The sequence below is a fragment of the Paenibacillus sp. Y951 genome (assembly GCF_056786395.1).
Genome location: NZ_JBXCIY010000003.1, coordinates 1 through 375,384, shown reverse-complemented (window position 1 = coordinate 375,384; position 375,384 = coordinate 1). Strand labels below are relative to the sequence as shown.

Sequence of the window (375,384 nt, the reverse complement as noted above, 5' to 3'; positions counted from 1 at the left end):
TATTCAGCTTCCTTGGCCTTCGTCTATATGAGCGAGACTCAGCTTCCTCTTGTCCCTCTTGCGAGGCCTTTTTGACGACGCGGCAGGATTCACTTTATGTTACGGCCTGGCATGTTGCTCGCCCTCTGACAGGTACTTTCGTCGATACGCTTCTACGCACAGATTTCGCCATACGCAGGTATCCCAGCTACGAAGGTGGCTTGGTCCCTCCTTCGGTTGGACTTTCACCAACTAGATAATGCGTGCCTCTGGGCACGCCTCATATATAAAAGTATTGAACTCTTCTTATAGCATCTATAATAGTTCTTGTTCCTTAATGCTTGAAGGAGCAGGACAACCTTTTATGCCGTATCGAGATATTCCACCACATACATATCGTTCGCCACTACATCTATACCATAACCCTCGCCCACACCCTGGACAAAACACAATATTAGTAAAGAGATGCGTTTGTTGATTGGATTTGATACTTTTTCTTGAATACAGTAACTCCTATACTCGTTTGAAATCATCCTTATCAATTATTGGTTCATGTGTGTTTTCGAAGATAATATATTCATCAACCTTTTTCTTTTACGCTTGGAGATTATTGCTCTGCTTTACCTAGTCTTAAAGACGCAGGCTATGCTAATTTTGACTGGTTCTACTGGATATACGGGCAGATGTACTAGTGTTAAGGTGGTTTGAAAGCCAATGTTCGAACGGTTGAGTCAGTTGCAAATCCAATGGATTTTAGGGGGAGAAATGAGGACGAGTGGTGGAGATGATGGAATCCTCCTTTGAGTTGAGAGGTGAAACTTTTTCCATTTCTTCATCAATATTTAATATTTCCGTTCATTAGCATTTTTCACACTTAAGAACACACCTTCTTCCCCCTCGATAATTTAGGAGCTTCCCATTATTTGTCGATACAATATATTGATACTACCTCCTCGACATGTTTGGAGCGCTCCTCTCGGTTTCAATTCGGTAAAGACTTCGCTGTATTTTTCGTTGACTTTCTTAAAATCCGCTTCCGCTAATGATTTTCGATCCAGCGGACGCTCTGACAACTGTCGCAAGTCCACATATTGACAAAGCGGCAGCATTCACTTCATGTTACGGCCTGATATCTCTCTAGCCCTGCCTTAATGATGATTCAATAAATGCTTCAGTTTTTCCGGGTTCCTAACAAAGTACAGGTTGCGAATCGAACTCCTCTCGACATGCATAAGCACAACGGTCTCAATACCCACGTTTGTTCGGACAACAACCCCTGTTTGGCCATTTATTTCTCTTATTTCGACTTGTATGCTTCCTTCTTCATGTAGAGTCTTACGAACGAGACCGAGAAGGAAGCGGGTGACGAGGTCACGCGATTTAATAGGATGGACAGCCGCGACTGCTTTGCCTCCTCCATCGGAAACTAGCACAACATCTTCTGCGAGCATCGATACAACTGTATTTACATTGTCTTGTTCGAGAGCTGTAATGAATTGACGGACCCATTCCTCGCTTGCTGCTTCAACATGAATCTGCTCTTCGGTAGTAATTCCTATTTTTCCCTTTGCACGGCTTAGAACCTTACGGCAATTGACTTCGCTTTTGCCAATGATCTCTGCAATAGCGCTATATTCAAAACCAAGTGCCTCCCTAAGCACAAAAACCGCTCGTTCCAAAGGAGATAATCTTTCAAGCAGCACAAGCATCGAATAAAACAACAACTCTTTACGTACAACGAATTCAAAGGATTCATCATTCGAAGTGAAAATCGGTTCGGGAAGCCATTCTCCGAAATACCGTTCCCGCTTTTTACGTGCGGATTTGAGGAAATCCAAACAGCGATTCGTTGTCATTTTGCACAAATATGCTTTTGGCTCAACCAGAAGCTCAAGATCTACGTCACATATCTTCAGAAATACGTCATGTACAATATCCTCCGCATCCGTGGACGATCCAGTCAGTTGATAGGCAAGCGTAAACAGCAAGCCTTTATACTGCTCATATAATTCTTGCATCGCACCACTTCCTTTCTTATACATTAATCATCTTTCTCCTATTATAATAGACTTGCTGAATTCCAAGTGAATTTTCTTAGAATCCATCCGAGTTTACCTGTAAAAATAAAATCTATTCCCCATAAATGTGTCCATGCCATTCCTTTCTTCGGTCCCATGCCAAAGCAGAAGAAGTCAATAAATCCCTTATGCTCGGGTGCCGGACGACCTTCAAGATCGGCCAACACGATCTTAGCAAGCCTTGTAGCTTGAGCAATGGCTTCCTTACACGTCTTTCCGTCAGCCTGTCCGCTGGCTGGATCTACGATCCGTGCGCAGTCTCCGATACTGTACACACCATGAGTACCCTGTACCCTGTAGCTTGTATCGACGATCAGATGTCCATCCGAGGTAATCGGCAGTCCAATGTTTCGCAGATTAGGGTTGGGTAACAGTCCCAGCGTCCAGACACATAAGCCGACGGACATCGTCTCACCGCTAGACAAGGTAAGTACTCCCTCTTTCTCCTGTAGTATTTTGACCTCATGTTTAACAGTTACACCGCTAGTACGAAGAGAATGCTCTAATTTCAGTCCTACTTTAGGCGGACCATCCGGGAAGAGACTCTTGTTTGTGTTAAATAAATTTATCCTTACACTACTCTGGTCAAGTCCTAACTTCTGTGCATCTTCACGTACGTAATGAGCCAGTTCGGCAGATGTCTCAATTCCGCTTATTCCTGCACCACCAACGGCAATGGTCATCAACCGCTGACGCTCTCTAGCATTTGTTTCGATAACAGCTTTCTTTAAGTTCGCACGCCACGATTCCTTGATTTTAAGTGAGGTATCCAAGCTCGCCAATGCAATCCCTCCTTGAGCAAGGTCAGGTTGCTGCACGACGCTGCCTATCGCCACAACAATCATGTCATAGTGCATCGATTTCCAATTTCCTTTAACATCCTGGTAGTTCAACTTCTTCTCCTCTGATTCAATGTTCTTTACGGTAGCTTGAACGAATTCAACACCTTCAGGAAACAAATCCGTCAGAGAGACCCTAATATCTTCATTCGTGACTGCGGGCTTGAAGAGCAATACTTTACGAAAGTGATACGGATTCTTATCAATTAGAATAAGTCGAAGAGGACGCTTGTTTGCTTTGTCCTTAAATGTATTTCGAATCGCTTTAACGGCATTAATACCAGCATATCCTCCACCGATGACTATGCATGTCAACTCTTTCATTGCAACCACTCCTATTTCGTTTTGCATATATGACGAGAATAGGAGGTTTTTTGTGACACAACACATCATATATTCACGAATAACATGCTATGCTACTAAGAAGAAGGCGTTGCTGCCCCTTGATACTCCAAGAAGTCCAAGCGCAAACTTAGCTTGGACTTCTTGGAAATTACATTCAAAGATGAAATCATGAAGACTTCGACTTGGATACGCCGTGAAATCCCCAATAATAGCGAGCTTCACTTGATATTTGACGAACTTCTGAAGGATTTCGCCTGCTGCTTACTTCAGCGAATAGAAATCCACTTAGGTTCTATCAATCCCAGTCCGTATGTAAGGGATTGCTAATTGGATAAATTGTTCCGGCAGCATCTTCTGACTGTCTCTTCTCCATTCTACAGAAGCCCCATAGATTCCCCAGCTTAGTAGGACAGCTGTAATTTTCAGAGCTTCATCCTCTTCAGTTTTATTTTGTTTTAACAACATTTTATGAAAAATAACTTCGAGCTGTTCTCTAATAATGCGGGCAATAGTATCTTCGTAACCTCTATGGCAACGATTGGATAGTGACTTTTGAAAATCTGTTATAGCTTTGAAAATACTAACGAAGACTTCTTCATTTAGCTCGTTATTTTGGTGAAAATCATAATTCAAATTAACTAACAATACTTCTGATAACACTTTTTCCAATAAGTCGTATATATCTTCAAAATGATAATAAAAAGTTGCACGATTAATCATCGCTTCTGTAGTTATATCTTTTATAGTAATATCCTTAAATTCCTTTTTCCCTGAAAGTTCAATGAAAGAATCCATAATTAGTTTGCGGGTACGAAGAACTCGGGGGTCCGTCTTTGATTCGGTCATTTTGTTAACCTCCTACTTTTCAAACAAATTCTTAAATGTGTTGTATAAACGACAAATCCACAGATTTATTGGTGTTAATGATTTTTATTATGATCTAAAATTCAATTACAGGCAAATCATTCGTATTTCGCCTTTGAAAAGTAAAGTAATTATAAAATGTTTTGTTACAATATTTCATTAGAAATGAGGAAAATATAATGACGAACAATAATAATATGGTTTGTGATCTAAAAACAGGTGTATGCGGAGTAGCTGGAGAGGAGGATATGGAGGTTATTGATTTTAATCAACCCCCAAAAATGGTTAATCTTTATTATGTGACCGACCCTATTTGTTCACATTGCTGGGCACTTGAACCTGAGCTTCGACGTTTTGTAGAGCAGTATGGAGGTTATTTTAACTTTCATACGGTTATGGGTGGTTTGCTGGAAAAATGGCATGACGGACCAATCGATCCTGCCAATGGAATTAATAAACCAGCCGATGTTGCTGTTCACTGGAGAGAAGTTGGAGAATATTCGAGAATGCCAATTGACGGGACTTTAATGATTGATAATCCAGTTCAATCATCCTACCCTCCCTCTCGTGTATTTAAGGTGATTCAAAAAAATCATACTGAAGTAGCAGCATCCGAATATTTACGCCGCTCAAGAGAAGCACTTTTCGCATTTAATCAAAATATTTCAGATAAATCCGTTATGATTGAAATCGTAAATAAACTCGGCCTTGATGGAGAAGCTATTGTTAATGAAGCTGAACAACCCGTCGGTCTACAATTGCTGCATGAAGATTTTGATCTAGTTAGAAGCTTGGGTGTAAGTGGTTTTCCGACTATTATTATGACTAATGAAGAAAACAAAGGTGTAAAAATTGTTGGCGCCCGTTCGTTGGAATACTATGTAGACGGATTGAAAAAAGTTCTAAATCTCGATGAATTACAACCCAAACCAATCCCTTCCCTTTCTAGCTTGCTTGAAAAAGAACAACTTCTTTTCTCCAAAGAAATTGAAGTAATGTATGATGTTGAACAAGCAAATGTTAAATCTTTTATTGAACAAGAGCTTTCAACAGATCGTTATCAAGTGAACGAAATTTTAGGGGAATTGTATTTTTCTACTACTAAATAAACAAAGGTGAGTGACCACTAGCAGATTAGCTGGTTTTGGTATAACAGATATCAATGCAAAAATCTTTTCCGTCAATTCCAAGCTTACTGAAATCACTAAAGGACCTGTAAACCTACAGAATATATAGATCCAGCTTTAACACCCTAATTTCGAGTATCCGCGTATGATCACAACCTTATGAAAGGCAGCTTACATCGTCAATTATAAGAAGGTATTGCCGTATATGAAGGATCTGTCCATTCAAGCGGATTAAAGCTTCCAATATACATCCTAGGCTACCAGCACACACCGATTGAATATCGATGCGCGCTGGTAGTTTTGCTTCTTATAACTGTCTACTTGACAGGGGTATGACCAAATTTTAATTCCAAAACATTGAAATTAAAGTCGTTTTGTTATTATCAGTCTCGATCCGAGAAGTAATCCGAACGTCATTTACTAATCGTATCTTAAAGATGACTTGGCAGCCTATCATGTACAACGTCTGTTCGACGATAGACCGAAAGCAGTATTCCAAGCAGTACCATATTGACTAAAAATCCAAACCCACCAAAAGAAAAAAATGGAAGAATTACGGTCATTGGTGCAATGACACCAATATTAGAAAGAACATATAACACAATTTGTCCAGTAATTGCAAGGCAAGCCGCAAAAGAAACAAGAAATCCATACGTGTTTTTTTGTTTAAACACCGATACAAACATTCTAATAATAAGAATAAGTAGAATAGCAACTACTGCCATTCCAGGAATATAGCCAAATCTTGCAATAATGTAGGTTAACGATAAATCTGTTGACCAGATTGGCAAAATGCGATCAATACTCATGATCTCTGACTTGTTTTCAAGTGCAGCTGTACCAATAGGCTTAGCTGCGGAAACTAGTTTTCGGATCAATACCGTTTGGTATCCAAACCCTGATGGATCTTGTGCTGGATTAAAGATCTCTACAATTCTTTTAACGAAATAGGGAGATCTGCGACTTGCAATAAAGACCACTAGTATAGATACTAAGAAGGTTGGTACATATACGAGTGCATAGCTTAACTTCTTATTCCCGCCAAAAAAATCCTTTGCAATCGCAACTGTTAAAATAATTAGACATGAGATCGTAAGTAATGCTAGAGCAGTAAAAGAAGGAGCGGCTATGCATATCAATGCTGCTCCTGCATAAAACAAACCTGAAATAACAATACCCAGATACCTCTTGTTTCTAAATCCATATATAATTCCAGCAAATAAAGGAATACAGATTAATGTTGTATAGTAGACATGTTGGTATGTACCATTAATCGTATATGAAGTTAAGAATCCTGCTACCGCAATAGCAAAAACCACAAAATATGCGAGCTTGGAATAACGTCCTAGCCATGTATAATCAAGAAAGTACATAATCGCAAAGGCTACTATGCCGATTGGTGCGTATTGAAGAAAACCTGAAAACATATTTATACTGTTTGTGTTTACTCCTGTAAGAATGTATTGGAAAACAGCACCTAGCACCACTAAAATCGCAGCACTGGAAAGGATTGACCATTCCGTTCTTGGCCTATGAGTCTTGTCTAACTGTTTACCAACAATAGCCGGATCACCCATTTGTTCCACTGCCTTCAAATTTGCAGTTTCTTCATCAATCCCTTGATCTATGTACTTATTTTTCTGATCTTCAATATGATCCAAAAGCTCCCTTGTTATATGTTCATGGATGCTTTTGAAGCGAACCTCTTTACAAACCCCTTGTATAAAATGTTGAACATGCTGATTAGTCGAGTGCATAGTTTGATCCTCCTAGCACTTGATTTACAGTAGTTGTGTAAGTGAGCCATTCAGATTTTTTCTCTTCAAAAAGTTTCTTACCGCGCTTCGTAATTCGATAGTACTTGCGTGCCCTTTCACTTTCGGATACTTGTTCATAGCATTCTACCATACCTTGATTTTCCAAGTTATGTAGTAGGGGGTATAGTGTGCCTGCTTTAAGAGTAAATACATTTTCTGAACGTCGTTCTAATTCATCAATCATTTGGTATCCATACATATCACTACTATTAAGTAATTTGAGTATTAGCATTGTTGTACTGCCACTTATCAGACTTTTATCAATCTTCATTTAAAAAGTTCACATCCTTAACGGTTATATCGACCATCTATACATAATATAGTATAGATGGTCGATATATGTCAATAAAATTTAGCACTCCAAGTGTGTAACAAAAAAACGGCATCTCTGCCGTTAAGGAATTGGTGGAACATGTGAGATTCTAATTTTTCCTTTCTCAGTCAAATTACTTTGCTAAGCGTCATTCAGCCAATTACTTACTGAATCTTGAACATATTTTGTAGGATCTGACATAACCGATTGGATAAGCGGCAGCGCAATGGAAGGATTTTCTTTCAAAACAGTAATATGCTTGGCCCACACACCTTGTGGACATGTCAATTCAATAGCGAATCTCCGGATATTTACATCTTCATCAACTACCCAATCACGCAAATATTGAATCGATTCTATTACATTGTTGATTGTATCCTCCCTTAATGCCATCCAAGCAATCTCACGGACACCAAAATGCGAATCGGCAGCAAACGGGCGAATACTTACTAATTTATCATGTAAACTTAATCGTTGATTTTGACCAATGATGTAGGCAGCCCAACAGCGAACACTATCCGAATGATGTTGAGATAACGCAGCGTAAAGTCTGGAGCTCTCTACCTCAGATTGACAATCCAATAGCATTTGCCATTCACGAGCAATTGCAGGTATTATTTTCATCACTTTCTTGTCGGATTACATGAATACCTAGCTTAGCCAGCTTATCAACATAGTTTTCCCGAGATTCAATCGTCTTGTTCGTTAGAAACACTGCACCCTATCATTCCCCTTTCTGATCCCTGCTCATTTACTCTAAGCTAATCGATAACAAATCCTGACCCATCGTAATTTTTGCCAATGTACCTGCAGGCAACTGATCCAATACTTCATCATATGGCTCATCATCCATTAGATGTACGAGTACTAGCTTCTCTATCGCATCCATATTGTAAAATTCCACAATATCCTCTAAGCTGCTATGAGTAGGCATTGCGTTACGTGCCGTTGTTGCTTCATGTATAAGCAGATCAATCTTCTCATATCGAGTGATCGCGGGATTCAAAATAGTATCTGCCGAATAAATAACGACTTTATTATGATATATAGCCTCCACACCTACAGTAGGAACATTACCATGGCTGGCAGGAAATATTGAAAGCGAGCAATCATTGTTGCTCCAAATTAGTGATGGCTCCTTCCAGTTAAACGAATGGATGCGAATTTCGAATAAACATGGCCACTCATTCAGCTCCATTAAGTTTAGCCAATTTTCTAGCCATTCTCGTCTTTCCTCGACACAATAAATATCGAATGGCTCTGTTCGCCCATCAATCCACATTCCCCACAATAAGGAAGGTAGTCCGTAAATATGATCATTATGAAAATGAGTAAATAATAAGCGCTTAATATGATTCGTCGGAATTGCTAAGTTTTTAAGCTTGCCTAATGGATTTCCACCAACATCAATTAATGTACATGACTCAAATTCTCGAAGTAGGAGATACGTATTGTCTCGATCGATTCCAGATGCTGCACATGCTGTTCCCATTAAAATAATTTCCTTCATAAGCACCTCCTACTTTATGCCTGAATGCATGAAGCTTTCTACGAACTGTCTTTGGAAAAGGAAAAACGCTGCCAGTAGCGGTGTAATAACAAGCACGGTCGCTGCCGTTACAGTTCCCCACTGTGCACCTGTTTCGAAGGATTGAGCAAATATCGCGATCCCTACCGTTAACGGACGAGATTCGACCGAGTTGGTAACAACGAGCGGCCACATGAAGTTACTCCAGTGGGCACTGACGGAAATCAAGCCAAAAGCAACAAAGGTCGGTCTAGCTGAAGGTAAATAAACATACCATAGCGTTTGATACCATCTACATCCGTCCACTTTAGTTGCATCATCAAGCTCAACCGGTATTTGCTTGAACGTTTGTCGCAGTAAAAACACCCCGAATGCAGAAGCCCAATAAGGCAGCATAATCGCTAGCTTTGAATCTATTAATCCTAATTCCTTCATAATGGCGTAGTTCGGGAAAATAAGAATATCTGGTGGAATCATAATTTGTACTAAGAACAAGATGAAGATGAAACCTTGCCCAATAAAATTCAATCTAGCGAAAGCGTAAGCCGCTAACGTAACTGTAAATAATTGTACAGCTAAAATCCCAACGACAATAATAATCGTATTAAAGTAATATCTCATAAAGGGAATCGTATCCCACGCGGATATATAGTTGAAAAAAGTTGGATTTTTAATTGAAAATGGATTTGCTCTCGTTATGACCTCAACCGAAGGTGTTAATGATGTAACGACTGTCCATACGAGTGGGACGAGAAAGATAAGCCCGATAATCCAAATAATAACTCTGTTTATAATATTATTCATAACGTGAAAACTCCCCCCTCCTAGTAATGGATCCGCTTATCTAAATATGCGTAATTAAAGATCGATATTGAAAGTAAAATGACGAGTAGAATAACGGTTAGCACTGAGGCTCTCCCCATATCCCAGAAGCTAAATGCCGTTTCATAAATATGGAATAATAGCAGATTACTCGCATTATTTGGACCGCCCTTCGTCATAATATAGAGATGATCTACCATCTTAAATGCATTCGTAGTTGCAATAACCATGACGAACAACGTTGTAGGCATTAGTAATGGGAATGTAATCGTACGGAATATGCGGAAAGGACGCGCGCCCTCCATTTTGGCTGCTTCATAAACTTCCCCTGGCAGGTTCTGTAATCCCGCTAAGTAGAAGAGCATAAAGAAACCAGCTTCCTTCCAGATCAACATAACGATCATGGAGAACATAACCCATGTTGAGCTACCTAACCAATTGGCACCATTGATTCCGAAAACGCTTAGAAACTTATCAAGTAATCCAAAATCAGGTGTGTAAATGAACAACCAAATATTAGCAATCGCAATCATTGGGATTAATGTAGGGTAGAAAAATGCCGCTCTCAGCAATCCTATACCTTTTGTCTTGTTATTCACCCATATTGCAAAATAAATAGCAAAGAAAATACTTACGGGAACTGTACCAATCGCGAGTAACATATTGTTAGTAAGTACTTTGTAAAATACTTCATCCTGAAACACATGCTTATATTGATCGAATCCTACAAAGGTTGCATTCTTGAATGAAGAGCTTAGAAAGCTTGAATAAATAGATTTAATAATCGGATAAAATGTAAACATAACAAGAAATATAAGTGAAGGAAAAAGTAGCGCATAAGCAAAAATATTTTCTTTCCAGTTGATTTTTCTTCTTAAACTTAAGCTGCGGTTTGTCAATGCAATACCCCATTTCTACAATTCTCACACGAAAAAACCACGTTGCATATTAAACCCACAACTAATACATAGAGTTTAATATACAATCGTGGCTTCTCATGGGCTCTAGCCAATTAATATATCAATATGAAGTTATAGACTGATTTACTGAGTCTACTTAAAAGCTTTAAGAATTTCATCAGCCTGTGTTTGTGATTTCTCCAATGCTTCCTTAGCAGTCATATCACCTTGTAATGCAGCCTGAATATTATCATTGAATAACTTCGTAACTTGACCATTCTGGTAAGTAGACAATTCACTCTGCGCATATTCCAGTTGATCTCTGGCAATTTTCGCCTGAGGGAACTCTTCTACATATGCTTTCAAAACATCTGTTTCATAAGCTGCCTTAGTCGTTCCAACATAGCCAGTCTCCATCGACCATTGTGCAACACGCTCAGGCTGCGTTAAGAACTCAATGAACTTCGCTGCTGCCTGCTTGTTTTCTTCCGGAATATCTTTGAACACATATAAATTTCCGCCGCCAGTTGGTGAACCGTATTGCTTGTTAGCAGGCAAGAAAGCTACACCAAAATCAAATGCTGCTTCGTTTTTCACCTTCGTTAGATTACCTGTTGTATGATACATCATTGCTGTTTTTCCGCTAATAAAATCAGATGGGACAGTCGCCCACTCAATGATGCCTTCAGGCATAACTTTATCTGTTTGCCCTAAGTCCATATACATTTGCAAGCCTTCTTCAACATGTGGTTGATTGAAAAACACTTGTTTTCCATCCGTAGACATAATGTTGTCTCCACCTTGTAGAGCCAATGCTTGCAGCATCCAGTATTGGTAACCTGTGCTTGGTATTTCAATACCCCATTGCGATACGTTACCTCCTGTATCCTTAGTCGTTAATGCTTTGGCATATTCTCTCATTTCAGTCCAATTCGTAGGTGCATTTTCTGGGTCTAGACCAGCCTCCTTAAATGCATCTTTGTTGTAATAAAGTACGATCGTGCTGCGTTGGAATGGAATACTCCATACCGTATCACCTGATTTGGTATTACCCATGAAAGCATCATAGAAGCCATTGAAATATTCTGGAGTAAATCTCGGTGTCAGATCTTCAAGTGCATCCATAGAAAGAAGTGAATAGAGATCCGTTGATAGAAGTACAGCAATGTCTGGTGCATTATTACCTTGTACGGCAGTCATGACCTTCGTTACAGTATCTTGATAACTTCCACCATAAATCGGCTTTATTATAATATTTTCATTTTCTTTTTCAAAGTCTTTCGCCAAATTATCAATAATTGTAGTAATAGGCCCCCCTACAGCAACTGGGAAATAAAACTCTAACTCAACTGCTTTGTCACTGCTTCCATCAGGCTTCTGGCTTGATCCAGGATTGTTAGACTCCCCTTTACTACATGCTGAAATAATTAATGCAAACATAGCTAATAATACAATAATCTTCTTCACTTAAATCCCCCCAAAATAATTATTATATTGTAATAATGGTAATACCTGTCTAACTATAATGCATTTTTGTAAATAACAATCACGATTTATATGATTATTTTGTAAAGCACCATGCTAATCATGCGTTAGGATATTCTAAATAATGTCCATGAAAATATTAAAAACCCTGCGCAAAGAACACTTTCATTTCTGAAAGTGTTCTTTGCGCAGGGTTCTCATTATCTCTACCGCACTATTAAATTCGATTATTTTCATACTAACGCATTTCACAAATTTGACAAGTTTTATTTATTAACCTGTTGCAAGTTTCATTTGCTCTTGCACTAGCATACGCTGTCGATCTACTTCCTTTGCATCAACAACGCATACCGATAGTGGTATGATGTTCTGCAAAAGGGTTCTCCATTTTCTCGCCCGTTTCAGCAAAGTTATTTAATTAGTGATTTTCGTGCATACTTAACACTAGTTTAGCGGAACATACTCCACAACTTTAGCAAATGAAGTGTATTGTTCGGATCGATTTTTTGCGCTAATACGAAATTAACAATTTGTTCTCCCTGTGTTTCGGTTAGTTTTTCCTGCAAAATAGTTGCTGCTGATTTGGTAAGCTTACGTACCTTTACTCGATCCTGCAAATCGTATTTGGTAGCATCACCAAGTAATTTGCGCAGACGTTCCTTTGTCGCTGGATTTTTCGACTTGAATTTCACTCTTTCTACTAACTGTGGACTAATACCGAACTTTTGATAACTCATTAACCAGACACCTCCGTATAGGCAACTACCTCTAATGAATTAACTATATGCAGGCAATCACCAATAATTGCCTAATCTATTTGTTCTCCTTGAAATAAAGGATCATTCCGCAGCCATTCTATTACTCGAGCATACGCCGAATCATGCCAAAAACTATCCTGAGCAACAAGATCAGAGGCATCTTCCCTCGCTTGCTCAAGTAATTCATAGTCAGCAACCATATCGGCAAGCTTAAACTCTGGTAGACCGCTTTGCTTCGTCCCGAAGAAGTCTCCTGGACCGCGCAGCTCAAGATCTCGACGCGCCACTTCGAAACCATCATTCGTATCGGTCATAACCTTCATTCGTTCTCGACCGACGTCTGACTTAGGATCAGCAAGTAATATACAATACGATTGATGCTCGCCACGCCCTACTCGACCACGTAGCTGATGCAATTGCGATAATCCAAAACGCTCAGCATCCATAATCATAATAATCGTTGCATTAGGCACATCGACGCCTACTTCAACAACGGTTGTTGCAACTAACACTTGTGACTCATTCCTGGCAAAAGCACTCATCGATGCTTCTTTCTCAACTGCACTCATCCGGCCATGCAGCAATCCGACTTGTAGATCAGGAAATGCCTGTTGCATCGTAATATGAACGTCAATGACATTCTGTACTTCGAGCTTCTCTGACTCTTCAATTAGCGGGCATATAACATAGGCTTGACGCCCAAGCGCTACCTGCTTACGAATAAAGCCATGTGCGCGATCTAATGCACTATGTTTAACCCAAAATGTATCGATCGGCTTACGCCCTTGTGGGCGCTCACGAATCGTCGATACATCCATATCACCAAATGCAGTAATCGCAAGCGTCCGCGGAATCGGAGTCGCTGTCATTGTAAGTACATCCGGATGAATGCCCTTCTGACGTAATATACTGCGCTGATTAACACCAAAGCGATGCTGCTCATCGACGATAACAAGACCTAATTTTCTGAAGAAAACATCCTCTTGAATAAGTGCGTGAGTACCAACAACAACATCAATAAGCCCCATCTGCAAGGAGGCCAGCATATCACGTCGCTTACGCTCACCTAAGCTTCCAGTTAACAGCCCTACTTGAATGTTCGTATGCTCAAATAGACGCGTCAAGCTCTTCAGATGTTGTTCTGCTAATATTTCCGTAGGAACCATTAATGCACCTTGGTAACCTGCTTTCACTGCGCTATAAAGTGCGATCGCAGCGACTACCGTTTTCCCTGAACCAACGTCACCTTGCAGTAAACGGTTCATCCCATAGTTACGACGCATATCTACGGAAATCTCATTAATTGCTTTCTTCTGACCATCCGTTAGCTCGAAAGGTAACGTCATGGCAAATTCGCGAATCCATTGACTTTCAATCGGCATAGCGATGCCTGCTTGTCTGCGATGAGAAAGTGCACGATATGCCTGCAATCGAAGCTGGAATAAAAATAATTCCTCATACACCATCCGTCGTCGTGCTTCTTGTCCCGCAGCAAAATCTCCAGGATGATGGATGTGCGTAATAGCTTCTGTTCGATTCATCAAATTATATTTTTGAACGAGTGCATACGGTAAAACTTCTTCTACCATACTGCTATATTGTTCAAGTGTTGCTGTAATTAATTTGCGAATCCACGGTTGCGTAATCTTTCCACCTACCGAATAAACAGGCTGCAATGTATCCATCTTGGCAGATGGCTTCACCGCATCAACAAACTCTGATTCTGACACGGTCAATTGCATACGGGATTGTTCCCACTTACCAGTTAACATAATTTCTCGATCGGGAATTAATCCTTCACGTAGAAATTGACGATTGAACCACGTTGCAGTAATTAACTGAATACCAACTTGTATTTTACACGTTAGACGAGATTTGGACTTACCATAACGTTGCAGCACAGGAACGCCACGTACCGTTCCAATAACAGTAGCTTTTTCCCCGCTTTTTATTTCAGTTAAGTCACGCACACGATAATCTTCATATCGAAACGGAAAATATAATATAATATCATTCACAGTATATAAGCCAAAGGCGTGAAGCTCCTGTTCCTTAAGAGCACTCACGCCTTTCAACTGTTTAACTGGAATTTGATCAAGTTTGATCATCCCAAGCTCACACCTTATATAAGAATACAGCGGAAGTACCAGGACCAGTATGAGTACCGATAACGGTACCAACAGCTGTATAATGGATTTCCTTAACATTAAGTTCAGCAGTAACACGTGTTTCAAGCTCTTGTGCGATCATTACATCATCTGTCTTAGCGACAACAAGACCAATCTCAGCATCACCATAAGCTTCTTTCAATAGCTCGACAATTTTGGACATAGCTTTTTTACTACCTCTTGCTTTATCAGCAGAGTATACTGCGCCTACTTCATCTAGCGACAGAATCGGCTTAATATTAAGCAAAGAACCGATAAGTGCAGCTGCTCTGCCTATACGTCCGCCTTTTTGTAAATATTCAAGTGTATCCACTAAGAAAAAGATTTCTGCACTTTTCTGTCTTTCTTCAATAGCCGCTATGATTTCTTCAACAGAAGCACCTGCTTCCGCCATTTTTGCCGCAAGAATAACTTGCATGCCATTACCATAGGATGCTGACTTGGAATCAATAACTGTAATATTCGCAGTTTCATCTTCAATCATAGAGCGGGCAATCGTAGCCGATTGATACGTTCCACTTAGAACCGAAGCAAGATGAATGGAGATAATTGGACCGGTAGGGTCCTCTGCTAGTAGACGCTCATACACATCACTGAATTCAGCAGGTGATGGCTGAGATGTTGTCGGCATTACTGATGATGATTTCAGACGCGCATAGAAATCATCCGTTGTCATATCAATAGCATCTCGATAGGTTTCCTCACCGAACAATACTTTAAGTGAAACCATCGTAATTCCGTATTTCTCACGTACATCTGCTGGAATGTCCGCAGTACTATCCGTAACAATTCGAATATTTCCCATCTAACGATATTCCCCTTTCCTTATCGCTTTATTGATCTTACTCGACTGCAAAAATATATGGATATAGCGGCTGACCACCATACTGCAATTCAATTTCTAGATCGCTGTAATGCTCGCCAATCCACTCGCTAAGCGAAGCTGAAATATCATCCGTGGAGCCTTCACCAGTAAGAATGGTAACAATGTCCCCTTCTTCTTCAAGCATACTTGCCAGTAGTGCTTTACATGCATCTAGCAGTTCCGCCTCAGAAGTAACAATTGCTTTTTCCTTAATACCGATATAATGTCCTTCAGTAATTTCTATACCGTCAATACTTGTATCACGAACAGCTTTCGTAATCTGACCTGATACGACCGTACTGGCTGCAGAAATCATCCATTCTTTGTTGCGTTCTGCTGTTTCATCTTCTTTGAAAGCAAGTACCGCTGCAATCCCCTGTGGAATTGTTTTCGTTGGTATTACAGTAACCGAGCGCTCTGTTAATTCCACCGCCTGCTCAGCAGCTAATATAATATTGCTATTATTCGGGAAGATGAAAATATGATTAGCAGATAATGCTTCAATTGCTTTCACAAAATCTTCTGTACTTGGATTCATCGTCTGTCCACCAGATAATACGATATCGACATCACTACTGCTGAACAATTCCGCAACACCATCACCAAGCGCTACTGTAATCATACCGTACGGTGCACGCTCGAACGCTTGCTCCGTTGGACGATTATCAATAGCCTGTCCTGCCAACAGCTCTGCAGCAGATAAATTCACAGTTGATTGGTGAACCTCTTCTTCAAGCAATTCACGATGCTGTTCACGCATATTAAGAATATGCATATCTGTAAGCTCACCATATGGAACAGACAAATTGAATACATCGCCTGGTTTACGAGAATGAACATGAACTTTAATAAGGTCATCATCTGTAATTACTAGAATTGAATCCCCGTCTTTAGATAATGCTTTCTTGTAAGCGGATTCATCAAAAAAAGCTACGGACGCTCCCGATATATTACGTTTGATGAAAAATTCCATGTCATAGAAGAATTCAATATCTAAAGTCTCTAGTTTTGCTTGAGCGGAGAGCAGATCCGTGTGACGTACAAGTTCTGGAACATATACATCTGCTGGTGCAGCTTCAGATATGAAGTGATCTACTATTTCTGAATTGCCGGATAATGATTGCACAAAACCTTCATAAATATAGACTAGACCTTGACCACCAGAGTCTACAACGCCAACTTGCTTCAATATTGGCAAAAGGTCAGGTGTTTTTTGCAATGCTTCATAAGCTCTTTGATGTACTTCTTTCAATAATTCAAGTACTTCAGTATTGCGACGAGCAAATTGCACGGCATGACGTGCTGCTTCTTTTGCTACAGTAAGTATCGTTCCCTCTACTGGCTTCACCACAGCCTTATATGCCATATCCACACCATGTTGCAGTGCAACAGCAATATCGATAGCTGTAGCTTCTTCAGCATGAGCTAATGACTTAGAGAATCCTCTAAATAGTTGAGAGAGAATAACTCCTGAGTTACCTCGCGCCCCCATCAATAACCCTTTAGATAATGCTTCTGCTGTTTTTCCCAGATGAGCAGATTGTTTGTTTTTCAATTCAGTTATTCCTGAAGTCATTGTTAGATTCATATTTGTTCCAGTATCGCCATCTGGCACTGGAAACACGTTAAGTGCATTAACTTGTTCAGCATTACGCTTTAGTAAGTCAGCTCCTAATAATGCCATTCCAGCAAAATCGGAACCGTTAATAGCTCGCTTACCCAATGAAATTCCCCTTCCTGCTAGGTAGATACCCTTACATCTTGTACAAAAATATTAACTTGGTTAACTGCAAGTCCGATTACATCATTCAACACATAAGTCACTTTTGACCGAATATTACTTGCTACTTCGGATATTTTCGTTCCATAACTCACAATAATATACAAATCAATATATACACCTTGTTGATCCTGTCTTATTTCAACACCCTTAGTCCAATTATCTCGACCGAGAAGAACTGCGAGTCCATCCTTAAGTCCATTTCGTGAAGCCATTCCTACGAGTCCATAACATTCCATAGCGGCAGAACCAGCAATTGTTGCAATACAACTATCAGATACATTAATCTGACCATAATCATTATCTAATTGTATCGGCATAAATTTTCACTCCTCGCCATATATTATGGACTAATTTCCATTGTACTATAAACATCAATTTTATTGAAGTGCGTAGTGAAAATTTGCAACATTTTAATTAGAATTAGGTTGAACAGAGACCGACTTTGTGTTACGATATTTAGGTCTGTTTATATTAGAAGTAATATGCATGATTAATTATTCAAGAAGCATAGTCTTTACATAGCTGTAGAGGCAATGAGCTGTTAAAGCAAGAACACTTGATATTTGGTGAAGGAGGTGTACTTATGTCCCGCAAATGTTTCGTAACTGGCAAAGCGCCTGGAAGTGGTAACAACAAATCTCACGCGAACAACACAACTCGTCGTACTTGGGGAGTTAACGTTCAAAAGGTTCGTATCCTAGTGGATGGTAAACCAAAACGTGTATACATCAGCGCTCGCGCGTTGAAGAATGGTAAAATTACTCGTGTGTAATTTACCATAGACAAAAGCACCTGAATCTTCAGGTGCTTTTTTTGTTGTAATGTTGTACGTTATCACGAAGTTTATGATTGCGTCAGCCAGCATTATGTTTTAGCTTTTTTGGAATGTATTAAGCACTGCTTTTACAAAACCACCCAAAAATTTAGGTAATTTAATGGTATAGAACTTCATGTCCACCCCTCCTCGAAACACGCGGTTACATTTTCCGTGTGAACTCCACTCTTGTAATCATAATATGCAAAAAGAGCGCAACGTATACCACCACATGCTTCAAAGAAAGATTATTTCACGCCCATTTTTAAATTACTGTCCTGATAAAAATTCAGGATTCGTTAGGCTTTGATAGACGACAAACATAACTACGCCAAAAAAGTACATGAAAATAGCTAGTAGAACAAATGTAATTCGTAAACCAATCGTTTCAAAACGTCTGAAAAAGCGAATACCGATATAAATCGTTAACAAAGAAAAAAGATACTTAATAAATGAATCTATCGATGAAAATATCGCTAATGTTCCGCCAGCCATCACTGCATAAAGGATAACCCAAAGCGTCGTTTTTATGTTGAATTTCATCAGTATCCATTCCTCCTATTATCGTAATGAAGCGATAGCTTCAGCACGATTAGAAGCGTTGAATATAGCATTACCCGCTACAAGGACATTCGCGCCAGCATCACGCACAAGCTGCGCTGTATGCGCATTAATACCACCATCTACTTGCACGTCGATATGAGATAGCTCACGTTGCTGCAAGAGCGCCCGCAACTCACGAAGCTTAGCTACAGAATAAGGAATAAACAATTGTCCACCAAATCCAGGATTAACGGTCATGATAAGTACCATATCAATATCTTCAAGAATTGGTATTAACGAAGAAACAGGCGTAGCTGGATTAAGCGCAACACCTACAGGCAGACCTTTTTCCTTAATAGAATAAATCGTTCGATGTAGATGAGCACATGCTTCCAGATGAACCGTAATCCGATCAGCGCCAGCAGCAATGTAATCAGCAATATACTGTTCTGGACGTTCAATCATAAGATGAACATCAAAAGGAAGCTTCGTTTTCGAACGAACTGCCGCAATAACTGGAGGGCCAAATGTAAGGTTAGGCACAAAGTGACCGTCCATTACATCGATATGAACCCAATCAGCGCCTGCTGCTTCAATTGATTGAATTTCTTGACCTAATAGTGAAAAATCAGCCGATAAAATCGATGGTGCAATAATAGTCATGAGTGTTAGTACCTCCGTTTTTGGTCTTTGAGTTCTGCAAGAAAAGTTATATAATGCTCGTGTCTGCTTGCTTCAATCTTTCCTGCTGCAAGTTGTTCAAGTACGGCACAACCAGGCTCCTGAACATGTGAACACCCTCTAAATTTACAGTCTGGAGCAAGCTCACGCATTTCGATAAAACCATAGGCAAGATCAGAAATACCAAGCTCCGTAAAATCAAGCTGACTGAAACCTGGAGTGTCTGCGACATAGCCCCCGCCAATATCGATAAGCTCAACATGACGAGTCGTATGTTTACCACGACCAAGCCGATTACTTATTTCATTGGTTTCAAGTGTTAAACCTGGAACGAGCGCATTCAATAGCGAAGATTTCCCCACTCCTGATTGCCCAGCAAACACTGATACATGTCCTTTCAAGCGTTCATGTAACGGGGATATGCCTTCTTGTTCCACAGAACTCGTCCCATAAATTTCATAACCCAAATTACTGTAGATACGAGTGACTTCCTCGATACTTTTGAGTGCCTCTTCCTGCAATGATTCCTTACTATTGGCATCATGAGTTAAATCTTGCTTACTTAAGCAAAGAACAGGCTGAATACCTGCATGCTCGATATGAAGCAAAAACTTATCCAACAATTGCAAATTAAGTGCAGGTTCATGAACAGAAAAGACGAGAATAGCAAGATCAACATTGACGACAGCCGGGCGAATTAATTCTGAACGTCTAGGTAGTAATTCGACAACCGTTCCTTCCCCGTTTTCCGTGAGCACATAATGAACATCATCACCAACTAAAGGAGTAAGGCCTCTGTTTTTAAACACTCCTCTAGCACGGCATTGTACCGTGCTAGAATGAGTTCGATCATGCCTGGGTTGAACGTAATAATAACCACTTAGCGCTTTAACGATCACTCCCTGGAGACTAGCGGAAGAATCTGTAGTTGTCTCATTATTCTTCTGACCATGCTTCCGTGGATTGCTCGGTTTGCTCATTATTGTCGTTACCCTCCGTTTTATGATCTGGCTTACCATTGGAATTAGAATTAGGGTTAGCATTAGGATTAGTATTGGTTTCTGTATCTGCAGGTGTTTCCGTAGGCACGATTTCATTGCCGGGAATTTCTAATCCTGTTGTTGAACCCTTTGAAATATCTTTATATCTAATATCCTTAGTATCCATGAATGCACCATCTCTATATACAGATACTCTCGCAACCGTATCTGGATCAAGCACAAGCGTTACTGGAATATCAACCGTACTTGTAATGGTAATAGGAGCAAGCTCCACATTTTCACCACGAGCATCGGAATATTGAATTTCCACTTCACTTGCCGTGCCACTGTTAGCAGGTGAAATTCGCACATTAAATTGATACGTTTTGGCATCTGCAGGTTGCCCTGTACTTACAACAATAAAAACTTTACTACCTTTAACAACTTCCTCATTCGGCATGATATCTTGGCTTATAACCTCGTCTTTATCGAACAAATAACTAGCCTCATATTTAATATTACTGTCTTCAAGTATTAGACCGTAAGCTTTCAAAATATCTTTAGCATCAGCTAATTTTTTGCTCTCTAGAGATGGCATAACGACTGTCTCTGGGCCAGCACTCACTGTAAATGTAATTTTCACATCATCAGGATTAATTTCTAAGCCTGAATTTGGTGTTTGCTCTAAGATAGTTCCAACCTCTGAATCATCGTTCACTTCGATAAATTCGAGTTGCGCTTCCTTAATGCCAAGCTCAACTAAGGCATTAATGGTAGCTATTTTCATTCCACCAACATAGTTAGGCAGTTCTTTCAGCTCAGGTCCACTACTTATCGTCAATTCGATAAACGAGCCGACTTTCACCTTCATACTCATCTTCGATTGCTCCATAACTACACCTAATGGAACAATTTTACTTGGTTCACGCGTAACTTGTTCGTGAACTCTTAAGCCTACCAAAGCAATCTCTTCGCGCGCTTTTTCCTCTGTCATGCCAACAACGTACGGTAAATCTACGTCATCCATTTGCAATGTATCTAATAACTTGAAAAACCCCCATATTAACGCCGCTAAAAACACTAACGTAACAAGCACGACGATTAATGGCTTTTTCCAATTCATAGTTTTCGTAGCTAATTCGTTGTCTTCCAGTTGTACCGTGTTCATCGTCTCAGTAAATCGAGTAGTCTGACCAATCGGTCCCGTCGCCTGCTGCGTACGAGCAGGATTCGTATCAAACATTTGCGAAGATCGAATCGCAGGCATGACTTTTGTTTCCTGCAATTCATCCACATGCTTAAATACAATTTTTGGTTCGTACAAGCGGTGCGGCTGAAGACAAGTTTCCAAATCCTCTATCATTTTCTTTGCCGAAAGATATCGTTCGTCTGGATTTTTTCTCATCGATTTCAAGATAATATTTTCTACCGATTGGGGAATATGCGAATTGGCAACTCTCGGTTCCACAAAATCATCCTGCAAATGTTTCAGTGCAATGCTTATCGGGCTTTCTCCGAAAAATGGAAGTTCTCCCGTTAACATTTGATATAACACAATACCTAAAGAATATAAGTCCGATTTTTCACCTGTATTCACACCTTTGGCGTGTTCAGGTGAAAAATAATGTACAGAACCAACAACGGAGCCCGTATGTGTAATCGTTGAAGACGTTACCGCTCTAGCGATACCGAAATCCGTCACTTTCGCTCGACCGTTATTGCCAATAAGAATATTATGCGGTTTAATATCGCGGTGAATAATATGGTTCGTATGTGCATGATCAAGAGCTTCACATATTTGCTGGGCGATATGTACTGCTTCTTCAATTTGAAGAGGAGCACGTTCGATAATAACTTCATTCAAGTTATGGCCTTCTACATATTCCATAACAATATAGTGAATATCTTCTTCTTGACCAACGTCATATATGCTAACAACATTAGGATGAGAAAGTGCCGCTGCTGATTGACCTTCACGACGAAAACGACGAATAAACTCTTCATCGTGAACAAATTGTTGTCGCAATACTTTAACCGCTACTTTCCGATTAAGTAGGACGTCATGTGCTTTGTATACTAAAGCCATGCCGCCTCCACCTATACGGGAAATAATCTCATAGCGTCCAGCAAGATCGTGTCCAATCATAGTGTCTCCTCCTTTCCTTGTGCATGACCGCTTGGATCATACAGAACAAGCGTAATGTTATCTTCTCCACCTGCCTCATTGGCTAATGCAATTAATTGATCTGCACTTATTTCAAGTGGTTGCTGATTCATTACGATTTGCTGAAGTTGAGACTCACTAACACGATTAGATAAGCCGTCACTACATAATAGTAAAGTATCTGCGCTATTCCATTCCATAATACGCACATCTACCTCGACATCATCGTCAGTACCAATCGCACGTGTTAAAACGTTTTTACGGGGATGATGTTCAGCCTCTTCCGCTGTTAATTGTCCTGATTGTACTAACGCATTGACTAAGGAATGATCCGCGGTTAGCTGCTCAATGCCTTGTTCATTAATACGATAAGCTCGGCTATCGCCTACATGCCCAATGATCATCATATGATCCCAGATTAGGGAAGCAACAATAGTAGTACCCATATTGTGATACTGTTCCATATGTTTCGCTAATTGAAATATTTCATCGTTCGCTTGACGAATAGCAATACGCATAAGACGTTTCCCGTCTTCTGCACTCCAATTCGTTATTTCCTCATGCTGCGCGAGAATGCGCTGAAAGGCTGATACTGCGATTTGACTCGCAACATCACCAGCCTGATGACCGCCCATACCGTCTGCTACAATAGCAAACGATAGCTGGGCATTAATATTACCAGTTAACGCAGAATCCTCATTCACTTGACGAATTCTACCAATATCACTGCGACTAACCATTAACAAACGTAATCACCTCGTCGTAGATTCCATATGTTTGGCTCTTAATTGACCGCAAGCTGCTGCAATATCATGACCTTGCTCTCTACGTATCGTAACATTGATGTTATTCTTTTCTAATACTCTTGCAAATTCAAAAATATCATCACGTGGTGTACGCACATAATCTCGCTCGGGTACGTGGTTAACTGGAATTAAGTTAACATGACATAACATATCTTTGATTACACTAGCTAGTTCTTCTGCATGTTCCACTTGATCGTTCACTCCGCCGATAAGCGCATATTCAAAAGAAATACGACGGCCTGTTTTTGCTTGGTAATAACGAATCGATTCAATAACATCATCAAATGGGAAGCGACGGTTAACTGGCATCAGCTTAGAACGTAGCTTATCATTCGGAGCATGAATGGACAGCGCCAAATTAATTTGCGTGTTTTCATCAGCGAATTTGTAAATACTTGGCACAATTCCACTTGTGGAAACGGTAATATGACGTTGACCAATATTCAGGCCTTTCTCATGAATCATATTACGTAAAAACGTCATAGTTGCATCATAGTTTTCAAATGGTTCACCAGAACCCATAATAACAATGCTGGATACGCGTTCTCCCGTAGCATCAAGCATCATTTGTGCGGTAACCACTTGAGCAACAATTTCTCCAGCTGTTAAGTTACGCTTTAACCCGCCCAGTGTAGATGCGCAGAAGGTACAGCCAATCCGACAACCTACTTGCGTCGTTACACATACGCTATTACCATAGCTATGGCGCATAATAACTGTTTCAATCCCATGATTATCTTGTAGTCCAAACAAAAACTTGACAGTGCCGTCGCGGGATTCGAATTTCGTAATTTCTGTCAACGTTAGGAATTCGAATTTATCCGTTAAAGCTTGACGAAGACTTTTCGATAAATTCGTCATTTGTTCAAAGCTTGTTACACGTTTCACATAAATCCAGTCAAATACTTGATCAGCACGGAAAACGGGCTCGCCAATCTCTTTCAGCCACTCTTGCAACTCATCATGTCTATAGTCATAAATAAATGGTTTCATCTCATCACACCTGTATAGTTTATAGGTACTTCACTTTCGCTAAGCGAAAGTAAAGCATGTTTCAATATATTTTAGCATAAACGCCGCTTTGGAGCTATCTGTCAATGTTATGTCACCTTAGCACCCATTATAACAAACTAATTTTGCTTATTGGTGACGAACGAGACGAGCAATGAAAAACCCATCGCTATTGGCATATTGCGGTAGTAACTGTAATTGTCCATCGAATGAATCGTCGATAATATGTTGCGCTCGTAGAGATTCTAATAGTGGCTCTGGCCAATGCGCGTCTAGCTTATACTGCGGATGTTTAGCAAGAAACTGAGCAATCTGCAGTTCGTTCTCTTCCTTGGCGATTGTACATGTGCTATATACCAATGTACCGCCTAGCTTCACCAGATCACTCATAGCATCAAGCAGTTTACTTTGAATGGCTGCTATCGCTGTGACATCACTATTCTCTTTCGTCCACTTAATCTCAGGTTTACGGGGAATAACGCCAAACCCACTGCATGGAGCATCAAGTAGGATCGCATCAAAGCTTTGTTTCTGCAGTCGATCAGCAAGCAAGGTCGCATCTCCGCTCATCGTCTCAATATGTGATAGCCCAAGTCGCTTCGCTTGCTCTTCAATTAATTGGCGCTTATGCTCATGCAAATCGTTAGAAATAAGTTTTCCTTTACCTTGCATCAATTCCCCGATGTGCATACTTTTCCCGCCTGGTGCGGCGCAGGCATCCAGAACGACCATCCCTGGCTTAGGCTGTAACACTTCCGCTACGAGCATAGAGCTTTCATCTTGTAGAGACCACTGACCACTAGCAAAGCCTGCTAAGCCAGCAAGATGACCACCACGATGTACATTAATGCCCGCTGGTGCAAGTGGAGACATCGTTGCATTCAGACCCTCTGATTCAAGTGCTTGCAATACTTCAGCTACCGATGCTTTCATCGTGTTGACTCGAATCGAGCTATGCGGCACTTCGTTGCTGCTACTTAAAATTTGCTCGGTTGTCTCAAAGCCATACTCATCTAGCCAACGCTTTACTAGCCACTCAGGGAATGAATAGCGAACCGACAGCATCTCTACTTTACTTGGCAAATGGATCCCACTAATGACAAGTTCCTCTTGGCCACGAATGGCGCTACGTAATACACCATTAACCATACTAGAAATTCCTTGATGACCTTTACGCTTGGCAATATTAACCGCTTCGTTCACAACAGCATGCGGCGGAATACGATCCAGCCATACCAGCTGATACATACTAAGTCTTAACAATTGATGCACCCAAGGTTGCAGCTTATGCAAGCCTTTAGCAACAAACTTCGTTAACCAATAGTCGATCGTTAGCTTGCGACTAATCGTACCGTAGACGATTTCCGTTGCAAGCGCAGCATCTTGCCGAGATAGTTGTTGTTCTTGTAACGTCTTATTCAATTGCAAATTACTATAAGCTCCCGCTTCCTCTACTTTAACTAGCACCTCTAAAGCGATTAGACGCGCTGACTTCGGTTTTGGTTGCGCAGATTGTCCCTGACTTGTTCCTGGAGCTCCATTACTAGACTTAGCTTTGTTAGTAGATGGAGCTTGTCTATTTGTTGAAGGTTTCTTATTCATAGTCTACTCCTGTACGGCTGAAACGAGTTCAACACCAATAATTGCTCTAGCACCTTGCAGCCAATCTGCGACATCCATCATTCGCTTGCCTGCAGGCTGAACTTGTGTAAGTAATAATTGCCCATCGCCAGTTTGCACCGCAATGCCTTCAGCACTAGCAGCAATAATCGTGCCAGCTGCTGCATCTGCATGTGAAGATAGTGGCTTACATGTCCAAATTTTGAAAGGCTCATTATTCAAATAAGTGAATGCACCAGCCATCGGTGACAAGCCACGCACTTGATTGAAAATCGCTCTCGCAGACTGCGTCCAATCGATACGTTCATCTTCTCGTGTCAAATTAGAAGCATAAGTAGCTTCATCCTCATTTTGCGCCACGGCAGGAAGCTCACCCGCAAGCAGCGGCGGTAATGTTTCTATGAGCAATTGCGCACCAGCAACACTAAGTTTGTCAAACATCGTACCTGAAGTATCTTCGTCGGTTATAGGAAGCGCAACACGGCTAAGCATATCGCCAGTATCAAGACCTACTGCCATATACATAATCGTAACGCCCGTCTCAGCTTCACCGTTAATGATCGAGCGCTGGATTGGAGCACCTCCACGATAACGTGGAAGTAAAGAGCCATGCACATTAATGCAACCATGCTTTGGCAAATCAAGCACAGCTTTAGGTAGAATTTGACCATAAGCTGCTGTAATAATAAGATCTGGCTTATAGCTTGCTACTTCAGCTACGGCCTCTTCATTACGCATACGTTCAGGTTGAATGACCGGCAGTCCAAGCTCTAGCGCAGCTTCTTTCAATGGTGGTGCTGTTAGTACTTTCTTGCGACCTTTCGGGCGATCTGGCTGCGATACGACTGCGACTACGTTATAGCCTGCTTCCATCAATGCACGTAGAGAAGGGACAGCGAAAGTCGGTGTCCCCATGAAAACGATACGCATATTATTTTTCGCCACCTTTTCTTACCTGATCAGAAACATCATACGTATTCAGTGCAATATCTGTGAACAATACACCATTCAAATGATCAACTTCATGTTGAAAAGCACGCGAAAAATACCCTGTCGCTTCAACGGTAAATGTCTCACCATCACTATTTTGACCTTGAACAACAATATGGTCAGCACGAAGTACTTCACCATTAATATTAGGAATACTTAAACAGCCTTCTGGACCTAGCTGTTCACCATCACGTTCAATAATGACAGGATTAACCATTTCAATCAGACCATTCTCATCACCAACATCTACAACAATAACACGTTTCGATATTCCTATTTGCGGCGCTGCAAGTCCTACTCCATCCGCATCGTACATCGTTTCAGCCATATCTTTCAATATTTTTTTTAAATTAGCATTGAATTTCGTTACTTCCTTCGCAACTTCACGCAACACTGAATCTGGTTCTTTAACAATTAGACGAATACTCATACTATGACCTCACTTTATCTTCTAAATATTAATTTTACAGTTTACTATCTGCTTTTTGAATACCTCTTATAGAATTACTTGCGGATCGACATCCACACTGAACAACACCTTATTTTTTGAGTTTCCTACAAGAAATGGACTAATTGCTCGCTGCACAAGACTTCCCGCATCAATACTACCACGATATTTTATCACACATTGATATCTGTAGCGATCCTTGATTCTCGCAAGTGGTGACGCAACAGGTCCTAATATTTCAAGCGCACGCATCATTCGGCTCCGTAATGGGACAAGCACACCTTCATATTCCGCTAACTCTCGTAGTTCGGTCACAAACCGCTGACTTACATCCGAAAGCAATGGAAGCTGTTCATGTGACATTGTAATCAGTATTAATCTACAATATGGCGGATATGCCATTATAGCACGCAATGACAGTTCTTCCTCAATAAATTGTTCATAATTATGATATTGCGCTGCAGTAATCGCATAATGATCGGGGTTATACGTCTGAATAACGACTTCTCCGCTTAGATGATGGCGACCTGCTCTACCTGCAACTTGCGTTAATAATTGAAACGTTCGCTCTCCTGCACGAAAATCTGGTAAATTCAACGTCGTATCAGCGGCGATGACACCAACCAAAGTCACGTAAGGGAAATCTAGACCTTTCGCAACCATTTGCGTTCCTAACAGCACATCTGCTTGACGATCGCCAAATGCTTTCAATAACTTTTCATGTGAATTCTTTTCAGTTGTTGTATCTACATCCATCCGAATGACACGGATACCTGGAAATAGCTTCGCGAGCTCTTCCTCCACCTTTTGCGTGCCCGTGCCGAAAAAGCGAATATGCTCTGATTCGCATGAGGGACATTGCTTAGGTGATGCTTCGGTATGTCCGCAATAATGACAACGAAGTGATCTTGTTTTCTGATGATAGGTTAATGAAATATCACAATGCGGACATGTTGCCGTGTGACCACAGGATCTACACATAACGAAAGTAGAATAACCTCTTCGGTTAAGCAGCAACACCGTTTGCTCTTGTCTTTCTAGTCGCTCTTTCAACGCATCATAAAGTGATCCACTGAACATCGAGCGATTCCCCCGTTGCAGCTCCTCACGCATATCAACAATTTCAACTTTAGGCATCTCTTGTCCTGAGACCCGTTCTGGCAAACGAAGAATTGGAGCTTCGCCGCCATCGGCAGGGATTCGACTTGCAGCAACATACGTTTCTATAGATGGCGTAGCTGAGCCTAGTACAACAACTGCACCATGTTGTCTTGCCCGCTTCACCGCTACATCCCTTGCGTGATACTTCGGGGTGTCTTCTTGCTTATAGGAGGACTCATGCTCTTCATCAATAATGATAAGTCCAATCGATTGAAATGGAGCAAAAATAGCGGATCGTGCCCCTACGACAACTTGCGCCTGCTCATTACGAATTTTCCGCCATTCGTCAAAACGCTCTCCTTCAGATAAACGACTATGCATCACAGCAACAGCCTCACCAAAGCGAGATTTGAAACGCTCAACCATTTGCGGCGTAAGTGCAATTTCAGGAACAAGTACAATCGCTTGCTTCCCAATTTGAAGACACTGTGCAATACTTTGCAAATATACCTCTGTCTTACCACTACCTGTAACGCCGTACAAAAGCATTGTTTGTCCTGTTTCAGCAATCATGCTCGTAACGATACGTTCATAGACGCTATGCTGCGAGGAAGTCAATGGTAATGCTGAGCTAGCTGCAAACTGACGATCCTTATAAGGATCGCGTCCTTGCTCTCTTTCTTCCAAAAGCAATAACCCTTTATCTACTAAGCCGTGAACAACACTCGAACTAGTATGTAATGCCGCCACTAACTGTTGCATCGGAATCGGTTCAGGATGTTCGATCATGTAAGTAAGAACCTCATACTGCTTGCGCGCTTTTTTCATAAGTACAGGTAGCTGCTCATTAGCGATATCAAGCTGATCCGGTAACAATACTGTTAATATTTTTTTGATCCCAATGCGATCCTTCACGGATGCCCGCACAGACAATATATTTTGCTGCAATGCTGCTTTAATATGTTTATGAGCATCGGGATAAGCGGATAGTAATTTATCGAAGGTAACTACTCCACCTTCCGCAGCAATGTATTGCAACCACGGCTTATCTGAGTGCTCTGCCTGATCAAAGAATTCAGATAAACCGATATATTTTTCTTCTTTACCTTTTAACGCTGATGGAAGCATCACTTGTAGAGATGCAATTCTAGAACAACAATATTTATGACTAAGCCATTCCGAAAGGTCGATAAGATCGGGCAATAATGGCGGAACAGGATCAAGCAATTGAGACACACTTTTCAGCTTACTTCGATCATAATCTGTGTCCGTCGAAAGTGAGATTACAAACCCTTGAAGTACACGACTACCAAAAGGAACGCCAACTCGACTACCAACCTCAATCCATGACTGCATGTCAAATGGCACTTCATAATCAAAAGGCCGATCCGTCTGTCGGCTCGGCACATCTACAATAATATTAGCGATCATGACTATCATCCTTAATCTGTTGTAATCGGGCTGCTACAATATTCATAAGTCTTTCCGCAGCTTGAGTTTTGCTCAATAACGGAAGTCGCTCCACAATTCCTTGCTTATTATAGATTGTAATAATATTAGTATCACCGTTAAATCCTGCTCCCTCAGCGGAAACATCATTGGCGACGATAAAATCACAGTGCTTACGTTCTAATTTATCCAATGCATATTTTTCGACATGCTCAGTTTCAGCAGCAAAGCCTACTAAAATTTGAGATTTCTTCTGCTCACCTAGCGTTTGCAATATATCCGTCGTACGCTCTAGTTCAAGATGTAGCACATCTCCACTCTTCTTAATCTTCTGTACATTACGTTGTACGGGACGATAATCTGCTACAGCTGCCGATTTGATGACGATATTAGATTGCTCATAGCGAGCTAACACTTCCTCTAGCATTTGCGCTGCTGATTCGACTCGAACTAATCGAATACCGGGAGGCGGTGCCGCACTCGTTCTACCTGCTACAATCGTAACATCTGCACCTAATGCTCTAGCTGCTTCAGCAACAGCAAATCCCATTTTCCCAGAAGAATCATTCGTCAAATACCGAACTGGATCAAGTCGTTCGATTGTACCTCCCGCCGTAACGAGTACGGATTGACCTTGTAGTAGCTGTGGCTTACTAAACCATCGACTTAAAGCGTCTACAACTTCCTCTGGCTCTGCTAGACGCCCCTTCGCTACATAGCCACAGGCAAGCTGACCAGTACCTGGATCAATAAACATTGCCCCACGCTCTGCAAGCAACTTCATATTGTGAACGACAGCAGGATGCTCATACATATGAACATTCATTGCAGGAGCGATCACAATCGGACAAGTTGCTGCAAGTAGCGTCGTACTTAGCATATCATCTGCGATACCATTGGCTAATTTACCAATAATGTTCGCTGTTGCCGGTGCGATAACGATAAGATCCGCATGATCTGCCAGATTAATATGGTTAACCACCTGCGGATTATTTTCGTCAAATGTATCAATATGGACTTCATTTTTGGAAAGTGTCTGTAATGTTAATGGCGTAATGAACTTTGTAGCAGACGTTGTCATAATAACATGCACATTAGCACCAGCTCCTACAAGCTTGCTACAAATGGTAGCCCCTTTGTAGGCTGCAATGCCTCCACTAATTCCGAGCACTATAGTCTTGCCTCGTAACACTATGCCAACTCCTTCGATAATGTAGTTCAAAAAGCGGACTTTGATAACGATGGGTATGCTGACGTAGCTTAGTCGACATCGAATATGAAGCGAATTTGGAAAGTACGGTTCGCATGTACCAATTACGTACATTTGCGCTTCCGCCTTTCGAAAATTAGCTCCATCTTCTCGGTTCTGAAAGCCCTCTTTTTGAACCTTTATTTAAATTAAAAATGTTTTAATTACCAATCATTACGTTGTTTCAATGCTTGAATATGAGCTAAATGATGATACGAATGCCATCTTGAATAACTCAAAAAAAACTTCAATGATATTTGCACACCTTTTTCCGGATGATAAAACTGCCGTTCAAATTCAGCCATACTCATTGATTTTAGTAAAACGAGTAAACGCGCATACGTACCATCAATAATACTTAAGCTTGGCTGGATGGGCATGGAACGAGTATCAGGTAATAGTACCCATTTTTCTTCCAAGAAAGGTTTGATCGTTGGATTGTTTTCCGTTAAAGCAAGCTTGAACCGAGTAAGTACATTTATTGAGAAATCTGCAACATGATGCACAGCCTGCCTTACCGTCCAACCACTAGTGCGATATGGGGTATCTAGTTGTTCCTGAGAAAAACCTTCAACTGTCGCTCTTAGTAATGCTGGATACTGCTGGATTTGTTCAATCCATTCTTGTTTTTGCATAGCTGTCATGCCTTCAAACACAAATCTTCCGATTGGATAAGTAACTTTTTCCATCTCAATCCCTCCTAGAAAATAGGTTGATGTCATCGCTTTCGCATAGAAATAATAAGCATATTCCGTCGTACACTACCTATCTTATCATATTTCCATATAGGTGTAGTAATTCAACATTAAACTTATTTTAACCTTCTTTTGTGCAAATAAAAATAAAAAAGATGTACGCATTACTTATGCGCACATCTTCTCACCTAAAGCAATAGACTATCCACGTTCTTCGCGGCGCTCGTCTTTGCGTTCGTCTTTTTGTTCATCCTTCTCTTTACCAGGAATATGCTCAACTTTAATCATATCAGCATAAATTTCCTCTAGCGCAAAGCCAACTGCTTTGTGAGAGCGTGCACCAATTAGTTCAGACTTCTCACCATTTCGTAGCATTCTTGCACGTTTGGAGGCAGCAACTACTAAAGTGTATTTGCTATCAACTTTTTTAACTAGTTCGTCAATAGACGGATATAACATTGGACATTCTCCTCACTCATGCTTTCTCTGTTGCAGCACCCATCGCTAAAATATGGGCAGGAAGACGTTCTCGTCTACAGTTTTCCGAAAGAATGATGCTGCGGATTTTATCGCAAGCAATGTCAATCTCATCATTCATTACCGCATAATCATACTGACTAAGAAGACTTAACTCTTCTACTGCAACATTCATTCTAGTATTAATCGTATCAAGTGTTTCCGTTCCACGACCGGTAATTCTTGATTTCAACTCAGCTAATGATGGTGGAAGCAAAAATACCATAACTGCTTCAGGAAACTTTTCCTTCACCTTCATCGCACCTTGAACTTCGATTTCCAAAATGACATTTTTCCCATTAGCTAATGTCTCATCAACGAAGTCACGCGGCGTTCCGTAGAAATTACCTACGTATTCTGCATGCTCAAGCATAGCATCTTGGTCAATCATTTGCAAAAATTGTTCTCTCGTTCTAAAGAAATAATTCACACCATCAATTTCGCCTGGTCGCGGTTGTCTAGTCGTAGCTGATACTGAGTATACTAGCTCAGGCATACGTGAACGTAACGCCGTACATACAGTTCCTTTGCCTACTCCTGCAGGACCTGACAAAACAATTAACAATCCCATTTGTTTCAAACTCCTCGTACTATTCGTCGTTATCGTCATCCTTAGTGGACAAGCGGTGCGCAACAGTTTCTGGCTGCACAGCAGATAAAATAACGTGATCGCTATCCGTAATAATTACGGCACGCGTACGACGTCCGTATGTCGCATCAATTAGCATATGTCGATCACGCGCTTCTTGAATAATGCGTTTAATCGGAGCCGATTCAGGACTCACGATCGAAATAATACGATTCGCCGAAACAATATTTCCGAAACCGATATTAATAAGCTTTATTGCCAAGCTAGATCCTCCTCCACATGCATCTTTCAACTAGATCAGATACAATTGCATCACGCAGTTCATAATCAATAGATGTATAGAAAAAGATTCCTCATTCTAGTGTTGACGAAAAAATAAAGGTACATACTATACAGAGCTATCATAACATAAGCTTCATTTTAATTGATTTTTCTATTATGAACAAGCTTTTCGTCTATAATTGCATTAATAATGAATAATTTGCACAAAGATCGGTTGATTTTTGTAGGCCAAACTGATTACGATGTTTTATTTTTCACGTACTCCGTCAACTGCACCGCCATATTATAATGTAAAAATGGTGTCATCAAATAAATCCCCTTGAAATGCAAAACAGCACAATCTAATAGTTCCTTGGCAATTTTCACACCTTCTGCCCTGCCCTCTTCCCCTTCAAGCCCTGCCATACGAGCTCGCACTTCATCGGAAAGCTTAATTCCCGGTACTTCATTATGAAGATATTCAGCATTACGACCGTTCGCTAACGGCATAATACCAAGGAAGATCGGTACTGACAAATGCTTCGTCGACTCAGCAATTCGTTCAATTAAGCCAGTATCATAGACCGGCTGCGTCATAATATAATCGGCACCCGCTGCGATCTTCTTCTCCAAACGTTGTACCGCTTTATCTAAATGCTTCACGTTAGGATTGAAAGCAGCACCAACGATAAAATTAGCCTTTTGCTTGAGTGGCTTTCCTGAAAACGCAATACCGTCATTAAGCTGCTTTGTCATCCGTATTAATTCAAATGAAGTCATATCAAAAACGGAGCTAGAATCCGGCAAATCACCAAAACGAGCAGGATCTCCAGTTACCGCAAGTACATGATCAATCCCTAATGCATCTAAGCCCATTAGATGTGATTGCGTACCGATAAGATTACGATCACGACATGCAATATGAATGAGCGGAGTAATTCCGATCTGTTCTTGAACTAATGCAGCTAGCGCAAGATTACTCATCCGAGTAACAGCAAGTGAGTTATCTGCCATCGTAATAGCATCAACTTGGATATCGTTCAACGCTGCGGCACCATCCATAAATTTCGAAATATCAAGATCACGAGGTGGATCAAGCTCAACGATTACAGTATGACGCTCTTTCACTTTATCGAGAATCGTCTGTTCATTACGACGAGCAGTTCCCCACTTAAACCTTGATACAGCATCGGAGGAAGCTGCCTGGCTTGATTTATTCGCCTTGACATTCCGCGCTTCAACTGGGACTGGTTCATAACCTGTAAGAGCTTCTGCCATTGCTTTCACATGTTTTGGCGTAGTCCCACAGCAGCCACCAATAATATGAGCACCACGATCAGCAAACTTTGTAGCCATAGACGCGAAATACTCCGGTCCAGCTGTATATTCGTATTTCCCATCAATAAAACTTGCTGCACCTGCATTTGGATATACGGAATAAGGTAGATCCGTTTTATTATCAATACCATCTAATAATTTAAGTATGCCGTTCGGTCCTGTTCTACAATTGAAACCAATGACATCTGCACCTTCTTGTTTCAACTGCGCAAAAGCATCTTCCAATGTATAACCATCAACCGTTCTGCCAGAATCCTCTGCAGCAAATTGACAAATAATCGGAATATTGCTTTCTTCTCTTGCGATACGTACAGCAAGCTTCATTTCCTCTAGATCATAAAAAGTTTCAAATAGTAGTCCGTCCACATTTTCTGATAGCAGTGCATGAATTTGCTCATGAAGAGCGTTAGTCAACGTTAATGTTCTAACATTTCCTCGTTTTCCATCACGAATAGAACCAACGGTACCTACTACGAAAGCTTTATCTCCCGCAGCTTGTCTAGCGAGGCGAACAGCTGCACGATTAATCTCATCTACTTGATCCTCGATGCCATAACGTGCGAATTTCACACTGTTTGCTTGATATGTATTCGTCTGAATCACTTGTGCACCCGCATCAACATATTGCTGGTGTACAGAAAGAACAACCTCTGGCTTCAGCACATTGTATTGTTCATATGGAACGCCAATAGGGAACCCCATTTTGTATAAAAAGGTTCCCATCGCTCCATCGCCGACTAAAATCCGCTGTTTCAGCGCATCCCTGAAATTCAAATCCATTTCTGCAACGCCACCTATATCACTCTACTCGAACGTACCGCTGAACACTTCCTGGGCAAGTCCTGTCATATATACATGATTATCGCTTGAATTCCATTCAATGTAAAGGTCTCCACCCTTCAATGAAACGGTTGCCTCACGATCGGTGACACCACATAGAGCAGATGCTACGACTGTAGCACAAGCACCTGTACCACACGCTAGTGTTGGTCCGGCACCACGTTCCCACACTCGCATTTCAATATGTGAACGATTATAAACCGTTATAAATTCAACATTAATTTTTTTTGGAAACAGCTCATGTGTTTCAATAATTGCTCCAATTGTCGAATAATCTAGTGTAGCAGCATCCTCAACTGGGATGACACAATGTGGATTCCCCATAGAAACCGCGGTAAATGTGAACTGTTGTCCATTCACTTCAATCGGATGTTCGACGATGTGATCTTTATCAATAATAGTAGGAATCATTAGACCGTGTAAGATCGGAGCTCCCATATCTACACGTACTTTTTCAACGATACCATCATGAATCATTAACTGCACATTTTGTACACCTGCGCCCAAAGTCTCAATTGTGAGTTCCTTAGTTTGTATTAGCCGCTTGTCATACACGTATTTGGATACGCAACGAATCGCATTGCCACATTGCTCTGCCTCTGTTCCGTCCGAATTTATAATCCGCATGCGGAAATCCGCTTTATCTGAAGGTAATATATATACAAGACCATCCGCCCCTATACCGAAGAAACGGTTACATACTTGTAGAGCTAATTCTGAGGCATTAGCAGGCAATTCCTGCTCCCCATATACGATGACGAAATCATTTCCTAATCCTTGCATCTTTGTAAATTCCATAATTCTCTCTCCCCGCCATCGTGTTATTCTATGTTGTCATTAAGCATAACGAATGGCGAGCGAGATGAGAATTAATGATCTGTTCTATTATTTGCACAATTATTCAATTAAGCAGCCTTGGCAGCCGAGTTCCATTTATTACTTTTCTTCTTAGATTTGTTACTGCTGAGTACACTTCCAATTCCAAAAAACACCGATGGAACGGCAGCGGCCACAACGACAAGACTCCATTCACGCAAACCGATAGCTACTGTATTGAAGATTGGCTGCAATGGTGTAATATACATAACACCAAGCATTAATACTAATGATGAGAATACTGCTAACAATAAATATTTATTTTGCAGTATATTACGGTGAAAAATCGAGCGCGAGCTTCGGCAATCAAAGACGTGAATAAGCTGGGCAATTACAAGTGTAGCAAAAGCTACCGTTTGTGCTTTAACAAGATCCCCCTCTTGCAATGTGATCCAAAATGCTGCAAGTGTACAGACGCCGATTAAAATACCGCGGCTAATAATTTTCCAGCCCAGACGACGTGAAAATATACTTTCCTTCGCTTTACGTGGACGATGCTTCATCAGATCATTTTCCGCTTGGTCTACGCCAAGCGCCATCGCCGGCAATCCATCCGTCACGAGATTAACCCATAGGATTTGAATCGGCACTAAAGGTAACGGTAAGCCTGCCATCATTGCTAAAAACATAACGAGTATTTCACCAACATTGGATGCTAGTAAATAACGAATGAATTTTCGAATATTTTCATAAATGCCACGGCCTTCTTCAATTGCAGCAACGATTGTTGAGAAATTATCGTCGCTTAAAATAAGCGATGATGCTTCCTTCGTAACATCTGTCCCATTAATACCCATTGCAATACCGATATCTGCAGCTTTAATTGCTGGTGCATCGTTTACCCCATCGCCGGTCATCGCTACGACATGCCCTTTACGCTGCAACGCTCGTACAATTCGCAGCTTATGCTCAGGCGATACCCTAGCATACACGTAAATATTTTCAACACGCTTGTCAAGCTCATCATCGGTCAACAATTGAAGCTGTCTACCCGACATCGATTCTCCGCCTCGCGGAATAATTCCCAATGAGCCGGCAATTGCTTCAGCAGTGAGCTGATGATCGCCTGTAATCATTACAGTCTTAATACCAGCTGCGCGACATGTTGCAATCGCATCCTTCACCTCAGCACGTGGCGGATCAATCATCCCCGTTAATCCGACGAAAATAAGTTCACGTTCTGCATCCTCATCTCGTTCACATCTATCGTAGCTCGATAATTCTCGATAAGCCATCGCCAGTACGCGAAGTGCTGATTGTGCCATTTGTTCAGAAGCAGATGCGCACTTCTGACGCAAGGCGGGCGTCAAGCTAATCACTTTTCCTTGCCACAAAATATGCGAGCATTGTTCTAGTAATACATCCGGTGCACCTTTCGTAGCAACAATTCTGCCGCCTTGATGCGAAAGTATAACAGACATGAGCTTTCGCTCAGAATCAAATGGAAATTCCTTTATTCTCGTATATAATGTTTCGAGCATTTTGGCAGGCGATCCCAATTTCGTAGATAGAACAGATAGTGCACCTTCTGTAGGATCACCGTTAAGTACCCACTCTTCTTGTTCTACTTGATTTTTTCCCCTTCGATCGATATTTTCATTTTGAACGAGCTTAGCATTATTACATAACGCACTAATTTGCAGCAATCGTTTAATTGAATTATCATGACGGGTATCGATTTCTCGCCCATTTTCAAATAGCCCGCCATTGGGAACATGACCATGACCTGTTACCGAGAGTGCGCGATCACTTAACCATATATTTGTGACGGTCATTTTATTTTGTGTCAGCGTGCCTGTTTTATCAGAGCAAATAACAGAAGCACAGCCGAGTGTCTCTACAGATGGTAATTTACGAACGATCGCTTTACGCTTAATCATCCGTTGTACACCAAGCGCTAGTGCTACAGTTACAATAGCGGGTAGTCCTTCTGGAATAGCTGCAACCGCTAAGCTTACCCCTGCGAGGAACATACCGTAAGTTGGCTGACCATGCATAATCCCAGCAACGACAACCATCACAGTCAGTGCAATCGCTACTGCAATTAATATTTTCCCTAACTGCTCCAATCGATGCTGCAATGGCGTTTGCATTTCTTCTGTCGATTGAATTAAATTCGCTATTTTCCCCATTTCAGTCGCCATCCCGGTACGAATAACGATACCGATCGCAGTGCCGCGAGTAATTAATGTGCCCATAAAGCCAATATTGCGTTGATCACCTAATGGAAGATCAGCTTCATGTAGCGAACTTTCATGCTTGGAAACTGGAATCGACTCACCGGTCAGTGCAGATTCTTCTACATAACAGTTGTTGGCCTCGAGAAAACGAATATCTGCTGGAATGCGATCTCCACTTTCTATGAGCACAATATCGCCAACAACAACTTCTTTCGCCGCTATCGATATTTGCTTGCCATCACGCAATACTTTCGCCATTGGCGCAGACATTTCTTTCAATGCTAATAAAGAACGCTCTGCACGATACTCTTGAACAAAACCGAGCACAGCATTAATAACAATAATCGCCAGAATTGTTATCGCGTCCAAATATTCGCCAAGAAGGCCTGATATTAACGTCGCTCCCATCAGTACGAGCACCATAAAATCTTTGAATTGGTTCAAGAACAGATGAATTGGCGATACTTTTTCGGCTTCTGTTAGTTCGTTCCACCCATGTTGTGACAATCGCTCAGTGACAGTATCCTGATTTAAGCCGCGTGTTTCCGAGCTTTCTAATGTTTCAGTAAGCTCTTCACGATTTAATTGATGCCATAGAATTTGACTCATTCTCTGCTTCCCTCCTGTATTTGTCCATTTTGCTAGACAACCTTTCTAACGTAAATGTATTCGGACAACATATAAAATATCCCTAAAGCACTTAAGTTTTCACAAAAGTTATGGCATGATAGAGATATGAAATAGTAAAGTGAGGTTTACAGCTATGGCTTTGGATGGATTAGTAACAAAATCAATTGTCGATGAGCTACAAGCTTGTGTCGGCGCAAGAATCTTGAAAATACATCAACCTACGAGCCATGAACTTGTATTCAGCGTGCGTGGTAACGGTATACAAGGCAAGCTGTTGCTATCAGCTAACCCAACTTACCCTCGTGTACATTGGACAACAGCGCAATATAGTAACCCTCTAGAGGCGCCTATGTTCTGTATGCTTATGCGCAAATATTGTGAAGGTGGCGTGATCGAAGCCGTTACACAGATTACTCGTGAGCGGGTTATTCATCTTGATGTTCGCCATCGGGATGAGATAGGTGATACTTCTTTCAAACGGATCATTATTGAGATTATGGGGCGACATAGTAATATCATTCTCGTTGATCCAAATACAGGAATTATTCATGATGGTATTCATCATGTTACACCAATGCTGAGTAGTTATCGTATCGTGATGCCAGGCTGTGCCTATACGTCACCTCCAGAGCAACATAAAATTGATCCACTTACTGTGAGCAACTACTCCGAGTTCGCAGACATTATAGTGTCACATAATGAGGATATAACGACAGAGAGCTGCCTAACGAGTAAGCATCTCGTTAATAGCTTCAGTGGATTAAGTCCATTGCTCGCTAACGAACTCATTTATCGTGGCTTAACAGGTGAATATGAGCAGTGGCTACCCGCTGAACAGCGTCCCATGCTGCTTGGAGGTTCACTGGAAATTGAAGATTGGCAGTCATTATGGCAAAGCTTCAACCAATTACAGCAGCAAGTGCAAAACAAGCAGTATCAACCGCTCATTATTAGGAACGAGCAAACAAGTAAGCTCGCCTTCTCGATCACTGCACTTACACATATCGCTGGCGAACATGCTGTATATAACACGATAAGTGAATGTCTTGAAGCTTTTTATGGTGATAAAGCAGAACGCGATACCGTTAAGCAGCGTGCTAGTGATCTCATTCGCTTTATACAGAACGAAAAAGCGAAAAACATTACGAAATTATCGAAGCTTGAATCCACATTAACGGAGGCAAAGGATGCTGATCGCTTCCGTATTATCGGAGAGCTGTTAACGACCTATATGCATCAGATTAAGCGCGGCGATACTTTCATCGAAGTAGCCAATTATTACGATGAAGCTCAAGCCATCGTTAAAATCGAGCTAGACCCTCAACAAACGCCATCGGAAAATGCTCAGCGGTACTTCAAACGCTATAGCAAACAAAAAAATAGCCAAATCGTCGTCCTCGAGCAATTGGAGCTTGCGCAATTAGAAGTTGAATATTTCAACAATATTTTGCAGCAACTTGAAATTGCCATGGTCGGCGATATTGAAGAAATTCGCGAAGAACTTGTTGCTGGCGGTTATTTACGTGAGCGTGTTCGTAGAGGTCCTAAGAAGAAAAAAAATGCGAAACCAAAACTACTTTGCTATACTTCCTCAGATGGTATTGAAATCTTTGTCGGCAAGAACAATTTGCAAAATGAGTATGTTACGAACAAGCTAGCCAACTCCAATGATACATGGCTTCATACGAAAGATATCCCTGGTTCGCATGTCGTCATTCGCAGTACCGAATTTGGAGATGCAACATTGGAAGAAGCCGCTATGCTATCTGCACATTATTCACAAGCAAAAACTTCTAGTCTTGTACCAGTGGACTACACGCTCATTCGACATGTCAAAAAACCGAATGGCTCAAAGCCTGGTTTCGTCATCTATGATCACCAGAAAACAATATTTATTACTCCTGATGAAGCAAGATTAAAGGCATTACCACAAGTTGTTAAATAATGAACTGAACATAAAAACAGGCATGTATAAACTCACCTTCGTGAGAATGTACATGCCTGTTATGTGACGAAGTCCGCTTTTCGAACTTCCTATTCCAATAAAGGTTCAAAAAGCGGGCTTTCAGAACCGAGCAGGTGAAACGCTACTTGAGAAAGGCGGAAGCGCAAGTGTACATCATTACGTACACGCGAACCGTACTTTCCAAGTTCGTTTCAGATGCGACGTCGAATACGCTACAACGCGTTACATCGTTATCAAAGTCCGCTTTTTGAACTTCCTTACAGACGAGAGCGATGCAGGGAATAGATCTCATTATAGACATCCATCGAAGCACATACACTACCTAGATGGCCATGAATTTGCGTACCCTGTTCATCGATTCCATGAAAATCTGATCCTGCTGTCGCAAGCAAGCTATATTGCTTAGCTAAAGATTCGTAGTATTGTACTTGCTCTGGCGTATGATCAGAATGGTTCACTTCCACTCCATCAACTCCAGCTTGTAGCAATTGTTCCACTAGCAGATCATTATGATAGATCCCCGGATGAGCTAGGACAGACACGCCCCCTGCGTCCTTTATCCATTGATAGGCATCCGACGGATGAATACGTAATGGTTGTACAAATGCTTTTCCATGTTCCCCGAGATAGAGATCGAATGCCTCTTGCTTACTATTCACATAGCCTTTGTTAATAAGAATTTGCGCAAAATGTGGTCTGCCAATCGAACCGTGTGAATCACCCGCTATCTCAATGACTTCTTGCCATGTTATCACTATCCCAAGTTCATTCAACTTTGCAATTAACATCTCATTACGGCTTTCCCGCGTTGCACCTAACTGGATAAGTCGCTTCTGCCAAAGCTCATCGTCATTATTCGTAAAATAGCCTAGCACATGAATGTCTTGACCGTCAGCGACAGTGCTAATTTCTATTCCAGGCAGTAGCTTAATCCGATGATGCAAAGCAGCAAGCTGTGCTTCCTGAACACCCGCTGTCGTGTCATGATCGGTTATCGCTACACCAGCGAGCCCTAATTGCGCAGCCATTGCCACCATTTCTGTAGGCGAATACATTCCGTCTGATGCTGTCGTATGAACATGCATATCTATAGAAGCTTGTCTTATAGCCATTGACTAAGATCCCTCTCTCTTAAAAACTTCAAAAATGTGACAGCAGAAATAGGCAATAAAGATGATTTCAAATAGACAGAATAAAACTTACGCTTAAACGTTACTTGCTCAATCGGTAATGTTTTGATAAGTCCTAGCGCAACTTCATGCTTCACAGAGGAAATAGATAAGAAAGAAATGCCTAATCCCGCTTCAACAGCTGACTTAATTGCGCCTGTGCTGCCTAGCTCCATCACAATTTTCAATTGCCGAGGATCAAAGCCATTAGCAATCAGTTTGTCTTCCATCACTTGTCTTGTACCAGACCCTTGTTCACGCAATACAAATGGATATTGCAGCACATCTTCAAGTTTCAACTTTTCTAAATGTGTCAGTGGGTGCTCACTTGGTACAACAAGCACCAATTCATCTTCCATTACCGCTTCGATATGCATATCAGGATGCTCAATTGGCGCCTCGATAATTGCGAAATTAAGCTGATGATTCTCAATTTCTTCAATAAGATGAGTCGTATTCATTACCTTCATACTAATCCCAACGTCTGGAAATTCCTTACCGAAAGGTCCTAACCAGCGTGGAAGAATAGATTCACCAATCGTTAAGCTTGCACCTAGCAGCAAGCGACCTTTCAGCTGTTCCGTAAAGCTAGACATAACCATATCTGTATCTCTAATCAGATCAATACTCTTCTTCGCAAATGGTAGCAGCACTTTACCCGCTTCAGTCAACTCAATCTTCTTCGTAGAACGCATAAATAATTTGGTACCAAGATATTCTTCTAGCGATTGAATTTGCATCGTTACCGCAGGCTGAGTCATATATAAAGTTTGAGCTGCAGCAGAGAAGCTAGCTCGCTCAGCAACAGTATGGAAAATATGTAATTGGTGAAAATTCAAAGCCATGTTGTTCCCATCCCTTCTATTGATGCCATTATACAACAACTTCCAAAATAATATAATAGATCGCTCCAAGAACTAATCGCTGTTACGACCGCTGTCGCTTCTCCACTAGCGATTAGTTCTTTCCGCTTGGGCGTAAAAGGGCGGTTTAGTTCTCTTAGCTGGAACATGAGGATGAGAACAAATAGTGTCTACGGAGCAGTAATCCGAGCAAACTGCCTATGTAGACCGTAAAATCTATTGTCTATTCGCTCTGTAACACCATTTTTGGCGCTACAGTATCATACACCATGCAAATCTCACTCTGTAACACCATTTTTGGCTCTACAGTATCATATACCATGCAAATCTCGCTCTGTAACACCATTTTTGGCGCTACAGTATCATATACCATGCAAATCTCACTCTGTAACACCATTTTTGGCGCTACAGTATCATATACCATGCAAATCTCACTCTGTAACACCATTTTTGGCGCTACAAATGTTCATTTTCTTATTAAGTCAGGTTCCCATTCTATCTCTCCTCGTTACATGCCATGTACAGCATGTCAGACCGAAAAAGGCGGAACCTTCGGTTCCACCAAAAACTTATACTTCTAATATATTGAAAATAACTAGTGAACTCCTTTTGTAACAAAAAAGCATCTCTAGCGTACATTAAATGTACACTTGAGATGCTTTTTTAACTTGCGCACATACTAAACGCTGTATGCTCGTGTTTTGTCTTCTACATCTTTGCTATATTCTGTTGGAATCTCATTACGATAGGATCGTTCAATTTTTTTAACATAAGCAAGACGCTGAAGTTGCTTATGCTGCTCTTCCGCTTTGTCTGCGTTCATATATAATACAACATAATGTAGCTTACGAGACATATAATGAACAGTACCAAAACGCTCCAACCCTCTTGCCGACTTCAAATCGCTAACCCATATAATAAAACCTGTACGCTCTGGTAACATCGGTTATTATTCCTCCTACAACTTTTCATTGCCTTCTCGATCTACTACTAGAGCAAATGAAAAGCACATCGAAAGCATCTACTTATCTAATTACAAATGAAAGTTCAAAAAGCAGGCTTTCAGAACCGAGAAGATGGAGTTAATTTTAGGAAGGAGGAAACGTAAATGTACGTTATTGGTACATGCGTACCGGACTTCCCAAATTAGCTTCATATTCGATGCGACTAAGCTACAACGCAAAACATCGTTATCAAAGTCTGTCCTTTGAATTACATCTAGCCGCAACCACCGCTCCCGCAGCCACAAGATCCACCACTTCCGCAGCCACCGCCTGAGCCTTTTTCATTGCTTGGTACTTTTATCGTTTCCGAAACAGCTCTTGCAATTGTCAAAGCTACTTCATGCAATAATTCATCCAACTGCTGTTCTTGCTCTTTGAATTGTCTTACACAAGTAATAGCTTGCAACCTTTGTTCGACATCCTTCATTTTATCTTTTGCTTCATGATAGTTAGGATGAAATCTTCCAAAACGTTGACATTCTTCAAAAAGTTCTTTAGCTTTGTCGAACTCACGTTGTATTTCTTTCACTTCTGTATTGTTAGCTACTTCAGATTGCCAATATAAATAATCAGCTACTGGAGCGGAATCAATAATCGTGTCACCAAGCTCATATGCTTTCAGAAGTAACGACGCCATATCTAACGTTGCTGCTCCTGGTTCAGTCGCAACTGCTTGTTCTTGACTATACACCGGCATCATACCACCTTTTCACATCGCTATTAGAGGTTGTTCAAAAAGTAGACTTTTTGAACTTGAACATAACTATAACTATAGATTATCATAATCAGCAATGTACGCCAATAGAAATCATCAAACAGTAGCGATATGCAATTTAATTCCTTGCCAGTCATTAAGCTGTACCCATTGGATTTCATCCGTTTGTTGGCGGTCAAACACACCTTCGACTAGCCATTTATTACCGGCTTCAACTATTCTTTGCGGATGAAAACATAACGAATGGTCTGCTTTTTTAATGTACAAAGATAATTGATGATCTATTGCACATTGTACAATTTGTTTGCTAGTCGAATCATGATATTGACGACATTCTGTCAGCCAACTTGTCGTAATGGGGCTGTATTGCGAGGCAGCTTGCAATTCATATAACTCCTCATGCTCTAGCACTGGTTCAGCGAATAACGGATTAGTTGCTGCCAACCATTTTCCCCATTGTTCGATCGGGCGCAGCAGATGCAAAGCTGTTTGGCACTCCACTTTCATCGGTAGTAAAGAAGAGCTTTGCTGCTTTTCTACATAAGCACTTGCTATTCCTTTAGCTGTTGGCCCTTTGTGGCGATCGTCTTCAATTAATTGACTGGAAATTCTAGCTTGCTGCCTTGACTCCTCATAGGTCATTTGTGCAGCCTCTAGCAGATGTTGAACAATTTGCGGTACATCATGGTCACAGCTTTGCTGGAGCCATTGCTTGATTTGATTCAATGTATAACCATTTTTCATCGCATGTACTAATCCGCGAACCGTTAATTTGTAGATGATAGTCTCTTGTTCACTTAACCGCTCAGCAATTTGTTCAAGTAACCATAGCTGGCGATAGGAAGCTCCAGGCAAGACAATAATTTCACCGTTATCTTGAATAGCCAGTTGCGATTGACTGTGCAGAGCGAAAACTTGTCGTTGTACAACGATATGCTTTCCACAGTCCATATTTTTCCCAGATAGACTTGTCAGCCATCCACAAGCTCGCCACATCGACAACCACATCTGTAACGGCTTCGATGGCTCAATTCCTTCATACCAGACACCCACATCACATGTTATCAGCTCGCTAACGATTCCAGTGAAAGATTCATAATAGGGTAGAACGCCGAAAAACTCACACATCCATTGCATATGCAATACTTCTCGTTGCCATTCATGCAATAGAAGCCAGTCATTAATATGCTCCATATTCAATTTCAAACCATAATCTGTTTCTTCAATTAATTTTAGCGCATGCGCTAACTCCAACAAAAAGTTCAGACTAGCGCCATAAGATTCCTTGAAAAGTTGAGGGAATTGTTCTTGAAAAAACTCATTATTTATCGAGGCACAGAGTGATATTAACTTATCTCTTGTTAGCTTCGCCAGCTCGCCTTTCTTCGTATACCTTAGATCCAAATTACTCATCTCAAGTAGTACATACATCAACGTTTTTCCAAGTGCTATGTTATTGCCTTGATCAATCACATAATGAGCAATATTCATATGTTGAGCTTGTTGCCAGTATTGTCGTTCTCGCTTCATAACGAGCCGCCAATTGTGGAAAATCGGGTACGGCATTTGCCATATCTGTCCTCTCCATGGGTGTTTAATACATTGTATTACTCCAAGCCCCGCTAAGTTTAGCAATGAGCATAATGCTTGCTGTCCTGATATATGCAACTGTGCTTTCATCGCTTTAATGAGCTGCTCTTGCTCGGTAATGGCGCTTCCCTCGCCTTGCAATAACCATTGAAGCACGAGTTCATCATACTCTTTCAACTGTTCGTGCACAGCCTGAATGATCTTAGGCTCAACAATAGCATGCTCCCAAATCCATTCCTCACTGCACGACTTAAGTAGCTTATGGCTCATATATTTTCGCTGAACACCAAACCTTAGCCTTTCTCGCCAAGTGTGCATATTCATTCACTTAACACCTCATGCTGTGATATACATTGATACTGATAGCCTTGCTCAAGCATAAACATCCCTCTCTTTAATGCGAACTCCGTTTCCTTCGTTTCTTCCGTCACTAATGTATAGAACCATGCTTCATTCAACGTTTGCTTTGGTCGCAATAGACGTCCGATTCGCTGCGCTTCCTCTTGTCTTGAGCCAAAGCTTCCAGAAACCTGGATAGCGACGCATGCGTCGGGCAAGTCGACAGCTAGATTAGCAATTCGCGATACGATAAGTATTGGGTATTCTCCACTCCGAAATTTCGCATACATCTCCTCCCGCTCCGCTTGCCTTGTACTACCGCTCAGCTTAGGAATATTAAGTTGCGTGGAAATTTCATCCAATTGAGAAATATATTGACCAATAATTAATGTAGGCTTACCCCTATGCAGTTGCAGTAACGACTTTACTATCGTTAGCTTATTGCGATTGACTGCTGCTATTCTAAGCCGGGTTCGAGGTTGTGCATCACGATATAGCTCACGAAGTTCTTCGGCTAGTGAAACTCTAATTTCCGTACAATGTACTTTCGCGATGTAGGACTGTTCTTCAGCTTTCTTCCATTGCATATCGAAAAGCTTCGGGCCTACTAATGAAAATACGTCATGAGCACAACCATCCTCACGTATTAGTGTAGCAGTCAGACCGAGTCTTCTCGTCGCTTGTATCGTCGCAGTCATACGGAATATCGGAGCAGGTAATAATTGCACCTCATCGTAAATAATGAGCCCCCAGTCGCGCTCAGAAAATAATTTCATATGTAAATATTGATCTGATGATCGTTGTCGATGAGTAAGGATCGTATAGGTCGCTATCGTTATTTCAGATACATCTCTTTGCTTTCCACCATATATCCCAATTCGGTTAGCCTCAATCGTTGTCTTCTCCATTAATTCTTGTCGCCATTGATTAGCTGAAGTGACACTTGATGTAACAATAAGCGTCGCAGCTTGCAAACTAGCCATAATGCCAATTCCCGTTATCGTTTTCCCCGTTCCACATGGAAGTACAATGACACCACTTCCACCTAATTTATCACGATGAAATGCAGCGATCGCTTTACGTTGATAATCTCGCAAATGAAAGGTGTGTCCACTCGGCGTTTTTTCTCGCAATTGGAGTGAAACAGTCTCACCATCATGATAGCCAACCAGATCCGTCACTGCATAGCCCACGCGAGCTAGCTCCTGCTTAACAAATCCACGACTCTCCCGCTTTAATACCCACTCTGTATCGCTTAACTTAGCTACAATCCAATCTGTCATGTAGCTATGTTGCTGAATTTCATTCATTATTTCCCTATCACCTTGCAGTATCAGCTGCTGATCGATAACTTGTAGTTGTAATCTACCAAAGCGATTCATCCATAGTTGCAGTTTCTGCTGTGCCGTAATAGGAATATTCCCTTTTACATACAAATGAAGAATATCAACAATCCGTTCGCTCTTCATTCCTAAAGTCAGTGCGTTCCATAGTGTAATCGCAGTCACTTCATAAACTTCATATTGTCCCATTACTTTGATAAGCTCGGTAAACGGCTGTATTTGTTGCTGTGCTTCAACTGCATAAAGTGAACGACGATCTAGTAAGATCGAAAGGTCACTTTGTACAATGATTGTCTCTCTAGTATGCAAATCAAACCCTCCTCGTAGCTAGCTGTATAGCTACAGTATGAAAGATTGTGACGCTTTTTATGCTATATGACCTATTCATTTATTAGAAACATATATTAATTGCTATTAATTATGTTATAATAGATAAAATTATTGTTAAATTATTTACGATTTTCTACATTTCGGAGGATATTCTTTATATGAGAAATTTGAAACACATTGGGCTTTGCCTAGTCCTTTTACTATTGGCAGCATGCTCTACACTTCCGACTTCGACTTCAAATGTAATAAAAGAGAATACTTGGTATCCAATCGGCAAAATTCTAAACAATGACTCCTTTGAGATTATAGTAGGCGATCATATTGAGCAGGTAACGTTTCTTTCTCTTGATGTTACCGATATTAATGATGAATTATTCGGTTCGGATACCCATCAATATATTTCTGATCAACTACTCGCTTCCGAAAAAGTGATGTTAAGCTTCGATACAGAAATGCGCAAAGAGAATGGACAGCTCCAAGCTATTGTCCATTTACAAGATGAAACGAATTTGAATGAAAAATTATTGAAACTGGGTTATGCTAAATTACTCATTATCGAACCAAACATTAAGATGGAAAATATTTACAAGAAAATTGAGCAGCAAGCTAAAGGTAATCACATCGGAGTCTGGAGTAATGCGAAGGAAACGAGTAATGAAGATGTTTCCATTAAAGAAACACGTTATACTGGTATCTCATTAACAATAAATAAACAGGAACAAACAGCAAAGATTACTAATAATACATTAACAGAAATTGATTTAAGCCATTGGAAGCTTTTAAGTGTGACAGGTAATCAAACTTACATTTTTGAAGATGTTATCTTAGAACCGGGAAATCGAATTACGATCTATGCCAAAGAAACCGCAGCATCGAAAGATCTCTTCTCGTATTATTGGGGAAGTGAAAATGTGTGGGATCTTAGCCAAGAAGAAAGTGCAGAATTATATAATACGAAAAATGAGCTGATTGCAGAATGGGAAGAATAAACTTCCCGCTACAATCAGCTTTTTTACTGTGCATATTGTTCAGCGACATGAACTAGCATCCTTATCGCATTTTTCATCGCACGTTCATCAATATCAAACTTTGGATGATGATGTGCATAAGTAGCTTGGCAATCTGCATTACCTGCACCTACGAACATAAAGCAACCAGGTACTTCTTGCAAATAATATGAGAAATCTTCAGCAATCATGATCGGCTGGGCAACGATAACATTATCTGCACCAATAACGTCGCTAGCAACGGACAACACACGACTGGCTTCCGTTTCATCATTAATAACAGATGGATACCCTTTTTTGAGATTATAGAAGCTTGTTGCTCCATACATTTGACATGTCGTCGTCAATACATTTTCTAATTTCTCTCGAATTAATACTCTCGTCTGCTCGTCAAATGTTCGGATGGTTCCTTTAATGACACAGCGCTCTGCAATAATATTATTGGCATGACCCGCTTGGAAAGAACCGACCGTTACAACGGCAGGATTCATCGGATTGACATTACGGCTAACAATCGTTTGTAATGATTGAATAAATTGCGATCCGACAACAATTGTATCTATGGTGTCATGCGGCATACCACCATGACCTCCAAGCCCTTGAATCTCGATGTGGAAATCATCGACTGCACTCATGAAATTACCTGCCCGAGTAGATACTTTACCATACGGTAGCGGAGTCCACAGATGCACTCCGTATACAACATCTACACCCTGCAATGCACCTTCGGCAATCATTGGTGCTGCTCCGCCTGGCGCAACCTCTTCAGCGGGCTGGAATAGTAATCTTCGTTCACCCTTTAATTCTTCTTTATGATTGGTGTAAAATTCAGCAATAGCTAATAAAGTTGCCGTATGACCATCATGACCGCATGCATGCATGACATTGGCGACTTTTGAAGCGTAAGGCACTGATTTCTCATCTTGAATAGGTAGACCATCCATATCAGCACGGAGAGCGATTACAGGACCGTTGTGAGCGCCGACAATCGATACAATTAGTCCATTGTTTTGCGAACATCTCTCTACTTGACAACCTATCTCTTCAAGCTGTTGTTGAATCCATCTGGAAGTTTTCGACTCTTGAAATGAAAGCTCTGGATTTTCATGAAGATAACGACGCCAGTACACTAATTTTTCATATATATATTCAATATGTGGCTCCAAATGTGTAATTATGTTCATGGTGTACCTCCTGAATTTACTGCGTGTAACTGTCAAATATCTTATCATACAGTGTAACAGAAAACAGCAATTTAGGATAACCGTTTCAGTAGGCTACGTCCAGTGAAACTTGAGTTATTATAAATAATCCAGTGTAGAAGTCGGCATCTGTTGCTTTTTGTCTATCAGTAATACTTGCACTAGAACTAGAAACATACTATCATTATGGAAGATAACAACAGTGCTTTATAATGAAGTAAACTATTCAACACCAATCTAACTTTGCTGTTTCTCTATTATGGGAAGTTGCATCGAAATATTTTGAAAAATTTGTAGGAGGAAATTATATGATTATCGAAAACTCCGGTCTTATTGGACTAACTAGCGAACTAGGGTATTTAGATGAAGCTGCTGAGAAAATTGGATTTGTACGCTGGCAGTGGGAATATACTCGTGCTACATACGATTTGAAAATTTCTGACAAAGAAACTGCAGCAGATTACTACGTGCGCGTAAACACCCGTGCAATCGAAGGAAAATTAGAAAATCCGCATGCTATACTTAATATTGAGGCTGTATATATCGGACGAGGTACATTCCCACATGGTCTTGATTATGAGTCTCCGATTCCGAAAAACGTGCTTACTCTTGCCGATAAAGGTCTTAGTCAATTGAAAGCATCACTAAGCTAATAATGAGGTAATTATTATGAAAGCTCCGCAAAAAAACAGCAAGGGTAGACCAGATTTTCTACTTCTTATTATGACCTTAATTCTAGTCGGATTTGGACTAGTTATGGTGTTTAGCGCGAGCTCAGGGATTGCTGTCGTCGCTCCCAAATATGACAACGATGCACTCTATTTCACTAAACGCCAGCTTATTTTTGCTTGCATAGGAATATTCATAATGTTTTTCTTAATGAATATTCCATTTCGAAAAATCGGGAAGCTACAAATTTTGTTCTTCATACCCGTAATTATAATGCTTGCTATTGTTCCACTTATAAGCGAAGAAGTAAATGGCGCAAAAAGCTGGTTATATTTGGGTGGTTTTGGAATACAGCCAACGGAATTTTCCAAACTCGCACTTATTCTCTATCTTGGTACGCTTATTGCAAAAAAGGGCGAAAAGTTCCGTTCTTTCAAGCGTGGATTAGTGCCCGTACTTGTTATAATTGCATTGGTCTCTTTTCTTATTATGATGCAACCCGACTTAGGCGGGGTTATTATTATTGTTAGCTGTGCTGCTATGATGATTTGGGCAGGTGGTGCGAACTTAAAACAACTTTTCTTTACTGCAGTTAGTGGAGTTGCTGTTCTAACGCCTATTGTTCTAATCTCGTATGCGATCAATCCTACACGCTGGCAATATCGGATTGCACGCTTCACCTCTTACAAAGATCCGCTTGCATATGCACAAGGTGATTCATTTCAGCTTATCTCTTCCCTTCAAGCTTTAGGGCATGGTGGAATTGCAGGGGCTGGATTCGGTGAAAGCGTACAAAAACTCCATTACTTGAAGTTTGCCTATAACGACTTCATTTTTTCTATTATTGCAGAGGAATTAGGTTTTATAGGTGCTGCTCTATTTATTCTATTCTATCTTGTATTTATTTGGAGAGGATTAATTGTAGCCGTTCGCTGCCCTAATACATTCGGAATGGTTACTGGCGTTGGCATCGTATCATTACTTGCTTTCCAAGCATTTATTCATATCGGTGGAGTAACTGGGGCAATTCCACTTACTGGGGTTACATTACCATTTATTAGCTATGGTGGTTCTTCCTTGCTCGTCACTTTAATGTGTATGGGCATATTACTCAGTATTTCAAGAGAGTACTATAGAGTGCTCCAAAAAACTACGATTACTTCTACAACAACGAAAAAAACGACTGCTCCGTCCTTTGATTAAAGGGCAGGCAGTCGTTTTTTTTATCTATTATTTCAAACGCATAATGACTTCTTCTTGTTCTTCCTCTTTGAAGGCTACACCTTCAACTTTGACATTCACTTCAACTACTTGAAGTCCTGTCATATTAGAAACCGCTTCTCGAACATTCAGCTGCAGTTGACGACTTACCTCTTGAATAGGAATGCCATAATGAACAATAATACGCAAATCAATGGCTGCTTCTAGCTGCCCTACTTCTACACTTACGCCCTTTTGGACATTTTTACCACTAAGACGCTTCGCAAGGCCTTCAGAGATCCCACCAGACATCGCTGCGATTCCAGGAGTCTCCAGCGCCGCAAGTCCCGCTATTGTAGCTACTACATCATCAGAAATACGAATTACACCAGTTTGAAGTTCTTCGGTCATGTCATTCACTCCTCAATATGCCATATATGTACATTGTAAAGGATAAACTTCTCTTTATCAAGGCAATTCATTTGAAAAAAAGATATAAAAAAGACAATCTCTACAGAGATTGTCCCTTCTGATCTAATGCCTCATATAATACCGCCAAATTGCGTTCAAGTCGGCTTAATATGTTTTTACCATCCATATTATTAACTAAGCCAATACGAACTGCAAAGTCAACTTCACGAGAGAAGCCATACATTTGAGTGTCAAGCACTTCTTCATATAATGGACACTGACGGGTAGTAAGATTCGCCATCTGAACTTCTATTAGCTTTTCTATTTTAGCTGCATCTTCTTGCAGAAGACGTAGTGCTCGTTCATTTAAAAATTCAGTATTCTCTAGTGCAGACATTGAATCCCTCCTTCACTGCTTATCGAACAACTTATACTCTCTTTATATTAGTCGAAAATCAATTATAGTACAAGGATAAAGTCATTATATATATAAAAAAGCACCTCTTCATCTGAAGAAGTGCTTTTCCCGTTTTATTACTCTGAAATAATTTTTACATTCAAGCTATGTTTTGCAAACACTTCTGCCATAGCTGCTTTTGCTTCAGTTGCATCAGGACCATGAACATGTAGTTCATATGCGTGACCACCAACTAAAGTTGTAAATAGACCTAAAATGCTTTTAACATCGATATATTTGCTATCTGCTTGTAGTACGATTGAAGATGTGAATTTACCTGCTGCTTGAGAAATTTCAACAATTGCTGCGTTATTAGACATGGGAGATCCCTCCATATTATTAATAAGGTTTTTCAGTTATAATCATACCTTGAAAAACAATTTCCTTCAAGTAGTTTCCATAACAAATCAAATAAACTTATTAAGAAATTAATTGTTTCGCATTTAATGCCAGTAAATCATCTACAACGAATTGTCCATCTTTCCTGATCAACTCTCCATTAAAGTAGATCTCTCCACCACCGTATTCTGGTCGCTGGATCAATACAAGATCCCAATGTATAGAACTATTATTATTCCCATTATTACATTCTTCATAACATTGTCCAGGTGTGAAATGTAAGCTTCCCGCAATCTTCTCATCGAACAAAATATCATTCATTGGATTCAAAATATACGGATTAAATCCGATTGCAAATTCTCCGATATAACGCGCATCCTCATCTGAATCAAGTATTTCATTCAGCTTAACGGTCTGATCACCCGCTTCTGCTTCAACGATTTTCCCATTTTCAAAAGTTAGTTTAATATTTTGGAATGTCGTCCCTGAGTATACGGTCGGCGTATTATAATGAATTGTCCCTTGCACTGAATCTCTAACTGGTGCGGAGAACACCTCTCCATCAGGTATATTTCGATGTCCGGAACACTTTTTCGCGCCAATATCTTTGATAGAAAATGTAAGATCAGTACCTGGTGATACGATCCTTACTTGATCAGCAGTTTTCATACGCTCGAATAACGGCTCCATCGCTTGTTCCATTTTCGCATAATCAAGATTACATACATTGAAATAGAAATCTTCGAACGCTTCTGTACTCATTTGCGCCAATTGTGCCATCGAGGCGTTTGGATACCTTAATATAACCCATTTCGTTTTCTTAACTCGCTGTTCCATATGTACCTTTGTTCGATGAATTTGTTCATACCATTGCATCTTTTCAGCGGGTACATCTTGAAGTTCATTGACATTATTCCCTGCACGAATGCCAATATATCCATCCATTTTTTTCATACGAGCTAGATCAAGCTCTGCCCATAGTGTTATTTGTTCTTCCGATGCATGCTGCAGAAGCGTACGCAAAATAGATCTATCACTTAGTTCAACAAATGGACGCCCCCCACAAGCTGCAACCTCTTCAATTAAACATTTCACAAACTCAGTCTCTTCACCAATCATTTCAATCAAAATATTTTCGCCTTGCTGCACATTAATCGAATATTGCACCAAGTTTTGTGCTAGACGTTTCAGTCTTGGATCACGCATAGAAAAAACCTCCTAAAACTTTTTATTAACTACTAATAACTTTACATTGACTACTTGAGTAACTTCTTGTGAAGAATGAAAAGTTACTTCGGAAGCATCTGCTTACACTTCTTGCAAATAAAAAGTAACTTCGTAAGCATATATGAACTTTTCAGCTACTACAATATAACTAATTTCAACTATTACTTTATCATTTTAGCAGTTTTTCGCAGTAATGGTGTTAATGTTATTCGACATATGCTCCATTCAAATCAAATTTTATTATCGTTTTGCGATATTCATTGAGTACTGATCCATTTTTTTTGTATTGCAAATCAACATACTCCTCCATCTTTACTGGCTTTGCTTTCAACTTATCAATCGTTATCGCGTACTTCATACTTACGTTCAGCTCCTTCAGCATTTCATCAAGCGTAGCCTCAGCAGCACGAGCCTCCGCTTGCACAAGCTTCACACTAGCGCTACCCTCTTCTGCTGCCCCAATGGCTCGCAGGGTGACATTAGATAGCTCCTGTCGCAATTGTTCTCGCAAACGGGCTGTAGCTGCCGCTTCATCTGCTACGACATGAAGTACAACGATACTTTGTTGTTCATCCTGGACCAAACCTTCATATACAATTTCAACATCGTTGTAGTTCGATGCAATGAAATCGAAGTCATTAATCGGATTACGAACAAGACTATTACTTTGCTCCACATATAGTGCAATTTGTTTGTGTCCTTGTATTTCTCCTTCAAATGCGTACGGCGTTAACGCAACCCCATCTGTAAAACCCATCGCAACTGATCCATCAAAATGGAAATTGTCTTCTGCGGTAATTCCCCCATGTACAAGCTTAAGCCACTCATCACCAGATCTATTACTAGAGAGCATGCTACATCCTTGTAATATTGCTGCACATAGTATTATCGTTGCACTCATACGCCAATTGAACCCGCTCATCTACTTCTCATCCTCTCTTCTAAGCTACTTTATTAGAGTAACTCTTTCCCTCCAATCTTATTCGAGAGTAAAAACCAAAAAGCGGCTGAATGTGAACTGCATATTGCAGTTCACATTCAGCCACTCCATAAACTCAACGTAATTAAGATGATCATTGCTATCCAATATTAATCCGGTTTCTACCGTTCTTCTTCGACTCATACAATGCCATATCCGCACGATAAAATAGTGATTCAACACTGATCTTATCTTGACCTGCTTCCCACTCTGAAATCCCGCATGATACAGTAACTTTCGGATCCGTTTCATTTTCTACTCTCATTCTTATACGCTCGGCAATTTGAATCGCGCGCGAGGCATGAACATTAGGCAAATAGATTGCTAACTCTTCCCCACCCCATCTTGCCGCGATATCGCCATTTCGAATAGATGAACGAATAATGGCACTTACTTGAATAAGAATACGATCCCCGACTTGGTGACCATGCGTATCATTAACATTTTTGAAAAAATCTATATCTACAAGTATCAATGAGCCTTGTGTGTCTGAACGTTGTCGACGCTGAATTTGTTCATTCAAATAATGACGTGCATGTAAATTTGTTAAATTGTCAGTAATGATCATTTTACGCATTTCCGCATGTAATGACGCATTCGTTACAGCTAAACCAATATGAGAGCTCATAACTTGAAGTAATTTGTAGTTATCATAAGAGAAATGATTAGCCCCTTGATGCGTAACAAGAATAACTCCCTCAACTTCACCTTCGACAAAAATCGGTGCTGCAATCAAAGAGCGAGAACTTGTATCATCCATCAATTCTGAGGATGCAGGCTGCATATTCCAATAATCCGAAATGATTAAAGCTTCTCTTGTACGATGCACAATACCTGTGAATCCATAATCAACAGAATAGGTCTTTCCTACTAATACTTCATGGTTACTTGCTTTCACCTTGAACACATCGCTCTTACGGTCAAGTTGTAATACACAGCAGTAATCCGCTTCAAATATTTTCATCAACTCTGATGTTGCAAATTGGAATATTTCTTTGGAACGTAATGATTGATTCAAACGCTTTGTCATATCATTAATGATCTTCAATTCATTAATAAGCAAATTAGATTGCTCATATAACTTTGCATTCTCAAATGCTGAACCAGCGGTATCTGCAATTAACATAAATGCTGGCAAATCAGATTCATCCCAATGAAAATCTTTGATTTCAATACAAAGCACACCATATGCAGCCTGCTTACCATTCATTGGAATCGCTAATTTGATATATCCATCTTGCTCTCGGTCGATGCAACATCTGCCTTCCAAAAATGCTTCCGTCACAATATCATTCGCAGAGTTGCGAAATTCAAGTGGACGAATACGAGCATCACCTTCTAAGTAATCTTGCGAAAGATACAAATAAATTTCGGAATCTTGATAAAGATCCTCAAGACTAGACAGCACCTCACGAACGACGCTTTCAGCACTTATCTGGTCATACAGTCGCTTCGAAATTAGAAATAATCGCTCACGATGACTAGCTTCTTTGTCGATTAATGTTTTCTGTATCATAATTTCTTTCACAAATACACTTTCAAAAACACGATAAAAATGCGTTCGAAAATGCTTCATATATGCTTCAAGTGAAATATCGGTAATCGCTTGCTCCACTTTCGTTGCATATACAAATGCTGCAAAAGCAACAGAATCTCTACGACGTTTAATGAGTATTGCGCTATATTGAATGTTCTCATAGTTGAATTGAATAAATTGACCTTGCTTCAAACACAATTCTGCTGCACGACTCATTTGAGTATCTAATTGCAGCACGCTCACGGGCAACGATAACTCCGAATGATTACCAATATAACGTCCCGTCTTAGTATACACTCTAAACATTCCCGACAGGCATAATTTCATATCCCCAGCATCAGCGTACCAAGAATTATAACTTTCCGTTAATAGTTCTGGAAGATACGGTTCATCTGCATCATGGAAATCTTCATCTGTGAACCAAATGGTTGGTTTATTTAATTCATTAGTTCCGTCCATCATTACATACCCAACCCTTTCCTTCAAATTCCTAAGGAGATGAGCTTTCTCTTCCATATCATACTCTATTCTTGAGGATTTTGCACTAACAACCTTTAACATATTAGGACTTTAGACACTTATAGGTTAAAGTCCATAAAAACATATAATTGTGTTATTTCGTTTCATTTCTTGACTTTTGACATTAAAACTTTATAATATTAATGATGGTATTAAGGGCGTACGGTTTTGTGTCACCCTCAGGATATGTAAGGACTGTCAAGCCTGCGGCTGATGTGCGGGGCAGTGTAAGAATGAATTCTTACTTTATAACCTTCTTATCCGCGAAACACAACCCCATCCTCAATAATTTCATTTGATGAAGGAGTTAATAAACATATGTCACGTTATACTGGTCCTAAATTTAAACTAAGCCGTCGCCTTGGAATTTCTCTAAGCGGTACAGGTAAAGACTTGAAAAGAGCTTTCCCTCCAGGCCAACACGGCCCTAACTCTCGTCGCAAGATCAGTGGTTATGGTCTACAACTTATGGAAAAACAAAAGCTTCGCCATATGTATGGTTTGAGCGAAAAGCAATTCCACAATCTTTATGTTAAAGCTACGAAAATGAAAGGTATCGCTGGTGATAACTTCATCGTGCTTCTTGAAAGCCGCCTAGATAACCTTGTTTACCGTCTAGCTTTTGCTAACACTCGTGCTGGTGCTCGTCAGCTTGTTGCTCACGGTCACATCACAGTAAACGGTAAAAAAGTTGACATCGCATCATATGCAGTTTCTGTTGGTGATGTAATTGGTCTTCGTGAGCGTAGCCGCAGCATGAAGTCAATTAAGGAAGCTATTGAATCTCGTGTACACCTTCCTGGTTACGTTGAGTTCAACGAACAAGCAGTTGAGGGTAAATACACTCGTCTTGCTGAGCGTGCTGAGCTTTCTCAAGAAATCGACTTGCAACAAATCGTTGAGTTCTACAGCCGTTAATAACTTTCCGGCGTAGGAAACAGTGTTAAAAGCCCAAGAGCCCGTAGTATCAAGGCTCTTGGGCTTTTTTCTTTTATTCAAAAACGCAAGATAGTGCATTAAACTACACCCAATTGGGGCTAATCTGGGGCTAATTGGGGACTGCTATAAATTGAGTGGGTAGACGCTTGTGGAGGAATATTATTACTTGTTAAGAACGATTACTGATGGACTCTTTTAATTAGTATTGTCAGATTAATAATGTATGTACGACAATTCATCATACTTTCTGAACAAAGATGACTTCCCCCAACCACAATAAAAATCCACTCTGACATTATATCAGAGTGGATTTTTTCATTATGTTTCTACATTAAAATATCTTTTGTTGATCACGATCTGATTTTACGATTTCAACAGCCTCCCTAAAACGCTGAGAGTGAACGACTTCACGCTCCCTTAAATATTTCAAGCTGTCCTGTAAATCAACATCATCTGTCATATCGATTAACCATTGATAAGTCGCTCTAGCTTTTTCCTCAGCAGCTATATCCTCATATAAATCTGCTATTGGATCACCTTTAGCCTGTATATAAGAAGCTGTCCAAGGCACTCCTGATGCATTTTGGTAGAATAACGCATGGTCATGTGCTGCATAATGGGCACCCAGACCAGCAGCTTTCATCTGATCTGGAGTTGCATCCTTCGTTAATTTGTATATCATCGTAGCTATCATTTCAAGATGAGCAAACTCTTCTGTTCCAATATCGGTAAGCAAACCAATTACTTTGGTAGGTATAGTATATCGTTGATTTAAGTAGCGAAGTGCAGCAGCTAATTCACCATCAGCACCACCATATTGCTCCATTAAATACTTAGCCATCATTGGATCGCATTTGCTGACTCTGACAGGATATTGTAGTTTCTTTTCATACACCCACATTAATATTGTCCCCTTTCAGAAGGTTAAACTTGCCAAGGCCAAGGAGTATTTGCCCATTCCCATGTATCAGGTGAGAGGCTATGCCCAAATTGCATCAGTGGACCGTACCTTGATTCGAATAATGTAACGATATTCTTTCGCTCATTCGCATAATGGTTAAATTGATGGATGGCATCAACATCTTCCGGATGGGTGTCAAGATAAAGGGTTAGTTCTACTAAGACAAAGTCTATCGCTTGCAAATTGTGAAGAATTTGATAATACTGATCATCTATTACAACATTCATACATCAGCCCCCTCCCAACCCTTTGGATCATAGGGGCTAAATAAAGCCGGCCATAATGTTCCATATCTTAGAGCATCGTAGGGATTAAATTGTGGTAAATTAGGCGGTTGAAATCCCATAAATAAATTGGGGGGTGTACTATAGCATTTGACTGTTACAGGGGGACAAGGGTCAAATGGTCCTATAAATGGTTTGAAGCAATTGTACTGAGGATGCACAATAATTACCTCGCTCTCTATACCTTTTTGATACTATATGCAAAGAATGCTTGGCATACATCTTTGTTTCTTAAATATAATAAGTAGGATATAAATTGAAATTAAGGGAAGAAGACTTAAGGCTCTTTAATTTCTTTAGCATCTCATTTAGTTTGCTAGGTATGTTTTTTTATGTTTAATTGGACCATTATATACAAGTGGTTACAAATAACTTCTATAATTAAAAGCTGAGGTGCTGATATAATGAATATTAATTCAAAGAAAGCTAGTCTCTTTATAACATCAACAATTATTATCGCAGCTTTACTAGTAGCCATCATCTACTCTATACCATCCAAACCAAATAACGACTTTCTTAGTATCGAGGAAATTACTGAATTAAGGAATGAATATCCAACCTACAATAATAGTCCAGCTTTAGTTTCATCAAAACCCTTGTCATTTCAAGAGGCGATGGAGGGTATGGACTCCGTTATCATTGCTCAAGTAGAAGAACAACTTCCTAATTATGAAATTACCCTTCTTGTAACAAGTGAAGCAGAGGAAGCTATAAGAAAGAAAAACGGATCTGATCAAAAAGAACAATTTGTACAATATAAGTTATCCGTCGATAAAGTTATTTCAGGCGACGCTGTTGATCGTGAGATTATATTAGCTCATAACACCCGTTTAATTGGCTCAGAACCAGAATTAAAACCAGGTATGAAATTAATTCTTGGCGTGGTTAATGGCGTGGGTAGTCATGAAGGGAAATATTTTTACGCTAAATCGGGTACTTATTATATCGTCAACGACTCATATGTCCTTTCAACATTTGATGACGAAACTTCTAAAATAATGTCTGGCGGAACCTTAGATCAGTTGATCGCAACAATTAAAACATACAGAAAAAATTCGTCTCAAAATTAACAATACTCGGCTTTAAGAAATCGTATAACTAAGCCCCTCCTCACAACGAGATCAACTAGATATGACAAAAGGCATGGGGAACACTTACATTCCATATGCCTTTTGTCAACAATCAAAAAGGACTGCATTTCGATGCAGTCCTTTTTATTGTACTTATTCAGTTATTAGTCAATCGATTATACGTTTGAGTCACTTCCGTTATCTTTATTATCACTGTTAACGACTGTAGCAAGTGCTTGCTCGATAATATCTGGTTGCTTCTTGTCTCCAGAAACAAATTTTTGAATAAGCTCATTCACATTAACACCTGTTACATTTTCAAGCATTTCTGGTGCTGTCGCCATTAACGAAGTAACATAATTACTTAAGCGCGCTGCTCCTTCACCATTTCCTGTATCTACGACCGATAATTTATCGATTGCACTAATTGGTTCCGCGATTTTCCCTGCCAATTCAGGAAGCATTTTCAGTACAATATCTAATACAGCCGCTTCGCCAAATTGCTCGAAAGCTAGCGCTAATTTTTCCTTCGCTTCTGCTTCCGCTAACCCTTTCAGACGGATAACTTCAGCTGTTGCAGTACCTTGAGCGCGCTCAACATCAGCAACTGCAATACCTTCCAATCGCACTTGTTCAGCATTTGCTCTCGCCTCAGCTTCAATCCGGTATTGGATTGCATCTGCTTCTTTCAATTGCTTCACTTTATTCGCTTCCGCAGCCTGCTCAACAGCATAACGATCAGCATCAGCCTTTTTCTTCACTTCAGCATCGTATTGTTTCTCACGTCTAAGTATTTCTTTGCCTTCAAGATCAATCTCACGTTCCTTGCGAACGAGTTCGACACGCATCTGTTCTTCCACTACAGACTGCTTCGCTTTCGCTTCTTGAATCGCATACGCTTGATCCGCTTCCGCTTTCGCTGTATCTTGATCTTTCTTAAAGGAAGCAATTTTCATTTCTTTATCACGTTCTGCTTCTGAAATATTTGTATCCTTCATAAGCTCTGCTTTTTGCGCTGCTTCCGTTGCAAGTGCCTTTTGGATCGTAGCATCACGTGCTGCTTCTGCTTCTGCTATTTCCGCATCACGCTTAACTGCCGCAATTCTTGGCTTACCAAGTGCATCCAAATATCCATGCTTATCGCGTACATCTTTAATTGTAAATGAAACAATTACTAGACCCATTTTTTTCAAATCACGTGCAGCAACACCTTGTACTTCTTGAGCGAATTTATCACGATTACGATAAATCTCTTCAACCGTCATCATCCCAAGAATGGCACGCAAGTGACCTTCCAATACTTCTTGTGCTTCAGCCTTCAAAGCTTCTGTAGGCTTGCCTAGAAACTGTTCCGCAGCCGTCGCAATATCTTCCACAGCGCCGCCAATTTTAATAATAGCTACACCATTGGAGAATACAGGTACGCCTTGTGCGGAATAAACTTCTGGTGTTGCAATATCTAATTTATGAGACAAAAGAGATAAAAATTGTGCCTGTTGAAATATTGGTAAAATAAATGCTCCGCCACCACGAATAATTTTCACCTTACGACCTGATTCATCAACCAATGTATTACGCGTGCCTAGAAATGATCCAGTAATTAACATCGCTTCATCCGGGCTAACCGTTTTGTATCTTGCCCAAAAAGCTATACCAATAATTACAATAATTCCAATTACAATTGCAGGGATTATATACATTTCGTTCATTCAATATTACCTCCTAAACTTTTTGTAGCTACTCGATTGACTTCTACTTGTTAAAAAAGTCATATCGGAAGCATGAGCCAATTTTTATTAACTATTTGGAAATAAAATTACTTGGAAGCATCACATAACATTACAAATGAATTTCTGCCACATACAGAATACCGTCATGGACTTCTACAACGACGACTTGACTGTTGCCTGCAATAGACTGCTTATTATAGCTAGCTGCGATATGACTCGTAATACCTGCGATCGTCTTCACGATCACTTCTCCAAATCCTTCTACTGGAACAGGAGTAGTTACAAGAGCTTCCTTACCTACTAATTCGTTGATTGAATAGCTTGTTGACATTTCAGCTTGTTCCATTGGCTTCACATATACAAAGTATAAGGAAACTATACCAATGATTCCGATGCCTATCGATATTAATACGACCAATACTGTTGCCAAATCCGTGTAATGTGCTAGTAAGATTCCGGCTCCACCAAAAATAGCTAACCCTCCGACTAGAGTGATCGGCTGAATAAATGGTAGGTTGTCAAATTGCATCCATTCCAGCGTAGCATCAACTGCTCCCGCAAGAATATCTCCAAATATAACGACAACAATGGTATACAAAATACCGAATATGAGACATCCCCAATATAAGGTTTCCATTCCCCTCCTCCTTTACTTATACTATCCATCCACTTTATATTACATGATTACAATCAGTAATACATCATTTTCCAATATTGGTTTCATTTTTATTACAAATATGTCTATCCATTCATCGTGAGGATTAACTATTATATTATTAAATACAACATTCGACAGTAGCTTCTGCGCGAAAAATATACTTATCTAACACATTTATGGTATAATATTTCCGTTATGCTAGAGGAGGAATGTGAAAATATGCATGAGGAACAACAATCACAGCCACTTCCTTATGGAAAATGGCGTTGGTTTTTACTTATTAGTTTCTTAACAATTAAATGGATTCTATTATTCGTCATATTTGGCGGTTTATTAGCAGGCGGTGTTGTTGCAGGCTATGTTGCAGCCAATGTGAAGGGTGAAGATATAAGATCACAATCTTATATTCAAAGCAAAGTTGCTGAGTATTCTATGACAGGTTATGTATATTTCAATGATGAAACACTTGTCGGTCAGTTACGGACAGATGAAGATCGCATCGTAATTACATATGATGACATCCCTCAAATCGCAATTGATGCATTAGTAGCGACTGAAGACAGTCATTTCTTTACACATCCAGGAATAGATGCATGGGGCCTTGGTCGTGCCGTCAAAGAAAAACTGTTTAATGAGGACACTCAAACTGGTGGGAGCACACTGACACAGCAGCTTGCCAGGCGGGTATTCCTTAATTTGGATCGTACAGATAGTAGAAAAATCAAAGAAATTTTCCTTTCTCTGCGGATGGAAAGATATTTGGGCAAAAAAGAAATTATTACAGCTTATTTGAATAAAATGCCTTTCGGTAATGGTTCTAACGGTTATCAAGTATTTGGTATTCAAGCAGCTGCTAAAGGGATTTTTGGCATTGAAGATTTGAGCACGCTTAATATTGCTCAAGCTGCTTATCTCGCAGGCTTACCACAATTACCATCAACGTATACTGCCTTTACTGGCTCTGGGCAACATAATGAAAAAGGTATTGCCAATGCCATTAAGCGTCAACACGTAGTATTAAGTCGTATGCTTGAAACCGGGAAAATTGATGAAGTACAATATAAGTCAGCACTTGCATTCGATATTCGAGCTTCGATTGCTGAGCCAACTGAGAAAGCTTACAATACGTATCCATTCCTTATGTTAGAGGCTGAGCGTGAAGCTGCAAAAGTATTACTATTACAAAAGAATAAAGAGCTAACAGCTGCAGATTTGAATTTACCCGAAAATGCTAATTTAATTGAAGATGCCCGTGAAGAACTACTTCGTGGTGGCTATCATGTTCATACGACGATCAACAAAGAAATATACGATATTATGCGAGAGATTGGTAGCAACCCTGACAACTTTACTGCTGATAGTACAGAAAAAGGTGTAGAGCAGGCTGGTGCAATTCTAATCGATCATACAACAGGTGCTATATTAGGAATGATTGAAGGTCGTGACTTCTATCAAGAACAGCTTAATCACGCCACTCAAATGATTCGTCAACCTGGTTCTATAATGAAAACAATAGCAGCCTACTTACCTGCTATTGATAAAGGATTAATTCAACCAGCAAGTATTATTGATGATGCACCGTTAATTTTGAAAGATGGTCAAAAGGGATTCCATATTCCAATGAACGCTAATCGTAGATTTGCTGGACTAGTCACTGCACGAACTGCACTTAATCGATCATTGAATATTCCAGCACTAAAAATTTATAATGAAGTGTTGACTATACCTGTTGCACTTGATTTCGTTAAAGAATTAGGTATTACTACGATTTCCGAAAGTGATTACTCCGCAAAAACTGGTGTAATTGGCGGTCTGCTTAACGGAACAACAGTAGAAGAACTTACGAATGCGTATGGCGCTATTCCTAATAAAGGGGTATTCCATGATGCGTTCATGATCGCCAAAATTACAGATGCAGATGGAAAAATTGTCTATGAGCATCAGGATACACCGAAGCGTGTCGTTTCCGAGCAAAGTGCGTATTTGATGACTGATATGCTAAGAACGGTTATTGCTGACGGTTCAGGAACCGCACATGCACTTACCAGCCAATTGAAAGGTTATCGCGATATTCAATTCGGTGGTAAAACGGGATCCACACAAAGCTATGGTGATGTTTGGTTTGTTGGTTTCTCACCAGACGTTACATTAGGAGTATGGGCTGGGTACGAGAAGCCCGCTCATACATTAACGACAGCAGGTCGTACAAGGGCTCGTTCACTTTGGGCACTTATTATGAATCAATTAACAGAGCAGCAACCACAATTATTCGAAAACAAAAAATTTGTTCAACCTGATAATCTTGTAAAAGCGACGGTATCTTCAACGAGCGGTTTGCTCCCATCTGCGCTTAACAAGCAAGGAGGACTTGTCGTTACGGATTGGTTCAACAAACCGTTCATTCCGAAAAAGGTTGACGATACATTAGTCAATATGAAGGTTGTTGAATATAACGGTATTAACTATGTTCCCAATAAATTGACACCAGAAGATATGTTAGCAGAAAAGCTTGTTATCGTTCGTAAAATGCCTTTAGATCAACTTATGCTCGATCTAAAAGCAGCTCAAGCGAAACTAGCCGCTAGCAGTCGTCGTGATCTATCCGTATACGTTCCTGCTGATGCTGGGCGAGACGCTCCATCAGTTACAGACCCTCGTGAAGATGATGGCTCTCTACCTGATGCTCCGCCGAATGTTCGCTTGAACAACGGCGTATTGACGTTCACGAACAGTAAAGCAGCTGATATCGTAGGATATCGTGTATTCCGTTCCGTTAACAACGGAGAATTCGAGAAATACGGCGACTCTATCATTTACAGCAAAGATAGCTATTCTATGACAGTGGGTGCCAATGCTACGGACTTCACGAGCTATTATGTCGTATCTGTCGATGTTGTCGGAAAGCTATCCAGCCCGAGCTTAACCGTAACGTCAGGCAACTGGAATCCATCACCTGAAATTGATCAAGAAACGGATTTTCCAACTGATCCAACGAACCCAGATAATAACGGCGGGAATGGAGACGGTTCTACAACGATTGCACTTCCAGCCGCTCCCTCTGGATTGAGTGCTGAATACTCAGGTCTCAATCTCATTATTAGTTGGGCTCCAAATCCGTTATCTGAACAAGTATCGCTTTATCATCTGTATTATAGCGCTGCTAACGATGGGAATTATCAATTACTTAGTTCCTCCAATGGAACTAGTATTGAACATAGCGGTGTTCAACCTGGTGGCGCATATGTCGTCACAGCTGAAAATCAAACCGGTGAGTCTTCTCAATCGATTAAGCTAGTCGTACAATAATATGTAACCAACGAAAAAGGACATCGCTCAGTCTAAAATGACTGAACGATGTCCCTTTTCTTTCTGTCAGGTGATTAGTCTTCTATCGTAGACAAATCACCTGTAGGTAGATTAAGCTCCCATGCTTTCAGCACACGGCGCATAATTTTACCACTTCTCGTCTTCGGTAATTTATCCTTAAATTCAATTTCACGTGGTGCAGCATGAGCTGACAATCCAACTTTAACGAATTGCGAAATTTCTGCTTTTAACTCCTCTGATGCTGTATAACCTTCTCGCAAAGCAATAAATGCTTTAATAATTTCTCCGCGAATCGGATCAGGCTTACCGATGACTCCGGCTTCTAGTACAGCTGGATGCTCAATAAGCTTAGATTCAACTTCAAATGGACCTACACGCTCACCAGCCGTGTTAATCACATCATCAACACGCCCTTGGAACCAGAAGTAGCCATCCTCATCGCGATATGCAGAGTCACCTGACACATACCATCCTTCAATTCGGAAATACTCCTCATACTTCGCATCGTTATTCCACACTTTGCGCATCATCGACGGCCATGGTGTACCAATCGCTAAATTCCCCATGCGATAAGGTGGTAGCTCATTACCGTAATCATCCAAAATGGTCGCATCCACACCTGGGATCGGCTTACCCATTGAGCCTGGTTTAATATCCATACTAGGATAATTACAAATTAATTGTGCTCCTGTTTCTGTCATCCACCATGTATCATGAATTCGATGCTCATAAACTTTCATACCCCAACGGACAACCTCTGGATTCAGTGGTTCTCCTACACTAAGAACATGACGCAAGCTGCTTAGATCGAATCGATTAACGATTTCATCGCCAGCACCCATCAGCATCCGGAATGCAGTAGGAGCACTGTACCATACCGTTACTTTATATTTCTCAATAATGCTGTACCAATCACTTGGACTAAAACGTCCACCTCGAATCACATTTGTGACACCGCTGAGCCAAGGAGCAAAAATACCGTATGCAGTACCCGTCACCCAGCCTGGATCAGCAGTACACCAATATATATCGTCCTCTTTCAAATCTAGTACAATTTGACCTGTGTAAAGATGTTGAACCATTACATTATGTACATGATAAATACCTTTCGGTCTACCTGTCGAGCCCGATGTATAGTGAAGAATTAGACCATCTTCTCTATCAACCCATTCTATATTTTGTTCATCACTAGCTTCAGACATTAATCTTTCATAGGATAAAATACCGTCGCCTTCCACCACATCATTACCAAATACAATAATATGCTTCAAAGCAGGTAGTTCATCACGCTTTATACGAGATAATAACGCAGGTGTCGTCACGATGGCAACTGCTTCACTATCCGCTAAACGATCTTTCACTGCCGTTTCCATAAATGCTTCAAATAACGGACCAACAATAGCTCCGACCTTAATAATGCCAAGTGCACTCATATATAATTCTGGTGTGCGTGGCATAAATATAAATACTCGCTCACCCTTATGAATACCAAGTTTTCGCAGTGCATTTGCAAATTGATTACTTCCCTTGCTTAATTGTGCATAGGTATAGCTCTCTTCCCGCTGTTGATCACTATAAATTAACGCAACTTTATCTCCCTTACCATTCTCCACATGACGATCCATTACTTCATATGCCATATTAACTTTACCTGTAGTTGACCAACTTAGCTGTTGTTCAATTTGTTCCCATGAAAAATTCTCACGTGCTTGTTCATAGCTTTGTAAGTTTCCATTAGTTACCGTTGCAGCAATACGCTCTTGATGTAATTCGTTCATTGGATCACTCTCCTAATTTCAAACATATAAAATATAGGTATGCGCTTTCATGGAAATTATTATATCATAACTATATTACTTTGCACTACCTAATTCCATTCTAGCAATAATTAGTATATAGTTATATTATATACAATTATTCATTAATAATATTATTTCATATAAAAGGAGATTTGCAATGGAGCATCGAAAGCGTTTTCAATCGATTGAGAAATATATCCCTTCCTTGCAGAAAAACATTATAATCTCCGGTCCTATTGATCCTGAGCAACTACGTAATATGACTATGGATACAACGCTTGATGCATTCAGACGTCCATTAGAGCAATATGAAGCATTAGTTGAAATCGCTTCCTTGCCTGAAGGTAGAATTATTGCCGCTTCAATCGATCAGCATATTATCGGCTATGTAACGTTTCATTATCCAGACGAATACGAACGCTGGTCTAAAGGTAAAATGATTGATCTTGTGGAGCTCGGAGCTATTGAAGTCGCTGATAACTATCGCGGACTCGGCTTAGGAAAAGATCTCGTTCAGCTTTCTTTCGCCGAGCAGCAGCTAGACAATATGATCGTCTATACGACTGAATATTATTGGCACTGGGATCTAGAAGGTAGTGGATTAAATGTATGGGATTATCGTAAAATGATGGAAAAATTAATGCAGACGGTCGATATGATCTGGTACGCAACTGATGATGAAGAAATCTGTGCTCATCCAGCAAATTGCTTAATGGTCAAAATCGGATCAGAAGTACCTCTTTCCTCGATTGAAAGATTTGATCGTGTTCGTTTCCGCAGTCGCTTCATGTATTAAGTAAACTGATTAGCATACAGAAAGGAATGGATTGTATTTATGTTGAAGTCAAAACCTGTCTTCATTCATTCAACATTAGCGAATGCCTATCAATTTCAAAGCGATCATCCCTTCCATCCGATTCGCTATCAGTTAACTATAAGCTTGTTAGAGCATATTGGAGCGCTTCAGCCTCATCAAATACAAGAACCTGCGATAATTGATGTAGAACATCTACTGTCACTTGCTCATAGTAAAGATTATATCGAAGTCATTAAAGCGCTGAGTAGCAGCGAGCCAGATCATGTAGTAATTGATATAGCTGAACAATATGGATTGCATGGGGACGATACACCTTATTTCCAAGGGATGCATGAAGCCGCCTGTTCTATTGTAGCAGGCACTGTAAGCGCCTTAGAAGCCGTTATGTCAGGTGAAACAGATCATGCCTACCATTTGGCTGGGGGATTGCATCACGCCTTCGAAAATCGCGCAGCAGGCTTTTGCATTTATAATGATGCGGTTATTGCGATCAAACATATTCAGCAGCAACATCAAGTTAAAATTCTCTATATCGATACGGATGTACACCACGGTGACGGAGTACAATTCAGTTTTTATGCCGATCCCAATGTATGCACCTATTCGATTCATGAGACGGGAAAATTTCTATTTCCAGGTACTGGGTACCACTATGAAAAGGGTCTAGATCATGGCTACGGCGCTTGCTTCAATATGCCTCTCGATCCTTATACAGAAGATGACTCCTGGCTCGAATGTTTTCAACTTACGCTAACAAAGGTGATTGAACATTATAAACCCGATCTTATCGTCAGCCAGCATGGCTGTGATGCTCATACATATGATCCACTTTCACATCTTCATTGTTCAATGCGTATTTATGAACAAATCCCTACGATTATCCATCAGTTTGCCCATCAACATTGTCAAGGTAAATGGGTAGCGATCGGAGGCGGTGGCTATGATTTATGGCGTGTTGTTCCGCGAGCATGGTCGCATGTATGGTTAGCGATGAATGATCATGAATTAGTAGAACAATTCAAGAAGCAAGAGCTTCTCCCGCTCCCTGAAGCATGGAGAAGTTATTGGAGTAGCTATGCTACCGATGAACTACCATTATATTGGCAGGATGAGCCTCATATCATGTCAGCTATGCCAAGGCGAGCAGAAATAACACAACGCAATCGAATGGTAGCTGACATATTGATTCAAGATATTTAAATCCGACTCATTCTTCGCTCGAAGTGCATATTTCGGTGTTATAGACACCAAATTTATGGACTATTCATTCGGATCAAGTCGAGCTCATCATAAAAAGCGCTCCAGAGCCATATTCGGCTTTGGAGCGCTTTTTATGTACTACTTTAGACTATGACTGTAAATTTGAAACCATATAATCAATGATTGCATATGAATTATTGGCTGCTTCTACAACGAAGTCCGTATAAGTCACATCGGCAGAACCATCCGCTTTATCCGACATAGAACGAATAATAATGAACGGAATGTTATTCGCATAACAAACTTGTGCTACAGATGAACCTTCCATCTCCGCGCATGCCCCGTCAAATTGTTCATGTAATTCTTGCACTTTATCAAAACTAGCGATAAACTGATCGCCAGAAACAATTCTACCTACCACAGTACGGTTTTGGAACAATGCTTCACTAGCTTGAACAGCGAGCTTAATTAATGCTTCATCAGCAACAAACTCAGACACTTCCTGGAACGGAATAACACCTTTAGCATAGCCAAGTGGCGAGACGTCTATATCATGCTGCAATGCGCTGCTAGAGATAACGATATCTCCTACATTTAATCTAGGATCAAGAGCTCCTGCCACACCTGTGAACCATACGCAATCTACATCCATCGACAATAACACCTGTGTACAAATGGCAGCATTTACTTTACCTACGCCAGATTTGCAATAAATCACCGCTTGTCCATGCAATGTACCTTCATAATAAGTTATGCCGGCAATTGTCGATTGCTGAACATTTTTCACATTTTGATGAAGCAATTCAATTTCTTCAACCATCGCTCCAATAATGCCAATCTTGTTGTATGCCATTACTCTAGTTGCCTCCTACAGATTCGCGAACAATTAACTCATGCGGCAAAATAACTTGCGCTTGTTCGACATTTTCCTTCTTCATTAGCTTCGTTAATAAACGCATAGAAACCGCTCCGATATCATACATCGGTTGGGCAACTGTCGTCAGCAATGGTCTAACCATAGATGCCATACGTGAGTTATCAACACTAATTACAGAAATATCTGCAGGTACTTGTAGCCCTTTATCTTGAATCGCATGAATCGCACCAATTGCCATTTCATCAGTTGCTGAGAATACAGCAGATGGACGATTAGCAAGCTCTAAAAAGTAACGCATTGCATCTGATCCTGATTCATAGCGATAATTACCAATACGAACTAATGTATCGTCATAGGTTAAGCCAGCCTCAACTAAAGCTTTTTTGTAACCACTAAAACGAGCAAATCCATTCGATGGATCTTCAAGCGTTCCACTAATCATCGCAATACGACGATGACCATGCTTAATTAATGATTGTACCGCATCATATGCAGCTGTTTCATGATCAATATCAACAGAAGGCATTTCTCTTGATTCATCCGAAGTTGCACATAGTACAATCGGAATATTCGCGGTTCTAAAAGCTTGTTGATGATCTTCCGTGACTGCTCCACCCATAAACAATAAACCATCTACTTGTTTTTCCAACAATGTATTAATTACGCGAATTTCTTTATCTTTCTTCTTGTCAGCATTACACAAAATAATATTGTAATGATACATATTGGCGATATCTTCAATTCCACGAGCTACCTCAGCAAAAATAGCATTTGATATATCAGGAATAACAACGCCAACTGTTGTAGTTTTCTTACTAGCTAATCCACGTGCAACTGCATTAGGTCGATAACCTAAACGATCAATAGCTTCAAATACTTTTTTACGAGTGGCCGGCTTCACGTTAGGGTTATTATTTACAACCCTGGAAACCGTTGCCATTGAAACACCTGCTTCTCTTGCTACATCATATATTGTTACCGTCACGAGCACTCTCTCCATTTGCAATAAATTAATTGAAACGTTCGACACATATTGGAATTATGATACTGTAAAACTACAAATTTCGCAATGTTTTGCTTTATGCAGGCTTAGTTTGAGCTCCAAGCTGGGTTAATTTTTTCACTATTGAATCTAACCAGTCTTGATCCTGTAGGCTTTGTGCTAATAAATACAGATCGAGAAGTTCATTGGTACGACTCTTCATTAATTGCTCTAATTGATCCATAGCTGTTTGGGCAGTCTTTTTTGTAAGTTTATACTCTACTAATAAATTTGCCCATTCATTGCGTTCGTTAAACAAAATGTTCATCTTTTTAGGCTGTTCACCTAATTCTTCAATAAATCCTGTAAGATCCGCTTTGATTTCAGGAATTACTTCACTTCTACTACATGTTTCACAAGTATATATCGGAACGTTATCAATCTCTACTTTTCCAGAAAAAATAACTGTTCGAAGTTTTAGAGACATACTTTCCCCACAAAGACATAACTTTTGCATGAGGTCACTCCTTACATGTACTCATTTCAGCCTTCTAAAGGCATCTATGTATCCATATAAGAGGTTCGACATTTTTCACCCATTTTCCTGCTATTACGATAAACTTAATTTTTTCCATAGCTTTTGAAAATACGGAATTTTAATAAACAATACCCAAAGCGTAGCACCAATACAGTCATTTCGCAGATCAAGCCAGTCCATCATTCTACCACCAACATAATATTGATGAATTTCGTCTGTGGCACCGTAAAGCGTGCATAACAAAACGATCATAAGTTTATAGCGCCATTGCAGTGATTTGCGACCAAATGCAAAATCAACCGTCATCGCAAGTATAAAGTAGCTTACAAAATGTCCCCAGTTAAAATCTTGAATAAAAGGTAAATATTTTTGAAAGAACGGTAATACTGTATTAAGCTCGTCACCTGTTCGCGAAGATAAATAATAGATGATAGCCATCCACAGGATAGATGGTAACCAGCGTAGCCACTTCATTACAATTTCACCTCAAAACTATTTATTAACTATCTAGATCAGCTTCTACGCAAATGAAAAGTTGCTTCGTAAGCATAATCTCAAAACTATTTATTAACTATCTAGATCAGCTTCTCGCAAATGAAAAGTTGCTTCGTAAGCATAATCTCAAAACTATTTATTAACTACCTAGATCAGCTTCTCGCAAATGAAAAGTTGCTTCGTAAGCATAATCTACATTCTTTCACTCCTATTTGCTCAAATGAGCAAGCTTCGTTACAATGAATACATAAAACATCGAGTTTTGTTAGCTATATATTTTTCATTAGCTAGCAGTTTATTGTCTTACATTATAAAAAGTTGGGAGATCAATACAATGTCATTACATAATCAAACGGTTATTTGCTTGTTGCACGATGAATTTGAAGATTTGGAATTATGGTATCCTGTGTACCGTACTCGTGAAGCAGGAGCTACTGTACTTTTTGCTGGTCCTGAAAAAGGAAAAAAACATATTGGGAAATACGGCGTACCTGCCATCGCCGACCTTTCTTTTGATGAAGTGAACAGTGATGAAATTAGCGGCCTACTCGTGCCAGGTGGCTGGGCGCCTGATCAACTCCGTCGCTATCCAAAGGTGCTGCAACTTGTCCAAGAAATGAATGAGCAGAACAAGCCAATCGGTCAAATCTGCCATGCAGGCTGGGTACTTATCTCCGCAAAAATATTACAGGATCGCAAAGTTACGTCTACTCCAGGTATACGTGATGATATGGAAAATGCTGGTGCAATATGGTTCGATGAGGCTGTCGTTGTCGATGGAAATCTCATCTCAGCACGTAGACCGCCTGACCTTCCCCCATATGCACATGCTTTTGTCCAAGCATTAGAACAGCGAATGGTTTAACCATTCGCTGTTTCTTCAAATACATCCATATATTCAGTCAGGATGGCTTTAATCTCTTCACTAGTAACACTTCGACTTACTTCATTGAATACTTGTATACATTCTAATTGAGAGGAATGAATTAATCGCTCCTTCAATGGTAGAATCGAATGTGCCGACATACTTAATGAATCTACTCCAAGACTTAACCAGATAGGCAATGCACGAATATCCCCAGCCAACTCGCCACATACACTGATTGGAATTTCATGACGTTTCGCCGCATCGACTACGAAAGATAGCATTTGAATAATAGCTGGATGATATGGATCATACAAATCTGCTATTCTTTCATTCATCCGATCGACCGCCAATGTAAACTGCACAAGATCATTCGTACCAATACTGAAGAAATCTACTTCCTTCGCCAAATGATTGGCAATCATTACTGCTGCAGGAACTTCGATCATAATACCAACTGCAAGGTGATCATCGAATGCAATGCCTTCTTGCATAAGTTCATCCTTCGCCTCTTCAAGTAATGCATTCGCTGCTCTAACTTCATTAACAGACGTAATGAACGGATACATCAATTTAATTGTTCCGTAAGTACTTGCGCGCAGAATCGCTCTTAATTGAGTTTTGAAAAGCTGCTTCTGATCTAAGGAGACTCGAATAGCCCGATAGCCCATAAATGGATTTTCTTCTTCTTCCATATCATAATAGTCAAGGTGCTTATCTCCACCAATGTCTAATGTACGAATAACAACTGAACCACCATGCAGCTTTTCTACTACTTTACGATAGACAAGAAATTGCTCTTCCTCAGTGGGAAATTCTTGGCGATCCATATACAGAAACTCAGTGCGGAATAAGCCTACGTCTTGCGCACCGCCTTTCAACGCTATCTCTAATTCTTTCACAGAACTAATATTAGCAGCAAGCTTAATGAATTGACCATCAGTGGTCACCGCCTCATGATCCGCTAGATGATGCAATTGCTCCTGCGCCATGATTAATTTATATTGCATATCTCTATATCGTTTAATAAGATGTTCAGCAGGATCAAGATACACTGTCCCATCACTACCGTCAATGAGTATCGTCTGACCTGTAACCAATGATTCCGCGATCTTGCCTTCCATTCCGACAACAAGCGGGATCCCTAATGCTCTGGCCATAATAGCAGAATGAGATGAAGTGCTACCAGTCAATGTAACAATACCTAGTACATTTTCAGGATTAAGATGGGCCAATTGAGATGGCGATATTTCTTTGGCAACGAGAATAAACGGCTGCGTATCACTTGGTAATTGAATTTCGGGAACACCTAGTAAATGCTTCAACAGGCGATTTCCAACGTCTTTAATATCAAGTGCACGCTCACGCATATAATCATCTTCTAGCAAATCAAACATCGTTACAAAATGATCAATAGCTTCCTTCACAGCTACTTCAGCAGCTTTATATTGTCTTTGAATAATACCTTGAATTTCATTCATAAATACGGGATCGTCTAATATTGCAAGATGAGCATCAAAGATTTGCGTTTCTTCCTCACCAACTGTTTCTTTTAGCTCGTCTTTAATTTGGTTAATTTCATCTTTTGAAGTGCGAATCCCCTCATATACTCGTTCAAATTCGCGTGCAAAGTCTGCTACATCAATTCGTTGTTCTGGCACTTCAAATTCCCAATTGGGAAGGACAAAAGATTTCCCGATTGCGATACCTGATGATGCTCCGATTCCTTGAGTCATTGTATATCCCCCTCATCCTTGCTCTCATGAAGCACAACCGACATTACTGAAGACTGACCTTTTTTCACGCCTTTGAACGGAGCATATCGCCAAGCTTTGACGCGCTCTGAATTCGTAATGACCATTGGAGAAGCAAGTGACTTACTATCCTTTTTAACCTTCTGTATATTAAAACGAATAAGTAATTGACCTGGCAATACTTCATCGCCTTCCTTAACGACTGCTGTAAAGTAATCTTTACCGACCAACTTCGAAGTATCAATACCGATATGCATCAACACTTCAAGACCATCGTCTGTCAGAATACCAATAGCATGCATCGTCGGATAAATGTGGATAACTTTCCCTTTCACCGGAGAAACTAATTCTCCACGATCAGGTATAAATGCTACACCGTTACCAACAAGTAGTGCCGAGAATATCGGATCGGGAACTTCTGATAATGGGATCATCTTTCCTTGCATTGGCGAATGGAACGATATTTGCTGCTGATCACGATGAATCGTTTTGATCATTTCCTCTCGGATAAGCTCAGAATATGTCCCAAACACAACTTGAACATGTCCACCCCCAAGGCGTATCACTCCAGCAGCACCGAGATTACGAAGTGCATTAATGTCCATATCCTTCTCATTCGTTACTTTCAAGCGCAGACGGGTAATACAAGACTCCATCTGTATGATATTCTTCTTACCACCAATGGCTTGTAATATAAGCGGAGCACGGTACGGGATATCACCAACCCACTCGTCAAGTTGCGAGCCTTCTTCTCGTCCAGGGGTTGGAATCTGAAAGCGAGTAATCGCCCAGCGGAAGAGAAAGTAATATAAAATCCCAGTCACTATACCAATCGGAATAATTAACCAACCTTTAGTAGAGAGATGCATATTGATAACATAATCAATCGCACCAGCAGAGAATGAGAAGCCGTGTAATATACCGAGCTCATACGTAATCCACATAATAAGCCCTGATAGTAGTGCATGTACGACATACAAATAAGGCGCCACGAATAGAAATGCGAATTCAATCGGTTCAGTTACACCTGTTAGAAACGACGCGAGCGCCGCTAACGTGAAGGTGCGGCGAATTTTTGGTTTCAAATCTTCTCGTGCCTCGTGAATAATGGCTAATGCAATAGCAGGTAAAGCAAACATCATCGTCGGATATAACCCGGCCATAAATACACCAGCCGTTGGATCACCTGCAAAGTATCGCGGTAAATCTCCATATACCATATAGCCAGTGTCCGTCTCATAGCCGCCAACTTGAAACCAGAAAATATGGCTGACAAGATGATGCAAGCCGAAAATAACTAAAATTCGATGAATAAACCCATACAAGAAAACGCCAAATCCACCAGCGAGCGAAATCACTTCACCTAATTCTACTAATAGCCACTCCAACTGCTGCGATAAATTAACCATCGCTATCGAAAACAATAATGTGAAGCAGCTCACAAAAAATGGCACAAACCGTGGTCCGCCAAAAAACTGAATATATTCTGGCAAGCGTAAATCTTTGAATCTTAGATACGACACACCCGCTACGATCCCGATAAATGTTCCGATTAAGACGGTCGGCTCAGTGCCAGGTGCATACTTTGTTGTAATCCCTGTATAGATGAACATCCCTACAAGTGCGGCCATTCCTGCGCTTAGGCCATTACTTGTTAAGCCTAATGCGATACCTAACGCAAATATATAGGGTAGAAATTGAAATATCGCTTGACTGGCAAGCATTAAAAATTCGTTCATACCAGGCAAACCTATGTATTCCCAAGGTAATTGGGCCAAGCTTTGAAATACTGCCGCTGCAGGCAGAATGATCATTGGAAGCATAACAGAGCGTCCTAATTGCTGTAAATTACCAACGAAAGCCATATCGGCCCTCCTTTGCGACCATAGTTATATAAAAAACCAAATAATTTAATAGTAAATAAACACCTATTAAGATGTTACGTGTTATGTTCGTTTTTGTCAAAAAGATTGTTGTAGAAAACGAACTGGTGGCACCTCCAGTTGGTTTCACTGGTTTTTCGCGCCATGGACGGTATTTTTACTGTCCAGGAGCTGGTTTCGCGGGTTTTCGCACCACGGACGGTATTTTTACTGTCCATGAGTTGGTTTCACTGGGTTTTCGCGCCATGGACGGTATTTTTACTGTCCATGAGTTGGTTTCGCTGGGTTTTCGCGCCATGGACGGTATTTTTACTGTCCAGGAGCTGGTTTCTCTGGTTTTTCGCGCCATGGACGGTATTTTTACTGTCCAGGAGTTGGTTTCACTGGGTTTTCGCGCCATGGACGGTATTTTTACTGTCCAGGAGCTGGTTTCGCTGGGTTTTTGCACCACGGACGGTATTTTTACTGTCCAGGAGCTGGTTTCGCTGGGTTTTTGCACCACGGACGGTATTTTTACTGTCCAGGAGCTGGTTTCGCTGGGTTTTCGCACCATGGACGGTATTTTTACCGTTCACGAGTTGGTTTCTCTGGGTTTTCGCACCACGGACGGTATTTTTACTGTCCACGAGCTGGTTTCGCTGGGTTTTTGCACCACGGACGGTATTTTTACTGTCCACGAGCTGGTTTCACTGGGTTTTCGCACCATGGACGGTAATCTCCAATATGTAAAAAAAGGTATTTCGCAACTACATTTCTGTAGCTCGAAATACCTTTTCGCATTATACCTTTTTCTCATTCACCAAGAGTGGGTCAACTTCATTTACCTTGAGGAAGCAGAATGGAGTCCTCTACCTTAATACAACGATCCATTACAACCGTTAAACCGCCCTCTGTTGCAATATCTGCAGCCTCTTGATTAAATACACCAAGCTGCAACCATAACGCCTTAGCACCAATTTTAACGACTTCTTCCGCAATCTCTGCAGTATACTCACTACGACGGAACACATTGACTAAGTCAACAGGAAACGGAATGTCAGACAATGATGGATAGCATGTCTCATCTAGTATTTCAGTAGCTTTAGGATTAACGGGTACAATAGTGTACCCCTTCTTCTTCATCGCTTCAGATACCATATAAGAAATTCGCTCACGATTATCAGATAGACCAACGACGACAATTACTTTAGTATTAGACAATAATTTTTTAATGTCATCTCGCGATGGATTTTCAAATGCCATTGCTTAACACCTCCACAGAATTAAAAGTTGACCAACCTCTTGTCATAGTATGGGTACTTTTGCAATATATATGATTGGAACATATATATTGCAAATCGAGATCATTGGCTATGATTTTGAACTACCGCTTTAAGATTCTACCCACTCTACCTGCGCACCTAATGCCTTCAAATGATCAAAATAATTCGGGTAAGACTTCGCAACATGATGAGCATCTTTAATGCGTAATGGTTCTTTTGAACGCAAGCCAACAATCGTCAATGCCATAATAACGCGGTGGTCATAATGCGCATTAATCTCGACGCCACCAGGAAGTCCTTCAGGTGAACCATGAACGATAATTTCAGCTTGACGCTCCTCTACATTAGCACCTGCTTTACGAAGTTCATTCAAGTAATCGGTAATTCGATCACATTCTTTGTAGCGCAAGTTTTCAACATTGTAGAAGCGAGATGTTCCTTCAGCAAATACAGCAGCCGCAACCATCGCCAGTACAGCATCCGTTGCATGATCACCATCGAACTCCACAGCTTTTAATTTCCCATTGCCTTGAACATGGACAACATTATTTTCATGAGTAAGCGGCACTTCCATCATCTTAAGTACATCAATGATTGCACGCTCTCCCTGCTTACTTTTTTCCATTAATCGGTGTACAATAACATTAGAGTTAGTTACTGCTGCAGCCGCTAAAATTGCCGCAGATCCAGGGTAATCGCCTTGAACAGTATACTCTCTCGCTTGATAAGATTGGTTGCCTGGCACTTTAAAGCGCATATAATCTTCATCAGCATGAACAACAATACCTGCTTGCTCAAGCACCTCAAGTGTTTGACCTACTACTACTTTTGATTTCAAATCATGCAGCACTTCAATTTCGCTATCCTCTTCAAGTAATGGTGTAAGGAATAGTAAAGCACTTAGAAACTGAGAGCTAATATTTCCAGATACTTGGATATGACCGCCACGAGGCTTGCCGCCTTGAATGCGAATTGGTAGTTTTCCTTCATTGTGCTCAATCTCAACGCCCATTGCTGTAAGTGAATCAATCAAATCCTGATGTGGACGCTTACCTAGTGAATCTGGATAACGGTTAACAAACGTAACATCGGGACATATTGATGCTATTGCCATTAAGAAGCGAAGTACTGCACCCGCATTACCAACGTCAAGCTCTTTAATATCTTTTGGCTTAGAACCGAAGCCAGTAATAACGATTTTCTGCTCATCTTCTTCTAGAACTGCTCCAAGATCGCGAATACAACGGCGCATAGCATCACTATCTTCACTATGTGCAGGGAAATGAATGGTGCTTGTACCTTCTGCTAATGCAGCAACTAGCAAATAACGAGTTGTATAATTTTTTGAAGATAAAGCTCCGATTTCACCTTGCAAATTAGGGGTTGGGGTAACGATTACATCCATGATTGATATCTCCTTTTCATTATCTATTGTAAATTCCAATAAAGGCTCAAAATGCGGGATTTCGAAAGCCGAGAAGATGGAGCGTTACTTGAGAAAGGCGGAAGCGCAAGTGTACGTAATTGGTACACGCGATCCTACAATGTTTCTGCAAGAAACATACATCGGAAGCTTATGCTATACTTTCCAAGTTCGCTTCATACTCGATGTCGAGTATGCCACAACGCGATACTTCGTTATCAAAGTCCGCATTATGAGCTATCACTTCTTGGCTTGTTGCCATACTTCAACGATTTTGTTAACGACTTCAGGTAAAGTTAGATCCGATGTATCAATCGAATAATGTGCAAAGTCATAAGCACCAGCACGAGCAGCCATAAGTTGATGGACACGCTCGGTAACATCCCCTTGCAATAACGGACGACCAGTATCATGCTTCACACGAGAAATGATAACATCGCTACTCGCAATCAAATGTATAACAAAGCCATGCTCTAGCATGCTTTCTCGATTACTTTGCTTCAGAACTGCTCCACCACCAGTTGCAATAATTGATGCTTCTGGAGAGCTTAGTCGTTCATTAAGCACTTCCGTCTCTATATTACGGAACGCTTCTTCACCAGCTTGTGCAAAGATTTCGGGAATTTCTTGACCCGCATGCTTAACAATTTCCACATCAACGTCATACTTATGTAGCTGTAATTCACTTGCTAATCCATCGGCAACTGCAGACTTACCAGTACCCATAAAGCCGATTAAAATAATCTTATTACGTAATGAATTAGTTTGCATAGTATTCATCCTTTACAAGTGTTCATCTACACTATCATATCATCTTTGGCAAGCGTTAGGGTAGAAAAAAGTTAGTTTATGCTTTAGAAGCGACTTTTCATTTTCAATGAAGATTATCGAGATGCCTATGAAAAAATTTAGGAGGGGTTAATAATGAAAGAACTACACCAGCATTCATTTCAAGATCAAACAAAGCAAAAAATCGAACGTATTCTCGATTCCACATATCCATTATCTCGTGAGGATGTCGTCTGGATGCTTGGTTATATTACAAAAAAAGTGGCTGACGAAGACCCAGCTATTACGGGTCTGTCGCAGCCACAGTTGTTACAAAATTTTCATGCTTATGCTGATGTAGCTATGGCGCTAATTAGCCACCGCAACAGTAGTGACCAGGAAGCAGAACGATTACGCCAATGGCTTCGTCAAGCTTCGCAAGGTTTACTGTCTTAACAAATTAAGATTGCATCCAGTTGAAGTGGAATGAACCTTCTTTGTCCACACGTTGGAATGTGTGAGCACCGAAGTAGTCACGTTGAGCTTGAAGCAAGTTTGCAGGAAGACGCTCAGAACGGTAGCTGTCGAAGTATGCAAGTGCACTAGAGAATGCTGGTACAGGCACACCGAATTTCACAGCTGTCGCAATAACTTCACGCCATGCAGATTGATAAGACTCAACGATGTTTTTGAAATATTGATCAAGTAATAGGTTACGAAGTTCTGGATTAAGATCGTAAGCATCTTTGATGTTTTGTAGGAATGCAGCACGGATAATGCAACCACCACGGAAGATCATTGCGATTTCGCCGTATTTAAGATCCCAACCATACTCATCTGATGCAGCACGCATTTGCGCAAAACCTTGTGCATAAGAACAAATTTTACTTGCATAAAGTGCTTTACGGATTGATTCAATGAACTCAGCTTTATCAGCAGTAAATTCAGGACGCACAGGGCCGCTAAGTACTTTACTTGCAGCTACGCGTTCTTCTTTCATTGCAGACAAGAAACGAGTGAATACAGATTCCGTAATGATGGACAACGGAACACCAAGATCTAGTGAGCTTTGGCTCGTCCATTTACCAGTACCTTTTTGACCAGCAGAGTCAAGAATAACATCGACCATTGGCTTTCCAGTTTCTGGATCGTATTTAGAGAAAATATCACGAGTGATTTCAATTAGGTAGCTATCAAGCTCACCTTTATTCCACTCTGTGAAGATTTCATGAAGGTCTTCAGTAGAAACATTAAGTACATTTTTCAATAGATCGTAAGCTTCGCAAATTAATTGCATATCGCCATACTCGATACCATTGTGCACCATTTTCACGTAGTGACCAGCACCACCAGGACCGATATAAGTACAACAAGCATCATCGCCAACTTTAGCAGAAATTGCAGTAAGAATTGGTTCAACTAGCTCGTAAGCTGATTTTTGACCACCCGGCATAATAGAAGGACCTTTAAGAGCTCCCTCTTCACCACCAGAAACACCAGTACCGATAAATCGGAAACCTTGTGCTTCAAGCTCTTTGCTGCGACGTTCTGTGTCAGGGAAGTAAGCATTACCACCATCGATAATAATATCGCCTTCAGCAAGATGTGGAACTAGAGAGTTAATTGTTGCATCAGTACCAGCACCAGCTTGTACCATAATAAGAATTTTGCGAGGAACTTCAAGTGATTGAACAAACTCTTCAATTGTGTAAGTTGGCACAAGGTTTTTACCTTGAGACTCAGCCATTAATTCATCTGTTTTTTCTTTTGAACGGTTAAACACAGAAACTGTGAAACCTCTGCTTTCAATATTAAGGGCAAGATTACGACCCATTACAGCCATACCGATAACGCCAATTTGTTGTTTAGACATGTGGTTTATTCCATCCTTTATCTTTAATTTTTCTCACAATAGCTTTATTCTACTCCTTTTGCGCAAAGAAGAAAACAGTTTACGATGAAATTGTGATGAATTCTCATTAATTTCATCAATTTCGGACTAAAGTTCAGCTTATATTCTCCCATTGTTGAACAAAAAAAACGGTCGGCCACTAAATTTCTTAGCGGTCAGACCGTTTTATGATCGTTATCTTTTATGAAACTACATTTCGAGTTGTAACATCTCAAGACGTAACAGCTCCAATTGACCAATGATTTCCTGAGACTTTTGTTCATCTTGTTCAATGGTCGCTTCATGCAAGCAGCTGAGTTCATAATCTAGTTCCATGCGTAGCACAGCAATACGTTGCTCGGCCCGCTTGTTCTGAAAAGCTTGAATCATATCCTCGAAAGTTACATATGGCTTTTTCTGATAAATAATACGATGCTCCATACCAGACACCTCCACCAGTCGAATAATTTCACCGAACATAATGTTTTCAATGACAATTTGTCGATCTTTGATTCGCTTAACTACAGCATGCCCACGCGTGTCGTTAATAAGTTTTTCAATAAGCTCTGATAACCTCTCGTCTTTAATTATATAATCTCCAACAATACGGTAGCTTTGATTCACTTTCTCGAAATGAAGCTTAACTAACTTCCTACCCGTTCGGATCGAAACTAGAAATTTCCCCTCCGTTTCATTCCAATAAAGCGAATACCCCTCCTGAATCAGCTCTCTGATGAGAGTTTGGATTTGGCGCCGCTCGAAACGAAGTTCGAGATTACAATATTCTACTTCATAGTTTCTATTCACGGCATTCCCTCCTAAAACTTTTCTATGCTTCTTAAGCATAACTTCCCATTTCAGAAAAGTCGCTTCGGAAGCATATACTATAAACTTTTCAACAAAAAATCATGTAAGCAAATGAATCAAGACAATAGCCCAAATCTTCTGACTATTTACTTTTACCATTATCTTATACTTCATCTTATGTATTGGCAACTTGGTTTATTGACTATTTTTCGCGTGTTTTGATAATGTTTCAATTGAGCTTAGTTTAACCATCAATCTAGAAATTGAAACAGGACAGATAAATCATTATATGTTACAATCATTATTAAATGATAAAGCTTCTCATCGTTGATGATAAGCGAAAAGGAGTACGCCATGACCCAACAATTAATTCAAGCTGGATTTACTACTGAAGATTTCGATATTTTCCATATTGCAGGACTTGATGAGCGAATGAGCGCCATTATTGAACATATTAGACCCAAATTCCAAGCGATGGGACAACAATTAACTACGGAATTAAGTATCCACGCCAGTAATGAAATGTTTCTGCATATTGCTAAGCACGCACGCCGTACAGTTAATCCTCCAAAGGATACTTGGCTGGCGATTTGTAACAATAAGCGCGGCTACAAAGCACACCCCCACTTTCAACTGGGACTGTTCGACGATCACCTTTTTATCTGGTTTGCATTGATCTATGAAGTTCCAAACAAAAAAAATATTGCAAATACATTTCTAGCCAACCTCGAGCAAGTGATCGAGCAAGTTCCGAGTGACTATGTCATTTCACAAGATCATATGAAAAATAATGCTCAGGCTGTGAGTGAACTTAACGAAGAGGATTGGTCCTCCATCCTCACTCGTTTCCGCGATATAGGTAAAGCGGAGTTACTTATCGGACGTCACTTGTCTCCAGATAGTGATATCGTTCAGAATCAGCAGAAACTTATCGAGTATGCAGCTGAAACTTATTTGCAATTACTTCCATTATATAAATTAGCTTATGAAGCATAATCGAATAATTAGCAAGGATATTAGCAGTCGCACAATCGTTACTGCTCATAACATAAAAAAAAGGAACTTCAACATTGTCGAAGTTCCTTTTTTGCACGGATTAGAAGCATACATCGCTGTCATATTATTAGTTTTTGGATACGTTCATCTTTTCAACCCGATCTGCAAGCTTAAAGCCATATACAAGCAGCAATGCTAATAAACTTAACAAGCCCGCAATGAGATATGGCAACCCAATAGCAACTGTAAATAATAGTGTACCGATAATCGGACCAGCGATACGTCCAAGACTATCCATGGAATTACTTAAGCCAGATGCAACACCGATACTAACTTTTGTTTTCAACGTAATTAATGATGTAATACATGGTCTAGTTAAGGAGTTGCCAATACCGAACACCGTAACTGAAATCGTTGCCCAAAGGAATGTATCTGCACCAAGCAGCATAAAGAATCCGATTGCTGAAATAATGGAGCCCATGACAATAAATTTCGGTTCATCTCCAGGCTTCACCATGCGACGCACAATTCCACCTTGCACCAATGCCCCAGCCAAACCACTAATTAAGAACATCGTACCTACTTGAGATGGAGTAACATCAAATTTCGCAATCCCGAATAGTTGTAGCGTAGCCTCCAAAAATGCCAGTGTAAATGTAACGAAGAAGGCTAGTACATATAAATATTTGGAAGTGCCTTGAAAAGCGCTCCATCTAGATACTTTAGGTTCATTCGTATCCACTCTATTATTAGTATCCTGCAAAATTAATATGGCAAAGACCGCAGTAATTAATGACAATCCCGCTGCCACAAAGAACGGAGTCGTTAGATTAATAACGCTCAACATCCCACCAACCGCAGGTCCAATCATAAATCCGAAGCCAATCGAAATCCCAACAAAAGCCATTCCTTTTGTGCGATTTTCTGCACTCGTAATATCTGCTACATACGCTACAATAACTGATGTTACTGCACCTGAGAATAAGCCACCTAATGCACGAGCAATATACATTAAAGTAAGATGATGAGCTGCTAACCCAAACATCAAGAAGCTAATTGAAAATCCAATCAAACCAATAATTATTATTTTCTTTCTACCTACCCGATCGGATAACCCACCCCAAATAGGTGAAAGTAGAAACGATACGAGCGAGTAAATAGCAAGGATTGCTCCGTTATGTAATTCTGCATTACTCGTAGCCGTATCCAAAATAATTTCAGGCATAACTGGAATAATAATGCCGAAGCCAATAAATGTAGTCATAAGGATTGCCATGACCACTAACATTCTTTTATCCATCATTTTCTAATCCCTCCGCATCTAATAATATTATCATATCTCAATGATGTTAAACTATGAACATTTCGTCACAACTTGTCTTCCCTAGTTCATGCAATATATTAATTTTATAAAAAACGTATTGCATTCCACCTTGTTTTTGTTATACTCAACTTTGTTTGTACACCTAATGAAAGGCAGGGATGTCAACGATGGACCATCGTCGCACGCCATTATTTACTGCGCTACGCAACCATGCGGAGCAAGATCCCGTCCAGTTCCACATACCAGGACATAAAAAAGGCATCGGAAGTGACCCAGAATTTCGTTCTTTTATCGGTGATAATGCCTTGTCCATAGATTTAATTAACATTGCGCCGCTTGATGATTTACATCAGCCAACTGGCGTCATTGAGGAAGCGCAGCAATTAGCAGCAGATGCTTTTGGAGCAGATTATACTTATTTCTCTGTCCAAGGGACAAGCGGTGCAATTATTGCGATGATTTTATCCGTTTGTGTACCAGGCGATAAAATTATTATTCCACGTAATATTCATAAATCTGTGCTGTCTGCTATTATTTTTGCGGGTGCTAGACCAATATTTATCTCACCAGCTCGAGACAAAAACTTAGGTATTGATCATGGGATTACGACTAGTTCAGTTAAACGTGCCCTGCAGCGTCATCCTGACGCTAAAGCCGTACTAGTTATTAACCCGACTTATTTCGGCATTTGTGCGAATTTAAAAGAGATTGTAGATCTTGTTCACAGTTATCATATTCCTGTCCTTGTTGATGAGGCTCACGGCGTTCTTATTCACTTTAATGAGAAGCTACCGATGTCTGCTATGGAAGCAGGCGCAGATATGGCTGCAACGAGCGTACACAAGCTTGGAGGCTCTATGACACAAAGTTCTGTACTTAATGTCAAAAAAGGACTTGTGAACCCACAACGTATTCAAACGATTCTTAGTATGCTAACAACAACATCCACTTCATATATTTTATTAGCATCGCTTGATACTTCACGAAGAAATCTAGCGTTGCACGGTGAAGCGATTGCCAATCAAGCGATCGAACTTGCAGAACATGCACGTGCAGCAATTAATCAAATTCCAGGACTATACAGCTTCGGCAAAGAAATTCTTGGTGATGAAGCTACTTACGATTTCGATCCAACAAAAGTAACGATTCACGTCAGACATCTTGGCATTACTGGTTATGATACGGAAAACTGGTTACGTGAGCATTTCAACTTAGAAATTGAAATGAGTGATATGTACAATATTTTGTGTCTAGTTACTCCCGGTGACACTTCTGAATCTGTACAAAAACTTATTGTTGCCTTGAAAACTCTTTCTGAAACCTACTTTGAAGGAGCAGAGGCTCGTGAGCTTGTCGTGAAAATACCTGACATCCCTCAGCTTTCATTGACACCACGTGATGCTTTCTATGGGGAAACAGAGACGATTCCTTTCAAAGAGTCTGCAGGACGTATTATTGCTGAATTTATCTATGTGTATCCACCTGGTATACCAATTCTACTACCGGGTGAAGTTATTTCACAAAAAAATATTGACTATATTATCGAGCATGTAGAGGTTGGTCTACCTGTTAAAGGTCCCGAGGATCGCAACATTGAATTCGTCAAAGTTATTTTTGAAGAAACGGCCATTTCATAATAATAAAGTAGTCACTACAAAAACTGCACCGCCGCTTGTTAGACATAACTAACAAGTTGGCGGTGCAGTTTTTTTATATAAGGACAGAAAAAAAAGCAGCGATAAGGAACCCCCATCTCTGCTTTACTTGCTTCTATTATTGTTCGCCGTTTTCAGTGTTGGCGATTTCTTCATAGATAGCTTGAACGCGATTCCACTCTTCGTCATCTTCAATACCGACTAAGAAAGCTTCCTCATTTTCTTCTTCAACACGGAAAATCACTCCGTCTTGCTCTGGATCTTGACGATCAAGTAGTACGGCATACATCATGTCCTCATTCTCAAATGTATATACCATTACCATTTCACGTTCTTCGCCTTCATCATTTGCTATGATAAACACATGGTCTTCATGCTCATGGTCTTCGCCACAACCACAATTTTCATCATGTTGATGTTCAGTCACAGTAGTTACCCCATTTCGGTTGAATATAATTTATACGTTATCATGTTAACAGAATGTTATGCTATGGTCAAACAGATTTAGTTCGCGGATGAAGTAATTAACTTCTCTGATGTAATGGTCCATTCATCACTGTTCTCGGGCTTCATATAGCAACGAATCGTATATTTTCCACTTAATGAAAAACGATAGCTCGTCTCTTCTGTGACGAACCAATAATTATCGCGATCTTTTTCTACTTTAATTTCTTGAATTAACGTTTCTTTTCCATTGGGATCAACGATCGTGAATTTTGTAGCGTTTAATTTTAAGCCTACATTATCTACTTGTGCAAACACTTTAATCTTTCCACTAAACCCTTTTTTCACTTCACCAAATGTAGTCTCTTCCCCATTACTGCTATTATAAATAAACATATGCACATTAGGTGAGTAAATGGTTGCAGTCTTTGTGTTCGAGTTCCAATCGACAATAGCATGCAGTGATTCACCAATTTTACGAAGTGGTAAATATGTACTATTATCAATTATTTCACCTATCTCGCCTAGATTGGCATCATTAATAATCACTTGAATTTTCGAGCTAGATGCATTTGCAAGTGCAACTGTTGCACTCCAAATCATAACGATACTTAATAGAATGAAAATTTTCTTATGTTTCATCGCTTGTCTTAACCTCCAATTTATCATCATTCCTAAGAAGTTAGACTCTATGGCAAATAAAAAGTTGCGTTAAAATGAAAAAGATTTAATATAGAAAACTAGTAGTAACTGATTAACTTATCAAAAATTTTCAGCAAGACATCTTGAATAAGATTTACAGTTTCGTTACAATGCAAGAAAATGGTTAGCAATATCCATCCATTAATAATAGCTGAAATTTCGTTATATCTGTGAGCTGGATTACAGAGTTAATGATCATTATCTGATATAATATAAAAACTTAGCCCATGTATAAGGAGGTTTCTATGTGATAATTACTATGATAGGCACTGGTAATGCGTTTGCGAAACAGCATTATAATAACAATGCATTAATACAACAACATTCGTTCAACCTGCTAGTAGACTGTGGCATTACATTACCCCATGCCTTTTATGAGCAAGGCTATAGCTTCGATCAATTAGATGGCGTGCTTATAAGTCATATCCATTCTGATCATGTTGGTGGCTTGGAATTATATGCTTTTCAGATGATGTTTAAGTACAAGAAAAAGGCCACCTTATATGTTGCTGAGTCCTTGGTGGAGCCTTTATGGGAAACTTGTCTCAAGGGCGGGCTTGTACAAGGGGATCTCATAAGCATAGATGACTTCTTCCATGTCGTTCCATTGGTACCGAATACTAACTATGAATTAGCTCCCGATTTGAATATTAAGTTGATTCAAACGCAGCATATTCCGAATAAAGATAGTTATTCTATCTTGTTCAATGATAGATTTTTCTACTCAGCAGATATGACCTTCAATCCACAACTATTACAGCAATTAGTTGAAGACGGAGTGCAAACGGTCTATCATGATTGTCAGCTTGAAAGCCCTGGCTTAGTACATACCACATTAGAAGAATTATTATCATTACCTAATCACTTGCAACAAAAAATTAAATTAATGCATTATGGCGACACAATTGGGGACTATATAGGTAAGACGGGCTTGATGGAAATTGTTCAACAAGGTCTACCGTCTACTATCTAGTGAGGAAGTGTATGTCAATGTCAGAGCAGCAGGAAGTTGTCGCAGTAAGACGTAATGCAGCAGGAAGTATAGTAGAATTCAAGCTTTCTTCCGGTGAAATTGTTGATTATATGCAAGCTCAAGAAATGGTTAGTAATCAGGAAATTAAAAATTTAGAACTGTTCAAAGGTAGAGATCATGAACAGCATATTCGTTCAGAGCCTGACGATACCGTTGCAAATAACTTAGATCAATTACCTTCATTCTAATAACAGAGCAAGATAAAGGGGCTTCCTTGAGTCAGTGTAAACTGACTCAAGGAAGCCCCTTTCTTCTATTATTTATTATGTTGACTCAATAGATCTTTACGAATATTCCAAACTTTATCACTTAGCACTACAGCATACTTTTCAGGATTCAGCTTACGCAATGTTTCTGGCCAAAACAAATCAAGCTGTAGTTGATGATATTGGGCAATTTCTTGCACAGTAGGGAGCTTATAGACACATTCCCCCGCCACGAATATAGGGTGTAGCAATGGTAAAGCTGTGTAACGGCTTACTTCGCGACGTATGTACGGGAGAGCTGGATCGTATAGCATTAACGGCTGTTCTGAAGTAGAATCAAGCACTTCATCATCCATCGTAATATAATCAGCTTCCGCTTTTCCAGTGTCTAAGTTTACAATACGATATACATTTTTCTTTCCGGGAGTCGTTATTTTCTCAGGATTTCCGGAAATTTTGATGACGGGCTCGTATTGCCCATTGCATTCCTTAGCAACTAGCTTATATACACCACCGAGTGCAGGATTATCGGAAGCTGTAATTAGCTTTGTACCAATTCCCCAACTATCAATCCGCGCTCCTTGTGCCTTCAATTCTACAATAATATTTTCATCTAGATCATTAGAAGCTACAATTTTCACATCGGGGAAACCCGCTTCATCGAGCATTTCACGAGCACGCTTAGATAAATAGGCTAGATCTCCACTATCAAGACGAATCGCCTTCATACGCTTACCTTTGGCAGCAAGCTTACGTGCTGTTTCAATGGCATGAGGTACGCCTTCACGCAATGTATCATACGTATCTACGAGTAAAGTTACATCATCAGGTAACGCCTCAGCGTAACGATCAAACGCCTGCTGCTCACTATCATGAATTTGTACCCAAGCATGAGCATGCGTCCCTTTTGCTGGTAAATTAAACAGCATTGCCGCTCTCAAGTTAGACGTTGCATGAAAGCCAACTAGACAAGCTGCTCTCGCCCCCCAAATGGCTGCATCTGCTTCTTGTGCTCGGCGCGTACCGAATTCCATTAATATATCATGTGGCGCTACTTGCTTAATTCTCGCCGCTTTCGTTGCGATTAGTGATTGATAATTCATGAAGTTCAATATTGCTGTCTCAATAATTTGAGCTTCAAAAATCGATGCCTCCACTCTTAATATTGGCTCATTAGGAAAAACCAATGTACCTTCAATGGCAGCATAAATATGACCTGTAAACTTGAATTGTCTAAGCTCCTCTAAAAATGGAAGGTCATAGTTTTCCTCTTGCGAAGCTAGAAATGTAATTTCTTCTTCAGAAAATTTTAGCCCCTTAATATAATGAATAATTCTTTCCAGACCAGCGGCAACGGCAAAGCCGTTGCCGAATGGCAATTTTCTAAAATACAAATCAAAAACCGCTTTTTGATGATGCGTATGATGCTTCCAGTGAGCATACATCATATTAATTTGATATTTATCGGTATGTAGTATAAAATGCTCCGATGTCATAGTTACACCTGCTCCCCCATTACTAACGATTTGTGCCACTCTGTACCTCTAATATTAGGAGGATAGATAGTATCATTATGATGTTTTTTTCATAGAAGTCAATTCAATACGATGCCAAGCAAGGTCATTACGAGCGCTCTACATAAAGAAAACGCTGAATAGCTAGTCAACATTACGACTACTACACAGCGTTATCATACCATTATTATTGAGCTACAGATTCATCATTATATTGTGCTTCTACAAATTCAACTTTATATTGTTTATCTACATATACAGATGTAGACACGTTTGTAATCACTTGAGGATACATCATATCTGGTAGAGGCTCAACAATCTGGATATCTACATAAGCGATGTCACCAACAAATTTAATATTAGCTACCTTTATGCCATAGCCTGGATGTGGTACGTCTGCAGAAATGGTTACTTTATTAACTGTATCCGTTAATGCTTCTGTCGTCAGCTTTACATTGTCAAGTTGGCTTGATGGTTCAACTTCTTCATTAACATTAAGCGTATCTGCAAAAAGAAGTGCTTTATCTAACCAAATCGCTGCTTCACCACGAGTAACGCTTTGTGTAGGATTAAACTTGTTGTCTTCCGTAAGCTCTGCAAACTTTAGAATTAGAAGCTTTTGAATCGCATTACTATAGTCTGGTTGAACTTCCTTAGCATCAAGATAGTCAATATAGATTGCAATTAGTGGGTAATCACCTTTTCGATCTACCTGATCCATTAAGATAGATGCAAATTCCTCACGACTAATGGAATCGTTAGGATTCACATCAGCAGCAAATTCCACGCCATTGTAATATCCTTCTACAAATGCTTCAGAATACCATTGATCATTAGCTACATTTTCATACATATCACTAGCTACAGGTAGTTTTGCAAAACGGAAACGACTAAGGTCCAGTTCAAAAGCTCTATCAAGCAAAGAAACAGCTTGAGCATATGTCAATTCATTATCCGGATTGAATGCATCTGAGTTAACACCGTTAATAACTCCTCGCTCCTTCAAACTTAAAATATGGCTTTCTGCTTTGTGACCTGACACATCCGAAAACGCATGTAAAACTGGTGTTAATGCTAGTAAAAGAACCAGCGAGAGTGCTACAGTAAATAAACTTTTCTTCTTCATCATATTTCCCCCTAATTTGTTGGACTTCTATGTAACAAAAAGTCATTCTCGATGCATAACGCTTTAATTATTAACTATATCTATAAACGTCATATTTACTCATAATGTTGCAACAATAATTAGAGGTTTTTATGAATTAAAGAAAACTAAAATGTTTATCTTCTAAAATTACTAAATTATAGCTTGAAAATATCGTTAGCCTATGCTATTATATTTTGTATTGCATAGGACGGTAACTCAGCGGGAGAGTGCTACCTTGACAGGGTAGAAGTCGCGGGTTCGATCCCCGCCCGTCCTACCAGAATATAAACGTTCAGCCCCCTTACGGTGTAAGGGGGCTTTTTGTTTTGGGCGTATTGGGATGAGTTTGTGAAGCTCTCTTTTTGGTGCTTTTGGTCAAGAATAGATTTTAGGTCATAATATTATGCTTCAAGACCATTACTCAATTAAGGAAAATGGTCTTTTTACTAACTCTTCTCTTATTCGTTTTTTTCACAATAAATCTCTTCTAAAAAAACAACCCTCACACCCACATTCACCTTTGTTCGTATAAATAGAGTAATATTACTAATTTTTAAGTTCCTCATTTTTTTGCACGATTGTATTAGCAATATCATGGGTTTATCGGGATTACAATTTCCTTACCATCAATATCACGAACTCCACATGTGTTGAGTGCCGATAGCCGACAAAGATGATAGTTTCACAAAAAAATATTAAATTATACGATAAAAATATACCATTGTCAATTCATTATTTGAAATATGTTTGGATATATGGTAATATATAATTATAAGAATATTTAGACAATACACGATAATCGTACGCAACTTCTTTTCGACAGAATTTGAGTGCGGTTTTTTGATGTAAAAAACCATTTTCTCATTCTATTTCGTCAATCGAAAGCAAGCTAGTCAGAAAATAATAGGTGTTAATTTAATACCTAAATATTTATACGAGGAGAGTGGGGTTAATGAACTTAATCAATGAAAAAATAACTCATACAGTCTTTGGTATTGGAAATATCGTTGATCATGATGAGTCTGTCATCACTATTGATTTTAATAATTATACTAAAAAATTCGTTTACCCTGATGCCTTTGGGAAGTTTATCAAACTAAATGACCGAAATACCGCAAAATCTTTGCAGAAAATTATTGCAAAAGAGGAAATAAAAAAAGAAGCACTTGAAAGAGAACGTGAAGAAGTAGAGGCGCAGCAGGCGCTTGAACAGCAGCGTAGAGAAAAAATAAAAAACCTTAAAATTCATGAGAGCTCACAAATTGTTTTCTGGCTGGACGAGGAAGAGCAACAAAATGTATTTACCGACTGGCGAGCGTCTACTGGCAAGGTTCAAAATGGAAAAAATAAAGGCCAACCAAACAGAGTAGCTCGTTTGCTTCCGAACAGTGCATGTCTTCTGACTGCAAGAGGATCCGATCAATCAGAAACAGAAAGACGTATTTTCGGCCTCTATATGGTAAACGAAACGTTTTTCGGCGATCTTAGCAATGATGGAATGGTCCCGGCCCATACGGAATTTAGAATTAAGCTCACAGATCAAGAAGCAGAAAATATGCTTTTCTGGAATTATTATATCAACAAAAACTTTCCTGAACGCTTGACATGGAATTCTGGTAAATACCGTTACTTCGATAACGTTTGGACTGCTCAAATCTTAAAAGATATCATAGCATTAAGAACAGATGAAGAAAAAATCAAAGAAGCTAAAAACTTCTTAGAATACTTCTGTCAAATGAATCTCCTTGACATGGATAACATCCCACAGGCGCACGGAGCTTCAAAACAATAATACCCAGGTGACATATAGGGACGGTTCATATGCCCGTATGCGGGAATCACGGTTAGTTTGTTCTCTTTGGTTACCTTATATTCAATACTAATCGATTTCGTCCCCACTATTATTTCATGTTACTGATAACATGAGATTGATTCAATACTTTTTTGGTGTTATTTAAAGCACTTTTTGCAATCAAGGTTCTCACTTACCCTAGGGGGAGTTGAACTCTTCTCCCTCATTTCCTGCGTTGTACCCACACGTTTTATATGATCCCGGGAAGTCCGTGTAGCAACGCTCCTCGGGTTTTTGTGTTGTTATACTGTAGCTGTTAGTTTTATAGCTTTCGGCTACAGTATGGCTACAAATACGGACAGGTTTTTTGGGTAACGTTGGGTGTGTATTAGTATGTGTTACTTAATATCTTGCAAGATAATATTCAATAATAAATCTATTCTGAGATTAACCTATCAATTTGCTCCTTAACCTCTAACAAACGATCAGATGTCAAATGACCAAACTTCTTATTAACAATTCGACTAGACAACGTATATATTTTGTCTGCACGAATGCCCGATTCCACTTTCAGTTGACCAACATCTAAATCATCCGTTGTGATACGAATAAAGTAATCATGACTTGCTAAGTTAGATGTAATCGCCGCTACGACAATATCTTGATTAACAAGATTATAACTTGTATTGGATAGAACTAATACTGGACGCTGCTTCGTAGCAGTTAGATCACTGTATGGAAATGGTATCAATAATATGTCACCTTGCTTATACATCGTTCCAAACCTCGTCATCTACAGTATTATCCCAAAAATCCATACTTGTCTTAGTCGCTTCTCCAAGATTTTTCAATGTATCCTTTTCACGCTTCATTTTTAGATTTCCAATAAAATCATGTACTTCTGCTGCATCTTGATCTGTGATTTTGTCAATCAAGCGTTTTAATTCTTCACGGTTCACACTCATGGACAACACCACCTTTCAATTCATATTATACCACTTAGGGCTTGTTTGAAGCACAGGATATTAAGTTTCTTGCAGAAATTAGTAATAGTTTGATTGGTTACATCCTGTATCCCATTACGTGGCACTCATTGGACGGGTTTCAATATATCCTTGGTTACGATAGGTGTCAGAAAAGCAGTAAACCATTCAGTTAGTTTAATCGGCGCAGAACGCTGTTTTGTCATATGAGCACGCTATACCATTACAATGTGTAGATAGATTTTACAATTCCGTTCGTAAAGCTGACATACTGTGTTCCGTACCTCCATACTTCAACTGAAATATTGTTTGAAGTTAACTTAGAAGTATCGGAAGGATGTCCCCATGATAGTTCAACTTGTGCTTTGCTCATGCCTATGTTGACCTTTTCAGCTTTAATAAGATTTATTTTTAAATTTCGCTAGCGTGCCTTGCTGTTCTTTTTTCTCCGTGGCGGCTGTTTCTGCTGAATTAACGAACAGCGTAGCTTTGCCGACGGATATTTTCATTTTATTATTGGACATAAAACATTTCAAAGCAAGTAATCTATAAAGCACATTTAATTTCAAATCACTATATCTGTCTAGGGCAAATTAAATAAACTTACATACATTAGTTTATCTTGATATAAGGTGGTGTTCTTGATGAAACACAAAAAGACTTTAGTTGTGCGCCTTAGACCTGGCCAAAGATTACTTGTAATTGCGAAAAAAAATCGTCGCCATCATTCCTAGATAGTATTAAATTCTGCATACAAAAAACTTGACGCCAACATGACGTCAAGTTTTTTTGTTTGAGTGCATCACTTAAAATACGCTCAACTCCATTATTTATGGCTTACCTAGTAATCAAGCACACGAAGTGCTAACGTAATAGCATCCGCACGAGTAGCTACTTTATCAGGACCAAATGTATTATTGCTGTATCCTACCACCAAACCATACTTAACTGCTGTAGCAACATAAGCTCTTGCATAAGCAGGAATGTTAGAAGCATCGGCGAAAGTTAACTCATCCTCTGATACAAGCTCTAGACCCAATGCTTTAACAATCATTACTGCCGCTTCTGTACGTGTAATGTCACCAGTTGGACGGAATGTGTTATCGTTATAGCCTGTTAGTATACCCGCCTCTACCGCTTGCTGAATATACTCTTTAGCCCATCCTTGAATTTTATCTGCATCATTATATTTCACTTCACCTTTTGCAGCTTCAAGTTTCATTGCGCGAACTAGAATAGCTGTGAACTCAGCACAATTAACTTCTTGATTCGGCTTGAATGAACCATCACTATAACCATTTACAAGTTTTAATGATACAGCGCGTTCGATCGCCGCTTTTGTTAAGGCTCAGGTGCTGTAGGATTGTTATGCTCATGAATTGCAGCTTGCAAAGCTGTCAAAGTAGTTTGCATTGTCGCTAACTTAGTAATATATGTATTAGCAGCTTCTGCATTTGCAATCGCTGACTCAAACGCCGTTGAGCGATCCGTTAGCGTCTCTGCTGCTGCAATAGCACTAATCAATTGAGCTTTCGTATTATCAATATCATTGCCAATAACTACTGTTACTTCATGAGAAGATAACAATCCTCCAGGAGTAATTTTATATTTTGTTGTTGCTGTAAATTGATCAGTAAGATCTTTCAACTCATATCTTTTCACAATTGTGTCAGCATTTTCAATAACCATTGTTCCTGGATCGTTATTAATAATAAACTCTAATGCAAAAGACTTAGTCATTTCTACTTCTAAAAATTGTGTACCATTATTTACAACAATGTAAGGATTCTTGAAAAATTCATTTACCTCTATTGAATGCCACTCTACAAGGAATAATTCATTTCTAATCCATGCCCTTGAATCTAAAACATCGAAACAACAAAAAACCCCCTTCAAGCTTAGCTTGAAGGGGGTTGGATTATTCAATGAATTTGCTACATAATAGAGTGAATCTAATAAATCAAATGGTGCCGAGAACCGGAATCGAACCGGTACGGTAGTCACCTACCGCAGGATTTTAAGTCCTGTGCGTCTGCCAGTTCCGCCACCCCGGCGTAGTACTATGTATACAATATTCAATTGAACAATCAGTCAACCTAGGAAATAATGGTGCCGAGAACCGGAATCGAACCGGTACGGTAGTCACCTACCGCAGGATTTTAAGTCCTGTGCGTCTGCCAGTTCCGCCACCCCGGCAAGGGTATGTAGCTAATGGTGGGCCCTGAGGGACTCGAACCCCCGACAAATCGGTTATGAGCCGACTGCTCTAACCAGCTGAACTAAGGGCCCTTAATAATATAATGATAACTCATTATGTCCAAAGGTTGGTTGCGGGGACAGGACTTGAACCTGTGACCTTCGGGTTATGAGCCCGACGAGCTGCCAACTGCTCCACCCCGCGTCATTGCTATTTCAAACGTTATCGCAACGGCGACATGTATTAATATACAACATTCAAACATATTACGTCAAGCATTTTTTAATATTTTTATTTATTTTTTATTTTCACAACTTTTATTCATAAAAATTACCAGTATTAATAGGTTTACACTGCTTTATACCTATGTACTATATTAATCCCCTTGAATTATTCAATAAATATTTCACTCCATATCTTCCCTTTAACGATTTGAATATTTCTATTTCCTGAGGACAATCAAGACCATACATCCAATAATCACTTTCCATTCTCTGTACAACACAACTTGCTTGAAACTTTGATTCATATAATCTAATCCAATATATCCACATCTATTGTTACCTCCCAAAACTTTTCGTAACTCCTTGATAGACTTCCTAGTAACGAAAAGTTACTTCGAAAGCATTAGCCAAAGATAACGATAGATTACCCATTTCACACAAAATCATTCCAATTAATAAATTAATGTAACAAAATAAGAAAAAATCCCCTTATCGCTAACAATGTTAAGTTCCAAGTATCGAACTTTCTACACATCGTCGACGATAAGGGGATTACTCTTTATTCTTCCTTTAGCTGAATCTGCGGTGATCTAATCGTAATCTTCTCACCATCAAACTCCATTAATACTTTATCTTTAATATCCATTGCCTTCAAATATTCTTTTGGAACTTGAAGACGACCAACTTTATCAACAACCACATAAGCAACATGCTCATTTTGTGAGGTATGCGCTGATAACGATACAAAGCCTTCACCATGCGAGCCGATCTCTGGGTTATGCTTCACAAATTCCGTACTCGTTAAGCCGTCTCTAATCGCAACAACGCGGTCAACTTGACTGGCTAAGGTCATATCATGGGTAACGATAACGATCGTGACACCGATCTCCTTATTCAGCCTACGAAAAATATTCATAATCATATCAGATGTCGCAGTGTCAACCGATCCTGTAGGCTCATCTGCTAGTAGCAGCTCTGGACGATTAGATAACGATATCGCAATCGCCACACGCTGCTGCTCACCGCCTGAGAGCTGATGCAATTTATTATGCATCCGGTGCTTCAAACCAACCCATTCTAGAAGCTGCGTCGCATACGTACGATCCAACTTTCCAGAAAGCATCATTGGCATTTCAACGTTTTCAAGAGCTGTCAAATACGGCAATAGGTTTCGAGCATTGTTTTGCCAAATAAAACCTACCGTATCCCGCTTATAGCTTACACGCTCTTCCTCAGTCATTTTCAACAGATCCCAAGGACCCACTTTAACTTGCCCTGCAGAAGGACGATCTAAGCCACCTAGCGTATTTAAGAGCGTTGATTTACCACTACCACTATTACCGATAATAGCCATCAATTCACCCTTCTCAACGGTTAGGTTCAAGCCTTGTAGAGCGACAACTTCCAAATCGTCAGTTTTATATATTTTTACTAATCCTTCACAATAGATCATGAATTATCGCTCCTCTCCCATTTTCACAGCTTGATGTACTTTAAGCTTTTTGATATGAAGGAGTAAGAACCCAGCACCAATTGACATCATCACAAGCACGACTAGCATCAATTGATTCGTATCGCTAGCTTGGAAGATAACACGGAATGGTGGAACCATTTCCGAGGCGTTGTCCGCCGATTGTAAAAATGGTAAGAAGATGTAGCTGACAACTTTACCAATACCAAATCCGAGTCCAATTGCAAGTCCCGCCGTCAATATTTGCTCAATCAGCAACATGCTAGTTAACTGTGACTTCGATAGCCCCATCGCACGTAACACACCAAATTGAACGACCCTACCCGACAAATTGAAGAACCAGTATAGTAGATAACCTGCTAGAGTAACCGCAATCGTAACGAGGAATCCAAGACTTAAAATCCCAAATACGCCACCTCTTGTCGGTAATTTCGATTGAATAAGTAGATCATTACGTACATCTTTCCATGTAACTACATCTAATTTATTAGCAGCTAGATTTTCAAGTAGTGGAGCAACAAGCGCATCCGGTTCCATCTTCACCCATACTTCATAAGGAATTAGCGGTAATTGATCATATATATAGTCCAAGTTAGCAATTAAGAACGGTTCACTATCTGGATATAAATTAGGCCAGAATGGAACGATGCCTTGCACTGTAAAATCTAATGTTCCATCTGTGAAACTTACTGAAATGAGATCGCCTAACTTCAATTGATATTTTTCAGCAATGTTTTCTGGTATTAGAGCACCATGCTCAGCCAATCCAAGGTATGACAAGTAATACGCCGGATCATAATCATACAAATCGTCTCCGAACCAAGCTACATCATAGAAATCTTTATTATCAATTCCCATAATTGTACCTTTCCCAACCGTCTTACCTGATACAATAATATTATTTTTGGACTGAAGTACTCTTGTAGCGGCTTCTACGCCAGGACTAGTTCGGAATACTTCGAACGGTGGTTCTGTATAGAGTAACTTCTGAGGTTGGTTATTATTCCCATTACCTCCACCATTTCCTCCGTTGCCGCCACCGCCGCCATTGCCTCCACCGTTTCCGCCGTTATTACCACCATTATTCCCGCCATTGTTATTGCCATCATCAGGTTTCTTCGTAGGAATCTTTTCAGGAATTCCGCCCCAATTCGTATGAACAATAACATCAGCACCATTTTTATACAGCGTTCGCTCCGTTGAGTTCAAGTCTATCGTACGAGCAGCCGAAGCATTATACACACCTAAACCGATCGTTAAAATAAGCAATGTCATCAATGGATAGTAGCCTTTAGAAGAACGAGATAATTGTGTTAACGTCAAGTAAGATGATACAGGTAAATACCTTTTACCTAGCCAATTGCATAGTGATATTATCCACGGGAAAATCCGCAGACATAGCAATCCAAGCGCAAAAATTGCTATTGCAGGTACAAAGAATAAAAACGGTTGAATTTGCATTTGATCACTTGATACGCCTGAATTAACAGTAAGTAATTGACGTTCATTGAACAAATACCAACCATAGATTGTAACGAGCACTAATATAATATCCAAATACCATTTTTGCCAAAATGGCTTTTTGTCAGATCGAGCCAAATCTTGTTTGTAACTAACGATGGAGGCTCTTGCGTACTGTACCGCTGGAATAATTGTTGCTAATAAAGCGACAACAACAGCTATAATTCCGGCAATAATCGTTTCTACAGAGAATCCAATCGTAATCGACTTACGATTGACAAAGGATAAAAATCCATCTGCTGATCCAATACTTTTGGACATAAACCAACCAATCAAAGGACCGATAACAAGAGCGATCAAACCAAGCATTATACTTTCGACGACATACATGCCTACAATTTGTCTTGTTCCTGCACCTCTACTGCGAAGGACAGCAATATCACTGCGTTGTTTATCTAGCGATTGTCTCGCATTCATCATAATGAAATAAATAACCATTGCTAGCATTGGCGCAGCTAAAGTAAATAGCATCGTTTGTAATTCATTACTTTGCGCCCGGAAAGCTTTCAATGTTTCGGCGAATGATTGCTCTACTTTCGTATCTTTAAGTCGTTGGTACAACTCAATATCTAGACGATTTAAAGTAGAAGCCAGTTCATTAATTTGACTACTTTTAATTTGTGAAAGATCAAATGAATAATACCAAGATGCAGACTGCAAGAAATTATTTTGTTTTTTCAGTAGTTCTTCTTGAAACAACGTTTCATTAACAAACAGTGTTCCAAATTGCGATTCTACCCCTTGAGCCCAGTACGCATCAGAAATGTCTGTTGGCGATACAATACCAACAATTTGCACAACGATTTGTTTACTATTATCAGCACGATAATAGTATAGATCGCCAACATGCACATCATTACGATACATGCCTTCTTCAATCATAACCGCTTCCAGTACGCCTTTATCGGTAAGCTTGTCACTGAACCATTGTCCTTGTACAAGTTCATTATGTTCCTGTAAACCACTCATCGATTGAATATTTAAGGAACGTGTGCGACTCGGATCTACTTTATCAGGAAAGACTGGGGTCACATTACTAGGACGTATTCCATATTGTTGCACGAAGGTATCAAACGGGAAACCTATCGTTTTGGGAATATCATCCTTAATATATTGCTCTACAGAGAGCAATCCATCCATATTATTGCCATTTGCAGGTACGCCTTGATATTTCATCATTAAAGATCCTGCAGGCTTACTTTCACTATCTACCTTCAATTGTTGTGCAATGACGCGTTTCAAAGCTCCATCTGCATACATTGGAATACTTGTGGCAAATGCGACAGCAACAATAAGTCCTAACAAAGTACTTAATGTTAGCCAACGAGTATTCCACATTTTACGGAAAATAAAGCGAAAGAAGGGTACACCCATATCTTATCTCCCTACTACTTTCTGACCAGGCTTTAAGCCTTGTAAAATTTCGACTTCAGTAGCAGTCTGCTGTCCGACTTCTACATCTACTTCACTTTTTTGCCCTTTTTCATCAACTACTTGAACATAAGTACGGTTACCTATGCTTCTTAGTGTAGATGGTGGGATGACAATCGCATTTTCTGTACGACTAGTGATGACGTTAATAGAAGCAGTTAGACCGCGAGCCGCTCCCTCAGGTAATTTATCAATCTGTACAATCATATAATCCTCGATACGATCAATTTCACCTGCTGCACCGCCTGATCCGTTTCCACCATTATTAGAATCAGTAGATTTAGTAGGAAGTTGTTTCACTTTTCCTTTAATGGAACCACCGTTACTAATAGAAACCGTAGCTTCCATACCAATAGCAACTTTTTCTTGCTCTGTTTTTGTTAATTTCGCGCCTGGAACAAGCATTGTTGTATTGGCTACAATGGCAATCGGAGCATAAGCTTTAATAAGATCGCCTTTTTTTGCAGTTAGCGATACGATCGTGCCTGAGAATGGTGCTGTAATGACACCTTTTGCAATTTCTACTTCCGCATCAGCTAGCTTCTGTCTCTTTTCTTCAAAAGCGATACGTTCAGATTCGTATTGAGCTTGATCCATCTCATCTCTTGAACGTAGTAATTCCTTCATGGCTAGTTCATCGCGTTGAAAAGCGAGTTTATCTAGACGTAAAGTTTTTTGCAGTTCACTTACATCAAGCTCTGCAATGACTTGTCCAGCAGTAACTGTATCACCTGTCTTCACGTGCACATCTTTTACATTAAGATCACCTTTAGTGAAATACATCGTTTCTTCTTCTAATGAAATAATTTTACCAATAACTGTTACCGTTGTTTCTAATGTTTTCGTAGCAACTGTATGCTCTGGCTTTTGCGAGATTTTCGGAGGAATAATATTAGGTATAACTTCCTCTTCTTTTTCATTCGGTAATAGACTACAACCACTTAATAATAGTGCTAGAATAACCATTGATATACTTGCTTTACGAGATAAATTTGCCATCCACCATTTCATAAACATGGTCTGCAACCTCCAAAATTGTAGGATCATGTGTCGTCATACATATCGAAATTTGTTCATACTTAATAATGCTTTGAAATAACGCCATTACTTGTGCGGACATCGCAGTATCCAATTCAGCAGTAGGCTCATCTGCAAGTAATAGAATTGGACGATGTGCAATAGATTTTGCTATAGCAACACGTTGTTGTTCACCACCAGATAATTCATACGGGCGATGATGCATACGTTTTTCAAGTCCAACAAGTGTTAAGCATTCTTCAACGCGCTCTTTCCATTCTTTTTTGGGACGATTCGCCATCCGCAAAGAAAGTTCGACATTTTCATAAGCAGATAATAACGGCATTAAGGCAAACGCTTGAAAAATAAAGCCCATTTCATTGCGTCGTATTAATGTCCTTGCCTTATCACTTAGCGTATCGAACGGTTTACCATTGAAATCAATACTCCCTTTGCTTGGCGTATCTAATCCGCCAAGACTGTTCAATAAAGTCGTTTTACCTGAGCCTGATCTTCCTTTTAACATGACAAGCTGTTGACGTTCAACTGTCATATTAAGTCCCTTTAACACATGAAGATCTTTGCCACCCACTTGAAAGATCCGTTCCATCTCTCGCACTTGTAATAGTGGAGTGTGACTAGGCTCGACATCATTTTCTTGAATATGTAACTGTTCATTCATATAATCTCATGACACCCCTCACACTTATTCTATATTAGAGACGTTTAATAGTTGGAAAAGGTTACAACTTTTAAAATATTTTCTGAAAATTTTCTAATAACGTCGAAATATCATTATAACATTCATTGCTGTGATGTAATCAACTAAAATAGACATTATCATTTCATTACTGCTGAAACGATAATGTCTACTATATACTGCCTTTATGTTCAAACATCATTGCTGTCGTTTAATTGTTGTAAGCTTGAGGATTAGCTCTCCATGATTGAAGTGCTGCTACATCATCTTGAGCAATTTCTCCAGTGGCAACAGCTTGTTCAATTAATGCAGAATAATTGGAAATGGTTTGCAATGGAATCCCTGCTTCCGCAAACGCATCAATAGCCGATTGGAACTGATACGTAAAGATAGCCAATACTGCAAGTGGCACTGCTCCAGCTTCACGAACAGCAAGTGCTGCTTTCAATGAGCTACCACCAGTAGAAATCAAATCTTCGATAACGACAACTTTTTGGCCCGGTAGTACGCGACCTTCGATTTGATTTTGCTTACCATGTCCTTTAGCTTTATCACGAATATAAGCCATTGGTAAGTTCATTTTTTGTGCGACCCATGCAGCATGCGGAATACCTGCTGTTGAAGTACCAGCAATCACTTCAGCGTCAGGGTACATTTCATTAATTAATGTCACAAAACCATCTGCTACTTTTTCACGAATTTCCGGATAAGTCATCGTAAGACGATTATCGCAATAAATAGGCGATTTTATGCCAGACGTCCATGTGAATGGTTCATTCGGACGAAGCGCTACTGCTTTTATTTCTAATAATGATGCAGCAATATCTTTTGCAAGCTGTTCCAATGATACTTTACTCATATGAGATTAACTCCTCAATAATAGATTCAATTGCTAACCGCGGATCAGTTGCAGCTGTTATCGGACGACCGATAACCATGTAGTCAGTCCCTTGACGTAATGCTTCACTAGGCGTCATAATGCGAGATTGATCATTCAGTGCTGCTCCTAATGGACGAATACCAGGTGTAATCGTTTGGAATGCTTGTCCACAAGCATTTTTAATCGCAATAACTTCCGATGGTGATGCAACAACGCCATCCAGCCCTGCTAATTGCGTTAACTTCGCGTAAGAAAGCACTGCAGCTTCAACCGTACCAGTAATTCCGATCTCACCATTCATAACTTGCTGACTCGTACTAGTTAACTGTGTAACTGCGATTACCGCTGGGCGTTGCTTATTAGAACTGGCCTGATGTACTCCTTCAAGCGCAGCCTCCATCATAGCACGACCACCTGCAGCATGAACGTTGAACATATCAACACCTAGCGCTGTAATACTCGCTGCTCCACCTTTGACAGTGTTAGGAATATCATGCATTTTCAAGTCTAAAAATACACGGAAGCCGCGATTTTTAAGCCCTTCTACAAAAGTGGGGCCTGCAGCGTAGTATAGCTGCATGCCCACTTTCATATAGCAAGGAATTCCTTTCAATTGCTGAATTAACTGCTCCGCAGCAGTTGCACTTGAATAATCAAGAGCAACCATAATTTTCGAAGCCGCCTCTGCTTTTGTAAGTGACATACCTTGCCCTCCTAAAATTTTTCGAGCAACGAAAAATTGCATCGAAAGCATAATCCTAAAACTTTTTGTTTACTCCATGAAAATACTTCTTGGTAACAAAAAGTTACTTCGTAAGCATGTCCTAAAACTTTTTGTTTACTTCATGAAAATACTTCTTAGTAACAAAAAGTTACTTCGTAAGCATAATAATTTATGGTTATCTACTTGATGATGCTTCCTGGTAACAAATAGTTACTTCAAAAGCATCATCTAAAATTTGTGGTTTACTTCTGTTGCAATACTGGCATAGCGCTAGAAGTGAAGTTAATAGTTTGCATCATTGTAAGTAATGCTCTTACTGTATCAAGTGATGTCAAAATTACTACCCCATTCTCAACTGCTTCACGACGAATACGGAAGCCGTCACGTTCTGGAGTTTTGCCCTTCGTAAGTGTATTTACTACGAATTGAGCATGTCCTTCACGGATATGGTCAAGAATATTTGGAGCACCTTCACTTAATTTATTAACTCGCTCTACATATAACCCTGCTGCTTCTAGCGCATCTGCAGTACCACCAGTTGCCATTAATTTGTAGCCTACATTTGCAAAACCACGCATTAATTCAACTGTTTCTTGCTTATCTTTATCCGCTACTGTTACAAGAATTGTACCAGAGTTAGGAATTTTCATACCTGCACCAATAAGTCCTTTGTACAATGCTTTTGCAAATTGTACGTCGCGCCCCATTACTTCACCTGTAGATTTCATCTCAGGCGTTAATGTAGGGTCAACACGGCGAAGTTTCGCGAATGAGAATACTGGAACTTTAACTGATACATGATCATCTTCAGGCCATAAACCATCTACATAACCAAGATCAGCAAGTCTTTCATTCAAGATTGCACGAGTTGCCAGATTCGCCATCGGCAGATTTGTTACTTTACTTAAGAATGGTACTGTACGAGAAGAACGTGGGTTAACCTCGATTACATATACTTTCTCTTCGTGAATAACAAACTGGATGTTAACAAGTCCAATAACTTTAAGTGCTTTTGAAATTTTAATGGTAATGTCTACAATTTGTTGCTTAATATCGTCAGATAATGATTGCGGCGGATATACAGCAATCGAGTCACCAGAGTGAACTCCTGCGCGCTCCACATGCTCCATAATACCTGGAATAAGTACCGTTTCACCATCACAGATTGCATCAACTTCAGCTTCTTTACCAAGCATATAACGGTCGATCAACACTGGATGTTCTGGGTTGATTTTTACTGCTACCTTCATATAGCTAAGTAGTTCCTCATCAGTATAGACGATTTCCATAGCGCGTCCACCAAGTACATACGATGGTCTTACAAGAACCGGGTAACCAATCACTGCAGCTGTAGCTACTGCTTCATCAACAGTTGTAACTGTTTTACCATCTGGTTGAGCGATATCTAAGCTACGAAGTAAAGCTTCGAATTTCTTACGATCTTCCGCTTCATCAATACTTTCAAGGCTTGAACCAAGAATTTTCACGCCAGCTTTAGAAAGTGGTGCAGCAAGGTTAATCGCTGTTTGACCACCGAACTGAACGATTACGCCAATTGGTTGCTCTTGCTCGATAACGTTCATTACATCCTCGAAGAATAATGGCTCAAAGTATAGACGATCAGATGTACTGAAGTCAGTCGATACTGTTTCAGGGTTGTTATTAATAATAACTGCTTCGTAGCCTGCATTTTGAATAGCCCATACAGCATGAACAGTTGAGTAATCGAACTCAATACCTTGACCGATACGAATTGGTCCAGAACCTAGTACAAGGATTTTTTCTTTCGTTGTATCCGTTACTTCATTTTCTACTTCGTATGTGGAGTAGTAATATGGTGTAACTGCTTCAAATTCTGCAGCACAAGTGTCAACCATTTTATAAACTGGAATCATACCTTGCGACTTACGATATGCACGAATATCATCTTCATTCGTGTAAGCAGCATTTGGGAATCCTTCTTGACGAATTTCAGCAATTGAGCGGTCAGAGAAACCTTTACGTTTCGCTTCATATAATAACTCTTCTGTAAGTTCAGCTGATGTACGAATGATATCTTCAAATTTCACGATACCTTCGATTTTATCAAGGAACCACCAGTCGATACTAGTTAGATCTTGAATTTCTTGCAGTGCATAACCACGACGGAATGCTTCAGCAACTAGGAACATACGCTCATCATCAGGCTTATTAAGGCGAGTACGTAATACATCTTCAGAAAGATCAACTGATTCTTTCAAATGAATACGGTGCGCACCGATTTCCAATGAACGTACTGCTTTATGAATAGATTCTTCGAATGTACGACCAATCGCCATTACTTCGCCAGTTGCTTTCATTTGCGTACCAAGTTTGCGGTTCGCATCAACGAATTTATCAAATGGCCAACGAGGAATTTTTGATACGATATAGTCAAGAGCAGGCTCGAACATTGCATAAGTTTGACCAGTAACTGGGTTAACGAGTTCATCAAGAGTATAACCGATCGCAATTTTCGCAGCCATTTTTGCAATGGGATATCCCGTTGCTTTAGAAGCAAGCGCTGATGAACGAGATACACGCGGGTTAACCTCAATGACATAATATTGATAACTGAACGGATCAAGAGCGAACTGTACGTTACAGCCACCTTCGATATTCAAAGCGCGAATGATTTTCAATGATGCTGAACGAAGCATTTGATATTCGCGATCAGACAATGTTTGAGACGGTGCAACTACGATAGAGTCACCAGTATGAACACCAACTGGATCGAAGTTTTCCATATTGCAGACAACAATACAGTTATCGTTAGCATCACGCATAACCTCGTATTCTACTTCCTTCATACCAGCAATTGATTTCTCAATTAGACATTGGTTGATTGGAGAGTAACGAATACCTGAAGCTACAATTTCACGAAGTTCTTCTTCATCATCACAAATTCCGCCGCCTGTACCACCTAAAGTGTAAGCAGGACGAACGATAATTGGATAGCCAATGGAGTTAGCAAAAGTAACTGCAGCCTCAACTGTCGTTACAATATCACTATCTGGAACCGGTTGGTCAAGCTCACGCATTAAATCACGGAACAAGTCACGATCTTCTGCTTTTTCAATGGCTGAAAGCTGAGTTCCAAGCAATTGAACATTTTCTTGCTCAAGCACGCCAGCACGAGCCAGTTCAACTGCCATATTTAGTCCCGTTTGTCCGCCAAGTGTTGGCAGCAAACCATCTGGACGTTCTTGACGAATAATTTGAGATACAAAGTCAAGCGTAATTGGTTCGATGTAAACTTTATCAGCCATATTTGTATCAGTCATAATTGTTGCAGGGTTACTGTTGATTAGAATAACTTCATAACCCTCTTCTTTTAATGCTTGACATGCTTGAGTACCCGCATAGTCAAATTCCGCCGCTTGTCCGATAACGATAGGACCAGAGCCAATTACAAGGATTTTTTTAAGTTTATTATTTTTAGGCATTTTGTAATTCTCCTCTCAACATTTCCGACAATATAGCTTGACGAGGTTTTTTCGGATTTTCTTGCTTATGGTTGCGAATCATTTCAATAAATTGATCAAATAGGTAACCGGAATCCTCTGGACCTGGAGCCGCCTCTGGGTGATACTGTACTGAGAATGCTGGGAACGTTTTATGTTTCAAGCCTTCAATTGTTTTATCGTTGTTGTTGATATGTGTCACGATTAGATCAGTAGCTTTGATTGATTCATCCGTTACTGTATAACCATGGTTTTGCGATGTAATATAGCAACGATTTGTTGCTAATTCTTTCACTGGATGATTACCACCACGGTGACCAAATTTCAATTTTTCTGTATCTGCACCGCATGCAAGAGCAAACAGTTGATGACCAAGACAAATTCCGAACATCGGGAATTCACCAAGTAGTTGTTTAATTGTTTCCGCAATATGAAGATTATCTTTCGGATCCCCAGGACCATTCGACAATTGAATGCCATCTGGTGCAAGGCGACGGATTTCATCAGCCGTTGTGTCGTGAGGAACAACTACGATATCGCAATTACGTTTGGACAATTCGCGAATAATTCCACTTTTAGAACCACAGTCAATTAACACAATACGCTCTTTATTACCTGGATTTGTGTACACATATTCTGTGGAAGTACGCGCTACCTGATCTTGGATTGATGGTGTTGCTTTCAAGCGTTCTAGAAGTTCTTCAACATGCTCATTACCCGTTGTAATAACACCCTTCATCGATCCCAATTGACGAATTTTACGAGTCAACATACGAGTATCGATATCAGAGATACCAGGAATTTCATATTCTTTCAAAAGATCACCTAAAGAATATTGTGCACGCCAGTTACTTGGAATTGGTTCATAACGACGAACTGCTAAGCCGTGAATAAAGGGGCGAATCCCTTCGAAATCATCACGAGTAATACCGTAGTTACCAATTAATGGGTAAGTCATTGTAACAATTTGTCCACAGTAAGACGGATCAGTAATAAGCTCCTGATATCCAGTCATTCCTGTACTAAATACGACCTCACCAATCGTTTGAGTTTCAGCACCGAATGATAATCCTTTAAATAAAGTTCCATCTTCTAATAATAATCTTGCTTGCATCCGTTTCACTCCTCAAAAGTTGTACTTTCTATTCAGTCCAAACAATATTACCATTAACAATTGTTGCTACAGGCCATCCTTTAAGTTTCCAACCACCAAATGGTGTGTTGTTACTCTTAGATAGGAATGTACTAGGGTCAACCACTTGTTCATTTTCGATATCAACAATTGTAATATCAGCAGGCTTACCAATTTCAAGGCTACCTTCTTCAAGGCGGAACACTCTAGCAGGATCTTGCGTCAATCGTTTCAAGAGGAAGCCTAACGTCCAGCGACCTGTTTCTACAAAATGTGTATAAAGTAATGGGAATGCTGTTTCCAGCCCAACAATTCCAAATGGTGCAAGGTCAACACCTTTTGCTTTTTCCTCTGCGCTATGAGGCGCATGATCCGTTACGATAATATCTATAGTACCATCCTCTAATCCTTCAAGAACAGCTGCTACATCTCGTGGTGTACGAAGTGGAGGATTCATTTTCCAATTTGCATCATCAAGCCCAGGAATGTTCTCATCAGATAAAATTAAGTGATGGGGACAAACTTCAGCAGTCACTTTAATACCAACTTGCTTCGCAAGGCGAATGAGTCGTACAGATTGTTCCGTACTTACATGACAAACATGATAATGTACGCCAGTAGCTTCTGCAAGTAATACATCTCTACCTACATGGATCGCTTCAGATTCATTAGGAATGCCTTTAAGTCCATGCTTACGTGAAAACTCACCTTCAGATGCCCAAGCACCTACTACCAATGAATCATCTTCACAGTGGGCGATAACTGGCATATCAAGAGATTTTGCAAGTGCCATTGCGTCTTTCATCATTTGCGCATTTTGAACGCCTACACCATCATCTGTAAAACCGATAGCTCCAGCTTCTTTTAATGAAGCAAAGTCAGTAAGCTCACGACCAAGCTCATTTTTTGTAATAGCAGCATAAGGTAGCACTTTAACTAATTGTGCTTCTTCTGACTTGTCGATAATGTATCTCACCGTTTCAGCAGTATCAGTAACTGGTCTTGTATTAGGCATACAAGCGATCGTTGTAAAGCCGCCCTTTGCAGCTGAACGAGAACCTGTAATAATATCTTCTTTATGTGTGAAGCCTGGATCACGTAAATGTACATGCATATCGATAAAGCCTGGGGATACTAATTTACCTTGTGCATCGATAACTTCTGCACCATCAGTATTAACCGTTTCCGTTGCATCGACAATCGCTGCAATTTTACCATCGACTACTTGAATATGTTTGCTTTCCAAAGCAGCACTCGACTCATTCCAAACATTACCGTTCAAAATCCATAAAGACATTTTCATCCTCCTACAACTTTTCGTTATCTCCCCGATATATCTTCTCGTAAACGAAAAGTACATCGGAAGCTTATTCTAATACTTTTAGTCTATACAAGTGCGCGCTCGATAACTGCCATTCGAATCGGAACTCCATTTGACATTTGCGAGAATATTTTCGAATTTGCAGCTTCTACTAGTTCACTGTCAATCTCCACGTCTCTGTTAACTGGTGCAGGGTGCATAATAATCGCATGACTTGCCATTTGACGTGCTCGCTCAACGGTTAAACCATAGCTTTGACGATAAGCATCCGCTGATTTCAATATTCCAGATGAATGACGTTCAAGTTGAACTCTTAGCATCATCACTACATCTGCTTTTATAGCTTCTTCCATACTTACATATTGCACATCAAGATCTTTTGCTTGCATATCGTTAGGAGCACAGAACATAACATTTGCTCCAAATTGGCGAAGTGCATACAAATTACTTCTTGCCACTCGACTATGCAAAACATCTCCGATAATCGCTACATTCAAGCCCTTTAATGAACCGAAATGCTTTTGCATCGTATATAGATCAAGCAAAGCTTGAGTTGGATGTTCGTTGTTACCATCACCAGCGTTAATTAGTGGCACTTTAATTTTGGGTGCCATTTCTGCTAGCAAGCCGATTGGTTTCAAGCGAATAATACCCACATCGATCCCCATTGACTCTAACGTTCTAACTGTATCGTAAATGGATTCACCTTTTTCGACACTTGAAGCCGCTGCACTAAAGTTAATAACTTCCGCACCTAGTCGTTTCTCGGCAACCTCGAATGAAGTTCTCGTACGCGTACTGTTCTCAAAGAACATGTTTGCAACAAATTTTCCGTTAAGTAAGTTGTGTGTCTTATTTGCATGTTGTTCCCAGAAGGCAGCTCTGTCAAGAATAGATTGAATCTCATTTTGACTAAGATCCTTCAAACCGAGTAAACTTCGTGTTTGAGTTTGCGTAATCGTCATAAAATGCCCTCCCTAGCGAATAATCGTAACTTGATCAATACTATCAATTTCAGTAAATTGAACTTGTATCTCTTCTTGTTTAGATGTGGGAACATTTTTACCAATGAAATCTGGTCGAATAGGCAGCTCACGATGACCACGATCTACTAGCACAGCAAGCTGTACATTTTGTGGTCTACCGAAGTCCATAATGGCATCCATAGCAGCTCTGATCGTTCGACCTGTATAAAGAACATCATCAAACAAAATGACTTTTTTGTTCTTAACGAGTGTTGAATCCAGCTCAGTATCACCAGGCATATTGGAAAGCTCTACCATTATATCTACTGTTTCACTTCGATCATCACGATACTTCGTAATATCAAGCTCTCGCACTGGAACTGTTGTGCCTTCAATTTCCGAAATTCTCGCTGCTACTCGATTGGCAAGATACACACCTCTAGTCCGAATGCCTACAATAATGCAATCTTCGATTCCTTTATTCTTCTCCACAATCTCATGCGCAATTCTAATTAATGCACGTCTGATTGCAGTTTCATCCATAATTACAAGACGTTCTCCTTCTGACAAGAGCATCTCACCTCCACTTTTCATTAATATGTCCATCATCTATACCGGATTGTCGCAAAGGAATAAAAAAACTCCTTGCGTCAGTCCGCAAGGAGTTGTGAAAGCAGTATCGTCCGTTAAGTTGTCTGTACCAAATAGTGCTGCCATACACATGGAGCCTATCTTGGACACAATTCACTTATTGGTCTAACTTCACGTTACCTTGCCAGCCTCACGGGGCTGAATTAAAGGTACATCTGTATTAAAAAAATTATCCCACGTTCGACATGTTTTGTCAAGACAATCAGTACATCAAGTTTTATATTTCATTTGTTAAATGATATAATATCCATAGACCTAATTTTATATAATAAGGTGGGGTAATTAACGTGGAAACTGATAAAAATGTAACCATAACGGTAGAAACTATCGTTCATTCACCGATTGAAAAAGTGTGGACTTATTGGACGGAGCCACAACATATAACAAAATGGAGCTACGCTTCCGATGACTGGCATGCACCCCATGCCGAAAATGATTTAAGGGTGGGCGGAAGTTTCCTTACAAGAATGGAAGCTAAAGATGGTAGCTTTGGATTTGATTTTGGTGGTGTTTATGATGAAGTGAAAATAAACGAGCTTATTTCTTATACTATTGGAGATGGAAGAAAAGTTACGATTACTTTTATTAGCCAAGAAAACGACACTAAAGTCATTGAAACTTTTGAAGCAGAAACGACCAATCCCCCGGAAATGCAAAAAGCAGGGTTTCAAGCGATACTTGATAACTTCAAAACATACAGTGAAATTTCTAAAGAAGATTAAGTTGATTTGAATCAGAGATCGCTACGAGAACAAATCACTGTTCCAATCGCCGTTGCCCTCGGATTTATTATAAAACTCATGGTACATGGTTGAAGACGGTTATTCTATGAAAGTGAGTATCGTTCAAGAAAAAGATGCTAACCGTCTGATCATGCTTCCAACCATAAATTGAGCGTAATATTCCCTTTATGCAGTTTAAACTGCATAAGTGCTACCATGATCAACGAAGCTGTTTAATACGTTCGATGGCACGTTCCGTGTTCTCACGACTACCAAAAGCAGTTAAGCGGAAATACCCTTCGCCACATTGACCAAATCCAACTCCCGGTGTTCCCACAATATTCGCTTCACTCAATAAGTAATCGAAGAAACTCCATGAATTGTAACCTTCCGGTGTTTTCAACCAAATGTAAGGAGCATTAACTCCGCCAAATACGGAGAATCCAGCTTCACGAAGACCATCACGAATCATTGCCGCATTCGACATATAATAATTCACTAGTTCTCTTATTTGCACTTTGCCTTCTGGGGAGTATATCGCTTCTGCACCTTTTTGCGTTACGTAGGATACACCATTGAATTTCGTAGTGTGACGTCTATTCCATAGTTCGTTCACACTAACTGCATTACCAAATACATCGTGACCTTGTAATTGTTGCGGTACAACCGTGTATGCACAACGGATACCAGTAAATCCAGCCGTTTTGGAGAAGCTACGGAATTCAATCGCAACTTGTTTGGCTCCTTCGATCTCATAAATACTGTGAGGAACATTATCTTCTGTAATAAAAGCTTCATAAGCAGAATCGAATAATATAATACAACCATTCTCAATCGCATAATCCACCCATACTTTAAGCTCTTCCTTCGTTAATGTCATACCTGTAGGATTATTAGGATAGCATAAGTAGATCAAATCGACCTTTTCTGTAGGAAGGCTTGGCTTAAAATCATTATCAGCCGCACAATCAAGGTAAACTATTTTTTCATAACGACCGATATCGGTAATAAATGCTCCAGCGCGACCCGCCATTACATTTGTATCTACATATACAGGATAGACAGGATCTTGCACCGCTACAATGCTATCCCTACTAAATATCTCTTGAATATTACCAACATCACATTTTGATCCATCACTCAAAAACACTTCATCACTATTCAATTCAACTCCGCGAGCCTTGTAATCATTCGCAATAATTTCATTAATTAAGAAGGAATACCCTTGCTCTGGACCATATCCTTTGAACGTTGCTACATTAACCATATCATCAACAGCAGCGTGCATCGCTTTAATAACCGCTTGCGGCAATCCTCTCGTAACATCACCAATACCAAGACTAATGACATCCGCTTGTGGATGTTGTTCCATATAATTCGTTCTACGTTTTGCTATCTCTGAAAATAAATAGCTACCTTGTAGTTCAAGAAAATGCTGATTCATTGTTGTCATCTTCGTTCACCGACCCTTTACATATCATTTCGTTATATATAAGGATAGCGTAAATAAGCCGAAAACATCATGTAGAATGTAATCAATTGTTTGTACATATTGTAGTATTTAATTTTAAAGCATCGAGTAGCTGTCCATGGTGAAAGTACATTTATATATGAATTTTATAAACAATCTCTTCAAGGTATACTAATAAAAAAACTGTAGACAAACTAGAATTTCTTCCAGTTTGTCTACAGCCCTCGAAACTTGCGATCTATCGAGATCGCAAGTTTTTTAATACTTCATTAAAGTCTTCAGGTAATGGTACTTCAAACTGCAAACGCTCGCCCGTTCGAGGATGCGTGAAGCCTAAAATACCAGCATGTAATGCTTGTCCCTTTAACGGAATCGTTTTATTACGTCCATATACTGGATCACCAGCTAATGGATAGCCAATATATTTCATATGCACACGAATTTGATGCGTACGGCCAGTCTCAAGCTGTAACTCAACAATCGTATAGTCGCCGCCAATACGCTCAATAACTGAGAAGTGAGTCATCGCTTCCTTCGCATTGACATCCGTTACAACGTATAATTTACGATCATTGGTATCTCGTCCTATGGGAGCGTCAATTGATCCTGAATCATGTGGCATATTTCCGTGGACAAGTGCAGTATAGCGTCTTGTTACAGAATGTTCTTTCAATTGTTCTGCAAGTGATACATGCGCCAAATCATTTTTGGCAACCATCAATAATCCTGTCGTATCACGGTCAATACGATGAACAATACCAGGACGCATTACCCCATTAATTCCCGATAGATCTTTACAATGATACATTAGCGCATTAACTAACGTCCCCTTCGGATGACCTGGTGCAGGATGTACAACCATTCCTCGCGGTTTATTAATGACAATAACATCACTGTCTTCATAAATTACGTCTAACGGAATGTTTTCAGCAATAATTTCTAACACTTCTGTTTCTGGCACTTGTATAGTAATCGTATCATTTTCTTGTACTTTATAATTACTTTTGATGATCGTACCGTTCACTTGGACATGGGCAGTTTTTATCCATTCTTGTACTTGAGTACGTGAAATTGCTGCATTCCCAATCGCATCCGTAATAAATTTATCAATACGTGTTCCTTGCGCCTCTTCATTAGCGATAAACTCGTAATTCTCTTGTTGTCCTGTAATATTACTCATTGTCTGTAACTACCTTGCCTTTCTTCTCTTCTTTCATGCTTAGAAGTGTATCTAGCATAATAAGAATTACACCTACTACAATTGCAGAATCTGCAATATTGAATATCGGGAATGTATAGCTTCCGAAATTAAATTTGAAGAAGTCAACAACTTCACCAAAGCGTGCCCGATCGATAAAGTTACCGATTGCTCCACCTAGGACAAGTCCTAAACCTGACAATATAAACACAGTTCCTGTTTTGCGAACAGAGTGAGCATACCAAATAATTGCCGCAACAATAATAATGGTAATAATAATGAAAAATAGACGTTGATCTTGCAATATTCCGAATGCTGCACCACGGTTACGATGTGATGTTATGAGAAAAAAGTCTCCAATAACACTAAATTGATCGCCAATCTTCATATTATTAACTATCCATTTTTTGGTAATAAAATCCAAAATTAATACGACTACCGCAATAACATAATAATAAAATCGCATTCTCCCACTCCTAAAACTTTTCATTAACTTTTTGAATTAGACTTCTTGCAAATGAAAAGTCGCTTCGAAAGCATAAGCTAAAACTTTTCATAAACTGTCCAAAATAAGTGTAGCACATCCAACTTTTACAATCTAGTTTTACATTTCTTCTTCAAGATGGCGTTAATGATCTCTTATCCCAAAGATTGCTCGTACTGAAATGCACGCAATTAGCAAACAATATAACCATTCCATAAAACGAAATGGTGGTGCAATACGTGAAATTAACCTTTACTTCGCAACAACTTCAGCATTTCCGTTCTATTCTTCTCGAAGATAAAAACAGTATTATACAACAGCAACAAACTTACGCTGAAACATCTCCAATAAGTAGTCAGAGCAATGTAGATGCTGAATTATCGATGTACGACAACCATCCAGCAGATCAAGCAACTGAATTATACGAACAAGAACGTGATCTTGCTATTGCTCAAGGACAATTACGTCAACTTACACAAATCGATGATGCCTTGAATCGAATTGAAACAAGAAATTACGGAAGTTGTGTGACCTGTCAAACTGCGATAGATATCGAAAGATTAGAAGCTATACCCGAAACACTTTACTGTCAGAATCATGCTAATGTCAATCAAGTTGTTGCACCTCAATACGAATACGAACCACTATCATTCACCCAGCTCAACTATGACGACGCAGACTACACCGGATTCGATGGTGAAGACATGAGTCAAGCTTTGTGGGACTATGGAAATAGTAATCTGGCTCAGAACTCAGAGATGCTTGATACTGAATTCGCAGCTGAAATCAATGAAGAGCTTCACGGTTATGTAGAACCATTAGAAAGTTTTATAGCTACAGATATAACTGGGTCACATGTTCATATCGTGCGTAATGCCGCTTATCAAGAGTATATGAAAGCTCATGAAGGCGATGAAGATTTGGAATTATTATAATTTTTTCATTTATTCTATTTGCTTCTGGACAATTCTTACAATATCAGCGATATAATCACCGATAATTGGTAAATTAAGTGCACCTAACGCTTGCAACAACCAAACAATAAAAGTAGCAAAGAAAGCCAATCCTACGGCTGAGCCTACACCTCTAGCGATGCCACCAATAAAATTGCGCCACATTAATTTCAGTGGGCGATTCATAAGCGTTACGTAATCCGCTATTTGAGTGCGCTCAAGGTCATTCGTAACTTTGACTAAGCGTTCCTCAATTGCGTCAAGAGATTGCTTTAACTTGGAGAGCTCGTCATCATCATCCGGTTTCGTCATCGTTACTCCTCCTTACCATATCGTTCATTTTGTTTTGAGCTACCTATTACAATGAAAGTTCAAAAAGCGGGCTTACAGAATCGAGAAGATGGAGCGCTACTTGAGAAAGACGGAAGCGCAAGTGTACGTTATTGGTACATGCGAACCGTACTTTCCAAGTTCACTTCATATTCGATGTCGAATAAACCGCATAGCATCACATCGTTATCAAAGTCCACTTTTTGAACTACCTTACAATAAAGCCCGCTTGCCAACTAGGCAAGCGGGCTTTATTAATATAACCTTATTTGTTAATGAAAATGCTTATCGATTTATCGCCAAGTTGGATTGTCTCCATACCATCTTTTTCAGCAAATGAAACCGACTGAACAAGCAGGTTTTCTTGCAGTAGCTGATCAAATTTCTGTAAAGCCGATTGCAATTCATGATCAACATGCAATACAAGATCGATTCGTTTTTCAATTGGCAGATCTAATTTCTTACGAGTATCCTGCACTGCGCGAATCACTTCACGAACCCAACCCTCTTGTTCTAACTCTTCCGTAATATCGGTATTAAGCGCTACAGTCACGCCATTACCAGATGCTGAAGCGAAGCCTGATTTTGCTTTCTTCTCAACAAGCAACTCATCAAGTGTAACTTCTAATGCCTCACCATCATCGGTCGTGAATGTATAGTTACCATTATTAACGATGGCACGCGTTTCTTCAGCAGACATATCCTTCAACGCATTTTGAATCGGAGAAACCTGCTTACCAAACTTACGACCAGCTACTTTAAGATTCAACTTCAAGCTGAAATCTACAAAACCACTGTCAGAATTTTGCACAACAATTGTTTTAACGTTAATCTCGTCTTTTATAATGTCTTCATAGGATGCAACTTCAAATTCACGATCTAAAGACACGATTAGCTCTGAAAGTGGTTGACGAGTTTTGATCGCTGTCTCGTTACGTACATTACGTGCAAGCTCAACAATCACTTTCGAGCTTTCCATGTCGCGCTCAAGTTCAGCATCAATTAGATTTTCATCTGCAACCGGATAATCTCCCAGATGGACACTTTCTCCGCCACCAAGATTGCCCCATACATCATCAGCAAGCAATGGCGTATATGGCGCGATCAATTGAGACAGCGTCAGCAGTACATGACATAATGTTTGATATGCTGCTACTTTATCTTCAGAAAGTCCACTGCCCCAGAAACGATCACGCGAGCGACGGATATACCAGTTACTTAATTCATCAACAAATACTTCGATAGATTTCGCTGGGTTCAAGAAGTCGTTCACTTCAAGACCTTTTGCCACCGTTTGAATTAGTGTATTAAGACGAGAAATAACCCAACGATCTAATTTATTAGTAGAGGCTACGTTTGCATGCTCTTCATAATTAAATCCATCTATTGAAGCATATAGCGCGTAAAATGCATGTGTATTCACGATGGTATCAATAACTTTAGATTTCGCGTCAGCTACAATACTTTTCGAGAAGCGTTTACTGTTCCAAGGTGCGCTATCCGCAAGCAAAGCCCAACGGAATGCATCAGTACCGAACTCTTCGATAATTTCCCACGGATCAATAACATTCCCTTTGGATTTGGACATTTTTTGTCCGTTCTCATCAAGAATATGACCTGTAGAAAGCACTGCTTTATATGGCGCTTTACCATTGAACAGCGTAGAAACCGCAAGTAGACTATAGAACCAGCCACGAGTTTGATCGATTCCTTCACAAATGATATCAGCAGGATATTGATCCTCGAATGTAGCATGATCACCAAATGGATAATGCTGTTGCGCAAATGGCATAGAACCACTATCGAACCATACATCGATAACTTCTGAAGTACGTCTCATGACCGCACCTTCAGCAAATGGGCTTTTCAGTAAAATATCATCTACATATGGCTTGTGCAGCTCGATATCTTCTGCAACAAAGTCTACCGCACGTTCACGTAGATCAGCGATGCTGCTTGGCGCATATTGCTTGCCAGTCTCTTCGCAGATCCATACGTTAAGCGGTGTACCCCAATAACGATTACGGCTAATATTCCAATCTACTAGATCCTCAAGGAATTTACCGAAGCGTCCCTCACGGATATGACCTGGATACCACTCTACTCCCGCATTGTTGGCGATTAGTTGATCCTTCACCGCAGTTGTTTCGATAAACCAGCTTTCTGTTGCATAATACAATAGCGGTGACTTACAACGCCAGCAGAATGGATAGCTATGTTCATAACGTTCTTTATGGAACAATAGCCCTTTTTCACTTAGCATTTTCACGATGTCTACATCGCAGTCCTTAACGAAGCGACCAGCCAGATCAGTAATCTCGTCGATATAGCACCCAGCATTGTTCACAACAGCTAACATACTGATGCCATTAGCACGAGCAACACGATAATCATCCTCACCATGAGCAGGTGCGATATGAACGATACCTGTACCACTAGTATCACTTACAAAGTCGCCTGGAATAACAACATGACCTTTTTCGATTGATACATAGTTGAATGGAGGCTCATAGCTGCGTCCTACCAACTCACTACCCTTTATTGTACTAAGCACTTCAAAGTTTTCTTTCATAACAGACTCAACAAGATTGGCAGCAACGATATATACTTCGCCATCTTTGGCAACACGAACATACTCTAGCTCAGCATTAACTGCTAATGCCGCGTTTGCTGGTAATGTCCAAGGTGTTGTTGTCCAAGCAAGCATATACTCGTCACCATCTGTCAATTTGAACTTAGCAGTAGCGCTTAAGTCCTTCACATCTTCATACCCTTGTGCAACTTCATGAGAGCTTAATGTCGTTTGGCAACATGGGCAATAAGGACTTACACGATGTCCGCGATACAATAGCCCCTTCTCATGAATTTTGGAAAGGATATGCCATACACTTTCGATATATTTATTATCTAGTGTAATGTATGGATTTTCCATATCTGTCCAATAACCAATTGCTTCGGTTAATTCGCGCCACTGCTTCTCATATTCAAATACGCTATCTTTACATTTCGTAATAAATTTCTCTACACCGTATTCTTCAATCTCTTGTTTCCCAGAAATACCAAGTTGTTTTTCAACGCCAAGTTCTACAGGGAGTCCATGTGTATCCCAGCCTGCTTTACGAATAACGCGGTAACCTGACATCGTACGATAACGACAAATAAAATCTTTGATTACACGACCAAGCACATGACCAATATGCGGCTTACCATTCGCTGTTGGAGGACCTTCATAAAATACGAAGTTCGGTTTACCTTCACGATTTTCGATTGATTTTTTAAATGTGTCTTGTTCTTGCCATTGTGCTAATACACGTAACTCACGAGTACGTGCACGTTCTTTAACGTCTACGCGTTGCATAGTTGAACAGCTCCTCTCATTCTCAAAAAACAAAAAAACCTCGCTCCCTATGGAAAGGGACGAGGTTAGTCGCGTTACCACCCTTGTTCCGCACTGAATCGATATGCGTTAGCATATAAGATCAGAACGACACTTTGGTACGAATGCTTAATTCGTATTCCTTATATCGGAGGAAAAACCGTCTTTCCTTATTTCTTATCCTACAGATAAGGTTCAGGATAGCTTCTCGGAGATGATATTTCATCTATGTCCTTGCACCGAATTTCACCAAGCATCGGCTCTCTGAGGCAGTACATACATGAACGTGTTCTCGTCATCGAATTGCAAATATCAATGATTATAACAATATTTATAGCTGATTCGTAGTACAAAGTCAATTAAAATATGTACTGACTTATTTAAGTATGATCATTTCTAGTTACGTTTATTCGTTAACTACTACTTCTGCACGTTCCGTTCTCAACGTATCCCATGAATCTTCCGCCAACAATTCTAATTGTGCTTCGACAAGAGTACGGAATCTCGCTCGATAGACTGATGCTTGTTTTTTCAGTTCATCTACTTCAAGTGAAACTTTACGGGATTTGTTCAACGACTCATTAACGATTCGGTCCGCATTTTTCTCTGCTTCCTTCACAATCAATTGCGCTTCTTTCTTGGCATTACTTCGAACTTCATCTGCAGCTTCTTGCGCGACAATAATTGCCTTGCTTAACGTATCCTCAATATTAGAGAAATGATTCAAACGCTCTTGTAATGATAGCATTTGATTTTGCATTTCTTTATTTTCACGGATAAGTGCTTCATAATCTTTAATAACTAAATCCAAGAATTCATTTACTTCATCCTCGTCATAGCCACGAAGTCTACGTGAAAACTCTTTATTATGTATGTCCAATGGTGTCAACGGCATTGGAGCACCTCCCAAAACTTTTTGTTGCTTCTTGATTGACTTCCACAATACAAAAAGTCTCTTCGGAAGCATTATCCTACAACTTTTTGTTGCCTCTTGATTAACTTCTACATTGCAAAAAGTCTCTTCGAAAGCATTATCCTATGGTCATTTCTAATCACACCAAAAATTGTCTTACTACGATATCAATCCATATTCGACAACGATAAGCAATATCCTGCAAAATCACTAAATATATTTACTGATCTTTACACGGATTCTTCCTTTTTTCGTAACCCCGTCGATTTCTGTCACCTTGAACCGCCCCAAACCTTTAATGGAAACAACGTCTCCTTCTTTCAATTGCTTGGAAGGATCTTCTTCTGCTTTCCAATTTACGCGACAACGACCTGCCTTAATTGGATCAACAATTTTAGCTCGACTTACACGGTATGCATCACTAGAAATACCATCTAATCTTAAAGAAGCAACAGTAAAGCTCAATTCCTCGAACTTAGCCACGACAGGCTGTAGCTGCTCAATCAAGATAATATCAGTTAACACGTTCAGACGATGTACTTGTCTAAATCCAATATCAAGAAATTGAGCCATTTCTGAAGTGACAACGATATGACAAAAATCATCATGCTGATGTATATCGCCAACTCGATCTCGCTTAATTCCAAGTCCGATTAATGCCCCGAGGAAATCGCCATGATCTAATTCATGGAACTTGTCGCTTTGACTAGTTACTTGGAGCACCTTCAAATCTGCATCTTCATATTCAACATCACGATAGTCTGGGACGATAATCGCACGTTTGCGTTCGGCCGCCTCATAGCCACCATCGAATTTCACATTAACTGATCCGATCCGATTAGCAATCGTCGTCACAATAAATTGTTGTCTCGGGTCCAAAAAATCGGTCCGTCTAAGCTCATGGAGCTCAGCGGACCGTTCTATCCATTCTTGTACGCGATCAACAAATGGCTTCTCTTCAGGATGAAAATGACTATAAAATCCGTCCTTCATATGCACTCACCTTTAATTTATTCCAGCAATTGCTTTAAGTATAAATTCAACTCCAGAATGAATGAAGCGTAATGCGATAAATGCTACGATTGGCGAAATATCAAGCATTCCTCCGATCGGCGGTATAAATCTACGGAAAATAGAAAGATACGGCTCAACAACTTTCCCTAGAATTTGACCAACCGCGCTACCTCGTGCATTAGGAAACCACGACAATAGTATATACGCAATAATTGCGTAATTATATATCGTAAACAATATACCAACCAAACCAATAAATTCTAACAAACTTCTGTCACCTCATTCTGCTTTCAATTATCTATCAAATTGTGCATATTCTGTTATAGAACCTTGCACTTCTACTGACTCAGGAGCACATAAATAGATATTAGGACCTAACTTAGAGATTGAACCACTAAGCGCGTATACAGTACCTGATAAGAAATCTACAATACGTAACCCAAGATCACTTTGCACACGTTGTAAATTAACGACAACGGATTTGCGATTACGGATTTCATCGGCAATCGCTTGCGCCTCATCATAACTCTTTGGTTCACATAATACCATGCGCGTATTTTTCTGAGTGTGGAGACTTACAACATTGTTGCCAACATTAGAGAACTGTTGATTTCTTGATTGTTTACGTGATTCAAAAGGATTCGTTTCAACTTCTTGATCATCATTTGTAGCTACACGTTCACGTTCTGTAATTTCTTCTTCTTCTTGTAAACCAAAGTAATTCATAAACTTATTAATAACACTCATTGGTCACCCTCCTTAAGTTCCAATCAATACAGTTCCCAGCCTTACAAAAGTAGCGCCTTCTTCAATTGCGATTTCATAATCATTGGACATGCCCATCGATAGCTCCGTTACGGTACACTCGCCATTTCCCTTTGCCATCAGCTCATCACGCAATTGTCTTAATCGGCGGAAAACGGTTCTCGTTTCCTCTTTCTCTAGCTCAAATGGAGCCATTGTCATTAAGCCAATCGGTGCTATGCGTGGTAGCTCTTTCAGCTGCTCTAAAAATAGCGCTACTTCAGCAGCACTCATTCCTTGCTTCGACTGCTCTCCAGAGACATTGACCTGAATAAAGCATTTGACAGTGATATCTAGCTTTTCTGCCTGCTCCTGAATAGCTTTCGCTAACGAAAGCCGATCTAATGAATGAATGTAATGAAACTTCCCAACAATATCCTTCACTTTGTTACGTTGCAATGATCCAATAAAATGCCAAGTTGGAGCTGCTTGTCCCACTCCTGTATGTTCATGTATGTAATCCCATTTGTCTTTTGCAGTTTGCCAGCGGTTTTCGCCGATATGCAGCACGCCCGCTTCAACCGCTTCAACGGTTCTAGCTACGGAAACATACTTTGTTACCCCAATGACATTCACAGTGTCTGATTGCCTGCCAGCACGAGAAGTGGCTTGAACAATTGTCTGCTGCACATGATGTATTCGATCCTGTATACTCATTCATTGCACACCTTTCTCGCTAGACCGATCCAGCTAGCCATTCTACCAGTTAATCCATTTTCTACACGATGACTAAAGAACAGATCAGTCCTACAGCCAGTGCATAAATTACTTAATTCGATATGAGTCGGCAATATTCCTGCTTTTATCATAATATGTCGGTTCATTTCTTTCAAGTTAATATAAGCCTTTTGCGAAGAAATAGTCTTAATTACCTTGTCCAATGATTGTTTCGGCAGTTCCAGTCTAGTCCATAATGTTTCAAATTGCTCTACAACATAGCGATCCACTTCGTAGCAGCATTGATCAATCGATGGCCCAATCGCCACCATAAGCTGCTCTGGCTCTGCTCCATAATGTAACTTCATCGCTTCAATGACCTCAATTGCGATCGCAGAAGCTGTTCCCTTCCAGCCAGCATGAGCTACTCCAATGGCTCCATGAACAGGGTCCCAGAACAATAACGGAACGCAATCCGCATAAAATGACGTTAATAATATATCAGGTTCATTCGTGATCATACCATCTGCACCTTGCAATGAATCCGACATCGCTATTCTGCCTCGCCCACGATGTTCAGCTGTCACTTTAACGACAACATTTCCGTGTACTTGCTCCGCATTCGTCCAAGTTTCGAATTCCCAGCCGATACTTTTCGTTAATAATTGACGATTGGCAATGACTGCCTCTACCTTATCATTAACATGTAATCCTATATTAAAGGAGGCATATGGCTTTTCGCTAGTGCCCCCTAATCTTGTCGTAAATCCCGTTGTTAACTGCTCACATTGTGACATCCATTTATCGAGTATTAATTGATGCGATGCTTGACCTGTAACAAATGGTTCCATCTCACTCACCTCACACTATTTCCTAGCTTCATATTCGATGCGAATATGCTACGTTAGCTCATTCATCGTTATCAAAGTTCACTTTTTGAACTACCTATTCCAATCAAAGTTCAAAAAGTGGGCTTTCGCAAGCCGAGCAGTTGAGACGCTACTTGAGAAAGGCGGAAGCGCAAGTGTACGTGTTTGGTACACGCGAACCGTACTTTCCAAGTTCGTTTCAAATGCGATGTCGACTAAGCTACATTAGCCTAAACATCGTTATCAAAGTTCACTTTTTGAACTCTCCCTTTAAGTGTAACGTGTTAGATGCGCGCATGCAAATCCTCTTCCTCCGTGCGAACCGACCTCGTCTCTTCCATGCGGACCAACACGACATCTGTACCGATTTTCACAATGTTACGCCAGGGAATGACAATCTCAGAGCCAGCAGTACCAAATATGCCGAACATACGCTGAACTTGAGGAATAACAATAGAATCAATCTTCCCTTGCCGTAAATCTAATTCTATATCACTAATATGCCCAAGTTTTTTACCATCTACAATATTAATAACATCTTTAGATTGGAAATCAGATATTTTCATACTACTCATCCGCCCCTTTTACAAGCTATGATCGTTTAGTATATGTATGAAAAAGTTAAAGTATATCTGACTCTAAAGCAAACCCAAATAGAATTTCAATCACCTTATGCAAAAATAGAAAAAGCTGTTCCAAGAACTATCTATGAAGGAACCGCAACAACATGTATTTTACAATTACATATTGTAACTAATCCATTCACGAACAGTCTCAAAACAGCTATTGAAGTCAATTTTTAGATTTTAAGCATTCACATATTTCTGCATTTGTTGAATCGCCGACTTTTCGAGGCGTGATACTTGTGCCTGTGAAATCCCTATTTCGTCTGCCACTTCCATCTGAGTTTTCCCCTCAAAAAACCGCATAGATAAGATCATTTTTTCACGATCATTCAAACGATGCATCGCTTCACGTAGTGCAATCTCTTCGATCCAAGTAATATCTTTATTTTTCTCGTCACTAATTTGATCAAGAACATAGATTGGATCACCGCCATCATTGAAAATAGGCTCGTACAACGACACGGGGTCTTGAATGGCATCTAGTGCAAACACTACATCTTCCTTTGGAACATTAAGTAACTGCGAAATTTCCATAACAGTTGGTTCGCGCGCAAATTTATTCGTCAAGCTATCACGAGCCTGCAAAGCTTTATACGCGATATCACGTAAGCTTCGTGAAACTCTAATTGGATTATTATCACGTAAATATCTGCGAATTTCTCCAATAATCATTGGGACAGCGTAAGTAGAGAATTTTACATTTTGACCTAGATCAAAATTATCAATAGCTTTCATTAAACCAATACAACCAACTTGAAATAAGTCATCTACAAATTCGCCTCTGTTATTAAAACGTTGAATGACACTTAGCACTAATCTTAAATTTCCGTTAACTAATTTTTCTCTCGCTCCCCACTCTTCGCGAGTTTGCAAACCAGTGAATAATTCGCGCATTTCAACGTTTGTTAGGACTGGCAGCTTAGCAGTATCTACGCCACAGATTTCAACTTTATTACGGGTCAATATCATTACCTCCCAAGGAGAAACATTAATGCTCATTATCTCCTTGGGAAATGATTTTATTCCTGTTTTTACATTTTGCGACAAGAACATTTGGTGATTTCAAGAAGTAAAAAGTACTTTATTCATTGTCTTGATGCGTTTGAAAACGCTTAATAAGTTGTGGGATTTTCTTATATTTATATTTAAACTCATAGTCAGATAAATTCTGGTCTATATGGAACTTCAAGATTACTGTGCAGATTTCTCCTGGTTTCAAGCGCTTCCACGCCCATATCATCCCATGCTTACGTTCTTCACTAATATAACTAACATTAGGTAGCGCTTCTCGCACATTGGAAGCAAGAATGAAGTGATTACTCGATATTGACTCTTCATATTTTCCAGTATTTTGTATATTAGTTTTTATTACAACTGATTGTTGATCTCGTTGCAATTCAATACACGAAAAAGTTAGTTGAAAGCTCAAATAGCTTAGCGTGATTGGCTCTGTCGATGTCATGATAGTAGGCATAAGCTGAATTACACACCCTCCCTGCAACATCTTTTTGGAATGCATATACTCGATTAAGCGTTCGCAACATTTATATGCGAACGGTTTAATTTCTTCCTAATATCGTATGCTAATCCCCCAAATAGTTGTCTAGGTTATTATCATGTACTTTAGAGCATTTTATTAAATTCTTTTCGTAACCGTTTTATAATTCGTTTCTCAAGTCGAGAAATATAGGATTGCGAAATACCTAACATATCTGCAACATCTTTTTGTGTTTTCTCATCCCCATCTGCAAGTCCAAAACGTAATTGCATAATAATTCGTTCACGATCGGATAGCTTTTCAAGCGCTTTTTGCAATAACTTCCGATCTACTTGCTCTTCGATATTACGATAAATCGTATCATTATCGGTACCTAGCACATCAGATAACAATAATTCATTACCATCCCAATCAATGTTCAATGGTTCATCGAAGGATACTTCTGATCTTGTCTTAGAATTTCTTCTAAGATACATTAAAATTTCATTTTCAATACAACGAGAAGCATAGGTAGCTAACTTAATTTTCTTTTCTGGATCAAATGTATTTACTGCCTTAATTAGACCTATCGTACCGATCGATACAAGATCTTCAATATTAATGCCAGTGTTTTCAAATTTACGAGCAATGTATACGACTAGCCGTAAATTACGTTCGATTAGAATTGTGCGAATGCTGCTATCACCTGAAGGTAATTTGATAAGAAGATATTCTTCTTCTTCACGCGTTAATGGTGGCGGCAATGCTTCACTTCCACCAATATAATAGATCCTCTCATCTTTAAGACCTAGCTTTAACATCAACCGATAAAAAGAAATTTGCGCTAACAACTTATACTTCAGCATCATCGTTTGTTCCTCCCAAAACTTTTCGTTGACTTCACGTTATAACTTTATTGGAATGAAAAGTTACATCGAAAGCATAAACTAAACTTTTCATTGGCAGCTTGAAATACTTATAAATCTACCCTCAGCATCAAAGTCCATTAGTGGGCTTTCAGAACGCCGAATAAGCTACTTTAGCATACTCATCGTTACAAAGTCCCAAAGTCCGCAGGCGGGCTTTCAGAACCGAGAAGATGGAGCGCAACTTGAGAAAGGTGGAAGCGCAAGTGTACATTATTACGTACATGCGATCCGCACTTTCCAAGTAGCGCTTCATATTCGACGTCGAGTACGCTACAACGCATACTCATCGTTATCAAAGTCCGCTGACCATTGATGGGTGGATGATCGCCTGATACGACCCATCCCCACTCAACTGACCTCCATCGAAGCCGATGAGCACCTTGATACTTTCAAAGCTCTTTCCGCCATAATTGACCTTCACACAATCAGGCTTGACTGCTAATAGAAATTGTGAACCTTTATTCACACCCCGAAAGGGGATTATTCTAATTCGATCTTGCCACTCGAATTGAACTTGTTCGTCGGACAATAACATTAGTGCATCATTCGTTTCACCTTGCTTCAATGCCTTCAAAAACTTCTCTGGTAACGCATCTTGCAGCCTTGATACTTCGATAATCATAACGGGACATTTCGTCAGCGGATCATATAATTGATTTCCAGTATCAATTAAGCCGGTGCACATGAAAATTTGACCATCAATATCAACTTCCACATCTGCAAGATGTGACTCCACTAATTGATGCTTCTTCTTACTTCTGATAAAGCTAGTAAATAGAAAGAGTACAATGGAAAAACTAGCAAATAAATAAAAAATTCCAATATGTAGCTTCGTCGTTACCGTCCCACCAATAAATAGTACATTTGCCCATACCTCTTGCGAACTTCTCATAAGTAGAAAGTACAGTGCCATCATCCCACCTGCTGCTACGAAACTTACGATATAAAAGCTAACAATATCTCGTAAAAACGTTTGTAATGAATAATAGCCGAATGTAATGTATATCATGAGTATAGAGACAAATAATTTAATGGAAATATGATATAGAGACGATAGATTCGGAAAAATCATTGCCATCGTATATAACGCACCGACAGATCCAGCAAGCAACACACGCCAAGCCTTCGGCTTAAAACCTCTTATCCACCCCGTCGTTAACAATAGCACTCCATCTACTAACAGTTCACGTAGCAGCAGCACGTCCAGATACACCTTCATGCCATATCTTCCTCCTACTACAATGAAAACACCTCGAAAATTAATAAATTCTATTTCGGTAAACACAGTATATGGGATATCTATTCCAAAGTCTGTCTGTTTATGTCAGTAGTGGAGTTCTATTTTTGTCGGAAAAAGCCGTCATTACTAGATTATAAAAACAAAAAAAGAGCAAGAAACTTACGAGATGTAAGTATCTTGCTCTTCCATATGTTAATTCTAAGGGGTTGTTCAAAATATGAACTTGTACTATACATTATTATTTGCGACGTAGAAAAGCAGGAATTTCTAAATCATTAGAAAGGTTTGTACCAATCGACTTTGTCACTGGAGGTTTTCCAGCTTCAGCTACATCATTGTCTTGACCTGCTTGACGTCGAGGTGCTGCTTCCATAGGTTTTGCTTCAAAACCAGTCGCAATAACCGTTACTTTAATTTCTTCTTTAAGATCTTCATCAATAATCGCACCGAAGATCATGTTCACATCTGGATCAGATGCAGAAATAACAATTTCTGCAGCTTCATTGACTTCATATAGAGATAGATTACTGCCACCAGTAATATTCATAATAACACCGCGAGCTCCATCAATAGAAGTTTCTAGCAATGGACTTTGAATTGCCTTACGAGCAGCTTCAGCAGCACGGTTCTCACCAGAAGCGATACCAATACCCATAAGTGCAGATCCACGCTCCGTCATAATTGTTTTCACGTCTGCAAAGTCAAGGTTAATTAGACCAGGAACCATGATTAGATCAGAGATACCTTGGACTGCTTGACGTAGTACGTTATCTGCTTCACGGAATGCTTCAAGCATTGGAGTTTTCTTATCTACGATTTCTAATAGACGATCATTAGGGATGACGATTAGTGTATCTACTTTTTCTTTTAACGAATCGATTCCATATTCCGCTTGTCCAGAACGTTTGCGTCCTTCAAAAGTAAATGGACGAGTAACTACACCAACAGTTAAAGCACCGCACTCGCGAGCAATTTCAGCGATAACAGGTGCTGCACCAGTACCTGTACCACCGCCCATACCAGCTGTAACGAATACCAAATCGGCACCTTTAAGCTGATTAGCAATTAGATCGCGAGACTCTTCAGCCGCTTTTTTACCTACTTCAGGGTTTGCGCCAGCACCAAGACCACGAGTAAGCTTATCACCGATTTGCAGTTTGTTCTCAGATTTTGCTAGGTGTAATGCTTGCGCATCCGTATTTACTGTTATAAAATCTACACCTTTTACACCATTCTCAATCATACGGTTAACTGCGTTACTACCGCCGCCACCTACACCAATTACTTTTATTTGCGCTAGCGATTCTAGTTCTAAGTCAAATTCCAACATCTACACGACTCCCCCGTCAAATAAATTCCTGAAACATATTTTTAATACGTTCTAACATACGGGGTTTTGACGAAGCCGGAGAATTCCCTTTACGACTTACCGCCTTCTTCGTAGTGCTAGCTCCTCGTACACCCATGTACTTTGATACGTATTGTATCATTCCTACTCCACTGCTATAAGAAGGATCTTTTACTCCAATATAATCTGGCAAAGCGATTCTTACATTGTTTTCGAGTTCTAATTGTGCCAATGAAAGTGTACCTGGAAGTGATACTGAACCTCCTGTTAATACATATCCATCAACTTTATCACCATAACCAAGTGCATGAACTTCCGCTTTAATTAGCTGGAAAATTTCTTGCATACGTGGTTCGATAATACTTGCTAAATCTCTTTGTGAAAATTCTTTTTCAACATTGCTGCCCATGCGCGTAACTTTGAACTTTACTTCGTCAGCAGCATCATCAGCAATAGCACAACCAAATTTAAGTTTTATTTTCTCAGCATGCTCAGTTTGTGAACGTAAGCCATAAGCAATATCGTTCGTAACAAATTGACCACCAATCGGCAATGATGAAATCGCACATATGCCACCATCCTCATAGACAGCAATTGTGGTCGAACCACCACCGATATCTACTAGAACAGTTCCAGTTGCCTTCTCATCTTTAGATAATGTCATGACGCCTGATGCAAGCGTTAATAGAATAACTCCGTTGATTTTCAAACCCGCTTTGTCGACACATCTAACAAGATTATGTACAGAAGATTTGGCACCAGTTATAACGGTAGCTTCTACTTCTAAGCGAACACCGATCATTCCACGCGGATCAGAAATTCCCTCTAAACCGTCTACTACATACTGTTTAGGAACAAGATTAATTATTTCACGATCTGGAGGTAAGGTTACTACCTTCGCAGCTTGAAGTACGCGGTCAATATCTTCTTCACCGATTTCGCGATCTTCATTAGAAACTGCAACTACTCCATGATTCGTTTGTACTCCAATGTGATTTCCTTGAATACCAACATATACCTCTGAAATTTCAATATCTACCATACGTTCGGCATGCTCAATCGCATTTTTAATCGATTGAACCGTTTGATCAATATCTACAATTGCACCTTTACGGATGCCCTCAGAGTCTGCTGTACCAACACCAATGATATTAATGGCTCCATCATTTACTTCGCCAATTATTGCTCGTACTTTGGATGTACCGATGTCCAAACTGACAATTATGTCACCGTTGCTCATTGCGCGGCACCTCCGTTTCAATAAAAATTTATAGTTGTAACGAATGAGTTATTTTATTCGTTTTTACACTAATAGTTAAATAGTCTACTTACAATCTATTCAACACTATTTGCACTTTCCCTCTTTTTCCAACAATTTTTTCAGATATTTTTCATAAAAAACAAAAACTTTATGAAAATATGAAAATAAAATCTAATTTAACTAGATTTTAAGGCTACAATATTTTCAAGAAAATAAAATCGCCAACTAAAATTTTACCACTCTTTACGCTACTTGAGTAGAGTCTTTTTACTCAGTTTGTACATTTTCTGCATCTTCACTATGAAATGGCTCATAAGTGTCTGCCAATAACAGAGTCAATTTCCCTGGCGCTTGTGTTTCTATTACGCCATTCATCGCTTCAACCTTCTCGCGAATCAAACTGACAGCTGTAATCACTTCAAATTTGGTACGTGTATAAATTAGAATTCGATCTGAAAAAGCAACCGATGGAATCGGTGTGATCTCCGAGATATCAGCTAGAAACGTTGAATCAATAGACGCAAGCTGCTTCATAAGCTCATTTTTGAATGGATCATCTTTACTCCATCCAGTCAATACGGGCTTGTCCATAATTTGCAAACGATCATTATTCGTCTTAATACTTGCACCACTAGCTAGCAATGCAAAAAGTTCACCATTAACGTCAAACTCAAACGCTACGACGCTGTATTCCGTAACAGCAATTTTTATGATGCCTGGAAAATGCTTAGTTACTACCGCTTTATTGATCGTGTTTAACGTTGTGATTTTCTTCTCAATTTCTTCTGCAGAACTGAAAACGAAAGAATCACCTACTTTTAGACCTGCAGCACTCATCACTTCCGCACTACTTGCAAATTGAGTACCGGTAATTTGCACTTCAGTAATTTTACTCAATGTAGAATTAAAAAACACAATTGAGAAGATCGCAAGAAATAAAATAACGATAATGACAATTAATTTTTTATTTCCCTTTTTTTTCGGTTCCGGCTCCTTGAGCACTGGCATTTGAACTTGCATACACTTGTCCACTCCTTAACACAACGCGGCCTCCTCACCTATTGATGAGGAAGCCGATTATCATTCCAACGATTACTGCGCATAGGATTCATTTTTGGATAATGCCGTTAATCTTGTAATTCTAGCCCCTAACAACGTTAACATATCTTCAATTCGATCATAGCCACGATCAATATGATGTATTCGCTCTACGATCGTCCTCCCTTGTGCCGCAAGACCAGCAATAACAAGTGCTGCACCTGCTCGAAGATCGGTCGCCTCTACGGTAGCACCATAAAGCCGAGGCACGCCCCTGATATATGCAGTGTTCATATCTACTCTAATATCAGCACCCATGCGAGCCAATTCATCTACATGCTTTAATCTGCCTTCAAAGATATTTTCCTTCACTACACTGACACCATCTGAAAGTGCAAGCATAACCATCATCTGTGATTGCAAATCAGTTGGGAAAGCAGGGTATGGTGCAGTAACAATTTTCTCGACTGCTTTACTTCTTACTCTACTATCAACTTTTATTATATCACCGTCTACTTGGATTTGAACACCTGCCCGGCGCATAACATGAATTAAAGAAGTTAAATGACTTGGTTGTGTTTTGTGTAATGTAATTAGTCCACGTGTCGCGGCAGCCGCGATCATTAAGGTCCCTGTAACAATTCGATCTGGAATGATACGATGCTGGCATGACTGTAACCGCTCTACACCATCGATTGTAATCGTATCTGTACCTGCGCCGAGTACTTTAGCACCCATCGCATTGAGGAAATGTTGTAAGTCTTGAATCTCAGGCTCTCTTGCAGCATTCGTAATCGTTGTTCGACCATCCGCTAGCACCGCAGCCATCATAATATTCTCAGTTGCACCAACACTTGGAAAGTTCAGATAGACATCTGCACCCGTTAGCTTTTCGGCACTACAAATAATAGAATTACCTTTTTCTTCAATCGTTGCACCTAGTGCCTTTAAGCCATCTAGATGAATATCGATCTTCCGTTCTCCAATCGCACAGCCACCTGGTTGATAAACTTGAGTCCTTCTGTACTTTGCAAGTAATGGGCCCATAAGAAAAATTGATGATCGCATTTGCTTCATCAACGATTCTGGTACGTGTGAAGCAGATGCCTGCTCCGTGTCAATGATAATCGTACTTCCCTTATGCTCAACTCGACATCCTAACTCTCGCAAAATATGAATCATCACTTCAATGTCAAGTAAATGAGGAACATTTTCGAGCACGGTCGTTCCTTCAGCCAGCAGACTGGCAGCCATAATCGGCAGCACCGCATTTTTCGCGCCTTGGATTACAACAGTTCCTGACAGAGGTTTGCCGCCCTCAATCACCAATCTGTCCAATGTATCACCTCCGAGTTACCGCTCGCCCATTACCAATACTTCTGGTATCAATTCAATACCATAGCGTTCTTTCACAACACCTTGAATATGGGTAATTAAAGCGAGAACGTCTTTAGCTGTCGCCTGTCCTGTGTTGATAATAAAATTGGCGTGAAGCTCTGATACTTGTGCTCCTCCACATCGGAACCCTTTCAAGCCTGCTTCCTCAATCAACCTTGCTGAAAAATCACCGGGTGGGTTACGGAATACACTCCCACAGGTTGCACTCTTCAGTGGTTGAGTTAGCAATCTGCGTTCCCTATGCTTAGCCATTTCTGCAGTAATCACTTGTCGCTCACCAGCTTCTAATTCAAAGCAAGCCTCAACGACAAATCCGCTCATTTCCTGCAATACAGAATGACGATATGAGAAGTTCATATCATCGCCTTTATACTTCACCAATTCACCATTAGATAGAACTATTTCGGCCGACTTAAAAATACGTGACACATCAGACCCATGCGCACCTGCATTCATGTAGACAGCACCGCCTACCGTTCCTGGAATCCCACCTGCAAATTCTAAGCCTGTTAAGCTTTGTTTGCCAGCCATAACAGCAAGCTTAATAAATGAATAAGCTGCACCTGCAATGATGGTATTTCCTTCGAAGCGCACATAATCTAAGCCTACACCTGGCTTAATCACAACACCACGAATTCCTTTATCACTTACGAGCATATTAGAGCCACGTCCGATACTCGTCCACGGAATACTATGCTTCTGAAGTAGCTTCATTAGTGATATAAGTTGCTCCTTGCCTTGAGGAAGGATCATCAGATCAGCCGTTCCACCGATCTTCCATGTTGTATGCTTTGACAGTGGTTCATTAAAGAGACATTCCCCAATTGCTCGCTCTTCAAGTTCCTCTATAAATAGATTCAATTGTATATCCTCCTTCCATAAATGACAGTTGCTATCGTTGTGGGCATTCCCACCCGAACATGTGATCAACTCCTAGACTCTCTAGTCACGAATTATAAAGTATCTTATGCCTTAGCACTTCGTTGTGTGACAATCGCCTAGTGATCACGTTCGTTTATCGTTTCGTTATTCTTGCTATTGCTAAAGCAATTCTACTTACTGAGTCAGGTACCGCTAGAAAATATGAGGCAGCGGACATTTTGACAAGTTTATGATCATCTAACAATAAAGCACTTAATTTCTCTAATAAATGTTTACCACTAAGTTCACCTTCAAGAATAATCTCTGCAGCTCCAACAGATTCCAGACTACGTGCATTTGCTTCTTGATGATTATTCGTTACATTTGGTGAAGGGATAAGAATAGACGGTTTCCCGAGTGCATTAATCTCCGCTAACGAAGATGCGCCAGAGCGACTAATGACGATCGATGCATCACTTAATACTTCCGCCATATTATTAATGTACGGAAGCAATATAATCTGTCCACTTCGATAAGCAGCATGATCCTTCAGCGCTTCCACTGTATCATCATAATAAATTTCACCTGTCGCGAATACAATTCGATATTGTGAAATTCTTTCTAATTGCTGCTGTTCATCGGCTAACTCAATAACGGCTCTATTCAGTGCCTTCGCACCTCTACTGCCACCAACGATTAATGCATAACGTTGATTAGAATCGAGATCTAATGATGCTCTTCCACGACCTGGTATTGCTTCAATCACTTGAGACGCACAGGGATTCCCGGTAAAGCTAACTTGCTTTGCCTTGGCAAAATAAGCTAACGAATCTTCAAAGCTAACCCCAACATGAGACACGAAGGACGTCAAAAATTTATTTGTCAAACCAGGAATTGCATTCTGTTCATGAATAAATGTAGGTATGCCTAAACGGGCTGCCGCAAAAACGACAGGCCCGCATACATAACCACCCGTACCGATAACGACGTCTGGCTTAAATTGTTTAATTAATTGCTTAGAGCGCGCAACACCCCGTAAAAAACGCATAACTGTCCGTACATTATCGTAGGACAGTTTGCGTTTAAAGCCTGTTATTTCAATACTTTCAAAAGGGACGTTTGCTCGTCTCACGATTTTGCTTTCCATCCCACGCTCCGTACCAATGTATAGTAATTCAGTAGAGTCGTCTTGCTGCTGCATATATTTCCCAATGGCTAATGCTGGGTATATATGTCCACCAGTTCCTCCACCTGTTAGTAATATTTTCATCACTTTCACCTCGAGTATCGAGAAATATTCAACAAGATACCTAATCCTGTTAATAATAAAGTTAAAGAAGAACCTCCATAGCTAACTAATGGCAACGTAATTCCCGTCACTGGCATCATCCCAATAACAACACCAATGTTAATTAGCACCTGGACGCCAATAATGCTTGTAATCCCGATTGCCAGTAAGCTACCGAAAGTGTCTGGAGCTGCAATTGCGGTACGTATCCCCCGCCATACAATGACAAGAAATAATAAAATCAATGTAAAGCCACCGATGAAACCTAACTCTTCAGCTAATATCGAAAATATAAAATCGGTCTGTGGCTCAGGCAAGTAACTAAATTTCTGTCTACTCATCCCTAGTCCAAGTCCAACTAGACCTCCTGGTCCAATCGCAAATAAAGATTGAATGATCTGATAACCACCATCAAGCGGATCAGCCCACGGATCTAGAAAACTAGTAATCCGTTTCAAGCGATAAGGGGCTGCAATAATAAGCCCAACAAAACCGATCACGCCCACAAGCGCTAGACCACCAAGATGGCGCATGCTCGCACCAGCAGTATAGATTAGAATCATCGAGGCTCCGACCATTACTGCTCCAGTTCCTAGATCGGGCTGTAACATAATTAAGCCGAAAGCTAGAAACACAAGACCTAAGGGTGGTAATAAGCCTTTCGTGAATTGAGTGATTTTTTGTTGTTCCGCCGACAACCATTTCGCCAGAAATAAGATCATTCCTAATTTCATAAATTCAGATGGTTGAATCCCGAATGAACCAATGCCTAGCCAACTTCGCGCACCACCACGAACAGCTCCTATTCCAGGAATTAATACAAGGACAAGAAGTCCGAAGCAAATAATAAGCAATGTCGGTGCCCATTTCTTCCACACGGAATAATTCACATTCATCATGAAAAACATAGACATTAATCCTAATCCAGCAAAGATCGATTGACGCTTCAAAAAGTAGAACTTATCACCAAATTCATGAAAAGCTAATACCGCACTCGCACTATATACCATCATTAGTCCAATAAATAATATAAGGAGTATGGAAATTAATAGCCATATATCTGGAGCAGATCGTGCTTTAACCATAGTTTACACACCTCTATGAATTGAAGTAGGGACAACCCCCCTACTTACAAGGTATGCACCGATTTCTTAAACATGCTTCCTCTTTCTTCATAGGAAGAAAACATATCCCAGCTTGCGCATGCAGGTGACAGCAATACTATATCCCCTGATTCCGCTAACTCACTAGCAAGCTTCACAGCTTCATCTAGCGTTTCTTCGGCACTAGCTTTAGGTTCGACGATCTTGATGTGATCTAAACCTGCTAGCTTAGCAATATGTTCAAGTTTATGACGAGTTTCACCAACAACCACAATGCCTTTCAGACGTTCTGTGAAAATCGGTAGCAGTTCCATATAATCCGATCCGCGATCCAATCCTCCAGCAATAAGCACTAATGGAGCAGAAAGAGAGCGAATCGTCATTGTCGTCGCTGTTGCATTTGTCGCTTTGGAATCATTGTAGTAGGATACACCGTTACTGGTTCTCACAAACTCTAGACGATGCTCTACACCGCGGAAGCTAGTTAATGGCTCTATAAACTCGGCAGGCTTGGCACCCGCCTTCAAACACGCAGCAATAGCGGCAATGGCGTTAGCGACATTATGACGCCCTGGAAGAGCTAGACTATGTAGCGGCATAAGAACTTGTTGCTCAGAATGGTTATCCATCCGATATACGATAGAACGAATCGAAGCTTCCTCTGCTGCATTCGGCAAAGGATCACCAGCATTAATCGGGGTAAATGGTGGATCAATGTACACACCTTGCTCTAACTTTTCATAAATCGAGAAAGGGAACAATTGACCTTTACAATAAGGAATCAATTGACGCGTAATCTCATCATCCCAATTCAAGATAGCGATATCTTCATCGGATTGATTACTTAATATTTTCGCTTTTGATGCCACATAATCCTGCATATCACCGTGATAATCTAGATGGGTTTCTGCTAAATTCAACAGAAGTGCTATTTTGGGTGCAAAAGTAATCGTACCTTTCAGTTGAAAGCTACTCAATTCAGCTATAATCCAGTTTTCACTTGATACGTCTTCTGCAATCTCACATAACGGCAAGCCAATATTCCCGCCAACGACAGGTTGCAAATTAGCTGCCGTTAATAATTCTCCAATTAAAGTTGTCGTCGTCGTCTTGCCATTAGATCCTGTAATCCCGATAATCGGTGCTTTGCTAAGCCAATAAGCAATTTCAACCTCGGTAACCACATCTACACTAGCAGCTTGCGCCTCAATAATAGGTGGTACATTATAGGGAATACCTGGATTTTTAATTAGTAGCGCCGTCGAATTATCGACAAGCTTTTCAGGATGATAGCCGCATATAACTTCAATGCCCAGTTGTTCTAATTGGGCAGCTTCAGGAGACTGCTCGCGAGGCTTCCGATCATTAACCGTCACCTTTGCCCCCAGCTTATGAAATAACTTAGCTACACTAACACCACTTCTCGCAAGACCTAGCACGACTACTTTTTCATTCTTATACTGTGATGGATGCTTCATATAGATTCCTCTCTTTTTGCTGGAGTACACGATATACTTTCCGAGCTCTGTAGACAGTAATTTTGCGGTCTATGGACGGATTCACTTACTTTTTTGCTCCATAGACAGTAATTTTGCGGTCTATGAACGGATTTACTTACTTTTCTGCTCTATAGACAGTAATTTTGCGGTCTATGAACGGATTTACTTACTTTTCTGCCCCATAGACAGTAATTTTGCGGTCTATGAACGGATTTACTTACTTTTCTACTCCAAAGACAGTAATTTTGCGGTCTATGAACGGATTTACTTACTTTTCTGCCCCATAGACAGTAATTTTGCGGTCTATGAACGGATTTACTTACTTTTCTGCCCCATTGACAGTAATTTTGCGGTCTATGGACGGATTTACTTACTTTTCTGCCCCATAGACAGTAATTTTGCGGTCTATGGACGGATTTACTTACTTTTCTGCTCCATAGACAGTAATTTTACGGTCTATGGACGGATTTACTTACTTTTCTGCCCCATAGACAGTAATTTTGCGGTCTATGGACGGATTTACTTACTTTTCTGCTCCATAGACAGTAATTTTACGGTCTATGAACCGATTTACTTACTTTCCTGCTCCATAGACAGTAATTTTGCGGTCTATGAACGGATTTACTTACTTTTCTACTCCAAAGACAGTAATTTTGCGGTCTATTCTACTCTTTAGTTAAGGTTTTGAACTTCACTTCCACCAAACGATGAAACACCACCCAGCAACGTGTACCGTACAGGTGCACAAGCGGCCAATGCTCGAAGCTTCCAATGAAGGTTCAAAAAGTGGGCTTTCGTAAGCCGAGCAGTTGGAACGCTACTTGAGAAAGGCGGAAGCGCAAATGTACGTACTTGGTACATGCGAACCTACAATGTTTCTGCAAGAAACATACCTCGGAAGCTTATGCCGTACTTTCCAAGTTCGTTTCAAATGCGATGTCGAATATGCTCCAGCGCGTTACATCGTTATCAAAGTCCACTTTTTGAATTACATAACAAGTAAAAGACCTATTATTGCTAGTACTAGGCCTACCCCCCAAAACACAGCATCTACTTTCCATTCTGACCAACCAGAAAGCTCAAAGTGATGATGAATTGGACTCATACGGAAGACGCGTTTTTTTCTAATTTTGAATGATGTCACTTGAATTATAACAGATAACATTTCTAAGACGAATACTCCTCCAATAATAACTAAGAGCAGCTCCGTTTTTGTTATAATGGCTACCGCCGCAATACCACCACCGATACCAAGCGAACCCATATCACCCATAAACACTTTAGCGGGATGTGCATTATATACAAGAAATCCTAAAACAGCTCCAACCATTGCCGCTGAAAAGATTGCAGCATCATACGAATCTGCTAACAATGCAACAATTGTAAATGCACCAAATGCGATCGCGCTTGTTCCCGCTAATAATCCATCAATACCATCTGTAAAATTAACCGAGTTACTTGTTGCAAAAAGAATAATGATGACAAAAGGATAATAGAACCAACCTAGATCAAAACCAATTTCTGTACCAGGGATAGACAGCACTGTACTATGCCCCATATTGTATAACTGGGCACAGACGATAATTGAAAATAATAGTTGTCCCGCAAGCTTTTGCTTAGCTGTTAGACCAAGCGAACGTTTAAATACAATTTTAATATAATCATCAAGAAATCCGACAATACCAAAACCTAGTGATGCCGTTAATAGCACCCAAAACTCACTAGAAATCTCAGCAAATTTTACGAATGAAATTAACAGTGCAAGCATGATAATAACTCCACCCATTGTTGGAGTACCACTCTTTTTCAAATGTGACTGTGGACCGTCTGTCCGTATCTGCTGTCCGAATTTCAATCGTTTCAGTAACGGTATGAACAGTGGTCCAAGTAAAACTGCTAGTATGAATGAAACTCCTAATGATAATAGAATGACCATCATGTCCATACACTCACCCCTTTTCTAAAGCTTCGACAACCTGCTCCATCTTCATACTTCTTGATCCCTTTACAAGCACAAGATCATCAGGTGAAATATGAGGCAATAGCCAGTCGATCAGCTCTTCCTTTGTTGTAAAATATTGTAGTTGGTCATCTTGGAAATGATCTTTCGCACCTTCAACGATATGTGCCGAAAGCTTTCCATAAGCAATAACGGCATCTACTTTATCATTTGTCGCATATTGACCCATATTAAAATGCATTGAAATTTCATCAGGACCAAGCTCTAGCATATCGCTTAGCACTAACCATTTTTTGCGGAAGCCAGTTAAGCTCCCAAGTAGATCAATGGCTGCTTTAGTAGCTGTTGGATTGGCATTGAATGCGTCATTGAGGACAACAGCTCCATTATGTGCTTTTGTAGGCGCAATACGCATCCCTGTTAATTGCAGACGATTAAAACCGTCTTGAATAAGATTAGCAGCTACTCCGAGCAAGCGAGCGACTGCAATAGCTGCCAAAGCATTACTTACATTATGACGACCTGGCGTCGTAATATGTTGCTGCCCAATCTGACATGACTCGCCCATATATAACACGTCAAAGCGACTACCAAATGGATCTAGCTCAATGTTTGCCGCTGACCAATCGTTACCCGCTTCAAGTCCAAATCGTTTTTTCTCTAAAGACAATACATTCGGCAGTTTGTTCATTGCTTCTTCGATCAAAGGCTCATCACCATTGTAGATAAATACACCCTCGTCTCCAAGTCCTTGCACAATTTCAAGCTTCGCCTGAGCGATCCCGTTGCGACTACCAAGCTGCAACATATGTGCATCGCCAATATTAGTAATTACTGCAACATCAGGCTGGGCGATTTTCGTTAGTAACTCAATTTCCCCAAAGCCACTCATACCTAATTCCACAACAACAATATCTGTATCCTCTTCTAATGCCAATATGGTCAATGGCAAGCCGATATGATTATTGAAATTCCCTTGTGTTTTGCTTACCTTATACACTGTAGATAGTAAAGCAGCCGTCATATCCTTCGTCGTTGTCTTACCATTACTTCCTGTAATTGCGACTACTCTTGTAAATAATTCACTTCGATAACTCATAGCTAGCTTTTGCAGCGCTGCTAGTGGGTCACGAACAAGCAAGAAAGGAATATGAGGCAAATCTTCAGGAACAGGTACACCTTTTTTCCAAAGTGCTGCTATTGCGCCCTTTTCTACAGCATGATAAATATGTTGATGACCATCGGAGTGCTCCCCTACAAGCGGAACGAACAATTGTCCACCTATAGTTCGCGAGTCCGTCATAACACCTTGCACGATCAACTCTTTATTATCACTCTTTAGAATAGCACCGCTCATCTGAGCAAGCTGCGCAACTGTTCTAGTAATCAATGTCATTATCTCCTTCTTGAAAAAACTATATAGCTAACTTTAGTTCTTTCCAAATATTTATACCCGTCAACTATACTACAACTGAATAGCTTGACAATTCAATAGCTATTTTTAACAAATATGTATGGCAAGTTCGAAACATACCAAATATGATTGAATTATTAGATGAGATCGTATCCTCTCAAGACACTCCCTCAGTGAATCTACTAGCAACTTGTGCGGTTTGAGTACACAAGCGATCCATCCTGTTCATTGCAACTTCCTGTGAAATTTCTAATGAAGTCAACATCCAAATACCCGACAACCATTCACTTTGTAACGACACCCAGCAACGTGTACGGTTCAAGTACACGAGCGGCGAATCTATAGCACGAAGCTTCAAATGGAAGTTCAAAATCGTGGGCTGTCAGCACCAAGAAGATGACATTCAGCGAAAACGAGTAGCACAGTGTACGTTTCTGGTACACGAGCATCTACAATGTTTCTGCAAGAAACATACATCGGAAGCCTATGCTTGGCTTTCGATGGAGGGCATATTCGCCGCCGACTACGCTTCGTCAGCACAATCATCGTGATCACAGTCCGCGATTTTGAATTACCTCTACAGTCAGTGATTATGAATATCCTCTATGGAGAGATCACCCTCATCCCCAAGATAAATACGAATAGTCGCCCCCCGCTCCACACGCTCTCCAGCAGTAGGTGCTTGCTTAATGACAACCTTACCGGTCCCTGAACTTGTGAGCATGAAATTCATATTCATATCTTCATATATTTCAGAAACAGTTTTCCCGATTAGACTAGGAACTTCAACGATAGGTGTTTCACCGTATTTATATAGTCGATCGATTTGACTGGTACGTTTCGGCACCTCTAATATTTGTAGAGCATCTTCCATAATATTGCGAACAATAGGTGCAGCTACAACTCCACCGAATTGAATTCCTTCGGGATTATCTACCGCAACGTATATAACAATTTGCGGATCATCCGCTGGCGCTACCCCAATAAATGAAACAATATGCTCACTGGTCGAGTATCTACCGTCAATTACCTTCTGAGCCGTCCCTGTCTTGCCCCCAACACGATAGCCGTCTATAAACGCATTACGCCCTGTCCCTTTCGCCACAACACTTTCTAACGCCTCACGAACTTCCTTAGATGTCTCTTCTGAAATCACTTGCCTTACAACAGTCGGCTCATTCGCTTGAACAGTTTCCCCGGTATCACGATTAATCCAGGCTTTGGCGACATATGGCTTGTAAAGCGTGCCACCATTGACCGCGGCTGATACGGCAGCAATTTGCTGGATTGGCGTAACCGATACTCCCTGCCCAAATGCCGTTGTTGCTAGCTCAACAGGACCTACTTGGCTTAATTTGAACAAAATCCCGTTACCTTCGCCGCCAATATCAATACCCGTTTTCTTGCCGAAACCGAAGTTTCTAATATATTCAAATAGTGTATCTTTGCCTAGACGATTGCCCAGTTCAACAAATCCAGGGTTACATGAGTTCTCCACTACTTGTAAAAAACTTTGACTACCATGTCCGCCTTTTTTCCAGCAACGAAGTCTCGCTCCACCAATCTCTACAGCGCCTCCATCATAAAAACTATCGCTCTGTAAATTAACTTTCTTCTCTTCCAGTGCAGCAGCCAACGTAATTATTTTGAAAGTCGAACCTGGTTCGTATGTCATCCATATCGGCAAATTGCGGTTATAGACTGTTGGATCAACCTCTTGATAGTTGGTAGGACTATAACCTGGACGACTAGCCATTGCCAATATTTCTCCTGTATTTGGATCCATCGCAATTGCCATCACTGCATTGGCATTCAAACCAGTCATCGCCTGGTCTAGTTCGCGCTCCATCACAGTCTGAATTTGCTGATCAATCGTTAATTGCAGTGTCAATCCTTCTCGGGGTTTTACATATGTGTCCGAAGAGTTAGGCATCTGCCTACCAGCAGCATCAGATAGATATGAAACCATACCTTGTGTGCCTGTTAATCGATCGTTGTAGGTAAGTTCCATTCCCGTTAAACCTTGATTATCAATTCCTGTAAATCCTAATATATGAGCAGCAAGTCCATCATAAGGGTAATATCGCTTATTATCCTCTGCCACTACAATTCCTGGAATATTTAATTCTCGAATGGAGGTCGCTTGCTCGGACGTCATTTTACGACCTCCAGGCCCAAGCTGAATAATTCTTTCCTTCTTAGAAACTTTCGTTAACACTTCTTCCACCGTCATATTAAGTAACGGTGCTAATGTCTGTGCTGTTTTTTCTTTTTCCTTCACTTGCACAGGAATAGCCCATACCGTCGGAGTACTTACGTTATAAGCTAATCGCACACCAGTACGATCCCATATTTCACCGCGATTTGCGACATAAGGAATATCACGACGCCAAGAATTTTCCGCCTTCTCTGATAACTCCGCACCTTGAACAAGCTGCACATAGCTTAACCGAATACTTAAACCGATAAAAGCGACAATCGCAAATATGAGAATGGTGAACAATCTTCTTCTAACCGTTACATTAGAAACTTTCATAATCTATCCCCCTAAACCTTTCACGCCTTCTCCAACATAAGCTTGGAAATATAAGTACATGATAAGTATGAAATAATAACATATACTGCAGAAACGTTATTCCGCTCTTTACATGCTATTCATCATTCGGACAAGATAGAACCTGTACCAATCGGACTCACCATAGCGTTAAGAAGAGGCTTGCTCTCCTGATGATGATTGCTCCTCAGAACCTGAGTCAGACTCTTCATCAGAACTAGTAGCTTCATCCTCTTCACCACTTGGGTCTAACGTTCCCGGCACGTAATATTGTGACTCCTTCAATGGCGATAGCTTAACTTGTAATGTTTTCGATTTCCCATCTTCAACAAGCTGTTGCGAATAGACATAACCTGTTCCTTCTACTTTCAACTGTACACCGAGTAACGCGGCAATTTCTACAGCATCGCGTAAGGAGACTCCCGTTAGATCCGGCACACTTAAGTTTTCCTTCTGTTCGGTTATAAGATAAACCGTTTGCGTAGGATGAACTAATGAGCCCGCTGTAGGTATCTGCTGTTCAACAATCGAGCCGTCACCAACAAATTCAAATTGCAAACCTGCATTTTTCAATTTCTCTTTCGCAAGTGCACCCTTCATTCCAGTTACATCGGGGGTAGAAATCATAATTTCTTTCGGTGTATCACTTTCCTCTACGGCAACACTTTCGTAGTTAGGAGCGATATCGAGCTTTCTCAAGCTTTTTAACATTATTTCTCGGAATACTGGAGCAGCTACCTTACCACCACCAGCATGTTTATCATTAGGCTCATCAACGATTACCAAAATAATTAATTGTGGATCATCTACAGGCGCATAGCCAATGAAGGAGACCATATACTTATCAGACGAGTAGTCTTTACCTACAACCTTTTGTGCAGTACCCGTCTTACCGGCTACACGATACCCTTCAATATAAGCGTTACGACCTGTACCTTCAACCTGATCGGATACAACCTGCTCCAAATACTCATTCGCAAGCTTAGATGATTGCTCAGAAATAACTCTACGCACTACAGTAGGCTCAGTTACCGTCGTCGTTTTCGTAGCCGGGTCCGTTATACTTTTCACAATATACGGCTTCATTAATTCCCCGCCATTCGCCACAGCTGCTACGGCTGCAACCTGTTGGATTGGTGTTACTAGAACAACCCCTTGACCAAAAGCAGCAGCAGCAATATCACGATTCCATTGGAAACGAATGGTACCAACTGCTTCGTTTGGAATTTCGATTCCTGTTTTTTGGGCAAAACCGAAATTAGTAAAGTATTCTCTCAGCTTCTCTCCACCCAGTCGTTCAAAGCCTAATTTAGCAAAGGCGACGTTACTGGAATATTTCAGTCCATCGAGAAATGAAATCATACCCCACCCATATCTATTATGATCACTAATCGGACTCGGGTCACCAGGAACATAGAACGTACCTGATTGATACAGTTCATCCGGGTCAAATACATCCTCTTCAATCGCCGCAGCTAATGTTGCAATTTTGAAAGTAGAACCTGGCTCATACAGCGAACCTACCGCATGATTGTACATTGCAGCATAGTCATTTTCCATACCTTCCCAATATGTATTCGGATTAAATTCCGGCATATTCGCCATCGCTAATATTTCCATCGTATTCGGATTTGCCACAATAGCCGTTGCACTTTTCGGGCTCCACTTTTCAACGACACTACGTAATGCTTCTTCCGCATAATTTTGAATATCACCGTCGATAGTCAACTCAATCTTCTGTCCATCCTTCGGAGCAACATATTCAACTTCACTACCAGCAATTTGAACTTTCTGTCCATCCTTTTGGTAGGAAATATGACCATCGGAGCCTGATAGTTTATCATTAAAGGTCGATTCAACCCCCATCATATTTTCACCATCGATGCTAATATAACCTAATAGTTGAGAAGCTAATTTATGTTGCGGATAGAACCGTTCATAGGTCTCCTGAATATAAATTCCTGAATCCGTACCTTTTTTCTCTATCACTATTTTTTCTTTCAACGCTTTAGAAAATTCCTTCAATTGATCGGCAACGTTTTTCTCAATCTGCCAACCACCTTGGCGCAATTCACGATTCGAGTAATATGTTCCATCTTCACGTTTCACAAAATGACCGTTAATCGTATCATCTGACATACCTAGTATCGACTTTAACGCTTCTGTTACTTCATCTTTTATTCCAGCAGTTTGAATGACCTTAGGATTGATAGACACGTTATACGCTAATGCATCCATCGCTAGTACATTACCTTCACGATCTGTAATCGTACCTCGCTTTGCATTGAAGGTTTCAGTAGTTGACCAACGTTTTTGTGCTAACTCTAGCCACATCGATCCTTCTACCACCTGCACTTTATAGATGTGAAAAATAAGAAAGAGAAAAAGGAGGGTGATTACCCCTCCAAGTAGTAGTGTGCGTAATTTAATTCGTTTAATCATCTCAATCACTTCCTATTCAAGCTTTGCCGTTTCTCCAGAGGAGCTCGACTTCTTGACAATTATTCCTGTTTCCAAGCTACTTACCATACCTTGAGATTCTGCAAATTCACGAATACGTTCAGGATCACTCAATGTTTGAACTTCTCGCTGTAGTTGTTCTACCTCAATCGTCATTGCTTGCATTTCACTATTAATTTGCTTTACTTGCAAACTCGTATAGTAAATATCAGCATACCTAAATATGATAACTCCCAAGATGATAACTCCCATTAGTACAGTAGTCAGATATAATATTTTTTCCCCTGCTGGGATAGGTTTTTTGCGAACGACTTTTTTCTTCGTTTCGCGTATGATGTACTCTTCCTGCTCTTGACGCTTAGGTTTCACTGCTAAATTACCATAATGATAGGCCACGATTAATCCCCCCTACAGCTTTTCTGCTATTCTTAATTTTGCCGATCTTGCCCGTAAGTTTTGGTCTATTTCAAATTCACTTGGAACAATCGGCTTACGTGTTATTAATTTCAATTTACCTTTTGTACCACAAACGCACATCGGAAAATCTGGTGGACAAGTACATTTCTCCACATACTTCACAAATGTTTGTTTGCAAATCCGATCTTCTAATGAATGGAACGTAATAACCGAGATCCTTCCTTCAGAAGCAGTACAACGAACGGCCGCCTCCAAAGCTTCTTCCTCAGAACCAAGTTCATCATTCACCGCGATACGCAATGCTTGGAATGAGCGCTTTGCTGGATGGCCACCTGTACGACGTGTAGCCGCAGGAATCGCATTTTTCACAATTTCAGCTAATTGCTCTGTTGTTTCAATTGCCTGAGTCTGGCGGATTTTCACAATGGAACGAGCGATGTTACGCGCAAACTTTTCCTCTCCATATCGATCAAGAATGCGAGCAATATCTCGTTCATCCCACTCGTTCACAATATGATAAGCCGTCAATTCCTCATCACGATCCATACGCATATCCAGTGGTGCGTCTTGGTTGTAGCTGAATCCACGTTCAGCATCATCAAGCTGCGGACTAGAAACACCTAAATCGAATAGAATACCATCCACTTGTGGAATACCATTTAACATCGGTACATCACAATGCATTAACTCCTGTTCAAGATAGCGGAAATTGCTACGTACAAGTGTTACTTTATCCATATAAGGGGCAAGCTTAACCTTTGCATTCTCATGTGCCCAGTCATCCTGGTCGAAAGCAATAAGGCGCCCCTGCTCCCCTAGTGATGCGGCAATTAGCTGGCTATGTCCCGCTCCACCAAGCGTACAGTCAACATATATCCCATTCGGCTTAATATTAAGCCCCTTGACTGCTTCCTCCAATAAAACTGTTGTATGCAAAAACACGTTAAATCCCCCAATTCATGTTGTCATTCTAGAAGTTGAAATCAAAGTCTACAAGTTTCTCAGCAATCTCATTAAAAGTTTGCTCAGATTCTTCATAATAGCCTTCCCAAGATGCCTTACTCCATACCTCTACCCGATTTGAAACTCCTAGTACCATACAATCCTTTTCAAGCTTGGCATATTCTCTTAGATGCTGTGGTAAATTAATTCGTCCTTGCTTATCCAGATCACATTCTATTGCACCAGAGAAGAAAAAGCGCGTGAAGGCACGTGCATCTGATTTCATTAATGGTAAAGTTTTCAACTTTTGCTCTAATATTTCCCACTCGCTAGCAGGATATATAAATAAACAATTGTCTAGGCCGCGTGTAGCTACGAAAGTTGAACCAAGTTGGTCACGAAATTTAGCTGGGATAATAATACGTCCTTTATCGTCAATGCTATGCTGATATTCTCCCATAAACATAATTTCGCTCCACCCCTTCCCCTTTTTGCCCCACTTCTCACCACTTTACACCACTAAGTAAGACTATTTCGCCACACAAAAGAAAAATCCTGCTTTTATAAGCAGGATTCTCTAAATATTTTATTTAATTTTTATTCCCAGCTATCAAGATAAGCCACTTGCTCTTGCGTTAAGGAATCAATTCCCATGCCAAGTGCTTCTAATTTCAAATTAGCAACTTGTTGATCAATGTCGTAAGGAACATTAACAACTTGCTTACCAATTGTTTTGTACTCATCATTCACATATTTCAAGCTTAATGCTTGAAGAGCAAATGTCATATCCATAATTTCCGCAGGATGACCATCTCCAGCAGCTAGATTTACAAGACGACCTTCTGCTAGAAGATAGAATTTGCGACCATCTGCTAATTTGTATTCCTCGATATTACGACGAACAGTACGTATACTCATACTCATCGCTTCAAGATCAACTTTGTTCACTTCAATATCGAAATGACCAGCGTTCGATAGAATTGCTCCGTCCTTCATCACTTCATAGTGTTCTTTACGAATAACATCACGATTTCCTGTAACGGTTACAAACATATCACCAATTTTCGCTGCCTCTACCATCGGCATAACATGGAATCCGTCCATGTAAGCTTCAACAGCTTTAATCGGATCAATTTCTGTGACAACAACATTAGCGCCAAGACCTTTAGCACGCATCGCAACACCTTTACCACACCATCCATAACCAGCAACGACTACTGTTTTACCGGCAACAACTAGGTTAGTCGTGCGGTTAATACCGTCAAATACAGATTGACCTGTACCGTAGCGATTATCAAACAAATATTTGCAATAAGCATCATTAACAGCAACCATTGGGAAAGAAAGTGTACCTTCTTTTTCCAATGCCTTCAAACGAATAATGCCTGTTGTTGTTTCTTCAGCTCCACCGCGTACGTTAATCGCATGTTGCTTACTTTCCGTATGCAATAACGTTACAAGATCGCCACCATCATCAATGATTAGATCAGGATTATTTTCTAGCGCCTTCATATTAAGCATTTTAAATTCTTCTGGCGATGGATTATATTTACCGTAAACTGTAATTCCATCCTCCACTAACGCTGCACAAATATCGTCCTGTGTGGAAAGTGGGTTACTTCCTGTAATCGTAACCTCAGCTCCGCCTGCTTGTACAACTTTAGCTAAATATGCTGTTTTCGCTTCTAGATGCAAAGAAATTGAAACCTTCAATCCTTTAAATGGTTGTTCTTTTTCAAACTGCGCACGAACTTCATTCAAGACAGGCATATGGCTGCTCGCCCAATCAATTTTCAAATGTCCTTCTGGAGCAAGTGAAATATCAGTAATAATACTTTTTTCTAAAACCTTCATATTAACCCTCCAATAATTATTCATATTTTATTTAAGCCAACAACTTATTATATGTAATACAAGATAACTTGTCTGTACGCTAAACTTCCCAAGTTCGCTTCCTATTCGATATCGACTACGCTACGAAGCCAGTCATCGTTATCAAAGTCCGCTTTTTGAACTTCCTCTACAAGTGTACTATCTCATGTCCACCTGTCCTACTATACCCTGTCGCAAAAATAGCGTCTAGCCATACTTTATCGTAACGATTCCAATATGAAATCATCGACAGCACTCGCTCCTGCGGTTTACCACTAGGCTTCAATGTAAGCTCAACCCGATCCAATTGACGAATAGCTGCTTCAAATTGCTTCTGCTGAGCATCCACCGTTTTAGCTTCCATATAAGTTATTTGTTCTATAATTTTGTTCATATTCGTATCGCCAAGCTTAGCCAAGCCGCTTTGAATCGAACCAGCAAGTTCGATTAATGGAGCGTACATCGCCGTGAACTGCTCGCGTACATGCCCAAATTGATCAGCGACATGTAATTCATCTTGATCATGTAGCCATTGTTGCTTACACTCTTGGAAATGATCCATCACATCAGCGAACGACAATTCATATTTCGCCATATTTTTAGCAATGATACCTTCTACTAGCGTATAAGACATACGAGGCACAATAATAGGCATTTCCATTCCAAGAACTTCAAACGCTTGTTTGGTTAAACCCCAATAGGAAATTTCACCCGAGCCAAGCACAGTCGCCAATACTGGGAATAAATGATCCTGCATTAGTGGACGTGTTAGCACATTATTGCTAAAGCTTTGTGGCTCATGTTGAAGCAGTTGCTCTAGCTGCTCCATTGTCCAATGATACTGACTTTTGCGATCACGGAATTCACCGTTCTCTTTATAGAGCAGCACCCGATCACTCTGACTTTCTTCTACAAATACGAATAGGTTAGCACTATTAGCCGTTACATCTGCCTGTAAGGAATAGCCCATATCACGTACTGCTTGTGCTGTTTGTAGATAAGCCTGTTCTAATTCATCATTATGCTTCAACAACCGTGCAAACATGCTACTTTCAATGGCCCGCAACGCAGCATCATCTGAATCAATGAGTACTAAGCCATACTGAGCAAATAGCGTACTCAACATATGTCCAAAGAAGTCCGATAATGAATTTGATTTCTCTGCCATTTGTTGAAGTTCTTGAACTAGTTGTTCTTTGAATTCAGATCCAGGTAGTTGCTCAGACAACTCTTCTATTGCTTCTTGCCATTGTTCCGCACTAATCGCCGTTCGGCTTACCGATGTTTTTAATGAAGCATCTCGACCTATACTTAGTTTTTTCAATTGTTGCTCTGGTGAGATCACATAAGTATGATTCACTTCATCCCAATCATGATCTTCGCCAGCAATCCAAAAAACAGGAACGATTTTCTCTTGTAGTTGCTCACTTGCTGATAATGCGGCTTGAATAATAGATACAGCCTTATGGACAACCAGTAATGGTCCCGTCCAAATACCAGCCTGTTGACCACCAATAACTACTTTCGCCCCTTTAGCAATATGAGCGATATTAGCTAATGTTGCTTCGCTAGCGGACAAACGCTCATTGTAAGCTTTAAGTACATTTGCCAACGACTCACTGTTAACGCGAGTATGCTGCAATTCCGTTAATTTTGATGCGCGTTTGACCCAATCCGTATCATTACCAGCATAGTAGCCGTAAAGCTTCTCGACAACCTGCTGCTTACCATTTATATAATCCGCTGATAATGCTTGAGCTATAGGTAATTCATATTTATGTAGATCGACCACTGCCGCACTACCTCCTCGAACTTCAATTAGTTATAGTTACTATACAATATAAAGATAACTCATTACTGCGCTATTGTACAGAATAGTGAACTTTCAAGTCAAAAGAAAAACGTCCCTAGCAAAGTAGAGACGCATGGTGTTTCTTCTATTAGGACACAGTAAATGCCAATTGCAACAATATAATAGCAATAAAAACAATATAGAGAAATGCTGTAACGAAAAACGCAATCCGCCATACGACGCGAACAATTTTTTTCCATGGAATAACGCCATCTTTACGATAGTGCGCATTTCCAAGCAATCCTCCACCGATAATCATCGCTAACAATATTCCATAAATACCAAAATCACTACTAAATAATTCATTAAATAAGGCCCCTACACAAGGTATAAAGAATATGGTAGAAACGTCCATAGCTAGCCGAATCGATTTTTTACGATCTTTCACAAATACGTTGTAGCCTAGATACACTATAAAAAACGGAAATATTGGTATAGTTGCAATTGCTGAAAAGACAGTTCTAATGAAATCCCACATAAGCTACTATTGTTCACTCCCCTATTTTTCAGGATGTAGTGCTAATATTAATTGTACTAGAGCGTTATTAAGAGGTGCTTCATATCCACGATGCGAAGCCATTTCCACGATAGCTCCATTAATCGTTACTATTTCCGTCTCGCGATCAGCCAAAACATCACTTAACATCGAAGAAGTATTGCTAGATGTTGCTTCACAAATATGTAGAACTTGATCAAACCTAACAGCGGCAATTTCCGCTTCTTCTAAAGCTAGAATCGTTCTAGTCTCTTCAAACAACTGTTCCATTATCTGCAATCTTGTACAATCAGCTGGCAATTGACCATTTTTCACACCGAAGAGAGCGGTTAAAGGATTAATAACTGCATTTACAATTAATTTGCGATAGATTGCTTCTCTGATGTTTTTCGACACTAATGTCTTAAATCCTGCCTTAAATAATGCTTCTTCCAATATTTTCTGACGAATACCTTCACAATCACGACGCAATTGATCGCCTAATGTAGTTAGACCAGTTCCTGTATGGTTCACGTAATGAGCTTGTATGGTTAGCGCTGCCTCGCTTGTCACTACAGTAATGATTGGTTTTGTAGTTAGTTCAGCTAATCTCTCGATATGACCAATACCATTTTGAAAGGCTATTAATGTACAGTTCGGATACTGAGCTAAAAGCAACTTAATGTGATTGAGTAAGTCATTACTTAATTGTGTTTGCTTCACGGTAAGTAAAATGTACACTTCCTCTGTTGCCTTGTAATCTAATAAATGCAATGCGAATTCTCGCTCTTGGAGCTGTCTATATGTACCATTCATCACTGTGCTTCTCTGACCTGCTCTATCTTGCAGCGTAATCCCTTCTATTTGTAATAAATGAGCTCGTTCCATCGTTCTTGTCCAGAAGTGCACTACATAACCCGCTTGCAAAAGCTTTGCTCCATATAGATTACCTATTGCGCCATTACCAATGATTTCAAATCTCATTCATAACCACATACCTTTCAATGATCATTACAATAGTTATAAGTTATCGCTCCGCTTAAAGCAACAAAAAAAGTGCTACTATATAGTAACACTTCTTGTCCCTCTTACTCTATTCAATTCTCTCAAGGTTACCATTTGCATCCATCTTGAATCGAGGTTTCTTTTCTTCCTCAGTTGAAAGCACTGTTAATCGCCTTGCACGATCCATGATCTGAATTAATGTTTTGTAATCATCATTCACAGCATGATAATCGGTTTGCACGATATTAACTTCCTTAGCTAATCTTTCATTTTCTTGACGAAGACGATATAGTTCATCTTCACGATCTTTCAATGATTTCTCATAGCTACGAAGTTGGCGTGATAAATCTTGATACGTCATTTTCCATTCGCGTAAAAAACGAATGACCGAATCAATAGATAGACTTTCTTCTATTGAACTTTGTTCCATTCTAATAGGTCTTTCTTCTGTTTCAAACATCGTTATAGATGATACTTGTGGAAGAGAGGCCACTTGTTTCTTCATATAATTACGTTTATGTCTTTGTTGTTTGGCAATCTGAATAGCTTCATCATACTGTTTTCTAACAAAACTATTCCAACGGAACCCACAAGCAGCTGATGTACGACCAATACGTTCACCAACTTCCTCAAAGGCTGAAAGCTGTGTACTACCTTCTCTAATATGGCGCAGTGTTACTTCTGCGAGCATTAAGTCATCATCCTGACTCCATGCATCTTGTCTTATAGCTGTCATGCTATTATAACCTCCTAACGTAAAGGCACTTACTTAGATTCTATGTGCTTAGTAGAGTTCATAGAATCTATTGGTTACTATTTTGTATAACCAATTTCAAAAAAACTCATACATTTTTTCTAATAATCATGTACATACTATGAACAAGTTCACACAAATGATGAAATATTTTCGGAATTTCGACATGGAGTATGTTTACAGTTGTTACCGCTAGCGATATAATGGGACTTAGGAAATTAGGTCGTTCACCATGAAAGGGGGTTGCTGTATGGCACGTATGTATAGAGTACTAGGTTTCTTTTGCTTAGTAATCGCATTGATGGCTTTTGCTGGACATATGTATGAGTTTTCTCTACTATTCTTTGCACAAGCAGTTGCTTTTGCTTTCCTAGGTTATTTGAATTTCTCAGAAAAAGCTTACATAACGATGTTCTGGGGATATATGGTAATCTCGTTTGTCGGATTCACCTATTGGTCAGTATTCCAAATGAGTATTCCTTTCTAAGAACAACAATGATGAAGCAGGTCGTACAAGCTAATTACTTGTACGACCTGTTTGCATTATTAGAGGTAATTCAAAACATCCACTTGTGATCACGATGACTATGCTAACGTAGCTTAGTCGGCGGCGAATATGCCCCCCATCGAAAGCCTGTGTGTGCTCACGTACACAATACGTACGCTGTGCTACTCGTTTCCGCTGGAGGGCATCTTCTTGATGCTGACAAGCGAATGTTTTGAACTTTCATTGAAATAGGTAATTCAAAAAACAGACTTTCATTATATATAGTTGCAAGAAATATTAGGTCGTGCTATTGCATATAATGATGGATAAGGCGATGCTTTTCTTGCAGAGAAGTATTTCATGAAGTAACGAAAAGTTTTAGGAGGGAAGGTAGCATTGAATCTTATTGTGATGAAACCACGTATCATCATATGCTTGCTAGCGGTACTCATGTTTTATACAATGACGATTCCTTCCGCAATTGCTGAGCCAACTGTTGAAACGGTAGCCCCCATACAAACTGAAGATGACGATGATCTTCAACAAATATTACAATCCAGTCTCTCTATCGTTGAATTAGACAAAGAAATAGAACGAATTGGACAAAAGTTAGAAGGTTTGCAACAAACGTTAACGTTAACAGCGGAACAAATCGAACAGCAAGAAGAGCAAATTTCCAACAAACGTGAGCAAGCAGGTAAAGTTCTACTCGCTTACTATATGGGTGAACGCGATGGAATCATTTTTAATTTGTTAAAAAGCGACTCATTCGAAGGTTTTCTACTAGCTATCGAATTTATCGAATTAATCTTGTCAAACGACAAACAAATTTTAACTTCTTATGTCGATGAATATCGCGTGTTACAATCAAGTTACGATGCTTATAAAGATGAACAAAATAAATTAACAACACTCCAAGAGCAGCTTCAATTACAACGGAATCGTGTAAGCCTACTAGAACAACAAATCGACCAACAATTGACTAGCAGGTCTGATGCTGAACGAATTCAATTACTCATTGAACAATTAACTGCTTTTTGGGAAGAAAAAGGGCTTGTCGAAGTACAAAACTATTTTCAAGAGTTAGCCAAGTCAATGAATGAACTACCAGGTTGGTTACAGGAAAATCAACATTATATTTCCATGAAGGGCTTCAAATACAAGATTGAATTACCTGATGATGCACTTAATAGCTTTTTAAGAGGTCAGAACGAGATGTTCAATGATTTCGCCTTTACTTTCGAGGAAAATTCGATTATTGCAAAGGGACAACGGGATAATATTGAAATTGAACTTAAAGGTCATTATTCACTTGTGGAAAAACCAACAAATTATATTGAGTTTACGGTTGATGAGCTTTATTTCAATGGATTTATATTACCAGATTCAACAAAAAATGAGCTCGAGGCTCAATTCAATTTGAACTTCTATCCTTCATATATTCTCTCTATGCTCCGAGCCAAGTCGGTTACTGTAACTGATGGTACATTGACCATTGAACTTCAATTAGTGATCTAATATATATATATTTGTTTACATACAAAACATGGACCGTCTGCTCGAGACGGTCCACGTTTTTCGTATATATTCTAACTAATAATGGATATAGCTAATGAATCGTACAATTAACTAATGGATAAGTCTGGATTATGACTTACCCATCATCGTAATACTTTGAGCTTGTCCGATAATGTATCTACTCCATCCCACTCCCTCTTCATATTAGCATATTGTTGCGGCCAATTCGGCGATACTTCCATCATTTGCGCTTGAATTAGCTTCTGATTCAACGTAATACCTATATTGGATTCGATAGAATTACTACTTAATCCGAATTCCATATTTCTAGTGGGAGGTTCTTGATATTGATATGCATTTGCACTAGCATATTGCGTAACATGCTCAATCCACTCAATTGCCGCTATCGCTTGTTTACTATTCGCTTGAATAACAAAGCTATATCCATTAAGCCAAGGGACTGGAATGAGTACTTCATTAACGTCATAAAATTCGAATAGTTCTTCTTTATTTATCAAATAATCATCCCATGAAGTCATATAGTAAAGCGGCCAGTTGACATGATCTGCACTTGATTTGTTGGTATTAGTATCTAGCTGGATGTTATCCTCATGCTCAAGTAACCATTGTACAATCGTTAGTTGCTCTTCGCTTAACTCACTATTCGATATACCACTTTGTCTAGCAAGATCGCCATAAGTTAACCAGACTAGCATGGAGTTATAGCTATTATCAGCGATATTAAGTAAATCTATCTCAATATCAGTAGCCTCTACATGGGCAAGCATTTCCAGCATATGATCCCAATTACTGCTTGTTGCTACTTCAACTTGCTCTTCAGCTTCAACTGAATTGTTAGGTGTACTATTATGTAAAGGGTCCTCAGTTGGTTTTATTGCAGCATCAATAGGATCGTCAACAGCATCATCGACCAACTCGCGTAGTAATCTATGAGGGAATATTAGATAGGGGTTACTAGAGTATGGAACACCCCAAAGATAACCGTTCCATTTCAAGGCATCTGTATAACCAGGTAAGTGACTTGTTAATGAATCACTATTCATAAGACGATCTACGGGCTGTAACAACCCTTTCGTAGCAAGTGGTAATATCCATTCATTAGGTATAAGCTGTACATCACCAAGCTCATCTAGCTTAGATCGTTGTTCCCATTGTGAATATTCAAATTGTTCATTATAGACATTCGTCATCGTCACTTCAATATGGGGATACGAATCATCCATTAAAAGACGTAGTTGATCTAACCGTTCAAATTGCACTTCATCTAGTGATACAAATATTTGTATTTGCTCGGTTGCAATAACTTGTTCTCGATCAATAACGATAGCCGCCGGCTCAGCTTTGTTCCTATATAGATCACTTACATAAGTCCAATTCAATTCGCGCGTCAAAAAAATAAAAGCTATTACTATTATTAGTATAGAACCTAGCATCAACAAAATGTATCGTTTATTGAACACAATTGATCTCCTTTACGACACAGAATACTTCTAGTATAGCAATTTACTGGCAGAAAGTATATCGCTTTCATTACTTCAACCTCAATGAAAAAGAGTTTATCCGGCAATAACCCCCTTTACTGACCTGTGTGAAATTAGATTAAAAAGTAGCATATCAAAGTGGTGGTTTCAGGCTAATTAGTGCACCATATGTCCGTCCCTCGCCTAACGAAAAAAACACCAGTTGAACATTCTGCTTTCAAATGTTCAACTGGTGTTTTCCGTATAAGCACATCGTGATCACAAGTGACTGTTTTGAACTACATTACAATGAAGGTTCAAAGAGTGGGCTTTCAGAATCGAGCAGGTGAAGCGTTACTTGAGAACGGCGGAAGCGCAAATGTACGTTATTGGTACATGCGATCCTACAATGTTTCTGCAAGAAACATACATCGGAAGCTTATGCTACACTTTCCAAGTTCGCTTCAGATGCGACGTCGAATATGCTACTTTAGCATACTCATCGTTATCAAAGTCCGCTTTTTGAACTACTTTATAATAAATCTGCGGCTAACTGTGCTAACTTAGATCTCTCACCTTTTTCCAATGTAATATGTCCACTTAGCTGCTCTTGTTTAAACTTCTCTACAATATTTGTTAAGCCATTACTCATAGAATCTAAGTATGGATGATCGATTTGCTCGGGATCGCCCACTAAAACGATTTTGCTGCCTTCGCCAACTCTTGATACAATCGTCTTAATTTCATGACTTGTTAAATTTTGTGCTTCATCAATAATAATAAACTGTCCAGGTATGGATCGACCGCGAATATACGTCAATGCCTCAACGTGAATACTGCCAAGCCCCATCAAAATTTTATCAATATCACCTGATTTTTTTGTATCAAACAAAAATTCAAGATTATCATAGATTGGCTGCATCCAAGGACGCAATTTTTCTTCCTTTTCGCCAGGCAAGTAACCAATATCTTTCCCCATCGGAACAACTGGCCTTGCAATAAGCAGTTTTTTATACTTTCGCTCATCTTCCACCTTCATAAGACCTGCAGCAAGCGCTAGGAGCGTCTTACCCGTGCCTGCTTTGCCAGTCAATGTTACGAGTGGTATATCATCATTCAATAGCAATTCAAGCGCCATTCGCTGCTGTGCATTACGCGGGGTCATCCCCCATGCAGGATCATTACTTAAATATAATGGCTCTAGCTTTGTTGCTTGGGCATTCACCTTTAATAACGCAGATTTGGTAGTCCCCATCTCATCCTTCAATATAACAAACTCATGAGGGTTAAATCGTTGCTTTAATTGCAAATTACTTAATGTTAGAAATCGTTGATTATAAAATTCATCGATAATCGAAGGATGTACCTGCATATTGAAAAAACCTAGATAACGATCATTTTCCTGAATATTCGGGTCACTCATATAATCTTTTGCTTCCAGGCCAAGGACATCCGCTTTAATTCTCATTAGTACATCTTTACTGACGAGTACAACACTTTGTTGCTCATCTTCTGGAAGTAATGCTTGTTCCTTATGATAATTTAACGCAACAGCAATAATACGATGATCATTCGTAATTTCCCCAAACATCTCTTGAATCTGAGCAAAATTACGATGATTTAATTCCACGCGAACAATGCCACCTGTATCCAGCATAATACCTGAGTGTAATTTTCCATCTTCTTTTATTTTATCTAACAAACGAGAAACTGATCTCGCATTACGACCTAATTCATCGGCAAGCCTTTTTTTCGAATCAATTTCTTCAAGTACGATTGCCGGAATAACAACCTCATCATTAGGAAATGCAAAAATCGCTCTCGGGTCATGTAATAATACATTTGTATCAAGCACAATTATTTTCCCCATAATAGTTCCTCCCTATCTTCATCGTTAGCATACATAGCTAACAGCCATTACGGTTACACTATGAAGGTACAATCACGTTATATACAGAGGTGAAACAAATGAAAAAGAAATTAGTCATGATAACAGCTCTGATTCTGTTGTTATCAGGCTGCGGTAGTATGAACAGTAGTAATCAATCACCCTCCACCAATCATAATGAGAATATTAATGCTCAATCAGTTAAGCAACAGAATATCTCTAGCAGCCACAAGGATGCCATTACGCATCTTGAAGCGCTAGCCAAAAGTATTGAAGGAGTTAATGATGCACATGTCGTTATTATGGGAAACAATGCGATAGTCGGTATTGATGTTAACGCAGATCTAGAGAGATCACGCGTTGGGGTAATCAAATATTCCGTTGCCGAAGCGTTTCGCCATGATACATATGGTATCAATGCAATCGTCACAGCCGATATGGATCTTGGTGAACGGATCAAAGAAATTGGGTCCGATATTTCCGCAGGAAATCCTATAATGGGCATCGCTGAGGAATTATCAGATATCGTCGGACGGATCATCCCACAAGTTCCCGCAGATCTTATGCCATCACAAAAAGACCTTCAGTATAAAGCAGCAAACAAAGAGAAAACATACAATACTCCCGACGAATTAGTTAACGATTATGAACAGAACTTAAAAGGAAAATAAATGCACAAAAAGCCTAGCATAATCACTAGGCTTTTTTCGTTTCATATAGAAATAAAGCTATACATTGTAGCTCACATAATACGACCATAGCTCTACCTCCTTCATTTCACTTTAATGTGATAATAGAAGCTTAACTTATGATAGTATATGATATGTTCATGCTACTCATTCATTAACCACTTTCAGTTTTATATTTGTTCATTCATTATAGTTTGTTTTCACACTGAATATGAATATTAACAACATCTATCATTCATATTCATTCGCCTACATTCGGAGTTTTCGTTATTTATTTGTTATTTTTTTTGGATTCGGATAACCGATATATGCTTAGCGGCTATTTCTTCTTTCAACTTTAACAACTCGAACAGTTCCTTCTATATAATAGCATTCGATATATCCATTTTATTATAGTTCTCTAGTTTGCACAATCACTTGTTACAAAAGAGCCTTGATAATTTACAAGGCTCTTCCCTTTATTCAATTATTAGCACTTCTTACCTTCATTATATCCAGAAACGGTACTTTAATTATATCCCCAAAATTACTTACATGTACAAGTCTTGTACGAGAATCCATATCAACAATACGCCCTACAACTTCCTCGCTGTTAAATACTTCTAAGCGTACGATTGTATTTTCTTCTTTTACCTCAACTAGACGTTCGCCTAATTCCTCCAACTCGAATTCATCCCTTGTTGGACGTTTGGGTTTTGAAACATTCTTTTTCGGTTTTGGAATCATTCTTTATCAATCCCTTCTATATCACCTAGTATAAACCACTCGCCATCTATCTTAAATCTACCTATAGGTCGATCTATGCGATCCACAACACCTACAATCAATAACTCTTCATACAAGTGGTACATCTTGATTGTAATCGGTATATGTTGCCATAGAGATTGTTGTAATGCTTCATTAATTATATCTAACTCTTGATCATCCAACTCGATTCTCTTGCGCTGCTTTTGCTCATGCGCTTTTTGTATGATCGATCCTTTATGCTCAGGTAACATCATACGGCTAGATTCCCATAAGCCGTTACCTTCTAACTTTATGCTCATTTGTAATGTCCTCCAATCATTTCTACTCTACGCAGAGCTTGGCCAGCATCCGTAATCGATACAGCTCTAATGATGCTTGTATCCCCGTATCTCAATTTGAGCGCATCAGTCACCTTTTCCAATGCCATTTTTTTATCTTGGTCTGGGTTAAACAAGGACATTTGGTATTCGTCATCCCCTGCTAACTTAGACAAGCTTACTCCCATCTGTCGCACAGGCAGGCCATCCCAGTGCCGATTTAACAACTCAACTGCCGCATGATAAACACTGTTGGTTACGTTAGTCGCATCATCTAGTTTTAACTGTCGGTTAAAGCCTGTTGGCATGTCATAGTTAGCACCTTTGCACGTAACAGATACAACACAAGCCATCAACCCTTGACTGCGCACACGTTGACATACAACCTCAGATAGCTCTAGTAAGATTATTTTGATCTCCTCTACTTTGCTGTAATCCCTCGGCAACGTCATCATGTTACCAACTGACTTAGGCATGTTTGAATGTGTACCTGGTGTAACAGGACTTTCGTCAATACCGTTAGCAATGCGCCAGTATAGTTCAGCGTTGATATCAGAGTTTTTGCCAAGCTTGCGGCGTAATTTATTTTTAAACACATCTAGCGGAGTGTTAGCCAATTCACCGATTGTATATATGCCCATCGACTGCAGATGAAGATTCATTTTCCTGCCGACCATAAACATTTTTTGAATTGGCAGTTGCCACAACGTTTGCTCTAGATCATCTCTAAGCAGTGTATACATGCCTGATTTATTTTTCTTAGCGTAATTATCGCATGCTGTTTTGGCTAATACTTTATTTGTACTAATGCCAAATCTCGTATAAATGCCAGTCGATAACTGGACTTGATGCTGTATCATTTGAGCTAACTCGTCTGGACTACAATTATAATAATCTAAGCTGCCAGTAACGTCCAAAAATTGCTCGTCGATTGAGTAAGGCTCAACTAAATCAGTGAATGACTGATATATCTCAGTGATCTGCATCGATATCTTAATGTACATTTGCATGCGTGGTCTAATTATAACGAGATCCGGACACCTTGCAGCCGCTTCGCCAAGTCGTTGTTCAGTGCTGATACCAAACGATTTCGCTATTGGACAAGCAGCTAGTACTATACCTGATCGTCTTTCGGGATCGCCTGCAACAACAAGCGGACGATTAGCATATTCGGGATGCTCCATCTTTTCAACACTTGCGTAAAATGACTGACAATCCGCAAGCATTATGACTCTTTGCTTACTCACAGACTTTAACTCCCTCAGTATCACTATGCTTAAGTCTCAGCACTTCTATATCTACAATGCCTGATTTACGGAACGATCTTACCTCTTGTGCTTTGTAGCAGTAAGCCATAAAGCGTGCTTCTCCAGCTACTAATATTTTAACATTTCGAATGGATACATTACGCTTACTATCGATATAGATAAGTTGCACGACTTTTCCAATTAGCTCTTGCATAGTATCACTCCTACAGAACATTTGTTCTTATTATATACGAACAAATGTTCTGTTTCAAGTGTCAAATATATCATGTATACTCTTCTTAAAATTGTGAGGTGTTACTTGCGGTGAGGATACATGGCGTTGATTTTTACATCTACGGATACCCCGTCATAGTTGGTCCTAGTACATACGCATATGCTATTGATAAGGATAATAGTGTTTATAAATTGATTTGGTCTACAGCCCACCCAGAGGATGGTACAGCTATAGTTGTGATACATAACAATCGTATATAACGTACAAAGCCACTCATTAATGAGTAGCTATTCGTTTTGTCCACTCTAACTGTAAAGATGGGGACCATTTCTTTGGTCAGGCGGTATATACAGGAATAAAGATTAGAAATAACAATATCCAAACGTTTGAAAAAACATCCTCGCTCACCTATTAAAATAAATTGGATGTCTTTTTTTAAAGCTTGATTTGCCATTTATTTAGACCAATCAATAACTTATAGAAGCGTCACAAATTTATCAAATAGTGCCTGGTTCCTCAACATCTTTAATTTACTTAATAATTCCTTTAATTTTTGTAACAATAATTATTGTATTTATTGTTACAATTTCACTGTAATGATCTTTATTAGTAATTGTTGGGCCGCTCGACAAGTCATAGCAATGAGCAAACTTACATGTGTTAGTAAAAAAAGAAAGGAGCATTTATTTTAGGTAGGTAATCTAAATTGATAAAAGGAGTTTGTGAATACAATGAAAATACTAAAGAAAATTAGTTTTTTATTCTTGTCTCTTGTCACAATATTACCTTCAATAACCTCAGCAAGCATCAATAAAGGAACTGAAAAAGTAAGTTCTTCAATAGAGTATTCCTTCTATGATGCTGGAGGTAGTCTTATCGAGCTTTTAGAAGAATCAGATGGTACAATTGTAGTCTATGTTAATGGTGTATTAAATCATAGTGCGAAAACAGATTTAACTACAGGTACAGTGGTGTCAACAGAATATTTTGAACCTAATAACAATAAAGACAAAAAATTCATTAAAGATAAGAGTTTTAAAGAAGATAAAAAAGTTATGAAAGAAAAAACAACTATTTACAAAACAGATGATTTTATTGAAGAGCTAGATCTTATTGAAGAAAATGTAGTAAGTAATAAAGTTGTTGATGTAGAAAAGGCACTAGAAGCTACTATATTTTCATCATTTCCTCCATCATGGCCCTATAACGAGGGATATTCTTATAGGAATTCCTATAACAATGAGCATAGAGGTATAATAGCTCATGGTTATTATAAAGCTGATGGAACCACATATTCTACTCAAAAGCAAGTAAGTTTTTTAAGGAATATGTCAATTGGAGCTGCCGTTTCGCTTGTTATTGCAGCTTTAACCGGTGCTTTAACTGTTGCAATAGTTACAGGAGCTATTGCAGCCACAGTAGCTGGTGCATTAATAGATGGGGTTTTTACTCGCGATGTGGATGTAAATGCGCATTATATGACAGATTGGGAGAAGTGGTTAGCTCTTGCTGATAACATTAGTGATACTACTCGACAAGGCACCAAATATCTTAGGATATTAAATATATCTGCCCCAGGAGAATCAACTAAAGAACTCGGTAAAGAAGGTTTCATTCAACCTTTTACTGAATTCTTAAGACAAGCATCATGGAATTAAAATAACCCTTCCTAAGAAAGAAGGAAATCTATGGGGAAACAAAGCAGCAATGAAACATTAAACTACATGAAATCGAAAGGTAGAGTTTACATTATTGTGATTCAACCTATACTTTCTTCTGGGGTAGCAACAATTATGCTTGTTGGTTTAAAATTCCTGTTCTTATGGTTTGATTATGGACTAAGTCTTGCTAAAATTTTTTTCTTGCAAGGCATTATATCAGGTTGGAGTGTTATTTTACTCGTATTTGCAGGAATGTGTTTAATACTAGCAATTGTAAACGGAATCAGATGGTTGTACTATAATAAGAAATATTGACTAGTCACAGATAGGAAAACACAATATAAATATTAAATAAATACAGTTAAAAAAAGCATAAAAAAACACCACAAACTTACTATTCACAAACAAATCCCCTCTATCTCAATACAGAGGGGATTAATTTTATCTATTTAGTAGCACGTAGCGCAATTACTACTGATCTCCAACCCTCTAACGTCGTTTTCCAAATTACGCAACAAAGCCACTCACACCGTATAGGCATGAGTGGCTTTGTCATTGCCCCCCTGTGTCAGAATAGTTGTCGTGCCCCTCTCTAGAAAGTATAGTAGTTAAAAAGAGAGACTGAGGTGGAGAACAATGGCTAAAATGAATAAAGAAATGAAGCTTAAGATTCTGCAACGAATGATGCCCCCGAACAATGAGTCCGTCAGTCAGATTGCAAGGGATAGCGGACTGTCCGAAGCCACATTGTATAAATGGAAGAAGACCGCTCGAGCACAAGGGTTCGCCATGCCTGCCGGAGAAACGGCAGCAGAGAAATGGAGCACACGAGACAAGTTTGCTATTGTAGTGGAGACTACCACATTAAGTCAGATCGAGCTAGCTGAGTATTGTCGCACCAAGGGCTTGTATGTGGAGCAAGTTGAGGCTTGGCGAGATGCATGTATGCAAGCCAATGGTGGTGTTGCCGAGCATGCGACGAAACTACAAAAGGAGCTCCGTACAAAAGAACAAGAAGTGAAAGCACTCTCTCGTGAATTACAACGGAAAGAATCTGCATTAGCGGAAACCGCTGCCTTACTCGTGTTGCGAAAAAAGGCCCAAGCGATCTGGGGGGACCAAGAGGACGAATGATCACCGCCTCAGATCGTGCATTAGCCGTTTCACTGATTCAGGAAGCGGTAGTAGCCGGTGCAAGGGAATTCTTAGCTTGCAAAGAGCTTCATCTTACACAAAGAACGTTACAGCGTTGGCGAAATCAAGAGGTATGCGAGGATCAGCGTCCTCATGCCAAGCGACAGCCACCAGCCAACAAGCTTAGTGATTCCGAGCAACAACAAATCATAACGGTTATCAATCAGCCTGAATTCAAAAGCTTACCACCGAGTCAAATTGTACCTAGATTGGCTGACAAAGGCATGTACATTGCATCTGAATCTACCTTCTATCGCGTCATGCATCAGTACGAGTTACAGCATCATCGTGGACGAAGTGCTAAACCAACATCCAAACCACTAACGAGCCATCGTGCAACAAGCCCAAACCAAGTGTGGATGTGGGACATTACGTGGCTGGCAGGTCCTTTGAAAGGCTTTTACTTCTATCTCTACCTTGTGCTCGATTTATTTAGTCGCAAAATCGTAGGTTGGGAGATTTGGGAAGAAGAGTCTGCCGAGCATGCGAGCAGGCTCATTCATAGAACGGTACTCAGCGAGAAGTGTTTGATCAGGAAGGAGCCGCTCGTTCTACATTCGGATAATGGCAGCCCCATGAAGGGTGCGAGCTTGTTAGAGACCCTGTATAGCTTAGGGATTACACCGTCGAGAAGCAGACCGCGAGTGAGTAATGACAATCCCTATGCGGAATCGATATTCAGAACATGCAAATACCGTCCTGAGTACCCAACAAACGGTTTTGAGAGTATAGACAAAGCGCGCGAATGGGTACTACGTTTCGTCCACTGGTACAATACAGAACACTGCCATAGTGGGCTTAATTTTATAACCCCTAACCAGAGGCATCAAGGACTGGAGAAACAGATATTTGATAAACGAAAACAAGTCTATGAAGCGGCAAAAGCTTCACACCCAACCCGTTGGTCAGGTAGCACACGCAACTGGAGCTTAGAGGGAGAAGTATGGCTTAACCCAGAAAAAGTGACGCCTATTCAAACTGGGCAAAAATCCATAAATTAAACCGCTACTTTTTTCAAGAGATCGCGACAACTACCTTGACAAACACCGTTGCTAAGGAAAATTTTCCTTACCTCTTACTAATTAAGCAATCAAATATCATGACTAGTCTATATAAAACGTACAAAGCCACTCGCTAATGAGTGGCTTTTTTTTGGTTCTATATTCAAACAAAGAGCTGAACGAGCAAATACTTTAGTATTACTGTTGAGAAAATGTAACAGATTCGATGTAATCAATACCTTCTGCAGTGAGTTGTTAGGACTTATGGTTCTGTTTCAATCGCTTCTAGAATTGAAAAATCCGATAAAGTTTGTGAGAACTCGGTAATATATTTCTTTTTAAAATACATGTTCTCATTTTCCAATTTAAAAGAATAATAGTATAAAATAATAATAAACGAGTTAATTATATCTTCAAAATGAACGAGGTAATCTTTGTTTTTAGACAAGTCTAATTGGGTATAGTCACTTAAAAATCTCTGAGGACTAAAATTCTCTTTCTTATTAACATGAACATTTCCTGATAGAATTGAATAATTTTGATTAAGTTCATTTATTATCGATTCTATAGATTTTCCATCAAACAGCCTAACTATAAAACTTGTTAATTTCCCCACTGAATGAGATTGTTGTCTTGATTTTAATTCTTTTAGTAATGGTGTTGCATGATAAACCATATTTTTAACATTTTCCCTATACTCTATGTAATGTTGTAATGCCAAACAAAACCTGAAAAAAGATTCTATTCCTGAACGTAATATTTGCTTTGATGCATTATAATAATTAGAATTACATAAATCCAAGCTTAGTATAATATTGTTTTTACATTCATAATAAAAGTCTGCAATTTGACTCTGGGGACTTATTTGAACTATAGATGAAGTTAGTGTAGTAATCATGTAGATTTTCTTGTATAATTTGAAAATATTTTGATGCAAATCACTATCTGTTAAATAGGTTCTAGCTTGTATAAATTCCAAGTATTTTTGAAAATCTTGCGTATGTTCAGAATCAAGATCAATTTGCATTGTTTTCACCTTTCAGACTCAATCACAGATCTCCAGTCATTGATGAAGTTATGATTATTTTTTTTCATTTTGTTTTTTTGCTCATTGTTGTCTTCATTAATATAATCCTTAATTGATTCATCTTCTCCTAAATTAGACTCAACATAAATTTGAATAATACGTGATAATTCAATAAAAACTTCCCTGTTTTCAGTTTTTAATTTCCTCAAATCTTTAACTAATCGTGCATATAAAGTGGGTCTTGAATCAAAAAGATAGTCTTTATATTTTTGGTTTAACAACTCATTTGTAAAATTCTTTAGCTCTATATTCTTAGTAAAGTGCTTCTTTTCAAGTATTATTTCGCTTAAAATTGCAATACTAAGAAATAATAATTTTTCAACTTCTTCGTCTATAGTCTTTAATTCAATAAACTCTTGAATGTATTTCAATTAATACCACCTCAATTTAAGTTGTTTTTTTTATAAATTCTTCACACAATTTAATTATATTGTCTCTAGTAGATCCCATGTCATACATTAAAGAAGAAACCCTACCTGTTCTAACCCTTTCATATTCTTTGATTACAACTGAAAAAGTTGGATGTTCTTTGAAAGATTCCTGTATTGCTATTCTTCCTGTTCTCTCTTTATGTAATGTGAAAATTATTCCTAGATTAGTGACAGAGTGACCTCTAAGCGTAAAATCTTTCCCCATTACCCTATTCAATAATGAAAATCCTAATGTTGAAAAAACATCTGGAGCTATTGGTACTACATAGTGATTGCTAGCAAGAAGCGCCGCTTGAGAATATATAGAATAGGTGGCAGGAGTATCTATTATTATATAATCTAAATTATAATTCGGTATGACTTGTTCCTCGATAAAAGAACTTAAAATTTTCTCTGCTCCTCTTCTACTCGATTCGTAATCAATTAATTCCAAATCACCAGGTATCATAAATAGATTAGATCCAGTTACAGTAGTATGTAATTTTACGATAATTTCCTTATGAGTTAATTCGCTAGCTCCTTGAGTAACTCCAGCGCCTGTCAAATTCATAACCACACTAGCAATCGTTTTTCTAGAATTTCTAATCACTTCATACTCTGATATCGTTTTATATTTTGTGAACATTGCTTGTGTTGCATTAAATTGTGGATCCATGTCAATAATTAATACATTCTTATTCTTAGCCCTTACAAGAGTATCTGCAATATTTATAGCGGAAGTAGTCTTTCCTACACCGCCCTTCATATTAATAAATGATATACTTTTAGGTCTGTTTATCATATGATCACCCATTTCTTATTATAAGAACATATTCTCCTAACTTAACACTTTTTACAATAGGAACATATGTGCCAAAAAATAATAAGCCCCTCTACCATGAGGCAGAAGGGCTTATTTATGTCATTTATTCAATATTCCAGCTCGGTCTAAAATAACCGCAAGCTGCGCTCTACTTACATTTCCGTTTGGATCAAATACTCCTTCACTTACGCCTGTGATCAATCCTTTGTCAGCTGCTTTTTTAATTGACGATGCAGCCCAATGACTATCCGGCACATCAGTAAACCCACTTTTATTAGTAGTATTATCCACAATACTCTCTCCTTTAGGCGCTACATACTTATGACCAACAAACTCACAGTAAGCTTTAACAACAGCTTCCGCATACGTCTGCCACTTAGCAGTTAATCGCACTGCATCCTCTGCGTTAGTCAAGAAACCATACTCAACGATGTTAGTCGATACAGATCCAGTTTGACGATGCATGAAGTAGTAATCTTGCCCGTTCGGCACGTATTGCTTTTCACCATTTTTAAGGATGGCTTGCCCTTTACCGTCGACAACTAACTTTGTACCTTCTTTACTAAAGGTTGCTGTCGGTCGCAATACTTGTCCAGCAGCAGCCAATGAGCTTGCAATAGCTTCAGCTAACTTACCGTCATTGTGGATACTGTGGATGATCTCAGCACCCTTTGCTGTAGTAGCAGACGCTGCATTAATATGATTACTTATACAATACTTAGCCTTGCTATTTTTAACGATCGTTGCTCGAGGTGTGCTGTCAATCGTTACGTCTGTATCACGAGTGAGAGCAACTTTTACACCCAATTCTTTGAATCTATTGTATTGATATAGCGATATAGCTAGTGTCATAAGCTTTTCAATAATTCCATTACCACTTGCGCCCGGATCACTACCGCCATGACCAGGATCAATAATCAAATCAGGGTTACTATCTCCAATCATTTTATACACTCCTTTTTTAACTGTAATTGCACTACCCATCTTGCGACCCCAACCGTTATCATGCGGCCATATATAAGCACTACCGCCACCGTCTCCGTTAAGAGCATCAACACAACCGATGTTAGCCATGATCTGAGCTAATACGTGCAATGTGATAGCTGAGTGAGTACGTACTAACACAGCCTTTGTTGGGCTTAATATGCCTACTGCCACTCGTATGTGCTTAGCGTTATTCTTCCATATGTCAGTACCGAGTTGGTCACGTTCGATTGAATCTTTATAAACAAAAAGCTCATCCTCTAACAATCGAGGAGAGCCTTGTGCGCTGTGTAGCGTATCTTTATTGGGTTTACCTATCCGAAACGATCCATCTGATTGAATACAAAATGAATCTCGTGCTGCTGTCTTTGCTATGTCTTTATTTACTACCTTGCCATCTACCATAACTAAGCCTATTGGCGTGCCAGTAAGGTTATTAGCAAAATTAAAGTTTATGGCCGCATCTGCACCCGCAGCTTGAGCTATCTCTTTGACTGTGGAGCCGACTTTATAGCCGACTCCGATCTCGTCTTCTTTGCTGTTGAGGTATTCAAGTGTACAACTAATACCCAATATAGTTTTAGTGCTAGGCATTGCTGTCATCCCCTGCTTCGGGCAAACCTGCCAGACTCGTCAGATAGCTCATAATCGTTGCTAGCAGGACTGTGCCGCCTACAATTTTCCAATCCACTCCATTAAATACTGTTGTCGCTCCAATTGCTCCAATTGCCGTTTGTGCGGCTGTCTTGACTGCACGAATAGTTGCTGCTTTAATCAATTTGTTTGTCATTTAATATCATCCCTTCAATAGTTCATCTAATTTTGTATCATGCGTATCGATCCGTTTGTGCGCCTGCTTAGTGGATTCTTCTACCCGAATAACACGCTCGTTCAAATCATTAAACATTTTCCCTTGCACCTTCTGTTCAACTTGTACGTTATCAACACCGCGTTTGATATACTCCATATCCACTTTTATAGCGCCATCTTTTACACCCTCACTCCTAGCTTCATCCTTTGCTTGCTTCGACTTACCAAGCCAACCGAGCAACATGCCACTAATGCCAACTAAGATTGTGACCAGCACTGATAACTCCACCGCTTCACCCCATTCCCTAATTTTAAATGCAAAAAAGAGCATCCGCTTTGAATGCTCTACTGTCGCAGTGTGGTCCAACTAAGAATAAAAATTAATTAATTCCCCTTTGGTCTAATCTTGTTGTTCTTATCTGCATGACAAAACTTACAAAGTAGTTGTCCGTTTTCAGGTGAGTTAATTGTGCTAACTAAATCTTCAGGTTCAAATTCATTTACTTCTTTTATGTGATCCACATCAAACCAATGTTCTTCGAAAACTATAACCCCTTTAACTTTACACTCAGAACCTTCACAATCTAAATAACCAGAGTTTTTGTTTACAACCCTTGCTTTTACATCTCTAAGAAAAGCTTTTCGATGTTCCCCACGTCTTGCTTTATGTTTTTCACAGCGTTTACTACCTTCCAAAACTGGGTTTGTGCAACTATCGCTACTCGCACACTGTAAGTCTGTCCATCTAATTTTCTCCATATTTACCTCCTAAAAATTAATTGAATTGCACCAACAGATACAGCATAACACATGTTTTTAGGAGTCAGTTCACCGCGCTCGCCACTGTCGTATCCCAGACCCACTTGACAGGGTTTTTGCATACAAATGACCCTATGCCGTAACATCAGCATCTAGCAAATCTTGTACATCAGCTTTCCAGCGTATAGGCACATCGTCAATTGTCTTTAATCCTTTATTAATTAAATCATAATATACTTTAACCATGATTAAGCACCTCCGTCTATTAAACTAGCTAACTCTGCAAGAGCTAACTGCGTATCTGTTTTGTCAGCTTCCTGTGCTTCTGCAAGCTCGGCGAGAGCAAGCTGCAACATTGTATTTTCTTCGCGAAGCAGTTCGAGTTCAGTCGGCGCTTCAACGGTTCCTACTTCATGCCAACCTCGATCTTCGCTATATTCAAAGTCACGCTCTTCAATAACTGATCCTTCAGGCATAGGATTACGTTCAATAATTTCATATTCTGCAGGTTCAATAACCTCTTGTGTTTCTTCGTCAATAATAGCCGGGGTAACTTCAACTTGTTCATATTGATAATCCCATTCACCAATATTGATTACTTTCCCATCTAGCAATACACATGTTTTCATCATTTTGCTTTCCACCCCGTATTCCCTGTCCCGGTTTCTTTAACCCAAAGCGTTGTATTCGCCCCTCCGTCCGATCGCAAATAAAGAGATCCAACTGCCGCAGCCAATACACCTTCAGGACTTCCGACACCAGAAGCTATTTGAGTAGGTCTACCGTCTAATGTTACAATTCTGCCATTACGAATGATAAAAGCGACAGATGGTGTTCCGTCACCCTTAAATATGGTAAAATCCTTTACCCCTGAGGTATTAGTGTTTCTAAACATACGAGCTTCTGCAGTGGCTGTCGAAATTTCTGGGAAATCTGCTAATGGTAAGAAACTATTTACATTGCCTATAGACATTAGCAATCCTACAGCGTTAGCGGTGAATGTAAGATTTGCTTTCCCATCACCTTTAAATAAATCTACCCAACTAGACCATACACCATTAACTTTATTGCGAACAAAAACTGACAATAAACTACCTGCTGAAATAAATAGTTGAGTAGCATAATTAACATCCGTTACAGCATTTTGATGATATACAGTGCCTGCTGATGATGGTTTATTTGAAGTACCACTATAAGCATAATACATACCGGAAATTGTTATATCGTTAAGGTTGAGATTATTCATGCTTATTGGCACTTTCGATAACTTGTCTGCTATACCCGTATCGGCTGCACTTTTGAAAGCATCAAACTCGGTCTTCGTCGCCTGCTTTACGTTATCCACGTTAGGTAATCCGACATCACCTTTTGCCAGCGTAATTGCACCTGTCTTTCCCTCAACAGACGTGACTGTGTTAACTTGCGCCCCTGCCGCAATTCCGTTTATCTTCGTTTTGTCCGCAGCAGCCATTAAGCCATTATTATTCGTAGTCGCTACCGCAGTTAACTCATTAATATTCTCGATCAGTGCGCCGTAATCATAATCAGTGAAGTTACGAGATAGTTTCGTACCAGAAGGCCATGCTCTGGCTGTACCTTGCAAACCTCTTGTCAGACCAGATATTGTATTGCCACTTTTGGTCGTATACACCACTGTCTCCGCAAGCTCGCCCTGGCCGATAACAAATAAGTTAGGAGCCGATGGTAATGAAGCACCGTTTAGCACAGTAATCGATGTCTGCGCTGCGGTTATGGCAGCAGAAATCTCCGTGATCGGGCTGTTTATCATGCCTGGATACATAGTTTTCATGATTGTTCACTTCCTTTCTCGTAGGCTTCGATCGAACGCTCGAATTCAGATCTAACCGCCTTTAAGATATCAACTTCACTACCTGGCCAAAGTTGTAAGAAGGCTGCAGCGATGTTTGCGATTTCTTCTTTCGGACGGTTCGGATCCGCTTCGATCACTAATTTTTGTGTAACTACCGCCAATGTGCTCAACTCCTTTCTCTGTTAAGTTTCCAACAAAAAAACGCAGCCTATTGCCTGCGTCTAGTATATTTCTTGCTAGTAGAACATTTGTTTGCGAGGTAAAACCTCCTAACTTGTCGAATGGTAGGTTGTCGATACTTACCAATTATTGTAGAAAGGAGGGATATGATGCAATTTCAAGGAGCTGTAGTTAAAGAACAAGGCATAACATTTGGAATAGTCATCGTTAACAGCACTGTTTTAAATACTGATTACGCAACTAAAGAAATGATGCAGTTCGGGGTACACGCTTTTGGTAATATGCCAATAGTTTTAATGGCACAAAACCACCGTGGCGTACCCACTTACAAAGGTCGGCAAGACATAGTTAATTTTTTAGCCAATATTGACCACCATCGGATTGCGTGGGACAAGTACACAATTTAAGTGGTTTTGGAACTACTTTAGTGGTCCTCAAGTCCACGACCGGTGCCAAATCAAGTATACGACGAAATTCTTCTGGCGGGACTGAATACTTACCTGTAACCGTAATATATGTCCCCTTCGCTGTCGATCCATCCAAGGTTTTTCTATTGTCCATCGTTCTCACCTCCAAGAAAAAAGACGCCCCGTAGGCGTCTTTTCTGTTTTCTATTATTCAGCTGTCTCTAACTCCAGCAACTCATTTGTGTATTTGATAATATCTTGTTGAGATTTAATGATTTGTTCTTGAGCTTTTAATATCTCATTATTATAAAATAATCTATATTCTTCAGTTATCTCTGTATCAAGTTGTTTATGTGAATACTCAATAGTTTGATTAGCCCGTTCAATTTCTCGATTAGCTGCATTTATTTTTGTTTGAACTCCAGCTTTTTCCCATATAGATTCATTTGTTATTACTTTAGTTTCAGGAGATGTCAATCGAATCACACTTCCTTCCTTATTTGATTCAAACTTCACATCGAGCCCTAGTTCTTCTGCTATTACTCTAAGAGGAGCAAATGATGAGCCTTCTGTTATAATCGCATCACTGATTAATTCTCCATTTAAGTAAACCGGACTTTCTGCAGTGATTTTCTTGCCTATTTTGGAAGTTGTACCTGCATATACTGAACTGGATATAAGAACAGTAGCGCATATGGATAAAATAATGATTTTTTTCATAATAACACCTCTTTTTTCCCCATATTGTACCACATTAATTCTGTGTGTGGGAATGCGCAGGCGCTACATGATAGGTAATAGGTGACCCATCATATTTCATTAATACCGTTCCTTCTTGAATACCATGGTTATGACTTCCACCCGACCCAGTAGATGAACCGCTGTTTGCTTTGTTATTAATCGCAGTTGTAAGATCGTCAATAGCATCTGTGAGCGAGTTGAGTTCTTGTTGCATGGATCTTCCATTCGTATTATTTGTCAAGAAGCCCCAGTTTAAAACAGACAGTCGTATAGCTAAAACACCTTCTAGACCTCCTAACACTATAACATCGTTAGCACTTATTCCCATAAATGCAGAACCAGCACCACCATATCCGATGTTCATTCTGTTGGAATCATGTTGGAACACTAAATTCGGAATGTTATTTCCTGCATAACTAGAATCTGAATTTAATTCTGCGTATCTCGTAGGAGTAGTTGCTACATGAAACATCTTTCTTGTTTCCGACATCTCCGCACGAGGATAGGACGATTCTGACGTTTGAATGCGAGCTCCGGTTATCACTGTTCCGTTGATCTGGCCGCCTGAAAATATTGTTGCAGTAATCTCACCGCTAAAATCGCCACCAACAGCGATCATATGTCCAGCTGTATTGACGCTAAAACTGTTACCTATTTTGATGCTGCCACCAATAAACTCCGACGCTTCCAACTTACCCTTAAATCTAGCATCGCCTGTCGAAGCATCCTGCCATATCGTCTTTGCCCCGGCTTTGTTGTACATGGTTTGACCATATTCACCTGGTCCAGTCTGTCCAAGCCTAACCATTGGTCTACCTTGATCATCAGACACTAACATTCCCAAGCCATCGACCAGTGTTATACTATCGTCATACTTCTGCCCTTTAAGCACCGCATTCTTCGAGGTGTACTCAATAGCCTTCTTGCTACCAACGGTAGCCTGAAAGATATAGTCCGCTGTCTTAAACTCACGGAAGTTTGCAAGAACCGCACGACCAGATTCTCGTTCAAATGGGCAACGCTCATACTCTATTGCACGAGCGTCGAAAGAATAGCCTAGCACTTCGTCATAGCAAGTGACTGTATCGCCAGCTTCTCTAAGCCGCTCATTCAGATATTCGCGATCGAGCTTTTCCATTTGCACAAAATCAGCATCGTAACTAACTGAAGGAAGTTCATACTTAACCAGATGCTTTTCCATCTCCTGCAGCAATCGCGCCTGGTCCTCGATATCAGGGAAATCAACCCTACCCATATATGGATTGTTAGGATCATAATGCGGTGAATCGATAAACTTAACCGCATGGCCAGGTAATCCCTCGATCGTTAGCCCATTCTTGCCATAGCCGTATAACCGTGTGATACGCTCCATATCATGACTCTTACGCTTGATTCCCTTCATATTATGACGATAACCGATATAAGCACCGTAGTTACCGCCTTTGCGAGTCGTAAGTGTAATCTCGTAATTATTGAAGGATAGCTCTGCATTGTATAGCTGCCGTAACTCCTGCAGCAACTCTATTTTGTTCTTTTCTCCAAACTCAAAAATATCTTGTGCAGCAAAATTACCTTCTACTACAAAAGTAAACGGCGTACCAGCACCCAACATCGTAAGCATCTGCGGTAATGTCTTAGCAGCTGCAAAGTCTATATAGTCATCCATAAAGTACTTACCAAGATTAAAAGCTATATGATGTGCTTCTATAACCTTATAGATTTTCTTTCCTTGCCTTACCTCGTCAACTTTTCGGATCCGAAACTGTTGACCATTCTCAACCTCTCGTGGGAAGACTATATCCAATTGCTCCGTCAACATTCCATATCGTTCAAGATCATTCTCTAGCATCGGGTACATAAACTGCACATAAAAATCACCATTAACTACTTCGCGGACCCGTATATCGCTGGCATTTTTTAAAAAGGCGATGCGTCCGTTAGCATCCCATAACTCAAGCACCTCTCCGACATGTTTCATTCAATCACCACCTAAATATTCGCGTCCTTATGAATCACCTGCATAAATACTGTTCGTTGTGTGCCATGATCTGTATAGATCACTTCGTTTAATCCGGTCGAAAGCACTCCAAAATGACCATTCATGTAACGGATTGCATTTTCTCCATTAAGCGTAAGTTCCATTTTGCTAGCATCTATATTTATAATCCCTCCAGCTGAAAGTTCACCTGAAAATATCAATCGTCTGACTTGATATTTTGACTCATTGGATATTAAGGTCGATCGTGCCGATAATTGAGCACGTAAGGTCCGTAACAGCAAGACGTGAGACCGTAGGCTGCTGTTAGCAGAGATATGAACGCTGACATCGTAGATGCGCGACATCTTAGCCGCTAGATCTGTCTGTCCGCTCAGTCTTGCCCCACCTGTCATTGAGGCTGTTGTATGAGCACTTAATCCAGCTGAACTACTTAAGACTGCAGATAATATGACCTCTTCTGACGGTTGGTTAAATCGTAAATCATTAAAAGCGGATCGATTAAACATGCCGCACCCCCAACCTAAACATAGCGATCACGGAAGGTTGTACGCATATCTATCATTCGCACGCTCTCCGTATCACTATATTGCAACTCGTTTTCACCAGGCATGACGAATAACCTATCTTTAGCTATCAAACGCTGTACGATCTGTCCATTTTGAGTTAGGCGTAGATAGCTTGGATCAATCAAGATTTCATCGCCTGGCTTGAATGTGCCTGTAAAATTGAGCCTCTGAATTTTATATCTACGTGCATTTGCACTCAAAGCTCCGAGTCCCGATATACTGCTCTTGAAAGGGATCATCCGCAACAACGTCGCTCGTAACTTGCCGGCTGACTGAAGATTAGCATGCATAGCTACCAAGCGCAACATAGTTGATTCCAACGCAGCCTGTGCACTTATCTTAGATCCACCTGACCATATTACCGCAGTGTCTGCTTTGAGTTGACTGTCAGCAGACAATTTACTATCCACGGCTATCGATCGTACTATGCGAGCTGTAAGGTCGCTATCTGCCGACATGGACGCATCCATTGGAACAATACGCAGTAATGAAGCATGCACACTAGATACAGCTGACATGAATGCATCTCGCTCAATTAAGCGGATGAAGTTCGCGAGTATGCCGGATGATGCTTCAGCACGATATTTGTAAGGTACACTACGAACATAGTTTGCCGATATAGATGCATCGGATTCTAGTACTGCTCGCAAGTAATATTGCATGCGAGCAGTAGCTTGCATCCGTGACTCAGCAAGTATGTGCGCCTCGTTATTAATTGTACGTACAATTGACCCAATTAAACCAGATTGACTAGATATAGCAACGCCTAAGCTAACAAACTTGCCTAATTGCGCATCCATATTAGACTTTGCACCGATTAAGGTGCCTGCAAACGCGCATCTTAAAGCCTTGGCATTTAACCCACTATTCGCGGATAATGCAGCTGTTAAATACACCTCAGATGTCGTTGACCGATTGAAGTGCAGCTGGTTGAATCCCATTTGGTTAAACACTGTCACTCAACCCCTTTAGTATTAGTCGAGATCGAGTATTAACTCCCCTACCTTAAATCTCAGTTGATCATTTGCTAGTATGGATCGTGCATTACTAACTGGACCATAGTACAGTAGATTGCCTCCGGTTGCAGCACTTCGTAAGCCGACGTGAGTAACAGTCCCCCAATTTGCTGTAGCCTCTGCAAATTGGATTTCTGCGGAATTGGAAATCGTTGCTTTGTTAGCGACTTGTGTAGGAGCTGTAAATGTTACAGCACGTCTAGCATACGCTCCGCCAGTAACCTCTGTGCCGCTATCAGCCTCTGTCGGATCGCTTGTGTATAATGCTAGATACACAGTTGTTGGTGAAGTAAATGGTGTATTACGAAATACTGCGTTAAGAATAGCTGCTTCTAGATAATTACTCATACTCATGTACAATCATCCTCCTGGTCAATCGACCTCAGTTATTGTTTTAATCTCAAATCCGTTAATTGTATTGCTGCCAACATTCCTTAGTCGAATCACTGGGTAAGTGTACTCAGTCCCGCCTGATTGTACATAAGTTGCGTCGGGGTTTTGTGTAACGGTATGTTCATAAATTTGCTCCGGACCATAAATAAATGGATCCGTGCATTTCATCGAAAACTCAAAAACGCCATAATGTCCAAACTGCTGTATACCGAGCTTCCCAGTAAATTTGGCATAATAAAACCGGTCTGGTATCTCATCGAATAAGAGGATAGCAGCCGGCAATGTCGGCTTAAGCCAATTTAATATTTTAGATTGCTGCAGTTTGAACGGCTCCGATGTTGGAGTTATGTCGATGCTCAGATCAATTGCTCGTTTCCCCCAGTCGGTACCATAATCCACGGCACCAGGTAGCCCCGATACTTCATCTTCAAACTCTCTCAGCTCTGGTGAGTTAATGGTATATGATAGCAGATCCACACCGAACTCCGAAGAGTGACGACCTCGATAACGAAATCCGTACATATCATCCACCTCCTGTAAGTTGCTTACGGAGTATTTCAGCAGCTTCATTGCCGCCAGAACGTTCGTATGACCTCAGATCGATCTCATCTTCTAAGGTAACGTCATGCATCTCAACTCCTACTACTTTCTCGACATACACCTTCGTTCCACTATCTGCTGTAACAAGACTACTAACTTGCTGTGGAGTCATCACTGCTTCTCCACGTTCTAAAATTGCATTTATCTCACTAGGCATCAGGTCATTCTCATTACGAAAATTCATTTCTCCGGCTATTCCACCCGTATGATACAATGGCGTACCGTCTGCATTAGACCATTTACCTTTTGTAGAGTTATAGCTTGCACTGATCGATGCACCTAGCATCTGATTCTCCGATTCTAATTCCTTACGCCTTTCTGGAGTAGCTCCCTTCCATTCCTCACTGTTGGCGATCATCTGAGAAACAGCGGGCGTATCACTTTCACTTACACCGGCCATAGAGGCTTTTAATTTGTTCATCTCTTCTATGATTTTGGTATTCGTGGTGACAAATGATTGAAGCCGTTCATCATCAGCAAGCTTGTACAATGTTGTTAAATCGCTAGTTAGGTTACCCGTTGCTTCTTTAAGATCATCGTACCAACTCTCGATATCTTTCTTCTGATCATCTAAAGCATCGAGCTTCTGATCACGTTCGTCTTCCAAGCTTCGTTTCTGGTCCTCGACATCCATGAGCCGAAGCTTGTCTTGTAGCTCCAAAAAGTGCTTCTGACCCTTTTCAGAAGTAGCATAACGGTACTTGTCCATCTCTGCTTCTAACTCATTACGCTCTTTTAACCGCTCGCCTTCATCGATCATCTCAGCTTGGTCAGCATAAAACTTCTGGATGGCCTTTTTGCGCACATCGAGTGCATCAAGCTCAGCTTTCTTTGCCTTATCGATCGCCTTAAGAGCCTTATCCATGGTTTCCTTTGAGAGCTTTTCACGCTCCTTAGCAGCCTCTGTCTCAGCTTTAGCCAAGGTTTTCATCTGATTAACCTTCAAGTTATAAACCTGCGTGTCAGCTTGCTTGTATAGTTCACTGTCCTTCTCGTAACGATTTCTAACTCTCGTCCAAGCTTCAAGTTTCATTTTGGTAATGGCTTCCTCAGATGCTCCAGCTAGCACCATACGACGCTCTTCTTGTGTAATCCACTCATTACTATGCTGATAATCTTTTTGCGCTATTTGTTCCTTGAGCTTGTATATTTTAAGCTCAAGTTCTTCTTGAAGATCTTTATTGTCTTTGTATTTTTGTTGCATGGTCTCTAAGCGAGCTAACTCTTGCTTCTCACTCATCTGACCAAGTTCCCTTTTATAATTGATGAGCTTCAAGGCTTCACTATATTCTTTCTTATACATCTCATCCTTTAGCTGATAAACCCGGACCTCTAAATCCCTACGGATCTCGGCGTTCTCTTTGTATTTCTGTTCTAAGCGCTGAAGAGCAGCAAGTTCTTGTTTTTCGCTCATCTGATTCAGATTTTTTTTGTATTCAATATATCTAAGAGCTTCCTGATACTCCTCTTGTTGCAACTCTGCCTTTGTCTTAGCCTTTTTAGTAGATTTCTTTTTCTTATCGTCTGTCGCACCAGAATCCGGCCTACCCGTATCAAAAAGTGAGCGATACGTACCCGTATCAATCGCATCAATTTCTAGTTGTAACGATTTGATTAATGCCAACTCCCTAGATAGCTCTGATTCTTTGTTGGATATTGCGCTATTTGCCGCACCCTTTACGACGTTGTCCGCAAAATCGCCAATAGAACCAAGTGATTTACTTCGTTCAGATTGTTCAGCATTAGCCAACGCCTGCATTGCTTTTATTTGCGTAGTGATTGCTTCAACTGTAGCTTGAGCAGTACGAACCCTCGATGCCTTTGTTGAAGCTTCTGCTGCAAGTGCTGCCGCTGCTGCATCTTGTTCCGCGGTAACTAAGTTGCCTAGTAACCCTTCGTTAATGATGAGTAGGCGACCCTGCTCGTCAATTTCCGTATGCAAGTCCGGATACTTCTGCGTTAATTGTGTAATGACTGATGTTAACTCCTCAGACTCTCCTTTTGTGAGTTTTTGAGCTTCACGGAGTTCCCGATAGCGTGTCGCTAAAGTAGCGGATTCAGCCGCCGCATCCTCCTTCGCCGCGATTTCCTTTAACGTTTCCATACGGAGTTCGCGTAAAGCAGGTGTTGACGCTTCTAGCTCTCTTGTCATTTTAGACACGACTGCGGCAGCGTTTTGTTCTGTAATTCCTAACTCTTCTAGAGCATTGTTCACTGAATCTAATTCAGGTGCAAGGAGTTGTAATGCCTTACGTGCTTCTCGGAACTCTTCTGTAGTGTCCGCTTGGCTTAATTGCGCATAGAGTAGGTTAAACTCCTCTTGAAGATCTTTACGTTTAATTAACAATTCATTAATAGTATCGATATCCTTTTGCAATGCTTTTACATCTTCAGTTGACCTATTAATTGGGGATTCAGATAACTTCTTATTAAGTTCATCTTGATTCTGCGCAAATTTCCAAACGGAATCAGATGTTGCATCTACCGCGAATTGATAAGCAGTCGCCCCTGCAGCAAGCGCCCCTATTCCAAGAAGTATCCACCCAACTGGACCCATCGCCGCATTCAACACTAGAAAGGCAGCAGCTAGCGCACCGACTACTGCGATTAGTGCCGTCACTCCTATCGCCGCAGCAGTAAGCCCGGCAACTGTCTCTTTATTAGTATCAGCCCACAAAGCAAAATCACGTATCAGCGGAGTTACCAACTCCAATACCCGTTCTATTGCAGGAATATACGCTTCTCCTAATTCCGTGCGCGCCTCAGCTATCGTCTGGGTAAAAGTAGCCTGAGTACCTGTATATCCCGTCATAGCGTCATCTGCGTTACCTGCAAAGATGGCTCCCTCATCAAGCATCCCATTATAGGCTGCTTGAATCTTTTGAGCTTCCGTGAGCTTAGCTGCAGTCGTTCCAATAGATTTAGCGTAACGATCTTGCATGACGGATAAGTTGGTTGTTATTCCTGCGGAATCCGTTAAGTTGGAGTTTCCTGCTTTGATACCTTGCGATACGTTTTTTATCGCATCTTCCCAGGATAAATGTACCTCACGATTATATACTGCAGCATCAGCAGTTGCTGTAATGATCTTTTCCGTTTCCTCGAGCGACATGTTAAGAGATAAATAGGTTTTAACCGTGTCAGACAGCGCACCCTTGTTTAGTCCCCATTGGTCAGCTAACTTCTCGGCAAGACCAACTGCTTGCTCTGAATCAACGTTAAACGATTTAGAAACAACCGCTAGACCTCGATAAGAGTTAGAAAGATCATGCGCTTCGGAAGATAGTGTCTTAACCGTATTAACAAGCTTGGCCAACGTGGCACCAGCTCCAAGAGCAGCGATACCAGATGCAAGAGCATTAATACCTTGTTTTGCATTGCCTGCCTCTACTTCAGTTTCCCGCAATTCCTTAGTAATCTTATCTATCTGCTGACTATCTACACCCAACTTTTTTAGAGCAGCGCTTAATTCATCAAATTGACGATCTAGTTTGGTTGGATCCACTGTGTCCAGATTTTTTTTAACAATTTTAATCTGATCTGCGTTTAACCCAATTCCCTTTAATGCATCTTCAAAAACATCTAGACTAGTAGCAGCTTGCTGACTCTCTTGAGCAACTTGATTCATACTGTCTTCCAGTTCCCACATTTTTTGGGCGGTGTTATTGGAGGTTTGTGTCAGTTTTATCAAAGCAGCTTCCGATCTCAGTATTTGATCTTGTAACTTGGACTTAGCCCCCTCGTTAAAAGTATTGGCATACGATTCTCTCAGTTCAGCTAGTTTTTTTCGCTGCAGCTCGATCCGAGCATTCACATTATCAAGCGTTGCAGTTAAATTAGTTAGTTTTTCTTTAGAAGCTCCAACCTGACCAATGGCTGACTCTACTGACTTAAAATCAGTGGCTGTCTTCTTTCCTTGTTCCCCAAGGCTCTGAAATTCTTTCTTGACGGCTTGGACTTCTTGCCGCATTTGTTGTGACTCAGCAGTTAACTTAGCTCTCAATTCTCCTATTTCGACTGCCATCCATTTAACCTCCCCTCATACGCATCTGTAATGCTTGATATTGTTCTTCAGCCGATTTCGGTGGTACTGGTTGCGGCTTAGGTAACTTCTCACGATGCTGTTTCAATATAGCTTCCCGAGCCTTTTCGTCAGAAAGATGAGGGAATGTAGCAACCTCAATATTTTCTAACAGTTCTCTAGCACGTCGTTCTCCACTAATTTCAATTAGTCTTGGTAGATCAATCCAGGCATAGCCGTTCTCAACCTCATGCTGCGTTTTTCCAAGGATCAAGCAGCAACGTAAAACAAATTCATCTGTTGTTATTCTCTGGCCTGCATCCTTCCGATCACGCTCTGTACGAACTGCTGCGCCATCGGCGGGATCAGGCCGCTCAAGTTTCCCAGAGCTGCGTTAATGTCGTTCTTCTCCCATGTTAGCTTCAGGAATTCGCTACATTCAGCGAATGAAGCATGTTCATCTAAATACTCCATTGGCAGATCGCTCAAAAGTGAAGTTAATTCATATATTTCATCTATAGTTACATCAGCAGCTGCTACAAGAAACACTGCTCGGTCGTTTTCGGGAGTGAGGAACAACTTCACAAGAAACTCCCCGATCGTACCAATGTGGTCAGTCAGTTTCTTGAGCCTTGTTCGGGTTAACTTCGGTATTTCAATCTGTTTAGTCCCTAGTTGAACTCGGTTCTTTTTATTGAATAGGTTTAGCATCATGATCCCTCCTACGGGCTGAAATAAAAAAGAGAAGGCTGATAGCCTTCCCTTATACTGTATAAAAATAAATTAAGCCGTTGCAGTAATATCTCCCCAGGTATATACAAGGCCCTTCGGTACAGCATCAAGATCTGGGTACGCCATAGCGTTTACTGGCATACGAAGGTTGTTGTCCAATACAAAACCGTAGTTTGCATCGAACTTAATAGCACAACGTGCAATGTAGATGTAATAGTTCGGATCAGAGATACCTTGCGGCTTGATAACTGCACGTTTAGCCGGCAGAACTTGTCCAGCAAGACCAGTTACATTATACTTCCGTTTTTCAGCGTCTGTAGCATCAATTACTTCTGTGACGTCAGTATCAAACTTAACGACTTTTCTGTAATCAATTGATGGTGATTCAAATGCTACATTCCCAGTCGTGCCCGTTTTAATCGTTTTGACTGGAGCAGTGCCCGTCTGATCAAGTGTCGGTTCGAAATACGTTGTTGTCGTTGTAAACACGATGCCGCCTTGCGTCAGATCAAAGATGGCTGCATCCGCTTCCTCAGTGCCGTCTTCCTCGATACCCCAGATAAAAATACCAGGTCCAGCAAAAATCTCATCAACAACACTCATGATTGTGCCTCCTTTGTGTAAAACAGAAAATTGATTGAATACATTGGTCTGTCCTTTTCGTCTAGACCAAGTGGAATAGGTTGCTGCATCGCCAAGCTAGAAAATACGTGCGTGCTTCCTACTAAGTAATTCGACTTGCGGTGCAAATCCTTCGTGAGTTGCTTTGCGAGGGCTTCCGTTGCAGCCTTGTTCGCAGGATGTGCTTTGTATGACTTGCCCTTAACAATGACCTGCCACGTGGGTTTCTCGGTCGGTACATAGTTGTGAAGAGCATAACCACCCGAATCCATTACAAATAAACAGGGTAGCTTGTTTTCGGGAAACTCCGCAGGTATAAAGTCAGCATCTGGATAAACGGTATAGCCGGATGCTCTTAAATAATCAATGAAATCATTTGAAAGCACCCGCTTACCCTCCCAAAATCTTAGATAGCTCTTCAATGATCCGTTGTTCGTTCATTTTCAGAGCATTTTCGAGAAACTTCTTACCGGGCATATATCCATTGTATTCTCCCTTGCTCAAGGTATTTTCCCCCGGCGTGAATGTAACCAAAGTCCCTTTCGCAGTCTTCCGGAAACCTTCGTGCTGCGGAATAGCATAATGGTCCACTTCTGGGCTTGTTCCGAATTCAATGTAAGACACACCAATCAGTTGTTTGACCTCGCCAACTATCAATGCACCTTCTAAGTCGCCGGATAGATTCGGCGCAAGTCGTTTTGCATCATGAATGATCTGCGATGCTAACGTAGTAAGTGTTTCATCGACTCGTTTATCGATTTCATCGAGCGCAGCATCATAAGCTGAATACATTGCTTCGAGTCCATCAAGATTAAAACTAAATGTTCCTCGGTCTGCCATAGACGATCACCTTCTTCACATCGTCGGTACCGAGAAACTTACGGACCTCGTAATGAGCTACATCACAACGGATTTCAAGACCAAGGGCATTGGTGTATACAAAATAATCGTCGAAGCTAATAGGTATAACACCCTCAACATGAATCTCATAGGCGATCTGTATTTCTTCGCCCTTGGCATTTTTGATTAGCCTCTGTTCTTCAACAACCTTAGCAGCTCTATCCTCTTCTGAAGGTGGTAGCGGACGACCCCAATCATCTAATTCAGAATGATGGTGCGTTACGGTTGCTGGATAGCCAAAGAGACTCATAGCAAAGCACCACCATACTGCTTCTGTGCTGCTTCCTCGGCTTCCAGTTCCGCAAGCTCATCAGCAGTAACCCCTAACATATCACGCACGTCAGGCGCTACCACAGGGCGTTCACCGTCTTTGTAGCTAACGGACTCGCCGTTGTCACTCACCTGCTTGACGTTATGTTTCTGATACTTAAGTGCAGGATCGATCCCTTGAAGCTCCCAGATAGATTGATAGGCTACCACGTCAACAGTTAAGGTCACGTCTGGATACCATCTTGCTAGATTGCGCTCGGCTTGGACCACTGCAATAGCCTGCTTTGCCGATCGATCCCAAGCTTCAGTGTCCAAGAGATTGGAATCGATCCAGTCGCCTACTTCCACATGATCCATAGTGCTCACCTACTCTTTCGCCTCGGCCTTAGCCTTATCGGCAGCTTCTTTCTTCACTTTGGCTTCAACAGCCTTACGCTCAGCTTCTTCTTTTTCAACAAGTGCTTTGGCGGCTTCTTCATCTGCCTTTAATGCAAGTTCTTCCGCATCGATCTCTGCTTGCGACTTAGGTACAAGAACACCGCAGCCCTTTGCAATCAACTCATTACCCAGTTCGTCCGAAACAATTACTTCGTCGCCAGGTTTTTTCCACAATCCTTGTACCTTAACTATGCTATTAAGTTTGATCTTCACTGTATTCACCCTTTCTATCAAAATAAAAAGAGCACCGTGAGGTGCCCTACTAGATAACCGTTGCAGAAACTACGCTGTCAGCCCAAGCGAATGCTGGGAAGTTCAATGCAACGCCTGCAGTACGTAAGCGGATAGGGTTCTTCGTAACATCCCGGAATACATATAGCCCCATATCACCCGTTTGCTCTGCCTCGATCTCAGCAATCATTTCTTCCGTTGTCTTTGCCCATAGGTAATTACCGAGCGGACCATCTGGAAGAAGAATGAATCGATTCTCTGGTGTCATACGTACAGTTGTGAACGAAAGCTTACCACCAGTTAGTGCACGATCCTCAGTACGAGCCTGTGTGTCGTAAGCAACTAACACTGGGAACTCCATCTCGCTGAATACGGAATCAAGCTGTGCCTTTGTTAGTCCTGGTGGCTGAGCTGATCCGCTTGGATCACCATGGTAATGCTTACGAATGGAAAGATTACGGCGAAGCAGCGTGATAATCTTCTGTGACGTCATAGCTCGGCGCAAACGAATACCTTTTGCTCTCCAAGCATCTACCCAACCTTGAATATCATCCAATGGAGTAGAGTTTTCGAAATCATCCCATTTGTCAGTGCCAGAAAGCACTGGCTTCTGCTCAGAAGTGTAGCCGAAGTCTACTTGAACGTTGACGTTACCTTCGACGTAATTCACGCCACCGCTCCATACGCTTGTCAGAGCAATCCATTCACGACGGGCAAGAATCGAGTCAACAGCGAACTGGGCATCGTTAAGTTGTCTGTTACGCAGCTGGTTGATCTCCTCACTACGTAAACCAAAGCTTTGAGATGCTTGTAGAGCGAGACGCACTAGACGCTCGTCCATATAACGACCGAGTTGAATCTTTGGAATCTCAATGCGGGTACCACTCATACCCTCACGAGATGCATATTCAACCTCAGTGCCAAGCTCAGCAATTTTAGCCATAACTGGCAGGCTTTGCGATGCCTCTTTAATGACATCAACAGTAAGCTCTGATGTTTCACGAGCCGGGAATAGTACAGGGTGAAGGTATTCGTTGGAAACTTCCAAGTTACGGGAGTAAACAAGTAAATCGTCACCGGACAAGGCACTTTCAAGCGTCAAATCTAGCGGATCGCCATCAGCGAACGTTTGAAGGTTCAACTTTAATCGATATTTTATTTCTTTCATCATAATTAATGTTCATTCCTCTCTTTAATGGTCTAGGCAAATACGATATGTGGCATCTTAGCGATGAGCGCAGCGTCAACAGTCACAGGAATACGCTCTGTAATAAACTTACCTACCTCGTACCCACCGACAACATGATCGCCATCTTTAACGTTGACTGTGCGCTTTAGGATTACTGTTGGATTCTCGCTACCGTCGATACCGTCTGGATCATAAGGCGCCCACTTACCTCCCGCAGTTAGCTTCGCCATTGGCATGCCTTTCTTGATGATCTTGTCACCCTTGCCATCAGCCGTAATTGCTGCTGAATCAATCGTAATTCCATTCGTTACTTCACGAATAACTTCAAATGATGCAAGAATCTCGGGCTCATCTTGCACATTGAATCGTTGACTTGGTTGTAAACGCATATCTCAAAACCTCCTTATTTATTAGCCCAAGGATCATGCACAGCTTGGCTGCTTGCCGCTCCTCGGTTCTTTGCTAGATTGATTATTGCTTCTTGCGATTTCTTACGTTGTTCCTGGGAGTTAGGAACGGGAGCGCCAAACGAACCACCAGGCTTTTGCTTTCCCAAGTGCGGCTTCTTCTTCAGTAACTCTTCCATCGCTTCTTTCACGCCAGTAAGGTTACCTTTATCGTCCTCAGTGACCTTTGTCAGATCAGCAAGTGCGTGAGCATCCTCCCAATCGGCAAACCCAAGTTCGTTTGCCAAAACCTTAACCTCGGAAGCGAGTAGTCGCTTGAAGGTCTTGTCGTTCTGTTCCTTCAACTTTTCCTCGAGTAGCTTGTCTACATCGACAGGTGCAGCAGGATCAATTTTCTCCTTTGGCTTGAGAGCAGTTTGCATTGCTTCCACTGAGTCATAACCCAACTCCTTCGCTAGTGCCAATTGACCAGCTTTCTCTGCTCGTGGTAACCGCGACTGAACAGCTGCATCAAGCTCAGCTTGAGTGAATGTCTTAGGTGGCTCGGCAGGAGGAGTAACAGGCGGTACAACTGGAGGAACGACTGGTGGCTCTCCAGCAAATGTCTGTAAATCCAGTTTCAATGAAAACTTTTTTTCTATGATCTCTTTCATAAATACCTCCTGTTTTAAGTCCGGGTGGACTACCGAGTAGCAGTTTAATGTCTTACCACGTTTTGGACAAAAGAAAAAGCCGCCTATTCAGCGACTTCTTCATCGTATTTATTAGATATCATCAATTTCACATATTCCATTGCCCCGAGTACTTCGAAGAAGGTTAGTTCGTCCGGGTTCTCGTAATCAACTGTACCTTCGACAATATCGACTTCAATGATAAATTTCTTTTTCACATCATCACCCCTAGTCTTTATTCACGATGATAATTGCTGGTCCAGTAATATGAATAACGTCACCTTTACTAGATGTCATAGTGACCGTTTCATGCAGTTCAATAGATGCAGCGCTAACGCCGTTCCTACTTATGAGTATGTCTGTAAGTTGCTTCGTGCTTAATTCTTCCGGTTTTTTAATGACCTTCATTTCTTCTCACCTTCTCTCTTAGCCTGGGCATTCACTTTTCGATAATCTTCCTGCAGCTCACGGTATGTTTTGGTATTGCGAGCCTTCTGGCTTGCGAACTGCTTAAGGTTAGGTGTATCGTTCGGTAGTACTCCTTTATAGCGGATCCATTGCTTACGGGTTGCGTTCTTACGGGACTTATTAAGCTGCCGTTCCTTGTAGCGTTTTATGTTTACCTCGGTACGGTTATCCGTAAACGGTCTATTTGACTGCTCAATCATTCGCTCAATCTCATCAGCAGGAGTGTACTCCTCGATCCAAGCCGAAATAGAATGAACGCAATGTGAATGATAAGGCGGTTTTATCTCAAACTTTGGGAACCTCTTATCACTGCCGCTAATGCTGTACACGCGCCCCTGGTACACTGCACAGTACTCACAAGTTATACCAACAAAATTAACGAAGACTAGATCGAGATTATTCTGCTTGATCGTCTCTTCGGCGCCTGTTACATGAGCCTTACGTTGATGGTAATGAACAACTCCTGAAATGTACTTATCAGCTGGTATCTGAGCGCCATTCTTCGCGATCATGCCAGTAATGCCACGGTTATTTAGATCAGCAATTGCTTCCTTAGTCGCTTGCCTGCGACTCATTCCCTCGGTCAAAGACCGTTCGTTCGCCGTTCTGACTACTCGTTCGATTCTACTCTTAGCATCAGCTGACATGTTATCACTAGCTTCTAAGATTGAATAGAAGGATTCATCCATGATCGCCTGTACCGCTCGTTGGTGAATAAGTGGCTTTAACGTTTGTTCAATCGTATTAGCAGCTACACCAGCACTAACAATACTTTCGACAGCAGCAACGGTTCCAGCACGATACGAGTCACCGAGTAAGGTAGCCATTTGCGTACCAGCTTCGCCCGTTAATTCGGCTAAGATAGCTTCAACCTGTCGAAGCAGTATTTCTTTGCGTCGTTGTCCAATGCTTCCGCTCTCTAGCGACTGTATAAGCGCTCGTAGTCTTTCATCAGTCCGACTGTATAGTTCGACCAATTGCTCAACGGTAGCCATACTACACCGTCACTTTAGGCGGTTGCCGGTATTGAGGATCAAGCGTATCAATCGCTTTACCATCTTCAATCTTCGTAATTTCTTCTTGGATCGCTTCTTCTGACCAATCTGGATGGATATTGCGCACCGTTGTTTCAAGTGATTGTACGCCAGCTTCGTACTTCTCGATTTCTTCCGTAGCTCTTTCGCTCTCTGCTTTAGGAAGCATGTCGCCCCATTCAACAACGGGCGACTTTACATCTAATTGAGACGATCCGAGAACATTTTCTAAGATCATGCACTTACGAATGGCATCCTTAAGCGCTACATCAAATTTAGATTGAACCGCCTCGGCTTTAATAACCGAAACCATCCATTCATATAGCATTGCGACAGCCGCCTTAGCACCACCACCTTCTTCAAGACCTGCAGCTTGTGGCGATGTCTTACTAACAGCAAGCATGTACTTTATTAGTCGCTCAACGTGAGAAAAGGAATGCTCCGTCTTAGCATCCCATGTAATATACATTGGCACAGCACCGTTTTTCTCATCATAGCTGACCACTTCTAGGTCAGCACTACGTACAAATCGCCCTCCATAGTGTTGCATGTTTTGATTGGCCACCGTATCCCATAGCGCACGAGGAATAGCCAACTTCGGCTTCCCATGCTTCTCGAAAACAATGCTGTCTCTTGTAATGGTCCAGTTGATTTCTTCCTGCAGCATGTCGATGTTTCTGAGTGACGACCGCCCTCTCGGAGTACCTAGCGTATCGTCATTAGGTACGTAGCCGCAAAGCAATTCGGTTACACCTGGCAGGTCTGAATCATCAGGTACTGTTATTCCGTACTCCTGAGCATATTCCTTAACATCCAACTCATCTGTGACGTTATCAGCATCCATCTTATAAACGAGCTGCTGCACAGCCAGTCCTGTTTCAGTAAGCAACTGCCGTTCTACGCGAAGGAACCGCTTCTTGTTATTCTCGTCGCCCCACTCTTCTATCCAAGCAATGTCAGCACCCTGATCATCATCATGCGGAAGGTAGCGATCACCTAGCAACCACTCGAACCATACCTTGTTACGATCATTGCGGCGTACTCTATATGCAATAACACCGTCTACCTGCTGCTGCGTGACAGCTGCCCATATCTTGTCGTTAACTTTGGAAGCCCCTACTACATTAGAAACGAATTCTAACTCAGGCCCTTCTTCAGTGTCCGCTGATATGTTACCGAGAGCACGATTAACGAGGTCAGCTGGTACCTCTGCAACCAGGCAAGAGAAGTTTGCAACGATGTACGGGTGATTCGTCTGAATGGTCTCATGCGTCTCTTCCCATTCACGCAAGCTCTTACGCCGCCATTTCTTTTGTCTATCAGCGCCCACCATCTTAGCTCGTGGAAATATTTCAGCGTGATCGCCTTCATATAAAGCACGATAATACTTCATCAGCTCCACATCCTTGTCGAACGGTGCTGGTGGGAACTTCTTTTTCAAGTAATTGATCGTCATACCCTATCTCCTTTCTACCATCCACTCGGACGTTGATTTGTATAAAGTAATTCCGGTCTACGTAATGGCTCAGCTGAGTAGCGTAGAGCTGCCATTGCATCATCGAATGCGTTAACTGGCTCGTCCAAGTAAAGCCCTGTCTTCTTGTCCTTCTTCCACGACCACTGTTGTATCTCTTTGATCGTATTGACGCAATCCGGATGAATGTGTATCTTACGTTGCTTAAGGTAATCGATCTGAGCTACAACACTACCAGGCTCCTTAACAACACCCGATGCATTGTATCCGGCATTCTGCCACATCTGAATGCGATCGGGCTCGGCAGAATCACAATACATTGCAAGATACTTACTGAGCTCCTGCCTGTCTGCCATTTCAATAATTGCATCTGTTGCCATTTCATGAACATAGATTTCGTTGCAAACAAAAAACTCACCATCTTTAACACCGACCGTGAGAATACAGTTTGCATGGTTAAAACCAAAGTCTTGCGCCAAATGCATGGTATCGAACATATCGAACGACGTTTCGAAGTCGTGAATGATGAAGTTCTTGAAGATAAGACCACCAAGTTCGCCCCATTCACCTTCCCCGTAGATCGCATAGCCTTCCGGATCCTCTTCTTTCCGGCGCATCATACGACGATGATATGCAGGATCTATGAATCGATTTTGAAGGTAGGTTGAATGGTTGGTAAGTACGTCCGGACTGACATTGTCGAAATACTTCCGCTTAATCCAGTGTGTAGCTGATACCGGGTTAAACGTGAATGTGATCTGATAGTATAGGTTCGGATTAAGCAATATCCCCCGCAGCCGGTCATCTAGAATATCAATGTCCGATTCCTGCAACTCCGTCGCTTCTTCTACCCATATCCACACGAGTTTCCCGTGTGCAAAGTTAATGGACTTGACCTTCTCGCGGTCTCGCACATCATTCATCCCACGAAAAATAACCTCGTTACCTGTAACGCGGCTTCTGATTGTAAGCGGTGAACGAAGGATTTCCCAATACTCTTCTGCTCGATCGCCATATATTCGGTTAATTGCCCCAGTTAACTCAGCAAAGGTACTGTTACGGTTCGTCTCATTGACCTTACGAACGCAAAGTAGGTTAGCACCAGCATACTTCGGATCCCCAAGCTTTAGAATGTAATCCTGCGCAATGTTGACCGACTTTCCCGAACCAGCACTACCACGCAGAGCTCGATAACGGCGCTGTGTACGGTTAACATCTCGAAAATGAGCGTTGAACTGAACCTTTACTGCAGCACTCATGATTCATCATCTCCGTAGTCGATCTCGATGCGCAGAGGCTCTTTATTCCCAGTGTTCTTAGCAAGTTTTTCAGCTTCAATTTGTAATTTAACTGTATCTATCTTGGCCTTTTCAACCTGTGCTTCCATTAATTCAAGCTTAATCCTACGCTCATCATTCTCTGGTGCTGCAGATAAGAATTGCTTCATCGCAGAACGGAATTCACGAGAAATAGTTGAGTAAGCCTTGATATCAGTTGATTGGCGATCCCAAGAGAACTGAAATTCATATTCTTCTTCGGTGACAATTGGTTCTAGTTTCGATTCACCTTCCCCAACGTCATGAATCTCAAACTTTCGCTTTTTAAGTTCCTTGATCATCTCTTCTTTATCTGTAACAAACATAATACGTTGTGCCCACAGCAGCTTAGCAAATGCAATTTCAACACCCTGCCACAACATATCTAAAGGATCTAGCTCACTTACCATAGCCATGAGCTCCTGAAACTCCTCGTTCTGCGGAAGAAACTTGCTGTATAAGCCATGCTTTAAGTTGTTTCGGTTTCCTTCAGGTGCACCGCCGCCTTTATTACCTACGGCGTTCTGATTGCCCCTCGGAGCTCCGCGTGGCCGCCTTGTCGGAATGTCGTCCCACTTATCAAGAAACTTCCATTTACGGACTAGAGCATCAGACACACCAAGTTCTTCAGCAACGTCTACAAGCTTCATCTGCCGACCGCTTTTGAGCCACAGTTTTTGTGCAGCTAAGCGATTGGTGCTACGTTCACGCGCCACTGCATATCACCACCTCCGGAAATAAAAAAAGCGCCTTAGGCGCTAATAATATCTTGTGACTTCAAATAATACTTTTCCCCTTCTTTAACAACAATATTTCTGTCAATGAGAGAATCTACTATCGCGTAAAGCAATATGGACCTTACACCCAACTCTTGAGATATCTCATTTCTTGTTAATCCTAGTTTGTTGTTTTTCAGTATTTTGATAATTTTCCTTTGATCAGGAGTCAATGTATTTTTTATAGTAATGGAACTAAATAAATCGGATTCAATAGTATTCAATTTAGCATCTTCAATTTTCTTCTCAATTCTCTCGAACATATCTTTAAGCACATCATTGTTTTGCTCATCTCCAGGGATATGCTCTTGAGAAGCAGACTCTGTATAATGCTTCGCCTCTTCTACCGCCTCGTTTACCGTAACTAGAGTTGAGTAGATTTCTCGATCCTTTTTCGCAAGAAGATCTATAAAGAATTGTTCATCCTTAAAATCTCCAGGAGCATAAAGAACTTCGTGCTTCAGAAATAGTATTAAAAAGAATGCTCCAATTAGAATGATTGGAAACACAATAACGAACCATACAAATATCCTTTGAATTTCAAGTGGTAATCCTAATAAAACAACTGTCCCAGCAACTTCAGCAATCCCTGCAAAAATGGCTATTATCGTCAACGGATTTTGTATCTTCCCTTTTTCCATTCGTTCATCAACTCCCCCCATCAATAGTACATTATGTTCCATTTATCGACAAGCCTATGATGATTTGAGTTTGAAAGAACGCTCGCATAGGATTTTCTTCGAGCGTTACCATTGAAAATCTTTACGTTCCTTTATCCTCTTAGTGTCCATTGCTGCTGATTTCTCCTAAAAACTGTATCTAGAGTTATTCTTATTACGTATTGTATGGAATTCATTAACTCTCACTTTTCATTGTTAATTCAATACTTTCAGCGATTCTCTCAATAATGAATTCTCTATGAACCCGATTAAAGGTAGTTAATCATAGTCCATGACGGTCAATTGCCTCATCTAAGGTGTCCTGTTTAATGCCGATATAGCGTAAAGTGACAGATTCCTCATCGTGATTGAAGTGGTCCATTAGTAACGTTATATCTTTTTCCCTCATATGAAAAAAGTATCCGAACGTCTTCCGCATGGAATGTGTCCCGATACTCGTTAATCCGAAGTGTTTAGCAGCTCCGCTTAATATCTTATATGCCATACTCGAACTAATAGGTTCGTTGATTTTCCCAGTTTTATGTTTTTTACTCCGACTCTTGAATAAATATTCATAGTCCGGTTTCCCTTTTATATATCGATCTAGGACTTCTCTGAGAGCACGGTTAATTTTAATCAACTGCTGCTTCCCTGTTTTTTCTTCGTAAATGTCAATATACATCCCCTTAACATCAATCACACGAAGTGGAAGTATATCCGAAATACGAAGACCAGTATTGATTCCAAGGACAAACATCACGAAATCTCTTTCATTTTTCATAGATAAGAAATCCTTTATCGCTTCGACCTTCCTCGGGTCCCTGATTGGCTGGACAAACTTCATAACCACCACCTCCCTAGTTTTTGGCAAAGAAAAAGCACCCAAAGGTGCTGTTGTATATTACATTTTTCATCAAAAAACTTCAAAATCATCTTTTTTAGTTACAACATTATACAAAATAAACATTTTTAGAAGGAGTTTTCATTTCACAGTAGAATAGTACATATGTATCACAAATAAAAAAATAGGAGGTTCTTATGTACTATCCATTGCTTAAAAACAGTAACAATGAGATGAAAGCCCTGCGAGAGCTCCATCAAGACACCAGAAAATTTGTAGTTCCAATAATTGAATCAAAAAGAATCAAAAAAGAAAATGTTCACAATTGGCAAGGTTCATTTAACACTTTAGGTAAATATTTAGCTGAACGATTAGATGGAATGAAATTCATTTACGACTTCTATTGCGCTATTGAGGAAATAGGTATAGAAAATGAATTACTTACCCCCAACGGTGTTAATTTAGTAAATCATTGTATTTCTAAAATGAAAGAATACAATTTAGATTTAGTACCTTGCTTTCAATATGATTCTCCAACGTGGTTGGCTCAAGCAGTTCTTAACTCTGGTTATAAAGAAGTTGCTATAAGAATTCGTTGTTACAATTTCAAAGAAACGTTTGATTCATATGTTTTAGAAAAATTATTGAAAGACTTGTCAGAAAATTCAGATATAGAGATTACAGTTGTGTTGGACTTCTACAATAAAGAGATACATTTAGAAAGAATTCAACATGCAATAGATACATTCTCTAAAATCCCAAACTCTAAAATCGTCTATCTATCTACCTCATGCCCAGAAGATGCGAGTAATGCTGAAGTACACGCCATAACTTTAGTAGGAGCGAGAAAAGATTTAAATAGTTATCTGCAATTAAAAACTGAAAATTCTAGTCTATTGTTTGGTGATTATACTACTCGACTACAGGGTGAGGTACTAAGTGGTTTTAATCATAATAACTCTTACCTTAAAATTTTTTACACTTCAGAAACAGATTATTTTATAGCTAAGTCTCGCCTAATAAAAGACGGAGGTGAAGAGACATTTTATCAAGTCTGTTCTGAGTTAATTGAGCAAGATTATTATTCTGGGAATGCTTTTTCTTTTGGTGATGGTGAGATCTATAAATGTGCCAAAGAAATTATCACTATAAGTGGTCATCAACCGCCAATTGCAATTGCAGTTAATCACCACATTGAATTGACGGTATCACAATTTTTTTGATTATCTCCAATTTTCCCTAGTTTTTAAGACATCATAAACATACATGCGAACTTCATTATGATCAGCTTCTTCATTAAACAATGTGAGAAGCTTTTTTTTTCTCATTTTTTTATATGATTTGGGCCAATTAAAATAATCTATGAGTCCTTCTAGTTCCTTTTTCCAAAGAAGCTTAATGATAAGGGAAGTGTCTTGAAAAGAAACTTGTCTTCCTTTTCGAATATCAATCAACCTTGTCTGATCAGCACTAATTATTTTAATCCCCCACCATATTGGGATCATTTTCTTTACTTCTGTAAGATATTTTCTAGAAACAACTATAGTCATTCTTTCAAATATCTTGTTATAATACTCCATTTGACGAGGTAATCGACTCAAATTATCTAAATCGCTTTTTATCTCATACCCATGCATGATTCCATTAACAACTGCAATATCGATTCTAGATGCTCCAAAATCTAATCCTAATTCATTAATAATTCTAGTTTCGTTGCATTGCGAGTATTTTCCATTTAACTCCTCCATAAGGAGCGTTCTTACCTCTAATTCATTTAAAGGATTCATAATATCACCTATCACTATAATATTGATATTTATTCTCCATTTCAAGTGGGCAAGGCAAAATTTACTTGAGGTAAACTAAGATACCTTATTCAAAATGTGCAACATACTTGTCACTTAATACATCTAGGCATTTTACATAATTGCTTCGTTTCTCGCCATTCGCCCCATACACAACTTTTACATTTTTCTGGTTGCTGCGGCGGATCAGGCTCTTTAACAATCTTTCTTTTCCCTTTTCGCATATCCCAAGCCCCTCCTTGCTCATTACGGGATATAAACCCACATGCAAAAAGGCGATCCATATGGACCGCCCTTGCGCACACCTTCATTAATTATCCATTCTTCGACTACTCGGAAAACTCCGAGCAATTGAACAAGGGACAAGTCAACCTTGTAAAGGGCATCTAACCCCACCTCATCACCGCACGCTTGACGATCAACGTCTAAGGTAAACGTTCCTATCATAAAGACTAAGTTCGTACCCACCGCATGGCCGAGTCCTACAATTGATAAAGGTACAGTAGGATCACCCGAGCATCTCTGCTCTATTGATTCCACTGTACCCCTATAAATAACGCCTTTTACTAGCGACTTACATGCTTTTTGTCTGCATCTTACACGCATTTTCAAATTTCAAATTCTTTGATAGTATTAGCGACTGATTCAATGCCTTTGTTAATACGGCGATCCACCGTTGATGGATCCATATGCCGATAACGTATAACTACATCTTTACGTCTGTTCCCATCAATAAAGCGCATTTGAATTGACTCTTTAATGACTGGATCTATAATAAGCCGAACTGCTCTCTCCACAGCTGCTGTTGCATTTAAGTATGCATTGTAAGCTATTTTTTGTTTTGGAGCAAGTTCCCCAACTCGCTCCAACTCAACTATGAGTGCTTTGTGCCGCCTATACCGGACAAGAAGTGATTTCGTTTGCTTGATCTCATCTTCTGTTGCCGGATCAAAAAAATTAAGTTGCATAGCTAACATCCCCCTCATCCCCTCTGCTATAATAAGAGATGAGATTACGTAATCGCCCAGCCGACCGTTCCCCAACGATAGTGGCTGGGCGATTTGTTATTTAATCTGAATGTATTGCTTTATATGCTGCATGAAATGCATAAGCTCCTGGTGTATAAAAGTTCGATCCTTTCAATATAACCATTACCTCTTGTAAGCCTGCCTCTAGAATCATTGCTCTATTTTCCATCAACTCGATAACCTGCTGATCTTTATCATGCTGTATGCGCATTTTAATAACATCAGATCGTAGATCGATAATCTTTTGATGTAATGCTGCTTTACCCACTAGATTCACTCCCTACAACGATTTCAAAACATTCTGCGCGATATAATTGACCATCGATTAGCAGCCAACCACTTTTATACTGGATAGCTTCATATGATTCGTCTAGCGTAAAAGGATAGTTATTGTGCCATGTCTTATAGACTACTTTCACTAGATCAATCCTTTCAGAGATAGTGTCGTCGTACTACGACACTTCTATGGTTTCAATATTTACGACCTTGAAAAATGTAGGTTCATATCCATGACGTTCAATCCACTTGATAATCACATTGGAAAGTTCCTCTTCGAGTTCGTTGTCATGCTCTTGCTTGGTGTCCATAAGATATTCCTCAGCATGTTCTCCAACATCGTTATACACGCTTTGATTGATGTGTTCCAGTACGCTTTCCACATCAACCGTAACACCTAATCCTGCTTCTTCTACTTGACCAACATAAAACTTTGAAACACCTAAGTATCCTTTGTATTCAGATTTACCAAAATCAATTGCTTCTTCTTTGGTTTCAAAACATTCATCATTATTGAAATTTTCATTCGATGTGCTACAAGTCCATTTTCCGTTGTTATTCATTACATTCGCTCCCTTTAATTAAATTATTTGTTGCGTACTGTGTAACACAAAATTCACTCAGTTTCATTTTCGGATACAAACTCGTGACCTACCATTCCGTCCTTATAGTAGTCGAGCCACCCTCCAACCTCCCACGATTGGCATTCAACCTTTTCTTCCCATGGACCGACATGATCGGTTCCCCAAACCTTCAACACTCCCGACATATCCAATCATTCCTTCCTGCACAATATGTGTCTACCTAGACACTACTGAATTATCCATTTAGAATTAATGAGACTTCCTGTCAACCTTTCAAAAGACCAATTTTTTCGTCTTCATCGTAAAACATTAGGTCGCCATCTTCATCTACGGTTGCTTTTGTATAAGCATCTGAACAAACTCCAATTGGATCAAATTCTCTGTCGGCTATATCACCAAATTTCAATCTATCTATCATTTGTCCAGTAGTTAACATATTAGGTTCTAAGGCTCTTAATAGCCGTTCCGCATCTGTTGCTGTTCCGTTTCCTTCCAGCACCCTGTTACGAAGGTCATCATCGACAAGCTCATTCCACACAACAAATTTTCCGTCTACGTAATCATCAGCATATTGCCCACAATTGAAAGCAATCGATAACAAGCAAAATTCCCCATCGCCACCAGCAGCATCTATCTCTCCGTCTTGAATACCAACCTCTCTAAGCTGCTCACGGTTAGATTCGTTATCTTCAACCAAGATATATGGACTGTCGCCCGCTTGCATCTCGATTACTTCCAAATTATTCATTGCATTACATACAGCTTGTCTATTCATTTTTCATTCCTCCAATTTGTTATACAGTTTTCAAATAAATCTTTATCACTATTTAGATAGCACACGTACCCAGTACTCGTTTTCCTTTTGAACCGAGAAAGTGATATTTTTTGCTACACATGCTCGCTTATTTGGATTCTTAGGTGCTTTCATTTACTTCATTCCTCCACCTTATTGAGATATTCAGTAGCAAATGAACCGCTAAAATCTTCAAGCATCACGCTGTATGCTCCACTTGACTGACGAAATTCTTTTGATCGGCATGTCCAAACCTTATCTTTATATTTTGCTAAATTAGCTTCCATACACGTATGCATTACAACCTTGTCGCCGATCTGCAGAAGCTCACTTTCTAGCTTGTAGTTGAAGTTCCACCAACCTTGCTGCCCCTTTGCTTTGATAGGATCTATTGCATGTGCATCTCGCAAATCCCAAGCATGACGACCAATTTCGTACCAACCAAATTGAAATTCATTTCCGTCAAAAAACTCTACAATCATACCTTCTGAGTCAATAGAGTCCGCTGCATTATCCGAAACATGAGTTATTGGATATGAATCATATAAATACGCTGTAGCGACTACCGCGCCAGTAGGTAGGTTACTAGCATCATATCCATGTTTTGCTAGTGTTGACTTGATAGGCTCACGCTCACATGCTTCTTTGTCGATCTTTTTTCCAGCGTGTATTGCAATACGGGCACGAATATTAGTCTTCCGTGAACGTGTCTCGAATCTCTTTTCACCTAGAGCTATGAGCGTTGCCCAAGGCTGTTGTATCGTTAGTGCTTTCATCTACTCATTCCTCCCAAAGTGATTTAGCATACTCATATTGCTCTTGTGTGATCTCGATGTTAATTGGTTCATAAACTTCACACGCATATTCAAAATCCAAAGATACGAATGCATTGTCACCATAACGTTCTTTCAATATTTTTTTATGCTCTGCATGTACCTGCTTATGCTCCTCGAAATCTAATTGCGTAGGTGTTTGTAAGTCCTTCCGCACAATCATATAAGCGTTTTGAATCTCGTCTAGCGTTACATTTCCATCTGCATCGCCTAAATCAATGTCAGCGGCTAGGTATCGATCTTGATTAACTTTGTTGCGTAATACGATTACTGGTACCATTACTCATTCCTCCTATCTACCAAGTATTCAGATAGCAGTCTACGTATTTCTTTTGCTCCACACTCAACACATAAGTCATGATAGTTACCAATACTGGAGATATAATTCTCTATCACCACGTTTTCCGTTTGACACCCTTTACATATTCCGTAATCTGCCTTTTGAGTCGAATAAGTTGCTTCGATATGTCTGTGAGCATAAAAGCTTTTTTCGCAATTTTCGCACTCTTGCAATCCTATTTCTTCATCCCTCGGACTTACCTCCCAACTATCAGACCATTTGTCTCCACAATGAGGACATACGATCTCGTTTGTACCTTCATGATTAATTTGTGTCATCCTTTATTACTCCTCTCCCTCTTTTAATCGAGATGTATATTTAGGATCATATTCAATATCCACAATAAATTCAGTATCACAGACATAGCATTTAACATCATGTTCCCCTGATTCGTGCATGTCATCATTTGAATTTTCTGAGAAGCAAACTGGGCATAGGATTTTGTCCTCTCTATAGCAATCCCATCGATCTAAATTAAGTTCTTTTGCACGGGATAGAGCTGCTGCCTTGAGTTCTTCTTTTCTGTTAGTATTACAAGGCCTACATTCAAATCCATCTGGATGTCCCCAAGGAATTTCCATTAAATCATTACGATGAATACCGCATGTTACGCATATATCATGTTCATGGCAAACGATATAAGCGTATTTTTCACCAGATTCAAGACAATGTGCACAACCACAAACCCAATACCAGCCATCATCAAAGCGTTCCGCGTAAAGCCCTATTTGTGGCGGATCCAACTCCACTTTAGGCAATTCCTTATTACGTTGATCATTATTCCAAATGTTTGTATTACCCGCTCTTACTCTTTGCTTCCATTCTTTCGGAATCTCAGGAATGAATATTTTCGTATCTTTCAAACTCATTGTTATTACTCCTCTCTAATCGTTTACTCATCACACTCATTCCCTAACATTTTTTGGCGGTCTGTTGGGAAGTATCCCTTGTCTAAAGCTCGTTCTGTTCAAAGATGGATCAACTACTTTCCATTCACTTGGTTCAGATGTTTCAGTCAATTCATAATTAGCAGGATCCCAACCACGTTCAATACATTCTTGATATGTGATCTTCCGTGAATAGCATACATTTAACTTCGTTGCAGCAATCTCAATTTCAGCACATGGCCTGCTTGCTCTAGCTTGAACCTGTAACATAGCAATCCCTCCCGGAACAATGTCAGCTGCCTACTATGCTCTGCAGCATGGTTATAATAGATATTCATATAAATCAGCTTGATTTTTGTCTGTTACGGATAGTTCTTCTTGATACTCAAACCAAAACTTCACTTTTACCCCTGTTTCCTGCACTAATCCATATCGTTTAGCAAATTTGTATTGTGTACTGTCTCGATTAAGTGACTTAATGAATCCAGCAATCGATTCTCTAAAACTTTCTAGTGTCACTGATCCTTTCAAAATGTTGCAACTTGGACACGAAGGAACTTTATTTTCTTCATTATCTCTTTCAGGATAGTAACTGTCCTTTCCAGTCGTTAATATACCGCCCTTAATTTTAAGCTTACGTACAACTGGCTCAAAGTGATCTGCATGCCATTTATCACCTAGTTCACAACCACAGTACCAACAACGTCCGTTTGATTTGTTCCAGATTGCTTGACGCTTCTTATTCAATTACTCACCTACTCAATATTGAATTTCTTAACCGCTTATCTTTTGATGTTTCCCATGCAGTTAAATTACGAGCGATAATTTCAGTTAACTCTTTTGTTTCTTTAGGACCTAAAGATATTCCGATTGGATCTGCATTGTCACTACCGCACTCAACGCAAGCAGGATTCTCTATTGGATCGTCACCTTGCTTTACAGCGTACTCTCTACCACATTCACACTTAAACGATTCCCACATCACGATCACCCTTATCGAGTTTTTTATTTTCACTTATTTTCGCGTAAATATCTGCAATAATAAGGCCCGTTCTGTTTAGATCTGCATCCTTATGCAACAATCCTTTAGTATTCAATATCGATAGCCTTGACTGAGGCACAAGAATTAGATTGTCTAAGTGAATATTGCTTTTGTCTTGATCTGCGAATATAAGAACATACCCCTTAGGTACTGGTCCATTTACTTCTTCCCAGACAACTTTATGCTTATGCCGCCATCTTTTGTGCCATTCTCCAACATCAGATACCTTAATTAGTCTATATCCGTCTCTATTAACCCGTTCATAGCCAACTGGCTTATAATTCGACGGTCTATCACCTGTTTTGAAGGATGTTCGATTACCTCCCACGTTATGGATGCCCTTAGTACCTTTATTTGCTGGCACATTTCCTTTTTGAATTTGGGTAATGACACCACTAGTTAGTTTGTGATTTTTTACAAAAGCTCGAAGTTGCGAATACTTCAAATCTGTTTTGAAACGATCATTTAGCATAGTAATTAAATCTGTAATTAAGCGGCCTTCGATGTGATCCTTAACGAATTGTTTCTGCTCACTTGTCCACTTATGCATTAATTGCCGCCTTCTAGCATTTTTGGTTTTTCAAGATCAGCATTTAATCTGTTATCGTAAACTTGTTGAGCTTTCAAGACTAAGTTTCCGTTCGCAATAACTTGATGAGCCACGCTAGTAATTGCTTTTGCTCTGTGAATTTCTTCTGTTAACTCTTCGCCAGATAATTCTTCATCAGATAGTCGTTCCAACTGAGCAAATAAATGGTTGTTCAAATCTCCAAGTGTATTTTTCATGATTAATCCACCTTCCCATGACGCTTAATTTTTAATCGATCTAACTCCTTATAAATCAACATTGATGCCAATATGCTTGCTGTAATGACTACAGACATCGTAATTATTTTCTTCTTTTTTCTGATTTTCACGTTTCCCCACTATCCTTCGTATCTAACTCACGGCGAAGTATCTCCGTTTCTGCTGCGATCTTTTGTTTAAGTGATGCATACTCATCGGCATAGCGGATCTCATGGAGCTGCGCTTCAGTCGCTTTAGACAAGTTCATACCAACACCTCGATAATCTTCAAATGCGGGTATTTACGTTCAAACAACTTCCGTTTATCGATATAAGTCCTGGTTCTTCGTCCTTTAACATCCTCGATCTCAACTTGACCATCTGTGTAACAGACTAGGAAATCAGCAACATACTCCAATTTCCCTATCCACTCTCCATCCTTTTCATATCCTTCTTGCAATAGGAATCTTGGTTGTCGTATAAACAACTTAACCGTGCCTGTTTGTGTCAGAATCTTGAGCTCACAATATCGATTCGCTTCTGCCCTGCTATCGAACGTTATCCCGTCCACCATGGTTCTGACGTTTCGCATCTTGCTCTGTTTTCCTTCGACCTTTTGACCCGTCAGACGCCGATATTCTTCCTCTGTCATTCGCACGGTTGTTCCTCCTTACTTGACCGACCATTTTTTCAGGCAATGTGTAGATTTCGCCGATGACTTGTCCGTTCGCTATCACAAGGTAACGATTTCTTGTTTGAAAGATCGGATCTAGCCTCATACACCGTACCTTGCTTCCATACCGGAGCCATTTTTTGTTGACTTCCTGGCTTCTGCTATTGCCCTATTAAGCTTTGTCATCAGTTCATTGCTTCCACCTTGATCAGGATGATATTTTTTCGCTAACTCACGGTATGCTCTTTCAATTTCTTGAGATGTTGAACTTTTCAAAATACCAAGGACCTTCCACCATGTATCGGAGTTAGCATTATTCTGTTGGTCGTTATTTCCATGCGTTCTATCCAAGTTCACAAATTTATTGAAGTTTTTAAGGAACACAAGCTCCACCGTTCCAACCGGACCGTTACGCTGCTTAGCAATAATAATTTCGATAATGTTTTTCTTCTCGGACTCTTTGTCGTAATAATCATCGCGGTATAGGAAGGATACAATATCAGCATCCTGCTCGATCGCTCCCGACTCCCGTAAATCAGACATCATTGGACGCTTGTCCTGGCGTTGCTCGACGTTCCTGCTAAGCTGCGACAATGCTATGACTGGCACTTCTAGCTCACGTGCAATTTGCTTCAGTGTACGAGAAATCTGAGATACCTCTTCCTGCCTGTTTGCTCCTCGGCGACCGTTACCTTGGATAAGCTGCAGGTAATCGATTATGATCATGCCTAACCCTTGCTCCTTCTTAAGCCTGCGACACTTTGAGCGAATCTCAGTTACTGTAATACCAGGAGTATCATCAATAAAGATATTTGCGTCTGACAATCTCCCTATGGCCATCGTCATTTTATCCCAATCATCACCCTCGAAGTATCCTGTCCTCATCCGGCTTCCGTCGATATTACCCTCTGCGCAAACCATCCGCTGCGTCAGCTGAGCTGCCGACATCTCCAAACTGAATATTGCGATCGTCTCATCCGAATTAACACCAACTTGCTGGGCGATATTCAATGCAAATGCCGTTTTACCTACGGACGGACGAGCTGCCACAATAATCAAATCTCCCTTTTGAAATCCTGCGGTCATTCGATCGAGATCAGTAAATCCAGATTCAATGCCTGTTATCCCTCGATTTGTTTCCCTGGCATTGTAACGCTGCTCCGCATCCTCCCATACTTGCATCAGCACATCTTTCATACCTACGAATTCTTTTGCTGGTGCGGACTGATCAGAGAGTTTTGAAACTGCCGTTTCAGCCATAGCAACAAATGCTTTTACGTCTTGCTCCCGAGCGGCATTTCGTAAGAGTTCCACAGCAGTATCAATTGCCTGACGCCGCAGAAACATATCATGCACTCGCTCAGCGTAATATCCGACATTAGACGCCGATGGAACTGCTTGTGCTAATTTGGCTAAGTAACCTACACCGCCAGTAGCTTCTAACTCCTCGGAATCTTGTAAGTATGCGGTTAAAGACACTAGATCAAGTGGCTTTCCATCCTCTACAAGGTTGTTCATCGCTCTGAATATTCGAGAGTGAGCTCGGTCGTAGAACTCACCACCTTGTAGCAATTCTTTCACCGTTTCAAATTGATTATGATCTAGTAACACAGCGCCGATTACCGATTGCTCTGCCTGTATATCACAAGGTGTTTCTATGCCCAGAAACTCATCATATCCGCTCATTCGCTTTCACCTCTAAGTAGTTTTCTGCCCTGCTCCCAGTAGTCTGCTGGCGGTGGAGTATTATCCTTGGCCCATACTTCAAGCTGCGCTTCGTATGCAACTGCTTCCACTTTGCTCCGTTGGCTGTCCATCAGATCGCCTAGACGACCGCGAATATCAGCAATCTTCGGTGGAAAAGTATCTGTCTTTACGTGCAACTCAATATTCTTCATTGCTTCTGGAAAAGGAAAATCTTGAAGATATTTATAATGCCGATCAACGTTATCATCACTGACATCAAATGACGGATAATTTGCTTTAATCTCTAGAAGTAAGTCAAACACTTCTACTCTGTTCACGCTGGCGTTCCTCCTCTGCTCTTCGGCGTAAATCATCAAGCTCTTGTTGTGGCTTTGTTCTTCTTGGTGTTCCAAGGGCGACTGGCACGTGCGGCACCGCACCAGTTATGGATTCGTCAACCTTTGATCTTTCCCACTCGCCATAACAACGAGGGATGCAATAACTCATGTTCCTTATCTCATCCTTAGCATGTTTAGGCACATATTCCGCAAATGATTTGTCTATGCTGCTCTTCACAATGTCGAGGGGAATACCACTAGCGACTAATTTTTTTACTTCGTCGAAATCGGTAGAACTAATACTGAATCCTTTCTTACGTCTCTCAAGAAAGTGTTTTTCTATTTCAGAAGCTCTGCGAATAATTTCATTCGGATCTGTAATAACAACATTGTGTATCTCTGTAATATCTTTATTAGAGTGGACATTTCTGTCCTCTAGAATGGACATTTTTGTCCTTTCTCCCTCTAAGAGAGTAGACAATTTTGTCTCTTCTATAGATTCAGAGTGGACATTTTTGTCCTTCTTATTTTGATACTTTTTGGAATGTTTTACTGTAAATATAAGACCATAAGGCGCTCTTTTGACTCGTATGTATTCATGTCCTTCAAGCGCCTTAATCCACCTTGAAACCGTCTTTGTATTTACTCCGAATTGTTCTGCTAGCTCCTCCAATTTGATAGGCTTATTCCCAAGGACGATGCCCCATGTTACCCCTTCCGAATCTTCTTTGTCTTTGGTAATGGAGCTGACGCACCAAAGGAAAAGCCATATCGATGTGCCTATTTTGTTGTAGTGTGCTGGCTCTAATAGTCCGGAATAAATCGGAAAAGGGTAACTTTCTTGCATCTACCTCATCCCCTATGCTGGAATTACTTTTTTTGTGCCCGTATTACGATGCATGATATGAAGCCTTTGTAACTTATGATCTACTTGATAAACTAGCCAATTACTATCGACAAGACCAGATGCTTTCAGTGCTAATTTTTGCTTACGTGTAGGATTTTTGCCGTTCATATCGATCGCTCCTTCATAATATGATCTTGCCATTCTTTCGGCCATTTAGGCGCCTTGCAGCGACTTGCTAGTATTTCATAATGACGATTCCCTAATGCGTATGAGACAAATCTCTTGCTGCTAGCTTCATAGTAAAAGCCATTTAATTGAGGTCCTTGCTCAAACAAATCTAGCTCAATTTGCATTTATAGCAGCCTCCTTCTATCATCCCGCAGCCATATAATGCGCTGCTGATAGTTTGTTTTCACAACCGTCCAACCTGGATATCCAAGCGCAAAGTAATCCTTTACCTCACGCTTGAATGCTGCTTGATCCGTGCTATATAGTGCCCATATGCGTTCTCCTACGTTGCTCTTAGTTAGTAGCCCACCGTATTCGTCATATGCCATTAGGCAACCTGTACGTCAACACCAGTCTCTGTACGTTCAAAATAAATCCGTTGATCGAATACAGAATGTGCATCTTCGATGTGTGTAATTACAAGTACCTTTTTGAACCGACTAGCTACTGCCTTGATTGACTCGAGCACTAGACCACGGTGTTCAGCATCCTGACTTCCGAGACCTTCGTCGATCGTTAACCATTCGATCTTGCTACCAGCTCGTAGTGCTAATAATTCAGCTAGAGCAAAGCGGATGGCATAATCAATGCGGAGCTGTTCGCCACCACTGAATGTTTCGTAAGGTCGTTCGGCTGTCCAGTCCCCAATGATGATATCTAACGTCTCGGTCACACCTTCACGGCTCTTAAGCTCACGCTGCGTCTCGAATCGTACATAATGGCGACCGCCTGACATTTGTCCAAGGATTTCATTAGCAATCCGTTCAAGTTCTGGAACTGCGTTTTCGATAATAAGAGCTGGGATCCCGTCACGTCCGAACGCTCGGATAAGCGTTTGATATCGAGCCCACCCCAATGATTTAGGAGCCATCTCAGCAGACAGTTTGTCATATTGTTGCTGATCATTAGCGAGAGCTGCTACCTCTGCCCGGATACCGCCTATCCTAGTTTGGAGTACTCCTAACTGATCGCGGCAAGCATTGATATCTGCACGTAACTGAGTAATGTTGTCACGCTTGGATGCCAAATCGATTATTTCAATGGCGATAAGCGATTGCTCAGTTGTCAATTCGCTTGTCCGATCACTCTTAAGCGCTATTTCAGTATCAATAGCCGCTAACCGTTCATCTGCAGAAGCCTTGACTTCATGTTGCGCAGATATCTGATCTTTCAAATTAGCCCACACTTGTAATTCTCCCAACTTCACTTTAAGAGTATTGAGTGGCTCTAATGATGCTTGTAAGCTGACCATTTGATTGCTAACTTGAAGCTTTTTTTCAGTCAGCTCACTATCTTGCTCGTTTAACTTGCGCTGTTGCTCTAATAAATTGTCCAACAGTTCACGTTTTGCTTCTAGCTGACCTGCTTGCTCAGCTAATGGTCTTAACTGGTTGATACGCTCTTTAAGCTCCCTATGAGCAACTGGATCATATCCAAGCGTCTGTTGCTTATCGATCAAGGCATTTATTTGTAATTGCAACTCTATCAATACATCACGATTGATAGATTCTAATTCAGCTTGTTTATCAGCTATATTCCCTTTCGCCTGTACTGCATCAGCTAGGAATAGGCATGCTGCTTGAGTTACATCTATGCAGTTAGAATCATCCAACATTGCTGATTTACTAAGCAATGCTTCAACTTCACGTTTCAGTAAACGTTCAGTTGTTTCGATTTGTACCTGCTCTTTATTCAACTTTTCACCAAAAACATTAATTTGCTTGTCGATCTCCGTCCAATCGTTAGCAACCTTCTCCATTTGCTCCAAATCTACTACTGCCAACTGGTACTCTGCTGCCTTGACCAATATAACTTCGCTACTAGAAAGAAGAGTCTCAAATGTAGCAATCTTGCCAGAAAGAGGCAGCAGTTCCGTTTGCACTCTATTAACTTGAAGCTCAATGCTCGAAACCTCATTAATTAATCGTGACAATTCAGGTTGTTGAACTTCTAATACGACAATTTGCTCTTTCACATTTTGGAATTCTGTTGACTTCGCTAGAATCTCAGCTTCGTTCGCTAATATCTTATCCGCTCGTGATAACCTAGCGGAATTCGTTTCACGTTCAACGTGTAGTGCTTCAACGTCTTGTAATAACGTGACGATCTGAGCACCCATATCATTTACGCGCTCACCCTTACTAGTTAACAGTCTTACCTCTTCCTCAGTTCGAGCTAACTCCATTTCAAGAACAGCTATCCGATCACTAGTACCTTTTAATTGCTCTTCATGCTGACGAAGCAACGATTCTTTCAAAGTTTTATCTTTCAAGCGAACGTCCAACTCAGTAAGCTTGTCCTTCGCTTTTTCAATTTCATGATGGAGTGCTGCAGCCTTCTGCCGAGCTTGCTCTTGCAGTTGGTCGTAGACATTTAACCCAAGTATCTGGGTAAGGATATCTTTACGCTTACCTGCAGTCTGAGCGGTGAACTCATTCGCCTTACCTTGAAGGATCATGCTCGATGCTGTGAAAGTCTCCGCATCCAAGTTAATCAACTGCCGAATTACTTCCTCTGTATCCTTAATCTTCTCCGCTGAACGACTTACCCAAAGCTCACCAACTTGCTCCTGCAGCTCAAGGGTACTCTTACCACTGCCTTTTACCGATCGTGTACGAATGACACGATAAACCTTACCGTGATGCTCAAAAATGAATGTAACAGCCATTTCCTGTGCACCCTTACGAACAAGGTCATCCATGCTGAGCCCTTTGATCTTGTCGCCGAAAAGAGCGAACAATGGGGCAAGTGTAAAAGCTGAGGACTTACCGGCACCATTACGACCTGCAACAGCCGCTAGGGTTACCTCAGTCAAATCGATGTGAGCGAATTCTATCGCCCGAAAGTTAGTTAATTCTAGACTTATTGGAATCACGCTGACACCCCTTCCAACAGTGCTGAGGTAAGCGACTGCAGTGTTTTTGTTTCTGCATCTTCAATTCCTTGCTGATCAGCCCATTTGCCAAGAGCTGATAGTGGCCCAAGTGCTTCTGTAACATCTGCATCCCGCAAACGTTCCGTACGCTCTACATCAGCCTTGATCTCTGCTACAAAGTAAGCACCTGCATCATACAAAGTTTTTTCAAGCATGCGACGATCAAACCGTTTCTGCGTATCCTCGCCGCAGTTGTAATGAAGCCTTACCATCGCATCCGTTACTGTCGGTACGTCTAACTGACCATCTATCCATGCTGTTAGGTCAAATTCGTCCCAACGAATCGTTTTGAATTGTCGAGCTGGAGTTTCGATAAACGTTGACTGGAATCCGTTAGTTTCATGGATAGAGGATAATCCTGTATAATCATGAATCCAAAAGCCTGGTATCGTATGCTCATCGCCGAAGTTATGACGTTCAGGAGCTCCGCTGTAGAAAACATTGTTGCCTGCCTTCTGTGGGCGGTGTATATGCCCAAGTACTACAAGATCAAATTGTAGTGCAGCCTCATCAGTAAGAATTGGTTCATTCTGTAGTAAAACATCTTCGAACCCTGTATCCGCATTGTCGTAAGTAAGATGCGATATAAGAATCTTAGGTCCAGGTGAAGTCATTTGCTCTGCCATGTCCTGTGCTGTAGATGTGATATATTCTGTGATTTTTTGATGAGCTTCATGTGGTGGAATACCACGATACCCATCGTCTAACGCAAAGTTCGATCTATTCATGCCTGGTAAACAAGCAATATTAATACCAAGCCTTTGGATAACATCTGGTTTCGTTCGTACCGTTACTAGAGGTATTTTCATTTCTCGGATTAATTCATAGGCCGATACAGCATCGTGAGAAGGTGTTCCAGATATGATCACAACTTCTATGCCTTCATACGTTAATCGGCGAATCCATTTTGTAAAGGCTGCTATCTCTATAGTCGCTCGATCAATGAATACTCTCGCATCCTTGAACGCATCACCTGCAAAAATAACTAACTCGCATTTCTCTTCAATAATCCGATCCGCTACCCAATCCATTGTCCGAGTAATATCCTCAAATCGTGCTGCAGGATGAGGACCGGGGTAATTCATACCCCAGTGACTATCCGCTACATGTGCTATTTTCAACGTACTCACCTCACTCTAAAATGGTAGATCGCCATCAATTTCTCCCGAAGCAACCTTATTCAAATGTTCAACGATGATGCCCCATTCATTTTGAGCGACATCCTGAACTACTTTATTGATACTGCGATTCAGTGCATGGCTAGCCTGTTGTGCAAGCCAATTCCAGTCCATACTCCCGTTAATCTGTTCAACTAACTTCATCGCTTTATTTTTATCTGTAGCCGTTGCTGATCCTGATGTTGGCTGTCTACGTGTAGTCGTTTCTTGAGCCGGTCTTCGTGTAGATATCGGAGCTTCACTTTCCACGTCACCACCATTCACCCAAGCGTCAAGCTCTTGTTCTTCTAATGCAAAAATGCTACTAGCATGAGTACAGGTTAGAGTTGCATCTACAAATGCTCGTTTCTTAGCCATTTTAAGGACTGTGTTCCATAAGGAGTGCATGTCCTCATTTTCGATGCGATACATGGTATAGGTGTTCCCAGTCTTACGACCAGACTTCCATTCCTCCCGCTCTTCCGAGAATAGAGTTTCTTTATTTAGATGCCTTGGCAGTTTATACTCTGATAACCAGCGGTATCTGTAGCGATTCTCGTAAGTATTCGCTGATCCAATTCCTTCGCCAACTACAATTCCAGTACCACGATGTACGAGTTGGATAATCAATTCAACGCTATAAAAACCACCTTGAATATCTTTATCTTCTGTTTTGGACTTAACCATTGGCGCATAGTTGTAAAGTACGCATAACTTTTCAGCACCAGGCTTCTGTAAAAATGGCTTCTCAACACCTGGTACCGCGCCATAATCAACACCCTTGATCATGACCTGGTTAAAAAATTGCTGAACTAAATCCATCTTCTTAGCGGTATCCGATAGTTTAAGGGCCATTTCTTGAACACTGCTACCATCAAATTCAGTTATTGCACCGTTAGAATTGGATTGAGGCATAACTTGTAAGTTATCCAATGTGTAACCTCCTTGTCCCTCTTACCAAACCGTGGTAAAATGAGGGTAATTATATTTGATTTGCCCATGACCCTTTGCAGAGGGTCATTTTTCTTTGTCTACAGCCTTTTCATCTTCTAAACGCGCTGCTTCAACTTTCCGCAAGCAGACTGGACCATAACCTTTCTCGCGACTAACAACCGTGCGCAAAACGCGATTACAACGTCCACAAATCATGCGATCCACAGTATCTCTCCTTTCAATCTTGATTGATGCTATCTGCATCTCAGAAGGTCCAAGCCCGAAGCACCGAGGAGGTTAGCGCTTAGACCCTCTGAGATGGTCCCGAACCATAATCGGGACATCATCACTAGCTAACTTTTGGTGGATAATGTTCATCCAGTACACTATCCAAAACTTCAACAGCTTCCTTCATTCGATCAGGATGCTGCTTTAGCCAACTATCTAACTTTCCAAGATCCCATTTTCCTTTAACCTGGCACTCCATCAGTTTGCCAATACCTTCGTGGAGCGTGGAAAGCTCTCCGGGCTTGTCCTCATTCGGGATATACATACATTCACCCCCTAACCAATTTGCTTTGATGAAGGATCCACTTGTGCAGAAACCGTTTCATATAAATGCCCAAGCTGAGTTACTGGTATCGAATCAGGATTGTTACAATGAATGCCAGTGTGCAGAGTTTGACTTAAAGCTTCTTCAACACTGAGCCCCTTGCAGTAAACCCTAGCTACTGCCATACATACCGTTGCTTTCTCCGAAGCTTCATTCAACCAATTGAACTCCACTAACAATCCCCTCCTGCAGCGGAAGATGATATCGATCCGCCATCACTTTATATGTAGAAGCATGGAATTGAGCTTTTTCATTCCGAATCCGTTGTGCCAATAAGCGATACATTCGAGCTACCGGTTCGCTTTCCATTGCTTTAGCCTTTTCAAATAGGGATAAAGCAATCATTTCAGCTTCTTGTCCATCCAAATAAAATGGAAACTTACCGTTTAACATTGAAGGCTGGCTCCTTGTATGCTAAAATAGACACAACGAGATACTTTAGTCGGTTCCGTAACGATGTCCGCCCTGCCAGGTGGGCATTTTTTATTTCTCTTTCAAGTTCCGCTCCCAACACCTCAGTTAAATTAATTGCAGGACCCCACATTTCCGGTTGAACACGTGATTGATGTCGTAACAACCATTCTTTGATCAGATCGTTCTGTTCTTGCCAAGTAGCTGCCTCAGATTCAAGCACTTTCAATGACTTAGCCAAATGACTCAACCCCCTACTGTAATTTGTAATAGATTCTGCAAAATTGCCAATCCATCCATACCACATATAAATGCAACTATAACTTCTCTTGCTCCAGTGATCTCAGCCCATTGCGATAACGTCTTTACATCTAACTCGATTTGATCATTTTCAAGTCTACTTATAGAATTTCGAGAACGATATAATTTTGCGGCAAGCTCTTCCTGGCTCATGCCAACTCTATCCCTACACGCTCTTAAAATTGCTCCATATTTCATTTAGCATCCTCCTTGTCCATTATTCGGACAGACGATGGAAAAATGCTGACGTATAATGTAGTTATACTGTTCCCCAACATTCCCCACGCCGCCGTTAACGCTAGCTGATCGGCGGCATATCCTCAAATACGTATCAGCAAGAACAGATACTTAAGATTTCCCCGTGTAACATCAACTAAGTTCCATCCATCCTTGATCATTTCATTTACTTGCTCTTCATCAGATGTTGTGAAAACTTCCTTTGCATCTGAAACGTTGATATCCAATCAATTCACCTCCTTTAAGTGCTTTCTATAAGACCTTAGAAATATCGAAGCTTAATCGCTTCAAAGGCAAGTTGTTTATTAGAAGGATCCAAATAATCCATATCGCTTAAATCAATGCTTGCTGTATGATCTCCCAAGTGCAATGCGAGATTCAGAACAAACTTTTCACTTTGAGACCAAGGCTTTGCGATCGCCTTTAATTTTGTGATTTTGATCGATCGAGCAGCTAAGTTGAAATATTCTGTTGTAAAGTGCTGTTGCAACTTAGGATGCTTAGAGAACAAGTGCAACGTCCCTTTCCATTGACGTTCTATCAATAATTCTGCTGGAATAATTACTTTATTCATGCAACTCCTCCTTTCCATGATTTAATCCGATCATTACCAGCGTTCTTATCGATCCAGTCTGTATGCTGCTCGACCCATTTCATTAATAAGTGTGTTGGTACTCTCGGATGTCCAAACTCTCTCATTACAGGAAAGTCTTCACGATTCAACAATTCAGATGCTTTTGTACTACCAATGCCCAGCAGCTCCTGAAATTGTGACTTTGTCAAAAGTGGCGGCAAGTTATTAATGAAAGAATGTTTCTCCAAAGCAGAATCCACTGCTGCTTTTATAACGTCCTCTAGCTTTGCAAAGTCCATGTCCACTGTAAGCAATTAGATCACCTCTTCATCTAAGATGTTCTTTACTTCGTTTGATTCGATTTGTTCGTAATTCAACTTTACGTTGATATTTTCCTTAAAAAATTTTTCGACAGGTTCTTCGATAGCTTGGGCTATCGCTTCTATTTCTTCAACTGTGATTGCCCGTTTACCGTTTTCTTTCATGTTATAGTTAGCAATTGAAATACCAGAAGTTTTAGCAACAAATGTCTGCGTGATGCCTTTGGACTTTCTTAATGCTTGTATACGCTCATGTATTTTCACATTTTCACCGCCTTATTAAACGTAAAGTTGATTTGTTACCCTTATATTACTTCAACTTTACGTTGAAGTCAACACAAAATTCAACCTTTAGGCGAAATTGTTTAACGTATAGTTAATAGGTGTTACTATTGATTTATTAGAAGTAAAGGTAGGCGGTTATACTCATGTCACTCGGAAACCGATTAAAAAAACAAAGAGAAAAGAATGGCTGGTCACAGATATACGTAGCAGAAAGAATAGGGATTACTAACTCCGTTCTTTCGAATTACGAACGTGACTACCGAGATCCTGATACCGAGACTTTGACCAAACTTGCTGATCTCTTCGATGTGGACACAGATTATTTATTAGGCAGGACAGATAACCCTAGATCATCGAATGACGTCGATTCAGGTCGTGCCTATCGTGATGGAGGTAAAGGTTGGACTGAGGATGAAGTTCAAGCTGCAGATGAATTCATTCAGATGTTGCGTCGTAGAGATGCAGAGAAACAAAAAGGTAAATAGCAAATACCCCAGCCGATGGGGATATGACAGGAAGTAACAAACATGAAGCGTTTACTGCTTACAGTTGTGATGATTGTAATATTATGTGCTTGTAGCAATACTTCAACAGGCACTGAAATATCTACAATCTCCAATAATAGCAATGAAAAATCTACTGCGACACCCTCTCCGTCGCCCACATCAATAAAGGAAGATCCTGATTTACTGCTTTCATATGCTACAAGATACTATGAAGATAAGAATTTGACTGAAGTAAAGATAGTTTTAATGAAATTAAAAAGAAATACACCAGAAGCAACAGAACAAATCGAAGCTGTCCAAAAGATGATTGACGAGCTGGCGATAATTAAAGATAAAGAAGACGCCGAAAAAGAAAAAGAAAAGCTTGCTGAGATTGCTACTAAAATAGAGAAAATGCATATCAGAAAAGATGAAGTGACCGAGATAACTTGGTATCGTGATAAAACCACAACTGAATATGTAAACGAGAATAGTTTCAATATATATTTCGGAATAAAAGGTGATACTGATCCCTCGTTGAGGTTAAATATTCAGTATGTAGACGATGACTGGCTTTTTATAGAAAAATATATTATCAAAACAGATAACGAAACTTTCACTATCACTACTGATTTTGGTGATGTAAAACGCGATAATGATGGAGGCGAAGTATGGGAGTGGATTGATATCCCTGTTACTTCAGAACACTTTAAGATGATCGAAACAATATTAAATTCTGAAAAAACTATCATTCGTTTCGATGGAGATCAATACTATGACGATCGTACTCTAACTAATAAGGAAAAAAATGCTCTTAAGAATGTGTTGGAAGCCTATGAAGCACTTGGTGGAATAAATTTGAGTAAGTAATTCAGCCCTCCGGGGCTTTTCTTTCAATCATTAAACCAAACATACATTCTGGTTTAGCAACTACCTCAGCCGATGGGGGATATATTAGGTGATTACCATTCGTTACCGCATTCAGGTTGAATATGGACCATTAACAAAGATCGCAATATTTCGTCCGGACGAGACTCATTTACCGGATGATCAGAAAACATACCTGGTCGAGTTTCAACTCGGGTTACTGGGAGACAAGCCTGCTGATGAATTGCTGAAAGCAGAGGATTTATTCGCAGTAGGAAATACTATAGGAGTAGACTTGACTCGCTATCAGCAACGCACAGGTCTGTCAGAACCATCAAGCTATAACATGGAAGCTAATGAGTTGAGAGAATTTCTTAAGGATTGGAAAAACAATAATAATGATTAGCCCTCTTGGGCTTTTCTTTTCACCACAAAATAGAACATACGTTCCTTCGGAGGTCATCAGATGCCATTTGATACGAATTTGTACAAGCCTACTGATTTGGAAATTAAGATAGAGAAGTGCTATAGAAATCACGGAATACTTACACCAGTAGATTTAACAATAATGAATGTATCCCTAGCATTTGATGTAGATGTCGAATATTACAGTGGTAAACCCTTCGCCGATTGGATAGGATCGCGCGGAATTGTTGCTCTTCATCAAAAAGATGACTTGCCAGACCAAAGAGCAGACTTCTTCCATGAACTAGCACATTGCGTATTGCATGTAGGAGACCAGAGAACGCTCCCTAGCTTGTTTGTCGATCTCCAAGAGGCACAATCATTACGTTTCCAATATTACGCCGCCCTGCCCTACTTTATGATCGCTAATATGTCACTCGAATCGTATGATAACCTTATACAAACGTTATCACAATCATTCATCTTACCAGAATTATTCGTCCAGCAACGCATCAATCAAGTTCTGAATCGTATTCAACAAGAGCGTATGGATATTCAATTCAAAGCCAGGTTAGCACGAAAAATAGAACCAAAGGTAATGAGTTATCACGAATATAGTGATGAGACAAAGAGAATCCTCAGCCAACTGCATCAACAGGTAGCAGAACGAAAGGGGCAATATCGCATTGGATATTAAAGTAGCCTATGAAGAGTCTGGAGAAAATAATTATTACACCCCTGTATGGATGGTAGTTGAACGCCTTACTGTTGATTGGAGCAAGAGCTTCTATCTAAATATAGACGCACCCTTTGAGTGGCAACACAATGATCAGATCGATATGGATAAATTGACCTTATATATTCCAGATTTCGCTTATGTGCTTCACAAGACAGATCCGAACAAGATAGGGATTCACCTTCCCACTCTGCAGGACTATGTAAATAAGATGAATTTAGGTATCGAGATATCTGATATAGAGCGATTCGTTCTACGCATTTGCGATATCGAGGATACATTACAGTTTGAAGTTCAGTTTTCCTTACTGAAAAGTATTAATTATAAATAGAGAGGAGAATAATTATGCACTATTTCAAGGTTGACGCCAAAAATAAGCAAGGTTACAAATGGGTTTGTATGGCAGATGGTCCTCCAGATCCAGTCACTGGTAAGCGCAAGCAGGTGGCTCGGCGTGCTGATACTCAGAAAGAAGCTAAGCAACGAGTAGAAAAGGCGATTAGCGATTTAAGCGAACGCGGATTAGATGAACGGAAGTTGAAAAACATGCCATTTGATATGGTTGCTAAAGAGTGGTTGGATATCTATTCGAAAAGTGGTGTTAAGAAGAGCACTATCGGGCTTAGAGAAAAAGAAATTAAAGTTTTAAATCGTTATATCGCAAAAACCGCGATCCATAAAGTTACAACCTACTCTTATCAAAAATTACTAAATGATCTCGATGAAAAGAATTACGTTAGAACGACCATAGAGGGGATCCATGTAACCGCTGGTATGATCTTCAAGTATGCCATCAAAGAAAAATTAAGAAAGGATAGTGCGACTGCCGGAGCAGTTATCCCAGTAAGGAAATTAACGGTAGAAGAAATTGAGAAAAATCAAATAGAGGACAAGTACTTAGAAAAAAATGAGCTGAAGGAATTTCTAGAGGCCGTACGTGAACATGGATTGGCTTATGATTTAGAGCGGTTTTATCTCCTAGCTTTTACTGGTATGAGATCCGGAGAACTTTGTGCTTTAAAATGGTCTGATATTAACTTCGAAACAAATGAGATTCGGATCACAAAAACATTATATAGTCGATCCAATGATATGAAGAGATATGAATTAACTCCTCCAAAGACTAAAGCTTCTATCCGAACAGTTGATGTTGATGAAAGTGTAATAAAATTATTAGAATCTCTTCAAAAGAAGCAACTAGAAATGTTTAAAAAAACAAGTCATATTATCGAGGATTTTCATGACGAAAACTTTGTGTTTTGCCGACCAAACGGTTATCCATTGGAACAGCAGCATAACCGTATTCGAATGAAACGAATATTAAAAAAGACATCGATAAAAAAAGAAGCGACACCACACATATTTAGGCATACCTATATCAGTATGCTTGTCGAAGCGGAAATAGATATTAACACGATCATGAAACGCGTTGGGCATGATGATATGAAAACCACTCTTAAAATCTACACACATGTCACCGAAAAGATGAAGAAAAATGCAGCCGAAAAAATTAGAAATCACTTCGGAAGTATCCTTGATTTCTAATTTCCCGCAATAAATGTTATTTTTTCGTTATTTAATAGCAAAACGGGACCCCTCAAAGGTCCCGTTTTGCTTGGTGTTACAGGGTTTTTGATAATGTTATAATGTAATGCTACTCATTCTGCTAATATTGATTGTAATAATTGCTGCGCTTCCGCAAGTGACTCATCACTTGCTACTACGTAAGGATTATTCCATTTCCCTTGTAAACTCATAAACGTAATATTGTCCATACTAATATTATAATAGGTCGTAATCATACGTTCTAATTCTGAAGTAGGCATATCTGTATACACATCATCACTTACTTCGTCAATGACATTACCAATTTTCGTAATCCCACCGAGCGATAACATTTTTTTCGAAAGAGCTTTAAGAACTACGCTTTGTCTATTATTTCGCTCAAAGTCACTTGAAGCATTTGGATTTCCTTTAGACTGACGGAAACGCACAAAATCTAACGTCTGCTTTCCATCTAACGGTTGCATACCTGGTTGCAGATCAATATCTGTATCATCATGTGAATCCGTCCATTTCATGCGCATATCTACATCAACGTTAATGCCACCAAGTACATCAACAACATCTCTAAACCCCTGGAAATTAACAGATATAGCATACTGAATAGGGATATCATAAAATTCCCCCAGCATTTCCTTCACTGCAGTTTTCCCTCTAAGCATTGCTTCGTTTTTATCAGCGCCGTCTTTTTGTGCTTTCACATAATAATTCGCATAAAATGCGTTAGCTTTACGAACTGCATTGTTATAAGAAATTCGAGTATCACGAGGCATCGCAATAACGGCACCCTTTTTCGTAATCGGATTAAGTGCAGCCACTAGCATGACATCTGTATTCAAGCCGCCAGCGCCTTTTCGCTGATCAACTCCTAATAACACCATCGTTACTGGCTTTTCTTTCACCGATTCGCCTTGTGGTACTGGTGTAACACTATTCGGCTTACCTTCTACATCCGTCACAATACTCATTCCAGGCAAGGCATTACTTGCCTTATTAACTATGTATGCACCGTATAATACTACTACCGCGATAATTATTAAAATAATTGCTAAGATTGACATCATAATAATTTTTGTTTTGCTCTTTTTTCTTTTATGTGCTCCTTTTGAAGCGACCCTACTTTGCGTTGGGCGTGAAGGAGCATCGGTTTTACTGGGCTTGCTCATATATTCACCTGCTCTTATTGTCATTGTTATAAAAAAGCAGCACCCGTTTCCAAACGTAAAGACGGATGGTGTGAGTGCTGCTCTCATTAGATCATTACTTTGTCTCGGTGCTGGCATTGCTATCTGCTGAAGATTTTTGCTTCCAGCCATCATATAACTGACGCAAACGAAGTGTAATCATCATAACAATTGCAATAGCCATACATTGAATAATCGGTAGCTTATCTATTTGCATAATAAGCAGAATCGCTGATCCAAAAATCATTGTTGCGTACATAAGAATCTCACGAATTAATGGTAGTCTAGCCTGTTGAGGACGGAATACCTTCTGAAAGATAAAAAAAGTCATTCCAAGAATGAGTAGATATGAAATGAGCATATGCTCACTTAGCCATGCTTGCATTCTTAAAACCTCCCACATGCAATACTATAGTGAATGTTCAAAAAGCAAGCTTTTTGAACATCCTATATTATAAGTTTGCGTTCGCTAGAGCTGTTTTGCGATGCTTCTCAGCACGTTCACGCTCACTCTTATTCAGAATTTTTTTACGAAGACGAATCGTTTTAGGAGTAATCTCACAATATTCATCATCATTCAAATATTCAAGTGCTTGCTCAAGCGAGAATAATAGTGGTGTTTTCAATTTAACCGTATCATCTTTACCTGATGAACGAACGTTTGATAATTGTTTTTCTTTACAAATATTTACGATGATATCATTATCGCGGTTATGTTCACCAACGATCATACCTTCGTAAACTTCAGCACCTGGCTCTAGGAACAGATGACCACGATCTTCAACACCCATCATACCATAGAATGTTGTTGTTCCGTTTTCACTACTTACTAGAACGCCCGTGTGACGACCACCTACGTTTGAAGGTACATATTCGCCATAGCTATCAAATGCATGGTTCATAATACCATATCCACGAGTTAGTGTTAGGAATGAAGTACGGTAGCCAATCAATCCACGAGCAGGAATAACGAATTCAAGACGAACTTGACCAGAGCCATCATTCACCATATTCATCATCTCAGCTTTACGAGTTCCTAGACTTTCCATAACAGAACCCATGCTCTCTTCTGGCACATCGATAAGAAGACGCTCATAAGGCTCAGATCTCACGCCGTCAATATCTCTAACAATAACTTCTGGTTTGGAAACTTGTAGTTCAAATCCCTCACGACGCATAGTCTCGATAAGAATACTTAAGTGAAGCTCACCACGACCAGATACGACAAATGCATCAGGGCTATCCGTTTCGTCAACACGTAACGCTACATCTGTCTCAAGTTCTTTGAATAGACGCTCACGAAGCTTACGAGAAGTAACCCATTTACCTTCACGACCTGCAAATGGAGAGTTGTTAACAAGGAACGTCATTTGCAATGTTGGCTCATCGATTTTCAATACTGGCAATGCTTCTGGATGCGTTGGATCAGCAATCGTTTCACCAATATTAATTTCACGAATACCTGCAATCGCAACGATATCACCAGCGCCTGCTTCTTCGATTTCTAGACGTTTTAATCCTTGGAAACCAAATAGTTTTTCAATTCGAGCTTGCTTTGTAACGCCTTCACGGTTAATAACTGCTACCGTTTGGCCTTGTTTAATAACACCACGGTTTACACGACCAACCGCAATACGACCAAGATATTCGTTGAAATCAAGCAACGTAACTAGGAATTGAAGAGGATCAACCGCGCTCTCAGTAGGAGACGGGATATTTTCAATAATTGTTTCGTAAAGTGCTTGCATATTCTCATCTTGCTTTTCAAGAGTTAAGCTGGAAGTTCCCATTAATGCAGAAGCATATACAACTGGGAATTCTAATTGCTTATCATTAGCACCTAATTCAATGAATAGGTCTAATACTTCATCAATAACTTGAGTCGGACTAGCATTAGGACGGTCAATTTTGTTAACAACAACAATTGGCGTCAAGTTAGACTCAAGCGCTTTACGAAGCACAAACTTCGTTTGCGGCATACAACCTTCGAATGCATCAACAACAAGTAATACACCATCAACCATTTTCATAATACGTTCTACTTCGCCACCGAAGTCAGCATGCCCAGGAGTATCTACAATGTTAATCAAATAATCCTTGTAGTTAATCGCTGTATTTTTCGCCAAAATAGTAATACCACGCTCACGCTCGATATCCCCTGAATCCATTGCACGTTCTTGTACAGATTCGTGATCCTTATACGTTCCTGATTGTTGAAGCAACTTATCAACCAATGTCGTTTTACCATGGTCTACGTGCGCAATAATTGCTATGTTACGTAAATTTTCTCTTGCCTTCATTAACTGTTACCACTCCATTTTCTTTAGTTAAACTCTGTTGTCTACCTGCGCTTACGTGAACCAAAAATCAAGTAAAGACCGCTACCTATACATAATAGCGCTACGACATAAATACCCCAGCCCCACAATGCAATAAGCAACAAACCAATAATTGACGCCACGCCAAGCCCAATAGCAGCTGTCTTTATATAACGCTGTCTCGGTGATCCAAACAGGTAGTACTCATACATACCTAGCGCTACACCAAAAATAAACAGCGGCCAAAGATATTGCAATTTACTCCATCCCAGTGCATTACAGAAAATAAAAAGTATGGCATACACAACCAACATGCCGCCTGGAACTAATGTAATTGCTGGAAGTACTCGACCGAAGTAAAGGACATGAATTAGAATCCCTGAAATGAGAACTAATATCGGCCAGAATATCGAGCTGAGAAAACCAAACACTCCCCATTTACCTAGAAGAATGACTGACCCCGCTAGCAATAAAATTATCCCCGCGGAATACTTATTATTCATTATGCGTTCCGCTCCTTAATTCTATAATTACCTGTTACTGTATCTATATCTTTATTAGTTTAACGGAATTGCGACAAAAAAACTAGGGTTCTGAGTGTGTTTGCATAAAAAAACATATTCCCAGCTCAAAAAAAGCTGAAAACATGCCTGTTTTTTTCATTTTAGTCTTGGTTTTTGTCTTAAGATTGCTGCGATGATCACGATCGGAATGCATAATAATGGAACTATTGTAATCGAACCTGCCATTTTATATAAGAAGATATTATATAAACCTTGATCTCTTATTAGCATTTCTCCAGCAGCAAACGCAAGCAGCGCCGAACCGATGTAAGCAAGAAAAGGAAATCTTTTCATTAAATGATCTAACAGTTTACTTCCCCAAATAATCATCGGAATGCTTAGCGCAATTCCGAGCATAATAAGAACAAAATCACCTTTGGCAATTGCCGCTATTGCTAATACATTATCTAAGCTCATCACGAAATCTGCCGTAATTATGGTCCAGATTCCACTCATTAATGTCAATTTTTTAACATCCATTGCTTGATGCTCTGCCCGTTGCATATCAATTAGCAATTTAACTGCAATATACAACAAGAGCAATCCACCGACCGCCTGAAGATAAGGAATTTGAAGCAATGGTAAGGCAAGCAGTACAAGGAAACATCTTAGAAACACTGCGATTAACGTCCCCCACCATATCGCTTTATTTCTTTGATGTGTTGGAAGTTGATTACTTACCATGGCAATAACGATGGCATTATCACCACTTAATAACAAGTTTATTAATACGATTTCAACGAACATAATTAAGCTATCCACAAATTCCCCTCCTCATTACTAGAGGTATGAATAAGCTTGTATCAATATGACATAAATTTCAAAAGGAGAGACTCACCATGAACGTTTTATCAGCAGAATTTTGGCTTGCCTTGATCAACATTATATTTATCGATCTCATTCTTGCAGGAGATAATGCTATTGTCATCGCTCTTGCTGCTCGCAATTTACCGAAGGAGCAACAGAAGAAAGCAATTATTTGGGGTACAGTCGGTGCCATTGCTATTCGAATAGTCGCAACTTTACTTGTTGTGAAATTACTTGATCTACCGTGGTTGCACTTAGTAGGCGGATTACTGCTTATATGGATCGCATTTAAGCTACTCGTTCAGGAAGATCAGCATGATAATATCAAGGCAGGAAGCACATTATGGAAATCGATTCAAACGATCATTATTGCAGATGCAGCAATGGGTATTGACAATGTTATCGCAGTTGCAGGTGCCTCTAAAGGGCATATGCCGTTAGTTGTGATTGGGTTACTAATTAGTGTTCCAGTCATTGTATGGGGCAGTACATTGTTTATCAAGCTAGTCGATCGTTACAAATGGATCATCTATGTTGGTGCTGCAGTATTAGCATACACTGCCGCTAATATGTTTATAGGTGAGCATAAGTTCGGTAGCCTTTTCACTGAAAATGTATGGCTACAATGGACAGTGAAAATCGTTCTAATCTGCGGAGTTTTGGGACTAGGTTATATCGTGAATAAGCGCAATGCAAAGAAAGCAACATTAGTTTCATAAATCGAACTATTTGCTGTAAGACAAAAGAAGCGCTAAGAGAATTACTCCTAACGCTTCTTTTGTTTTTACCTATTTTCAATCAAACGTGAACATTAGAACCAGTCTTCTTCCGACTTCTCTACTTGTCCATGCTCATGGTGACCTTCAGTCATATTGAGCAACACACTTTCCGTCTGCTCTACTGCTTGATTAATTAATTCATCAAGATCCGTTATCTGTTGCTCGACACGCTCGACAATACGCAAATTCGGATTCGTACTTGGCGATTTCGGTAAGAACAACGTACAGCAATCTTCAAATGGCAAGATAGATGTTTCAAACGTACCAATCTTGCGAGCAATCGTAATAATTTCTTGCTTATCCATCATAATACACGGCTTAATCATTGGTAATACAGTGGCACGACCGATAACATTCATACTAGACAATGTTTGGCTTGCTACTTGTCCAAGACTTTCTCCCGTAACAATTCCGCCTGCTTTCACGTTTAGCGCTAGCTGCTCCGTAATACGCAGCATCGCGCGACGCATTAATGTAATCGTTAAGTTATCTTGATCACTATGCGAAATACGAGTTTGAATTTCTGTAAACGGTACAAGATGTAGTCGAATGGGAACGCCACTATAATAAGACAATCGTCTTGCAAGTGTAATAACTTTATCGGTCGCTTGTTGAGTTGTGAACGGGTAGCTATGGAAATGTACCGCTTCAATCTCAAGACCTTTACGAAGCGCCATCCAGCCCGCTACAGGACTGTCGATCCCGCCAGAAAGGAGCAGCATCGCTTTGCCATTGGACCCATATGGGAAGCCACCAGCTGCTGCAATGTTTTCCCAATACAAGTACGTTGCTTCTTCTTGAATTTCGACCCTCAATTCCAATTCAGGATGATGAACATCTACTTTCATATCAGGATATTGCGGTAATATATGAGATCCGATCAAATGATTCATCTCATGAGAACCATGCGCAAATTTTTTCCATGCACGACGCGCATTAATTTTGAACGTAGCCGGAATAGTCTCTAACGATTTCATAACTTCATCTGCTGCTGCTTTAATCGCTTCAAGCTCTGAAGATACAGACAGGACTGGGCTAACTGAAATAATTCCGAATAGATCTTTCAATCGTTCAATGACAGGCTGATGTGGAATTCCATTCAGAATGACATACAGTCTTCCGTACGTTCTCCAATACGTTACTTCAGGAAATTCTTTCATTGCTCGCTTCACTGATTTCAGCATTTTATCTTCAAATATTTTACGATTGCGGCCTTTCATCGTTAAGTCGCCATATCGTAATACAATACGATCGTAGATCAATGGGTGTTGCCCCTCTCAAGATGTTTTAGTGACTGAATGATTTCATGAAGTGCATCGACTAATGTATCGACATGTGCCGTTGTATGCTCTTGTCCAAAGCTAATCCGAATCCCTCCGGTTGCCTCGCCTCTTGTTGCTCCTATCGCCATCAATACACGACTTGGTTTATCGTCTTTGGAAGAGCAAGCCGAACGAGTCGATGCTAAAATGTTACGTTGCTCCAACATATGAATAACGACTTCTGGCTTCATTCCTGGATAAGAGAAATGAACAATATACGGAGATTGTGGTGCACCACCATTAAGCTTTAATTCTGGTATCAATTCAATCCGTTCACGCAAATATGTCGCTAGTACGGATGCTTCATTATAATGTTGATCCAGTGACTCAATAGCTAATCTTAATGCTTTCGCACTAGCAACCACCGCAGCAACATTTTCAGTTCCTGCACGCAAGCTATATTCTTGTGATCCACCTACTTGGAGTGGAGCTAATTGTATGCCATTACGCATATAGAGAAAACCTACGCCACGAGGACCACGCAATTTATGAGCTGATCCGCTTAATAAATCTATACCCCAGTCTTCGATATCAAGGTTAAGTTTACCAACACTTTGTACGGCATCAACATGGAATATTATTTTCGGATATTGCTTTAGCAATTGTCCAATCTGCGCAATCGGCTGTTCTGAGCCTAGCTCATTATTAACATGCATAATACTTACTAGAATAGTATCATCCGTGATCTGTTGTTTCAATTGATCGACAGATACATGGCCAGTAGCATCAACCGGTAGCTCCGTAATTGTGAATCCCTTTTGTCCGAGCTGTTGCATCGCTTCATGAACAGATGCATGCTCTATTGCTGACGTAATAATATGTTTTCCACGATTCGCATATTGACGAGCGACACCTTTAATCGCTAAATTATTTGATTCTGTGCCGCCAGAAGTAAATAGCCATTTGCCTTGCTTCGTATGCATTAAGCTAGTTAGTTGCTCACGTGCTTTTTCAATAAGTTTTGCCGCTGCTACGCCACCACTATGCAACGAAGACGGATTGGCATAATGTTTCGTCATGACCTCCATCATCGTACGCACAACATCCTCATGTGGAGGAGTAGATGCGCAATGGTCAAAATAAAGCATATGATGTAAACCTTCTTCCACTGTAATTAATTGTACAACTTACAATATACGATAAAAACGGGATATACGAAAGTACCACTTTAGTTTCCTTAAAGTGGAATACGTATTCCCGTTTCTTATTATACTCACTGTAGATGAGCATCATATTACGCTTTAGCTGACAACACTTTTCCGATATAACGTTGTGTTTCTTGCGGCAATAAAGACAATTTCTGCTGCAATTCAGCATCCGCAGCAATACCAAGACGATCGATGCGACCAGGCCCAGCATTATAAGCTGCAAGCGCAACCTGCTCATTGCCACTGTATTTTTTAAGTAACATCGCAAGGTAGCGAGTGCCACCTTCAACGTTTTGCTGTGGATCATAAGAGTTCGTAACACCAAGCCCTCTTGCCGTTCCATCCATCAATTGCATCAACCCTTTAGCTCCCGCTGATGATACTGCGCTAGCATTAAAGTTGGACTCTGTTGCTATAACCGCTTCAATTAAAGAAGCATCAACACCATACTTTTGCGATGCAGCTCCAATTAAAGAAGCATATTGAGAACTGCCATAGCTGCCTCCACCACTTATCGCATTGGACGATGTCGAAGAAACTACACCGAGTACCGCACGAGCTTCTTGTTCGCCATATTGCTGAATATGACTCACACCTGTTTGTGCTAAATATCCCCATATAAGATCATGATCTGCTTCCTCTGAAGCTTTACCAAGTGCAGGGTCCCAAATTTTCGCTTCTTGCAATAATTCATCGAATTGCGATTTATTGTTAGCGTCCGTTTGAACCTTTTTACCTGTATAGAAATTAAGCTGTGTATTTATTTGCTGTTGCATCGTAGCTTTTGTAGTATTAATCTCCATAACTATTTTTATCCTCCACTCTAAGACTCATAATTATTATATCGGCAGACCATTACATTCATTACATAGTGAAAACATAACAACTTAATTTATTATATCACAAACTACTTCATAGCATTTCCACTTCCTATAAATTGAGAGTAATGTGTTGTGCGTCTACTAATAATACCCAAAATAAAATTCAATATTACAGCAAAATGGCGAAAAACATAGCTATTCATACTGAAATGGTTTGATTTCTTGCCTTTAATCAGACATTGGCGTTCCATACCCCCTAATAACTGCATAATCGAGTCTTTTCATAGTTGCTAACAATACCGCTTATTTTATATGATATAGTTTAAGAAGTAGTTCAATAATAAAAATATAATAGGAAAAGGATTGTGAACATTAGAAATGGACATAGGTCTCAAATTATTCATGATTGCATTACTGATTTTTTTAACTGCTTTCTTTGTAGCCGCAGAGTTTGCTATTGTACGCTTACGTTCAAGCCGCATTGATCAGTTAGTACTCGAAGGAAAGAAAGGAATTGCTTCAGTACAAAAAATTTCAAGCAATCTGGATGCATATTTATCTGCCTGTCAGCTAGGTATAACTTGTACCGCTTTAGGTCTAGGTTTTCTAGGTGAACCGACAGTAGCTGCCATCCTGTTACCGTTGTTCCATGATTGGGGTATTAGTGAATCTATTAGTCATGCCGTATCAATTGCAATTGCATTTATCGTTATAACATTTTTCCATGTCGTCGTAGGTGAATTAGCACCTAAAACTTGGGCTATTCAAAGAGCTGAACAAATTTCATTATTAACAGCTAAGCCACTTATTATTTTCTATAAAGTATTGTATCCGTTCATCTGGACTCTAAATGGTTCAGCTAACGCCCTTACTCGTCTATTCGGCTTACATTCCGCGAATGATCATGAAGATGCTCATAGTGAGGAAGAAATTCAAATCATTTTGAACGAAAGCTATCAAAGTGGAAAAATTAATAATACCGAGTATGGGTATGTTAGTCGTATTTTCGCTTTCGATGAATTGTTAGCAAAAGAAATTATGGTGCCACGTACAGATATGGTATGTTTGTATACAAATAACTCGCTTGAAAAGAACTTTGAAGTGATTGAGCGTGAACAATATACTCGCTTCCCTGTAGCTATGGAAAGCAAAGATAATATCGTAGGTTTGATTAATACAAAGCAATTATTTCTTGAACATCAAAAAACAAATCAATTTGATCTGAAATCATTAATTCATCCTATACTAAGCGTATCAGAAGTAACGCCAATCAAAATACTGTTGAAGCGTATGCAGTTAGAACGTGTTCATATCGCTATCTTAGTTGATGAGTACGGTGGTACATCGGGACTTATTACAATTGAAGATATTATTGAAGAAATTGTCGGTGAAATTCGTGACGAATTCGATGCCGATGAGCGTAAAGAAATTGAGCAGCTTGATGAAAACTGTTATCTATTAGATGGCAAAGTACTACTTGACGAAATTCATGAGCTTACCGGAGTAAGTTTTGAAGATGAAGAAGTAGAAACAATCGGCGGCTGGGTATATAGCAAGATGCAAGATCCAAAGCTAGGTAAGTCACTTGAATTCGAAAACTTGAAATTCATCGTACGTGAAACAAGTAAAAATCGTATTCGTAAAATTGAAATGCAAATTGCAGTACCTCATGAGCAATCTGAAGAACATACTGCATAATAAAAAGAGCTTATCGCGTATACTTAAGTATACGCGATAAGCTCTTTTTGCATCTATTATCAGATTGAATTTTCGGAATACTTAATCTTTTTCATAAGGGTTGATTTATGCCGTTAATTATGTGATAATACATTTTGTGTTTGAAAAACGATATGCCGTTGTAGCTCAACTGGTAGAGCAACTGACTTGTAATCAGTAGGTTGGGGGTTCAAGTCCTCTCGACGGCACCATTTTTTCTCAAATTCATATGTACATATTCGCCGTTGTAGCTCAACTGGTAGAGCAACTGACTTGTAATCAGTAGGTTGGGGGTTCAAGTCCTCTCGACGGCACCATCTTTTCTCAAATTCATATGTTACATATTCGCCGTTGTAGCTCAACTGGTAGAGCAACTGACTTGTAATCAGTAGGTTGGGGGTTCAAGTCCTCTCGACGGCACCATTTTATGACATCGACTTCTTCTACTCCAACGAGTGAAGAAGTTTTTTTGTATCGACAGTGGAACAATAAAAAAACTGCCACAATAGTTGCAGCAGTCCATTATCCGTTATTCATCAGCTTGATCCCATTTTTTCGAGTAAGCCTTTTTCGTAATCCATAATGTCGCCCAAGTGACAAGTATAATGATTACTACACTGAAAAACCATACAGAGCCTGGTACGCCGCCCATTATTACCCCTCCTTAAGTTCAATATATTTCTCTACTATCACTTAAACGCTTCTATACTAACCACTGTTACTGAAATCGAAATACAATTTTACAATATTGTTTACATTTTAGTGTACACTAATTATAATACCATATTTATAGTTATTATCGACAAATTTGCAACAAAAGGAGCCTACATATTATGAATTTTCGTCTTGACCTGATGGAAACTAAAATTGAATTTTTCGAGGCGCTATCGCTGAAAGAGCTTGAAACTGCTATCGCGGGGCAAATCGATAATAATAAAGCGCTTATGCTAGAACCTCATTCGATCTCCCATCAAACGACATTTCACCCGATTCGCGAGAAAATGATATACACCGCAGTCGTTCACTTCAAGATTAAACGATAATGAGTTGACGTCTGTTTTTTATACGGTGTCTTCCCAGAAAGACTCCTTTCTGGTGGTGGCCGTTAGGCCATGTTAGTTTTGAACAACCTCTTTCAATGAAAGTTCAAAAAGCGGGCGTTCAGAACCGAGAAGATGAAGCGCTACTTGAGGAAGGAGGAAGCGCAAGTGTACGTTATTGGTACACGCGGCCCGGACTTCCCAAGTTCGCTTCATATTCGATGTCGAGTAAGCTACGTCAGCATTCCCTTCGTTATCAACGTCTGCTTTTTGAACTTCCTCTCATTTAGATGAGTTCATTGCGTTTCTTTAAGTACCTATACATAACAAGTGCTAATAGCGAACAGAGCAGCGCACAGACTCCGATGAAGAGATAACCGGCCTGTAACCCTCTCATTAACGCCAGGCTCGAATCAGCGCCGTAAGCGTTCTTGACGCCTTTAATAATAATTCCAATGAGATAATTCCCAATGACTGATCCTACCCCCATAATCGTTGCTACAAAGCCGATGACTACGTCGCTATCATTAGGATAACGCTTTGAGATAAATGCCATAACAGTAGGATAGATCGGCGCTATGCCAAAACCTGCAATCGCAAAAAAAATTGCATAATTCTCTCCTCCTAATGTTGCAATAAACGTACTAATAGCAGCAATCATAGAAACCCCAATAATCGATAAGGTAAAGCCAACCCGATCAATGATCGGACCGAGAAATAATCTAGCTAATGAGAAGCCAATAAAGAAAGAAGAAAGCATACTGGAAGCTGCTATAGTCGTCCATCCATAGCTTTTTTCCAAGAAATTGACTAGCCATCCCCCTACGGAAAGCTCCGAAACAACACCGAATGTCAATATTGCGATTAATAACCAAAGAGATTTATCCTTCATTAATGTTTTGAACGATTTGCGATCCTCCGCTTTAATCTCATCACCTGGAAAACGACTTAGCAAAGCTGGAATAATCGGAATTAATGAAAGCGCGAGTACAATAAGATACATCATTCTCCAATCGATCGCGTAGCCCAATAAACTGATACTCATAAGTCCCGTCGCTAGCAGCGGCGCTACTACAGAACTTAATCCATAAAAGAAATGTGACAAATTCATCATTGTACCTGTATTTTTCGTAAAGATACGCGCACCAAGAATAGCCAAGCCAATCTCAAGCATCCCATTGCCGATATAAAGCACAAAGTTAGAACCAATTAGCCAAGTATACGAATAGGAAAGCCATACAAGTATACCCGACGCAAACATAATAACGAATGTCATAACCGTAACGACCTTCATTCCAAACTTGCGCACGAGTAACCCTGTAAAGGAACAAGCAAGTAAGTAGCCTAATGAATTCAACGATAATAGCGTGCCAAGCTGCCCTTCATCCAAATGAAATTGCAGTTGCATTCTTGGAATTGCAGGTCCTTTAATATTTTCAGATAAACCAAAAATAATGAAGCCAATAAAAATCGTAAGCAGCTGCCATGTATAATTACGTTTTGCTGCTTTTGTCTCTTGCTGTAATGCGGTCATAATATAATGTCTCCTGTATGTATATTTCAATCACACAAATAACGCTCATTCAGAATCGATGACGCGAGAATGAATGAGCGTAACTACGGTCTTGCTCTAAGTCTAGATTTGATCGTTTATTGCTAATGCAGATTTGTTAAGATGGCAACGCTGCGATCTCTCCTTGCACAATCATCGCTCTCCCATTCTGCTCATCTAGTTTCATTTGCACAATGAGATCATCTAAATTGTCAAATTTAATCTCTTCGCGTAAATAGGTTGAAAAGATTACTTTTACTTGTTCTCCATATAAATCTCCTGAAAAATCAAGTAAGTACGCTTCAATTTTATAGGAGTCGCCATTGACCGTTGGGCGATATCCAGCACTAATCAATGTATAATACGATTGCTCCGCAAATACTCCTGTCATGATCTCAGCAATTCCGAGATAGATACCCGCTTTAGGTGAAACATATTGATCAACATTTCCACCAAGATTAATCGTCGGAAACATTAATTCGCGCCCGAGTGCATTACCATGGACAACTTCTCCAATAACATAGAATGAATCACTCATTCGTTGTTACACCTCTTTCAAGTTCAATGAAACGCTCTAATGAATACGAATCAGTAATTCTGTATCGTTATTATACATGAATGCTGAAAAAGTGTGAAGAGAATTGATCTCCTTTTCGTCGGACATATCCCCGTTCGTTATCCAACTAATTATAACTACAAATAGCACTGCCCTATGTAATAATACTAGGCAGTGCTTCATCTATTCTTTATTGTTTATTTTTGTATTATTTGCCGAAGTGCCTTATCAATGGTGCGGTATGTAAACTTGTACCCTGCTTTCTCTAGTCGGTCCGGAATAACCCAGCGGCTCTTCAAAATCAATTCTGTTTCCGTTTTGATGAATACAGCACCAAATTCAAGCATCCATTTTGGAGAAGGCAATCCGAACTTAACATTCATCGTTTTCCGCAAATTATCCATCAATTCACGATTTGTAACCGGATGAGGCGCTGAACAATTGATCGCTCCGCTAATGTCTTTGTTATCTCTAAGGAAGAGCGTAATATCGAATAAATCTTCAATATGAATCCAACTGAATTTCTGATTGCCAGAACCTTGTACGCCACCAAGGCCAAATCTAACTAAGTTTTTGAAGGCAGTCATCACACCGCCATGTTCACCTAGTACAATCGCAAGTCTTAAGGCAACCTTTCTAGTAGCTGGTAAGTCGAAATCAAAGAATGTCTTTTCCCACTCTGTCGCTACGTCAACGGAAAATCCAGAACCAATGTCTCCCGTTTCCTCAGTCATTGGACGATCTTCAGCATGCCGATAAATAGTGGCAGTACTTGAATTAATCCATAGTGAAGGTGGATTGTCGCACTGTAATACTGATTGACCAAGTATGCGAGTTGTATCTACTCTCGACGCTATAATCTCTCGCTTATTCTGCTCATTGTAGCGACAATCTACTGACTTCCCTGCCAGATTGATTAGTAGCTCCGAATTATTAATTGCCTCTAGTATTCCTATTTCATTATCCCAAGATATATGACCTTCCTGTCTTGAGATAATTTTCACAACATAGCCCATATTACGAAACTTATCATTGAAGTATTTCCCGACAAAACCAGTCCCACCAGCTAAAACAACTTTTTTCTTCATGGAATCACTCATTTCTCATTGAGATTAGGTTTGTTATTGTATATCCTAACATACATAACCTAAAATTTACCTGTTAATTGTTACAAAAAAAAGAAATGGTGCCTGTGAAAGCACACCATCTCATGAAAAGTAAAACCTATATGCATCCAAAACAATATCCCCCGTTTAAGTTATCTTAGCGCATTGATATGATTAAATTTCAACAAATTCCCCAGGCTTCAATTCATGCCCCTGCTGATCCTGTGCTGCTAATTGTTTTATAAACTGCTCTCCATTTTGACGAATCGGTGGAAAGGTATTGAAATGTATGGGGATGATATGTTTGGCATCTGTCCACTTCGCTGCAATGAGAGCTTCCCTTGGCCCCATCGTAAAATGATCTCCTATTGGTACTGCAGCTATATCTATCTTATGGAGTTCACCAATTAATTTAATATCTGAAAATAAAGCAGTATCTCCCATATGGTATAAGGTTTGATCACCCATTGTTAGAATAACTCCTTGTGGTTGACCAGCATAATGAGCGACCCCATCTACTTCAAAAGATGAACTATGGAATGCTTGAGTCAGCTTTACTGAAATATATTCATCGATGATATAAGTACCGCCTGTATTCATACCTACCGTTGTAGCACCGGATGGACTAAGCAATGAAGCTAATTCAACTACTGCCAAAATAGGGCAACCGTTCGCTAACGCAATCGAAGCAGCATCGCTAGAATGATCGCTATGTCCATGGGTCAATACAATCGCATCTACCTTCAAGTCTTTCGCTTCCATCGCAGCCATCGGATTTCCACTCAAAAAAGGATCAATTGCAATTTTTTTGCCTGCTCCTTCAACTAGTAATCCAGCATGTCCCAAAAATGTAATTTTCATAATAATCCTTCCCCTCAATAAATTATTCCTCGTAACTTACTAACTACCTAATCCATCTGTAACATTGCCACAATATTATCGTTATTGCAAATTGGGCGACGCTTACCATTTTCGTCGAGATCTAGTGTTGTTGTACTTAATATAATACTAGATCAAACGCAAAGAGGACATGGATTTATCCATGTCCCCTTTATATTAATCATAATATCCACGACAATGTCTTATTACAGAGCCCAATCTTCGCAATTCCACACATCTGTTACGATATCTTTGTAGAATTCTGGTTCATGACACACTAGAATGATGCTGCCCTTGTACTCTTGTAAAGCACGCTTAAGCTCTTCCTTCGCATGTACATCCAAATGGTTAGTTGGTTCATCTAAAACTAATATATTAGAAGGTTTATTAATTAGCTTACATAATCTAACCTTTGCTTGCTCGCCACCGCTTAATATATGAACAGGACTTTCAATATTTTTTCTTGTTAAGCCCGCTCTAGATAATTGACCCATAATTTCTTTATTTGTGGAGTTAGGAAACTCATTCCATACATCGTCCATGACCACTGTTGTATTAACTTCTAACACTTCTTGTTCAAAGTACCCTATTTCCTGATAATTTCCTAAATTAATTTCTCCACTTATCGGCGTTAATACACCAAGTAAGCTTTTGAGAAGGGTGGATTTCCCTAAACCGTTTGTACCAACGATGGCAATCTTTTGATCTCGTTTCATCTTTAGATTTAATGGTTTACTTAATGGCTTGTTATAGCCAACGACCAAATTTTCAACCTCGAAAATAATTTCACCAGATGTTCTTGCTTTCTTAAAGTTGAAGTTGGGTTTAAGGTTTTCGCTCTTAATCTCGATTACTTCTATTTTATCAAGTTTTTTCTCTCTTGATTTTGCTTGTTTTGAAGTGGATGCTCTCGCTTTATTTCTGGCGATATAGTCCTCTAATTTAGCAATTTCTTTCTTTTGCTCTCTAAATTCAATTTCTAGCTGTTCCTTCTTAATTTCATACACCTTAAGGAATGCCTCATAATCGCCAACATACCTTGTTAACACCTTATGCTCCAGATGCTGAACGATATTAATAACACTATTTACAAAATCAATATCATGAGAAATTAATACAAATGCATTTTCATAATTATTCAAATAAGCTTTCAACCACTCGATATGCTCTACATCAAGATAGTTGGTCGGCTCATCTAGTAATAGAATATCAGGCGTTTCTAATAGTAGCTTAGCAAGTAAAACCTTCGTTCTCTGTCCACCGCTTAATGTCGACGCATCTCGCTCTAATAACTCTAAAATCCCAAGACCTAAGGCAGTCGTTTGTATTTTTGAATTAATATTATAAAAATCATTAGTATCTAATAACTCTTGCATATCACCAATTTTAGCAAGCGCAATATCCATATCTTCCGCATTCATGTCACCTAGCTTGCCGTATAAATCATTGATTTCTTGTTCAGCATCAAATAAAGTGGAAAATGCTTCTTTCAATATGTCTTCCACCGTTTTCCCTTTGTTAAGATCAGCATATTGGTCCATATACCCTACACTAATCTTGCTGCCCCATGTCACTTTTCCATTGTCAGGTAATAATTGATTAGTAATTATTTTCATTAAAGTAGATTTGCCTTGACCGTTTGCCCCTACTAATGCGATATGTTCACCTTTCAATATTCTGAAGGATACTTTATCAAATATTACTCTTTCGCCAAATGAATGGCTCATTTCTTCGACTGTCAAAATACTCATTAATTTTCTACGTCCTTTTCTATGCAATCTTCTAAATTTTGTGAAATCGTCTTCCAAAACTAATTTTTCATAATATATGACCATAAAAAGGCAGTGGCGGCTTAGAAAAATGCTAATTCTAAGCTATCACTGCTTTATATTAACTATTATTATTTAGTAATTCTTAAACAACGCTATTAAGTATAGCATAAACTTCACGAACGTGAAATAATTAACTACTCGTTTGAATCCCTTTTTAATGACCTTACGTAATCATTATATTCTAGCTCCACAATAAAGTAATAATCTCCATCTTCCTCGTCACCTAAAGTAGGTTGAATATCATAGCGACCTACGAATATCGCCTCTAATGCCGTATCAGCATTGCGATATGGTTCACTTGCTGCAAATCCTGCCTTGGAAAGCGAACGAACTTCTTCATCAGATAATGTACGATCATCAAAGTTAGCTAATATCCGTAATTCTCCATCGTTCAGTTCTTCCGCTTCAATCTTCACAGATAATTGAACTTGAATAGCTTTATAGATAAGTTCCTCTGCAATGGATTGTAATTGTTTAAACGGTACAATTAACGATATAGATGAAGTTTCAAGCTGTTTAATATAAGACATGATTGGTGTTTCCTCCCGAAGTAAACGAATTAAATCAGGGTTGTTGTTAATTATTAACCCTACTGTTCATTATACTCTCTAAACTCCGATCTATAAATCTTATTCTTTATGGCACTTACTACGATATTCAGCTAAAAATTTTGAAAGTAACTTTAGAACAATCTTCGAACCTAAATTACCTGTTGTACCAGTTACTAATATGTTCGTAGTTACTCCCTTATTAAACACTTTGATGTTGAAAACAAAAACCCCCGAATAGTACACCATTAAAAATTTAACAAGTTATTGCGTAACTTCAAAATTTATATTATACTATTCCTACCCGATAACTACGGATTAATCGTATTACTTTTATTAGTTTTTTAGTAGTACTTAAGGAGTGTTAGTGTGATTGAGTTATTAGACATCAATAAAGAATACAGACAGAAAAAGAAAAGTATCACTGCACTTAATAATGTGAGCCTAAAAGTAGAAAAGGGCGAAATTTTCGGCATTATTGGTAGATCGGGCGCAGGCAAAAGTACCTTACTGCGCTGCGTAAATTTACTCGAGATTCCTACTAGTGGGAAGGTGTTAGTTGACCATAGAGATTTGACAGCCATGAAGGAAAAAGAATTACAGGAGCAGCGAAGACAGATTGGTATGATCTTTCAGCATTTTAATTTAATGTCTACTATGACCGTAGCTCAAAACATCGCCTTTCCACTGAAGCTATCTCGTCTATCCAAGCAGGCAGTTTCAGAGCGTGTCGAGCAATTGTTAGAGCTTGTCGGACTTTCTGGTCATAAAGATCATTATCCTAGTCAATTATCAGGCGGGCAAAAGCAACGAGTTGGTATAGCTAGATCATTGGCTACTAATCCTCAAGTGCTTCTCTGTGATGAAGCAACATCAGCGCTAGATCCACAAACCACAGAAAGTATATTAATGCTATTGAAGGATATTAATGCTCAGCTAGGAATTACAATATTGCTAATTACCCATGAGATGGGAGTCATTCGCAAAATCTGTGATCGTGTTGCTGTTATGGATGAAGGCAATATTGTAGAGATGGGCAATGTAATTGACGTTTTTTTGTATCCAAAGCAATCGATTACGAAGCAATTTTTACATGAATCTGAGGACAGTATAGAGCTAGTTATTGATCGTAACGGGCCAGTTACAGGACGTCTTATTTATATCCAGTATAGTGGTCATTTAACCTATGAGCCGATTATCTACGAAACGGTTAATCGTACGAGTGCCAAATTAGCTATTCTCCAAGGTAAGATTTCCAAAATGAAGCATGTACCATATGGACAGCTGCTTATCGAGCTGCAAGGTATAGACAGCGACGTAAACTATATTATTACGAGCTTGCGTTCGCAAGGATTGGAGGTAAGTGAAATACAATGACGATCCTTTCATTTGTTTCCAATTCATCACTCTTTATTAATGATCTAACCTCTTATTTTGATAATGTCAAATGGGATGAAGTATATAAGGCAATGAAGCAAACGTTAATTATGCTAGGATTTTCAATACCGTATATTGTTGCTATAGGCTTTGTCATGGGACTTCTACTTTTCCTGACTTCTAGTAAGCAGATGTTAGAAAACAAGGTTGTATACGTCATAGTATCCTTTGTTGTTAATGTCATGCGTTCCGTTCCCTTCGTTATATTAATAATAGTGCTGCTCCCTCTAACCAAGATAATAGCTGGCACTAGCATTGGAGTTAAAGGGGCAATACCACCACTTGTCATAGCTGCGGCTCCGTTTTTTGCTAGATTAGTAGAATCCGCGCTTAGAGAAGTTGACCATGGCATTGTAGAGGCTGCACAAGCAATGGGAGCTACTAAGTGGCAAATTGTTTGGCGAGTGATGCTACGAGAATCAAGAGCAGGGCTAATTACAGCAATAACGATTACTATGGTTACCTTAGTATCATATACCGCAATGGCGGGGATAGTAGGTGGCGGGGGAATCGGTGATCTAGCCATTCGCTACGGACATCATCGCTATAGAATTGATATGTTAATCGTAAGTGTTGTACTGATTGTCGTGTTAGTTCAACTCATGCAGATGTTTGGTGATCGACTAGTACGCTATTTCAGTAAAAAGCAGTTGTAATGAAACAACAAATAGTTAGATAAAATGGAGGAATTAGGATGAGAAAAACAAAGTTAACTTCAATTATTTTACTTACATTAGCATTACTACTTGCTGCTTGCGGAAATCAAGGGGGAAATACAGTCAACACAAGCAATAGCGCAAATGAAGCAACTGGCTCAAACAATTCGAGTAATGCTGAAACAGGGGCAACAGATGATGTTGAAGAAGTGACAATTAAGGTAGGAGCATCACCAATTCCACATGCGGAAATTTTGAATTCGTTAGTTCCAGTATTAAAAGAGCAAGGAATTAATCTTGAGATTATTGAATTTACTGATTATATATTGCCTAATAAAACATTGTATGAAAAAGAACTTGATGCTAACTTTTTCCAGCATGTACCGTACCTAGATCAATTCAATGCGGATAATGGTTATGATTTAGTTAGTGTAGCAGGTGTACATGTTGAGCCATTTGGAGTGTATTCCAACAGTCTTACTAATATTTCCGAACTTAAGGATGGCGCCAAAATTGCAATACCAAATGACCCTTCTAATGGCGGTCGTTCTTTAATTCTTCTAGCACAAAATGGCTTGATTGAACTAGATGAGAACGCTGGACTAGAAGTTACGGTTTCTGATATTAAAAATAATCCAAGAGGCTTTGAATTTGTTGAGTTGGAAGCAGCAACAATTCCTCGTGTTCTTGATGAAGTAGATATTGCAGCTATTAATACTAACTATGCGTTGGAGGCAGGCTTGAACCCAGTAGAAGATGCATTGGTTATTGAAGATAAAAACTCTCCATACGTAAATATTTTGGTTACTCGTCCAGATAACCAAAACGATGAAGCCATTGTTAAGCTTATTGAAGCTCTGCAATCGCCTGAGGCAGAGAGTTTTATTAATGAGACTTATAAAGGCGCTGTTGTTCCAACTTTTAATTAATTGCTAGAATTATATTAATTGTGTTATTACAGAAAAGTGCAAGCTTAAAGCTTGCACTTTTCTATTTCTGACAAGGTTATACGATATATCTAATAGTCCTTCTTAATCGTTTCGTAAATGGATTCATGTAATACTTTTCTTAACTCTATTATGGTTGAGTTTCTGCCATAATGAACTGCGGTTGTTAAAAATACAACTGAAAGCTTTAGAGTAGGTTCGATCCAAAGACTTGTTCCAGTAAATCCTGTATGTCCAAAACTGCCTTGGGGCCAAATTAAGCCGCATGCTAACGACGAAGATGTGAAGTCTTGTACCTGCCACCCTAACCCTCGACTTGCTATTGGTGAAGAAATACATTGGTTAATGGATTGAGAAGTAAGTAATGGATATCGGTCCGTATAAAGCCATGCTTGAGCATATTTACTTAAGTCTGCTACTTCTAACAAATGCATCACAGTGACCAAGGCGGAGCCGCTGCGTGAATACGGTGTTATGTAACGTACTCGACTTCAGTGCATTACTTACGAAATCTCATTAACTATAATCTCATTAATCTTATATTCACATTGGTCTATGTATGCCCCAAGATCAAAGAGAAAATATTTAATCTCATCATATCTTTTGCTCTTTCTAATGGTTACAAATTTCAAATATATGTACTTTCCGAAAATCCTCTGATCTTCCAAATTAAATGCTTTAATTTCTCTGTCTTCTCCCCATGTCCAGTCTTTACCGAGTAATATTATAAATTTAGAATCAAAGTTATCAGTTGTCATAACGTTATCCTCTATTTGTCTAAAGAATTTGTGGTCTATACGTTTGATAAAATGATTTCGAGTATGTCACATAACGTTCAGAGGTTCACGACGGAAACCCACCTTCTACTTGATCTTGCTTTCATTAGGTTGGTTTCTGTGTTGGAGACATTACTTCTATGTAATTGCTTCTTCCAACCAAGGACGTATGTCCGCAGCGTCAAACTTGTGTTATGTGTAGTTGCCACTTCTTCGAATTTCTCATCAAATATCTTTATTTAATATTTGCTTATGGTAAGCTTTATACCAATAATACGGTTGTAATTCCATTAGTTCCTTATAAACAATTTTATTCTCCTCTATTCCTATTGCAGCTTTTAAATCACTTCCCCAATAATATAATCGTTCTTGACATATACCACATGGACTAAGCACTATATATTTTGAGTCTTCATTTTCTCGTACAATACATATAGTATGAGTTACTATTTCATTTATTTTATGAGCTTCACATATAGCTCCTGTCTCAATACATAATTCTGTCGAGGCATTCACTATTTCGGGAGCTACACTAGTTAAAATTCTTCCTTGTTCAGTACGCATGGCCGCTGCTCCGCCCCAACCTTTAGGAAATCTTTGGTTAATTAATTTAACTGCTTCTTGATAAAGCTCATCATCAATAATCATTTTTTCACCTACTTGCATTGTTTTTGGCAATTACACATAACGTTGTTGTATTCACAACGATAATTCCCCTTAGATAGCTCTTATCTTAGTGGGATCGATGTGTCCCGCTGCTCATGCTTCCCTGAAATCCCTTTGTCGGACCGAGGGCCATATGGCCCAATGCACGAATACTGTGTTATATGAAGTTACAGCCATCCTCGACTTACTACAAATCTACTTTGATTTATTTAGTTCTATAAGCTTCATATATTCAAAATACCAATCTTTCCTTGAATGTTTAATCTGGCTTAGTACTTCATTTAAAGCACTGCCTCTCAACTTAATGAGTTTTGAAAAATCAATATCTGAATTATTAATCCATATCTGTGCTAGTGTTTCACCGCAACTTGCTCTTAGCATGTCCTCATTCGTGTCATCAAGAGCTTCTTCCAATAATGCATTAATAACAATATCATTATTGAACACAAATAAATCTATTATTGCATCATCTCTTGCTTCTTTGTCTTGCATGATAATTATTAGTTGTTCCCATTTCTCCATCGAATCACCTTTAAAATATGATTTAATATACATTGCTGCAATTTCACCTAACGTTCTTGTATTCACTACTCTGCTAAAAGCATCAAAGTTACCAAGGCGTAGCCGCCGCGAGAATACTGTGTTATGGGATGTTGCTGCCTTCTTCGAATAAACATACAATTTCTTTAAACCGCTTTAATACTAATTTAGTTTCGTGTTATAATGATGAATAAAGTCTTTTTAGGAGTTGATCTTGAATGGCAGTTTCAAAAGATCATTTGAATAAATTAATTCAACTATTACCTGATGATGCCCTTCCAACCGCAGCTGATTTCCTGCAAAAATTGGCAGCTAATCACAACTACAGATATATTCCATGGGACGATGAACCTACTACAAAAGAAGATCTTGATGACATAGCGCAAGCAAAAAAATCGATCGATCGTGGTGAAGGTATTAAATTAAAGGATATTGTCGATGACCTACTCAATTGAGTTCTATAAGGATGCATTAAAATATTTACAAAGACTTGACAAGCCAACACGAACTCGAATTGTACAACATTTAGAAACTTTATCTGAGAATCCCTACCATCCTGAACTTGACATTAAAAAGGATGAAAGGTACTTTAGAAGATTTTAGATTACGAGTTGGCTCTTATAGAATTATTTACACAGTGGAAAACACTCGATTAATCATTCATTTCTTAAAAGTCGGTTCTCGTGGTGATGTGTATAAATAATTAGTTACCAAACCATCTGTAAGTAGATGGTTTTTTTTCGACTTGTAGCAATTTCCCATAACGTTCTATTTCTATACTTCGAAAAATCAATTGTCATTAGAACAGCACCTGAACTACATTAAAATTAAGTAATCACCCATTAATCTTACTCTATGCTACTATATTTTTCCATAATCAACACACAAAAAAAGGCCATAGAATTTATCTATGTCCTCTTAATCGGTTCATTGAGAAATTATGAATCATCGTCTTCTGAAAGTAAGACTTTGTATAGCTTATCCTCGTTCCCTTGTGGCACACCACGACCGTCTGTATTATTACTAATGAAATACAGGATGTTATTTATCTTCAATTCGTACGTCCCGAACTCTACCAAGTCCACTGATGACTTCACGTTGTTCGCCTGTTTCAAGATCAAATTCTAATACTGCGCTTCCTCTTAAGGCTGCGACATACAATTTTCCATCGAAGTAATCCATTCCAGAGGGTGCCCAAGTACCTCCATCTCCAGAGGTAAATAGAGGTGAAACCATACCTTCTTGTACCTCTTTCCCCTCAATAATTGGCCAGCCATAATTTAAACCGGCTTCTATCTCGTTCACTTCATCGTTAGCACTGTTACCGTGCTCGCTCGTATATAGCGTATCATCAGGCGACCAAGCTATCCCTTGAGGATTTCGATGTCCATAACTAAATACATAAGAATTCAGAAATGGATTATCACTTGGTATGGAGCCTTCAAGATTCATTCTTAATATTTTTCCGATAATTACTTTGCAGTATCGTTAATTGATTTTACTACTTTTGCTGGTACTCCTACAACGACAGTATTTTCTGGGACATCCTTAGTGACAACTGCCCCTGCCGCAACAACTGAATTGTCGCCAATCGTTACACCAGGTAATATTGTTGCGCTTGACCCAATCCAGACATTTTTGCCAATGATAACTGGAGAGGAATATGTTGTATTTCTCGTTTCCATAGGTAACCCATGATTAAGTGTAGCAATTGTGACATTCATACCTATCATTGAACCGTCTCCTATACTAATTCCACCTCTATCTTGGAAGGAGCAGCCTGTGTTAAGAAACACATTTTTTCCAATCATAATATTTTTCCCGAAATCTGTATAAAACGGTGGAAAACACATAAAAGATGAATCGACTTTATTACCTGTTAGTTCACTAAAAATCTCCACAATTTCTTCTTTTGAATGATAAGAAGTGTTTAGTTCCATTGTGATCTTTTGAGCTTCATAGCTACATTGAGTTAATAGTCCATGCAATTCTTTATCCTCGCCCGATATGGGGTTGCCTCTTTTACAAAAATCTATAAAATCCTTCATGTCCATTTTTATTAATCCCCTCTCTACCTTTTAATATCAACATTACTTATTTCAAATACATTCTTATGCCATTGAAGCATACGTGCAACAAGGAGACTATTATGGAAATCCGTGAGTTGCGCTATTGCATTGCTGTAGCGAATGAAGAGAATAATACAAAAATGAAGTAGAAGCCAATTAGTAACAATAAGCTACGAAAAATGGATTGCTTCAGAAGTTGCCAACTTCCAACTAGATGCTGGCGGAATAAAAAGATTCCTGCGATAAAAAGCACGATATATAATACTATTGTTAAGGTTGACCTTACTTCGACCGTATACAGATATTGAAAAAAACGAACCACAAAAATAAGGCAATAAGCAAGTGCAAAAATCTGATTTTTTCGTAATCGCATGTTCTCCAAGAAAATCCCTCCTTCTTTTAATTAATCATATCAGAAGAAGTTATTATTCTTATAATGACTAGATATTGTTCTCATAAAGCTTTGATAAAGTCATTAACAATGAAGAGTATTATCACAAAAAACACCTAATTATTCATTGATAAGAAACGATGAATATTTAGGCATAATAAAGTACGAACGCTATTATACACAATTTTTGATACTCATGGTTTTGTAAGTGCTATTCTAAAGCCAAGGTCATCTATCCTGAAATCAGGCATGCTTTTCCTTCTAATCGTAGAACCACAATTGTTTTCAACTTCAGCCCAACTGCCTCCTCGGAAGACTCTATAGTTCCCATATCGTTCAGTATCATACAGATCCCAGCACCACTCCCAAACATTACCAATCACATCGTAAACACCCCATGGATTAGGAAGAAGCTTTCCGACTTGATGAGCTGATCCATTAGAGTTTTCTTGATACCATGCAATCTTATCAATTCTTTCATACCGATATCCCTTGGTTCCCGCTTTGCACACATACTGCCATTCAGCGTCTGATAGTAATCGAAAACCATTCGCTTTATTGTTGTATATAGTGTTCTCACTTTCATTTGTGATTGTGTAGCATTCAGTCCTACCAAGTATTCGGGACAATGCGTTACAAAAGACAAGCGAATCCAACCACGAAACCTCCGTAATCGGCAAGTTATTCACATTCGGTTCTACTTCTTCTTCATGCATGACAAGATGATACAAATGCTGTGTTACCGGATACTTCATTACATAGAAAGGTTCAATCGTTTCAGTCCATGTAATAACCTTTTTATCACTTCCTCTTCCAGGGTCTGATAAAGTATAATCTGAACTAAGCCATTTATTCATATTAATATAATCGCGTAATTCCACAGTCCCACCTTCTATGGGTACCATCAAATTCATTAAATATTTTAGAAAATGCTCTCTGTCACTTCCGTACTTTCTGATTGTCATATTGACCTCCTGTCTATTTCATCTTCTTTTTCCATAGACTATAAACTCACGAGACCGTCAAGGAAAAAAAGGCACTTCTGTCGTTTCTGATTTAATGTATGGTGGAGCTAGGCGGGATTGAATCGCCGACTGATCGTAGTCAGCGACCTATTTCCCCCTAAACTATAGCCTCTTATTTAGTTATGACCCACATCCCAGACATCTAATACCCCACTTTTAATCTTGCATCTGCTTCTTCATCTCTTGGGTTGTGTGAATGCTACACGGTATCTTCCCAAATAAGTTGGAGGCATCCTAACTTAAGAGTCGATTCCTAGATTCAATCATATCTATCGTTTATATTGGTCAATAACGAAAGATTTATATACTCTTCTCTTTCGTTATCCCAAGCGCTTTTAAAATTACACCCGCTGTATATGCAAGCATAGTTATATCGATAATTTTATTTAGGCAGAAATGGAAAAATTGAATGATTTGAAGTGGGAATGTCTGTTTTACTGCATTATCCATTTCTATGAAAAAGGGTGTTGAAGGTAATGTAGCGGAAAAATGTAGACAGAAAGCGTAGTAAAACGATTTACCGTAATTTTGTAGTAATAGAATGTATTCTGCCAGTGTGTTTATTTCTTTAATCTTCATACCAGAGAATGCAAGATATAACAAAGAATAAGTAATATCTGCAAATACGATAATAACAACCATCTTAATAAACAAGAGTTGAATCTCAGTACGATTGATTACATTAAACTTAATTGAATTAAAACTTCTAATAATCCATTTGATGAGAAAATCCAAAATAAAAACAGCATTGATCATTGAAATAATGAATACACTAACCCAGGCTATAATGCCGACGTCTGTTTCATTAACATTAATGCAATCGGATTTTTCGGATATAAGTTTGCGAATCTAATTATAAACCAAAAAAATGCAACAATGAAAGCTACGAATCCACTTAACCAACAACTATATTTTAAAATGAGAACCATTAGTAATCACATGTCTACTTTTTTAGTAATATGCTCTCAACAAAGTCACATAAAAACTCAAAAATTTTATAAATAACAATTGAAATAGATGCTAATCCAACTATAAAGTAAAAGTAATTAGATAATGACAAGGTAAACAGAGCACCAACTACTAAACAACTAGAAACACACTTAGTATAGCTATTATTAGCATACATTTGATTTTTATTATTAAGTATAACAACGATTAAACAAATTAAACATACAGCTAAAGATACTGCGAATCTTAGATACTGATCTTCTTCCATTATGAATATGACATACGCAAATATATAAGGTATTGATGTCAGAAAGCGATCCAGTTCCAACTTTTTCCTTGCTGGTTTACAAACATAAAATAACCCCAATACATTATAATAATGAACCTGTTAACTACTATATAAAAGTTTATCCAATTGATTGCGAATTTTTATGATTTCATCAGAGCCAGTTGTCTCAAGAGTAAGAAGTACAAAGTCATATTTCTTGCAAATACTACCTTTTAACTCATCTCGCTTAGATTGAGCCAGATTATTCCGATGATAAGCAAATCCATTTACTTCAATAGCCAATTGCGGCTGCTTGTTAATAGTATCATAGATAACAAAATCAAAAGAAGCTCTGTTTTTTACATACTTTTTCTCAGATTCATTAAGTTGATCTGTGTCTCTGAATACATCCTTTAAATATACTTGCATACTAAAAGAAAAACATTTGTAAGTATCTTCTTCAATCAAATCAGTCAGAACACGCCATATAATATTTTCAGATTTGTATTTGGATTTGTTAACCAGTCGCGCTTGCAGTTCATTCAATCGTTCTGAATAATCGGAATATAGCAAATCAAACACAGATATCAATTGACTTTGTGTAATATGCTCGTGAAGCGTGTTATATTCTATGTAGCGTATTAGATCACCAATATCCTTGCGAGAGTTTCGAAATAATGCATGATCAGTGACGAGAATAAACTGCTTTTGTGCTCTGGAAACCGCTACATTGATCATATTTGGATTTTCCACAAATTTCTTTCCGATTTGCCCATTCCTCGTTTGATCCAGAACGGTAGACAAAATTATCACAGGCTTTTCTCGACCTTGGTATCTATGAACTGTATCAACCTCAATATTTTTATCTAATCTGGCATTGGCCTCCGATACCTGCAGACGATATGGGGTCGTGAATCCGATATCTTCCAAGGGAACATGCTCAAGCTGGAGCTCCTTTATAATTTCTTCTTTTACCACATCAATTTCCCTTTGGTTAAAACTCCCCTTTTCTTCTCCGACCGTCACCTTGCGCATATGGTGGCCAATAGCTGTGTAATGCAGTCTGATCGATACGTCCGAATCCTCTTCAGTAGTCATAGGAATCAGCTCGTTATTGTAATACTGATGGTTGCAAAAGCCAATAATTCCTGGTCTGCATCTATAGTGCTCCTTCAGCATTGCTTTAGGCACGTTATTTCCATATATAGCGAGCACGGAGGACAACAAACTATGCTTGAAATAGTTATAAGGTTCCTCGACATCTGAACGCTTCAACTTACTTACAATTTTTTCATCTACAATTTGTGGTAGTTGCTTGATATCTCCTACAATTATGATCTGCTTGCCGCAAGACATGGCTAGTACACCCGTTAGCAAATCCACTTGAGATGCTTCATCTACAATTACATAGTCAAAAAGGTAATTGTCTGGTATGCAAGAACGCAATGCATGGGTCGTGCTCAACATTATCGGAAAATGATTCATAAACTCTTCAATCTCGCTCAAGTAACTCTTGAGATTGCCTCCATAAGCTAATTTCCCTTGATACTTGTCATACAGTTTTTTCTTAAACAATAGAGTAGAACTCATTTCATGCTGCTGCAGAAGATGTTCGAACGATTCTTTTTCAAGCTCCTCTTCAATTTCGTCACTTTCCCGCTTCAATTCTGTGAGTTTGGAATCATAATACTTCATCTGTAAGCGTGTAATTAACTCCAACCTGCTCTCTCTAAGTTTCTTAAAGTCAAAAAAACCATATTTGAACATTAGTTTTGCCTTCTGCAAAAACCGAAATGACTTTTCACCTATAAAGTACTCGTCAGCTAAAAAGGAAATGATTGTTTCAGCCGTTTGATTACGGAAAAACAACCGCTCCATACTGTCCATATTACGTTTATCATTATGAAACTGGAAATGTTTCTGCTCCAGACGATAGGTCGAAATTTTTTGTTCAATTTCAGCCTTACGATTGGCAAGCAATAACAATCGATCTAGTCGGTTTGTCAGATCATTAATCGTTTCAGCTAACTGTTTCTCCTCAGCTTCGCAATCCCATCCCTCTACCTGATGCTTAGGCATATTTTCAAAAAATGCTTTCTTATTATCCTGATTTCCCAACGCTGCAACCATAAAGCTATACCCTTGATTCTGAAGCTTGTCTCTTACATTTTGTACTGCTGCATTGTTCCCCGAAACTACAGCCACAGATTTTTTATGAATCACGGTTAAATTGGCTAATATATTTAGAATTGTTTGAGTTTTCCCTGTTCCAGGCGGACCTTCGACAATAGATATTTTATTAGTTAGCGCTTGTTCAAGTGCCTCCTTTTGACTTAAATTAAATCTGAATGGATAAATGATTGGAGAAGCGATTTCCTCGGTCTTAGTTATAGAAGTCTTTTTGAGGTATGAGGCTAGCACACTTTCATGATGTATGACGTTCAGTTTAGAAAATTGTCTCTTAAGATGTGCCTCCGCTTCATCATTTATTTTTGTATATTGTGAAATATCTATCCAGTAGTCCATAGGATCAATTGTTAGATTGGATTCGTGCTCTTCAGGTACAATACTAATCTGCGTAGGGCTGTAAATACGAGTTTGTTGATCTTCAAAAAAAACTTTAAGCCACTCCTTGAAGTTCATCACATTTCTCACGTTTCGAAGAGGTAGTTCTCGGTACATAACTTTTTGTTTTTCAATATTCACATAAGTAGGATAACTATTAATGAAAACCCTCGATGACGAATATTTATATAGTTTTTTAGATTTTCTAAATTGAATTTGCACGGTATCTTCAAATATGGCATAGTTGTCAATTTCACTTGTCTTGTCGGCTTGGTCAATCATTATCAGAACTCTTTGTTCATCCATATCTATCGTTCCTGTCATTATAATTTCAAGCGTCTATATTATTGTTTTATCTCAATCCAACATTCGACATCGTATGACTATTCACCTGCATAAAAGCAAAATATGGATAGGTTGTTAGGCCTAGGAGAACTGTTGTGTCTGCTCAAGAAAACTCGATTTGAGCTTCATCCCTTAAATAAAAAAACGCAACCCATTATTATATAATCAATAACATCACTTATATTTCCATGTTCATATCTATTTTCAACATAAAAATCATCTGATTCAAAATATTTCTCAATATGATCTTAGATCGTTCCTACATTGCTAAGTTCTTCAAGACTATTTTCAAAGCTCGCAGCTATTTTTCTCACTTCGTTAATCTTTGATAGTTTTATAAAAAAGTCATTATGATATATTCATCTACATCTTATATTGTTACATTAAACCCCACCAACAATCGTCATTGCAATAATTTATATCAGTGTATCGATGTTTTAATCAGTCTGGTTTTTCTATTTTCAAATGGATAACTAAAGTGGCTGTTGTTAAATAAGACGGCTCAAACCTAAAATCAGTGTTTAACCTTGAGGAAATGGAGAGTGAACGACCGTAGGGATTGTGCAAAATCGAAGTGCAGAACTTTTCAAAAATATCATATTTACAAAAAATTGGTATATATATGATATCTTTGAATCGAAAGCGCCACCATGATGTGATAGATCGCGAAATTATTTATCATTTTATACATGGGAGGAAAGATGAAAATGAAAAATTTGTTCAAAAAGACAATCGCAATGATGTTGGGATTTACTCTGCTACTTGGATTGATGACAGCGCCCGTTCATGCAGACACCACACTTTTCACGATTGAAAGCGAAAATACTCAGCTCACCTCCGATCTTCAAGTAGTGACGCAAATTTACGGACAACCTAAGCCCGGATTCTCCGGTAGTGGTTTTGTCTGGATGCAGAATTCCGGCACATTAACCTTCACAGTAACTGTCCCAGAAACCGGCATGTATTCGATCTCCTCCCGATATATTCAGGAGTTGAGTCCTGATGGTCTTGGCTTATTCTTCGCCCGCATGCACGCCGAGCGTTCTTACGCGCTTGGCATCAAGACCGATATGGCGTATCCCGGCGGCATGTATATAGCGCGGAAGAACCGAGCCGTTCCATACGTAGCGTAGCGTCCTCGGACGGAACGCCCCTACTAATCATCGGCGGGCAAAATCACAAAACCGGACAAGGCATTTGTACAATTAATCATTACGAAGCGCTGCAAGGATATGCCTCGCAATATTTCCATGCGACGGACATCAAGTATCGATGGTCAGCACAAGATTTGGTCACTGGGGACAAGCTCCCATATATCGGCCGTATTACCGCCTCATCCCCCAATATCTATATCGCGACAGGCTTCAAGAAGTGGGGAATGACAAGCAGTACAGCAGCCGCGATGCTCATCAGCGATCTCATCCAAGAGAAAAGCAATGAATATGAGGATTTGTTCGCGCCTTCCCGTTCGTTGTCGTTAAAGGTAGTCAAAAATTTGGTCGTCGACAACTTCGATGTAGCCAAACATCTGATCGGCGGCAAGCTTGAGATGGTCAGACGGAAACCCCAAGATTTGGCTCCCGATGAAGGAGCGGCCGTCACGGTGCATGGTAGGAGAGCTGGCGCTTACAGAGACAAGGAAGGTAAACTGTACATCGTCGATACGACCTGTACTCATATGGGCTGCGAGGTGGAGTGGAACGATGGTGAACGTACATGGGATTGCCCTTGCCACGGCTCCAGATTCTCGATTACGGGCGAGGTTATGGAAGGTCCCGCAGAGAAACCTTTAAAATCTGTATCGATCGAGTAGTTGCGTGGCGTAAATAAGTAACCCCTTACGAGTTGTCCTGGTGACCTAAGCAGCTTGCCCGTTTGCTTGGCAACACGGATTCGAAAGCATCTTAATCATTGTAATCTGCAGCAAGTGCCGAAATAACTGTACCTACCGCTTGAGTCCAACTACCAATAGCATTCACACCTATTCCTTCCTCCGTATTAGGATTTGCATAGACCTGGAGTGCATTTCCAATGACTTGAATCGCATTCCCAACATTGTCTAATGATTGGTTAAAGGTTAGATTTTCTTGTGTGTTTATAGATACACCTGCGCCTAATAATTGCAGTTCATTACCTATTGTTTCTAAACGTTGACTTGATTGTTCATTTTTGTCCAATATCCCTATTAAAACCGTTACATTACCCGCAGACTGTAGAATATCTCCTACTATATCAATAAATATCGGCTCATTATCAGAAGTTAAGGCGCTTCCTACAGCTTGTAGAACATTTCCGACTATCCGTAAATCCGTTTTAATCGTTTCGGGCATGTTTTTAAAGGGTGTATCACCAATTGCTGCCACAATATTACCTACCGCCTCAATCCAGCCGCCTATAATTGCAATAGTGTTTGAATTATTTGATTCTGCTGAACGATTTGAGTCATCGGAGATATGTAAATGTGTAGTTCTATTTTCTTTCTTTTTCTTCTGTTTGAACTTGTGGCTATGTCGTTTATTTTTACGTTTAGAACTACTCACTCTTTTTCACCTACTGACGATTAAATCGACTTATTTCAGTATATGATAATTAATCAAATAAGTTAGATAAATGTATTTCTCTTTCAACTTTAACGAAACACAAATATAAGGTGTCACTATTGTGACACCCTATATTTGTTTTAATCGAGCATATTCCCGCCACTTTATACGTTGATGTTTCTGAACAAGAAAGCTATATTTTGCTATGATTCGTCTAGTTATTCAATTACTTTCCTTAGAGATTCTGACACTTCTCAATTACATCTACTATAGCCACAAGAGTTACATTGCTTACATCCCTCAATATTGATCAAGGCTGCTGATCCACAAGATGGACAAAGATCGATGCCATCATGTGCACTATGCTGATGTCCAATAGTTGTTGCAGCATGAGGCACGAGATCCTCTGCTAGAAACTTCCCTGCAAGCTCCATTTGCTCGTACTCCGGCTCATCAACCTTCGCTTGCAAATGCATTTCTAATGCCTTCGCTACAGCATCAGCAATCGATTCAACACGATTGTTACCAAAGCCAATTGCTCCAGTTCCGCCGATTCCTTTCAAATGCTTAATGAGTAGCGCAACTTTATTGCCATGATCACCATAACGGAGGAATAATGAACAAACCCGGCCAAGTGCTTCTGCCATCGCAAATACATCTGATCCCGCTTTACCAACAATTAAGAATATCTCTGACGGAACATCATCGAGATCATTAATCGTGATATACGCCATACCAAGCGGCGTATTCATGCGATACGTTGCCCCTTTCAGTACTTGCGGGCGGCGTTTATATTGACGATCCTCATTAATGGATTCTACTACTTTGCCACTTACATCGATTGGCCCAGCAGAATACGACGCTACTGATGCTGTAGAAACATTACTTTCTTGTTGCTCGACATCTATAACTGCTATAGCTTCCTTCTTCGGCTCTACATTAACAATCGTTTCCTTCTTCACTTCTTCTTTACTCGGTGCCGTAGATAGAACTTGTACATCACGACTACCGTCACGATAGATTGTTACCCCTTTGCAGCCTAATTCGTAAGCTAACTCATACAGTTTTTCTGTTTCTTCAACAGTAAAATCACTTGGGCAGTTCGCCGTCTTAGAGATTGAACTATCTACCCAGCGCTGAATGGCTGCCTGCACTCGAATATGATCCTCCGCAGTTAATGTCATTGCCGTAACAAAGTAGTCAGGCAATTGCTCATTCGGATGAGCATCAAGCCATTGCTGTGCGATTGGAACATACTGTACATCGAATCCGAGACGACTTTGACGATAATATTCGAATGCAAAATAAGGCTCTATTCCAGTAGAAGTTCCTACCATTGTTCCGGTACTGCCTGTAGGTGCCTGCGTAATTACCGTTACGTTACGCATTCCTGTAGCCTCAATTGCTGCCTGCACTTCTGGGAATTCAGCAACAATCTCTTTCATAAATCCGCTTTGCAAATACAATTCGCTATCAAATGCGGTAAAGCTCCCTTTCTCACCTGCTATTTCAGCAGAAGCCAGATAAGCCTCTCTTGCAATAAAACCGTATAATTTATCAAGGAAAACTAAAGATTCCGGCGATCCATAACGAACCTTCAGCTTAATCATCAATTCCGCAAGTCCCATCGTTCCTAGCCCGATACGACGTTCTTTCTTCTGATTACTTTCATTCTCAGGGAAATGATACGGCGTTTTGTCGATCACATTATCAAGGAAGCGTACCGACCAATTGGTCACTTTCGCAAGCTCATCCCAAGCAACATCATCACTTTCTTCATCATAAAACTTGGACAGATTAATAGCAGATAAGTTACATACACCCCATGCAGGTAATCCTTGTTCTCCGCACGGATTAGTCGCAATAATCGGGTTGAAATACCAGCTGTTAGACATATTATTGTAGCGTTCCAAAAATACAACGCCTGGCTCTGCTGATTTCCATGCCGATTCAATAATGGCCGTCCAGATTTCACGTGCTTTAACCGTCTTATGAACGATTACTTTTTTTCCTAGTGCTTTCCAAGCAGCTAGATCTCCAGTCCATAGCTCATCATATCCATCTTCTGTCGTGTCAGGGAATACAAGCTCCCAGTCGCTATCTAGCTTAACAGCCTCCATAAAACCATCGCTCACACATACGGAGAGATTGGCATTCGTAATCTTGCCCGCAGACTGCTTTACCGTAATAAATTCTAATACATCTGGATGCCAGTCATTAATCATTAGCATTAATGCGCCGCGGCGACTACCACCTTGTTCGATCAATCCAGTTGTGTAACTGAATAATCCGCCCCATGATACCGCTCCGCTTGATGAACCATTGACGCCCACAACAACCGCTCTCTTCGGACGTAGTGAAGATAAATTAATACCTACTCCGCCACCGCGTGCCATAATTTCCGTCATTTCCGCCAGTGTCGCCATAATTCCACCACGACTATCTTCTGGAGATGGAATAACATAGCAGTTGAATAATGTTAATTCATCACTTGCACCTGCCCCTGCAGCAATACGTCCACCAGGCACTAGCTTCCAATCATCTAATATATATTGAAATCTCTCTTGCCAAAGTGCTTTCTTATCCGCATCTTCAACAGATGACATCGCCTCGGCAAGTCTAGACCACATTTCTTCGGGAGTTTTCTCTAGCGTATGTGTCAGTTTACTGACCGTTGATTGCACAATGTCACCACTACGCATTTTCACTTCAACTTGCTCGCCTTGACGTGACAATACTTCCCCTGCCTCCTTGACAGGAAATGCAAGATCATCCTTTAACAATACTAGAACCGTATCACCAACTTCTACCTTTGACGCTTCTGCATTTTTGCGAGCATATCTATCTAGAAATATTTTTTCACTTAATCCTGTTAAACCACTCATATTAGTCGCTCCTCTTCATTATAACCATATGTAGTAACAAAATTATTATATCATACTATATATAGTTTTATTAATTAAATTATGAAGTTTTTATTACATTAATTTTATCTGAGCAAATCGTGAAAATTGATACTCCTTTAGCCACTTGTAAGCAACCTCTCAGCGAGAGATTATGTCGCTGCCATTTAGGGAATAATAGAAATACAAGTTCAATAAGCAGGCTTTTTGAACTATTTTTTCCGATGAAGACTCAAAACATTCACTTGGCTCCCACCAAGAAGGTGATCACAAGCAATGTAACAAAACCCAGTAATGTGTACGCTACTAGTACACGAGCGTTCAATTGTTCGAAGCTTCCAATAAAGGTTCAAAACATTCGCTTGTCAGCACCAAGAAGATGCCCCACAGCGGAAACGAGTAGCACAGCGTACGTTATTGTGTACGTGAGCACACACAGGCTTTCGATGGGGGGCATATTCGCCGCCGACTTAGCTACGTTAGCATAATCATCGTGATCACGAGTGGATGTTTTGAACTACCTATCTCATATTAAAGGAGAAACTATGAACAACCACCTCATACAACCAGAAGATTTTGTACATAAGCTTATTCATCCTGCCGTTCAAACAACGTTCGAGCGCCAATGGTTTCAACAATTACAGCAGCGTATCGAGCATAACGGGCCATGGGATCAATGGTCCATGTATCAATTAGCGATGGAAGCTAAGCAAGCAACCGTTATCGATAGCTTTGAAGAGCTGCAATGTTTACGTTCGCTTCCCGCACTAGAACCGATGCCACATCAACTGGATACAGCACAGCGAGTGTTACATGAAATGGGCGGAAGGGCAATTCTAGCTGATGAAGTCGGATTAGGGAAAACGATTGAAGCTGGTCTTATATTGAAGGAATATATTGTGCGAGGGTTAGTTAAGCGTGCATTAATTCTTGTACCAGCCTCTTTAGTATTGCAATGGGTTCGAGAACTTAATCAGAAATTCGGTATCACTGCTGTCGCGCAAAAAAAAGCACATAGTTGGGGCTATGATATCGTTGTCGCTTCCATTGATACTGCCAAGCGTGATCCACATCGCGCAGCGGTTCTTGCTACCGATTATGATCTAATCATTATTGATGAAGCCCATAAATTGAAAAACAAAAAAACGACCAACTATCAATTTGCTACTCAATTAAGTAAAAAATATTGTCTATTGCTTACGGCAACGCCAATTCAAAATAATCTTGATGAGCTATTTAACCTTATTTCTCTGTTAAAACCAGGTCAGCTAGGTGCGCAAAGCGATTTTACTAGCAATTATGTTGTTGATAAACGTATTCCGAAAAATGAAGACCAGCTGCAAGATGTTCTCTCATCCATTATGATTCGTAATCGGCGTGGTGATGGCGGTATTCATTTTACAAAGCGAATTGTAAAAAACATTACGCTCCAGCTTTCTACCGAAGAACAAGCACTATATGACGCCGTGACGAGCTTTGTGAAGCAACGCGCTCAGGAAGACAGCATCGATATGAGCAGTATGCTTTCCCTTGTCACGCTACAACGAGAAGTTTGTAGTAGTCGCGATGCCGTATTTCTCACGCTCGTCAATATGTTCAAGAAGACTAGTGAAGAATCGCCGATGCGCGCGCAGATTTGGGATATTGTTGAAAAAATTCGTGGCATTACATCCAATTCGAAGGCTGAGAAAGCTCTGGAAATCATTCAAAAATGCGATGAAAAAGTTATCTTGTTCACGGAATATCGTGCGACACAAGAATATTTATTGCAATTTTTCCAATCACATGGCATCTCCGCTGTTCCTTATCGGGGTGGTATGAATCGTGGTAAAAAGGATTGGATGATGGATCTTTTCCGTGGTAAGGCAAAAGTTCTCATCGCAACGGAAGCAGGCGGTGAAGGAATTAATCTGCAATTCTGTCACCATATGATTAACTTTGATCTTCCGTGGAATCCGATGCGCGTGGAACAACGAATTGGGCGTGTTCATCGTCTTGGTCAAACCCATGATGTTCATATTTTCAATTTATGTACACAAGGAACCATCGAGGAGCATATTCTGCATTTATTACATGAAAAGATCAACCTATTCGAGCTTGTTATCGGTGGATTGGATGATATTCTTGAAAAACTAGAAAGTCGTGACGGATCGATTGAGCAGCGTCTCGCTAAAGCTATTCTGCAATCAGAAAGTAATAAACAGCTAGAAGAAGAACTTGATGTCATAGGTAGCACCATTCACAAGATGAAAGACAAAACTAAGCGATAACCTATGCAAATCATGTTATTAGTCATTGCTAAAGATGTTCACCCATAGATGTTACATGAAAAGTTTTAGTTTATGCTTCCGATGCAACTTTTCATTGCTAAGAAGTTACTCATAGTCGTTACATGAAAAGTTTTAGTTTATGCTTCCGATGCAACTTTTCATTGCTAAGAAGTTACTCATAGTCGTTACATGAAAAGTTTTAGGAGGGTCACTATGAACAGCAAAGAGATTCATCGCTTTGTGCAGCGATATTTAGATGCAACGCAATGCTCTATTCTTGAGAAGTCACCTTATCATTTCAAAGTTAAGCTATCTCCAGCAGCAGATCGTGAATTAACGAACCGGCATTATTACTGGAGTTTTATCGATCGTGTCAATGAAACCCCTGAGACGATGAGTTTTCTCTTCGTAACTGATGATGATAAATATAATGAACTAGTTGAATCTACTCCGTTGGTAGAGCCTGTTGTAAAAACGGCTGCTGAGTCTGGCTTTGAAAGAGCATACGGACTTGTTCCGAAACCAATCGCACGCGTACCAAGGGAACATCTGCACTATGGCTCTGGTCGACTTGATCAGCTCTTTCAGTCCACTCAAAACAATGGTAGTTATGTTTGCCTATTTCAAGAGCCCAGCGCGAAGGCACTTCATCCTTATGCATCTAGACCATATACGGTATGGCTTGGCATTAATTTCTGTGTAGAATTCAGCTCCGATCGCAAGCGAGAAGAAATTCATAGTCTCGGTATATCGCTCGTCACTGGTCACTGCGTAGAGCAATTTCATGAGCAGCTAGAGCAGCTTAAGCTATCTCCACGTATTCCGCCCAATATTCATATTGCCAAAAACGGCATAGCGTATGCAAAAGCTTTAACTATTGCCGAGCAGACGATTGAACGTAAATTAAAAAGTTATGACTATCGTTGGGCAGAGGATGCACAAACAAGATTGATCGAGGAGCTTGCAAGATTAGCTAGCTATTATGAACCAATGCTGGAACATGCAGAAGATGAGGAGCATCGTGATAATGTTCGTGGCTTACTTCATAAACGTGAAGAAGAAATTCGTTGGCAATACGAGCCGAGAATAACGGTGTCTGTCATAAACTGCGGATTATTTCATCTCGATGGTATTGATTAGTGAACATATGACGACTTGTGCATCTTATCGGCAAAAAAAGAACTTCATGATGCTGTTTATGGATGACAATATATAACAGTCTTCTTAAAGCATGTCCACTATACTACTAATGAGGTGATGTAATGCATATAAAACCATTGTCAAAAATGATCATTCGATTAGTGATCGCTACTGTGCTCTGCGTGAATTTTTCAATAATGACTTCGGAAACTATTCACGCTAATGTTCAATCGCTAACCGTTAAAGAACAAGGGGAATTATGGGTCGATGAATTAACGAATCAACCTGATTTTGCAAATTGGAAAAATGCGGAGCTTACGATATCTCCACTTGGTCCAGGAACACATAGTTGGTTAATGTTAATTCAGCATCACAAACTAGGTACAATCGGATATATGGTCATACACAGTGATGGTTATGGTGGTTATGTACTAGGGGAGTACGGTGTAGGTTCGGACGACTCCCTTCAATATTTATCTACCAATAGATTTAAATTACGTTATTACGATCCGCTACATATGGTCGTATCTCAGCAAGTGAACAATTCTAATCAATATTTCGAACCATTTACATCAGAACAATATGATCTAAGCTCTAAACATTTAATTGAAGCTAATGTTTCCATACAAAATCAAATAAGGCATGGATTAGTATTCTCTCATGCCTTATTGACTGGTTATGACTATCAATCATATTTTGCCCCTTATGATGTTATGCCTTGGCTAACAACGACTGCCTTGAATTCCGAATTTGAAGATTGTACCTCAATTGAAAACTTAATTGAATTTGGCAGTCAATTACGCTATACAAGCTCGATATGGAGTGATCAAATCGAAGCTATCTACTCCGTAACAGGCTATCAGGAGTGGGAATTATTTGATTTGTATGTTGAACTACAACAAGATGATGAACATTTGAAGAGATATATACCCTACGATTTTCTGCTAGAATATGGTAATTTTTACAAACCATAATACTGAAATTATTTTTCCTTTTTCTTAATCCACATTAACAGAGATTCTCCACCAACACCAAACCATTTCGGTAGCCATTGCTCTTTCGTAGCTTTGGCTGCTTTTTTTGCTTGTCTACGTTCAGCAACGGGCGTCTCCATATATTCTACAAGCTGTTCTGTAATATATTGCACATATTCTTGACCGGATATTTTAGCCATTATTAATTACCTCCTCTTGAACTATCTTTATAGAGTATTCCCCTCTTCCTCTCCACTCCATTCATGCATGAAAACAATGTCCGAAAGCCATCCTAAATCAATATTCACTTCATAAGTTAAAGAGAGGCTGGAATAGAATGAAAAACCATTACGTTCAACTAAAGATTTTACTTTGTACTCTCATTGCGATTATCATTTTCTCGCCAATTACAATTCAAGCATCAAACACAGAAGATGAAATTTCCACAGATATTATGTTTCCTTCCACTGCGGTAATCATTGACGTAGGTCATGGAGGTATTGATGGTGGTGCCTCTTACGAAAATATAATGGAAAAAGATATTAATTTGGCTATTGCCAAAAAATTATACGTGATCTTACAAAGTAACGGTATTCCGACGATACTTAATCGAACAGATGACTATGCTTTGAGTGAGGATAATCAGTGGCATAAAACCTCATCTCGTCATCTTAAAGACTTGTCACAACGAATGGGGTTAACTCGTGAAATTGAACATGTCGTATTCATTAGCTTACATGTTAATGCCACAACTAATGCTAGAGCACACGGTCCACTTGTGTTGCATCAGCACACTGGAGAAAGTGCATTATTAGCAACTAACATTCAAGCATCTATGAATGATTTATTTGACACTTCCAAAAATGTCGTTCCAGTAAAAACTTTCTATTTACTCAAACATATTAAGTCACCCGCAGTGCTCGTGGAGCTAGGGTTTATTAGTAATGCTACTGATCGTGAGCGTCTTATCACAAGCAATGAACAAACAAAAATTGCTTCAGCAATTGCAAACGGAGTGCTACATTATCTCTGGATCAATTAAGCTGTTACGAATTAACTCACTTATGTGAACGAGTTGACCGCGTCGGAACAGTTCAGGTATAGCCCGTATTATTTCACTTGATGTGTATTTTCCTGGAGCACCAACATGTCCAATCATAATTGTATTTTGTTGGCGTTCCATAAGCTCAAATGCTTTCTGCATTTGTTTGTGAACATGCTCTGCACTATAAACATCGTCTAGAAATAACTGATTTTCCACATACGGGACTCCTAACTCAGTTGCTACCTTTGCCACAACAGATCGCGATGTCGTTTTACTATCCAAGTAATAGAAATTTCGTTCTTTACACACTTGCAGTACAATTCGCATAATACGTTCATCAGAAGTAATTTTTGAGCCCATATGATTATTCATACCAACTGCATGTGGGACATTATCAATAGCTTGTTCAACTTTTTGACGAATTTCCGCATCGGTAAGATCAGCCGTTAATGCTCCAGGACCTAACCACTTTTTTAAACCTTTATTCGGTTCCATCGGCATATGAACAATGACCTCATGACCTGTCTTATATGCATCTTCGGCATCCTTTGTTGTCGAAGGTAGAAAAGGCATTACAGCTACCGTTATAGGGATATCTAGTTTTAAGATCGCCTCTGTTCCATCCATACTATTGCCTAGATCATCAATGACAATTGCCATCAGATGAGTATTCGTTTTCATTGTCTCACTATATACTTTATCTTGTCCTTCCATGAAGCATGTCACTGCCATTATAAGTGCAGTTATACCGATCGATATTTTTTGGGTTTTCATCATTTCAACACCTTCCATATTCGGAAAATCTGTCATTATATTACCCTATTTCCAGTAACTTATGTATTCAAACAAAAAGAAGCACGATCCAAAGATTATCCATCTTTTGTAGATCGCGCTTCTTTTTTTATTATCGATATCAAAATAGACTTAGCTCATGCAAGTAATAACATATATTTAATCGAACAAATCTTCAAACACACTAAATACTGTTCTTTTCTTTTTCTTATATGGACGACCGTATTTATCGTATCCATACTTATCGTCTGATTGCTTATGACCGTCTTTATAATATGGCTGCTGTTGCTGCTGATAGTTCGGTTGTTGATAATTCTGTTGTTGGTAGTTCGGTTGTTGATAGTTCGGTTGCTCGTGTCCATAAGATTGTTGACTATATGGGGCTTGATTAGCTCTTTGTTCATTGGGATTATAGGATTGATCGTTTGGAGTTCTAAGATTCTGTGCAGCTGCTTGTGATTGCAATTGTTCAAATTCTGCGTGCGTCTCATTAAGACTTTGCATTAATTTCTCTAGTTCTCCACGATCAAGCCATACTCCTTTGCAACTAGGACAAACATCAATTAATACTCCACTTTTCTCAACTTCACGTAACGTTACTTGATCACATACTGGACATTTCATACCATCACTCCTAAAACTTTTTGTTAGCTTCCCGACTTACTACTTGTAAACAAAAAGTAGCTTCGAAAGCATTAACTAAAACTTTTTGTTAGCTTCCCGACTTACTACTTATAAACAAAAAGTAGCTTCGAAAGCATTTACTAAAACTTTTTGTTAGTTTACGATAATTGGTCTTTCCTCCGTCGCAGCAATATATACATAGTCTCGATTTAACTTAACAACTCGTCTACTCTTCTTACGTACCATGACAGTGCTGTCATCCCAAGCTACAACAATACCTTGCACATCATTACTTTCAAGATTATCACGAACTACTCGAATCATTTCACCTGAAACACGGTATTCATTCAATTGATCGTCAGATATCATTTCAATCGCTCCTAAAACTTTTTATAGCTAGATAGTTTACAAAAAAATCTCAATGGACGCTTGCAAGCGAATCATTAAGATTTTTGCGATCTATTTATTCATTAATGGCATGCTCTTTGGAATCATTCGTTTCGTACCATTCATCTAATACACGAGAAGACATAACTTGCTTCTCAATATAATTAATTTGCTTATCTGTAAACTGATCTTTCCATTCACTAGATAACTCGTTGCATAGCTTAACGATCGTAAGTAATTCGGACCATGCCACATAACGTTTATACCAGAAAAATTGAGGATGCTCAAGCATGTATGGATATAGATCATCAAATTCTGTATGCTTACAATCTAGTGCACGTTCAAAGGATACCTTTGCACTAGTAATCTTTTCATTGAAGAATTGTTCTGTAATATGTCCCATAGCTTACGCCTCCCCTCAGTATTACTTCTATTATATAAGATGAACTAACGTAATCACAACTACATTTACTTGAAAGCTAGTCTTTGAAAATAACTTCTCCAGAATTTAGGGAAGCAATTTTCACAAGTGATTCTACACGTACCCCTTGCTCACGGAAATAATCTCCGCCAGCTTGGAAAGATTTTTCTACTACAATGCCCATCCCAATCAGTTTAGCGCCTGATTGCTCGATAATTTTCACGATACCACGAGCTCCGTCACCATTTGCAATAATATCATCAATGAACAAAATTCTATCCGTCTCACTTAAAAATTGCTTAGATATAACAAGATCAGATACCATGCCTTTTGTGAAAGAAGGAACTCTTTCAATATATGAATCAGGATCATTAATAACGGTTTGCTTACGTCTAGCAAACACTAATGGTACACTCAGTTGTAATGCTGTCGCAAAAGCAGCTGGAATCCCTGAAGCTTCAATGGTTAACACCTTCGTAATTCCTTCATCAGCGAAACGTGCTGCAAGTTCCTTACCCATATCCATAATTAGCGAAGGATCTACTTGCTGATTAATAATTGAATCCAATCTTAAAATATCATTTGATACAATAGCAGATTCCTCTAAAATTCTTTGTTTTAACTGTTCCATATATATCCCTCCGCCAATTTCTCTTTTTACGTAAAATAACACAGGTTCGCACTTCTAGCAAGCAATGTAGTCATATCTCCAAATATTTGGCTACTTTCTGCAAGTCAAATCGCATAAGCTTTGCACAAAAATCCAATGCTTGTCATGCTTGTCTATTTCCCTTCATACAATAATAAAAGTGAACTACCTATTGTTGAAGTGAGGGAAGCTTATGAACAGACAAGACTGGATCAAATCGCTACAAATCGCGGCAATTTACATGGGCACGATCGTTGGAGCCGGATTTGCGACTGGTCAAGAAATATTACAATTTTTCACAAAGTATGGCCAATGGGGTACAATCGCAATTATAGCCTCTACTTTTTTATTTATATGGCTTGGCAATAAAGTCATGCTATTAGCTCAACAGATTAAAGCTAAGTCATATGAAGATTTGAACATTGCTTTATTTGGACAACGATTTGGCTCTTTAATTAGTATTTTCATGATTGTCGTCCTGCTCGGTGTATCTGCTGTTATGCTAGCTGGAGCCGGGACTGTATTTTATGAAAATTGGAATTTGCCTTATCAGCTAGGCTTGATCGCCACTTGTCTTGTCTGCTATTTCTTACTCCGAAAAGGACTAACAGCTATTATCGCAGTTAATTCAATTGTCGTTCCTATTATGCTTGTGTTCACATTTATTATTTTTCTCGATACATTAGAGTCGCCGTATACAAGCAACTTTCTACGCGCGCATACCGATTTCCCACTGTGGACAGTCGTTAGTACACCATTCCTCTATACGGCATTCAATCTGTCACTCGCTCAGGCTGTTCTTGTACCTATCGGTGCACAAACATCAAAGCCGATCATTATTAAGTGGGGCTCGATCATTGGAGGTATCGGAATTGGCTTTATGCTAATGGTTGGTCATATCGCATTATCAGCCCATATGCCAGGTATTACCCAATTCGCTATCCCTATGGGGGGAATTGCGAGAAGTTTAAGCCCCTACATCTATGTCATCTATATTTGTATTATATTTGCTGAAGTATTTACAACATTACTCGCTGATGTGTACGGATTAGCGTTACAAATTCATGAGAGATCGAAGCTATCTATTAATTTGATCGTTATGTTTGTCCTGATTCTGTGCTATTTGTTAAGTCAGATCGGTTTTGGTGTACTACTTTCAACGCTCTATCCGGCATTTGGTTTTATTAGTCTAGGTTGGTTTCTGCTTATCGCTCGCAAAAAACTAGACTGAATTTACATACCATATTATCGCTCAAGCATAATAGTAACTGCATTGTCGCATACGGATTGTAATTGATCCCTCGTATGGGGATGACAAGTAAAGTACAATAGCTGGCGATCAGTAGATATTTCGCTTAATAGTTCCATCGCCGATTGCATACGCAACATATCAAAATTCACACAAGGGTCGTCTAGCACTAATGGTAAATTAATATGATTGACCGCTGCCTCATGAATAGCAAGTCGAATACATAAATAAAGTAGTTCAGAGGCACCTCTACTTAGTAATTCACTTTCAACTAACGCTCCATTGGCAGCACGTAATTGCAATGTTCCACGCTCTGCATTGCCAATAATTTGCGTATAAGAACCATTTGTCAGTTTGGCAAAATAGTATGCTGCTTTAAGAAGTACAGCAGGTTGGCGTTGCTGTTCGTACTTCTCCTTCGTGTTTTTAATAAGCAATTTACTAAGCGAAAGCTTCATATATTGTGCAATATATGTGTCAATTTGCGTCATGATCGCTTCCTTTTTCATCTGAAGCTGTTGATGCTCATCAGAACTGACTAATCGTTCTCGCTGCTGCAGCATTCTCCCCTTCTGCTCTAATAGCTGCTGCTGCGCTATTCGCAAATCATCTAAGACTTGCCGCTCGGATACTGCTTTCTCACGTATTCCATCTCCATCATACTGGGTGAACATATGATCCAAATCATCAACTTCTTCAGCAGTAAGACCAGCCTTTCGTTGTAATGATAATCGCTCGTATTTCACTTGCCATAATTCATATGACTTTACTTGCTCTACAATAACTAATAGTTCACCAATCGTCGTAGCTTGGCACTGCTCATAGCATTGCGCTAATTGACGATGCCATTGCTGCAACTCCTGCTGCTTAACCAATTGTTGCTTCTGCAATTGCTGTAATTGTTGTTGTAGCGATTCACGCTCCGCCAATCTTTCCTTTTGCTGCTGAATTTGGCTGCGCATATTGGACAATTGAAGCTGTTGTGTGCCTTCTGGCAGTGGATGAAGCCAGACAAGCTGCGTTAAGCCATATACATCATCTACATATTGATCAATTTGCCCTTCATATTGAGCAATCATCAACCTTTGTTTGTCACAGCTCGAATAGTGATGCTGTATATTGCGATACAGCTTCGTAACCTCTTGAAAATGTTCACATTGGCAGAATGAAGGCAACTGGAGTTGCTCGGCAAATTGTATCCATTGTTGATCAACTTGATCAAGCTGAGCTTGTAGCTGCTCTAGCTGATGATCGATCTTATGTTGATCTAGTTCCAATTGCTCGGCCTGTTGTGCAAGCTTTGCAGCCTGTTGCTCTAATTGTTCCCTCCGATTCAACAATAATTGTAGCGATCCGATCTGTTCTTTCAACGCTCTGCGAAAATCGTAGTAATTGCTTTCATTGATCGGTTGATTAAGTTCTATAATAAGTGATAACGCTCGATATAAACCTTTTAATCCTTCAACTTGCTCGCCGCTTTGCTTTTTTTCTCCGTATCGTTGTCTATTGCGCTGACTAGGCCAAGCCATCCCTGTCATTAATACAACGATCAAGGTCATTATAATAAGTACCGGAGATAACCAGCTACTCCATTGACTAAGGAAAACTTTACTTGCTACTAAAAGCGTGAAAATCGCAATGATACTTGATAAGGTAGTTAGCAGAACAACCGACATCAAGCCAAATTCCTTGTGGTGAGACCTTCCACCTTTGCCTTTACTAATGTCACGGGCTGCATTGGCACCACCGTTAATCGCATGAACAGTATTATTGTCCACCAATATACTTCGCTCTGTCGATTGCTCATTCATTCTTTCATAGTCATATTGACGATATGCTTCTTCTAAAATAATCGTTGCTTCATGTAGCTCGGATATTGTTTGTGGTAATAAATGATATTGTTGCTGAACGATTTTCAGTTGTTGTGCGACTTGCTCTAGATCCGTTTTCGTTACTATCATTTGCTGATCGAGTGTCAGTAATTGCTGATCGTAATGATGCTGGCTTTGAACGAACTGCTGCTGCTTAAGCTGTAACTGCTGCTTTGTTAATCTTAGTTGTTCATACTGCGTAAGTTGCTCCATTGACGGATTAAGCTGTCTTAACTGTTGCTCGGTCCAATAATTAGGTAATTGTAATTGTAGCTCCCGAGCGACCTGCTCAAGCTGCTCTAGCTCATCCTGACGAACCGTTAATTGTAGTTGCTGCTCCATAATGGCATTGCCTAATTGTATATAATGTTCTACCGTCGCTGCCCGCTCGATCATAGCTTCATCAACGCGAATAACTGCGATTTCCTGCTCCAATTGCTCTTGTGCGACTTGCCATTGTCTAAGCTCATCTGCAATCTGTTGCTCACCAGCTATGATTTGCGCTACTTGCTGCGAAAAACCATGCGGTAGCTCTCGGACATTTTGTAACTGCTCAAGCTGCCAACGAACCTCTTGCTGCTCTAACCACCATTCTCGCTGAGACATTGCTCGGTTCATTAGCTGAACCGTACTCTGCTGCAAGGCAAGCTGCAACTGTAGCTCTTCATGGCGCCGTTCACATTGCTCAAGCTCTAATTGAACAGCATAATATTGTTCAAGCTCCATCTCCACTTGCTTATATTGCTGCTGCAGCTGTTCATATTGTTTCAGCTCCTTAATAAGAGGCTGATTTTGTCCTCTTGGCTTAAAAAGCTTGTCCTGTTCTGCTACTAACTGCTTCTCTAACTCGGCAAGCTGCTTACCACTTTCCCAGCTCGCGTGATACAAATATTGACTTAATTCACTCTCTGTCATAACACTTGTTGCTTGTAATTCATTCAAAGTAATCGCGCTTAGCTGTTGAAATAATCGAGCGTTAATACCCGATAAGTAATTACGTTCTAAAGCAGCTTGCTCCACTATCGATGAGGTCGTTATCGGGATGTATCTTTCTTGACGATGATCCTTCTCAGCTCGCGCAAGCTGTGCTTTACCTTGATGCTGTTCTCGATAACGCGTTAGCTGGTAGATTTCATCGTTATCCGTCTTAAAAACAATACTACCGCCGTGGCTTCCTCCGTATACGGGTTCCAGAAAGCGACCTACTTGATTTTTTCTGGAAAATCCGAATAGCATCGTGTGGATAAATTGAAACAATGTACTTTTTCCTGCTTCATTATGTCCGTAGACAACAACAAGTGGCGCATCAAGTTGCATGGTTACATTTTGCAGCTGACCAAACCCATTAATATTCAGTTCTAATAGCTTCATAGGCTCACCCCTTGATCTTGATGGAGAAGTAGCCATTCTAATACGAATTGCTTTGCATCGGCTAACTGAGCCTGTTGCAGCGTCTCATCTACTTCCGATCCTGTTTGCCGAACATAACGATTCAATCCTTGATGGAGCATTAACGCTTGCTTTGCCTCAACAAATAACTGCTCAACCTGCTCTGGTTGCAGCAATAACTGTTCATAATACGTTAGGAAATCTCCGATAAAGCTCTGTTCCTGACGAAGCGACGCTTCATCATATTGCATTTGCGTATGTAGTTGTAATTGATAAATGTATAACCATTCACCACTTGTATCGCCTTCGTTCAATCCTTGAATATGCTCTAACATTTGTGCAGCATTGCCCGCTTGCTGAAGCAGTTCATGAATGTAGCCACTACCCGTTAGCTCGATTGAAAGTAGTATGCTACTACGTGATTGCTCTACTAATAATGCTGCCAGATGCTGCTCAATAGCAGTAATAAATTGGGCTTCATTCTCAATTGATGAAATATCTAATGAAATCTGCAGCCATCTGATCGGCGCTAATGAGAGAAATTGTAGGCTTGTCTCATGCTGTTCATTGACCGTAACGAGATAACAACCTTTGTCGCCACTTTCTTTGCGATGTCGTCCTTGCGTATTGCCTGGATAGACGACATAAGGGGATTGATGCAGCACTTGACGCTTATGAATATGACCTAGCGCCCAATAATTGAATTGATGCATTAATAAATCAGACAGCTGGCAAGGTGCGTATGGATCATGCTCACTAACATTGCCGACATTACCATGATATAGCCCAATATGATAACCATGCTCTGGCTCGCGCGCATACTGCAGAGCTAGATTATCTAGCACATGTCTAGTGGGATAAGATATGCCGTGTATATAAGCTAGTATGGCTCCATCCGCATTCGTCGCCGCCATTGTTGAAACGGAAGAACTCGAAAATACATGGACATGATCTGGATAAGGGAATGGGATCTGCTGAGCAGCCAGATGATCATGATTGCCATGGATAATATAGATCTCAATATGATGCTGACTTAATCGCTCATACTGCTGCAAAAGGAATAGCTGTGCTTTCAAGGAACGATCACTTTCATCGAACAAATCGCCACTTACGACGATAAATTGCACCTGCTCAGCGATCGCAGTATCAATAAGCCGTTTAAATGCAAGGAAGGTCGCTTCGAGAAGCGACTCCCGCACATAGGCTGGTACAGTTGTTAATCCTTTGAACGGACTGTCGATATGCAAATCGGCCGCATGAATAAAGCGAAACGGAATTGCCATTACAGCACCACCTATTCATTATTAGTACTGAGAAACTTCATGATATACTTTGTTCAGTTGTGCGATAACACGCTGCAGCGAATAATCTCGCTTCGCTTTATCTGCTGCTGCTCTAGCAAGCTGATATCTATAATCTGGATCAATAATGACCGTTTCTAACGCATCTGCTAGCGCAGCATCATCCTCCACAGGCACTAATAATCCATTAACTCCATGTTCAATTTGTTCGGAGATACCACCTACATCTGACCCTATTAATGCAAGTTGGCAAAGCGCTGCTTCGGCAAATACAGAACCAAATGCCTCTGCCCGAGACGGCAGTACAAATATATCAAAGAAAGGCATAAACTCTTCAGGATGAAGCATATAGCCATAGAAAATAATATCATCGTATAATCCAAGTTCTTGGGCCATCGTTTCTAATTGTTTACGGATCGGACCGTCACCAATGAGATGTAAGACGAACGGATGCCCTCTTTCTTTCAGCTTCGCACAAGCTTTGAGCAATACATCGAGTCCTTTGGCTGGAACAAGACGACAAACAGATATTAATTGTGCTACTTCATTCTCATGAGCAATTGGACGGAAGCGCTTCTCATCAAAACCATTTGGAATAATTTTAATGCTGTTCACATCATCTAAATAACCGGTGAGATAATTTTGAAATGCTTGCGATACGGTCAAAATCCGATCTGCTCGATCTTCCAATTCACGATATATATTTGTTAGAAATCGATGCTCAATACCATCGACCTTTATTTTCTTATTCAAAATAAGCTCTCGTTCATAGCTAGAATGGAGTGTCAATATAAGCTTCGTGTCCGGAAATACTGCTTTCATAGCTAGTGCAGCAATCGGATGATGTGCATGAATAAGATCATACGACTTTTTGATACGCAATTTAACCCACCATAAATAATCACGATACGTTTGGATATATTTATCTACGAGTGCATTCCCGAGAAACGGTGTCACATCGAAGGTTGTAAATACGACGTCATCTGTTCCTTTATTTCTAATTCGTTTCGGCAAAGAGAATAATTCCATCTCATATTCCAGCTGATTGAATCGCTCTTGAATATAAGGCACCATTGAAGATACTCCACCTGGTTGCTCAGGTGGGAAAAACATTGCTTGTAAAATTTGCATAGCTACCAACTCCTTAAACTTTTCATTCCAAACATATTCATCATCCTGCAGATGAAAAGTAGCATCGGAAGCATAGGCTAATAATAATTCATACATTATTTCGCCAATTTATGATATATTAGAACATATGTTTCACTTATGACATACTACTACTATACATTGAGGATATATGAATGAACAACATTTCAATTAATACGACGCTTATTGAGCTTTTTTCCATTACAACTTGTAGTATTATTATTGCGCTTATGATCGTGATGGCGATCCGAATTATGTCCAACTATCGAAATAAACTAATTTACATCATCCTAATTGTTACACTTGCATGTGATCTCATCCGGCAGTTCATTGTTGGCTTTGATGTATGGAACGCCGAGCCGATACCGACTTACTTATATATTATTTCGACAAGTATACAACTAATCTCCTTTATCATCTTAAATTTTGTGCTGATGAAGATGTATGCGGTTGGAACAAATATTAAAATCCTACCGATTATTGTGCTTTTAGTAGGAACTATTGCCGTTACGATCGTGAACTGGATCGTGGAGCCTTACTCTATCATTTATAATAATGTGGAGTACTTTGCCTTTCCGATTATGGATTTTTATATGTTCATCTTAATTATTACTATGCTTGTCGTAACTCGTCATATTCAAATGACCACGCCATATTATATTAGCCTACTAGTGATGTTCATGTACGAGCTTGCGTATCTTCTTCATATGTACGTATTTGAAATGGAGCAGCGCTGGTTATTTTACTTAGTTATCTCATTACCTGTTCTCTATTACGTGTTTATCTTTTTCTTATTATTTGAATGGGTGCTTGAACGATTACTGTCGACATATCAATCTTCGATCGTCGATGGTCTAACAGGGCTATATGTAAGGCGCTATTTCCAGAAAACATTAACACCAATGATTGCCCGCCAGCAAGTCGCTATTATTTTTTGTGATATCGATAACTTTAAGCGGCTCAATGATACACAAGGACATCAAGTAGCTGACAAAGCATTACAGCAGGTTTCTTCTATCTTAAAGGAAGAAGTATCTCCTTTCGGTATTGCTGGCCGATACGGCGGTGAAGAATTACTAGGTGGTATTGTCATTGACCGTATTAAGCCGATGCAGATTGCTGAACGGATTCGCTCTAGAATCGAGCAAGAAACGATTGTTACCGTTAGTATTGGATTCAGCACGACTAAGGAAGCCAATAATCTTGCCTTGTTAATCAAACAATCTGATGAAGCGATGTATTACTCGAAAGCGACAGGAAAAAATAAAGTGTCGGCGTACCGGTCGTTGCCAGCAGCTGTCAAAAATAAAGTTCAAAATTAATAAATAAAACCAGCATCATCCGTACCCACTTTCGGCTGGATTAATGCATCAAGCTACTCTTTCTAGCGGACAAAATGGACGAATAGGGCGAAACATCTTCATTATTGATCAAAAAAATTAAACAAAGGGCATCTCAAGATTCAATTGAGTCTTGAGATGCCCTTTGACTGTAACATCTTCAATCCTATTTAACGTCCTCTGATGGGATTGCGTTAAACAAATGTTAAACTTATACCTATATTGTCAAGTTGGTTTCCTCACTCCAATCGGTTTAGATTATTTCATTTTTGTTTTAAAAGCTTCTTCTAAGTTGGAATCCCCGCTCAAGTTTTTCTTCGATTGCCCGATTCGCCAAAACACGCTTGCGAAGTTCTGTAACGTCTATTAACTTCGTATCATTGGGGTCGTGTTTCTTTTGAGCCAGTTTATTCTAACGATCAACTTCGTATGCGAATGCCCAGGTATTTTCATTAAAGCCCATGCTGCGCTTGATAATATCGAAATAATGTTCCAATGCAGATATAGCGTCAGTATTTGTATATCCTAGTTTTTCTAACTAATTTCGATTCGGCATCCATTTAACTTTCCCTCAATCACATGTCGAATGTAAGGTTCATTCATCATCTGTTTCAATTCAGGAGTAGTTAATACCTCAGCAGTTACAGATTGTTCATCCTCTTCTAGAAGCATCATTCACTTTTAGTACAATTTCAAAATTCAATGTATGACTCAACGTCTTTCTACTAAATAGATTCCATTTCACAAACATGTCGTGTTTTAAATAGAAATTAGATATGTGTTCCAATGAGTCTCTTTCGTAATCTGTTCGGCTATTTTCTAATGTTGAGGAATTGGAGCGCTTCCTTTGATTTGTAATATATATTTCGAATCAATACTCTGCTCTGCAGCGCCGAACAAACTCATGCTTAACCTACTGCGATCCATCCCTTTCACGCCACACCTTTCCCCTGCGCATCAACATCATCCAATCACAAGATCGAGGATACCTAGATCCGTTTATTCCCATAAAACTCAAACGAACAATGTGAAATCTTTCTAAATGGAATGGTAGCAGTAGACAACCCATTACTGAATTCTATACACTTCGTTTGGTAAAGTGAGAGTACGACCAATCACTACCACACAGAAGAGGTGTCCTCTATATGATAGAGCAAAATGTTCAAAAAAAGTCAACTACCAAATGAAATTAAACCTGTCTTTAAAGAACTGAAAGTATTACAACACTTGAGAAATTCAGGTTTTAAGAAGACGTTTGGATATTCCTGTTCATATTTATTTCAACTCGTATTTGTACTCTTATTTCACCATAAGAACTGGTTTCGCTTGTTGGAAAGCGAGATGAGTGAAGGATTTCCAGGCAAGGATAGCGTGTATCGTTTTCTTAACCACAGTGGCTATGCTTGGCGTCGGTTCTTGTCATCGCTAAGCTCCTCCACGATTGAAAAGGTTCAGAGGCACTGACTTCAGTAGATCGAGCATCTGTTATTGTCATCTATGACGCCATGTTTGAGCGTAATCGTAGAAAAAAAGTCGAGTTACTATCTAGGTTTAAGGATCACGCGACAGGTTCCTATTATAAAGGATTTCGTATGCTTACGCTTGGCTGGTCGGACGGTCATACGTTTATTCCCGTTGACTTCTCTTTGCTCGCATCTCTTAAATCTCAAGTCAACGGCATCATGGAAGGCATCGATAAGCGAACATCTGGTTACAAGCGACGGATGGAAGCTCTACTACCTGCTTCAGGGGTTGTTCCAGCTATGATTGATCGAGCGTTATCTGCTGGCATACAAGCTTCTTACGTACTCATGGACAGTTGGTTTACACATGCCCCGTTGATCCAAGCGATACGAGATCGCGGTTTGGATGTGATCGATATGGTTAAAGCGGATAAAAAACGATATCTTGTCCACGGTCGTCGCTTATCCCTTCAGTGCAAGTTATTCATATTTCACTCTTGACACACCAGCTATCAAGAAAATGACCGAAAATCCGAGCAATACTGCAATTGGCATCAATATGTCCGATAGCGAGCCACCGCGGGCCACCAATTCGGTAAATGCTCGCATAGCCCAAGTCTGAGGCATAAATTCTGCAATGTTCCGCATCAGCTCAGGAGCAAAATCTAGCGGCCAATACAATCCTCCCAACATAGAAGTTGCAACGACGACTAGCGAGCCGAGCGCCGCCTGTTGTTCGGTAGTACGAACAAGCCCTGCAATAAACATGCCGAGACCAACAACACACAGATTGAGTACAGATACCAGTACAATTAGAGCCGGTATATTGCCCCAATTGACGTCGAACAGTACAGAGGTCGTAACAATTAATATACCGAATTGAATCCAACCGGTAATAAAGAAGGATGACATATAGCCAAGCAAAATTTCCAATCGAGATGCAGGCGTAGACAACAAGCGATACCATACTCCAGAGGAACGTGCCTGCAATATCGTGCCTGTCACAATTAACAGTGACATGAACAAGAACATAATGGCAAAGCCGACAGAGCGATACGACACATTATTCAGCTTCTCAGCGCTTTTGTGATAGGTGAGTACGACCATCTCCATCGCGCTTTCTCGCTCATCAAATTTACCAGATAATTCACTATACAAAGCATCTGAGTCATCAACTCCCTTATACTGGCTCCACACGGCGGCCGCTTTCAGTTGAACCGCTGCTTGCGCAAGAACGTTGTCAATTGTATCTCTGATCGCCGAGGCAATGGCCAGATCGGGACCATGACGGAACTCAATGGTACTATCCTTAACTTGCTTCAATTGCTCACCGAAACCTTGTGGAATCGCAACGAGACCAGAAACCTTCTTATCCTTCAATAGCTTTTCCGCATGTACCATATCCGTCTCTTGTATAACAAGAAGATCATTACTCCCAAGCTTACTCACAATATTATGCGAGACGGCCGTTTTGTCCTGATCCACAATAGCCAGCTTCGTTCTAGACGTCTCTGGATCGCTCATTAAACTGCCCGCCACAAGCGTAAAAATTAGAGGCAGTGCAAACATCATTAAATAATTCCCTGGTTTTTTAAATACCTGAAGTACTTCATTCCAGCAAATGGCCCATATTTTGCCCATTCCTTCCCTCCTCTATCTAGCGCGTAAGCGCCAGGCTCCCAATGTGAGAAATACAATACCCACAACGAGCAGTACACAAATCGGCTGTAACAATGCTTGCCACGTCGTGCCTTGCATGATGTCGAGCAAGCTATTTAACGCCCAGGTGTTCGGCGCAATCAACGCCAATTGACGCATCATATCCGGGAACATCGCCAATGGCAGCATAGATCCTCCCAGCAACGCAAAAATTTGAATGCCAATACCCATCGCAATATCTGCGGACTGTTCTGTCTTGATCACAGCCGCGACTGACATAGAAATACCAGAGACGGCAAAAGAATAAACTACGCCAATGACGATGCTCTGAAATACATCATCACCCCAATGCACGCCAAAAATTAATCTGGTCACCAGCATAAATACTAAAAATTGAATGACTGCCGTTATTAGCGTTCCGAGAAATTTACCGATGACAATGGTCATCTTGCCCGTCGGTGAAATAAGTAGCCGAGATAATGTCTCAGTCGAGCGTTCGTTCAAAATCGACTTTGCTCCTACTGTCGCAGCAAAGAGTAGAAACATGACGCCCATGCCAACTGCATAATATTGCATGCTGGACACTTGCTTATGTCCTGTTGGGGTTTCCTCTGCAATCGCATTAGGATTAGCCGACAAGTTACTTAGATCAGAGGCAATTTCCTCTCCGAGATTCTGTAATCCCTCAGGATTCAGCTGTGTAACTGGCGCATCGGGATTCGACATCACTTCCACTGAAGTAATGTCGCTAATTACCATCTGGGAAGCATCTGCAACGACTAATATTCGATCTGTATACGATTTAACGATGGCATTAACAATTTCGGTAATGTTACTCTTTCCAGGATCATTAATGACACGAATTTGGGTTTCTTCTCCCTCGGTCATATGATCGGTAAACTTTGCGGGGATGACAATTCCCGCATCGGTGGTACGGTTTTGTACGCTCTGCATCACTTCCTGATCGGAGCTGTAATTTTCAATTTTAATATATTTTATTAATTCACTACTTTGTAGAACATCGGATACCAATGCATTGCCCATCGCACCTTCATCCCCATTATAGACAGCAATCTTCATATCAGGCATCGAGTTCGCGTCGCCGTTGACGACTCCGTTCAATGCAAAGCCTAGAATAGCGGTAAGCACAATGGGCATCAACATGGTCAAGAGAAGTCCTTTACCGTCACGGAGACGGATTTTAACATCTTTCCAAGCGATCGTAAAAATTTTCAATGACTTCTCCTCCCTTAATCCCGCAGTTTCCGTCCGGTCAATTGCAGGAATACGGCTTCTAAATTCGGCTCTTGGAAATCAAGAGATACGATTTTCACTTTTTCCCCGAGTGTAATCTCGACAATTTGACCAAGCACCTGCGAAGGATCAGCCGCAAAAAAGGTTATGCTTTCTTCTTCAGCTACAACCTGTCGTACACCGTCGATCTTTTTCAATTTAGCTTCGAGCCCAGCAGGAACGTGGTCACATATCAATTTGATTGAAGGACCTTCATCCAAACGTTGACACAGCTCTTGCTTACTTCCAATGGCAATGACCTGCCCCTGATCAATAATCGCGATCCGATCGCACAGGTACTCCACCTCTTCCATATAGTGGCTTGTATAAATAACTGTCATGCCTTGTTCGTTTAGCTGTTTTACCGTCTCTAGAATATGATTTCTCGATTGCGGATCAATTCCAACGGTAGGCTCGTCCATAATTAACAATTCCGGGCTGTGCATTAGAGCAGCGCCAATATTGATTCGGCGTTTCATACCTCCTGAGTAGGTCTCTATTTTTTCTTTCGCCCGATCCGACAAACCAACAATCTCTAACACTTCCTCCGTCCGCCGCTTCGCATCGCTTCCAGAGAGTCCGTACATCTTACCCCAAAAGTTCAAATTCTCGCGAGCTGACATCGTCGGATAAAGCGCGATATCCTGAGGCACAATACCAATCTTCTGCTTGGCTTGCTGCCTATTGTCTTTAATCGACATACCCCCGACCTGGACATCGCCATTATCGCTTTGAATCAAGCCGCAAATCATCGAGATTGTCGTTGACTTGCCAGCTCCGTTCGGCCCCAACAATCCGAACGATTCTCCTTTCTCCACTTCAAACGTCACACCGCGAACAGCATCATGTTTGCCAAAGCGCTTCTTCAACTCTACAACCTTTAACATGGGAACACCCTCTTCATTTATTCAGTTCAACCTCCAGTGAAACCTCTTGACATCAGTTCCAAGGGAATTTGTCATATTTCACATAGTTCTCCAAATTCGTACGAATCTTCCCATCTGCAAGCAGTGACGAGGTTTCCAAGATAGCCTCTCTCTCTGTCTCTGCCGAGATCCCGTTCAACCTGTTAAAATAATGTTTCATTCTTCGGATAGTTGTCTCATCAACTCGCAGCAGCCGCTGCCGCAGTAGCCGTATCGCCTCATCCGGTGCTTCATGCACCTCATCGACAAGCCTTGCACCTAACGCGGTTTGCGCAGTAATCGGCAAGGTGGTCAGCGTCATACGATAGGCCAATTGATAACCGACTCGTTGGATCAGATATGGCAGTACCATAGAAGGTAGTAAGCCCCATAGCGCTTCAGACAAGCTGAATTTTGACATCGGTGTCGCAATCGCGAGATCCGATGCGGCTACTAATCCAACACCCCCTGCAACGACATCGCCGTTTACCTTGGCTATTATAATTTTTGACGTTTCTCGAAATCTCCCAAGTGTTTTCATATAAAGTACGGTAAACGGATTAATATGATCTTCGGCGCCTGCAGACAGTACATCCTTAAAATCCATGCCGCTACAGAAAATTCCATTACTGCCCTCTAGAACAATAAGGCGACATGCTGCATCACCTTCAGCGGAATCGAGCAGTACATTGAGCTCCTGCAGCAAGGATAGAGTTAAACTGTTTCTTGTTTCAGGCCTGTTAAAGGTAACGGTTAACATTCCAAAAGAGGAGCGGACCAGCAATTCTTTGTACGTCATCTCCATGCTAGCTCCAGACGTATTCTCGGTGGAACTGCTTGACCTGCTTCAACACAAGCAGCCCTCTTCCACCAAAAAAGTAATCGTAAATATGAGAGACCGAACGAAGGTCAACCGCTCGATTATCGACACCGAAAATCCATTCCTTATTGAGATCTAACAGACAATCGTACTCCTCTATACTCAGCTCGTATCGTCTGGACAAGGTTTCTTGAATCTTCATCTTACCCAATAATTGCTTCGAGCGAGGTGATATGGTACCGCTATAAAACTCTGATGAGCAGCCCGAACCGTAGGAAAATAATCCAACGCGACGAACGGCATCCAGCTTCGCATGGTCGATCAGACTGCACAATGCCAAATAAAGCGTTGCAGAATAGACATTGCCTACTTGCATGCAATAAGCGAGCGACGGCTCTAACCGTTGCTTGAAATCAAATTCAATTTCTTCCGGCTTTGCTCGTAAAAGCTGACGCATCATCTTCCTATGTCCACCTTTTACCATGCCTGGGAAGGGAGTATGAAACGCCAAATAATCGAAGGAGCGGACAAAATGCGCCTCGTCTACCCGATCTGTATATGCCGCAAAGCTATTTTCCAGGCAGTCTAGATAAGAAAGCAGGGACAAGTCTGGATCGCCGGTTTCAATATCGGGCAATGGTCGACACGTATCCATGACCTCGTAGCTGTATTGACCACTGGCACCGAAATCGAGCTCCAAAATATGTGGTCGATCACTTACCAGCATAGCTGTAGCTCCAAGGGCCTGGGTTGGCTCCGCATAAGACATTCGATCGCTCGTTCTTCCTCCGTCAGTTGATCAATTATCGGCTTGGCTGCATTTACTGCATTCGTTATCGCATCCTCGCAAGGTAAACCAACGGTTTTCTTCTCCAGCATCAGGTTGTCAAATCGAGAAAGATCAAGCCCTCTCTTTATAAATATGCTGCGGACATCAATAAAGGCTGGTCCACCGTAAAAATTCATCGCTTCAATACCTACTCGCATTTTACCCGTTTCTCCTTTACCTTAGTTGCAGTTCATCCTCTTGAAGATGACGCTTGAATTTATTCCACCGAAGCCAAATGAGTTGCTCATAGCAATATGTATGTCTGCAGGTACCGCCTTATCCCCACAAAAACGAAAACGTGAGTCGATTGGTTCCAGCAAGTTAAGGTTCGGATGATGAAATTGCTCATTCATTTGCACGATGGTAGCCACCGCCTCAACTACACCAGCAGTGTACAGACAATGTCCGGTAAGTCCCTTGGTGGCATTGATCCTTAATTGATAAGCATGATCACCAAAAGACTGTTCAATCGCCCTCAACTCCGTCTCGTCTCCAAGCGGTGAGGAAGAACCATGGGCATTGAGGTAATCGATATCTTCCACAGCAAGCCCCGGAGTAAGCAAGCATTCAATCACCGTGCTACCTAGCATAATCACATCCTGGTTATTAAGAAGCTTCAAATTCGGAGCATCAAAAGAGTAATACCGCTTCTCCTCGTTAGATAAATAAACATCAACACCATATTTCTCTACAAGCCGCTCAACGAGATTGACATGATGATAATGGGTATGGGTGAGTAAAATTTTCGTTAGCCGAGCTCCGATTTTATTCAACATTGTAAGAATAGCCTGCAAATCCCACGCCGGATCTACAATTGCACATTCCCGTGTGGCGCGGTCAACAAGAATATAAATATAGTTATGCAAGGTTGGGGGCCCCGCACGAAGAAGATAAAGATCATAGGTTTTCATCAATTCATGAGCACCTCGCTACATGTTAACATATGAAAAAAAGGGGAAAATCCCCTTTTTAGTCACTTTCCTATTGGATAACAACAGTTAAAGATGTAATGCCCCTTAAAAAAAGTCCATGCGAAATAAGCGCAAATTATGACTGACTAATGTCTAGTACTTGCGCTCTAAATATATCTATTTTACTCCAAAATCGTGACCAACGTGCCGAAACAACGATTGGATTCTCTTGGAACTTTGTCTCTTATTATACTTCCAATACTCTTTTCACACTTTTTACTATATAGCATGAAAAATAGTTGGTTTGCCTTCTTTTGCCATTATACCTTATTGGCGCTTTATGTCAATATATATCTATTTTTTATGTAAAAATAACTTTTTTTATCACATCCTCCTCATGTATCATCCAAAAAAAATATTTTGTGACATTTAGTGAAAATCTCCGTTTCGTGTACACTCCTCTCTAATTCTACGAACAGCATCCATGCCAGGAGTTCATCTCTCGATTTGACGCCAAGTCATCTTCTAGGTATATTAATTATATAATAGAATTTTGATTAAATAGGTATAAATGTATTGTAGAAGGTCATTTAATAAATATATGTACTTTTTATCTGTATCACTTAAAACATAGAATGATTTAGTAAGCATAGTACTTTTTCCGAATGTTATTTTCTCAATATTATATTGAAAAAAGGTGAATTTATGAGTTGGTACGTACTATATGTTGAAACGGGGCAAGAAGATACTGTGCAGCAGCTTCATTGGTCTTATCTTGAATAGACTCAAGGATCAGACTAACTTCTTCCGTGGACTGTCCCGATGTCTCTGCTAGCTTGCGCATCTCACTTGCAACAACAGCAAATCCTCGTCCGTATTCTCCTGCGCGCGCCGCCTCGATAGCAGCATTAAGTGCAAGTAAGTTCGTCTGGCTGAACAAATTACGAATCGTCGCTACAATATCACCAATCTGCCGACTTTGTTCTTTCAGTTCGTCCATAATCGTCACGGCAGACAAGATACTTTCATTTATTCGCTCCATCTGTCCGATCAACGATTGCACGTCGCTACAGCCGCCAGCACTATGTTGGAATCACTTCCAGCTCCCGTCAACAGATTAACCACAATCCCTAGCGCTAGCATTCCCCACACAATATTTACAAGCAGTTTATTACGACGATGCATAATCTAAACCGATTGGAGTGGGGAAACCAACTTGACAATATAGGTTTAAATTTAACATTTGTTTAACGGAATCCCATCAGAGGACGTTAAATAGGATTGAAGATGTTACAGTCAAAGGGCATCTCAAGACCCAATTGAGTCTTGAGATGCCCTTTTCAATTCTATATATGGAGACTACCTACAGACCATATATAACAATTCCCCTCTTGAATAACATAATCGCCTTCAAGCTGGAGCGTTGCATATCCACCACGTGACGATAGCTGCTTTACTTTCAGTAATAAGCTGCTTCGCAATCTCTTTTGCCAATATGGAGCCAGCGCACAAAACGCTGATCCAGTGACTGGATCTTCGTCAATTCCAATACGCGGATAAAACGTACGGCATACAATATCGTATGCTGGATCCGTTGCACGACTAGTTACAACAAGACCTCGTGCGTCTAATCCAGCAATCAATGATAACTCTACTTGTAATTCACGAACATCTTGCTCATCTGCTAGCTCCACGATATAATCCATACGATTTTTACTGACTACTCGCGGAATTACACCTAATGCGGTAATGAGATCCGATGGTGCCATGCAAGCTACAGGTCTCTCCTGTGGCAGCCTCATCCTCAGAACTCCATTGTGCTGGCTAATAACAAGCTCCCCACTTAATGTATGAAAGTGGATTGTTACATCTGTTGGTACAATACCCAAATGATACACATAGTATGCTGATGCAAGCGTAGCGTGACCACATAAATCCACTTCAACCTGCGGCGTAAACCATCTCAGTTGAAAGTGATTACGCTTTTCACTTCTATATATAAATGCCGTTTCTGAAACGTTCATTTCTGTAGCAATCTGCTGTAGTTGTGGATCTGTTAATTGATCTTGTTCTATGACAAGCACTGCCGCAGGGTTACCTGTGAATGGTCCATCTCCGTACGCATTAATCATCGCATATGGAATGCTCATCTCTAGCAACTCCTTATCATTACTATTACTCGATATTACGCTTCATCCTCGATCGGTATAAGAATATCAACAATTTCCTCTTCCCAATGCTGACCTTCTAGATAGTAAATCTCTAATGAGACTGCCTGATCTAGCTTCTTATAGCCATGCTCCCCCATCCATGCTTTGAGCATTTCATAGCCTTCGCCCATCCGTTGCGATGAACTACTAACTGAAGCATAACGATGCATAGGTATCGTAATCGCAACCATGCCTGGTGGCAAGGGATCTTCACTGTACTGGGATTCAAAACAAGCCCAATATGTAGCATATGCCTCGTTACCAAAGTACGGACAATACATCACATTTGACTGTATAACATGATTCAGTTCATGCTTTCTTGCAAGAAAATCGGTCTGCAGGCGAATCGCTTCATCCGGAAAAGATGAATATGGTCCACAATAAGGAACTCCAACAAGATGCAGCGTTGATTTATTAACAATTGAGCAAGTATCCATGTTATACTCCTCCTAAAACTTTTCATCAACTTCCTAATATAACTTCCGAGTAGATGAAAAGTACTTCGGAAGCGTTAGCCGAACACCAAGATCTATATGATAAAGCTAGTCTCGGTCAATATTGTAGCATACATCGTTCATGAAGGATAGCTATTCACTTTCTAGTCTTTTCATAAAGTCTTCCATTGCATTATAGCCTTGCTGCTTCAAGTACCAATTGTTCGCAGCTGCCTCGATTAATCCCGCAACATCCCGTCCAGGCTGTAATTGAATTTCTAAATGTGGAATTTTCACTCCCATATACTCTACAAAGGTTGGCTCGAGATCAAGATCATTATTAAGATCATTTTCTCGCCAACGCGTCAATTCAATATCAAGTGAAATTCTTGTCTCATCTTGGAATGCCTTACGACCATATAAGCGCACAACATTGACTAATCCTACACTGCGAAGTGCCAGAAATTCTTTTGTCTTCTCATTGTGCGAACCTAGCAGTGTCTGTTGGCTAAGTTTTTTCAATACAATAATATCATCTGCTACAAGGCGATGCCCACGACGAATTAATGTATGGGCCGTTTCACTTTTTCCGATGCCTGATTTACCACGAATAATAATTCCAATTCCAGATACATTCATACATATGCCGTGTATCGATTGCTCTGGTGCTAATTGCTTCAACAAATAATGATCTAATTTCCCAATAAATGAAGCCGAATCATCGCTTGTGCGAAGTAAAGGAATGCCTTCTTCATCACAATATTTCTTCAAATATTTCAAGCCATCTTGACCTGCTGTAACGATAAAGCACGGTGGATGGTATTTAACAATATTACCAATATGATGATTGCGCTCGTCCTCGGTTAACCCATGTAAATATGTAATTTCTTTACGTCCTAATATTTGAATATGCTTTTGTGGGAAAAATTCAAAATAACCAACAAATTCAAGCCCTGGTCGATATGCTCGTGCTTTCGTAATTGGGCGATGCAGTTCATTAGCACCAGCGATCACTTCCAAAGAAAACTGATTAATTAGCTCATTGACCTCTATTACCTTCATCACCTATACCTCCATCGTGGCAAAAAACGCCCTCGTATAAGTCTACGAGAGCGAGTTTCTTTTTGCCTATTATATACTTATTACGACTTATAATCTAGTTATCATATACAATAATTAGAAGTTAAATACAAAGTCATCATCCGTTAATGGCTCTATATTCAATGTACGAACATAACCATTCCCTTTTTTGGAGAAGAAATCATGCTGCTTTGTATGCGTACTAATCCCATTAAATACGATTGGATTAATTGGCTCTTCTTCAAAATAAGGCTCCAAACCAAGATTCATTAATGCTTTATTCGCATTATAACGAACATAGGCTTTAACTTCTTCTTGTAATCCAAGTGTGGAATATAATGAATCCGTATAGACGACTTCATTATCATATAGCTCCAACAATAGATCAAGCACTTCCTGTGCAAGCTTGTCTTGCTCTTCTTGTGAGAATGTCGCAGCGATTTCTTGCGCAAGAACACCGATGTATAGGCCATGAATACTTTCATCACGTAAGATTAAGTCAATAACCTCACCACTACTTGTCATTCTGCCTTGTCCAGCTAGATATAGAGGATAGAAGAAGCCACTGTAGAACAAGTAGCTCTCCAGTAGAACGGAAGCTGCCATCGCTCGATAAAGATCACGATCGTTCTCAATACCATTATACCAATCCGCAATAATTCCAGCTTTCTTCTGCAGCTGAGGATTCGTTTCTATCCATTTGAAAATCTCATCAATTTCCTCAGTAGAAGCTAGTGTCGTGAAAATACTACTATATGATTTCGCATGAATTTGCTCCATCATTCCCATAAATCCAAGTACTGCTTTACGTTGTAAGCCTTCTACATGCTCCAAAATTTTCGGCATGCCAATACCGCCTTGAACGGTATCAAGTAGCGTCAATCCACCAAGCACTTGCTTATATAAAGAACGCTCATCTAGCGTCATTAATTCCCAATCCATTTTATCATCTGATAAAGGAATCTCTTCATCCGTCCAGAATTGCATAACATTTTGTTGCCAGAACGTTTGAGTAAAATCGTCGTCAGGACGGTTCCAGTTTACTGCTTTCATGTTCAGTATACTCCTTCACATTATGATGAAATACAACTGCGCTTTATACGGCGCAGCTTGTACATTCCTCGATAGTTAGTCGTTTTGTTCTTGTATAGTACAAGGATTTCAATCCTTTTTGTGCAGCATAAATGTAGAAACGAGAAAGTTCACGTGTCGTAACATTACTATTAACATGGAGTACAGTAGATACGCCTTGGTCAATATGCTGTCCTAGTTCTGCGATAAGATCAATCAATTTGAACTGATCGATATTGTAAGCAGATTTATAGAAGAAGAAGTTATCATTTGCTAAATACGGCATTGGGTAATATGTTGTTGAGTTCGCATACGTACGAGTTTCAATATGTTCAACAATCGGCATTACACTTGACGTTGCATTTTGAATATAAGAAATACTTTGAGTCGGTGCAATCGCTAGACGGTAAGCGTGGAATAGTCCATGCTCTTGTACTTTACCTTTAAGCTCTGCCCAATCAGCAGGACCTGGGATATGCATACCATCGAATAGCTCTTGTACACGTGCTAGTTGAGGGCGGAAATCCGTTTCAACATAGCGATCGAAATAAGTACCTTTTGCATATTCAGAACGATCAAAATCTTTGAATGTTGCTTTACGTTCTTTGGCAATTTCCATACTTTTCTCAATGGAATAGAAATTCATCATCATGAAAAATACGCCTGCAAATTCACGAGCTTCTGGACTTTCATAAGAGATCTTATTTTTCGCAAGGTAGCCGTTAAGGTTCATTGCGCCCAGACCAACGGAGTGAAGCTCTTCATTCGCTTTACGAACGCCAGGTGCGTTATCGATTTGCGAAAGATCACTTACTGTAGTTAACGCTTCGATACCAACGTGTACAGAATCTTTAATTTCTTTGCGTTCCATCACATTTACAATGTTCAAGGAAGCAAGGTTACAACTTATATCGCGACGAATGATATCTTCATATCCATAGTCGTTAATTTCCGAAGTTTCTTGCAATTGGAAAATCTCAGTACATAGATTAGACATTTTTACAGAACCAATGTCTTTCAAAGCATGCCATTTGTTAGCATTGCTCTTGTTCATAATGTATGGATATCCAGATTCAAGTTGAATCGAAGCAATTTTTGTAAGCATATCACGTGCACTCATGACTACTTTTTTCTTCACGTTGTCATTAGCAAGCAACTCGTCATACATAGCATCTATATCGATATCATCAAGATGTTGACCGTACTCTTTGTATACGGAATATGGTCCGAATACATGTAGTGGTTTGCTTTGTGCTGCTAATTCATAGAATTTGTTAGGAATAATAAGACCGATTGATAATGTTTTGATGCGAGATTTCTCGTCAGCATTAATCTTTTTGCTATCTAGGAATTCGATAACGTCCCAACCGAAAATATTATAATATCCAGCACCAGAACCTTTACGTTGACCCATCTGATCCGCATAAGAGAATGCATCCTCCATTAGCTTCAGAACAGGCATAACCCCTTTTGCTGCGCCTTCTACACCTTTAATCGGTTCACCACGACCACGTAGCTTGGATAGGTTAACAGCAACACCACCACCGATTTTGGAAAGTTGCATACATGTGCCAAGCACATAGTTAATAGAGTTCAAGGAATCATCCATTTCAAGCAAGAAGCATGATACCATCTCACCACGACGACTTTTACCAGCATTAAGGAATGTTGGAGTCGCAGGTTGTAGACGTTGATCAATCATTGCTTGTGCAATACGAGTCGCTCTTTCGATGTCGCCTTCGCCAAGATGCAAAGCTACGATCGAAACACGCTCATGGTACGCCTCAAGATATTGTGCCTTGTCATTTGTTTTCATCGCATAGTCTTTATAAAATTTCGAAGCAGCCATATAGGATTGGAATTCAAATTTTGCAGCTTCAGTAAGATCAAAGATTGATTTCACTTGATCATATGTATATTTGTCATATACGTTGTCATAGAAATCATTCTCGATAAGATAGTTCAATTTATCATGCAAAGAAGCAAATTTCACACTTTTTTCGTCAACTTCAGCCATAAATGCAGCAACTGCTTCTTTATCTTTTTCTAACTGGTAGAAACCGTCTGCTCCGCGTTGTAGGAGCTCATTATTCAGTTCAATATGTTTCAATGGTTTGCACCCTTTCCATGAATTGTAGCGTGTCTTTATTTGTGCCAGAAAGTTCGAACTTAGAAATGACCGGTACATGGTACGTCTCTGATATTGTATCAGCACTTTTTGCGAAGCCAGTGCCCCAGTTACGGTTACCACTTGCTGAGACGCCTCTCAACATGTTGTGGTTCTCTTGCAAAAAATCATTGACCTTCTGAGGGACTTGTCCAAAGCCCGTTGTATATGTAATAAGAACGTACGGCTCGTCCACCTTGGGCATCTCATCAATAGAGACGACTGGCATATTTAATTTTTTCACAAAGCGTTTGACATTGCCTGTCTTAGAATCATATACAACTAACATTTTCCACTCTCTCCTCATACCATTTATTCCAATCAAAAAGCGCTCTACCCCCTATACGTGACAGGCAGATGCGCTTGTAGTCAGAACCTTGGTGTCCGCAGTTTAACTGCTAGATTGCTATACCCACAACTAGATATAGTCGATGAATAGAATCATACCTCAATATATAGGTGGAGTCAATGCGATTTCGTCATATTCTTTGCAATTTTGGCTATGAAAATATTTTCATAACGCTCGTCCCAATAGGGGCTTGAGATTTCGCCGCTCGACTATTTTATCAGATCACGTTATGATGTGATAGTGACATTTTATAGATCGTTTTGGAGGCGCTTATGAAAGCTATATTATCAACCAAAGAAGCTCTTAACAGACTTGCACATTTATGCCAAGTAAGTCATATACAAGATGTTGAATTGAAAAACTACATCGAACAGCTTGCGGCAGAAAATGAGCAGTTAAAGCTTAATTTGCATAAATTACGTACATCAATCGCCCAAAAGGGTAACACTATATCTAGTATGCACAGTAAATTGACTGACGCACTCAGAGAATAGTAGAGGGTGCTTCAAAAGCGGACTTTGATAACGATGGGATTGCTTCGAAGGTTACTCGACGTCGAATAAGAAGCCAATTTCCGAAAATACGGTTCGCATGTACCAATAACGTACACTCGCGCTTCCGCTTTTCAAAAATTTACTCCATCTTCTCGGTTCTGAAAGCCCGCTTCTTGGACCTTCATTGGAAGCTTCGTGCTGAATAACCTCGTGCTTTTGACCGCTCGTGTACTCGTACCGTACACGTTGCTGGGTATTGCTTTGTAGCTTGGTTCGGGGCCACTATTGAAAGCTTCGTGTAAAGCCCGCTTCTTGAACCTTCATTGGAAGCTTCGTGCTGAATAACCTCGTGCTTTTGACCGCTCGTGTACTCATACCGTACACGTTGCTGGGTTTCGTTACAATGTAGGCAATTTGGCCCTTCATTTGATGTTAGTTCAAATGAAGGGCCAAAAACATTTATTTTATAGCCACGAAGAACAAACGAGTTGTATCGTCGTCAGCAGCCTTCAACTGGAAATCACTATACAAATGTATATGAGTAAAGCCGACTGAGCGCAATGCCCCTTCTAACCACTTAGAGCTATATGCTCGTTGGACATGTTCCTCATCAATTCTGCTATAGCGACCATCGGGCTCCTGAACAAATATGGAGAGAAAATGTTCAATAATATGTTCATCCTCATCATATTCACTACTCCACATGTAAGAGATTCCGTTCTCATCATAAACAAATGGCTGATCCGCCGCATATTGCTCAAAGCGCGTAATCGGATGAACATCGAATATAAAGCTTCCGCCTGGCTTCAATTGTTCATACGTAGCTGATAATGTGGCTAGTAGATCATCTTCATCGACAATGTAGTTCAAGCAATCACAGAAAGAGATGACCGAGTCTACTTGTTCTGAAATTTCCCACTGACACATATTTTGCTCAAGCAATGTAAGATCACCACTCGTCGCGCCTTGTTGTACCCACTTCTGCTGGGCAACAGCTAGCATATCACTCGATAGATCAATACCTACAACCTTATACCCCTGTAACGCTAACGGAATCGCAATGCTACCGGTACCACATCCAAGATCCACCACTTTTTGCGGCTGCCCGTGTTCCTGCCATACGGCTTCAGCGAAAGCGATCCATTCTTCATAGGGCATATCTGCCATAAGTCGATCGTATACAGTAGCAAATTGACCGTATGCTTCGATCATTATTGTTCAACCTCATCCGTGCTTTCAGGTTGCGACTTTGGCGCATTTTCCGTGAGATACGTCCAGCTACCTTGCTGCACAACGATACCTTCACGCATAAGTTTGCCTAATGCACGCTTGAAAGCGCCCTTGCTCACACCAAAGCGACTGCGAATCAATTCTGCTTCCGTCGCATCAGAATACGGCATACCGCCACTTGGACGTTCTTTAAGAAATGCTAATATCCGATCAGCATCTTCAACACGACCAAATTCCTTCTGCTGTGTCATCGATAAATTGACGCGTCCATCTTCTCGAACAAACGTTACACGTGCTTTGACACGTTGACCTAGACGCAAGCTTTCGATACGATCGGTGCTCGGGATTAGTCCGTATGCTCCGAACCCTACCACGCCACCATCAATAACAACGAAGGAACCCATTTGTAAGCTTTTCGTAACCCAACCTTCAACCCACTGATTTCTCCAAGCTGCCGGAGCCGGAAACGTAAGTGGAGCAAGCTCTGGCTCTTGCGCAAGCTTCGCAATTTGTCGGCCGCTCTTATCATGAGTCATGAATACGAATACTTCGTCACCAACAATAGGACGATACTCGATCATTTCCGGTAATTCACTTAGTGGTAGCAATAGTTGACGTCCTAAGCCCATCTCTAGAAAACAACCTAGTCTTGGATGGACATCAGCTACAACCAATCGAGCCATTTCTCCAAATGAGATGAATGGTTTGTTCATTGTCGCGCAAATACGATCTTCTGAATCGAAGAAGATGAACACTTCAATCTCATCACCAACATGTGGCTTAGATCCTACTAGTTCCGTATAGGGCAGCAATACATCCTCTTCACCATTGTTTAGAAAATAACCATAAGGAGAAACTTCACGAGAAATCTGTAATCGCTCAGTCGTTCCTGCTACATAACTCATACAGATTCCACAACCTTCGCATCGGACCAAATTTTCTCGATGTTGTAATACTCTCTTTCTTCACGATGGAAAATGTGTACAACAACATCTCCAATATCAATTAATACCCAACGCGCTGTATTTTCACCTTCTATACCACGGATCGTATAACCTTCCTTGGCCGCCATTTTACGGATTTCAGTTGAAATTGCCAATACTTGAGTATCTGAGTTACCAGTACAAATAACGAAATAATCGGCCACTAATGACAAACCATTCAAATCTAAAGTAATTAGATCATGTGCTTTCTTGTCCTCTGCTGCATCTACCACTGCTGTTAATAATTGTTTTACTAGATCTTGTCCCTTCATTATAACCCTCCTAATATTTTTCATAACTGCTTCGAATAACTTCCTAGCAATAAAAAATCGCTTCGGAAGCATAAACCAAATTTTACATATCATTTTTGAATAGCTTTTGCGTAATATTTATTTCATGTTCAATTGTTGTACGATACTATTTCTCGCTTCTATAGTGACAGGGTAGACTATTTTCCCTTTTTCAATTAGAAATACGATCGTTTGATCAAGGCCGAATAAGATCGCTCTTTCCAAGCTCGCCATAGCCAGCTCACGCGCTTCATTAACACCTGGAAAATCACGATTTGGCTCAATATAATCGGCAAGCCAAACAATTTTCTCTATTAGAGTCATATTAGCTCTACCAGAAGTGTGATAACGGATCGCATCACATATCTCGCTATCATGCACCCCATACTGTTCTTTGGCAACAGATGCCCCTACTTCAGCATGCCATAATTCCTTATTATATAGTAACACTTGCTCATCGAGCGAGTATTGCTTAATATAAGCAGCTTGCTCTGCGACGGGCCAATATTTTGCAACGTCATGGATAATCGCGGCTAATTCTGCTCGTTCTGGGTTTTCACCGTAACGCTCAGCTAGCTCAATCGCAGTACTCATCACACCTTGTGTATGAATCCAACGGCGTTCTGGCATTTGTACACTCACAGACTCGATAATCTGTGCTCTATTCATAAATTCGATTCCCCCTTATATACTGCGCAACGGAATCGGGGACATAATACTGCAAAGATAATCCCTGCTGCGCACGCAAACGGAGCTCTGTAGATGATATACCGATAAGCGGCATAGCTGCAATCGTTAGTTTACTTCTCCACTCACTAGAAAGTAAGTCAAGTTGCAACGGATCAGAAGGTCGATTAAGACCAATAAATGAAATTAATGATCTTAGTTCTTCTGCTCGATGCCATGTCGGCAAATCATGAATACGGTCAGAACCAATAATATAGCTAAACTGATGCTGAGGATACTGACTCATTAATCTAGTTACTGTATCGAATGAGTAACTAACGCCACTACGGCTTAACTCAATATCTAGTGCGCGGAAAGCCGCTTGGCCTGTAATAGCTAACTGAACCATCTGTAAACGTTGCTCCGCTGTTGCAATCGGGGCATTCGGCTTTAATGGAGGAGTGGCAGTAGGGATAAACCATACTTCATCTAAGGACGCCGCTTCAATAGCTGAGCTTGCTGCAATCAGATGACCATTATGAATGGGGTCAAATGTCCCACCCATTATGCCAACTTTACGCATTATGCCACCTCCGATCACTTTGTTATCGTAATATCACTATCTTGGAAGAACAATTGTTTTGTAATCAACCGATTCCTTGTATAGCACTATCGTTTTACCGATAACTTGTACTAGTTCAGTACCTGAAGCTGCTGAAATCTCTTGACCGATTTCTTTGGCATCATCATCACAGTTATTCAATACTGAGATTTTAATTAACTCTCTCTTTTCAATCGCTTCTTCAATATGGCGAACAAGATTTTCATTCGTTCCACCTTTACCGATTTGGAAGATTGGAGTTAGATGATGCGCTAATGAACGCAAATGACGCTTTTGTTTTCCTGTTAACATAAATAATAACCTCTTTCGTATTGTAAATATTCAAAATGCAGGCTTTCGATGGAGGGCATATTCGACGCCGACTAAGCTACAGCGCGTTACGTCGTGATCACAGTCAGCGATTTTGAACTACCCCTACTGTAGTACAGCTAGTACTTCTTCTCTCATCGCTTCAACTGGCGCTACCTGACCCGTCCAATATTCAAATGCAAATGCACCTTGATAAATGAACATACCTAAACCACCATGAGCGATACAGCCATGCTGCTCCGCTTCGTGAAGAAATTGAGTTTTCAACGGGTTATAAATAAGATCGCTCGCTACTGCTCCTGACTTCATCCATTGTCCTGCAATGGGCGTTTCATCAGGATGCGGATACATGCCAACAGACGTCGTATTAATTACAATATCTGCATCATTGCATAACTGTTCCAGCTCAGCTTGTCCAGCTGCTAGCAACGGCACAGTGCTTTGCAATGAAGCGACTAATTCCTCCGCTTTTGCAACGGTACGATTGATAACATATATAGATGAAGGATTTTCTTGAAGTAGTGCATATATAATACCTCTGGCTGCACCGCCCGCTCCAACTACAACAATCTTCTTATTTGTAATATTAGCTACTGCTTCTTCCTTCAACGATCGAACATAGCCGATTCCATCGGTGTTATAACCGATCAATCGACCATTGCGATTAACAACGGTATTAACAGCACCTAAGTTCAACGCATCGGCATCGATCTCATCGATCAATTCCATCACATGTAGCTTGTGCGGGATCGTTACATTCATACCTAATATACCAAGCTCTCGCACAGCCTGTACGAATTGAGGCAATTGGTCTGGTGCTACTTGAAATGCACCATAAGTGGCATCAATCGAACATTCTTCAAATGCTCGATTGAGCATGAGCGGAGACTTCGATTGCTTTATAGGATCACCGATTACACAATATAACGCCTTACTGCTATGAGCCTGCTGCCATTGCAATAATTGTTGTACAACGTCCATAACGATCACCTCATCTGCATCTGTTACTGCTAGATCATTGAATCACGTAAAATCACTTTTATTCCTTTGGGAGCATAAATATCAAGTAACGCACCGCTATCGCTATTAGCTTGAATCCAGCCTAACCCAGAAATATAGACATCATTATACTGTCCGCGTTTAACACGTAAAGTATGTCTTGTCCATGCCGGAATGTCAGCGAGTTCCTCTCGACTTGGACCACCTAGCAATTCACCTTGATGTTGTTCATATAATTCATCAGCACGCTCCAGCTTAGTACGATGAATGTTAAGGGCATTAGATATATAGAAAGTAAATGATTGACGCTCACCCTCCACAAAGTCAAAACGAACAATACTGCCCATGAACAAAGTTTGTCCTTCATTCAATTGATACACAAGCGGCTTGATCGGCTTGTCCGGTAATAACGTTCCTAAGAAGCTACGCGGAACGATTTCAGTTATCCGACTAGCATATACAATTCCTGGCGTATCAACGATCGCATGACCATCATCTAACGGAATTCGAACAGCATCAAGCGTTGTACCTGGATAACGAGAAGTCGTCAATTCTTGAGTCAGATCACTATAATCGGAAATTAGACGATTAATAAGCGTAGACTTACCTACATTCGTTGCACCAACAACGTAGACATCTCGCCCATTGCGATAATTTTCAATTTCTTCAATAACGCGTTCAAATCCGATATTACGCTTCGCACTACACAGTACAACGTCTACCGTACGTAGTCCTTGTTGCTTTGCTTGCTGTTGCACCCAGTTACGAATACGATTCATATTCATCACTTTAGGCAGAAGATCAATTTTGTTAACAACTAACAACACTTCATTATTGCCAACAAACCGTTGTAATCCAGAAATTAAGCTACCTTCAAAATCAAAAATATCAACGATATGCACAACTAATGAATTTGTATCGCCAATACCGCTTAATAGACGTAAAAATTCATCTTGATCAAGTGCTACCGATGATGCTTCATTATAGTTTTTAATGCGGAAACAACGCTGACAAATAATTGGTTGCTTCTCTATTGCTGATGCCGGAACAAACCCGATTAATTCTTTATTTTCTGATTGTATAGCTACACCACAACCAGCACAATGAATTCGACCATCAGACTCATGCTTATTACTTTTTTGACTCACTAGTTTATTTCCTCCTCATGCCACAATCTACGTTTGCGTAATTTCGAGATAACAATTCGTTCAAGCCGGCGATTCACTTTCGTCATGACGCCTTCTTCAAGGGGCGCAATTGGTGCAACGAGTACCGTATGCATCCCCATCCGATTTCCACCGAACACATCTGTCATCATCTGATCACCAATCATTAACGTTTGAGCTGGCTCTAGTTTTAATAGGTTTAATGCTTTAACAAACGCGCGTTGCGCTGGTTTTCTCGCTGCATGAATATAGGGAAGCTGCAATGGGGCAGCAAATGTACCGACACGACTATCATTATTATTGGATACAATTACAACCTCGAAACCTTTAGCAGCTACTGCCGCAAGCCAACTAACAAGCTCTTTCGTTGCTTGTGGAGACTTCGCTCCAACTAAAGTGTTATCTAGATCAGTAACTATCCCTCTAATCCCTTGTTCGTAGAGCAGATCCAAAGGAATATCATATATCGATTGTACCTTCATTTTAGGTAGAAATAATTCAATCACTAAACCTACTCCTCCTGCTTCATGCTTTATTACGAAACTATAACATACAACGTCATTTTGTTGCAAAACAAAACCCCGCCCGCAAGGAAAAACTTGCGGACGGGTGCAAAAGTCAGCATTCATTTGTTACTGCTTCTATTATAATAGAAGAAATATAGTGAAATGACTACTAAAATTTCAATATTTCATATTATTTTTTAATTGTTTCACGAGACTTTGCACTTCAGATAACTGCTTTCCGCCCATTAGCTCACCACTATAATGGGCTCGTTCATAATATTGTAGTAATTGCTGTAAATCATTACGCCAAGTTGCTGATCCAAAGTTCCAGCTTGCTACTGTTTCGCGAAGTGTACTATTACTAGCTTTGTCTAATCCATTTCTATAGCAGTAAGCGAAGAAACTTGTCGTTTCCACAATAATTCTTTCGTTTATCGAATACTTCCGATATCGAATGCTGTTCATGAATGCAATGAACTCTACTCGATATTTCACAGCCAATATAATCGCTATAGTCGCTGTAAGTGCCAACAACACATAACCGATCCATGCAAGCAATCTACTAGTATTACCATTTTGTGGCGAAGCGACATCGTCTGAAAGTAATGGTGCCGGAGTTGGAACAAGTACATTATCTAGCGGATTAATCTCATCATCTACATAAGTATATGGAAAAGCAAAGCCAGGTGTAGGTTCAAAGGCAATCCAGCCATAGCCCTCGAAATAAACCTCTACCCATGAATGTGCATCAGCATTACGAACCGTATAAGTACCTGATGTATCTGAATTTTTCATATATTGCGAACTAGCTAGCTGTTCATAATTCGGTATTGCTTGATCGCTTATTCCTGAGGAGAAGCCTTTAACCCAGCGCGCAGGAATATCTAATGTGCGAGCCATCATAACCATTGCCGTCGAAAAGTAGTCGCAATACCCTTCCTGTATTTCAAATAAAAATTGATCTACAAAGTCAGAGCTTAACCCAGTCAATTTCGTCTCATCTGGCGTATTCGTATAGTTGTACGATGATTTCAGATGCTGCTCAAGCAGCAATACCTTCTCGTAATCATTATTCGCTGTCGCCGTCACGTCTTCAGCTAATTGCTTAACTCGCTCAGGAATTAATTCTGGGATAGAAGTATAGGCTTGCATCGCTCGCTCATCAGCTATCTTGGCCGTCGCTTCCGTTAATGCTTTATGGTCAATGACAATAACTTCCGAATCTACCTCATAAGTAGCAATAGTTGACGCTACAGTACCATCTCCATATTGCTCAATACGCCAATCGTATGGCTGCCATAATAGCCCCTTAAGTAACTCTCCCGACCCGACCGTCGTAATTTCCGTTACATCAGTTAATTGTTCGGTAAGATTTACTGTATCTTTATATATAATTTCTAATATCTTTGTAGCTTGACCTGCAGCAAATAATACAGGCAGTGGAACCTGCCTAGCAAAGTTATATTGTTGCTCTACGGTAACTGTTTGCGCAAGCGGACGTTCCTCAGCGATAAACTCTTCATCAATCCGGATAATTTCCGTCATACCATCGCTCTCTGACAGATAGGTCATGTCGTACCAGCCTGTACCATCGTAATAATAACGAGACTCACCTCGCCAGTAGCTTTTATGAGTCGTCTTAACGGTCATTACTGGAGAATAATCAAATTCAAAGCTACCACCAAGTTCTTTATCTGTTCTACTGTAGCCTGACGTCATCGAAGTTAATGGCGAGCTATCCATACTCGTACTTCTGTTATTACGATTACCCAAACCATTGCCAATCTCTACTTTTTCACCGCGCGATTGCTTCCAAAGCGCATAAGGATCTTCTAATAATGGTGGTTTTGCAGGCAAATTCATCCCAATGACAAGTAACATTCCGATGACGGTAACTATCGGTACAATAATTGCTAATGGGCGGTGTAATAATAGTGTGAAGCTATTCGAGTTTTTCTGCTGTAAATGCTGAAAATGTAGTAATGTATGCCATATAAGAAACAATACAATGATAACGACAATATGCGGCCATAATTTTAAGGGGGAGAATGAATCTTTCACACATAAAATTAACAGCGAAAACGAAAAAAATATATACAGTCGTTTTTTTGTAATGATCCAGCTACTCAAGATCAGTTGAGCAACAACAACAGCTAGTACAATTCCAATAAATGGATGTAGACTTTGCAAATAATGCCAAATACGTGGAAATAGCGTTATATCTTCTATAATCGGTACATAACGATGCCTCGTAATGAGCATCGTGATCATAATTATTACTACGAGATCCAGTACATACAGCAGGAATCTCGGTAATCTTAACCTCCCAAAAAAGTGTATAAAACTAATTAATGCTAGTGATAGCCATATAATACCGTAGGTATCCTCCCACCAAAACCCTAGAAAAACAGTAAGCACATTCGTAATCATAATCGCAACGAGTAGCGGAGTCAGACGTTGTAGCCATTCATAATGACCCTTCACATTCATCACGCTCCACTTCCTTCTAAGCTTTCAAATCTTTGCTCCGATTCATCCATTTCAATAACTCGATATCCTTCTATGTGAAAAGCTCGTATCGCCGCAATCGCCTCTGCTTGTTCTGTTGCCGTAGTATAACTTGCAATATAGAACAACGTACAATCAGAACGAATTTGTTTCAGTGTAGCTAATAACGCTGTACTTAATTCGAATGTAACGATAAACAGTACATGATTATCTTGCAAATCTCTCATCTGAGTATGTAGTAACTGACTAAGTGGTTTCGATGCATCCCCATCTACTGTCATCAGATGATTCATCATCCCAACATGATGAGTCATTCCAGTGCGAGGACTACTATAGAAGTGATTGTCTCCTACCGACAATAAACCAATAGCCGAATCACTCTTCATACTGTACTCTAATATGGAAGCAACCGTAGAGACCGAAATTTCAAATCGTTGCTGCAATCGCTCCCGTTCATTAGATAAGAGTGCTGGTACATAACGATCTAATACGACAACTGATTTTTTCATCGCTTCTCGCTCAAAATCTTTTGATTTCCATGAACCCGTGCGAGCGGTGGCACTCCAATGAATTTTACTTAATCGATCACCATGCATATATTCTCGGACACCATTTTGTCCAGTAGATTCCTTCGCATATTTAGAAAATGTATTAGATGAATAGATGCCATGATGAGCACGAAGTAATTCTGTCCATTGCTTCGCTGATAATGTTTGTGGAAATACTTGAATCGTGCTGTCAATCTGAATTTCTCTACCATGTGATTTTAATCCGAATGCATCGTAGCTTAAACATGTCGTTGAAGCAAATGAATATTGTCCCCGTTTCAAATGAGGAATACTATATTGCCACTGACTTTCCTTGCGAAAGCTTGGAACCATCGTCCCTTCATACAGTTGCTTCGTACCATCATGTCGAATTAAGCATTCTCTTACTAGCACATAAGGCGTAAGCATGAAACGAGGGAATTGGGCGCTAAATGTAATTTGTAAGGAATGACCTGCCACAACCTGCGTCTGTTGTCGATGATGTCCTTCATAGCCGATAATGCGGTATCCTTGAACATTTCGAATCCCACTCCAATAACCAATGGACAAATAGAGCAGCAATATATTCAATATGCCAAACAGCATAAGTGAAGTTTTTCCACCTTGAAATAAAAAATAGAACAGACTACATAAATAGAGCACGATTAAACCAATCCAGTTGCGTTTATTATTCATCTTATTGCCCCCTATCTTTGGACAAAAAGTGGTACATCAACAGTAGCCAGTATTTGCTCAAGCACTTGATTAACATTGACCCCTTGTAGGCGTGCTTCCATACTTAATAACACGCGGTGACCAATAATATGAGAAAATAATAGCTTGATGTCATCGGGAATTACATAATTTCGTTGATTTAGAAATGCTCTAGCTTTCACTGCTTTTGCAAAAGAAATGGAAGCTCTTGGACTTGCTCCAAGCATCAAATAAGGATGATTTCTTGTCGTACCAATAAGTTTGATCATATATTGGGCAACAATATCATCTAGATGCACCTGCTGCACTAATTCACGAATCGCTATAAGCTGTTCAATATCCATTAATGGCTCTAAATGATCAGCAGGATGAATGCGCTTTGTATGTTGAATCATTTTCTGTTCATCTTGTGGCAATGGATAACCAAGACGGAGCTTCAGCATAAATCGATCTAGCTGTGCTTCGGGTAATGTGTATGTACCTTCAAATTCAATTGGATTTTGCGTAGCGAGCAAAATAAATGGTTCGGGCAGTTTATGTCCTTCACCGTCAACGGTTACATAACCTTCTTCCATTGCTTCTAATAATGCAGATTGAGTTTTCGTTGTCGCTCTATTAATCTCATCCGCAAGCAGTACATTCGTATGAACTGGACCGCTGCGGAAAATAAATCGCTGCTCGGCAGGATGAAAAATAGAAAACCCTGTGATGTCTGAAGGTAGTAAGTCGGGGTTACATTGAATTCTGCGGAATTCGCCGCCTATCGTATTCGCAAGTGATTTTACAAGTTGCGTTTTTCCTGTACCAGGTACATCTTCCAGCAATATATGTCCTCCAGCAAGCACTGCAATAAGCAATCTTTCAATTTCCGCTTCTTTTCCTACGATAGCTGAACATAATTGATGAAACACTTTATGACATAATTGCATCGCAATTGACGAATTATCCATAATCTAACCTCCTAAAACTTTTTGTGAGTTTTTCGAGCAAAAAGTTACTTCGTAAGCATAAACTTAACTTTTTGTGAGTTTTTACGAGAAAAAAGTTACTTCGTAAGCTACAACTTTTCATGATATCTCTTGTTATTCATCAAGTGAATGAAAAGTAACTTCGTAAGCATTAGCATTAACAAACTTTTATTATCGACTTGGAGTGGTAGACTATGATGTTATTTTCATTATAAATGAAGCCAATAAAGAATCCTATTACTATTAAGCAAAAGAACATAAGATTGTAAAAGTTTACAAAAAATATATAGTATATTTGGATATTTTTCTTGTTTCTTCTATATAAATGTAGACGCTCGCCACTTTATAAAAGTTTCAAGCTTTCGGCATATTCGTAAAATCATTATAAGGCACACATTTGGGCCTTCGGTAATAAACTACATCATCAGACAGTTGCCTAGAAAGGTGCGTGAAATTTTGACACAGCTACATTATTTTTTATCAGGAAATACTTCTCAAGGTTATATTAGTCTCATTCCAGAAACGATGAAACAATTACAATACTTAATAGTAATCGATGGTCCGTTCAGCTCCGAAAATGGTGAGCTTATGGATCGGCTCCACGAACAATTATCGGGCAAGGAACAGCTTGAATTACAGCTGATTCATCACCCATCATCTCCTCAGCAATTACAAGCTATTTTATTACCACACTATCGACTTGGTATTATTAGTTCTGCTCCCCCGGCATTATTAGAAACAGCAGAATTCAAAGGGTCCGTCATCACTTTGAATATGTACGACTTTTATAATTTAGCAATGATTGATCAGCATCAAGCAGCCATCGATGCACTTGGGGAACAAATCTACAAAAACCATCTGCAAGCTTATCGCAGCTATGAGCAAGCATTAGTCATTCACGATGAATGGGAAAAAATATATATCGATGCAATGGATTATGAAATCGCTAATCAAGTCGCCGAGCAATTAGCAGATCAATTGTTTCCTACATTAGGAGATCAGCCTTCGTTAACTCCGATTCATCGTTTTCTCGGAGCAGCAACGCCCGCTGGCCCCATTGACTATGTACCTAATTTAACGGCAGGCTTAGAACGCTATTTCATTAAAGGCAGACCTGGTTCAGGCAAATCAACATTGCTTCGTAAACTTGTACAAAAAGGAATCGATCAGCATTATCAGCTTGAAGTGTATCAATGTGGGCTAGACCCTAATAGCTTAGATATGGTTATTTGCCGCCAATTAGGCTTTGCAATTTTCGATAGTACCGCACCACATGAATATTTTCCAACAGAACAAAACGATCATATTATTGATATGTATAAGCTTTGTATCTCTTCAGGTACGGATGAAAAGTTTGCAGCTGAGCTACAAGAAATTTCAACTCGTTATAAGCTTCAAATGGCCGAAGGTAATGCCGCTTTAACTTTAGCAAAGCAATTTCAAACCGAGCGAGCAGCATTAACTAAGCCTGCGCTTAACACGGATGAGCTACTGCAGCTAGAACAAATCATCCTGAAAAACATTGAAACTGTCATTACTGTCGTTGGCGAAGATCAGTAAGTAAAAAGGCTTCCTCCAACTCTCGCGTGCTTACGCGTAAGTTAGAGGAAGCCTTCTACTATGTTGTGACGATTATCCTTTGGGACGGACAAATAATGCCGCTAAGAAGGAAAATATAATCGCTGCCGAAATACCTGCGCTCGTTACTTTGAATATTCCTGATATAACACCAATCCAGCCTACATCATACAACTCTGTTAATGCACCATGAACAAGTGCATTACCAAAGCTCGTTATTGGAACCGTCGCTCCTGCTCCTGCGAACTCAACTAATGGTTCATACCACCCAAAACCATCTACAATTGCCCCTATGACAACTAGTGTTGCCATCGTATGAGCCGGTGTTAATTTCATAACATCAAACATCAATTGCCCTATGACGCATATCGCCCCACCAACTACAAATGCCCACAAATAAATCATCTACTCTACCCCCATTCCTTTCAACGCAACAGCATGAGCAATACAAGGGATCGTATCGCCTTGTTGGAAGGAAATCGGTGACATTAACGCCCCTGTTGCGACCATTAACACTCGTTTTAATTTACCTTCTGTAAGTTGCTGCATAATTTGACCGTACGTAACTACAGCAGAACACCCAGCACCAGAACCCCCTGCTTGGACATCCTGTTGCTCAATATCATAAATGCGAAGTCCACAATCATCAAAGCATGTTTGATTAATCGGTACACCATTTTTCAGCAATAACTCTTTGGCAATCGGATGTCCGACACTAGCCAGATCACCTGTAATAATAAGGTCATAATCTAGCGGAGAACGATTCAAATCGTTGAAATGAGCAATTATGGTGTCTACTGCAGCTGGAGCCATCGCCGCTCCCATATTAAATGGGTCTGTAATTCCAAGATCGATCACTTTGCCAATGGTCGCCGCTTCAATCATTGGTCCCTCACCTTGCAGACTAACAACGGCTGCCGCTGATCCAGTAATTGTATTTTGCGAAGTTGGCGGCTTCTGTGCACCATATTCCGTAGGATAGCGGAATTGTTTCTCAGCGGTAGCATTATGACTGCTTGTAGCTGCCATTCCATAGTTCACAGCACCACTGCTTACTAGCTGAGCCACGATCGCTAATGATTCCATCGACGTAGAGCATGCACCGAATACACCCAGATAAGGGATCGCTAACTCCCTTGCAACAAAGCTATTTGTAATAATTTGATTCAATAAATCTCCACCAACATAGATTTGTAGATCAGAAGCATGCAAGTTCGCTTTCGATAACGCTTTTTGCGTCGCTTGATTAAGCATTAATCGTTCTGCTTTTTCCCATGTTTTCTCATTCATATCCAATTCGGGATGGATAACATCGAAAGTATCAGCAAGCGGACCTAACCCTTCCAATGGTCCTACCACTGTTGCTGTACTAATAATCTTCGGTGCCTTCTCAAACCACCAAGACTGCTGTCCTCGCAACATATTAATGTCCCCCTATACCTAGTACGATGTAGGCAATTCCCACGAAAAATGCCGCTACTGTTCCGAATACAATGACCGAACCAGCAAGCTTGAACATATTACTGCCGACTCCTAGTACAAGACCTTCACTGCGATGCTCGATTGCCGCTGAAGCCATTGAATTCGCAAAGCCAGTAACGGGAACTGCTGAGCCTGCACCAGCGATTTGTGCAAATTTGTCATATACGCCGAGTGAAGTCAAAATAACAGATACGAGAATTAATGTAGCTACGGTAGGGTTGCTTGCTTCTTCTGAAGTCATTTTGAAGAAGTACATATATAGCTCTGTGACGCCTTGACCTACCAAACAGATTGCTCCACCGATGATGAACGCCATCAAACAATTTTTAAGTATTGTACGAGGTGGTTCTTGTGTTTTAGCGAAGCTTTGGTACTCTTTCGAGCTCATATTTGACTTTGAATAGTTTGTAACGCTGCGTTTTCGTTGCTTGCTCATATCATTCCTCCTAAAACTTTTCATATCACTTCTTGGAACAACTTCTTCGCATTGAAAAGTTGCTACGGAAGCATACGCTAAACTTTTCATATCACTTCTTGGAACAACTTCTTCGCATTGAAAAGTTGCTACGGAAGCATACGCTAAACTTTTCATACCACTTCTTTGAACAACTTCTTCGCATTGAAAAGTTGCTTCGGAAGCATACGCTAAACTTTTCATATCACTTCTTCGAACAACTTCTTCGCATTGAAAAGTTGCTACGGAAGCATACGCTAAACTTTTCATATCGCCTCTTGGCACAACTTCTTCGCATTGAAAAGTCGCTTCGGAAGCAATTATTTATGATTAGTTATATTGTTCACAAAATCTCAAGTTCTATGTAAATGAATTTGACTTATTTACCAGAGGCACTAAAGTTTCACTACAAGAAAAAAACTGCTCCCCTATACTAATGGATGACCCATTAATACATGACAGCAGTTTTTCAAGTTAGACGACATGCTCATTACGTTCGTAATACGACAAAGAGCCCATTGCTGGGCTCCTTTGTCTATGAAAGTTAGTTTTGAACACGCATTATAAGTAAAGTGTTCGTACTACTTAGACCACATCTCAACGCGCTCTTTAATTAGTTTAGAATATTCCTCGTTCATTTTGCTTACACCAACTTTATCAAGCTCAGCCATAAATTCATCATAAACTTTGTCGAAATCAGCTGGACTTGCAAGGATAGCTTTTGGAATATATTTCTTCATCAAATCTTGAGATTTTTGGAAGATGACATTTGCATCAGACGCTGTATCGAAGTTGATTGTCCAACCAGCACCATATTTACGCTCTGGAAATGCATCATCAGCAGGCCATAAATCTTTATATGTTGTTGCACCATAAGCCGCTAAAGTTTTCTGATCTGCTTCAGAGTAGCGTGCTACGATTTGTTCTGGGAAGTTCGTCGTATAGTAGTTGCCAGATGGATCTAGAACGCCATCACCATAACGTGCAGACAACCAGTAGTTAGCAATACCTGTTTCTTTTTTGAAGTTGTTAGCATCGTTAATTTTACGATCCTGTACATCTGCTGGAATTGAACGTTTGCCGTCAGCATCTACTGTATAGTGAACACCTTCGATACCCCAGTTAACAAGTACTTGACCTTCATCAGAAGCTAAGTAATCAAGGAATTTAATAATACGAACTGGATCTTTTGCATCAACAGTAATACCGACACCGTAACCCGCTAAGTAGCCAGTACCTTGGAATGCTGCACTTTGATACGTTTCATCTAAAGTTACAGGGAAACGTGCATACGTTGCACCGAATTTACCTTCAGCCTTCAACGCATTTTCAGCTTCAGCATAGTCCCAATCTTGATCGATAATACCTAGAACACGACCAGAAGCTATTTTAGATTTGTATTGATCATATTTTTGAATGAAAGATTCCGGATCAAGCAGACCAATATCGTTCATATGATTCAACCAGCGGAAATATTCTCTTTCTTCAGCACGTTGATAGTGCATTATAACTTCATAGTTTTCTTGGTTAACGTAGTACTCACCATCATCTGGTGCGCCTGTTGCATAAAATGCAGGGTTAGTTACAGAAATAAGAATTTGCCATTCTCCACCGTTCAAGGAAAGACCAAGACGAGGTTGACCATCTTCAGTTGTTGGATTTTGCTCGATATATGTTGTAATTGCGTTTTCATAATCTTTAACCGTTTTAATTTCTGGATAGCCAAGAGATTCTAATACTTGATGTTGTAGTTGGAAACCACCACCAGATTCAAAATATGTTTGACCTACCCCATCAAGCGGCAATGTGTAAATGGAATCATCCGATGCACTGTATACAAGACGATTAATATATTCTCCATATACTTTCATCAAGTTAGGAGCATGCTCTTCAAGTAATGGACGAAGGTCAAGAAGCGCACCAGCATCTACCAATTTATTCGTGTTACCTTTTGGCATAACTAGATCTGGATACTCATCACTAGCAACCATCAAAGCGAACATATCTGCATCAGAACCACCTACTGGAAAGTCTACTTCTAAAGTCATGCCTGTTTTTTCTTGAATAACTTTACCAATGTCACTTTGCATTTTGTCCCAGTCTGGGTTCACGTCACCAGATACAAGACGAATCGTCATGGGCTCAATAGCTTCTTCACCGGAACCCGTAGCGGCATTGTTCGTAGCGTTAGGAGTATTCGTGCTGTTACCATTACTACCACAAGCTGCTAAAAATAACATCGTCATCATTAGCAATAAGCTAAGACCTATTTTAACTTTCTTCATTAATAACTGCCTCCCTTTATCTATCTGTGTGTATTATATTACGAGATGCTTGAACATTTGTAAAAGCATCTCGACAATATCAAGCAAAAACTAGCTTTTTACTGCACCTAATGTCATCCCTTTGATGAAATAACGCTGTAAGAATGGATAGATGAACAAAATGGGTAAAGTTACGACGATTGTAATTGCCATTTTAATCGACTCTGGTGATACCGCGGCAATCGCTTGTTGTGCATTCGGATCACGATAATTCGTCGATGCCTGCGTTGATTGAAGCACTTTCATCAATTCGTATTGCAATGTTGTGAATTGCGGCTTCTGACTGTTATAAAGATAAGTATCAAACCATGCATTCCAGTGACCAACTGCAATGAATAACGCGATCGTTGCAAGTACTGGGGTACATAGTGGTAAAATGATTTTCCAGAAAATTGTTAAGTCATTAGCACCATCAATTTTTGCTGATTCTTGCAGCGCTAATGGCAGTCCATCAATGTAAGAACGAACGATAAATACGTTCCATACACTTAGTAATGCTGGTAATAAGTACACTTCAAATGTACCAATTAGACCAAGGTGACGCATTAGCATATACCCCGGAATTAGGCCACCAGAGAAGTACATCGTCATTGCGAACATCGGTGACAACCATTTTCTAGCTTGGAAATCAATACGACTTAGTGTGTAGGCAAGCATCGAAGCGGTAAGTACACCAATTCCAGTACCTGCTATCGTTCTAATTAGCGTATTGCGTAGACCAATACCTAGTGAATCATATGAAAAAATAGTTATATAGTTTTCCCATGTGAACTCGCGTGGGAAGATCGTAATGCCACCACGAACCGTATCTACTGAGTCATTCAATGAAATCGCTAGCACATTTAGGAACGGGTACAGTGTAATGATTCCTGCCAATAACATAATAACAACGTTGACTGTTTCAAATACTTTGTCACCGATACTTGTTTTCATTAGCTTGCTTGTTTTTGAACTCATCTCATATTCCCTCCTCTAGATGATAGATTCTTTCGTAACCCTTTTGTAAATAAAGTTTGCAAGGAATACGAGAATGATACTAACTACAGAGTTGAAAATACCAATCGCAGTACCGTAAGAATATCTACTCAAATTAATACCGTAATTCAAGGCGTATAAGTCGATGACTTCCGCATAATCATTGACGAGCGGATTGCCGAGTAAGAACTGCTTCTCGAAGCCAATACTAACAAGATGACCGATAGAAAGAATGAATAGTACCATAAATGTCGTTCTAATACCTGGTAATGTAATATGCCACATTTTTCTAAAGCGTCCTGCTCCATCAACTGTTGATGCTTCGTACAACTCCTGATCGATACCAGACATTGCCGCTAAAAATATAATAGAGTTCCAGCCTGTTTCTTTCCAAGCATCTGCAAAGGTTACAATAGACCAGAACCATTCTCCTTTGGCCATAAATTGAATCGGTTGATCTATAATGTGTAAACTCATTAGAACATCATTAATTGCTCCGCCATCCGTAGATAGCATTTTTGTAACGATACCTGATACGACTACCCATGATACAAAGTGAGGTAAGTAGGCAATCGTTTGAATCGTTCTTTTGAAAAATTGTTGGCGTAATTCATTAAGTAATAGTGCAAAGATAACAGGCACTGTAAAACTAACGATCAAGCCCATTGAACTCATGGCTAATGTATTACGTAATACTAAGTAGAAGCGCTCATCTGTGAACAGTTCAATAAAATGTTTAAGTCCGACCCAATCTTGATTCATAATTGAATTTCGAGGTCGATAATTTTGGAAGGCCATCAGCCATCCCCAAATTGGAACGTAACTGAATATAACGACCCATATAACAAATGGCATAGACATTAGATACAAATATTTTTGTTGAAGCATCATTTGCCAAAACTTTTTCCCTTTGCTTACACCAATAACGTTCACTGTATCTGTTGCTTGTTCTTTCATTCGGCTTCCTCCTACTACAATAATCCTTCTGACTGCTTCGTTTATAGTTTTATAATAGCCGATATAAAATAGTGATAACACCATACAAATTTGCTATAAAATCATATCAAAAAACGACTTTTACATTAATAATTAGTGTTTTTATATAAATCAAAGCGTTTTCAACACAAAAAAAATAGAGCTAACTATGTGTTAGCCCTAAAATAATTATTACTCACTTGATTTTTTACTTATAGTACTAGGTTTGTATGCCGATGGGGAGACACCCTTATACCTCTTGAACTTACTATGGAAATAATCTACATTGGCGTAGCCTACACGCTCAGCCACCTGATGTACTTTGTAGCCTTCCTGTAGCATCGTAATCGCTTGCTCAATTCTCACATTGTCCAAATAAGTATTAAAGCTATCCCCTGTATGGCTTTTGAACATTTTCCCCAAGTAGCCACTATTATAATTGAACAGCTCCGCCATCGTCTCTAAGCGCAAAGGATCGGCAAAATTCCGATCAATAAAATCGATCATTTGCTTCATAACATTTGTATTCGTGCTTTCTGTAATCGTTAAACGGTTCATTAACGAAGTGAGTTGGAGCTTCAATTGATCTAACATAAGATGATAATGATGAGTCAAATAAAGCTGAGTGACAAGCTTTAAATCATCCTCCAGCGCCAATTGCGGATGCATTGCCGAGATTCGATTCATGACCATCGTTAACAACTGTGCCCAGCTCGATTTCATTTGTTGCTCTGTTTCGCAATATTTTCTCAACGTAGCAGCTATTTGATCCAGCAGCTCATCTAACATTATCTTGTTGCCAACATCGATAACATAGAACAATTTTTGCGACATTTGATCAATAAATTCCGACAACGGAAGCTCTGAATGACCACTCTTATCGAAACGAACGATTTCTGAAAGCTCGAACAAGGCATTGGCATGCATAAAGAAGCGATTTTTCAATGTAGCTTTTAATTCAACAAGCTCCTCGTACAATGGCATTAATTCCGTGTAGGCTCCACTCATTATCGCAACATATTGCGTTTTTTGCTCGCAAGCTCGTTCAATAATATGATTCAAACGCTCTCTTTTCGACTGATTCATCGACACCTGATGTATTAAAATACCGATATAAGCATCTGTCGAAAACACAACGCCCCACTGCTGCCCTTCAACAAAGCTGACAAGCTGTTGCTTAACGACGTTACGAGCCGTTAATGAATGTTCCCGACTATACGTATCAAGCAAAATAATATTCGCTTCTGTAAATGGAGCCGTAAATAGACGTTGCCAATTTTCTGTACTTAATTCAACTTCCTGCAGCTCATGTTCCGCAAAACCCTTCAACCACTCTTCGCGCAGTAATGTTAAGGTTTGCGTACTAATAACGGCTTCATGCTGCGATTTTTTCAGTTCTTTACTAACTTTTTCAATATAAAGCGTTAGCTCATTCTCATCAATTGGCTTTAATACATAACCATCTACTTTATAACGAATCGCTTGCTGAGCATATTGGAATTCTCCATAACCACTCAATATTAAAATTCGTGATTTGGCTCCTAATTGCCGCAGCTCGCCAATCGTCCGAATGCCATCCATTAACGGCATCCGAATATCAATTAGAATAAGATCAGGTGTATGTTCCTTATATCGTTCAAGCGCTTCTACTCCATTGCTAGCAACGGCAACTACGCTAAAGTCATATTGTTCCCACTCAATTAATGTTTGTAACCCTTGTCTAATCATTGGTTCATCATCAACAATCATTACTTTATACATCTAACTCTCCTCCATATTGATTGCAAATGAAACGGAAGTCCCTTCATCTAGCTTAGAATCTATGTGTAATCCAGCTCCAACTCCGTATGTCATAACTAATCTTTGATGTACGTTTCTTAGCCCAATACGAGACCCGTTTTCTTCCTCTGGTTCACTTATTGCTCTCATAACCTGCTGTAATCTATCGATATTCATACCTTGTCCATTATCGGTAATAACCACTCTCAATAGCGGTGCATTATACTGAATTGAAATATTAATTTTCCCGTCTACAACAACTTGATCCAATCCATGTACAACAGCATTTTCTACTATCGGTTGAATTAATAAAGGCTGTATTTTTTGTTCTAATGCACTTTCAGCAACATCAAATGTAAACGCTAGACGCTCAGAGCCGAAGCGGAACTTTTGAATTTCAAGATAACAACGAATGACTTCAAGCTCATCAGCCATCGAGATTGAACCAGTTCCTACTTCTAAGTTTTTCCGAATCATTCTGCCCAGCATTCTAACAATACTTGCAAGTTCCTTTTCGCCCTTCATATGGGCGTTCATCCGAATTGACTCTAGCGCATTGAATAGAAAATGCGGATTGATTTGGCTTGCCATCATTTTCAGTTTAATTTCTCGTTGTCTCAGCTCTAGTTGAGATTTCTGATTCTCACTATCACGAACACGATCCATTAGCGTCCGTATATTACTAACCATATTATTAAACTGACGAGATAGCAAACCTATTTCATCATTTCCGGAAATGTCAGAGTTAACAGTTAGATCACCTGTACCTACTTTATTCATATGACGATTCAACGCCATAATTCGTTTGGATAGTAGTGAGGAGGTAGCATAGATCAAAATCATTGAAATAAGAATACTAATTAGCATAACGCTTAACCCTTGGTAGGAAATACGATTCGCCCCACTAACTATACTATCAATTTTGAAAATCGACATGATCTTCAAACTATTTTGACTATACTGCGGTAACAGCTCCTCCACAATAATGTTGGACGGTTGCCCGTCTACTTTCATCTCGTATTGCCCAACCCCCCAATTGATGCGTTCACTTGCAAAGTCTAATTCTGATATTTTCTGTCCTACGAGCCGATTATCCTTTGCTGCCACGATTGTATCTGAACTATCAATAATATACGTATCAAATGTTTCCTGACGTACAATATTGTTCAACAATTCAGGTGATATCGTCATAACAAGAACACCATTTGTGCGGTATAACGGAAATTCTACCTTTCTTATTAGCGAAAGATAGGACTGATGTTTCTTTGTTTCGTCAGTAATGAATCCCCAATAAATATGTCCACTATGAGTCGTATAGTTATACCACGAACTTTCGGTAATTTGATCAGTAAGTCGAATAAATTCCCAGTTATCTAGCAATGAATTATTGCTTGTATAAAATTTAATGTTCACTATTTCATTATAAAGCTTCAAATATTCACGGAAATCATTGTATCCTTGAACGGCTTTAAATACTTCATAAGTATTTTCATATTGCGTGTTAATGACGTTAGAAAGATTCGTATCACTCATCAGTATGCCAGAAATATCAATGGGTCGTTGAATCGTACTTTCCAATTGCAGCTTAATACGTTCAACATTTTTATGCGATTGCTCTGTTGCTTGCTCAAGTACATGCTGGCGAAATTGTGATGTAAGGTATACACCTACAATAATAATTGGTACAAAGGCAACAACAATAAATGAAATAAATAGCTTTTGTTTAATACGTACATTATCTAGCCGAGAAAGAAACTTTGATAGCATGATTTCTAATCCTCACTTGATGAAGTATATAATATGATCCTATACAAACACTATCGTATCATAACATAGGTTGAATAAAACGATAACCCATTGTGTAACGAAGGAGCTCCGTTACACAATGGGTTACTTTAGGGGTAGTTCAAAAAGCGGACTTTGATAACGATGATTAAGCTTCGTAGCATATTCGACATCGAAGCTGAAGCGAACTTGCACTTACATTAACTTGAAGCCACTTATTTTCACGGAGCCTAGCAACTCAATTTCCAAATCATCATTCATTGCTTGTAGCTCTAATACAACATCAGACCATTGTTGCTCGCCCGAAGGAGCTACAGTAACAGAACCAACGACTGCACCTTTAGATTTCACTTGAAGCTGACCTCCAGCTTCACCGCCCGCTACTCTTGCTTGAAGCTGAGCATGAGGTAAACTGCTATCTACATTTTCAAATACAATTGAACCTTGTTCGCCTACTGCTCTTACACAAGTTGTCCCTTCCTTGGATTCATCCAAGTATACACTTGTATATTGATCATAATTTTCAGCACGTGTCCACACCGTAAGATTACGAGCAGGAATCACTTCACCTGCCAGTTCATTTGATTGCTCAACACGAATATCGGCAGAGGTAGAACCAACTTGGAAATTGTAGCTTGCTTGTTCAAGTACAAAACGATCTCTAGTGACATCCCACATCTGCAATTGATCGATATGAATCGGTAATGTCAGTACTTTAGTCTCGCCAGCCTGTAATGTAACTCGCTCGAAAGCAACAAGCTTCTTAATAGGACGCTTCACACGCGAGCCTGTTACCGTCACATAGATTTGTACAACTTCGTCAGCGGTAATAGATGAAGTATTGCTAACTGCAACGGTAGCTTCCAATTGCCCCACTGCATCGAATGTCGTTGCTACATTGAAGTCACTATAAACAAAGCTGGCATAGCTTAGACCATGTCCAAATGGATATAACGGCTTATCTTCAAGATATAAGTACGTACGCTTGCTCTTCATAATATCGTAATCAAGCAAATCTGTAAGCTGCTCCTCACCCCTATACCATGTCATATTCAAGCGACCTGCTGGAGAATAATCACCGAACAATGCATCCGCTACAGCATTACCTAGCTCTTGTCCTGCATGAGAAAGATAGATGATTGCTGGAATTTTATCTGCTAAGTCTCCTAAGACGAATGGATATCCACCCACAATAACGACAACTGTATTCGGATTAACCGCAAGCACTTCTTCAATTAGCTTCACTTGATCTGCCGCAAGCTCTAAGCTAGGACGATCGATCTCTTCTTTACCGTTAATAAGCGGATTGTTACCGACAACGACTATCGCTTGCTCAGCGTTGGCAGCAAGTGTCTTCGCTTCCTCCATGCCATCCTTCACTACTGCAATAAGCAACTGGTCATCCGCTGTCGATACTGCTTCTTCATCAACAGTAATAACTTCACCGATGCTTTGTGGTAATTTAATCGCTTTATTATTCCAAGATTGAATGCTGTATAATTGATCCTGCTCTTCCTTCAAACGAATAACTTCCTTAACAAACCAACCGAATGCTTCATCTGCATTGGCTGCTAGATGCTTATCATCAGCTGTTGTTAATAGTTTATTCGTTGCTGTGCTAAGTAGCGTATAGCTACCACAATCCCAGTTCGTCATTTCAAATTGTTCAGCCGTTTCATTAACTGCCACAAGTTTCAATCTATTTTCATTGTCCGCATCAATGACAAAGCCTTGTTGCGTGGATGCTTTCGCCAAAGTAACGATGTCATTACTAGAAGCAAAGCTAACAGATTTCCCTGTAAGTTTACGTTCAACCGCCTCTAGCACAGTTACTTTGTATGGTAATGTTCCTGCATACCAGTCACGGAACACGATATTAGCAAGAGGCCCAACTACTGCAACCGATTGAAGCTTGTCCGCTTGTAATGGTAAGATGTTACGCTCATTTTTCAATAGTACAACGGATGCTTTGGCAGCACGTAAAGCTAGCTCAGCATGCTCAGGCGCCATTAATTTAGACTCCGGTACATTCGCATATGGATTAAGCTCAGCTGGATCAAATTCCCCTAACTTGAAACGAACTCTAAACGTATTGAAAAGTGCTGTATCAAGATCCTGCTCTGTCAGCAACCCTTCTGCCAAAGCTTCACGAATCGCATTGCAAGATTTTTCTTTGTCGTCGGTAATACTATCGATACCCGCTTTAATCGAATGAGCAACCGCTTCTTTATAGTTATCATAATAATGATGATCATTCACAATTCCTAGTAAATCACCCGCATCACTTACAATAAAACCATCCATATTCCATTCTTCTTTGACAACTTTTTTCACATCATCAAGCAGAATAGTAGGCGTACCATTGACGGAATTATACGACGTCATCATCGACTTCGCCCCGCCCTTAACAAATGCTGGCTTGAATGCCGCTTGATAATATTCCTTCATATTACGAGGGTCAATACTCGCTGAACAGCTACCACGATCAACTTCATTATTGTTACCAATAAAATGCTTCAATGTCGCAATAGATTTGTAATAAGTTGGATGATCGCCTTGCATACCTTGCACTAGACCAGAAGTTAGTTCTCCCGTAAGCACTGGATCTTCACCATATGCTTCTTCTGTACGTCCCCATCTCGGGTCACGCTCCATATCAACAGTCGGCGCCCATAGAGTTAGCCCATTAACTTCTGGATTACGTTGGTAAAATATACGCGCTTCATCGCCAATAACAGAGCCTATTTCTTTCATTAATGGTGCATCCCATGTACAGCCAAGTCCAATCGGCTGTGGGAAAGATGTAGCTTCGCCTAGCCAAGCTAGGCCATGCGCTGCTTCAGTACCATGTTTGTAAGCAGCAACTCCCAAACGCTCGATTGCTGGCTGGTATTGCACCATCGATTCGATTTTTTCCTCAAGTGTAAATCTTGATACAAGATCTTTCACTCGGTCATTAAGTGCTACTGTATGATTTTGAAACGGATATTGGTTAGTTATTGTCATTGGAGTCGCTCCCTTATCATCTATTAAACTAGTTTATTTGAACGATATATCGACTACCTGCTGTAGTAGATATAATTTGATCTGCTGCAAAGACTTGACCTGTCGTTTCATCAGTAATTGTAATGGGTTCGTTGTATGCTATTTGTAACGGTTGTCCATATAATGACTCTATCGTTGCAGTCATTAATAATCCATCGGTCCACTGTAAATCCACTTTAAATCCGCCCCGCGCCGTTAATCCATTAATTTCCCCAGCAGGCCACTCTCTCGGCAGTGTAGGAAGCAGCTCAATAATACCCGTATGACTTTGCACTAATGCCTCAACCATCCCCGCAATGCCACCAAAATTACCATCAATTTGAAACGGCGGATGGGCATCAAACAAATTTGGATACGTTGAACGAGCCAATAATGTACGGATGAATGAGTAACATTGCTCTGGCATACGAAGTCTCGCATATAAATTAATGAGCCAAGCACAGCTCCAGCCAGTATGACCGCCACCTTGTGAAATCCGACTTGCCAACGACTGCTTGGCCGCTTCGGTAAACTCAGCTGTATTAATCGTTGTACCTGGATATAAACCGTATAAATGCGACACATGTCGGTGACCAGGCTCTTGCTCCGCAAAATTAGTTGACCATTCCTGAATCTGCCCAGCCTCATTAATATGTAGCTTCGGCATTTTCGCTAAAGCTTGTTCTACTTTCGCACGGAAATGTTGATCGATGTCAAGAATCTGCGATGCTTCAATAATATGCTCGAACAATTCAGTGACTAACGTAACATCCATTGCCGAATTTTCGGCAACACTACTAATATCGTTATTACCATATATAAATTTGTTCTCTGGCGATGTTGATGGGCTGAACTTCAAATTCCCTTGCTCGTCCTCTATAAGCCAATCAAGACAGAACTCGGCTGCACCCTTCATTACAGGATAAGCGCGCTCGGCTAAGTATGTCCGATCGGGATGGAATAGATAACGCTCCCATAAATGCTGCGTTAACCATACACCGCCCATTGGCCAAAAAGCCCAGCTTGGATGACCTGCTGTTGGAGAAGACATCCTCCAAACATCTACATTATGATGGGCAACCCAGCCCGCTGCATTGTAGTGAACACGTGCCGTACGGGCACCAGTCACCGTTAATTCCTCGATCATCTGTAGCAGTGGTTCATGACATTCACTCAAGGAAGTTAACTCTGCTGGCCAATAATTCATCTGCGTATTAATATTCGTTGTATAATCACTATTCCACGGTGATTGGACGCGATGATTCCATATTCCTTGTAAATTAGCTGGCTGTGTACCAGGTCTTGAACTTGTAATTAATAAATATCTTCCATAGTGGAAATATAAGCTTTCTAGCGCCAAATCCTGCTCACCCTGCTTATATAGCTCTAAGCGCTCATCGGTAGGTAGATGATGCATCGGTTCGCTTTCTTTCAACTGAAATTGAACTCGCTCAAATAATCGTTTATGCTCAGCAATATGCGCTTGCTGAAGCTGTTCATAATTCATATCAGATATAGCCGCTAATTTGTCCATATTACTATGTGAAAGCTGTTCGTAGTTTTGATGAGGCTGCTTATCAAATCCATTAAAGCTCGTTGCAATTGAAATAACAAACACAATATTCGAACCATTTTCTACTGTAATTCCATTATCATCTACGGAAATTTCCCCATCTGAGAAAGCTTGTAGTTGCGCTTGGAATATAATCCCGCTTACCGCTTCATATTGCACCGCAAATGGATGATCTCCTAAGTAATTATCAGCAATATGTGTTGGACATTTACTATTGACGATATGGCGATCATGCTCAACTGTTCGCTGCGATGGGTGAGGCAGATCAAAACTCGCTTGCAATGATAGGGCTGCTCCGCCTTGAGCACGATAAGCTATAAAAAGTACATCATCAGTTGCACTTACCCAAGCTTCACGAGTATAAGTATCATTCCCATGAACCGCTACCGTTGTGGCAACGGCTGTTGATAGCTCTAAGCTGCGCTCATATTGCGCTACTTCATTAGGTGCATTCAACCATTCAATATTGAGGTCGCCAAAAGGCTGATAGGCTTGTCCATTTACTGCAAGCATCTTATTTTCGATCAACGTCTCGGCCTCAGCATACTTCCCTTGTGCTAGCAGCTCGCGCGTTGATTGCAAATGTCGAAGCGCCTCATAATTGTTCGTATCTCTTGGAAAGCCTGACCATAACGTATCTTCATTCAATTGGTATCGATCTTTGTTCACATTTCCAAATACCATTGCACCGATGCGACCATTTCCGATCGGAAGAGCTTCTTCCCATTCGGCTGCAGCCTGTCCATAATATAATTTAGTTGGTGATATATTTGTTGTCATAATGATCAATAACTCCTATAACTTTTCATGTACTTCTCGAACAGCTACTTAGTGATGAAAAGTAGCATCGGAAGCCAATACTAAAATATATTGTATTCATATTAGCGCAGTTTCTTCCTCACAAACACCCAACACTTTATTGCAGTTTTCATATAGAAATTAGCTTTATTACTGGATTATGTGGAAATTTAACATTTTACGTGACAACCAATTTATGCGACAATGAAGAGATGAATATTTGTTACATCATGTGGAGGTTTATTAATGTCGTTACTACTTCGTAATCGTGGATCAATTTTATTATTAATGATCAATATTTTTATCATCTTTGTCGGAATCGGTTTAGTGATTCCGATACTTCCTAAATATATGGAATTATTGCATATTAACGGTAGTCAAATCGGGTTGATGGTCGCAGCCTTTTCTATTGCACAACTTATATTCTCGCCAATTGCTGGCCGAATTTCAGATCGTCTAGGTAGAAAACCGGTCATTATAACCGGAATGCTTATATTCGCAGCATCAGAATGGATGTTTGGGGCATCTAACTCTATACCCTTACTTTTTATTGCTCGTGCGCTCGGAGGAGTTGGTGCTGCTTTAATTATGCCAGCAGTACTTGCCTATGCAGCTGATATTACAACGAAGCAAGAACGTGCCCAAGGAATGGGCTTTATTAATGCAGCGATAACTACTGGCTTCATTATCGGCCCAGGTATTGGTGGGTTTGTAGCCCAATATGGCGTAAGAATCCCATTCTATGGTGCTGCAGTTGCTGGATTGATCGCTGCGTTAGTTACATTTATATTTTTACCTGCTCGTGTAGAAGTCGCCGACAAAGATGCGAATGAATCATTGCAGGATGACAAGTCTTCCATACCGCTTTGGAAACAGCTTGCACTTTCAGTGAAAGAACCTTACTTTATGAGTTTAATTATTATTTTCATTGCCTCATTCGGATTAGCGAATTTCGATACAGTCTTTACCCTTTATATGAATGACAAATTCGGATTTAGTACCATTGATATCGCTTATATTATTACATTCGGTTCGATCGCTGGTGCGGTCATTCAAGCTACCGCGTTTGGCACAATATTGAACAAATTTGGTGAATTCAAAGTAATTACAGCTTGTCTATTAGCCTCGGCTTTATTTATCGTATTAACGATATTTGTCCATAAGTACTGGTTAATCTTCGCTGTAACATTCCTTGTATTTTTGGCGATGGATATACTTAGACCTGCATTAGGTACATTAATGTCCAAGATGACAACAACAGAGCAAGGCTACGTCGCTGGATTGAATTCGGCGTATACAAGTCTTGGTAATATTATTGGACCAATCATTGCTGGTATGCTATACGATATTAATATCGATTATCCGTATTTATTAGCCGGTGTCGTTCTATTTCTATGCTTTGTTCTTTCAGCGGCGACAGGTCGCAAATATTTGACTGCGCCTTCGAATTCTAATTAATCGTTCTGCATTAGAAAAAGCCATAATTACGAATGAGTATGCTAACATCGTATTAATGGCTATTTTGCTTCTCTTTAGATTAATCCGCTTTACTTTTACTGTCAATTTCTTTTTTTCGATTCCACTGCCGATATAAATTATACACAAGAACAGACATTGCAGAGACGAGAATACCTTGAATGATACCATCAACAACTTTAGATGTTATCGCGATTCCAACAATAATGCCTGCCCCTGTATTCACATATGGAATTAGCCAATCAGGTACCTTCGGCGTCGATTTCATCATCCATCCTAGAAATAATAAGACTGGGACAAGAATTAGCATTTCTGGTTCAATGTATTGCTTCACTAGAAGGTACAACTCATTATTGAAAATAAATTCCATTGCGTTCACTCCCTATGAAAAAATTATGCATTGATCACACATAATACTATATTCATAGATTGTAAGAATGAGCGGAAATATACCTAGCTTGTCTGAATAAATATTACGGTTGTAGCAAAGTCCAAATTTCATTAAGGCTATCACCTTCTAGTTTGAAATAGACGCTAGTATTCCCATAAATAACATATCCTTCTCGTATAATAAACAAATTTACTTCTGTTCCATCACCTAGCCTAAGTGTTAGCAGTCGATATTGTTCATTATTTCTGAAATCGCCTAACTCTTCACCGACAATTTGACGATCATATGGCTTTGCTTCATTCAATTCGGTAATAAAGGTGTTTAATAGTTCAAGATCAATGATTGGATTGTACTTCTCTGTACTGTAATACCAATCGGAGTACGTCTCATAAGTTGCGCCTGCGATATTATCAACTATATTTAATTGAGCGATGATGTCTGCACCAGAATAGACAGTAAACCCATTTAAACATTCAAAAAATTCAGTATATAAACTACCATCATCGTTTTCCAAGTACGTCATAATTCTAAAATCTGTATCATAGCCATTCACCGCAAATATATCTTGAACACCTATAGTAGAAGCTAATTCCTGAGAATACTCACTTTGTGAACTCCACTCATCGATATTCCCTTTTGTTGTGCCAAGCTTTACTCCCTTTAATTGCTTAGCAAGTTGTGGATCAACGCTCGATTGCGTCTGTGTATAGATCTTCCCGTTATAGACAACCAATCCGATCATATCTGCGTTTCCACTATTTTTGGGTAGCTTTATCGCTGGCATCTCGATACCTTCTTTTTGTTGATCAACAGTAATATCGTTAGGTTGTTGGATATTTACATCACTGCCAATGACCACTCCAGGAGAGTGAGTATCGTCTAACTCAATCATTCCTTCAATGCTTAATACGGCTGTTATAATTACGAGTACACTCGCTACAGCAATGAGAGTGCCTTTCCATCTCCAATTCATCCACTTCGATTGCTTTTGTGCTAATCTGGCATGTTTAATATTCTTTTTTGGTGAAATAAAATTCATCCCCTTTACTCTTTATATGTAATAGACGAGAGAAGTAGCTTATTGGGTTCATCAATCTAAAAAAAACAGTTACTGATAACTAATCAGCACTGTTTTCTTGATTTTGAACTACTATTCAATAAAAAATCCCCCACTATACTTGTAGTTTAGTGAGGGAGTTCGACTATACATTCTTATTAACGAAAAGGAGCCGTTATTGTTCTTCCAATATCTTCAATTAGAATACCAACGTCTTCAGCCATATCACGCACCGGATGACCGTCCATTGGAACCATTTGAGTCTTCATATCTTGAATACGAGTGTGCATGTTTTTATCGCTAGTAACATGAACTTTGTATCCTTTATGCGACTTCTCAACAACTTTTTTGACTTGTTTTTCTACTTCTGCTTTGTTTGCATTGTCATTCAAGTCAACACCAACGACAACATCGTTGTTATTAACAAACACAGTAGATGCTGATACGCCTTTTACTTTCAAAATCGAGTTTTTAATTTTTTCGGCTGCATCATTTGTACCCATGTTGTTTTCATTCAAGTTACCATTCATATTACCGTTCATGTTGCCATTCATATTGCCATTCATATTGCCATTCATGTTTCTATCCCTATTAGCATCAATTATGGATTTACTTTCCATTGAACGGTCTCTTGGCTCATTTGTTTTTACATTCCCATCATTCATTCCGCATCCTGACATTGTCAGCACAATGCTCGCAGAAATAAGTGCAATCGCCATGCGTTTATACATATTTTTTTCACCCCCTGAGCTTATATTGCACAAACAATAGTCGTTTTATGTGAGTGTGAAAAAATACAAAATTTTCATGTTCTCTAATGTACTCTTTACAATTAGCTTAAATGTTGAGGTGAATATATACCGCTTTGCTTGCAAAGCACAAAAAGAAATGACCATTCTACCTGTACGATAGCGATCATTTCTATTTTTGGATACATAATAAATTATAACTTTTTTTTCCTTTTTCTTAAATATTGCGCAAATTCGCTAATTAAATTGATATTATGATTCTGTTTAAAACGAAGTAATAGAATAGGAATTGATGCTAATATCGTTATTACCAAGCACATAAGAACAGAATCTAGAATCACAGACGGTAATGCTTCATCATATTGTTTATTTATTTGATCTTGAGGCATACCTGGATATTCTCCAGCTTTAATACTATTTAGTTTGCTAGTTGCAATCCATAAGGGAACTGAAAAACCTATATAGAAAGCGAAGATAATAGAAGCCACTATTGTTTTTACATACTGTCTGAAAAAACTAACTTTCTTTTCGTCATTTTTCACTGTTTTCCTCCTCAATGCTGAACTGAATCTACAGCTAAATAAAATCTATTCAAGCATAGGAAGCTAAGTACAAATATAATTAATTCTGATGATTATTAGCTACGTTTAGATTAATACTCGATTGTTCAAAAAATCTGAAAAGTGGCTTTTGAGACTACATCCAATCTCAAAAATAGATGCCCCGAGATATGATTTGATTCTACATCAATTTAATATAACTGTAAATGGATGGATATTTTATAGTTATATCCTTATATTGGTAGAGATATTTCTGGATAGGATCCGTAAATATTTCCTCGTTGTTTTGTTCAAATACTTCAATGAATTTATGTAATAAGATTATTACACCTTTGAATTTATAAAAAGAAGCATGAGATTTAAACCCGGTACATGCACATCTAGGCGTACGCCCACATACATTAGAGAACAGACTATATAGGCTAAGTACGATTTGTCTTGGCCCTTACTTGCATGTGGAGGTGGATGTATGCCAGGTTTTTTCTCATCAATTGCGTTGTTCATTAAGCAACTCACATTATTAGTATCGTATGTTAAGAACAATGCGTTTCCCCAGCCTTTGAAAGAAGACGAAGAACAATATCATCTAGCGCAAATGGCACTTGGTGATGCTAACTCCCGCAACATACTTATCGAGCATAATCTTCGACTGGTTGCACATATTGTCAAAAAATTTGACAATACAGGCGAGGATCAAGAAGATCTCATTTCCATCGGAACAATCGGCTTAATTAAAGCGATTGAAAGCTTTCAAACTGGTAAAGGTACAAAGTTAGCTACCTTTGCCGCAAGATGTATTGAGAACGAGATACTTATGCACCTTAGATCATTGAAAAAAACTCGTAAAGATGTTTCATTGCATGATCCGATTGGAACGGATAAAGAAGGAAACGAGATCACTTTAATAGATATACTCGGAAATGATGTGGATGACATTGCCGATCAGGTACAGCTTGAAATGGAAAAAAGTAAAATATATAAAAATCTAAGTATTCTTGATGATCGAGAAAAGGAAGTCGTTATTACAAGGTTCGGGTTGTTAAATGGCGGAGATGAACGTACCCAGCGTGAAATTGCGAAAGATCTTGGTATAAGTCGGAGCTATGTTTCGAGAATTGAGAAGCGTGCGTTGATGAAGTTGTATCATGAGTTTTATAAGGGGAAAAGATAATTACTGGTGACTTAGGCTTAGAAATGAATATCTAACATATAATGCAGACAAATAAAAGCACCTTAAGTTGGAATACGATTAAGTAAATAAATCGTACCATTTTGAGGTGCTTTTTCGTATGGGGAGGGATAATATGCTGTACAGAAAAATGTTGATTAACTATCCCTTAAATTTAATCATTAAATTCGCTCAATTCATGCATTCTCACAAGATACTGTAGAGATTCCTGCGTAATACTATTCTACTTCAAAAGGAGTAGCTTTAAGTTTTCGTGTAGCCAATCATTAGAAACTCTCGACATGGACTCAACTCCTTCAGACTATTTCTACACTATATGTGGCTTGAAATAGTGAACTTACTAGTATCATCCACGTCACTATTAGTCGCTCCCCTTAGCAGTTCGATAATCTCATCGTATGACTCTACGGACGGCGTATTTGACGGGTCTATTATATCCAGATACCCATTTCCAACTTTAAACCTCCAATACTCAGCAATTTCTAGAGCATTCCAAGTTTTACCCACAGTTAGCGAAGGATTCGCACCAGATAGTAAAAGGAATTTGACTACTTCCACGTGTCCTTCTGAAGCAGCTTGTTGGAGTAAGGTATGTCCAGGATTTAGACCTTCTGAGTAATAATTTACATCCATTCCGTTTTCTAAGAACAACTTCACTATGTCAACAGAATTATCAACAAAGCTATATATAGCAGGACCCACAGGACCAACCATAACCGTTGGATCAGCACCTGATTTTAATAATCCGGTGACTTCCACTATATCTTTGTTAAACACAGCATCTAAAAGTTGGTTCTGTTTTGCAGAAGTAATCCATATCACATTTAATGATCCACCATATAGTTCTACGCTCCCTCCACTTGCCGTTCCTACAAACCTTAGAGGAATAAATGTTGTTCCATTTTTAATTATTGGCGCTATTGGCATAACTTCGATATTATCATTAACTTTAGCGTAAACGGAGCCAATGGTAAGTTTAATTGTCTTGTCAGCATTTTTCCCTATCACCTGATTGTTATTAGAATCCCACTCTACATTAAAGCCAAGTTGGTTGAAAAATGGGCGGAAAGGTATCATGGTTATTCCATTTTGTATGTAAGCCTGTGTAGTAAGCTTAAGCTCTTTGTTATCAATAACAATTTTATAAGCAACAGTTTTTGCGTTCGGTTCGGTTGCGTTGATGAGCGAATTAACTGGAAAGAAAAATAAAACTAATAAAACAATAACTCGTTTAATCATCTGATTATTTCACTCCTAGTACAAAATGATAGGAAAGATTTATTTTCATGATCTTTTCTATTAGTTTCAAATAAACAATATAAATTTACTTTTCAATTTTTTTCGCTAATTTCCGATAACGTTCAGGTATTCACGAACTTGCACAGCAAGTTGTCACATGAATCTACTACTGAGTATGCCCTCCGCGTGAATACCGTGTTATATGAAGTCCCCATCTTCTTGAACACTCAAACAATCTATTAAAGTTTTAAACTCCCTTTCAATTCTGTATATTCTTCTGGTGATGTTAGCTAACTATTATATTATTCAATATAATTTCAAACTCTAATCTTCAGGGATTATCTCATATGCAATTGCTCCATTCGGAGCAGGGCTGTCTGCTGTAATGGGTGGAAAACTTTTATAATTACGCTCAGCGATTTTATTGATAAACTTATTGCTTGCAAATAGAATTACTGAAAATCCAGCGATTGTAATAATAAGTCTAGAAAATACATTTAACGATGCAATTTTCAAATCAAACTCCGGAAAAATCTGAAGTGTTGTACCTAAAGCAATGTATATCAAGCCTGTTCGAAAAAAATAAGTTTCTTTAAGAATACCAAGAATCTTAGGTGAAACTTTATCAAATATGGGCGTTACAACATGAATTGCTTCCTGTATTTGATTTTTATTTCGTAATGCAACCATAACTGCAAGCAAAACAGATCCGCATAACGTTAGTAATAATCCAAACATACATTATCTCTCCTCATCTTCTTTGGGATTCTAAATCGAAGTGATTTTAAGTAAAACTCATTTGTTTATTGATTTATGAGGATTTTATATAACGTTCAGGTATCCACGAGCATGCGCAGCAAGTTGTCAGACAGCATCTACTTCCTGAATTTTCTCTGCTGACCAAGGGTAGCCGCTGTGTGATACTGTGTTATCTGAAATAGTGCGCTTCGAAGCCTAACTTAAGCATATATTGCTATTGGAATAACTAGAAGAACTGGACCTTCAATCTGTGTAGTAAATTCAACTGGCATTGACATTTGAGATGACATCTCATAAAAAGCAGATGTAAACTGAGATAAATTTTCTTCAGGTAGATACGCTAGTGGCGTCCCCCTTAATAAGTTAACGGATTCTTCTACTTCGCCTGGGATGTATCTAACAACTTTCCCAAGAACGACGAATTGCCCATCAATGATGTCAGCTGGACTCTCATTTGAAAAATAGTCTAGTTGTACAGGTATAACTGCTTTAATATTCGAAGAACTTATATTTTCTGAGATGAGATCCAAAGATCCTGTTTGTATAAGAATGCTTGAGAATTTCTTCATTTGTGTGATCACATCATGTTCTGCTTTAGGTTTTTGTTTACCTTGTGGCGTACTGAACAGAAGAGCAACTTCCATAAGTTGAATCATACTTTCCATATAAGCCACCATTGGATTTTTTCTCAATATACCAGAAAATTCAACAAACGTTCCTGGAATAAGTTTTTCACTATCTAATAAGTCATCCAAATTTTTTAACAATTTTCTATCAATTAACTTATCTCTTAATCTCGAAAAAAGTGAAGCAGGAGTAAACACCCGCTCTTCTTCAATTTCTTTTTCTGCTAGCTTAGAGTCCTTATGATTAAGTCCTGCTTTAAGTCCAAGATTTAAAAATGCAAATACATTTTTTGTACCCACTTCCGCAGACAAATCAGTATTAGTTCCCTTTTCATCTTTTTGAGATGTTTTTACGTTTTGGAGTTGTGAAAATCCATTCTCAACTATTGCTAATAAATCAAATACAGTCCGCTGGTTTAAGTAAATAGGAATTGAAAGTTTTCTTTCTTCCATATGAAAATACCTCCATATAATTTAATGTGCTATTTCAGCTAACATACTCTTTATGAAATCGTGTTACATCTAACAAAATAGATAATTTGAATTTATCTCATGACTAATAAGATAGATTAATGTCTAACCACATCAAATTTTACCATAATTTCTATTAATGTTACATCTAGAATATACACCTTTATACAGTTCACAATGAAAGAAACTCTCCCTCTCAAAGCCTGTCCACCAAAACCTTACGTCTCTCCTTCCCCTGCTTGACTATCAACACACGCTTCTGTAGCACAAAAACGTTACGTCGGACTTCGACTATATCGTCAAGAAGTTTGACAATACAGGCGAGGATCAAGAAGATCTTATTTCCATCGGAACAATCGGCTTAATTAAAGCGATTGAAAGCTTTCAAACTGGTAAAGGTACAAAGTTAGCTACCTTTGCCGCAAGATGTATTGAGAACGAGATACTTATGCACCTTAGATCGTTGAAAAAAACTCGTAAAGATGTTTCATTGTATGATCCGATTGGAACGGATAAAGAAGGAAACGAGATCACTTTAATAGATATACTCGGAAATGATGTGGATGACATTGCCGATCAGGTACAGCTTGAAATGGAAAAAAGTAAAATATATAAAAATCTAAGTATTCTTGATGATCGAGAAAAGGAAGTTGTTATTACAAGGTTCGGGTTGTTAAATGGCGGCGATGAACGTACCCAGCGTGAGATTGCGAAGGATCTTGGTATAAGTCGGAGTTATGTTTCGAGAATTGAGAAACGTGCGTTGATGAAGTTGTATCATGAGTTTTATAAGGGGAAGCGGTAAAAAGAAACTAAAAAAGAGAAGAACGAATAGACGAGTCTATTCCGTTCTTCTCTTGCCTTATGCTATAGTTTACAGCCCTTAAAATTATCTATCCACTTTTTCCCTACTGTTAGCGCCATTCTCTGCTTTACCATCACTTGTGATACGGTTCAGCACGATGGCTGAAGGGGCAAGTTTCGCAAAAATTCTCTAGTCAATGAAGAAACGACTAACCCGACTTGAATTAGTCGTTTCTTTGAGTTAATCCGCGTTTGTAGCTTACAGCTTTGCCACTGGTCTCAAGACTTGATAACCCAAGCCTTCAGGATAATGTCTTTGATAGTCCTGACAATCATCCTCGTTCCATTTGAATCCCATTGTGGAGGGGTCAAACGTCCATGCCAGATTCTCAACTCTGCTCATGACTTCTCCGTTATGCTGCAAATAATCAAATATCGGATGGGAGAACACAAGGTAATAGCTTGCGGCAAACTCTCTCATTTCAAAGCCATTTGGGATTTCACCATCGTACTCTAGCGGTACACCAAGGCCGTAGAAATAGGTTTTCTTGCCTTCCTCCCAAGTCCATCCAGCAGTATGAGCAGTTACTATGGGATGACTGACATAACCTATACTTTCAACATATCCCGTAACCAAATCACAATCATGTCCTGCCCATAATTCTCCGTATTCGGTTGAGGTGTTTTTGTATACTCCGATGTATTTGTGTGCAGGAATATATTCTGTACGGATACTTACATCTGATAATTCCATTTGGTTCATTGTCGATTCCCCCCTACTTTTATAATGTTCGGGGAGAAGTACAGTTCGTTTGATGGACAGAGGTAATGGCCTGGGATTTTTGCGGAATACATACGGTGTACATCCATATGCAGCAACAAAAGCCCGGGCAAATGCCTCTTGCGAAGAAAATCCATATCGGATTGCGATGTCGATTATACGTTCGTTGGTGTCTCGTATGTCCATGGTTGCGAGGCAGAGCCGTCGCCCTGCCATATAGCTTTTTAATGTCATGCCGACAATCCTGTGAAACTGCGTTGAGCAATAATAAGGGGAATACCCTATTTGCTTTGACATATCTAAAAGCGATGGGTTTTCTGTGACATGTTCCTCAATCCAGTCAATCATCCTTTGAATCGCTTCGTTCCATTCATACAATCTGTTCACCTCCCTCATATCCATCATACTAAATAGCAAGAACTGATTTATGATCTAAGTTGTGATGTTTATCCTGAATAGCTGAAGATTACGTATTCACCAAAAAATATGCCGCATTTATGATTCGGTTCACCCTCATTAATAACTAAAAGGCAGTATTCTGTCTGTTTCAAGAATACTGCCTTTTAATATCATTATCTTTCATTTAGTTTAGGTATTCCCTGTTATTTGTCAACACGATATATTGACACTATACACTCCACATGTGTGGAGTGCTTAATACTGACAAACCGATAAAACGTTGCCCCTATACCACTGCCTTAATGAGGATTTTCATCTGCATGAAGCGCGGCGACACCGATCTACACGCGCATACCATCCGACGAGGACGTGCATTTTAAAAAGCACGGAGCGGAGTTTTATGCAGATCTGCTCGTTGAAGCGATAAACAAATAAACATACAAGAAAGAGTGCTTTAGAGGTACTATCCCGCTCAAGCACTCTTTCTATATAAACCTGAGGTTGCTCTATTGGGCTACCGCCATCTTTACCTGCCTAATATAGAAGAAGCGGACGATGAAGAAATAGATGACTTGAACCATAAAAAATAGACCGAGAATAAGCAATGATTCCTTGAATAGCGAGTATTGAAACATGTTGGACAGTGTTGTGAGGGCTACAGCACCATGTACTAGAGCAACAACGATTGGCGCAAAGAAAAGCAATATAATTTGCCGATTCAGTATTTTTGAAAGTTCTCTTTCGCTCAGTCCCATCTTAGAAACGGATTTGAACTTCTGCCTGTCATCATCCAAATCGTTGTATAGACGGAAATAGAGAAAACTGCCTGCGGAGACAAAAAACACGATACCGACAAACAAACCAATGAACAGTATGGGGCCAAAGCTTTGGTTTAGAATGGAATTTTGAAATTCAAGGGCGAAAAACTCGTATTTATTAGTATAGGGAAGTTGATTGGTAAGCTTTCCGCCTGCCGCTAAGGCTTCTTTTTGCCCTAGTGGTCCATGCCATGCATAGTAATGATCTTCTTGTACAGGAGGCGGGAGTTTTGCGTATTGGTCATCGGGTACAATGAAATAGCCGCTGAAACCATGTACCGCTGGTGATACAACAGCTTGATTTGCTTCAATTACAACATGGGATGGCAGGATTACAGGCTGGTTAAGCATCCCTTGACCCATGCGTGACATCCCATAATCAACAACTGCCGCTTTCCCGCCTGAAAGCTGTATCGTGTCGAGTTCCATTAACTCCGCCATGTGGTTATAGTCGGATTGTTTAACTACGACAATCATTTTATCACTATTGGAAGCCGTGAAATAACGAAGCTGTAGCGTTGCTTTTTCGATATCGAGGTTCGATTCTTTAAGTATGTGATCAATCTGCTCAATATGCGTTTGTTCGCTGTTATTACCGTTCGTTGTCATGTAGGTGAATAAATAGGGAGTTTCCTTGTTATACCCACTGATTATGGATTGGAATCCGTAAAGCGAGCCTATGGCGCAAATCGAAACTGTAGAGATAATAGCGACCAGAAAAAAGGAACGTGCGTTGTCCTTCAAACGGTAGGCAAGATCGGAAAAAAGCAGCATGTTTGTTTTCAGCCAAAAAATCGATTCCGTACTCTTTAGCTTCCGGATGATATAGACGCTGAGCTGTGTAAACAACAGGTAGGTGCCGATAGAAACCATGATAACAACAGGAATCAGTAAAAAAATAGCTTCAGTGCCTTGGGCTCGCAAACTAAGAAAGTAGCTTGTTCCCAGCAGGATCGGGACTAGCGAAGAAAGGAGAACGGATGACCTGGGCTCACTCTTTGCCAGCCTGTTTCCCTTTAATAACGTAACTAGCTTCCCGCTGCGCAGTACAGCCGAAATAAAAAAGGAGATGAGGATAAATAGTATTAAAAATGCAAATAGAGTAAGGGCAATAGCTTTATAAGGAAAATAAAAGGGCAGTTTTTCATTGATGGTAAGGACATTTTCCCCTGCTAGCAGAATAGCCTTGGCAAACACAAGTCCCAGACCAATGCCGCCTATTATGGCAAACAAACCAATAATCATATTTTCTAAAAAAATCATCAGACGAAGCTGCACAGTGGTCATACCCTGCATGATCATCAGCCCAAATTCCCTTTTTCGTGATTGCAGGAATGCACTCATGGAGTAAAGAACAAAAAAGAAGGAGAATACATAGATAATCCACTTCGATACGGAAAGGGCAAACGTCGCACTTGAATTATTTACCTCACTAAGGACGGGGTGGTATGCAAAAATAGAAAAGGTAAAGAAAACCATAACAGTAAATAGACTGCTGAGGAAATATCCCGCATAAAGCCTTTTGTTCCGGGAGACGTTACGGAATGCGAATTGACGAAACGTCATTATGATATCCCCCTAACAGCGAAAGTGTATCCATAATTTTTTGGAAGAAGGTTTGACGATTGTCACCCCGATGTATTTCCGTGTAGAACCTACCGTCTTTAATGAAAACAACACGGTTGCAATAGCTGGCAGCCAGCGCGTCATGCGTGACCAGCATCATCGTTGATTTCTGCTCGCGGTTAATTCTCTCGAGCAATTCCATGACATCCTTCGCTGATTTGGAATCAAGATTGCCTGTTGGTTCATCTGCAAGAAGCAGCTTGGGGGAGTGAATCATAGCTCTGGCTATAGCGGCCCGCTGAGCCTGCCCCCCAGATATTTCATAGATGCGTTTTTTCATAATCTCTGTAATTCCTAACTTTTCTGCTATGGTTTTTACTTTTTGCTTCATTTCACTGACCTTGTTTCCATCAAGTGTTAGTGGCAGCACGATATTCTCCTCAACCGTCAAGGTGTGGAGTAGGTTAAAGTCCTGAAAAACAAATCCAAGCTCACGGCGGCGAAATATAGCTAACTCATTTTTGTTCAGCTTGTTGGTGGTTTTGCCGTGGAATAAAATTTCTCCAGTTGTCGGTTCGTCAATCGTTGCAATCAAGTTCAGCAGCGTTGTTTTACCGCTTCCGGAGGGACCCATAATCCCGACAAATTCACCATCATCAATCGTTAAATCTATGTCCGTTAAAGCCCGATAAGCCACTTTACCTTCATATATTTTACTAACCTGTCTTACATGCAGCATACTAATATCTCCTTTCAAGAGGAAAACAGTTAATGTCTGATCAGTATACTGTAGACAGTCAGCCGCTAACTATCGATTTCACTTTCATTTTTATTACACGCTCGTAAGCTTTTGATAGGCGGCAAAAACAATACGCACCTCTGTACCGCTATCGACCTCTGACGTAAACTCAATTCCATGTCCAAGACGATCAGCAGCCTCTTTCGACAAATAGAGCCCCATGCCCGTTGATTCACGCATGCCACGCCCGTTTTCACCGGTAAAAAAGGGATCAAATACCCGCTTGATATCCGCAACAGGAATACCTATCCCTCGATCTATAACCTCAATGACGACTTCGCTTTTACGCAAATAGCAGGAAATCACGACCTTTTTCCCTTCAGTATCTTTGTTGGCAGAATATTTAATCGCATTTATGACTAGCTGGGAAAGCATGAAAAACAGCCATTTCTCATCTGTTTCGACCGTTATGTCAGGAGTATAGTTCCGAACTTCGGGGTAAATCTGGTTGCGGATAAATAGTCGTTTATTGTCATGGACAACGGCGTTGATTATTTGTGATAAAGCAACTGGCTTGACATGAAAATCCTGTTCGAAGGCGCGAAGCCGAGCCATATAGAGGACCGTATGTAATCCCGAACGCATTCTCTCCAGTTCCTCACGAATGCTGGCAAACTCAGGCTCATCGATATTCTGAACAGTGAGTTCAATAACCGACAGAGGTGTTTTCATCTGGTGCACCCATTGGTCCATGAAGGTCAGGTGCTCCTCCTGTTGTTTCTTTACCGTGTATAGTTGTTGCTGATAATGGCGGTATTGGGTATGTAAAAGTTTCTCGAGTGCCTCCGAGATGGGTGACTGCTCGATTTTCTGAAATGAGGCGTCAAGCGATTCAAGTGGCTGACTAAGGCGGAGGTAATAGTGTTGCCGACTAAGAAATTGGTACACAAGGTATCCGCATAGAATGAAGAAAGCAAGAAAAACAGAGTAAAGAGCTGTCATAAGATTGCGATAGCCATCGAGCCAATAAATCGAAAAAATGATACACACTTGCAAAAACTGAACGACAACCAGCAAAGCGTGTTCTCTTAGAAACAGTTTCACTCGTAACTCTCCTTCGTCCACGAGACGTTTAGTCGATAGCCTGTACCTCTAACCGTCAGTAAAGCATCTTCGATGCCTAGCTCCTGAAACTTTTTTCTGACGCGGGTAATATTCACGTTAAGCGTATTTTCATCCACGTAAGCTTGATCATCCCACAACTTCTCAAGTAGGGCCTCCCGGCTGGCAACCCGTGGATAGCGCTCCATAAGACTTTCTACAATGTCGGACTCTTTTTTCGTGAGCGTTATGACTGTATCCCCAAGCTTCAGTTCCAGCCTTTCTGGATAAAGCATAAGCCCTTCTTGTTCAAGAACCAGTTCTTCATGTCTGGATGCATACTCCCCATAGGCACGTCGAAGATGGCTGTGAATTTTGGCCAACACAACCCCAGAGTGAAACGGCTTGGTGATATAATCATCACCTCCACTTTCAAGAGCCATGATCTGGTCCATTTCACCATCACGAGCTGATATGAACAGCACCGGGCAGATAGATGCGTTACGGATTTGCCTGCACCAGTAATAGCCGTCATAACTAGGTAAATTCACGTCAAGGAGAACCATATCCGGCTTGGCTTGATGGAACTCATCTAGTACATGTTGAAAATCGTTCACTAGTATCCCATCATAGCCGTACTTCATTATAGTAGACAGCAGAAGCTCTGCAATTTTCGGATCATCTTCTACGAGCATTATTTTGTGCATTTCACACACACTCTCCTTTTATGGATCATTAATGATGCAATATAAGAAAATATGAAGCCGTTGGTGTCAAAATATATTTTTGCCCATATAAAACTTCTATGGCACTTTTAAGAGCAGTGGCACCCCTTAATCGTCCTTTTTCAGTTACAGTCAGACTTATTAACTCAAATGCCCCTGGGATCGATTTGATCATGCAAAGAAGCATTTCGATTGTTATGCTTATTTTTATTATAGCACCTTTGACTTTAACCCATTAAGAATTAAATATTACAAGCTATTAGCTGGAATAGCTTAATACCAGAGCATATGTGTGTATGATCATTACAACAATGCCTTTGAGACATACTGTCACATCTCATCTAAAGAACCATCAATATTAAGCACTCCATATGTGTGGAGTAGACAGCGAAAACAAACATGACTGTGTCCCAAGGAGGTGTTTGCTCTTAAAAAGCCCATCCGTAAAAGATGGGCTTAATGTTTATTCTAAGTCTTCAATCATACCGTGTTGCTTTAAGGCTTTCAAAGCATCGAATGTCCAGATACTCTTCCAAGTTCTCTCGTCCTCACCTGTTACATGCCAGTTTAATATAAAATTGCCCTCCGTTGATTGAGTTGCAACTTCATAACTTAAGCTCTGTATTACATGTTCCCGTATTACGATTTATCGGGTCTTCCAAGGCATTAAGATTCTCAAGAGCAGTTTCTGTAACCTTCTGTAAAAATGAAGCAGGTACTAATTCTGAATAAAGATGAAGATAACCAACTAATTCAGCACTCGGATTGCCCCAACCAACAACCATTTCGGATGCAGTATCATAGGTTCTTCCTATGCCAGGTTGCCAATAATTGCGCTCCTCATCATAGGATTGTATAAGGTAGTTAATACCTTGTTGAACTAATCGTTCGCTTGATGTAGCACCTATCTCAACTAAGTATTGGAAAGCGACACTTGTTCCAATCGGGGAAGAACAATGCCTGTCACCTTCGCCCATATTTTGAAATCCCCCATCTTCATTCTGATGCTTCTCAAGAACTTGTTTAACTTCCTCAGCAGACCCATTTTCAAATTCGAACTCGAAAAGTTTTTGTTCCAATTCTCTTCCATGAGTAAATAAATATTTTTTTGCCCTTATGAAGTTCTCAAACGATAACTTTTGCATGTATTCACCCTTCAAAGTCTTCCATAGTTTTTGAGTACCAAAAGAATAAAGATACTAAAATAAGGCTGCCATTGTTTCAAACCATGTTCATCATCCCAACCGCCATCTTCGCGTTGTGAGGATTCAAGGTAATCAAGAAACTTATTAAGCAATTGTTGGGGCATAGCTATTGCGACTTCTGTATCCGGTGTACTAGCGAATTGAAATAGTGTGAAGTAGTTCTTCTCAGTAGCGTTTTTCGCACAATCAATAATATTGCATATGGTTGCTTCAATGTAAGGTCTATTTTCAGGTGTATCATCTAGGTTCAGATAGTAGTCATGGGCATGATAAGCCCCAAACAACCAGTCATTTACTCGAATGTTCTCAAGTGTCAGGTTTGATTTTACCCATAATGATGTTGATTCCACTAAGGAATTGGAGCATAATCCCAATTTGATAAGATTTCCTGTAATTGAATCAGGTGCAGACTGTCCTCCTTCACTCCACCACGGAGCATAGGGATACTTGTGTAAGGTATCTGGATTCATCAAAGAGCCATCTTCACTTCTGTTGCGTTCTATCCAATCGACAGTACCTTCCAACAAACCCGTTATTGGAATATCGGTATCACGGACAACTGTAAGCAAAAACTCTAGTGCAAGGGGATGAGAATCTGGGCATTTAATATCATGTTCCAGACCATGACCCCAACCTCCGTCAGAATTTTTATAACAAAGTAGGCATTCATGTAATCGTTCTAGTGAACCGCCATCGAATAAATAACTAAATAATGCTTGCTCCCAAAGCAATCCATTAGCGTATACGAAGTTTCTTGTTTTATCAATTGATACAGGCATTTTTAACCTCCTAATAAGTGAACGTTAGTCAATTTATTCGATAAATTGGTATAAAACTCCTGCCGAGAGTCTACAAAGAGGATCAAGAATATCTCATTTCCATCGGAATAATCGGCTTAATTAAAGCGATTGAAAGCATTCAGACAAGTAATGGCACTAAGCTAGCTGCCTTTGCAGCTCGTTGTATTGAGAACTAAATACTTATGCATTTAAGATCAGTGAAGAAAACTAGTAAAGATGTTTCATTGCATGATCCAATTGGAACGGATAAGGAAGGTAATTACTAGGTTCGGGTTGTTGAATGGCGGTGACGAACGGACTCAGCGTGAAATTGTGAAGGATCTTGGAATAAGTCGGAGTTATGTTTCCCGGATTGAGAAACGTGCACTGATGAAGCTGTATCATTAGTTTTATAAGGGAAGAGGTAAAAATAAACTAAAAGGCAGTATTCTGTCTGTTTCAAAAAAACTGCTTTTAATATCATTATCTTTCATTTAGTTTAGGTATTCCCTGTTATTTGTCAACATGATATATTGACACTACACACTCCATATGGTTTGGTTGATGACAGCTAACGATATAGCGAATTATCAGATGTAATATAATGTATGACTATACTAAATAAGAGAATAGAGGAGGAGAACAATAGTGGAAAAAGAAATGGATAACATTGCTCGTAACAAGCAGGGATTTAAGTTAAGCACCTTGTCAGGATATTTTCAAAATATTGGTGTAGATATTATGGCCTTCGACGATATTTATCCGGAAGGGCATCAATCAGGTGTCAGCATCATCATGCATGGAAATCGCGTTGCTACGAACGGCGATATACGTTTTGAACAGACGCCTGGACAGTGGCAACCGGTACCAAAGCAAGGTAAGCGAGAACTAGATGAAGAGTTGAATACGATTACCACTTCGTTAAGTTTTCCGGATACATCAAGGCACCTTAAAGGTTTCAATCCGATGATCTATCCAGATTTTGAGTTCAATTACAAAGTGGTTGTTAAAGGTGAAGGCTCGTCGATCAAAGTGTCTGTAGATCTAGATAGACCGATACCTGACAAGTTTGTCGGTAAAATATGCTTTAACATGGAACTGTTTCCTGGCGTACTATTCGGAAAACCTTGGATTATGGACGACAGGCATGGAATTTTTCCGCAGCAGCCCAACGGACCGGTTCTATCGGTACCGCCCAATTATGTACATACTGGTAATTTTAGCGAACCCGATGCAAAGGCTGACACAAAGCGACTGTCTGGCGACAACAAGGGCTACAATCCGATCATTGCCGATGACCTCATCGCCGAACCGTATGCCGTTGGTAAACGCTTTACCTCGCGGCCCGACGATCCGTACAACCGCTTTACTGTCGAAAGTAAGGGTGCAGAGCTTAAACTGTACGATGGCCGCATGAACCATAACAACGGCTGGTTTGTACTTAGTAGCGAAGTACCTAAAGGGGCGACCAACAATGCGATTCAATGGGTAATTACACCGAATGTTATAGAAGATTGGATGAATCCAGCAGTCGTTCAAACATCACAAGTAGGCTACCATCCGAAACAGACGAAAACGGCCATCATTGAACTTGATAAACGTGAAAATATACGCGAAAAACCAGTCCTTCTTAAAATAACCGAGACAGGCGAGAACAAGGTACTCTCGGCTCAAGGATTGGAATGGGGACAATTTCTCCGCTATCGCTATTTGAAATTCGACTTTACGGATATAAGGGAAGATGGTCTGTACAAAGTTCGTTACGGCTCGTCGGAATCGTCCGTATTCCGTATCGCCAGCGATGTTTATGACCGAGGCGTCTGGCAGCCGGTGCTGGAGTATTTTCTTCCGGTACAGATGTGTCATATGCGAGTGAGTGAAAAATACCGCGTATGGCATGGCCATTGTCATGATGACGACGCTCGGATGGCCCCGGTAAATTATAATCACTTCGACGGATACGAACAAGGGCCATCCACACTGACCCAATACAAACCAGGCGACGTCGTTCCAGGACTGAATGTTGGTGGCTGGCACGATGCTGGTGATTTTGACCTTCGTGTCGAGTCACAATCTGCCGAATTTTACACCTTAGCCCTTGCGTATGAAGCCTTCGATGTCAATTACGATGTGACGACGATCGATCAAGACGAACGCATCGTCGAAATCCACCAACCAGACGGAAAGAACGACATCTTACAGCAAATCGAGCATGGTGTCTTGTCCGTCGTAGGTAGTTATCGTGCATTGGGACGACTGTATCGTGGGATTATCGAAAACGACCTGCGGCAGTATGTACATCTTGGCGACAGCGCGACGATGACTGACGGTATTAAAGGAAATGATGACGACCGCTGGGTGTTCACCGAGAATAATCCGCCGCGCGAATTGACGACCGCTGCTCATCTGGCTGCCGCTTCCCGCGCATTGCAAGATTTCAACCATATATTAAGTGCTCAAGCATTGCAGGCCGCCTCCGAGATTTTTAAAGTGACAGATGGATCCGGTCCCGCCAAGGAAGCAAAATTACTTGCCGCTGTAGAATTATTCCTCACCACCGGCGAACAACAATATAAAGACTTTCTACTATCAGAATCCGATTATATCGTCGACTCCATTGACAAGGTGGGCTGGTTTACCGCAAGAGCCGAGAAAGTGCTGAATGACGCTAGTTTCACCAAAAAGATTCGCGATGCATTACCTGCTTTGAAAGAACAGTTTGCGCAGCAGAGCGCCGAAACACCTTATGGCATACCGTATCGCCCGCATATATGGGGTGCTGGATGGGGGATCCAAAGACTGGGATTTGAATACTATTTCCTACATAATGCATATCCTGATATTTTCGATCCCGAGTTAGCTCTTAATGCGCTTAACTTTGTTCTTGGATGTCATCCTGGATCCAATACGGCGTCGTTCGCGTCGGGTGTCGGGGCTATATCGGCGACAGTAGGGTATGGACTTAATCGCGCTGATTGGTCGTATATTCCCGGCGGCGTCATCTCAGGCACTGCATTGATTCGCCCTGACTTTCCCGAACTGTTGGTCTTCCCTTATTTGTGGCAACAAGTGGAATATGTAATGGGAGGCGGTTCTACGCATTTTATGTTCTTAGCATTAGCGGTGCAGCAAATTACGGCCGGTAAATAAATAAATATATAATTAGTGGCCGCAAAAAAAGCGATGAGGATGTGCTCATCGCTTTTTTCTCCCTTATCTTTTCGCAGCTTTTATTGATCTTGAAACCCGTGCAACGGTGGCTGAGTCTTAATTATGCGTAAACTTATTCCTCAACTGGTTCTTCACCATGGCCTACTGCCGTTAACTTCACGGCCTCCCCTCTCGATTCAACCATATCAAATTAAATCAGAGGATACATATTCATTTTTCAACTTAGAGAAGATAGCTAGATCAACATACTTCCCTTTTTCAAACTCATGTTGCCTCAAGACACCTTCTTTGTGAAAACCGAGCTTATTCATCAAACGGATCGACGCCTCATTATCCGGTTCCACTTTTGCCTCGATTTTATTGACCTCCATGGTCAAAAAGCCAAAATGCATGATACGTTTCACCACCTCTGTCATAATACCCTTTCCCCAAAATTCAGGAGCTAAATCATAACCAATTTCAATACGATTGTGTACCTTCTCGTAGTTCAAAAATCCGCATGTTCCAATCACCTTTTTAGAATTACTATCTTCAATCATCCACCGCAAACCGGATTGTTCCATGAAAATTTTCTGATACCAATTCATTTCATTTATCGCGTCCTCAACGGAAGTAAATGGCGTGAATGGCATATAATTCACAACAGCCTCATTTGAATAAAGCTCAAAAATATCATAGCGATCTTTTTCTTCTGCTTTCCGCAGTGTGAACCGTTCTGTTTTCAATTTGGGGAAATCAACAAATACAAAACCTGAATTCATACTAATTCTCCTTTTTTCACCGAATAACAATGTAAATATACTAAATAATAGAATAGGTTGTTATATCTAATATAAAATGTAGTGGTGTTCCCCTAAAAACTGCATTAATAGAAAGAACAAGAGGGATCTCTAAATTCTCATCCTAATCTGTCGTAACCAGTCCCTCTATACTCAGTTGTTCAAAATCTTCAGACTTAGGTGTCTGATATGGTTTTTCCATGTCATATTTTTTCTCAAGCTTAAATTGTGAATTTAACTGGTCTAAAAACAAGTTTTCAATCGTTTTTTTATCAATACCTTCTGATACTGCACATTCTACTAAATTCTTTATCTTTTGGTTAATTTCATCCAAGATGGTTGAACTCCCTTGCGCATTAACCTTTACAACATCCTCTAACGATCTAAATAACTTTGCTTTTCCATCATTCTTCAGCTTAACTACACCCTCACTATTACCAATGACATAAAGAGGTGACCATTTCAAGTTTAGGTTTTCTTTTACGCCTTCCCAAGTTCCACTAGATTTTCCCCCTGATATTTTTGATGATGCAACGAGCACAGCATCAGAAGGTGCATGAATAAATTTATTTCGTTGCATCGCATATGATCCAGAAAATGGAGCATCTAGTTTTTGAGTAGACATGATCAAAAGTTGCCCATTCTTAATGTATTCTCGAATCTCACGTTTCTTCACCCATTTGGCTAAGCCATCAGCTGGAAATATAACTGCTTTCCCTCCATTTTGAAGAGTCGAATCCACAGCTGTAGAATCAATCCCTCTTGCACCACCAGATATAATTATAACGCCCTGCGAAGCAGCTTCTCTTGCAATTATCTCTGTTTGTGCCAATTCATCAGAGCTTGCATCCCTAGCACCTACTACTCCCAATGCATGATGTGACAAAATTGACGGATCACCAGCATAATAAAAAAACGCGGGGACATATTTTTGAGTTAACTTTTTAATCCGTTGAGGCATTTCGGATCGAAACATAATTCCATATCCTTGATGAATAATTTCTTCAAGTTCAAGCATTGAAATTCCAAGTTTTCTGCGCGCCTCAATCTTATTTATTATTTTAGTTTTCTGTGAAGTTGTCGCTTGTGTTAATAGTTTCAACAATACAGCTGAGTCCATTGACAGTAAAACTTCCGGCTGAAATTTATAACTACCTAATGCCTTAACAATGGTGTTCCACTCCAAAATAGTCAGTGGAATAGTTCTCGTCTGTGGCAGTTGGGCGCAAAACAAATATGTTGCTTTTTCATTGTCTGTAAACCTCATAAACTCACCTCACATTAATCACTACCGCTCGTTACAGCTAAAGCGAACGGAGTTACTGAAATATTATCAAATGTCTCTCCAAGTAGTTCAGTTGCCACTGCAAATGTCCATCTAGAGTCCACAAAATCATCTACTAATAATATTTGTTGATTATTTAGATTCACATCTTTATCGATGTACAAATAATCTCGAATTCCTTCTTCTTGATGTCGACTATTAAGTAAAGCCTTTTGTTCAGGTTCATTCGGTCTCTTCGCAAGAATATGTGCGTATTTACATTGTAATGTGTTGGCTAGTCGTTGTGCAAATTCAGAAACTAATGTGGGCCGGCGATTTGATGGAATTGGAATGATTGTTAAGTCAGACACCCGAATTTCTTGTTCTCTGAAGAAACGCTTAAGCTTATCAACTGAAGCTTTAACCAGAACATCTGAAAAATAATGATCATCATACTTACCTCGCCTCGACTCCTGACCTAGTAGTTCATGATAATAACTCAGAGCAAGTCCATTCTCGTGTATTAATAATAATCTTTTATTTGTTATCACTGATTTTTTTCTTGGTTCAATTAATATAAAGCGCTTCTCAAAAAAATCAGAAACTTTATTAATTTCCTTTTCAACTATTATATCATCTGTCCATTCCCAAACTCCAAGACATGTACTACATTTCCCACATGGATGAGCGTTTGGATCATCCAGTGCTTTTGTTAAGAATTCCATTTGACAGTCATTTGTTTGCTGAAAATTAATAAGCTCCTGGTAATCGTGCATCTTCATTTTTATTACAGTATCATAATATCCTTCTTTAGAAACATAAGGTTTGATTGTACGAGAATATAGACTTTTCGAATCCTTCATTATAAATCCATCAATTAAGAGAAGCTTAATGATTTGATCTAATTTTGATGGTTTAATATTCATTTCCTGTTCTATTATAGATTTTTTGACCTCATCGTGATTATCGATAAAATTGAGTACCTCTATAATCTGAGCTTGCTGAGGAAAAGAACTATAAATGAAATACTCATTAATTTTATTTTCTTCAGCACCACCGTATAGGAGTACACAAAATGCCTTATCTATACCACGTCCTGCTCGACCTATTTGCTGATAATGCTCGATAACAGATTTGGGTGTATAGTAATGAAAAACAAAACTGATGTCTTCCTTATCATAACCCATACCTAAAGCAATCGTTGATACAAGTACTTTGATCTCGTTATTAATTAAGTTAGTTTCAAGAGTGACTTTATCTTCCTCATTAAGATCACTATGGTACGCATTTGCATTAATCGCATTATGACGGAGCCATGCTGCAAGGCGTTCGCATTCTCTAATTGTCGTTGCATAAATTATCCCTGAACCATGAAACTTATTGATGTTTTTGGCGATCCAAGCATACTTTTCCTCAGCAGTTGGCAAATATAGCTTATGTAAATACAGTGACTCACGTTGAAGCTCACCGCGAATAATTTCACAGTCACCTATTTGTTGTGCTACATCTGTAATAACCCTTTCATTAGCTGTTGCAGTTGTAGCTAAAACAGAAATATTTTGCGGTAAAGTTTGAAGTAGTTGGTGAATTCTTCGATAATCAGGACGAAAATCATGTCCCCAATCAGAAATACAATGTGCTTCATCTATAACTAATAAACCAACCTTTAATCTAGACAATAGTTCAATAAAATCTCCAAATTGCAATTGTTCCGGAGTAATAAATAATACATCACATTGACCGTTATTGCAGCGGTTAATAACTTTTTCTCTTTCTTTAAACGTTTTATTAATTTCACTATTTATACAATCTGCCACGATACCATAACTTTTAGTACTATCAATTTGATTCCTTGTTAATGCTAATAACGGACTAATGATAAGAGTTACCCCATCCCCCATCTGACGCATAATTTTTGTAGCGAGGAAGTAAACTAAACTCTTACCCCAACCTGTCTTCTGGACTACTAGAACCCGTTTTTTATTTATAACACTTTCAACAGCTACATCCTGTCCATCACGAAATGTAGCCCCTGCTCCAAATACTTGTCTTAATGAATCTAAAAGCAAAAGAATCCCACCTTTTGGTTTATTAGCATCCCCAGACACACTCGGCTTGTTCCACGACCAAATTTCACATCGTTCTACATAGTTCGCTACATCTTATCCATAACCTTCCAAACAAATGTTCTGTTTATATTCAGTGTCAGTTGAAGTACACTTAGATTTAAAAATCTATGAAAAGACCAATTTAACTAATTTATTACAATTAGTTACTCGGGTTAAGTAGACTTTACAATCCGAACTCAAAAAAATTCAGGCTATCTATTTTTCCGACAGGCAAAGGTACCAAGTTAGTTAGCTTTGCCGCAAGATGTATTGAGAACGAGATACTTATGCACCTTAGATCGTTGAATAAAACTCGTAAAGATGTTTCATTGCATGATCCGATTGGAACGGATAAAGAAGGAAATGAGATCACTTTAATAGATATACTCGGCAATGATGTGGATGACATTGCCGATCAGGTACAGCTTGAAATGTAAAAGAGTAAAATCTATAAAAACTTGAGTATTCTTGATGATCGTGAGAAAGAAGTGGTTATTACGAGGTTCGGTCTGCTTAATGGCGGCGATGAGCGGACTCAGCGTGAAATTGCGAAGGATCTTGGGATAAGTCATAGTTATGTATCACGGATTGAGAAGAGTGCGTTGATGAAGCTGTATCATGAGTTTTATAAGGGGAAAAGGTGACATCAATCAAAAACAAAGCTACTCGCATGAATTTTATGCAAGTACTTTGTTTTTTGTATTATTTCCATATTATAATGAACTTTCAAAGTGTTAGTTATCTATTTACGCCTTACACTGTAGAACCTCATTGCTCTTGGTATACCTTTAATTTCTAAGAAGCCTTTGTAAATATGCTGTCTCAGTCAGAATTCAAAATAGCTATCGTCGATGTATTGAGATCAAAGAACACAATGAATCTGTCTTTCGAGGTATACCGGTTTTCATTTTCTTAAGCATTTATCGGCAGCAGTAGGGTATGGACTTAATCGCGCTGATTGGTCGTATATTCCCGGCGGCGTCATCTCAGGCACTGCATTGATTCGCCCTGACTTTCCCGAACTGTTGGTCTTCCCTTATTTGTGGCAACAAGTGGAATATGTAATGGGAGGCGGTTCTTCACCATTTTCAGCGCAGAATGAATCGGTCGTTTGCTCGTACTCGTCACGATCTTCCTCGAAAAAACTATGTTGCATCAAAACTTCGACAGCCCGAATACCGGCCTCAGAATCTTACGAAGCCAATAAGCGATTATCGTCCCAGGACTCCATGAACCGGGATTCTGCAAGTACTGTATGTATTGATCGTTGATAATATAAGTCCGAGTGGAAGTTGGGCTCTTCAGACCGAGCTCTTCCCACTTTGTTGGATCATTCGAACCTCCGAGTTTATCAAGCATATTCGCTGTCTCACTATTTACTTTAGCTAGAATTTGCTCGTATGCTTGGGTGATTTGCATATGGAATTCGTCGATCGGATTACGGCTAGCAAGGCTCTCCAAGTGGATCCCTTCGCGAATGTAAGAAGCGTATGCTAGATGGTCAGACCAGAACTCGTCGATATAAAAAAGCCGTACACGCTGCTCCGTAGGGCTCATCGGATTCTCACCTTTTAATATTCTGAGTCGCTCCTCGTATAGTATTCGCCTCTGATCCTCCACCATATCCGAATAACCATTCAGTTCGCGGTGGATATCGAAGTTTTGACCCATAATAACGCGTTGGATATGTTCGATTTTACTACGGAGTCTCGGTTCTTCGAGAGCCTCACCCTGCCTAATTGCGCGAAACGCTTTATTGTGACCGAAGCGAAGAATTAACTCATCCTCTAAGCTAACGAAAAATACGGAAGCTCCGGAGTCGCCTTGACGGCCAGAACGCCCTCTCAGTTGGTCGTCAATCCGCACGCTTACGTTCATATGTGTACCAATCACGTACAATCCACCCAGCTCGGTGACAGCTTCTGCTTGCGTGGGGTTTCCTCCACCGAGCCGAATGTCGACACCGCGGCCTGCCATATTCGTAGACACAGTCACGGCTCCGATTTCTCCTGCTTTTGCGATGACATCAGCTTCTTCCGCGTCGTTTTTCGCATTAAGAACATAACAATGTACACCAACAACCACCAGCGCCTCTGCAAGCATATCAGACTCCTCAACGCTTGAAGTACCTATGAGAATCGGACGACCTGTCGCATGGACGTACGATATTTCTTGTACAAGTGCCTTAAGCTTGGCTTCTTTATCAGTATAAATCCGGTGCGGATGGTCAATCCTTATGTTTGGCCGATTCGGTGGGATTTGCACGACCTGCAGTGCATAAATAGCTTCGAACTCTAATGCAGAGGCGTGCGCGGTGGCAGTCATACCGCAAATTCTTGGATATAGGCTAATGAAATGTTGAATGGTGATCGAACCAAGAATTTTCCCGTTGGCTTTTGGCTGTAGCCCTTCTTTGGCCGCAAGCGCAACTTGCAGCCCGTCAGGCAAATACCTATTCTCTGCAACGCGGCCGGTATATTCTTCAATTAGCTCGATTTCACCGTAACGGACAATGTAATCGACGTCTTTTTTTAATAATGTTTCCACATGTAGCGCACAATTTAATGACGTTAACAAATGACTATTATGGCTATCGTACAAATTGCCGCATCCGAGCAGCGACTCTGCTTTTGTAGAACCTGCTTCATTTAAGTAAACGTTTCGCTGGAATTCGTCGAAGTCGTAATGCTTATCCCGCTTGAGCTGCCGAGCCACTTCTGCGAATTCAATGCCTTCGTTGCCGGAAGATCCCGACTCACCGCTGATGACTAGCGGCACTCTCGCTTCGTCGAGAAGTAGTGAATCCGCTTCGTCGACGATGACGTAGTGAAAAGGACGATGCACGGTATCAGCCTCATTTAGTGCGATCGTGTCACGCAAATAATCGAATCCCGCCTCTTTAGCTGTAACATAGGTTATATCTTTGGAATAAGCTTCCCTTTTCTCCAAGAGGCTCATCTCCGCATGAACCGAGCTTACCGTTAACCCTAGGAAACGATAGATTGGGCCCATCCACTCGGCATCTCGATTTGCCAAATAATCGTTAGATGTCAGAATATGAACGCCTTTACCAGTCAGCGCATTTAGATAAGCAGGCATAACAGCAGAGAGTGTTTTTCCTTCTCCGGTATGCTGTTCGATCAAAAATCTCTCGTGCAATGCAATGGCAGCCATGATCTGGACATCGTAAGGCTGTAATCCAAGTTTCCTCTTCGCTGCCTCGCAGACTAACGCATAAGCGGCGATAAGCAGCTCATCCAAAGACGTACCCAATTTTGCTTCCTTTTTCAACCGGAGAGATTCATCTTGCAATCGAAGATCGTCCCAAGCTTCCAAACTCCGTTTCCTGATGAACTCCGCTTTGTCACGATAGCCATTAAGTTTATGCCTTTTATCACGGTCTTTCAATTCTCGCATCAATTTGACGACTAAATTCATCGGTATTTGTTCCCTCCTCTTTCCGGTGGCATCCATCTCCAATTTCCATCCGTTCTTTTATAATCTTTCCCTACTCATCCTTTAACCGTCGTTGATACAATAGAACAGAAACAATCGTTAATACAAGTGTCCATGCCAAAATAATAAGGAGGGGTTTTAATAAATCTCCCATCGTAAAGTCTATATTATGTATTTCTAGCAAATACACAAGTTGAATGCTTGGTGTATAATCCAAAATTTTGAAAATCGGAAAATCACCAAATAGTAACGTTGCAACCGGAGGCGCAGTAAATACCATCGCTGCAGGAATGATAGATAATGATGCTTCAAGTAACGTCTTGGAAAACAAACCACATATCGTTCCGACTGCTGTGTATAGAATAATTGAAAGAATGATTGCAGCTACAAACGCCCATATACTAGCTGGCACATAACCCAATATATATATAGAAATAGCCAGAACAACAGCAGACATAACGAAAACTAGAATGCTTTTACCGATTAAAACATCCATGGTCGTGGCCGGAGTCATCATTAATGACCGTAAAGTGTTACGCTCCTTCTCTTCCGCAATCAAGCATGCTTGTGCGAAACATGTTAGTAATACAAACGAAGTATTTAGAAGAAAACCGATAGCTCCAGGTAATGACGAACCAGCGCCCCGAAAAAGAAGTGCGAGGATAATTGGAAAAATCAACATAATGGAGAGCGCATAATTGCGTGAAAACTCTTTGTAATCCTTCACAAATATCGCTCGAGCACGTTTTAATGAGATACTCATAGTAACTCACTTCCTGTCATTTTAATAAAAATATCACCTAAACTTGGCTCTTTCGTTTCTAATCGATCAATCAATCCTCGTTTCATCCAATCGGAGATTTGATCAGCCGTTTCCTCACATATCGGGAACTCGTATGCGTCCCCATTAATTAGGTCAACACAAACTACATTTTCTCGATGCTGTTTTTTAAGTTCCTTTGGTGAGCCGATGGTTTGAATTTGTCCTCGACACAAAATCGCTACACGATTACATAGCAATTCTGCCTCAGCCATATTATGTGTAGTTAAAAAAATTGTCGTGCCGTTCTCATTTAAGAAGCGTAATCCTTTATGTATATGTGCTGAGTTTACCGGATCTAAAGCCGAAGTAGGCTCATCTAAAAATAATAATTCTGGCTCATGGATTATCGCACAGGCCAATATAATACGCTGACGCATCCTTATTTCCAAATTTCTTATGAATACGTTTTACATGGATCACATCCATGAGCACCACTTCCTTACAGTTGATGCCTTAAGCATATATAGATTACATGCTTCCTGCCATCAAAACCCACCGAAATGTAGCTCTTATCGCCTGAATGGTACCATGGAGTGCTGATTGGTTCAGCATTTCCTCGAGAATCAAATGTTAAGAAGTACTTTTAATTCTTGTAATTTTGAACGAGATAACGGAACCACGGCATCTTTATCTGTATTCAATCGCAAGCTGTAGCTGTTCTTCGTCCATGTAATAATCTCTCTTACTTTTTGCAGATTAACAATGTAGGAACGATGACACCTATAAAATCCGAAATTTATTAATCTCTGCTCGAGCTCAGTTAGCGTCAAAGCACAATCATAATCTTCTCCACCCACATGAACAAGAATCGAACCAGTTAAACTTTCTATATAATCGATTTCAGGCGGATTAAATAAAATCACTTTTTCCTTTCTTTTCGTAGAAATCTTCTGCAAGATTATATTGGGCTGATCTTGTTCCTCTACTTCTTGCTTCTCCCCTTCCGAGTCAAGAATATCCAATGGATGAAATCCGAATTCGTTCAATCGATAAATAGAATCACAAGAAATAAGGGCATCCTCTAAATTCGAAGTTAATATTAATATTTGCTTTTCTTTCGAAAGGTCATCTAGAATCCGTTTAAATTGACGACGATCTTGCTCTTCTAAGTAAAAATACGGTTCCTCCAATACAAGTGTAGGCTGATGCGCAAAAAAGACACGCAGCAATGTTACATACATCCTATTCGATGAGCTTAGATCCTTGATTTTTACCTTCTGTTCATCTTTTAAAGCAAAATAATCGATAAGCGAAGCGGCACGCTCATTTCTCTCCGTTACTTTGATTAGAAACGTAATTAGCTCTTCCACCGTTAAACGCATATATTCGCTTTGCCCGGCTCGAAATAAATAATATTGAGAATGATTCACTAATTGATTCATTAAAAGCTGCTTTCGCTTTAAGTCCGTTATAATGCCAATTGATTGGTTCGATATCATATTTAATTCAATCTTCGGTAGAAATAATTCCCTATTATAATAAATTGGTTGAAATTGCATATCGTCCTCCTGGTCAGTGTCGCTATTAGGATTTATATAGAAATTATAATATTGGGATACTTTTTTTCATATCTAAGCCATATCAGTATATATTTTGACCATAAAATAGATATCAACAATGCATAGGTCGGGAAAATACGATGAGCTCGTCTATTCATTTCGAACCTTCAATATTAAGCACCCCACATGTGTCGAGTAGACAGTGACAACAAATATGACTGTGTCCCAAGGAGGTGTTTGCTCTAAAAAAAGCCCATCCGTAAAAGATGGGCTTAATGTTTATTCTAAGTCTTCAATCATACCGTGTTGCTTTAATGCTTTCAAAGCATCGAATGTCCAGATACTCTTCCATGTCCTCTCGTCATCACCTGTGACATGCCAGTTTAATATAAAATTACCCTCAGTTGATTGAGTTGCTACCTCATAACTTAGGCTTTGTAGTACATTTTCCCGTATTACATCAAACAACGGACTACTAGGGGAAGTTGCGAACCAGAATGGTTTGGCGCAGTAAGTAGACCATTTTGTTGAATCTTTTTCAATAACTTTGCCAATACCGTTTTTGAATCGCTTAATTATCATCGACTTTATTGGTTCTTCGGTACATGCAGACATCCTCAAGAAACAAAGCAATGAGAACTCGTTGATCGGATCTTCCAAGGTATTAAGATTGTCAAGAGCAATATCTGTAACCTTCTGCAAAAATGATGCAGGTACTAATTCTGAGTAATGATGAAGATAACCTACTAGTTCAGCACTCGGATTACCCCAACCAACAATCATATCAGATGCTGTATCATAGGTTCTCCCTGAATCAGGTTGCCAAGAATTGCGCTCCTCATTATAGGATTGTAACAGATATTTAATGCCCTCTTGAACCAATCTTTCACTTGATGTTGCACCTACCTCAACTAAGTATTGGAAAGCAACACTTGTTCCAATTGGGGAAGAGCAATGTCTATCACCTTCGCCCATATTTTGAAATCCACCGTCTTCATTCTGATGCTTCTCAAGGACTTTAATAACTTCCTCAGCAGACCCATTTTCAAATTCGAACTCGAAAAGTTTTTGTTCCAATTCTCTTCCATGAGTAAATAAATATTTTTTTGCCCTTATGAAGTTCTCAAACGATAACTTTTGCATGTATTCACCCTTCAAAGTCTTCCATAGTTTTTGAGTACCAAAAGAATAAAGATACTAAAATAAGGCTGCCATTGTTTCAAACCATGTTCATCATCCCAACCGCCATCTTCGCGTTGTGAGGATTCAAGGAAATCAAGAAACTTATTAAGCAATTGTTGGGGCATCGCTTTTGCGACTTCTGTATCTGGTGTACTAGCGAATTGAAATAGTGTGAAGTAGTTCTTCTCAGTAGCGTTTTTCGCACAATCAATAATATTGCATATGGTTGCTTCAATGTAAGGTCTATTTTCAGGTGTATCATCTAGGTTCAGATAGTAGTCATGGGCATGATAAGCCCCAAACAACCAGTCATTTGCTCGAATTTTCTCAAGTGTCAGGTTTGATTTTACCCACAATGATGTTGATTCTACTAAGGAATTGGAGCATAATCCCATTTTGATAAGATTTCCTGTAATTGAATCAGGTGCGGACTGTCCTCCTTCACTCCACCACGGAGCATGGGGATACTTGTGTAAGGTATCTGGATTCATCAAAGAGCCATCTTCACTTCTGTTGCGTTCTATCCAATCGACAGTACCTTCCAACAAACCCGTTATTGGAATATTGGTATCACGGACAACTGTAAGCAAAAACTCTAGTGCAAGGGGATGAGAATCTGGGCATTTAATATCATGTTCCAGACCATGACCCCAACCTCCGTCAGAATTTTTATAACTAAGTAGGCATTCATGTAATCGTTCTAGTGAACCGCCATCGAATAAATAACTAAATAATGCTTGCTCCCATAGTAATCCATTAGCGTATACGAAGTTTCTTGTTTTATCAATTGATACAGACATTTTTAACCTCCTAATAAGTGAACGTTAGTCAATTTATTCGATAAGCTGGTATAAAACTCCTGCCGAGAATCTACTAATTTGTTCTACATACATCGAAAATTGAATAGACACGGAAGTGGAATTCCGTGCCTTTTTGAAAAAAGTTACGTTGTTTGAACAGCTTAACATTGATGAGCAAGTTCAAAACAAGTGCTCCATCAAGTAATTGAAAAGATAAGAAGTACATCAAGATGGCTCTATCAAGATTCACTACTACATTGCTCCCCTTCAGGGAATGGGTGTATTATTGCAGGGGCTTAGACGGAAGCCCCTTTCCATTTAAGTAACACTGTACACTCAACATGAACGATTTTGGTCCGTCCTTTGACTTCCTTAGGTGAGTCTATCACATCGTTGCTTTTCAACTTCTTTAATATGAAACGCACTTCCATTATAAGCTTGATAATGACCTATAAACAGAATCTTTGAAACCCACTAACATCATGAATCTTTCAGAGTTAATTTGAATCCTTTGCCTGACTTTTTAAGTAATATCTGCTCTGAATAGATAATAACTTTACCCTGTACTTTGTTCATAACTTCAAAAAATGTGACAACACAGGCGAGGATCAAGAAGATCTTATCTCCATCGGAACAATCGGCTTAATTAAATTTCAGACAGGTAAAGGGACCAAGTTAGCTACCTTTGCCGCAAGATGTATTGAGAACGAAATACTCATGCACCTTAGATCATTGAAAAAAACTCGTAAAGATGTTTCATTGCATGATCCGATTGGAACGGATAAAGAAGGTAATGAAATTACTCTTATCGATATACTCGGCAATGATATCGACGATATCGCTAATCAGGTACAGCTTGAAATGGAAAAAAGTAAAATATATAAAAATCTAAGTATTCTTGATGATCGTCAGAAAGAAGTTGTGATTACGAGGTTCGGTTTGCTCAATGGCGGAGATGAACGTACTCAGCGTGAAATTGCGAAGGAGCTTGGGATAAGTCATAGTTATGTATCTCGGATTGAGAAGCGTGCGCTGATGAAGCTGTATCATGAGTTTTATAAGGGGAAGAGGTAATATATAAACCTAAAGCTGATAATCGGATTTATGTCCGATATCAGCTTTTTGAAGTTTTGTGGTTGTTATTGATTCTTATAAAGATTGAAAGAAGAATATAACTGATGCAATCATGCCACCCACTGCCCCTAATTTTGTGGTGGAAAAATAAAAATCGGAAGGTTCGGGCTCAACGACAGACAAACTGTATGATATATGAAATATAAACAATTGCAGTGATTTATTACTAAACAACAACCAACTAAATACAAAGAAAATGAGTGATATTATAAATATGATTAGATTTCCTTGCTGTTCATGATATTCATTGTATGCTGCAACTACCAAACTACTTGGGTGATAATATTCTTCGTTTGGTGAAAGAATTCGTTCATTGTTTGAATAGGCTACTATACTTACAACAATCTCATCATTTTCGTCAAATGCCATAAGTAAATCGTTATTATTAATATTCCTTACAGTATAGGTTTTTCCGCTTGGATATGAAACAATAAATATATCCTCGAATACATTCACTGTTGTCTCTTCAATTCTAAAGCTCTCACTAGCAATCTCTAGTTCTCTATAATCTTCATGTATAATAAGCCTAATTTCATTGCCACTATTGTCTGTATAGGAAGTAATATTATTATGTTCCTGGGCGTTTTCTGAATACTTAATATCATTAATATAAAACACTTCTTCACTATAATAATTATAAGCCCAAACCACTATACTAATAAAAATAATAGCTATTACAATACGTTTAATCATTACACTAATCTTTGCAAATTTCATTTAACACCTCGCGTCTTGAACTTCAAGTCTAAGAGTTTATTAAGTATAATTATTATTCTATTACCATTCTTACCGCGATAATAGTTTGTTAGTTTATTAATATAGTTAATGCTATAATCATCTAATATATAACAAGGGAGGCATATTAATCAATGTTAAAGTTCAACAAACTTGCGCATCTGCCAAAAATGAAGGTGTTAAAGACGTAAAAATAAACGATGATGGCTCTGTTACGTATACATATCCCATATCAATACATAAAGAGATGGTGAAAGTGGATTTGATGCTTTTACATCGCTAGAGATTGGTATCCAAAGTATGTACTACCAAAACTTTAATGGCGTTGCTTCTGATAAAGTAAAAGCAACCATTGAAATTCAAGATGCTCCTTTTATTCGTATATATAGACTATCCACTTACAATAGTAGTATAATCACACAAGATATAGATGCATAATAATTTAGAATTGAGGACTATCATGAAAACAATTGCAGTATATTGCGGTTCCAGTATGGGCGCATCAGATGTATATCGTGAGGCAGCGATAAAGCTTGGCAAAGAATTAGTTAGACGTAAGCTAACCCTTGTATACGGTGGAGCGAGTGTTGGAATTATGGGTATCATTGCTGATACTGTACTTCAAGAAGGAGGAAAAGTGATCGGTGTCATTCCTGCCTTATTAGAGCAACGCGAAATTTCGCATCATGGACTTACCAAGCTTATTAAAGTAGACAATATGCATGAGCGTAAACATAAGATGATGGAATTAGCAGATGGCTTTATTGCATTACCAGGTGGGCCTGGTACGATGGAAGAATTTTTCGAAGTATTTACTTGGAGCCAGATCGGTCTACATCAGAAGCCTTGTGGATTATTGAATGTGAATGGCTACTATGACCATCTCCTCTCCTTCTTCGATCATATGCAGCAGGAGCAATTTTTGAAGCCAATGTATAACGAGATGAACCTTGTAGCTAATGATGCTGCCGAATTACTTAATCAGTTCTCAAGCTTCACTCACCCAGGCTTGAAAACATATGAAAAAATTTAGACTACCGCTACAACCGAAACTTTCCTACCTAAAGCTATTGTATAATATAGGAAATTGTAGTAAATTATAAGACAGTTGCATATGAAACCGTCCGGGTGCTTGAGGAATCAGGCTGAGATAGTAGCTAGTACCGCTACTGACCGTTGATCTGAACTGGATAATACCAGCGTAGAGAATGGGGTTCTAGAAGAAATTTTTCTGACCGTCTGCGTATTACCAGACGGTCTTTTTATGCTTCCATCACAAAAAATGTTGGAGGTTAGCAGTATGAACAAATTAAAGCTTACAGATGTTGTCGTTATTATTATGATTGGTATTGTTTTCGGAGTTATTATGCATTTCTGGGATAATCTTTACAGTGTAGTGAAGCCGATACTCCCAACTTTCAGACAATTGATTTATGGCATGTGGTTCATGGTTGGTCCCTTTGCCTATCTAGTTGTCCGCAAACCTGGTGCCGCTCTAATCGCTAGTGTTGCAGCTTCTGCCCTATCCTCGATTATGGCATCAGCAGGCTTAGAAGTATTAATGTATGGATTTGTACAAGGACTTGCTGCTGAGCTTGTATTTGCTAGTTTCCGCTACAAAAAATATAATTTAGTCGTTGCTGGCTTGGCGGGAGTTCTGTCATGTCTAGGTAGTTTTATGCTAGATCTTGGCTATGGCTATGCCGATTTGGAAACTTGGGCTTTAATCGTGAAATACGGCTTGCGTGTCATTAGTTCATTTATCTTTACAGGTATTTTTGCTTACTATATTGTTCGTGCATTGGAGAAAACTAAAGTGACGTCGTTAGTACGACCGATTGATCAGAAAGAACTCGAGCAATTGCAAAAATAATGAAGTAATGCTGGAAGCATACGAATGGAGGAATAGCGTTTGGCTAATATCGCAGTAAGTGTGGAGCAATTACGGCTCAAATTCAGTGGAGAGCAAAGATTAGTCTTCCAAGATTTCAACTTACATATCGCTGAAGGAGAAAAGATTCTTATTCTCGGTCCTAGCGGCTCGGGAAAATCTACATTGCTACAAGTACTAAGTGGTATCATCCCTACCTACTCCTCTGTTCCGATGCACTGTACATCGATTCAGACGCCAGAACATTGGGGATTTGTCTTTCAAGATCCTGACACCCAATTTTGTATGCGTTATGTTGATGAGGAGCTTGCCTTCGTCTTAGAAAATCGACAAATGGCTCGCGAGTTAATGGAGCCAGCGATGCGTCATGTCCTTGATGTAGTTGGGCTTCAACTTCCATCACTGCATACGCCGATTGGAAGTCTCTCCCAAGGGATGAAGCAGCGACTTGCTTTGGCAGCAGTACTGCTGTTAGAGCCTCATACCGTTTTCCTTGATGAGCCTTCCGCTCTACTTGACCCCGAAGGGAAACAGCTTATTTGGGAAAGTTTGCGTAACAGTTTACAGCAGCATACTGTCATTGTTGTCGAACATCATGTAGATGGTATACTCGATTGGTTTGATCGAGTTGTTATATTGAATGAATCAGGCGTAATTGTTGCTGATGATACCCCCTCTTCTATCTTTGAAACTCAGCAGCAATTACTGCTTCAATATGGCATTTGGTATCCGAATGTATGGCAAACCTATTTATCTGGGCAGAAGCATATTTCTTATCATACTGCTACTCCCACTAGTACTAATATCATCATCGAACTTGAGAAGTTCAGTGGTTCGCGAGGCAATCGTACACTTATCGAAGTCGAGCATGCTACGATTACAGAAGGTTCATGGATTGCTATTACAGGTGCGAATGGCGCAGGAAAAAGCTCATTACTGCTTGCGTTAGCTCGTCTAATCGATAGCAGCGGACAATATAAAATATACGACCAAGCGATCGCAACTGGTAAATCAAGAAAGTTAACAGTACCGCTAGAAATCTCTTATGTATTTCAAAGTCCTGAACTACAATTCATCGCGGATACTATTTATGAGGAATTGCTCCATTCCTACAAGCAGGGCACAGCTCAACCCGATTATAAAAGCAGCAAAGCTCATAAGAAGCAGCAGGGGCATAAACCGCAGAATGATTACATGGAGACCATTCAAAACTTATTTGCTCAATTCAGATTACATATGCCATTAGATCGACATCCATTTGAATGTTCCGTTGGTCAAAAACGCCGACTTAGTATATTAACAGCGATGGTAGAGCAACGACCGATTCTATTGCTAGATGAACCTACCTTCGGTCAGGATGCTGCCAACACATTTACCATTATTGAGAAGCTTCAGCAAATGAACGCACAAGGTGTTACGATTATGATGATTACGCATGACCCTATTATTGCTTCACATATTGCTAGTGAGGAGTGGCATATTGCAGATGGTCGTCTACATTCGATAACGATCAATGATCGATGCGCAGAAAGAGGTGACGTTAGTGGACAATGTATGGAATTGGTTCATACCAGCTAAGTCAACATGGCTTCATGATGTCAATCCAGCATTCAAATTCGTCATGCTGATGGCAATTATGCTTTTCCTCTTTTTCAGTCGCAATGCCCAGCAGTACATTTTACTATTTATTAGCTTTAGTATGTTGTTATGGACGATGAGTGGCTTCCCTATTCGTAAATTAGCGCTGCTGCATATTCCGATAATAATTTCAGCTATCTCCTCTGCAATTACGCTTTTGTTATTCGGAAGGGGTCAAGAAGTTTTGTGGCAGTGGGGAATTATGAAGATTTCAGAAGAAAGCATTGCGTCCGCAACGCTGATTGGTAGTAAATCTGTTCTTATTGGAATCGTTAGTCTGATCCTCCTGTTAACGACATCGCCAACATTATTACTGTACTCTCTGATGCAACAATTACGTTTACCTGCGAAATACGTATATGCATTTATGGCTGGTATTCGCTTAATTCCAATCATTATTGAAGAGTTTCATATTCGTACACAAGCACTTAACGTACGGCGCATGCAATTAGGAAAAGGGGTTCGTTCACTATTTGGACGAATGAAACTTTATTTCATCCCGCTCCTCGCTCAAAGCATTCGTCGTGCTCATCGCATTGGGATCTCCATGGAAGCGAAGCAATTTCAAGCGAAAAGAACTTATTATTATGTAACGAAATATAGCGTCAACGATGTAATTCTATTGATCTATGTTAGCGTTAGTGTCATTATTACGTTTTCATTCAGTTAGTCATTGCCAAAAACTAATAAAAGCTGTCTTAAGAAAGATCAACAATCTGATCACTCTTTCTTAAGACAGCTTATCTCACTCTCGCGGAGTACTGCATAGAAATACATCACGCTTGAAATGTGCTTTTTCGATACATGCTTCATCTTCAATCCGATAGCCAAGCTCCATTAATTCCGTTCTAATTGGCTCCACCGATACAATAATTACTCGGCTAGCCATGGAACTTAATGATCGCAGCATTTCATATCGCTCTTCTTGTGGAAGAACGGAGCAATGATTATAAGGGAGATCGACAATCGCGACATCAAATGTTGTTTCTACTTCTATCATATTATGAATACGTAATTCAGAATGGTAATCGAATGCTGCCATATTTTCTCGCGCACCAACTACTGCAAGTGGATTGATGTCGCCGCCCGATGCTTTGATCCCTTGCGAGCATGCTTCCATCAATACTGTACCGATTCCACAGCATGGATCGAAGAATTGAATGCTTTCATTCAATGATGGTACAGCAATATTGACTAATGACCGAGCTACCTTTGTACTTAATGCAGTCGAATAATGCCGCGGTTTATCATTATGCCGTTGCCAGATTGGATCATGCCACTCCAGCTCGCCAAACACCCAAGCTTCCTCGAGCTGTATTACTCCTAGCAGTAGTTCAGGCTGCTTCAAATCCACTTCGCCCTTCACTTGTCCGCCAAGCTGTTGCTCGATTATTCGTCGCTCTTGGAAAGCGATCCGCTCTACTTGTTCGCCTCGCATTTGATCGAGTGCAACTACCTTATAGGTTCGTGTAACTTGAGGCAATAGTGATACTTTATCCAGTAAAGTGTCCAGATCAGAGCCTTCGCACCAGATGGCAAGCCGGTATTTGACGAACGGACTCCGATCGACATGTTGCTGTATTTCACTGCGCAACAGTATGGTGGAATAATCTACATCAAAGCTTGCGCCCCATAATGCTCTCATCTCCATACTGCATAGAGATCTCTCCTGCTCATGACAAGTAATCCGATATATATAATCCGTTATACTTGTTGTATTTGCTACGTTTTGCTGGCTCATATAACTATTCCTTTGTATCTAGCTTATTATTCTGATCAAGTAATTGTACCGTATTGTTGTCATCCTCAATATTAGCGATCTCATGAATCGGAAACGGCTCATGACATTTGCTACATTCTCTAGCATCAAAGGCATTATGATGTTGGCAATGAGGACATGACTTCTCGTCGTTAAGATTATGAATCTGATGTGTATTTTGTTCCATTTCAAATTTCAGTATATTAACTTGTTCTAATTCACTTGCAAACAAAGCCGGTTCTAGTGCAATGCTTTGATCCACATATTGAGATACCTTTTCCCCAATTTGCTTATAGAGCGAATTAATTTCCGATTGCTTTGAAACATTAATAAGTCGTAATTTATTCACTTCCACAACGATTTTTGCTTTCTGACCTGCTTCAGAGACACCGCTCTTGATTTTATCCATTAAGCTCATATGTCATACTCCTCAACTTTTTATTAGCTTCCTGATACTACTACTTGGAATAAAAAGTAACATCGGAAGCATTAACTAATTTTTTATTTTCTTCCCGATACTACTACTTTGGATTAAAAAGTAACATCGGAAGCATTCTCTAACTTTTTTTTAATTTCTCGAAACATTGGGCTGAAGGTTGATTCTAGCAAATTCTTATAGTATTGTTCACCTTATAGTATGAGAGAGGGAGAATGAATGATGCAATTACCTAACAATCAGTGGGGACAAATACTGCAAGCAGAATATAATACATCCTATTTTGAGCAACTATCACAATTTATCGAATTAGAATATGAACAGCATATAATATATCCATCGAAGAATCAAATATTTCATGCACTACAATTGACAGATTACGATAGAACAAGAGTAGTTATATTAGGACAGGACCCTTACCACGGCGAAGGTCAGGCTGAAGGGTTAGCATTCTCTGTTGCTAATCATATGCCTCTGCCACCATCTTTGCGCAATATTATGAAGGAACGCTTTAGTGATCTAGCAATTGCTGAGTCTGGCAATGGTTCATTAGAAAAGTGGGCCAAGCAAGGAGTATTACTGCTCAATACGGTGCTTACCGTACGAGCAGGAGAAGCAAATTCTCATCAGAAGAAGGGCTGGGAATTATTCACTGACGCTATTATTACTAAGTTAAGCAGTAAAGAGGAGCCCATTATTTTCGTCCTATGGGGTAAACCAGCGCAGCATAAAAAACGACTTATCGCTTCTCATCACATTATTGTGGAGTCTGTACATCCTAGTCCACTAGCAGCCTATCGTGGCTTTTTTGGAAGCAAACCATTCTCCAAAGTTAATGAGCATCTTAGCTCATTAGGTCATCCGCCTATCGATTGGAATAACTAACTAGACACGCTCATATAGCCTTTCAACGGCAGCTATAATACGATCCTCCTGGAAGGGCTTCACGATGAAGTCCTTCACGCCAATATCAATCATATGCATAATTAGATCATGTTGACTCATCGCAGAACAAATAATAATTTGAGCATTAGGATGCTGACCTATTATAGTCTCCGTTGCTTCTAATCCATCCATAATCGGTAATGTTACATCCATCGTTACAATATCAGGTTTATGTATTTCGTACAAACGAATAGCTTCTTCGCCATTTGCCGCTTCCGCTACAATCTCGCATCCGTTACTTTCAAGTATTTCTCTCAATATTAAGCGCATAAAAGCAGCCGCATCAACAATCATAACTCGTTTCATTGAACACGTACACATCCTTTGACAGTTATTACTATAGTGTATTCAATTGTACTGAACAATAACTGAAAGAATCCGAAATCATACTTTCGATGGAGCCAGCAACGTGTACGGTACGAGTACACGAGCGGACATTCTCTTGCACGAGGCTTAAAATAAAGGTTCAAAACATTCGCTTGTCAGCATCAAGAAGATGACCCACAGCGGAAACGAGTAGCACAGTGTACGTTATTGGTACACGAGCACACGCAGGCTTTCGATGGGGAGGCATATTCGCCGTCGAATAAGCTACGTTAGCATAATCATCGTGATCACAAGTGGATGTTTTGAACTACCTCTCCTCATATGCTAGACTAGCTTCCTTTAATAGATGTATCCCCCCTTCACTCAACCACTCTTCAACGAATTGATCGAATGCCTGAATAGGTAATTCACCATTTATTATTTTCAAGAAATAATCCATTTCAAGTGCAATTAACGCATCCCAATATTGCTCATAAGCCTCAATATGCTCGACATTATAGCTTTCCACCATCACCATTGGTTTCTTTGATATCTTTCCACCTAGTAAATAAGATTGCGCATTACTCCACGCCTCCATATCTTTTTTCGGCTGCTCCTGTTCCCGCATAACATAGTCATATAATTTTGCTTGTTCAGAATTCAGTGTCTCTACATCTATTTCATCATTCATCGTTTGCATTAGTGTATCGTATCGCTTCGTTACCCCGTCGGGATCATCTAGTAATAGATCGAATGGGAAGTAATTGCGAAGCTGAGTTCCCAATTGCTGAGCTGTAGCTCGAATCGCTTTGCTACTCTCATCATCCATCCCTTCATGTCTTTCTAATGTAGTTGTTAAGTTTAATAGCTCGACAGCTACTTCTGGATTATTATAATTTTTACGTACAACAAGATATCGATCAGTAATCGGTGATGTTTTTGTAATAAATTGCCTTTTCTCACTTAAGGGTGCGGCAAAAACATTCCATTCCGCTTTCGTATCTTGAGACACCGAGGCACTTAGTGGCCAGAAAGGAGCCCACCACGGAGCAAACAGAATACCCATCTGATTTTCTGCAACATATATATTAGAGTCCTTTCTAAGCATAAAGTCTCGATCGATAATCCCCTTTTCATACCACTGTGCTAAACGAATCAACGCCTGCTTCGTCGCCTCTTGAATCGACCCATATACGAGAATTCCTTCCGAGTTAACAATCCAATTTTGCGGAAAAGAATGAAAGGCCGAGAAAAAAGAATTTAAGCCAAACACACCTGTTTTATCTTGATATACCAATGATTTTTCGACAGGTATTCCAAGCGTATCATCTTCACCATTGTCATCCGGATCATCATGAACGAATGCATATGAGATTTGCTCAATATCTTCAAGCGTTCGCGGCATCGGAAGCTTTAATTTGTCCAACCAATCTTGGCGTACCCACAAATAAGTAGGAGCATCTGCTTCTATTCCTACATTAGGCAATGCATATAATTTCTGATCAATAGTAGCTTCCTCAAGCGCTTTACCGTTTGTTGCATTATAGATCGACTTTACTAGATCAGAGCTGTGTGTTTCATATACTTCTGTAAGATCTGCAATCATATCTTGCTGTACTAAGTAATTTAACTGCTTACGATTAACTATGAATAGATCAGGCAAATCATTACTGCGAATGGCTAGATCCATCTTCGTGCTGTATTGCTCTTCACCACTTGCATCCCAGCTATATTGAATAATAATTCCTGTTTTTTCGTAAATGTAGCGCGACATGAAATTCTCTTCCCCTACATCACCTTCCGGCAGCTCAATCTCTGAATAAGAATATGGAATACGTAAAATAACAGGTTCATTGTATTTATCTTTATTAGTAATCGCAGCTTCGTTATTAGGTGCTAACACACAGCTTGTCATGAGCAACGAGCATACTAATCCGAACCATAGTAGTCTAACTGTTTTCATTGTAGTCACCTCACCTCATAATGCAACGAACGATATTCTGTTGGATATACCCCGAGCTGTGCTCTAAACGTACGACTAAAATATTTATGATCATCCAAACCAATTTTATTCGCTATTTCAGAAATCGTGAGCTGTGTACTTAATAGTAGTTCTTTAGCTGTTTCAATACGTAATTGACGCAATACCTCTCCAAATGAAACGCCAAAAAATCGTTTGAAGCATTGACTAAAATAACTTCTACTCATCCCTACTTGATGTGCGATATCATTCTGGTTCAACTCAGAACCAATTTGATTATACATACTTTGAATCGCTTTGATCATACAGATCACGACATCATGAGACAACGTTAAGTCAGTCATTCTACCACGTAAATGTAAAGATAATTGTAATAGCCACTGCTCTAATTTTGCCCATTGTGATATATCCGGTGCGTACAGTGGCGATTTGGAATCATCATCATGCCATTTTATTGTTAACACAAGCTGTGTATATAGTTGCTCTACTAATGGAATAACATATTGGGGATCTGGTTGGATAGCTAACGTAGCTCGCTGCCATCGTTGCCACTCTTGAGGAAATAGTAACCATCTATATTGCAGCTTTTCATCGTTCCATTGCTTTAGCTGCTGTTCTACATCTCTTGGCGATAATGCTTGAACGAGTTCGTTCTCTGTAATCGTCAACGCATCATCATGTCCATAATAAAAAAAATAGTTCAACAACTCATGCTTCAACCATTGTTCAACTTCATGATGTCCCGCCCGTTCACTGCGCTCAATATAGATTACATTGCCATATTGCACTATATTGCCTTGCTCTAATTGTACGATCTGCCGGGCATGCTCGCAATCAAGCCGCAACAAGTGCTTACTAATCTGGCTATACGTTAAACTAGCTGGTAGCTGCTCCTGCATATAGTAGCTATCTACCTTTGTCATTCCTCTCAACAATAAGTATACTCCACCCCTATAAAAAGCTGGTTGCTCTTGCATCTTCTTTTCTTTATCACGCTTTAAACGCGAAATAATTCTTGTTACTATTTCATCTACATTATCCCGATTCAATAATGTTTTTACGATATAATCAATAGCTCCGATTTGGAGTGCCTCCTGAACATAATCAAATTCATGATGACAGGTTAGTACTACAAATTGCACTTCAGGATATTGCTCTTGTACCCGCTTCATTAGCTCGAATCCGTTCATAATTGGCATCGTTATATCAACAAACATAACATCGACAGATTGCTCGGCTAGAAATTGAAGTGCTTGTATGCCATCTTTCGCTTCACCAACAAATGAAATACCGTATTTTTGCCAATTCGTTAAAGATAGCAATCCTTTACGTACCATTCTTTCATCATCAACGACAAGTGCGTTAATCATAACGTTCCTCCTCTAGCGTTAATGGAATAATGACGGATAAACAAGTTCCTACTCCTACTTCACTCTCAATTTCTAGATGACTTGAGTTGCCATAAAAGCGTTCTAATAAACGCTGCACATAACTAAGCCCGATCCCCATTCCGATACTGGAACTTTCATATCTACGTTCTAATATTTGTTGTCTCGTCAATTCGTCTACACCTGGACCATTATCTCTAACTTCTAATTTCAAAGTCAGCTCAGTATGTTGAACGATAGAAATAGCTATTAGACTAGTGCCATCACTTCTACCATGATAAATTGCGTTCTCTACCATCGGTTGCAGTAAAAATCTCGGAACTGAAATAGATTTCAAGCTATCATCGACATCGATTTCAAACTGTAACTCATCTTCATAACGAATATAATGAAGATCTATATAGTTTTGCAATGCAGCTAATTCATCCGAAATTGTCACGATCAAACTACCTTTTCCCATATTGTAATGCAGAACTTTAACGAGCAACGTAACAATTCGATCAATACCATCCTGTTCATTCGCCCGCGCTAGCCACTGCACTGTATTCAATGTATTATGTAAAAAATGAGGATTGATCTGACTTAGTAGCTTCTCTATTTCTAATTGCGATTTTTTACGCTCATTCGAGGAAACCTCTTCGATTAGTTCATTGACCGTCCGCTTCATCACTTGAAAATTACTGAGTAATGTATCAAATTCTTCAATCCCAATATTTTTTACAGGCGCTTCCCGATCACCAGTCATTCGTACGATTTCTAGATTAACGCGGCGTAAAGAGCCATATACTTTGCGCCAGATGATCATCGCTATAATAAATGCTAACACGAGTGACCCGAGCACTAAAATAACCATGCGCCATACCCATTCATTAATTTCATGATTGTACGCACTCTTTTTCACCGCTATAACAAGCTTCCAGCCCTGAATACTTTCATAGCCAAATACATAATTGCCTTCTAGCTGTTCGAGTCCATTGTCGACCATTTGCCAATTCAATGATTCAGGTGCAAATGGCGGATCACCAACATCTGCATATAGCACTTCATTTTGCTCAGAGATTAAATAATGATGAACGGGCATAGCGTACCAATTACTATTCATCATCTTGCGGAACATATTATAATTAGATTCTAAGTAAATGTAGATCGAATCATCACTGCTCGTCTTCACTTCTCGGATCGAGGAAAATACGATATTATCATTATTTTTATATTGAGTCGTATGAGGTCCAAAGTAAGCGGTTCCATTATATCGAATAAATAACGGTAAATGATCGATATTAAAATCATCGCGAACCGTTAAATTGTTAAACAATATCGATTGTTCCGTATTTTCATGATAGTACACCATCAAACCTATATTAGGATTTGTAAAATTAACGACATTGAACGTATCATCTATATATTGAATAAGGTTGGCTTTTTCAGTTTGCTTCTCTGATTGGATATATTCATTGACACGAGTAGCTGTTTGACCATCTAACGCAAACTGCTTTGACACGAAATCCATATTACTAAGTAAATTTTCTATGCCCATCGCTTCTTGTTTCAAACCCGCTTCAATACCTGCTGATATTTTATGCTTCAATATAGAGTGCATAGCAGTATAGGTATAACCTGCTAATAAAGCAGGTGGGCACAAACAAGCAATTAATAAATAAATAATGAGTGTTCTTCGCAACGTACTCCGTTTGAACAATTGCTGGATTCTATTTATAATCTTCATACGTACGCAACCTCATTTATCTACTTTCTTAATATTGTAATCAAAATAGCTAATAATGGAAACAGTTTAAAATTAAGCAAGGAAACTATGTGCTAGTTTCCTTACTTTATTAATACTTTACTTATGAATTATGAAGTTTTACGTGCTTCGAATACTACTTTATGTTGCTCTTTATTGAATTCAACAACCTCATCATAACCAAGACCTTTTGCTTTACTGATCATTTCTTCTTTCAACTTATCGAATTGTGCTTGATCGTCAGCATAGATCAATTTCCATGAATACTCCTTAATTACAGAAGCGATTTGACCTTGTTTTTGTTTCAGATCATCGCTCATCTCTACGTAAGGTTTACCTGTAAAGATAGATTTTTGTACTGCAATTTTATTGTTTTTAACAAACCATTCAACCGCTGTATTAGCTCCCATAGCTGCTCTCCAATTTTCATCTAATTTCGTTGGAGCTTTCGCTAGAGTAGATGTCCATAGACTATAATCGTATGGATCACCATTTTCAGGGTTAATCATACTTGTTTTGAATGTTGTATTATTGATTTGGTTACGTCCATCATCCCAAACACCGCCACCAAATTCTGCAGGAATTGGCGTTTTATTTGATGGGAACGCTTCTAAACCAAGAGCAGTCAATGCTGGTTTGCCATCTACAAGCTCCCACGCCATCCCTTCAGGACCATAGTTAGCAGTAAGAGTTCCTTCAGGAGTGTACAACCAATCAATTAATTCCATTACACGATCAGGATGTTTCGTTTTGGAACCAATGGCATATACACGATTACCACCATATGGATTAAAGCCATATGAGAACGATCTTGCTTCATTGAACGGTACAAGGTGAAAACCCTTACCTTCTGCAGTACGTTCAGGTGTATTATAAGCATCATCAAACCAAGAGAACCATGAGAATAGAACTTGACCATCAGTCATTTTATTCACAGCATCACCAAAGTTTTGCGTAATTGAATCAGGATCAACTAAACCCATTTGATTGGCATCAAAGTAAAGTTTTAATCCTCTCATATAATAGCCATCTTCCTCAAGTATATCTTGAACATCTTCTGTATCCGCAGATACTAAAGTGAAACCACCTGGATTGAATCCATCGCCTTCTTCAAAACCATGCATACCAGCCCAAGCTTTAGCGTTCATCATCATGTTACCATCCCAGTCACCCCACATCGAGAATGCATACGTTGGTTTGCCACTATCACTTTTTGGTTGAGCTTCTTGCATTGCTTTTAGAACTGGAAGGTAATCTTCCATTTTATTGATTTCTGGTCTACCTAGTGCTTCATATAGATCCCAACGTAGGTTAGGATGATAGTTAAGCTCTTGAGCTTCAGAAGGACCATCACTATCTGGACCAATTTCATTACCAACACTATAAAGTCCAGTACCGCCACCAAATTGTGCTATGTTTTTCTCTAGCGCTTTCGGGGCATTAGCTAGCAGATTTTTACCGTATTGATCAATTAAGCCATCCTTGTTCCAGTCAAGAAGCATGCCTGCTGCAATCGCATCAGTATATTTGGCATCAGTATCACCGAATACAACTAGATCACCAAGATCGCCACCAGCCATCATCGTTTGGAATTTCGTATCGCCTCCACCTTCAAGGTTAGATGCGATAATATTGATGTTAATATTGAACTTTTCTTTCACCGTATGAGCAAACCAACCTGTTTGTTCACCAGAGAAATTCGAAAGCATAGAGAAAATATCAATAGTAATTTCCTCACGTGTAGCAGGCTCAACGACATCAGTACCTGCATCGCTAGTCTTCGGAGCTGGAGTAGCGGTAGTTTTCGGGTCATTGCCTTTAGATCCACATGCTGCTAATAATGAAATACACATCACCAATACTAATAGCGTTACTAACGACCTCTTTGTTTTAACCATTTTTATTACTCCCTTCTTATAGTAAACTTTGAACACATACTTTAAGAAAACCACCTCCTACAAACTTTTTGTTAAAAAAGTTACATCGAAAGCATTAGCTACAAACTTTTCAAGTACTTCATGATAAACGTCTGAGTTATGAAAAGTTACATCGAAAGCATTAGCTACAAACTTTTCAAGTACTTCATGATAAACGTCTGAGCTATGAAAAGTTACATCGAAAGCATTAGCTACAAACTTTTCAAGTACTTCATGTTAAGTTAGCCTTTCACTGCACCGATCATAATTCCTTTTACAAAATAACGCTGGAAGAATGGATACACTGCTAGAATTGGAGTAACGACAATCATCGCTACAGTTGTTCTAACAGATGTAGACGTTTGCAATTTTGACAAATCGATATTTTCCAATCCTTGACCCGATTTAATAATTGCTGCCAATGAGTTCGATTCATTCAAATATTTATATAGTACAAATTGCAAAGTGTAGTATTTATCTTTCGTCATAAGAAAGACCGTATCCATAAATGAATTCCACTGATTGACTGCTGAGAAAATTGCAATCGTAGCAACGATTGGCATAATAAGTGGAAATACGATACGCGTGAACAATGTAAATGTACCGGCTCCATCCATTTCAGCTGATTCTTCAAGTGCTTCAGGTAATGATTCAACAAAGGTTTTTACTAGGATAACGTTAAATGGTGATATGATTGCTGGGAGAATATACGCCCAAAAATTATTTGTTAAGTTCAAATTCATCATAACGATAAACCAAGGAATGATTCCTGCATTGAAGTACATCGTTACAATAACGAAGCGGTACCAAAATACACGGCCGGCCATTTTACGTTTTGTGAACAAATAACCGAGAAATGCTGAACCAATTACAGTACCTATTGTTCCAAGTACCGTTCTGCCCACTGATACTAATGCAGCTTGTGACAGGCCCTTTACTTTCAATACTTCTACATAATTCGAGAAATGTATGCCCTTCGGGTAAAAAGTTACACTCCCCGCAGCACTTAGAGCATTATTACTTATCGTTTGTATGAACAAATAGTAAAATGGAAATATACAGATCAGCGTTAATATAGCGAAGCCTAAGTAATTCAAAATCGAAAATAATTGATCAGCAAAGCTACGTCGTTGCGTCATACGATGTTCTCCTCCCGTACAGTGATTGAACTAAATAACAGATTCCCCTCTTACCCATTTCGAAAGTTGATTCGCGACAAAGAGTAAGAATATACTTACAAATGATTTCAGCATACTAACAGCAGTAGCAAAGGAGAAGTTATAACCGACAAGTCCTGTGTTGTATACGTACAAATCGAGAACCTCTATCGAGTCCTTATTCAAACTGTTTTGGAAGACAAAGTATTGCTCTAGACCGTTATTCATAAAGTTTGCAATCGATAGCAATAGCAGTACGAAGAACGTTGACATAACACCAGGTAACGTGATATGCCACATTAAGCGGAAACGTCCCGCACCATCAACCTTCGCAGCATCGTATAATTCTTGATCTATTGAAGTAATGGCAGCAATGTAGAGAATTGCACTCCATCCTAGAGTTTTCCATATATTCCATAGTGTCATTTTGATCCAAATGAAATCTGGCGAAGCTAAGTAATTAACAGCTTTTTCTTGAAAGCCTAGCTGAATCATTAACTTATTAACAATTCCGTTATCGACTGAAAACAACATGAACGCAATCGCGTACACAAGTACCCAGCTAATAAAGTTAGGTAATGTGGTTAACGTCTGTACCATTCGCTTATACCAATTCGTCTTAACTTCAACGAGTAATACTGCGAATATAACGGGCAAAACTGATGTTAAAATCCCTAATATACTAATACCGAATGTATTCTTCATAACTCTAGTAACTTCTTTTACTTGAACTTCATTGTTTATGATTGAAGTAAACCATTTAAATCCAACAAATTCAGTTTCCAATAACGGGAATCCGACGCGATAATTGAAGAACGCGTACGTCCACCCATATAAAGGGAAGTAACTAAATACAAAAACTAATATTAAAAATGGTGAAGCATACAGCAATAAGCGATATTTCGTACTTATTGTAAACTTTTTTCGAATCGGTTTACTTTCAAGTGCAGGATTCATAGTTACCCTCCTAAAACTTTTCATGAGCTACTTATCATACTTCCTTGGTGATGAAAAGTAACTTCGGAAGCATACACTAAAACTTTTCATAACTTCCTGTCATACTTCCTTGGTGATGAAAAGTAGCATCGGAAGCATATGCTACAACATTTCGTAAGCGCTTACTATTCTTATGTAAATTCATTTTATGCTTTATTTGATTGATAGAGGGATGGAAAGTTGTCTGTGAAATAGTAAAAAAAGTGTGCAATTAACCAACATATTTCATCACCTAGTAAACATTTTTCTACCCCAGCTCGTGGAATGAACATAAAAAAATCGAGTAAAGAATGGTTTTCACCATTCTTTACTCGATTTAATTGTAGTAACTGGAACAACCGATCAAACAATACCCAGCAACGTGTACGGCACGAGTACACAAGCGGACATTCACTTGCACGATGCTTAAAATGAAGGTTCAAAACATTCGCTTGTCAGCACCTAAGATCAAACAATACCCAGCAACGTGTACGGTACGAGTACACAAGCGGACATTCACTTGCACGATGCTTAAAATGAAGGTTCAAAACATTCGCTTGTCAGCACCTACGATCAAACAATACCCAGCAACGTGTACGGTACGAGTATACAAGCGGACGTTCACTTGCACGATGCTTAAAATGAAGGTTCAAAACATTCGCTTGTCAGCACTAAGAAGATGCCCCACAGCGAAAACGAGTAGCACAGTGTACGTAATTGGTACACGAGCACACACAGGCTTTCGATGGGGAGGCATATTCGCCGTCGACTATGCTACGTCAGCGTAATCATCGTGATCACAAGTGGGGGTTTTGAACTTCCTCTCATTTCTTATCAATGATCAACGCAATTTGTTGACGAACCGTATACGTCTCCTTAAGTTGATCTTCTTGAAGAGCTCCAACTTTAATGAGACCCGTGATTTTCCCTTGATCAGGCTTGGATAACATCCGCCAAAGTTCGGGATCAGGTAGCGCATCATATAGTAAATTTTCCTGATATTCTTTACGCTCAGACGTCACCAATTTCACTTTATAGCTACCGACATTCTGCTCTTTGCTATCTTCCTCCACCATCTTCGCCATTATCTGTTCCTTCAATTGAGCCAATTCTTGTTCTATTAACTTTTGCTTTTTCTTCAATTGATAATATCGGCTAACTTCAATTTTCATATTATCATCCCCTTACAGAACATAATATGAAAATAGTGCAGAGCCTATGACAATGAAATAAACCCCATATAGTTAAGAATTGGTTCATACACACCGTGTAACAGCATGTATAGCAACGCCCCTACGAAAGCACCAATTAATGCACCATTAACACGGATTCGTTGTAAATCGATGTCAACTTTACCTTCCACAAATTCAACCAGACGCTCTTCCGAAAATGTATTTAACGTTGCGCGTACAATTTTACCGATAACAGCATGCTCATGCTCAATCAGATGACTTAGAAAATGCTTTAGCTTCACTTCAACTAATTGTTGTGATTGTATATCGGATTTGAACCAGTCCCAATATGATCTCACTAACCTGATCAACCATTTTTGCAATTGTGGATAAGGCACACTATTGGGTTCATTCCCACCACTTAATTGACCTTGAACATATTCAATCAATTGCTGTAGCAAAGGAGAAATCGTTATTTCCTCTAATAATTGTTGTTTCCATTGTTCTATAACTGTTGCGACATCTTGATCGGCTTCTTGAAGCTGCTGAGCTAGATTCTGCAATTGTTCAGACAGCATAATACGAAGCTCATGCTGTGGATTTTTCAATTGTACGAGCAATAATACGATATCGCGATATAGTACATCAGCGGCATCGTCAAAATTAACTGCATTGGCTGCTTGAGCGAAGGAAAACAATGTTTTGGCTAGCCAACCACCACCGGTTTTTTCTAATGCTTTGTCTTTTTCTTGCTCTAGTAAAGCTTTAATAGCTGGTATTACATCAGGTTGTTGAACTCTTTCTTGCGCTAGCTCCAGTAGTTTTTCAATCAAATATTGATCATATTGCTTCTCAAGGGCATAGGAAAGTCCTTTACCAATATGAGTTGATGCTGAATTACGTCCCAGCTGATCATGAATTTTTGCCGAAACGGCTACTGCCAGCTGCTCACTTTGTATAGAACTAATTACTTTAGACAGCAACCGTTGAATCCATCGTTCTGAACTTTTACTATTCCATTGACGATCAACCAATGAAATCACCAGTTCTGACAGCTTCAACTTGTTCAGTTGTTGTTCAATCATTTCTTTATTCAAGAGCTGAGCTTCTACTAGATAGACTACTCCATCAATTAATTTATCGCGATTTTTGGGAACAATCGCTGTATGTGGAATCCATTTCATACCAAGCGGATGACGGAATAATGCCGAAACAGCAAACCAATCTGCTAAAGCACCTACCATACCCGCTTCTGCGATGAATAGCAATGCATCACACCACCATGGATGATCGAGCGTCCATTTCAAACTAAGAGATATAACGAATAGAATCGCTAATAACAATAAGCTAATATTGGCACGACGACGCATATTCATGATAGTATTCCTCCAACAGTGTATTGAATTAGATATAGGAGAACACCGATTAATGACCCTACTGCTGTACCATTTAAGCGAATATATTGTAGATCCTTTGCCGTCTTCTCCTGTACGAGCTCAATCAATTGCTCTACATCGAACTGTTCTAATTTGTTACGAACTAATTGTCCAACATAAGCATGATTACGCTCCACAAATTGCATTAGAGCATTCCGTACATAATGATTGAACTGTTCCAATATATCGCTCTGCAATCGCAAAGAAAGAAGTAATTCATCAACCTTACTATCAAGCCAAGTTGCTAGCGAACCTTCTGCTTGCCCATGTTCGGAACGATCAAACTGCTCGTGCAACTGCGTTAGAAAATTGGAGATCGATGCCTTCGTTAACAGTAATGATGTTAACTTTTCAAATATCCGCTCAATTTTTCGCGATATGTCTGCGGCATAAGCTGAATCTTCTTGTAGTCTATCGCTAAATTGTATGATGTATGATTGAAGCTTTATTTGCAGTGGATGATTATGATCTTGAATAGCAAGGAGTAGCTCATCAGCTATTTTCAGCAACTTTTCAGTTAGCTCATCTGCATTCAATCCCGCTATCCCATTTACAAATTGTCTGCCCTTCTTATTCTGCTCGTAGGAACGCAATGCCGTAGCAATAAACTCCTGTAAAAACTGCTTAATACCAGGCTTTTCAAGCAATTTCCGCAGTTGTTTGGAAACGGCAGAAATTAGTAGATGATCGTACTTCTCTTTCACACTCCACCTTATAAATTGCTGTAGTATCGGAGTTAATTGACTATGTTGCAGCCCTTGATTAATAAGGCGCTTTAAGGATAAGCTTAATACCGCAGGATTACTTACTTTCAACAAATCAGCTAGCAATTGACGAGACAGATCTTTGATCGCTTGTTTTCCTTCATCACTTTCAACATAATGGACGATAACTGTAGCCGCATTATAATGCTTAAGCTGCTTTACAATCATTTCTGTTGATAGTAGCTCATGCTCTACCATGTCAACGAGTTCATCTATTAATCGATCTCGATTTCGAGCTATAATATTAGTACCTAACCAGTTTGGCCAACGTATTTTTAAAGGCTGACCGAATATCGCACTAACCGCAAAAGAATCAGCTAATCCACCAATAGTTGCAGCACAAAAAGCTGCAAAAAGTAGTCCTCCGAAAAAATTTTGTTGAAATGGAAACACAACTAACAATCCAATAAATGATAAACCAATTGATAAATTAACACTTTGACGTAAACCCCATGTTCTCATAGCAGGACTCCTTAAAGTTTTCGATCATTGTAACGTCTAGTTGTACTTTCTTAGATCAAAAGTACTTTGGAAGCTTATGCAAACGATCATTGATCTTATTATTTTATCCTTTTTTCGACAAATCAGCCACTCTATCTTAATAAACATACTATATGAGCCTAGAAAGGCAGTTATTTATGAGCAATTTGAACGGAATTAGAATATTGTTAGTTGATGACGAGGAAAGTATTCTCGAATTTTTAGAATTAGGTTTGATGAATGAAGGTGCTATCATCGAAACTGCGATCAACGGTATACTCGCAATTGAAAAAGCTGAACAATTTAACCCCCATGTCGTTATCCTTGATGTGATGATGCCTATGCTAAATGGTTTTGATTGATGATTATTTAATTAAACCATTTAGTTTCAGTGAATCGATCCCTCGTATTCATGCACGAATTCGTAATCAGTTTCCTAATCTATTAGGGGAAGTTCGTTCTATTCGTGAGAAACTAGGAGACAAAGAACATCGAATCATTCGTACCCTTCGAGGCGCTGGCTATAGGATGGATGTGTAATGCAAACAAAAAAGTGTTTTTTACATTCTTTGCGTGGACAACTAATTACAACTACATTAATTATAATTGCAATTCTATTTCTTCTTATCGGTATATTACAATACACCTTTATGAAGGATTTCCTACACGAGAATCGAGCTGAGGCCATTCACTCACAAATGATGGCCTGGCCACCGGATCCGTCGTTCCTCAAGCTGAATGGCGAATTAACAAGACGTAGAGATGATAATGAACGAACACCAAGTGGACCAATTATGTTTCAGCCAGGAATGGAAGTTAGCTATATTCAATCCGATGGTAGTGTAACGATTATATCTGACGATCAAGATGAACTATCTCCAATCATTACTACAGAAGATTACGCCCATATCTTAGAAGCTAGCAAATTACATCAACTCCAAAAATATTACATTTTTGCTGACAGTGAAGGCGCAGATAAGATGGTTGTGTTTCATCATAATAATGCTAATCGTGAGCAAGGTATATTGCAAGTAAGCGTCGAGCTCAGCTCCTTGTACAAACAACTGTATACACAGTTAACCATTTATATCATCGTTGCGCTTGTGGCATTGTTAACTGGATTTCTACTATTACTACCAAGTCTGAGAAAGACGTTAAACCCATTAACGAATGTTATCGATGTTGTAGAACGTACGTATGCTGGTAACCTCTCTGAGTAATTACCTGTCAATCAAAAACAATACGAGATTGATCAATTATCTTTTGCGTATAACAATATGCTTGAAAGAATTGATCCTGCTTTCGAGCTTGAACGACAAAGCAATGAACGAATGAGACAATAGATGGGCATAAGGGTACTATTCATGTAGAGAGTAAACTTGGGATCGGGACAAGCTTTATTATTTTGTTCCCGAAGGTAGACGATAATGAATAATTCGATATATGCTTGCTAGTTCAAGATGTTCAAGATGTTCAACCTGCTGCATATGAAAAGTGTCAGAAAAAACAACGTATTAGATTGGCTCCAACAAAAAGACAGCGGCAAGTCTTAGACTACCGCTGTCTTTAATCTAAAGTTGAGTATCTAATTCAAATCAAGGCAACGATTACTATTTCAAGAAAAATCTAAAGAAAACGAACCAGGTTTACTTACAACTCTATGAACGATTGAAAACAGACGAGTTGCAATATCACCTTTAACATTAAGTCTATACCCACCTTGAACTCTATCCACAAAGCCGAGTTCAATGCACTCTATTATTACTTTGTCAAAATTCATGTCCATGGGTAGACGTGAGCGTAGTATCGAATCTCCTATTGGAGTAAAGTCTGGCTGTAAGTTTTCATTATCATGCAGTAACTCATATAGAACTGTAATAATATTCACAGGTAAAATATTCATTGGAAATTCTACCGATTCATGCATTGCTTCTGTAGCTTCGTTTAAGAAAAGTTATGTTGCGATACAAACTAATCTATCTTTTGCCCACAAACCCAATCCAGTTGGACCTAGCTGGATTTGAGTTAGCGCTGGATGGGATGCTGGTGTCTGCATATTGTGAGATGTTGCAGCAATCACCTCGCCCAGAAAGTTGATTTTTTGCTCTTGGGTCGTCTTCTTGTAAATGTCAACCTAAGAATGTATACTTTTGCTTGTTTAATAATGTGCAAAATCACTTGTCTTCTTTCACAAAGTGATCCTTCAAACGGTAAGATTCGCCTACAATCGTGACGACCGTTGCATGATGTAAAATGCGATCTAAGATGGCATTCGCTAACTTTGGTTCGCGAAATACTTCATCCCATGCCTTGAAATTTACATTCGTTGTAAAGATCGTGCTTCGCTTCTCATAGCGCATATCGATGAGCTGAAAGAAGATTTTGGCATCCTCAGGTTCAATCGGAAGATATCCGATCTCATCGATGATGAGAAG

At 39.8% G+C, this 375,384-nt stretch carries 379 protein-coding genes, 9 tRNA genes, 12 pseudogenes, 1 riboswitch and 1 other annotated feature; of the genes and pseudogenes, 77 read left to right on the top strand and 323 right to left on the bottom strand.

Translation table 11 applies throughout. The features are described 5' to 3' along the window. Nucleotides 1-294: 294 nt before the first annotated feature. The 6 genes and pseudogenes from AC1TPB_RS06770 to AC1TPB_RS06745 form a co-directional block, all read right to left on the bottom strand. The gene (locus tag AC1TPB_RS06770) at nucleotides 295-432 is read right to left on the bottom strand and encodes a recombinase zinc beta ribbon domain-containing protein (RefSeq protein ID WP_482075799.1); all 138 of its coding nucleotides are present in this window, start codon (nucleotides 430-432) and stop codon (nucleotides 295-297) included. Between the two features lie 60 nt (nucleotides 433-492). Further along, a pseudogene (locus AC1TPB_RS06765) lies at nucleotides 493-561 on the bottom strand (hypothetical protein); the annotation flags it as partial. A gap of 566 nt (nucleotides 562-1,127) precedes the next feature. Next, the gene (gene sigJ / locus AC1TPB_RS06760) at nucleotides 1,128-1,997 is read right to left on the bottom strand and encodes an RNA polymerase sigma factor SigJ (RefSeq protein WP_482075798.1); all 870 of its coding nucleotides are present in this window, start codon (nucleotides 1,995-1,997) and stop codon (nucleotides 1,128-1,130) included. Nucleotides 1,998-2,038: 41 nt separating this feature from the next. Then, nucleotides 2,039-3,220: an NAD(P)/FAD-dependent oxidoreductase gene (locus AC1TPB_RS06755; protein ID WP_482075784.1), complete on the bottom strand. Its 1,182-nt coding sequence runs from the start codon at nucleotides 3,218-3,220 to the stop codon at nucleotides 2,039-2,041. A gap of 168 nt (nucleotides 3,221-3,388) precedes the next feature. Further along, a pseudogene (locus AC1TPB_RS06750) lies at nucleotides 3,389-3,499 on the bottom strand (DUF4180 domain-containing protein); the annotation flags it as partial. Between the two features lie 27 nt (nucleotides 3,500-3,526). After that, a complete protein-coding gene (locus AC1TPB_RS06745; RefSeq protein ID WP_482075783.1) occupies nucleotides 3,527-4,087 on the bottom strand; it encodes a TetR/AcrR family transcriptional regulator in 561 nt (186 codons plus the stop codon). Nucleotides 4,088-4,284: 197 nt separating this feature from the next. Between AC1TPB_RS06745 and AC1TPB_RS06740 the strand changes: the two genes are divergently transcribed. Together AC1TPB_RS06740 and AC1TPB_RS06735 are read left to right on the top strand one after the other, a co-directional pair. Next, nucleotides 4,285-5,214: a DsbA family protein gene (locus AC1TPB_RS06740; protein ID WP_482075782.1), complete on the top strand. Its 930-nt coding sequence runs from the start codon at nucleotides 4,285-4,287 to the stop codon at nucleotides 5,212-5,214. 10 nt (nucleotides 5,215-5,224) lie between these two features. Beyond that, nucleotides 5,225-5,341 (top strand): YdhR family protein, encoded by a 117-nt coding sequence (locus AC1TPB_RS06735; protein ID WP_482075781.1) that lies wholly within the window; start codon nucleotides 5,225-5,227, stop codon nucleotides 5,339-5,341. A 322-nt stretch (nucleotides 5,342-5,663) separates the two neighbouring features. Here the strand turns inward: AC1TPB_RS06735 and AC1TPB_RS06730 are convergent, their stop codons facing one another. The 12 genes from AC1TPB_RS06730 to AC1TPB_RS06675 all read right to left on the bottom strand — a co-directional run bounded on the left by AC1TPB_RS06730 (nucleotide 5,664) and on the right by AC1TPB_RS06675 (nucleotide 17,987). Further along, nucleotides 5,664-6,989, bottom strand: a complete 1,326-nt coding sequence (locus AC1TPB_RS06730; RefSeq protein ID WP_482075780.1) for an FtsW/RodA/SpoVE family cell cycle protein — start codon at nucleotides 6,987-6,989, stop codon at nucleotides 5,664-5,666. After that, on the bottom strand, nucleotides 6,976-7,320 hold the full coding sequence (locus AC1TPB_RS06725; protein WP_482075779.1) for a PadR family transcriptional regulator: 345 nt from the start codon (nucleotides 7,318-7,320) through the stop codon (nucleotides 6,976-6,978). The genes AC1TPB_RS06730 and AC1TPB_RS06725 overlap by 14 nt, the downstream gene beginning before the upstream one ends. A gap of 183 nt (nucleotides 7,321-7,503) precedes the next feature. Then, entirely contained in the window at nucleotides 7,504-7,986 is a 483-nt protein-coding gene (locus AC1TPB_RS06720; protein ID WP_482075778.1) for a hypothetical protein, read from the bottom strand. 127 nt (nucleotides 7,987-8,113) lie between these two features. Beyond that, nucleotides 8,114-8,872 carry an MBL fold metallo-hydrolase gene (locus tag AC1TPB_RS06715; protein WP_482075777.1) on the bottom strand — a complete coding sequence of 253 codons (759 nt, stop codon included), beginning with the start codon at nucleotides 8,870-8,872 and terminating at the stop codon, nucleotides 8,114-8,116. A 9-nt stretch (nucleotides 8,873-8,881) separates the two neighbouring features. Continuing rightward, a complete protein-coding gene (locus AC1TPB_RS06710) occupies nucleotides 8,882-9,694 on the bottom strand; it encodes a carbohydrate ABC transporter permease (RefSeq protein ID WP_482075776.1) in 813 nt (270 codons plus the stop codon). A 20-nt stretch (nucleotides 9,695-9,714) separates the two neighbouring features. Beyond that, the gene (locus tag AC1TPB_RS06705) at nucleotides 9,715-10,611 is read right to left on the bottom strand and encodes a carbohydrate ABC transporter permease (RefSeq protein ID WP_482061149.1); all 897 of its coding nucleotides are present in this window, start codon (nucleotides 10,609-10,611) and stop codon (nucleotides 9,715-9,717) included. Nucleotides 10,612-10,764: 153 nt separating this feature from the next. Next, nucleotides 10,765-12,051: an ABC transporter substrate-binding protein gene (locus AC1TPB_RS06700; RefSeq protein WP_482075797.1), complete on the bottom strand. Its 1,287-nt coding sequence runs from the start codon at nucleotides 12,049-12,051 to the stop codon at nucleotides 10,765-10,767. A 494-nt stretch (nucleotides 12,052-12,545) separates the two neighbouring features. Continuing rightward, nucleotides 12,546-12,833 (bottom strand): stage VI sporulation protein F, encoded by a 288-nt coding sequence (locus AC1TPB_RS06695; protein ID WP_482075775.1) that lies wholly within the window; start codon nucleotides 12,831-12,833, stop codon nucleotides 12,546-12,548. A gap of 71 nt (nucleotides 12,834-12,904) precedes the next feature. Continuing rightward, complete coding sequence (gene recG, locus AC1TPB_RS06690) at nucleotides 12,905-14,962, bottom strand: ATP-dependent DNA helicase RecG (RefSeq protein ID WP_482075774.1); 2,058 nt, start codon at nucleotides 14,960-14,962, stop codon at nucleotides 12,905-12,907. Between the two features lie 7 nt (nucleotides 14,963-14,969). After that, nucleotides 14,970-15,827, bottom strand: coding sequence for a DegV family protein (locus AC1TPB_RS06685; protein ID WP_482075773.1), 858 nt, complete (start codon nucleotides 15,825-15,827; stop codon nucleotides 14,970-14,972). 37 nt (nucleotides 15,828-15,864) lie between these two features. Beyond that, nucleotides 15,865-17,610 (bottom strand): DAK2 domain-containing protein, encoded by a 1,746-nt coding sequence (locus AC1TPB_RS06680; protein ID WP_482075772.1) that lies wholly within the window; start codon nucleotides 17,608-17,610, stop codon nucleotides 15,865-15,867. Nucleotides 17,611-17,627: 17 nt separating this feature from the next. Then, on the bottom strand, nucleotides 17,628-17,987 hold the full coding sequence (locus AC1TPB_RS06675; RefSeq protein WP_482075771.1) for an Asp23/Gls24 family envelope stress response protein: 360 nt from the start codon (nucleotides 17,985-17,987) through the stop codon (nucleotides 17,628-17,630). 266 nt (nucleotides 17,988-18,253) lie between these two features. On the opposite strand from AC1TPB_RS06675, the gene rpmB reads away from it, so the two are divergent. Further along, nucleotides 18,254-18,442 (top strand): 50S ribosomal protein L28, encoded by a 189-nt coding sequence (rpmB, locus tag AC1TPB_RS06670; protein ID WP_482061154.1) that lies wholly within the window; start codon nucleotides 18,254-18,256, stop codon nucleotides 18,440-18,442. A gap of 99 nt (nucleotides 18,443-18,541) precedes the next feature. Here the strand turns inward: rpmB and spoVM are convergent, their stop codons facing one another. The 19 genes from spoVM to AC1TPB_RS06575 form a co-directional block, all read right to left on the bottom strand. Further along, a complete protein-coding gene (spoVM, locus tag AC1TPB_RS06665; RefSeq protein ID WP_258200341.1) occupies nucleotides 18,542-18,622 on the bottom strand; it encodes a stage V sporulation protein SpoVM in 81 nt (26 codons plus the stop codon). Between the two features lie 132 nt (nucleotides 18,623-18,754). Next, nucleotides 18,755-19,027: a hypothetical protein gene (locus AC1TPB_RS06660; protein ID WP_482075770.1), complete on the bottom strand. Its 273-nt coding sequence runs from the start codon at nucleotides 19,025-19,027 to the stop codon at nucleotides 18,755-18,757. Nucleotides 19,028-19,045: 18 nt separating this feature from the next. Next, nucleotides 19,046-19,690, bottom strand: a complete 645-nt coding sequence (rpe, locus tag AC1TPB_RS06655; protein WP_482075769.1) for a ribulose-phosphate 3-epimerase — start codon at nucleotides 19,688-19,690, stop codon at nucleotides 19,046-19,048. Between the two features lie 5 nt (nucleotides 19,691-19,695). Continuing rightward, a complete protein-coding gene (gene rsgA / locus AC1TPB_RS06650) occupies nucleotides 19,696-20,688 on the bottom strand; it encodes a ribosome small subunit-dependent GTPase A (protein WP_482061157.1) in 993 nt (330 codons plus the stop codon). Further along, nucleotides 20,645-22,834: a Stk1 family PASTA domain-containing Ser/Thr kinase gene (gene pknB / locus AC1TPB_RS06645; RefSeq protein ID WP_482075768.1), complete on the bottom strand. Its 2,190-nt coding sequence runs from the start codon at nucleotides 22,832-22,834 to the stop codon at nucleotides 20,645-20,647. The genes rsgA and pknB overlap by 44 nt, the downstream gene beginning before the upstream one ends. Next, nucleotides 22,831-23,592 carry a Stp1/IreP family PP2C-type Ser/Thr phosphatase gene (locus AC1TPB_RS06640; RefSeq protein WP_482075796.1) on the bottom strand — a complete coding sequence of 254 codons (762 nt, stop codon included), beginning with the start codon at nucleotides 23,590-23,592 and terminating at the stop codon, nucleotides 22,831-22,833. Before AC1TPB_RS06640 ends, pknB begins: the two co-directional genes overlap by 4 nt. 12 nt (nucleotides 23,593-23,604) lie before the next feature. Further along, entirely contained in the window at nucleotides 23,605-24,651 is a 1,047-nt protein-coding gene (gene rlmN, locus AC1TPB_RS06635) for a dual-specificity RNA methyltransferase RlmN (protein ID WP_482061159.1), read from the bottom strand. Between the two features lie 147 nt (nucleotides 24,652-24,798). Then, nucleotides 24,799-26,271 carry a 16S rRNA (cytosine(967)-C(5))-methyltransferase RsmB gene (gene rsmB / locus AC1TPB_RS06630; RefSeq protein ID WP_482075767.1) on the bottom strand — a complete coding sequence of 491 codons (1,473 nt, stop codon included), beginning with the start codon at nucleotides 26,269-26,271 and terminating at the stop codon, nucleotides 24,799-24,801. Between the two features lie 3 nt (nucleotides 26,272-26,274). Next, nucleotides 26,275-27,219, bottom strand: a complete 945-nt coding sequence (gene fmt / locus AC1TPB_RS06625) for a methionyl-tRNA formyltransferase (RefSeq protein WP_482075766.1) — start codon at nucleotides 27,217-27,219, stop codon at nucleotides 26,275-26,277. Between the two features lies 1 nt (nucleotide 27,220). Further along, nucleotides 27,221-27,709 (bottom strand): peptide deformylase, encoded by a 489-nt coding sequence (gene def / locus AC1TPB_RS06620; RefSeq protein WP_482075765.1) that lies wholly within the window; start codon nucleotides 27,707-27,709, stop codon nucleotides 27,221-27,223. Between the two features lie 66 nt (nucleotides 27,710-27,775). Further along, nucleotides 27,776-30,259 carry a primosomal protein N' gene (gene priA, locus AC1TPB_RS06615; protein ID WP_482075764.1) on the bottom strand — a complete coding sequence of 828 codons (2,484 nt, stop codon included), beginning with the start codon at nucleotides 30,257-30,259 and terminating at the stop codon, nucleotides 27,776-27,778. Continuing rightward, nucleotides 30,249-31,469, bottom strand: coding sequence for a bifunctional phosphopantothenoylcysteine decarboxylase/phosphopantothenate--cysteine ligase CoaBC (gene coaBC / locus AC1TPB_RS06610; RefSeq protein WP_482075763.1), 1,221 nt, complete (start codon nucleotides 31,467-31,469; stop codon nucleotides 30,249-30,251). The genes priA and coaBC overlap by 11 nt, the downstream gene beginning before the upstream one ends. 221 nt (nucleotides 31,470-31,690) lie before the next feature. Continuing rightward, nucleotides 31,691-32,215: a YfiT family bacillithiol transferase gene (locus AC1TPB_RS06605; RefSeq protein ID WP_482075762.1), complete on the bottom strand. Its 525-nt coding sequence runs from the start codon at nucleotides 32,213-32,215 to the stop codon at nucleotides 31,691-31,693. 207 nt (nucleotides 32,216-32,422) lie between these two features. Further along, complete coding sequence (gene rpoZ / locus AC1TPB_RS06600) at nucleotides 32,423-32,680, bottom strand: DNA-directed RNA polymerase subunit omega (RefSeq protein ID WP_482061166.1); 258 nt, start codon at nucleotides 32,678-32,680, stop codon at nucleotides 32,423-32,425. 16 nt (nucleotides 32,681-32,696) lie between these two features. Beyond that, nucleotides 32,697-33,308, bottom strand: a complete 612-nt coding sequence (gene gmk / locus AC1TPB_RS06595) for a guanylate kinase (RefSeq protein WP_482061167.1) — start codon at nucleotides 33,306-33,308, stop codon at nucleotides 32,697-32,699. Nucleotides 33,309-33,327: 19 nt separating this feature from the next. After that, nucleotides 33,328-33,588, bottom strand: a complete 261-nt coding sequence (remA, locus tag AC1TPB_RS06590) for an extracellular matrix/biofilm regulator RemA (protein WP_005548256.1) — start codon at nucleotides 33,586-33,588, stop codon at nucleotides 33,328-33,330. Nucleotides 33,589-33,845: 257 nt separating this feature from the next. After that, nucleotides 33,846-35,705 (bottom strand): bifunctional homocysteine S-methyltransferase/methylenetetrahydrofolate reductase, encoded by a 1,860-nt coding sequence (locus AC1TPB_RS06585; protein ID WP_482075761.1) that lies wholly within the window; start codon nucleotides 35,703-35,705, stop codon nucleotides 33,846-33,848. 24 nt (nucleotides 35,706-35,729) lie between these two features. After that, nucleotides 35,730-36,563: a diaminopimelate epimerase gene (dapF, locus tag AC1TPB_RS06580; RefSeq protein ID WP_482075760.1), complete on the bottom strand. Its 834-nt coding sequence runs from the start codon at nucleotides 36,561-36,563 to the stop codon at nucleotides 35,730-35,732. A gap of 107 nt (nucleotides 36,564-36,670) precedes the next feature. Further along, entirely contained in the window at nucleotides 36,671-39,430 is a 2,760-nt protein-coding gene (locus tag AC1TPB_RS06575; protein ID WP_482075759.1) for a calcium-translocating P-type ATPase, SERCA-type, read from the bottom strand. A 154-nt stretch (nucleotides 39,431-39,584) separates the two neighbouring features. Here AC1TPB_RS06575 and AC1TPB_RS06570 point away from each other — a divergent pair, with 154 nt between their 5' ends. Together AC1TPB_RS06570 and AC1TPB_RS06565 are read left to right on the top strand one after the other, a co-directional pair. Then, nucleotides 39,585-41,396: an Rqc2 family fibronectin-binding protein gene (locus AC1TPB_RS06570; RefSeq protein ID WP_482075758.1), complete on the top strand. Its 1,812-nt coding sequence runs from the start codon at nucleotides 39,585-39,587 to the stop codon at nucleotides 41,394-41,396. A 146-nt stretch (nucleotides 41,397-41,542) separates the two neighbouring features. Beyond that, nucleotides 41,543-41,668, top strand: coding sequence for a hypothetical protein (locus AC1TPB_RS06565; protein WP_482075757.1), 126 nt, complete (start codon nucleotides 41,543-41,545; stop codon nucleotides 41,666-41,668). A 6-nt stretch (nucleotides 41,669-41,674) separates the two neighbouring features. On the opposite strand, the gene AC1TPB_RS06560 is transcribed toward AC1TPB_RS06565, so the two are convergent. From AC1TPB_RS06560 to AC1TPB_RS06535, 6 genes are all read right to left on the bottom strand, one after another. Next, on the bottom strand, nucleotides 41,675-42,529 hold the full coding sequence (locus tag AC1TPB_RS06560) for a PHP domain-containing protein (RefSeq protein ID WP_482075756.1): 855 nt from the start codon (nucleotides 42,527-42,529) through the stop codon (nucleotides 41,675-41,677). Beyond that, nucleotides 42,520-43,431, bottom strand: a complete 912-nt coding sequence (locus tag AC1TPB_RS06555; protein ID WP_482075755.1) for a selenium metabolism-associated LysR family transcriptional regulator — start codon at nucleotides 43,429-43,431, stop codon at nucleotides 42,520-42,522. The genes AC1TPB_RS06560 and AC1TPB_RS06555 overlap by 10 nt, the downstream gene beginning before the upstream one ends. Nucleotides 43,432-44,128: 697 nt before the next feature. Then, entirely contained in the window at nucleotides 44,129-44,392 is a 264-nt protein-coding gene (locus tag AC1TPB_RS06550) for a YlbG family protein (RefSeq protein WP_482061175.1), read from the bottom strand. 275 nt (nucleotides 44,393-44,667) lie between these two features. Next, nucleotides 44,668-45,153, bottom strand: a complete 486-nt coding sequence (locus AC1TPB_RS06545; protein WP_482061176.1) for a YlbF/YmcA family competence regulator — start codon at nucleotides 45,151-45,153, stop codon at nucleotides 44,668-44,670. 111 nt (nucleotides 45,154-45,264) lie between these two features. Next, nucleotides 45,265-47,082 carry a hypothetical protein gene (locus AC1TPB_RS06540; protein WP_482075754.1) on the bottom strand — a complete coding sequence of 606 codons (1,818 nt, stop codon included), beginning with the start codon at nucleotides 47,080-47,082 and terminating at the stop codon, nucleotides 45,265-45,267. Beyond that, a complete protein-coding gene (locus AC1TPB_RS06535; RefSeq protein ID WP_482075753.1) occupies nucleotides 47,079-48,749 on the bottom strand; it encodes a DNA repair helicase XPB in 1,671 nt (556 codons plus the stop codon). Before AC1TPB_RS06535 ends, AC1TPB_RS06540 begins: the two co-directional genes overlap by 4 nt. Before the next feature lie 179 nt (nucleotides 48,750-48,928). Between AC1TPB_RS06535 and AC1TPB_RS06530 the strand changes: the two genes are divergently transcribed. Further along, nucleotides 48,929-49,759, top strand: a complete 831-nt coding sequence (locus tag AC1TPB_RS06530) for a thermonuclease family protein (RefSeq protein WP_482075752.1) — start codon at nucleotides 48,929-48,931, stop codon at nucleotides 49,757-49,759. A gap of 23 nt (nucleotides 49,760-49,782) precedes the next feature. Here AC1TPB_RS06530 and AC1TPB_RS06525 read toward each other — a convergent pair whose 3' ends face one another. Further along, complete coding sequence (locus tag AC1TPB_RS06525; RefSeq protein ID WP_482075751.1) at nucleotides 49,783-50,961, bottom strand: amidohydrolase; 1,179 nt, start codon at nucleotides 50,959-50,961, stop codon at nucleotides 49,783-49,785. A gap of 326 nt (nucleotides 50,962-51,287) precedes the next feature. On the opposite strand from AC1TPB_RS06525, the gene AC1TPB_RS06520 reads away from it, so the two are divergent. Then, complete coding sequence (locus AC1TPB_RS06520; RefSeq protein WP_482075750.1) at nucleotides 51,288-51,632, top strand: YugN family protein; 345 nt, start codon at nucleotides 51,288-51,290, stop codon at nucleotides 51,630-51,632. Nucleotides 51,633-51,648: 16 nt separating this feature from the next. Then, nucleotides 51,649-52,851, top strand: coding sequence for a putative lipid II flippase FtsW (gene ftsW / locus AC1TPB_RS06515; RefSeq protein ID WP_482075749.1), 1,203 nt, complete (start codon nucleotides 51,649-51,651; stop codon nucleotides 52,849-52,851). A gap of 27 nt (nucleotides 52,852-52,878) precedes the next feature. On the opposite strand, the gene AC1TPB_RS06510 is transcribed toward ftsW, so the two are convergent. The 6 genes from AC1TPB_RS06510 to AC1TPB_RS06485 all read right to left on the bottom strand — a co-directional run bounded on the left by AC1TPB_RS06510 (nucleotide 52,879) and on the right by AC1TPB_RS06485 (nucleotide 58,284). Beyond that, the gene (locus AC1TPB_RS06510; protein WP_482061183.1) at nucleotides 52,879-53,259 is read right to left on the bottom strand and encodes an Asp23/Gls24 family envelope stress response protein; all 381 of its coding nucleotides are present in this window, start codon (nucleotides 53,257-53,259) and stop codon (nucleotides 52,879-52,881) included. A gap of 100 nt (nucleotides 53,260-53,359) precedes the next feature. After that, nucleotides 53,360-53,656: an Fpa/YlaN family protein gene (locus AC1TPB_RS06505; RefSeq protein ID WP_482061184.1), complete on the bottom strand. Its 297-nt coding sequence runs from the start codon at nucleotides 53,654-53,656 to the stop codon at nucleotides 53,360-53,362. 137 nt (nucleotides 53,657-53,793) lie between these two features. After that, nucleotides 53,794-54,036, bottom strand: coding sequence for an HPr family phosphocarrier protein (locus tag AC1TPB_RS06500; RefSeq protein WP_482061185.1), 243 nt, complete (start codon nucleotides 54,034-54,036; stop codon nucleotides 53,794-53,796). A gap of 100 nt (nucleotides 54,037-54,136) precedes the next feature. Further along, on the bottom strand, nucleotides 54,137-55,261 hold the full coding sequence (locus AC1TPB_RS06495) for an aminopeptidase (protein ID WP_482075748.1): 1,125 nt from the start codon (nucleotides 55,259-55,261) through the stop codon (nucleotides 54,137-54,139). A gap of 226 nt (nucleotides 55,262-55,487) precedes the next feature. Continuing rightward, complete coding sequence (locus AC1TPB_RS06490; RefSeq protein ID WP_482075747.1) at nucleotides 55,488-56,204, bottom strand: hypothetical protein; 717 nt, start codon at nucleotides 56,202-56,204, stop codon at nucleotides 55,488-55,490. Nucleotides 56,205-56,361: 157 nt separating this feature from the next. After that, on the bottom strand, nucleotides 56,362-58,284 hold the full coding sequence (locus AC1TPB_RS06485; protein ID WP_482075746.1) for a sensor domain-containing diguanylate cyclase: 1,923 nt from the start codon (nucleotides 58,282-58,284) through the stop codon (nucleotides 56,362-56,364). 351 nt (nucleotides 58,285-58,635) lie between these two features. On the opposite strand from AC1TPB_RS06485, the gene rpsD reads away from it, so the two are divergent. Next, nucleotides 58,636-59,235: a 30S ribosomal protein S4 gene (rpsD, locus tag AC1TPB_RS06480; protein ID WP_482075745.1), complete on the top strand. Its 600-nt coding sequence runs from the start codon at nucleotides 58,636-58,638 to the stop codon at nucleotides 59,233-59,235. Nucleotides 59,236-59,587: 352 nt separating this feature from the next. Here rpsD and AC1TPB_RS06475 read toward each other — a convergent pair whose 3' ends face one another. From AC1TPB_RS06475 to AC1TPB_RS06465, 3 genes are read right to left on the bottom strand one after another with little or no spacing between them, the layout of a single operon-like run. Next, on the bottom strand, nucleotides 59,588-60,157 hold the full coding sequence (locus tag AC1TPB_RS06475; protein WP_482075744.1) for a manganese catalase family protein: 570 nt from the start codon (nucleotides 60,155-60,157) through the stop codon (nucleotides 59,588-59,590). A gap of 23 nt (nucleotides 60,158-60,180) precedes the next feature. Further along, the gene (locus AC1TPB_RS06470; protein WP_482061191.1) at nucleotides 60,181-60,444 is read right to left on the bottom strand and encodes a spore coat protein CotJB; all 264 of its coding nucleotides are present in this window, start codon (nucleotides 60,442-60,444) and stop codon (nucleotides 60,181-60,183) included. Beyond that, nucleotides 60,441-60,662: a spore coat associated protein CotJA gene (locus AC1TPB_RS06465; protein WP_482061192.1), complete on the bottom strand. Its 222-nt coding sequence runs from the start codon at nucleotides 60,660-60,662 to the stop codon at nucleotides 60,441-60,443. Before AC1TPB_RS06465 ends, AC1TPB_RS06470 begins: the two co-directional genes overlap by 4 nt. 243 nt (nucleotides 60,663-60,905) lie before the next feature. On the opposite strand from AC1TPB_RS06465, the gene AC1TPB_RS06460 reads away from it, so the two are divergent. Beyond that, nucleotides 60,906-61,571 (top strand): hypothetical protein, encoded by a 666-nt coding sequence (locus AC1TPB_RS06460; protein ID WP_482075743.1) that lies wholly within the window; start codon nucleotides 60,906-60,908, stop codon nucleotides 61,569-61,571. 176 nt (nucleotides 61,572-61,747) lie between these two features. Here AC1TPB_RS06460 and AC1TPB_RS06455 read toward each other — a convergent pair whose 3' ends face one another. Together AC1TPB_RS06455 and AC1TPB_RS06450 are read right to left on the bottom strand one after the other, a co-directional pair. Continuing rightward, the gene (locus tag AC1TPB_RS06455) at nucleotides 61,748-63,280 is read right to left on the bottom strand and encodes a flotillin family protein (RefSeq protein WP_482075742.1); all 1,533 of its coding nucleotides are present in this window, start codon (nucleotides 63,278-63,280) and stop codon (nucleotides 61,748-61,750) included. Between the two features lie 130 nt (nucleotides 63,281-63,410). After that, complete coding sequence (locus AC1TPB_RS06450) at nucleotides 63,411-63,938, bottom strand: NfeD family membrane protein (RefSeq protein ID WP_482075741.1); 528 nt, start codon at nucleotides 63,936-63,938, stop codon at nucleotides 63,411-63,413. A 240-nt stretch (nucleotides 63,939-64,178) separates the two neighbouring features. Here AC1TPB_RS06450 and AC1TPB_RS06445 point away from each other — a divergent pair, with 240 nt between their 5' ends. Further along, entirely contained in the window at nucleotides 64,179-67,265 is a 3,087-nt protein-coding gene (locus AC1TPB_RS06445; RefSeq protein ID WP_482075740.1) for a transglycosylase domain-containing protein, read from the top strand. A gap of 74 nt (nucleotides 67,266-67,339) precedes the next feature. Here the strand turns inward: AC1TPB_RS06445 and acsA are convergent, their stop codons facing one another. After that, the gene (gene acsA, locus AC1TPB_RS06440; protein WP_482075739.1) at nucleotides 67,340-69,064 is read right to left on the bottom strand and encodes an acetate--CoA ligase; all 1,725 of its coding nucleotides are present in this window, start codon (nucleotides 69,062-69,064) and stop codon (nucleotides 67,340-67,342) included. Between the two features lie 178 nt (nucleotides 69,065-69,242). On the opposite strand from acsA, the gene AC1TPB_RS06435 reads away from it, so the two are divergent. Next, on the top strand, nucleotides 69,243-69,881 hold the full coding sequence (locus tag AC1TPB_RS06435) for a GNAT family N-acetyltransferase (RefSeq protein ID WP_482075738.1): 639 nt from the start codon (nucleotides 69,243-69,245) through the stop codon (nucleotides 69,879-69,881). Between the two features lie 39 nt (nucleotides 69,882-69,920). Further along, entirely contained in the window at nucleotides 69,921-71,102 is a 1,182-nt protein-coding gene (locus AC1TPB_RS06430) for an acetoin utilization protein AcuC (RefSeq protein ID WP_482075737.1), read from the top strand. Nucleotides 71,103-71,250: 148 nt separating this feature from the next. Here AC1TPB_RS06430 and AC1TPB_RS06425 read toward each other — a convergent pair whose 3' ends face one another. From AC1TPB_RS06425 to AC1TPB_RS06410, 4 genes are all read right to left on the bottom strand, one after another. Next, nucleotides 71,251-71,955, bottom strand: a complete 705-nt coding sequence (locus tag AC1TPB_RS06425) for a 5'-methylthioadenosine/adenosylhomocysteine nucleosidase (RefSeq protein WP_482075736.1) — start codon at nucleotides 71,953-71,955, stop codon at nucleotides 71,251-71,253. 4 nt (nucleotides 71,956-71,959) lie between these two features. After that, nucleotides 71,960-72,964 (bottom strand): catabolite control protein A, encoded by a 1,005-nt coding sequence (gene ccpA / locus AC1TPB_RS06420; protein ID WP_482061201.1) that lies wholly within the window; start codon nucleotides 72,962-72,964, stop codon nucleotides 71,960-71,962. 94 nt (nucleotides 72,965-73,058) lie between these two features. Continuing rightward, on the bottom strand, nucleotides 73,059-73,478 hold the full coding sequence (locus AC1TPB_RS06415) for a hypothetical protein (RefSeq protein WP_482075735.1): 420 nt from the start codon (nucleotides 73,476-73,478) through the stop codon (nucleotides 73,059-73,061). A 93-nt stretch (nucleotides 73,479-73,571) separates the two neighbouring features. Next, nucleotides 73,572-73,973, bottom strand: coding sequence for a VanZ family protein (locus AC1TPB_RS06410; protein WP_482075734.1), 402 nt, complete (start codon nucleotides 73,971-73,973; stop codon nucleotides 73,572-73,574). 355 nt (nucleotides 73,974-74,328) lie between these two features. Between AC1TPB_RS06410 and AC1TPB_RS06405 the strand changes: the two genes are divergently transcribed. Next, a complete protein-coding gene (locus AC1TPB_RS06405; protein WP_482075733.1) occupies nucleotides 74,329-74,859 on the top strand; it encodes a type 1 glutamine amidotransferase domain-containing protein in 531 nt (176 codons plus the stop codon). On the opposite strand, the gene ptsP is transcribed toward AC1TPB_RS06405, so the two are convergent. Continuing rightward, nucleotides 74,856-76,595, bottom strand: a complete 1,740-nt coding sequence (gene ptsP, locus AC1TPB_RS06400; RefSeq protein WP_482075732.1) for a phosphoenolpyruvate--protein phosphotransferase — start codon at nucleotides 76,593-76,595, stop codon at nucleotides 74,856-74,858. The two genes, AC1TPB_RS06405 and ptsP, sit on opposite strands and share 4 nt — an antisense overlap. Next, nucleotides 76,592-78,478 carry a glucose PTS transporter subunit IIA gene (locus AC1TPB_RS06395; protein ID WP_482075731.1) on the bottom strand — a complete coding sequence of 629 codons (1,887 nt, stop codon included), beginning with the start codon at nucleotides 78,476-78,478 and terminating at the stop codon, nucleotides 76,592-76,594. The genes ptsP and AC1TPB_RS06395 overlap by 4 nt, the downstream gene beginning before the upstream one ends. A 71-nt stretch (nucleotides 78,479-78,549) precedes the next feature. On the opposite strand from AC1TPB_RS06395, the gene AC1TPB_RS06390 reads away from it, so the two are divergent. Next, on the top strand, nucleotides 78,550-79,353 hold the full coding sequence (locus AC1TPB_RS06390; protein WP_482075730.1) for a hypothetical protein: 804 nt from the start codon (nucleotides 78,550-78,552) through the stop codon (nucleotides 79,351-79,353). Here the strand turns inward: AC1TPB_RS06390 and AC1TPB_RS06385 are convergent. From AC1TPB_RS06385 to AC1TPB_RS06375, 3 genes are all read right to left on the bottom strand, one after another. Then, nucleotides 79,313-79,738: a CoA-binding protein gene (locus tag AC1TPB_RS06385; RefSeq protein WP_482075729.1), complete on the bottom strand. Its 426-nt coding sequence runs from the start codon at nucleotides 79,736-79,738 to the stop codon at nucleotides 79,313-79,315. The genes AC1TPB_RS06390 and AC1TPB_RS06385 overlap by 41 nt on opposite strands. 129 nt (nucleotides 79,739-79,867) lie before the next feature. Continuing rightward, nucleotides 79,868-81,163 (bottom strand): 3-phosphoshikimate 1-carboxyvinyltransferase, encoded by a 1,296-nt coding sequence (aroA, locus tag AC1TPB_RS06380; protein ID WP_482075728.1) that lies wholly within the window; start codon nucleotides 81,161-81,163, stop codon nucleotides 79,868-79,870. A gap of 258 nt (nucleotides 81,164-81,421) precedes the next feature. Then, nucleotides 81,422-81,952 carry a shikimate kinase gene (locus AC1TPB_RS06375; protein ID WP_482075727.1) on the bottom strand — a complete coding sequence of 177 codons (531 nt, stop codon included), beginning with the start codon at nucleotides 81,950-81,952 and terminating at the stop codon, nucleotides 81,422-81,424. 153 nt (nucleotides 81,953-82,105) lie between these two features. Between AC1TPB_RS06375 and AC1TPB_RS06370 the strand changes: the two genes are divergently transcribed. Next, a complete protein-coding gene (locus AC1TPB_RS06370) occupies nucleotides 82,106-82,405 on the top strand; it encodes a hypothetical protein (RefSeq protein ID WP_482075726.1) in 300 nt (99 codons plus the stop codon). Between the two features lie 4 nt (nucleotides 82,406-82,409). Here the strand turns inward: AC1TPB_RS06370 and gndA are convergent, their stop codons facing one another. Together gndA and AC1TPB_RS06360 are read right to left on the bottom strand one after the other, a co-directional pair. Then, on the bottom strand, nucleotides 82,410-83,822 hold the full coding sequence (gndA, locus tag AC1TPB_RS06365) for an NADP-dependent phosphogluconate dehydrogenase (protein WP_482075725.1): 1,413 nt from the start codon (nucleotides 83,820-83,822) through the stop codon (nucleotides 82,410-82,412). A gap of 228 nt (nucleotides 83,823-84,050) precedes the next feature. Further along, nucleotides 84,051-84,647 carry a hypothetical protein gene (locus tag AC1TPB_RS06360; RefSeq protein ID WP_482075724.1) on the bottom strand — a complete coding sequence of 199 codons (597 nt, stop codon included), beginning with the start codon at nucleotides 84,645-84,647 and terminating at the stop codon, nucleotides 84,051-84,053. A gap of 354 nt (nucleotides 84,648-85,001) precedes the next feature. Between AC1TPB_RS06360 and AC1TPB_RS06355 the strand changes: the two genes are divergently transcribed. Continuing rightward, nucleotides 85,002-85,643: a YktB family protein gene (locus AC1TPB_RS06355; RefSeq protein WP_482075723.1), complete on the top strand. Its 642-nt coding sequence runs from the start codon at nucleotides 85,002-85,004 to the stop codon at nucleotides 85,641-85,643. A 127-nt stretch (nucleotides 85,644-85,770) separates the two neighbouring features. Here the strand turns inward: AC1TPB_RS06355 and AC1TPB_RS06350 are convergent, their stop codons facing one another. Further along, on the bottom strand, nucleotides 85,771-86,946 hold the full coding sequence (locus AC1TPB_RS06350; RefSeq protein ID WP_482075722.1) for an MFS transporter: 1,176 nt from the start codon (nucleotides 86,944-86,946) through the stop codon (nucleotides 85,771-85,773). A gap of 188 nt (nucleotides 86,947-87,134) precedes the next feature. Between AC1TPB_RS06350 and AC1TPB_RS06345 the strand changes: the two genes are divergently transcribed. After that, complete coding sequence (locus AC1TPB_RS06345; RefSeq protein ID WP_482075721.1) at nucleotides 87,135-88,604, top strand: aminotransferase class I/II-fold pyridoxal phosphate-dependent enzyme; 1,470 nt, start codon at nucleotides 87,135-87,137, stop codon at nucleotides 88,602-88,604. Between the two features lie 136 nt (nucleotides 88,605-88,740). Here the strand turns inward: AC1TPB_RS06345 and AC1TPB_RS06340 are convergent, their stop codons facing one another. After that, nucleotides 88,741-89,049 carry a DUF1292 domain-containing protein gene (locus tag AC1TPB_RS06340; RefSeq protein ID WP_482061217.1) on the bottom strand — a complete coding sequence of 103 codons (309 nt, stop codon included), beginning with the start codon at nucleotides 89,047-89,049 and terminating at the stop codon, nucleotides 88,741-88,743. A gap of 77 nt (nucleotides 89,050-89,126) precedes the next feature. Beyond that, nucleotides 89,127-89,708, bottom strand: a complete 582-nt coding sequence (locus AC1TPB_RS06335; RefSeq protein WP_482075720.1) for a stalk domain-containing protein — start codon at nucleotides 89,706-89,708, stop codon at nucleotides 89,127-89,129. A 307-nt stretch (nucleotides 89,709-90,015) separates the two neighbouring features. On the opposite strand from AC1TPB_RS06335, the gene AC1TPB_RS06330 reads away from it, so the two are divergent. Together AC1TPB_RS06330 and AC1TPB_RS06325 are read left to right on the top strand one after the other, a co-directional pair. Further along, complete coding sequence (locus AC1TPB_RS06330; RefSeq protein ID WP_482075719.1) at nucleotides 90,016-90,741, top strand: MBL fold metallo-hydrolase; 726 nt, start codon at nucleotides 90,016-90,018, stop codon at nucleotides 90,739-90,741. A 17-nt stretch (nucleotides 90,742-90,758) separates the two neighbouring features. Then, nucleotides 90,759-90,989 (top strand): DUF3892 domain-containing protein, encoded by a 231-nt coding sequence (locus AC1TPB_RS06325; RefSeq protein ID WP_482061219.1) that lies wholly within the window; start codon nucleotides 90,759-90,761, stop codon nucleotides 90,987-90,989. Nucleotides 90,990-91,057: 68 nt separating this feature from the next. Here AC1TPB_RS06325 and AC1TPB_RS06320 read toward each other — a convergent pair whose 3' ends face one another. Then, nucleotides 91,058-92,503 carry a nicotinate phosphoribosyltransferase gene (locus tag AC1TPB_RS06320; RefSeq protein WP_482075795.1) on the bottom strand — a complete coding sequence of 482 codons (1,446 nt, stop codon included), beginning with the start codon at nucleotides 92,501-92,503 and terminating at the stop codon, nucleotides 91,058-91,060. A 205-nt stretch (nucleotides 92,504-92,708) separates the two neighbouring features. Further along, nucleotides 92,709-93,650 carry an S-layer homology domain-containing protein gene (locus tag AC1TPB_RS06315; protein ID WP_482075718.1) on the bottom strand — a complete coding sequence of 314 codons (942 nt, stop codon included), beginning with the start codon at nucleotides 93,648-93,650 and terminating at the stop codon, nucleotides 92,709-92,711. Nucleotides 93,651-93,873: 223 nt separating this feature from the next. On the opposite strand from AC1TPB_RS06315, the gene AC1TPB_RS06310 reads away from it, so the two are divergent. Both AC1TPB_RS06310 and AC1TPB_RS06305 read left to right on the top strand, forming a co-directional pair. Then, nucleotides 93,874-93,948 (top strand) — tRNA-Val (locus tag AC1TPB_RS06310). A gap of 672 nt (nucleotides 93,949-94,620) precedes the next feature. Beyond that, nucleotides 94,621-95,460 carry a malate synthase gene (locus AC1TPB_RS06305; protein WP_482075717.1) on the top strand — a complete coding sequence of 280 codons (840 nt, stop codon included), beginning with the start codon at nucleotides 94,621-94,623 and terminating at the stop codon, nucleotides 95,458-95,460. 436 nt (nucleotides 95,461-95,896) lie between these two features. On the opposite strand, the gene AC1TPB_RS06300 is transcribed toward AC1TPB_RS06305, so the two are convergent. The 21 genes and pseudogenes from AC1TPB_RS06300 to pyrR all read right to left on the bottom strand — a co-directional run bounded on the left by AC1TPB_RS06300 (nucleotide 95,897) and on the right by pyrR (nucleotide 114,117). Then, a complete protein-coding gene (locus AC1TPB_RS06300) occupies nucleotides 95,897-96,235 on the bottom strand; it encodes a type II toxin-antitoxin system PemK/MazF family toxin (RefSeq protein ID WP_482075716.1) in 339 nt (112 codons plus the stop codon). Then, nucleotides 96,228-96,425 (bottom strand): DUF2281 domain-containing protein, encoded by a 198-nt coding sequence (locus tag AC1TPB_RS06295; protein WP_482075715.1) that lies wholly within the window; start codon nucleotides 96,423-96,425, stop codon nucleotides 96,228-96,230. The genes AC1TPB_RS06300 and AC1TPB_RS06295 overlap by 8 nt, the downstream gene beginning before the upstream one ends. Nucleotides 96,426-97,284: 859 nt before the next feature. After that, on the bottom strand, nucleotides 97,285-97,665 hold the full coding sequence (locus tag AC1TPB_RS06290) for an S-layer homology domain-containing protein (RefSeq protein WP_482075714.1): 381 nt from the start codon (nucleotides 97,663-97,665) through the stop codon (nucleotides 97,285-97,287). 33 nt (nucleotides 97,666-97,698) lie between these two features. Continuing rightward, nucleotides 97,699-97,773 (bottom strand): annotated as a pseudogene (locus AC1TPB_RS06285) (S-layer homology domain-containing protein); the annotation flags it as partial. Nucleotides 97,774-97,784: 11 nt separating this feature from the next. Further along, complete coding sequence (locus AC1TPB_RS06280; RefSeq protein WP_482075713.1) at nucleotides 97,785-98,447, bottom strand: hypothetical protein; 663 nt, start codon at nucleotides 98,445-98,447, stop codon at nucleotides 97,785-97,787. Beyond that, nucleotides 98,409-98,497: transfer RNA gene (locus tag AC1TPB_RS06275), tRNA-Leu, on the bottom strand. Before AC1TPB_RS06275 ends, AC1TPB_RS06280 begins: the two co-directional genes overlap by 39 nt. 53 nt (nucleotides 98,498-98,550) lie before the next feature. Then, a tRNA-Leu gene (locus AC1TPB_RS06270) sits at nucleotides 98,551-98,639 on the bottom strand. Between the two features lie 16 nt (nucleotides 98,640-98,655). Further along, nucleotides 98,656-98,732: transfer RNA gene (locus AC1TPB_RS06265), tRNA-Ile, on the bottom strand. A gap of 36 nt (nucleotides 98,733-98,768) precedes the next feature. Continuing rightward, a tRNA-Met gene (locus AC1TPB_RS06260) sits at nucleotides 98,769-98,844 on the bottom strand. Nucleotides 98,845-99,011: 167 nt separating this feature from the next. After that, entirely contained in the window at nucleotides 99,012-99,194 is a 183-nt protein-coding gene (locus tag AC1TPB_RS06255) for a hypothetical protein (protein ID WP_482075712.1), read from the bottom strand. Between the two features lie 229 nt (nucleotides 99,195-99,423). Continuing rightward, on the bottom strand, nucleotides 99,424-100,317 hold the full coding sequence (locus tag AC1TPB_RS06250) for an ABC transporter ATP-binding protein (protein WP_482061230.1): 894 nt from the start codon (nucleotides 100,315-100,317) through the stop codon (nucleotides 99,424-99,426). A gap of 3 nt (nucleotides 100,318-100,320) precedes the next feature. Beyond that, on the bottom strand, nucleotides 100,321-103,230 hold the full coding sequence (locus tag AC1TPB_RS06245; RefSeq protein ID WP_482075711.1) for an ABC transporter permease: 2,910 nt from the start codon (nucleotides 103,228-103,230) through the stop codon (nucleotides 100,321-100,323). Between the two features lie 3 nt (nucleotides 103,231-103,233). Then, nucleotides 103,234-104,304: an efflux RND transporter periplasmic adaptor subunit gene (locus tag AC1TPB_RS06240; protein ID WP_482075710.1), complete on the bottom strand. Its 1,071-nt coding sequence runs from the start codon at nucleotides 104,302-104,304 to the stop codon at nucleotides 103,234-103,236. Beyond that, the gene (locus tag AC1TPB_RS06235) at nucleotides 104,267-104,986 is read right to left on the bottom strand and encodes an ABC transporter ATP-binding protein (protein ID WP_482061233.1); all 720 of its coding nucleotides are present in this window, start codon (nucleotides 104,984-104,986) and stop codon (nucleotides 104,267-104,269) included. The genes AC1TPB_RS06240 and AC1TPB_RS06235 overlap by 38 nt, the downstream gene beginning before the upstream one ends. Before the next feature lie 229 nt (nucleotides 104,987-105,215). Then, nucleotides 105,216-105,863 carry an orotate phosphoribosyltransferase gene (gene pyrE / locus AC1TPB_RS06230; RefSeq protein WP_482075709.1) on the bottom strand — a complete coding sequence of 216 codons (648 nt, stop codon included), beginning with the start codon at nucleotides 105,861-105,863 and terminating at the stop codon, nucleotides 105,216-105,218. Beyond that, nucleotides 105,856-106,587 (bottom strand): orotidine-5'-phosphate decarboxylase, encoded by a 732-nt coding sequence (gene pyrF / locus AC1TPB_RS06225; RefSeq protein ID WP_482075708.1) that lies wholly within the window; start codon nucleotides 106,585-106,587, stop codon nucleotides 105,856-105,858. Before pyrF ends, pyrE begins: the two co-directional genes overlap by 8 nt. 263 nt (nucleotides 106,588-106,850) lie before the next feature. Beyond that, nucleotides 106,851-110,072 (bottom strand): carbamoyl-phosphate synthase large subunit, encoded by a 3,222-nt coding sequence (carB, locus tag AC1TPB_RS06220; protein WP_482075707.1) that lies wholly within the window; start codon nucleotides 110,070-110,072, stop codon nucleotides 106,851-106,853. Then, nucleotides 110,065-111,204 (bottom strand): glutamine-hydrolyzing carbamoyl-phosphate synthase small subunit, encoded by a 1,140-nt coding sequence (gene carA / locus AC1TPB_RS06215; protein WP_482075706.1) that lies wholly within the window; start codon nucleotides 111,202-111,204, stop codon nucleotides 110,065-110,067. The genes carB and carA overlap by 8 nt, the downstream gene beginning before the upstream one ends. 28 nt (nucleotides 111,205-111,232) lie before the next feature. Beyond that, nucleotides 111,233-112,519: a dihydroorotase gene (locus AC1TPB_RS06210; protein ID WP_482075705.1), complete on the bottom strand. Its 1,287-nt coding sequence runs from the start codon at nucleotides 112,517-112,519 to the stop codon at nucleotides 111,233-111,235. Between the two features lie 89 nt (nucleotides 112,520-112,608). Then, nucleotides 112,609-113,508, bottom strand: a complete 900-nt coding sequence (locus AC1TPB_RS06205; RefSeq protein ID WP_482061239.1) for an aspartate carbamoyltransferase catalytic subunit — start codon at nucleotides 113,506-113,508, stop codon at nucleotides 112,609-112,611. A 12-nt stretch (nucleotides 113,509-113,520) separates the two neighbouring features. Then, nucleotides 113,521-114,117: a bifunctional pyr operon transcriptional regulator/uracil phosphoribosyltransferase PyrR gene (gene pyrR / locus AC1TPB_RS06200; protein WP_482075704.1), complete on the bottom strand. Its 597-nt coding sequence runs from the start codon at nucleotides 114,115-114,117 to the stop codon at nucleotides 113,521-113,523. 329 nt (nucleotides 114,118-114,446) lie between these two features. Here pyrR and AC1TPB_RS06195 point away from each other — a divergent pair, with 329 nt between their 5' ends. Continuing rightward, nucleotides 114,447-114,881: an SRPBCC family protein gene (locus AC1TPB_RS06195; protein WP_482075703.1), complete on the top strand. Its 435-nt coding sequence runs from the start codon at nucleotides 114,447-114,449 to the stop codon at nucleotides 114,879-114,881. Between the two features lie 220 nt (nucleotides 114,882-115,101). On the opposite strand, the gene AC1TPB_RS06190 is transcribed toward AC1TPB_RS06195, so the two are convergent. The 3 genes from AC1TPB_RS06190 to lspA all read right to left on the bottom strand — a co-directional run bounded on the left by AC1TPB_RS06190 (nucleotide 115,102) and on the right by lspA (nucleotide 118,016). Further along, entirely contained in the window at nucleotides 115,102-116,334 is a 1,233-nt protein-coding gene (locus tag AC1TPB_RS06190) for an LL-diaminopimelate aminotransferase (protein ID WP_482075702.1), read from the bottom strand. A 256-nt stretch (nucleotides 116,335-116,590) separates the two neighbouring features. Further along, nucleotides 116,591-117,532 (bottom strand): RluA family pseudouridine synthase, encoded by a 942-nt coding sequence (locus tag AC1TPB_RS06185; protein ID WP_482075701.1) that lies wholly within the window; start codon nucleotides 117,530-117,532, stop codon nucleotides 116,591-116,593. Beyond that, nucleotides 117,525-118,016, bottom strand: a complete 492-nt coding sequence (lspA, locus tag AC1TPB_RS06180) for a signal peptidase II (protein ID WP_482075700.1) — start codon at nucleotides 118,014-118,016, stop codon at nucleotides 117,525-117,527. The genes AC1TPB_RS06185 and lspA overlap by 8 nt, the downstream gene beginning before the upstream one ends. Before the next feature lie 257 nt (nucleotides 118,017-118,273). Between lspA and AC1TPB_RS06175 the strand changes: the two genes are divergently transcribed. After that, nucleotides 118,274-118,969: a TraR/DksA C4-type zinc finger protein gene (locus AC1TPB_RS06175; protein WP_482075699.1), complete on the top strand. Its 696-nt coding sequence runs from the start codon at nucleotides 118,274-118,276 to the stop codon at nucleotides 118,967-118,969. Nucleotides 118,970-118,978: 9 nt separating this feature from the next. Here the strand turns inward: AC1TPB_RS06175 and AC1TPB_RS06170 are convergent, their stop codons facing one another. Continuing rightward, on the bottom strand, nucleotides 118,979-119,299 hold the full coding sequence (locus AC1TPB_RS06170) for a DUF5665 domain-containing protein (RefSeq protein ID WP_482061245.1): 321 nt from the start codon (nucleotides 119,297-119,299) through the stop codon (nucleotides 118,979-118,981). A 51-nt stretch (nucleotides 119,300-119,350) separates the two neighbouring features. Here AC1TPB_RS06170 and AC1TPB_RS06165 point away from each other — a divergent pair, with 51 nt between their 5' ends. Then, nucleotides 119,351-119,524, top strand: coding sequence for a hypothetical protein (locus AC1TPB_RS06165; RefSeq protein ID WP_482075698.1), 174 nt, complete (start codon nucleotides 119,351-119,353; stop codon nucleotides 119,522-119,524). Between the two features lie 58 nt (nucleotides 119,525-119,582). On the opposite strand, the gene ileS is transcribed toward AC1TPB_RS06165, so the two are convergent. From ileS to pgeF, 7 genes are all read right to left on the bottom strand, one after another. Further along, nucleotides 119,583-122,675 carry an isoleucine--tRNA ligase gene (ileS, locus tag AC1TPB_RS06160; RefSeq protein ID WP_482075697.1) on the bottom strand — a complete coding sequence of 1,031 codons (3,093 nt, stop codon included), beginning with the start codon at nucleotides 122,673-122,675 and terminating at the stop codon, nucleotides 119,583-119,585. Between the two features lie 52 nt (nucleotides 122,676-122,727). Then, nucleotides 122,728-123,001, bottom strand: a binding site (T-box leader). 98 nt (nucleotides 123,002-123,099) lie between these two features. Continuing rightward, nucleotides 123,100-123,588 (bottom strand): DivIVA domain-containing protein, encoded by a 489-nt coding sequence (locus AC1TPB_RS06155; RefSeq protein WP_482075696.1) that lies wholly within the window; start codon nucleotides 123,586-123,588, stop codon nucleotides 123,100-123,102. 228 nt (nucleotides 123,589-123,816) lie between these two features. Next, complete coding sequence (locus tag AC1TPB_RS06150; protein WP_482075695.1) at nucleotides 123,817-124,599, bottom strand: YlmH family RNA-binding protein; 783 nt, start codon at nucleotides 124,597-124,599, stop codon at nucleotides 123,817-123,819. 12 nt (nucleotides 124,600-124,611) lie between these two features. Then, nucleotides 124,612-124,887 carry a YggT family protein gene (locus tag AC1TPB_RS06145; protein WP_482075694.1) on the bottom strand — a complete coding sequence of 92 codons (276 nt, stop codon included), beginning with the start codon at nucleotides 124,885-124,887 and terminating at the stop codon, nucleotides 124,612-124,614. A gap of 27 nt (nucleotides 124,888-124,914) precedes the next feature. Then, the gene (locus AC1TPB_RS06140) at nucleotides 124,915-125,367 is read right to left on the bottom strand and encodes a cell division protein SepF (RefSeq protein WP_482061250.1); all 453 of its coding nucleotides are present in this window, start codon (nucleotides 125,365-125,367) and stop codon (nucleotides 124,915-124,917) included. 12 nt (nucleotides 125,368-125,379) lie between these two features. Then, nucleotides 125,380-126,081 (bottom strand): YggS family pyridoxal phosphate-dependent enzyme, encoded by a 702-nt coding sequence (locus AC1TPB_RS06135; RefSeq protein WP_482075693.1) that lies wholly within the window; start codon nucleotides 126,079-126,081, stop codon nucleotides 125,380-125,382. Next, entirely contained in the window at nucleotides 126,078-126,932 is an 855-nt protein-coding gene (pgeF, locus tag AC1TPB_RS06130; RefSeq protein WP_482075692.1) for a peptidoglycan editing factor PgeF, read from the bottom strand. Before pgeF ends, AC1TPB_RS06135 begins: the two co-directional genes overlap by 4 nt. An 85-nt stretch (nucleotides 126,933-127,017) precedes the next feature. Between pgeF and AC1TPB_RS06125 the strand changes: the two genes are divergently transcribed. Further along, nucleotides 127,018-127,179, top strand: coding sequence for a hypothetical protein (locus AC1TPB_RS06125; protein WP_482075691.1), 162 nt, complete (start codon nucleotides 127,018-127,020; stop codon nucleotides 127,177-127,179). A 55-nt stretch (nucleotides 127,180-127,234) separates the two neighbouring features. Here AC1TPB_RS06125 and AC1TPB_RS06120 read toward each other — a convergent pair whose 3' ends face one another. The 25 genes from AC1TPB_RS06120 to AC1TPB_RS06000 form a co-directional block, all read right to left on the bottom strand. Then, complete coding sequence (locus AC1TPB_RS06120; RefSeq protein ID WP_482061253.1) at nucleotides 127,235-127,516, bottom strand: YlmC/YmxH family sporulation protein; 282 nt, start codon at nucleotides 127,514-127,516, stop codon at nucleotides 127,235-127,237. Nucleotides 127,517-127,756: 240 nt separating this feature from the next. Continuing rightward, nucleotides 127,757-128,539, bottom strand: a complete 783-nt coding sequence (gene sigG, locus AC1TPB_RS06115) for an RNA polymerase sporulation sigma factor SigG (RefSeq protein ID WP_482075690.1) — start codon at nucleotides 128,537-128,539, stop codon at nucleotides 127,757-127,759. Nucleotides 128,540-128,657: 118 nt separating this feature from the next. Then, nucleotides 128,658-129,038, bottom strand: a complete 381-nt coding sequence (locus AC1TPB_RS06110) for a hypothetical protein (RefSeq protein ID WP_482075689.1) — start codon at nucleotides 129,036-129,038, stop codon at nucleotides 128,658-128,660. Between the two features lie 161 nt (nucleotides 129,039-129,199). Then, on the bottom strand, nucleotides 129,200-129,922 hold the full coding sequence (gene sigE / locus AC1TPB_RS06105; protein WP_482061256.1) for an RNA polymerase sporulation sigma factor SigE: 723 nt from the start codon (nucleotides 129,920-129,922) through the stop codon (nucleotides 129,200-129,202). A gap of 352 nt (nucleotides 129,923-130,274) precedes the next feature. Beyond that, nucleotides 130,275-131,201 (bottom strand): sigma-E processing peptidase SpoIIGA, encoded by a 927-nt coding sequence (spoIIGA, locus tag AC1TPB_RS06100; RefSeq protein WP_482075688.1) that lies wholly within the window; start codon nucleotides 131,199-131,201, stop codon nucleotides 130,275-130,277. Between the two features lie 259 nt (nucleotides 131,202-131,460). Continuing rightward, the gene (gene ftsZ / locus AC1TPB_RS06095; RefSeq protein WP_482075687.1) at nucleotides 131,461-132,552 is read right to left on the bottom strand and encodes a cell division protein FtsZ; all 1,092 of its coding nucleotides are present in this window, start codon (nucleotides 132,550-132,552) and stop codon (nucleotides 131,461-131,463) included. Between the two features lie 16 nt (nucleotides 132,553-132,568). Further along, complete coding sequence (gene ftsA / locus AC1TPB_RS06090; protein ID WP_482075686.1) at nucleotides 132,569-133,810, bottom strand: cell division protein FtsA; 1,242 nt, start codon at nucleotides 133,808-133,810, stop codon at nucleotides 132,569-132,571. Nucleotides 133,811-134,098: 288 nt separating this feature from the next. After that, the gene (locus tag AC1TPB_RS06085; RefSeq protein ID WP_482075685.1) at nucleotides 134,099-134,851 is read right to left on the bottom strand and encodes a cell division protein FtsQ/DivIB; all 753 of its coding nucleotides are present in this window, start codon (nucleotides 134,849-134,851) and stop codon (nucleotides 134,099-134,101) included. A gap of 72 nt (nucleotides 134,852-134,923) precedes the next feature. Then, nucleotides 134,924-136,207, bottom strand: coding sequence for a UDP-N-acetylglucosamine 1-carboxyvinyltransferase (murA, locus tag AC1TPB_RS06080; RefSeq protein ID WP_482075684.1), 1,284 nt, complete (start codon nucleotides 136,205-136,207; stop codon nucleotides 134,924-134,926). A 15-nt stretch (nucleotides 136,208-136,222) separates the two neighbouring features. Beyond that, the gene (gene murB, locus AC1TPB_RS06075) at nucleotides 136,223-137,128 is read right to left on the bottom strand and encodes a UDP-N-acetylmuramate dehydrogenase (protein ID WP_482075683.1); all 906 of its coding nucleotides are present in this window, start codon (nucleotides 137,126-137,128) and stop codon (nucleotides 136,223-136,225) included. Between the two features lie 154 nt (nucleotides 137,129-137,282). Beyond that, nucleotides 137,283-138,398, bottom strand: a complete 1,116-nt coding sequence (murG, locus tag AC1TPB_RS06070; protein ID WP_482075682.1) for an undecaprenyldiphospho-muramoylpentapeptide beta-N-acetylglucosaminyltransferase — start codon at nucleotides 138,396-138,398, stop codon at nucleotides 137,283-137,285. Between the two features lie 5 nt (nucleotides 138,399-138,403). Beyond that, nucleotides 138,404-139,501: a stage V sporulation protein E gene (gene spoVE / locus AC1TPB_RS06065; RefSeq protein WP_482075681.1), complete on the bottom strand. Its 1,098-nt coding sequence runs from the start codon at nucleotides 139,499-139,501 to the stop codon at nucleotides 138,404-138,406. 44 nt (nucleotides 139,502-139,545) lie between these two features. Beyond that, nucleotides 139,546-140,997: a UDP-N-acetylmuramoyl-L-alanine--D-glutamate ligase gene (gene murD / locus AC1TPB_RS06060; protein WP_482075680.1), complete on the bottom strand. Its 1,452-nt coding sequence runs from the start codon at nucleotides 140,995-140,997 to the stop codon at nucleotides 139,546-139,548. Nucleotides 140,998-142,006: 1,009 nt separating this feature from the next. Next, nucleotides 142,007-142,963 (bottom strand): phospho-N-acetylmuramoyl-pentapeptide-transferase, encoded by a 957-nt coding sequence (gene mraY, locus AC1TPB_RS06055; RefSeq protein WP_482075679.1) that lies wholly within the window; start codon nucleotides 142,961-142,963, stop codon nucleotides 142,007-142,009. A 4-nt stretch (nucleotides 142,964-142,967) separates the two neighbouring features. Beyond that, the gene (locus AC1TPB_RS06050) at nucleotides 142,968-144,374 is read right to left on the bottom strand and encodes a UDP-N-acetylmuramoyl-tripeptide--D-alanyl-D-alanine ligase (protein ID WP_482075678.1); all 1,407 of its coding nucleotides are present in this window, start codon (nucleotides 144,372-144,374) and stop codon (nucleotides 142,968-142,970) included. A gap of 601 nt (nucleotides 144,375-144,975) precedes the next feature. Continuing rightward, complete coding sequence (locus AC1TPB_RS06045; protein WP_482075677.1) at nucleotides 144,976-146,928, bottom strand: stage V sporulation protein D; 1,953 nt, start codon at nucleotides 146,926-146,928, stop codon at nucleotides 144,976-144,978. A gap of 168 nt (nucleotides 146,929-147,096) precedes the next feature. After that, the gene (locus AC1TPB_RS06040) at nucleotides 147,097-149,388 is read right to left on the bottom strand and encodes a penicillin-binding protein (RefSeq protein ID WP_482075676.1); all 2,292 of its coding nucleotides are present in this window, start codon (nucleotides 149,386-149,388) and stop codon (nucleotides 147,097-147,099) included. 12 nt (nucleotides 149,389-149,400) lie between these two features. Continuing rightward, entirely contained in the window at nucleotides 149,401-149,802 is a 402-nt protein-coding gene (gene ftsL2, locus AC1TPB_RS06035; protein ID WP_482075675.1) for a cell division protein FtsL, read from the bottom strand. Between the two features lie 12 nt (nucleotides 149,803-149,814). Then, nucleotides 149,815-150,765 (bottom strand): 16S rRNA (cytosine(1402)-N(4))-methyltransferase RsmH, encoded by a 951-nt coding sequence (rsmH, locus tag AC1TPB_RS06030; protein ID WP_482075674.1) that lies wholly within the window; start codon nucleotides 150,763-150,765, stop codon nucleotides 149,815-149,817. A gap of 28 nt (nucleotides 150,766-150,793) precedes the next feature. Beyond that, entirely contained in the window at nucleotides 150,794-151,231 is a 438-nt protein-coding gene (gene mraZ / locus AC1TPB_RS06025) for a division/cell wall cluster transcriptional repressor MraZ (RefSeq protein ID WP_482061272.1), read from the bottom strand. A gap of 131 nt (nucleotides 151,232-151,362) precedes the next feature. Further along, nucleotides 151,363-152,619, bottom strand: a complete 1,257-nt coding sequence (locus AC1TPB_RS06020; protein ID WP_482075673.1) for an adenosylhomocysteinase — start codon at nucleotides 152,617-152,619, stop codon at nucleotides 151,363-151,365. Nucleotides 152,620-152,785: 166 nt separating this feature from the next. Next, complete coding sequence (gene bshC / locus AC1TPB_RS06015; RefSeq protein ID WP_482075672.1) at nucleotides 152,786-154,429, bottom strand: bacillithiol biosynthesis cysteine-adding enzyme BshC; 1,644 nt, start codon at nucleotides 154,427-154,429, stop codon at nucleotides 152,786-152,788. A gap of 148 nt (nucleotides 154,430-154,577) precedes the next feature. Further along, nucleotides 154,578-154,967, bottom strand: coding sequence for a DUF3397 domain-containing protein (locus AC1TPB_RS06010; protein WP_482075671.1), 390 nt, complete (start codon nucleotides 154,965-154,967; stop codon nucleotides 154,578-154,580). Nucleotides 154,968-154,988: 21 nt separating this feature from the next. Further along, nucleotides 154,989-155,948, bottom strand: coding sequence for a ketopantoate reductase family protein (locus AC1TPB_RS06005; protein WP_482075670.1), 960 nt, complete (start codon nucleotides 155,946-155,948; stop codon nucleotides 154,989-154,991). Between the two features lie 109 nt (nucleotides 155,949-156,057). After that, nucleotides 156,058-156,705, bottom strand: a complete 648-nt coding sequence (locus tag AC1TPB_RS06000) for an RsfA family transcriptional regulator (RefSeq protein WP_482061277.1) — start codon at nucleotides 156,703-156,705, stop codon at nucleotides 156,058-156,060. Nucleotides 156,706-156,973: 268 nt separating this feature from the next. Here AC1TPB_RS06000 and AC1TPB_RS05995 point away from each other — a divergent pair, with 268 nt between their 5' ends. Together AC1TPB_RS05995 and AC1TPB_RS05990 are read left to right on the top strand one after the other, a co-directional pair. Further along, entirely contained in the window at nucleotides 156,974-157,210 is a 237-nt protein-coding gene (locus tag AC1TPB_RS05995) for a DUF2626 family protein (protein WP_482061278.1), read from the top strand. A gap of 396 nt (nucleotides 157,211-157,606) precedes the next feature. Further along, nucleotides 157,607-158,728: a coiled-coil domain-containing protein gene (locus AC1TPB_RS05990; RefSeq protein ID WP_482075669.1), complete on the top strand. Its 1,122-nt coding sequence runs from the start codon at nucleotides 157,607-157,609 to the stop codon at nucleotides 158,726-158,728. 143 nt (nucleotides 158,729-158,871) lie between these two features. Here AC1TPB_RS05990 and AC1TPB_RS05985 read toward each other — a convergent pair whose 3' ends face one another. Together AC1TPB_RS05985 and AC1TPB_RS05980 are read right to left on the bottom strand one after the other, a co-directional pair. Continuing rightward, a complete protein-coding gene (locus tag AC1TPB_RS05985; protein ID WP_482075668.1) occupies nucleotides 158,872-160,128 on the bottom strand; it encodes a hypothetical protein in 1,257 nt (418 codons plus the stop codon). Nucleotides 160,129-160,741: 613 nt separating this feature from the next. Further along, nucleotides 160,742-162,079, bottom strand: coding sequence for a PhoH family protein (locus tag AC1TPB_RS05980; RefSeq protein WP_482075667.1), 1,338 nt, complete (start codon nucleotides 162,077-162,079; stop codon nucleotides 160,742-160,744). A 98-nt stretch (nucleotides 162,080-162,177) separates the two neighbouring features. On the opposite strand from AC1TPB_RS05980, the gene AC1TPB_RS05975 reads away from it, so the two are divergent. Then, the gene (locus AC1TPB_RS05975) at nucleotides 162,178-162,768 is read left to right on the top strand and encodes a YhcN/YlaJ family sporulation lipoprotein (RefSeq protein WP_482075666.1); all 591 of its coding nucleotides are present in this window, start codon (nucleotides 162,178-162,180) and stop codon (nucleotides 162,766-162,768) included. A 480-nt stretch (nucleotides 162,769-163,248) separates the two neighbouring features. Here AC1TPB_RS05975 and AC1TPB_RS05970 read toward each other — a convergent pair whose 3' ends face one another. Genes AC1TPB_RS05970 through AC1TPB_RS05955 form a run of 4 tightly spaced genes read right to left on the bottom strand, consistent with a single transcriptional unit; the run spans nucleotide 163,249 to nucleotide 165,311 of the window. Further along, complete coding sequence (locus AC1TPB_RS05970) at nucleotides 163,249-163,512, bottom strand: YolD-like family protein (protein ID WP_482075665.1); 264 nt, start codon at nucleotides 163,510-163,512, stop codon at nucleotides 163,249-163,251. After that, a complete protein-coding gene (locus AC1TPB_RS05965) occupies nucleotides 163,509-163,832 on the bottom strand; it encodes a YolD-like family protein (RefSeq protein WP_482075664.1) in 324 nt (107 codons plus the stop codon). The genes AC1TPB_RS05970 and AC1TPB_RS05965 overlap by 4 nt, the downstream gene beginning before the upstream one ends. Further along, a complete protein-coding gene (locus AC1TPB_RS05960) occupies nucleotides 163,829-165,097 on the bottom strand; it encodes a DNA polymerase IV (protein ID WP_482075663.1) in 1,269 nt (422 codons plus the stop codon). Before AC1TPB_RS05960 ends, AC1TPB_RS05965 begins: the two co-directional genes overlap by 4 nt. Beyond that, nucleotides 165,090-165,311, bottom strand: a complete 222-nt coding sequence (locus AC1TPB_RS05955; protein ID WP_482075662.1) for a hypothetical protein — start codon at nucleotides 165,309-165,311, stop codon at nucleotides 165,090-165,092. The genes AC1TPB_RS05960 and AC1TPB_RS05955 overlap by 8 nt, the downstream gene beginning before the upstream one ends. Before the next feature lie 752 nt (nucleotides 165,312-166,063). On the opposite strand from AC1TPB_RS05955, the gene AC1TPB_RS05950 reads away from it, so the two are divergent. The 3 genes and pseudogenes from AC1TPB_RS05950 (at nucleotide 166,064) to AC1TPB_RS05940 (ending at nucleotide 169,188) form a co-directional block, all read left to right on the top strand. Next, a complete protein-coding gene (locus AC1TPB_RS05950) occupies nucleotides 166,064-166,990 on the top strand; it encodes a hypothetical protein (protein ID WP_482075661.1) in 927 nt (308 codons plus the stop codon). 30 nt (nucleotides 166,991-167,020) lie between these two features. Further along, the gene (locus AC1TPB_RS05945; protein WP_482075660.1) at nucleotides 167,021-167,308 is read left to right on the top strand and encodes a hypothetical protein; all 288 of its coding nucleotides are present in this window, start codon (nucleotides 167,021-167,023) and stop codon (nucleotides 167,306-167,308) included. Nucleotides 167,309-167,629: 321 nt separating this feature from the next. Next, nucleotides 167,630-169,188 (top strand): annotated as a pseudogene (locus AC1TPB_RS05940) (IS3 family transposase). Nucleotides 169,189-169,450: 262 nt separating this feature from the next. Here AC1TPB_RS05940 and AC1TPB_RS05935 read toward each other — a convergent pair. From AC1TPB_RS05935 to AC1TPB_RS05885, 11 genes are all read right to left on the bottom strand, one after another. Beyond that, entirely contained in the window at nucleotides 169,451-170,215 is a 765-nt protein-coding gene (locus AC1TPB_RS05935) for a hypothetical protein (RefSeq protein WP_482075659.1), read from the bottom strand. A gap of 5 nt (nucleotides 170,216-170,220) precedes the next feature. Continuing rightward, nucleotides 170,221-170,646 carry a hypothetical protein gene (locus AC1TPB_RS05930; RefSeq protein WP_482075658.1) on the bottom strand — a complete coding sequence of 142 codons (426 nt, stop codon included), beginning with the start codon at nucleotides 170,644-170,646 and terminating at the stop codon, nucleotides 170,221-170,223. Between the two features lie 16 nt (nucleotides 170,647-170,662). Next, on the bottom strand, nucleotides 170,663-171,499 hold the full coding sequence (locus AC1TPB_RS05925; RefSeq protein WP_482075657.1) for a ParA family protein: 837 nt from the start codon (nucleotides 171,497-171,499) through the stop codon (nucleotides 170,663-170,665). A gap of 108 nt (nucleotides 171,500-171,607) precedes the next feature. After that, complete coding sequence (locus tag AC1TPB_RS05920) at nucleotides 171,608-173,086, bottom strand: N-acetylmuramoyl-L-alanine amidase (protein WP_482075656.1); 1,479 nt, start codon at nucleotides 173,084-173,086, stop codon at nucleotides 171,608-171,610. After that, on the bottom strand, nucleotides 173,079-173,282 hold the full coding sequence (locus tag AC1TPB_RS05915) for a holin (RefSeq protein WP_482075655.1): 204 nt from the start codon (nucleotides 173,280-173,282) through the stop codon (nucleotides 173,079-173,081). The genes AC1TPB_RS05920 and AC1TPB_RS05915 overlap by 8 nt, the downstream gene beginning before the upstream one ends. 6 nt (nucleotides 173,283-173,288) lie before the next feature. Next, nucleotides 173,289-173,669: a hypothetical protein gene (locus tag AC1TPB_RS05910; protein WP_482075654.1), complete on the bottom strand. Its 381-nt coding sequence runs from the start codon at nucleotides 173,667-173,669 to the stop codon at nucleotides 173,289-173,291. Between the two features lie 17 nt (nucleotides 173,670-173,686). After that, complete coding sequence (locus AC1TPB_RS05905) at nucleotides 173,687-174,061, bottom strand: HNH endonuclease (RefSeq protein ID WP_482075653.1); 375 nt, start codon at nucleotides 174,059-174,061, stop codon at nucleotides 173,687-173,689. Nucleotides 174,062-174,193: 132 nt separating this feature from the next. Next, entirely contained in the window at nucleotides 174,194-174,307 is a 114-nt protein-coding gene (locus AC1TPB_RS05900) for a CD1375 family protein (protein WP_482075652.1), read from the bottom strand. A gap of 2 nt (nucleotides 174,308-174,309) precedes the next feature. Beyond that, complete coding sequence (locus tag AC1TPB_RS05895) at nucleotides 174,310-174,693, bottom strand: hypothetical protein (RefSeq protein WP_482075651.1); 384 nt, start codon at nucleotides 174,691-174,693, stop codon at nucleotides 174,310-174,312. Continuing rightward, the gene (locus tag AC1TPB_RS05890) at nucleotides 174,690-175,871 is read right to left on the bottom strand and encodes a pyocin knob domain-containing protein (RefSeq protein WP_482075650.1); all 1,182 of its coding nucleotides are present in this window, start codon (nucleotides 175,869-175,871) and stop codon (nucleotides 174,690-174,692) included. Before AC1TPB_RS05890 ends, AC1TPB_RS05895 begins: the two co-directional genes overlap by 4 nt. Next, nucleotides 175,868-176,053, bottom strand: a complete 186-nt coding sequence (locus tag AC1TPB_RS05885; protein ID WP_482075649.1) for a hypothetical protein — start codon at nucleotides 176,051-176,053, stop codon at nucleotides 175,868-175,870. Before AC1TPB_RS05885 ends, AC1TPB_RS05890 begins: the two co-directional genes overlap by 4 nt. Before the next feature lie 165 nt (nucleotides 176,054-176,218). On the opposite strand from AC1TPB_RS05885, the gene AC1TPB_RS05880 reads away from it, so the two are divergent. After that, nucleotides 176,219-176,479: a hypothetical protein gene (locus AC1TPB_RS05880; protein WP_482075648.1), complete on the top strand. Its 261-nt coding sequence runs from the start codon at nucleotides 176,219-176,221 to the stop codon at nucleotides 176,477-176,479. Between the two features lie 207 nt (nucleotides 176,480-176,686). Here the strand turns inward: AC1TPB_RS05880 and AC1TPB_RS05875 are convergent, their stop codons facing one another. From AC1TPB_RS05875 to AC1TPB_RS05750, 26 genes are all read right to left on the bottom strand, one after another. Further along, nucleotides 176,687-177,199 (bottom strand): hypothetical protein, encoded by a 513-nt coding sequence (locus AC1TPB_RS05875; RefSeq protein WP_482075647.1) that lies wholly within the window; start codon nucleotides 177,197-177,199, stop codon nucleotides 176,687-176,689. A 34-nt stretch (nucleotides 177,200-177,233) separates the two neighbouring features. Next, on the bottom strand, nucleotides 177,234-179,198 hold the full coding sequence (locus AC1TPB_RS05870) for a phage tail spike protein (protein ID WP_482075646.1): 1,965 nt from the start codon (nucleotides 179,196-179,198) through the stop codon (nucleotides 177,234-177,236). A gap of 11 nt (nucleotides 179,199-179,209) precedes the next feature. Then, entirely contained in the window at nucleotides 179,210-179,725 is a 516-nt protein-coding gene (locus tag AC1TPB_RS05865) for a hypothetical protein (RefSeq protein WP_482075645.1), read from the bottom strand. A 14-nt stretch (nucleotides 179,726-179,739) separates the two neighbouring features. Continuing rightward, the gene (locus tag AC1TPB_RS05860; RefSeq protein ID WP_482075644.1) at nucleotides 179,740-180,738 is read right to left on the bottom strand and encodes a hypothetical protein; all 999 of its coding nucleotides are present in this window, start codon (nucleotides 180,736-180,738) and stop codon (nucleotides 179,740-179,742) included. A 21-nt stretch (nucleotides 180,739-180,759) separates the two neighbouring features. Continuing rightward, nucleotides 180,760-181,155, bottom strand: coding sequence for a phage tail fiber protein (locus AC1TPB_RS05855; protein WP_482075643.1), 396 nt, complete (start codon nucleotides 181,153-181,155; stop codon nucleotides 180,760-180,762). An 18-nt stretch (nucleotides 181,156-181,173) separates the two neighbouring features. After that, nucleotides 181,174-181,716, bottom strand: a complete 543-nt coding sequence (locus tag AC1TPB_RS05850; RefSeq protein WP_482075642.1) for a distal tail protein Dit — start codon at nucleotides 181,714-181,716, stop codon at nucleotides 181,174-181,176. A gap of 1 nt (nucleotide 181,717) precedes the next feature. Further along, nucleotides 181,718-185,818: a hypothetical protein gene (locus tag AC1TPB_RS05845; RefSeq protein ID WP_482075641.1), complete on the bottom strand. Its 4,101-nt coding sequence runs from the start codon at nucleotides 185,816-185,818 to the stop codon at nucleotides 181,718-181,720. A gap of 4 nt (nucleotides 185,819-185,822) precedes the next feature. Then, the gene (locus tag AC1TPB_RS05840) at nucleotides 185,823-186,089 is read right to left on the bottom strand and encodes a hypothetical protein (RefSeq protein WP_482075640.1); all 267 of its coding nucleotides are present in this window, start codon (nucleotides 186,087-186,089) and stop codon (nucleotides 185,823-185,825) included. Nucleotides 186,090-186,118: 29 nt separating this feature from the next. Then, nucleotides 186,119-186,529 carry a hypothetical protein gene (locus tag AC1TPB_RS05835; RefSeq protein ID WP_482075639.1) on the bottom strand — a complete coding sequence of 137 codons (411 nt, stop codon included), beginning with the start codon at nucleotides 186,527-186,529 and terminating at the stop codon, nucleotides 186,119-186,121. A 69-nt stretch (nucleotides 186,530-186,598) separates the two neighbouring features. Beyond that, on the bottom strand, nucleotides 186,599-187,150 hold the full coding sequence (locus AC1TPB_RS05830; protein WP_482075638.1) for a hypothetical protein: 552 nt from the start codon (nucleotides 187,148-187,150) through the stop codon (nucleotides 186,599-186,601). Then, on the bottom strand, nucleotides 187,147-187,554 hold the full coding sequence (locus AC1TPB_RS05825) for a minor capsid protein (RefSeq protein WP_482075637.1): 408 nt from the start codon (nucleotides 187,552-187,554) through the stop codon (nucleotides 187,147-187,149). The genes AC1TPB_RS05830 and AC1TPB_RS05825 overlap by 4 nt, the downstream gene beginning before the upstream one ends. Nucleotides 187,555-187,558: 4 nt before the next feature. After that, the gene (locus AC1TPB_RS05820) at nucleotides 187,559-188,008 is read right to left on the bottom strand and encodes an HK97 gp10 family phage protein (protein WP_482075636.1); all 450 of its coding nucleotides are present in this window, start codon (nucleotides 188,006-188,008) and stop codon (nucleotides 187,559-187,561) included. Continuing rightward, the gene (locus AC1TPB_RS05815; RefSeq protein ID WP_482075635.1) at nucleotides 187,986-188,318 is read right to left on the bottom strand and encodes a hypothetical protein; all 333 of its coding nucleotides are present in this window, start codon (nucleotides 188,316-188,318) and stop codon (nucleotides 187,986-187,988) included. Before AC1TPB_RS05815 ends, AC1TPB_RS05820 begins: the two co-directional genes overlap by 23 nt. Beyond that, on the bottom strand, nucleotides 188,315-188,695 hold the full coding sequence (locus tag AC1TPB_RS05810; RefSeq protein ID WP_482075634.1) for a hypothetical protein: 381 nt from the start codon (nucleotides 188,693-188,695) through the stop codon (nucleotides 188,315-188,317). Before AC1TPB_RS05810 ends, AC1TPB_RS05815 begins: the two co-directional genes overlap by 4 nt. 9 nt (nucleotides 188,696-188,704) lie before the next feature. Further along, nucleotides 188,705-188,998 (bottom strand): hypothetical protein, encoded by a 294-nt coding sequence (locus AC1TPB_RS05805; RefSeq protein WP_482075633.1) that lies wholly within the window; start codon nucleotides 188,996-188,998, stop codon nucleotides 188,705-188,707. 40 nt (nucleotides 188,999-189,038) lie between these two features. Continuing rightward, nucleotides 189,039-190,178 (bottom strand): major capsid protein, encoded by a 1,140-nt coding sequence (locus AC1TPB_RS05800; protein WP_482075632.1) that lies wholly within the window; start codon nucleotides 190,176-190,178, stop codon nucleotides 189,039-189,041. 29 nt (nucleotides 190,179-190,207) lie between these two features. Next, nucleotides 190,208-190,585, bottom strand: a complete 378-nt coding sequence (locus AC1TPB_RS05795) for a head decoration protein (protein ID WP_482075631.1) — start codon at nucleotides 190,583-190,585, stop codon at nucleotides 190,208-190,210. A 14-nt stretch (nucleotides 190,586-190,599) separates the two neighbouring features. Beyond that, nucleotides 190,600-191,256, bottom strand: a complete 657-nt coding sequence (locus AC1TPB_RS05790; protein WP_482075630.1) for a scaffolding protein — start codon at nucleotides 191,254-191,256, stop codon at nucleotides 190,600-190,602. Between the two features lie 83 nt (nucleotides 191,257-191,339). Then, entirely contained in the window at nucleotides 191,340-191,492 is a 153-nt protein-coding gene (locus AC1TPB_RS05785) for a hypothetical protein (RefSeq protein ID WP_482075629.1), read from the bottom strand. Between the two features lie 10 nt (nucleotides 191,493-191,502). Continuing rightward, on the bottom strand, nucleotides 191,503-191,682 hold the full coding sequence (locus AC1TPB_RS05780; protein WP_482075628.1) for a BC1881 family protein: 180 nt from the start codon (nucleotides 191,680-191,682) through the stop codon (nucleotides 191,503-191,505). Further along, nucleotides 191,679-192,737, bottom strand: a complete 1,059-nt coding sequence (locus AC1TPB_RS05775; RefSeq protein ID WP_482075627.1) for a phage minor capsid protein — start codon at nucleotides 192,735-192,737, stop codon at nucleotides 191,679-191,681. The genes AC1TPB_RS05780 and AC1TPB_RS05775 overlap by 4 nt, the downstream gene beginning before the upstream one ends. A gap of 1 nt (nucleotide 192,738) precedes the next feature. Beyond that, nucleotides 192,739-194,232, bottom strand: a complete 1,494-nt coding sequence (locus AC1TPB_RS05770; protein ID WP_482075626.1) for a phage portal protein — start codon at nucleotides 194,230-194,232, stop codon at nucleotides 192,739-192,741. Between the two features lie 14 nt (nucleotides 194,233-194,246). After that, a complete protein-coding gene (locus AC1TPB_RS05765; RefSeq protein WP_482075625.1) occupies nucleotides 194,247-195,509 on the bottom strand; it encodes a PBSX family phage terminase large subunit in 1,263 nt (420 codons plus the stop codon). Next, nucleotides 195,506-196,282, bottom strand: a complete 777-nt coding sequence (terS, locus tag AC1TPB_RS05760; RefSeq protein WP_482075624.1) for a phage terminase small subunit — start codon at nucleotides 196,280-196,282, stop codon at nucleotides 195,506-195,508. Before terS ends, AC1TPB_RS05765 begins: the two co-directional genes overlap by 4 nt. A gap of 35 nt (nucleotides 196,283-196,317) precedes the next feature. Further along, on the bottom strand, nucleotides 196,318-197,025 hold the full coding sequence (locus AC1TPB_RS05755; protein ID WP_482075623.1) for a hypothetical protein: 708 nt from the start codon (nucleotides 197,023-197,025) through the stop codon (nucleotides 196,318-196,320). A gap of 259 nt (nucleotides 197,026-197,284) precedes the next feature. Beyond that, the gene (locus AC1TPB_RS05750; protein WP_482075622.1) at nucleotides 197,285-197,845 is read right to left on the bottom strand and encodes a tyrosine-type recombinase/integrase; all 561 of its coding nucleotides are present in this window, start codon (nucleotides 197,843-197,845) and stop codon (nucleotides 197,285-197,287) included. 194 nt (nucleotides 197,846-198,039) lie between these two features. Between AC1TPB_RS05750 and AC1TPB_RS05745 the strand changes: the two genes are divergently transcribed. Continuing rightward, nucleotides 198,040-199,065, top strand: coding sequence for a beta family protein (locus AC1TPB_RS05745; RefSeq protein ID WP_482075621.1), 1,026 nt, complete (start codon nucleotides 198,040-198,042; stop codon nucleotides 199,063-199,065). Here the strand turns inward: AC1TPB_RS05745 and AC1TPB_RS05740 are convergent, their stop codons facing one another. From AC1TPB_RS05740 to AC1TPB_RS05545, 40 genes are all read right to left on the bottom strand, one after another. Next, complete coding sequence (locus AC1TPB_RS05740; RefSeq protein ID WP_482075620.1) at nucleotides 199,066-199,629, bottom strand: sce7726 family protein; 564 nt, start codon at nucleotides 199,627-199,629, stop codon at nucleotides 199,066-199,068. 110 nt (nucleotides 199,630-199,739) lie between these two features. Further along, complete coding sequence (locus AC1TPB_RS05735) at nucleotides 199,740-199,871, bottom strand: hypothetical protein (protein WP_482075619.1); 132 nt, start codon at nucleotides 199,869-199,871, stop codon at nucleotides 199,740-199,742. A 22-nt stretch (nucleotides 199,872-199,893) separates the two neighbouring features. After that, nucleotides 199,894-200,253 (bottom strand): hypothetical protein, encoded by a 360-nt coding sequence (locus AC1TPB_RS05730; protein WP_482075618.1) that lies wholly within the window; start codon nucleotides 200,251-200,253, stop codon nucleotides 199,894-199,896. 2 nt (nucleotides 200,254-200,255) lie between these two features. After that, a complete protein-coding gene (locus tag AC1TPB_RS05725) occupies nucleotides 200,256-200,615 on the bottom strand; it encodes a hypothetical protein (protein ID WP_482075617.1) in 360 nt (119 codons plus the stop codon). A gap of 100 nt (nucleotides 200,616-200,715) precedes the next feature. Beyond that, nucleotides 200,716-200,943, bottom strand: a complete 228-nt coding sequence (locus AC1TPB_RS05720) for a hypothetical protein (protein WP_482075616.1) — start codon at nucleotides 200,941-200,943, stop codon at nucleotides 200,716-200,718. Continuing rightward, a complete protein-coding gene (locus AC1TPB_RS05715) occupies nucleotides 200,936-201,094 on the bottom strand; it encodes a hypothetical protein (RefSeq protein ID WP_482075615.1) in 159 nt (52 codons plus the stop codon). Before AC1TPB_RS05715 ends, AC1TPB_RS05720 begins: the two co-directional genes overlap by 8 nt. A gap of 33 nt (nucleotides 201,095-201,127) precedes the next feature. Beyond that, nucleotides 201,128-201,514 (bottom strand): hypothetical protein, encoded by a 387-nt coding sequence (locus AC1TPB_RS05710; RefSeq protein WP_482075614.1) that lies wholly within the window; start codon nucleotides 201,512-201,514, stop codon nucleotides 201,128-201,130. 53 nt (nucleotides 201,515-201,567) lie between these two features. Continuing rightward, entirely contained in the window at nucleotides 201,568-201,726 is a 159-nt protein-coding gene (locus tag AC1TPB_RS05705; protein ID WP_482075613.1) for a hypothetical protein, read from the bottom strand. 74 nt (nucleotides 201,727-201,800) lie between these two features. Beyond that, nucleotides 201,801-202,310 (bottom strand): hypothetical protein, encoded by a 510-nt coding sequence (locus AC1TPB_RS05700; RefSeq protein WP_482075612.1) that lies wholly within the window; start codon nucleotides 202,308-202,310, stop codon nucleotides 201,801-201,803. A gap of 158 nt (nucleotides 202,311-202,468) precedes the next feature. Next, nucleotides 202,469-203,104, bottom strand: coding sequence for an ASCH domain-containing protein (locus AC1TPB_RS05695; RefSeq protein WP_482075611.1), 636 nt, complete (start codon nucleotides 203,102-203,104; stop codon nucleotides 202,469-202,471). 4 nt (nucleotides 203,105-203,108) lie between these two features. Then, entirely contained in the window at nucleotides 203,109-203,441 is a 333-nt protein-coding gene (locus AC1TPB_RS05690; RefSeq protein ID WP_482075610.1) for a hypothetical protein, read from the bottom strand. Next, nucleotides 203,441-203,779, bottom strand: a complete 339-nt coding sequence (locus AC1TPB_RS05685) for a hypothetical protein (RefSeq protein ID WP_482075609.1) — start codon at nucleotides 203,777-203,779, stop codon at nucleotides 203,441-203,443. Before AC1TPB_RS05685 ends, AC1TPB_RS05690 begins: the two co-directional genes overlap by 1 nt. A 6-nt stretch (nucleotides 203,780-203,785) precedes the next feature. Further along, on the bottom strand, nucleotides 203,786-204,370 hold the full coding sequence (locus AC1TPB_RS05680; RefSeq protein WP_482075608.1) for a hypothetical protein: 585 nt from the start codon (nucleotides 204,368-204,370) through the stop codon (nucleotides 203,786-203,788). A 36-nt stretch (nucleotides 204,371-204,406) separates the two neighbouring features. Continuing rightward, nucleotides 204,407-204,658 (bottom strand): hypothetical protein, encoded by a 252-nt coding sequence (locus tag AC1TPB_RS05675; RefSeq protein ID WP_482075607.1) that lies wholly within the window; start codon nucleotides 204,656-204,658, stop codon nucleotides 204,407-204,409. Nucleotides 204,659-204,709: 51 nt separating this feature from the next. Next, nucleotides 204,710-205,135 (bottom strand): HNH endonuclease, encoded by a 426-nt coding sequence (locus AC1TPB_RS05670; RefSeq protein ID WP_482075606.1) that lies wholly within the window; start codon nucleotides 205,133-205,135, stop codon nucleotides 204,710-204,712. Nucleotides 205,136-205,139: 4 nt separating this feature from the next. Further along, nucleotides 205,140-205,370: a hypothetical protein gene (locus AC1TPB_RS05665; RefSeq protein ID WP_482075605.1), complete on the bottom strand. Its 231-nt coding sequence runs from the start codon at nucleotides 205,368-205,370 to the stop codon at nucleotides 205,140-205,142. Next, a complete protein-coding gene (locus AC1TPB_RS05660) occupies nucleotides 205,354-205,980 on the bottom strand; it encodes an HNH endonuclease signature motif containing protein (RefSeq protein ID WP_482075604.1) in 627 nt (208 codons plus the stop codon). Before AC1TPB_RS05660 ends, AC1TPB_RS05665 begins: the two co-directional genes overlap by 17 nt. Further along, the gene (locus tag AC1TPB_RS05655; protein ID WP_482075603.1) at nucleotides 205,980-206,216 is read right to left on the bottom strand and encodes a hypothetical protein; all 237 of its coding nucleotides are present in this window, start codon (nucleotides 206,214-206,216) and stop codon (nucleotides 205,980-205,982) included. The genes AC1TPB_RS05660 and AC1TPB_RS05655 overlap by 1 nt, the downstream gene beginning before the upstream one ends. Nucleotides 206,217-206,218: 2 nt before the next feature. Further along, nucleotides 206,219-206,347 carry a hypothetical protein gene (locus AC1TPB_RS05650; RefSeq protein WP_482075602.1) on the bottom strand — a complete coding sequence of 43 codons (129 nt, stop codon included), beginning with the start codon at nucleotides 206,345-206,347 and terminating at the stop codon, nucleotides 206,219-206,221. Continuing rightward, nucleotides 206,344-206,484, bottom strand: a complete 141-nt coding sequence (locus AC1TPB_RS05645) for a hypothetical protein (protein WP_482075601.1) — start codon at nucleotides 206,482-206,484, stop codon at nucleotides 206,344-206,346. Before AC1TPB_RS05645 ends, AC1TPB_RS05650 begins: the two co-directional genes overlap by 4 nt. Next, nucleotides 206,481-206,867, bottom strand: a complete 387-nt coding sequence (locus AC1TPB_RS05640) for a DUF1064 domain-containing protein (protein ID WP_482075794.1) — start codon at nucleotides 206,865-206,867, stop codon at nucleotides 206,481-206,483. Before AC1TPB_RS05640 ends, AC1TPB_RS05645 begins: the two co-directional genes overlap by 4 nt. 123 nt (nucleotides 206,868-206,990) lie before the next feature. Further along, nucleotides 206,991-208,574 carry a replicative DNA helicase gene (gene dnaB / locus AC1TPB_RS05635; RefSeq protein ID WP_482075600.1) on the bottom strand — a complete coding sequence of 528 codons (1,584 nt, stop codon included), beginning with the start codon at nucleotides 208,572-208,574 and terminating at the stop codon, nucleotides 206,991-206,993. Beyond that, entirely contained in the window at nucleotides 208,571-208,912 is a 342-nt protein-coding gene (locus AC1TPB_RS05630; protein WP_482075599.1) for a hypothetical protein, read from the bottom strand. The genes dnaB and AC1TPB_RS05630 overlap by 4 nt, the downstream gene beginning before the upstream one ends. Then, a complete protein-coding gene (locus tag AC1TPB_RS05625; protein WP_482075598.1) occupies nucleotides 208,890-209,759 on the bottom strand; it encodes a MarR family transcriptional regulator in 870 nt (289 codons plus the stop codon). The genes AC1TPB_RS05630 and AC1TPB_RS05625 overlap by 23 nt, the downstream gene beginning before the upstream one ends. A gap of 12 nt (nucleotides 209,760-209,771) precedes the next feature. After that, the gene (locus AC1TPB_RS05620; protein ID WP_482075597.1) at nucleotides 209,772-209,927 is read right to left on the bottom strand and encodes a DUF6906 family protein; all 156 of its coding nucleotides are present in this window, start codon (nucleotides 209,925-209,927) and stop codon (nucleotides 209,772-209,774) included. After that, on the bottom strand, nucleotides 209,924-210,112 hold the full coding sequence (locus AC1TPB_RS05615) for a hypothetical protein (RefSeq protein ID WP_482075596.1): 189 nt from the start codon (nucleotides 210,110-210,112) through the stop codon (nucleotides 209,924-209,926). Before AC1TPB_RS05615 ends, AC1TPB_RS05620 begins: the two co-directional genes overlap by 4 nt. Next, nucleotides 210,113-210,316, bottom strand: coding sequence for a hypothetical protein (locus AC1TPB_RS05610; RefSeq protein WP_482075595.1), 204 nt, complete (start codon nucleotides 210,314-210,316; stop codon nucleotides 210,113-210,115). Continuing rightward, on the bottom strand, nucleotides 210,316-212,862 hold the full coding sequence (locus tag AC1TPB_RS05605; RefSeq protein WP_482075594.1) for an AAA family ATPase: 2,547 nt from the start codon (nucleotides 212,860-212,862) through the stop codon (nucleotides 210,316-210,318). Before AC1TPB_RS05605 ends, AC1TPB_RS05610 begins: the two co-directional genes overlap by 1 nt. Continuing rightward, nucleotides 212,859-214,043 carry a metallophosphoesterase family protein gene (locus AC1TPB_RS05600; RefSeq protein ID WP_482075593.1) on the bottom strand — a complete coding sequence of 395 codons (1,185 nt, stop codon included), beginning with the start codon at nucleotides 214,041-214,043 and terminating at the stop codon, nucleotides 212,859-212,861. Before AC1TPB_RS05600 ends, AC1TPB_RS05605 begins: the two co-directional genes overlap by 4 nt. 15 nt (nucleotides 214,044-214,058) lie before the next feature. Next, nucleotides 214,059-215,012: a hypothetical protein gene (locus AC1TPB_RS05595; RefSeq protein WP_482075592.1), complete on the bottom strand. Its 954-nt coding sequence runs from the start codon at nucleotides 215,010-215,012 to the stop codon at nucleotides 214,059-214,061. Between the two features lie 84 nt (nucleotides 215,013-215,096). Then, nucleotides 215,097-215,228 (bottom strand): DUF6011 domain-containing protein, encoded by a 132-nt coding sequence (locus AC1TPB_RS05590; RefSeq protein ID WP_482075793.1) that lies wholly within the window; start codon nucleotides 215,226-215,228, stop codon nucleotides 215,097-215,099. A gap of 133 nt (nucleotides 215,229-215,361) precedes the next feature. After that, the gene (locus tag AC1TPB_RS05585; RefSeq protein WP_482075591.1) at nucleotides 215,362-215,565 is read right to left on the bottom strand and encodes a hypothetical protein; all 204 of its coding nucleotides are present in this window, start codon (nucleotides 215,563-215,565) and stop codon (nucleotides 215,362-215,364) included. A gap of 11 nt (nucleotides 215,566-215,576) precedes the next feature. Then, on the bottom strand, nucleotides 215,577-215,798 hold the full coding sequence (locus tag AC1TPB_RS05580) for a hypothetical protein (protein WP_482075590.1): 222 nt from the start codon (nucleotides 215,796-215,798) through the stop codon (nucleotides 215,577-215,579). Beyond that, nucleotides 215,776-216,018, bottom strand: a complete 243-nt coding sequence (locus AC1TPB_RS05575) for a hypothetical protein (RefSeq protein ID WP_482075589.1) — start codon at nucleotides 216,016-216,018, stop codon at nucleotides 215,776-215,778. Before AC1TPB_RS05575 ends, AC1TPB_RS05580 begins: the two co-directional genes overlap by 23 nt. Next, nucleotides 216,005-216,277 carry a hypothetical protein gene (locus AC1TPB_RS05570; RefSeq protein ID WP_482075588.1) on the bottom strand — a complete coding sequence of 91 codons (273 nt, stop codon included), beginning with the start codon at nucleotides 216,275-216,277 and terminating at the stop codon, nucleotides 216,005-216,007. The genes AC1TPB_RS05575 and AC1TPB_RS05570 overlap by 14 nt, the downstream gene beginning before the upstream one ends. A gap of 5 nt (nucleotides 216,278-216,282) precedes the next feature. Further along, nucleotides 216,283-216,534 (bottom strand): helix-turn-helix domain-containing protein, encoded by a 252-nt coding sequence (locus AC1TPB_RS05565; protein ID WP_482075587.1) that lies wholly within the window; start codon nucleotides 216,532-216,534, stop codon nucleotides 216,283-216,285. A gap of 122 nt (nucleotides 216,535-216,656) precedes the next feature. Continuing rightward, nucleotides 216,657-216,800, bottom strand: a complete 144-nt coding sequence (locus AC1TPB_RS05560; protein ID WP_482075586.1) for a hypothetical protein — start codon at nucleotides 216,798-216,800, stop codon at nucleotides 216,657-216,659. Nucleotides 216,801-216,835: 35 nt separating this feature from the next. Beyond that, on the bottom strand, nucleotides 216,836-217,147 hold the full coding sequence (locus AC1TPB_RS05555) for a hypothetical protein (protein ID WP_482075585.1): 312 nt from the start codon (nucleotides 217,145-217,147) through the stop codon (nucleotides 216,836-216,838). Next, entirely contained in the window at nucleotides 217,144-217,446 is a 303-nt protein-coding gene (locus tag AC1TPB_RS05550; RefSeq protein WP_482075584.1) for a DNA-binding protein, read from the bottom strand. Before AC1TPB_RS05550 ends, AC1TPB_RS05555 begins: the two co-directional genes overlap by 4 nt. 15 nt (nucleotides 217,447-217,461) lie before the next feature. Then, complete coding sequence (locus tag AC1TPB_RS05545; protein ID WP_482075583.1) at nucleotides 217,462-217,731, bottom strand: helix-turn-helix domain-containing protein; 270 nt, start codon at nucleotides 217,729-217,731, stop codon at nucleotides 217,462-217,464. 164 nt (nucleotides 217,732-217,895) lie between these two features. Here AC1TPB_RS05545 and AC1TPB_RS05540 point away from each other — a divergent pair, with 164 nt between their 5' ends. The 6 genes from AC1TPB_RS05540 (at nucleotide 217,896) to AC1TPB_RS05515 (ending at nucleotide 221,790) form a co-directional block, all read left to right on the top strand. Continuing rightward, the gene (locus AC1TPB_RS05540; RefSeq protein WP_482075582.1) at nucleotides 217,896-218,237 is read left to right on the top strand and encodes a helix-turn-helix domain-containing protein; all 342 of its coding nucleotides are present in this window, start codon (nucleotides 217,896-217,898) and stop codon (nucleotides 218,235-218,237) included. A gap of 42 nt (nucleotides 218,238-218,279) precedes the next feature. Continuing rightward, nucleotides 218,280-219,107, top strand: coding sequence for a hypothetical protein (locus AC1TPB_RS05535; protein ID WP_482075581.1), 828 nt, complete (start codon nucleotides 218,280-218,282; stop codon nucleotides 219,105-219,107). An 88-nt stretch (nucleotides 219,108-219,195) separates the two neighbouring features. Beyond that, on the top strand, nucleotides 219,196-219,510 hold the full coding sequence (locus AC1TPB_RS05530) for a hypothetical protein (protein ID WP_482075580.1): 315 nt from the start codon (nucleotides 219,196-219,198) through the stop codon (nucleotides 219,508-219,510). 60 nt (nucleotides 219,511-219,570) lie between these two features. Further along, nucleotides 219,571-220,206 (top strand): ImmA/IrrE family metallo-endopeptidase, encoded by a 636-nt coding sequence (locus AC1TPB_RS05525; RefSeq protein WP_482075579.1) that lies wholly within the window; start codon nucleotides 219,571-219,573, stop codon nucleotides 220,204-220,206. Next, nucleotides 220,196-220,576 (top strand): hypothetical protein, encoded by a 381-nt coding sequence (locus tag AC1TPB_RS05520; RefSeq protein WP_482075578.1) that lies wholly within the window; start codon nucleotides 220,196-220,198, stop codon nucleotides 220,574-220,576. Before AC1TPB_RS05525 ends, AC1TPB_RS05520 begins: the two co-directional genes overlap by 11 nt. A 14-nt stretch (nucleotides 220,577-220,590) precedes the next feature. Next, on the top strand, nucleotides 220,591-221,790 hold the full coding sequence (locus tag AC1TPB_RS05515; protein WP_482075577.1) for a tyrosine-type recombinase/integrase: 1,200 nt from the start codon (nucleotides 220,591-220,593) through the stop codon (nucleotides 221,788-221,790). A 113-nt stretch (nucleotides 221,791-221,903) separates the two neighbouring features. On the opposite strand, the gene AC1TPB_RS05510 is transcribed toward AC1TPB_RS05515, so the two are convergent. The 5 genes from AC1TPB_RS05510 to AC1TPB_RS05490 all read right to left on the bottom strand — a co-directional run bounded on the left by AC1TPB_RS05510 (nucleotide 221,904) and on the right by AC1TPB_RS05490 (nucleotide 226,635). Then, nucleotides 221,904-222,974 carry an LCP family protein gene (locus AC1TPB_RS05510; protein ID WP_482075576.1) on the bottom strand — a complete coding sequence of 357 codons (1,071 nt, stop codon included), beginning with the start codon at nucleotides 222,972-222,974 and terminating at the stop codon, nucleotides 221,904-221,906. Between the two features lie 94 nt (nucleotides 222,975-223,068). Further along, nucleotides 223,069-223,377 (bottom strand): YlaH-like family protein, encoded by a 309-nt coding sequence (locus AC1TPB_RS05505; RefSeq protein WP_482075575.1) that lies wholly within the window; start codon nucleotides 223,375-223,377, stop codon nucleotides 223,069-223,071. A gap of 67 nt (nucleotides 223,378-223,444) precedes the next feature. Beyond that, nucleotides 223,445-225,292, bottom strand: a complete 1,848-nt coding sequence (gene typA / locus AC1TPB_RS05500; RefSeq protein ID WP_482075574.1) for a translational GTPase TypA — start codon at nucleotides 225,290-225,292, stop codon at nucleotides 223,445-223,447. Between the two features lie 41 nt (nucleotides 225,293-225,333). Beyond that, nucleotides 225,334-225,813, bottom strand: a complete 480-nt coding sequence (locus AC1TPB_RS05495; protein WP_482075573.1) for a hypothetical protein — start codon at nucleotides 225,811-225,813, stop codon at nucleotides 225,334-225,336. Between the two features lie 156 nt (nucleotides 225,814-225,969). Continuing rightward, the gene (locus tag AC1TPB_RS05490; protein WP_482075572.1) at nucleotides 225,970-226,635 is read right to left on the bottom strand and encodes a TerC family protein; all 666 of its coding nucleotides are present in this window, start codon (nucleotides 226,633-226,635) and stop codon (nucleotides 225,970-225,972) included. Nucleotides 226,636-226,712: 77 nt separating this feature from the next. On the opposite strand from AC1TPB_RS05490, the gene AC1TPB_RS05485 reads away from it, so the two are divergent. Then, nucleotides 226,713-227,399, top strand: coding sequence for a TerC family protein (locus AC1TPB_RS05485; protein WP_482075571.1), 687 nt, complete (start codon nucleotides 226,713-226,715; stop codon nucleotides 227,397-227,399). 92 nt (nucleotides 227,400-227,491) lie between these two features. Here AC1TPB_RS05485 and thiI read toward each other — a convergent pair whose 3' ends face one another. From thiI to AC1TPB_RS05470, 3 genes are all read right to left on the bottom strand, one after another. Further along, nucleotides 227,492-228,721 (bottom strand): tRNA uracil 4-sulfurtransferase ThiI, encoded by a 1,230-nt coding sequence (gene thiI / locus AC1TPB_RS05480; protein ID WP_482075570.1) that lies wholly within the window; start codon nucleotides 228,719-228,721, stop codon nucleotides 227,492-227,494. Beyond that, on the bottom strand, nucleotides 228,718-229,869 hold the full coding sequence (locus AC1TPB_RS05475; RefSeq protein ID WP_482075569.1) for a cysteine desulfurase family protein: 1,152 nt from the start codon (nucleotides 229,867-229,869) through the stop codon (nucleotides 228,718-228,720). Before AC1TPB_RS05475 ends, thiI begins: the two co-directional genes overlap by 4 nt. 146 nt (nucleotides 229,870-230,015) lie before the next feature. Then, a complete protein-coding gene (locus AC1TPB_RS05470; RefSeq protein ID WP_482075568.1) occupies nucleotides 230,016-230,732 on the bottom strand; it encodes a lytic transglycosylase domain-containing protein in 717 nt (238 codons plus the stop codon). A 396-nt stretch (nucleotides 230,733-231,128) separates the two neighbouring features. On the opposite strand from AC1TPB_RS05470, the gene AC1TPB_RS05465 reads away from it, so the two are divergent. The 4 genes from AC1TPB_RS05465 (at nucleotide 231,129) to AC1TPB_RS05450 (ending at nucleotide 232,889) form a co-directional block, all read left to right on the top strand. After that, nucleotides 231,129-232,448: a hemolysin family protein gene (locus AC1TPB_RS05465; RefSeq protein WP_482075567.1), complete on the top strand. Its 1,320-nt coding sequence runs from the start codon at nucleotides 231,129-231,131 to the stop codon at nucleotides 232,446-232,448. Between the two features lie 154 nt (nucleotides 232,449-232,602). Further along, nucleotides 232,603-232,678: transfer RNA gene (locus AC1TPB_RS05460), tRNA-Thr, on the top strand. Nucleotides 232,679-232,707: 29 nt separating this feature from the next. Next, nucleotides 232,708-232,783, top strand: a tRNA-Thr gene (locus AC1TPB_RS05455). A 30-nt stretch (nucleotides 232,784-232,813) separates the two neighbouring features. Further along, a tRNA-Thr gene (locus tag AC1TPB_RS05450) sits at nucleotides 232,814-232,889 on the top strand. A 106-nt stretch (nucleotides 232,890-232,995) separates the two neighbouring features. Here the strand turns inward: AC1TPB_RS05450 and AC1TPB_RS05445 are convergent. Continuing rightward, a complete protein-coding gene (locus AC1TPB_RS05445; protein WP_482061293.1) occupies nucleotides 232,996-233,118 on the bottom strand; it encodes a hypothetical protein in 123 nt (40 codons plus the stop codon). Nucleotides 233,119-233,299: 181 nt separating this feature from the next. Between AC1TPB_RS05445 and AC1TPB_RS05440 the strand changes: the two genes are divergently transcribed. Both AC1TPB_RS05440 and AC1TPB_RS05435 read left to right on the top strand, forming a co-directional pair. Further along, nucleotides 233,300-233,509, top strand: a complete 210-nt coding sequence (locus tag AC1TPB_RS05440; protein ID WP_482061294.1) for a YrzA family protein — start codon at nucleotides 233,300-233,302, stop codon at nucleotides 233,507-233,509. 95 nt (nucleotides 233,510-233,604) lie between these two features. Further along, complete coding sequence (locus AC1TPB_RS05435) at nucleotides 233,605-233,796, top strand: hypothetical protein (protein WP_482075566.1); 192 nt, start codon at nucleotides 233,605-233,607, stop codon at nucleotides 233,794-233,796. Here AC1TPB_RS05435 and AC1TPB_RS05430 read toward each other — a convergent pair. The 6 genes from AC1TPB_RS05430 to AC1TPB_RS05405 form a co-directional block, all read right to left on the bottom strand. Next, nucleotides 233,793-235,040: an MFS transporter gene (locus tag AC1TPB_RS05430; RefSeq protein WP_482075565.1), complete on the bottom strand. Its 1,248-nt coding sequence runs from the start codon at nucleotides 235,038-235,040 to the stop codon at nucleotides 233,793-233,795. The two genes, AC1TPB_RS05435 and AC1TPB_RS05430, sit on opposite strands and share 4 nt — an antisense overlap. Nucleotides 235,041-235,176: 136 nt before the next feature. Next, a complete protein-coding gene (locus AC1TPB_RS05425) occupies nucleotides 235,177-235,596 on the bottom strand; it encodes a riboflavin kinase (protein ID WP_482075564.1) in 420 nt (139 codons plus the stop codon). 215 nt (nucleotides 235,597-235,811) lie between these two features. Next, nucleotides 235,812-236,702 (bottom strand): TIGR01777 family oxidoreductase, encoded by an 891-nt coding sequence (locus tag AC1TPB_RS05420; protein WP_482075563.1) that lies wholly within the window; start codon nucleotides 236,700-236,702, stop codon nucleotides 235,812-235,814. A gap of 192 nt (nucleotides 236,703-236,894) precedes the next feature. Further along, nucleotides 236,895-237,581 carry a metal-dependent hydrolase gene (locus tag AC1TPB_RS05415; RefSeq protein WP_482075562.1) on the bottom strand — a complete coding sequence of 229 codons (687 nt, stop codon included), beginning with the start codon at nucleotides 237,579-237,581 and terminating at the stop codon, nucleotides 236,895-236,897. A 224-nt stretch (nucleotides 237,582-237,805) separates the two neighbouring features. Then, nucleotides 237,806-239,350, bottom strand: a complete 1,545-nt coding sequence (locus AC1TPB_RS05410; protein ID WP_482075561.1) for an ABC-F family ATP-binding cassette domain-containing protein — start codon at nucleotides 239,348-239,350, stop codon at nucleotides 237,806-237,808. A gap of 215 nt (nucleotides 239,351-239,565) precedes the next feature. Continuing rightward, complete coding sequence (locus AC1TPB_RS05405; RefSeq protein ID WP_482075560.1) at nucleotides 239,566-239,961, bottom strand: hypothetical protein; 396 nt, start codon at nucleotides 239,959-239,961, stop codon at nucleotides 239,566-239,568. Nucleotides 239,962-240,348: 387 nt separating this feature from the next. Here AC1TPB_RS05405 and AC1TPB_RS05400 point away from each other — a divergent pair, with 387 nt between their 5' ends. From AC1TPB_RS05400 to AC1TPB_RS05390, 3 genes are read left to right on the top strand one after another with little or no spacing between them, the layout of a single operon-like run. After that, complete coding sequence (locus AC1TPB_RS05400) at nucleotides 240,349-241,356, top strand: methionine ABC transporter ATP-binding protein (RefSeq protein WP_482075559.1); 1,008 nt, start codon at nucleotides 240,349-240,351, stop codon at nucleotides 241,354-241,356. After that, complete coding sequence (locus AC1TPB_RS05395; RefSeq protein ID WP_482075558.1) at nucleotides 241,353-242,072, top strand: methionine ABC transporter permease; 720 nt, start codon at nucleotides 241,353-241,355, stop codon at nucleotides 242,070-242,072. Before AC1TPB_RS05400 ends, AC1TPB_RS05395 begins: the two co-directional genes overlap by 4 nt. 38 nt (nucleotides 242,073-242,110) lie before the next feature. Continuing rightward, nucleotides 242,111-243,001: a MetQ/NlpA family ABC transporter substrate-binding protein gene (locus AC1TPB_RS05390; RefSeq protein WP_482075557.1), complete on the top strand. Its 891-nt coding sequence runs from the start codon at nucleotides 242,111-242,113 to the stop codon at nucleotides 242,999-243,001. An 89-nt stretch (nucleotides 243,002-243,090) separates the two neighbouring features. On the opposite strand, the gene AC1TPB_RS05385 is transcribed toward AC1TPB_RS05390, so the two are convergent. The 4 genes from AC1TPB_RS05385 to AC1TPB_RS05370 all read right to left on the bottom strand — a co-directional run bounded on the left by AC1TPB_RS05385 (nucleotide 243,091) and on the right by AC1TPB_RS05370 (nucleotide 245,049). Further along, entirely contained in the window at nucleotides 243,091-243,453 is a 363-nt protein-coding gene (locus AC1TPB_RS05385) for a serine hydrolase (protein ID WP_482075792.1), read from the bottom strand. A gap of 69 nt (nucleotides 243,454-243,522) precedes the next feature. Continuing rightward, nucleotides 243,523-243,777 carry a hypothetical protein gene (locus tag AC1TPB_RS05380; RefSeq protein WP_482075556.1) on the bottom strand — a complete coding sequence of 85 codons (255 nt, stop codon included), beginning with the start codon at nucleotides 243,775-243,777 and terminating at the stop codon, nucleotides 243,523-243,525. A gap of 243 nt (nucleotides 243,778-244,020) precedes the next feature. After that, the gene (locus tag AC1TPB_RS05375; protein WP_482075555.1) at nucleotides 244,021-244,443 is read right to left on the bottom strand and encodes a cytidine deaminase; all 423 of its coding nucleotides are present in this window, start codon (nucleotides 244,441-244,443) and stop codon (nucleotides 244,021-244,023) included. A 213-nt stretch (nucleotides 244,444-244,656) separates the two neighbouring features. After that, nucleotides 244,657-245,049 carry a hypothetical protein gene (locus AC1TPB_RS05370; RefSeq protein WP_482075554.1) on the bottom strand — a complete coding sequence of 131 codons (393 nt, stop codon included), beginning with the start codon at nucleotides 245,047-245,049 and terminating at the stop codon, nucleotides 244,657-244,659. Between the two features lie 170 nt (nucleotides 245,050-245,219). Here AC1TPB_RS05370 and AC1TPB_RS05365 point away from each other — a divergent pair, with 170 nt between their 5' ends. Continuing rightward, on the top strand, nucleotides 245,220-245,456 hold the full coding sequence (locus tag AC1TPB_RS05365; RefSeq protein ID WP_482075553.1) for a hypothetical protein: 237 nt from the start codon (nucleotides 245,220-245,222) through the stop codon (nucleotides 245,454-245,456). A 122-nt stretch (nucleotides 245,457-245,578) separates the two neighbouring features. Continuing rightward, entirely contained in the window at nucleotides 245,579-245,704 is a 126-nt protein-coding gene (locus AC1TPB_RS05360; protein WP_482075552.1) for a type II toxin-antitoxin system RelE family toxin, read from the top strand. Between the two features lie 235 nt (nucleotides 245,705-245,939). Here AC1TPB_RS05360 and AC1TPB_RS05355 read toward each other — a convergent pair. The 7 genes and pseudogenes from AC1TPB_RS05355 to AC1TPB_RS05325 form a co-directional block, all read right to left on the bottom strand. Further along, nucleotides 245,940-246,468 (bottom strand): annotated as a pseudogene (locus tag AC1TPB_RS05355) (PQQ-dependent sugar dehydrogenase); the annotation flags it as partial. Nucleotides 246,469-246,473: 5 nt separating this feature from the next. Next, nucleotides 246,474-247,055 carry a DapH/DapD/GlmU-related protein gene (locus AC1TPB_RS05350; protein WP_482075551.1) on the bottom strand — a complete coding sequence of 194 codons (582 nt, stop codon included), beginning with the start codon at nucleotides 247,053-247,055 and terminating at the stop codon, nucleotides 246,474-246,476. Between the two features lie 115 nt (nucleotides 247,056-247,170). Further along, nucleotides 247,171-247,452: a hypothetical protein gene (locus AC1TPB_RS05345; protein WP_482075550.1), complete on the bottom strand. Its 282-nt coding sequence runs from the start codon at nucleotides 247,450-247,452 to the stop codon at nucleotides 247,171-247,173. Nucleotides 247,453-247,655: 203 nt separating this feature from the next. After that, complete coding sequence (locus AC1TPB_RS05340; RefSeq protein ID WP_482075549.1) at nucleotides 247,656-248,426, bottom strand: formylglycine-generating enzyme family protein; 771 nt, start codon at nucleotides 248,424-248,426, stop codon at nucleotides 247,656-247,658. 99 nt (nucleotides 248,427-248,525) lie between these two features. Beyond that, nucleotides 248,526-248,598, bottom strand: a tRNA-Val gene (locus AC1TPB_RS05335). A 188-nt stretch (nucleotides 248,599-248,786) separates the two neighbouring features. Next, nucleotides 248,787-249,140: a hypothetical protein gene (locus AC1TPB_RS05330; protein WP_482075548.1), complete on the bottom strand. Its 354-nt coding sequence runs from the start codon at nucleotides 249,138-249,140 to the stop codon at nucleotides 248,787-248,789. Nucleotides 249,141-249,822: 682 nt separating this feature from the next. Then, the gene (locus AC1TPB_RS05325) at nucleotides 249,823-252,573 is read right to left on the bottom strand and encodes an AAA domain-containing protein (protein ID WP_482075547.1); all 2,751 of its coding nucleotides are present in this window, start codon (nucleotides 252,571-252,573) and stop codon (nucleotides 249,823-249,825) included. 746 nt (nucleotides 252,574-253,319) lie between these two features. On the opposite strand from AC1TPB_RS05325, the pseudogene AC1TPB_RS05320 reads away from it, so the two are divergent. Beyond that, nucleotides 253,320-254,425 (top strand): annotated as a pseudogene (locus AC1TPB_RS05320) (FAD-dependent oxidoreductase). 91 nt (nucleotides 254,426-254,516) lie between these two features. Here the strand turns inward: AC1TPB_RS05320 and AC1TPB_RS05315 are convergent. Then, the gene (locus AC1TPB_RS05315; protein ID WP_482075546.1) at nucleotides 254,517-255,152 is read right to left on the bottom strand and encodes a DUF6944 family repetitive protein; all 636 of its coding nucleotides are present in this window, start codon (nucleotides 255,150-255,152) and stop codon (nucleotides 254,517-254,519) included. 254 nt (nucleotides 255,153-255,406) lie between these two features. Beyond that, complete coding sequence (locus tag AC1TPB_RS05310; RefSeq protein WP_482075545.1) at nucleotides 255,407-258,037, bottom strand: adenosylcobalamin-dependent ribonucleoside-diphosphate reductase; 2,631 nt, start codon at nucleotides 258,035-258,037, stop codon at nucleotides 255,407-255,409. Between the two features lie 563 nt (nucleotides 258,038-258,600). Here AC1TPB_RS05310 and AC1TPB_RS05305 point away from each other — a divergent pair. From AC1TPB_RS05305 to AC1TPB_RS05295, 3 genes are all read left to right on the top strand, one after another. Then, nucleotides 258,601-260,325, top strand: a complete 1,725-nt coding sequence (locus tag AC1TPB_RS05305) for a DEAD/DEAH box helicase (protein ID WP_482075544.1) — start codon at nucleotides 258,601-258,603, stop codon at nucleotides 260,323-260,325. A 213-nt stretch (nucleotides 260,326-260,538) separates the two neighbouring features. Continuing rightward, on the top strand, nucleotides 260,539-261,465 hold the full coding sequence (locus AC1TPB_RS05300) for a YqhG family protein (RefSeq protein WP_482075543.1): 927 nt from the start codon (nucleotides 260,539-260,541) through the stop codon (nucleotides 261,463-261,465). Nucleotides 261,466-261,611: 146 nt separating this feature from the next. Then, the gene (locus tag AC1TPB_RS05295; protein ID WP_482075542.1) at nucleotides 261,612-262,439 is read left to right on the top strand and encodes a hypothetical protein; all 828 of its coding nucleotides are present in this window, start codon (nucleotides 261,612-261,614) and stop codon (nucleotides 262,437-262,439) included. An 8-nt stretch (nucleotides 262,440-262,447) separates the two neighbouring features. Here AC1TPB_RS05295 and AC1TPB_RS05290 read toward each other — a convergent pair whose 3' ends face one another. After that, the gene (locus AC1TPB_RS05290; protein WP_482061331.1) at nucleotides 262,448-262,639 is read right to left on the bottom strand and encodes a YqzE family protein; all 192 of its coding nucleotides are present in this window, start codon (nucleotides 262,637-262,639) and stop codon (nucleotides 262,448-262,450) included. A 137-nt stretch (nucleotides 262,640-262,776) separates the two neighbouring features. On the opposite strand from AC1TPB_RS05290, the gene AC1TPB_RS05285 reads away from it, so the two are divergent. Then, complete coding sequence (locus AC1TPB_RS05285) at nucleotides 262,777-263,481, top strand: N-acetylmuramoyl-L-alanine amidase family protein (protein ID WP_482061332.1); 705 nt, start codon at nucleotides 262,777-262,779, stop codon at nucleotides 263,479-263,481. Here the strand turns inward: AC1TPB_RS05285 and AC1TPB_RS05280 are convergent. The 5 genes and pseudogenes from AC1TPB_RS05280 to AC1TPB_RS05260 all read right to left on the bottom strand — a co-directional run bounded on the left by AC1TPB_RS05280 (nucleotide 263,458) and on the right by AC1TPB_RS05260 (nucleotide 266,339). Beyond that, nucleotides 263,458-264,258, bottom strand: coding sequence for a divergent polysaccharide deacetylase family protein (locus tag AC1TPB_RS05280; protein WP_482075791.1), 801 nt, complete (start codon nucleotides 264,256-264,258; stop codon nucleotides 263,458-263,460). The two genes, AC1TPB_RS05285 and AC1TPB_RS05280, sit on opposite strands and share 24 nt — an antisense overlap. Before the next feature lie 512 nt (nucleotides 264,259-264,770). Then, nucleotides 264,771-264,900: pseudogene (locus tag AC1TPB_RS05275) on the bottom strand (TFIIB-type zinc ribbon-containing protein); the annotation flags it as partial. 153 nt (nucleotides 264,901-265,053) lie between these two features. Beyond that, nucleotides 265,054-265,269 carry a hypothetical protein gene (locus tag AC1TPB_RS05270; RefSeq protein ID WP_482075541.1) on the bottom strand — a complete coding sequence of 72 codons (216 nt, stop codon included), beginning with the start codon at nucleotides 265,267-265,269 and terminating at the stop codon, nucleotides 265,054-265,056. A gap of 94 nt (nucleotides 265,270-265,363) precedes the next feature. Next, nucleotides 265,364-265,690 (bottom strand): hypothetical protein, encoded by a 327-nt coding sequence (locus AC1TPB_RS05265; RefSeq protein WP_482075540.1) that lies wholly within the window; start codon nucleotides 265,688-265,690, stop codon nucleotides 265,364-265,366. A gap of 76 nt (nucleotides 265,691-265,766) precedes the next feature. Next, nucleotides 265,767-266,339 carry a xanthine phosphoribosyltransferase gene (locus AC1TPB_RS05260; protein ID WP_482075539.1) on the bottom strand — a complete coding sequence of 191 codons (573 nt, stop codon included), beginning with the start codon at nucleotides 266,337-266,339 and terminating at the stop codon, nucleotides 265,767-265,769. A 211-nt stretch (nucleotides 266,340-266,550) separates the two neighbouring features. Between AC1TPB_RS05260 and AC1TPB_RS05255 the strand changes: the two genes are divergently transcribed. Beyond that, on the top strand, nucleotides 266,551-267,588 hold the full coding sequence (locus AC1TPB_RS05255; protein WP_482075538.1) for a YkvI family membrane protein: 1,038 nt from the start codon (nucleotides 266,551-266,553) through the stop codon (nucleotides 267,586-267,588). A gap of 14 nt (nucleotides 267,589-267,602) precedes the next feature. On the opposite strand, the gene AC1TPB_RS05250 is transcribed toward AC1TPB_RS05255, so the two are convergent. From AC1TPB_RS05250 to AC1TPB_RS05240, 3 genes are read right to left on the bottom strand one after another with little or no spacing between them, the layout of a single operon-like run. Continuing rightward, nucleotides 267,603-270,848: an AAA family ATPase gene (locus tag AC1TPB_RS05250; protein WP_482075537.1), complete on the bottom strand. Its 3,246-nt coding sequence runs from the start codon at nucleotides 270,846-270,848 to the stop codon at nucleotides 267,603-267,605. Next, a complete protein-coding gene (locus AC1TPB_RS05245; RefSeq protein ID WP_482075536.1) occupies nucleotides 270,845-272,149 on the bottom strand; it encodes a metallophosphoesterase family protein in 1,305 nt (434 codons plus the stop codon). Before AC1TPB_RS05245 ends, AC1TPB_RS05250 begins: the two co-directional genes overlap by 4 nt. Before the next feature lie 21 nt (nucleotides 272,150-272,170). Continuing rightward, nucleotides 272,171-273,298, bottom strand: coding sequence for a glycosyltransferase family 4 protein (locus AC1TPB_RS05240; RefSeq protein ID WP_482075790.1), 1,128 nt, complete (start codon nucleotides 273,296-273,298; stop codon nucleotides 272,171-272,173). 173 nt (nucleotides 273,299-273,471) lie between these two features. Here AC1TPB_RS05240 and AC1TPB_RS05235 point away from each other — a divergent pair, with 173 nt between their 5' ends. Continuing rightward, nucleotides 273,472-274,638: a GGDEF domain-containing protein gene (locus tag AC1TPB_RS05235; RefSeq protein ID WP_482075535.1), complete on the top strand. Its 1,167-nt coding sequence runs from the start codon at nucleotides 273,472-273,474 to the stop codon at nucleotides 274,636-274,638. 552 nt (nucleotides 274,639-275,190) lie between these two features. Here AC1TPB_RS05235 and AC1TPB_RS05230 read toward each other — a convergent pair. After that, a complete protein-coding gene (locus AC1TPB_RS05230) occupies nucleotides 275,191-275,331 on the bottom strand; it encodes a hypothetical protein (RefSeq protein ID WP_482075534.1) in 141 nt (46 codons plus the stop codon). A gap of 470 nt (nucleotides 275,332-275,801) precedes the next feature. On the opposite strand from AC1TPB_RS05230, the pseudogene AC1TPB_RS05225 reads away from it, so the two are divergent. Further along, nucleotides 275,802-276,593, top strand: a pseudogene (locus AC1TPB_RS05225) (IS4 family transposase); the annotation flags it as partial. 6 nt (nucleotides 276,594-276,599) lie between these two features. Here the strand turns inward: AC1TPB_RS05225 and AC1TPB_RS05220 are convergent. The 13 genes and pseudogenes from AC1TPB_RS05220 to nrdI form a co-directional block, all read right to left on the bottom strand. Continuing rightward, nucleotides 276,600-277,760 (bottom strand): ABC transporter permease, encoded by a 1,161-nt coding sequence (locus tag AC1TPB_RS05220; protein ID WP_482075533.1) that lies wholly within the window; start codon nucleotides 277,758-277,760, stop codon nucleotides 276,600-276,602. Nucleotides 277,761-277,772: 12 nt separating this feature from the next. After that, nucleotides 277,773-279,014, bottom strand: a complete 1,242-nt coding sequence (locus AC1TPB_RS05215) for an ABC transporter permease (RefSeq protein WP_482075532.1) — start codon at nucleotides 279,012-279,014, stop codon at nucleotides 277,773-277,775. Nucleotides 279,015-279,028: 14 nt separating this feature from the next. Further along, a complete protein-coding gene (locus AC1TPB_RS05210; protein WP_482075531.1) occupies nucleotides 279,029-279,958 on the bottom strand; it encodes an ABC transporter ATP-binding protein in 930 nt (309 codons plus the stop codon). A gap of 52 nt (nucleotides 279,959-280,010) precedes the next feature. Further along, entirely contained in the window at nucleotides 280,011-280,781 is a 771-nt protein-coding gene (locus AC1TPB_RS05205; protein WP_482075530.1) for an enoyl-CoA hydratase-related protein, read from the bottom strand. 1 nt (nucleotide 280,782) lies between these two features. Then, nucleotides 280,783-281,783: pseudogene (locus AC1TPB_RS05200) on the bottom strand (hydroxymethylglutaryl-CoA synthase family protein). Between the two features lie 21 nt (nucleotides 281,784-281,804). Continuing rightward, nucleotides 281,805-282,536: an MBL fold metallo-hydrolase gene (locus AC1TPB_RS05195; RefSeq protein ID WP_482075789.1), complete on the bottom strand. Its 732-nt coding sequence runs from the start codon at nucleotides 282,534-282,536 to the stop codon at nucleotides 281,805-281,807. Nucleotides 282,537-283,239: 703 nt separating this feature from the next. Continuing rightward, a complete protein-coding gene (locus tag AC1TPB_RS05190; protein WP_482075529.1) occupies nucleotides 283,240-283,578 on the bottom strand; it encodes a methyl-accepting chemotaxis protein in 339 nt (112 codons plus the stop codon). A gap of 304 nt (nucleotides 283,579-283,882) precedes the next feature. Then, nucleotides 283,883-284,686 carry a PhzF family phenazine biosynthesis protein gene (locus AC1TPB_RS05185; RefSeq protein WP_482075528.1) on the bottom strand — a complete coding sequence of 268 codons (804 nt, stop codon included), beginning with the start codon at nucleotides 284,684-284,686 and terminating at the stop codon, nucleotides 283,883-283,885. Nucleotides 284,687-284,721: 35 nt separating this feature from the next. Beyond that, nucleotides 284,722-285,183 (bottom strand): GyrI-like domain-containing protein, encoded by a 462-nt coding sequence (locus AC1TPB_RS05180; RefSeq protein ID WP_482075527.1) that lies wholly within the window; start codon nucleotides 285,181-285,183, stop codon nucleotides 284,722-284,724. A gap of 150 nt (nucleotides 285,184-285,333) precedes the next feature. Then, nucleotides 285,334-286,242 (bottom strand): HPr(Ser) kinase/phosphatase, encoded by a 909-nt coding sequence (gene hprK, locus AC1TPB_RS05175; RefSeq protein ID WP_482075526.1) that lies wholly within the window; start codon nucleotides 286,240-286,242, stop codon nucleotides 285,334-285,336. Nucleotides 286,243-286,356: 114 nt separating this feature from the next. After that, the gene (gene nrdF / locus AC1TPB_RS05170) at nucleotides 286,357-287,313 is read right to left on the bottom strand and encodes a class 1b ribonucleoside-diphosphate reductase subunit beta (RefSeq protein WP_482075525.1); all 957 of its coding nucleotides are present in this window, start codon (nucleotides 287,311-287,313) and stop codon (nucleotides 286,357-286,359) included. Nucleotides 287,314-287,356: 43 nt separating this feature from the next. Further along, nucleotides 287,357-289,441 carry a class 1b ribonucleoside-diphosphate reductase subunit alpha gene (gene nrdE / locus AC1TPB_RS05165; protein ID WP_482075524.1) on the bottom strand — a complete coding sequence of 695 codons (2,085 nt, stop codon included), beginning with the start codon at nucleotides 289,439-289,441 and terminating at the stop codon, nucleotides 287,357-287,359. Continuing rightward, nucleotides 289,428-289,787: a class Ib ribonucleoside-diphosphate reductase assembly flavoprotein NrdI gene (gene nrdI, locus AC1TPB_RS05160; protein WP_482075523.1), complete on the bottom strand. Its 360-nt coding sequence runs from the start codon at nucleotides 289,785-289,787 to the stop codon at nucleotides 289,428-289,430. The genes nrdE and nrdI overlap by 14 nt, the downstream gene beginning before the upstream one ends. A gap of 332 nt (nucleotides 289,788-290,119) precedes the next feature. Between nrdI and AC1TPB_RS05155 the strand changes: the two genes are divergently transcribed. Continuing rightward, on the top strand, nucleotides 290,120-290,341 hold the full coding sequence (locus tag AC1TPB_RS05155) for a hypothetical protein (protein WP_482075522.1): 222 nt from the start codon (nucleotides 290,120-290,122) through the stop codon (nucleotides 290,339-290,341). 459 nt (nucleotides 290,342-290,800) lie between these two features. Here AC1TPB_RS05155 and AC1TPB_RS05150 read toward each other — a convergent pair whose 3' ends face one another. The 12 genes from AC1TPB_RS05150 to AC1TPB_RS05095 form a co-directional block, all read right to left on the bottom strand. Then, nucleotides 290,801-291,550: a class I SAM-dependent DNA methyltransferase gene (locus tag AC1TPB_RS05150; protein ID WP_482075788.1), complete on the bottom strand. Its 750-nt coding sequence runs from the start codon at nucleotides 291,548-291,550 to the stop codon at nucleotides 290,801-290,803. A 2-nt stretch (nucleotides 291,551-291,552) separates the two neighbouring features. Then, complete coding sequence (locus AC1TPB_RS05145) at nucleotides 291,553-292,476, bottom strand: CvfB family protein (RefSeq protein WP_482075521.1); 924 nt, start codon at nucleotides 292,474-292,476, stop codon at nucleotides 291,553-291,555. Further along, nucleotides 292,473-292,826, bottom strand: coding sequence for a ribosome silencing factor (gene rsfS, locus AC1TPB_RS05140; RefSeq protein WP_482061350.1), 354 nt, complete (start codon nucleotides 292,824-292,826; stop codon nucleotides 292,473-292,475). The genes AC1TPB_RS05145 and rsfS overlap by 4 nt, the downstream gene beginning before the upstream one ends. A 117-nt stretch (nucleotides 292,827-292,943) precedes the next feature. Continuing rightward, the gene (yqeK, locus tag AC1TPB_RS05135; protein ID WP_482075520.1) at nucleotides 292,944-293,513 is read right to left on the bottom strand and encodes a bis(5'-nucleosyl)-tetraphosphatase (symmetrical) YqeK; all 570 of its coding nucleotides are present in this window, start codon (nucleotides 293,511-293,513) and stop codon (nucleotides 292,944-292,946) included. Further along, nucleotides 293,506-294,093, bottom strand: a complete 588-nt coding sequence (nadD, locus tag AC1TPB_RS05130; RefSeq protein ID WP_482075519.1) for a nicotinate-nucleotide adenylyltransferase — start codon at nucleotides 294,091-294,093, stop codon at nucleotides 293,506-293,508. Before nadD ends, yqeK begins: the two co-directional genes overlap by 8 nt. Nucleotides 294,094-294,129: 36 nt before the next feature. Further along, nucleotides 294,130-294,423 (bottom strand): ribosome assembly RNA-binding protein YhbY, encoded by a 294-nt coding sequence (yhbY, locus tag AC1TPB_RS05125; RefSeq protein WP_482061353.1) that lies wholly within the window; start codon nucleotides 294,421-294,423, stop codon nucleotides 294,130-294,132. A 123-nt stretch (nucleotides 294,424-294,546) separates the two neighbouring features. Next, nucleotides 294,547-295,422, bottom strand: a complete 876-nt coding sequence (gene aroE, locus AC1TPB_RS05120) for a shikimate dehydrogenase (RefSeq protein ID WP_482075518.1) — start codon at nucleotides 295,420-295,422, stop codon at nucleotides 294,547-294,549. Nucleotides 295,423-295,451: 29 nt separating this feature from the next. After that, nucleotides 295,452-296,588 carry a ribosome biogenesis GTPase YqeH gene (yqeH, locus tag AC1TPB_RS05115; RefSeq protein ID WP_482075517.1) on the bottom strand — a complete coding sequence of 379 codons (1,137 nt, stop codon included), beginning with the start codon at nucleotides 296,586-296,588 and terminating at the stop codon, nucleotides 295,452-295,454. Next, nucleotides 296,588-297,112 carry a YqeG family HAD IIIA-type phosphatase gene (locus AC1TPB_RS05110; RefSeq protein ID WP_482061356.1) on the bottom strand — a complete coding sequence of 175 codons (525 nt, stop codon included), beginning with the start codon at nucleotides 297,110-297,112 and terminating at the stop codon, nucleotides 296,588-296,590. The genes yqeH and AC1TPB_RS05110 overlap by 1 nt, the downstream gene beginning before the upstream one ends. A 177-nt stretch (nucleotides 297,113-297,289) precedes the next feature. Next, a complete protein-coding gene (locus tag AC1TPB_RS05105; protein WP_482075787.1) occupies nucleotides 297,290-299,602 on the bottom strand; it encodes a transglutaminase-like domain-containing protein in 2,313 nt (770 codons plus the stop codon). After that, entirely contained in the window at nucleotides 299,602-300,843 is a 1,242-nt protein-coding gene (locus AC1TPB_RS05100) for a DUF58 domain-containing protein (protein ID WP_482075516.1), read from the bottom strand. Before AC1TPB_RS05100 ends, AC1TPB_RS05105 begins: the two co-directional genes overlap by 1 nt. 11 nt (nucleotides 300,844-300,854) lie before the next feature. Continuing rightward, the gene (locus AC1TPB_RS05095; RefSeq protein WP_482075515.1) at nucleotides 300,855-301,811 is read right to left on the bottom strand and encodes an AAA family ATPase; all 957 of its coding nucleotides are present in this window, start codon (nucleotides 301,809-301,811) and stop codon (nucleotides 300,855-300,857) included. A 474-nt stretch (nucleotides 301,812-302,285) separates the two neighbouring features. Between AC1TPB_RS05095 and AC1TPB_RS05090 the strand changes: the two genes are divergently transcribed. Continuing rightward, nucleotides 302,286-303,389: a hypothetical protein gene (locus AC1TPB_RS05090; protein ID WP_482075514.1), complete on the top strand. Its 1,104-nt coding sequence runs from the start codon at nucleotides 302,286-302,288 to the stop codon at nucleotides 303,387-303,389. A gap of 72 nt (nucleotides 303,390-303,461) precedes the next feature. Here AC1TPB_RS05090 and spoVAE read toward each other — a convergent pair whose 3' ends face one another. The 10 genes from spoVAE to AC1TPB_RS05040 form a co-directional block, all read right to left on the bottom strand. Further along, on the bottom strand, nucleotides 303,462-303,812 hold the full coding sequence (spoVAE, locus tag AC1TPB_RS05085; protein WP_482061360.1) for a stage V sporulation protein AE: 351 nt from the start codon (nucleotides 303,810-303,812) through the stop codon (nucleotides 303,462-303,464). Then, the gene (spoVAD, locus tag AC1TPB_RS05080) at nucleotides 303,813-304,829 is read right to left on the bottom strand and encodes a stage V sporulation protein AD (RefSeq protein WP_482061361.1); all 1,017 of its coding nucleotides are present in this window, start codon (nucleotides 304,827-304,829) and stop codon (nucleotides 303,813-303,815) included. It lies immediately after the preceding gene. Between the two features lies 1 nt (nucleotide 304,830). Next, entirely contained in the window at nucleotides 304,831-305,325 is a 495-nt protein-coding gene (gene spoVAC / locus AC1TPB_RS05075; RefSeq protein ID WP_482075513.1) for a stage V sporulation protein AC, read from the bottom strand. Between the two features lie 599 nt (nucleotides 305,326-305,924). Further along, nucleotides 305,925-307,628, bottom strand: a complete 1,704-nt coding sequence (locus tag AC1TPB_RS05070; protein ID WP_482075512.1) for an ABC transporter substrate-binding protein — start codon at nucleotides 307,626-307,628, stop codon at nucleotides 305,925-305,927. Between the two features lie 90 nt (nucleotides 307,629-307,718). Continuing rightward, the gene (locus AC1TPB_RS05065; protein WP_482061364.1) at nucleotides 307,719-308,624 is read right to left on the bottom strand and encodes a carbohydrate ABC transporter permease; all 906 of its coding nucleotides are present in this window, start codon (nucleotides 308,622-308,624) and stop codon (nucleotides 307,719-307,721) included. A 15-nt stretch (nucleotides 308,625-308,639) separates the two neighbouring features. Next, on the bottom strand, nucleotides 308,640-309,533 hold the full coding sequence (locus AC1TPB_RS05060; RefSeq protein ID WP_482061811.1) for an ABC transporter permease: 894 nt from the start codon (nucleotides 309,531-309,533) through the stop codon (nucleotides 308,640-308,642). Nucleotides 309,534-309,809: 276 nt separating this feature from the next. Then, the gene (locus AC1TPB_RS05055; RefSeq protein ID WP_482075511.1) at nucleotides 309,810-311,378 is read right to left on the bottom strand and encodes a response regulator transcription factor; all 1,569 of its coding nucleotides are present in this window, start codon (nucleotides 311,376-311,378) and stop codon (nucleotides 309,810-309,812) included. Next, nucleotides 311,379-313,163, bottom strand: a complete 1,785-nt coding sequence (locus tag AC1TPB_RS05050) for a cache domain-containing sensor histidine kinase (protein ID WP_482075510.1) — start codon at nucleotides 313,161-313,163, stop codon at nucleotides 311,379-311,381. It lies immediately after the preceding gene. 213 nt (nucleotides 313,164-313,376) lie between these two features. Further along, on the bottom strand, nucleotides 313,377-316,187 hold the full coding sequence (locus AC1TPB_RS05045) for a glycoside hydrolase family 3 C-terminal domain-containing protein (RefSeq protein ID WP_482075509.1): 2,811 nt from the start codon (nucleotides 316,185-316,187) through the stop codon (nucleotides 313,377-313,379). A gap of 28 nt (nucleotides 316,188-316,215) precedes the next feature. Then, nucleotides 316,216-318,558, bottom strand: a complete 2,343-nt coding sequence (locus AC1TPB_RS05040) for a glycoside hydrolase family 95 protein (protein ID WP_482075508.1) — start codon at nucleotides 318,556-318,558, stop codon at nucleotides 316,216-316,218. 264 nt (nucleotides 318,559-318,822) lie between these two features. Between AC1TPB_RS05040 and AC1TPB_RS05035 the strand changes: the two genes are divergently transcribed. Further along, entirely contained in the window at nucleotides 318,823-320,034 is a 1,212-nt protein-coding gene (locus AC1TPB_RS05035) for an MFS transporter (protein ID WP_482075507.1), read from the top strand. Nucleotides 320,035-320,113: 79 nt separating this feature from the next. Here AC1TPB_RS05035 and AC1TPB_RS05030 read toward each other — a convergent pair whose 3' ends face one another. The 4 genes from AC1TPB_RS05030 to AC1TPB_RS05015 all read right to left on the bottom strand — a co-directional run bounded on the left by AC1TPB_RS05030 (nucleotide 320,114) and on the right by AC1TPB_RS05015 (nucleotide 322,791). Then, complete coding sequence (locus tag AC1TPB_RS05030) at nucleotides 320,114-320,422, bottom strand: phage holin family protein (protein ID WP_482075506.1); 309 nt, start codon at nucleotides 320,420-320,422, stop codon at nucleotides 320,114-320,116. 103 nt (nucleotides 320,423-320,525) lie between these two features. Then, complete coding sequence (locus AC1TPB_RS05025; RefSeq protein ID WP_482075505.1) at nucleotides 320,526-321,482, bottom strand: hypothetical protein; 957 nt, start codon at nucleotides 321,480-321,482, stop codon at nucleotides 320,526-320,528. Nucleotides 321,483-321,658: 176 nt separating this feature from the next. Continuing rightward, entirely contained in the window at nucleotides 321,659-322,231 is a 573-nt protein-coding gene (locus tag AC1TPB_RS05020) for a YhcN/YlaJ family sporulation lipoprotein (RefSeq protein ID WP_482075504.1), read from the bottom strand. A 212-nt stretch (nucleotides 322,232-322,443) separates the two neighbouring features. After that, nucleotides 322,444-322,791, bottom strand: coding sequence for a hypothetical protein (locus tag AC1TPB_RS05015; protein WP_482075503.1), 348 nt, complete (start codon nucleotides 322,789-322,791; stop codon nucleotides 322,444-322,446). Between the two features lie 487 nt (nucleotides 322,792-323,278). Here AC1TPB_RS05015 and sigK (AC1TPB_RS05010) point away from each other — a divergent pair, with 487 nt between their 5' ends. Then, nucleotides 323,279-323,980: an RNA polymerase sporulation sigma factor SigK gene (gene sigK / locus AC1TPB_RS05010; RefSeq protein WP_482075502.1), complete on the top strand. Its 702-nt coding sequence runs from the start codon at nucleotides 323,279-323,281 to the stop codon at nucleotides 323,978-323,980. A 330-nt stretch (nucleotides 323,981-324,310) separates the two neighbouring features. On the opposite strand, the gene AC1TPB_RS05005 is transcribed toward sigK (AC1TPB_RS05010), so the two are convergent. The 3 genes from AC1TPB_RS05005 to AC1TPB_RS04995 all read right to left on the bottom strand — a co-directional run bounded on the left by AC1TPB_RS05005 (nucleotide 324,311) and on the right by AC1TPB_RS04995 (nucleotide 327,075). Further along, nucleotides 324,311-325,237 carry a stalk domain-containing protein gene (locus AC1TPB_RS05005; RefSeq protein WP_482075501.1) on the bottom strand — a complete coding sequence of 309 codons (927 nt, stop codon included), beginning with the start codon at nucleotides 325,235-325,237 and terminating at the stop codon, nucleotides 324,311-324,313. A gap of 324 nt (nucleotides 325,238-325,561) precedes the next feature. Next, nucleotides 325,562-325,975, bottom strand: a complete 414-nt coding sequence (locus AC1TPB_RS05000; protein ID WP_482075500.1) for a hypothetical protein — start codon at nucleotides 325,973-325,975, stop codon at nucleotides 325,562-325,564. A 221-nt stretch (nucleotides 325,976-326,196) separates the two neighbouring features. Further along, nucleotides 326,197-327,075, bottom strand: coding sequence for a DUF6414 family protein (locus AC1TPB_RS04995; protein WP_482075499.1), 879 nt, complete (start codon nucleotides 327,073-327,075; stop codon nucleotides 326,197-326,199). A 313-nt stretch (nucleotides 327,076-327,388) separates the two neighbouring features. Between AC1TPB_RS04995 and sigK (AC1TPB_RS04990) the strand changes: the two genes are divergently transcribed. Beyond that, on the top strand, nucleotides 327,389-327,898 hold the full coding sequence (gene sigK / locus AC1TPB_RS04990) for an RNA polymerase sporulation sigma factor SigK (protein ID WP_482075786.1): 510 nt from the start codon (nucleotides 327,389-327,391) through the stop codon (nucleotides 327,896-327,898). A 258-nt stretch (nucleotides 327,899-328,156) separates the two neighbouring features. On the opposite strand, the gene AC1TPB_RS04985 is transcribed toward sigK (AC1TPB_RS04990), so the two are convergent. The 7 genes from AC1TPB_RS04985 to AC1TPB_RS04955 all read right to left on the bottom strand — a co-directional run bounded on the left by AC1TPB_RS04985 (nucleotide 328,157) and on the right by AC1TPB_RS04955 (nucleotide 336,010). Continuing rightward, entirely contained in the window at nucleotides 328,157-329,065 is a 909-nt protein-coding gene (locus AC1TPB_RS04985; protein WP_482075498.1) for a helix-turn-helix domain-containing protein, read from the bottom strand. Between the two features lie 518 nt (nucleotides 329,066-329,583). Continuing rightward, a complete protein-coding gene (locus AC1TPB_RS04980; RefSeq protein WP_482075497.1) occupies nucleotides 329,584-331,461 on the bottom strand; it encodes an ABC transporter permease in 1,878 nt (625 codons plus the stop codon). Next, nucleotides 331,433-332,200, bottom strand: coding sequence for an ABC transporter ATP-binding protein (locus tag AC1TPB_RS04975; protein WP_482075496.1), 768 nt, complete (start codon nucleotides 332,198-332,200; stop codon nucleotides 331,433-331,435). Before AC1TPB_RS04975 ends, AC1TPB_RS04980 begins: the two co-directional genes overlap by 29 nt. 93 nt (nucleotides 332,201-332,293) lie before the next feature. After that, entirely contained in the window at nucleotides 332,294-333,304 is a 1,011-nt protein-coding gene (locus AC1TPB_RS04970) for a sensor histidine kinase (RefSeq protein ID WP_482075495.1), read from the bottom strand. Further along, nucleotides 333,301-334,008 carry a response regulator transcription factor gene (locus AC1TPB_RS04965; protein ID WP_482075494.1) on the bottom strand — a complete coding sequence of 236 codons (708 nt, stop codon included), beginning with the start codon at nucleotides 334,006-334,008 and terminating at the stop codon, nucleotides 333,301-333,303. The genes AC1TPB_RS04970 and AC1TPB_RS04965 overlap by 4 nt, the downstream gene beginning before the upstream one ends. Nucleotides 334,009-334,631: 623 nt before the next feature. Next, nucleotides 334,632-335,171, bottom strand: coding sequence for a hypothetical protein (locus tag AC1TPB_RS04960; protein WP_482075493.1), 540 nt, complete (start codon nucleotides 335,169-335,171; stop codon nucleotides 334,632-334,634). An 11-nt stretch (nucleotides 335,172-335,182) separates the two neighbouring features. Continuing rightward, the gene (locus AC1TPB_RS04955; RefSeq protein ID WP_482075492.1) at nucleotides 335,183-336,010 is read right to left on the bottom strand and encodes a hypothetical protein; all 828 of its coding nucleotides are present in this window, start codon (nucleotides 336,008-336,010) and stop codon (nucleotides 335,183-335,185) included. A gap of 77 nt (nucleotides 336,011-336,087) precedes the next feature. On the opposite strand from AC1TPB_RS04955, the pseudogene AC1TPB_RS04950 reads away from it, so the two are divergent. Next, nucleotides 336,088-336,418, top strand: a pseudogene (locus tag AC1TPB_RS04950) (sigma factor-like helix-turn-helix DNA-binding protein); the annotation flags it as partial. 240 nt (nucleotides 336,419-336,658) lie between these two features. Then, complete coding sequence (locus tag AC1TPB_RS04945; RefSeq protein ID WP_482075491.1) at nucleotides 336,659-339,160, top strand: glycoside hydrolase family 9 protein; 2,502 nt, start codon at nucleotides 336,659-336,661, stop codon at nucleotides 339,158-339,160. Between the two features lie 206 nt (nucleotides 339,161-339,366). Here AC1TPB_RS04945 and AC1TPB_RS04940 read toward each other — a convergent pair whose 3' ends face one another. The 3 genes from AC1TPB_RS04940 to AC1TPB_RS04930 form a co-directional block, all read right to left on the bottom strand. After that, the gene (locus AC1TPB_RS04940; protein ID WP_482075490.1) at nucleotides 339,367-339,942 is read right to left on the bottom strand and encodes a GNAT family N-acetyltransferase; all 576 of its coding nucleotides are present in this window, start codon (nucleotides 339,940-339,942) and stop codon (nucleotides 339,367-339,369) included. 142 nt (nucleotides 339,943-340,084) lie between these two features. Further along, nucleotides 340,085-341,227, bottom strand: a complete 1,143-nt coding sequence (locus AC1TPB_RS04935; RefSeq protein WP_482075489.1) for a DNA-processing protein DprA — start codon at nucleotides 341,225-341,227, stop codon at nucleotides 340,085-340,087. Nucleotides 341,228-341,241: 14 nt separating this feature from the next. Next, complete coding sequence (locus tag AC1TPB_RS04930) at nucleotides 341,242-343,293, bottom strand: RecQ family ATP-dependent DNA helicase (protein WP_482075488.1); 2,052 nt, start codon at nucleotides 343,291-343,293, stop codon at nucleotides 341,242-341,244. Between the two features lie 260 nt (nucleotides 343,294-343,553). Between AC1TPB_RS04930 and AC1TPB_RS04925 the strand changes: the two are divergent. Continuing rightward, nucleotides 343,554-343,976, top strand: a pseudogene (locus tag AC1TPB_RS04925) (sigma-70 family RNA polymerase sigma factor); the annotation flags it as partial. 511 nt (nucleotides 343,977-344,487) lie between these two features. Here AC1TPB_RS04925 and AC1TPB_RS04920 read toward each other — a convergent pair. From AC1TPB_RS04920 to AC1TPB_RS04895, 6 genes are all read right to left on the bottom strand, one after another. Then, nucleotides 344,488-346,770 (bottom strand): preprotein translocase subunit SecA, encoded by a 2,283-nt coding sequence (locus AC1TPB_RS04920; RefSeq protein WP_482075487.1) that lies wholly within the window; start codon nucleotides 346,768-346,770, stop codon nucleotides 344,488-344,490. 70 nt (nucleotides 346,771-346,840) lie between these two features. After that, nucleotides 346,841-347,551: an ABC transporter permease gene (locus AC1TPB_RS04915; RefSeq protein WP_482075486.1), complete on the bottom strand. Its 711-nt coding sequence runs from the start codon at nucleotides 347,549-347,551 to the stop codon at nucleotides 346,841-346,843. Next, nucleotides 347,548-347,988, bottom strand: a complete 441-nt coding sequence (locus AC1TPB_RS04910; protein ID WP_482075485.1) for a hypothetical protein — start codon at nucleotides 347,986-347,988, stop codon at nucleotides 347,548-347,550. Before AC1TPB_RS04910 ends, AC1TPB_RS04915 begins: the two co-directional genes overlap by 4 nt. A gap of 186 nt (nucleotides 347,989-348,174) precedes the next feature. Beyond that, on the bottom strand, nucleotides 348,175-349,110 hold the full coding sequence (locus tag AC1TPB_RS04905) for a LytTR family transcriptional regulator DNA-binding domain-containing protein (RefSeq protein ID WP_482075484.1): 936 nt from the start codon (nucleotides 349,108-349,110) through the stop codon (nucleotides 348,175-348,177). Nucleotides 349,111-349,389: 279 nt separating this feature from the next. Further along, nucleotides 349,390-350,187, bottom strand: coding sequence for a hypothetical protein (locus AC1TPB_RS04900; RefSeq protein ID WP_482075483.1), 798 nt, complete (start codon nucleotides 350,185-350,187; stop codon nucleotides 349,390-349,392). A gap of 77 nt (nucleotides 350,188-350,264) precedes the next feature. Then, a complete protein-coding gene (locus AC1TPB_RS04895) occupies nucleotides 350,265-351,092 on the bottom strand; it encodes a hypothetical protein (protein ID WP_482075482.1) in 828 nt (275 codons plus the stop codon). 543 nt (nucleotides 351,093-351,635) lie between these two features. On the opposite strand from AC1TPB_RS04895, the gene sigK (AC1TPB_RS04890) reads away from it, so the two are divergent. Continuing rightward, entirely contained in the window at nucleotides 351,636-352,166 is a 531-nt protein-coding gene (sigK, locus tag AC1TPB_RS04890; protein WP_482075785.1) for an RNA polymerase sporulation sigma factor SigK, read from the top strand. Between the two features lie 75 nt (nucleotides 352,167-352,241). Here sigK (AC1TPB_RS04890) and AC1TPB_RS04885 read toward each other — a convergent pair whose 3' ends face one another. Further along, on the bottom strand, nucleotides 352,242-352,943 hold the full coding sequence (locus tag AC1TPB_RS04885) for a hypothetical protein (RefSeq protein ID WP_482075481.1): 702 nt from the start codon (nucleotides 352,941-352,943) through the stop codon (nucleotides 352,242-352,244). A 478-nt stretch (nucleotides 352,944-353,421) separates the two neighbouring features. Here AC1TPB_RS04885 and AC1TPB_RS04880 point away from each other — a divergent pair, with 478 nt between their 5' ends. The 4 genes from AC1TPB_RS04880 (at nucleotide 353,422) to AC1TPB_RS04865 (ending at nucleotide 357,160) form a co-directional block, all read left to right on the top strand. Beyond that, the gene (locus AC1TPB_RS04880; protein ID WP_482075480.1) at nucleotides 353,422-353,994 is read left to right on the top strand and encodes an LOG family protein; all 573 of its coding nucleotides are present in this window, start codon (nucleotides 353,422-353,424) and stop codon (nucleotides 353,992-353,994) included. 81 nt (nucleotides 353,995-354,075) lie between these two features. Beyond that, nucleotides 354,076-354,186: riboswitch (TPP riboswitch) on the top strand. Between the two features lie 75 nt (nucleotides 354,187-354,261). Next, a complete protein-coding gene (locus AC1TPB_RS04875) occupies nucleotides 354,262-354,834 on the top strand; it encodes an ECF transporter S component (RefSeq protein WP_482075479.1) in 573 nt (190 codons plus the stop codon). Between the two features lie 39 nt (nucleotides 354,835-354,873). Next, complete coding sequence (locus AC1TPB_RS04870; RefSeq protein ID WP_482075478.1) at nucleotides 354,874-356,430, top strand: ATP-binding cassette domain-containing protein; 1,557 nt, start codon at nucleotides 354,874-354,876, stop codon at nucleotides 356,428-356,430. Further along, complete coding sequence (locus AC1TPB_RS04865; protein ID WP_482075477.1) at nucleotides 356,396-357,160, top strand: energy-coupling factor transporter transmembrane component T family protein; 765 nt, start codon at nucleotides 356,396-356,398, stop codon at nucleotides 357,158-357,160. The genes AC1TPB_RS04870 and AC1TPB_RS04865 overlap by 35 nt, the downstream gene beginning before the upstream one ends. Before the next feature lie 75 nt (nucleotides 357,161-357,235). Here the strand turns inward: AC1TPB_RS04865 and AC1TPB_RS04860 are convergent, their stop codons facing one another. Both AC1TPB_RS04860 and AC1TPB_RS04855 read right to left on the bottom strand, forming a co-directional pair. Beyond that, complete coding sequence (locus AC1TPB_RS04860) at nucleotides 357,236-358,231, bottom strand: TRM11 family SAM-dependent methyltransferase (protein ID WP_482075476.1); 996 nt, start codon at nucleotides 358,229-358,231, stop codon at nucleotides 357,236-357,238. Between the two features lie 4 nt (nucleotides 358,232-358,235). Further along, nucleotides 358,236-358,667, bottom strand: coding sequence for a zinc ribbon domain-containing protein (locus AC1TPB_RS04855; RefSeq protein ID WP_482075475.1), 432 nt, complete (start codon nucleotides 358,665-358,667; stop codon nucleotides 358,236-358,238). A 237-nt stretch (nucleotides 358,668-358,904) separates the two neighbouring features. Between AC1TPB_RS04855 and AC1TPB_RS04850 the strand changes: the two genes are divergently transcribed. Then, nucleotides 358,905-359,570, top strand: coding sequence for a uracil-DNA glycosylase (locus AC1TPB_RS04850; RefSeq protein ID WP_482075474.1), 666 nt, complete (start codon nucleotides 358,905-358,907; stop codon nucleotides 359,568-359,570). On the opposite strand, the gene AC1TPB_RS04845 is transcribed toward AC1TPB_RS04850, so the two are convergent. The 7 genes from AC1TPB_RS04845 to AC1TPB_RS04815 all read right to left on the bottom strand — a co-directional run bounded on the left by AC1TPB_RS04845 (nucleotide 359,571) and on the right by AC1TPB_RS04815 (nucleotide 369,079). Next, nucleotides 359,571-359,936: a response regulator gene (locus AC1TPB_RS04845; protein WP_482075473.1), complete on the bottom strand. Its 366-nt coding sequence runs from the start codon at nucleotides 359,934-359,936 to the stop codon at nucleotides 359,571-359,573. It lies immediately after the preceding gene. 328 nt (nucleotides 359,937-360,264) lie between these two features. After that, complete coding sequence (locus AC1TPB_RS04840; RefSeq protein ID WP_482075472.1) at nucleotides 360,265-361,899, bottom strand: type 2 periplasmic-binding domain-containing protein; 1,635 nt, start codon at nucleotides 361,897-361,899, stop codon at nucleotides 360,265-360,267. A 5-nt stretch (nucleotides 361,900-361,904) separates the two neighbouring features. Next, nucleotides 361,905-363,287 (bottom strand): response regulator, encoded by a 1,383-nt coding sequence (locus tag AC1TPB_RS04835; RefSeq protein WP_482075471.1) that lies wholly within the window; start codon nucleotides 363,285-363,287, stop codon nucleotides 361,905-361,907. Beyond that, the gene (locus AC1TPB_RS04830) at nucleotides 363,280-365,031 is read right to left on the bottom strand and encodes a sensor histidine kinase (RefSeq protein WP_482075470.1); all 1,752 of its coding nucleotides are present in this window, start codon (nucleotides 365,029-365,031) and stop codon (nucleotides 363,280-363,282) included. Before AC1TPB_RS04830 ends, AC1TPB_RS04835 begins: the two co-directional genes overlap by 8 nt. Before the next feature lie 128 nt (nucleotides 365,032-365,159). Continuing rightward, nucleotides 365,160-366,947, bottom strand: coding sequence for a type 2 periplasmic-binding domain-containing protein (locus AC1TPB_RS04825; protein ID WP_482075469.1), 1,788 nt, complete (start codon nucleotides 366,945-366,947; stop codon nucleotides 365,160-365,162). Nucleotides 366,948-367,207: 260 nt separating this feature from the next. Beyond that, nucleotides 367,208-368,104 (bottom strand): carbohydrate ABC transporter permease, encoded by an 897-nt coding sequence (locus AC1TPB_RS04820; protein ID WP_482075468.1) that lies wholly within the window; start codon nucleotides 368,102-368,104, stop codon nucleotides 367,208-367,210. 30 nt (nucleotides 368,105-368,134) lie between these two features. After that, the gene (locus AC1TPB_RS04815; RefSeq protein WP_482075467.1) at nucleotides 368,135-369,079 is read right to left on the bottom strand and encodes an ABC transporter permease; all 945 of its coding nucleotides are present in this window, start codon (nucleotides 369,077-369,079) and stop codon (nucleotides 368,135-368,137) included. Between the two features lie 449 nt (nucleotides 369,080-369,528). On the opposite strand from AC1TPB_RS04815, the gene AC1TPB_RS04810 reads away from it, so the two are divergent. Further along, nucleotides 369,529-369,885, top strand: coding sequence for a hypothetical protein (locus AC1TPB_RS04810; protein ID WP_482075466.1), 357 nt, complete (start codon nucleotides 369,529-369,531; stop codon nucleotides 369,883-369,885). A gap of 36 nt (nucleotides 369,886-369,921) precedes the next feature. On the opposite strand, the gene AC1TPB_RS04805 is transcribed toward AC1TPB_RS04810, so the two are convergent. The 3 genes from AC1TPB_RS04805 to AC1TPB_RS04795 are packed head-to-tail and all read right to left on the bottom strand — an operon-like array spanning nucleotide 369,922 to nucleotide 372,931. Beyond that, the gene (locus tag AC1TPB_RS04805) at nucleotides 369,922-370,269 is read right to left on the bottom strand and encodes a hypothetical protein (RefSeq protein WP_482075465.1); all 348 of its coding nucleotides are present in this window, start codon (nucleotides 370,267-370,269) and stop codon (nucleotides 369,922-369,924) included. Nucleotides 370,270-370,313: 44 nt separating this feature from the next. Next, nucleotides 370,314-371,645 (bottom strand): DUF445 domain-containing protein, encoded by a 1,332-nt coding sequence (locus tag AC1TPB_RS04800; protein WP_482075464.1) that lies wholly within the window; start codon nucleotides 371,643-371,645, stop codon nucleotides 370,314-370,316. Next, entirely contained in the window at nucleotides 371,642-372,931 is a 1,290-nt protein-coding gene (locus tag AC1TPB_RS04795) for a DUF445 family protein (RefSeq protein WP_482075463.1), read from the bottom strand. Before AC1TPB_RS04795 ends, AC1TPB_RS04800 begins: the two co-directional genes overlap by 4 nt. Before the next feature lie 176 nt (nucleotides 372,932-373,107). On the opposite strand from AC1TPB_RS04795, the pseudogene AC1TPB_RS04790 reads away from it, so the two are divergent. After that, nucleotides 373,108-373,489, top strand: a pseudogene (locus tag AC1TPB_RS04790) (response regulator transcription factor). Next, nucleotides 373,489-374,169, top strand: coding sequence for a hypothetical protein (locus tag AC1TPB_RS04785; RefSeq protein ID WP_482075462.1), 681 nt, complete (start codon nucleotides 373,489-373,491; stop codon nucleotides 374,167-374,169). The pseudogene AC1TPB_RS04790 and the gene AC1TPB_RS04785 overlap by 1 nt, the downstream one beginning before the upstream one ends. Before the next feature lie 395 nt (nucleotides 374,170-374,564). Here AC1TPB_RS04785 and AC1TPB_RS04780 read toward each other — a convergent pair whose 3' ends face one another. Continuing rightward, on the bottom strand, nucleotides 374,565-374,852 hold the full coding sequence (locus AC1TPB_RS04780) for a hypothetical protein (RefSeq protein WP_482075461.1): 288 nt from the start codon (nucleotides 374,850-374,852) through the stop codon (nucleotides 374,565-374,567). A gap of 271 nt (nucleotides 374,853-375,123) precedes the next feature. Continuing rightward, nucleotides 375,124-375,384: ATP-binding protein (locus AC1TPB_RS04775; RefSeq protein ID WP_482075460.1), on the bottom strand; the 261-nt coding region annotated here is incomplete at its 5' end.

Excerpts from the sequence above, each read along its gene's own strand:
- yqeK (WP_482075520.1), bottom strand. The coding sequence starts at position 293,513 with ATGAATAGAGCACAGATTATCGAGTCTGTGAGTGTACAAATGCCAGAA.
- AC1TPB_RS06210 (WP_482075705.1), bottom strand. The coding sequence starts at position 112,519 with ATGTCTTTATGGATTTTGAACGGTAATGTTTGGAATGAGTCGAGTGCT.
- AC1TPB_RS04860 (WP_482075476.1), bottom strand. The coding sequence starts at position 358,231 with ATGAGCCAGCAAAACGTAGCAAATACAACAAGTATAACGGATTATATA.
- fmt (WP_482075766.1), bottom strand. The coding sequence starts at position 27,219 with ATGCGTATCGTTTTCATGGGGACACCGACTTTCGCTGTCCCTTCTCTA.
- AC1TPB_RS06730 (WP_482075780.1), bottom strand. The coding sequence starts at position 6,989 with ATGCACTCGACTAATCAGCATGTTCAACATTTTATACAAGGGGTTTGT.
- AC1TPB_RS05180 (WP_482075527.1), bottom strand. The coding sequence starts at position 285,183 with ATGGATACTTGCTCAATTGTTAATAAATCAACGCTGCATCTTGTTGGA.
- AC1TPB_RS05800 (WP_482075632.1), bottom strand. The coding sequence starts at position 190,178 with ATGATGAAAGAAATAAAATATCGATTAAAGTTGAACCTTCAAACGTTC.
- AC1TPB_RS05965 (WP_482075664.1), bottom strand. The coding sequence starts at position 163,832 with ATGAGCATAAAGTTAGAAGGTAACGGCTTATGGGAATCTAGCCGTATG.
- AC1TPB_RS04885 (WP_482075481.1), bottom strand. The coding sequence starts at position 352,943 with ATGAAATTTGCAAAGATTAGTGTAATGATTAAACGTATTGTAATAGCT.
- rpoZ (WP_482061166.1), bottom strand. The coding sequence starts at position 32,680 with ATGTTATATCCGTCTATTGACGAACTAGTTAAAAAAGTTGATAGCAAA.
- pyrR (WP_482075704.1), bottom strand. The coding sequence starts at position 114,117 with ATGATGGACATATTAATGAAAAGTGGAGGTGAGATGCTCTTGTCAGAA.
- AC1TPB_RS04905 (WP_482075484.1), bottom strand. The coding sequence starts at position 349,110 with ATGCAATTTCAACCAATTTATTATAATAGGGAATTATTTCTACCGAAG.
- AC1TPB_RS06305 (WP_482075717.1), top strand. The coding sequence starts at position 94,621 with ATGAACTTAATCAATGAAAAAATAACTCATACAGTCTTTGGTATTGGA.
- AC1TPB_RS04980 (WP_482075497.1), bottom strand. The coding sequence starts at position 331,461 with ATGACGTTTCGTCAATTCGCATTCCGTAACGTCTCCCGGAACAAAAGG.
- AC1TPB_RS05770 (WP_482075626.1), bottom strand. The coding sequence starts at position 194,232 with ATGACGATCAATTACTTGAAAAAGAAGTTCCCACCAGCACCGTTCGAC.
- AC1TPB_RS05795 (WP_482075631.1), bottom strand. The coding sequence starts at position 190,585 with ATGCGTTTACAACCAAGTCAACGATTCAATGTGCAAGATGAGCCCGAG.
- AC1TPB_RS05485 (WP_482075571.1), top strand. The coding sequence starts at position 226,713 with ATGAACGTTTTATCAGCAGAATTTTGGCTTGCCTTGATCAACATTATA.
- AC1TPB_RS05765 (WP_482075625.1), bottom strand. The coding sequence starts at position 195,509 with ATGAGTGCTGCAGTAAAGGTTCAGTTCAACGCTCATTTTCGAGATGTT.
- AC1TPB_RS05750 (WP_482075622.1), bottom strand. The coding sequence starts at position 197,845 with ATGAAGTTTGTCCAGCCAATCAGGGACCCGAGGAAGGTCGAAGCGATA.
- AC1TPB_RS06300 (WP_482075716.1), bottom strand. The coding sequence starts at position 96,235 with ATGTATAAGCAAGGTGACATATTATTGATACCATTTCCATACAGTGAT.
- AC1TPB_RS05695 (WP_482075611.1), bottom strand. The coding sequence starts at position 203,104 with ATGAAAGCACTAACGATACAACAGCCTTGGGCAACGCTCATAGCTCTA.
- AC1TPB_RS06555 (WP_482075755.1), bottom strand. The coding sequence starts at position 43,431 with ATGGCTTTGAATTTTCACCAATTACATATTTTCCATACTGTTGCTGAG.
- AC1TPB_RS05410 (WP_482075561.1), bottom strand. The coding sequence starts at position 239,350 with ATGAGTATTTTGACAGTCGAAGAAATGAGCCATTCATTTGGCGAAAGA.
- AC1TPB_RS06185 (WP_482075701.1), bottom strand. The coding sequence starts at position 117,532 with ATGAGTAATATTACAGGACAACAAGAGAATTACGAGTTTATCGCTAAT.
- AC1TPB_RS05000 (WP_482075500.1), bottom strand. The coding sequence starts at position 325,975 with ATGTTTGGATTATTACTAACGTTATGCGGATCTGTTTTGCTTGCAGTT.
- AC1TPB_RS05740 (WP_482075620.1), bottom strand. The coding sequence starts at position 199,629 with ATGAATCCTTTAAATGAATTAGAGGTAAGAACGCTCCTTATGGAGGAG.
- AC1TPB_RS04840 (WP_482075472.1), bottom strand. The coding sequence starts at position 361,899 with ATGAAAACAGTTAGACTACTATGGTTCGGATTAGTATGCTCGTTGCTC.
- AC1TPB_RS05920 (WP_482075656.1), bottom strand. The coding sequence starts at position 173,086 with ATGCCTAGCACTAAAACTATATTGGGTATTAGTTGTACACTTGAATAC.
- AC1TPB_RS06120 (WP_482061253.1), bottom strand. The coding sequence starts at position 127,516 with ATGAAAATATCTGATTTCCAATCTAAAGATGTTATTAATATTGTAGAT.
- pyrE (WP_482075709.1), bottom strand. The coding sequence starts at position 105,863 with ATGAGTAAAGTATCATTGGAACAGCTTGCAAAAGATATTGCTGCATCA.
- AC1TPB_RS05305 (WP_482075544.1), top strand. The coding sequence starts at position 258,601 with ATGAACAACCACCTCATACAACCAGAAGATTTTGTACATAAGCTTATT.
- AC1TPB_RS05755 (WP_482075623.1), bottom strand. The coding sequence starts at position 197,025 with ATGGAACATAATGTACTATTGATGGGGGGAGTTGATGAACGAATGGAA.
- AC1TPB_RS05625 (WP_482075598.1), bottom strand. The coding sequence starts at position 209,759 with ATGCAAGAAAGTTACCCTTTTCCGATTTATTCCGGACTATTAGAGCCA.
- AC1TPB_RS06320 (WP_482075795.1), bottom strand. The coding sequence starts at position 92,503 with ATGACATCGGAGCATTTTATACTACATACCGATAAATATCAAATTAAT.
- AC1TPB_RS05585 (WP_482075591.1), bottom strand. The coding sequence starts at position 215,565 with ATGTATATCCCGAATGAGGACAAGCCCGGAGAGCTTTCCACGCTCCAC.
- AC1TPB_RS06470 (WP_482061191.1), bottom strand. The coding sequence starts at position 60,444 with ATGAATGTTGTAATAGATGATCAGTATTATCAAATTCTTCACAATTTG.
- AC1TPB_RS06455 (WP_482075742.1), bottom strand. The coding sequence starts at position 63,280 with ATGAACGAAATGTATATAATCCCTGCAATTGTAATTGGAATTATTGTA.
- AC1TPB_RS06405 (WP_482075733.1), top strand. The coding sequence starts at position 74,329 with ATGTCATTACATAATCAAACGGTTATTTGCTTGTTGCACGATGAATTT.
- AC1TPB_RS05575 (WP_482075589.1), bottom strand. The coding sequence starts at position 216,018 with ATGTTAAACGGTAAGTTTCCATTTTATTTGGATGGACAAGAAGCTGAA.
- AC1TPB_RS05035 (WP_482075507.1), top strand. The coding sequence starts at position 318,823 with ATGTCGTTACTACTTCGTAATCGTGGATCAATTTTATTATTAATGATC.
- AC1TPB_RS04835 (WP_482075471.1), bottom strand. The coding sequence starts at position 363,287 with ATGATTAACGCACTTGTCGTTGATGATGAAAGAATGGTACGTAAAGGA.
- ftsZ (WP_482075687.1), bottom strand. The coding sequence starts at position 132,552 with ATGTTGGAATTTGACTTAGAACTAGAATCGCTAGCGCAAATAAAAGTA.
- AC1TPB_RS06575 (WP_482075759.1), bottom strand. The coding sequence starts at position 39,430 with ATGAGTCAAATTCTATGGCATCAATTAAATCGTGAAGAGCTTACTGAA.
- AC1TPB_RS06350 (WP_482075722.1), bottom strand. The coding sequence starts at position 86,946 with ATGATGGATAAAAGAATGTTAGTGGTCATGGCAATCCTTATGACTACA.
- AC1TPB_RS06550 (WP_482061175.1), bottom strand. The coding sequence starts at position 44,392 with ATGTTACCAGAGCGTACAGGTTTTATTATATGGGTTAGCGATTTGAAG.
- AC1TPB_RS05155 (WP_482075522.1), top strand. The coding sequence starts at position 290,120 with ATGAAAGCTATATTATCAACCAAAGAAGCTCTTAACAGACTTGCACAT.
- AC1TPB_RS06745 (WP_482075783.1), bottom strand. The coding sequence starts at position 4,087 with ATGACCGAATCAAAGACGGACCCCCGAGTTCTTCGTACCCGCAAACTA.
- AC1TPB_RS05550 (WP_482075584.1), bottom strand. The coding sequence starts at position 217,446 with ATGGACTTTGCAAAGCTAGAGGACGTTATAAAAGCAGCAGTGGATTCT.
- AC1TPB_RS05030 (WP_482075506.1), bottom strand. The coding sequence starts at position 320,422 with ATGGAATTTATTTTCAATAATGAGTTGTACCTTCTAGTGAAGCAATAC.
- AC1TPB_RS06290 (WP_482075714.1), bottom strand. The coding sequence starts at position 97,665 with ATGAAACTTGAAGCTGCAAAAGGTGAAGTGAAATATAATGATGCAGAT.
- AC1TPB_RS06475 (WP_482075744.1), bottom strand. The coding sequence starts at position 60,157 with ATGTGGGTGTATGAAAAGAAACTACAATATCCTGTCAGAGTCAGCAAA.
- AC1TPB_RS05050 (WP_482075510.1), bottom strand. The coding sequence starts at position 313,163 with ATGCTATCAAAGTTTCTTTCTCGGCTAGATAATGTACGTATTAAACAA.
- AC1TPB_RS06205 (WP_482061239.1), bottom strand. The coding sequence starts at position 113,508 with ATGACGATTACGCAAACTCAAACACGAAGTTTACTCGGTTTGAAGGAT.
- murD (WP_482075680.1), bottom strand. The coding sequence starts at position 140,997 with ATGAAGCATCCATCACAGTATAAGAATGAAAAAGTAGTCGTGCTAGGT.
- AC1TPB_RS05880 (WP_482075648.1), top strand. The coding sequence starts at position 176,219 with ATGATGCAATTTCAAGGAGCTGTAGTTAAAGAACAAGGCATAACATTT.
- AC1TPB_RS05925 (WP_482075657.1), bottom strand. The coding sequence starts at position 171,499 with ATGGGTGATCATATGATAAACAGACCTAAAAGTATATCATTTATTAAT.
- AC1TPB_RS05095 (WP_482075515.1), bottom strand. The coding sequence starts at position 301,811 with ATGGATAATTCGTCAATTGCGATGCAATTATGTCATAAAGTGTTTCAT.
- sigJ (WP_482075798.1), bottom strand. The coding sequence starts at position 1,997 with ATGCAAGAATTATATGAGCAGTATAAAGGCTTGCTGTTTACGCTTGCC.
- AC1TPB_RS05040 (WP_482075508.1), bottom strand. The coding sequence starts at position 318,558 with ATGACAACAAATATATCACCAACTAAATTATATTATGGACAGGCTGCA.
- AC1TPB_RS06505 (WP_482061184.1), bottom strand. The coding sequence starts at position 53,656 with ATGTCTGCACTAGAGAATACTGAATTTTTAAATGAACGAGCACTACGT.
- AC1TPB_RS06415 (WP_482075735.1), bottom strand. The coding sequence starts at position 73,478 with ATGCAAAAGTTATGTCTTTGTGGGGAAAGTATGTCTCTAAAACTTCGA.
- AC1TPB_RS06325 (WP_482061219.1), top strand. The coding sequence starts at position 90,759 with ATGTCAGAGCAGCAGGAAGTTGTCGCAGTAAGACGTAATGCAGCAGGA.
- AC1TPB_RS05385 (WP_482075792.1), bottom strand. The coding sequence starts at position 243,453 with ATGCATTTGTTAGAAGTAGCAGACTTAAGTAAATATGCTCAAGCATGG.
- yhbY (WP_482061353.1), bottom strand. The coding sequence starts at position 294,423 with ATGTTAACAGGAAAACAAAAGCGTCATTTGCGTTCATTAGCGCATCAT.
- AC1TPB_RS05365 (WP_482075553.1), top strand. The coding sequence starts at position 245,220 with ATGGCAGTTTCAAAAGATCATTTGAATAAATTAATTCAACTATTACCT.
- AC1TPB_RS06560 (WP_482075756.1), bottom strand. The coding sequence starts at position 42,529 with ATGGCTATAAGACAAGCTTCTATAGATATGCATGTTCATACGACAGCA.
- acsA (WP_482075739.1), bottom strand. The coding sequence starts at position 69,064 with ATGAACGAATTACATCAAGAGCGTATTGCTGCAACGGTAACTAATGGA.
- AC1TPB_RS04995 (WP_482075499.1), bottom strand. The coding sequence starts at position 327,075 with ATGGAAGAAAGAAAACTTTCAATTCCTATTTACTTAAACCAGCGGACT.
- AC1TPB_RS06500 (WP_482061185.1), bottom strand. The coding sequence starts at position 54,036 with ATGTCTAATAACGCAGCAATTGTTGAAATTTCTCAAGCAGCAGGTAAA.
- AC1TPB_RS05375 (WP_482075555.1), bottom strand. The coding sequence starts at position 244,443 with ATGATTATTGATGATGAGCTTTATCAAGAAGCAGTTAAATTAATTAAC.
- AC1TPB_RS05850 (WP_482075642.1), bottom strand. The coding sequence starts at position 181,716 with ATGTACGGATTTCGTTATCGAGGTCGTCACTCTTCGGAGTTCGGTGTG.
- AC1TPB_RS04800 (WP_482075464.1), bottom strand. The coding sequence starts at position 371,645 with ATGAATATGCGTCGTCGTGCCAATATTAGCTTATTGTTATTAGCGATT.
- carB (WP_482075707.1), bottom strand. The coding sequence starts at position 110,072 with ATGCCTAAAAATAATAAACTTAAAAAAATCCTTGTAATTGGCTCTGGT.
- AC1TPB_RS05815 (WP_482075635.1), bottom strand. The coding sequence starts at position 188,318 with ATGAGTCTCTTTGGCTATCCAGCAACCGTAACGCACCATCATTCTGAA.
- AC1TPB_RS06150 (WP_482075695.1), bottom strand. The coding sequence starts at position 124,599 with ATGAAGGACGGATTTTATAGTCATTTTCATCCTGAAGAGAAGCCATTT.
- AC1TPB_RS05465 (WP_482075567.1), top strand. The coding sequence starts at position 231,129 with ATGGACATAGGTCTCAAATTATTCATGATTGCATTACTGATTTTTTTA.
- AC1TPB_RS05100 (WP_482075516.1), bottom strand. The coding sequence starts at position 300,843 with ATGAATAATAAACGCAACTGGATTGGTTTAATCGTGCTCTATTTATGT.
- AC1TPB_RS05285 (WP_482061332.1), top strand. The coding sequence starts at position 262,777 with ATGAAAAACCATTACGTTCAACTAAAGATTTTACTTTGTACTCTCATT.
- AC1TPB_RS05260 (WP_482075539.1), bottom strand. The coding sequence starts at position 266,339 with ATGGAACAGTTAAAACAAAGAATTTTAGAGGAATCTGCTATTGTATCA.
- AC1TPB_RS05045 (WP_482075509.1), bottom strand. The coding sequence starts at position 316,187 with ATGACAATAACTAACCAATATCCGTTTCAAAATCATACAGTAGCACTT.
- spoVAD (WP_482061361.1), bottom strand. The coding sequence starts at position 304,829 with ATGTTGCGAGGACAGCAGTCTTGGTGGTTTGAGAAGGCACCGAAGATT.
- AC1TPB_RS06725 (WP_482075779.1), bottom strand. The coding sequence starts at position 7,320 with ATGAAGATTGATAAAAGTCTGATAAGTGGCAGTACAACAATGCTAATA.
- murG (WP_482075682.1), bottom strand. The coding sequence starts at position 138,398 with ATGAAAATATTACTAACAGGTGGAGGAACTGGTGGACATATATACCCA.
- AC1TPB_RS05655 (WP_482075603.1), bottom strand. The coding sequence starts at position 206,216 with ATGAAAAATACACTTGGAGATTTGAACAACCATTTATTTGCTCAGTTG.
- AC1TPB_RS06585 (WP_482075761.1), bottom strand. The coding sequence starts at position 35,705 with ATGGATTTGAATTTCAGGGATGCGCTGAAACAGCGGATTTTAGTCGGC.
- AC1TPB_RS05395 (WP_482075558.1), top strand. The coding sequence starts at position 241,353 with ATGACGATCCTTTCATTTGTTTCCAATTCATCACTCTTTATTAATGAT.
- AC1TPB_RS05935 (WP_482075659.1), bottom strand. The coding sequence starts at position 170,215 with ATGCAAATTGATCTTGATTCTGAACATACGCAAGATTTTCAAAAATAC.
- AC1TPB_RS04875 (WP_482075479.1), top strand. The coding sequence starts at position 354,262 with ATGAACAAATTAAAGCTTACAGATGTTGTCGTTATTATTATGATTGGT.
- AC1TPB_RS04855 (WP_482075475.1), bottom strand. The coding sequence starts at position 358,667 with ATGAGCTTAATGGATAAAATCAAGAGCGGTGTCTCTGAAGCAGGTCAG.
- AC1TPB_RS05265 (WP_482075540.1), bottom strand. The coding sequence starts at position 265,690 with ATGGGACATATTACAGAACAATTCTTCAATGAAAAGATTACTAGTGCA.
- priA (WP_482075764.1), bottom strand. The coding sequence starts at position 30,259 with ATGATCGCTAATATTATTGTAGATGTGCCGAGCCGACAGACGGATCGG.
- AC1TPB_RS06170 (WP_482061245.1), bottom strand. The coding sequence starts at position 119,299 with ATGACGAAACCGGATGATGATGACGAGCTCTCCAAGTTAAAGCAATCT.
- AC1TPB_RS06135 (WP_482075693.1), bottom strand. The coding sequence starts at position 126,081 with ATGAGTATACAGGATCGAATACATCATGTGCAGCAGACAATTGTTCAA.
- AC1TPB_RS06050 (WP_482075678.1), bottom strand. The coding sequence starts at position 144,374 with ATGACATTGATTACTAGAACAGTTGCGCAGCTTGCTCAGATGAGCGGT.
- AC1TPB_RS05525 (WP_482075579.1), top strand. The coding sequence starts at position 219,571 with ATGCCATTTGATACGAATTTGTACAAGCCTACTGATTTGGAAATTAAG.
- AC1TPB_RS05240 (WP_482075790.1), bottom strand. The coding sequence starts at position 273,298 with ATGCAAATTTTACAAGCAATGTTTTTCCCACCTGAGCAACCAGGTGGA.
- AC1TPB_RS06425 (WP_482075736.1), bottom strand. The coding sequence starts at position 71,955 with ATGGCATACAACAAGATTGGCATTATTGGAGCGATGGTTGAAGAAATT.
- AC1TPB_RS05710 (WP_482075614.1), bottom strand. The coding sequence starts at position 201,514 with ATGAATAACAACGGAAAATGGACTTGTAGCACATCGAATGAAAATTTC.
- AC1TPB_RS05995 (WP_482061278.1), top strand. The coding sequence starts at position 156,974 with ATGGCACGTATGTATAGAGTACTAGGTTTCTTTTGCTTAGTAATCGCA.
- AC1TPB_RS05445 (WP_482061293.1), bottom strand. The coding sequence starts at position 233,118 with ATGGGCGGCGTACCAGGCTCTGTATGGTTTTTCAGTGTAGTAATCATT.
- nrdI (WP_482075523.1), bottom strand. The coding sequence starts at position 289,787 with ATGTTAGTTGTATATGATTCTAAGACAGGCAATGTCAAACGCTTTGTG.
- AC1TPB_RS05475 (WP_482075569.1), bottom strand. The coding sequence starts at position 229,869 with ATGCTTTATTTTGACCATTGCGCATCTACTCCTCCACATGAGGATGTT.
- AC1TPB_RS06720 (WP_482075778.1), bottom strand. The coding sequence starts at position 7,986 with ATGAAAATAATACCTGCAATTGCTCGTGAATGGCAAATGCTATTGGAT.
- AC1TPB_RS04785 (WP_482075462.1), top strand. The coding sequence starts at position 373,489 with ATGCAAACAAAAAAGTGTTTTTTACATTCTTTGCGTGGACAACTAATT.
- AC1TPB_RS06355 (WP_482075723.1), top strand. The coding sequence starts at position 85,002 with ATGACCCAACAATTAATTCAAGCTGGATTTACTACTGAAGATTTCGAT.
- lspA (WP_482075700.1), bottom strand. The coding sequence starts at position 118,016 with ATGCGATTTTATTATTATGTTATTGCGGTAGTCGTATTAATTTTGGAT.
- AC1TPB_RS05905 (WP_482075653.1), bottom strand. The coding sequence starts at position 174,061 with ATGGAGAAAATTAGATGGACAGACTTACAGTGTGCGAGTAGCGATAGT.
- AC1TPB_RS06695 (WP_482075775.1), bottom strand. The coding sequence starts at position 12,833 with ATGAGTTATCAAAAGTTCGGTATTAGTCCACAGTTAGTAGAAAGAGTG.
- AC1TPB_RS06245 (WP_482075711.1), bottom strand. The coding sequence starts at position 103,230 with ATGGGTGTACCCTTCTTTCGCTTTATTTTCCGTAAAATGTGGAATACT.
- AC1TPB_RS05675 (WP_482075607.1), bottom strand. The coding sequence starts at position 204,658 with ATGTTACAGGTTCAAGCTAGAGCAAGCAGGCCATGTGCTGAAATTGAG.
- AC1TPB_RS06155 (WP_482075696.1), bottom strand. The coding sequence starts at position 123,588 with ATGCCGTTGACACCATTGGACATACATAATAAAGAGTTTTCACGTAGA.
- AC1TPB_RS04915 (WP_482075486.1), bottom strand. The coding sequence starts at position 347,551 with ATGAGTATCTCATTAAAACGTGCTCGAGCGATATTTGTGAAGGATTAC.
- AC1TPB_RS05970 (WP_482075665.1), bottom strand. The coding sequence starts at position 163,512 with ATGATTCCAAAACCGAAAAAGAATGTTTCAAAACCCAAACGTCCAACA.
- AC1TPB_RS05775 (WP_482075627.1), bottom strand. The coding sequence starts at position 192,737 with ATGGCTACCGTTGAGCAATTGGTCGAACTATACAGTCGGACTGATGAA.
- AC1TPB_RS06020 (WP_482075673.1), bottom strand. The coding sequence starts at position 152,619 with ATGAAGGTTTTAGAAAAAAGTATTATTACTGATATTTCACTTGCTCCA.
- AC1TPB_RS06240 (WP_482075710.1), bottom strand. The coding sequence starts at position 104,304 with ATGTTTATGAAATGGTGGATGGCAAATTTATCTCGTAAAGCAAGTATA.
- AC1TPB_RS06520 (WP_482075750.1), top strand. The coding sequence starts at position 51,288 with ATGATTATCGAAAACTCCGGTCTTATTGGACTAACTAGCGAACTAGGG.
- AC1TPB_RS06430 (WP_482075737.1), top strand. The coding sequence starts at position 69,921 with ATGTTGAAGTCAAAACCTGTCTTCATTCATTCAACATTAGCGAATGCC.
- AC1TPB_RS05310 (WP_482075545.1), bottom strand. The coding sequence starts at position 258,037 with ATGAGTGGTTTAACAGGATTAAGTGAAAAAATATTTCTAGATAGATAT.
- AC1TPB_RS05950 (WP_482075661.1), top strand. The coding sequence starts at position 166,064 with ATGAAAATACTAAAGAAAATTAGTTTTTTATTCTTGTCTCTTGTCACA.
- pyrF (WP_482075708.1), bottom strand. The coding sequence starts at position 106,587 with ATGTCACTTACAAAAGCAGAGGCGGCTTCGAAAATTATGGTTGCTCTT.
- AC1TPB_RS05425 (WP_482075564.1), bottom strand. The coding sequence starts at position 235,596 with ATGAGTGATTCATTCTATGTTATTGGAGAAGTTGTCCATGGTAATGCA.
- AC1TPB_RS06010 (WP_482075671.1), bottom strand. The coding sequence starts at position 154,967 with ATGTGGGATTTCATTAGAACTGTCTTTTCAGCAATTGCAACTATACCA.
- AC1TPB_RS04845 (WP_482075473.1), bottom strand. The coding sequence starts at position 359,936 with ATGAAACGAGTTATGATTGTTGATGCGGCTGCTTTTATGCGCTTAATA.
- AC1TPB_RS04895 (WP_482075482.1), bottom strand. The coding sequence starts at position 351,092 with ATGTCTGTATCAATTGATAAAACAAGAAACTTCGTATACGCTAATGGA.
- AC1TPB_RS06685 (WP_482075773.1), bottom strand. The coding sequence starts at position 15,827 with ATGGGAAATATTCGAATTGTTACGGATAGTACTGCGGACATTCCAGCA.
- AC1TPB_RS06045 (WP_482075677.1), bottom strand. The coding sequence starts at position 146,928 with ATGAAAGTTTCTAATGTAACGGTTAGAAGAAGATTGTTCACCATTCTC.
- AC1TPB_RS06375 (WP_482075727.1), bottom strand. The coding sequence starts at position 81,952 with ATGCAAACTAATTCATTACGTAATAAGATTATTTTAATCGGCTTTATG.
- AC1TPB_RS06460 (WP_482075743.1), top strand. The coding sequence starts at position 60,906 with ATGAATATTAATTCAAAGAAAGCTAGTCTCTTTATAACATCAACAATT.
- AC1TPB_RS04910 (WP_482075485.1), bottom strand. The coding sequence starts at position 347,988 with ATGCGTCAGCGTATTATATTGGCCTGTGCGATAATCCATGAGCCAGAA.
- AC1TPB_RS05290 (WP_482061331.1), bottom strand. The coding sequence starts at position 262,639 with ATGGCTAAAATATCCGGTCAAGAATATGTGCAATATATTACAGAACAG.
- AC1TPB_RS05845 (WP_482075641.1), bottom strand. The coding sequence starts at position 185,818 with ATGGCAGTCGAAATAGGAGAATTGAGAGCTAAGTTAACTGCTGAGTCA.
- AC1TPB_RS05855 (WP_482075643.1), bottom strand. The coding sequence starts at position 181,155 with ATGAGTATGAGTAATTATCTAGAAGCAGCTATTCTTAACGCAGTATTT.
- AC1TPB_RS06715 (WP_482075777.1), bottom strand. The coding sequence starts at position 8,872 with ATGAAGGAAATTATTTTAATGGGAACAGCATGTGCAGCATCTGGAATC.
- AC1TPB_RS06000 (WP_482061277.1), bottom strand. The coding sequence starts at position 156,705 with ATGACAGCTATAAGACAAGATGCATGGAGTCAGGATGATGACTTAATG.
- AC1TPB_RS05195 (WP_482075789.1), bottom strand. The coding sequence starts at position 282,536 with ATGAAAACCTATGATCTTTATCTTCTTCGTGCGGGGCCCCCAACCTTG.
- AC1TPB_RS05515 (WP_482075577.1), top strand. The coding sequence starts at position 220,591 with ATGCACTATTTCAAGGTTGACGCCAAAAATAAGCAAGGTTACAAATGG.
- AC1TPB_RS05685 (WP_482075609.1), bottom strand. The coding sequence starts at position 203,779 with ATGACACAAATTAATCATGAAGGTACAAACGAGATCGTATGTCCTCAT.
- rlmN (WP_482061159.1), bottom strand. The coding sequence starts at position 24,651 with ATGAAACCATTTATTTATGACTATAGACATGATGAGTTGCAAGAGTGG.
- AC1TPB_RS05615 (WP_482075596.1), bottom strand. The coding sequence starts at position 210,112 with ATGCAAATTGAGCTAGATTTGTTTGAGCAAGGACCTCAATTAAATGGC.
- AC1TPB_RS06640 (WP_482075796.1), bottom strand. The coding sequence starts at position 23,592 with ATGGTTAGTCGCAGTGATATTGGTAGAATTCGTCAAGTGAATGAGGAT.
- AC1TPB_RS06255 (WP_482075712.1), bottom strand. The coding sequence starts at position 99,194 with ATGTGGATATATTGGATTAGATTATATGAATCAAAGTTTCAAGCAAGT.
- AC1TPB_RS06570 (WP_482075758.1), top strand. The coding sequence starts at position 39,585 with ATGGCTTTGGATGGATTAGTAACAAAATCAATTGTCGATGAGCTACAA.
- AC1TPB_RS06110 (WP_482075689.1), bottom strand. The coding sequence starts at position 129,038 with ATGACATCGACAGAGCCAATCACGCTAAGCTATTTGAGCTTTCAACTA.
- AC1TPB_RS05900 (WP_482075652.1), bottom strand. The coding sequence starts at position 174,307 with ATGGTTAAAGTATATTATGATTTAATTAATAAAGGATTAAAGACAATT.
- AC1TPB_RS06445 (WP_482075740.1), top strand. The coding sequence starts at position 64,179 with ATGCATGAGGAACAACAATCACAGCCACTTCCTTATGGAAAATGGCGT.
- AC1TPB_RS06140 (WP_482061250.1), bottom strand. The coding sequence starts at position 125,367 with ATGAGTGTTATTAATAAGTTTATGAATTACTTTGGTTTACAAGAAGAA.
- AC1TPB_RS04920 (WP_482075487.1), bottom strand. The coding sequence starts at position 346,770 with ATGAATTTAGTCGTCAAATTGATGCGAGAATTGAAAGACCGTGATAAA.
- AC1TPB_RS06525 (WP_482075751.1), bottom strand. The coding sequence starts at position 50,961 with ATGAACATAATTACACATTTGGAGCCACATATTGAATATATATATGAA.
- AC1TPB_RS05895 (WP_482075651.1), bottom strand. The coding sequence starts at position 174,693 with ATGATGAAAACATGTGTATTGCTAGATGGGAAAGTAATCAATATTGGT.
- AC1TPB_RS05430 (WP_482075565.1), bottom strand. The coding sequence starts at position 235,040 with ATGACCGCATTACAGCAAGAGACAAAAGCAGCAAAACGTAATTATACA.
- AC1TPB_RS05070 (WP_482075512.1), bottom strand. The coding sequence starts at position 307,628 with ATGAAGAAAGTTAAAATAGGTCTTAGCTTATTGCTAATGATGACGATG.
- AC1TPB_RS05005 (WP_482075501.1), bottom strand. The coding sequence starts at position 325,237 with ATGATTAAACGAGTTATTGTTTTATTAGTTTTATTTTTCTTTCCAGTT.
- rsgA (WP_482061157.1), bottom strand. The coding sequence starts at position 20,688 with ATGAGCAAACCGAGCAATCCACGGAAGCATGGTCAGAAGAATAATGAG.
- AC1TPB_RS06235 (WP_482061233.1), bottom strand. The coding sequence starts at position 104,986 with ATGAATGAACAGTTACATATTCAAGAAAATGATGTCGAGCCTAGTCAC.
- AC1TPB_RS06755 (WP_482075784.1), bottom strand. The coding sequence starts at position 3,220 with ATGAAAGAGTTGACATGCATAGTCATCGGTGGAGGATATGCTGGTATT.
- AC1TPB_RS04825 (WP_482075469.1), bottom strand. The coding sequence starts at position 366,947 with ATGGTTAAAACAAAGAGGTCGTTAGTAACGCTATTAGTATTGGTGATG.
- AC1TPB_RS05255 (WP_482075538.1), top strand. The coding sequence starts at position 266,551 with ATGAACAGACAAGACTGGATCAAATCGCTACAAATCGCGGCAATTTAC.
- carA (WP_482075706.1), bottom strand. The coding sequence starts at position 111,204 with ATGCAAGCAAGATTATTATTAGAAGATGGAACTTTATTTAAAGGATTA.
- AC1TPB_RS05565 (WP_482075587.1), bottom strand. The coding sequence starts at position 216,534 with ATGAAATATGGAGCAATTTTAAGAGCGTGTAGGGATAGAGTTGGCATG.
- AC1TPB_RS05665 (WP_482075605.1), bottom strand. The coding sequence starts at position 205,370 with ATGTGGGAATCGTTTAAGTGTGAATGTGGTAGAGAGTACGCTGTAAAG.
- rpe (WP_482075769.1), bottom strand. The coding sequence starts at position 19,690 with ATGACTATTATTGCACCATCGATTTTATCGGCTGATTTTTCACTATTA.
- AC1TPB_RS04820 (WP_482075468.1), bottom strand. The coding sequence starts at position 368,104 with ATGACGCAACGACGTAGCTTTGCTGATCAATTATTTTCGATTTTGAAT.
- AC1TPB_RS04965 (WP_482075494.1), bottom strand. The coding sequence starts at position 334,008 with ATGCACAAAATAATGCTCGTAGAAGATGATCCGAAAATTGCAGAGCTT.
- AC1TPB_RS04795 (WP_482075463.1), bottom strand. The coding sequence starts at position 372,931 with ATGAGAACATGGGGTTTACGTCAAAGTGTTAATTTATCAATTGGTTTA.
- AC1TPB_RS05505 (WP_482075575.1), bottom strand. The coding sequence starts at position 223,377 with ATGCAAGCATGGCTAAGTGAGCATATGCTCATTTCATATCTACTCATT.
- AC1TPB_RS06395 (WP_482075731.1), bottom strand. The coding sequence starts at position 78,478 with ATGGCTTTCGTTGGTAATTTACAGCAATTAGGACGCTCTGTTATGCTT.
- rsmB (WP_482075767.1), bottom strand. The coding sequence starts at position 26,271 with ATGAATAAGAAACCTTCAACAAATAGACAAGCTCCATCTACTAACAAA.
- AC1TPB_RS06250 (WP_482061230.1), bottom strand. The coding sequence starts at position 100,317 with ATGATCTATTGTGAAGGATTAGTAAAAATATATAAAACTGACGATTTG.
- ftsW (WP_482075749.1), top strand. The coding sequence starts at position 51,649 with ATGAAAGCTCCGCAAAAAAACAGCAAGGGTAGACCAGATTTTCTACTT.
- AC1TPB_RS06410 (WP_482075734.1), bottom strand. The coding sequence starts at position 73,973 with ATGAAGTGGCTACGCTGGTTACCATCTATCCTGTGGATGGCTATCATC.
- AC1TPB_RS05380 (WP_482075556.1), bottom strand. The coding sequence starts at position 243,777 with ATGACAACTGATAACTTTGATTCTAAATTTATAATATTACTCGGTAAA.
- AC1TPB_RS06605 (WP_482075762.1), bottom strand. The coding sequence starts at position 32,215 with ATGGAAAAAGTTACTTATCCAATCGGAAGATTTGTGTTTGAAGGCATG.
- AC1TPB_RS05390 (WP_482075557.1), top strand. The coding sequence starts at position 242,111 with ATGAGAAAAACAAAGTTAACTTCAATTATTTTACTTACATTAGCATTA.
- AC1TPB_RS05190 (WP_482075529.1), bottom strand. The coding sequence starts at position 283,578 with ATGGAGCGAATAAATGAAAGTATCTTGTCTGCCGTGACGATTATGGAC.
- AC1TPB_RS04810 (WP_482075466.1), top strand. The coding sequence starts at position 369,529 with ATGAAGGTTCAAAACATTCGCTTGTCAGCACCTAAGATCAAACAATAC.
- rpmB (WP_482061154.1), top strand. The coding sequence starts at position 18,254 with ATGTCCCGCAAATGTTTCGTAACTGGCAAAGCGCCTGGAAGTGGTAAC.
- AC1TPB_RS05870 (WP_482075646.1), bottom strand. The coding sequence starts at position 179,198 with ATGAAACATGTCGGAGAGGTGCTTGAGTTATGGGATGCTAACGGACGC.
- AC1TPB_RS05790 (WP_482075630.1), bottom strand. The coding sequence starts at position 191,256 with ATGAAAGAGATCATAGAAAAAAAGTTTTCATTGAAACTGGATTTACAG.
- AC1TPB_RS05660 (WP_482075604.1), bottom strand. The coding sequence starts at position 205,980 with ATGCATAAGTGGACAAGTGAGCAGAAACAATTCGTTAAGGATCACATC.
- AC1TPB_RS06710 (WP_482075776.1), bottom strand. The coding sequence starts at position 9,694 with ATGAATAATATTATAAACAGAGTTATTATTTGGATTATCGGGCTTATC.
- pgeF (WP_482075692.1), bottom strand. The coding sequence starts at position 126,932 with ATGGAACCATTTGTTACAGGTCAAGCATCGCATCAATTAATACTCGAT.
- AC1TPB_RS04955 (WP_482075492.1), bottom strand. The coding sequence starts at position 336,010 with ATGCCTGTATCAATTGATAAAACAAGAAACTTCGTATACGCTAATGGA.
- AC1TPB_RS05270 (WP_482075541.1), bottom strand. The coding sequence starts at position 265,269 with ATGATATCTGACGATCAATTGAATGAATACCGTGTTTCAGGTGAAATG.
- AC1TPB_RS05510 (WP_482075576.1), bottom strand. The coding sequence starts at position 222,974 with ATGAGCAAGCCCAGTAAAACCGATGCTCCTTCACGCCCAACGCAAAGT.
- AC1TPB_RS05470 (WP_482075568.1), bottom strand. The coding sequence starts at position 230,732 with ATGGAGATTAATACTACAAAAGCTACGATGCAACAGCAAATAAATACA.
- AC1TPB_RS05205 (WP_482075530.1), bottom strand. The coding sequence starts at position 280,781 with ATGGAGATGACGTACAAAGAATTGCTGGTCCGCTCCTCTTTTGGAATG.
- AC1TPB_RS06085 (WP_482075685.1), bottom strand. The coding sequence starts at position 134,851 with ATGCAAGTTCAAATGCCAGTGCTCAAGGAGCCGGAACCGAAAAAAAAG.
- spoIIGA (WP_482075688.1), bottom strand. The coding sequence starts at position 131,201 with ATGAAGGTGTATCTGGACGTGCTGCTGCTACGTGAACTGTTAGTAGAT.
- AC1TPB_RS05145 (WP_482075521.1), bottom strand. The coding sequence starts at position 292,476 with ATGAGTTATGTAGCAGGAACGACTGAGCGATTACAGATTTCTCGTGAA.
- AC1TPB_RS05590 (WP_482075793.1), bottom strand. The coding sequence starts at position 215,228 with ATGATTTGTGGACGTTGTAATCGCGTTTTGCGCACGGTTGTTAGTCGC.
- AC1TPB_RS05645 (WP_482075601.1), bottom strand. The coding sequence starts at position 206,484 with ATGAACTTGTCTAAAGCGACTGAAGCGCAGCTCCATGAGATCCGCTAT.
- AC1TPB_RS05105 (WP_482075787.1), bottom strand. The coding sequence starts at position 299,602 with ATGAATGTGAAGGGTCATTATGAATGGCTACAACGTCTGACTCCGCTA.
- AC1TPB_RS06700 (WP_482075797.1), bottom strand. The coding sequence starts at position 12,051 with ATGTTTGCATTAATTATTTCAGCATGTAGTAAAGGGGAGTCTAACAAT.
- AC1TPB_RS06190 (WP_482075702.1), bottom strand. The coding sequence starts at position 116,334 with ATGACAACAATGAATCAGCATTTTCTTGAACTACAAGGTAGCTATTTA.
- AC1TPB_RS06675 (WP_482075771.1), bottom strand. The coding sequence starts at position 17,987 with ATGCCGATACAATTAGATAATGATTATGGTCAGATTAATGTATCTGAT.
- sigE (WP_482061256.1), bottom strand. The coding sequence starts at position 129,922 with ATGATGCTGAAGTATAAGTTGTTAGCGCAAATTTCTTTTTATCGGTTG.
- AC1TPB_RS04780 (WP_482075461.1), bottom strand. The coding sequence starts at position 374,852 with ATGAATATTTTACCTGTGAATATTATTACAGTTCTATATGAGTTACTG.
- gmk (WP_482061167.1), bottom strand. The coding sequence starts at position 33,308 with ATGGGATTGTTAATTGTTTTGTCAGGTCCTGCAGGAGTAGGCAAAGGA.
- AC1TPB_RS04960 (WP_482075493.1), bottom strand. The coding sequence starts at position 335,171 with ATGCAAAAGTTATCGTTTGAGAACTTCATAAGGGCAAAAAAATATTTA.
- AC1TPB_RS05065 (WP_482061364.1), bottom strand. The coding sequence starts at position 308,624 with ATGAGTTCAAAAACAAGCAAGCTAATGAAAACAAGTATCGGTGACAAA.
- AC1TPB_RS05415 (WP_482075562.1), bottom strand. The coding sequence starts at position 237,581 with ATGAAAATTACATTTTTGGGACATGCTGGATTACTAGTTGAAGGAGCA.
- AC1TPB_RS05405 (WP_482075560.1), bottom strand. The coding sequence starts at position 239,961 with ATGTCTTATATTAAACAGCTTGAAACTTCATCTATATCGTTAATTGTA.
- AC1TPB_RS06540 (WP_482075754.1), bottom strand. The coding sequence starts at position 47,082 with ATGAATATGCACACTTGGCGAGAAAGGCTAAGGTTTGGTGTTCAGCGA.
- AC1TPB_RS05810 (WP_482075634.1), bottom strand. The coding sequence starts at position 188,695 with ATGGATCATGTGGAAGTAGGCGACTGGATCGATTCCAATCTCTTGGAC.
- AC1TPB_RS06345 (WP_482075721.1), top strand. The coding sequence starts at position 87,135 with ATGGACCATCGTCGCACGCCATTATTTACTGCGCTACGCAACCATGCG.
- AC1TPB_RS06660 (WP_482075770.1), bottom strand. The coding sequence starts at position 19,027 with ATGAAATTCAACATAAAAACGACGCTTTGGGTTATCCTTTATGCAGTG.
- AC1TPB_RS05875 (WP_482075647.1), bottom strand. The coding sequence starts at position 177,199 with ATGAAAAAAATCATTATTTTATCCATATGCGCTACTGTTCTTATATCC.
- AC1TPB_RS04940 (WP_482075490.1), bottom strand. The coding sequence starts at position 339,942 with ATGAATTCAGGTTTTGTATTTGTTGATTTCCCCAAATTGAAAACAGAA.
- AC1TPB_RS06435 (WP_482075738.1), top strand. The coding sequence starts at position 69,243 with ATGGAGCATCGAAAGCGTTTTCAATCGATTGAGAAATATATCCCTTCC.
- ftsA (WP_482075686.1), bottom strand. The coding sequence starts at position 133,810 with ATGAGCAACGGTGACATAATTGTCAGTTTGGACATCGGTACATCCAAA.
- AC1TPB_RS05360 (WP_482075552.1), top strand. The coding sequence starts at position 245,579 with ATGAAAGGTACTTTAGAAGATTTTAGATTACGAGTTGGCTCTTATAGA.
- pknB (WP_482075768.1), bottom strand. The coding sequence starts at position 22,834 with ATGATTGGACACGATCTTGCTGGACGCTATGAGATTATTTCCCGTATA.
- spoVE (WP_482075681.1), bottom strand. The coding sequence starts at position 139,501 with ATGGTTAAAGCACGATCTGCTCCAGATATATGGCTATTAATTTCCATA.
- AC1TPB_RS06510 (WP_482061183.1), bottom strand. The coding sequence starts at position 53,259 with ATGACCGAAGAACTTCAAACTGGTGTAATTCGTATTTCTGATGATGTA.
- AC1TPB_RS05640 (WP_482075794.1), bottom strand. The coding sequence starts at position 206,867 with ATGACAGAGGAAGAATATCGGCGTCTGACGGGTCAAAAGGTCGAAGGA.
- AC1TPB_RS05955 (WP_482075662.1), bottom strand. The coding sequence starts at position 165,311 with ATGCAAGAGCTAATTGGAAAAGTCGTGCAACTTATCTATATCGATAGT.
- AC1TPB_RS05730 (WP_482075618.1), bottom strand. The coding sequence starts at position 200,253 with ATGCGTGTAAGATGCAGACAAAAAGCATGTAAGTCGCTAGTAAAAGGC.
- AC1TPB_RS06005 (WP_482075670.1), bottom strand. The coding sequence starts at position 155,948 with ATGAGATTTGAAATCATTGGTAATGGCGCAATAGGTAATCTATATGGA.
- mraZ (WP_482061272.1), bottom strand. The coding sequence starts at position 151,231 with ATGTTTATGGGAGAATATCAGCATAGCATTGACGATAAAGGACGTATT.
- def (WP_482075765.1), bottom strand. The coding sequence starts at position 27,709 with ATGAGTATTCGTCTAATTGTTAAAGAACCAGATTCAGTGTTGCGTGAA.
- AC1TPB_RS05555 (WP_482075585.1), bottom strand. The coding sequence starts at position 217,147 with ATGAATAAAGTAATTATTCCAGCAGAATTATTGATAGAACGTCAATGG.
- AC1TPB_RS06385 (WP_482075729.1), bottom strand. The coding sequence starts at position 79,738 with ATGGCATTTGAAAATCCATCGCGAGATGACATTAAAAAATTATTGTCT.
- AC1TPB_RS04935 (WP_482075489.1), bottom strand. The coding sequence starts at position 341,227 with ATGAGGTTTACAGACAATGAAAAAGCAACATATTTGTTTTGCGCCCAA.
- AC1TPB_RS05540 (WP_482075582.1), top strand. The coding sequence starts at position 217,896 with ATGTCACTCGGAAACCGATTAAAAAAACAAAGAGAAAAGAATGGCTGG.
- rsfS (WP_482061350.1), bottom strand. The coding sequence starts at position 292,826 with ATGAAGGGACAAGATCTAGTAAAACAATTATTAACAGCAGTGGTAGAT.
- AC1TPB_RS05495 (WP_482075573.1), bottom strand. The coding sequence starts at position 225,813 with ATGAATAATAAGTATTCCGCGGGGATAATTTTATTGCTAGCGGGGTCA.
- rpsD (WP_482075745.1), top strand. The coding sequence starts at position 58,636 with ATGTCACGTTATACTGGTCCTAAATTTAAACTAAGCCGTCGCCTTGGA.
- AC1TPB_RS06295 (WP_482075715.1), bottom strand. The coding sequence starts at position 96,425 with ATGAGTGTGAACCGTGAAGAATTAAAACGCTTGATTGACAAAATCACA.
- AC1TPB_RS04975 (WP_482075496.1), bottom strand. The coding sequence starts at position 332,200 with ATGCTGCATGTAAGACAGGTTAGTAAAATATATGAAGGTAAAGTGGCT.
- hprK (WP_482075526.1), bottom strand. The coding sequence starts at position 286,242 with ATGAAGGTAATAGAGGTCAATGAGCTAATTAATCAGTTTTCTTTGGAA.
- aroA (WP_482075728.1), bottom strand. The coding sequence starts at position 81,163 with ATGGATGTAATCGTTACCCCAACCCCTAATTTGCAAGGTGAAATCGGA.
- AC1TPB_RS05535 (WP_482075581.1), top strand. The coding sequence starts at position 218,280 with ATGAAGCGTTTACTGCTTACAGTTGTGATGATTGTAATATTATGTGCT.
- AC1TPB_RS05280 (WP_482075791.1), bottom strand. The coding sequence starts at position 264,258 with ATGAAAACCCAAAAAATATCGATCGGTATAACTGCACTTATAATGGCA.
- AC1TPB_RS05690 (WP_482075610.1), bottom strand. The coding sequence starts at position 203,441 with ATGGTACCAGTAATCGTATTACGCAACAAAGTTAATCAAGATCGATAC.
- AC1TPB_RS05980 (WP_482075667.1), bottom strand. The coding sequence starts at position 162,079 with ATGGGGAAAATAATTGTGCTTGATACAAATGTATTATTACATGACCCG.
- typA (WP_482075574.1), bottom strand. The coding sequence starts at position 225,292 with ATGAAGGCAAGAGAAAATTTACGTAACATAGCAATTATTGCGCACGTA.
- AC1TPB_RS05325 (WP_482075547.1), bottom strand. The coding sequence starts at position 252,573 with ATGGATGAACAAAGAGTTCTGATAATGATTGACCAAGCCGACAAGACA.
- AC1TPB_RS05295 (WP_482075542.1), top strand. The coding sequence starts at position 261,612 with ATGATCATTCGATTAGTGATCGCTACTGTGCTCTGCGTGAATTTTTCA.
- nadD (WP_482075519.1), bottom strand. The coding sequence starts at position 294,093 with ATGCGTAAAGTTGGCATAATGGGTGGGACATTTGACCCCATTCATAAT.
- AC1TPB_RS05435 (WP_482075566.1), top strand. The coding sequence starts at position 233,605 with ATGAAAGTTCAAAAAGCGGGCGTTCAGAACCGAGAAGATGAAGCGCTA.
- AC1TPB_RS05245 (WP_482075536.1), bottom strand. The coding sequence starts at position 272,149 with ATGGCAATTCCGTTTCGCTTTATTCATGCGGCCGATTTGCATATCGAC.
- AC1TPB_RS05300 (WP_482075543.1), top strand. The coding sequence starts at position 260,539 with ATGAACAGCAAAGAGATTCATCGCTTTGTGCAGCGATATTTAGATGCA.
- AC1TPB_RS06740 (WP_482075782.1), top strand. The coding sequence starts at position 4,285 with ATGACGAACAATAATAATATGGTTTGTGATCTAAAAACAGGTGTATGC.
- dapF (WP_482075760.1), bottom strand. The coding sequence starts at position 36,563 with ATGGAATTTACAAAGATGCAAGGATTAGGAAATGATTTCGTCATCGTA.
- aroE (WP_482075518.1), bottom strand. The coding sequence starts at position 295,422 with ATGGACGTTGTACAACAATTATTGCAATGGCAGCAGGCTCATAGCAGT.
- spoVM (WP_258200341.1), bottom strand. The coding sequence starts at position 18,622 with ATGAAGTTCTATACCATTAAATTACCTAAATTTTTGGGTGGTTTTGTA.
- spoVAE (WP_482061360.1), bottom strand. The coding sequence starts at position 303,812 with ATGATTTATTTGTGGGCATTTGTAGTTGGTGGGGCGATATGCGTCATA.
- spoVAC (WP_482075513.1), bottom strand. The coding sequence starts at position 305,325 with ATGAGCAAGCAACGAAAACGCAGCGTTACAAACTATTCAAAGTCAAAT.
- AC1TPB_RS06040 (WP_482075676.1), bottom strand. The coding sequence starts at position 149,388 with ATGATTAAACGAATTAAATTACGCACACTACTACTTGGAGGGGTAATC.
- sigK (WP_482075502.1), top strand. The coding sequence starts at position 323,279 with ATGCCAGGTTTTTTCTCATCAATTGCGTTGTTCATTAAGCAACTCACA.
- AC1TPB_RS05680 (WP_482075608.1), bottom strand. The coding sequence starts at position 204,370 with ATGAGTTTGAAAGATACGAAAATATTCATTCCTGAGATTCCGAAAGAA.
- AC1TPB_RS05440 (WP_482061294.1), top strand. The coding sequence starts at position 233,300 with ATGAATTTTCGTCTTGACCTGATGGAAACTAAAATTGAATTTTTCGAG.
- AC1TPB_RS05725 (WP_482075617.1), bottom strand. The coding sequence starts at position 200,615 with ATGCAACTTAATTTTTTTGATCCGGCAACAGAAGATGAGATCAAGCAA.
- AC1TPB_RS05020 (WP_482075504.1), bottom strand. The coding sequence starts at position 322,231 with ATGTATAAACGCATGGCGATTGCACTTATTTCTGCGAGCATTGTGCTG.
- AC1TPB_RS06490 (WP_482075747.1), bottom strand. The coding sequence starts at position 56,204 with ATGAGCGGGTTCAATTGGCGTATGAGTGCAACGATAATACTATGTGCA.
- nrdF (WP_482075525.1), bottom strand. The coding sequence starts at position 287,313 with ATGAAAGCAGTAAACTGGAACCGTCCTGACGACGATTTTACTCAAACG.
- AC1TPB_RS04850 (WP_482075474.1), top strand. The coding sequence starts at position 358,905 with ATGATGCAATTACCTAACAATCAGTGGGGACAAATACTGCAAGCAGAA.
- AC1TPB_RS05780 (WP_482075628.1), bottom strand. The coding sequence starts at position 191,682 with ATGAAGGTCATTAAAAAACCGGAAGAATTAAGCACGAAGCAACTTACA.
- AC1TPB_RS05025 (WP_482075505.1), bottom strand. The coding sequence starts at position 321,482 with ATGAATTTTATTTCACCAAAAAAGAATATTAAACATGCCAGATTAGCA.
- AC1TPB_RS06450 (WP_482075741.1), bottom strand. The coding sequence starts at position 63,938 with ATGGAAACCTTATATTGGGGATGTCTCATATTCGGTATTTTGTATACC.
- gndA (WP_482075725.1), bottom strand. The coding sequence starts at position 83,822 with ATGTCTAAACAACAAATTGGCGTTATCGGTATGGCTGTAATGGGTCGT.
- AC1TPB_RS06545 (WP_482061176.1), bottom strand. The coding sequence starts at position 45,153 with ATGATGCCGGTGTATAGTCAAGAACAAGCAGTTGCGACTGAACCAGGA.
- AC1TPB_RS05890 (WP_482075650.1), bottom strand. The coding sequence starts at position 175,871 with ATGAAAACTATGTATCCAGGCATGATAAACAGCCCGATCACGGAGATT.
- AC1TPB_RS06165 (WP_482075698.1), top strand. The coding sequence starts at position 119,351 with ATGAAAGTTCAAAAAGCGGGCTTACAGAATCGAGAAGATGGAGCGCTA.
- AC1TPB_RS04830 (WP_482075470.1), bottom strand. The coding sequence starts at position 365,031 with ATGAAGATTATAAATAGAATCCAGCAATTGTTCAAACGGAGTACGTTG.
- AC1TPB_RS05620 (WP_482075597.1), bottom strand. The coding sequence starts at position 209,927 with ATGAACGGCAAAAATCCTACACGTAAGCAAAAATTAGCACTGAAAGCA.
- AC1TPB_RS05835 (WP_482075639.1), bottom strand. The coding sequence starts at position 186,529 with ATGATGCTAAACCTATTCAATAAAAAGAACCGAGTTCAACTAGGGACT.
- dnaB (WP_482075600.1), bottom strand. The coding sequence starts at position 208,574 with ATGAGCGGATATGATGAGTTTCTGGGCATAGAAACACCTTGTGATATA.
- recG (WP_482075774.1), bottom strand. The coding sequence starts at position 14,962 with ATGATCAAACTTGATCAAATTCCAGTTAAACAGTTGAAAGGCGTGAGT.
- AC1TPB_RS05945 (WP_482075660.1), top strand. The coding sequence starts at position 167,021 with ATGGGGAAACAAAGCAGCAATGAAACATTAAACTACATGAAATCGAAA.
- AC1TPB_RS05230 (WP_482075534.1), bottom strand. The coding sequence starts at position 275,331 with ATGATGCTTCTAGAAGAGGATGAACAATCTGTAACTGCTGAGGTATTA.
- AC1TPB_RS05250 (WP_482075537.1), bottom strand. The coding sequence starts at position 270,848 with ATGAAGCTATTAGAACTGAATATTAATGGGTTTGGTCAGCTGCAAAAT.
- AC1TPB_RS05975 (WP_482075666.1), top strand. The coding sequence starts at position 162,178 with ATGAAAAAGAAATTAGTCATGATAACAGCTCTGATTCTGTTGTTATCA.
- AC1TPB_RS05610 (WP_482075595.1), bottom strand. The coding sequence starts at position 210,316 with ATGGCATATGACGAATACGGTGGGCTACTAACTAAGAGCAACGTAGGA.
- AC1TPB_RS04880 (WP_482075480.1), top strand. The coding sequence starts at position 353,422 with ATGAAAACAATTGCAGTATATTGCGGTTCCAGTATGGGCGCATCAGAT.
- AC1TPB_RS05185 (WP_482075528.1), bottom strand. The coding sequence starts at position 284,686 with ATGAGCATTCCATATGCGATGATTAATGCGTACGGAGATGGACCATTC.
- AC1TPB_RS05700 (WP_482075612.1), bottom strand. The coding sequence starts at position 202,310 with ATGAATAGACAAGCTGTATGTAATGCAATGAATAATTTGGAAGTAATC.
- ptsP (WP_482075732.1), bottom strand. The coding sequence starts at position 76,595 with ATGACTCAAGGAATCGGAGCATCATCAGGTATCGCAATCGGGAAATCT.
- AC1TPB_RS05830 (WP_482075638.1), bottom strand. The coding sequence starts at position 187,150 with ATGAGTGTTGTTGATGAGATTTTTGCTGGACCTGGTATTTTTATCTGG.
- AC1TPB_RS05060 (WP_482061811.1), bottom strand. The coding sequence starts at position 309,533 with ATGATGCTTCAACAAAAATATTTGTATCTAATGTCTATGCCATTTGTT.
- AC1TPB_RS05745 (WP_482075621.1), top strand. The coding sequence starts at position 198,040 with ATGTACTATCCATTGCTTAAAAACAGTAACAATGAGATGAAAGCCCTG.
- AC1TPB_RS05350 (WP_482075551.1), bottom strand. The coding sequence starts at position 247,055 with ATGGACATGAAGGATTTTATAGATTTTTGTAAAAGAGGCAACCCCATA.
- AC1TPB_RS04805 (WP_482075465.1), bottom strand. The coding sequence starts at position 370,269 with ATGAAAATTGAAGTTAGCCGATATTATCAATTGAAGAAAAAGCAAAAG.
- AC1TPB_RS06370 (WP_482075726.1), top strand. The coding sequence starts at position 82,106 with ATGAAAGAACTACACCAGCATTCATTTCAAGATCAAACAAAGCAAAAA.
- AC1TPB_RS05420 (WP_482075563.1), bottom strand. The coding sequence starts at position 236,702 with ATGAAGAAAAAAGTTGTTTTAGCTGGTGGGACTGGTTTTGTCGGGAAA.
- AC1TPB_RS05915 (WP_482075655.1), bottom strand. The coding sequence starts at position 173,282 with ATGACAAACAAATTGATTAAAGCAGCAACTATTCGTGCAGTCAAGACA.
- AC1TPB_RS06335 (WP_482075720.1), bottom strand. The coding sequence starts at position 89,708 with ATGAAACATAAGAAAATTTTCATTCTATTAAGTATCGTTATGATTTGG.
- ileS (WP_482075697.1), bottom strand. The coding sequence starts at position 122,675 with ATGCAACGCGTAGACGTTAAAGAACGTGCACGTACTCGTGAGTTACGT.
- AC1TPB_RS05220 (WP_482075533.1), bottom strand. The coding sequence starts at position 277,760 with ATGGGCAAAATATGGGCCATTTGCTGGAATGAAGTACTTCAGGTATTT.
- AC1TPB_RS05735 (WP_482075619.1), bottom strand. The coding sequence starts at position 199,871 with ATGCGAAAAGGGAAAAGAAAGATTGTTAAAGAGCCTGATCCGCCGCAG.
- AC1TPB_RS05865 (WP_482075645.1), bottom strand. The coding sequence starts at position 179,725 with ATGTTTAATCGATCCGCTTTTAATGATTTACGATTTAACCAACCGTCA.
- AC1TPB_RS05235 (WP_482075535.1), top strand. The coding sequence starts at position 273,472 with ATGAACAACATTTCAATTAATACGACGCTTATTGAGCTTTTTTCCATT.
- AC1TPB_RS05055 (WP_482075511.1), bottom strand. The coding sequence starts at position 311,378 with ATGTATAAAGTAATGATTGTTGATGATGAACCAATGATTAGACAAGGG.
- AC1TPB_RS05340 (WP_482075549.1), bottom strand. The coding sequence starts at position 248,426 with ATGACAATCAGAAAGTACGGAAGTGACAGAGAGCATTTTCTAAAATAT.
- AC1TPB_RS06495 (WP_482075748.1), bottom strand. The coding sequence starts at position 55,261 with ATGCGTGATCCAAGACTGAAACGTCTAGCACAAAACTTGGTGCAATAT.
- AC1TPB_RS05210 (WP_482075531.1), bottom strand. The coding sequence starts at position 279,958 with ATGTTAAAGGTTGTAGAGTTGAAGAAGCGCTTTGGCAAACATGATGCT.
- mraY (WP_482075679.1), bottom strand. The coding sequence starts at position 142,963 with ATGGACATGATGGTCATTCTATTATCATTAGGAGTTTCATTCATACTA.
- AC1TPB_RS04815 (WP_482075467.1), bottom strand. The coding sequence starts at position 369,079 with ATGAATCCTGCACTTGAAAGTAAACCGATTCGAAAAAAGTTTACAATA.
- AC1TPB_RS06530 (WP_482075752.1), top strand. The coding sequence starts at position 48,929 with ATGAGAAATTTGAAACACATTGGGCTTTGCCTAGTCCTTTTACTATTG.
- AC1TPB_RS06315 (WP_482075718.1), bottom strand. The coding sequence starts at position 93,650 with ATGATGAAGAAGAAAAGTTTATTTACTGTAGCACTCTCGCTGGTTCTT.
- AC1TPB_RS06390 (WP_482075730.1), top strand. The coding sequence starts at position 78,550 with ATGTTACGTGTTATGTTCGTTTTTGTCAAAAAGATTGTTGTAGAAAAC.
- AC1TPB_RS05820 (WP_482075636.1), bottom strand. The coding sequence starts at position 188,008 with ATGGCAGACCGAGGAACATTTAGTTTTAATCTTGATGGACTCGAAGCA.